Consider the following 458,072-nt stretch of genomic DNA (forward strand, 5'->3'; position numbering starts at 1 on the left):
GGTGCCACCACGCTGATGTTCGAAGGCGTGCCGACCTACCCGGACGCCAGCCGGTTCTGGCAGGTCTGCGACAAGCATAAGGTGACGCAGTTCTACACCGCCCCCACTGCGCTGCGCGCCCTGATGGGTCAGGGCAACGAATGGGTCGAAAAATGCGATCTGTCCTCTCTGCGCACCCTTGGCACCGTGGGCGAGCCGATCAATCCCGAAGCCTGGAACTGGTACAATGATATCGTCGGCAAAGGAAAATGTCCTATTGTCGACACGTGGTGGCAGACCGAAACCGGTGGTCATCTGATGACCCCCCTGCCCGGTGCCCATGCAACCAAGCCCGGTGCGGCGATGAAGCCCTTCTTTGGCGTGGCTCCCGTGGTTCTGGACCCGCAGTCCGGCGAGGAAATCACCGGCAACGGCGTCGAAGGTGTGCTCTGCATCAAGGACAGCTGGCCCGGCCAGATGCGCACCGTCTGGGGCGACCATGAGCGGTTCGAGAAGACGTATTTCTCGGACTACAAAGGCTACTACTTCACCGGTGATGGCTGCCGTCGTGACGCCGATGGCGACTACTGGATCACTGGCCGCGTCGATGACGTGATCAATGTCTCCGGTCACCGCATGGGCACAGCCGAAGTCGAAAGCGCTCTTGTGGCTCACGCCGCCGTCGCGGAGGCCGCCGTGGTAGGCTACCCGCACGACATCAAGGGACAAGGCATTTATTGCTATGTCACGCTGATGAACGACCGCGAACCGTCGGATGAGCTGGTGAAGGAGCTGCGCACCTGGGTCCGGACCGAGATCGGCCCGATTGCCTCTCCTGATGTGATCCAATGGGCGCCGGGTCTGCCGAAAACCCGCTCCGGCAAGATTATGCGCCGCATTCTGCGCAAGATTGCGGAGAATGATTTTGGCAGCCTTGGTGACACCTCAACCCTCGCCGATCCGTCGGTGGTGGATGATCTGATCGCAAACCGAGCCGACAAAGGATGATTGCCGACATGGACACCGCAGTTCTTACCCGCCCCGCTGTTTTGATCCTGCTCGGCCCTCCCGGTGCCGGCAAAGGGACGCAAGCGCGCAAACTGGAACAAGGTTTTGGTCTGGTGCAACTCTCGACCGGCGATCTATTGCGCGCGGCTGTAGCCGCTGGCACCCCTGCGGGTCTTGCGGCGAAGGCTGTAATGGAGGCCGGGGAGCTGGTCAGCGATGAGATCGTCATCAACATTCTGCGCGACAGGCTGGCCGAGCCAAACTGTGCCAAGGGCGTGATCCTCGACGGGTTCCCCCGCACCACGGTGCAGGCCGAGGCGCTGGACCGGCTGCTGGCGGAATCGGATCAGCAGATCAACGCGGCTGTCAGCCTTGAAGTGGATGACGCCGCCATGGTGGCCCGCGTGGCCGGGCGCTACACCTGTGGCGGCTGCGGCGAAGGCTATCATGATCAGTTCAAACAACCGCGCGTGGCTGGCACCTGCGATGCCTGTGGCAGCACCGACATGACGCGTCGCGCCGATGACAACGCGGAGACTGTCACCAGTCGACTGGCCGCCTATCATGCGCAGACGGCCCCGCTGATCAGCTACTATGACGGCAAGGGCGTGTTGAACCGAATCGATGCCATGGGCGAGATCAACCAGATTGCCACCGCACTAAGCGCGGTGGTCAAATCGGCAACCGCCTGAGCGACATCCTGAAACACCAGAGCCGGTCAGGCGTCAGCACATCGCCCGGCCACCAACCTATTGAACAGGCCCGCATAAAAATGTGGGCCTGTTTTGAATCTGCTCTGGCTTTTGTCGATGCGCATGCCACATTGGAAGCGGGTAGACATGGGATCCCTCCCATGGCACCCAGCACAGACCTGAAGTGAAAGCGCGCGCGATATGTCCGAAACCAGCTTTATTCCCGGCCCAGACAGCCTGCGGGCCTATCGCGATGCCCTGGGCTGCTTTGGCACCGGCGTCACTGTTGTGACCACCCGCACGGATCGCGGAGGACTCGCAATCACGGCAAATAGCTTCACATCGGTCTCCATGGATCCGCCGCTGTTGCTTTGGTGTCCTGCCCGGCAGTCCAAGCGTCACGATCCCTTTATCGCAGCCTCCCATTTTGCCATCCACGTGATGGCAGAAGATCAGTTGGACATGGCGATGCATTTTGCCCGCAACGGCGAGGATTTTTCCTGCGTGCCAAAGCATGAGAACGACAATGGCGTGCCCGTGCTGCCCAATGTCATTGCCCGTTTCGATTGCCGTCGGCATGCCTGCCACGATGGCGGCGATCACAGCATTCTGGTGGGTGCGGTCCTGCGCACGACCAGCCGTCCCGGCAAAGGCCTGATCTTCAAGCGGGGTCAATATGGCGGTTTTCTGGAGCAAGGTTAGCCGCGCAATCTGTGACGGTGGCGAAATCGCGCTCTAGGATAACTTATCTGCCCGATCAGCCCCAAAGAATGCCAGAATGCGCGCCAGATCCGGCCATGGTGCACGGCGCATCTCCGCGAGCTGTCGCAGCGCTGGCCCTGTCACAGGTGCCCGGTCCGTAACATCCGCCCCCCCCTCTCCTGCCCAATTGCCCGGGCCGCCATTGGGCCAATCATCTGGACCCTGCTGATCATCGTCGTCCCGGTCATCCCGGAGAGGTTGATTTTCCGACGCAGCCGCAATCGGAGTTCCGTCCGTCGACACCAGACACGGCTGCTGCGGGCTCGCTGGAGCAGCATCTGCAGTACTGCAGCCGGACACCCCATCTGACCAGAAAAAATCCTGATGTGTCAGCGACACCGGCATTCGGTGTCGTGACAGCTCCAGCCGCGGCACCAGCCGGATCGCATTTTGGCGACAAACCGACACACATAACCCGCATTGCATGCAGTCCGCCTCGACGAAGTCCAGCCCGCCGCCATTCTCAGCCCCGATCAGCGCATTGGTAGGGCACACCCAGGTGCAGGCCTGACAGAGGGTGCAATCACCGGTCAGCTCAATCCCGCCGTAGGGCGCATCCTGCGGTAAGGCAATCACATCCATCTCTTCGGACAGAGTCACAGTGGCAAACAGCTGCAAGGCCTCGCGCCGACGGGTCGGCTTGGCCTTGCTCTCACTGTCGATGCGGCGATGTTCCAGCACCGGAAGCTGTGAAATCCCCTCCGTCAGCAATTGCTCCAGATGTTCCGAGGAATGAAACAGGACAACGCGGTCTTCCAGTCCAAGGCAGGCCGCCAGCTCCATCTCACGCAGCTGCGCGAGACGCGCGTTCTCCTTCAATGCCGCTTCTAGGAGAACCCAGTCGAAACCGTCGGAGATCGCATGCAACAGATCGGCATGACCGGCACGCTCCAGGCCCCTGGTCGATGCCGCAGTAACATCCATGCCGGTCAGCGATATCCGATCTTTCAGCCATGACACCCCAGCCTCGCCCCCGGCATCATACATTACCAGCACCTGATCAGCCCCCCGCATGGACCCGGTGCCCGTGCGGTGCTGCCCCCGGCGCCGCGCCGCCGCCTCACAAAGGTCGGCCAGCGGCCAACGGACCTGGCTTTCCGGATTGTAACGCCGGTAGGAGGATCCGGGATGCGACACCCGCACCGCTGTCTTGCGCTCGGCCATATCCCGCACATCGGGCTGAGAGCGCAGACACAGTTGGACATTTTCCCAGTTAGTCATGGTCTCTCCCTTCGGATTGAGAACCAAACCACAGCCAATACGCTCCATCGTTTGATGATATAAAGCTAACATGGAATCCCCGGCTGTAACGGGTAATCGAAAATATGACTCAACTTTTAACTGTCATTTATCCTTAAATATACGCCATGCCCGAAGCAAAAAAACGAGTTTCCTTCAACGGAAAGAGAGTGTTTTTTCCGGTATCAGCACCCGTCCTGAGGCGGGCCTTTCCAAACTGATCTACAGTCAGGACTAAAGGCCACATAACGAGGGACACATGATGGCCGTCCTAATCAAAGATCAGCCTTCACCATCTCCCTAATCTTCACGGCTTTTTCAAAATGATCCAACTGATGGCGCTTGATCCACCATTCCGCCGCCTCCATTAGCTGTACCGGATCGTCATTCCGGTTGGCAAAAAAGGCATAAAAGGACAGCCCCACATTTTCTCCCTTTTTTGCTATCTTCTCGTCGCAAACCGTGACGATCTTCTGCCGCAAACTGTCTCTCATCGTCTTGGTCCTATTAATTTCCGAGGGTGTCGACGTCATCACTACGCAAAAAACAGCACGTTAAACACATATCTCACGGCAAATAAAAATCCCGCCCGCGGGAGCGGACGGGAAAAACCTCACCTAGGCGAGTTTTAGTTCAGCGCAGCGTCAGTAATAACATGTGTCCAAGCGCCCTCGGGCTCTTTGGTGATCACCGGGCTTGAGCCACCATCAAGCAGCGTCTTCACCGTACGCTGGTAATCAGCTTCACTCAGCGCACCATTGCTGCCGGCCGTGAGCTTCGCCACCTCAGACATCATCCGCTTCTGGTGCTCCTCGGTCTGAGCGCCGGAGGCATCATTGTCCAACACAATCTCCGCCGCGTCGTCCGGATTTTCTTCAGCCCATTTCCACCCTTTCATCGAGGCGCGCACAAAACGCTGCATCTTGTCGACAAAGGCCGGATCGTTCAGGTTCTCTTCCAGCACATAAAGACCATCCTCAAGCGTTGCCACGCCCTGATCTTCATATTTGAAGGTAATCAGCTCATCCGGAGCCACGCCCGCGTCAATCACCTGCCAATACTCATTATAGGTCATGGTCGAAATACAATCGGCCTGGCGCTGCAGCAGAGGATCGACATTGAAACCCTGTTTCAGAACCTCGACACCTTTTTCGCCTTTCCCTTCGGTCGAAATGCCCAGCTGACTCATCCAGCTCATAAAGGGAAATTCATTGCCGAAGAACCAGACGCCAAGGGTTCGGTTGGCCAGATCTACAGGCGCTGCAATGCCGGTGTCTTTCCAACAGGTGAGCATCATGCCGGAGCTCTTGTACGGCTGGGCGATATTGACCAGCGGCAGCCCCTTTTCGCGCGCGGCAAGGGCGGCTGGCATCCACTCGACTGTAACATCCGCGCCGCCCCCGGCAATCACCTGGGTCGGCGCAATATCCGGGCCACCAGGCAGAATGGTGACATCCAGATCCTCAGCCTCGTAGAAGCCCTGATCCAATGCAACATAATAGCCTGCAAACTGGGCCTGGGTGACCCATTTCAGCTGCAGCTTCACCTCATCGGCGGCCTGCGCCACCGATGCGGCTCCCAGCGCCATGGCGGCGGCGGTCAGCAGTGTTTTCATCTGTCTTCTCCCTGTTGTTATATCTGGTTGTATTCCTGAATTCTGCGCGAGTTACCCCGCTGTCTCCAAAGGTTTTCTTCCGGTTGACGCCAACTTCCAAACCGCAGGTCGCCAAGCTGCCTAACCCCGTTGCGACGGGTGCCAGAAGGTGAGCGTTTTCTCAATCAGCGCCATCATGCCATAAAATGCTGAACCGGCCAGTGCCGCCACAAGGATCTCGGCCCAGACCATATCCAGCGCCAGTTGCCCCACCGAGGTCGAGATACGAAATCCCATGCCCACAGTTGGTGAGCCAAAGAACTCCGCGACAATGGCTCCTACCAGCGCCAGCGTCGTGGAGATCTTGAGCCCGTTGAAGACAAACGGCAGGGCTGCTGGCAGGCGTAGTTTGAAGAAACTCTGCCAATAGCTGGCAGCATAGGTCTGCATCAGATCACGTTGCATCGCCGAGGTTTCGCGCAGTCCCGCCACCGTATTCACAAGGACCGGGAAGAACACCATCACCACAACCACCGCCGCTTTTGACTGCCAGTCAAACCCAAACCACATCACCAGGATAGGGGCCGTACCGACAATGGGCAGCGCGGCGACAAAATTGCCCACTGGCAACAGCCCACGACGTAGGAAATCGCTGCGGTCCACCGCAATCGCCATCAGTAACGCAGCACCGCAACCAATGATATAGCCGGACAGCGCGCCCTTCAGAATGGTCTGCTGAAAATCCTGCCACAAAATCGGCAGGCTGGTGGCAAAGCGTGCGGCGATCACGCTGGGGGCTGGCAGGATGACCAACGACACCTCAAGCCCTCTCACCAACAGCTCCCAGACAATCAGCAGCGTCACGCCGAAGATGGCCGGAACCAGCAGTTTCACCGCAGACGTATTCGACGCCGGACTATTGGCCAGTCTGCCATTCAGCCACCAGCCGCCACACCACACAAGCAGCGCCATAGATACCATCATCATTGACCACGCCCCCCGTTCTTCTGGCCCGAATTATCCCGGGTGAGCCGCAGAGTGGCGAGGGCAGCGCTCTCAATCCTAACAGTGCTCATGCCTGAACCCCCATGCGTTTCAGAACCAGCCGCTCAATCACGCCCAGCAGGGCAACCAGTGCGGCGGCCAGAATTGCAGCGGCAAACAGCGCAGACCAGATCTGCACGGTCTGCCCATAGTAGCTGCCCGCCAGAAGCCGCGCGCCCAGCCCTGCGACGGCACCGGTCGGCAACTCCCCGACGATGGCCCCTACAAGCGAGGCTGCGATGCCAATTTTCAAAGACGCAAACAGATAGGGCATCGATGCCGGCAGGCGGAGCTTCCAGAACCCCTGCCCCAGACTGGCGTTATAGGTCTTCAGCAAATCCAGCTGCATCTGATCCGGGCTGCGAAGCCCCTTGACCATGCCGACAACAACCGGGAAGAAGCTAAGATAGGCCGAAATCACCGCCTTTGGCAGAATCCCTTGCACGCCAATGGAATACAACACAACGATGATCATCGGTGCCAGAGCGATAATTGGAATGGTCTGGCTGACAATCGCCCAAGGCATCACCGACATGTCCATCACCCGGCTATGCACGATGCCGACAGCCAACAGGATCCCCAGACCGGTGCCGATGACAAACCCCAACAATGTCGCCGAAAGCGTCACCTGCCCATGATAGATCAGGCTCCGCTTTGAGGTGATCTTCTTCTCGACCGTGGTCTCCCATAGTTCCACTGCCACCTGATGCGGCGCTGGCAGTCGCGGCCGGTCCTGCGACCAGACATCTCTTATGGCAAAGGAATTGGTCGCAACCAGTCCAAACGAGCCCATGTCGCGACGCTCTCGGGCAGTGGCAGGAACCACCTCAGCACCCGAACGCTCCGCCGCATCCAGAACCCCCTTGATGTTCATGGGAACGCAGGCCGCGTACCAGATCACAGCAATTGCCGCGAGGACGCTTAAGACAGCAAGCACCGTTTTCATGATACTGCCCCTTTCCACGTGTTCACATGCCACGCCAAGTTTCTCCGAGGAAAATTCCCTGGGAAATTCAAATTTTCCGCTGGCCTATCTCTGCCGCTGCGCCGATCAGTCATCTGCATGCCCCGCGCGCAGACCGTCACGGACGCGGTGGGCGATCTCGATAAACTCAGCGCTGTCACGAATATCCAAAGGCCGTTCTTTGGGCAGCGGGCTGTCGATCACATCGTGAATGCGCCCCGGACGCGGTGACATCACTACGATCTTCGTCGACAGGTAGACCGCCTCCGGAATGGAATGTGTGACAAACCCGATGGTCTTGTCGGTGCGCGCCCAAAGCTTCAGCAGCTGTTCATTCAGGTGATCCCGGACGATCTCATCCAGCGCCCCAAAGGGCTCATCCATCAACAGGATATCCGCATCAAACGCCAGAGCCCGCGCAATGCTGGCCCGCTGCTGCATCCCCCCCGACAGCTGCCAGGGGTATTTGCCACCAAACCCCGCCAGCTCCACCAGCTCCAAAACCTGCTCGACCCGCGCGGCCTGCTCAGCCTTGGAATAGCCCATGATTTCAAGCGGCAGTTTGATATTTTTGGCGATCGTCCGCCAGGGATATAGCCCGGCAGCCTGAAACACATAGCCGTAGGCGCGTTGCCTGCGGGCCTCATCCGGCGTCATCCCATTGACAATCAGCGCGCCGCCAGTGGGTTGCTCCAACGCAGCGATGCAGCGCAGGAACGTGGTCTTGCCACATCCGGAGGGGCCGATGAAGGAGACAAAGTCGCCCTTGTTGATTTCTAGGCTCACATCCTTCAGCGCATGCACCGGCCCGTCGTTGGTCTGGAAGGTCAGGTCCAGGTTGCGCGCCTCTATGACCGGCGCCTGCGGGGTGATATCGGAAGCGGCGGCCTGGGATTTGAGCGCCTGGGTGGTCGTTTCCATATTCATCTATTCGCCTTGATTTCACACAGGAAAACGGGCCGCCATTCCTGGCAGCCCGTCCCTGAATTACACACCTGTCACCGGAATACCTGACCGCTCGACGGGACGGGGCGCCGTCAGATCTTTCCAGGTCGACAACGCCTTGTTCACCGTCGCATTGGCCTCGCGCTCAACAAAGGTGCCATGGCCCTCCTGACAGCGGATCTCACCGTCGTGAACCGCCACTTGGCCACGGGTCAGGGTAAAGCGCGGCAACCCCTTCACCTCATGCCCCTCAAAGACGTTATAGTCGATCGCCGACTGCTGGCTCGCCGCCGAGATGACCTTGGTCTTTTCAGGATCCCAGACCACCAGATCCGCGTCCGCCCCGACCAGAACCGCACCTTTCTTGGGGTAGCAATTCAGGATTTTGGCAATATTGGTCGACGTCACGGCGACAAACTCATTCGGCGTCAGGCGGCCTGTGGCCACCCCATGCGTCCACAGCATCGGCATCCGGTCTTCCAAACCGCCGGTGCCATTTGGGATCTTGGTAAAATCGCCCACACCGGTGCGCTTCTGCTCGGTGGTAAAGGCACAGTGATCCGTTGCCACAACCGACAGCGAGCCAGACTGCAACCCATTCCACAGGCTATCCTGATGCTGCTTGTTGCGGAACGGCGGCGACATGACCCGGCGCGCCGCATGGTCCCAATCCGTATTGAAATACTCGCTTTCATCCAGGGTCAGATGCTGGATCAACGGCTCACCCCAGACGCGTTTCCCCTGCATGCGGGCACGCCGAATGGCCTCGTGACTGTCCTCGCAGGACGTATGCACCACATAAAGCGGCACGCCGGCCATATCAGCGATCATGATGGCCCGGTTGGTGGCCTCACCTTCAACCTGCGGCGGACGGGAATAGGCATGCGCCTCAGGACCGGTATTGCCCTCTGCCAACAGCTTGGCCGAGAGTTCCGCCACCACATCGCCATTTTCCGCATGCACCATGGCGATGCCGCCCAATTCGGCCAGTCGTTGGAAGGAGGCGTAAAGCTCATCATCATTCACCATCAATGCGCCCTTGTAGGCCATGAAGTGTTTGAAGGTGTTGATGCCGCGGGTCTCGATGACGGTTTTCATATCGTCAAAGACTTGCTCCCCCCACCAGGTCACCGCCATATGGAAAGAGTAGTCACAATTGGCACGGGTCGATTTGTTGTCCCAGCGCTTCAACGCGTCCAGCAGGCTCTCGCCCGGGTTGGGCAGCGCAAAATCCACCACCATGGTGGTGCCGCCAGCAAGCCCCGCCCGCGTCCCACTCTCAAAATCATCACTGGAGTATGTCCCCATAAAGGGCATCTCCAAATGTGTATGCGGATCAATGCCGCCCGGCATCACGTAGCAGCCGGTCGCGTCCAGTTCCTCATCCCCTTTCAGTCCCTGACCGATCTCGATGATTACACCGTTTTCGATCAGCACATCCGCCTTGTAGGTCAGATCCGCCGTCACGATGGTGCCGTTCTTGATGACTTTCGCCATGGTCTATCTCCCTGTGAGAGCGCGGTCATTGCCGCATCTTTCTTATTACACCCCCAATGGCACGGACATCTTCTGGCCCAGATTATCCTCGAGGGAGCCGCGCGGACGCGACGGGGGCGCGCGCCCTATGCGATGATTTCGGCAGTCTCCAGAACTGCGTGCAACATGACATCTGTGCCAGCTGCCGCCCAGTCCTTGGAGATATCCTCGGCCTCGTTGTGGCTTAGCCCGTCAACGCAAGGGCACATGATCATCGCGGTCGGGGCCAGATCATTGATCCAGCAGGCGTCATGCCCGGCGCCGGACACGATATCCATATGGCTGTATCCCAGCCGTTCAGCAGCGGAGCGCACCGCGGTCACGCAGCCCTCGTCAAAGGTGACAGGATCAAAATGCCCGACCGGCTCAACCTCAAGTCCAAGGCCAAGCTCATCAGCGATTTCCTTCGCCTTCACCTCATATTGCGCCCGCATGGAGGTCAGTTTCTCCAGATCCGGAGACCTGAAATCGACCGTGAAAACCACCTTTCCAGGGATCACATTGCGTGAATTGGGATAAACATCGCAGTGACCAACAGCGCCCACGGCATGGGGTTGATGGGCCATGGCGATCTGATGTGCCGCCTCGGTCATCCGGGCCATACCTAGGCCCGCATTGACCCGCATGTTCATCGGGGTGGAGCCTGTATGAGCATCCTTGCCAGTGACAGTGCACTGCAGCCACCACAGTCCCTGACCATGAGTGACCACACCGATATCCTTGTTTTCCACTTCAAGGATTGGCCCTTGTTCAATATGCAGCTCAAACATCGCGTGCATCTTGCGGGCGCCGACCTCTTCGTCACCGATCCAGCCAATACGCTTCAGTTCATCGCCGAATGTTTTGCCGTCAGCATCCTCGCGGGCATAGGCCCAATCCTGCGTGTGTTTTCCGGCAAACACACCAGAGGCCAGCATCGCGGGCGCAAACCGCGTGCCCTCCTCATTGGTCCAGTTTGTCACGACAATCGGATGTTTGGTCTTGATGCCAAGATCATTGAGCGTGCGGACAACTTCCAATCCACCAAGCACCCCAAGGACACCGTCATATTTGCCGCCTGTGGGCTGCGTATCCAGATGAGATCCCATATAGACCGGCAGCGCTTCGGGATCAGTTCCTTCGCGCCGGGCAAACATATTGCCCATCGTGTCCAGCCCCATGGTGCAGCCAGCCGCCTCACACCACGACTGAAAGAGTGCGCGCCCCTCGGCATCCGCATCGGTCAGGGTCTGACGGTTGTTACCGCCTGCGACACCGGGGCCGATTTTTGCCATTTCCATCAGGCTGTCCCACAGCCTGTCGCCATTGATCTTCAGATTCTGTCCAAGCGACGTCATCTCAGCTTCCTTCCCTGTTGCCCTGCTTTTTCGCAGGGACGTGCGGCTTTGCGCCTTGTCGGTGGCTTTGAAACGCTGGTCATGATTTGACCAACTGGTCAAACTCAGGCTATCACGGGTGGACATTCAGTCAAGAAATTGCGTCTAACGAAGCAAGAAAACTCCGGCAGGCAGAGCCGGTTGAGTGAAAATCAGGCGCGCAGCGGTGTTGCGGCCCCCAGGAAGAGCCCGAACAGCCCGATGCCCAAGGATCGCAGCCCGACCCGCATTCAGAAAAAGAATCGCGCCACTATTCTGGAGGCAGCCCTTGAGGTGTTTTCCAACAGCGGATTTCGCGGTGCGACCGTGGACCAGATTGCCCGCGCTGCCGGGTTAAGCAAGCCCAATCTGCTTTATTACTTCCCCTCGAAGGAAGCAATTTTCACGGAACTGTTGTCCGGATTGCTCGACACCTGGCTTGACCCGCTGCGCGCCATTGACCCAGAAGGCGATCCGCTGGAGGAATTGCTAGCCTATGTGCAGCGCAAATTGCAGATGAGCCGGGACTTCCCGCGCGAAAGTCGACTGTTTGCCAATGAGATCGTGCAGGGTGCGCCGCGAATGCTGGACACCCTGTCCAAGGATCTCAAACCTCTGCTGGAAGAAAAAGCGGATCTGATCGAAGGCTGGATGAGCGCTGGCAAGCTGAACCCGACCCATCCGAAACACCTACTGTTTTCGGTCTGGTCGCTGACCCAGCATTATGCGGATTTTGATGTCCAGGTGCGGACGTTGATGGGGGATGAGGATCCCTTTGATGCGGCACCAGAGCATCTGGACCGAATGTTCCGACGCATGCTGACACCCGCTGCCACCGGCGTTCGCTGACCGTTCCCTTTTTGACAGGACAGACAAAAAACGGCGCGCCGGTCAGGACGCGCCGTTTCTCATATCACTCACACCGGCCATTGCGGGCCAGTGACCCCGCTTACTCAGCAGCGGTCACCGCCGGGTTGTTCGGATGGGTTGTCCAATTGGCATAATCGTCGGAAACAACCTCGCCCGTACGCTCATCAATCTGCCCGGCGGGCACCTCTTCCATGGTGATGCAGCCTTCGACCGGGCAAACATTGACGCAGAGGTTACAGGCCACGCATTCATCGTCTTTCACTGTGAAGACGCGATCCTCGCTCATCGCGATGGCCTGATGCGAGGTGTCTTCGCAAGCGGCAAAGCAGCGGCCGCATTTGATGCAATCATCCTGATTGATCTTGGCTTTGGCGACGTAGTTCAGATCCAGATACTGCCAGTCGGTGACATTGGGGACAGCTTTGCCGACAAAATCATCCAGCCGGTCATAACCTTTATCGTCCATCCACTGGTTCAGGCCGGAGATCATCTCCTTCACCACATTGAATCCATAGGTCATAGCTGCGGTGCAGACCTGCACGTTGCCAGCGCCCATGGTCATGAACTCCGCGGCATCGCGCCAAGTTGTCACGCCGCCGATGGCCGAGATCGGCAGACCATGGGTTTGCGGACAACGGGCAATTTCAGCCACCATATTCAGCGCAATCGGCTTCACCGCCGGGCCGCAATAGCCGCCGTGTGTACCTTTGTCGCCGATGGTCGGCTCAGGCGCCATTGCATCAAGATTTACCGAAACGATGGAGTTGATGGTGTTGATCAGGCTGACAGCATCCGCTCCGCCCGCTTTTGCCGCCCGCGCAGGGTGGCGAATGTCGGTAATATTCGGCGTCAGCTTCACGATCACCGGCTTGGAGTAGTATTTCTTACACCATTCCGTGACCATCTGGATGTATTCCGGCACCTGCCCCACGGCAGAGCCCATACCACGTTCCGCCATCCCATGCGGGCAGCCAAAGTTCAGCTCGATCCCGTCAGCACCGGTGGCTTCGACGCGCGGCAGGATATCCTTCCACGCCTGCTCTTCACAGGGCACCATCAGGGAGACGATGATCGCACGATCCGGGTAGTCCTTCTTCACACGGGTGATCTCTTCCAGGTTCACCTCCAGCGGGCGGTCGGTGATCAGTTCGATATTGTTGAGCCCCAGAAGACGGCGATCCGCCCCCCAGATCGCGCCATAGCGCGGCCCATTTACATTGACGACGGGAGGGCCCTCGGAGCCGAGGGTCTTCCAGACCACCCCGCCCCAGCCGGCCTCAAAAGCACGGCGCACGTTGTATTCTTTGTCCGTCGGCGGCGCAGAGGCGAGCCAGAACGGGTTCGGAGATTTGATCCCCAGAAAATCTGCTGTCAGATCAGCCATTTGTCTGTTCCTTACACTGGCAACACAGGGCCGGGTCTGGCCCCGTGGCTGGCTTAGCCCATCAGGCTGGCGTGGATATCCATAGCGGCGTCGCGCCCTTCGGCGACGGCTGTCACGGTGAGGTCTTCTCCGCCAGAGGCGCAATCCCCTCCGGCCCAGACCCCGGCAAGTGACGTGCGGCCCTGCGCGTCCACCTTGATCTTGCGCCCTTCAAGCGTCAGCGCATCGGGCTGATCTTCGAGGGCCTGCCCGATCGCCTTGTAGATCTGGTCGGCTGCGATCCGCACCGTCTCGCCGGTGCCGGTCAGCTGACCGCCTTCGCTGGTGGTATATTCCAGCTCGATTTCAGCACAGGCACCGTTGCCATGTACCGCGACAGGCTGAACATTGAACAGCAGGCGCACCCCCTTGGTTGCGGCCAGATCCTGCTCAAACCTGCTCGCGCCCATGGCGTCACGGCCGCGGCGGTAGGCGATGGTCACAGTCTCAGAACCAAGAAGCTTGGACTGAACCGCAGCATCCACTGCCGTCATGCCGCCGCCGATCACGACAACATTGCGCCCGACCGGCAGGCTCGTCAGATCATCAGCCTGACGCAGTTCGGCGATGAAATCGACGGCATCACGGACGCCATCCTTGTCCTCGCCTGCGGCACGCAGCGCATTGACGCCGCCAAGACCGATAGACAGGAACACTGCATCATAGTCAGCCTTGAGCGCGTCCAGGCTCAGTTCCGCACCGAGTTTTTTACCGTACTCGACGGTAATGCCACCGATTTGAAGCAGCCAATCCACTTCACGACTGGCGAAATTCTCAGTCGATTTATAGGCAGCAATCCCGAATTCGTTGAGGCCACCCGCCTTTGGCCGGGCCTCATAGATGACCACGTCATTGCCCAGCATTGCCAGACGATGCGCTGCTGCCAATCCTGCGGGTCCGGCACCGACAACAGCGATCCGCTTGCCCGTTGCCGCTGCGCGCGTGAAGGGATGTACCCCCTTTTCCATCAACGTATCGGTCGCATGGCGTTGCAGGCGACCGATCTCAACCGGCTTGCCCTCTGCCGCTTCGCGGACGCAGGCTTCCTCGCAGAGTGTTTCGGTCGGACACACCCGGGCGCACATACCGCCAAGGATATTCTGTTCCAGAATAGTCTTCGCCGCAGCTTCCGGGTGACCGGTCTGTATCTCGCGAATGAATTGAGGAATGTCGATGGAGGTGGGGCATGCCGTCATGCAGGGCGCATCGTAGCAGAAATAACAGCGATCCGCTGCCACTGCCGCCTCATGCGCCTCATATTGCGGATGCAGATCTCCAAAGTTATCGGCAATCTCCGAAGCGGACAAACGCCCTGCCTGGATGCCGGATGCCTGATGGCTGGTCGCCATTGGGTGTCTCCCTGGATTTGTTTTTTATGCAAATCAGAGTGCCACAGTTTGATTTTTTATCAACTGGTAAAATTTTTGATCGGTCGATTTTTCAAGGTGGCATCATGAAGAAAGCGCGACAACACATTGCATAATAATAGAAATACCGCCCCGCACAAAAGTTGGGCAGCTGGGGCAAACCACCCCGATTAGCCGATTTGCGCAAATACTGCGACCTAAACAGGGTCAGCACCATTGCCCTAAGCAAAGTAAAAAAGCCGCCCCTCTGCCCGATACAATCGTACAGAAAAGCGGCTTCAAAAACTCTGAATAGATGCGCAGACCCGGTTAGGTGAGCATGGCGGTAGCTTCGATCTCGATCTTCGCGCGATCTTCGACAAGCCCCGCAACCACGACCATCGTCATCGCCGGAAAGTGGTAGCCCATGACAGCGCGGTACGCTGAGCCGACGTCACGCTGATGCGCCAGATACTCGGCCTTGTCGGTCACATACCAGGTCAGCCGGGTGATGTCGCTGGCGGTGCCACCGGCCTCCTGCACGACCGCCAGAATATTCTCAAGCGCCTGGCTCATCTGGCCAATGAAGTCGTCCGTCTCAAAGACCTGATCCGCAGTCCAACCGATCTGGCCACCAACAAACAGCATCCGCCCCTCACCGATCATGCCGTTGGCATAGCCTTTGGCCGGTTTCCAGCCTTCGGGGTGCACATTCACTGTCGGCATGTTTGGCTCCTGTTCTGAGCGCGACGATCCGCGCAATCCCTAACGGGTTCCAATATCCATCAGGAATAAATTTACTTCAAGCTTAAAATATGCAAACTTAAAGAACAAAAAAGCCCTCCGCCATCGCGAAGGGCCAAACAGGCTTGCGCCATCAGATGAAGCCGCATCGGCTCACATGCCAAGCGCTTCCTTGTACATTTCCAGAACCGCCTCTTCTTCGGCGATATCATCTTTGTCACGTTTGCGCAGCGCAATCACCTTGCGGATCACCTTGGTGTCATAGCCGCGCGCCTTGGCTTCGGCCATGATCTCTTTCTGCTGCTCAGCAAGATCTTTTTTCTCAGCGTCCAGACGCTCAAACCGTTCAATAAACTGGCGCAATTCACCAGCGGTCACACGGTAGCTGTCGCTTTTTTCGTCTTCGGTCATATCCATCGTGGGCTCCGTCGGCAAAGGGTGGAAATTCGGATCAGCCCTCCAGATACAATCGCACCCCTTGCTCCGCAAGCGGTGATAGGGAGATCGGGCACCCGACCCGCCCGAATAGGCAAAAACAACCACAGTCGGTGCGCGCGCCTAACCCCGGCTGGCTTGCCTTGCCCCTGGCAATCAGGTAGGCGCAGGCCAAACATGACCGGCGCAGCGATGCGCCGCCACTGGAGAGCGCGATGTACGAGATTATGGTTTGGGCCGGCGCGGCCATATCTGTGGCAGGATTGATCGGGCTGATGTGGAGCGTGGTGCGCGTCATGCAGGCCAAACGGCAGAAGCTGGACGACGATGCCCTGCGCGCTGTGGTTCAGAAAGTCATGCCCTATAATCTTGGTGCGTTGTTTCTGTCGGTCATCGGGCTGATGCTGGTCATGCTGGGGCTGACACTGGGCGGCTGATCGCTGACTCAAAACGGTCATGACCACGACAGCGGGCGGCGCTCCTTTGCAGCCCCCTTGCACCAGCATCCAGCATCTAAGTCTATTGCCCCGAACAGGCGGGGTCGGCGCAGCCTCAAACCGGCATGTTGTCGAACATTTCTTCAGCCGCCTCCTCACCGAGCATCTGTTCCAACCGCAGCATTCGGCTTGGAACGCGCCCCCCCGCGACCCGCAACTGTGCCAGGGTTCGGCTGAACTCAGTATATAAGACAAGCCGATCCAGCCGATGCGCGGCCAGTATTCTGCGTTCAAACCCTTGCGCTTGCTGCATCAGATTGTCGATCTTCCTGTTATCACTGGTCATTCTGCACTCCTCCCTTGGACCTGCGCGTCGGACCGCATCAACGGCATGGCCCGGACACCCGGCAGGATTGCGGGAGGCTGCACAACGGCCTCCAACTCCATCCCGGCACCCGAGTCTTGGCACAGGTCATCGCGGCTCACCTCACCGCCGTCGCAACGATAGCAGGAAACCCGCTACGTGACTTTGAGCAAGATCAACCATAACGCGAAATTGCGCTCATGCAAGCCATGGCGGCGAACTTGGCAGCCTGCATCCGCCGACCAAAGTCCATTCAAGTTTTATCGCCTGCGCTCTTGTACATATTCATTTTTTAATATATGTAACAAACAGCAGCAGGAGATCCCCCATGAAGCCGATCGTCAAAGCGTTTTTTGATGAACAGACAAACACCGTATCCTATCTGGTGCGCGAGCCCGATGGCACTGCCTGTGCCCTGATCGATTCCGTTTTGGACTTCGATCACGCAGCCGGTCGCACCGACACCCGCTCTGCCGATGAGATGATCGCCTGGGTAAAGGCCGAGGGTCTGCGGGTTGAGTGGATCCTCGAAAGCCACGTTCACGCCGATCACCTCTCAGCAGCCCCCTACCTTCAGGAGCATCTCGGTGGTAAAATCGGCATCGGTGCCAATATCACCCTGGTGCAGGACACCTTCGGCAAAGTCTTCAACGAAGGCACAGAATTTCAACGCGATGGCAGCCAGTTTGACGCGCTGTTCAGGGAGGGCGACAGTTTCCACATCGGGCAATTGCGCGGTGATGTGCTGCACACGCCGGGCCACACCCCTGCCTGTCTCACCTATGTGATTGGAGACGCTGCATTTGTGGGCGATACACTGTTCATGCCCGACTTTGGCACCGCCCGCTGCGATTTCCCCGGTGGCTCTTCGGAAGCGCTGTTTCAGTCGATCCAGAAGATCCTGACGCTCCCCGATGAGACACGTATTTTCGTCGGCCATGACTACAAGGCACCGGGCAGAGACGATTATGCCTGGGAAACCACGGTGGGCGAGCAGAAAGCGCTCAACATCCATATTGGTCAGGGCCGTCCGATTGAGGACTTCGTCGCCATGCGGGATGCCCGCGACGCAACACTGCCGATGCCGCGTCTGATCCTGCCATCTTTGCAGGTCAATATGCGCGCAGGCCAGATGCCGGACGCCGATACAGACGGCAATGTCTACCTGAAGGTGCCGATCAACAAACTCTGATCCGAAGGTTCCTGATAGATCCGGCGCGGATATGTCCGGGGTTGCCTTGCCACAGACTGATAGATCACAAGGATTTCACCATGAATATAGATTGGATCTGGGGACTGATCGGCGGCGCGCTGATCGGTACGGGCGGTGCGGTGTACCTGCTCGGCAACGGACGCATCATGGGCGCCAGCGGCATTCTTGGCGGCCTGATTGATGGCAGCGGCCGTAACAGCGCCGCCGAGCGGCTGGCCTTTATTGCGGGCGTTGTTCTGATCCCGCTGGTGATGTGGCTGACCATCGCCGAAGTGCCGGATACGCATCTCACCTCAAACACTGCGGTGATCGTAGCGGCAGGGCTCCTGGTGGGGCTTGGCACCAGGATTGCAAATGGCTGCACCTCCGGTCACGGCGTATGTGGCATCTCCCGGCTGTCCCTGCGCGGGTTGATTGCCACTGTCATCTATATTCTTGCCGGTGCCCTGACCCTGGCTCTGTTCCGCCATGTCTGGAGCCTGATCTGATGCGTCTTCTTCTGTCTTTCTCGGCTGGCGGGCTGTTTGGCCTTGGCCTGTTTCTCTCTGGCATGACCGACACACAAAAGGTTCAGGGGTGGCTTGATATATTCGGTGCCTGGGATCCGACGCTGGCCTTTGTGATGGGAGGGGCCATATTGCCAATGGCACTGGCCTGGCAGCTGACCCGGGGTCGCGCGCCGCTGGTTGGGGGGCACTTTCCAACCCCACCACGGCAGGAGCTGGATCGACGACTGATCATCGGATCTGTCCTGTTTGGTATCGGCTGGGGGCTGGTTGGCCTCTGCCCCGGACCGGCGATCGCCTCTCTCAGCTATGGCGGCACCGGCGGCATCATTTTCATCGCAGCAATGCTCGTCGGCATGATTGCAGCGCCACCAGTCGCCCTGCGACTGGACCGCGCGGCTGCAAGCACGTAAAAGGCCGGATCATGGACCCACGCACGTTGACCCCCCGCTATTCCGTCTCGCCGCAAATTTCTGTCGAGGACCTGCCGCAACTGGCCGCCGCCGGATTCACCACGGTGATCTGCAACCGCCCTGATGCTGAGGTTCCGCCTAGCCATCAAGCCGATGCCATCCGCGCCGCTGCCGAGGCGCAGGGGTTGCGGTTCGAGGTGCTGCCGCTGACCCACCAAACTATGACACCGGAGAATGTTGCGAAACAGCAAGCCTTCGTAGAGGCCTCAGAAGGTCCGGTGCTGGCCTATTGCGCATCCGGGACCCGCTGCTCGGTTGTCTGGGCATTGGGCCACGCCCCCCTGCTGCCGGTGGATGAGATTCTCGCCACCACCGCGGAGGCCGGGTATCAGCTTGATGGGCTGCGCCCGACGTTGATTGCGGTGGCCACACAGGCGACCCAGACTGCAAACGAAAACTGATATCGTCAGCTGAAGTTCTGATTGTAGATGAGCTTCACCCTGTAAGACGCGGAAATCTAATGGCAGTGCTGATCATGCGCTGCCATTTTCTATTTCGCCCCGCAGTTTGACAGGTTCACCCTGTGCCGCTGTTCAGCCCGGCCAGATCGGAGATTTCCACCGCAGCGGCATCCGCGCTGAAATCGCCCAGGCCGTCACCTAAGCCATCCCCGAAGTCGTCGCCCATAGGCATCGCACCAAGGTCTGGGAGGTCCCCAAGATCAGGCAGATCACCAGACATGGCGTCACCAAGCCCATCGCCCAGACCATCTGGAAGGTCTCCGCCCATCGGCATACCAGCGAGGTCACCACCAAGGTCGCCGCCCAGATCCCCTCCGAGGTCACCGCCCAGATCGCCGCCAAAGCCACCTAGATCACCTCCGAGGTCGCCAAGCCCATCGCCCAGGTCTCCACCCATGCCGCCCATACCGCCCATGGGATCCTGCAAACCGTCGGCCGCGACGGAGAGATCCAAGGTGGGTGGCTCATGCTCCAACGCCCCGGCACCGTCGCCCATATGGGAGGAGAACGCACTCTCGTCAGCCGCACGGTCGTTCACCAATTTCGTGCGAGGATCAGTTAGCCTGACAGCGCGGGCACCGTTCATCTGGCCCAGACGCCCCTGCGCAATAGCCTGACCACTGATGGATATCATTTCCGTCTCATAGAGGAAGGCCTGATCCAGCGGCAGAAGATCCCCCTCCTCGAGCGCGGAAAATTCATTCGCGGGAACCTTCATTCTGCATAGAACAGCGCGTAACTCGGCCCGCATGGATCCCATGTTGCTTCCCAGCGATGGGCCAGCCTGATGGGCGTTTTGGCCTGCCTCGCCCAGATCCTCGGGCGAAGGTTCAGGCAGGATCAGGGTCAGCCCGCCCTGCATCGCCCCGCAGGCAAGATCCAGCGTGAGCTCAATCACCCGGTAGTCTTCGGCCTCGAGCCCGAGAACGAGGCTGCGCACATCCTCCACCTGCGCTCCGAAACGATAGCCGGAGAAAATCGCCTCATCCTTCTGCTGAGCCAGCATCGAGACCACCTTGGCAAAGGTGCGCTCAAGAAAATCGGCAACCATGGCCGCGTCTGTCGGGGTGTAATTCCGCTCACTCGGTGCCTTGCCCAGCACCTGCCCCATGGTCTGCTGTTGGATAAGCGCGGTGACGGTCGGTGCATCCAGAGTGGCGGCCCCAATTCGCCCGTTTGGCCCATCCAGCACCACCAACAGATGCTTGTCCGACAAATGTGGTGGCAAATCCTCGGGAATGCGGTTGGCCTGGCGCGCGGCCAGCACCGCCACGGGAAGATCACACAGATCCGCTGCTGCCCGCGCAATCGAACGGCGCAAAGCCTTAAGGGTCAGCGAACTGGTAAGCCCGCCCTTGCCCTCTTTGGTGGCTGCCAGTTTGCGGGCCAAGACCCCGCCGCCACCATTCGCTGTCGCTTCCGATTTCGTTTCAGACATAGGTTGTAAACCTGCCCCTCTCGCACCGCTTTGCCCTAGATTTACCTCAAGAGTGGTTACCAATAACTTTACGCGAAACAGTTAAACCGGGTTTTCCTGACGAAGAGGTAAGGAAACTTGAAAGGCACCGCCAACCTCCCCCGAAAGATAGGCCACATCGCCGCCGAGACGCTGCATGATCTCCCGACAAATCGCCAGACCAAGGCCCGCACCGCCTGCCCGCTCCGGGCTAACCCTCGAAAATTTCTCAAAAATAGTGGTGCGAAACGCGGGCGGGATCCCGTCACCATTGTCGATGAAATCAATGAACAACCAATGACCACTTTGACGGGCAGTGATGCGCAGTTGCGGATCCGCTGCGGTACAGTATTTGTCGGCGTTGGCGATCAGATTGATGAACACCTGCGCCAACCGGTCCAGATCAGAAGAGAGCCGCATATCATCTGTCGCCGCGTCACGCTCCACACGCAACCGCGCCGATCCATCCGCCAGCGCAGTGGCCACCGCATGATCCAGCACATCCCCCAAGCGCCCGGCACTGATATTGAGGCTCACCTGGCCATTTTCCAGCACGCTAAGGTCCAGTAGATCGTTCAGCAGACGGGTGAGCCGCTGCGCCTCATCATGGATAATGCCCGCATAGCGACTGTGATCCTGCGACGCGAGGTTCTCGGTATCGCGCAGGATTTCGGAAAACGCACGGATGGAGGTCATCGGCGTGCGCAATTCATGGCTCACCTGGCTGAGGAAGGCATCTTTCTGCTGTGACAACTGCGTCAGTTTTTCATTTGTTTCCTGAAGTTTGCGCGCAGTTCTTGACAGTTCTTCAGACTGTGTTTCAAGCCGGTTGGAATACTCGAGGATCTGCGCCGTCTCATCCGCCACCGCCAACAGATCCTGCACCGAGACCGAAGACCCACCGACGATCTGCCCGACCATCGCATGGGCCGCCGCCGCCCCGATAGAGGCGCTGAGCTCGCGCTCCAGCCGCTCCAAGAACGCAGGGGTCGGCTCCGGCAGCGGGCCGCGCCCGCCCTGGCGCGTCAACTCGCTCTGAAAGAACTTCTGCGCCTCACCCGCCCCCAGGATACGCTGAGACATGACCATCAGATCCTCGCTCTGCGCCACGGATCCGGTCCAGCCGCGCGGACCCGAAGAATGGTCAAATACGTGAACAAATTGCGCGCCCTGAAGGCGCTCCATCGGGCTGGGGAAGGTCAGCAGTGACCCGATCAGGAACGCCGCCGTGTTCAATGCCATCGACCACAGAACCGCATGGACCGTAGGGTCCAGCCCCTCAATCCCAAAGAGCGCATGAGGGCGCAGCCACGACAGGCCCAGCACCCCGTCCGCCAGCACATGCGCAGGCAGCAGCCCCCCGCCCAGTTCTGGCAAAAGCATCGTATAAAGCCAGATCGCAAACCCAACGGACAACCCTGCAAGCGCTCCACTGCGGGTCGCGCCGCGCCAGAACAGCCCGCCCACGAGGCTTGGCAGCATCTGTGAAATACCGGTGAACGAAATCAGACCGATAGCCGCCAGCGCCGCACCGCCACCCGAGAGCGTATAATAGAAATAGCCCAGCGCCATGATGCCCGCGATCGACAGCCGCCGCGACAGAAGCACGACATGGCGCACATCCCCGGAGACGGAGGCGCCCACCTCCTGCCAGCGCAGCCAGATCGGCATGACGATATGGTTAGACACCATGGTCGACAATGCCATCGCAGCGACAATCGCCATGGATGTCGCAGAGGAGAACCCTCCCAGAAAGGACAACATCGCCAGACCCTGTTGCCCCTCGGCCAAGGGCAGGGTCAGGACGAATAGATCCGGGTTTGATCCCACTGGCAACAGCTCCAGCCCGATGGCGGCGATCGGCACCACAAAGATCGAGATCAGCAGGAGATAGAGTGGAAACGCCCAGGCCGCGACGCGCAGATGCCGTTCATCCTCATTCTCGACCACCATGACCTGGAACATTCGCGGCAGGCAGACAAAGGCCGCCGCCGAGAGGAAGGTGATCGTCGCCCAGCGCCCGCCATCAACCTGCCATTGCCCGATGGAGGAGGCATCAATCCGGGCCATAGTCTCACCGACCCCACCCGCGATTCCCCAGACAACAAAGATCCCCACTGCCAGCAGCGAGACCAGCTTGACCACCGCCTCAAGTGCCACGGCAGTAACGACGCCATGGTGGCGCTCATTGGCGTTGAGATTGCGCGTACCGAACAGAATGGCAAAAGCTGCCAACCCGGCCGCCACCCAGAACACCGTCTGCGTTTCATTGACACTGCGCAGCGGGTCAGCTTCTGCGAAGATCGAAAAGGACAGCGTAATAGACTGCAGTTGCAGTGAAATATAGGGAGTCGTGCCAATCACTGCGAGAATGGTGACACCAATTGCCAAGAGGTTGGACTTGCCATATCGCGCCGACAGAAGATCCGCGATGGAGGTGATCCGCTGGCTGCGCCCGATACGGACCAGCTTGCGCAACCCCCACCACCAGCCGACCATGACCAGTGTCGGGCCAAGATAGATGGTGATGTATTCCAATCCTGAGCGCGCCGCGTAGCCGACCGCCCCGTAGAAGGTCCAGGCGGTGCAATAGATCGACAGCGACAGTGTGTAGATCAACGGTGACCGCATCCAGCGGGCGGGGCGTCCATGGCTGGCATGACGATCCGCAGCGAAAGCCACGATGAACAGCAGCGCAACATAGCTCAGACAGACCAGCGCCAGAACATTGAGCGACGCCATCAGTCCGCGTCCCCGCCCCGGCGCGGTTCGCCACCTTCGGTCCAGTGCTCCGCCCAGCGCCTCACCGCCAGAGCAAAGCCAAAGCTCGCCAGAATCAACCCCGCCCAGACCACAAGGATATAGATCATGGCCCGTGACAAAGGCATGCCTGACATGCTGTCCGGTGCAGGATAGGGGTCTGGGTCCGGCCACATCAGTGGCACCAGCATTAACAGCGCGCCCAAGACCGGTAACACGCGGGCAACATCCATCAGACGGCGGCGGCGATAGGTCCGGCGCTCAACAAACGGCGCGCCGGTTTCGCCCTCGCTTTCGGCGCCGTCGCCACGGATCATCCCTGGCGGGCCTGTTCGGCCAGATCAGCAGCCGCACCGCCAGCCTCAGACACATCCGCGCGGTTCTGGGCCGCTTGCGCATGAAGGTCGCGGACCGCGGTCAGAACCTCATTGTTGGAGAACGGTTTTGTCATGAACCGAGTGACCCCGGCCTGCTCTGCCATTTCGCGGTCGCGCAGCTGTCCCCTTGCGGTCAGCATCAGAACCGGCAAATCCGGCAGCTGCCCGCTGTCGCGCAGTTCGCGAATGATCTCCAGCCCGCTTTTGCCCGGCAACATCAGATCTAGGATCACCAGATCCGGCTTAGCCGTGCAGATCACCTCAACCGCATCACTGCCATCGGCGTGGCTGTCGACCTGCCAGCCATCGCGGGTCAGCAGAAATCGGATTGCCTCGGTGATATTCGGCTCGTCTTCGACCAGAACAACATGCCTGCCCATTGTGTGGATATTCCTCCCCTACGCCCGATCCTTCGCGAGGTCATTGCCTCAAGGCGTCTCCGTCCTTGGCGCAACAGTAGCGTTGCGGTTACGCCGCTGTCAAAACTCTTCCTTCAGGATCGACGGTTCGCGCCGCGCCACACAGTCGCGGCGCGAACAGATCCGGCAGCTCGCGCCAACTGGCTGCGCCGTCTCCGCCACCTCAACTTTGGGCAAGATCAGCATCACCGCGTGATACAGCGGATCGCTATCAAAATCTGGCCGCTGATGAGGCCAGGAGACCGCCAGACAGTCAAAACCAACGGCACTACGCCCCTGCTGCACCACATCCCGGCGCACAGGCACCTGAGGGCGCGATAGCGCAGTATAAAGCGGCCACAACGGACAGGAGGCTCCGAACCTTGGCAATGCAAACCCCGTGACCGGCTTGCGGAAAAGGATCGAGCCAGAGGCATCGCAGACCACCAGCCCCGCCTCCTGGCCGAGCACTGCAGGCGGCAACGCCCCAAGCCGACGCAGCACCGTCGACAAATCACAGTCAAACGCACGAGCCAAGTTGACGGGCGCAATCCCACCGCTGGCCAGGCATTCAGCAAGCGGCGACAAAGGCAGCGCCTCGGCGTCGGCGCAGTATTGCAACAGGGCCGCACGGGCGATGACACGCCCCGCCTCACTCACCAGATCGCTCCCCTGCGCAATCAGCACCTCAATCAGATCCCCCCGCGCCTTAGTCTCCGCCTCTTCCAGATCCGGAAAGTGATGACCATGAGTGGCAAAAAACTGCTCGACCTCCTCCTGGGGGACACCACGGCGATCAGCGGAGGTATTACTCTCATCAAGGAAGTTCACCAACGCGCGGCTACTTTCTGCAAGGCGCAGCGAATCCTCATTGAGGTTCTTGTGGAACCGGTCACGCCATTCGACCTCCAGCTCTCCGGTCTCCGCCAGGATCGACGCGGTTGAACGGATCGCCGCAGCAGTGGACAGAACCTCATGCAGCGAGGCTGCCAGCTGCGGGTCATGGGTCAGCCGGTCCGACAGGGTTTGAACCGTCCGCTCCAAACTGGCTATACGTTGCTGGCTTTGCGCCAGCACCTCGGCCCAGCCCGGGAACCTGCCCGCAAATTCATCCACCCGGTCCAGCTCCGCCACCGGCCGGGGCAGATCCGCGGCAGCCTCCCGCAGGGTCGACAGCAGCGCCACCTCCGCCCCTTCCGTCAGCATCGAAGGTTCCACCGCCAGCACCCGCGCCAGATCAACCAGTAGTTTGCCACCGATTCTGCGCCGGTTGTGTTCAATCAGGTTCAGATAGGAGGCTGAGATTTCCACCTGTCGCGCAAGATCGGCCTGCCGCAGCCCCAGCATCAACCGCCGCTCGCGGATGCGGCTCCCTGTCAGCGTGTCACGCCCCATGGCGGCACTCCCTTCCAAAAGCATGGCGGATCAAGGGCTTTCTGCATTGCAACATAAGTTTCTTTACAGAGAACCCTTAACACCTGTTCATTTGTTTACAGAATAAGTCAGTATTTCAAGGGTTTTATTGCGTGATTTTACAAGCCGCGCCCATACTGGTTTTGCACGAGAACGTGCGGACGTCAGCGGAAGTGAGGAGCTGTTGCCGTCGTTACACATAAGGGAGGATTACATGTCCAAGACTGACGTATCGCGTCGCGGTGTCCTGAAGACCGGTGCCATCGCGGGCGCCGGCGTGGCGCTTCCGACGATCTTTACCGCATCGTCTGCAGCCGCGTTTACAAATGAGCCAACCGGCAGCACCGTGACGCTGGGCTTCAACGTACCCCAAACCGGCCCCTACGCGGATGAGGGCGCGGATGAGCTGCGCGCCTATCAGCTGGCGGTCGAACACCTGAATGGCGGCGGCGACGGCGGCATGATGAACACCTTCTCATCCAAGGCCCTGCAGGGCAACGGGATCATGGGCAAGGAAGTCAAATTCGTCACTGGCGACACGCAGACAAAATCGGACGCGGCCCGTGCATCGGCCAAGTCGATGATCGAAAAAGACGGCGCCGTGATGATCACCGGCGGTTCGTCCTCCGGTGTGGCGATTGCTGTACAGGGCCTCTGCCAAGAGGCTGGCGTGATCTTCATGGCCGGTCTCACCCACTCCAACGACACCACCGGCAAAGACAAGAAGGCCAATGGTTTCCGCCATTTCTTCAACGGCTATATGTCGGGTGCGGCTTTGGCACCGGTGCTGAAGAACCTCTACGGCACGGACCGGAACGCCTATCACCTGACGGCGGATTACACCTGGGGCTGGACACAGGAAGAATCCATCGCCGCCGCCACCGAGGCGCTGGGATGGAACACCGTGAACAAGGTGCGCACGCCGCTGGCGGCAACCGACTTCTCGTCCTACATTGCGCCGGTTCTGAACTCCGGCGCCGACGTGCTGGTGCTGAACCACTATGGCGGCAACATGGTGAACTCGCTCACCAACGCAGTACAGTTCGGTCTGCGTGAAAAGGTTGTAAACGGCAAGAACTTCGAAATCGTTGTTCCGCTTTACTCCCGCCTGATGGCCAAGGGTGCCGGTGCCAACGTGAAGGGCATTCACGGGTCCACGAACTGGCACTGGTCGCTGCAGGACGAAGGCTCGCAAGCATTCGTACGCTCCTTCGGCTCCAAATATGGCTTCCCACCGAGCCAGGCGGCACATACCGTCTATTGCCAGACCCTGCTTTATGCAGATGCCGTAGAACGCGCGGGCTCCTTCAACCCCTGCGCCGTTGTTGAGGCCCTTGAAGGGTTTGAGTTCGACGGTTTGGGCAATGGCAAGACGCTGTACCGTGCCGAAGACCACCAGTGCTTCAAAGACGTGCTGGTCGTACGTGGTAAGGAAAACCCGACCTCGGAGTTCGACCTGCTTGAAGTCGTCGAAGTAACCCCGGCGGAACAAGTGACCTACGCGCCCGATCATCCGATGTTTGCTGGCGGTGCCCTTGGCACCTGCAACAGCGGCGCCTGATCACAGACCTGGGGCGGGCGCAGATCATGTGCCCGCCCTGCTAATCTCCCGGCGTCAACCTGCCCGACAATTCACGACGACAGGACCAGCGCCAGCGGCGCTGAACAGCCGACTTATGCCAATTCCAGACGGACCAACCGAAGGTGGGGACAATGGACGCAATCCTATTGCAAATCTTAAACGGGCTCGACAAGGGCTCGGCCTATGCGCTGATCGCGCTGGGTCTGACACTCATCTTTGGCACGCTTGGCGTGGTGAACTTCGCCCATGGGGCGCTGTTCATGATCGGCGCCTTCTGTGCGGTCACCGTGCAACGGGTCCTGAGCCTCAGCTTTGAAACCGTGGATGAAACCCAGAAGGACTTTCTGGGCAACCCGCTCAAAGTGAAAACCCCCTATGTCGAAAGTTGGTTCGGCCCCGAGGTGGGCGGTGCGATCATTGACTGGGCGGTACCACTCGCGATCCTCTTTGCCATCCCGATCATGATCGGCGTCGGCTATGTTATGGAACGCGGGCTGATCAAACATTTCTACAAACGCCCCCATGCAGACCAGATTCTGGTGACCTTCGGCCTCGCCATCGTGCTGCAGGAAGTGGTCAAGTACTTCTACGGCGCCAACCCAATCCAAACCCCTGCCCCGGACGCCCTGAACGGCGTTGTCAACCTCGGCTCCATCATCGGAATGGACATCGTCTATCCGGTCTGGCGTGTGGTCTATTTCTTCTTTGCTGTGGTCATTATCGGCGGCATCTTCTCCTTCCTGCAATTCACCACGTTTGGCATGGTGGTGCGCGCAGGCATGGCCGACCGTGAGACTGTGGGCTTGTTGGGCATCAATATCGACCGCCGCTTTACCATCATGTTCGGTATTGCTGCTGCGGTCGCAGGGCTGGCTGGTGTTATGTATACCCCGATCAACTCCCCCAACTATCACATGGGCATGGATTTTCTGGTGCTGAGCTTTGTTGTGGTTGTTGTCGGCGGCATGGGCTCCCTACCCGGCGCGGTGCTGGCAGGATTTCTTCTCGGTGTGCTCGAAAGCTTCGCCTCGATGAATGAAATCAAATCCCTGATCCCCGGCATCGACCAGATCATCATCTATGTGGTCGCAATCATCATTCTGCTCACCCGCCCGCGGGGCCTGATGGGCCGCAAAGGTGTGATGGAGGACTAAGCACATGTTCGCACTCAACAAAAAAGACAAAACGCTGCTGCTGGTCGTTGCCATCCTGACCCTGTTTGCACCGTTCATCCTGAACCCCTTCCCGACGGGCAGCGCCCTGGCGCAGTTCAACGCGGGCTACCCCGACCTGATGCAACGGTTTGTGATCTTTGGGATCTTTGCCATTGGTTTCAACATTCTGTTTGGCCTTACGGGCTACCTGTCCTTTGGCCATGCCGCCTTCCTTGGTGTCGGGTCTTATTCGGCGGTGTGGATGTTCAAGCTGCTGAGCATGAACGTGGTGCCCGCCATTGTACTCTCTGTGATCGTCGCGGGCCTGTTTGCACTGGTGATCGGCTATGTCAGCCTGCGGCGCTCCGGCATCTACTTCTCGATCCTTACGCTGGCTTTTGCGCAGATGTCGTTCAACCTGGCCTATTCGGTGTTGACCCCAATCACCAATGGCGAGACCGGCCTGCAGCTGACGCTGGATGATCCCCGTGTTCTGGGCGTGTCGGCGACCGCAGATGGCTCCATCCCGGTGACCAGCCTCTTTGGCCTGGAAATGCGCTCGACCTTCGAGATGGTTGTGGGTCCATGGGCGTTCCAGTTCAACGCGGGCTACTATCTCTGCGCGCTGATCCTGCTGGCCGCCTTTTACCTGTCGATCCGCATCTTCCGCTCGCCTTTTGGTCTGATGCTGAAGGCCGTGAAGTCGAACCAGCAGCGGATGAACTACACTGGTCTGAATACCCGGCCCTACACACTGGCCGCGTTTGTGATCTCGGGCATGTATGCCGGTCTGGCTGGTGGTCTGATGGCCTCAATGGACCCGCTGGCAGGCGCTGAGCGGATGCAGTGGACCGCCTCTGGTGAAGTGGTCCTGATGACCATCCTCGGCGGTGCCGGCACGCTGATCGGGCCGGTTCTGGGCGCAGGTTTCATCAAATACTTCGAAAACATCTTTTCCAAGATCAATGACAACGTCCTGCACAGCTGGTTCAGCTTCATGCCCGACGGGATCGAAGATGCGATGGTCTTCATCGTCCACCCCTTCATCGGCAAGGGCTGGCATCTGACCCTCGGCATCCTGTTCATGCTGGTCGTGATCTTCCTGCCCGGTGGCCTGGTCGAAGGCGGACAGAAGCTGCGCGGCTGGATCCAGGGGCGCAAAGCCAAAAAAGACGGCCCTTCGGGCAAAACTGAACCTGCGGAATAAGGAGCAAGACCAATGGGTATCCTTGAAGTCAAAAACGTGGGCAAGCGGTTCGGTGGCCTTCAGGCACTGTCCGAGGTGAACCTCAGCGTGCGCGAAAACACTGTCCACGCCATCATCGGCCCCAATGGGGCGGGCAAGTCCACGCTGCTGAACTGTCTGGTAGGTAAGCTGATCCCGGACACCGGATCGGTGATGTTCGACGGCAAATCCGTCCTGGGCCGCGCGCCCTACGAGATCAACCAGATGGGCATCTCCCGTGTGTTCCAGACGCCTGAGATCTTTGGCGATCTGTCGGTGCTGGAAAACATGATGATCCCCTGCTTTGCCAAACGTGACGGCGCTTTTGAAATGAATGCGATCAGCGCCGTCTCTGGCCAGCGCGACATTCTGGAGAAGGCAGAGCACATGCTGGAGGAGATGAACATGGCCGACAAACGGCACATGAACGCCGCCTCCATGTCACGCGGGGATAAGCGGCGGCTCGAGATTGGCATGTGCCTGTCACAAGAACCCCGCCTTCTGCTGCTGGATGAACCGACAGCGGGCATGGCGCGGGCCGACACCAACAACACCATCGACCTGCTAAAACAGATCAAATCTGAGCGCGACATTACCATCGCGATCATCGAACACGACATGCACGTCGTGTTCTCACTGGCAGATCGGATCACTGTGCTGGCACAGGGCACTCCGCTGGTGGAAGACGACCCGCAGAACATCAAAGGCAACCCGAAGGTGCGCGAAGCCTACCTCGGCGAGTCGGCGTAAGGAGATCACAGATGAACGTCAAACCCGACTTTTCCAAACACGCCAACCACGCCACCACGGCACCGGCCTTTCTGTCGGTCTGGGATATGCATGCCTACTACGGCGAGAGTTACATCGTGCAGGGCATTTCCTTCAACGTGCATGAAGGCGAGATCCTCGCCCTGTTAGGCCGGAACGGCGCTGGCAAGACCTCGACGCTGCGCTCAATCGCGCGCACTGGCTCACCGATGGTAACCAAGGGTGAGATCTGGCTCGACCATCAGCCCCTGCACAAGATGTCCTCGCACGAAGCCTCCGCCGCGGGTCTGGGTCTGGTGCCGGAAGATCGCCGCATCATCCCTGGCCTGACGGTCGAAGAGAACTTGCAACTTGCACAGATTGCACCGCCCATCGGCTGGTCGCTTGAGCGGCTCTATGAATTATTTCCGCGTCTTGGCGAACGCCGCAAGCAGGAGGGTGTCACGCTTTCCGGAGGCGAACAGCAGATGCTGGCCATTGCGCGCGCGCTGGCGCGTGACATCAAGGTGCTGCTACTGGATGAGCCTTATGAAGGGCTGGCACCCGTCATCGTCGATGAGATCGAAAAAACCCTTGCCCACATCAAGCAGCAAGGCATCACTACCGTCATTGTCGAACAAAACGCAGTGCGCGCCCTTGAACTGGCGGACCGTGCCGTGATCCTTGATACCGGTGGCATTGTCTTTGATGGTTCCGCAGCGGAGGTTCTTGAGAACGAAGAACTGCGCGCCGAATACCTGGCCATCTGATCCCAACACTCCCCGTCGGGCCGGTTCATGTGCCGGCCTTGGCACCTTGGGGCTGATGCGGTGGCATCGGCCCCTTTTTTTGACTGCACATCATGGAACCGGTGCCGCCCGTTTTCAAAGAGTCGCGCTTGCTCCCGGTTGCTCATTTGCCCTCTGAATTCGCTTTGCTTTGCGCCGGAACACCGGTTATCTGCCCCCATGACCGATCTTGCCTTTGAATTTGCGCCAGTAGGGATTGCCCTGCTTGACCAACGGGTGATCCAGCGCTGCAACCAGCAGTTTGCCGAAACCTTTGGCGGCGACAGCAGCAGCTATGTCGGCCTGCCCATCGCCGAGCTTTACCCCAGCCGGGAAGATTTCCAACGCATCGGCGACCGGCTGCAACAGCCAGACGCACAATCCGGGCATTATAACGACGAACGGATCATGCGTCGGCGCAATGGCGACCTGTTTTGGTGTCGGGTGCGGGGGCGGTCTCTGACACCGGAGCACCATTTTCGCAGCGGTGTCTGGAGCTTTGCTGATATCTCGGACGACCGGCCGGTGGTCAGCCTCACCCCGCGTGAGCGTGATGTGGCAATCCTCACCTGTCGTGGACTGTCAGCAAAGGAAATCGGCGCTGAGCTGAACTTGTCCTATCGAACCATTGAAACCCACCGGGCGCATCTTCTGGTCAAATTCTCTGCCCGCAAACTGCCTGAACTGGTGGCGAAACTAACCGGAATGCCGCTCTGAACAGGGATCCGCACCGCAAGATTGCAAATCGCGTCAAGGGCGCCCATGTTAGCGTCCATATTGTCAGCGCTTTCCTTGTGGTAAAGCATACCCTATAAGCGCCTTCAAATCTTATGCCCGCAGTTTCTGTGGGCCTGTCGGAACCGGCTGAGGACAAAAATGACAAATAAGACCCACGAAGCAGACGTATCCTTCATCAAAGCGCTGGCGGAACTGCTGCGCGACAATGACCTGACCGAACTGCAGGTGAAACGGGACTACGGCGAAGACGACAGCCTGAATGTGCGCGTGTCGCGTCAGACCATCGCCGCACCTGCCCCGGTGCAGGCATACGCAGCCCCTGCGCCTGTTGCCGCTGCTCCTGCAGCACCGGCTGCTCCTGCCGCAGCACCTGCCGCCACCAATGACGATCCCGCAAGCCATCCCGGCGCTGTCCCGTCGCCGATGGTGGGCACCGTTTACACCCAGCCCGAACCCGGCGCGCCGACCTTTGTAAAGGTGGGTGATCAGGTGGCCGAAGGCGATACCCTGCTGATCGTCGAAGCCATGAAAACCATGAACCATATCCCGGCCCCAAAAGCCGGCACTATCAAGCGTATCCTCGTCGAAGACGGCGCAGCGGTCGAGTTCGGAACTCCGCTGGCCATCATCGAGTAAGGGTCCACCATGTTTGACAAGATCCTGATTGCCAACCGCGGTGAGATCGCCCTTCGCGTGATCCGTGCCTGCCGGGAGATGGGCATCCAGTCGGTTGCCGTCCATTCCACCGCAGACGCTGATGCCATGCATGTGCGCATGGCCGATGAATCCGTTTGCATTGGACCGCCCTCCGGCACCCACAGCTACCTGTCGATCCCCGCCATTATCTCCGCTTGTGAGATCACTGGTGCGCAGGCAATCCACCCCGGCTATGGCTTCCTGTCGGAAAATGCCAATTTCGTGCAGATTGTTGAGGATCACGGCCTCACCTTCATCGGTCCGACTGCTGAACACATCCGCGTCATGGGTGACAAGATCACCGCCAAGGACACGATGAAGGACCTCGGCGTGCCTTGTGTACCCGGTTCTGACGGCGGTGTGCCCGATCTGGAAACCGCCAAGAAGATTGGCGAAGACATCGGCTATCCCGTGATCATCAAGGCCACCGCCGGTGGTGGCGGTCGTGGCATGAAGGTGGCCAAGACCGCTGCCGACATGGAGCAGGCTTTCATGACGGCGCGTGCCGAGGGCAAGGCTGCTTTTGGCAACGACGAGGTCTATATCGAGAAATACCTGACCACGCCGCGCCACATTGAGATCCAGGTCTTCGGTGACGGCAAGGGCAAGGCCGTCCATCTGGGCGAGCGGGACTGTTCACTGCAGCGCCGCCACCAAAAGGTGTTCGAGGAGGCCCCCGGCCCCTGTATCACCCCGGAAGAGCGCGCCCGCATCGGCAAGACCTGTGCTGAGGCCGTGGCCAAGATCAACTACATCGGCGCCGGGACCATCGAGTTCCTCTATGAGAAAGGCGAGTTCTATTTCATCGAGATGAACACCCGCCTTCAGGTGGAACACCCGGTCACGGAAAGCATCTTTGGTGTCGATCTGGTGCGCGAGCAGATCCGCGTCGCCGAGGGGCTGCCGATGTCCTTCAGCCAAGACGATCTGGAAATCAACGGCCACTCCATCGAAGTGCGCATAAACGCCGAGAAACTGCCGAACTTCTCGCCCTGCCCGGGCAGGATCACCCAGTATCACGCCCCCGGCGGTTTGGGTGTTCGCATGGACTCGGCGCTTTATGACGGCTATTCGATTCCGCCCTACTATGACAGCTTGATCGGCAAGTTGATCGTGCATGGACGCGACCGGCCCGAGGCCTTGGCGCGTCTGAGCCGCGCATTGGGTGAGTTGATCGTGGATGGTGTCGACACCACCGTGCCGCTGTTCCACGCGCTGCTAGAGGAAAAGGACATCCACACCGGTGAGTATAATATTCACTGGTTGGAGCACTGGCTGGAAACCAACCTCGGCAACGCCTAAGAGATCGGGGCGGTCCAATCGGGCCGCCCCTTCTTGATTTCTGCACCGGCCAATACATCAACCGTACCGGACTTTTTTCGGTTCCGTGACTGCCCACTCCCGTTTTAGACTAACGCCATGACCCTCACGCCAGACCTGCTGCTGCACGCCTATTCCGTCGGCGTTTTTCCCATGGCCGAAAGCCGGGACGACCCGGAGGTGTTCTGGGTAGACCCCAAGCGGCGTGGTATCTTCCCGGTTGGCGGCTTTCGGCTGTCGCGGTCACTGACCAAGACCCTGCGACGGGGTGAATACGAGATCGCAGTGAACCGGGATTTTGCAGCTGTGCTGGATGGTTGCGCAGACCGAGAAGAAACCTGGATCAACCCGGAAATCCGCGCCAGATACATTGACCTTCACAATCAGGGCAACGCCCATTCGCTTGAGGTCTACCATGCTGGTATGCTGACTGGCGGCGTCTATGGCGTGGCTCTGGGGGGCGCATTCTTTGGTGAGAGCATGTTCTCACGGCGGCGTGACGCGTCCAAGATCGCACTGACCTATCTGATGGACCGTTTGCAACAAACCGGGTTCACGCTCTGCGATACACAATTTCTGACGCCGCATCTGGCCTCGCTTGGGGCGATCGAAATCACCAGGGCGAGCTACCGCCGCCAATTGCGCGACGCGCTGGATATCGCCGCAGACTTCACCGTTGCTGAGCTGCCCGACCCTCAGGTGCTGGTGCAGCGCATGACCCAGACGTCATAACGGCTGTGGTCCAGCGCATTCAGCGCCGGGCTTGAGGCGATCATCCAACCGTCGAAATACACAGTGGCATCATTGGGATTGCGCACGGTCAGATAGGCATAGGCATCGCCTGTCGGGTTGTCCGCCGGATAGCGGCATTCCCGCAGACTGACGATCACGCCGAAAATTTCCGCGCTGCCGCCCACTGGAATTTCCAGATCCTGTGTCTGACCGTTGACCTTATCGAGACCGCGCAGAACAGCCGAACTGCCGTTCTCCGCAGCCCCCTGCGCCGAAGCGGTGCCAATGCTCAATCCACATGCCAAGACTGCCGAGAGCAGACGCATCACCCCTCGTCCCCGCCACCTGCAACGAACTTCACCAGAAGCGAGATCAGGCTGACCGCGCCTTGGGTATCTTCCACCGCATCGCCGGCTTCAAAGGCGAAGGGAGACCCGCCTGGCATCACTTCGACAAAATTTCCACCCAGCAGCCCTTCGGAGGATATCACCACCGCGCTGTCGTCCGGGATCTCAATCCCGTCTTTCACCGAAAACCGCGTGTCAGCGCGGAAAGTCTGAGGATTGAGATCAACCCCGGTCACGGTGCCGATCTTGACACCGGCAAGGCGTACATCGGTGCCGATGCTGACCCCCTCCAATGAACGAAAGGAGGCATTCAGTTCATAGCTTGATCCGGCCCGCGACAAGCCCGCGGCCTGCCCGGCATAGACGGCAAATCCAATTGCAGCGGCCAGAACCAGCCCACCTGCCAGAACCTCGGTAGTGTTATGCGACATGCTGTTTCAGCCCCTGCCCTTGGATGGTTGGCGATCCTGCCAACCGATCAGCGCCATATCCGGGCGCTGCTGTCTCACATGGATAGGCCGGACTTATTCCGGCGACCATGCCTCATAGTCGCTACGTTCCTTCGGTGCGCCAGCGGCTCGGATCGACCCGGCAGGCGCGTAGGCCAGCATGGTGCCGGTCAGGTTTTCCTGATGCGGCTTTTCCCAGGATTTATGCGCAAGCGGCTTTTCCGACGGAACTTCGTCAAAGGTGCGGTGCAGCCAGCCATGCCAATCCGCGCCAATGCGGGAGGCCTCGACCTCACCGTTGAACATCACCCAGCGTTTGCTGTCGTCGGCATTGCGGTAAAACACGTTGCCCTGATCATCTTCGCCCACCTTGAGCCCCTTACGGGCGGTGAAAATACGCGTATTCAGGGTCGAGCCATTCCACCAGGTTACAGCCCGCAAGAGAGAGTTCAGGATTCCCATCGGTTCCTCCGAAAATTTCGCTTCTGATATGGCGCAATTTGCCGCCAAGGTCCAGACACGCCGCACCCGCCCGTGGGGATTGTCGCAAAACTTCTTGGACAATTGCACAAACGGGCCACAATTGCGGCCCATGTTGATCTCGAAATCTTAACATCCGATAGCGAGACCGCCCGTGCGCTTCATCCTTTCTCTGGTCGCCACCCTTATTGTCACTGTTGCCGTTCTGGATCTTTTGCAGGTTACCAGCCTGATGATCCATGGCACGACAGCCCCGCAAGGGCCCAAGACAATTCGCCTGACTGAACCAGAGAACGGAGATTGGCAGAAGATGACAAAGAAAACACTGACCGCCGCAAAAGCCATGCTGGGTCTGGAGCCGGAACCGGAGAAAAGCGAGTTGCAGCAGCTAATGGACCGGCGGCGCAAGGAAACCGCGCCGATGCGCGCCTTCGAATTCTAGCCCCCGCCGAACCAAAGTTACCCCTAGGTCGGAGCCACCGCCGTCACTTCAATCTCTATCCGAAACTTCGGGTCGATCAAGCCGCATTCAATCATCGTTGCAGCGGGTGGGTTGTCCCCAAAGGTCTGCGCCAACACCGGCCAGCAGGGTTCGAATTCTGCCCGGTCCGGCATGTAGTAGTTCACCCGCACCACATCGGCAAAGCTGGCGCCTGCGTCTTCAAGGGCTGCCCCGATAATCTCCAGCGCCGATTTACACTGCGCCACCACATCATCCCCCTGCCCAACAGTCCCCGCGACATGCACAAAGCCGCCGGCAATCACGGCGCGGCAATAGCCGATCTTGGCTTCGAACTCACCACCTGAGGAGATACGTTTGATCATTACAACAGCCCTTCGTTATCGAAAAACGGCGCAGGATTTCCCCTGCGCCGCCTAAATTCAATCTTCACTGTGACACGCGTGTCACCCTTACACTCAGCCCGCTGTCGCCGACTCTTTTTCGGCGTCGGCGTGGATCATCAGCGGTTGTGCGTCCGAGTTCACGGCCTCTTCATTCACGACCACTTTTTCGACGCTGTCCATTCCCGGCAGCTCAAACATGGTGTCGAGCAGGATATCCTCCAGAATAGAGCGCAGACCACGGGCGCCGGTTTTGCGTTCGATCGCTTTCTTCGCGATGGAGCTCAGTGCTTCTTCGGTGAAGTCCAGTTCGGTGTCTTCCAGTTCAAAGAGACGCTGATACTGTTTGACCAGAGCGTTCTTCGGCTTGGTCAAGATTGTGATCAATGCATCTTCGTCCAGATCTTCCAGCGTCGCCAGAACCGGCAAACGGCCGACGAATTCCGGGATCAGGCCGAATTTCAGCAGATCTTCCGGTTCCAGATCCTTGAAGGTTTCGCCCACACCCGCATCGCTGTCGTCGCGCACATCGGCACCAAAGCCCATGGCCGAACCTTTGCCGCGCTGCTTGATGATCTTGTCCAGGCCCGCAAAAGCGCCGCCACAGATGAACAGGATATTGGTGGTGTCGACTTGCAGGAATTCCTGCTGCGGATGCTTGCGCCCCCCCTGCGGCGGAACCGAGGCAACGGTGCCTTCCATCAGCTTCAGCAGGGCCTGCTGCACGCCCTCGCCCGACACATCGCGGGTGATCGAAGGGTTTTCCGACTTGCGCGTGATTTTGTCGACCTCGTCGATATAGACGATGCCGCGCTGCGCGCGCTCGACGTTATATTCCGACGCCTGCAGCAGCTTGAGAATGATATTCTCAACATCCTCACCCACATAACCGGCTTCGGTCAACGTGGTGGCGTCCGCCATGGTGAAGGGCACATCCAGGATCCGCGCCAGCGTCTGTGCCAGCAGCGTCTTGCCGCAGCCGGTCGGGCCAATCAGCAGGATGTTGGATTTCGACAATTCAATGTCCGAACCCGCCTTCTGGGCGTGGTTCAGGCGCTTGTAGTGATTGTGCACCGCAACCGACAGCACCCGCTTGGCCATGGCCTGACCAATCACATAGTCGTCCAGAACTTCGCAGATGTCCTTGGGCGTGGGCACGCCGTCGGTGGATTTCAGGCCAGAGGCCTTGGTCTCTTCGCGGATGATGTCCATGCACAATTCGACGCATTCGTCGCAGATGAACACGGTTGGGCCCGCAATTAGCTTGCGCACCTCATGCTGGCTCTTGCCGCAGAAGCTGCAATAAAGCGTGTTCTTGCTGTCGCCGCTTGAGTTCGTTGCCATGGTCTACCTTTCCGTCCGGGGCGTGCATGCGCCTCCTGCGCCACCCGTAATATTGGCAGCTTATGCCACCGGCACAGCCGCCACAATCGCAAAGTGTGCCCCGATGACGACGGGGCACACCTGCCAGCTCATACCGTAGATCAGCTGTCCTGGTCGTCCAGCTTGCTGCGGTTTTCGACGATTTCATCGATCAGACCGAAGTCTTTTGCGTCCTCAGGCGACATGAAGTTGTCGCGCTCCAGCGCGTCCACGATCTTGTCGTATTCCTGACCGGTGTGCTTAACGTAGATTTCGTTCAGACGCTTCTTCAGTTTCAGCGTTTCCTCGGCGTGGATCATGATATCCGTCGCCTGACCCTGAAAACCACCAGAGGGCTGGTGCACCATGACGCGGCTGTTGGGCAGCGAGAAGCGCATCCCGGCCTCGCCAGCAGTCAGCAGCAGCGAGCCCATGGACGCCGCCTGACCAATCACCAGCGTCGAGACTTTCGGCTTGATGTACTGCATGGTGTCATAGATCGACAGACCCGAGGTCACAACGCCGCCCGGGCTGTTGATGTACATCGAGATCTCTTTCGAGGGGTTTTCCGCCTCAAGATGCAGCAACTGCGCCACGATGAGAGAGCTCATCCCGTCGTGAACCGGACCATTCAGAAAAATGATCCGCTCCTTCAGCAGGCGGGAAAAGATATCATAGGCGCGTTCGCCGCGGCTGGTCTGTTCCACCACCATCGGCACCAGCGTGTTCATGTATGTTTCTCTTGGATCGACCATATTGACCTGCCTGCTTTGAATTGTGTCGGCATCATAGCCGACTGAGTATTACCTGAGTCTTAGTGCCCGCACATTTGGGCTGCAAGAGGCGGCGATTGTTTTTGCCTTCTGCTGTGGCCAGCCCCGAACCGGCGGCACCGATGGCGCAAACAGTCAGGTCGGCGTCGAAAACCGCAGTCTCGCCGTCGCAAAACGTTGGATGCAAGCCGCAGATCGGGGTTAACTAGCATAGATCAAAGACCCAACCGAAACCGGCGTGTTACAGGTTCCCCACATGATCGATGACTACTTCGTGCAAAAAGGGGCTTCGGCCAATCTGACCATCCCTTTTGACGGTGAGCCTCAGGATTTCTATTTTCTGTTGTTGCCCAAGGCAACGATGTTGCCCATTGCGGCTGCCGTTGAACCGCTGCGCATTGCCAATCAGGTCACCAACACGCAGCTCTATCGCTGGTATGTAATGACGCCCGACGGCGCGCCGATCCAATGTTCCAACGGGATGGCCATCACCCCCGATCTGCCAATGGGACCGCTGCCGGGGGATGCTCTGGCGTTTGTCTGCTCCGGAGTGGAACCGCAGAATGCCGCCAGTGACGCGGTGCTGAACTGGTTGCGACGCGAACGCCGCTTTGGCCGCTCCATCGGCGGAATTTGTACCGGCGCCTTTGCTCTGGCGCAGGCCGGGCTTCTGGGCGATCATCGCTTCACCCTGCATTGGGAGAACCAGCCCGGGTTTGTGGAACGCTATCCGGATCTGTTGCCCTCACCCCGGATCTTTGAGATCAGCGATACGCTGATGACCTGCGGCGGCGGCAATGCAGCCACCGATATGATGCTGAACCTGATCGAAGACCGCCACGGCAAGCAGTTGGCGATCATCGTCGCCGACATGTGCCTGCATGTGCGCACCGGCGGTCAGAGCACACCGCAGAAATCCAACTATGCTGTCGCCATCGGCAGCCGGAACCAACGCCTGCTGAACGCACTGCAACTGATGCAGGAATCGATTGAAGAGCCGCTCTCCATCGGTGAGCTGTGTGATCGGTTGGATATTTCGCGCCGCCAGTTGGAGCGGCTCTTTGCCCGCTATCTCGACCAGAGCCCGATGCATGTCTATTTCGACATGCGCCTTAGCCATGCGTTTGCGCTGATGAATGAAACATCAATGTCCGTCACGGAGATCGCGCTGGCGTCCGGTTTCAACAGTGCCACGCATTTCTCACGCCAATTCAAACGCAAATTTGGCGCCAGCCCGCATTTCTTCCGCAAGGGCTGGAACTAAACAGCCCTTGCGGAGACAGATGTTATTCGGCCCGATCAGCCGTCGATCTTGCGCCCCATGATTGCCAAGGACTGCTGGTAGACCGTTGCAGCATTCCACTGTTTCAGGACTTTATAGTTGGGCTCCCCCTGCTGATAGCCGCGCCCCGGCTTCCAGCCTTTCTTGCGTAGAAAATAGGCGGTTGAGGCCAGCGCATCGCCCATGTTGTAGAAATCCACACGTCCGTTGCCGTCCCAGTCGACACCATAGTTCAGCGCATTGCCGGGCAAAAACTGAGTATGGCCCAATTCGCCATGTTTGGCCCCCTTGGTGGCACCGGTGATCGCGCCACGATCCACCAGTTTCAGCGCTCCAATTGCATGGGGTTTAAAAAACTCCGAGCGGCGGCAGTCATAGGTCAGTGTCACGATGGCAGAGACCACCTGACTGTCCCCCATGTAGTTGCCAAACGCGGTTTCCATACCGTGAATGGCGATCAGGATCCCGGCAGGCACACCGTATTTGCGTTCCAGCGCGGCAAAGAATTCGGCATTGCGCGCCTTACGCTTGCGCCCCTGTGCGATGATCGTATTGGCACCGCGGATCTGCATGAATTTCTCCAGAGAATAGCGAAAGCTCTTCTGGTTGCGGTCGGCGGCAATGGTGCGACGGGCGTAGGTCGTATTGGCCAGAGCATTCAACCCGGCTTGGCGCACGCCTGCCCGCTTGGCCTCGGCGGCGAAATCGCGTTTCCAGCTGTCAAATCCGGCGGAAGTATTGCCGCAGGGAGCGGCGATCACAGTATGTGGCAGGCTACAAAACACTGCTCCAGCCAGCGTGAGCGCCGAGAGATGCCGCGCCAGGCGCCGTCTCGGCTCCGCCCTCTCTGGGGAGATTGCAGAATTTGAGAGAGATCGGCGAAACAACTGGAAAATCATAATAACCTGGGTCCAACGCTTGGGAAGTGGGTGTTCAGTCTAGCTGATTTCTGCATCAAAACCAGCCGCAGGATCAGCGTTTTTCCCCCTTGTGCGTGTTGATGCCCTTACCCGCGCTCAGGCAAAGGCGCTGCCTGAAGCCAGCGCCAGACCATCCGCCACCGCCGTCATCGCATTTTCGGTGTACAGCTCCGCCTCAGGGCAAAGCTGTTGCATCTGCTGCTGTACGCCCCTCAACAGGGCTGAGCCGCCCACCAGCACCACCCGCGAAACCTGCTCCTCGCGCAGGTCGGCGCGGCGCAGGGTTTCCCGGGCGCAAGCGGTGATTTCGGCGATATCACCGGCAAGGCTGCGCTGAAGCCCCTCAGCGACGAGGGGCACCGACAGACCCCGTTCGAGCACTTTCAGATCAATCACCGCATTCCGCTCCCCCGGCTGGTTGGCCGCAATTTTGCCGCGCTCAACCGCAAAAGCCAGATCATGGCCCAATTCATCCTCCAGCACCGACACCAGACGGGCCAGCTTCTCTGGCTCTTCGGCATTGCGCGCCAGATCCTGTGCGGCGCGGCGGCTATCCGCGGCGTAGAGGAAAGGGATCATCTGCCATGTCGCCAGATCGTTGAACAACCGATTGGGTGCAGGCAGGCTGCCACCACCGAAGCTGTTGCGAATGGCGCTGCCCCGCCCTAGAAGCGGCATGACGTGATCGATACTGAGCTGCCGGTCGAAATCTGTCCCGCCAAGGCGCACACCGTGTGAGGCCAGAATGCGGGTCGTGCCCTCTGCAGTCTGCTCAAACGCGGTGAAGTCCGAGGTCCCGCCGCCGATGTCGACAATCAATCCGATACCCGATTGCGCGCGGGCCGAACGCAGGGCGGCCTCTGGTTCTAGCATGAAGCGCACATCCTCAAACCCCGCAGCCATGTAGCAGGCCCGCAGATCGACCTCCGCCTGCGCATTGCGGGTGGTGTCCTTGCTGTGAAACAGCACCGGACGGCCGGACAGCGCATGGGTGAAAGTCTGACTGGTGGCGGCCTCTGCACGCGCCTTCAGCTCTGCCAGAAACCGCGCCACAATGGTTACAAAATCAACCAGCTCTCCGTTCAGGCGACGTTTTTCGTGCATCAGGGGGGTGCCAAGCAGGCTTTTCAAGGCGCGCATAAATCGCCCTTCGTCGCCGTTGATCAGCGCCCGTGTGGCACGGCGCCCGATGGTCATTCTACGGCTATCAAGGTCAAAGAACACCGCCGTCGGCAGAGTGGTTTCCCCCGGCTCGGCTTCGATCAGCCAGGGACGCCCGTTCACGGCGACACCCGCGGCGGAGTTCGAGGTGCCAAAGTCGATACCAAGGGTGTTGGGATGGGTCATGTCGGGCACCTGTCGTTCAGAAAGAACCGGCGTAAGTATCGCAAAGGCTTGCGCAAAACAAGTGCCCAGAGACATGTGACGCAAGATCGGCGCGCCTGAAATAAAATCACCTCCGCACCTGACGGTTGCGAAGGTGATATGCAGGCCGATGTGCCCGGCTTTACTCGGCGGTTGCAGCTTTCAGATAGGCAATCACCGCCTCAATATCGGCGTCTTTCTTCAGTCCTGCAAAAGACATCTTGGTGCCCTTCATGTATTTCTTCGGCCTGGCGAGAAACGCGGCAAGTTCGGCCTCATCCCAGACCAAGCCATCCTCGGCGGCGGCTTTCATTGCTTTTGAGTAACGGAACCCCTCAACATGGGCCGCCGGCGCGCCAATGATCCCATTCAGGATCGGACCGGTTTTCGATTTGGCCCCCGCCCCGATCTGGTGGCAGGACTTGCATTTACGAAAGGTTTTCTCGCCCTTGGCGACCAGTTCCGGGTCCAGGGCAACAACCACTTCGGCAGGGACTTCTGCGGGTTGCTCGGCTGCCGTGTCCTCAACCGGTTCGACGTCGGCAGGTGCTTCGGCCCGGTCTTCCTCAGGTGTCACATCCAGCACCATGGCGCGCATGGTGATCTCGACGCTCTCCTTGCAATTCTCCATGCAGGGTTTCGGGTTCCAGAAATGCGCCTCAGCCTCTTGCCGGTCATCCAGAATGAACCCGCCGGCATTGGGCAGCGCCACCTCATTGAAGGTTGCATCCGACAGCACGAACTCATCATCCACCAAGTCGTTGGAATAAAGAATATAGGCGACAATCGCATAGACCTCATCCGGGGTCAGAGATTGTGCGTCGCCAAAAGGCATGGAACGGTTCACATAGTCCCAGGTGGTGGACAGATATGGCCAATAGCTGCCGACGGTTTTCAGTGGATCGTCATGATCCAACGTTCCCTGCCCGCCTGCCAATTTGGGCCAGTTGCCCACGCCTTCGGCAAAATCGCCATGGCAGACTGCGCATTTCTCGGCAAAGACCTCTTCGCCGGTGAAGACATCGCCCGAGCCTTTGGGCAGGCCGGTGCCATCGGGCGCGACATCCAAATCCCAAGCGGCGATTTCTTTCGGCAAAGCCGGACGACCAAGGCCGAATTTTTCCGCAGCAGCAGGAACCGCCAACGTCAGCGCAACCGATGTTGCCGCAATAACCTTAGGAAACTTCGACATTTTCCGCCTCCCCACTTGCCTTGACCCACCAGGTCTGGATGGCGTTGTTGTGATAGATTGAATTGAGGCCCCGCACCTCACGCAGCTGCGCCTTGGTGGGCTGGACGTAGCCGGACGCATCGCGCGCACGGCTTTGCAGCAACATCTCGGAACCGTCCCAGTTGGTATCAAGGTAAAAGCGCGTCAAAGCCTTGTCAGTGCCAGGAGCCGCCAGACGTGCTTCGGTCCAGCTCTTGCCGCCATCTACCGACACATCGACACCCGTAATCGCACCACGGCCAGACCAGGCCAGACCGGTGATCACCAGCGGTCCCGTGCCATGTTTAATGGACGATTGCGGGCTTGGGCTGGTGACAACAGATTTTGCATCCATCTCCCAGGTCCATTTGCGGCTGGTGCCATCGGCCAGCGTATCGGTGTATTTCGAGGTTTCCTCGCGGCTTTCTACCGGTTGATCCATCACCTCAACCCGACGCAGCCATTTTATCCACATATTGCCTTCCCAGCCCGGCACCACCAGGCGGACGGGATAGCCGTGCTCCTTACGCAGCGCCTCGCCGTTGGCCTTGAAGGCGACCAGCACGTCATCCATCGCCTTTTCCAGGGGGATGGAGCGGCCGTTGGAGGAGGCATCGGCCCCCTCGACATAAACCCATTTGCCCGCGGGGTTTACGCCCGCTTCCTCAAGCAGGGTGCGCAAGGGAACACCGGAATATTCCATATTGTGAATCATGCCATGGGTGAACTGCGCACCGTTGAGCTGCGCCCCGGCCCATTCCATGCCAGAGTTCGCCGCACACTCGCAGAAATAAACGCGGTTTTCGCGCGGGAAACGCTCAAGATCAGCATATGTGAACACCAAAGGAGTATCGACCAGACCGTTGATCATCAGCCGGTAGTCTTCCTTGCGCAGCTCAATCGCGCCTGAGTGATGCCGCTCAAACGCGCAGCCCTGCGGGGTGATGGTTCCGTCCAGCGCGTGGATCGGCGTGAAGTTGATTGACGAGATGGTATCCGCCGTCAGCCACTCCACGTTGCGCCGGACCACATCGGCCTCATGCTCGATAGGCAAGCCATAGGGCGTCGCATCCACCCCATCCCCCAGACCAGAGGCCCAGTCCTGTACCTCAGTGATCAGCGGATCAGGGGCCGCAGCCTCCGCTGGGCGGCCCGTCACCGCCCCTGCCCCGATCGCCGCAGCACCAGCCAGAAACTGGCGGCGTGAGGGGCTGGTTTGCTTCGGTTTGTCAGTCATCTCTGAATGTCTCCTTACATCGAAAAATTCACTTTCGTGAATTCATCAGCGTAAAATTTTTTGGCGGATGCCGGGCTTAAGCGCCCGACACCTGCACGGATGTATTTGGTGACAGGGTGACGGTGCCCATCTTGCGAATGTGGTTTTCGACCACATCCCAGATCTGCGGGCCCTCGGTCCCTTCATTTACGCTAGCCCAGCCAGCAACGATGTAGGTCTTTGCCGGATCAATCGCCTCGCCGGTCTTGAGCAGCGTCATATTGCTGATCCGCTCGCCCTGAGGTTTGGTGATGTCGATGTGGTAGCCCATGCCGCCGACCCGCACCATGTCACCACCCTGCTGGTAATAGGGATCAGGGTTGAAGATATTGTCGGCCACATCCTCCATCACCACCTTCAGGAATTCGCCTGTCATTTCATTGCGATAGGCTGCACCATAGCTCATGGAGGTGACATTCCAGATATCCTCGCGGGTGATGTCATCACCGGGCAGCAAGGATGGCCCCCAGCGCACCCCGGGCGACAGGGCGATATCAGCCTCCCGTTCGCTCAGCAGCGCATCGCAGATCAGATCATCCCAGGTGCCGTTGAAGTTGCCGCGCCGATAGAGCAGCTCATCAGTCTGACCAATCACCTCAGCCAAGTCTGCCTCATAGGGCGCGCGCTGATCGTCAATCAACTGGGTGATCACCGGATCCGGCGCAATGACGTCGGAAAACACCGGGATCAGCTTATGCCGCAGCCCCATCAGCTGGCTGTCACGCACGTCCAGATCCACGCGGGAGACAAATTTACCATTGGACCCAGACGCAACAATGTGGGTCTGACCAACAAGAACCGGTTCCGGCAGCGCATCATGGGTGTGACCGGACAGGATCACGTCAATGCCACTGACCACACCGGCCATTTTCTTATCAACATCAAACCCGTTGTGCGACAGCACCACGACAACATCCGCACCAGCGGCGCGCACCTCGTCCACCATGTCCTGCATATGCTCATCACGGATCCCGAAGGAGTATTCCGGGAACATCCAGCCGGGGTTGGCGATTGGCATATAGGGGAAGGCCTGACCGATCACGGCAACCTTCGCGCCGCCACGGTCGAAGAACTTATAAGGTTTGAACAGCTCAGCCGGTTCATCCCATTCCGCATCAAAAATATTCTGGCCAAGTGCCGCAAAGGGCAGCCCCTCGACGATCTCATTCACCCGATCCGACCCCAGCGTGAACTCCCAATGGAAGGTCATCGCATCCGGCTTCAGCACGTTCATCACATTGACCATGTCCTGGCCTTCGGTGTGATGGCAGGTGTAGGAACCATGCCAGGTGTCGCCGCCATCCAGCAGAAGCGCATCGGGGCGGTCGGCGCGGATCGCATTGATAATGGTGGCAACCCGGTCCAGCCCCCCGACCCGGCCATACCCCTGCGCAAGCGAAGCAAAATCATTATAGGTCAGTGCATAAGCTGAGGGGCTGCCATCGGCGATCCCATAGGCCTTGCGGAAATCCGCGCCGGTGATATGGGGCACACGGCCCTTGTTGTCACCGACCCCAAGGTTGATCGAAGGTTCGCGAAAATAGATCGGCTTCAGCTGGGCGTGGATATCGGTGACATGGATCAGACTGATATTGCCATAGGTATCAAATTGCAGAAGCTGGTCCTGCGTCAGACGTTGCTGAGCCGCCAGCCGACCCCAGTTGCCAAAACCAGAGGCGCCAACCAGCGCTGACGCTGCCATGGAGACCTGCAAGAAATCACGCCGCGAGATCATTGGGTTATCTTTCTACTGAGACACACGATACATTCGCATGTTTGAATGAAACGAGAGGAAACGCGCCCCGCACCATTTCTGATACGGGGCTGCGCAAATCAGTTGCGGACAGACGGCGCCTCGACCGAGAGACCGTTGCCACGCGACGCGACATACAACTCCAGAGCCACGAACTCAGCCGAACCCGGTTTGTAAGTCTCTGCACGGGTGTCGCGCACACAGCCTTTGAACCGCGCATGGGCCGTGTTCAGCTTGGTGTTCTTCAAGCGATAGACCGGGAAGCCATTGATCTGGCCCTGACTCAGATGGTCGGCACGGATCATGTTGCCATAGTTATCCTCATGGCAATTGGCGCAAGAGAGTTCCAGCTGGCCAGTGCGGGTGTAGTAGAGTTCCTTGCCCTGCTCCCAAGTGGATTGGGCCGGGCCGTCGATGGAGACATTCACCGGCATGCCACGCGATTGCACTGAAATCAGCGCCTCCATAGCCGCCATTTTGCCGCCGGTGTATTTCCACTTATCGGCGCCCATCTGGTTCTCACGGCAGTCGTTGATCTGCATCGCAAGGGTGCGGATCTCGCCTGCGTCCTCGTTCCACTTGGGGTAGACCGCGCGGACACCTGCCATGCTCTCTTCGACATCGTCATGGCAGGAGGCACAGGATTTCTCCGCACTGCCCTCAACCTTGGACCAGGTGTCCATCGCCTGATCGACAAACACCATCGCCGGGTTGTCAAAATCATCCATCTGCAGCGCCTGCGTCTCATCCGAGCGGAAATGCCAGCCAGACATCACCTCGTCCAGCACATCAGAAACATGGGCAGGTGCGGTGGTCTTGGTGACCATTTCAATCTCTTCGTTGACGACCAGCGTGTCGTCATCTGCCTCGGCAAAAGCCGCGACAGGTAGCGCCATCGCCATGGCAATTGCAGTGATTGCCTTATTGTTCATGTTGTTTCCTCCCTTGGGTGGTCGTCCCGCCCGGTATCCCGGACAGGGCGTTTGCCTATGGATCCGGAAGGGATCAGCCAATCGCAATCGACTTTTGTTCCGTGTAGACCGACCCGTCGTCGTCATACCAGGTGAAGACGAAATCGCCCGCTTCGGGGACGGTTGCATCAAACTGGAAATACGGGTTGGTGGAAATGGCGGGTTCCATGGTCACATCAACAACGCTCTCGCCGTTGAATTCGCAGGTGAAGCGATTGATGATCGACCGTGGAATGACATTGCCTTCCTTGTCTTTGCGCTGACCACTTTCCATTTTGTGGCTGATCAGCGTCTTGATGGTCACCGCTTCGCCTGCGGTTGCTTTCTTGGGGACTTTGACGCGGGGTTTTACACCGGATGCCATGTCGTAAACTCCTGATATCTATGGGGCGAACCTGTATGACAGGTCGCGCTTAGCCGCCGCAGCCGCCGATGGTCACCTTGACGGTGGAACTGGCCTTGGCGAAGCTGCCGTCGGCCATCCTAGCCACCGCTACGATATCCTGCGTACCTGCAAGACGGATCCGGGTGGAGGCGGACTGGCTGGCAGCCAGCGGGCCAAAGGCGAAAGTCGCCACGCCCGGCGTCGGGTTACCGGTCGCCAGGATCATGATGGCAGTGGCGCCGGGGGCGTCGACCGCGATCGGTACCGTATTGCCGTTTTCAGCGATTTCCGGCGCGGTCAGGGTCAGGCCGCTGTCGGCCATTTCCGCACCACCGGTGAACTCTGCAATCCGATCCTCGGCTGCAGCAACGACACGCAGGGGCAGCATGGTCAGAGCAGCGGCCCCAAGGCCAAGACCAAGTGTGTCGCGACGTGAGAACTCCATCGTATGTCTCCTTTGACGTTGATGGCGCAAAAAGATCCCGGTCTTTTGCGTCAGTCTTCTTTCAGGGTCGCAAGGAATGCGACCACATCTTCGATTTCCTGAGCGGTCAAGATGGGCGGCAGCGGTTCGGTCCCCGCCTCGCCCGTGTAGGCATCGCCCGGACGGGTGAAGCCGTCGACCTTGTAAAAGGCCGGCATCATCGTACCGTCGAATGTCATCTTGGCATTGGCCACAAGGCCGCGCAGCTCTGCTTCGCTCCAGCGGTTGCCAGCACCATCAAGCGCAGGGCCGATCTCGCCGTGGAATGGCACATCGGGCAGCGCGGTCACCTGATGGCAGGCCACGCAATTGCCCTTGGATTTATCGCCAACCAGCAATGCGCCACTGGCAGCATCCCCGGCAACACCGCTGAGCGATGCGGCAACGGCGCCATCTTCGTCGTAGCCGACGTCTTTCGGCGCGATCTCAGCGGCAAACGCAACTGTCCCGGCCAGACAGGCTGCCAGTGTCAGAGATATTTGCTTCATGTTTCCTCCCATTGGCTCCCACGCGCTTTTGGCGTGCTTCGCTGGCGGTTACCCTAGGCGACCTCACCTGCCCGACGCAACATCAAATTCAGTAATTTGAATTTTATTATGTCGTTTCGCGTACCCCACCATGGAGGGGTCGTGAAACGCAGCTCCCGCATACTGGCTGACGTGTCGGGCACGGGGCACACAGCGTTTCAATCAGCGGAGCCGTTGTCGCGCTCTTGGATGCGACGGGCATGATACCGCTGAAAATCCTCCCCGTTATCAAGCTTATAACGCTCTTCCTTCACCCAAGTGAACATGTCCAGTGTGGTTCCCACACCAAAGGCCCCGGGCATGATGGATACCGCCGCCTGAGGGGCCGGAACCTCGGGCACCTCTTGGGGCAGGAACATCATGGTTGGTGTAAACAGGATGCCCCATTTGCGCGCCATATCCTTCTCGGACAGGGTTTCGCCGTCGAAATCCGTCACTTCCACATCCCCATAAAGATTGAGCTGCACGACGAAGAAGTTGTCTGCGATGTAGCTGCTGATCTCAGGTTTGGGAAACACCTCCTCGTGCATTTTGGTGCAGTAGATGCAGCCTCTCTGCTCAAAGAACAGAACCAGCCGTTTTCCTTCGGCGTTGGCCTCCTCCAGATCCTCGCGCAGATCTTTGAAGGTCTCACGCATCCAGGGGGTTTTATGCAGGCCATCATCGCCCAGCTCAACCGCCACAACGGGCCCGGCGCAGAGCAGCCACAGCACGGCCATCCACAATCGTTTCATCTCTCATCCTCCCGTTCAGGTTACAATAGGCGCCCGGTGCGCCGCTGGTCAGCCAATGCTCGCAAAAGCCGGAAACCAGCGGATCATCGCTTCGGCAATATAGCGCACGCTGCCGGTCGCGATCAGCACCGCAAAAACGATCAACATGACCCCCATCCCCTTCTCTACCCAGGCGAAGGCCGCCCGGTGGCGCGCCACAAAGCCAAGGAAAGGGCGCGCAAACAGGGCTGCGATCACAAAAGGTGCAGTCATCGCCGCGCCATAGACCAGCAACAGCAGCCCACCACGCCAGATATCCCCCATCCCGGAAGCAATCATCAGGATCGAGGCCAAGGCAGGCCCCACACAAGGGGTCCAGCCAAAGCCAAAAGCCAGCCCCATCATGTAGGCCCCGGCAAAGGTGGCAGGCGAGGCGCTACTTTCGACGCGGGCCTCGCGGTAGAGCAACGGAATGCGAACAACACCCAGGAAATGCAGACCAAACACCAGCAGCAGGGCCGCCGCCGCATAGGCAAGGATATCAAGATACTGCCCGAACAACTGCCCCAGCGCAGTGGCGCCCATGCCCATCAGTACAAACACAGTGGTCACGCCAGCGGCAAAACAGACCGACGCCAGCACCAGCCGACGCTGCGCCCCCGGCGCAATGTCGCCTTCATTGCGCAACTCAGCCATGGAGAGTCCGCCCATATAGGACAGGTAAAACGGCACCATCGGTAGTACGCAGGGGGTGAAGAAGGACAAAAGCCCGGCAACAAAAGCCCCAAACAGGGAAATTTCCAGCATGTTCTTGGGTCCCTTGCGACCTTATGTGTTCGACCTGTTCAGACTGTGATTGCCGCGAGTGCGTGGCAGAGGTGGCAGCGCCCGCCGACGTCCTGAGGGCACAGTCTGCTCTGTGAAACTTGTACTATTCACATATTCAAATTACGTAGTACATATAGACACCGACCAGACCGGGCCGTCAATGGCCCGACTTTGGCCCGCCACTAGCGCATCACGGACACACAGCTTATCATCGAGACCCAACAATCATGGCCTTCACCCCTCTGATATCCCTACTGCACCGCATTCGCCGCGCTGCCAGTGCCCTCCTGGCGGCGCTGGCCCTTTTGGCGACTACGGGCATTTCGGCTAAGACTGCCGATGCCGCGGAACTGGTGATGGTCGAGCAACCCGGCTGCGCCTGGTGCGCGCGCTGGGACGCCGAGATTGCGCCGATCTATCCCAAAACCGCCGAAGGTCGCTTTGCCCCGCTACGCCGGGCCGATCTGCGCGCGATGCCGGAGGATCTGACCCTGTCACGCCGGGTCACATTCACGCCAACCTTCTTGATCGTTGAAGACGGGCATGAAATGGCCAGACTGGAAGGCTATCCGGGAGAGGATTTCTTCTGGCCGTTGATCACCGGGCTACTGCAGGAACATGCCGGTTTCGTGCCGACAGGCTCCTCGCACAGCGCCCCCGACCAGACCACCGCCCCCTTGGCCACCAATGGTTGAACCAGGAGAGAACACCGATATGGCCCTGCCACAGTTTTCCGCCGATATGGATCCCGAAGAACTCGACACGATGGTGGACAATGCCACCCGTGCTTCGAATTTTCTGAAGGCCATCAGCCATGAGGGGCGCCTGATGATCCTGTGCCATTTGGTATCGGGTGAGAAATCGGTCACAGAATTGGAAGAACTGCTGTCCGCACGGCAGGCCGCTGTATCACAGCAGCTGTCACGCCTGCGCCTCGAAGGTCTGGTCATTCCTCGTCGTGAGGGCAAGGCCATCTACTACCGGCTGGCCGATGACCGCCCGCGCCGCATTCTCGAAGTGGTCTATGAGCTGTTCTGCAAAGACGGCTGACCGCAGCGACCGGCCATTCCGGTTTCTCTTGCGGAGCCGTCATGTCCGGCCATCCCCGCAGACCTGAAACCGGCGGAGCCCGCCTCTGATGCCCGAAGCCCTGTCCGACCTCTTCAGCGACACGCATCTGACCGCCCTTCTGGGGCTGTTTGGTGGCGTGCTTCTGGGGCTGACTGCGCGGCTAGGTCGATTCTGCACGCTGGGCGCGATTGAGGACCTGCTCTATGGCGGCTCATCCCTGCGTATGCGGATGTGGGGCATGGCCATCGGTATGGCGATCCTTGGCAGCTTCGGGCTGATTGCTCTGGGCTGGTTTGATCCGGTGCAGTCGCAATACCTCGCCATCCGCTGGATGCCGCTGGCCTCAATTACGGGCGGGCTGCTCTTTGGCTATGGGATGGCGCTCAGCGGAATGTGTGGATATGGCGCCATTGCACGGCTCGGCGGCGGTGATCTGCGCAGCTTTGTCATTGTTCTTGTGATGGGGGTGTCCACCTTTGTTGCGTTGTCAGGCCCCCTCGCCCCCTTCCGCAACCTGATCTTCTTTCAGGATCCCATCACGGACGACCTGCCTGCGGGAATTGCTCATCATCTGGGCGATCAGCTCGGGCTGGCAATCACGCCCATTGGCTTTGCCATTGGTGGGGCCATCCTGCTGTTTTCCATCTTGGGCCGGGAGGTGCGCGAGGCCCCTGCCGCCATCGGCTGGGCGGCGCTGGTGGCGATTGCCATCGTCAGCGGCTGGGCGGGCAGCAGCTATATCGCGCGCACCGGTTTTGACGCGGTGCCAGTGGTCTCGCATTCGTTTTCCGCACCTCTGGGCGAAACCATCATGTGGACCATGACCGGCAGCCTGCGCCCGATCAGCTTTGCTGTCGGCTCGGTCAGCGGCGTCTGGCTCGGGGCCTTTATCGGTTCGCTGATCAAAGGCCATTTCCGCTGGGAGGCCTGCGATGACCCCCGGGAGTTGCGCCGCCAGATCATCGGTGCCGCAATAATGGGGACAGGCGCCGTGCTGGCCATGGGCTGCACTATTGGCCAGGGGCTGAGCGCATTTTCACTGCTGTCACTGTCGGCGCCGGTGACCTTCCTTTCGATCTTTGCCGGGGCTGCATTGGGGCTGCGCCAGCTGATCACCGGGTTTCGCCGCGCGGCCTGAACCGCCGCCAAGCTTCGGATCAGATCGCTAACCCACGACAATGTGACCACGAGGACGCCTCGCAGACACCATAGTCTGTCGGCAATCAAAGGAGCACACGGCAATGGTTCAACATCTGCAAATCCATCTGACCCAGCATCACAGGATATCCCTGCCAAGCTTCGCTGCCGTCTTGATACTGATAGGCTTCGCACTGCTGCAGGCGGCTGCCGCCGCAGCAGGCCCGCTGAGCAGCCGACCCGGCTGGGCTGTGCATCCGACCACCAAGCCTTATGCGCAGCTGATCCGCGACGTGATCACAGCCACCAAGGCGCAAGGCCTGGTGGTCGTCACCCAAGCAGGTCCGACCAAGGCCGCTGCCGCACGCGGCATCACCATTCCCGGCAATAGGGTGATCGGTGTGTTCAACAATGACTACGCTGTTCGGATTCTGCGCCGCTCCATCGCCGCGATGATCGAGGCACCGATCCGTCTTTATGTGACCGAAGATGAAAACGGTGACGCCACCCTGTCTTATAAAACCGCGCAGCATGTCTTTGCCCCCTACCTGGCAGACGGCGGACAAGAGCTCGCAGATATCGCAATAGAGTTGGACCAACATCTTGATGCTATTGCGCAAAACGCTGTGCAATCGGCACCTTGACGCTCACACCCCCGTGAGGAGGCTTGCAACCTTGTCCGGTTCCGGCAATTTGGCGGGACATGTTCACGAAGGGCAGATTTCATGACTGAGACCAATTCCGCAGCTGCTGCGGACCCACTGCGTGCCGCGGATGTACTGGCACAGCGGCTATATGCGGCGGGATGTCGACACGCCTTTGGCATGCCGGGCGGTGAGGTTCTTACCCTTGTTGATGCGCTGACCAAGGCGGGCATCACCTTTCACCTTGCCAAGCATGAAAACAGCGCCGGCTTCATGGGCGAAGGTGTGTATCACAGCGATGGCGCGCCGGTCATTCTGGTGGCAACACTGGGCCCCGGCGCGCTGAACGGGGTGAATGTGGTGGCCAATGCCCATCAGGACCGCGTCCCGATGCTGGTGCTGACGGGCTGCGTAGATGCGGCTGAAGCTGCGACCTATACCCATCAGGTGCTGGACCATCAGGCGGTGTTCGCCCCAATCACCAAGGCCACCTATCGCCTTAATGCCGAGGCTGCCGGTGTGATTGCTGACAAGGCTCTGCGGATCGCAACCCAGCCACGCAATGGCCCTGTGCATATCGACGTGCCGATTTCTGTCGCCGATGCCCCTGCCCGCCCTCACCGTCCGTACCTCGCGCCTGCCAGAGCCACGCAGCCCCAGCCCGCAGACCTCGCGCAGGCGCGCGCGTGGCTGGCAGAGGCAGACCGCCCCCTTGCGGTGGTCGGTCTCGATGCGGTTGCCGAAGATGCCGGGGCAAGCCTGCGCGCCTTTCTTGAACATTACCAGATCCCTTTTGTGACCAGCTACAAGGCCAAAGGCATCCTGCCAGAGGATCATCCGCTTTGCCTTGGTGGTGCCGGGCTGTCGCCTCTTGCGGATCGCCACCTGCTGCCGCTGCTGCGCGAAGCCGATCTGATCCTGGCGCTGGGGTATGACCCGATTGAAATGCGCCCCGGATGGCGCAATGCGTGGGATTGCAGCAGCCAGCGGGTGATCGACATCTGCGCAGAAGACAACACACATTACATGCACGCCGCCAGCCTGACTGTTGTGGCAGGCCTCGCTCCCAGCCTGCGCGCACTGACCGTCGGCGCGCAGCTTGCTGATGATGCGCCCCAAGGAAACGCGCACTGGCCTGACGGACAGCCGGAAGCGGCCCGCGACGCCCTAGCTGCGGCATTTGCAGCAGATGCCGACTGGGGTCCCGCCGCGATCATCGCAGAATGTCAGGCCACCCTGCCCGCTGACACGCTCGCCACGGCTGACAGCGGCGCACATCGGATTTTGCTTTCGCAGATGTGGCACTGCTATGAACCTCGCGCGCTGATCCAATCCTCGGGCCTTTGTACCATGGGCTGCGCGGTGCCGATGGCCATTGGCCGCAAGCTGGCCGAGCCTCAGCGCACGGTCGTCAGCTTCTCCGGCGATGCCGGTTTCCTCATGGTCGCGGGGGAGTTGTCAACTGCGGCGGAACTGGGTGTGGCGCCGATTTTCGTGGTGTTTGTCGATGCAAGTCTGGCGCTGATAGACCTGAAACAACGCCAGCGCCGACTGGACAACGCCGGTGTTGATTTTGGCCTTCATGATTTTGCCGCTATAGGCCGTGCCTTTGGTGGCAACGGTGTGCGCGTTCGTGACCGCGCCAGCCTGCGTGCCGCCCTGAGTGAGGCACAGCCGGCCGAACGTTTCACCGTTATTGCCGCAGAATTTGACCGGGAGGCCTATGATGGGCTCATCTGATCCCACCGCAGAGGGTAAACTGCCCCACGGCCCCCTCACAGGTATCAAGGTGCTGGACCTCTCCCGCATTCTGGCCGGGCCAACCTGCACCCAGATGCTGGGGGATCTGGGTGCCAGCGTGCTGAAGGTGGAAAATCCGCAGAGCGGCGGCGATGACACGCGCCAATGGGGACCTCCCTATGTGATCGATGCCGAGGGTCAGCAATCCGATCTCTCGGCCTATTTCATGGCCGCAAACCGCAACAAGCGCTCCGTCGAAGTGGATATCTCCACCGTCGAGGGACAGCAGGTGATCCGCCGCCTCGCCGCCGATGCCGATATCCTGCTGGAGAACTTCAAACCCGGCGGGCTCGCCAAATACGGGCTCGACTACGATAGCCTGCATGCTGAGTTTCCACATCTCGTCTATGGGTCAATTTCAGGTTACGGGCAGACGGGCCCCAACGCGCAGAAGCCCGGCTATGATCTGATGGCGCAGGGCTACGGCGGAATCATGTCGCTGACGGGTGAACCGGACGGGCGGCCGATTAAGGTGGGGGTCGGCATTGCCGATGTCATGTGCGGCATGTACGCCTGCGTCGGCATATTAGCTGCCCTGCGCCACAAGGAACAAACCGGTGAGGGCCAGCAGGTTGATATCGCGCTTGTTGATGCGCAGATCGCCTGGTTGATCAACGAAGGTGTCGCGACGCTCAATACAGGGACAGCCCCGAAACGACGCGGCAATGAACATCCGAGCATCGTGCCGTATGGGCTCTATGAAACCTCCGATGGTCATGTAATTCTGGCGGTGGGCAATGACGCGCAATTTGGCCGGTTCCTGTCCTTTCTCGCGCTTGACGGGCTGGCGCGGGATCCGCGTTTTGCCACCAATCCGGCACGCTTGCAGAACCGCGATGCGCTGGCCGATATTCTGGTGCCCGCCCTGCGCCAATACAGCACCGACGCGGTGATCGCCGCGATGGAGGCCCGCAAGGTACCAGCGGGACCGGTGCAAACACTGGATCAGGTTTTTGCCACTGATCAGGTCGCGGCCCGCGAGATGACAATTGAGATGACCTCTGCCGCCGGGCCTGTCAGGCTGCTGGGCAACCCGCTGAAATTCTCGCGCACGCCGGTCACCTATCGTCACGCGCCACCAACCTGCGGGGACAGCACCGATCTTCTTGCAACCGCAGCGGACCCCTTTGCCGAAGAGAGCCGCTGACCCTTGTAGCGGTGGCGCAGCCCCCCTCCACCCTTGATCCGCCCGCGTCGACGTGGGCGGATTCGCAGTGACCGCCGCTCCTATCCCCTTAAGAAACCGCAGAAAACAGTCCCATTTGCGATCTGCGACCGGCAGGATCTGGCCGAGTGTTACAGAAACTGGCGGTCTTCGGCCAAAGTCGGGCAACACGGGCTTGCCAGACAGGCAAAAATGCGGGAAATCGCTGCCAATCGACAGGGTTGGCTCCCTATTCCCGCGAGATTGCACACGCCACTTCACCAAACCGCGAGCGGGCATCGCGAGACGCGATAGCGTGCTTTAGGCTCGACGACAAAGCGCCTCTGCTTTCGTTTTTGACACGGATCGGACAAACGATGATGCAAGATATTTTTGGCCAGGACACCAGCCTGACAGATGCCGCAGCTCTTGAGAACTGGAACGCCGTACAGATGGGGGTTCTGTCGCATGCAGCTGCAGCGCCAACGCATCTCGGCGCCCTGCTGGAAGCCGCTCCTGAGTTTGCACTGGCACAGGCCGCCAAGGGCATGTTCGTACTGCTGCTGGGCCGGGCGGAGCTGATGCAGGCCGCGCACGACGCCTATGCCGCTGCCAAAGCCGCTGAAGATGGCGCCCTCCCGCGTGAACGTCACTACATTTCCGCGCTCGGCGCTTGGCTGGAGGGACGCCCCTCCGCTGCGATTGCCGAGATGGAGACGGTGCTGCGCAACCATCCGGAAGATGCGCTGGCGATGAAATTAAGCCATGCGATCCGCTTTATTCTGGGCGACAGCGCGGGCATGCGTCGGTCTATTGAGCGGGTATTGCCCGCCTACTCACCCGATCATGCCGGGCGGGGCTACCTATTGGGGTGTCATGCCTTCTCACTTGAGGAAACCGGGGCCTATGATCTGGCGGACGCCACCGGGCGGCAGGCGCTCTGGATGGCGCCGGACGATGCCTGGGGACTGCATGCCGTGGCCCATGTGCATGACATGACAGGCAATTCGCGCGCGGGGCTGGACTGGCTCACCGGTCGCGAGGAGGCCTGGGCGCATTGCAACAATTTCCGCTACCATGTCTGGTGGCACAAAGCACTCATGCACTTGGATCAGGGTCAAACCGAACAGGTTCTGGCGCTCTATGATCATGAAATTCGCAAAGACAAAACGGATGATTACCGCGACATCTCCAACGCCACCTCACTGCTGATGCGGCTGGAATTGGAGGGCGTGGCCATTGGCGATCGCTGGGAAGAATTGGCCGAGCTTTGTGCTAACAGAACCGAGGATGGCTGTCTGATCTTTGCTGACCTGCATTATCTGCTGGCGCTGGTTGGTGATGACCGCAAACTTGAGGCCGGCCAGCTGGTGCAACGTATTCATGCCGACGCCCGTCGCGGCGCAAGTGAGAGCGATGCCCGTATGGCGACGCCCGGATGTGGTCTGGCACTGGGGCTGGAGGCGTTTGGCGAAGGCAACTACAGCGAGGCCTTCGGTTATCTGGCGACGGGTCGCAGTTCGCTGCAACTGGCCGGTGGCAGTCATGCCCAGCGGGATGTCTTTGAACGCGTAACCATTGATGCAGGCCTCCGGGCGGGGCGTCTGGATGCGGTGGAGGCCATCCTCAATGAACGGCGGGCCCAGCGAGGCGGCGCTGAAGACAGCTATGCCCAGGCGCGCCGCGCCCTGATTACTGCCGGACGTGGTGCGCCAGGCGCACGAAGCGTCCCGGCAGAGTAACCGAAGTAAGGACACAACAGCCTATGGCGACCATCTCGCCCTTTCCCGGTGCCAAGGGCACCGAGACCACACCAGTGGCCAATCGCCCGGTTGCTCCGCAATCGGATGTGCAGCCGCGTGCACCCCGTGATCCACGTCTGGATTTCTACCGGGGCATTGCGATGTTCATCATCCTCTGCGCCCATATCCCCGGCAACCGCTGGACCGGATGGATCCCGGCGCGGTTTGGCTTCTCCGACGCAACAGAGATCTTTGTCTTCTGTTCCGGCATGGCCTCGGCCATCGCCTTTGGTGGCACCTTCGGCCGTCAGGGCTGGCTCATGGGCAGTGCGCGGGTTCTGTTTCGTTGCTGGCAGGTGTTCTGGGCCCACATCGGGCTGTTTGTGTTTATCGCGACCACCATGGCTGCGCTGGATCTCTATGGCAGCTTTGACAAGAGCTATATCGCCTCACTCAATCTGCGCCCGTTCTTTGAAAACCCGGTGCCGCAGCTGGTCGGGCTGATGACTCTCAGCTATGTGCCGAACTATTTCGATATCTTGCCAATGTATCTGGTGGTGCTGGCGCTAATGCCACTAATGATGGGGCTGGAGCGTATCGGGATCTGGGCCGTGGCTTCGGCCTCAGTCGGGATCTGGCTGCTGGCCAATCCCTATATGATCGGCCTTGGGCCGAACGGGCTGTCGCTCTCCGCTGAACCCTGGTCCAGCCGCGAATGGTTCTTCAACCCCTTTGGATGGCAGCTTTTGTTCTTCACCGGCTTTGCCTTCATGAAAGGCTGGCTCCCCGCTCCGCCTGTCTCCCGCGTGCTGATAGTCGTGGCCGCGGCTTACCTTGTCCTGCTGGCCCCGTTTGGTTCATGGAAGGTCTTTCTCTGGGTTGAAGCCTGGAGCCCGGATCTTGCCGACCTCATCCGTCCCACCTGGAAACAGACAGCAGAATGGCGGGAGAAAACCGACTTTGGCCTGCTGCGCTTTGGGCATTTCCTGTCACTGGCCTATCTCGGCTGGGTGATCGCAGGTGAAGGTGGTCGGCGCCTGATTGCATCCGGCCAGTCAACAGTGGCCCGGGTCTGGGCTGTGCTCCTGTCGCTGATCACCAAGGTCGGTCAGCAATCGCTTGCGGTCTTTGTCTTTTCGATGGCACTGGCACGGCTGCTTGGCTTTGCCATGGACCTGACGGACCGGTCCATCCTGACAACCGCATTTTTTAACCTCACAGGGTTTGGCCTGATCATTGGCTGCGCCTATATCGCTGCCTGGTTCAAATCGCATCCATGGAAAACCAAGAGATGAGAGCATTTTCGCGACGCACCTTTCTGGCAACGGCCTTGGCCAGCACCGCGCCGTTTGCGCTTGGGGCGCTGACATCGCCTGCATTGGCGACCGGTGGCCCTGCATTCTCGCGCGAGACGGTGGTATCCCTTGCCCGCGAACTGGCCGCCGCCCCCTACGCGCCCCGCGCCAGCGTTCCACAGGACTGGCAGGAGCAAAGCTACGAGGACTACCAGACCCGTTGGTTCCGCAGCCGTGACGCGCTCTGGTCCAAAACCCCGCGCAGCTACAATGTCGATTTCTTCCTGCCGGGCCTCTACTTCCCCCGCCCGGTAGAGATTTTCACCGTCGAAAATGGTCTGGCACAGCCCGTGGCCTTTGATCTGTCGCTGTTTGACAAAACGGATAAGGCGCCTGATCTCAGCGTTGACGACAGCCTTGGCTATTCCGGCTTTCGCTTGCGCACTGATCTGAAGGAACCCGGCAAGAAAACCGAATTCTGCGTGTTCCAGGGGGCGAGCTATTTCCGCGCCATCGGGGCGGCCCATACCTACGGGCTCTCAGCGCGGGGGCTGGCCGTGAACACGGCCACCGCGAAGGGGGAAGAATTTCCTGAATTCATATCGTTCTGGCTCGAAGCGCCAGTGCCCGGACAGAAGAATATGGTGGTCCATGCGCTTATGGATTCACCTTCGGTGACCGGCGCCTACCGGTTCGATATCCTGCCCGGCCAGAACACCGTGATGGACGTCGAGGCGCGGCTTTTTGCCCGCGAAGAACTGGACAATATCGGGCTTGGTCCGCTCACGTCGATGTTCCTCTTTGATCAGACCAACCGCAACCGTTTTGATGATTTCCGCCCCGCAGTCCATGACAGCGACGGGTTGCTGGTGATCAACGGCAATGGGGAAACCCTGTGGCGACCGCTGGCCAACCCGAAGACGCTGCAACTGTCCTCCTTTGTCGATGAAAATCCGCGTGGCTTTGGCCTCATGCAACGGCCGAGGCTGCTGTCGGACTACGAGGATCTGGAGGCCCATTATCACCAGCGCCCGGCGCTCTGGGTGGAACCGAAGGGCGATTGGGGCAAGGGCGCGGTCACATTGGTGGAAATTCCGGCAGACAAGGAAATCTACGATAATATCGTGGCCTATTGGCGCCCACGCGAGAGTTACGCGCCCGGTTCCGAAATCAATATCGACTATCGCCTGACCTGGGGCGATGGCCCGGAACTGCCGATCCCACAGGTGATCAATACGGCTGCTGGTGCGCGGATCTTCGGTGATCCCGGTCGCATCATGACCATTGATTTTGCCGCTCATCCGATGTTTGCGGGCGGTGTGGATGATCTTCAGGCGCATATCACCTCCCCCCATGTCACCCCGACCGAAGGCGTATTGCAGGAAAACCCGGAAACCGGTGGTCTGCGGTTGGCGTTTGCCTTTGACCCGGGCGAACGCGATCATGTTGAACTGCGCGCCGAGTTGCGCAAGGACAGTCAGCCCGCATCGGAAGTCTGGCTTTATCGGTGGACCAAATGACCAATTTTTCGCTGACCCCTCCGGAACAGCCACTGGCAATGCCGGAGCAGAATTTCGGCGCCCATTTTCAGGATCAGGCCTGCCCCGCACGTGGTGACCGGGCAACCACATCCGCACAGACAGGCGAGGCAACCCAAGGGCAAGTCGCGCTCTGGCGGGTGCTGGCCTTTTCCCCGGCGATGGCGGCGACCGGTTTGCTGACCTGGGGGATGAAGGACTGGTTTGCTGCCGATGGGTTTTCGATGCTGGAAGTCGCGCTTCTGGTGCTGATTTCCTTCAACTTTTTCTGGATCTGCTTCTCGGTCTCGACTGTGTTGCTTGGCCTCTGGGGGCTTGCGCAACGGCCGCGCGCGCTGGGTCGGGGTCGCCCACAGCGGATGAAGGTCGCGCTGCTGATGCCGATCTATAATGAGGTTCCATGGTATGTGCTGGGCAATGCCCAGTCGATGCTGGAAGAGCTGCACGCCCGTGGCGGTGTTCATGATTATGCGATGTTCATTCTGTCCGACACCCGCGATGACGCCATTGCAGCGCAGGAACGCGCCAGCGTCGAAGCTCTGCGTGCGATGTTGCCTGTCGGAACCCAGCTCTACTATCGCCGCCGTGCGGACAACGCCGGTCGCAAGGTTGGCAATATCGCCGATTGGGTGCGCCGCTGGGGCGCGGGTTGGGACGCCATGCTGGTGCTGGATGCCGATAGCCTGATGACAGGACGCGCCATCGCCCATCTGGCCGATGCGTTGGCACGCGATCCCGGCGCGGGCCTCATTCAGAGCTACCCCCAGCTGATCGGCGCACAGTCCGTCTTTGGCCGGATGCAGCAATTTGCCAATGGGGTCTACGGCCTGGCACTTGCCGAAGGGCTGGCCCGCTGGGCCGGGCACGAGGGTAACTATTGGGGCCATAACGCGATCATCCGCACCCGCGCCTTTGCCGCCTGTGCAGGGCTGCCGCCGCTGCGCTCGGCCTTTGGGGGTGAGAAGCTGATCATGAGCCATGACTTCGTCGAGGCAGGCCTGCTGCGCCGGGCAGGCTGGAGTGTCCAGTTCCTGCCGCGTATCCGCGGCTCCTACGAGGAAACACCGCAAACGCTGATCGATCACGTGCTGCGTGACCGGCGCTGGTGCCAGGGCAACTTGCAACATCTGAACCTCCTGAATGCCAAGGGCTTTCGAGCACTGTCGCGGTTTCACCTGCTACACGGGGCCATCGGCTATCTGATGGCGCCGGTCTGGTTCGCCCTGCTGGTGATCTGGGCGCTGATCGGACGTGGCGAAGAGGCCTCTGTCCTCACCTACTTCAGCGAAACCAATCCGCTGATGCCATCCTGGCCAGATATGTCGGAGCCGCGCCATGTGCTGGTGATCCTGCTGATCTATGCCATGTTGCTGGCGCCCAAGCTGCTGGCTGTTGCTGCCCTGCCTATGACCGGCAGCCGGTTCTCAGAATATGGCGGCGCAGGCCCCTTTGCCCTGTCGCTGCTGGTGGAGATCCTGCTTGCGATCCTTTATGCGCCGATCCTGATGGTACAGCAGATGATTGCCGTGCTGCGTACAACCTTTGGCCTGCAAAAAGGTTGGTCGCCCCAAGCGCGGGACGGCGGCAGATACTCTTGGCGCACCCTGATGACGTGCCATGCGCTAGAAACTGTCAGCGGGGTTGCCCTCTGGAGCGGTATTCTGGCGGGTGTGGTCTCTGTCTGGCTGCTGCCTATTGCACTGTCACTGGTACTGGCGGTGCCTCTGTCGGCGCTCTCAGGTGTGCCGCTGCAGCGCTTTGCCAAGGCCCTTCTGGCAACGCGTGAAGTCCATAAGGAACCGCGGATCACGCGGATCGCCCGCGCCCGGCGCGATCGGCTGCGCTTGGCACTTGAGACCGTGCCGACCCACCGCGCCGCGGCCAAGTAAAAACGTCAAAATTGTATAAAAATGTAAAACCTGAGGGATTTTCAACAATCCCTCAGGTTTATTTTATTGACATATCACTGACAAAGCGGTCGAAAAACCTGTTGCCTCATTGCGACAGCGCGCTGTTCTCGACCCAATCCACCAGCCAATTGGCCCAATCCCGTGGCACCCGATGACCACCAGCAAACAGCACCAATTCGATATCTGCCTCCGGCCCGCAGTCCCAACGGCGCCGTAGCTGATCTCCATCGGTCCAACTGCGGTTTGGCGCATGTGTGCTACACCCGTTGGTATCGCGCCATAACTCCAGCCCGGCAAAGACATCGCCCTGCTGGAAGCGCCGGTTTCCGAGGTAGCGCCCCTCCAGCGGCACCACCTCATCCGCCCATCCATGGGTATGCATCAGCCGTATGGGGCCAGCGCAGCTCTCCGGTTGAGGCCGCCAGAAACTGCCGGATACCGTCGCATAAGCCACAAACTGATCAGGTGACGCGCACGCGAGGTAGCTAACCATAAAGGCACCGGCGGAAAATCCCGATAATACAACAGCATCCCGGTCGATATTAAACTGACCTTCAGCATCTGCCAAAATCGCTTCGAAGAAGGCAGATTCGTCACGGCCACCGAAATCTGGCAAAAACGCCCAGGAGCGCGGGCCGCCGGGATTGCGGGGCAGCGCTGTGGGCGCGATGACCGCATAGCCACGCCCGGTCAGCCCATCGACCATCGCCCGATTGCGCAATGCGGCCTCGCCCGAGCCACCATAGCCGTGCAGAAACATCACTGCCGGGATTGCCTCATCACGTTGCGTGTCAGGCAGGACGATATGGTAATCCCCCTCCTTGATCTGGCAGGCATCGGCCTCTGGCCCACATCCAGCCAACGCCACGGGCGCAAGTGAGATCCCAGATAGCGCCATGCCAAAACCGAGGCACCAGCGACTGGCGCGCGCAATTGCAAACCGCATCAGCCCTGCCCCTTCCAGCGGGCGACGGGCAGATTGCTGCGCAGCCAGCCCGGACCAGCAGCAGAGCCGAGCATCCCCTCCGGCACGTCGATCACGTTGGAATAACCAGCCGCATCCAGCGCCAGCGTCACACGGGCCGAGCGCACGCCGCGCGCACAGATCAGCGCCAGCGCCGCACTGCGATTGCCCCCGGTAACCTGATCAAGCACCGCGAGAAAGTCCTCGCGCCGCATATCAATCTGATAACTGCCAACGGGCACCCCGCTCGCCCGCCATTCGCGGGGGGTGCGGATATCCACCAGGATCAGCTCTTCCGCCTTGGCCTTTGCAAAGGCCTCCTCCACAGTCAGACGCGGCAGATCATGGTCTGGGGGCTGGCGACGCCACCAAACATATCCACCACCACCCACAACCGCGAGCCCGCCAAGGGCCGCCCCGGCGCGCAGGAACCGACGCCGCGAGATCGCCGGATCGCCCGCCCCCGATGCGATTTGTGGATTGCCGTCACCGCCTTCGGACTGAGGATTAGAATTATCTGACCGTTTTGATTGAGAATGCGACATCTGGCCTCTCCCCCCACTGCAGGCGTCGTCCTACATGATCCAAGACCTAGCAGGTTCCTGCATAGTGTTCAGCATGAGACATCCCGCATGGTGATCAAGTTCTTGTCAACCTGACACCAGACCGCACCAAACCGGTGCGGTGCGCAAAAAACTAACCTGATCGCCGCTTTTGCAGGGTTTGCAGGCGCGGTCGGGGCTGGCACAGTTGCGAAAAATTGCTTAGGCACCAAACGATCTGGCCCTGTGCATGGAGGAGAACCGCACGTGTCCCTGTTCCTGATTGCAGCCCTGCCCTTTCTGGGCGCGGTATTCCCCGCGCTATTGATCCGTGCCGGGCGCAATGCCTCGGCGTCGGCGGCAGGCCTGACAACATTGCTCGCGTTTGTCGGACTGATGCTGCACGCCCCGGCGGTGATGCGCGGCGAGGTTATTCAGGCGCAATTCGACTGGCTGCCCGCCCTGGGGCTGAACGCCAACTTCTTCCTTGATGGGTTGGGGTTCCTCTTTGCGGGGTTGATCCTTGGCATTGGTTTGCTGATCATCCTTTATGCGCGGTTCTACCTCTCGCGCGAGGATCCGATGGGCAATTTCTACACCTACCTGCTGCTGTTTCAGGGCGCGATGGTGGGGATTGTCACATCGGATAACATCCTGTTGCTGCTGATTTTCTGGGAACTGACCTCGCTGAGCTCGTTCCTTCTCATCGGCTATTGGAAACACTTGCCCGAGGGGCGCCAGGGCGCGCGTATGGCGCTGACTGTTACCGGCGCGGGTGGTCTGGCCATGATCGGCGGCATGCTGATCCTCGGCAATATCGTTGGCTCCTATGACCTGACCGTGATCCTCGGCGCAAAGGAGGTCATTCAAGCCTCGCCGCTCTATCTGCCGGCCCTGATCCTGATCCTGATAGGCGCTTTCACAAAATCGGCCCAGTTCCCGTTTCATTTCTGGCTACCGCACGCCATGGCCGCACCGACGCCGGTATCGGCCTATCTGCACTCCGCCACGATGGTAAAGGCAGGTCTGTTCCTGATGGCGCGGATGTGGCCTGTGTTGGCCGGTACGCCTGAATGGTTCTATATCGTCGCCACAACCGGGCTAATCACCATGGTACTGGGGGCGATCATTGCCCTATTCAAAGATGATCTGAAGGCGCTGCTGGCGTTTTCCACCGTCAGCCATCTGGGGCTGATCACCATGCTCCTCGGCTTTGGCACCAAGTTTGCGGCGGTGGCTGCGGTGTTCCACATTATCAACCATGCGACGTTCAAGGCGGCGTTGTTTATGACTGCCGGTATTGTCGACCACGAGGCCCACACCCGCGATATCAAGCGTCTTGGCGGCCTGCGGCACCTGATGCCGATCACTTTTGCCATTGCGACGGTTGCAGCCCTGTCGATGGCCGGTATTCCGCCGTTCAACGGCTTCCTGTCCAAGGAAATGATGCTGGAAGAGACCGTTCACACCGCCTGGGCCGGTTCACATTATCTGGTGCCGGGTCTGGCGCTATTGGGCGCCTTGTTCTCCGCCGCCTATTCGTTCCGCTTCATCGCCCATGTCTTCCTCGGTCCAAAACGTGACGACTATCCGGCGACCCCGCATGACCCGGGTGCCGGTATGTGGCTGGCGCCGGCGTTCCTTATTGGTCTTGTGGTCCTGATCGGCCTGTTCTCAGCCAAGATCGTCGGGCCGCTGGTGGCGACTGCTGCCTCTGCGGTGATTGGTGGCGAGAAACTGCCCTATTATTCGCTGAAACTCTGGCACGGGTTTACTCCGGCGCTTTATATGTCGATGGCGGCAGTTGCCGGGGGTGTGGTGCTGTTGATGCTGCACAAACCGCTGATGCGTATGTGGGATGCCGCACCGCGCCCGGAGGCGAAGGTGATTTTTGAGGCGCTGATTGCTGCCCTGACCCGCCTTGCGCGCGGGATCACCGATGGGATGCACAATGGCTCCATGCCGCGCTATGGCGGGATCATGATCACCTTCACGGCGGTACTGTCTTACTATGCGTATCAGTCGGGCACGCTGGCTGCGCCGACCCGGACTCTGCAGGATGTGGGGCTGATCCCGATCCTCGGTTGGGCCAGCCTGCTGATCGCCACTGGTTTCTTGGTCGCGATGCACCGAAATCGCCTGCTTGCGCTGGTGCTAATCGGCGTTGTCGGTCTCGTGGTCTCCATGGGTTTCAACTACATGTCAGCCCCGGATCTCGCCCTGACGCAGATTTCGGTCGAAGTGGTCACCATCATTCTGATGCTGCTGGCGCTGAACTTCATGCCCAAGGAAACCCCGGTCGAAAGCTCCGGCGGCGCCCGTCTGCGCGATATCTCCATCGCCAGCATCGCAGGTCTTGGGGTTGGCGGGTTGATCTACGCACTCATGACCCGTGATTTCATCGGTGAGACGATTTCCGGCTTTCACCTTGAAAACTCCTACAAGGGCGGCGGCGGCACCAATGTGGTCAATGTGATCCTGGTGGATTTCCGGGGTTTTGACACCTTTGGCGAGATCATTGTTCTTGGCATTGCAGCACTGGTGATCTTTGCGCTGACCGAGGCGGTGCTGGGCACCCGCGTGCGGGCCTATCTGCTGAATCGGAAGCCGGATTTGCCGCAAGCTGGTGACTCCCATCCGATGATGATGGTGGTGGCCACGCGGGTGATGATGCCGCTGGCGCTGATGGTGGCGGCCTATATCTTCTTCCGGGGGCACAACCTACCCGGTGGTGGCTTTATCGCCGGGCTGATCGCCGCGATTGCTGTGATCATGCAGTATATGGCGTCGGGTTTTGCCTGGGCAACGGAGCGACAGCGCTATCCCTATCACGGCATCATCGGATCCGGCGTGCTGATCGCCGCCGCGACCGGTATGGGATCCTGGTTCAGTGGCCAACCCTTCCTGACCAGCGCCTTTGGCTACATCCATTGGGCACCGCTGGAAGAGTTCGAATGGGCCACTGCGGCGCTGTTTGATCTGGGCGTGTTCCTGGCTGTTGTCGGCGCGGTTCTGCTGGCGCTGGAGAGCCTGTCCCGCTTTGCCTGGCAGCCCGGTACCGACAGCACCCATGCGATGGATATCAACCCGGCCCGCGATGATGTGGCCAAGACCGAGAACGAGGGCTGACTATGGAAATTCTAGTCGCTTCGGCCGTGGGCGTTCTGACCGCGGCCGGCATCTACCTGATCCTGCGCCGCCGCAGCTTTCCCGTCATTCTTGGGCTGTCACTGGTGTCCTATGCGGTGAACGTTTTTTTGTTTGCCACGGGCCGCCTGATGACCAACGCGCCTGCGATCCTCAATAAATACGAAGAGGTGCCCTATACCGATCCGCTGCCGCAGGCGCTGGTGCTCACCGCGATCGTGATCTCCTTTGGCATGACTGCTGTTGTGGTGATGATTGCGCTGGGGGCCTATCTGTCGTCGCAGGACGACCGGATCAACCTCAGCGATGACGATGCCAAAGCGGGAGATGACGCATGAACCACCTCGTGATTGCGCCGATTGTCCTGCCGGCAATTGTTGCGCCCTTTATTATCATGGTGCTGCGCTTCCATCTGGACCTGCAGAGGATCTTCTCCGTTGCCAGCAGCGTGCTGGTGCTGTGCCTGACGCTGGCGCTGGCCGCGCAGGCGGCTGATGGCACCGTGCAAGTCTATGAGCTGGGCGACTGGCCTGCCCCCTTTGGTATCGTATTGGTGCTGGATCGGTTGTCGGCGATGATGATCGTCCTTACCTCCGTACTGGCGCTGGCGGTTGTGCTCTATGCGATTGGCACCGGCTGGGACTCCCGTGGCGCCAATTTCCACGCGCTGTTCCAGTTCCAGATCATGGGCATTCTCGGCGCCTTCATGACTGGCGATGCCTTCAACCTGTTTGTGTTCTTCGAAGTTCTGCTCATTGCCTCCTATGGGTTGATGATCCACGCAGGCGGCGCCAAGCGGTTTCAGGCCGGGGTGCAATATGTGGTCTATAACCTCCTGGGCTCGACCCTGTTCCTGTTTGCGCTCGGCACGATCTACGCCGTCACCGGCACGCTGAACATGGCCGATCTGGCGGTGCGCGTGGCAGAGATGTCGGGCGAGGAAACCGCCCTGCTGCGCGTCGGTGCGGTCATGCTGCTGCTGGTGTTTGCGATCAAAGCTGCGGTGCTGCCGCTGCATTTCTGGTTGCCGGCCTCCTACAGCCATGCCCCGCTGCCTGTTGCCGCCCTGTTTGCCATCATGACGAAGGTGGGCGCCTATTCCATCCTGCGTGTCTACACCCTGATCTTCGGTCCCGACGTTGCGATCAGCGAAGGGCTGGTCGGTGATTGGTTGCTGCCTGCGGCGCTGTTAACGCTTGCAGTAGGGGCTGTCGGGGTCCTCGGCTCCCGCGAGATCGGACGGCTGGTTGCCTTTGGCGCGATCACATCGATGGGGACTCTGCTGATTTCCATTGCCCTGTTCACGCCAGCCGCCACTGGCGCGGCGCTCTACTACATCGTCCATTCGACGCTGGCGACAGCACTGATGTTCCTGATTGCCGATCAGGTGATGGAACGTCAGGGCGGTGCAGTTGCGGCAATGCGGCTGATGCCGCAGAGTGGCCTTCTGTCGATAATGTTCTTTGTCGCAGCAATTGCGCTGGCAGGGATGCCGCCGCTCTCCGGCTTCATCGGCAAACTGCTGGTGATGGACGCCGCACGCGATCATGATCTGGTCTGGTGGATCTGGGCAGTGATCCTGGTCGGCTCACTGGTGACGATCATCGGCCTCGCCCGTGCTGGCACGCTGATTTTCTGGAAAAGCCATGGTTTGCCGGACAATGACAGCGACGCAGATACAGAGGCTGACAGTGACGACCTGCTTGACGGCTCGGCAACCGCCGCCCCTGCGGCAACACCGGTTCTGCCGCTCGTGGTATGCTTTGGCCTGATGACGGCGCTCGTACTGCTCACCATCTTTGCCGGGCCAATGACGCGTTATGCTGATGCGACGGCGGCCCAGCTGTTCACGCCAACCGCCTATATCGAAACCGTCCTCGGGGGGGGCTCAAAATGAAGCTGATGCGCCGCATACTGCCGCACCCGATCCTGACGCTGGTGCTGACTGTTACCTGGCTGCTGCTGGTCAACGGCTGGTCACTGAACTCCTTGGTCTTTGGCTTCATGCTGGGGGTTTTGATCCCCTTTCTGACCCAGCCCTACTGGCCACAACAGCTGAAGATGAAAGGCCCGATGAAGATCATCGGCTATGTGCTGATCGTGCTTTACGATATTGTGGTTGCCAATCTGGTGGTCGCCAAGATCGTGCTGTTCAAACCCAATTCCCGCCGTCAACCCAATTGGGTGACTGTACCGCTGGAACTGCGCACACCTGAGGCAATCACGGTATTGGCCGCAACAATCACCATGACGCCGGGCACCGTGTCGGCGGACCTCTCTGCAGAGGGCCATGCGCTGCTGGTGCATTGCCTTGATGCGCCCGATCCGGAGGCCGTGCGGGACGACATCAAGGACCGCTACGAACGGCGCCTGAAGGAGATTTTCGAATGATCGAAACTGCTGCAATTTTTGCGTTCGTCTGCTTTGCGCTATCACTGCTGATGAACCTCTGGAAGGTGGTCTCGGCCGAGGATGTTGCCGACCGGATCCTTGCTCTGGACACCATGTTCATCAACGCCATCGCGCTGATGGTGCTCTATGGGCTGGCGCTTGGGACCGAGATTTTCTTCGAGGCGGCGATGATCATCGCCATGTTGGGATTTGTCTCCACTGTAGCCTACGCGCGGTTCATGCTGCGCGGCAATATTATTGAGTGAGGAGAGACCATGGAATTGTTCTTTGACATCGTCATTGCCGGGTTTCTCGTGATCGGCGGTGTTTTCGGTATCGTCGGCTCTTTTGGCCTGCTGAAGCTCAATGATCGCATGTCGCGGCTGCATGCGCCAACGAAGGCGACGACGCTGGGCGTCGGCGGTGTGCTGTTGGCCTCAATGACCCATGCAGCGGTCCATGAGCACCACCTGTCGGTGCATGAATTGATGATCACGCTGTTTTTGTTCCTGACCGCCCCGATCACGGCAAATTTCATTGCCAAGGTGCATATCCACCGGCATGACACCCCAGACAGCCTGCCCGACGCCGGCGAGGACAAGATCTGGGCAACCCATAAGAAACCCGAGAACGAGGTGATCGGGCCTGAGGTCTGACCAAACATCCCCCGCCCCTGGCGGCGGGGGTATTTCATCCGGGATGCAGCTAGTCCGGGTGACCCTGTGCAGCCCGGTGGACGACAATTATGTATGCAGCCCCCCTCCCCCTGACCAAAGACGTGGTGTTAATCGGCGGCGGGCACACACACGCGCTGGTGCTGCGCAAATGGGGGATGCGCCCGCTGGCCGGGGCGCGCTTGACCGTTATCAACCCCGGACCCACCGCGCCCTACTCCGGGATGCTGCCGGGCTTCGTCGCGGGACACTACGATCGCGACGCGTTGGACATTGATCTGGTGAAACTGGCGCGGTTCGCCGGGGCGCGGCTTATTCTCGGGGCTGCCGAACATATCGATACAGACGCCCGGCAGGTGCATGTCGCAGGCCGCCCGCCTATTGCCTATGATATAGCCGCGATCAATCTGGGTATCACCTCCGCGATGCCGGACATGGCCGGGTTTGAGAACCACGCCATCCCAGCCAAACCACTGGGCCGCTTCGCCGCCTCTTGGGCGCAGTTCTGCGATGGTGAGGGCCCAGCCCATGTTGCGGTGATCGGCGGTGGCGTGGCCGGAGTCGAATTGATCCTCGCAATGGCCTACGCCCTGCGCGCCCGCAGGCGACTGGCGCGGGCCACGCTGATTGACCGTGGCACCATCCTCAAGGACGCAGGCAACAAAGCCCAGGCCCAGCTGCGCAAGGCCCTGCATGATTTGGGTGTGACTGTGGTTGAGCAAGCCACAATCACCCAAGTAGAAGCCGCCCATGTGGTGCTTGATGATGGGCGGGCCATCCGCTCCGATTTCACCACCGGCGCGGCGGGCGCGCGCCCGTATCCCTGGCTTGCCGATAGCGGCCTGGACCTGCATCATGGTTTTATCCGCGTCGACAGCACCCTACAGGCCAGTCAGATCGGCGTTTTCGCCAGCGGCGACTGTGCCCATTTCAGCAATGATCCACGCCCCAAGGCCGGTGTCTACGCAGTCCGTCAGGCACCCGTGCTCTATCAGAATCTGCGCGCCAGCCTGACCAAGGATCCGCTGCGCCGGTATCACCCGCAAAAGGACTATCTGAAACTGATTTCCATGGGGGACAAGACCGCCGTTGGTGAACGGTTCGGCCAGACCCTGTCCGGGCGCTGGATATGGCGTTGGAAAGATCACATTGATCGGACCTTCATGACACAATTCCGCGACCTTCCGCAGATGGAAACCCCGGCTTTGCCCCCGGAACACACGCATGATCTGCCCGAGGCGCTTGGTGAAAAACCGATGTGTGGCGGCTGCGGCGCAAAGGTTGGTGCCCGCGCGCTGAAGACCACGCTAAGCGCTCAGCCAGAGGTGCGGCGCGCGGATATCGCGCCCCTGCCCGGTGATGATGCAGCACTTTTGATGACCGGCGGGCAACGACAGGTCCTCAGCACCGATCACCTGCGCGCCTTTACCGCTGATCCGGTTGTGATGGCCCGGATCGCTGCGGTGCATGCGCTGGGTGATATCTGGGCAATGGGCGCCGCGCCGCAAGCTGCCACTGCCAATCTGATCCTACCGAAACTGTCACCGGCGCTTCAGGTCCGGACACTCCGCGAAATCATGACCGCCGCCGGTGAGATCATCCGCGACGTCGGTGCCGATATCGTTGGCGGTCACACCTCTGTCGGGGATGAGCTGACCATCGGCTTCAGTGTCACCGGGCTCTGTGACGGGCAGCCCATCACCCTAGCCGGAGCCCAGCCCGGAGATGCGCTGATCCTGACCAAACCGCTGGGCACTGGTGTGATCATGGCCGCCGAAATGACGGGAGCTGCTGGTGGGGCATTCGTCGCAGCCGCCTTGACCTCCATGAGCCAGCCGCAAGGTCAGGCCGCTGAGCTGCTGCGTGGCGCACATGCGATGACCGATGTGACCGGCTTCGGGCTGCTGGGGCATCTACTCGGGATATGTGAGGCATCGAAGCTTGGCGCTGAGCTTCGTCTTGATGCGATCCCCTATCTGCCTGGCGCCGCTGCCCTATCAGCACAGCGGGTACGGTCTTCTTTGTTTGCAGAAAACGCCGCCCAGCTGCCGGAGATTTCCACCGGCGGCGTACAAGATCTGTTGTTTGATCCGCAAACTGCGGGCGGCCTGCTGGCTGCGCTGCCCATGAGTCAGGCGGAAGCCCTGTTGCCGCAGCTGCGTGCCCATGCCCCGAATGCTGCCATCATCGGCCAAATGTCAGGCACGGCAGACGCGATCACACTCGTCTGAGACCGGTGTTGTGGCGTTGAATATCCCGCACCCGAGGCTACCCGGACGACATCCGATCAAGTTCGCCAAGCAGATCTGCGGCCAGCCGGTCCAGATCAGCCTCCCCAAGATCCCCGGCCCGAAGTGTCGCGACAACATCCGCGCCGATGGTCCGGCGCGCGGTCTCATAGGCCGGATCGTAGTGCTGCACCATCAACGCCTCCGTCAGCGCTGGTTTGTCGCCTGCATCAATCAACTGCAACCAGCCATCGACAACCGCGTTGGAGCGATGCGCCCGCAGCCCATCCAGCCGGGTACGCAACATGTCACCATTGGACAGGATATCGTCGTACCCCGCCAACAGGTACCGACAGCGCGCTGCAATGGATGCCTCAACCGCAATCCGCGGGGCGCGCTTCATTCCAGACCACAGCCGTGGCGGAATGATCCGCGCACCAATCTTGCTTGATTCCGCCTCCACCAACACAGGCTGATCCGGTGTCATCCGCGCCAGCTGACCAGCTATTTCGGACTCGAACGCCTTCTGGCTCGGCTGCGGCGTCGGGTGATCACCCAGCAGCGAGCCACGATGATGCGCCAGCCCTTCCAGATCCAGAACCTGACCGCCAAGAGATTGGACCCGTTTCAGAATTTCGGTTTTGGCGGTGCCGGTATAACCATCCAGCGCCACAAAACGATGCGGCAGTTCCGTATTATATAGATAGTCATTCACCAGACGGCGGTAGCTCTGATAACCGCCCTCAACCACATCGGCACGCCAACCGATCTGTTGCAGTAACCAGGTAAAGCTGCCCGAGCGCTGACCACCCCGCCAGCAATAGACCAGTGGCCGCCAGGAACCGGGATGATGGCTTAGCCGTTGCTCAACATGATCAGCGGCATTGCGAAACACCTTGGCCGCCCCCACTTTGCGCGCCAGAAACGGGCTTTCCTGAACGTAGATCGTGCCGACTTCCGCGCGTTCCTCATTGTCCAGAACCGGCAGATTGATGGCACCGGGCCAGTGATCTTCGGCGAATTCGGCGGGACTCCGCACGTCAATGACACAATCGTAGTCCTGATCGAGGATATCGGATAGCGATGTAAAACGAATGGTCATATCCGATGATCTACAGCGCCACGGACGCAAGGAAAAGTCGCATTCCCTTCGCCCTGTAAACATTTTATTATGGCTCAAAGATTCGTTTGAAATTCTATCCATTGTTTCACCGCACCCGGCCCTGTCGGATGTGCAGGGGATTCTTTTGTCCAACGGGAGGTAGGACATGTCAGAGCCACCGGTAGATACCTTGCAGTTCCCGGCCCATCTGATCCGGCGATTGCACCAAATTTCTGTAGCGCTGTTTGCGGACCACATGGCGCGCAATGATATTGACCTGACACCGGTTCAGTTTGCCGCCATCGAAGCCGTGGCCCATGAACCGGGTGTCGATCAGGCGACGATTGCCGCCCGAATAGCCTATGACAGGGCGACGCTTGGCAAGGTGATCGACCGGCTGGAGGCCAAGGCGCTGATCCGGCGCGACATCTCCACGACGGACCGACGTGCGCGGGTGGTGACGCTGACCGACAGCGGGCAATCTCTGCTGCGTCGCGCCCTACCGATTGTTGCGGAATTGCAGGCCGATATACTGACCGGCCTCAGCCCTACCGAGCAGGTGCAGATGACCACGCTGTTGACGAAGGCAACACAGGTCGGCGACCGTTTGCGCCGCGCGCCGCACCGCGCCCCGACAGCCCCTCTGAAAGACGACTGACCGAACCCGGTGATCGCCCAAGGTGCCGGACAATCTCTGCAAATTGCAAAGGACCGGACGGCCCCTGCCAGCAAGCGTCCACAGGTGGGACGTTATTTTCCATAGGCCTTACGTGCAAGATCCAGGCGGGCCTCAAGCATCGACATCTCCTTCATGATGTCCTGACGCCTTGTACGGTCGCCCGTGTCGATCAGCTGCTGTCGCAGATCGGCCAGCGTCCGGGACAAGCTGACAAATTCCGGCACACCGCCACTCTCCTGAACCAAGCGGTTAACCAACGCGTTCTCCGGGTCGTCGACATGTGGCAGCGGCTTGCCTGCTCCTGACAAATTGTCAAAAGCGCCATCGGCCTCCGCCTTCTCGATGCGGGCGTTGATAAGGTCAATCAGTGGGTGGTCCATAACCGTCTTATGCCCCAGCCACGGCAAAAAACAAAGACCGCGCCAGGTATATGGCGCGGTCCAGTCCGTTATTCAAAAAGCAGCGCTACAGCTGCCGCCACTCACTTCTGGCTGATGCGGCCGTCGGTGTAGGGTTTATAGGGCGAGTTCTCGATCAGATATTCCGCCATCACGTCGGCCAGATCCGGGCCGAAGTCATAGGCGTTCTTATCGTCACCCGCGAAGACCTTGTAACCGTCGCCGCCGTTGCGGACGTAGTTGTTGGTGACAACCACATAGGTCTTGGCCGGATCAATCGGTGCGAAACTGTCACCTTCCCCGACCATGACATCCTGAATGCGACCCTCATTAGGGGCAATTGTGGGATCCCAGGTGAACTTCAGCCCGGCAACCTGCGGGAAGCGACCCTTGATTTCTTCAACCTGGCTTACCCCGTTCTCCAGCGCCGCAATCACTTGCTCACCGGTGATTTCAAAGGTCGAAAGCGTGTTCTGGAACGGCAGCACCGTCAGGACCTCGCCCATCGTGACCTCACCGGGTTCCAGGCTGGCGCGGATACCGCCAGAGTTGGCAATCGCAATGCTGACGCCCTGATCCTTCACGCGGTCCAGCATGGCATCGGCCACCAGATTGCCCATCTGGCATTCCTGAACGCGGCAATTGTTGCGGTCACCGTCAACGGCTTCCGCACTCTCTGCAACGACCTTGTTGCGGATCTCATCCAGCGGTTTGGCCAGCTCAGCGATACGGGCAACGGTGCCTTCGTCCTCAGTAACAGTGCCATCCATGATCAGCGGCTCACCCACCGCTTCAACTACATTCCCGGCATCGTCAAAGGTCACGCTCAGCTCGCCCAGGAACTTGCCATAGGCGTAAGCCTGTACGATGGCCACATCATTGACCATGGTTGGATAGGGGCCTGCTGCCTTGTCCGAGGTGTTTGAAAGATAGGTGTTGCTGTGACCACCTACAATTACATCCACCCCAGTGGTGCCGGCCGCTACCCGCTGGTCCACGGCATATCCCGAATGGCTCAGCACGATAATCTTGTTCACGCCCTCTGCGGTCAGCCTGTCGACCTCGCCCTGAACGGCATCAACCGGATTGGTGAAGGTGATATTCTTGCCCGGGCTGGCCAGGTCAGGTGTATCTTCTGGTGTGAGACCAATGAGGCCAATTTTCTCACCACCGCGTTCGATCACGGTGGATTTCTTCAGCACGTCTGCCAGCGTAGGCTCGCCGCTGACATCCGCATTGGACATCAAAACAGGAAACTGAACAGAATCCATGAAGCCACGCAGCACCTCGGGGCCATCATCGAACTCGTGGTTGCCGACAGTCATGCCGTCATAGCCCAGCTTGTTCATCATCTCGGCGGCAACTTTGCCCTTATAGTAGGTATAGTAGAGCGATCCCTGAAACTGGTCGCCCCCATCCACAAGAATGCTGTTGTTGTTGCGCGCGCGCGCGTCCGCAAGCGCAGTCACCATACGTGCAGATCCGCCAAAGCACTTACCCTCAGCATTGTCGCCCTCGCGACAACCGCTGTCATATTTGCTGATCGGCTCAAACCGAGAGTGGAAGTCATTGGTGTGCAAAATGGTCAGCTTGTAGTCAGCTGCCGCCACGCCCGCCGTCAGGCCAAGCGCCGCCACCGACGTCAGAAAACGCATCATCATGGAAACATACTCCCTTATTTTTCTATTGACCGAATGGTGCGGGGAAATGCCGGGACAGTCAAAGGGGAAAAATTCGCCACCGTGCTGCCTTTGCGTCAAGCGGGGTAATATTCAGCCTTGATTCACCCAGACGCGCAGGGCATCACCGCGCCATGCTGATCTATAAAATCTTCCGCACCGACGAATGGACCACCCTGCAGACAGAGGGCGAGACCCTCGGCGCCCCGATCGATCTCAACGATGGCTACATTCATTTCTCCACCGCCAGCCAATCACAGGAAACCGCGGCCAAACATTTCGCCGGAGCTGACGGCCTGTGGCTGATCGCAGTCGAGGCTGACCGTCTTGGCTCTGACCTGCGCTGGGAAATCTCGCGCGGCGGGGACGAATTCCCGCATCTCTATCGCAAAATGACCATGGAGGATGTGCTCTGGGCCAAGCCACTGCCGCTGGTTGATGGCACGCATCAATTCCCGGAGGACATGGCGTGAGCCTGACCGAACGTCTCGCCCTTGCGGCGCTGCACCGCTGTGATCCCGAAGCCGCCCATGGTCTGTCGATCAAGGCGCTGAAAATGGGTCTGACGCCGACGCCCGGCCCTGTCACCTCTCCCCGGCTTGCCACGCGGATCGCGGGCCTTGATCTGCCCAACCCGGTTGGATTGGCTGCAGGCTTTGACAAAAACGCCGAGGCGCTGCGCCCGCTCAGTCAGGCCGGTTTCGGGTTCATTGAAGTGGGCGCTGCCACCCCCCGGCCCCAGCCCGGCAACCCCAAGCCCCGCCTGTTCCGCCTGACCGAAGATCAGGCCGCAATCAACCGGTTCGGCTTCAATAATGAGGGGATGGCAGTGATCGGCCAGCGCCTCGCAGTCCGTCCGCAGGACGCGGTGATCGGCCTCAACCTTGGCGCAAACAAAGACAGCGGCGACCGGGCAGCAGATTTTGCCAAGGTGCTCGCCCATTGTGGTGAGCATCTGGATTTCGCCACGGTGAATGTCTCCTCTCCCAACACCGAAAAACTGCGTGACCTTCAGGGAAAGGCTGCGCTCTCGGCCCTGCTCAATGGTGTGATCGACACCCGCGACGGGCTGGATCGGCGGGTGCCTGTGTTCCTGAAAATTGCGCCGGATCTTGATCGCGCCGGTATCGAAGATATCGCCGAGGTCGCTGTCGAAACCGGCATCGACGCGGTGATTGCAACCAACACCACGCTTGAGCGGACAGGGCTCAACAGCACCCATCGCGACGAAGCGGGCGGACTGTCTGGTGCGCCACTGTTTGAGAAATCCACCCGTGTTCTGGCGCAGCTGTCCGAGTTGCTGAACGGTCGCGTGCCGCTGGTTGGCGTCGGCGGCATCTCCAACGCAGAGCAGGCCTATGCCAAGATCTGCGCCGGAGCCTCTGCGGTGCAATTCTATACGGCTATGGTCTATGGCGGTTTGTCACTGGTCGGCTATATCGCACGCGGTTTGGACGATCTGCTGGCGCGTGACGGCCATGCTAATGTCGCAGATGCTGTCGCCAGCAAGAGAGGAGACTGGTTATGATCACCTATTGGCACAATCCCCGCTGTTCCAAATCCCGCGCAGGCCTTGCGCTGCTTGAGGCACACGGCGCTGAGGTGCAGACGCGGGCTTATCTGAACGACACCCCCTCCATTGCTGAACTGAAAGAGGTGTTGGCTGCGCTCAACATCTCAGCGGTGGATATGATGCGCACGGAAGAGACACTCTTCAAGGAGTTGGGCCTGACCAACGACAGCGCCGAGCCGGATCTTTTGTCAGCTATGTCTGCGCATCCGATCCTGATCGAACGTCCCATTGCCATCGCGGATGGCAAAGCCGTGATCGGCCGTCCGACAGAGGCCCTCAAGACCTTGCTGTAAAACCTAGCTAAGAGCACAAGTTGCGCTCTTAGCTGCCAACCTGCGCCTCCAATCGTGGATAGCGCAGACCAAGTGTTACCCCACGTGCCACATTCAGGACCATCAACGACGCCCAGAGCCCATGATTGCCGAGGCTCGGCACCAAAACCACCAGCGCAACCACATAGATCGCCACCGATTGCAGCATCGCGATTCGCATATCGCGGGTCCAGGTAGCGCCAATGTAAATTCCGTCAAACATATAACTGGCGACACTGATCAACGGCAGCACAGCCGCCCAGATCAGATAGTCCCGCCCCGCCGCGCGCACGGCCTCAGATGTAGACATCACGTCAATCAGCCACCCACCGCCAAGCCAGAAGAGCAGGCCCAGTACAATTGCGCCGCCGACGCCCCATTGGCTGGCCACAACCGCTGCACGCCGCAGCTGCATCCGCGCCTTGGCCCCTACCGCGCTGCCGACCAGCGCTTCTGCGGAAAAGGCAAACCCATCCAGCGCAAAGGCTGTGATTTCAACAAACTGCAGCAACACCTGATTGGCCGCCAGCGTGACATCACCAAGATCGGCGCCGATGAACAGAAAGGTTGTGAAGGATCCGGTCAGCAGCACCGAGCGGATCATGATGTCGCCATTCACCTGCATCATACGCTTGAGCCGAACCGGATCAAAGACCCGCGCCCAGTTGCGCCACTGACGCCCCGCAAAGGCATCGCGACACAGCCAAAGTCCCAGTGCAAGACCGCTCCATTCCGCGATCAGAGTAGCAACTGCCACCCCCTCAACGCCCCAGCCAAGCCACAGCACAAACCAAAGGTCCAACAGGATATTGAGGCCATTCATCCAGATCTGGAGCACAAAGACCCCGCGCGTCCGCTCCACCGCGATTAACCAGCCGGTCACTGCATAAAGCGCAATGGTCGCGGGCGCCCCCCAGATGCGGATCTCCAGATAGGCGCGGGCGAGCCCCTCAACCTCGGCGCTGGCGGGCGCAAGCGCAAACGCCCCCCAGAACACGGCCGCCTGTCCAGCGATAAACACGGCTCCAGCAGCAAACGCCAGCAGGACACCTCGGGTCAACAACGCACCGGTTTCAGCCCAATCCCCGGCTCCGCGCGCCTGCGCAGCCAGCCCAGTGGTGCCCATCCGCAGAAATCCGAAGATCCAGTAGATTGTGGCCAGAATAACCGCCCCAATCCCAACCGCTCCAATCGGCGCAGCCAATCCCATCTGACCAACAACGCCGGTATCCACCGCGCCCAGGATCGGCACGGTGGCATTCGACAGCACGATCGGCAGCGCGATTTTCAACACGCGCTTATGGCTAATCGGCTCGCTCCCTGCGGCGCTGGTGCTTGTCATATTCGTCTAAGCCTTGTCGCCCGGCGCAGCATCCGCCACAAATTCCGGCGAGGCCGAGGAGTGCGTGGCCGCCTCCTGCGGCATTAGAAAGTGGCCCGTTGCCTGAGCAAAAAGCTTGTCTCTGTGATCCTGCCAAGCCGCCACATGGACCGAGGCATAGCGTCGACCTGACCGCGACACCGTGGCCCGTGCATAGGCATCCCTCGGCAGGCCTGACCGCAGGTAGTCCACCGTGAAATCAATGGTCTTGGGCTGGCGTGGCAGCTTGCCAGAGGCCAGTTCCTCGACATCAAGACTGCCGCTTTCGATGCGTTCCCAGAGGTTCGCCCAGGTGAGTGTCATGACCGCCGTCATCTCCAGAAACGCGGCCGTCACACCACCATGAATGGCCGGGAGAAATGGGTTACCGATCAGTTTGTGGTCAAAATTCAACTGGGCCGTCAACTCATCTCCGCGACGGTCAAACGTGATGTTGAGAAAGCGCGCATAGGGCACGGAAGCCACAAGGGCTGCGAGAGCTGCATCGCGCCGTTGTTTCACCACTTGGACGGGTTCGGGACGGGGACGGCTCAAAACTTGCTCTCCACGGTAAAGGCGCCAACAGCGGTCGCGACCGGGTTAGCCTCATCTTCATCCATGGCGGTGGCGCGCACAAAGGCGACATTGCGGGTCATGTGATGGCACATGGCACGGGTCAGGATCCGCTGTCCGGGAGTTGCCGCGCGCATGTAATCAATGCGCAGATCAATGGTTGCAGTCCCCCCCGGCCCCGAAGGATGGCACATCACCGCAGCCCCGCAACAGGTATCCATCAGGGCCGACACAGCCCCACCATGGATAACCCCAGTTTCCGGATCACCAATCAGCTTCTCGTCATAGGGCATGACAATCTCGGCGGAGCCCTCTCCCAGTTCCGTCAACCTCATCCCCAGCTCCTGCGCGTGAGGAATGGCTTCGATGAACTGTCGCGCCAATAAAGTCTTGTCGACCATGAGGCCCCCCGTTGTTTTGATTTCCTCTTTATCAGCCATACCTTGGCCGAAGAGCAACCCCAGCGGTTGAACCCCCTGTCGGTTGCGCTTAGTTTGCGGGTAAGGGAGAATTGGGAATGACCGAACAAAAATTGTCATTCAAGGAGATGTGCAGCGAATTCGACGTGACCCCGCGCACGCTTCGCTACTACGAGTACATCGAATTGTTGCAACCCGACCGCGAAGGTCGGTCCCGCTTTTACGGTGCCCGTGAGCGGGCCCGGATGAAGCTGATCATGCGCGGACGTAAGTTCGGCTTTCAGCTGGAAGAGATCCGCCAGTGGCTGCTGATCTATGAAAATGAGGGCGATGAGGCGCAAAACCGCGCCTTTGTCGAAATGGCCGACCGTCAGATGAGCGAGCTGCGCAAGCAGCGCGAGCAGCTGGACGAGGCCCTGCAAGAGCTTCACGATCTGCGCGCCACGACGCTGAGCCTGCTATCACAGGACGCCTGACCACTGCCCCTGTCGGGGAACCTATCATCGAATCTCTACTCGAAACGCCCTACCGGATTGGTGGGGCGTTTGTCCATTTTACCCAAATCACCTCCTGTATTGCGATCGCAGCGCGGCGGTTTCAGTCAAATTAATCGAACATATTATACACAAAATCCACGCTAATAATGCCCGTAAAATTTCAAAATACCCCTATTTCCCTGGGCAACCCATTGCCGCACAATCAAGATAACGCTGCGTCATCTTACCGGATCCCACGTCACTCAGAAAAGTGACGCAGCGTCCAACTTACGTCAACGTCAAGTTCCTGTTGTAAACGCAGGGCAAGCTGCTCACCTTAAGGCTCACACCCGCAGTTATGAGTGACACGATGACCGATGAAACCAAATCCATTCGCCAGATGTGCGATGAATTCGGCGTAACGCCGCGTACGTTGCGCTTTTATGAGGCGAAAGAACTGTTGTTTCCGATCCGCGAGGGTCAGAAACGTCTATTCACCAAACGTGACCAAGCGCGCCTGAAACTGATCCTGCGTGGCAAACGCTTTGGTTTTAGCCTTGAGGAAATTCGGCAACTTTTGAACTTGTACCACATGGGCGATCAGCAACTGACACAGCTGACACGGACCTATGACATTGCCTGTGAGCGCCTGGCCGACATGGAGCGTCAGCGCGATGAGCTGACCGAAGCCATTGACGATCTAAAAGAACAGCTGCGTTGGGGGGACCGTGTGATCGCCTCAATGAGCGCCAAACAAGAAGCCGCGGAATAGACCCCGGCCCGTTTTTCCATCTTTTCCGTTTTTGGGAAGGATGATCCAGACAGACACCGCAGAACCACAGCGAGGACCGCGATGCCCAGTTATACCGCCCCGATCAAAGACACCCAGTTCATTCTGCACAATGTTCTAAAGATCTCTCAATCCGGCATCCCCGGCTACGACGAGCTGGATGCCGATTTCACCAACGCCGTTCTGGAAGAGGCCGGCAAGATCTCTAGCGAAGTGCTGCACCCGCTGAACACCGTAGGTGACATCGAGGGCTGCCGTCTTGAGAATGGCGTGGTCTACACCCCCACAGGGTTCAAGGCCGCGTTTGAGCAAGTGAAGGAGGGCGGCTGGACCGGTCTGGACATGCCAGAGCAGTATGGCGGTCAGAACATGCCCTACGTGATGGGCACCGCCGTGGGCGAGATGTTCTCTGCCGCGAACCAGGCCTTCACCATGTATCAGGGCCTGACCCATGGTGCCGCCTCCGCTATCCTCGCACATGGCACCGACGCGCAGAAGGACACCTATCTGCCCAAGATGGTGTCCTGCGAGTGGACCGGCACCATGAACCTGACCGAACCGCATTGCGGCACCGATCTGGGTCTGATGCGCACCAAGGCCGAGCCACAGGACGACGGCAGCTATAAAATCACCGGTCAGAAGATCTTCATCTCCTCCGGTGATCACGACATGGCCGACAACATCATCCATCTGGTGCTGGCCAAGATCCCCGGCGGCCCCGACGGCATCAAAGGCGTATCGCTTTTCATCGTGCCGAAATTCATCGTGAAGGACGGCGGCTCGCTCGGCGACCGTAACGGCGTGTCGGTTGGCAAGATCGAAGAGAAAATGGGCATCCACGGCAACTCAACCTGTGTGATGAACTATGACAGCGCCACCGGTTACCTGCTCGGCACTGAGCATAAAGGCATGCGCGCCATGTTCACCATGATGAACGAGGCCCGCCTCGGCGTAGGCATGCAGGGTCTGGCCCAGGCCGAGGCCGCTTATCAGAACGCCTTGGAATACGCCAAGGACCGTCTTCAGGGGCGCGATGTCACCGGCGTGAAGAACCCGGATGGCCCGGCAGACCCGCTGATTGTTCACCCGGACATTCGCCGCAATCTGATGGATCAGAAAAGCTTTGCAGAAGGCGCGCGCGCCTTTATCCTCTGGGGGGCCAAGATGATCGACCAGGCGCACCGCGCCGAGGACAAGGACGCAGATGGGCTGATCTCACTGCTCACCCCCGTGATCAAGGGGTTCCTCACCGATCAGGGCTACGACATGACCGTTCAAGCCCAGCAGATCTATGGTGGCCACGGCTACATCGAAGAATGGGGTATGTCCCAGTACACCCGCGACGCACGGATCGCGATGATCTATGAGGGCGCCAACGGCGTTCAGGCTCTGGATCTGGTTGGCCGTAAGCTGGCGCAGGACGGCGGCAAGCACGTCATGGCGTTCTTCGAGATGGTCAAGAATTTCTGCAAAGAAAACGGCGACATCTCCGAAGGTTACAGCAAAGAGTTCATTGAGCCTCTGAAAGCTGCGTCGAAGGACTTGCAGGCCGCAGGCATGTATTTCATGCAAAACGGCATGACCAACCCGAACAACGCGCTCTCCGGCTCTTATGACTTCATGCATATGTTCGGCCATGTTTGCCTCGGCCTGATGTGGGCCGAGATGGCAAAAGCTGCACAGGCTGAGCTTGACGCCGGGTCTTCTGACGCCGCGTTCTACGAGACAAAAATCGCGACCGGGCGCTATTACATGGCACGCCAACTGCCTGCGACTGCATTGCATCTCAGCCGTATCCAGACCGGTGGCGACACCGTTATGGCGCTGGCCGCAGACCAGTTCTGAGCCGCGATTTACGCAGATCGGAGCCCCATCCTCATAGGGGCTCCGACATCCGCCCCGTCATCTGACACCGGGGCAGATATAACAGACTGGCGCTCCGGAGGTCTTCCGGGAAGCCGCAATCGGAGGAGAGACCATGCCCAAACGCTTTCGCCTCACACGCCGCCTGCCGGTCGCCATGACCGAAGACGGCTACCGCCGGTTGCGAAAATTCTCTCAGGAGGCCGGCCTCGACGAAGGCGAAGCCCTGTCTTTTCTGTTTGAGAATTTCGACAGCGTGACAGACAGCGACAACCTCACCCACCGGCTGCGGCTCTTCAATGCCGAGCTTGAGGACCGCAAACGATAGGTGGGCACGCGCCACCAGCAGACAACAGATGCCACAAGGCACGATATAGACACCAAGGGGAGCCCCATGAGCGCAGAGCAACACTCCAGCTGGATGACCGACGAACACCAGATGCTGGCCGATATGACAGCGCAGTTCATCACCCGTGAATGGGCGCCGAAATTCGAGGCCTGGCGCAAGCAAGGCATGATGGATCGCTCCACCTGGAATGAAGCTGGCGCGCTTGGCCTGCTCTGCCCCTCCGTACCAGAAGAATACGGCGGCGTCGGTGGTGATTTCGGCCATGAAGCCGCAATCCTGATCGAAGGCAGCCGCGCCAATCTAGCCAGCTGGGGACACGGAATCCACTCGGGCATCGTCGCGCATTATGTGCTGGCCTATGGCACCGAAGAGCAAAAACAGCGCTGGCTTCCCAAAATGATCACCGGCGAGCTGGTCGGCGCTTTGGCGATGACCGAACCCTCCACCGGTTCGGATGTTCAGCGCATCAAGACAAAGGCTGTCAAAGACGGCAACGCCTATCGGCTGAGCGGTCAGAAAACCTTCATTACCAATGGCCAGCACGCCAATCTGATCCTGGTCGCCGCCAAGACCGATCCCTCGCAAGGCTCCAAGGGTATCTCCCTGGTGGCTGTCGAAACCGATGGCGCCGATGGGTTCAGCCGTGGTCGCAACCTCGATAAAATCGGCCTGCATGCCGCGGACACATCAGAACTGTTCTTCGACAATGTGGAAATCGCACCTGAGAATATTCTGGGCGGTACTGAGGGCCAGGGTTTCTATCAGATGATGCAACAGCTGCCCCAGGAACGGCTGATCATTGCCTGTGGCGCGGTCGGCGCCATGGAAGGTGCAGTTGAACGCACCATCACCTATTGCAAGGAACGTGAAGCCTTCGGCGGCCCGCTCACCCAGTTTCAGAACACCCGCTTCAAACTTGTGGAATGCCAGACCAAAACCAAGGTCGCCCGCGCGTTTCTCGACGAATGTATGGTAGAACATCTCCAGGGTAAGCTGACGGTCGAGAAGGCCGCGATGGCGAAATACTGGATCACGGACACACAGGGCGATGTGCTTGATGAATGCGTCCAGCTGCATGGCGGCTATGGCTTCATGCAGGAATATGCCGTGGCAGAAATGTGGACAGATGCCCGCGTCCAGCGGATCTATGGCGGCACCAATGAAATCATGAAGGAACTGATTGCGAGGTCTTTGTGACACTGCGAACGGCAGGCGATACTGCGAGCGCCGGATGCCTCCGGCGGGAGTATTTGGGGAAAGGTGACAGGATGAGACGCGCCTCCCCCCGAGCTCTCCGCCTAATGGGTCGGCGCGCCGTCACCTTTCACGAGCATCGGCTCTCCAGCCTGTCCCGCACCGCCATCGTCGCGTCACCACTGTTAATGCGGAGTGAACACTTCGTCATCTTTCCACAAATACTCCACGGGGGTATGGGGGTGTGAAACCCCCACGCGCTCCGGCAACAGGAAGGACATGTCATGAGCATCAAACTCTACTGTTTCGGCGAAAGCGGCCACTCCTACAAGGCAGCACTGGCGCTTGAACTGGGCGGGACCGCCTGGGAGCCGGTCTTTGTCGATTTCTTCAGCGGCACCACACGCGGCGAAGCCTTTCGCAGCGATGTAAACGAGATGGGAGAATGCCCGGTTCTGGTCGACGGAGATCTGACGCTCAGCCAGTCTGGTGTGATCCAGCAGTATCTGTCAGATACCTATGGCAAATTCGGCGGCAAGACACAGGAAGAGGCGCGCGAGATATTGCGCTGGCAGCTGTGGGACAATCACAAACTGTCCTCCAACGCTGGTCTCTGCCGCTTCCTGATGAATTTCCTGCCTGAAGACAAACGCCCGCAAGAGGTCATTGCCTTCCTGCAAGGTCGACTGAAGGCGGCTTATGCCATTCTGGATCAACACCTTGAGGGCCGCGACTGGATTGTTGGCGATGACGTCACCAACGCCGATCTGACCTGCTGCTCTTATCTCTATTACCCTGAACCCTTCGGCTTCGTGCGAGCTGAATGGCCTAATATCGACGCGTGGCTCTCACGGTTGAGCGCGCAACCGGGCTGGAAAGCCCCCTACGATCTAATGCCCGGCAACCCGTCGGACCGAGCCTGAGGAGACTGATATGACCGAAGCCTATATCTATGACGCTGTGCGCACCCCGCGCGGCAAGGGTCGCAAGGATGGGTCCTTGCATGAAGTGACAGCCGCGCGACTGTCGGCAGTGGCTCTCAACGCTCTGAAAGACCGAAACAATCTGGAAGGCCACGCAGTTGAGGACGTGATCTGGGGCAATGTCACCCAGGTCGGTGAACAGGGCGCCTGCCTGGCGCGGACCGCTGTTCTGGCCTCTGACTTGGATGAATCCATCCCAGGTGTCTCCATCAACCGTTTCTGCGCCTCGGGTCTGGAAGCTGTCAACATGGCTGCCAACCAGGTGCGTGGCCGCGCCGGTCACGCCTATATCGCGGGCGGTGTGGAATCTATGAGCCGCGTTCCCATGGGCATGGACGGTGGTGCCATCGCGGTTGATCCCGCCATCGCCATCGAGAACTATTTTGTCCCGCAGGGCATCTCCGCCGATATCATCGCGACTGAATACGGATTCTCGCGCGACGATGCCGACGCCATGGCAATGGAATCTCAGCGCCGGGCCAAGGCGGCATGGGACGACAACCGCTTTGCAGGCAGCATCGTACCCGTGCGCGACATCAACGGCCTGACCATTCTGGACCACGATGAGTACATGCGCCCCGGCACCGATATGCAATCGCTGGGCGGTCTGAACCCCGCGTTTCAAATGATGGGCGAGCAGATGCCCGGCTTCGACAAGATCGCGATGCTGAAATATCCGCATCTGGAGCGGATCAATCACATTCACCACGCAGGCAACTCTTCCGGTATCGTGGATGGCGCCGCTGCCGTACTGATCGGCGACAAAGAGTTTGGCGAGGCGATGGGTCTGAAGCCGCGGGCACGGATCAAAGCTACGGCCAAAATCGGTACCGACCCCACGATCATGCTGACCGGCCCTGTGCCTGTTACAGAAAAGATCCTGCGCGACAACGGCATGGCAATTGGCGACATCGACCTGTTTGAGGTCAATGAAGCCTTCGCCAGTGTTGTGATGCGGTTCGAGCAGGCCTTTGGCGTGGACCATGACAAGGTGAACGTCAACGGTGGGTCTATTGCGATGGGTCACCCGCTGGGTGCCACCGGCGCCATGATCCTCGGCGCACTGTTGGATGAGCTAGAGCGCAGCGACCGTGAAACCGGTCTGGCAACGCTCTGCATCGGGTCCGGCATGGGCGCGGCCACCATCATTGAACGCGTGTAACCCAGGCGGCAGGAGAAGAAGATATGTCTGATTTCACAATGAAGAAAGACGCCGACGGCGTCGCCATCATCACCTGGGACTGCCCCGGAAAAACCATGAACGTGCTGAACGGCCAGGCGATGATCGACCTTGACGGTCTGGTCGATGACGCGCTTGCTGACGACGCGGTCAAAGGCATCGTGATCACCTCTGGCAAGAAAGACTTTGCCGGTGGCATGGATCTGAACGTGCTCGCCAAGATGAAAGAGGATGCCGGTGACGAACCCGCGCGTGGTCTTTTTGAAGGCATCATGAAAATGCACGAAGGTCTGCGCAAGATCGAGCGTGCTGGCATGGACGCCAAGACCAACAAGGGTGGCAAACCGGTGGCAGCAGCCCTGCCCGGCACCGCTGTTGGCATCGGTCTGGAACTGCCGCTGTCCACGCATCGTATCTTTGCCGCAGACAACCCCAAGGCCAAAATCGGCCTGCCGGAGATCATGGTTGGCATCTTCCCCGGTGCAGGCGGCACCACCCGTCTGGTGCGCAAGATGGGCGCCATGGCGGCGGCCCCCTTCCTGCTGGAAGGCAAACTGGTCGACCCCAAGAAAGCCAAAGTTGCTGGCATCATCGACGAGGTTGTCGAAGACCCGCTGGCCGCAGCACGCGCCTGGGTTCTGGAGGCAAAAGACGCCGATATCGTTAAGCCCTGGGACGCCAAGGGTTACAAAATGCCTGGTGGCGCGCCCTATCATCCTGCGGGCTTCATGACCTTCCTTGGTGCGGCAGCCATGGTGCATGGCAAAACATTTGGCGCCTTCCCGGCAGCCAAGGCGCTGCTGAGTGCCGTCTATGAAGGCGCGCTCGTGCCCTTCGACACCGCGCTGAAGATTGAGGCGCGCTGGTTCACCCATGTGCTGATGAACCCTTCGTCCGAGGCAATGATCCGCTCGCTCTTCCTCAACAAGGAAGCGCTGGAAAAAGGCGCAGTGCGTCCTGCGGGTATTGAGGATCAGTCGGTCAAGAAGATCGGCGTTCTGGGCGCTGGCATGATGGGGGCTGGCATCGCACTGGTCTCCGCTCAGGCCGGGATGGAGGTTGTGCTGATCGACCGTGATCAGGCTGCCGCCGACAAGGGTAAGGCCTATACCGAAAGCTATCTCGACAAGGGCATCAAACGCGGCAAAGTCACCGCCGACAAAAAAGAGGCGATGCTGTCACGCATCACCGCAACCCCTGATCTGGACCACCTCAAGGGCTGCGATCTGATCATTGAGGCAGTGTTCGAAGATCCAGGTGTCAAAGCCGAGATGACCAAGAAGGTCGAGGCGATCATCCCCGAGGATTGTATCTTTGCCTCCAACACCTCGACCCTGCCGATCACTGATCTGGCAGAGGCCTCGGTGCGCCCGGAGCAGTTCATCGGCATTCACTTCTTCTCGCCGGTGGAAAAAATGTTCCTGGTGGAGATCATCAAGGGCGAGAAAACCGGGGATCGCGCGGTGGCCAAGGCTCTGGATTATGTGCGCCAGATCCGCAAGACCCCGATCGTGGTCAATGATGCCCGGTTCTTCTACTGCAACCGCTGCATCATCCCCTACGTGAACGAAGGCGCACGCATGATCACCGAGGGCGTTGCCCCCGCGCTGATCGACAATGCCGCGCGTCAGCTGGGCTTCCCTGTGGGTCCGATCCAATTGACCGATGAGACCTCGATTGATCTGGGTGCCAAGATCGCTCGTGCCACCAAGGCGGCGATGGGCGATGCCTATCCCGAAAGCGCTGCGGATGATCTGATTTTCTGGATGGAAGAACAGGGCCGTCTGGGACGCAAGTCCAACGCTGGTTTCTTCGACTATGACGACAAGGGCAAGCGTCAGGGTTATTGGAAGGGCATGCAGGAGAAATACCCGCTGGCCGACGAACAGCCTGATCTGATTGAGGTGCAGGAACGCCTGATGTTCGCACAGGTTCTGGAAGCCGTACGGGCGCTGGAAGAAGGTGTTCTGATGGACATCCGCGAAGGGGACGTTGGTGCCATTCTGGCCTGGGGCTTTGCGCCCTGGTCCGGTGGCCCGCTGAGCTGGCTCGACATCATCGGCACGCCTTATGCGGCCGAGCGTTGTGATCAGCTGACCGCAAAATACGGCGAACGCTTCACCTGCCCGCCGCTGCTGCGGGAGATGGCGGAGAAAGGCCAGACCTTCTACGGTCGCTTTAGCCCGGAGGCCAGCAAGGCCGCCTGATCAGCACGATAAACTGATATCGAAACATCGGAAAAGCGGTGCTCTCGGGCGCCGCTTTTTCATGTGATCCTCGCCTTAGAAGCGTCTGACAAAATGAAAAAAGCCGCCTCCAGATCGGATGACGACTTCCCACTCAATCAGCTGATTTCCGAGACTTAGACCATCACGACAAATTCCGCAGCGCCATGACCACCCGGCCCCATCGGCAGGGTATTGGCCCAGACGCTTTCTTCAGTGATCATATCGATCACCAGTTCACGGGCCGTATCGGGCTGCAGCACGCGATAGAGATCTGGCTGCGCGCTTGTATCGAATGACAACAGATCACGCGGTGAGACACTGAACCCCAGCAAGCCGGCTTCCAGATAGATGACTTCATCCTGTGCAAAGCGCGGTACAACGATCTCCAGCCGCGTCTCTGGTTCTGCCCGACGGATGCCACGATAGCCTTCCAGCGCGCAGGCTGGCACCACCACAAACGGATCGCCCTGCCCGTCACAGGCCAGATCGCTTTCGATCAGAATCCCCTGGTTCGGCATCACCCAAAGCGGCGCACGGTTGTTCAGCGCATCCTGCGGAATATAAACCGGACATGTCAGCGGATTGGGGGCACCGCTGGTCAGCAATAGCGTTTCGCGGTGTATATCAACAATGGGCTGCATCCCATGGTCGAAAGTGAGGGCCATATCGCCCACGGCCAGCGCCTCAATCGGGCGCCAACCAAGATGTGAGGCCACATGTGTGCCTGACAGGATCCCGCCCTGTCCGGCTGCGACCAACGGGTACTCTGTTGCCAGAGCCTCGGCCATCGGAGAGAGCTTGCGTTTCAGCAGCCAATCCAGCATCGGTTTTCCCTTTCACCAAGGCAGCCATACGTTCTGCATGACCCGTCACGTTACCCGTCCAACAGGCGACAAGAGCCGACCTGCGGGAGAGCTGTTCACGATATCGGATCGAAGCTGCGCCGTTTTGGCTGAGGCTTCGAAAACCCCGTGATTCCATCTCTCGACTACTGGTCTATCGGTGAATCGTTAAAAGAGTATTCAAACTGGGCAAGATCCTCTGCGCAGGCCTCTGCTACGGCCCTGCGCGCCGCATCCGTATAGGCCGCCTGCCAGCCGCGCGGGCGATCAGAGGCATTGGCCACGGGCAGATGCAGCTCGAACCCGAGATGCTCAAACAGTGGTGCGGCGTCCTTCGCGAAATGCTCAAGCCGGATATAGCAGGCGCATTGCTCCATCCCGTCTGCGCGCCGCATATAGGCGCGCGCCGGATTGGAGCGAAACGCCGCCAGAATTTCGGGATGACAGGCAAAATCGGCAAAACCCAGCGCCTTTGCCAGCGGTACCGAGGGGTGATTGAAGCTCTGCTCGCGCAGCCAATGATAGAGGCTCAGCACCCGATCAAACGGGTTCCGCACCAGTGTAAAGGCAAAGAGACCGCACAGCTGCGCCTCGGGCACCAGACCGTCGATATCGGCGAGAGTTGAATGTTTCCACAATCGGCCCCGGGTTTTAACGCCCCTGAGACGTCGCCGCCGCTTGCTGGCCTTGGGCGTATCACCGAGCATCAAATCATCCGCCATGGCCCGCGCCTCCAGCGCCAGAGACAACGCGGTGCCTCCGGTCTTCGGGATATGCACAAAGACGTAGGAACGGCCGGGTGACAGGATCATGATGCCAAGCTAAGCGGTTTGATCCCCGAAGAAAACCCGGGCTGATGCGTCGCCGCAGCACGGCCCCCTGCTACCATTGGAAAACAAAAATGCCTTACACCTTCCCTTGGTTGCAACTATGCGCAATATCTTGGACCAAAGACGCATGAATCATCTTGGGAGGTGGCTGGAATGGGCTGGATGTCGGACGAGTCAGGACTGGAGAAGACAGCCGCCAATTATGTGCCGCTGACACCGTTGTCACATTTGCGCCGCGCCGCACATGTGTTTGCCGATGTACCTGCCGTGGTCTACGGCAATCATCGCAAGACATACGCGGCCTACTACGACCGCTGCACACGGCTGGCCTCGGCTCTGGCCGGGATGGGTGTCCGCCCCGGCGAAGTCGTCGCCACGCTGATCCCCAATCTGCCAGCTCAGGCCGAGGCGCATTTCGGGGTGCCCGCCTGTGGCGCTGTGCTGAATACCATCAACACACGTCTGGATGTCAGCACGGTCGCCTATATCTTTGATCACGGCGAGGCGAAGGTGGTGCTGGTCGACAGTCAGTTCCTCACCCTCGCCGAGGAGGCAAAGGCCGCCTGTGATGGTCTCGGACCGCTGATCATCGAGGTGCCGGATGATCAGGCCAGCTACCCTGCATCAGGCCGCCATCCGATCTATGAGGATATTCTCGCCGCTGCTGCCCATGATTTCGACTGGATCATGCCGCAGGACGAATGGGAAAGCCTTGCGCTCAACTACACCTCCGGCACCACGGGTCGGCCCAAGGGGGTGGTCTATCACCATCGCGGCGCCTATCTGATGACGATGGGCACGGTGATTTCCTGGCGCATGGTGATGCAGCCGAAATACCTTGCGATTGTTCCACTGTTTCATTGCAACGGCTGGAACCACACCTGGATGATGCCCGTTCTGGGTGGCACGCTGATCTGCTGTCGCGACATTACGGCACCGGCGATCTATGACGCTATTGCCGACGAAGGCGCGACCCATTTCGGCGGCGCCCCCATCGTGCTCAATATGCTGGTGAACGCGCCAGACGGCGACCGCCGCAGCTTTGATCATACGGTTGAGGTTTTTACCGCAGGCGCCCCGCCCGCACCCGCAACACTGGAGAAGATCGAAGCGCTCGGCTTTCATGTCACGCAGGTCTATGGGCTGACGGAAACCTACGGCCATGTCACCGAATGCCTGTGGAAAGGCGACAGCTGGGATACGCTGGACCAGCAGGGACGCGCCGCAATCAAGGCCCGTCAGGGCGTCGCCTTTCCCATGATGGATCATATCACGGTGATGCGCGATGACATGCAGCAGATCGCGATGAACGGCCAGGATCAGGGCGAGATCGTCATGCGCGGCAACTCGGTGATGAAAGGCTATCTGAAGAACCCCGATGCCACGGCAGAGGCATTTCAGGGAGGCTATTTCCACTCTGGCGATATCGCTGTGCAGCACCCGGATGGCTACATCCAGATCGCGGATCGCGCGAAGGATATCATCATTTCCGGCGGCGAGAATATCTCCTCGGTTGAGGTGGAGGGCGTGTTGATGGGCCACCCGGATGTGAACCTTGCAGCCGTGGTCGCCAAACCCGACGACAAATGGGGTGAGGTGCCCTGCGCCTTTGTCGAACTGAAGCCCGGTGCAACCGTGGACCCCGCCGATCTGATCCGCTTTGCTCGCGAAACGCTTGCGGGTTTCAAGGCCCCAAAACAGGTGGTTTTTCAGGAGCTTCCGAAAACCTCGACCGGGAAAATCCAGAAATTCGAACTGCGTCAGCAGGCCAAGGCACTCTAACATGGGTTCATAAGGCACGAGCGGGCGGAACTGTCGCAAAGTCAATTGCTGACGCCCGGATCGCCGTGCTATTTGATCTGTGAACAATTAACGGTAAAGGTGCATCGTTTTTCATGACGGCATTGCGGGAATATCAACGGCTTGAGGCTGCTGCCCTGTGGCGGGCCGCCCCGGATGCGCAGCGGCGCGATGTCATCGTTTCGGTCGGGGACGCAACCCTGACCATCGCCGATATGAATGACCGCCCGTTGGCGCATTGGTCCCTTGCAGCACTCGAACGGCAGAATCCCGGCAGTTTCCCGGCCCTCTTTCACCCCTACGGAGATCACGGCGAGACGCTGGAGATTGCCGAAGATGAAACGGCCATGCTGGATGCGATCAACCGGTTGCAATCCGCCCTCACCCGCGCGCGGGCCCGCCCGGGCCGCCTGCGCGCTGTTACGCTGCTCTCGACACTAGCCGTTGCCGCCGGGCTTGCCGTATTCTGGCTGCCCAATGCGCTGCTGTCCCATACGGTCGACGTGGTGCCGGATATCAAGCGCAAGGCGCTGGGGCAGGCCTTGCTCGGCCGGATTGAGCGGGTGTCGGGTCAGGCCTGCAGCACGCTGGAGACCGCGCCCATTCTGGACCGGCTGGCGGAACGGCTGGATGTACGCCAGCTGGTCATCCTGCGCAGCGGTGTGGCAAGCAGCCTCTATCTGCCCGGCGGTATCGTCCTGCTGAACCGTGATCTGGTCGAGGATCACGAAGATCCGGCTGTCGCAGCTGGCGCCGTTCTGGTCGAACGCGCCCGCGCTGTGGAACAGGATCCGCTGGCTGAACTGCTGGCCGCCGGGGGCATCCGGGCGACCTTCAGGATGCTGACAACCGGTGAGCTGACCCGCGCGACCTTGGACCGCTACGCTGAAACCGTCATCAGCGCGCCGCGCCCGACCCCGGATGAGACCACAACGCTCGCGGAGTTCGCGCGCGCAGCGGTGCCCTCCAGCCCCTACGCCTATGCGCAGGACATCACCGGTGAAACCGTGCTTGGCCTGATTGAGGCCGACCCGATGGCCGGGCGCGAGCTACAGCCGGTGCTGAATGATCGTGACTGGGTTCAATTGCAGAGCATCTGCGGCTGAACCGGCCCAAGTTGCTCTCAGGTGGATCCTGAGACGTCGCAAACCACGCGCCCTCAGCATGCCGTGTACCAGCCTGCTGATCTGCTACCTACTTGCTCAACCGCGCCCCGGCAAAGCCTGCTGCGCGCACTTTGGACAGGGCCGACTGTGCAGCCTGCCCACCGGCAAATGGCCCGGCCAGCACAACCTGCAAGGTTTGTCCCTGCCTGTTGACCCGTCCCAGACGCACTGGCAGTCCCTTCTGGCGCAGCCGCTGCGCAACCGCTTCCGCCTTTGCCACATCCGCAAGGGTCGCGGCCCGCACATAGCGTGAGGGCGCAACAGGCGCAGACAAGGCCGCCGTGGCCTCTCGGCGCGGGGCGGTTTCCGCCAACGGTTGCGAGCGCGTAGACAGACGGGTCACGAGGACATCATCCTGCGCGACGTCCGCTGCCGCATCAGCCCGCTGTCTCGTTGAGAGGGTCACAACAGGCCGGTCTACCGGGCGACGGATCCCCTCACGCGGGACGGTGCGTGTCCAGATTGCGGTTCCCTGCGGCCCCCGGTTCGGATTGTAACGATCCTGATGGGAAACCCGCACGTACCCTGCTGGCACACCGCCATTGGCACGCGCCAGGACGCCGCCGAGTGACATTTCGGCCCGGCGCGGGTTAAGGCGATCATCGCCCCAGGCCCGACGGTAACCCTCGGGCACCATCAACCCACGGCTCAGCGCGCGCTCCTGATAGACATGCTTCGGAACCACGCGGGTGTTAGGGTCCAGAACCGATGACAAGCGGTTGCTGTCCCCTTGCGGTCCGCAGCGCACGTCACCGGTCTGATTGATATATTGCTGGCTCAGCGCCGAGGCGCCGGAACAGCGACCATAGCCCTGACTGATGATTGTGGGCGCGACGGTTGGGGGACGATAGGCGTCATCCAGCACCGGGCGCTGTCGTGGCAGACGGCCAGTAGAGGCCACAGTCCGTACAGGCTTGGCCTGCCGAACGGCGCTGCGCTGCGGCTTTGTGATCGTGACACTGCGCGGCGCAGTGGATGCTGCAACCGGGGCAACGCTCTCCTCTGCGACGGTGACCTCAGCGCCATTCGCGCGTTGGTCCGCTGGTAAAGTGATCAACTCAGGTGCCGGTGCGGAGGTTGCTCTCGGGGCGCTTGGCGCTGCAGCCACTTGTGTCGGTTCAAAACCACACAGCTGCTTGCGGCTTCGGGTCACGCGCGGCACCCAGGTGACATTGCCATCGATTCCCGCCCGGATGAAAACACACCCGCGACTGTCGACATATTGCTTGCCCTCAAAGGAGGCCGGCGGAAACTCTGCCGGGGCTTCGGTGGTGCGGGCTGACTGCGCCTGCGCCCCGCCAAAGCTGGCCGCCGCGATCAAGGCACTTGCAATAATTCTAGTAAGCGTCATCCGAAAGCCCCACAATATATGGCGGCAGGATGCCTGAAAAGCGAATCTGAGTAAAGCAGGGTTTCCGCAAATTAGCGAAAGTTCCCAGAGACATCAGCCTGCCCGATGCGCCTCAGATCAGGCAGGCAATCTCCCACGACACAACAGGGGCGCCCGCTATCCGACGCCCCTGTTTTTACATGCAGCACATGCCGAACGGACAAATGGTCACTTGGTCCCGAACATCCGGTCGCCCGCGTCACCAAGGCCTGGCAGGATATACCCCTTCTCGTTCAGCTGCCGGTCGAGAGAAGCCGTCACGATCGGCACATCCGGATGCTTCTCCTTCATCAGCTCCACCCCTTCCGGCGAGGCCAGCAGGCACAGGAAACGAATATCATTGGCACCGGCTTCTTTCAGCAGATCAATCGCCGCCGCAGAGCTGTTGCCAGTGGCCAGCATCGGGTCAACCGCGATCACCAGACGATCCTTCAGCCCCTCCGGCGCTTTGAAGTAATATTGAACCGGCTGCAGCGTTTCCTCATCCCGGTAGAGACCGACAAAACCGACCCGCGCCGAGGGGATCAGCTCCAGAACGCCATCCAGCATCCCGTTGCCCGCCCGCAGGATCGACACCAGCGCCAGTTTCTTACCCGCAAGGATCGGCGCTTCCATTTCCTCCATCGGCGTATCGATGGTGGTGGTGGTCAGCGGCATCTCGCGGGTGATCTCATAGGCCAGCAGCTGGGTGATCTCGCGCAGCAGGCGACGGAACCCGGCGGTTGAGGTGCCCTTGTCGCGCATCAGGGTCAGCTTGTGCTGCACCAGCGGGTGATCGACAACGGTCAGATGATCGGACATTGGGCACTCCTTTCAGGAAAATTCAAACTCTCTTAGTCCTTGCACCGCAGGACAGGCAAGGCGGATTTGCCGCGTATTGACGCAAAACCCAGCAAATATGAGGGGTAAGAACGGGCCGGGATCCTTCACCCGCCCGCTGCATTACATTGCAAGTGCTGGCCTGCCCGGCCCCTGCACAGGCACGTTCAGATGCGCGGCAACGGTGGCCGCCACATCCACGAAACCGATGGTGCCAAGGGGCCCCGCTCCGGCCCCGGCCCCGGCGATCAGCACCGGCACCTGTTCACGCGTGTGATCGGTCCCCGGCCAGCTGGGGTCGTTGCCGTGGTCCGCAGTCAGAATCAGAAGGTCCCCCTCCCGCAGACAGGGCAGTAGCTTGCCGATCTCGCAATCAAACCACTCCAACGCCTGCGCATAGCCGGAAATATCGCGCCGGTGACCGTATAGGCTGTCGAACTCGACAAAATTGGCAAAGGTGAGGCTCCCCTCCTCAGCGCCTGCCACCGCATCGTGCAGATGCTGCATCAGGGTCGCATCGTCGCCTTTCTTCAGCGTATCAATCCCCTGCATAGAGAAAATATCGCCAATCTTCCCAATGGCATGCACCAGCTGACCTGCGTCCTGCACCCAATTGGTCAGGATCGGCGCAGGTGGCATGATGGCATAGTCACGCCTGTTGGTGGTGCGCTGAAACCCGGCCTGCGGCGTCCCGATGAAAGGCCGTGCAATCACCCGGCCCACTTTCATCTGATGCAGATAAGGCGCCACCGCCTCGCAGAGCGCCAGCAACCGATCCAGACCGAAGGTTTCCTCATGCGCCGCGATCTGAAACACGCTGTCAGCAGAGGTATAGCAGATCGGCAAACCCGACTGCATATGCGCAGCGGCATGTTCAGCAATGATCGCGGTGCCCGATGCGTGGCAATTGCCAAGGATCGCCTCTGTTCCTGCCGCCGCGCAGACATGCGCAACCAGATGGTCCGGAAATGCCGGTGTCTGATCCGCGAAGTAACACCAGTCCCATGGCACCGGCAGCCCGGCCAGTTCCCAATGTCCTGATGGTGTGTCCTTGCCCCGACTGATCTCGCGGGCCGCACCCCAGCGCCCAGTGACCCCGGCGCCCCCAAGATCCGGGCAGGGCACAGCGGAGACCAGCGCCACCGCAGCCCCCAAGCCCAACTGATCCAGATTGGGCAGATGCAGGGGACCACTGCGCCCCTCCTCCGCCTGCCCCGCAGCGCAGGCCTGGGCGATATGGGCCAGCGTATTGGCGCCCAGGTCAGGCAGGTCGGCGTTAAAATACGCACCGGCATCCGGCGCACCGCCAATCCCGACCGAGTCCATCACCACAAGAAAGGCGCGCGGCATCATGAAATCCTTTTGTAGATCAGGGGCGGTAAGTCCGGCGCAGCGTCCGACAGTTGATAGGCCGCGCGCAGGCGTGTCTCAGCCACGTCCGCTGCCGCCTCATCCGCCGCATGAACGATCCCCAGCTGGTCGCCCACAGATAGTTTCTGGCCCAGCGGCGTCAGTTCCGACAGCCCGACCGCAGGATCCACCACATCGCTTTCGATCATGCGCCCGCCGCCCAGCTGAACCACCGCCAGACCTAGCGCTTCTCCATCAATCGCGCTGACATAGCCCGTCTTCTCCACTTTGATCCTGCGTTGCACCGGTGCGGTTGGCAGGATGGTCTGCCAGGTTTCGGCGAAATCGCTCGACCCTCCCATCGCGGCCACCATCCGGGCGAAGCGCTCAGCGACGGCTCCGCTGGCAATCGCCTTGCGGATCATCTCGGCCCCGGCCTCGGCATCCGCCGCCAGCCCGCCATGGGCCAGCAGCACACCGCCCTGCTCCGCCGTCAGCTCCGCCAATGCCCCACCTTGCCCCGACACGCCGGTCAGCACCCGCATGACCTCCGCCACCTCCAGCGCATTGCCCAAAGCGGGTGCCAGCGGCTGGTTCATATCGGTGATCAAAGCCGAGGTTCGGCACCCGGCCGCATTCGCCGTCTCAGTGAGACTGCGCGCCAGCGCCTCCGCCTCTTCCAGTGTTTTCATGAAGGCACCGGAGCCGATCTTTACATCCAGAACCAACGCATCGGTGCTGGCGGCCAGTTTCTTCGACAGGATCGACGCAGTGATGAGATCGAGACTGTCCACGGTGGCCGTCACATCGCGGATTGCATAAAGCCGCTTGTCCGCCGGGGCGATCTGCGCCGTTGCACCAACAATAGCGCAACCCACGCCCTGCATCATCGCCACCAGGTCCTGCTCGGACACTTGGATGCTGACTCCCGGAATAGCTTCCATCTTGTCGAGCGTGCCGCCGGTATGACCCAGCCCCCGCCCCGAGATCATCGGAACATAGGCCCCGCATTCCGCCAAGGCCGGTGCCAGTAGCAGCGACACACAATCGCCAACGCCGCCGGTGGAATGCTTATCAAGCACCGGTCCGTCCAGATCCCAGCGCAGCACATCGCCGCTGTCCCGCATTGCGAGTGTCAGCGCCCCGCGGGCCTCCACGCCCAATCCCTGCAGACAGACCGCCATGGCAAAGGCACCGGCCTGGGCATCGGACACCGTCCCATTGGCCAGTCCTTCAGCGAACCAGCGCAAATCTGCGTCGCTCGGGGTGTCTCCCCGGCGCAGGCTGGCAATGATTGCGCGTGCATCCATACTTCAGCTCCGCTCCATGTGATCCGCGCCAAAGGCCCCCGGAAGCAGGTCACCAATGGTGGTGGCACGCTCCAGGCCATCCGTCGTTGCAAGCGTCACCTGCACGTCGGCCGCACCGAACTCCGCCAGTTTCTGACGGCAGCCACCGCAGGGCGGGATCGGTGCCGGGCAATCGGCAATCACATAGGCAGCCTCCAGCCGCGTCTCACCGGCTGCGACCATCGCCGCAATTGCCCCCGCCTCGGCGCAGGTCCCCTCAGGGTAGGCCACATTTTCGACGTTGCAGCCAACATAGACGGTTCCGGACGCCGCTCTGATCGCCGCGCCGACCTTGAAATTGGAATAGGGCGCGTGTGCGTTTTCACGAACAGCGGTGGCAGCGTCTTTGAGGCTCATGGCGATTCCCTGATTTTTGATCATTTGGTCAGAATTGGTGACACTAGCGGATTTTCCCGAGGGAGTGAAAGTCCCCCGGTACATGCAGCGCTAGTGTATCACATCATCCGGCCCAGGCCGCCATCCGCAGATCGCGTCTCAGGCTGATGGATCACCCAATGTGGTGTTGAACACCCCGGGCAAGGTCACTTCAAGCAGTTCCACATCTGCCGAAGGCTCGCTCAACCGGGTCTTCATGCCCGGCGGAATGACAAAAGCATCGCCCTGTTCCAGTTGAAACGGCTCTCGCCCCTGCCCTTCGAGCGTCAGCGTACCATTCATCACAAAGGTGAAGTGAATATCGGTGTCATGGGCCGCCCATTGCGGCGCGCCCTCACCCCGACGCACCACCTGCACCCCGGCCACGCCCTTGGTGTTCGCGGCAATTGTGGTGTCTCGGCAGATATACCCCGGCAGGCGGAACGGCGCCCACTCGGCACCTCCTGCCTTGTTGTAGACAAACCGCTGACCCTGCCATTCGCGCTCTGGCCTCAGATGTGGTGTAGGCAACGTCATCTCATGATCGATCTCAGTCACATGTTCGGCGGGCACGCCAATTTCGATCACCTGCACATTGTCGCTGGCTTCCAGCACCCGATGACGGATCTCCGGCGGCTGAATAAAACAATCGCCCGCCCTCAGCCGCATCTTGTCCCCCTGATCCTCGTAGACGACATCAACCCAGCCATGGATGCAGAAAATCAACTGAAAGCCGACCTTGTGGAAATGCACCATATCCGGGACCGGCCCGCCATCAGGGATGCGAATGTGGCTGGCAATGATCGACCCGCCCAACCGGTCCGGCACCAGATCGCGGTAGTGCATTCCGGCACGGCCGATGATCCAGGGCGCCTGATCTTTCAGGCGCCGCACCACGAAACTGTGAACCGTCTCCGGCATCACCAGTGGCGGGTTGCGCTCCTCGATCTCGATCTTGGTGCCATTGGGTGCTGTCAGCCGACGGGCGCCTTCTGCAAACCCGTCAGGATCATCTGTCAGAATGCGAATGGTGCCGGGGGCTTCAGTCGCGCCACGTTCGATCCGCAGCCGCAGACCATGGCCGGAAAACACCCCGATCGCCGGATCATCTGCCGGATAGATGGAATCGAGTTTCATCCCAAGCGTTTTGGTAAAAAACGGGATGTCGTCCCGCAGCTCCTGCGTGGGCAATCGCAGCTCCGCAATCGTATCGGTCATTCGTCGCTCCCTTGTCGTCTTTTGAACCACAGTGAGACGAAGCGTGTTCAGGTGCAAGCACTTGCCCAGCCCCGCAGCACCACGCGTGAATAGCCTGTTTCCCTGACGTCAAAAGTCGTTTAACACTAAACTATAGTCTCTGGAGCGCCTGATGACCAAAAATCCGAAATCCGATACCCAAACCCTGCGCGACGCCGCATTGCATTACCACGCCTATCCCAACCCCGGTAAGCTGGAGATCCGCGCGACCAAGCCGATGGCAAATGGCCGGGATCTGGCGCGCGCGTATTCCCCCGGTGTTGCCGAGGCTTGCTTGGAAATCAAATCCGATCCGGCCGACGCGGCAAAATACACCTCGCGCGGCAATCTGGTTGCGGTGGTCACCAATGGCACGGCGGTTCTGGGTCTGGGCAATATCGGTGCGCTGGCCTCCAAACCCGTGATGGAGGGCAAGGCTGTCCTGTTCAAGAAATTCGCCAGTATCGACTGTTTCGATATTGAGGTGAACGAGAGCGATCCGGAAAAACTCGCCGATATCGTCTGTTCGCTGGAACCGACCTTTGGCGCCATCAATCTCGAGGACATAAAGGCGCCGGATTGCTTCATCGTGGAGAAGATCTGCCGCGAGCGGATGAACATCCCCGTTTTCCACGACGACCAGCACGGCACCGCGATTGTAGTGGGGGCTGCGGCCAAGAACGCGCTGCATGTCGCCGGAAAACGGTTCGAGGATATCAAGATTGTGTCCACCGGTGGTGGCGCTGCAGGGATTGCCTGCCTCAACATGCTGGTGAAACTGGGCGTGAGGCGTGAGAACATCTGGCTCTGCGATCTGCATGGTCTGGTTTATGAGGGCCGCACCGAGGATATGAACCCGCATAAATCGGCCTTTGCACAGAAGACCGATCTGCGCACGCTGGACGATGTGATCGGTGGTGCCGATCTGTTCCTTGGTCTGTCTGGTCCCAATGTGCTGAAGCCGGAAATGGTCGCCAAGATGACCGACCGGCCGATCATCTTCGCCCTCGCCAACCCCAACCCGGAAATCCTGCCGGATGTGGCTCGCGAGGTCTCGCCTGATGCGATCATCGCCACAGGCCGCAGCGATTTTCCCAATCAGGTCAACAATGTCCTCTGCTTCCCGTTCATTTTCCGCGGGGCGTTGGATGTAGGCGCGACGGAGATCAACGACGAGATGCAGATCGCCTGCGTCGAGGGCATCGCCGAAATGGCGCGCATGACCACCTCTGCCGAAGCCGCCGCCGCCTATCAGGGGGAACAGCTGACCTTTGGCGCGGACTACCTCATCCCTAAACCATTCGATCCGCGTCTTGTCGGGGTGGTATCGTCCGCCGTGGCCAAGGCCGCGATGGAGAGTGGCGTCGCACAGCGCCCTATAGACGATCTTGCAGCCTATCGGGCGAAACTAAATCAGACCGTGTTCAAATCCGCTCTGTTGATGAAACCCGTATTTGAGGCTGCAAAGGCCGCAGCAAGGCGTATCGTCTTTACCGAGGGCGAGGATGAGCGCGTGTTGCGCACCGCCCAGGGCATTCTGGAAGAAACCACCGAAACCCCGATCCTCATCGGTCGCCCGGAGGTCATAGAAACCCGCTGCGAACGGCTGGGCCTGCGCATTCGTCCCGGTACCGATTTTCAGATCGTGAACCCAGAAAACGATCCGCGCTATTACGACTATTGGACCAGCTATCACCGCGTCATGCAGCGCGAAGGCGTGACACCCGATCTGGCCAAGGCGATCATGCGGACCAACACCACCGCAATTGGCGCCATCATGGTCCATCGCGGCGAGGCCGACAGCATGATCTGCGGTACCTTTGGTGAGTATCGCTGGCATATGAACTATGTGAACCAAGTCCTTGGCGGTGGCACCTATGAGCCTCACGGTGCGTTGTCGCTGGTGATCCTTGAAGACGGGCCCCTGTTCATCGGTGATACCCATGTGCGGATTGAACCCACCCCCGAACAGATTGCCCAGACCGTTATCGGTGCTGCGCGCCATGTCCGCCGTTTCGGTCTAGAGCCGAAAATTGCGCTTTGTTCGCAATCCCAGTTCGGCAACACCCGTTGCGATTCCGGTGCTCGCCTACGCGCGGCGATCGGCATCCTTGATGAGACCCCGCGTGATTTCATCTACGAAGGCGAGATGAACATCGACACCGCGCTGGACCCCGAACTGCGCGCCCGCATTTTCCCGAATTCACGGCTGGAGGGTGAAGCCAATGTGCTGATCTTTGCCCATGCCGATGCCGCCAGTGGCGTACGCAATATCCTGAAAATGCGCGCCGGCGGGCTGGAGGTCGGTCCAATCCTGATGGGTATGGGCAACCGGGCGCATATCGTCTCCCCGTCGATCACCGCGCGCGGGCTGCTGAACATGGCCGCAATCGCAGGGACACCCGTCACCCATTACAGCTGACCCGTCACGGGAACCGTCACCAACGCCCCAGCGACCACAGGCAATCCGCATAGAATCAGCGCGCCTGTGGTCCTCACTCCCCCGGCGACCTTGGCGAGTGCTTGCCGCGCAACTTTGCAAACCTGCCACCATCTTGCTGTAAATTCCGCGAACAAGCCTTGTTTGCAAAACTTTGCAACATCATGTTGGCAAAAAATGCAAATTTCTTGCGCCAATCTGACGCGACGTCGCGCAGCACGCTTGCCCGGTGGCGATCCATGCGCCTAACTCACTGCCAAGGATGAGTGAGGAGGAACCGCATGTCGTATTCAGAGGTCTATGAAGGCTGGAAGGCCAATCCGGAACAATTCTGGATGGAGGCAGCTGAGGCGATCAGCTGGGACAGTGCGCCAACCAAGGCGCTGACCGACAAGGGGGACGGGCTCTATGAATGGTTCGCCGACGCGCGCGTAAACACCTGCTATAATGCCGTCGACCGTCATGTTAAAGCAGGTCGGGGCGAGCAAACCGCGATCATCTATGACAGCCCGATCACCCACACCAAACGCGAAATCTCTTACGTCGAGCTACGGAACCGGGTCGCCACCCTCGCCGGCGCCTTGCGCGCCAAAGGTATCAAGAAGGGCGACCGCGTCATCATCTATATGCCAATGATCCCCGAGGCGCTGGAGGCAATGCTGGCCTGCGCCCGTCTGGGGGCTGTACACTCTGTGGTCTTTGGTGGTTTTGCGGCCAATGAACTCGCCGTGCGCATTGATGACGCCACGCCCAAGGCGATCATCGCCGCCTCCTGCGGGTTGGAGCCCGGTCGTACCGTACATTACAAACCACTTCTGGACGGCGCCATCGACCTTGCCACCCACAAGCCCGACTTCTGTGTGATTTTCCAGCGCGAACAGGAAGTCGCCGAATTGATCGAAGGCCGCGACGTCAATTGGCACGGCTTCCAATACGGTGTGGAACCAGCCGAATGTGTCCCGGTTGAGGGCAACCACCCCGCCTATATCCTCTATACCTCCGGCACCACTGGTCAGCCCAAGGGCGTGATCCGCCACACCGCCGGTCAGCTGGTGGCGCTGAACTGGACCATGAAGAACATCTACAATGTCGATCCCGGCGATGTGTTCTGGGCTGCCTCCGATGTGGGCTGGGTCGTGGGTCACAGCTACATTTGCTACGGGCCGCTCATCCATGGCAACACCACCATCGTGTTTGAGGGCAAGCCCATCGGCACGCCGGATGCCGGCACGTTCTGGCGGGTGATTTCCGAGCATAAGGTCAAAAGTTTTTTCACCGCCCCCACCGCATTCAGGGCAGTAAAGCGGGAAGATCCCAAGGGCGAATTCGTCAAGAAATACGACCTCAGCTGCCTCAAACAGGTCTATCTGGCTGGTGAGCGCGCGGACCCAGACACCATCACCTGGGCGCAAGAACAGCTGAAAGTTCCAGTGATTGACCACTGGTGGCAGACCGAGACCGGCTGGTCGATTGCCGCGAACCCGCTGGGGATCGAGGAACTGCCGACAAAGCTCGGATCCCCCGCCGTGCCAATGCCCGGTTACACCGTTGATATCCTCGACGAAGGTGGTCACCCTGTTGCCCCGGGCGAGCTGGGCGCGATTGCTGTAAAATTGCCCCTGCCCCCCGGCACCTTGCCCACGCTGTGGAATGCCGAGGACCGCTTCAAGAAGAGTTATCTCACCACCTTCCCCGGCTATTACGAGACCGGCGATGCCGGCATGAAGGATGAGGACGGCTATCTCTACATCATGGCACGCACTGATGACGTGATCAATGTTGCGGGCCACCGCCTGTCCACCGGCGCAATGGAGGAGGTTCTGGCAGGACATCCCGACGTGGCAGAATGCGCCGTTATCGGTGTCAGCGACAGCCTTAAGGGGCAGGCCCCTGTTGGCTTCCTCTGCCTCAATGCCGGTTGCGACACCCCACATGAGGATGTGGTTGCCCAGGTGGTCAAACTGGTGCGCGAGAAAATCGGACCCGTCGCGGCCTTTAAACTGGCCTGCGTTGTGGACCGACTGCCGAAAACCCGCTCTGGCAAGATCCTGCGGGGCACCATGGTGAACATTGCCGATGGCACCGATTGGAAGATGCCCGCAACCATCGATGATCCGGCCATTCTGGATGAGATCACCACGGCATTGCAGGGGCTTGGCTACGCGAAGTAGCGCGCATCCCGCCGCGCTAGGCGCCACCTTTGTTCTGATACCGAACAACTGCCGGAAACCTTAACAGGTTTTCGGCCTTTTGCCGTGCGGTTTCCCTTGCAACTCAGATGCCCCCGCCTACCCTGCCAGCAAGGAGGCATCTATATGACACAGAGCGACATCTGGCGATTGAGCGCAACAGAGCTTAGCCGACGTACCACAGCGGGCGACCTTACAGCGGAGGCGGCGGTCGCAGCCTCGCTCACCCGAATGACTGCGGTGAACCCCGATCTGAATGCGGTGGTTGAGGATCTGAGCAGCGAAGCCCTTGGTCGCGCGCAACAGCTGGACAAAGCACGCGCAAGCGGCGCGCCCTGTGGCCCGCTGCACGGCGTCCCTGTCACGATCAAGATCAACGTCGATCAGGCAGGTCATGCGACCTCCAATGGGGTCAGCGCGCTGAAGGATCTGATCGCAGCGGACGATGCCCCCGTGGTGAAGAACCTGCAGGACGCAGGCGCAGTGGTGATCGGGCGCACCAACACACCTGAATTTTCCTTCCGCGCCGATACCGACAATCCGCTGCATGGCCGCACACATAACCCCTGGGGGCGCCATATCTCGCCCGGCGGCTCCTCAGGTGGGGCCGGAGCTGCTGTGATGGCCGGAATTGGCGCCCTGGCCCATGGCAATGATATCGGCGGCTCGCTGCGCTTCCCGGCCGCCGCCAATGGTGCAGTAACAGTAAAACCCGGCCTTGGCCGTGTGCCCGCCTGGAACCCAAGCCAATCAGCGGAACGGGGCATTCTCGCGCAGAACATGTCTGTTCAGGGGCTGCTCACCCGAACGGCTCAGGATTTGCATCTGTCCATGCCCAGCCTGATTGCGCCAGATCCACGCGATCCGTTCCATGTGCCTTTGCCTTGGCATGGTGCATCGCCGGACGGCCCGATCCGCGTAGCCTTTTCCAAGGAGACCTACGGCTATGATCTGCACCCGGAAGTCGACGCCGCGCTGGAGGATGCGCGCGCGGCGTTGAGTGATGCGGGATACCTGGTTGAGGAAACGGTGCTGCCGGATGTCTTTGACGCGGGCCGCACCGGCTATCGCGCCCTGATGGGGGAGGTCTATGCCCTGATGAAGGGCGACGTTGACGCAGCTGGTTCACAGACCGTTCGCGATATTTTTGCGGTGTATTTTGAGGAGTTCCCGCCTTTCGCCGGGGTGGAACTCTTGCAGATGATGGCCAAGCGCACACAGTACGCGCGGGACTGGTCACTGTTCATGCAGCGCTATCCGCTGGTGCTGACCCCTTTCCTGCCGCAGCCCTTCTTCAGACCGGATCGCGACACCGAAGGTGCTGCGGGTGTTCATGAGGTGCTGGGCTGCGCGGTCTATTCCTATGCGATGAATTTTCTGGGCCTGCCCGCCGCCTCGGTACCAAGCCGCCTTGCCGAGTTGCCATCCGGGCCGCAACCGATCAATGTCCAGATCGCAGCCCCCCGGTGGCGCGAGGACATGGCAGTGGACGCCTGTCTCGCAATCGAGGATCGGATTGGCCGCATGTGCGACCAGCTGTGGCAACGAATGTCGATTGCAAACGGGTGACATAAAGAAATCCGGGGCTCGGTATGCGCCGACCCCCGGATATTCCGATACCACCGGATACTCGTTCACGAAAATCATCACACGAAGGATGCGGGACCATCGCCCCGGCGTTTCCCGCCTTCGAGGACCCAAACGCGCGCAGATGAAGATCACCGCACAGTCCGGCAAACGCAAAAGTTTAGGTGCTTAAATAAGGGGCCGATGGCCATCCCGGTAGATCGCTGCGTCCCTTAGTGGGATCGCTATGCCCTTTGGCTGTCACCGCTGGCATCGGCCTATTGTAGAGTTCGATTATCGCACAAAATAGCGAGTTTTGCATTCACAAACACGTGATACAACCTATGAGGCATCACTCTATCTCAGGTGAACTGCTCGGATATCAGCCGTTCTTCGAGCCCATGGCCGGGATCGAACAGGATCTTGTGGCGGATCTTGGTTTGGGTTGCGATTTCCACCCAATGAATATTGGCAAAGGAGACAGAATCCGCATCAGCCATCACCGGTCGCTTCTCCGGCTCCAGTACGTCAAACCGCACGATTGCATTGCTGGGCAGCAACGCCCCACGCCAGCGGCGCGGGCGGAACGCTGCAATAGCGGTCAGGGCCAGTACATCGGATCCGATCGGCAGGATCGGACCATGGGCGGAATAGTTGTAGGCGGTGGACCCCGCAGGCGTTGAGACCAGCGCCCCATCACAGACCAGTTCCGCCATGCGTTGCCGCCCGTCGACGGAGATTTTCAGCTTCGCCGCCTGCGGTCCCGCCCGCAGCAGGGATACCTCGTTGATCGCCAGCGCCCGATGCGATCGCCCCTCGCCATCCATGGCAACCATCGACAGAGGGTTGATGATTTCCTCCTCAGCAGCCTGCAGCCGCGCCAGCAACCCGCTTGCACTATATTCATTCATCAGAAAGCCGATGGTCCCACGATTCATGCCGTAGACCGGCGCGGGCAAATCAATCGTTTCATGCAATGTATCCAGCATGAAGCCATCGCCCCCCAAGGCGACGATCACATCCGCCTCTTCCCTGGGCACATTGCCGTATCGTCTCACCATTTCGGTTTGTGCTGACTGCGCCACCGGAGCCCGGCTGGCCAGAAAGGCGATTCTCATGGTCATCAAATCTGTTTCCGGTGTTACGCAATTCGTTCCGAAACAATCACAGCTTTCCCAAGATTGCCAGTCTTGCCGCTCTCAGCGAGGAATTCGTCGTATTCCGGGCTTTCAGGGCTGCGATGTTTCCGATAGGAAATCTCTCAAATGGAACGCCAACTCATGGAGCCAGCATCATGACCGTGACCACCTCCCGCGACCCCGGTTTTTTCACCCAATCCCTCGCCGAGCGCGATCCGGAGCTGTACGGCTCTATCACGGATGAGCTCGGTCGTCAGCGCGACGAGATCGAGTTGATCGCATCGGAAAACATCGTCTCCGCCGCCGTGATGGAAGCGCAGGGCACTGTTCTGACCAACAAATACGCCGAAGGCTACCCGGGCCGTCGCTACTATGGCGGCTGCCAATACGTTGATGTTGCTGAGAACCTCGCCATTGACCGCGCCAAACAACTGTTTGGCTGTGAGTTCGCCAACGTGCAGCCCAACTCCGGCTCGCAGGCGAACCAAGGTGTGTTCCAGGCGTTGATCCAGCCCGGCGACACCATCCTCGGCATGGATCTGGCCTCCGGCGGTCACCTCACTCACGGTGCGCGCCCCAACCAGTCCGGCAAATGGTTCAACGCGGTTCACTACGGTGTGCGTGAAGAAGACTGCCTGATTGACTATGATCAGGTCGAGGCCCTCGCGGTTGAGCATCAGCCCAAGCTGATCATCGCCGGTGGCTCCGCCATTCCGCGCGTCATCGACTTTGCCCGCTTCCGCGAAATCGCCGATAAGGTAGGCGCCTATCTGCATGTCGACATGGCGCATTTCGCCGGTCTGGTCGCTGCGGGTGAGCACCCCTCGCCCTTCCCGCATGCCCATGTTGCCACCACCACCACGCATAAAACTCTGCGCGGTCCGCGCGGCGGCATGATCCTGACCAATGATGCCGATATCGCAAAGAAAGTGAACTCCGCGATCTTCCCCGGTATCCAGGGTGGCCCGTTGATGCATGTGATTGCAGCCAAGGCCGTCGCTTTCGGTGAAGCACTGCGTCCTGAGTTCAAAGACTACCAGAAGCAGGTGCGCGCCAATGCCGTGGCACTCTCGGATCAGCTGATCAAGGGCGGTCTCGACATCGTCACCGGTGGCACCGACACCCATGTAATGCTGGTCGATCTGCGCCCCAAAGGCGTGACCGGCAATATCGTGGACAAGGCTCTGGGCCGCGCCCATATCACCACCAACAAGAACGGCATCCCGTTCGACCCGGAAAAGCCGACCGTTACCTCGGGCATCCGTCTGGGCACCCCCGCAGGCACCACCCGTGGCTTTGGCGAAGCTGAATTCCGCGAAATCGCGGATCTGATCATCGAAGTTGTCGACGGTCTGGCCGCCAATGGCGAAGACGGTAATGCCACTGTTGAGGCATCTGTGCGCGAGAAAGTGGCCGCCCTCTGCGCCCGCTTCCCGCTCTACCCGAACCACTAAGCCAGTCGGTCAAAACAAAAAACCGCCGCGTGCTTATCGCACGCGGCGGTTTTCTTTTGTGCGATCCGGATCTACCAGATCAGAGCGGCTTGGTCTCAGCCAGCGCCTCTTCCAGCATTTTCTCATTGCGCGCTTCTTCGATACGACGGATGCGATCTTCGCTGGAACGGATGTCAAAGCGGTATTTCACAACGTTGATCAGGCTCAGTGTCAGGAGCATGATGCCCATGCCCCAGAACCCTTTGGTCGCCAGCGGCACCTCAGTCGAAAGCCAGAGCGAGATGCCCAGCATCCCGTAAGCCACAGCCACACCGGCCACGTTGAGGGTGATGATCAGGTTGTTGTCGTTGCGTGCATTGGTCATTGGGTCTCTCCCGATTGGTCGTCTTGATTTTTCAAATACTTAAGAAAGCTGCGCCAGTTTACGGGCGCTCGCGAAGTGTCAATTTTTTGGTGCCAGCCGCGCCAGAACATCAGCAGCAGTACTGCGTGTCGGGGCGCCGAACCCGGCATCCGCCAGATCATCTGCCACCGTGCCATGGCTCAGCCCGGTTTCGATGTCCTTCAAGATTTCGCTATGCTCAAACGGGTCCTCAGCAGACATCACACGATTGATCAGCGCCTCAGCCTCGCCCAGCGTGTCGCCGGATGCTTCGCCCCGCGCCATGCCGATATGCGCGCCTTGTGCCTTCCGGGTGGCCCTTGCTGCAACTGCGCCCTGTTTCAGATCCATCAGACGGCGATGACAGGATTCTACGGACTGGCGCAGCTGCAGGCTGCGCTGCTCCAGCATGTCGACCGTGCGGCGGCGCATTGCCTGCTCGTTTTCCAACTCCGCAATGGCCGTGGCAGCGGCCTGCGCCAGATCCTGACGATCATCCGCAAGAGCCGCGCGGGCCCGCTCCGTCAGATCGCCGATCCGCGTGGTGACCGCCCCAAGTTGACGGGTTTCCATACGGGATTTCTGGATCAAACCGGCCAGCGCCTGTTTGGCGCGGGTCAGATCTGCCTCACCGGCGCGGATCTTCTGGTCGATCAACTCAATCGCATAAGTGTCGCTCAACCGCTCCTCAGCGCGGGCATCAATGCCCCGGATCAAAGTCTTAATCGTTGCAAACATGGCTTCCTCCAAATCGTGAACAGTGTTCATAAATTTGGTATAAGGAAATATTGAACGTCGTTCAAGGATTATTTTGAACGATGTTCAGGAAATCATGTAAGGCGTGACAATACCTCGGAAATCATCCGCTCAATTTGGTCCACCGGCACGCCAGAGATGCGGTTCTCCAACCCGAGAAGCACGATTCCATGCACGGCCGAGAACAAAGCCCGCACCATGAGCACCAGATCCTCGGGTGTTTTGTGGGGAAAAATCTCCGCAACCGGCGCCGCAATATTTGAAAACAGATCCTCCAGCGCGGCGCGGTACCAATCAGGAACCGCCTCCTCCTCCGCCTGCACATCGAACAAGGCGCGCCACAGCCGGGTATTCTCTGCCGCGAATCCCAGATACGCATTGCTCATCAGGATCAACCGTTCGGTCGGCGTCGCAGCTTCCGCCCCGTTGAGAGACTGCTGCACAGCCTGCCCCAGAGCCTGAAAGGTTTGCCCGTTCACCGCCATCACAATGGCATTCATATCGTCAAACGCGTTGTAAATAGCGCCCACAGCGCAACCCGCGTCCATCGCAAGATCGCGTGCCCGCAGTGCCCCTGCCCCGTCACGGCGAATACGGATCTCAGCCGCTGCCACAAGTTTTTCACGCAACTCTTGCTTGCGGTTTTCCGCCTTGCTTGCCATCTGCTCTGCCCTTCAGTCTTGAACCATGTTCAAGATACCGGGCCGTGCCCGCAAGGGAAAGGGGTGTCACACCTTAAACAAATCCCCGCCAGCGCAGCACCACCACGAGCAATATCGCAACCACGATCATCGAAAAGGCCATTGTGGCGACGATGTCCAGCAGACGTCCGCGACGCCGATCCGCCAGGTCAATGGATTTCAGGTGCTTGATCACCTCACGTGCCGCGCGCTGCAACGGGTCCTGCTCAACTGTCAGCCGCAGTTTCGGATGCGCCAGAAAATGCTGCGCTTCGGCAAGCCGCATGCCCTGTCGATAGATCCGGCGCGGCAACCGGCGTCGCGCGTGTTTCAGTGCCGACGCAAGATCGCCGCCAACCTGTTCTCGGTCTTTCAACAGGTCCTGAACCTGTTCGATATCGCTGAGAAGGGGATTTGCCATGGACGGTCCGGGATCTGAAAAACTAGCGGCACTTTAGCGGCGCTTCGCGGTACGCTCAATGCCCAGCCAGAGATATAAGAAACAACAGCAATCCCCCGCGCAAAGGGACTGGCGAGTGAACGATCCCGGCGCTATCACGGGGATATGCTGAACACGATCCGCCATGGCGCCCCGACCGACAAGCCCACCTTGATGATCGCGCATGGGCTTTATGGCTCTGCCCGAAACTGGGGCGCTATTGCCAAACGGCTTTGCGATGATCGCGAGGTGATCGCGATCGATATGCGCAACCATGGCAACAGCCCTTGGACCGAAACCCACAGCTACCACGATATGGCCGATGATCTGGCGGAGGTGATCGCAGCCCATGGCGGGCCCGTTGATATGATTGGCCACTCTATGGGCGGCAAGGCGGCAATGACGCTGGCACTCAACCACCCCCAGGCGCTGCGCCGCCTGCTGGTCGCGGATATCGCGCCAGTGGCCTACCAGCACAGCCAGATCCAATACATCCATGCCATGCGTCAGGTTGATCTCGCGAAAGTCGAACGCCGCTCCGACGCTGAAGCACAGCTGGCCGACCTCGGCGTCGAAAAAGCACTACAGAGTTTCTTCACGCAGTCCCTTGATCTGCCCAAGAAACGCTGGCGCCTGAACCTGGACACCCTGGAACGCGACATGCCCCACATCATGGGTTTTCCCGAGACCGACGCGCAATGGGATGGCAGCACGCTGTTTCTGTCCGGCGCTGCCTCGGATTATGTCCTGCCGGAGCATCGCCCCCTGATCAAGGCACGGTTCAGCCAGTCACATTTTGCCAAACTTCCCGATTGCGGCCATTGGCTCCACGCCGAAAATCCGCGCGCCTTTGTTGCGACAGCCCGCAGCTTCTTTGACGCCTGAACGGGGCGCCGCCGCCCGGGACGCGCATGGTCATCCCTGATAAAGCCGTCGCGCCACCAGATAGGACACCGGAAGCCCTGCCACCGCGCCAACAGCGGCCGCCATCAGAATAGCCGGAACAGAGACATGCCCGGCCACCAGAACCGCGATCACAGCGGCCCCGGCAAGGCTGCTGCCGATCAGGGAATAGAGGATGGATGCTAGGCGGATCATGGCGGTCACTCCGGTCATAGGTTGGCAACATTAGGGTATCTGCCACCATAAATCATGGTGTCGGAAGGCCGGTCTTTGATCCTGATCAGTTCCACAGCAACACTGCGCCGAAGCGATCCCGGGTCAGCATGCGTTTTAGAAAGATCTGCGACCAATACGCCAACCGCCGCAGCTGCTGGTGCAGCACGGCGGTCGTGTTCTGGGAAGCGTTGGTACAGACGATCCCCCAGATCGGTTTTTATGAACGGACGAGCCAGCCCCACGGCGCCCCTCCTAGATAGACCGCCTTCTGATGCCAAAGTCAGCCGGTGGCACGTACACCATAGCCCTGCGCCCCAGCGCTGCCGCTTCCAAAGGACACGATGTTCTGCGTCCCGGACCCCGTTTTGAAAATGGAAATCTGGCGGGTCAGCTCATTGGCGTCATTGGAGAGTGTCTGACTGGCCGCGGTGGCCTCCTCGACCATGGCTGCATTGTGTTGGGTCACCTGATCCAACTGGCTGACACCGGTGTTGATCTCCACAAGGGTCACGGATTGTTCCGCTGCGCCCGTTGCAATCTGGCTGACATGGCCAGAGATGGTGCTGACGCTGCCGATGATTTTCTGCAGTTCTTCACCCGCGCGGCTCACCAGTTTCACACCGTTGCCGACATATTGCGAGCTCTCGTTGATCAACTGCTTAATCTCACCTGCCGCGTCGGAGGATCGCTGCGCCAGCGCGCGCACTTCGGAGGCAACAACCGCAAAGCCGCGACCGGCCTCGCCCGCCCGCGCCGCCTCAACACCGGCATTCAACGCAAGCAGATTGGTCTGAAAGGCGATATCATCAATCACCGAAATAATCTGTGAGATCTTGCCAGAGGATTCCTCGATCTGCGACATGGCCGTCACCGCGTTGCTCACAACTTCACCGCTTTCCTCAGCGGTTGCGCGCGCGTTGCTGACGATGTCCTCAACCTCACGGGCGCCATCGGCGGCAGAACGCACTGTGGAGGTCAGCTCCTCAATTGCAGCGGCGGTTTCTTCCAGTGTGGCGGCCTGGGTTTCGGTACGATGCGACAGCTCACTAGAGGACTGACTGATTTCAGATGCCGTACTGCCGACCGCATCGGCGACCGCCTTCACCGTTTCAACAGCGCCATTCAACGTATCCTGCGCGTTGTTGAACGCCTCGCAGAGTACCCGCATATCCGGCAGGTCAGAGGGCTGCACCCGGTAGCTCAGATCCCCCTCACTCAGGGCTTCGAGCCCTTTTGAGATATCCTCAACACTGTTCTGCCGCGCTGTGATGTCGGTGGCCAGTTTGATCACCCGCACCGTTTTGCCCTCACTGTCGAGGACAGGTGCATAGGTGGCTTGGATCCAGATCGTCTCCCCCGCTTTTGATACGCGCGGATATTGATCGGTGAAAAATTTCCCCGCCGCCAGATCCGCCCAGAACGATTTATAGGCGTCGCTGCGGGCATAATCGGGATCCACGAACATTGAGTGATGCTTACCCTGGATCTCCTCAAGCTGGTATCCGACCGCGCCCAGGAAATTCGCATTGGCTTCCAGAATCGTTCCGTCGGGTTCGAATTGGATCATGGCCTGAGTTCGATCAATCATATCCATGATCGACCGTTCCATTGTCGATTCAGCTTGCTGTTTCTTTGCATCACGTTTGAAAAACATCGTTACCCTCGGCCATACATTGAAAGTTGATCTAAAAATCAATATCGGAGGTTCCTTGCCCAAATATTAACTTTGAAAAATGCGCCGGGTCAGGGAACAGGATCCAGCTTTTCATCTCGTCAAAATATTAATTCATGATTTCTCACAGCAACTTAACCTATCCACAGAGTGTTCGGAATAGATCGCAAAGATACGCATTTACGCTACCTCTCGATTAACTTACTCAACCTAAGATGGCATCTCTTCAGCTGACGACCACACAAAAGCCCGCTCAATTTGATACTAATTAGAGAGACTGTCGTGGAAATCCCCAAAACAAATCCCCTTACGCGTGAGCAATCGTCCGGAAAACCTCTCAAAGTGGAAAAGTTCGGGCATCGTTAATATTGGTTGAACAGTTTTGCGCCAGGAATGACTGTATATTTACAGTAGACGATAATCACCGGTGTAACCTTCATGAGATTTCGGCCCAAAGCGTGGATCCAGGCGCTGAACAATCGGACCTATCTGCCGACGCTGGTCGCCTTAGTGGTGATCATCGCCGCAGGCATATCAGCCGAATCCCAGAACGACACCATCTATGAACAAAAGCTGCGGGCCGATGTCCAATATGAAGCGGGGCTCATTCGCGCCCGGATCGAGGGCAACCTGGCGGCCGATATCCAACTGGTTCGCGGGCTGCAGGCAGTCCTGTCAACAGAACCCGATATGACACAGCGCCGATTTTCGCAATTGGCGGCCCATCTACTGGAGGCCGAAGATAGTCTGCGCAATATCGCTGCAGCGCCCGACCTCGTCATCAAACTGATGCATCCGATGGAAGGCAACGAAGCTGCGATTGGGTTGGATTATCGCAAGAACGACGCCCAACGCGCCGCTGCCCTATTGGCTCGCGACAGCGGCGAACTCGTGCTGGCAGGGCCTGTCGACCTGCTGCAGGGCGGTCGCGGCATGATCGCACGTTTCCCGATCTTCATCGGGCCACAGGGAAGCAAATCCTTCTGGGGCATCCTCTCCTCCGTGATCGACATTGACGCTGTCTACTCAAAGGGAGGGTTGACGGATCCTGATCTGATGATCGACGTCGCTCTGATCGGTAAGGATGGCAAAGGCGCCAGTGGCGCGCAGTTCTACGGAAACCCAGATATCCTAGAGGACAGCCCCGTTCTGATGGACATTGTTCTGCCCGTGGGCACCTGGCAGCTTGCCGCACGCCCGAAGGAGGGCTGGCCCACCCGCGCCGATAACAAATGGCAACTGCGGTTCACAATCCTTCTGGCTGGCGCCTTCATTCTCTTTCCAACCGCACTGGCGGGTCGGTTGTCTGCGGCCCGGCGGTCGGTAATCCAGACCCTCAAACGGCGCGAGCGTGAGCTTGAGGCATTGTCACGCCGTCTGGAAATGGCAGTTGAAACCTCGAAGATCGGCATCTGGGAGATTGAGGACAACTCCGATAGTGCTATCTGGGATCACCGAATGCGGGAGCTTTATGGCGATCCCGTCGGTTCAAGCGACGTGCCGCTCACTGTCTGGAGGTCCTTTCTGCACCCCAATGATCGTGATCGCGTCATCAACGGTTTTCAGGAGGCGCTGCGCCACGTTCGCAACCACTCCATCGATTTTCGGGTCCGGCTGGAAAACGGCACCCATAAGAACATCCGCGCAATGGGCTGTTCCTTTCGCGATTCACGGGGACGCAACCGGATGATTGGCGTCGAATGGGATGTGACCCGCGACGTCGACCTCAACAATGAACTGAAACGGACCAACCAGCAGCTGACCCACCGCAACGCTCAGCTGACCTACGCAAAACAGGCCGCCGAAAAGGCGGATCAGGCAAAGACCGAATTTCTTGCCAATATGAGCCATGAGATCCGTACGCCGATGAACGGCATCATCGGGATGTCCGATATCCTCGCCGAAAGCCCGCTCTCGGCGGAACAGGAGCAATGCGTTGACACCATACGGGACTCCTCTGTCGCTCTGTTGAAAATCATCAATGACATTCTGGATCTGTCCCGGTTGGAGGCCGGCAAGATGGAGATCAGCGCCGTTGATTTCAATCTCCGCAAATGCGTTGATGGTGCTGTCGATGTACTGCGCCCGAAGCTACGCGAAAAGGGTCTTACCTTCACACAGACCTTCGCCCGTGAGCTACCCGAACAGGTTCATGGCGACGACGGGCGGCTGCGTCAGATCCTCGTCAACCTGCTCAGCAATGCGGTGAAATTCACTCAGTATGGTAGCGTGTCCCTGCACGTCAGTCGCGATGTGAAGGATCCGTATCATCTGTTCATTGATGTCGTGGACACCGGCATCGGCATCTCAGAAGATCAGGCCAGACATGTGTTTGAGCGGTTCTCGCAGGCGGATGCTGCCACCACGCGCCACTATGGCGGCACCGGTCTGGGGCTGACCATCTCCAATATTCTGGCACAGCGTATGGGCGGCGGCATCAGCCTGAACTCAAACGAGGGTCAGGGCTCCTGCTTCCGGCTCGAGATTCGGCTGTCTGCCGCCCGCGCCGCGCCCAGTGCCCCAACACAGATCAGCCCGGAGGCCGCGCAGCAAAAGCCCGGCCCCGGCGTTTTGCTACTGGCAGATGACAACCGGACCAACCGCCTGCTGATCCGGAAATTTCTTGCCGACACCCCACTCAATGTGATCGAGGCCGAGAACGGGCGCGAGGCGGTAGATATGTGTCGCGACCATCAGCCTGCCATCATCCTGATGGACATGTCCATGCCTGAGGTCGACGGCCTCACCGCGACCCGCCAGATCCGGGCCAGCGACATGGCTCAGCCCGCGATCATCGCCCTGACGGCCAACGCCTTCGAAAGCGACCGGCGCGCCTGTCTCGACGCCGGGATGGATCGCTTTTTGCAAAAACCCATCCGGAAACCGCTGCTGCTGGAAACCATCGCCTCGGTTCAGGCCGAACGTGCAGCGCCGCCGGATCAGACAAAAGACGGCACCAATTCCTGATCCCCTATAGGGGCCACTCCGCAGATTATGCTCGGCGGCAAGCTCAGCCTCTTGGCGACTGTCCCGGATTTTCCTAGCAATAGGTATAGAGGTCGCGGTAACCCGCAGCAGGATCCGCCATCAGCGAGGCAAACCGGCGGCGGTGTCAGTCGATGGTTTGACGCGCGCTGCCACGCTATGACCTCAGAACAAAACTCGCCGCCTCCCCGGCCAGCGCGACGGTCCCTACCATTTTGTCATGGTTCGAGGTTTCGACCTCAGCACGAGTGACCCAGTCATCAGCCTCTTACTATGTTGAGAAAACTTTGACTGTCGGACACCAATGCGGGCAATCTCGGCCCAATATCTCGATTTTGGCCTACGAACAGACGCCATGAATTGCGCACCATGCGAAAAATATGCGTAAACGGCTATACATTCCTACACATCAACGGGAGCTACCCATGCCGTCAAACCCGTAACAACTTTGTTTTCTATGCATAAATAGTCAAACACATAAAATTCGGTTTGAAGGTTGGTGCGGACGGCGGGACTCGAACCCGCACGGCCATACGGCCAGGAGATTTTAAGTCTCCGGTGTCTACCATTCCACCACGTCCGCACAGCAGGCAAAACCCGCTGCCATCACAGACCTACCTAGGACACCGCAGCGGTACAATGGGCTATCTGATCTGTTTGGTGAATTTTTCCGGGCGCCGCCGCGCTAAGGCCTACAGCTCAACCTCTGGCATGGCGGCGTCCGCATCTTCCGGTGCCAGCGGTCCACCCGGCGCCACCAGATACCGCTCCGGCAACCAGGGATTCAGCGACAGGGCCTGATCCAATGCTTCGCGCGCTTCATCCAGACGCGACAAACCATATAGTGACAACGCCCGGCCGCTCAAGGCTGCGACATGGCGTGGCGACAGGTCCAGTGCACGGTCCAGATCCCTCAGGGCTGCCGCAAAATCCCGCCGCAGATAGTGGACAAAGGCGCGTTGATTGTAGCCCTCGGCATAATCCGGGCAATAGGCGACCAGCCGATCAAAAGCCTCCAAAGCCCCAAAAAAATCAAAAGCCGAGCGCCGGGTCATCCCACGATCCAGCAAGGCCTGCGCCTCAGCGTTCGGGGCATCCGCCCAATATTGCCAGAACTGATTGGAGATCTGCTGCGCTGACGCTTCATCCGGGGCGGCCTGCACACGGCCGATCAGCTGGTCTACCGCGCCCTGATGATCCGGCGCCGTCGGGCAGCTTGCACTGTCAGCGTGTGACGGCGCCTGCCCTGCCCCCTCTGCCTGAGCGAGGGGCGCAGCCGCAGCGAAACAAAGACCAAGAAACGGGGCAATCCAGAACTGTCGCATCGTCCAATCTTGGCGCAAAACTCCCACCGGACAAGTCACGATTTCGCGCGCATCCGCCCGACATACCAATCACGGCAGCACCGCGCTGTCCTCAATCACCGCCTGCATCGCCACATAGGTAGAGGTCGACGCCACATGCGGCAGCGCCGATATCTTCTCGCCCAGCACCGCGCGATAGGCCGACATGGATCGCGTCCGAACTTTCAGCAGATAGTCAAAATGCGAGGCCATCAGATGGGCCTGTTCGATCTCGGGCACCCGCGCAAGGGCCGCGTTGAATTTCGCCAGTGCTGCCTCGCGTGTATCGGTCAGTTTCACCTCGACAAACGCCACATGATCCAGCCCCAACCGAATGGGATCGATCAAAGCGCGATAGCCGGTGATGATGCCCTCTGCCTCAAGCCGCCGCAGCCGCGCCTGAGTCGGTGTCTTCGAAAGCCCAATGCGCCGCGCCAGATCCGCGATCGACATGCGCCCGTCCTCGCCCAATGCGGCCAGAATCGCCTGATCGAACCGATCCATTCCCGGAAAGTCCATTTGCATCGAAAACTCACCTCTTTTTAGCCTATTGCACTTCATATCCCACATTTTTGGCCGTTTGTCCCAATCGTTTCGCGATATCATGCGTGAAACGACCAACCTGGGCATCGCCCATGGTTCTTTCGGAGAGTTTCCAACATGACCGCGCCCCAATCCCAGACCACGCCCGCCATGCCTTCTGCGCCGACCCCGGAGTACAGCGATGCCCTGCGCTATCGCATTGATGCAGGCACCTATGTTGATCAGGCCCAGATGCGGGACCAGCTGTTTGCGCTTGCCAATCTGGACGCGACAGACCGCAGCACCATCAGCGCCAATGCAGCCGCTTTGGTGCGCGACATCCGCGGCCATTCCTCCCCCGGCCTGATGGAAGTCTTTCTGGCCGAATACGGTCTCTCCACCGATGAAGGCGTTGCCCTGATGTGCCTTGCGGAAGCGTTGCTGCGGGTACCTGACGCGGACACCATCGATGCGCTGATCGAGGATAAGATCGCGCCGTCGGAATGGGGCAAGCATCTGGGCAAATCCACCTCCTCTCTGGTCAATGCCTCGACCTGGGCCTTGATGCTGACCGGCAAAGTGCTTGACGAAAAACGCAGCCCCGTCTCTGCCCTGCGCGGCGCCATGAAACGTCTGGGTGAGCCGGTGATCCGCACAGCTGTCAGCCGCGCGATGAAGGAAATGGGCCGCCAGTTCGTACTGGGAGAGACCATTGAAGGCGCCATGAAACGCGCCGCCGGAATGGAGGCCAAGGGCTATACCTATTCCTACGACATGCTGGGAGAGGCCGCCCGCACAGAAGCGGACGCCGCCCGCTACCATCTGGCCTATTCACGGGCGATTTCGGCCATTGCGGCAGCTTGCAACAGCGTGGATATCCGTCAGAATCCAGGGATTTCGGTAAAACTCTCGGCCCTACATCCGCGCTATGAACTGGCGCAGGAAACCAGCGTCATGGAGCAATTGGTCCCCCGCCTGCAAGCGCTGGCCCTTCTGGCCAAGGCAGCCGGTATGGGCCTCAATGTCGATGCCGAGGAAGCAGACCGCCTGTCGCTGTCGCTTGAGGTCATTGACGAAGTGATCTCCGATCCCGCTCTCGCAGGCTGGGACGGGTTTGGCGTCGTGGTGCAGGCCTATGGCCCGCGCACCAGCGCGGCGCTGGATGCGCTGTATGACATGGCCAACCGCTATGACCGCCGCCTGATGGTGCGTCTGGTGAAAGGCGCCTATTGGGACACCGAGGTGAAGCGCGCGCAGGTTGAAGGCGTTGACGGCTTCCCGGTCTACACCCACAAATCCCTGACCGATGTGTCCTATATCGCCAACGCCCGCAAACTCCTGTCGATGACCGACCGGATCTATCCGCAGTTCGCCACCCACAACGCCCACACGGTCTCGGCCATCCTGCATATGGCCAAGGATACGGACAAGGGAGCCTATGAATTTCAGCGCCTGCATGGCATGGGCGAGACCCTGCACAATATGGTGCTCGAGCAGAACCAGACCCACTGCCGGATCTATGCGCCGGTTGGCGCCCACCGCGATCTGCTGGCCTATTTGGTGCGCCGCCTGTTGGAAAATGGCGCCAACAGCTCTTTTGTGAACCAGATCGTGGATGAGAATGTCCCGCCTGAGGTGGTCGCGGCCGATCCTTTCGCTCAGGTCGAGGATCTGACCGCAAACCTGCGCAAGGGTCCCGACCTGTTCCAGCCCGAGCGGCCCAATTCGATGGGGTTTGATCTGGGCCACGCGCCCACGCTGGCGGCCATCGACGCCGCCCGCGCGCCTTGGAAGAGCCACAGCTGGGCTGCAGAGCCGCTGTTGGCCAAGGCGCCCGCGACCGCAACCACCACAGATGAGCCGGTGCGCAACCCTGCCGACCTGACCACAGTGGGCCGCGTGCAGACCGCTGGTCAGGCCGAGATTGAGACCGCGCTCAGCGCCGCGACTCCTTGGAACGCCAGTGCTGAAACCCGCGCCGAGGTGCTGAACCGCGCCGCCGACCTCTATGAGGTCAATTATGGCGAGCTGTTCGCGCTGCTGACCCGCGAGGCGGGCAAAACCCTACCCGATTGCGTGGCCGAACTGCGCGAAGCGGTGGATTTCCTGCGCTACTACGCCGCCCGTATCCCGGCGGAGGTGCCGGTTGGTGTCTTCACCTGTATTTCACCCTGGAACTTCCCGCTGGCGATTTTCTCTGGCCAGATTGCTGCGGCTCTGGCTGTTGGAAATGCGGTTCTGGCCAAACCCGCCGAACAGACACCGTTGATTGCTCACCGTGCCATCTCGCTGTTGCATGAGGCAGGCGTGCCGCGCAGCGCGCTGCAACTGCTGCCGGGGGCCGGCGCTGTTGGCGGCGCCCTCACCTCTGACGCACGTGTCGGCGGCGTGGCCTTTACCGGCTCCACGGCCACCGCGCTCAAGATCCGCGCCGCTATGGCAGAGCATCTTCGCCCAGGCGCGCCGCTGATTGCGGAGACCGGTGGGCTGAACGCGATGATCGTGGACAGCACCGCCCTGCCCGAACAGGCTGTGCAGTCCATAATCGAAAGCGCCTTTCAGTCGGCAGGTCAGCGCTGTTCCGCCCTGCGGTGCCTGTATCTTCAGGAAGACATCGCCGACAATGTACTGAAAATGCTCAAAGGCGCGATGGATGCGCTACACCTTGGCGATCCCTGGAACCTGTCCACCGACAGCGGCCCCGTGATCGACGAGACCGCCCGCGCTGGTATTCTGGCCCATATCGACGCCGCCCGTGCAGAGGGTCGCGTACTGAAGGAAATGACCGCCCCGCAAGGCGGCACCTTCGTGGCGCCAACCCTGATCGAAATCACCGGTATTCAGGCGCTGGAACAGGAGATCTTTGGCCCGGTTCTGCACGTGGTGCGCTTCAAATCGCAGGATCTGGACCAGATCATCAGAGATATCAACGCCACCGGGTATGGGCTGACCTTTGGCCTGCACACCCGGATTGATGACCGTGTGCAATACATCTGCGACCGGATCCACGCGGGCAACCTTTATGTGAACCGCAACCAGATCGGCGCGATTGTCGGCAGCCAGCCCTTCGGCGGCGAAGGCCTCTCCGGTACTGGCCCGAAGGCCGGCGGCCCCTTCTACATGATGCGCTTTTGCGCGCCCGACCGGCAGCAAAGCGAGGACAGCTGGCCTTCGGATGCCCCTGCTATGACCATGCTTCCCGCACCAACCGGCCAGCCTATGCAGGAGATCACCACCAGCCTGCCCGGCCCTACCGGTGAATCCAACCGCCTGTCGCAGCTCGCGCGTCCGCCGCTCCTGTGCCTTGGGCCGGGACCGCAGGCTGTTGTGGCACAGGCCCGTGCGGTTCACGCCCTTGGCGGCACCGCGATTGAGGCAACAGGCCCGCTGGACATGCGTCAACTGCTGACCATGGAAGGCACATCCGGCGTGATCTGGTGGGGAGGCGAGACCACCGCACGCGAGATTGAAAGCTGGCTGGCGCGCCGCAATGGCCCGATCCTGCCGCTGATCCCTGGCTTGCCCGACAAGGCCCGCGTCCAGGCCGAGCGGCATGTCTGCGTGGACACCACTGCCGCGGGCGGCAACGCAGCGCTGCTTGGTGGCATGGGCTAATCCGCACGCCGGTCTGGATGACGCCCGCACAGGAGACGCGCGGGTAACCTCTTGACGCTGGGCCACATTCGGCCCAGCGTTCCACCATGTTTCCAATTCGTGACCACAACCCGTCCGGGCGCACGCCCTATGTCACCTATGCGCTGATCTGCGCGAATGTCGCGATCTTTGCGCTGACTTACTTTGGCTACGATAGCCCGCGCCGCCTGACCGCGCTTTACAATGCCTACGCCTTGCTCCCGGCGGAGGTGACATCAGGCTACGACTTGAAGACGCTGCTGACGTCCACTTTCCTGCATGGCAGCTGGATGCACCTCGGCGGCAATATGCTGTTTCTGTGGATCTTTGGCGACAACATGGAGGATGAGATGGGCCATGTCCCGTTTATTGCCTTCTACCTAGTCTCCGGCATCGGCGCCGGGCTGATCCATGTGGCCAGCGCCCCCTATTCACTGGTGCCACTGGTCGGCGCCTCCGGCGCCATTGCCGGGGTCATGGGCGGGTATCTGCTGCTTTTTCCACGTGCCCGCGTTGATATCCTGTTGATCCTCATTATCTATTTCCGCGTCTTCTCGATCCCGGCCTTTGTCATGCTCGGTGTCTGGCTGGGGATGCAATTCCTGGGCGGCATCGGCTCAGACCCACAGGCAGGCGGTGTCGCCTATTGGGCCCACGCAGGCGGCTTTGGTGTCGGACTGGTGCTGACGGTCCCGCTCTGGCTGCGACGGGGCGGTCCTGCCTACTGGGGCAAGACCCACGGACAGCCGCCCCACCCCGAGGTCAGCTACTCCACCAGTCGTATCCCCCGCGTGGCCCGTAAATCCGCCAGCGATGATCGCAGAAACAGCCCCTGGGACCGATAACAATGGACCACCTCACACCCTGCAGGGAAGACCAGCCTCAATGACCCCAGACACTCCCGCACCCGCCGCCACTGACGGCCTAACAACATGCCATGCCAGCTGCCACTGCGGCGCGGTTGAAATCACAGCCGAGTTGCCCCGCGGCCTCGCCTCTGCCAGCCGCTGCAATTGTTCCTTCTGCATCCGCAGGGGCGCTGCGGCTGTCACCGCGCGGACCGCCAGTCTGACCATCCTCAAAGGGGCGGAAAACCTCAGCCTTTACACTTGGGGCAGCCATACGGCGAAACACTATTTCTGTAAGACCTGCGGCATCTACGTCTATCATCAGCGCCGTTCCGATCCGGCAGAATGCGGCATCAATCTGGGCTGCATCGACGGGGGAAACCCCCGCCAACATGCCGAAACCTATGGTGAGATCCCCTGGCACGACGGCGTGAACCACCCGTCTGACCAATAGGCAAAAGCGACGTCGCCAGCCCCTAAGACAGCCTCCGCAAACAAAAAACGCGACCCAAGGGCCGCGTTTCAAAACCTGCTATTGGACCGGATCAGTCCCGGATCACCTTGGCAAAGCCGTCAAAAATCGCCTCATTGGCGCAGAGCACCTCTCCGGAGGTCAGGATATCATCCTCCGGATTCACCGCCTCGATCAGCCCGCCGGCCTCCTGCACGATGATGATGCCAGCCGCCAGATCCCAAGCGTTCAGCCGACGTTCCCAATACCCCTCGTAGCGGCCCGCCGCCACATAGGCCAGATCCAGCGCCGCAGCCCCCCAACGGCGCACACCTGCGCATGCGGGCATCAGACGCGCCAGATCCTGCAGAGTCGCAGGCAGATCAGACCGCCCGGCAAAGGGCAGACCCGTGGCAAAAATCGATTCAATCATGCGGTGACGACCAGAGACACGGATCCGCGTGTCGTTCATCCAGGCCCCAGCGCCCTTCTCGGCAAAGAACATCTCGTCCTTGGCGGCATCATAGACAACACCAGCCACAACCTTGCCCTTATGCTCCAGAGCGATGGAAATCGCCCAATGCGGCAGGCCGTGCAAAAAGTTGGTGGTGCCATCCAGCGGGTCGACGATCCAGCGACGGGTCGGATCTACGCCTTCGTCCTCGCCCCCCTCTTCGGCCAGCCAGCCATAGGTCGGGCGCGCCCCCATCAGCTCTTCTTTCAGGATCTTTTCCGCAGCGATATCGGCCTTGGAGACAAAATCGCCTGCCCCCTTTCTCGACACCTGAAGGTTTTCAACTTCGCGAAAATCCTTGACCAGCGACCGCCCCGCCTTGCGGGCAGCTTTGATCATGATGTTGAGGTTTGCGCTGCCAATCATGCGAAAGACTCCTGAGCAAAAAGGGGGAGATGTCGGTCAAACCGTGCCTATACGCGCCTGATTGCCGCTTGCCAAGGCCCAATAGGGGCCTGAACGCACCAGCACGACACATGAGAGCTATGCCTCTGGCGCATGGGTGCGCCCTGCTCTGCCCCCTGCGCCACCGCCAGTGTTCGCGCGCTACTGCTGTTGCAGCCTGCGCGCCTCCACCTTGGCCAGTCGGATCAGCTCCTGCATATAGGGTTTTTCACGATCTTCACTGCGGATCGCCGCATAAAGCCTGCGGGTAATCCCCTTGGAGGTCAGGGGCCGTGTCACATAGTCAGAGGAATATTTCACCTCCCGGACTACCCAGTCGGGCAGCACCGAAATACCCCGGTTCGATGCCACCAGCAGCAGGATCACCGCCGTCAGCTCCACCTGCCGGATATGCGCAGGCTCAACCCCTGCCGGGGTCAGCAGCTGACTGAAAATATCCAACCGCGCCTTGTCCACCGGATAGGTGATCAGGGTCTGACCACGAAAATCCTCGGCCTCAATATGCGGTTTCTCCGCCAATGGATGCAGCGCCGACGCAACAAAGACGGGTTTGTAGTCAAACAGCTCAATAAACTCGATTCCCGGCAGCACCTCCGGGTCGGAGGAAATCACCAGATCGACCTCTTCCTTCTGCAGCGCAGGCAGCGCATCAAAGGCAAGGCCCGGTCGAATATCCACATCCACATCCGCCCAGTTCTTACGCAGCCCCTCCAGCACCGGGAACAGCCATTCAAAACAGGCGTGACACTCAATCGCGATATACATCCGCCCGGTATTGCCATCCCGCAGCGCAGAGAATTCCGCCTGCATCGCTTCCACCTGCGGCAGCACCTGATCCGCCAGCCGCAACAGTCGCAGACCCGCCGCCGACAGCTTCATCGGTTTTGAGCGCCGCAGGAACAGCTCCACCCCCGCCTGATCCTCCAGCCCCTTAATCTGATGGCTGAGCGCGCTCTGGGTGATATTCAGCTGATCCGCCGCCCGCGCCAACCCGCCTTCCTGATGGATTGCCTTGATCGTGCGCAAATGTCGGAATTCGATGTGCATCTATCGTGTCGCTCATGTTGTTCTTGAGTATTATGAAATTGTTTCACAATAGCCCGTATGCAACAAGAGATGAAATCATGCGGAGCGCTTTTTAAAATGACGACCCCTGACATCTCTTTTGAATTCTTCCCGCCGCAGTCGCTGGAGGCCTCATTTCGGCTTTGGGACACGGTGCAGACGCTGGCCCCTCTGGCCCCCCGCTTTGTTTCGGTCACCTATGGCGCCGGTGGCACCACGCGTGACCTCACACGGGAGGCGGTGGCGACATTGCACAACTCCTCCGGCCTGAATGTCGCGGCTCATCTGACCTGTGTAAATGCCACCAAATCCGAGACACTGGCAATCGCCGACCAGTTCGCCGAGGCAGGCGTGCGCGAAATCGTGGCCCTGCGCGGCGACCCGCCCAAAGGCGCCGCCGGGTTCGAACCCCACCCCGAGGGCTACGCCAATTCGGTTGAACTGATCGCCGCACTCGCCGAACGCGATCAATTCTCTATCCGTGTCGGCGCCTACCCTGATCGCCACCCCGAAGCCACCAGCGCCCGTGCGGATGTAGACTGGCTGAAGCGCAAACTGGACGCCGGCGCAGATGAAGCGCTGACCCAGTTTTTCTTTGAGGCCGATACTTTCCTGCGCTTCCGCGATGATTGTGCCAAGGCCGGGATCGACACCAGCCGCATCACCCCCGGTATCCTGCCGATTGAAAACTGGAAGGGCGCGCGCAACTTTGCAAAACGTTGCGGCACCACCATCCCGGCCTGGATCGACGATGCCTTTGACAAGGCGATCCGCGACGGGCGCGAAGATCTGCTTGCCACCGCCCTGTGCACTGAACTTTGCTCCGACCTGATGGACAACGGCGTCGACAAGCTGCACTTTTACACATTGAACCGGCCAGAGCTGACCCGCGATGTCTGCTTTGCGCTTGGCATCACGCCCGATGTCTCGCTGGAGAACGTGGCGTAGCGCTTGCTCTGCGGCCTCTGCGCTCCTAGCCTCTAATCCTGACGCCCCTGCTGTTTTTGGTGGGGGCGTTTGTCGTCGCGACCAATTCACGAATACTGTGTTGGTCCTGTCGTACTATGTCGCAATATCAGGATGGCCGCATGTCTTCACCCATTTCGCACGCCCCCACCTCGTCCGTACGTCCCCGCCGCGCCGCCGGTCCACAGGATCTTTTGCGACCCGAGGAAATCACTCAGATCTCTGGGCTGGAATTCATGCAGAGCATTCTGGACGGTCGCCTGCCCGGCCCGCCCATAGGCGAGACCCTCGGCTATCACCTGTACAGCGTGGAGCCGGGCACAGTCACCTTTCGCGGCACACCTGAATTTGCTGTCACCAACCCAATGGGTACAGTCCACGGCGGCTGGTACGGCACCCTGCTGGACAGCGCCATGGCCTGCGCCGTGATGACCCGCGTGCCCAAGGGGTCTGTGTATACCACGCTGGAATTCAAAGTGAATATTCTGCGCTCGATCCCGCTGGGCACCGAAATCGAATGTATCGGGCTGACCGATCACGTCGGGCGCTCCACCGGTGTCGCCCATGGTGAACTGCGTGGTGTTGTCGATGGCCGTCTCTACGCCACCGGCTCCACCACCTGCATCGTCATGCAGATCACCACGCCCTGAACATACCCGCGCAGACATCGCCCCCGAGGCACAGCACCTCAGAGTGGTTTTACCAACCGATGCAAACGGTGATGACATTGACCAAACTGCATCTTGCCGCTCACCCCGGTCGGCTTGAAGCCTTCCCGCTCCCAGAAGGCGCGACCGCGCGCGTTAGCCTCTACGACGGCAAGGAAGGTCTGCGCAGCCCCCCTCTCCCGCGCCAGCCCCTCCACATGAGCTAGAAACCGTCGACCATAGCCCGCCCCCTGCGCCCAAGGCCCCAGCACCATGAGGCCAAGATAAGCATCCTGCGGTTCGGGAAAGCCAAAGGACAGCTCCGCCAGCCCTGACAACCGTCCCTCAAGAAACAGTCCCAGTCGGTAAGATTGCGCAGGATCGCAGCCCGGCGGCCCGTCAGTGAAGGATCTCTCAGCCTTATCCCGCCCGGGCAACACCCCTTCGACCAGCAACCAATAGTCCGGCGCATCGCGATAACAGGTGGCGACCAGATCAATCTCGGCTACAGAATCCATCGGACGGATAAACAGGTGCGGGATTGCGGCCGGTTCCAAACAATATGAAGTTGGGCTTCTCATGCCTAACCTCCCGCTCAATCAATCAGTAGGTGTAGAGAAAAACTGCTGTTTAAGCTACAATCAACCTTTAAACCGTAGCCTACAATGAGATCACTCATCGTGGAACGATGTAAATATCGCATTAGAATTATTAAGAGGGACTCCAGCTCCCTTTCGTATTCTGGGCATCGTCGCCGTGACCCTCATAGCGACCCTACCACTTTTGAAATCCGCCCATCCTCGGTATCCCTCGCAGGATTGGTTAGCGTCCAACTATTCGTGGCATTTCTGCTCCCCATACTCATCAACGAAGACAGCGCATGGCTGGAAGATGAAAACTTGGGGTGCGTTTTGGTATCCGGTCTCAACCCCCAAAGGGACGATTTCCTGGCAGTCCGCGATGGCCCTGGCACTGACTTTACAAAAAGTCACACAGAGATACATGCACCAAAAGCTATGGATCCATGGGAAAACCTTTGGCTGGCTCAAAGTGAGGTTCATTGAGAAAGGACATCAAGTAAAGGGCTGGGTATTCAGCCGCTATACGACATCCACACCTTGCGCGTGAGCCGGAGAACCGACCAGCACTCTTCCGCCAATAACAACCTCACCGGCGGCACGACGACCCGTATCCTCCGACACTCTACATCCTGCGGCCTCTCTCCTACCGGCCATGCTGCAATCTTCTTGCGGCAGGCCATGACGATAGTGCATTGCAAACCGGCTAGGCTCACTAACGGAGCGATCTAAAGCCCGTCCGACCCTGGCTTCATCAAGGTAATTGGGATCGCTCAGGGTGGTTCTACCCATGCGGAAGCGCGCGGCCGTCTCCGGCTAACCGCCCTAACACCACACTGCATCCAAGGCTCAGACCAAGCTGCCTAGCGCGCCACTTTGGACAGTTCCGACTGCCACTGCGCCAGGCGTTTGTCGGTAATATTGGCCCCCACACTGCTGTGCAATCGCTCGCTGCTGTCCAGCCCGACCCGGCGGTTGCCGCGCATCAGGAAGATCTTGCCCCAGCCCCGCCAGGTTCCGACCGAAGGCGCGGTCGGATCAACCGAAAACCGCATTCGCCAGTCGCGCGGCAGCGGCAGCCCGCAGTTTTCGGCCCGTTCCAGCATCCAGACCAGCGAGACATTGGACAAAGGCCGCGCCGCCTCAAATCCGCCCAACTGCCCGCCCACATCGCCATGGCTGCCCCGGAACCAGACCTGCTCCACCTTGCCATCGTGGCCGTCGGGGCATTCCCATAAAACCGGCGCAAAGACCTGACGGGTCTCATCCAGCGCCAGCGCGTGAAAACCGTTTTTTACATGTTTGCCCAGCTGGTGGTTATGAAATCCGTGCCGCCGCTCCGCCCAGCGCCACAACAGCGGCAACCGCAGGCCCAGCGCCTTTACGGTATCCCAGACGCCGACCATCTCAATCTCTACATCCCGGTGGCAATAGCGCTCAGTGAAGGCTGAGGCGACACAGCCCCCGGTTTGCGCCGCCGCCTGTGCAGTAACGCCCGCGTCTTCCGTCTCACCGGTGTCCGGTCTATCCGGCGTCTGCCGCGCCTGCGTCTTGCCCGGCCCGCTGGCGGAGGCGCTGCCGCATTGGTAATGCCGATACGCGGTGCGGATATTACGTACGGTGGCATGTTCGGCCTTCAGCAGCCCCACCTCATCGATGACCCCTGCGAGCGAGCGCACCGCATAGGCGCCCCGCGAATAGCCCATGAGATAAATCCGGTCCCCCGGACGGTAGCGCGAGGCGAGATACCCATAGGCGCGGCGGATCTGACGGTTGATGCCACGCCCGATCATCACATCCGTGGTCTTGCGCCAGCTCTGCCATTGCACGCCCGCCTCATAGAAGACAGAGACCTGCGGCCCCACCTCCTGACACAGCCGGTAGACCATGCCAGCATGGGTTTCATGCCCCGGTTCCAGTGTGGACATGGTGCCATCAAGAATGATCAGATGGGCCTGCGGCCCGCGCAGCTTGGTCTCTGCAGAATGCTCGGAGCGCAGCGGGCGCCCCAGCCATCCCAGGATCCTCTTACTCAGCTGCGTCAGCGACATTCCTCAATGCTTCCCATAGTCTAAGTGGTGTATAAGGCATCTCAACCTGCCGCACGCCACGATCCCAGACCGCGTCCTGCACGGCATTTGCCACCGCTGCCAGCGCGCCCACGGTCCCGGCCTCGCCGCAGCCCTTCATGCCCATCGGGTTCTGGGTCGACGGCACCGGCGCAAAGCCTACGTCAATCATCGGCACATCCGCCGCACGCGGCAAGGCGTAGTCCATAAACGATGCTGTGAGCAGTTGCCCATCGGCATCATAGACCACCCGCTCCAGCAGGGCCTGCCCCAGCCCCTGCACCACACCGCCATGCACCTGACCTTCGGCCAGCAGCGGGTTGATCAGATTGCCGAAATCATCGACCACGGTATAGCGGTCCACATGGCTGACGCCGGTTTCAGGGTCGATCACGATCTCGGCAACATGGGCACCGTTTGGAAACGACCGCCCCGGCAGCTTGGCCCGTGCCGTGTGACGCAGCAGCTCGTGACGCCCTTGTGCACGGGCCATCTCAGCAACCTCTACAAGCGTTGGCCGCTGATTGCTGCCCGGCGTGCTGAACTGCTCGCCATCAAAGGTGACAGAGGCAGGCTCCACGCCCAGTTGCTCTGCCAAAAAGGGAGTGAAAGCCTCGATCATCACATCAACTGCCGCCAGCGTGGCATTGGCCTGAGTGGTGACAGATCGCGATCCGCCGGTGCCGCCGCCTTGGGCAATCCGGTCACTGTCGCCCTGCACCACAGTGATATCGGCGGCAGGGATGCCCGTCTGGTCCGCAAGGAACTGTGCATAGACCGTTTCATGGCCCTGACCGTTGCTCTGCGTTCCAACATAGATGCTCACCCGACCCTCCTCTTCAAAGGCGACTTCCGCGCTTTCTGAAGGATCACCCAAAATACTTTCGATATAGTAACACAGGCCAACGCCCCGTAAATTTCCCCGCAACGCATCAGCGGCCTTGCGCTGCGCGAAGCCAGCCAGATCCGCGGCCTCTTCGGTGCGCGCCAGCAGGTGGTGGAAATCGCCCACATCATAGGTCTCGTCCGTTGCGGTCTTGTACGGGAACTGATCCGCGCGGATAAAATTGCGTCGCCGCAGCTCCCAGGGGTCAACCCCCAGCTCGCGCGCGGCATGATCCATCACCCGCTCCAGCACATAAATCGCCTCGGGGCGCCCCGCACCGCGATAGGCATCAACCTGCGCGGTGTTGGTGTAGATCCCCTCCACCCGCAGCCAAGTGGTGTCGATATCATAGACCCCCGCCAGCACCCGGCTGAACAGCTGCGTCTGCACCGGCTGGCCGAAATGCGAGTTATAAGCGCCAAGGTTGCAGTGGCTGTGGACCCGGTAGCCAGTGATGCGCAGGTCCGCATCCAAGGCCAGTTCCGCCAGCGAGGTCAGGTCCCGCCCGGCATTGTCGCTCAGCATCGCCTCGCTGCGATCCGACATCCAGAACACGGGCCGACCTAGCAGGCGCGCGGCATGGGCCACGGCAAAATACTCAGGATACGGCATCGCCTTCATGCCAAAGCCGCCGCCGACATCCGGCGTGGTGACATGCACGGCCTCGGATGCCAGCCCCAGCTTGTCGCTGAGCTGTTTTTTCATCGCCCAGACGCCCTGCCCGCCGTAGGTGAACTGCAAACGGCCCTCGGCCCAAGTGGCAAAACAGCCGCGCGGCTCCATCGTGTTGACGATGATCCGATTGTCCTCAACCTGCAGCGCCACGCGATGTGCCGCCGAGGCAAAGGCAGCCTCAGTCGCCGCCTCATCGCCCATGCCCCAGTCAAAGGCCCGGTTGTCTGGCGCCTCCGCGTGCAGCTGCTCACCACCCGCTGCCAGATCCACCTTGGCCGGCAGATCGTCGATATCCAGTTCGATCATCTCACCCGCATCACGGGCCTGTTCCAGCGTCTCGGCGATCACCACCGCAATCGGCTCACCGACAAACCGCACACGGTCGCGGGCCAGCATTGGGCGTTCCGGCGCAGATCCCTTGCTGCCATCGCGGTTGTCCACCACGGCGCCATCCATGCCCACATTGATGCCTGCGGCCTCCAGATCGGCCAGCGTCAGGATGGCCTGCACACCCTCAGCCTCTCGGGCCATGTCCAGATCCAGATGGGTGATGGTGCCATGGGCGACCGCGCTGCGCAGCACCCAGGCCCGCAGCGCGCCGACGGGAGCGGCATCTTCAAGGTAGCGCCCCTGTCCGGTCAGGAACCGTATATCTTCAACCCGCCGCACTGGTTGGCTCTTGCCGAATTTGTCCATCATTACCCTGCCCTCACTGATATGCTGGACCCGTTTTGCCCATGGCAAACGCAGAGACGCGGCGCGCAGGTATATGCCCTGCGCGCCGCGCCAATTGATCCCGTCAGAAGCGACAGTAGCCTTAAGGGCGCGCTTGTCCAGACAGCTCGATCACCGTCGCCACGTCAGACAGCCCGTAACCGTTGAACTGCGTACTCATGGCTGAGGAATAGGCGCCAAGACCGGGGAACAGCACGTAGTCACCAATCTGCGTATCGCGCGGCAACGGCAGCCCATCCGGCAGCCGGTCCAGACTGTCACAGGTGGGGCCAAAGACCACACGCGGCTGGGCATCTGCCCCCCGGCGGGTGCCATCAGCGGCAACCACTTCGACCCGCCCCGGCAGGCCCATATCGCGAATATCCACCAGGCCGCCATAGATCCCGTCATTGAGGAACACCACCTCTCCGGCCTTGCGCATCCCCTTGATGCGCGCCGCCAGGGTAAAGCTTTCAGATACCATGGCCCGCCCCGGCTCGCAGATCAGCACCGGTTGCTCCGCACCAAAGGCCGCCTCTGCCGCAGCCGAAATCGCGGCAAAGACCTTTTCCAGATCAGGCGCCACACCATCGCGGTTCGCGGCAAAGCCGCCGCCGACATTCAACCGTGCAATCTTCACCCCTGCGGCGTCGATGATGCGCTTGGCAGCATGGACATATTCAACCCAGGCGCTCTCATCCTCACATTGGGTTCCGGGGTGGAAACACAGCGCAGGCGTCCAGCCCTCTGCCGCCACCCGCTTCAGCAGCTCTATCGCCATGTCCGGCTCGGCCCCGAACTTGCTGCCAAAGTCATAGGCCGCGCCCGCCACCGGCAGGGCAAAGCGTACCGCGATCTCGCAGCTCTTGGGCACATCCGCGAGCTTGTCCAGCTCGCTTGGTTCATCCACCGACCAGCTGGCCACACCATGGGCGATGCCCGCCGCTATCTCCACATCCGAACGTACCGGGTTGTTGTAATGCATCACCGCATCCGGGCTGGCCGCGCGCACCGCGTCCATTTCCGCAGGCGAGGCCACGTCAAAAGCCGTGATCCCAGCTGCCACCAGATTGGACAACACCGCCGGATGCGGGTTGGCCTTCACAGCATAGGTCACCAGCCCCGGAAACCCGTGCTGAAACCGGTTCGCCACCTCATGCAGCACCCGCGGCGAGAAATACAGGATCGGGTGATCCGGTGTACTGCGCGCCAGATGGGTTTCAGGGGAAAGCCAGAGAGGTGGGATCTGCTGCATGGATATCGACCTTATTTGGTGTTTTTACCAGTTTCCGCCAAAACGTCGTCGATTCCGCTCGTCACTTTGCCTATAGTGACGAAAAATAACGTCATAACGTAGGCCAGACATGCAGACCGACGAAACCGACCAAAACCTCCTGACGCTCCTGCGGGAAAACGCCCGCCGCCCGGTTGCAGATCTGGCGCGGCGTCTGGGCCTTGCGCGCACCACCGTTCAGGCGCGGATCGAACGGTTGGAAAGTTCCGGCGTGATCAGCGGCTATACGCTGCGCACCTCGGCGCAGGCGCGCCCGCCCCTGCAGGCAACGGTGCTGATCTCGATTGAACCGCGCTCTGGCCCGGAGGTTCTGGCCCGACTGCGCGGTTTGCCGGGCGTCGAAGTGGTGCATACCACCTCGGGACGCTTTGACCTCTTGGCGCAGGTGGTGGCGCAGACCACGACCGAACTGGACGAGACCATTGATCGCATCGGCGAGGCGCGCGGCGTGCGTTCCTCCGAGAGCCTGATCCATCTGGCCACCAAACTGGACCGCACCGGCCAGTAGATAGCCCCGCGCCAGTAGATTGCACACGAAGGGCTGACCAGCTGACACGCCTGCTGCAATATTCATGTCGCAAAAACTCGTGCGCCCGGCCACCCCTGCGGTATCCGCATCAAGGGTGCCCGGGCGGCTTAAAACCATAGGCATCGGCGAACAGGACCCGAGGGAGGTCCAGTGGACAAAGGCGGCTTGGAACTCCACCCCGGTTGATCGGGCGCGACATCACTCACTGTCATCTGCATCCCGATATCCCCACCACTCACCGTGCAGGATTAACCTTAAAACGTCGTTATCGCCGGGATCGTTCCATATTATTTTTGATATTCTCAGGATCCATACCGTCCCCCCGTTGGCAGGCCCGCCTATCGAGACTTTCCCTTTGCCGCACCATTCGGTATGGGATGACCCGATCAGATAGATACGCAGGCAGGACATTCCGATGGCGATGGACAAGACATTTAACGCAGCCGAAGCTGAAGCCCGGCTTTCCGAGGCCTGGGATGAAGCAGGCTGTTTCCGCGCGGGCGCAAATGCCAAGCGCAGCGAAACCTACAGCGTTATGATCCCGCCTCCGAATGTCACCGGCGTCCTGCACATGGGCCATGCCTTCAACAACACGCTGCAGGACATCCTGATCCGCTGGAAACGCATGCAGGGGTTTGACACGCTTTGGCAGCCCGGCACCGACCACGCCGGTATCGCCACCCAGATGGTGGTGGAGCGTGAGCTGGCTAAGGAAGGCAAAAAGCGCACCGACTTCTCCCGCCCCGAGTTTCTGGAGAAAATCTGGGAGTGGAAAGAACACTCCGGCGGCACCATCATCAACCAGCTGAAGCGTCTCGGTGCCTCCTGTGATTACGACCGCACCGCCTTCACCATGGCGGGCGCGCAGGGCGACACCCGCACCGGACACGAAAATTCCCCGAATTTCCATGACGCCGTCATCAAGGTCTTTGTGGAGATGTACAACAAGGGCCTGATCTACCGCGGCAAGCGGCTGGTGAACTGGGACCCGCATTTTGAAACCGCGATCTCCGACCTTGAGGTGGAGAATATCGAGGTCGCAGGCCACATGTGGCACTTCAAATACCCGCTCGCCGGTGGGGCCACCTACACCTATGTGGAGAAAGACGAAGACGGCAACGTCACGCTGGAGGAAGAGCGCGATTATATCTCCATCGCCACCACCCGCCCGGAAACCATGCTGGGCGACGGCGCGGTGGCGGTGCATCCTTCGGACGAACGCTACGCCCCCATCGTGGGCATGCTCTGCGAAATCCCCGTAGGTCCCAAGGCGCAGCGCCGCCTGATCCCGATCATCACGGATGAATACCCGGACAAGGATTTCGGCTCAGGTGCCGTAAAAATCACCGGCGCCCATGATTTCAACGACTATCAGGTCGCCAAGCGCGGCGGCATTCCGATGTATAACCTGATGGACACCAAGGCGAATATGCGCAGCGACGGCGCGCCCTATGTAGAAGAGGCCGCCAAAGCACAAGCCATCGCCAATGGTGAGGCTGAATTCACCGAAGCCAGCATCGCCGCGATGAACCTGGTGCCGGAAGAATACCGTGGCCTGGACCGTTTCGAGGCGCGCAAACGCGTGATCGCCGATATCACCGCCGAAGGTCTGGCCGTGATGCAGACCGTGACCAAGACTGTAAAGGATGAGGACGGCAACGAGAGCGAAGTCTCCGAAACCGTGCCCTACGTCGAGAACAAGCCAATCATGCAGCCCTTTGGCGACCGCTCCAAAGTGGTGATTGAGCCGATGCTGACCGATCAGTGGTTCGTGGACGCGGCGAAGATCGTCGGCCCGGCGCTGGATGCGGTGAAAGACGGCACCGTCAAGATCCTGCCGGAAAGCGGCGAGAAGACCTATTACCACTGGCTGGAGAACATCGAACCCTGGTGCATCTCGCGCCAGCTGTGGTGGGGTCATCAGATCCCGGTTTGGTATGGCCCGAAACACCTTTGCAATACTTTCGTAAAAGATCGGGAAGCAGCAAAGGCATCAATGGAGCACCATCACAAGGAAGGGCTCGCAGTGTTCTGCGGCACCTCCGAGGCAGATGTTCTAAAGCAAGCGCAAGCTCATTACGGCCATTGGAACCAAGATGTTGTCTTTGCAGCGGACAAAGATGAAGCGATGAGACTTGCCAAAGAAGGTAAAGCGCCACTCTTCCGCGATCCCGACGTGCTGGACACCTGGTTCTCCTCCGGTCTCTGGCCGATTGGCACTCTCGGCTGGCCGGAGCAGACCGAGGAACTGGAAAAATACTTCCCGACCTCGACCCTGGTCACCGGTCAGGACATTCTGTTCTTCTGGGTTGCGCGGATGATGATGATGCAGCTGGCGGTTCTGGATCAGGATCTGCCGGTCGAACAGCGCATCCCGTTTGACACCGTCTACCTCCACGGCCTCGTCCGCGACGCCAAGGGCAAGAAGATGTCGAAATCCACCGGCAACGTCGTCGACCCGCTGGAGATCATCGACGAATACGGCGCCGACGCGCTGCGCTTTACCAATGCGGCGATGGCCAGCCTTGGTGGCGTGCTGAAGCTCGATATGCAGCGCATTGCGGGCTACCGCAACTTTGGCACCAAACTGTGGAATGCGGTGAACTTCGCCCATTTCAACACCGTCTATGATCCTGCCACCCCCGCCTATGACATCCCCGATGCCAAGGCCGCCGTGAACCAATGGATCATCGGTGAGACCGCCAAGGTCCGGGTGGAAGTGGACGCCGCCCTCGAGGCCTACCGCTTCAACGACGCGGCCCTCGGCCTCTACGCCTTTGTCTGGGGCAAGGTCTGCGACTGGTACATCGAACTCAGCAAACCGCTGTTCGGCTCCGAGGATGAGGCGGTGATCGCTGAAACCCGGCAGACGCTCGGCTGGGTGCTGGATCAGTGCATGATCCTCCTGCATCCGATCATGCCCTTCATCACCGAGGAGCTGTGGGGCAACACTGCCAAGCGTGCGAACATGCTGGTGCATGAAAACTGGCCGACCTATGGCACCGAACTGGTGAACGCCGATGCGGACGCCGAAATGAACTGGGTGATCACCGCGATCGAGAACATCCGCTCCACCCGCGCGCAGATGCATGTGCCCGCCGGGGCCAAGATCCCGATGGTGGTGACAGAATTCTCCGATCAGGCCCGCGCCGCCTGGGAGAAGAATGAGGCGATGATCCAGAAACTGGCCCGCATCACCACGCTGGAGCAGGTCGACACCTTCCCCAAAGGCTGCGCAAGCGTCGCTGCCCCCGGTGCCTCCTTCGGTCTGCCGCTGGCGGATGTCATCGACGTGGACGCCGAAAAGGCGCGTCTGGAGAAGACCCTGGGCAAGCTGGCCAAGGAGTTGGGCGGCCTGCGCGGACGTCTCAACAACCCCAAATTCGCCGCCTCCGCCCCGGAGGAGGTCGTCGCCGAAGCCCGCGAAAACCTGCGCCTGCGCGAGGAAGAAGAAGCCAAGATCAAGGAAGCGCTGGCGCGCCTGGCCGAGATCGGCTGATCATCCACAATAACGGGGCAAGCCACTGGTATCATGACCGGCTTGCCCCGAAACCGCGCGTTTGACGGCGCCGCAGACCGCTGGCGCGGCGCCATATGATGCCCTCGCATCAGCGCTCAATCTGCACAAATCGGCCCATTGGCTGAACACTCCCGTCAAATCTTCCGCATAAGGGGAAAAACCGCACAATGCGGTCATTGCCTTTGCCCCGGTTCTGTATCAGCCTGTGCCAACAGCTTGATATCCGCGCCAGAAAGGACCCCCCATGCCCAAAGGATACTGGGTCGCCCATGTCGACGTTGACGATATGGACCGCTACAAGGACTATGTTGCAGCCAATGCGGCCCCCTTTGCCGAATACGGCGCCAAATTCCTGATCCGCGGTGGCCCCAAAGAGGTCCGCGAAGGCCAAACCCGCGCCCGCACCGTGGTGATCGAATTCAAGGATTTTGCCACCGCCAAGGCCTGTTACGACTCCGTCGCCTATCAGCAGGCCAAGGCGCTGCGCGATCCGGTCTCCACCGGCGATATGGAAATCATCGAAGGCTACGGCGACTAGGGCCCGCTTGGTTCTGGACGCGCTCAAGGGTAGAATAGTGCCATGCTGAAGAAACTGTTTCAGGTCTTTCGACCGCAAAAGACCCCCGCCCAGCCGGACCCCGATGCCGAGCTGGCGCTCGGCGCGCTTCTGGTGCGGGTGGCGCAATCGGATCGCGACTACCAGCTGGAAGAGATAAGCCTGATCGACCGTATTCTGGCCCGCCTCTATCAGCACGACGCGATTGAGGCCGCAAAGGTCCGTGCCGCCTGTGAGAAACTGCACGCCGCCGCGCCGGAAACCGACACGTTCGGCCGCCTCATCCGCGAAACAACTGGGCTTGAGGAACGGCTCGCGGCGCTGGATGCGCTCTGGGAGGTGGTGCTGGCGGATGGTCACGAACACCCCGGAGAGATGAAGATCGTAGAGGACGCGCGCAAAGCGATGGGCCTCTCCAAGGCCGACAGCGACACTGCCCGCGCCCGCGCGCAGGGCAAACTGCTTGGCCCCGAGCCTGGCGTGGCCGCAGCTCAGCCGACCACACAAAGCCCGCTTTCGGGCGCCACCACGATACCGCGCACCCCCGACCCGTCAGATAAGGAGCCGCAGCCATGATCAAGGAACTGCTTGGACGACTGCTGGCCCCGGCACCAGAGCCGCTGGACGATGGCGATGCGCGCCTCGCCCTTTGCGCTCTTCTGGTGCGGATTGCGCGGTCTGATCACAACTACTCCGACGATGAACGCGACCGGATCGACCGGATCCTGCGGGCCCGCTACGATCTCGATCTGGGGGGTGCCATCCTGCTGCGCGAACAGGCCGAGGCGCTGGAGGCCGAGGCCCCCGACACCGTCCGGTTTACCCGCGCGATCAAGGACGCCGTTGCGTATGAAAACCGCATGGCCGTGGTCGAAGCCCTGTGGCAGGTGGTGCTGGCCGATGGCAAGCGTGACGCGGCCGAGGACGCGCTTCTGCGCCTGTCTGCCAGCCTCCTGGGGGTAAGCGATGTCGACAGCGCCCGTGCCCGTCAACGCGCGGAGGCCAGCTCATGATCGCCAGTCTGGCGATGTATGACCGCCCCGAAACCGCCCCTGCCCTTGATGCGCTGTGGCAGGCGATCCGGCACGAGCTGACGGCGGCCTCCATCGACGCGCCGGAAACCCTCACCCGTGGCGGCGACCTCTGGTCGATCTGGTCCGATTCGAAATTGCTGCTGGCACAGACCTGCGGCCTGCCCTACCGCACCCGTCTCTATGAGCAGGTCAATCTGGTCACCACACTGGATCACGGCGTCGCGGACTGCCCGCCGGGGCACTACAACAGCGTCTTCATCGCCCATCGCAACCGTGCAGGAAATAGCCTGCAAGCGATCGCAGGCGGCAGCTTTGCCTATAATGAAGCGCTGTCACAATCCGGCTGGGCCGCGCCAATGCTGCATCTGCGCGACCTCTCGCTCCTCCCCGGCAGCCTGTTTCAATCCGGCAGCCATATCGCCTCCGCCCGTGCAGTGGCCGAAGGAACCGCCGATTTCGCCGCCCTTGATGCTGTCAGCTGGACCTTAATGCAGGAACATGACGATTGGGCCAAAGATCTGATTGAAGTGGCGCGCACACCGTCGACGCCGGGTCTGCCGCTGATCACCGCCAGTACCCGTGATCCGGCCCCCCTCCGCACCGCCGTCGCGCAGGCTGTCGCCACTCTGGATGATGAGCACCGCAAAGCCCTGCACCTGAAGGGTGTATGCGAGATCTCACCGGGCGCCTATCTGGCGGTCCCGACACCGCTCGGCCCGGTACTGACCGAGCAATCCATTCGCCAGCAGGCGGCAGGTTGATCCACCAGACTTATCCGCTCCGGCTACCCCCGGAGCGGAGGCCCTCACAACCGCGCCGCGACCTGCCCGGCGCTGATACCCACACGACAGGGCTGGCACAGAGGCCGGCAGATGCCCCGACCGTGAGCAGTCCCAGGACAATTTGATCAGATTATCCGCCAAAATGCCAATTTCCTCGCGTGCCTTCTCGGTTTGCACGTTGCATCCGCGCTTTTTTTCGGTCCAATAAGGACGAATTCAACGACAATTGGACGAGAGACACCTTGACCGACACAACGCCAGTTCTGGAAATCCGCGGCCTGCACAAGTCATATGGCGAGCTGGAAGTGATCAAAGGTGTTGATATCACCGCCCACCGCGGCGATGTGGTTTCCCTCATCGGGTCCTCCGGATCGGGCAAGTCCACTCTGCTGCGCTGCTGCAATCTTCTGGAAGACAGCCAGGAGGGTGATATCCTCTTCAAAGGCGAGCCGATCAACTGGTCCGGAACCGGCCTTGCCCGGCGTCCTTCGGATGCGAAACAGGTGCTGCGCATCCGCACCAATCTGTCCATGGTGTTCCAGCAGTTCAATCTCTGGGCGCATATGACCATTCTGCAAAACGTGATGGAAGCCCCGCTGACCGTCCTTGGCCGCGACCGCGCCGAGGTGGAGGACGCCGCCCGCAAATACCTCACCAAGGTTGGGATCGGCGACAAATGCGATGCCTATCCCGCACAGCTCTCCGGCGGCCAGCAGCAGCGCGCAGCCATCGCGCGCGCACTCTGCATGGAACCTGAGGCACTGCTGTTTGATGAACCCACCTCCGCCCTCGATCCCGAGCTGGAGCAGGAGGTGGTCAAGGTGATCAAGGACCTTGCCGCTGAAGGCCGCACCATGATCATCGTGACCCATGACATGAACATGGCCGCTGATGTCTCCAGCCACATCGTGTTCCTGCACAAAGGCCTCATCGAAGAAGAAGGCTGCCCGGACGAAGTCTTTGGCAGCACCCGATCCGAACGTCTGCGCGGCTTCCTTGCCTCGACACGGCACGGTAAATAACCACCAACAAAAAACCTAACCAAACGGGAGTAACCTCATGAAATCTCTTATCCTCGGCACCGCGGCCCTGGCCCTCACTGCGGGCATCGCGATGGCAGACACTGTGCGTCTGGGCACCGAAGGCGCTTACCCTCCGTACAACTTCCTGAACGATGACGGTCAGGTCGACGGTTTTGAACGTGAGCTGGGCGACGAGCTGTGCAAACGCGCTGAGCTGGACTGCGAATGGGTCACCAACGACTGGGATTCGATCATCCCCAACCTGCTGTCCGGCAACTACGACACCATCATCGCCGGCATGTCGATCACAGCCGAGCGTAAGGAAGTTGTGAACTTCACCACCGGCTACACCCGCCCGTCGCCCTCCGCTTATGCGGCGATGTCGGCTGATGTCGATGTGAACAGCGCCGTTGTGGCAGCTCAGGCCTCGACCATTCAGGCCGCCCATGTCGCCTCCACCGGTGCCACCCTGGTTGAATTCCCCACCCCGGATGAAACCGTTGCCGCTGTGAAAGCCGGCGAAGTGGACGCGGTCATGGCCGACAAGGACTTCCTGATCCCGATCGTGGGCGAAACCGAGATGGAATTTGTCGCAGACGACGTCCTGCTGGGCGACGGCATCGGCATGGCGTTCCGCAAGTCCGACGACGAACTGCGCGGCAAGTTCGACGTGGCCATCGAATCGATGAAGGCAGACGGCTCCCTGAACGCCCTGCTGGAAAAATGGGAAATCGAAGGCCAGTTCTGAGCCCTCGCATCATCCTGATATCAAGGAAGGGGGGCGCCATGCCCCCCTTCGCCCTTGACCGGTCCCGGCCCCATCGCTGCCCCTGACCTGTCCTTGTCCGAACGAGGCCCGCCATCTTCTCCTTTTGCTCTGATCCGGCCAGCCTGGAGGGTTTCCAGTGGCTGAGCTGTTACCTGACAACCGGCAAGCATTTTGCTTTCTACGCCTCCTTCGGGACGGTACTCCTGCTTCTGGCCGTAACCGCCCCGGCGGCGCTGGCCTTCGGCTTTGGCGGCGCCATGGCCGCGCGCGCGCAGTTCGCGCCACTCTCCTGGCTGGGCAAGGCCTATATCGCAGTGGTGCGCGGGGTGCCGGATATCGCGTTCTTCCTGTTCTTCGTGATCGCACTGGATCAGGGCATCGAATATCTGCGCCATCAGGTGAAATGCCCCGACTGGGACGCGCCGGTGCGTCAGGGCAATGACTTTGTAGTCTGTGACATTGCCAAGATGCCGCTCAGTTCTTCCGATCAGTGGATCCACGAGGTCTACGGCTTCTCGCTCGCTGTGGTGACCTTTGCCATCGTGTTCGGCGCCTTTGCTGCCAATGTGCTGTTTGGCGCCATGCGTGCTGTGCCCCGTGCCCAGATCGAGACTGCCGAGGCCTACGGCATGACTCATCGTCAGGCTTTCTGGCGCATTCTGGTGCCGCAGATGTGGACCTATGCGCTGCCCGGCCTGTCGAACCTGTGGATGGTGCTGATCAAGGCCACGCCGCTGCTGTTCCTGCTCGGGGTCGAGGATATCGTCTACTGGGCGCGTGAGCTTGGCGGCTCCAAGACCGCCCGCTTTACCGATTACCCCCATGGCGACTGGCGGATGTGGTACTTCCTCGGCCTTTTGGTGTTCTACCTCGCCTTTACCAAACTCTCCGAGGTGGTGCTGGAGCGCATCCGCACCCGTCTGTCCCATGGTCAGGCCACATTGGCAGGCGAAGCCCAAAGGAAAGCGTCATGAGCTGTTTCCAGACTCTTCAGGACTATGGCCTACGCTCGCTTGGGCTTGGCGAACGCATGTTGCCCCGCAGTGATTTTACCCTCTGCGACCAGTTTGTGCTCATCGGCTCCGGCATGCTGTGGAACATCTACTTTGGCGCCATTGCTGTCGTTGTCGGCTTTGTCATCGCCAATGGCGTGGCGCTGGCCAAGAATTCCACCTCCACACCGCTGCGCAAAGCGGCGGAATGGTTCATCTTCATCTTCCGTGGCTCGCCGCTGTTCATCCAGTTCTTCTTTGCCTACTTCCTGTTCCTGCAACTGAAGTCGGTCTCGCCAATCTTCAATCCGCTGTCGGCGGCCTGGATGGGCGCATTGATCGTGCTGATCCTCAACACAGCCGCCTATTCCGCTGAAATCTTCTACGGCGCGCTGCGGTCGATCCCCAAGGGCGATATCGAGGCCGCAGATGCCTATGGGCTGTCCGGCTGGCCCCGCTTTCGCCGAATCATGTGGCCAACAATGATGCGACTGGCGTGGCCCTCCTACACGAACGAGGCAATCTTCCTGTTCCATGCGACCACGCTGGTGTTCTTCTCCGGTTTCCCGGCCTGGCAACAGCGCGGCGATGCGCTCTACTACGCCAGCTATTTTGCGGATAAAACGTTCAACCCCTTCGTGCCCTACCCGATCCTGGCCTTCTATTTCATCCTGCTGACGCTGGTGGTGATTGGCATCTTTGGCATCATCAACACCCGGCTGAACGCCCACCTGCCCCAGGAAAAACGCCGCAAGATCCGTTATCGGCCAAACCTGATCCGCTGATCAGATCTCCGGAACCAAGCAACCAAAAGGCGCCCTTTACGGCGCCTTTTTCTTTGCCTTGCCGGTATGTTTGACCGAGCCGGTAAAACTTTTGATCAAATTTTCTTTGCGTCTTGCGGATCCTGCTTTAGTAATGGGGAAATCAACCAAGGAGCCTCCGATGGATCTGTCTCATCTGCGCACTATCCGCATCGCCGCCTGTGACCTGAACGGGCAGATGCGCGGCAAGCGTATGCCCGTGGGGCTGGCAGATAAGCTGGCAGATGGCGCCGCACGGATGCCGATCTCCACTCTCAACGTCGATCTCTGGGGCCGCGATGTCGAAGATAACCCGCTGGTGTTTGAGACCGGCGACGCCGATGGCGTGATGCTGCCCACCGAACGTGGTGCCGTCCCGATGCCCTGGTTGGCCAACCCATCCGCGCTGGTCCCGATGGCGATGTACTGGGATGACGGCCGCCCCTTTATGGGCGATCCGCGCCATGTGCTGGCCGATGTGCTGGCCCGCTACCAACAGCGCGGCTGGCGGGTCGTCGCCGCCACCGAGATGGAGTTCAGCCTGCTTGATGACAGCGGCGCACAGCCCGCCCCGCCCATCGACCCGCTCACAGGCCGCGAGCTGGATCAGCAGTCGGTCCTGTCGGTCGCGGAGCTGGATGCCTTTGATGCGTTTTTTACCGACCTCTACGAGGGGTCAGACGCGATGGGCATCCCCGCCCAATCCGCCATCTCGGAGGCCGGTCTGGGCCAGTTTGAAATCAACCTCAACCATCAGGATGCCATGCGCGCCGCCGATGACGCTTGGCTGTTCAAGGCGCTGGTCAAAGGTCTGGCCCGCAAACACGGTTTTGCCGCCACTTTCATGGCCAAACCCTATGCCGAAGAGGCCGGAAATGGCATGCATGTGCATTTCTCGGTCGAGGATAAGGACGGCAACAATGTATTCAACGACGGCACCGAACGCGGCTCAGATCTGTTGATGAACGCGGTGGCCGGCTGCCTCACCGCAATGCCCGCCAGCACGCTGATCCTGGCCCCACATGGCAATTCCTACGACCGGCTGGTGCCCGGCGCCCATGCCCCGGTCAGCGCAGCCTGGGCCTATGAAAACCGCACCGCCGCGATCCGTATCCCCGGCGGCAGCCCAAAGGCGCGCCGCATCGAACACCGGGTCGCAGGCGGCGATATCAACCCCTATCTGATGCTCGCAGTCGTCTTGGGCGCAGCCCTTGTCGGGATTGAAGATGGCGCCACGCCGCCTGCCCCGTCCGAGGGCAACATCTATGAGATTGACGGGTTGCCACAGCTGGCCCCCGACTGGAAAGCCGCGATCGACCTCTTCGACAGCGACCCCCTGATTGCCCGCATTCTGCCGGATCGCGTGATCCGCAATCTGGTGATGATGAAACGTCAGGAGCTGGCAGGCTTCGCCGAGCGCCCGGCAGAGAGTCATTGGCTGTCGTGGCTTGAGGCGGTATGACATCAGCCTGTCAAAGCCCACAACGCCCCGCATCAAGCGCTTGCCTGAGCTGCGGACCTCGGCTAGGCTTAATTTGATCAAATTTGGTGACCCATGAAAATCGGCATTCTGCAAACCGGCCACGCGCCCGAAAACCTGATCGACAGCTCGGGCAACTACGACCAGATGTTCCGCAATCTGCTGGCCGACGGCGGTTTTGACTTCGACACCTACGCGGTGGTCGACAACATTTTCCCCAGCGGCGCTGACGCGGCAGATGGCTGGCTGATCACCGGCTCCAAACATGGCGCCTATGAAGATCACAACTGGATCCCCCCACTGGAGGATCTGATCCGCGAGATCCACGCCCGCAAGCTGCCATTGGTCGGCATCTGCTTTGGTCACCAGATCATTGCTCAGGCGCTTGGCGGCAAGGTTGAGAAATTTGCCGGCGGCTGGGCCGTTGGCCCGGTGACATATCAGATGGACGACAAGCCGCTGCGGCTCAATGCGTGGCATCAGGATCAGGTCACCACCCTGCCCGAAGGCGCGCGGGTACTGGCTGGCAACGATCATTGTAAGAACGGCATCCTCGCCTATGGCGACCACATCTGGACCCTGCAACCGCACCCGGAATTTGCCAGCAGCTTTGTCAGCGGTCTGATCGACAGCCGCGGGCGCGGCGTGGTGCCGGATGCGATCCTGGATGCCGCCAGCACCGAATTACACCACCCCGTCCAATCGGGGGAAATCGCAACCTTCCTCAATGCCTTCTTCCAGAAAGAGAGGACCTGATGTCAGCCTGGCTCGACACCCTTCCCGAAGCTGCCAAAACCTATCTGGAGGGCCGTCGTCTCGACGAGGTTGAATGCATCATCTCGGACCTGCCGGGCATCGCCCGGGGCAAGGCGGTGCCAGCGTCCAAATTTGCCAAGCAGGATTATTTCCACCTGCCCGACAGCATTTTCTACCAGACCATCACCGGCGACTGGGCCGAGGCGGCGGATGACGATGGCTGGATCGAAAAGGACATGATTCTGAAACCGGACATGTCCACCGCCACCGCTGCCCCCTGGACCGGCGACTGGACCCTGCAAGTGATCCACGACGCCTATGACCGCGACCACAAGCCGATCCCCTTCAGCCCGCGCAACGTGCTGAAACGGGTGGTGCAGCTGTACCATGACAAAGGCTGGCAACCGGTTGTGGCACCTGAAATGGAATTCTTCCTCGTCGCGCGCAACATTGACCCGGCGCGTGAAATCGAACCGATGATGGGGCGTTCCGGCCGTCCTGCAGCGGCCCGTCAGGCCTATTCCATGACCGCCGTAGATGAATTTGGCCCGGTGATCGATGATATTTACGACTTTGCCGAAGCCCAAGGCTTTGAAATCGACGGCATCACCCAGGAAGGCGGCGCCGGCCAGCTGGAGATCAACCTGCGCCATGGCGATCCGGTGAAACTGGCCGATGAGGTATTCTATTTCAAACGTCTGATCCGGGAGGCCGCGCTGCGGCACGATTGCTTTGCCACCTTCATGGCCAAACCCATCGCTGATGAACCCGGTTCAGCCATGCACATTCACCATTCGATCATCGACATGGAGAGCGGCGACAATATTTTCTCCGGTCCGCAGGGCGGGGAAACGGATGCGTTTTACCACTTCATCGGCGGCTTGCAGAACCATCTGCCCGCCGGTCTGGCGGTGATGGCGCCTTACGTGAATTCCTATCGCCGCTACGTGAAGGAACAGGCCGCCCCGATCAATCTGGAATGGGCGCGCGACAATCGCACCACCGGGATCCGGGTACCGCTTTCGGGCCCGGAGGCACGGCGGGTGGAAAACCGCATCGCCGGGATGGACTGCAACCCCTATCTGGGGATCGCGCTGTCACTGGCCTGCGGCTATCTGGGTCTTGTCAACGAGGAACGCCCGCGCAAGCAATTCAAGGGCGACGCCTATGCCGGCGACGGTGATATCCCCCAGGTGATGGGACAGGCACTGGATCTCTTTGAAGAGGCCAGCGCGCTGCATGAGGTGCTGGGGCCAGAGTTTGCCCGCGTTTATTCCATCGTGAAACGCGCCGAATATGACGAGTTCCTGCAGGTGATCTCTCCTTGGGAACGTGAGCATCTGCTGCTGAACGTCTAACACTGCCAGCGCTGGCGTCCGCCGCGACCTCAGCGCTGGTGAGTATTTATGGAAAGATGACAGGCAGTTGCGCTTGCCCGCATCGGGCAGCACCTGCCGGTGATTGAGGTGTGTGATGGCATTGAACCTACTCTATTCCAATGACCGCAAAGGGACCTATCCCAACAGCTGGTATGCGGCCACCGCCACACCGCTTGCGCCCTTTACTCCCTTGCAGGGCGAGGCTCGCGCCGATGTCTGCATCGTTGGCGGCGGCTATACCGGCCTGTCTGCCGCATTGCATCTGGCAGAAGCCGGGCGGTCGGTCATCCTGCTGGAGGCCAACCGTGTCGGCTTTGGCGCCTCGGGCCGCAACGGCGGTCAGCTGGGCAGCGGTCAGCGCATGGAACAAGACGGGCTGGAAAGCCTGATGGGTGAGCCGGAGGCCGCCAAACTATGGAGTTTGGCCGAAGACGCCAAGGATCTGGTGAAATCCCTGATCGCACGCCACGGTATCGACTGTCATCTGAAACCCGGCATTGCCCATGCCTGTTTTTCTAAAAGCGACGTCAGCCACGAGCACCGCTATGTCGAACATCTGCAAACCCGCTATGGGTATGGCGACATCACCGCGCTGGACGCGGCTGCATTGCAGGCCATCTGCCCCTCGCCCGCCTATGTCGGCGGCTCGCTGGACATGGGCGCGGGCCATCTGCATCCACTGAACTACGCGCTTGGCCTGGCCCGCGCCGCCGCAGCTGCCGGGGTGCAGATCTGCGAGGGTAGCGAGGTTCTGGACATTGAGACCGGCGCGCAGGTCCGACTGCGCACTGACACAGGCCGCGTCACCGCCGATCATCTGATCCTGGCCTGCAACGGCTATCTCGGCGGCCTCAACCGGCAGGTCGCCGCGCGGGTGATGCCCATCAACAATTTCATCGCCGCGACCGAACCGCTTGGCGAGGAGGCCGCACAAGTATTGGCCCGTGATGTGGCCGTGGCCGATAGCAAATTTGTGGTGAATTACTTCCGGCTCAGCCATGACGGGCGCCTTCTGTTCGGCGGCGGCGAAAGCTATGGCTACCGGTTCCCCAGCGATATCGCCGCCACCGTGCGCAAGCCAATGACCGAGATTTTCCCGCATCTGCACGATGTGAACATTGACTACGCCTGGGGGGGCACCCTGGCCATCACCATGAAGCGGATGCCCTATCTGGCCCGGCTTGCCCCCAATATCCTCAGCGCCTCGGGCTATTCCGGCCATGGTGTCGGCACTGCCACCCATGCAGGCCAGCTGATGGCGCTGGCCATTGCGGGCGACGGAGACGGGTTCGATACAATGGCGCGCGTGCCCGCCCCCGCTTTCCCCGGCGGGGCTGCCATGCGCAGCCCGCTACTGGCGCTGGCGATGACCTGGTATGCGCTGCGCGACAGGCTGGGCATCTAAGATCCAGCAACGCGCTCTCCAGAACGGCGCGCCGCTCCTGCGCCTGACAGGCCCAAAGCAACAGTTTCGTGAAATTATCCGCCAAAACCCGCCGCCCCTGCCGCGGGTGCTTGGCATTTGCCCACATACCTTTTATGTTTTTGGAAAGGTAGTTTCAGGATTTTGAAATATGAGCCAGACATCCCCCTCGCAGGTCCCGAATGTCCATCAGGCAGAACCCATCCCGGAGGCCGCGCGCACAGCACTTGAGGCGTTGATACAATCCGGCGATCTGTTCCGCTACACCGCGCCGCAGGATGCGCCGGTCGCTCTTCTGGAGGAAGAATTCGCCCAGCTCCTTGGCAGCAAATACGCGCTGGCGGTGTCGTCTTGTTCGGCTGCCCTGTTCCTGTCGCTGAAAGCGCTGGATCTGCCCCGTGATGCGCGCGTGCTGATCCCGGGCTTTACCTTCGCCGCTGTCCCCTCCTCTATCGTGCATGCCGACTGCGTGCCGGTGCTGTGCGAGGTGGGCGCGAACTACCGCATCGACATGGCCGATTTTGAGGCCAAGCTGAACGATGTGCAGGCGGTGATCATCAGCCATATGCGCGGCCATACCTCCGATATGGATGCGATTATGGCGCTCTGTCAGGCGCGCGACATTCCGGTGATTGAGGACGCCGCCCATTCGCTGGGCACCACTTGGCATGGTCGCAATATCGGCACGCTGGGCGCCATCGGCTGTTTCTCTTTCCAGTCCTACAAGATGATCAACGCCGGCGAGGGCGGTATTCTGGTCACCGATGATGCCGATCTGGTGGCCCGCGCCGTGATCATGTCCGGTGCCTACGAACACAATTGGAAGAAGCATAAATCCGCACCCGGCGACAACACCGGCGATCTGGAGCAGGCCTTTGCCAAATGGCAGAACCAGCTGCCGCTCTATAACCTGCGGATGAGCAACCTCTCCGCTGTGGTGATCCGTCCGCAACTGCCGGAACTGGCACGCCGGGTCCGCGACGGGCTGAAGAACCACGATTATGTGGCAGATCAGCTCAACCGCTCGCCGCATATCGACGTGCCCGCCCCGCTGAAACCAGAACAGCGCGCGCCGGATTCGATCCAGTTCAATCTGGTTGATATGAGCAGCGAAGAGATCAACCGCTTTGCCGCCGCCGCCGAGGCGCGGGGTGTCAAGGTACAGATCTTCGGCCTCTCCGAAGACAACGCCCGTGCATTCTGGAACTGGCAATTCCTGCGCGACATCCCCGAGCTGCCGCAGACACGCGCGATGCTGATGCAGGCCTGCGATGTACGCCTGCCGGTGCGCCTCACACGCGACGAACTCAATGTGATCGCGGATGTTCTGCTGTCGGCGATGGCCGACGCTATGGGGGCCGCAGCAGCCTGATTTCAGGCCCCATACACAACCGGACACAAAGGCGCGCGGGATGCTTCGGCGCGCCTTTTTCAGTGTGCGGGTGGGAGGAAACCGGCGAATTCCCGACCGCAGCCCGCGCCACCGCTGGACATTACCCGCCCCCCTTGCGAGGGTCAGCGCGAAGACCAGAAGGACAGGCCCATGAGCGCGCGCAAGATCATCATCGACACCGACCCCGGACAGGACGACGCTGTCGCCATTCTGCTGGCGCTGGCCAGCCCACAAGAGATTGATCTGCTTGGGATAACCTGTGTTGCCGGCAATGTGCCTCTAACGCTGACCCAGACCAACGCCCGCCGCGTCTGCGAGGTGGCAGGCCGCCCGGATGTCGCGGTGCACGCAGGCTGTGACACCCCGCTGCAACGGCCCCTGATCACCGCCGAACATGTGCATGGCAAAACCGGCCTTGACGGACCCGAACTGTGGGATCCGACCATGCCGCTGGCTGCAGCACATGGCGTCGATTTCATCATCGACAGCCTGCGCCGCGAAGCCCCCGGCACCGTCACCCTCTGTCCGCTGGGGCCACTGACCAATATCGCCGCCGCCTTTCAAAAGGCCCCTGATATCGCGGACCGCGTGCAGGAGATCGTGCTGATGGGCGGCGCCTATTTTGAGGTCGGCAACATCACCCCGGCGGCGGAATTCAACATCTATGTCGACCCTGAGGCCGCCGCCGCAGTGCTGACCTCAGGCGTGCCGGTCACCATGATGCCGCTGGATGTCACCCATAAGGCGCTCGCCACCCGCGCACGCGTCGAAAAGATCCGTGCCCTCGATACCAAAGTGGCGCGTTTCACCGCCGAGATGCTTGATTTCTTTGAACGCTTTGACGTGGAGAAATACGGCTCCGAAGGCGGCCCGCTGCATGACCCTTGCGTTATTGCCTATCTGATCCGGCCAGAGCTGTTCTCGGGCCGCACGATCAATGTGGTGGTGGAAACCACGTCCGAGCTGACATTGGGCATGACCGTGGCCGATTGGTGGGGGGTCACCGACCGCCCGGCCAATGCGCAGTTTATGGGCGATCTGGATGCAGACGGCTTCTTCGACCTGATCACCACCCGATTGGCGCGGCTATGAGCCTGATCGTTGCCCCAGATCCCACCTGGCCGACACAGGCCAAGGCCGAAGCAGACCGCTGGACAGACAGCGACGTATACGGCCTGATTGAGGTGCATCATATCGGATCAACCGCAGTTCCCGGCCTGCCCGCCAAACCCATCATTGATCTGATACCTGTCTTTGAGAGCGAGGCCGCTATGGATACCGCCCGCCTGACCATTGAGGCGCTTGGGTTCGAATGGCTGGGTGAATTCGGCCTACCCGGACGGCGCTATTGCCGCGCCGATGATCCAGAGACCGGAAAACGCCGGGTGCAGGCCCATTGTTATGTAAAAGGGTCTGACGAGATCACGCGCCATATTGCCTTTCGTGACGCCCTGCGGGCCAACGCCGCACTGCGGGCAGGCTACGCAGCGATCAAGGGCAAATGCGCCGCGCTGCATCCCGGTGACATGCATGGGTATGGTGACTGCAAATCAGACTGGGTGCAAAAGATCGAAGCTCACGCGATCAACGCGCTGGCAACAAAGGAAATCTCATGAGTGCCGCATTGCATCTGGCCCGCCCCGAAGATCTGGACCGTGTTCTGGATCTGGTCGCCGCCTTTCATCAGGAGACTGGCATCGCCTCGGACGACAGTTTGCGCCGCGCGGCCATCGAACCCCTGCTTGAGGGATTGCCCTATGGCGCGGTCTATCTGATTGGCCCCAGCCGCGCACCCGTGGGCTACATCGTTGTAACCTTCAGCTGGTCGGTGGAATTTGGCGGCATGGACGGGTTTGTGGATGAGCTGTTCATTCGTCCCCCCGTGCGCGGTCGCGGCATCGCCACTGAGGTGCTGTTTGCCCTGCCCCGCACCCTGGCTGAGGCCGGTATCAAGGCGCTGCATCTTGAGGTCGACAAAAACGATGACACCGCGCGCGGCCTTTATACCCGTGCCCGGTTTGAACCCCGCGAGCGCTACATGCTGATGAGCCGCAAGCTCTGATCCCATTTCACTGCCATCCGCGGCAGGGGCAAATGTTTTGAGGAAAACATTTCCTGCGCCCGGCCGCGTGGCAGGCGCCCCTACGGGCACAACGCCACTGCCTGACCCATAGGTCCAGTTGCCCCCCCCCCGCGCCTCCAGAAACTTTTCCCAAAAGATTTTTCCCGCTGAGGGAACCGATGTGCAGGTTGTGCGTTCTCTCTCAGACAGCAGGCGACAGAACATCATCTTCTTCCGCACCGCTGACCGGAATTGAACACACCGTGGGACGTGTGGGAGCGCGCTGCCAGAGTTTTGGGAGCGCAACTGAGACAGCGGCAGAAGCCGCAGCATATGGCCGCCCACCGGGGCGGTCGCCGAGGCAAAGCCGACGGCATAATTACCAGCATGGATCCGGCGTCACCCTTCGGGATACGCCCCCTCGACAACGGCTTAGGGGAGCCGTGAGGGACAGGATCCACACTGCTGCGGCCACAATAATCGGCCAAACCGGCCGGGAATCAGGGGTGAGACCCGGCCAACAGACCAGAGCCGCCCCAGGGGTGAGGTGGCTCTGGTCCGCCATAGAACTTATTCGAATCTACCGCGCCCCCCGCGCAATGTGGTCCCTCGTCTCTGCTCGGACGGGGACCACCCCAAATCAGGCAGCGACCACACAGATAAGGTCACTCCCCTCCGCAAGATCACCACGACCGCAACGACCCCTGCGTGTCCAGATCAACAGGACCGCATATAAGACAGGAAAGGAAACCACATGAAAACGCATATTCTCGCCGGGTTGAGCGCCGCCACTCTGGCCGTCTCCGCCTGCTCCGACCTCACTCCGGAACAACGCACCGTGGCCGGGGTGGCCGGTGGTGCCGCCGCCGGTCTGATCGCCGCCGATGCGCTCAAGGCAGATGACGATTGGCGCCTCATCGCCGCCCTTGGCGGCGCAGCAGCGGGCACCGTGGTGGCCCAGAACAGCCAGTCCCGCCAATGCGCCTATTCCCGCGGCGACGGCACCTATTACACGGCGGCCTGCCCATAAGGTTCACGTAACCTATCTTCCGCGCGCGTGACCGCCACCGAAGCGATGCCATGCGAAACGGAACCAATCACACGAAAAAGACCCTGAGAGCAAATCGCCCTCAGGGTCTTTCCCATTCGCCAACGGCTGAAAAAGCCGCGCCCCCCGTCGGCGCAAGCCCCCTGGAACAGGAAGGGCCCAGATGCTGTCGATCCCCCTTGGCAGCGCGCGTCAAAGCCCCCCGGCAACAGTCGCGCCCTGTGTCATCGACAGGCTAAGAACCGGATCACTCATACCAACAGTCTGCCCGCTCAGCGGATAGCGCCCAGGTCCCGCGCATCCCGCCAGCAGCGCCACCGCAACAACTATCCCGATAGGCAGCCAGCTTCCCGCACCCGCCGTCGCAAGAGCAGGTGCCACCGGCACTTTTGCGTCAGCCTTGGTCACCGAAACGGTTGGCCGGGCTTTCGGATGTGGTCTTACTCGCATGGTCTTCCCCCTCCTCAGCCAGCGCCACCCCCGTAGCGCCTGATCCAGAGACTGCCACAGCCATTCTCACGCGTCTGTGAACAAAGCCACATACGCGCGCTATTCGCACATAATTTGAAAAATGAGCACGGATCGACGCTGAACAGGCGACAGGCCTATCTCCTGTCCCTGCGCACTCGTGCGTCAGTTGGGATGGTATTTCGGGAGGGAGCCGACGTCAGATCAACACCCGCCTTCAGCCACCACCTCCGGCGACCCCAGGCCGTATCGCATCGGGTCGCCTCGCATCAGCTCGCGCCGCATTAGGCCAAGCGGCGCATCAGTTGCAGATCACAGGCCGTGGCATACCCCATCGCCCGCTTGATCCCCGGCAGCATGGCCGCCCCGTTCATCGCAAAACTCAGCTCGATCAGCCCCGCCTCGCCGTAGGCCGCGCGCACGATTTCCCGCGCCTCCGGATCATCCGTTCGCGCACCAGCGACAGCCCCGGAGAGCCGCACAACTGCCTCCAGCTCCGGTTCCAGCGTGCCTCCCGTCAGGATCGACTGGATCAACTCCGGCGTCAGCCCAGCGGATTTCGCCAGATTGATCTCAGCCTCCACACAGGTGCCACAATCCGCACTCAACGCACCTGTCAACCGCGCTGCGTGATAAGCAGCCGCAGGCACATGACGGTTGGGATCCAGAAACCCGAAGACCCGATTGTAACGCGTCAGCAGGCCGAAATCAGCATCCGCAATCGCATGAGAGTAATCCAGAGAAACGCCAACCCGGCGCTCCGCTCTGCGAATAAGGAAATGCGCAATCTTCTTAAGCATGGTCAAACACCACAGATACAAACACAAAGTAAAAAGGCCGGAGCAACACGCCCCGGCCTCTGTTCTTATTTCAGGATAGAGCGGCCCGCGTATTCAGCCACCTCACCCAGCATTTCCTCAATCCGGATCAGTTGGTTGTACTTCGCGAGCCGGTCGGACCGTGCCAGCGAACCCGTCTTGATCTGACCGCAATTGGTGGCCACGGCGAGGTCGGCAATGGTGGCGTCCTCAGTCTCGCCGGAGCGGTGCGACATCACATTGGTATAGCGCGCACGATGCGCCATATCGACGGCCTTCAGCGTCTCGGTCAATGTGCCGATCTGGTTCACTTTCACCAGCATGGAGTTGGCGCAGCCGCGCGCAATGCCATCGGCCAGACGGGCAGGATTGGTCACGAACAGGTCGTCGCCGACCAGCTGCACCTTGTCGCCCAGCTCATCGGTCAGCGCCTTCCAGCCGTCCCAGTCGTCCTCACCCATGCCATCTTCGATGGAGATGATCGGGTAGTCCTTCACCAACGCTGCCAGATAGGCGACGTTTTCAGCAGAGGTCAGCGTCTTGCCTTCGCCGGACAGCACATATTTGCCGTCCTTGTAGTATTCGGTCGCCGCGCAATCGAGCGCCAGATAGATTTCCTCGCCCGGCTTGTAACCGGCCTTCTCGATGGACTTCAGAACAAAATCCAGCGCTTCGCGAGTGGAGGCGATATTGGGGGCAAAACCGCCCTCATCACCAATCCCGGTCGACAGACCTGCCGCCGACAGCTCTTTCTTCAGGGTGTGGAACACTTCAGAGCCCATGCGCACCGCGTCGCGGATGTTTTCCGCGGCCACCGGCATGATCATGAATTCCTGAATGTCGATCGGGTTGTCGGCGTGTTCGCCGCCGTTGATGATGTTCATCATCGGCACCGGCAGCATACGCGCCGAGGTGCCACCGATGTAACGATACAGCGGCTGGGTGGTGAAATCGGCTGCGGCCTTGGCCACCGCCATGGAGACACCCAGAATAGCGTTGGCACCCAGACGGCCCTTGTTCTCGGTGCCGTCCAGCTCAATCATCGCCATGTCGACAGCGACCTGCTCGCAGGCGTCAAAGCCGACCAGCTCTTCTGCGATCTCACCATTGACTGCCGCTACCGCTTCCAGAACGCCTTTGCCCAGATAGCGGGATTTGTCGCCGTCGCGCTTTTCCACCGCCTCATAGGCCCCGGTCGAGGCGCCGGATGGCACCGCCGCGCGGCCCATGGTGCCGTCTTCCAGCATGACATCAACCTCGACGGTCGGGTTGCCCCGGCTGTCCAGAATTTCACGGGCGTGGATATCGATAATGGTGCTCATCACTCGGGTCCCTGATCTTGGCAAATGGTTGCGGCAATTCTTGCCAGCGTCATAGCATCCACAGGGCAAAAGTAAACCACGGGCGTTATCGCTAACGTGACTTATTTTACGGGGTTAGGGCTAACAGGCGCCTGTTTGCGCAACCAATTGCCCCCGGTTTTCGCTGCCGCCGCTTCAGGCCGTGGCCACCGCCGCCGCGCGGGCTGCATGCCGCGCCAGACGCCGCTCCCGCAGGAACGTGTATAGCCCGGACCCAATGATCAGCGCTGACCCAATCAGCGTCATGCCATCCGGCGCCTCGGCAAAGACCAGCACGCCGATCAGGGTCGAAAACACCAGCCGCGAGTAGCGAAACGGCGTGATCACAGCGGCATTGCCAATCCGGGTCGCAGTGACGATGCCGTAATAGCCCAGCACGCCAAAGATCACACCGCCCAGCAGCATCCCCCATTGGCCGCCCTGCAGGGCCACAGGCTCTCCGGGAAGGACCAGCAACATCACCAGCCCGGCCGGGATCACCGACCCAAAAGCCTGCGAACTGACCACGGCAGAGGGCACAGCGCTGTCCATCACCCGCGTCATCAGGTCGCGCGCAGCAACCGCCACCACCGAGATCAGCACCAAAAGCACACCGGGTTCAAACCCCGCCAAGCCGGGCCGGACAATCATCAACACCCCGGCAAATCCGACAAGGATTGCACTCCAGCGCCGCCATCCCACGTCCTCGCCCAGAAACAGCGCCGCCCCCACGGTAACCGCCAGCGGCATCGCCTGGAACACCGCCGCCACTGTGGAGATATCCACCACCGCCAGCGCCGAGGCAAAGCTGACCGCCGCCAGTGCCTCCAGTGAGGCGCGCAGAACCGGCTGCCAGCGCCAGTTGCGCGGCGCCAGGACCCGGTGCCCCTGCAGCTTGGCCCAGATCACAAACACCGTGCCGCTGCCAAGGCCCAGCATCATCAGGATCTGACCCACGGGCACCGATTTGGCGAGCTGCTTGATGAACATATCTTCCAGCGAGAACCCCGCCATGGCGAGGATCACCAACAAAATTCCTGTAACATTGTTCATCGTGATCGTCCCGTGAAGGTGGTTTGTGCCCGTCATAATGGTCTATGAACGGCATCAAAGCTGCAGCATCGGCCAATCCGGCCAGCAAACATCAGCCAGCGACAGCGAACAACTCCGTTTGCGACGTTGCCCCATGACTTCATGTGACCTCTGCCATCACGCCCTGTGATGGGCATCCCGCGTCAGCCCCCGTGGCGCATCGGACTTTTCCTCAAAATTCCGTCCCGTTTTCTTGGACAAGAAAACGCCCGCGCTCAATCCCGCTTACGCGGCACACCGTAGAGCTCCAGCTTATGGCCCCGCAGCTCATAACCCAGCTTTTCGGCGATCTTCTCCTGCAAAGCCTCAATCTCGGGATCGCAGAACTCGATCACCGCGCCTGTGGTCATATCGATCAGATGGTCATGATGCTCCCGGTCGGCATCCTCATACCGCGCGCGTCCGTCACCGAACTCCAGTCGCTCCAGAATGCCCGCCTCGTCAAACAGTTTCACCGTGCGATAGACCGTGGCCAGCGAAATCGCCCCGTCCAAGGCACTGGCACGGGCATAGAGCTCCTCGACATCCGGGTGATCGGCGCTCTCTTGCAGCACGCGGGCAATCACCCGTCGCTGGCCTGTCATCCGAAGACCTATGGCTTCGCAGCGTGAGATAATCGTCTCGCTCATGGTCGTCCTCTATGCAGCGTGGCGTCCCTGTTTATACAAAGACGCAGGCCGCGCAAACCGGGTTTTTACACTCTTTGGCGCAGAATAACCGGCAATTGACCATTGACTTTCACCGCCGACAGGCCCATCTCCCGCTTCAGGCATCCCTCCCTGCCGCGTGAGCAGAGGACGTCGGGCCGCGCCAGACAGAGTGCGCAGGCAAATGAACCGACCCTAAGGATATGCCACCGTTCCCAATATCACGCGTGGGGCACTCGCAGCGACCAGCGGTCTGGCATGATGCCCGTCCGCCCGAGGTCCCTGCCCCAACGACAGTCCGCCCGGCATACGCATGGGCGGCACCGGCCGTGGCACCCGCCCGGCTGTGAAAGGACGAGACGTGACAGAATTTTCAACCATGGGGCTGCCCGAAAAGCTCCTGACCCGCATTGCTGAGCTGGGCTACACAGATCCTACCCCGATTCAGGCACGCGCAATTCCGCATGCGCTGAACGGCCAGGACGTGCTGGGCCTGGCGCAGACCGGCACCGGCAAGACCGCTGCCTTCGGCGTGCCCCTGATTGCCCAGATGATGCAATATGGCCGCAAGCCTGCCGCCAAAACCGTGCGCGGTCTGGTGCTGGCGCCGACCCGCGAACTGGCCAACCAGATCGCGGCCAACCTCAAAGGCCTGACCGAAGGCACCCCGATCAAAACCGGGCTGGTTGTCGGCGGTGTGTCGATCAACCCACAGATCAGCCGCCTGTCGCGCGGCACCGACATCCTGATCGCCACGCCGGGCCGTCTTCTGGACATCCTCGACCGTGGCGCGCTGGACCTCGGCTCCTGCGACTTCCTCGTATTGGACGAGGCGGATCAGATGCTGGACCTCGGCTTTATCCACGCGCTGCGCAAAATCGCGGCGCTGCTGCCCGAACAGCGCCAGACCATGCTGTTCTCGGCCACCATGCCCAAGCAGATGAACGAGATCGCCAACTCCTACCTGCAAAGCCCCGTCCGGATCGAGGTGAACCCTCCCGGCAAAGCCGCAGACAAGATCACCCAGTCGGTGCATTTCATCGCCAAGGCTGAAAAACTGTCGCTCCTGAAGGAGCTGCTGGGCGCCCACAAGGACGAGCGCACGCTGGTCTTTGGTCGCACCAAACACGGTATGGAAAAGCTGATGAAGACGCTGTCCGCAGCAGGGTTCTCAGCGGCGGCGATCCACGGCAACAAATCCCAGGGCCAGCGCGAACGCGCGCTTGCCTCGTTCAAATCGGGCGAGGTGAAGATCCTCGTGGCCACCGATGTGGCCGCCCGTGGTCTGGACATCCCCGACGTGAAATACGTCTACAACTACGAGCTGCCCAACGTCCCCGACGCCTATGTGCACCGCATTGGCCGGACCGCACGCGCGGGCAAGGATGGTCAGGCCGTGGCCTTCTGCGCGCCCGATGAGATGGGCGAACTGAAAGCCATTCAGAAAACCATGAACCTCAATATCCCGGTGGCGTCCGGCCGTCCGTGGGAGGTGCTGCCCGATGCAAAGGCTCCGGCCGGACGTCGCGGTGGTGGCAAACCCGGTGGCGGCGGCAAACCCGGCGGTCATCGTCGGCGGCGCAGTGGCGGCGGTGGCGGCGGCCAGAGCGGCGCGCGCAGCGGTGGTCAGGGTGCGGGTCAAGGTGGCGGACAGGGCAAAGCCGGCGGTCAGCGCCGCCGCGCCCAGTAAGCCCGACCGGGTGACCTCAGCCGCCTCTCTTCGAGGCCGCAGCTGAACCCAAATATAAAGCCGGGGCCGCATTCCGCGTCTCCGGCTTTTTCTATCTGTCCGGCTTTGCTCTGTGCTACGCCGCCAGCCCACCACGGCAGCGAGATGGTCTACCCAGTCCCTAGGCCTGACCCGCCGCCACCAGATCCGCCCAGACCGGCAGATGGTCGGAGGCGATATGCGCCGGCCGCGCCCGATAAACACCGCTGTCCACAACCTCCAGCCCCGCGCTCACCGCAATCCGGTCCAGCGCGCCCATCGGCCGCAGCGCCGGGAAGCTCGGGCGCGGCGGCACAAATCGCAGATCCGGCGCCAGATGGTCCAGAACTGGCTGGCGTGACCAGTCATTGAAATCGCCGGCCCACACGGTCGGCAGCGCAGGCTCTCGTGCGATCACCTCGGCCAGATGATGTACCTGCTCATGCCGCGCCTTGGTGGTCAGCCCCAGATGCGCCCCCACCACCCTGAGCGGTCCAAGCCCGGTCTGAAACAGCGCCCAGACAGCGCCGCGTGGCTCCAGCCCCGGCAGGGGGATATGGCCATGGTCCTGTAATTCGATCCCATCGCCCCGCCAAATGACCGCATTGCCATGCCAGCCCAGCGACCCTGCCCCGCCCAGATCGACAATCTGCCACCCCGCCTCATCCAGAATGAAATGCGGCAGCGCGGCGGGTCGTGGCGGCAGCCGTTTGTCGGCCTCCTGTAACAGAACCAGATCCGCCCCGGTGCCCTCGATCACCTGCAAGGTCCGGCGCGGGCGGCGGCGCAGATCAAGCCCGACAGACTTCTGGATGTTGTAACTCGCCAAGCGCAGCCGACCGGGCTGCCTGCTCTGTTCCTGCGTCATTCCGCCTGCCTTATGTGCTGCCAATCTGGTGCGCGATACGGGCCACAGCATGACCCAAAATCGGGTAACAGGCCAGAGCCCCGCAAGGCAGATCCGCAGTGCCTAAACACCTGATTTGCCACCTTGACACCGCTGCCACCCCCGCCTCTTGTGGCGCGATGAGTGAAAAGCGCACAATGGACGGCATCGGAGCCGCAATGCTCATCGGCTTCAGCGGGCTGATGGGCTTCAATCAGGTGGTGATCAAGGTCTCCAACGGCGGCTTTGGCCCGGTGTTTCAGGCGGGCCTGCGCTCTCTCATCGGGTTAGCAGTGCTGCTCGCATGGCTCGCCTTTCGCGGCCAGATGAAGCGCGCCAGCAACCCAGCGCCTGCGCCGACGCCAACACATTGGACGCGCTCCGTCCATCTCTGGGGGCTGGTGTCAGGCCTGTTGTTCACGGCCGAATTTGTCTGCCTTTACATCGCACTGGACCTATCATCAGTGTCCCGCGTCACCATTATCTTCAACTCCATGCCGGTCTGGCTGGCGTTGGCGGGCCATCTTCTGTTACCCGGAGAGCAGCTTAACTCAATGCGCATGCTGGGTCTTGTGCTGGCCATGGGCGGCGTGGTGCTGGCGGTTCTGCACCGGGGCAGCGGCGATGCCTCGCTACTGGGCGATATTCTCGCGCTTGCGGCCACGCTGGCTTGGGCAGGAATTGCCCTCTGCGCGCGCCTGTCGCCACTGGCCCATGTCCCGCCCATACGTCAGCTGACCTATCAGCTGGCCACCTCGGCGTTGGTGCTGCTAGCGATCTCGCCGCTGTTTGGCCCGCTCCTGCGCAACCCCACCGCGCTGCATATCTCTGGCGTGGTGTTTCAGGCCGTGGCCATTGCCAGCCTCGGCTATCTCCTCTGGCTCTGGCTGATCAGCATCTACCGCGCGAATGCGGTCGCCTCCTTCAGCTTTCTGTCGCCAGTGATCGCCGCCATCCTTGGCTGGTTGCTACTGGACGAGGTGATCTACCCGCAGGTCTGGGCCGCGCTGGCACTGGTCGCCATCGGCATCGTGCTGATCAATCGCAAGTAGCCACGCAGCATCAGGTGCCGCAGAAGGTCGCCTTCACCACCTCGCTCGCCGCCGGAGGGCGGCGCAGATCCTCGGCCCCCGCCTGCACAGAGTAAGGATCCGACAGCACCGTATTCAGCCGCTCAAACGGGGTGAAATCCCCCGCCACAGCAGAGGCGATCATCGCCTCAATCCGGTGATTGCGTGGAATATAAACCGGGTTTGCCGCTGCCATCACCGCCACCGGGTCTGCCTCCTGCGCCAACCGCGCACGCCAGCCGGTCGCCCAGCTGTCAAAGCTCTCAGGTGCCAGAAACTCATCGCGCACCTTGCCAGCGCCCTGATCAACACCCTCCAGCAAGGCCCGGAATGTATTGGTGAAATCCGCCTGCCCTTCTGCCATACGGGTCAGCAAATCTGTGATCAGCGCCATATCGTCAGGCGTTGCGTCAGCAATACCGATCTTGGCCCCGAACCGCCGCAACCAGGCAGCCTCGGTCAGGGCGGGCATGCCATGCACAATCTCGGTCGCCTCTTCCACCATGGCCTGCGGATCCTCCGCCTGCTGGATCAGCGCCGTTGCCAGCTGGGCCAGGTTCCACACCGCGATATCCGGCTGATTGGAATAGGCATAGCGCCCCATCCGGTCGATGGAACTGAACACCGTGCTGGGGTGATACACATCCATGAAGGCGCAGGGACCGTAGTCAATCGTCTCACCGGAAATGGACGAGTTATCCGTGTTCATCACCCCGTGGATGAAGCCCACCGACATCCAGGCCGCTATCAGCTCCGCCTGACGATCGCGCACCGCCCGCAACAGCCCCATCGGGCCGTCAGCTTCCGGATAGTGACGCTGAATGGCATAGCCCGTCAGCTGGCGCAGCGCCGCCTGCTCCCCCCGCGCGGCAAAGATCTGGAAGGTTCCCACCCGCAGATGGCTTGAGGCCACCCGCGTCAACACTGCGCCGGGCAAACCACCCTCTTCACGCCAGACCGTCTCGCCGGTCGTAACCGCTGCCAGCGCGCGGGTGGTTGGGATGCCAAGCGCGTGCATCGCCTCACTCACCACATATTCCCGCAGGACCGGCCCCAGCCAGGCCCGCCCGTCACCGCCCCGCGAATAGGGCGTGCGCCCCGATCCCTTCAACTGGATATCGCGCCGCTCACCATCCGAACCAACAACCTCCCCCAGCAGAATCGCGCGGCCGTCGCCCAGCTGCGGATTGTAATTGCCGAACTGATGCCCGGCATACAGCTGCGCCAGCGGATCGGCCCCATCGGGCACACGGTTGCCCGCAAACACCCCGGCCATCTCTGCTGTCTCACCTGCGGTGATACCCAGCCGCTCCCCAAGAGCAGCATTATAGGCAATCAGCTCCGGCGCCTTCACCGGCACGGGTGCCTGTTTCGTGTAGAACACCGGCGGCAGCGCGGCATATGTATTGTCAAAGGGGATGTGCAATGTCATGGCCCAAACATATGCGGCAAATGCTAAATTGCCAGAGCCAACAGCCAGAGCCAACAGAAGAAACGGAGCAGAGACATGACCGCCGATGAGATCATCACCAGGCTGAACCTCCAGCCCCACCCCGAAGGCGGCTATTATCGCCAGACATGGATCGCCGAGAACGCCGACAGCCACAATGGCCGCGCCACCGGCACCTGCATCTATTTCCTGCTGAAGGCGGGCGAAAGCAGCCATTGGCACCATGTCGATGCAACCGAAATCTGGCTCTACCATGCCGGCGCGCCGCTGGTGTTGTCGCTCTCCGCCAGCGATGATGGCCCGGCGCAGGATCACCTCCTGTCCCCCGACCTGGCCGAGGGCGAACCCCAGTTGATCGTCCCCGAAGGCCACTGGCAGGCTGCCCGCACCACCGGAGATTATACGCTGGTCAGCTGTACCGTCTCGCCCGGGTTCCAGTTCGAAGGCTTTGAGCTGGCCGCGCCGGGCTTCGACATCCCGCGCGGTTAGCCGCAAATGTCTTCAAAGACATTTGTCAAGAAACGTCCAAGTTTCCTGGCTGCCAGACCTCAGTCTTCGCCCCCCGGCACGCTCACCACACCGCCGCCGACACAGGCGCGGACCCCAGTGGTGCCGGGACAGGAGGTCGGCATCCCCCGTGCCACCCGCACCGCCAGATGGGCAAAGGCCTGCGCCTCCAGCATGTCGCCGTCCAACCCGACACTCTCAATCGGGGCAACCGGGCAATCCAGCGACACCCGCAACATCTCCATCAAAACCGGATTATGCCGCCCGCCACCGGTCACCAGCACCACCTCCGGTGGCTCCGGGCAATGTTCCATCCCCTGCGCCACCGCCGCTGCACACATGGCGGTCAGGGTCGCTGTTGCATCGCTGTCGGTCAGCTCGGACACCAGCGTAATCATCTCAGCGAAATCATTGCGGTCCAAAGACTTCGGTGGCATCCGGGCAAAATACGGCTCGGCCAGAAACAACTCCAGCGCGCCGGTTTCCACCACACCGCCCCGGGCAATCGCGCCGCCTTCGTCCATCATCTGACCACAGCGCGCCTGTACCAGATCATTGATCGGTGCATTGGCCGGCCCGGTATCAAACGCCAGCAGCGCCCCGGGATCCTCCGCCGCCTCAAACCGTGGATCGACATAGGTCAGATTGCCCACCCCGCCGAGGTTCAGAAAACACAGGGGCTTGTCTCGTTTCAGATATTTCGCGCAGGCAAAATGAAAGAACGGCGCCAGCGGCGCGCCTTCACCGCCCAACCGCACGTCATCGCTGCGGAAATCCCAGACCACAGGCGTTGCCAGCTCAGCCGCCAGTGCCGCCCCATCCCCCACCTGCAGGGTGCCCTGTATCCGCGGCGCATGGGCCAGCGTCTGACCATGAAAACCAATGACATCAACCGCCCGCTGATCCGCCCCGGCCTCTGCATCCTCAGCCAGAACCTGCGCCAACAGCGCCGCATGGGCCCGGGTGACAATCTCGCCCGCGGCCTCCACCTGCGGCCCCTGCCATTGCCCCAGCGCGGCGGCCAGCTGCGCGCGTTCCACCGGTTCATAGGCGCGATAAGCACTGGTACCAAAACCATGGATCGCCACGCCGTCGGTCTCGACAATGGCCACGTCCACCCCATCCAGCGAGGTGCCGCTCATGGTGCCAAGGGCACGCAGAACACCGGTTTTTGGAATCGCGGACGAACGCGCCGAAGGGTTGGATCTGGTCATGCTGATATTGCCTGCTGAGATATTGGACGCGCCGCGCCGATTTGGCCCCAAGGATACAGCAGCGAATTTATTCAGCAAAGCCGTTCACACTGCTTTCCCCCGTGCAAATTGCGTTTTATACAGCAGCGCGCAATTCAAAAGCCGAGGCACATCATGACCTACCACCCAAAATCGGATTTCATCGCAGTTATGATGGAACGCGGCTATCTGTCCGACTGTACCGATTATCAGGGCCTGGACGAGGCGCTGATGACTCCCGGCCAATCCGCCTACATCGGTTTCGACGCCACTGCGACCTCGCTGCATGTCGGCTCGCTGATCCAGATCATGATGCTGCGCTGGTTCCAGAAGACCGGCCACAAACCGATCACCCTGATGGGGGGCGGCACCACCAAGGTCGGCGATCCGTCATTCCGCGCTGATGAACGCCCGCTGCTGACCGACGCCCAGATCGACGACAACATCGCCGGCATCAAGAAGGTGTTCGACGCCTATATCGACTATGACAGCGGCGCGGGTAACGCCGCCATGATGCTCAACAACGCCGAATGGCTGGACGATCTGAACTACCTCACCTTTCTGCGGGACATCGGCCGCCATTTCTCGGTGAACCGGATGCTGTCGTTTGAGAGCGTGAAATCGCGCCTCGACCGCGAACAGTCGCTGTCCTTCCTCGAATTCAACTACATGATTTTGCAGGCTTATGACTTCCTGGAGCTGAACCGCCGCTACGGCTGCGTGTTGCAGATGGGTGGCTCGGACCAATGGGGCAATATCGTCAACGGCATCGACCTGACGCGCCGGGTGCTGGACCATGAAATCTATGGCCTCACTTCGCCGCTGCTGACCACCTCGGATGGCAAGAAGATGGGCAAATCGCAGAACGGCGCGATCTGGCTCAATGGCGATCTGCTCTCACCGTATGAGTTCTGGCAGTTCTGGCGCAACACCACCGACGCCGATGTCGGCCGCTTCCTCAAGCTTTATACAGAGCTGCCGGTGGACGAATGCAACCGTCTGGGCGCTCTTGAAGGCTCCGAGGTGAATGCCGCCAAGGTGATCCTCGCCAATGAGGTGACCACCCTGCTGCACGGCGCCGAGGCCGCCGCCGCTGCCGAGGCCACCGCCCGCGAAGTGTTCGAGAAAGGCGGCATTGGCGACGACCTGCCCACCTTGGCGCTGTCTGCGGCAGATGTGGGCGATGGCATCTCCATCGTGCAGTTGATCGTGAAATCCGGGCTGGCCAAATCCGGCAAGGACGCCAAGCGTCTGATCGCCGAGAACGGCGCCAAGATCGATGACCAGCCGCTGACCGATGCAGGTCTGATGATCGACGCTGCCGCTCTGGCCTCGCCGATCAAACTCTCCGCAGGTAAAAAACGCCACGCGCTGGTGCAGCTGGACGGTTAACCGCCTGATTACAGCCAACAGACAAGACATGAAAAGGGGGCCACTGTGTCCCCTTTTTTCATACGATCAGAAGGCCTGCTAGGATGTTCCTGCTCCGGCCATAGGCGTCGCAGCATCCTCCACAAGATGCTCCCGCCCGTCATCTCCCATCCCGGATGGGAATGCCCGTTGGGCCAAGCGCCGCGCAACGCGCGGCGCGGCAGCGCCAATCTGCCAATGGCCTGCGCAGATCACCGTCGCCACAGACCGCAATAGCAACAGGCACCCTGCATCACAGCAGCAGCATATCCACCAGCACCAGAACCAGCCCAACCGGTAAGGAGAGGGCGAGTGCTGCCAACAGAGCGGCGGCTTTGGTCATCCTTGGGGCCGGTGCGTGATGATTTCTAATTTTATTCGCATTTTTCATATCTCCATTAACCATCATTTAGGTTTCGCTGCGGTTAATGGCGCCATGTTCGATTTCACACCAGCAGATGTCATGCCCCGACCCATTCTTCGCGACGAAACCATCTCTGCCCTGCCGCAATCGGCAGAATTTGCCCGCGCGCTTCAGGCGACAGGCAAAGACCCACTGGTGCTTGGCCAGCTGAAAGACACGGTCGTGATGCGCCGCAAACTCTGGGGACGCATCAACGTGGCCATGGTGAACCGCGCCCGTATCGACAAACCGTTGCGCCTGCTGGAACAATTGCAGGAAAACGGCCTGCGTCGCACCCCTGTCATCCTGTCCCCTGAAACACCCACCCCCGCCTTGGCCCGCCACGGCGCCGTGGCGCTGATCAGCCCCGCGCATGTCGGCCTGGTCGACCTCACCGCTGACCCTGACCAGCGGCGCGCCAATCTGCACCAGAAATGGCGCAACCGGTTGGTGCACGGCGAACAGCAGGGCCTGCGCATCACCCGTCAGTCGCTGCCACAGACACCGGGGCACTGGATCTTTGCTGCAGATGCCGCGCAGCAATCCAGCCGGGGCTATCGCAACTGGCCGGTCGATCTGACGCTGGCATACGCACGCGAAAACAAAGGCATGGCCAAGATTTTCGAGGCCCATGACGGCAAGGAGATCGTTGCGGGTATTCTTGTTCTGCGTCACGGGCGCGGCGCAACCTACCACATTGCCCATACCACCGACCGGGGCAAGGCGCTCTCGGCCCATAACCTGCTGATGTGGGAGGCGATGTCCTGGCTCGCCAAACAGGGCTGCGAACAGCTCGACCTTGGGGTGATCAACACCGAAGACGCCGCCGGTCTGGCCCGGTTCAAGCTGGGCACCGGCGCACGGCTGCACCAGCTGGGCGGCACCTGGGCCTATTGGCCGCCGCTGGGGCGCCTGCTGCGCCCCTTGGCCGCGCTCGACAAACGGCTGATGAACCCCGGGCTCTCTGGACACTGCTAGGGGGACGTGATTATCTGAACACACGTTCAGATATGAACCCGATAGCACAGACCCCCGGGAGGAGCCCTGCTCATGAAACTGTCGCAAACCGCCGCCGTCATCACCGGCGGCGCCTCTGGCCTTGGTGAGGCCACCGCCCGTCATTTCGCCGCCAATGGTGCCCAAGTCACTCTCTTGGATCGTGACGCCGAACGCGGCGCCGCCGTTGCCGCCGAAATCGGCGGGCATTTTGCCCAGACCGATGTCACCAGCGAAGAGTCGGTTGCCGCCGCCATGGCGCTTGCCAGCGAGAAAATGGGCAAAATCAACGCCTGTGTGAACTGCGCAGGCATCGCCCTTGGCATCAAAACCGTGGGCCGCGACGGTGCCCATCCCCTTGATGCCTATCAGCGCACCATCGACATCAACCTTGTCGGCACCTTCAACGTGGCCCGGCTGGCTGCGGTGGAAATCGCCAAATGTGACGCGGCCGAGGATGGCGGTCGTGGCGTCATCATCAACACCGCGTCAATCGCGGCCTTTGACGGCCAAAAAGGTCAGGCTGCCTATGCCGCCTCCAAGGGCGGCGTTGTGGGCATGTGCCTGCCGATGGCCCGTGATCTGGCCTCTTCGGGCGTGCGGGTGATGACCATCGCGCCGGGCATCTTCATGACTCCGATGCTGGCGGGCCTGCCGGAAGAGGTGCAGCAGCAACTCGCCGCCGATGTGCCCAACCCGGCCCGCCTTGGCGACCCTGCCGAATATGGCCGTCTCGCCGGGTTCATCGTCGAGATGGGCTATCTCAATGGCGAGGTGATCCGCCTCGACGGCGCGCTGCGGATGCGCTGAGGCGCTCTCGGTTACCCGTATCGAAACTAAGACCTCAAGGGGCAGACCACCCCTTGAGGCACCGCCTCCCCCCTGTCGGCGCAATACGGAATTGACCAGCGACAGCCTCCGGATTCTCCGCTAGCCTGTCGCACAACCTTGCCGAGGGGGAGCAGACCCATGACCCAGCCCAACCTGCCGCTGACCGGCGCCTGCCTCTGCGGTGCTGTACAGCTGCATGTCACCGCCTTCCCCCTGCTGACGCTGGCCTGCCACTGCCGCGATTGTCAGAAACTTGCCGCCAGCGCCTATTCCCTGACCGCCATGTTTCCGGCAAATGCCGTCACCACCACGGGAGAGCTGGTGCTGGGCGGCCTCCACAGCGAAAAGCGCAAGCATTATTACTGCCCGAGCTGCCTCAGCTTCGTTCTCTCCCGCCTGAAGGCGGCACCGGAGCGGGTGAATCTGCGTGCCTCCCTGCTGGATGACCTGACGTGGTTCACCCCCTTCGTCGAGATCATGACCGAGGAGAAACAGCCCTGGGCAAAGGTCCCGGCCCCCCACAGCTATGCCCGCTTCCCCACCACGGCGGAGGAGCTGGCGGATCTGATGGACGATTATGCCAAAACCATCGCACCGCCCCCGCCGCCCTCACCCGGAACTGGCCCGGCATGAGCCAAACTGAGCGGCAAAAGATGCAGGCGGGCGACTGGTACTGTTGCATAGACAGCGAACTCTCGGTGTTGCGTCATCAGGCCCGTCTGGCGGTGCATCAGCACAATCACCGCGCCCCGGACCCCAGCGAACCTCTCAGCCCGCCGCTGGCTGCACTCTTTGCTGAACATGGACAAAACTGCCTGATCGAGGCGCCGTTTCACTGCGCCTATGGGATCAATATCACGCTCGGGCATCAGGTCTATCTGAACGCGAGCTGCACCATCCTTGATACCGCGCCGGTGCGCATTGGGGACCGCTCTATGCTGGGGCCAAATGTGCAGATCTACTGCGCCCAACACCACAAAGATAAAGCCTTGCGCGCCAAGGGGTTGGAGATCGCCCATCCGGTCACTCTGGGATCCGATGTCTGGATCGGCGGCGGCGCGATCATCCTGCCGGGCGTCAGCATCGGCGATGGCGCCATCGTCGGCGCTGGTGCGGTGGTGACAAGGGATGTGGAGGCCGGGGTGACGGTTGTCGGCAATCCGGCGCGGGCGCTCCCTCGCTAGAATCCGCAGGGTAAAAACTCGGATCTGTTGCGCAGCAGGCGCGCGCCGCCTTAGGCTCTAATCAGGAGAAACTTATATTTTACAAACGACTACGGCAGCGTTTTTGACCCAATGTTTCGCGTGCGAAACATTGGGTCAGCCCTGCTTACCGAAAAATCAGAGGGGCTTCAGCCTGCGGATTTCTCTTCCAGCTCCAGCCATTCTTCCTCAGCGGCGGAGAGTTTCTCCTGCCGCTCCACCAGCGCATCGGTGGCCTTCTGGAACTTCACTGGCTCACGGGTGAACAGCTCCGGATCGGCCATCAGCTGCTGCAATTTGGCGATCTCCGCCTCCAGCCGCTCGATCTCTCCGGGCAGCGCTTCCAGCCGGTGTTTTTCCTTAAAGCTCAGACCCTCCTTGGGCTGCGCTTCCTGTTTGGGTTTCGGCTTGGCGGCCTTGGCTTTCTCAGCCTTCTCTGCGGCACCTTCAACCGGGGCACGCTGGGCCAGATAGTCACTCCAGCCGCCAGCATAGGCCGTGGCCCCGCCGCCGCCTTCCATGGCGATGGTGGTGGTGGCAACGCGGTCCAGAAAATCCCGGTCGTGACTCACCAGCAGAACCGTGCCATCGTAGCTGTCCAGGAGTTCCTGCAACAGATCCAGTGTTTCGACATCCAGATCATTGGTCGGTTCGTCCAGCACCAGCAGGTTGCTCTGCCGCGCCATCAACCGCGCCAGCAGCAGACGCGCCTTCTCGCCCCCGGACAGGGACCGCACCGGCGCGCGGGCCTGCGCCTCGTCGAACAGGAATTCCTTCAGATAGCCGACCACATGTTTCGGCTGCCCCCGGACCATCACCTGATCTGCCTTGCCGGAAATCCCCAGAAGCGGATCCGAGGTCAGGTTTTCCCAGAGACTGGCATTGCCGTCCAGCTGGTCACGGGTCTGATCAAACAGCGCCAGCTCCAGATTGGTGCCCATCTGCACATGGCCCTCATCGGGCTGTTCCAGCCCCAGCAGCATCTTCAACAGCGTGGTCTTGCCTGCCCCATTCGGCCCGACAAAGGCAACGCGATCACCGCGCTGCACCTTGATTGAGAAGTCCCGCACAATCGCCTTATCGCCGTAGGATTTCATCAGCCCTTCGGCCTCAATCACCTTGCGGCCCGATTTCGGGCCTGCGTCCAGTGCCAGCTCAGCGGTACCCTGACGTTTGATCTGGCTGGACCGCTCAGATTTCAGATCCTGAAGCGCGCGCACCCGGCCCATATTGCGTTTGCGGCGGGCGGAAATCCCCTCCACCGCCCAGCGGCTTTCGGATTTGATCAGCCGGTTCAGCTTATGGCGCTGCTGATCCTCTTCCTCCCAGATCTTGTCGCGCCAGGCCTCAAAGGCATCAAACCCCTTTTCCTGACGGCGCACCTGCCCCCGGTCCACCCACAGCGTCGCGCGGGTCAGGGCCCGCAGGAACGCCCGGTCGTGCGAGATCAGCACAAAGGCGGCGCGGGTCGATTTCAGCTCATTCTCAAGCCAGGTGATCGCCTCGATATCCAGATGGTTGGTCGGCTCGTCCAACAGCATCAGATCCGGTGCCTCAGCCATCAGCTTGGCCAGCGCCGCGCGGCGTTTTTCCCCGCCGGAGGCCGTCGCCACAGGGCGGGCAGGGTCAAACTTCAGCCCCTCGCCTGCACGCTCCACCTTGTACATCTCGCCGGGATCCAGCTCGGATGCCGCAAAATCGCCCAGCGTGGCAAACCCGGTCATCTGCGGGTCCTGCTCCATATAGCCGACGGATTTACCCGGCGGCACCACCAGTGAGCCTTTGTCGGCCTCGACCAGACCGGCCATCACCTTCATCAGGGTGGATTTGCCCGATCCGTTGCGCCCGACCAGCGCCACCCGGTCGCCGGGTTGCACCACCAGATCAAGATCCGCGAACACCGGATCGCCCCCAAAGGTGAGGGAGATACCGGACATCTGTAAAAGAGGAATACGTGCCATAGGAGCCAGCTAAACCGGGGCGCGGGGCAGGTCAACGGCTGTCAGGCCCCATGACTGTCGAAGCCACCGGCAACAGCGCGCAACAGACGTTTGCGCGCGGCGGGAATGGCCGCGATCTCCACAGCGGTAAACAGATGCAGCGTGTCCAGATCGCGGTCGATCACCGCATGGTCGCTGACCCAGCCGCCCATCATCAGATAAGTGCGCAGCAAGGGCGGCATCTGCTGCAACGCCTGTTTGCCGTCCACGCGAGGCAGATCCATCGCGGTCAGCTCCAGCACCTCTGCCGCACGCACTCCGACGCCCTGCCCCGGCGGGGCCTGATGACGCAGGCGCAGCAGGCCCAGTGCCTGAGAATAAGCCGCCGGATCAACCCCCTGAAAGGACGAGCAGCCAAACAGCAGCTCCACCCGATGATCATCAACAAACGCAGTCAGCGCCCCCCACGCGAGCCGCAGGATATCCGCATCCTGCCAATCGGGGTGGATGCAAAACCGCCCCAGCTCCAGCAGCGGGTCAGTCCGGGACTGCAGCGGGGTCAGATCATAGCGCTGCGCTGCGTAGCTTACCCCGAGATGCGCACCATCCGGCAAGAGCAGCAACCGGCAGCAACAGACCAAGCGACCACTGGCCTGATCCTCCACCAGCAGATGCCGACAGCGCGTGTCCAGCGCCTCTGCATCCGGCCCTTGTCGTCCAAAACACAGGCCACGCAAGTGTTGTGCATGTTGCAGATCGGGATGGATAGATGCCCCCTCTGCCCCGTCGATAACGCGGACACGGTAGCGACCACGGCTCAGCACCGGTTCAGCCTCAGGCTCGGCACCGGCTGAGATCACGACTGGGCTCAAGACATCACGCAACACAGATCTTCCACCAACCACAGACACCACGGGCTATCGCGCCGCAAACAACTCGGGCCTGCCTACCATGGATCACATCTCAGCCAAATGACGAAAGCCACCCCGGATCGGGATGGCTTTTTCAGAATGAGATATGCAGGCCGATCAGGCCCGCCGCATCATTCGATCAGACCACCGGGACCAAAGTTGCCGAGGCTGCCCAGAAGCTGGCGCAGGAATGTCTTGTCCTGCACGTTGGAGCTGGTCACGCGGCGCTGCAGGGGAATCACCCGGCCCTGCTCCAGACCGTAGCGTTCGATGCCTGTGACCACGCCCTGATCGTTGAAATTGATCGCCACCAATTCCCGTGAGACCGGCTTTGACGCCGATGGGCCGCGACGGCGCATCAGGGTAGAGACGTAGTAATATCCGCCATCGGTCAGCACGCCCTCTGCCGCCGGCACACCAACGGTTTCAGCCACGCTGTCCTTGGTATCAACGCCCACAACCACCTCGGAGAGCAGTTCCTCGCTGGGGACATATCCATGTTTGCGATACATCGCGCAGCCACTGACCGCGAGCCCCGCAACCAAGAGAACCGTGACCCTTGTCGCCGCCTTCAGCGACCTCATACATTTGGATGTCATGCTACTCTCTTGCCCCCCGGCTTGAATACGCCTTTGAACCGGATTACCTAAACCGAGCCTCCGGTTCAAGAAACGAAAGTCCCCCAAATGTCTGAGAGCACCGCTTTTCGCGTCGCTGACCTACCCCAAAACCGCGCAACGACCTTTGAGCTGCGCCCTGAAGTCGATGTTCTGAAAGCTTTGGCGCAGGACCTTGGCATCGATGATCTGCGCAAACTGCGCTTTGCCGGAGAGATCCGTGCCCTGGGCAAACGCGACTGGGAACTGGTGGGTGATCTGGGGGCCACCGTGGTGCAGCCCTGCGTGGTGACGCTGGATCCTGTCACCACCCGCATCGACCAGAAGGTGCGCCGCAGCTTCATCGCCGGGATGGTGCATCCCGACAGCGAGGAAGAGGTGGAAATGCCGGAAGATGACACCAGCGAACCACTTGGCAGCCATATCTCCCCGCAGGAGGTCATGGTGGAGGCGCTGGCACTGGCGCTGCCGCAATACCCCCGCAAAGACGGCGTCTCGCTGGGAGAATCGGTGCATGCCGAACCGGGTGTTGCCCCCATGCGGGACGAGGACACAAAGCCCTTTGCCGGACTGGCGGCCCTGCGCGATCAGCTTGACGGCGGCGGCGAAGACTGAAAAGAGGACCACCAGACGATTCCGATTGGTGTTCCTGCGCTGACCGGCCAAAAAACCACTTGCGCCAGCGTCAATTCGCAGTATTTTCGCGCGCTCATCGGAATTTTGGTTGGACATCGGCAAGGCTGCGGCCTAAACGCTCGGCAGACCGATCGAAACATTGAATGTGAAACGCGCCGCGGGGACAGCCCCAAGGCCCCAAGTGACAAAGGTTGAGACATGGCTGTCCAACAGAACAAAGTATCCAAGTCGCGTCGCAACAACCGCCGCGCGCACGATGCACTGGTTGCTGCAAACCCGAACGAATGCGGCAATTGCGGCGAACTGAAGCGCCCGCACCACGTTTGCCCCTCCTGCGGCCACTACGACGAGAAAGAAATCGTCGCAGCCGCTGACGAGATCGACATGGACGAAGACGCGGCCTAAGCCGCGTCTGACCCAGACTTATGTCAGGCAGGCCTTTTCATGGCGGGTAAACCCGATCAGATGCAGAAGAATGCCGGCCGCATAGTCATTTCGGTTGACGCCATGGGCGGAGATGCCGGCCCCGCAGTTGTGGTGGCCGGCATTGCCATGTCCGCCGACAAGAACCCCGATCTGGGGTTCATTCTGCATGGTCCCGAAGATCAGCTGAAACCGCTGGTCGCAAAGAAACGCATCCTTAACGGACGCGTGGAATTTCGCGACGCGCAGGATGTGGTCACCATGGAGGACAAGCCCTCCCAGGTGATGCGCAACGGCAAGGGCACCTCCATGTGGTCGGCCCTGGAATCGGTCAAACAGGGCGAAGCCGCCGGCGCCGTGTCCTGCGGCAACACCGGCGCGCTGATGGCGCTGTCGATGCTGCGCCTGCGCAAGCTGCCCGGCGTGAACCGTCCGGCCATTGCGATTCTCTGGCCCTCACGCAATCCGCAGGGGTTCAACGTGATGCTGGACGTCGGCGCCGATGTCCGCGCCGATGCGCAGGATCTGTTGCAATACGCCTTGATGGGCACTTCTTATGTGCGCAATTCGATGGATATCCCCCGCCCCCGCGTCGGTCTGCTGAATGTCGGCACCGAAGAGCACAAGGGCCATGCCGATCTGAAAGAGGCCTATGGGCTGATCTCGGATCATTCCGAAAACGGCAGCTTTGATTTCGTCGGTTTCGTTGAAGGCAGCGATATCCCCGGCGATACCGCCGATGTGATTGTCACCGACGGGTTCACCGGCAATGTGGCGATCAAGACTGGCGAAGGCACCGCCAGCCTGATGCGCGTCGCGCTGCGTGAGGCGTTTGAATATTCCTTCCTGTCCAAGATTGCCGCACTGCTGGCGATGACCTCGCTGAAGCGGCTCTCCAAACGGCTGGATCCGCGCCGGGTCAATGGTGGCGTGTTCCTTGGTCTGAATGGCACCGTGGTGAAATCCCACGGCGGCGCGGATGCCACCGGAGTCTCGGCGGCGGTCAAACTGGCCTTCCGTCTTGCCCAGCAGGGGTTTGCAGAAAAACTGGCGGCACGGGTTGCATCCTCTGTGGCGCTTACCCAAGATAAACCAGCGCAAATGGACGAGACCCCAACCGACCAGGCGCCCACCAAAAAAGACTAAAAGGCAGGCCATAGAATGACGCGACGCGCAGTAATTGTCGGGACCGGGCATTATCTCCCTGAACGCGTGGTCGAAAACGCGGAATTCGAAGCCACGCTAGACACCACAGACGAATGGATTCGCAGCCGCTCCGGGATTGAGCGCCGCCATTTCGCCGCCGAGGGTGAGACCACCTCCATGATGGCCACCAAGGCCGCGCAAAATGCGCTCGCCGATGCGGGTATGACCGCCGAGGATATCGACGCCATCGTGGTGGCCACCTCTACCGCCGATCTCACCTTTCCCTCTGCTGCCACCATGGTGCAGGCCCAGCTGGGCATGACCCGCGGCTTTGCCTTTGATGTGCAGGCGGTCTGCGCCGGGTTTGTCTACGCGCTGAGCAATGCCAATGCGCTGGTCGCCTCCGGTCAGGCCAGCAAGGTGCTGGTGATCGGGGCCGAGACCTTCAGCAGGATCATGGACTGGACCGACCGCTCCACCTGCGTGCTGTTTGGCGACGGGGCCGGTGCCCTGGTGCTGGAAGCGCAGGACAGCGCGGGCACCAGCGATGATCGTGGCATTCTGGCAACCGATCTGAATTCGGACGGGCGCTACAAAGATCTGCTTTATGTGGACGGAGGTGTGTCGACCCAGAACACCGGCCATCTGCGGATGCAGGGCAATCAGGTGTTCCGCCATGCCGTCGAAAAACTGGCCTCTACCGCCCATACCGCGCTGGAACGTGCCGGCCTTGGCGCGAGTGACGTGGACTGGATCGTGCCGCATCAGGCCAATATCCGCATCATTCAGGGCACCGCCAAGAAGATGGGGCTGCCGATGGAGAAGGTCGTGGTGACCGTGCAGGATCACGGCAATACCTCCGCCGCATCGATCCCGCTGGCGCTTTCTGTGGGCAAAGCCCGTGGTCAGATCAAACAGGGCGATCTGGTGGTCACCGAGGCGATTGGTGGCGGTTTGGCCTGGGGATCGGTGGTGCTGCGCTGGTAAGCGGCAAGGCATCGCTCAGAAGGTGTACGATTTTACCGGTCGAACTCCCCGATGCAATTCATTGATATTGACAGGGAAATTCCCCCCGCCCTATGCTTCGACAAACAGCGGGGATAGTCATGGGCGAAAAAACACTAACACGAATGGATTTGAGTGAAGCGGTCTTCCGCGAGGTTGGCCTGTCGCGCAACGAAAGCGCGCAGCTGGTGGAAAGCCTGCTTCAGCATATGTCTGACGCCCTGGTCCGTGGGGAACAGGTCAAAATTTCTTCCTTCGGGACGTTCAGCGTGCGCGATAAATCCGCCCGCGTGGGGCGAAACCCGAAGACTGGCGAAGAGGTGCCCATTCAGCCTCGTCGCGTTTTGACCTTTCGACCATCGCATTTGATGAAGGACCGGGTGGCAGACGGGAACCGTAAATAACGGTCAGTAACCACGGGACACACCACGCGATGTCAAAATCACCAGACGCCTTCCGCACCATCAGCGAAGTTGCGGAGTGGCTGGGGATCCAGGCGCATGTCTTGCGTTTCTGGGAAAGCAAGTTCACCCAGATCAAACCGGTCAAACGCGCAGGCGGACGCCGGTACTATCGGCCTGCCGATGTTGAATTGCTGGGCAGCATCAAGACTCTGCTGCACGACAAGGGGCTGTCCATCAAGGATGTGCAGGCGCTGTTGCGCGAGCATGGTCCCGCGCATGTTGCCGCCATGGGTGCCGGAAATCCCCCCGCCGCAGAGCCCGAGGTCACCGATCCGGCTCCCTCCGATGGTGAGATGGTGATTGAGGCGGAGGTAAGCCCGTCTGAGGAGATCATCGCGGCCGAGGCCCCTGTCGAGGCGGATGTTCCGGCAGATGCAGCCCCGCAAGAGGCGCCCGCCGCCACCGAACCGCCGCTGGCCGCGCCTGCAGAATCCGCACCGACGTTAGAAACCCCGGCCCCGGCAGAGCTGTCACAGGCCGCGCCGACACCGATAGATCAGACACAAGCTGAGCCGGTAAATGTCGCGCCGTCCGAAAACGCAGGGGGCCCTGCTGCCTCCACCGTTGCGGCGGCACCGGCCGCCGCTGCTCCTGCGGCGCCTACTGCGGCTGCCCCTACCGTTTCCGGTGTTTCCAGCGTCCCAAGCACTGCGCCCGCCTCGACGTCCCCGACATCTACCGCACCAGCCCCAACTGGCCTTGCACCGTCGGCTTCGCCGCAGGCAGAGGTACCCGTTGTGCCTCAGGACAGAATCTCCACGCCCGCCGCAACACCAACACCAACACCAACACCAACACCAGCCGCGCCCGCGCCAACCATCGCTGACAAGCCGCAAGCCGACATTCCGCAGGACGAAATCCCACAGGAGCCGAGCACCGCAGCTCCGCAGCCGGGGTTTGATGCGCCCATGGCTGCCGATCCAATCGGCACTGCGGTGTCTCAGACCGGGTCACTTCACCCGCCAGCCTCGGCCACCAGCGAAACAGCAATACCTGCCACGTCAGTGCCAGCGGGCGGTATAATAGGTGAAACACCGGAGGGTGGCAGCACGGATGTTCCCCCCGGCGATGCGACGGCCGCATCTGCAACGCCACCAGCGGCGCCGATAGCAGCGCCTGTAACCGCCTCGCCTGAAACCGCCCCACCTGTGACCTCAGCCACGCCCCCCGCTCCAATGGGTGCCGCGATGGCCGATACGGCTACCCCAGAACCGGAGACCCCGCCGGAGGGTCCCGCGATGGCAGCCCAGCCGGGTCTGCCCCTGGAGAACGCCGATCAAGCGCCAGATGCTAAGGCCACTGCAAGCGAGGGTGATGTCACCGCCCCGGTTGAGATCAGCCAAGACGTTGATATCGAAACAAACCTTGAGACTCCTGCTGCGGAACAAGGCCAGCTGTGGGACGCAGCACCTGATGTGCCCGAGGGAATATCCGAGACTGCGCCAGAAAGCAGTGAAACCGCAGCCCTGCCCGATGAAGCCGAGATCCTGATTCCGGCAGAGGACATCGATGTTGCCCCCGATGCGGCAGAGCTGATGACCCCTGCGACGGAGACCGTCGCCTCGGTCGCACCTTCGGAGGTCGACTCTATCGAAGTTGAGGCCGTGGAGGTTGGGGCTGAGCCGATTTCTGAGCCGAACCTCGACAGTGTGGCAGCGGTGGAGACAAGCGCAGAGACTGTGGCATCGGTCGAGGAGATCGACGTCGAGAGCGCCTCTCCCTGGAGCGATGAGGATGGCCCGGACGGGCCAGCCATGGATGAGCCGGTGATCGCTGCGGGGGCTGTTGCCCCCCAAACGCCGGATCTGATCGCAGATCCTGAGACGGAGTCCGCACCAACTGCCGCCCTGCATGACGCGACCGAGACGGTCGAGGTGGCGATGCCGCAGGTTTCCGAACCGGAGACGTCGGCTCCTGATGCCCCGAGATTTGACACCATCGACCCCGGTGCCGCATCCACAGGCAGCACACAGGACCCAGTGGTTTTTGATCAGGGCGACAGCCCTGCTCCGGTGGTTGAGGCGCTGGACAGTGACCCCGCCCTTGCCGATATGACGATGCCGGAGCAAGGTGTGGCGCCTCTGGGAGAGCCGCTGCCCGAATCGCTCTCCGATCCGGAAAATGACCCATTGGGGACGGCTGCTGAGGCGGCACCCGCAGCAGAGGATCTGCTGTCGGTTGCCCCGGAGGCCGCCGATGCCCATCCGGATGATCAGCTGGACAATGATCTGGCCGACGAGGATGAGGCCCCCTCACCCGAGGACAATCCGCTGGCTTTTGCCGATGTGGCCGCGATGCCGGAGCCACTGTCCGATGCGCCGATGCAGGCGGCAGAGACACCAGAGCCGCATGTTGATGAACCGGATCTGACTGAGGCAGCGGCGTTGCCGGAGATGGCTGACGTCAGCGCAGTGACAGCTGATGCCTTGGATCTGGATGCGCCGGCGCTGGACGAAACGATGGTCAGCGACCCGGTCATGTCTGCGCCTGCGGTCTCGGACGATCTTCTGGATACCCCAGTGACCGAAGAGACCCCGCTACCCGAGCCAGAGCCAGTGGAGCCGGAGCAGTCTGTGCCTGAGCCGTTGGTTCCGGATCTGGACGACGCGGCAGACGCCGCTCTGCCGGAGCCTTCTGCCGAACCAGTCGGCGAAGAGGCGACAGATGTCACGGCTGAGACGCTGGAGCTGTCAGCCCCTGCCGAACTGGGTGAACCGATGGAGCTGGCGGAGCCGGCCGAGCTTGGAGCGCCTGCCGAACTGACAGAGACGGTTCCGACACCTGCCCCACTGCCACAGGCGGGCAGCCCAGAGGTCGCGGAGGAGGTCGCCGCCGAGGAGATGGTGGCCGCGCCACAAAGCGATCTGCCAGAGGTCGACTTGCCAGAGGTCGACTTGCCAGAAGCCGACTTGCCAGAGGCCGGCTTGCAAGAAACGGATCCCCCTGAGGTGGCCCCGGCGGCGGCATTTGAAATGCCCGAAACAGCGCAGGATATACCAGAACAGGATCTATCCGAACTGGCAGACGTCGATCTGACTGAGCCTGCCCCGCTTGAGGCCGACGCCCATGATCAGAACACCGCTGACACGGATTTGGGCCTCCCAGATCTGGGAACCCCGGACCTCATCGACCCGGAGCTGGTCGCGGCGGATCCGGCGGAGGCGGAGCCCCCGGCGGAGTCCCCAGTCGCTGAGGAGGTCGGCGAAAGCGCGCCAGCAGATCCGAAACCGCTGGTGATTGAGATCCCAGATGAGGCGGAGCCGCAGGCCCCGCAGGCGTCAGGCGTACTGACGCGACTGGCGGGTGTAGAGCACCTGCCTGCCGATCACATGGCGGAGGTGCGGGCCTGCGTCGAGAGATTGCGCGCGCATCAGGGGGCGGCCTAGAAACTTGACAGCGGGGCGAAGTAAACTGGTTTTTTCGCTTGCCCCTGCCGGAAAAACGGGTAGAAACCAGCGCAACGGGCTATAGCGCAGCCTGGTAGCGCGTCCGTCTGGGGGACGGAAGGTCGCAGGTTCGAGTCCTGCTAGCCCGACCAAAATACCCCGCCTCGCAAGGGGCTAAAAAACGCCCGCCCCTATCTGGGGTGGGTGTTTTTGTATCTGCCTTTCGTGCAAGGTATTGATAATAAAGCGTTGGGAGGATGGGATGACATCTGAGGGACAGACGAGCAGCAGCCTGACACAGGGTGTGCTGTCGGACCGGCAGATCCGGCAGATGATCACCGGGGCTGCGATTGCGGCCTCCTCTCCGATACTCAACGATCAGATCCAGCCTGCGAGCCTTGATCTGCGGCTGAGTGACTGCGCCTACCGCGTTCGGGCCTCGTTTCTGCCCGGACTGGGACGCACGGTTGCAGAGCGGCTGGAGGATCTGACCATGCACCGGGTGGCGCTGACCGGCGGTGCGGTGCTGGAAAAAGGCTGCGTCTATGTGGTGCCGCTGATGGAACGCATTCGCCTGCCCGAGGGGATGACGGCCGCCGCCAGTGCCAAATCCTCCATCGGACGGCTGGATGTGATGACGCGGGTGATCACCGATCAGGGAGTGGAGTTCGACCGGGTGCCGGATGGCTATGACGGGCCGCTTTATGCGGAAATCTGCCCGCAGAGCTTTTCTGTTGTGGTGCAGCCGGGGCAGTTGCTGACGCAGATCATCTTTCGTCAGGGGCGCACATTCCTCAGTGACGCAGACCTGCGCGCAGTCCATGAGGCGACGCCGATTGTGTCTGGTGATCCGGTGATCTCCGACGGTCTGGGTTTCTCCGTCGATCTGCGGCCCGAGCGGGGCGATCTGGTGGGATACCGCGCCAAACATCACACAGGTGTGGTCGATCTGTCGAAACTGGGCCATTACGATCCGGCGGAGTATTGGGAAGAGGTGCGCACCACCAAGGGTCAGATCATTCTGGATCCCGGTGCGTTCTACATTCTGGTGAGCCGCGAGGCGATTGCCATCCCGCCGGATTACGCTGCCGAAATGGCGCCCTATCTGGCGATGGTGGGCGAATTCCGGGTGCATTACGCGGGCTTCTTTGATCCCGGGTTTGGCTATGCTGCCGCTGGCGGGGCCGGATCGCGTGGAGTGCTGGAAGTGCGCTGCCATGATGCGCCTTTTGTGCTGGAGCATGGGCAGGTCGTGGGGCGGCTGGTCTATGAGCGGATGTCGGAAGTGCCAGAGCAGCTGTATGGTATTGATATTGCGTCGAACTATCAGGGTCAGGGGCTGAAGCTGTCAAAGCACTTCAAAACCAGCTGATCCCTGCGTCTGAGGGATGGCTGTTAAAACCGGGGCGGTCGGGCATTGCGGCGCATCAGGCGGGCTTTCTGAGCTGCGGCCTCATCCTGAGGAAGCGGGCGCGAGTCCTGCCCCTTGCCTGCACCCTGCCCCTTGCCACGTTTTGAGACGGCCTTGATCCCGGCATTGACGCCTGCGTTCACCGCGCGGCCCACAAGACGGCGCAGGATCATGTTCAGTATCCGCTCGATGTTCATCTGCCTGTCTCCTTCGCACCAAATCGGGATCGCCGGACCAGCCTGGCCGCGTTAGTGTCGCGCGTCTATGCGGCGGATTTAGGGCGTCTTTCCCCGGTGGCCCTCAATCGCCAAAGAGTTCGGGCTGTTCTTCCACCTCGTCGCTGTCGCTGCGTCCGCCCATGGGCAGGCTGCCCGGTGGCGGGCGGTTTTCCAACAGGCCCGCGGCGCGCAGTTCCTTGAGGCCGGGGAGATCACGCGCGCTTTCCAACCCGAAATGATCGAGGAACACCGGCGTCACCACAAAGGTCACCGGGCGTCCCGGTGTCATCTTGCGGCGGCCAAGGCGGATCCAGTCCATTTCCAGCAGCTGGTCGATGGTGCCCCGCGACACTGACACGCCGCGCACCTCTTCGATTTCGGCGCGGGTGACGGGCTGGTGATAGGCAATGATCGCAAGGGTTTCGATGGCCGCGCGCGAGAGTTTGCGGGTCTCAACCGTTTCCTTCTGCATCAGAAAGCCGAGGTCAGAGGCGGTGCGCAGCGCCCAGGCATCGCCGACGCGCACGATATTGACGCCGCGTCCTTCGTACCGTTTGCGCAGGTGCTCCATCGCGGTGCCCGGCTCGCAGCCGTGCGGCATCCGCGCCTCAAGATCGCGGACAGTCACCGGTTCGGCGCTGGCAAACAGCACCGCCTCAACCATGCGTTCCTGTTCGGCCATCGGGGGCGCCTCAAACAGGGTCTGGGTTTCCTCCGCAACGGTGTTCTGGCTGTGGTCGTCCATCAGGTATCCTTGTCACGAATGCGCAGCTGAATGGGCGCATAGGTCTCGCTCTGGCGCAGCTCCAGATGGCCTTCTTTCACCAGCTGCAGCGAGGCGGCAAAGGTGGAGGCAGTGGCGGAGCGGCGTTTCATCGGGTCGGAGTGCCAGCCTTCGGGCAGATAGGTGAGCATATCAGTCCAGCTGCCGGTGTAGCCGATCAGGTGACGCATCCGGTCCAGCGCCGCCTCCATGGTGAAGATTGCCTCGCGGTCCAGCACAAAGGGGCGGAAGTCGTCCCGCGTGCGGATGCGGGCATAGGCCTGCATCAGATCCAGCAGATTGGCCGAATAGCTAACGGTGCGGATGCGGGTCACATCCTCGCTCTGGCCCCGGGCAAAGAAGTTGCGGCCCAGCTGATCGCGGGCCATCAACCGCGCCGCGCTGTCGCGCATGGCCTGCAAACGCTCCAGCTGGAAGGCCAGATGCGCGGCCAGTTCCTCACCGGAGGGGCCTTCCTCCGTCGGGTCGGGCGGCAGCAGCAGGCGGGATTTCAGATAGGCGAGCCAGGCCGCCATCACCAGATAATCCGCAGCCAGTTCAATGCGCAGCTCATGCGCCTTCTCCACAAAGCTGAGATACTGGCGGGCCAGTTCCAACACAGAAATGCGGCGCAGATCGACCTTTTGCGTGCGCGACAGCGACAACAGCACGTCAAGCGGCCCCTCGTAGCCGTCAACGTCCACGATCAATGCTTCGGCCGCGAGCCGGTCCTCGACGCTGAGCGCGTCGTCGTCAAACAGAGTGTCAGCCATATACCTGTCCGCCCATGAGGGCTGATAGTTCGGCCTCGGCCGTGGGTATGTCAAGCGCGGCGGGCGTGCGGCGGGCGGCTTCGGCGCGCTCGGCGCGTGCCTGTGCGGCGTCGGTCATCTCGCCAGCGGCCTCCGCCACGGCGGCGCGGTCGTCCAGCGGGGCGTTACAGAACAGGACCACATCGCAGCCGGCCGCGATGGTGTCGCGGGCAATGTCTGCGGCTGTGCCTTGCAGCGCCTTCATCGAGATATCGTCGCTCATAATCAACCCGTCAAAGCCGATGTCCGAACGGATCATCTGCATGATACGGGATGACAAAGTGGCGGGTTCGCTGTCGAGTGTCTCGTATACCAGATGGGCTGTCATCCCCATCGGCAGATCGTTCAGCGCGGCAAAAGCGGCGAAATCCTCCCGCGCCAGATCGGCGAGAGAGGCGGTGATCCGGGGGAGATCATGGTGGCTATCCATGCTGGCACGACCATGGCCGGGGATGTGTTTCACCACCGGTACAACGCCGCCGTCCAACAGCCCTTCAGCCGTGGCGCGGGCGCGGGTGACGACGGTGGTCAGATCGGTGCCATAGCAGCGGTTTTTGAGGAAGGGATGCGTCCCCTCGCCCGCCACATCCGCCAGCGGCGCGCAGTTGCTGTCGATGCCGAGATCGCGCAATTCATCCGCAATCAACCGCGCGCGCAGATACATGGCGCGGGTTGCACCCGCCCCCGCAACAGACGCGTGATCCAGCGCTGGCTGCCATTGGCGCGCCAGCGGCGGGCGCAGACGCTGCACCCGGCCGCCCTCCTGGTCGATGGTGATCAGACAGTCACGTCCCACCGCCTCGCGCAGGTCATTGCAAAGCGCACGGGTCTGTTCGGCACTGTCGATATTGCGGGCAAACAGGATAAAGCCAAAAGGGTTGGCGCGGGCGAACAGCGCCTTTTCGGCGGCGCTGAGACGCAGGCCTTCGGCATCTAATATGGTGGCTCCGTAACGCATAGCGGTCCTCTTTGTGCTGGGGCGCTGATACACCAGTGTCGCGGGCGGCGCCATGGTCGGATGGGGCAAACTGGCAGCAGTTTGCCGGATGGTAAACGACAAACGCCCGGCTGGGCCGGGCGCAGAGGTGTCGGGGGAGGCCCCATGTCCTGACGGGTGGTGCCCTAGCGGGTGGTCACGGGGATACAGTCGGCGTTGCCTGCCACCAGAGCGGAGCAGAAACGGCGCGCATCGGAGAGGTCGGCAAAGCCCATCGCGCGCAGGCGATAGAAGGTGCGACCGCCGCTTTCGGCCTTCTGGATCACCCGTTTCTTGCCTTCCAGATAGTCGGCAAAACGACCGTGGATGCGATCCCATTCGGCGCGGGCGACCTCAGCGCTTTCGTAGGCGCCAAGCTGGGCCAGCCGGGTGCCTGCGGGCAGACTGTCGGGCGAGACGTCCTGAGTGGTGCGCGCAGCAGGGGTCGCCGCGACCGAGCGGCTGGGAGAGAACCGCGCCGGGCGCGCTGCGGGACGCAGCGAAACACGCACACCGGGGGCGTTGCGCAGGGCCGCGTTCGGCGCCGGGGCGACGGCGGCGATGCTCACCGGTTGCAAGGGTTCCGGCTGCACAATCGCCGGGGCGGTGTTTGGCGCAGCAGCAGCGGCAGAGAGCTGTTCGGCCCCGTTGAGCGCATCCTGCCCCAATGGGGTGACACCGTCGGTCAGCTCTGCCACCAGTGCGTCGATGTCGCCGCCCTGATAGGCCGCCACCGCCTCAGTCGAGAGATCGGAGGTGTCAGGCGCGGAAGGGCGTTCCCGCCCGGCGCCAGAGGTGTCTGTTGTGAGGGCCGCCTGCATGGGCTGATCATCCTCGGTCAGCGCCACATCTTCGGGTGCAAGCGTCAGACGGTCGGCGGGGCTTTCGACATTGCCGTTGGCAGCAACGGCATTGACCGCAAGGCCCTGATGATCGGCGGGCAGGCCACCCGGGTTATCGGGCTGCACCCGCAGCGGACCTTCGACAGCGCGCACCACGGGCACGCCGCTCACGTCGCGCGAAATCAGCTGATAGCCCCAGAGACCGATGCCTGCGACCAGCGCCAGCGACGCCACGGCGCCAAGGGCGCTAAACGCCTTCGCCAGCCCTGCGCGACCTGTGCCCGCGGGTTCGGGGGCAAATCCATAGTCGTCGTAGCGGTGCCCCTGATCGGTGCCCGGACCGCTATAGGCGTCCTCTGCGGGGTCACCATAGGTGGGGGCTGCCTGCTGATAGGGGCTATAACCCTGCGCTGGCGTCTGAGGCTGATGTTGTGCGAAATAGCCACCCGCTTGCGGCTGCTGCGCATACCCTGCTGCGGCCTGCGGGCGCGCGACCGGTGTCTGCGGATCATGGCCGAAGGGGTGTTCCGGCTGCGGATAGGGGGATTGGGCAACGGGGTCCCGCAGATGCGCATCGGCGAAAGACGGCTCCTGCCGGATCCCTTGCGTTTCTGTGGCGGGGTCCGAAGAACGGTCCCCTCCATTGGAATACGACTGGCCGTGACCTGCCTGCGTAAAATACGCCATTTCCGCCTCACTGCCCGCATACGACGCGCGATGCGCCGCCCCGGGTTTCTACTTGATGATCTGCCTCGATCCGGCGGCCTGGGCGATTTTAGCTATCGCATCTCCTGCGCCGGTGTGACCCCAAGAATACCAAGACCGGCGGAAATGACAATGGAAACGGCCTTGGCCAGCGCCATTTTCGCATGTGTTGCAGATGGGTTGCTCTCGTTAACAAAACGTAAACCTTCGTTGGTTTTGCCGAGGTGGTAGAGCCCGTGCAGTTCCGATGCGAGATCGTAGAGGTAGAAAGCCACGCGATGGGGTTCGTTGGTCCGGGCAGCGATTTCCACCAGACGCGGCCATTCCGCGAGCTTTTTGGCGACGGTCAACTGGGCGTCATCCTGCAACAGCGTCAGGTCTGCGGCTGCGAGGGTTGCATCATCGGTGGTGATCCCCGCCTCTGCCGCCTTGCGCAGGGTCGAGCAGATCCGCGCATTGGCATATTGAACGTAGAACACCGGATTGTCCTTGGACTGCTCCAGCGCCTTATCAAGGTCGAAGTCGAAGCCCTGATCGTTTTTGCGGGTCAGCAGCATGAAACGGGTCACATCCGGGCCAACGGCATCCACTACGTCGCGCAGGGTAACAAAGGTCCCTGCACGTTTGGACATCTTGAATTCCTGACCGTCCTTGAACAGCTTCACCAGCTGGCACAGCTTGATATCCAGCGGCACACGGCCATCGGACAGCGCCGAAACCGCCGCCTTCATCCGCTTCACATAGCCGCCGTGATCGGCCCCGAAGATATCGATCAGCATGTCAAAGCCACGTTCGACCTTGTCGTAGTGATAGGCGATATCCGGCGCGAAATAGGTCCAGGCGCCATCGGATTTCTTCACCGGGCGGTCAACATCATCACCATGTTCGGTGGATTTGAACAGGGTCTGTTCGCGTGGCTCCCAGTCGTCGGGCTTCTTGCCCTTCGGCGGCTCCAGAACGCCTTCATAGATCAGCCCCTTGTCGTCCAGGCTCTTGAGCGCGGATTCGATCAGGCCAGTGCCGTAGAGCGACTTTTCGGAGAAGAACTTGTCCATCTGGATGCCCAGCGAGGCCAGATCGGCGCGGATCAGATCCATCATCGCATCGGTGGCAAAATTGCGGATCTCTTCCAGCCAGACATCCTCCGGCTGGTTCACATAGGCATCACCGACCTTGTCCTTCAGCGCCTGACCGACCGGGACGAGATAGTCACCGGGGTATGTGCCATCGACAAAGGCGACCTCCTGGCCGTGGGCCTCCAGGTAGCGCAGGTAGACAGAGCGCGCCAGCACATCAACCTGACCGCCACCATCGTTGATGTAATATTCACGGGTGACGTCATAGCCGACAAAATCCAAGAGGCTGGCCAGCGCGTCCCCAAAGACCGCACCACGGGTGTGGCCCACGTGTAGGGGCCCGGTTGGGTTGGCGGAGACATATTCCACATTCACCCGTTTGCCCGCGCCAAGGTCGGAACGGCCGAATTTGATATCCTCCGCCAGAACGGCCCCCAGCACCGACTGCCAGCTGCTGCGGTCCAGACGCAGGTTGAGGAAACCCGGGCCTGCCACCTCGGCAGAGGTGACGCGCGCGTCCGCGGCCAGTTTCCCTGCCAGCGCATCGGCAATATCACGGGGTTTCATCTTGGCGGGTTTGGCCAGCACCATGGCGGCGTTGGTCGCCATATCCCCATGCGCCGCATCGCGCGGCGGCTCTACCGCGACATTAGCAAAATCGAGCCCTTCGGGCAGCGTGCCCTCGTCCACCATTGCAGTAAGGCAGTCAAGCACGAGCGAGCGGATATCGGTAAAGAGGTTCATGTCTGGCGTCCCATCTGTTCACCGTTGCGGATACCGAGGGCCAGCGGCAGGGTCAACAGGATTGCAGGCCCCATCACGATCAGCGGCGGAGGCGCCCCGGAAAATTTCAATTTTCCGCGCAAGAGGGGGCAAGGTTACGCGATATGCGCGCCGAGGCGCGGCAGGTCAGGCCACCGGTACGTCACGGGCCGGGAGACGGCCCCATCTGGTGATCTGATACCGGCGCAGCGAGGCGACATAGTAGGGATCACGCAGAATCAGACGCTCGACCTCATCGCGGCTTGCCGCCTCGACATTCCAGATCGCTCCCGGAAAGTCCTGCTCGGGCCGCATCGCCAATGCGCCGCCGATCTGCAATTCGGGATGGGCGCGTACAAAGGCGATATGAGCATCCCGGCGCGGGCGATCCGCGCGGATCCGCGCCATCTCCGGCGCATCCTGAAAGGTCACGGTCCAATGCGTCATGCCATTTCTTGCCATGGCGGCCTCTTGCATCTGCGATTGCGGTTCTGGGCGTCTGCCCCATGAAACCGCATCCGACCTGCCTCAGGATAGTGCCAGTTGGCGTCAGCGTTACCGCCAGTCGCAGCGCAGCCCGCGCCTATTGCCCGGCTTGCAGGTCGGCAGCAGCGGCGGCGGCCTCAGCCGGGTACAGGCGACGGTGTTCCTGCAATGCAAAACGGTCGGTCATGCCTGCGATATAGTCCGACACGATCCGGGCCAGCGCGGTTTCACCTGCGGCGGCGGCGATATCCCCCTGCCAGCGGGCGGGCATTTCCTCAGGGTGGTTGAGGAAATACGGAAACAGCGCCTCCACCACCTTGGAGACCTCGGCGCGTTTGCGCATCACGCTGGGCGCGCGGTACATGCGGGTGAAGAGAAAGGCGCGGATTTCCTTCAGGTCGGCCCAGAGCGCATCGGAGAACACCACCACTGGCGCCCCGAGGGAGCGCACATCCTCGACACTACGCGCACCACTGGCGGCAAGGCGCCGTCTGGCGCCGTCGATCACGTCGCTGACCATCACACCAAAGACCCGGCGCAGCGCCTCGTGCCGCCGACGTCGTCCATCAAGGCCCGGATAGCGGCTGTCCACCGCATGATAGGCGGCACCAATCACCGGCAGTTCCATGATATCCGCATCGGTGAACAATCCGGCGCGCAAGCCGTCGTGCAGATCGTGATTGTTATAGGCGATGTCATCGGCCAAGGCTGCCACCTGTGCCTCGGCGCTGGCATGGGTGTGCAGTTCCAGATCCACCGCCGCGTTGCATTCGGCCAGCGCCCAAGGCAGATCGCCCACCACCGGGCCATTGTGTTTGGCGATGGCTTCCAGCGTTTCCCAGGTGAGGTTCAGCCCGTCAAATTCGGCATAATGCCGTTCCAGCGAGGTGACGATACGAATGGCCTGCGCATTGTGATCAAAGCCGCCGTAGGGGGCCATCAGCGCGTGCAGCGCATCCTCTCCGGTGTGACCAAAGGGCGTGTGCCCCAGATCATGCGCCAGCGCCACGGCCTCGGTCAGTTCCTGATTGAGACCAAGCGCGCCTGCAATGGTGCGGGCCACCTGCCCCACCTCGATCGAATGGGTCAGACGGGTGCGATAATTGTCGCCCTCATGTTCGACAAAAACCTGTGTCTTGTGCTTAAGCCTGCGAAAGGCGCTGGCGTGAATAATCCGGTCACGGTCCCGCTGATAGGGCGAGCGGAAGCTGCTTTCTTCCTCGGGGATCTGACGACCACGGCTGCGGTCCGGCATGGTCGCGTAAGGCGCGTAGGTCACTAATCTTTTCCCCGGTCAATCTTGTCCCTGTGGCGTCACCTTTCTATATTATGATCTCTGCTGCAACACGGCAGTGATCACCGTATTGGGAGACCAGAGATGCAATTGCCTCCAAAAGTGACCGAGCGTGCCTTTGCCCGGCTGGCCGAAATTGGTGCCGCCGATCAGGGTCAGGCCCTGCGCGTGGCGGTTGAAGGCGGCGGCTGTTCCGGCTTTCAGTATGAGATTGCGCTGGATGCCCCGCAGGCGGATGATCTGATCCTTGAGGGTCAGGGCCAGAAAGTGGTGGTCGATGAGGTTTCGCTGCCATTTCTGGAGAACGCGGTGATTGATTTCACCGAAGAGCTGATCGGCGCGCGGTTTGTGATCAACAACCCCAACGCCACCTCCAGCTGCGGTTGCGGCACCTCGTTTTCGATGTAGCCGCTGTTTGATCATGCGACACTGCGGCCTTGGTCGCACAGGCATTATACCGCTGCCAGACAGGAACTTTTTCTACACAGCGCGCGTTCTGCCACTGAACGGGTGTTAGCCGACAGTATCCGCCAGAGATGGATCTGACCTCGCCGCTTCGCGATTTCAACGGGCGCGCCGACCAGAGTCCGACCCCAGCTATAGAGGTGCGCGGTGTTTGTCGAAAATATACTGACTGATTTTCTGTTAAGATCTGCAGTCCTGTCATCCATAGCGATCATCTGGGTGATCGTGGTGGTGCGGCTGGTGGGCCTGCGTGCCTTCTCAAAAATGACTGCATTTGATTTTGTTGTGACAGTGGCCATCGGTTCCCTTCTGGCCGGAGCGAGTCAGGCGACGTCTTGGACCTCTTTTGGGCAATCGGCGCTGTCCATCGCGATATTGCTTTGCGTACAGTACCTCGTGGCCCGGTTGCGACAATCCTCGGAGAAATTCAAAGCCGCCGTGCAGAACACGCCGGTCATGCTGATGCGTGACGGAGATATCCTGCAGAGCGCGCTTGCAGCGACACGGGTCTCTGAGGATGATCTGCTGGCCAAGCTTCGCGAGGCAAATGTGCTGTCATTTTCGCAGGTGCGCGCTGTGGTACTGGAAACCACCGGCGACATTTCCGTGCTGCACGGTGACAGCCTGGAAACCCGGCTGATTGTGGGGGTTGAGGTGCCCTCCTGAAAGACGCCCCCACTTATTAGGTGTGACCCGTCAAGCTGATGCCATCGGACGTGATGCGGCGGGTCTGGTGCAGGGCCTTACCCCGCCTGCTGAATATTTGCCAGAAATCCCCAAACTCAGGCGTGCTCAGCTTCAGTTTGAGCAACTGGTCTGCCGCCTCCTGACCTTGCCACTCGGTCAGATACGTAAGAGCTGCACGCCAATGGTCTGCAGCTGACCGCTGGGCATCGTCACCATCCTCCATCAACCAGAGCGACAATGGGCGCAGCAGGCTATGCACGGGCGGGGCGGCGATATGGATTGCCCTCCCACCCCCGGCTTGTAAGCGGCCAGTATCCGCCCCCAGCAGCGGCTCCCCCGGTGCGCTTATCTGCTGCCACCATAGTGTGACGAAATACGCATGATAGCCGTCCACATGCCCGTCAAACCCGTCTGGCGTGATGACAAAGCCCCCTGCGGCGCGCGCCAGCGCCTGCTCCCACAGGGGCGGCGGCGTGACACCGCAGTAGCGCAGCGCGATGCAGATTTCAGACAGCAGATCCAGATCCTGATCAAGGCAGGCCAGAAGCCCCGCATAGGTCAGGCCGCGCTGTACCTCGCCGTCCAGCCCCGGATCGCGGCGACCGTAGTCTGAGAGGTAGAACACGATATGGGTCAGTTCATAAGCGGCCTTGCGATTGGGGATGGCGAAGGTCTGGCTGCGGCGGGCAAACCGGCGCAGCCTGTCATCAAGCCCCGGATCCACCGGCACCGCGATGCCGCGTCGCGCCAAAAGCTGCCGTGCCTCGGCCCGTTGCAGGTCTGACATCTCCGCCTCGACCAGCCCCTGGTGGGCCACCCAATGCGCCAGCTCAGCCGCGCGGGTGTCGGAGCCAAGGCAACCGGTTCCGATCAGGTCCTCGTAATCGAGACAGATCGACAGGATAAACCGATAGTATTGTGGGAAAAACCGCAGCTGCCGTGCGGCGCGCTCGTAGAATGGGCGCAGGGGAGACAGGGCTGCCTCATCCCGAAAATCCCCTGCGCCCGCGCCTCCCCCAACCCGCTGCTGCATCACCCGAAGGAGGCTCAGCAGCTCTGCGTTCTCCTTCAGCCAATAGACATCCTGAGGCGACCGCCGGTGGCGGGCAAAGCTCTCGACCCACGGGGCTACGGGACCAGCCACAGAGGACCCCGGTCCAGTCGGGGGCTGATGGCTGGACACCGTGCCGATGTCGGCGCGGCGGTCTTTGCGGTCGCCCGCTGCGGGACGTGTGAACGGCAGGATGACAGTCATGGATCTTACACCAATGCGGGGTTTGCGCCCCGGTTGCAGGGCGCAAATCTGGAAGGTCGGATCGCCGAAGCTCAGCTGCCGGAAGAGAACAGACCGGTTGCAGCACCGCTGACAGTGGCGCGGTCGGCGCGAGGCGCCGAGCCAGAGGAAAACAGCGAGGTTCCGGCGCCTTCGACCATGTCGCCGCGGCTGTCGTGATTGAGCGAGCCGGAGGAGAACAGCTCGGCCCCATGGCCGCTGTGAAGGTCAGCTTCCGGCGTTGTCAATTGCGGTGCCACGGTCTGGCGGCGCTGTGTGGATGTGGTCATGGATCGTCTCCCGTTTCAGGTGAAAAACACCCATCGACGATTGACACGGAATGCCTGCCCGACAACACGAAAGCACGCCTTTTGGTTGTTTTTACGATGGTACAACCGATGAGCTTTGCGCGGCAGTCTTCTGTTCAGCCAGCAAATAAGCGGCTTCTGCACAGGATAACCACAGAGCTGTCCACACCCCCAGCCATACAAAGCCCGAACAGATCGCCCGCCTGCCCCCTTGCAGCGCTGCAAATCGGGTGTCGCACGGCTTTGCGATATGCCGCTTTTTCGATGGCGATGATTCGGCACTGCGCCGCCGGCGCCCTTGCCCCCTCGCCCGGATTGAGCGATAGATCAAGCGCCCCACCCCGGGCCACAGAGGCAGGAGACCGGATATGAAAATCGCCACGTTCAACATCAATGGCATCAAGGCCCGTATCAACGCGTTGCCCGAATGGCTGGATGAGGCGCAGCCCGATGTGGTGGTGCTGCAGGAGATCAAATCCGTCGACGAGGCCTTCCCGCGCGAGCTGTTCGAGGACCGGGGCTACAATGTCGAAACCCATGGCCAGAAGAGCTTTAACGGGGTGGCGATCCTGTCGAAATTGCCGCTGGAGGACGTGCGCCGCGGCCTGCCGGGGGATGACAGCGACGAACAGGCGCGCTGGATCGAGGCGACAGTGGTGGGCAAACAGGCGATCCGCATCTGCGGGCTGTATCTGCCCAATGGCAATCCGGTTGAGCTGGACGCGGAGGGCCGGCCGGTCGAAGGCGGCAAATACGCCTATAAGCTGGCTTGGATGGAGCGGCTGCGGCAGCGGGCAAAAGATCTGCTGGCCGAGGAAATGCCCGCCCTGATGGCCGGGGATTACAATATCATTCCGCAAGCCGAAGATGCCAAGACGCCTGACGCCTGGAAAGACGACGCGCTGCACCGCCCCGAAAGCCGGGCGGCGTTTCAGCGGATCGTGGCGCTTGGCTTTACCGAAGCGTTCCGCGCCCGCCATCAGGGGCCGGGACATTATTCGTTCTGGGATTATCAGGCAGGTGCCTGGAACCGCAACAATGGCATCCGCATCGACCATTTCCTGCTGAGCCCACAAGCCGCCGACCTGCTGCGTGATTGCCAGATCGACAAGGATGTGCGCGGCCGCGACAAGCCGTCCGATCACGTGCCGGTCTGGGTTGATCTGGACCTATAGGCGGATAAGGCCGGTGTCTGAGCGCCGGGTCCTAGTGGATCGGATCCAGCCGCGCTGGCGCACGGGCGGCTGATATCAGCCGGACCCCTTCAGGTCCGCAACAATATCATCTCTGCACAAACAACCTGTGCACAAACAACAAAGGGCGCATCGTTTCCGATGCGCCCGAATATCATCTCAGCAGATACCCCCGAAGGGGCAAAAGCTTATGCGAGAGCCAGGTTGGCTGCGCTTTCGCGGCCATCACGACCGGCTTCGATGTCGAATGTGACTTTCTGGTCGTCATTCAATGTGGTCAGGCCTGCGCGCTCAAGCGCTGAGATATGCACGAACACATCTCTGCTACCACCCTCGGGGGCGATAAAACCAAAACCTTTAGTAGAGTTGAACCATTTTACGGTGCCATTAGCCATCGTAAGTCTCCTTGATTATGCCACCCGCGGAATGCGGCAGCTCGGCCAGTCAGTGCAAGATCGCATCGCTGAGCCGTTAGGAGCAGAAAAGTCGATAGAGATAACGTAACTCGATACCCTTAGCCATCTTTGACCAACTAAGCAAGCGCCAACTGTTGCTCATCGAGTGAACAAGTCGGTGACAAGGCACACATCCGCCCAAAGCGCGACCTTGCGCGGCGCTGCTTAGGCCAGCGTGGTGATGGGACCGCCTGCGCCGGGATCGTTGCCGGTCGGGGCCGGGGTGCCGCCGGTGACGTCGTGGCCATAGATCCAGTCGAATTGTTGCACCATGCGCTGTGGGGCGAGCCGCCCGCCGAGGCGCAGGATCTGATGCGCGGGCCAGGCGAGCGGCTGGCGCAGGTGGTATTTCCAGGCATTTCCGGTGGCGGCATCCACCACTTTGGCGGCGCGGCTGCGGCGGCGCTGCTGATAGGCGGCAAGCCCCTCTTCGTCACTGCTGGCGGTGCGCAGGGCATCAACCAGAACCCAGGCGTCCTCAAGCGCGAGATTTGCCCCCTGCGCCATGAACGGCAGGGTGGGATGCGCGGCATCGCCCATAATCGCGAGGCTGCCCTGATGCCAGACCTCCGCAACCGGATGGCGAAACAGCCCCCAGAGGGCCACCTGATCGACCTGCGCCAACAGATCGGCGGCGGCGCCACCAAACCCCGTGAAGGCGCTGCGCAGCGCCTCCGGGTCATCGCGGTGATGCCAGCCTTCCTCCGCCCAGGTCTTGCGTTCCTGCACAGCGACAATATTCATCAGGCTGCTGTCCCGTAGCGGATAGGTGACCAGATGGCGGCCCGGCCCCATGAAGACCTGCGCCTCGGCCGGGTGATTGTGCAGATTGGCCACGGTGGCGCGCCAGGCCACCTGCCCGGTGAAACGAGGCGTCGCAACGCCATTCAGCGCCGCCCGCGCCTTGGAATGCAGCCCGTCGGCACCAATCACCAGATCACCGCTACATTGTGCGCCATTGGCCAGATGCACCACCGGGCGGGCACCGCTGGTGATGCGGTCGACCTTTTGCAGCAGGCGGACCTTGACCCCGGCTTGACGCGCGGCATCGGCAAGGAGGTTGATCAGATCAGCGCGGTGCGCGAAGTAGAAATTCTGCCCCGGCGCATATTGGTCGAGATCGAGGCGCAGAACCTCGCGGCCCCGCCGGTGGCTGCGCAGGACCACAGCGCGGGCGCGCGGCGCGCTCCAGGCCAGATCATCCGCCAGCCCCAGCGCCCGCAGAACCGCAACACCGTTGGGACTGATTTGCAGACCGGCGCCCACCTCGGTGATCGCCTCTGCCTGTTCGAGAACCGTGACTTTTGCGCCCTGCCGACTGAAGGCCAGCGCTGCCGCCAGCCCGCCAATGCCCGCACCGATGATGGTGATTTTTCGGTCTGTCAGTCTCATCTTGTCCCGCTATCTGCACACAGGCCGGTCCGTTCTGGCCGCGCGATACCCCCAGATAAACGAAAAACGCCGGAGCAACAGGCCCCGGCGTTATGATTTTTTTTACAAATGCAAGAAAATCAGTCGTCGCGGTGGACTTTTTCCCGGCGCTCGTGGCGTTCCTGCGCCTCAAGGCTCATCGTGGCGATGGGTCGGGCATCCAGACGTTTGAGAGAGATCGGCTCACCGGTGACTTCGCAGTAGCCGTATTCCCCTTCGTCGATGCGGCGGATCGCCGAGTCGATCTTGGCAACCAGCTTGCGCTGGCGGTCCCGGGTGCGCAGCTCAAGCGCGCGATCTGTTTCTTCACTGGCGCGGTCAGCAACATCGGGGATATTGCGGGTGTTGTCCTGCAACCCCTCGATCGTGTCGCGACTCTCGGCCAGGAGTTCTTGCTTCCATTCATGCAGCTTGCGACGGAAATATTCCTGCTGCCGGTCATTCATGAAGGGTTCATCTTCAGCTGGACGATAATCATCCGGCAGAAACACTTCTTGCTTCATTTCGGTACCTTTGGTTTGCCCCATACTGCCGGTCTTCCTCGGTATTGTTTACAAACTCAGCGGCTCCCCCCGCATGCCGCAGCGTTTATCCCCTGCGTCAGCGATTGTCACTACACAATAGTACGCACAAAGGGTTAAAACCTGCATAAGAGCGCCCCCAGGGGTTGCACAGAGGCAACGAGGCAGGAAAGAGATGCAGTTTCAGGGCACTAAGGATTACGTCGCGACCGAAGATCTGAAAATCGCGGTCAACGCCGCGGTTACGCTGGAACGGCCGCTGCTGGTGAAGGGTGAGCCGGGCACAGGCAAGACCGAGCTGGCGCGGCAGGTGGCCGATGCGCTGGGGCTGCGGATGATCGAGTGGAATGTGAAATCCACCACCCGCGCGCAGCAGGGGCTGTATGAATATGATGCCGTCAGCCGGTTGCGTGACAGCCAGCTGGGCGATGAGCGGGTGCATGACGTCAAAAACTACATCAAGCGCGGCAAGCTCTGGGAGGCGTTTGACGCTGACGAGAAGGTTGTTCTGCTGATTGATGAGATCGACAAGGCCGATATCGAGTTCCCGAATGACCTGTTGCAGGAACTCGATAAGATGGAGTTCCACGTCTATGAAACCGGTGAGACGATCCGGGCCAAACAGCGCCCGATCATGATCATCACCTCCAACAATGAAAAGGAACTGCCGGATGCGTTTCTGCGCCGCTGTTTCTTTCACTACATCCAGTTTCCCGATGCCGAGACCATGCGCAAGATCGTCGAGGTGCATCATCCCGGCATTAAGGACAGCCTGCTGACCACCGCGTTGACGCAGTTCTACGAGATCCGTGATACAGCCGGGTTGAAGAAAAAGCCGTCGACGTCAGAGGTGCTGGACTGGCTGAAGCTGCTGCTGGCCGAGGATCTGACGGCGGAAGATCTGAAACGTGATGGCGCAGACGCGTTGCCGAAACTGCACGGCGCGTTGTTGAAGAACGAGCAGGATGTGCATCTGTTCGAACGGCTTGCCTTCATGGCGCGGGGGCGTCGCTGAAGAGACGGCCCAACGAGACAGATGGCCTGCGCGTAACACCGTATATGATGGCTTGCGGCTGACGTATCTGGTGCTCTCTTCTTATGCGATCTGGGCGGTCCGATCTTTTGCAGTGCAGTGAAGGGAGCAAGATTTGCGGTCAGGACCACTGCGTGACACCGCGTCATGGGCGCTGATTGCCCTGCCCGTGATCAGCGGGCTTTGGCTGGCCATTGGCGTGGGTGTACTTGCAGCGCTCAGCCCCGGTTATTCTCATGTCAGCCATTTTATGAGCGTGCTGGGAGCAGCCGGGGCGCCATATGCCGCCTGGACCAACTATGCGGTGTTCATCCCGACTGAACTGTGGGTCCTCGTCTTTCTGGCGCTGCTCAATGCGCGCCTGCCGGACCGACGGTTGACACGGGTCTCACTGATCCTGCTGGCGACCTATGCGGGCCTGCTTATGCTGGCCGCCGGGTTGCCCTGCGACGCGGGATGTAACGGCGGAGACGACGGGCAGAGTACGGTCCATATCGCGCATATGATTGCCGCAGCCGTGGCCTACCCGCTGGCGCTGATCGGCGTGTTCCTGCTGGTGCTGACCCTCCCGAAACCTTCGCTTTTGCGGCGCCTTGCGCTGCCGTCTTTGGCTGTCGGGGGTGGTCTGTTCGGCGCCATCATTGCTGTTCCGGAGGCACAGGGCCTGTTCCAAAGGCTGCTTGAGGCGTGGATCTACGCGCAGTTCATTGCACTGGGGGTCCACGCCGCCTTGTGCCTGCGCCCTTAGTAAGCCTCGCGCAGGAAGCGTTCGACGCGCTCTGGATCATCCTCAATCATGCGCAGCAGGATGCGGGCCGGGCGTTCCGGCAGGCGGCGGCCCTGCTCCCAGTTGCGCACCGAGCCGAGGCGAAAGCCGAAGTGGCTGCAAAACCGTTCCTGGGACATGCCAAGGGTTTTGCGTAGGCGTACAACGTCCACCATCGGCACCTCGCGGCTGGCCATGGTCTCCAAGGGCGTTTTACCGGAGATATCGTCCTGCATCTGCTGCAGCGCCATGGCATCACGGTCCGCCTCGCTTTGCTGGCGGATACGGCCGGTGCCTCTGGCCTGATGGTTTGCCTTATGCTCTGCCATATCAATTATCCTCCTTCAGCAGCGCCTTGATGCGGGATTTCACCACATCCAGCGCCAGATTGCCCACCGCCCGCGCGCCCTGCGCCATCAATCCCGACAGGCGCGGATCCCGCTGTCGGCGGTGAATTCTGAGCACATAGACCATCATCAGATCAGGACTGGCCTGATGGATGCGGTAGCGCAGCGTCAGATCCCCGGCGACATGGTGGTAATCTTCATCCGTCTTGCGCCCGATGGTGGGGTCGCGCACCAAGGTGGCGATCAGCCGGGCCAGCTCATCCTCGTCCAGATAGGCGTGGATGGCGTCCTCGATCGCGACCGGGGTGATGCGGTAATCCACCCGCAGGCATTTCTGTGTCTCTTTGCGTATATACGCCATTGGCGTAGCCTTTTCAACCTGTCTCTGCGTTTACCCCTGATTAGGGGCAGATGATCCTGCCTCACACCGCAGCGCGAGCCCCTGCATTTCCGCCCTGATGCCCAAGGGTCGGCGGACCCTTGCAGTAGAGGTGTTGCCGGGGTGCCCTTCTCTTTGCGGCTCTGCTGCGCTATGGCCAGCCATAACATTGATTTTTAACCCTGTCTTGGCACAAGCTGGGGCTGTCCTGTCGCAGGAGAGATCGCTTGTTCACATTCCGGCCCCGTATGCTGCCCGTTGGTCCTTCTGCCGATCCTCTTGCAGGGCGGCCCTCCCCCCTGCGGTGCTGGCGCGGGTTTGCGGTGCTGGCGATGGTGGCGGCGCTGGCTGCATGCGGGGTTGAGACACGATATGCGCCCCCGAGCCGCACCGCTACGGCAGTGGCACCGCTGGCCCCGGCCAAGAGCTTTGCCCGCGCGCATCCGGTGGCGCCGCTACGGGCCAACAGCGATATCGCACGGGATTTCCTCGACCTGCATTTCCAGCTGGAAAGCGGCACCGCCCTGCCCGTCTTTACCCGGTTTGAACATCCCATCACCCTGCGCCTCATCGGTCAGCCCACCAAGAGCCTGAACCGGGATCTGGCAGCCTTGCTGCAACGATTGCAGCGCGAGGCGGGGCTGGATCTTCGGCTGTTGGGCGAGGATACCGCAGGCCTCGCAGCCAATATCACCATCGAGGCAGTGCCGCGCAAAGAAATCCGCCGCGCCTCGCCGCGTGCGGCATGTTTCGTGGTGCCCAATGTCAGCTCGCTGGCGGAATACCGTCGTTCCAAGCGCAAGCCCGGGACCAATTGGGCCAATCTGCGCGCGCGCCAGAGACTGGCGATTTTTGTGCCCAATGATGTCAGCCCGCAGGAAACCCGCGACTGCCTGCATGAGGAGCTGGCACAGGCCATCGGGCCGCTTAACGATCTCTACCGGCTGTCGGATTCGGTGTTCAATGACGACAATGTGCACACGGTGCTGACCGGATTCGATATGCTGATCCTGCGGGTGGGCTATGCGCCCGACCTGCGCAGCGGCATGACGCGGGCTGAGGTCGCCGCCCGTCTGCCAGCCATTCTGGCGCGGCTGAACCCCGGCGGGGCTGGTCGGGCTACCCAGCCGCTGCCCGCCACCTCACGCGACTGGATTCAGGCGACTGAGGCGGCGCTGACACCGGGCACCAGCCGTGCCAATCGCCTCAGAGCGGCGCATCGCGGGGCGGCGATCGCCCGTGATCTGGGGTGGCAGGATCACCGGCGGGCCTTCAACCACTATGTGCTGGGGCGCATTCTGCAACGGGACGATCCGGAGCTGGCGCAGCAGCATTTCGAGACCGCGCTGATCTATCTGCAGGGGCGGTATGACAGCCCGCTGCTGCGCGCCCAGATCGCAAGCCGCATGGCCGCCTTTGATATTATCCGCGGAGATGGCGAGACCGCACTGGCGCGGATCCGGCCTGCCCTTCCGGTCGCGGCGCGGGGCGAAAACGCGGTGCTATTATCTAGTCTGATGCTGCTGGAGGCCGAGGCGCTGTTGTTGCAAGGCCAAACTGACGCGGCCTATGCCGTGAGACTGGACAGCCAGGGATGGGCACGATACGGGTTTGGCCCAGATTGGGCGGTGCGCAGCGCGATGACCGAAATTGCGGCCCTGGCGCCGCCGCGCTGATCTACGGCCTGCGCAGGGCCAGCAGCGTCACGGCTTGACCCGGAACTGAGCGGCCCCACCTGAGACATGAACATTCTTAATATACGGACATCAACATGATCGTAATCGGCGCATTGCTTCTTGGCGCACTTCTGGGGGCCCGCACGGCCCAAAAACGCGGCGGCAGCCTGGCAGATAAGCTGCAATATGGCGCTGCATACGCCATGGTTTTTGCTATTCTGGGACTGTTTGCGACCATTCTCGCCGACCGCATGCTGCTCTGACGCAGCGCGCGGGGTGCGAGATGCCCCCTGACCAGCCCTGACGGAGACCCAGATGTTTCAGCCCTTCTTTGAAAACCTGCGCAAGGCGGCGGTTCCGGTGTCCTTGCGGGAATATCTGACCCTTCTCGAAGGGATGAAGGCGGGGCTTGCGACCTACGATATCGACGCCTTTTACTATCTGGCGCGCGCCGCCATGGTGAAGGATGAGCGCAATATCGACAAATTCGACCGCGCCTTTGCCACGACATTCTCCGGGTTGGAGGCGATCCCCGCCGAGGCGGTGATGGAGGCCGTGGACATTCCCGAAGAGTGGATCCGCAAGATGGCGGAAAAGCACCTGAGCGAGGAAGAGCGCCGCGAAATCGAGGCGCTCGGCGGGTTTGAAAAACTGATGGAAACCCTGAAAGAGCGGCTGAAGGATCAGGAAAGCCGCCATCAGGGCGGCAACAAATGGATCGGCACGGCGGGCACCTCGCCGTTTGGGGCCTATGGCTACAACCCCGAGGGCGTGCGCATCGGCCAGAAGGAAAGCCGCCACCAGCGCGCGGTCAAGGTCTGGGACAAGCGCGAGTTCAAGAACCTTGATGGTGATGTCGAACTGGGCACCCGCAACATCAAGGTGGCGCTGAAACGTCTGCGCCGCTGGGTGCGCGAGGGCGCGTCCGAGGAGCTGGACCTCTCAGGCACCATCCGCGCCACCGCCGAACACGGCTATCTGGACGTGAAAACCCGCCCTGAACGCCACAATGCGGTGAAGGTGCTGCTGTTTCTCGATGTCGGCGGATCGATGGATCCGCATATCAAAGTGGTGGAAGAGCTGTTCTCGGCGGCGCGCAGCGAGTTCAAGCATCTGGAGTATTTCTACTTCCACAACTGCCTCTATGAAGGGGTCTGGCGCGACAACCGCCGCCGCTGGGATGCGCAGATCCCCACCCATGAGGTACTGCGCACCTATGGGCCGGACTATAAGTGCATTTTTGTCGGAGATGCCTCGATGTCGCCCTATGAGATCGCCTATCCGGGCGGCGCCAATGAACATTGGAACCCGGAGGCCGGTCAGATCTGGCTGGAGCGGGCGCGGGCGCAATGGGCCTCACACCTCTGGATCAACCCGGTGCCGGAGGCCTATTGGGGGCATACCCATTCAATCCAGATGATCCGCGAGATCTTTGCGGATCAGATGGTGCCGATGACACTGGCGGGGCTGGAGCGTGGGATGCGGGAGCTGACGCGCTAGGCCCGGCAGCCTGCACAGGGCACGCGCGGCGAAAGCTTGCCAAGTCACCCTGCCTCGGGTAGACCAAGCGCCAGAGAATTGGAGAGTTTATGTCCTGGTGAAGAAGGGGCGGCAGAGGCCACCCCGGTTTGCAGATTGCCCCGGAGAATGCCGCCTGCCCCTATCGGCAGGTGTCAGGGAAAATTTGCGCGACATTCATCAGACATACAGATCCGGGCCGACCCCGCGATCACACCAAGAAAGACATTCCCAATGACAAGGGACTATTCCCAATTCCTGAGCCCCGCCTCCGCTGACAGATCTGCCGATACCGCGCGGCCGCTGAGCCCGCTGGAGCATCTGGGCTGGCAGGGGTTCTTCTCTCAACAGACTGATCTGGACGAGATGGCCAGCCACCCGCCCGTGCGCATCACCGAAGTGAACCGCAGCGGCCTGCGCGCCATGGGCGACGGCATCGACATGGTGATCCCCCCCGGCCCCGAGGCCACGGTGGGGGATTGGCTGATGCTGGACGCCGAGCTGCCGACCCACAGTCGGGTGCTGGAGCGCAAGAGCCTGATCCGCCGCCGCGCGCCGGGCAAGGATCGCAAGGTCCAGCTGATCGCGGCCAATATCGACACGATGTTCGTGGTCACCTCCTGCAACGCGGATTTCAATGTCGCGCGGCTGGAACGGTTTATCGCCATGGCCTTTGACGCGGAGGTGACGCCGGTGATCGTGCTGACGAAGATCGACCTCTGCGACGATCTTGAGCCCTATGTCACCCAGGCAAAGGCGATTTCCGATCTGGTTGAGGTGGTTCCGCTGAATGCCAAGAGCGAAACCGCGCGCGAGGCGCTGGCGCCCTGGGTCCGGGCCGGGCAGACGATTGCCTTTCTCGGCACCTCCGGCGTGGGCAAATCCACGCTGACCAAGGCGCTCGGCGAGGATCTCGATATCGCAACCCAAGGCATTCGCGAAGATGACGCGCGCGGGCGCCACACCACAACCCGTCGGCAGCTTTACTTCATCGCAAACGGCTGTGGCGTGCTGGATACACCGGGGATGCGGGAGTTGCAGCTGACCGATGCGGCCAGCGGTGTCGGCGATGTCTTTGCAGATCTGGAAGAGCTGGCGACGCAGTGCCGATTTCGCAACTGCGCCCATGAAGGGGAGCCGGGCTGCGCGGTGCAGGCGGGCATTGCCGCTGGTGAGGTTGACGCCGGCCGGTTGGACCGCTGGCGCAAGCTGGCTGCGGAAGAAGCCTTCAATTCAGCCTCTCTGGCGCAGAAACGGGCCAAGGACAAGAGCTTTGGCAAGATGGTGAAGACGGCGAAAACCATCAAGAAGCGCAGCCGCAAATAGCCGCTAGCACAGGTGTCAGACACGACAGAAGGGCGCCCGATGTGGGCGCCCTTTGATGTGGCGGCTAAGGCTTGGCCCCACAAGAAGGCCGGTCAGCTGCCGCCCTGTAGCAGCGGCGTGATCCGGCGTACGGCAGCGCGGCGGTTGGCGCGCTCGGCGCGTTGGGTCACCACCGCCAGATCGGTCTCACCATAGCCCTGCACCACCATATTTTCAGGCGGCACTTTAAAATACTCGGTCAGAGCCAATGCGACACTTTCGGCGCGGCGGTCTGACAGCGCGAGGTTAAAGGGCGCGGCACCGACCGCATCGGTGTGGCCTTCGATCAGAAACACCTCCTGCGGGTTCTGCGCGATCATGTCGCGCAGCGCATTGCCCAGCGCAGCCAGTTCTTCGGCCTCCGCTGCCCGGATCACCGCAGACCCGGTTTCAAAGTTGATGGATTGCACGGTGATTTCCGGCACCAGACGGCGGACCGCGTCGATATTGCGGATCTGGCGCAGGGAAAAGCGACGGCTCACGGCGGGGGCTTCCTTCGCGGCGAGCACCAGCGCCAGCTCATCTGCGTCAATCGTATCGCTGCTGAAGGCTGATTTGCGCGGGGCGGCTGTGGGCAGTTCGGAGACCACCACGTTGTCGGCGCGCTGGGTGTCATCGAACAGCACGACACTGCTGCCATCCGTCAGCGTGCGGGTGCGGCGCAGGACGCGACCATCGCGGGCGCGGATGGTTTCAACCTCCGCCCCATCCTCACGCACGACAACGGTGCGGGTGGAACCGTCCTTGAACTTATAGGTGGTGACATTGCTGCCGGGCTGGCGCAGCAGAGCGTCGTCGTTCTTGATCACCCGGTACTGGCCGTTCTGTTCCACCACCGCGCGGTCGCCGGAATTACTGACAACGGTTTCGCCCTGTTTCAGGAGCTGGCCGATGGCCACGGCCCCCAGTCCAAGCAGAGCGGCCTTCTGCAGCTTGCTGAGACCGTCATCGTCGTTGTCTGCTGTGGCAGCGGCGCTGTTGCTGTCAGTTTCAGCGTTTGCAGAAGTTTCGGCAGTGGCCTCGGCCTCAGCCGCCGGGGTGTTCACGGCTGTTTCAAATTCCTCATCCGAACTGCGCGCGGTGTCTTCCGTCACGGTTTCCTCGACAACCTCTGCCTGTTCGGTGGTGGCGGCGCTGGCCGCTGCTGCGGCGGCGCTGTCATCTGCCTCCTCGGTCTGGGCAAGGGCGTCGGCCTGCGCCTGACTGTCGAGCGGCTCAACCTCGGGTTCGGGTTCAGGCTCGGACGTGGGTGCAGGGTCGGTCCCGGCCTCCGCCTCTGCCAGCGCTGCGGCCAGTTCGGTAGCGGCGGTGGTTTCGGCCTCAGCCGTAGCCTCGGGCGCGGCGGCGGCGCCTGCCTCTGTGTTGGCGGCTGTATTCACCCCGTCATTGGCTGCCGGCTCCACCGGAGTCTCTGCCTCTGCGGTGGTTTCACCTGCGTTCTGTTCAGCGGCTGTCTCTTCCGTCTCGGCCGGAGCTTCGGTCTGCACGGTCTGAGATGGGGCAGCGTCTGTGGCGGGTTCTGGGACAGGTTCAACCGGAGCGGCAGCGGCCTGCTCTGCCTCGGACGGGGCTGCTGGCTCGGCCTGTTCGCCTGCCTCAGGTGTGGCCTCAGCCTGATCAGCGCCCGCCATCAGGGTAGTTGACGCAAGAGCAGGGTCCAAACCAGTGTCCAATTCGCCGGTAACATAGGCCTGACAGAATTTGGCTTTGGCCCCCTTGCCCTTGCCTTTCAGGATCTCCCCTTCGGGACTGATCCGACCGTTTTGCAGCCAACGCAGACAGCGCTGCACGGCCTCGGTGATCTGCTCCGCCGTCATCTGGCTGAGGTCGGTCGGATCCGATTTAGACTGCGCGGGCGCGGCGACCGGAAGACTGAGAGAGACGATGACCGCCAACGCGGTCGAGGATCTGAGAAGCTGCGAAACCATGCGGTGTTCCTTTCGCTGTGCGATGCAAAGCCTAGAAACATAACGCGCGCCGGGGCAAATAAGTTGCTTGTGAGTGACGGTTTTCGGCCAGAGCCTGCCGATCAGATGTGGCCCTCGCGTCTGTTATTCGGCCGTCAACATCTGCATCAGTCGCTGTTTTTCGCCGCTGTCCTCCGCCCGGGTGAGGACATCAGCGAGATCCTGAAGCGCCGCAATAGAATGACCTGCGCGAAAGCTGTCGACATGAGGCAACATGGCGCGAATGCCGCGGGCCTTGGGGGCGAACCCGTCAAAGCGCAGTAAGGGGTTCAGCCAGATCAGGCGGCGCGCAGACAGATGCAGCCGCTGCATTTCGGCGCTCAGCTGATCGGTGTCGTCGCGGTCCAGCCCGTCAGTAATCAGCAGGACCACGGCCCCCTGCCCCATGACGCGGCGCGACCAGTCTCGGTTGAAATCATGCAGACAGGCGCCAATCCTTGTACCGCCCTCCCAGTCCTGCGCCTCGGCCCCGGCTGCAGCCAGGGCGGCATCCACATCGCGCTGCGCCAGATGGCGGGTGATATTGGTAAGCCGTGTGCCGAAGGTAAAACCATGCACCCTCGCCCAGCCCGGCCCCTTGCGGTTGGCGACCGCATGCAGGAAATGCAGGATCAGACGGGAGTATTGGCTCATGGAGCCGGAGATATCGCAGATCACGACGAGATTGGGCCAGCGCACCCGACGTTGGGCGCGTGAAAGGGTTGTAATCTCGCCGCCCTGACGCGCAGCCTGCGCCATTGTGCGTCGCCAGTCGATGCGGGGACCTGTTGGTGACGCCATCAGACGGCGCGATTGAATGGGGCGGATTGGCAGCTGCATCTTGGCGAGCATCCGCTTGGCCTCGGCCACCTCGGCGGTGCTCATCTGCTCAAAGTCGAGCTGCCGCAGCCGTTCCTCGCGCGACATGGTGAGTTCGGCGCTTAGTTCCAGCTGCTCCGGTGGCTCCTCCCCCTCCGGCGGGTCAGGGCGATCCGGCGCCTCAGCCCCATCCAGCAATGCCTCGGCGGCGCGTTTCTGGGCGGGCTTGGCGGCTTTCTCCTCCTGCGTGCCCCGGATCGCGGGCAGCATCGCCGCCATCATATGCTCCAGAAAGCGCGGATCCCGCCAGTAGAGACGAAAGATCTGCGCAAAGACCTGACGGTGTTCGGGTTTGGAGACAAAGCAGGCGTGCAGCGTCCAGTAGAAATCCTGCTTCGAGGTAAAGCCGGCCGTGGCCACAGCCTCGACGGCCTCGCTCACCCGGCCGGGACCGATAGGCAGTCCAGCGCGGCGCAAAGCCCGCGCAAAATGGGTAACATTCTGCGCCAGCCGTGGCGTCTCCGGCAGCGGCAGCGGCGGGTATTCAGGCATCAGCGCAGGCCCGCAGCATCACGCCGGACCCAGCGTCGCGCGCGCCTGATCGAGAATGCGTTTGGCCTCTGATCCATGCAGACGGCTGATATCATCCTGATATTTCAGGATTGCCCCCAATGTGTCGGCAATCACCTCTGGCGACAGATCAATGACATCCAGCGCCAAGAGGCAATTGGCCCAGTCAATTGTCTCGGCAATGCCGGGATGTTTGAACAGATCCTCGGTGCGCAGCGCCTGCACGAAGGCCACGACCTCCCGCGACAGGCGCGGCGCCAAACCCGGGGAGCGGGCTGTCAGGATCTCCATCTCGCGGTCGAAATCGGGGTAATCCACCCAATGATAGAGACAGCGCCGTTTCAGCGCGTCATGCACCTCGCGGGTCCGGTTGGAGGTGAGGATCACGATGGGCGGCTCTGGCGCCTTAATGGTACCAAGTTCGGGGATGGTGACCTGAAAATCGCTGAGTGCCTCCAGCAGGAAGGCTTCGAATGGCTCATCGGTGCGGTCGAGTTCGTCGATCAGCAGCACCGGAGCACCTGCCGGATCCGGTTGCATCGCCTCCAGCAGCGGGCGGCGGATGAGATAGTCATCGCTAAACAGCTCTGCCTGAAGCCCTGCCCGATCCGATCCGGCCCCTGCGGCCTCGGCCGTGCGAATGGCCATCATCTGGGCGGCAAAGTTCCATTCATAGACCGCGCTGGAGGCATCCAGCCCTTCGTAGCATTGCAGCCGGATCAAGCGGCGGCCCAGCGCTGCGGCGAGGGTCTTGGCGATCTCGGTCTTGCCCACCCCGGCCTCGCCCTCCAGAAACAACGGCCGACCAAGGCGCAGCGACAGAAACACCACCGTTGCCAATCCCCTGTCGGCGACATACCCCGCCTCCGTCAGTAGTGTTTCCACCGCATCTATGGAGCCAGGTAGTCCGCGCGTGCCTTCCGGCGCAGGAGGACTGGAAGGCTGACTGGTGGTCTCCGGTTGGCTCGTCTTCGTCTGCTGCGACATCTCGCTCCCCTTCGGCTCTGCCCAAGAGGCCACGGCGATGTGGGCGGGTCAAGCGGCTGGTCATGCCACTTTGGTCCCATAGGCCATCCGTGAATGATACTGCGCCCTGTTTCCGGACACATTGACCGGCCTGCCCTGCAATGCGATGACAGAGACACGCCATCGGCCCACGCGGGTCCGGCACAGACGTGGCAGGAGACAGCATGCGAACACTGGCCGTGACATGTGTAAAGAACGAAGGCGCTTTTCTGCTGGAATGGATTGCCCATCATAAGGCTGTGGGCTTCAGCGATATCCTCGTCCTCTCCAACGACTGCGCGGATGGCACGGACCGGATGCTGGACCGGCTGGATGAACTGGGCCATGTCACCCACCTGCGCAACGATGGCCCCTATGACAAGGGCGGCATTCAGTTCACCGGGTTGAAGAAGGCGGATAAACACCGCCTGATGCGTAAGGCCGACTGGGTGATGGCGTTGGATGTGGACGAATTTGTCAATATCCATGCAGGGGAAGGCCGACTGGCGGATCTTCACGCGGCGCTGCCCGATGCGGATGCCATAACCTTGACCTGGCGGCTGTTCGGCAATGGCGAGACGGTGCGCTATCAGGACCAGCCGGTGACCGACAGCTTCACCCGCTGCGCGCCGGAGGTGATCCACTGGCCGTGGCGGGCGGCGATGTTCAAGACGCTCTATCGGAACGATGGCACCTATCGCAAACTCGGGGTGCATCGTCCGCGCAGCCCGGAAGACGGCGCTACCCTAGAGGGGGTTCGATGGTTCGATGGCTCAGGACGGGAACTGGATCAGGGGTTCAAGACGCAACGGATCTATTCCGACTATGGGCAGCCGAATTTCGATCTGGTGCAGCTCAACCATTATCCGCTCGGGTCAATGGAAAGCTACGTGCTGAAAGCCGAGCGCGGGCGGGTCAACCGTCCGGGCGATCTGGGCATGGACTATTGGGTCGAGCGCAATTTCAACACGGATGAGGATGATAGCATCGCCCGCTATCGCCCCGCCCGTGAGGCCATTGCCGATCTGCTGCGCGAGGACGCCAAGCTGCAAAAGCTGCACGCCCGCGCAGTGCAGTGGCGCCACGAGCAGTTTCGCACACTGATGCAGCAGGAGGCTTATCGGACGCTGTTTTCGCGACTGCTGATGACACCGCCCTCGCGGCTGATCAGCCCCGGCACCGCACGCACGCTCACCGGCTTTGCCACGCTGGGCCGCCATGGCGCACCGCAGGGCGGCGACAAGAGCGACTGATCCGGCGCCATATCAAGATCGGCCCTACAGACCAGCCGGTCAGAAGGCAGGACATGGCGCAGACACAGGCCAGCCACTGGCCGAAAACTGGCCGAAAACTGGCATCTTTTTCAACGAAACCCGCGCCGATGGCCGATAAACCGGCCTTACAATTTCCAATTTTAGCCTTATTTCGCCCTTAGACGTTGCCAGACGCAAACCCGTCCAAACGAGGGCGGGACAAGAGGACGACGCAATGCAGCAGGATACATTGGACACGCTGGACGAGGACCTGTCCGGGCTGAAGCCCGCGCAGTGGCAGGCCCGTATGGCCGCCCTGGCCGAAGAAAACGGCATGTATCAGCCGCTGGGCAACCGTCACTTTGCCAGTTTCATTGATCAGGGCAATACGCTGCTGGTCAGTTTTGAGACCATCCAAGGGATCCACAACCTGTCGGATGTGGCGCAACCGCTGGGGTTTGATCTGGTGAAGAACCTCGGCTGGTCACATCTGTGCATCATCTCCAATGGCGACACCTGGTTCCGCAATGAGCGGATCTACGGATTCTTCGACCAGCTGATTGACGACGGGTTCTTTGATGAATTCGACAAGGTCGTGTTCTATGGGGCAGGCCCCTGCGGCTATGCGGCTGCCGCCTTCTCCGTGGCGGCCCCCGGTGCCACCGTTGTCGCGGTGCAACCACAGGCGACGCTGGATCCGCGTCTCACCGATTGGGACGACCGGTTCAGCGAGATGCGCCGCGTTGATTTCACCGATCGTTACGGCTTTGCCCCGGATATGATGGATGCGGCCAAGCAGGGTTTTGTGATTTACGACCCGCGTGAGCGGCTGGATTCGATGCATGCCGCCCTGTTTGCGCGCAAGAATGTGCTGCGGCTGCGCACGCCGCATCTGGGCGACACCGTTCAGACACGGCTGATCGAGATGGAAATTCTCTATAATATCCTCGCGCTGGCCGGTGCAGACCGGCTGACCGAGCGGCAGTTCTACAAGCTCTACCGTGCCCGCCGTAGCAATGGCCCCTACCTGCGCAAGCTGATGGCTCGTCTGGAACAGGATGAACGTCCCTATCTGATGGCCCTGCTGTGCCGCAATGTGACCAGCAGGCTGCGCGCGCCTCGCTTCCGCCGCCGTCTGGAGGCATTGCGCAAAAGCGCCGCAGAAGACCAGATCAAACTCCCCCCCGAACGGTAAGAGCAGTGCGGCGCCGGATGGCGCAAAAGGCGGGGCGGCCAATAGCTTTCGCATGTGATGCCGTCGCTTCCCCTGCGCGCGCCCCTGTGCTAGGCGGGCGCCATGACCGTTCAGCTCACCATCCCCCGCCCCGATGACTGGCATCTGCATCTGCGCGACGGCGCAATGCTGGCGGCCGTTCTCCCTGAAACTGCCCGCGATTTTGCCCGCGCGATCATCATGCCGAATCTGGTGCCGCCGGTGGTGACAGGGGATCAGGCCGCGGCCTACCGCGACCGTATTTTGGCCGCCCTGCCCGACGGCATGGCATTTGAGCCGCTAATGACGCTCTACCTGACCGAGGACACCGATCCGGCGGATGTGGCGGCAGCTCATGCCAGCGGGTTGGTCAAAGCCGTGAAGCTCTACCCGGCCGGGGCCACCACCAATTCCGCCTCTGGCGTCAGCGATTTCGACAAGGTGCGCGGCGTGCTGGAGACCATGGCCGACATCGGCCTGCCGCTTTGCACCCATGGCGAGGTGACCGACCACGACATCGACATTTTCGACCGCGAGGCGGTGTTCATCGACCGGGTGCTGGACCCCATCCGCAAATCCACCCCCGGCCTGCGCGTGGTGATGGAACATATCACCACCAAAAACGCTGCCGACTATGTGACCAGTCAGGACAGCGATCTGGGGGCCACAATCACCACGCATCACCTGATCATCAACCGCAACCACATTCTGGCAGGCGGCATCAAACCGCATTATTATTGCCTGCCGGTGGCGAAGCGCGAAGAACATCGTTTGGCCCTGCGCGCAGCGGCGACCTCTGGCGACAGGCGGTTCTTCCTCGGAACAGATTCGGCCCCGCACACCGACCCCAACAAGCTCAGCGCCTGCGGCTGTGCCGGCTGTTTCACCGCCCCCAACACCATGCCGTTGTTGGCCCATGTGTTCGAAGAAGAAAACGCACTGGACAAGCTGGCCGGATTTGCATCCGAGAATGGGCCAGCCTTCTACGGCCTGCCGGTAAACGCTGAAAAGCTGACTCTGGAAAAGCAGGCCAGCCCGGTCACCTTCCCCGAACAGATCAGCACCGAAGATGGCCCGGTTACCGTCTTTGACCCCGGTTTTGATGTATTCTGGAAGGTTGCCTGATCTTCTGGCCCCACATATCCCCGCCGAAGGCTTCTGCCACCGGCGGCTCGCGCCGACCAAAAGGATGATAGCATGATCCCCTCCTCCTACCCCTCCCGCGAAGAAATCGCCCGCCTTTCTGCCCGCATGCTGCTGGAAATCGGCGCGGTGAATTTCAACACCGACACGCCTTACACGCTGGCGTCTGGCCTGCCCTCGCCCAGCTATATTGATTGCCGCAAGCTGATCTCCTTTCCGCGGATCCGCACCACGCTGATGGATTTCCTCACCGTCACGGTGATGCGCAATGCAGGCTTTGAGGCGTTTGACAATATCGCGGGCGGCGAAACGGCAGGCATCCCCTTTGGCGCCTTGGTGGCCGAACGCATGGCGCTGCCGATGACCTATGTGCGCAAGAAGCCCAAGGGTTATGGCCGCAATGCCCGCATCGAAGGGGTCATGACTGAAGACCAGCGCGTGCTGCTGGTGGAGGACATGACCACCGATGGCGGCTCGAAACTGTCTTTTGTGGATGCGATCCGCGAGACCGGCGCCACCTGCGGCCATACCGCAGTGATTTTCTATTACGACATCTTCCCTGAAACCACCCAACGCCTGGGAGATCACGGTGTTGAGCTGCATTATCTCTGCACCTGGTGGGATGTTCTGGCCGAAGCCAAGGCGCAAAAGAGCTTCAGCGACGAGACACTGGATGAGGTAGAGCGCTTCCTGAAAGATCCGCGCGCCTGGCAGGAGGCGCATAAATCCGCCTGATCACCCTCTATCTGACACGCATCTTATCTGGGGCGACCTGTGGACAGGGCCGCCCCGAATCGACTTGGGAGCACGCGCATCAGCGCAGATATAGACAGCTTCCCAGAATGCACCGCATCATATAGACTACACACACCTCAACCCGGCTTCTGTAAAAACGACACACAGGTCAGCCTGCGGATATCCACAGGCTGTTCACAGCTCATCCACAGAGTTTTCCAGATAGCCAGACCGGGGTTCGCCCCCCTATAACGCGGGGCCAATGACGAGAGCAGCGATGAACGATATTACGCCATTTGACCCCAATCTGCCCGCCGCCCCGGAGCCTGCTGCCAATGGCGAGGCAACCGGAGACGACGCTCATATCCTGCCGCATTCCGTCGAGGCCGAACAGCAGCTGCTGGGCGCGATCCTGACCAACAATGACGTCTACGACCGGATCGCCTCAATCATCACATCCGCGCATTTCTACGACCCGGTCCACACCCGCATCTATGAGATTGCCGCCGCCCGGATCTCCAAGAACGCGCTGGCCTCGCCGGTGACGCTGAAGGCCTTTATGGAGGATGACGAAGGCCTGAAGGAATTGGGTGGCCCGGCCTATCTGGCGAAACTCGCCGGGGCGTCCATCTCGGCCTTTGCGGTACGCGACTATGCCCAGATGATCTATGATCTGGCGATCCGGCGCGAACTGATCGCCCTGGGGCGCAGCATCGCGGACAAGGCGCGCCGTGTCGATGTCGCCTCTGAACCCAAGGAACAGATCGTCGAGGCGGAACAGTCGCTATATAAGCTAGCCGAACAGGGCCAGACCGAAAGTGGTTTCAAATCCTTCCTCAAGGCAGTCACCGAAGCGGTCAATGTCACCAATGAGGCCTATCAGCGCGGCGGCGGCATGGCGGGGATCTCCACCGGGCTGGCCGATCTCGACAAACAGCTGGGCGGTCTGCACCCGTCGGACCTTTTGATCCTGGCGGGGCGTCCCTCGATGGGGAAAACCTCGCTCGCGACCAATATCGCCTTCAACGTCGCCAAAGCCTACAAACGCGGCCAGAAACCGGATGGAACCGAAGGCGCCGTGGATGGCGGCGTCGTTGGCTTTTTCTCACTGGAGATGTCGGCAGAGCAGCTGGCGGGGCGTATTCTGGCCGAAGCCTCAGAAATCTCCTCACATAAGATCCGTCAGGGTGACATGACCGAGGAAGAGTTCCGCCGCTTTGTGCAGGCGGCCAAAGATCTGGAAAGCTGCCCGCTGTTCATTGATGACACGCCTGCCCTGCCGATTTCACAGCTGGCTGCCCGTGCGCGCCGTCTGAAACGGACCCATGGGCTGGATCTGCTGGTGATCGACTATCTGCAGCTCTGCCGGGGCATGGCCGAAAACCGGGTCAATGAAATCGCGGAAATCTCCATGGGCATGAAGGCCATCGCCAAGGAGTTGAACATCCCGGTGGTCGCCCTCTCCCAGCTGTCACGTCAGGTCGAAAGCCGCGAAGACAAACGCCCGCAGCTGTCGGATCTGCGGGAATCGGGCTCGATCGAGCAGGACGCCGACGTCGTCATGTTCGTGTTCCGCGAAGAATATTACAAGGAACGCGAAAAACCCGGCGATCACGAATTGGACAAGATGGAAGAGTGGAAGCAGGCGATGGAACGCTTGCACGCCAAGGCCGAGGTTATCGTCGGCAAACAGCGTCACGGCCCGATTGGCACGGTTGAACTGGCCTTTGAGGCGCAGTTCACCCGCTTTGGCAACCTCGCCAAGGCATGGCAGCAGGATCACGCGCCAGAGTATTGATCCGCGCCACAAAATGCTGAACACAACGCGCCGCCAGCCAGCCCCGGCGGCGCGCCTTTGGACGCTCCCCGGCGCCTGTCACCTTTCCCTAAATACTCAAAAAACCAACAATTGCCCCGCAGACTCCCGCTTGCAGGGGTAGCCCACGCCGCCCGCCGCAACAGCAAGCCAGGGCGCGGAATCCGCCAACCACCTCGTCGGCGGGGCCGGAATGCGGTTTCCCCCTTGACCCCTGTGCCCCCCGTGTCATGAACAGCGCATGACGACTGCTAGACTGACACTCAATCTGGATGCGCTGGTGACCAACTGGCGCAACCTCGATGCGCTGACCAATTGCGAGACCGCCGCAGTGGTCAAGGCCAATGGCTATGGACTGGACGCAGGCCGCGTCGGCAAGGCGCTGGCCAATGCCGGTGCGCGCAACTTCTTCGTGGCAATGGCAGAGGAAGGCGTGGCCCTGCGCCGCGCCATCGGCCCCGGCCCCGGCATTTCGGTTTTTGCCGGCCATATGGAGGGCGACGCGAAACTGCTGCGCGACTTCCAACTGACGCCGATGCTGAATTCACTCGACCAGATGCTGCGCCATTTTGAGAGCCTGCCGGGCCATCCCTTTGGCGTGCAGCTTGATACCGGTATGAACCGACTTGGCATGGAGGCCGCCGAATGGGCCGCCGTCCGCGACATTGCTCTCAGTCAGGGGCCTGTGCTCCTGATGTCGCATCTGGCTTGTGCAGATGAGACGACCCATCCGATGAACAGCCACCAGCTGCAAAACTTCCTTGACCTGACTGAAGGTCTGGATCTCCCCCGCTCCCTCGCCGCGACCGGGGGCCTGCTGCTGGGGCGCAACTACCACTTTGACCTCTGTCGTCCGGGCATCGGGCTTTATGGCGGGCAGCCTTATGGCGATGCGCTGCCCGTGGCGCAGCTTGACCTGCCGGTGATCCAGATCCGCAGCCTCGATCCGGGCGAAACCGTGGGCTATGGCAACAGCTGGACGGCGCAGCGCCCCAGCCGCATCGCCACGGTCGCAGCCGGGTATGCCGATGGTCTGCACCGCGCATTAGGCGGCGGCCAGATCCAGGTCTACGCAGGCGACACGCCCTGCCCGGTGGTCGGCCGCGTTTCCATGGATCTGATCACTGTCGATGTCAGCGACCTTGGCGACGATCCCAGCCACCTCAGCATCCTCAACGAGCGCCAGACCGTGGATACGCTGGCACAGGCTGCGGGCACCATCGGTTATGAAATCCTCACCTCTCTCGGCAGCCGCTACGCACGGAGCTATACTGGATGAGCACATCTTCGCGTCTTTCACCCCTCAGCCTGATTGCGCGGCTGGGGCAGTTGGTCCTTGCCGGTCTGGGCGCTGTGGGGCGGGTGACGCTCTTTGGTCTGTCCACGTTCAGCCATATGCTGCGGCCGCCCTACTACCCGCGCGAGCTGCTGAATGCGCTGTTGCAGGTGGGCTGGCTGTCGCTGCCGGTGGTGGGCCTCACGGCGATTTTCACCGGGGCGGCGCTGGCCTTGCAGATCTATGCGGGCGGCGCGCGGTTCAATGCCGAGGCCGTGGTTCCGCAGATCGTTGCCATCGGCATGGTGCGCGAGCTTGGCCCCGTTCTGGTTGGACTGATGATTGCTGCGCGCGTCACCTCCTCCATCGCGGCGGAGATCGCCACCATGAAGGTCACCGAACAAATTGACGCGCTGGTCACACTCTCCACCCATCCGATGAAATACCTGGTGGCGCCGCGTGTGCTGGCCGCGCTGATCACAGTGCCGGTGCTGGTGGGCGTTGGCGATATCATCGGCATCATGGGCGGCTATGTGGTCGCGACGCAGAACTTGGGCTTCAATCCAGCGGCCTATCTGAAAAACACTGTCGATTTCCTTGAGCTGCGCGATATCGTCTCCAGCCTTGTGAAAGGCGCTGCTTTTGGCACCATTGCCGCAACCATGGGCTGCTATTACGGCATGCAGTCAGGCCGCGGGGCGCAGGGCGTCGGTCGCGCCACCAAAGGGTCGGTTGAGGCCGCTGCGGTGCTGATCCTTGCCGCCAATTTTGTCCTCACAGGGATTTTCTTCTCGCTATGATCCAGATGAAAGACGTCCATAAGGCCTTTGGCGACAACAAGGTTCTGCAAGGCATGACGCTTGAGATCCCCAAAAGCAGCTCCATGGTGATCATCGGCGGATCCGGCACCGGAAAATCTGTCGCGCTGAAATCTGTTCTGGGGCTGATCACACCGGATCAAGGGCAGATTCTGGTCGATGGCAAACCCGCAGCCAGCGGCGACCGCGACGCCTTTCTGGCGCGTTTTGGTATGTTGTTTCAGGGGGCGGCGCTATTTGACTCCCTGCCGGTCTGGCAGAATGTCGCCTTCCGTCTGCTGCGCGGAACCCTCAAGCGCCCGGTGGATGAGGCGCGCGAGATCGCCATTGAAAAACTGCGCCGGGTGGGCCTGAAAGCTGATGTGGCGGACCGGCTGCCCGCAGAACTGTCGGGCGGCATGCAGAAGCGTGTGGGTCTTGCCCGCGCCATCGCCGCGGAACCCGAAATCATCTTCTTTGACGAGCCAACCACCGGCCTTGACCCGATCATGTCCGGCGTGATCAACGACCTGATCCGCGAAATCGTGGTCGAGATGGGCGCCACCGCGATGACCATCACCCACGACATGACCTCCGTCCGCGCGATCGCCGACAATGTGGCGATGCTGCATGCAGGCGTGATCCAGTGGACTGGACCGGTAAGCGAGATGGACCAGTCGGGTGATCCCTATATGGAGCAGTTCATTCACGGCCGCGCGGAAGGGCCGATTGAGGCGGTGAGGTAAACAAAAGGATATTGTTTTGCCATCAGAATTCGAGCAGAAAATTTTCAAACTCCTATTTCCTTACGCCAGCAAGCAAATCGATACTATCGAAAATAGCGGTGCCAAATTCGCCCACTATACCAGTGCGGAAGCCGCTGTCAGCATCATTCGCAACCATACCGTTTGGATGCGCAGTGCCGCTACTATGAATGACTTCTCAGAAATGAGATACGGTCAAAATCTCATCGACTATGCGTACCGTCGCACATCAAACGGCCAGAGGCTCAAAGCATTTCTAGACCTTTGTCACCAAGGGCTAGCAGACGAGTTCGAGGACGTATTTGAAAAACACAAAGACAATAGATTAACACAGAGTTATCTCATCTCCGTTTCAAGGCACGGTGACGAAAATGGTGCAGAAGACCAGTTCGGAAGATTGTCCATGTGGCGGGCATACGGTGGGGACACCAACGTAGCCTTCGTATTCAACAACGAGCCCTTCTTTTCACCGAGTAGCGCCGTCAACGCATTCACATCACCGGTTTTCTACTGCACAGAAGCTGAGTTTTTTGAAGAATTTCAAAGTGTGGTTCAGAACCTGGAAGATAACTTCTCTCTTTTTTCTCAGCTATCCCGTCAGGAACTCAGGGAGCGTCTTTTCAACGCATTTCATTTCGCCGTATTGTCAACAAAACACCCGGGTTTCGCCGAGGAAAAAGAGTGGAGAGTGATCCATTCACCAAGAGTGCACCCCTCAAAACATATCCAACCAAGTGTCCGCTGTGTCAGTGGGGTTCCTCAGAAAGTCTACGATTTAAAGATTCGAAACTACCCAGACGAAGACATCAAAGGCGCGACGTTTCCAGAGTTCCTGCACAAGATAATTATTGGACCGACTCAATATCCTTACCCAATTTATGATGCGCTAGTCAGCGAACTCGAAGCGGCAGGCGTAGCCGCCCCCCAAAGCAAAGTATGCTTTTCCGGTATTCCTCTCCGAAGGTAGAGCCACCATGACCCTCCGCCTCCTCACCCTGTCGCTCCTGATCCTCTACCCTATCGCTTGGTTCGCGCCGCTGATGCGGGCGGGGCTGCTGCCGATCTTTGGCCTCAGCGAGATCTCGGTGATCACCGGATTGCAGAGCCTTTGGGGCAGCGACGTCATTTTGGCGCTGACGGTCACGGCTTTCGCGATCTTCGCGCCCTATTTCAAAACCATCGGTCTGGCGCTGGTGCAATGGGGCCTGCTGGATACGCGCGCCCAACCGGTTCTGCATGTCTTGGGCAAGCTGGCGATGGCGGATGTGTTTCTGATCGCGCTTTATATCACGTTGGCCAAGGGGATTGGCTATGCAACGATTGAGACCGCCTGGGGGCTTTATTTGTTTACGGGCTGTATTCTGGCGTCAATTGTCCTGTCTCTTCTGACCGCGCACCAGGTTAGCCAGCAAGACGACTAGAAACGGGACGCTGCCCCGGCCTTCGGCCTCCCCCGGGATATTTAGGGCCAGAAGATGTTCTGTGCGCCCCCATCTTCTGGCCCTAAATATCCCGGAGCGCGAGGCAGAGCCTCGCATGCCCCGTCTGAGGCTCCGCAACACTTGAACAAACCGGAAACATCTGCCAGATCTACTGCATGGCAAAAACAACATATTCCTGCTCTGCCTGCGGAGCATCTTTCTCAAAATGGTCCGGGCGCTGCGATGGTTGCGGCGAGTGGAATTCCATCACCGAAGACAAGGGCCTGTCCAAGGGCGGACCGGCGTCGAAATCGCTGGGCATGCGGCGTGGCAAGACAATCCCCTTGAGCGATCTTGCGACGGAGGAAGCGCCACCACCGCGCACCTGTTGCGGTGTGGGGGAGCTAGACCGGGTGTTGGGCGGTGGGTTGGTGCCTGCCTCTGCCATTCTGGTCGGCGGGGATCCCGGGATCGGGAAGTCGACACTGCTGTTGCAGGCGGCGGCGCAGTTTGCCCAGTCAGGCCTCAAGACGATCTATGTCAGCGGTGAGGAAGCCAGCGCCCAGGTACGCATGCGCGCGCAGCGGCTGGGATTGGCGGAAGCACCGGTCAAGCTGGCGGCGGAGACCAACCTGCGCGATATTCTGACCACGCTGGAGGCAGAGCGACCACAGCTTGCGATCATCGACTCGATTCAGACCATGTGGGCTGATCACGTGGACAGCGCGCCTGGGTCTGTCAGCCAGGTGCGCGCTGCCGCGCATGAGCTGACGACATTTGCCAAAACCAATGGCGTATCTATCATCATGGTCGGCCATGTCACCAAAGAGGGGCAGATTGCCGGTCCACGGGTGGTCGAACATATGGTCGATACCGTGCTGTATTTCGAAGGCGAGCGCGGGCATCAGTTCCGCATTCTGCGCGCGGTCAAGAACCGCTTTGGCCCGGCGGATGAGATCGGCGTCTTTGAGATGACCGGCGGCGGGCTGAGTGAAGTCCGCAACCCCTCGGCGCTATTTCTGTCAGAGCGTGGCACCCCGTCGCCCGGGTCGGTGGTGTTTTCCGGCATCGAAGGCACCCGCCCGGTTCTGGTGGAGATGCAGGCGCTGGTCGCGCCTTCGCCCCATTCGCAGCCGCGCCGGGCGGTGGTGGGCTGGGACTCTTCGCGTCTGGCCATGATCCTGGCCGTGTTGGAGGCGCGCTGCGGCATCCCATTTGCCGGGCTTGATGTCTATCTCAACGTTGCCGGAGGGATGAAGATCTCAGAACCTGCGGCGGATCTGGCAGTGGCTGCGGCGCTGCTGAGCGCGCGCGAAGACACCGCGCTGCCCGCAGATACAGTCGTATTCGGAGAAATATCGCTCTCTGGTGCCCTGCGACCCGCCCCTCAGACCGAAAACCGGTTGAAAGAAGCGCAAAAACTTGGTTTCACCGCAGCGATAGCTCCAAGTGGTGGCAAATCCGTCGCGGTCCCCGGACTTGCGGTGCGACAGGCCTCTGATCTCGCCGGTTTTGTTGGCGATTACTTTGGGGCTGGCTAAAGTCGCAAGAATTCTAATCGCAGGTTAACGGGCGAGGGACATGGAAGGTTTCACCATTATCGACGGGGTCGTGGCCCTTGTCATTGTTGTATCAGCGTTGCTGGCCTATTCGCGCGGGTTCGTGCGTGAGGCGATGGCCATCGCTGGTTGGATCGCCGCCGCCATCTTGGCCTTTCTGTTTGCGCCGCAGGTCGAGCCGCTGATGGCAGAAATCCCGGTGATCGGAGAGTTCATCGCGGACAGCTGCGAATTGTCGATTATCGCCGCCTTTGCTGCGGTGTTTGCATTGGCGCTGATTGTCGTGTCTTTCTTCACGCCACTGTTCTCCTCACTGGTGCAACGGTCAGCGCTTGGCGGGTTGGATCAGGGCATCGGCTTCTTCTTTGGGGTGCTACGTGGCATCCTGTTGGTGGCGATTGCCTTCTTCCTCTACAATGTCGTGATGACCGGTCAGAGCTTCACCATGGTTGATGAGAGCCGCTCTGCCGTTGTGTTTGAGCGGATGATCGGCAAGATTGAGGACCGCAACCCCGAGCAGGCGCTTGGCTGGGTCACCACGCAGTATGAAAGCCTGATCGGCTCCTGCGAGAAGTAAGCGCCTATCGTTGCTGCCACCGCGCATCGCGGACCTGTGGCAGCGGCACATATTAGGGGATTGGAACAGGGCGCCTCAGGCGCCCTTTTTCGTGGCCGGATGGAACCGGTTGAGATTTGGCCGGCTTGCACGGTCTGGCATAGACCACCGGGCCCATCGCAATGCGACCGCCGCTTGGCTGGTTCATGGCTTGTGAACGACGGTGATGCCGCAAGGATCACTTGTCCAATGATGATATTTAGAGATGCAGGCGCGTTTACCTTTCCTAACATCAAAAACACTCATTAACACTCTGTTAACCAATTAGAATCGCTGTATCAGGGCATTGAATCGGACGCCAAGCGTGGGGTGGCGTGTGAAAGCAGACGGATAAAAGTTAACAAATCCTGTGATCCGAGGTGTTTTCGGGCAACAATTCGGTGAATGAGGCAGGATTAGCGGCCAAAACCCCTCAGTTGTCCCAATCGGCCCGATCCTTGCCCCATTTCCGTCCAATTTCGCAGCGCACATTGGTGTCACCAAGACGCCAGACAGAACGTCAGGCACACCGCTCAGAAGGACGACACCATGCTGCTGGATCACTCGACATCGTTTGCTGACTGTCAGCCCGTTGGTCTTCTGCTGGATTTCCCGGCGGCTGTCTCCCCTTCGGCTCCCAGCCGTGCCCGGCCCCGGCCACGCACCGGTGGTCTGCTGCCGCATGTGATGGTGGAAACGGATCGCGGCTTTGTTCAGGCTCGCAATGTGAAGCCGGGCGACAAAATCTACACTCTGGATGGTGGCGCGCAGGAAGTGACCGGCGTCAAACATGCCGTACCGCGCCTGACCTCGCTGGTGCATGTGCCTGCCGGTGCGCTGGGGAACGATGACGATCTGATGTTGCCGGCGGATCAGAAGGTTGGTCTGGAACTGTCCGCAGTGGAGCGCCTGTTCGATGTGCCCACCGCGATCACCAAGGTGGTTTCGCTGATCGGCTACAACGGTATCTCTGCCGCCATGCCGGAGAAGATGGCACGCATCTATCTCTCCTTTGCGGAGGAAGAAATGATCTGGGCCGAATGTGGCATGCTTGTGCATGTGGCAGGCGATACCAGCTCAGAAGATGACGGCGCCTTTCGCATGCTGACACTGACCGAGACCAGACAGATTCTGGCCAGTGAAGACGGCCGCGCACTCGCCGATGCGGGTAAGGACGATGCGGATGACCGCGATGAGGAGAGCGATGACGTGCTCTCCGCCTTTGATATGCTGCGCGGTCTGCTGGCGGCCTGAGGGCGCGATCACCGCCCACCTCTGCCAGGCTGAAACCCTGCGATACCGACCCGCTGCCCTGCTGAGACACCCGACCTGCGACCGCTCGCAGGTCGTTGTCGTTCTGGAGCGCGCGAGCAGCTAGACGCGGTTTTTCACCCCAACTGTCGTGAAACCGTGATCCTTTGGTGACATGGGCGGGCGGACCCTCTATGTGGGGGGCATCCTGACAACCGGATTCGGAGCCACACCGCCTTGCCGATGCCGCAGATGCCCCCCGCCCACCCGTTTGACGATGACAAGCTGCGCGAAGAGTGCGGCATCTTTGGCGTCGTCGGCGTCCAGGACGCCTCCAATTTCGTTGCTCTTGGCTTGCACGCCCTGCAACACCGAGGACAGGAGGCCGGCGGCATTGTCACCCATGATCCTGTCGAAGGGTTCCAGAGTGCCCGTCGTTTTGGCTATGTCCGCGACAACTTCACTTCGCAAGATGTGATGTCCACCCTGCCCGGCCCGATCGGAATTGGCCATGTGCGCTACTCCACCGCCGGGACCAAAGGTCAGACCGCAATCCGTGACGTGCAGCCTTTCTTTGGCGAATTCGCCATGGGTGGGGCCGCAATTGCCCACAATGGCAACATCACCAACGCCAATGCACTGCGCAAAGAGCTGATCGAGCGCGGTTCGATCTTTCAAAGTTCTTCCGACAGTGAATGTATCATCCACCTGATGGCACGGTCGCTGCAGCGCAACATCCCTGAGCGGATGGAAGATGCGCTGCGCCGGGTCGAAGGCGCCTTTTCCGTTGTGGCGATGACCCGCACCAAGCTGATCGGCGTGCGGGATCCGCTTGGCGTGCGTCCGCTGGTCCTGGGCAAAATCGGCGACGGCTATGCCCTCAGCTCGGAGACCTGCGCACTGGATATCATTGGCGCGGAGTTCCTGCGCGAGATTGAACCCGGCGAGATGGTGGTGATCACCGACAAGGGCGTCGAGAGCCATTTCCCGTTCCGCCGTCAGCCCTCCAAGTTCTGCATCTTTGAGCATGTCTATTTCTCCCGCCCTGATTCGATCCTGGGCGGGCGTTCTGTATATGAAACCCGCGAAGCCATCGGTCGCGAGCTGGCCAAGGAAAACCCGGTTGAGGCCGATCTGGTCTGCCCGGTGCCTGACAGTGGCACCCCGGCCGCCATTGGCTATTCGCTGCAATCTGGCATTCCCTATGCGATGGGGATCATCCGCAACCAGTACATGGGCCGGACCTTCATTGAGCCCACCGAGCAGATCCGCAACATGGGCGTGCGCCTGAAGCTGAACGTGAACCGTGCGTTGATTCAAGGCAAACGGGTTATTCTAGTAGACGATTCTGTTGTGCGGGGCACAACATCGCGTAAAATCAAGGAGATGATCCTTGATGCCGGGGCCAGTGAGGTGCATTTCCGCATTGCCTCGCCGCCCACTGCTTGGCCTTGTTTCTATGGTGTGGACACGCCTGAACGTGACAAGCTGTTGGCAGCAACCATGACCGAAGATGAAATGGCCAAACACCTTGCCGTGGACAGCCTGAAGTTCATCTCATTGGATGGGCTTTATCGTGCTGTCGGTCAGGATCAGGGCCGCAACAGCGCCTGTCCGCAGTATTGCGACGCCTGTTTCTCGGGCGAATATCCCGTTGTTCCCACCGATATGGTGGAACGGGGGTTTGAAATGAAACCCGCAGCAGAGTAAGAGCGCAGCCGACATCAGTTCGACTCATGAGGCGCTGATCAACGGATCGGCGCCTCATGCCGTTTTTGCGACCACCACCGCCTGCCACCGAAAGGCCGACCCTTTGGATCCACATCTCGCCCGCATGCTTGGCTCGCAGCGCCAGTGCCGCTGTTGCGGGGCGACCTTTGCCCAACTGCTGAGCCTCAGCTGTGACCGGCCCGATGTCTGCCCGGAAGATATGTTCGTGCACGACAACACCGCCATCTCCGCACAGGCAGGCGATGTGCTGACCGAGGATTTCTGCCGCCTTGGCAAACTGCGCTTCGTGCGTGCGGTTCTGGCAGTGCCTCTGGCGGATACCCGTGGTGAGGAGTTCATTCTGGGCACCTGGGCGCGGCTGAGCCAAGAGGATTTCGAGGCCTATCTTGATCGGTTTGAGATGCAGGAGACCGAGGATCTGGGCAGCAAGCGCGCCTGGTTGGCCAATGCCATCCCTCCGGATGGCAGCGAGTCGGTTGAGGCTATGCTGCATATGCGGCCAGAAGGGCAATATCCGGAGCTGCAAATCTCCGAGCCGGATCATCCGCTCTACAATTTGCAGATGGTAGGCGCGCAGCTGGAGGAGCTGCTGGGCCTGCTTTATGCCTATGGTCACGATCTGCCGTCGTTGATCTACGACGCCTGATCCCACTTAAGGCCCTCCCCGTCTTAGCCTGTTTTCCGCCGCAGGAGTTCAAGGGCCTGCGCGCAATTGCGCAGCGTCGCGCAGGGTAATGCGCAACGGCTTGCGCACCAGGGAGCGGCCTACCGGCAGTCGCTTGCCACCGCCCATCGCCCCCTCTGTTCGGCGGAAAGTGAAGCTGATAGCCGACCGGCATCCGCCCTGAGCGCTCCTGAGAAAGAACCAAGTTACCAGAATGGCAAATCGTGATAGCGGCAAGACCCCGGCAAATGTTGCAGGTCATGCCACCCAGAAAGACGCCTTGCGCCGCAACCGGCTCAGCCTGTTGGGATTGTTTGGTGCCAGCAACAACCTCAGCGCCATGGTGCGTATGCCCAGCGGGCGCACACAGGTGGTGACCCGTGGCAGCCGGCTGTCCGGCGGCGAGGTCATTGCCATCGATGCCGACGGTCTGATCCTGCAGAAAAACGGCAAAGCTGCGCGGATCGAGATGCCGGGCAGCTGATCCGCCTTGGTGCCTGCCGGGGGCCCCGAAGGCGGCTGCGCCGCTTTGGCCCCTTGACCCGCGCCACGCAGCGCCGCACAAGGCGCGCATGACACAGAAACTTGCTCTCATCACCGGGGCCTCACGGGGTCTGGGCGCCGCCCTCGCAGAGGCACTGGCGCCGACGCATCACATCGTTGCCGTGGCCCGCACCACTGGCGCGCTGGAAGAGCTGGACGACCGGATCAAATCCGTCGGCGGTTCTGCCACATTGGCGCCGATGGACATCACTGTCCCCGATGCTATGGCGACGCTCTGCCGCGGCATCCACGACCGTTGGGGACAGCTGGACCTCTGGCTGCACACCGCGATCCACGCCGCACCGCTGAGCCCGGCCAATTTCGTCGCCGCGAAGGATTGGCAGAAATCCATGGCGATCAATGCCACCGCGACCTCCGTGTTGATCCCCTATGTGGCCCCGCTGCTGGGGCAGACCGGTCAGGCTGTGTTCTTTGAGGATCCACGCGCGGGCGAGAAATTCTTTGGGGCCTATGGCGCCACCAAAGCGGCCCAGATGTCACTGGCCAACAGCTGGCAGATTGAGACCGCCAAGACCGGCCCCAAGGTGCAGGTGCTGACTCCGCAGCCCATGGCCACCGCCGTGCGGGCACGGTTTTTCCCCGGCGAAGACCGCGACGCCTTGGCCACTCCGCAGCAGGAAGCGACCCGGCTGTTGCCCCAGATTCTGAGCGCTGCCGACTGACCACCGATTGCCCATCGGCTGCATGACGCCTAACGGCGGCGCAAACGCGCAACATTCCGCCGACCGGTGCCCGACAGGGGTGCCGGTCGCGTTGGTTTCAAGGTCAGGCAACAAACCTGTGACCTCTGTGCCGCAGGGGCCGTCACCGCGCAGCTTGCGCGCGGTCACAGTGGGGAAAGTCTTGCCCCCTTTTGCCCCACATCTTATTCAGGTCGGACATGCGGATCGGCGTGACCGCACCCGAGATACAGCCCGCCAGAGCCAGACGAGAGGCCCAGTTCATGCGAATTCTGATCACCAATGACGATGGCATCAGCGCCCCCGGTCTGGCTGTTCTGGAACAGATCGCCCGCGATGTCGCGGGCCCCGACGGCGAGGTCTGGACCGTGGCGCCTGCGTTTGAACAATCAGGCGTCGGTCATTGTATCAGCTATACCCGCCCCTTCATGCTGAGCCAGCTGGGCGAGCGCCGCTTTGCCGCCGAAGGATCCCCTGCCGACTGTGTGCTGGCCGGGCTGCATGTGGTGATGAAGGACCACCTTCCGGATCTGGTGTTGTCGGGCGTAAACCGGGGCAACAATTCGGCTGAAAACGCGCTCTATTCCGGTACATTGGGCGGCGCAATGGAGGCAGCATTGCAGGGCATCCCTGCGATGGGGCTGTCGCAGTACTTCGGGCCAGAAAACAACCAGCTGGACAACCCGTTTGAAGCTGCCGCCGACCACGGCGCTGATCTCATCCGCTCAATCCTTGACACCCAACCCAACGAGGACGCGGATTACCGGTTGTTTTACAATATAAATTTCCCGCCCGTTCCCGCAGCAGATGTTAAAGGGCGACGGATCGCACCGCAGGGGTTTCGGCGTGGTAGCCATTTCTCCGCTGAGGAACAGACCTCCCCCAACGGGCGGCGTTACCTGTGGATCCGTGGCGGCAATCAGCATATCGCGACCGCCGAGGGTACGGATGCGGCGCAGAACCTGGCAGGCTATATCTCGGTCACACCGATGCGGGCAGATCTTACGGCGACGGACGCGCTGGAGCGCCTGAAGGGCATTGAATGAGCGAGCCGACTGCCGAAACCAAGATGCAGTTTCTGTTTGCCCTACGTTCGCGCGGGGTGACGGATGCGCAGGTACTGGACGCGATGGAGCAGATCGATCGCGGCCCCTTTGTGCGGGGGTTGTTCTCGGCGCGCGCCTATGAGGACATGCCGCTGCCGATAGCCTGCGGCCAGACCATTTCGCAGCCTTCGGTCGTCGGGCTTATGACCCAGGCTTTGCAGATTTCCCCCCGCGATACGGTTCTGGAAGTGGGCACCGGGTCCGGCTATCAGGCTGCGATCCTGAGCAAGCTGGCGCGGCGGGTCTATACCGTGGACCGCCATGCCCGGCTGGTGCGGGAGGCGCGGCAGATCTTTGACCAGCTGCATCTGTCCAATATCACCTCGCTGGTGGGAGACGGCAGTCACGGGTTGCCGGAGCAGGCTCCCTTTGATCGAATCATCGTGACCGCTGCCGCCGAGGATCCGCCCGGCCCACTCTTGGCGCAGCTGAAGACCGGCGGTATCATGGTTGTGCCCGTGGGGCAGTCGGACACCGTACAGACCCTGATCCGTGTTCAAAAAACCGCCAGCGGTCTCGAATACGACGAATTGCGCCCGGTGCGTTTTGTTCCCCTGCTTGAGGGGATCGGCAAAGACACGTAAGGGAGAGGCAAGACCTGCCCACCCCAAGGTTCGGGAACATCCCGAGCTGGATCACGTGGCTGGCCGACGGACTATTGGCAAGCCCCAGGGATAATGGGGGCCCGCAAGACGGGAACGGCGTTCTGAGGAGAGCGAAATGACAGTGACTGACCCCACCCGCCGCGATCGCGCGACAGGCCGCAAGGTGCTGATGGCGTTGCCTCTGGTGGCCGTGCTGGCCGCTTGCGAGGCGCCGCTTGACTACGATCTGCGCGGCCAGATCGGTGCTTTCAACACCACCAAGGCGGCCCAAACCGCCACTACCAGCCGTCCGAAACCGGATTCCAGTGGTCTGATCACCTATCCGTCCTACCAGGTGGCCGTGGCCCGGCGCGGCGATACGCTGAATGATGTGGCTGGCCGCATTGGTCTGCCCGCCAGCGAATTGGCCCGTTTCAACGGCATGAAGACGGACGATCCGCTGCGCCAGGGCGAAATCATCGCCCTACCCCGCCGGGCACCTGGCACCGCTTCAAACAGCACAGGCGGTGTGGATATCGCCTCGCTGGCGGGGGATGCGATCGACCGTGCGCCCGCCACCACGCCAAGTGCGGCAAGCACCGTCAACACCACGCCGCTGGCCCCGCAGCCCTCTGCGAGCAAGCCGCAAGTGCAGAGCGGACCGGAGCCGGTGCGCCACAAGGTGAAACGCGGCGAGACCGCCTATACCGTGTCGCGGCTTTATCAGGTGCCAGTAAAAGCGCTGGCGGAATGGAACGGTCTGGGCAGCGATTTTGCCATTCGCGAAGGGCAGTTCCTGCTGATCCCGCTGAAGGATCGCCCCGCACCGCGCAAGGAAGCCTCTGCAGCAGCCGTGCCTGCGGTTGCAACCGTCACCGCCCCTGGTGAGGGCACCAGCACACCCACCCCACCCAGCGCGACCAAGCCGCTGCCACAGGAAACCGTGGCCCCGGCAGCCGAAGCCCCCAAAGATCTTCCGAAAGTGGAAGTTCCCGCCCCCACCCGCAGCTCCAGCAGCGCGATGAGTTACCCGGTCAAGGGGAAGATCACCCGCACCTATTCCAAGGGCAAGAACGACGGCATTGATATCGCGGGGGCTGCGGGCGCACCGGTGCAGGCCGCCGATGGCGGCACCGTCGCGGCGATCACCAAGGATTCCAACAATATCCCGATCATCGTGATCCGCCACGATGCCAAGCTGCTGACGGTCTACGCCAACGTCGACAAGATCGCCGTGAACAAGGGCGATACGGTATCACGCGGCCAGACGATTGCTGCACTGCGTGATGGGCCGTCGGCCTATGTGCATTTCGAGGTTCGCAACGGCTTCGAAAGCGTCGATCCGCTGCCCTATCTGCAGTAACGTCGCCCCGGCATAACCACACCGAAAAACGGCGCCCGGGATATCCCTGAGCGCCGTTTTCTGTGTGATGTGCCGGTGGGGTGTCCCGAAGCCTCCTACGCGATCAGCTCAGGTGACTTTTACACCGTGCCGACCCGCGAGATCGGTGAAGAACTGCCACGCAACGCGCCCCGATCGCGCACCGCGTGTGGCTTGCCATTCTATCGCCTCAGCGCGCAGCTCCTGCTCCATAACCTCTACGCCATAGGCGGCGCAATAGCCTGATATCATGGACAGATATTCATCCTGATCACAGGGGTGGAAGCCGAGCCACAGCCCGAACCGATCCGAGAGCGAGACCTTTTCCTCAACCGCTTCGGAGGGGTTGATGGCGCTGGAGCGCTCATTTTCGATCATATCGCGCGGCATCAGGTGGCGGCGGTTAGAGGTGGCGTAGAACAGCACATTGTCAGGCCGCCCTTCGATGCCGCCATCCAACACCGCTTTCAGGCTTTTGTAGTGCTGATCATCATGGCCAAAGGACAGATCATCACAGAACAGGATGAAGCGTTCAGGCGCTGCCCGCAGATGGTTCAGCAGACGCGCGACCGATGGCAGATCCTCGCGCTGCAGCTCCACCAGTTTGAGTGCTGGAAACTCCGGTGACAGCTCGCCATGGATCGCCTTCACCAGGCTGGATTTCCCCATCCCACGGGCGCCCCACAGAAGCGCATTATTCGCTCCAAACCCAGCGGCAAAACGGCGGGTGTTGTCCAGCAAGGTGTCCCGTGCCCGGTCGATCCCCAAGAGCAGCTCCAGCTCAACACGGGTGACGCGGTTCACAGGCTCCAGACGGTCCGGCGCCACATGCCAGACAAAGGCAGACGCGGCACCAAAATCCGGTGCCTTCAGCGGGGCCGGTACCATCCGCTCAAGCGCATCGGCGATGCGAGTCAGGCTTGTCTCATCCATACTGTGGGCCTCCGGTTCAATGTCTGGAATATGTGAACCTGCGCGGGATCAGCTGTCCTGCGGCTCAATCATGTCAACACGGGTGGCGTGGCGACCGCCCTCGAATTCCGCATTGAGGAAGGCATCAACAATCTCAATCGCCAGGCTGTCGCCAACCACGCGCGCCCCAATCGAGAGCATATTTGCGTTGTTGTGCTGGCGGATCATCTTCGCCGAGAACGTTTCGGAGCAGACACCGCAGCGGACGCCCTTCACCTTGTTTGCAGCCATCATGATGCCCTGACCCGTCCCGCAAAGGATGATCCCGAGATCACAATCGCCTGAGGCCACGCGCTCCGCCGCAGCAGCACCGTGCTTGGGATAGTGGGTGCTCTCCGGGGTGGTGGGGCCAATATCGACGACCTCCCAGCCGTTTGCGGTGATATGGTCCGCGATGGCCTGACGCAGCTCAATCGCGGCGTGGTCGCTGGAAAGCACAACGCGGGTTGGTTTTTTCTGGTCCATGGGAGTCTCCGTCGGTGAATTACCGGGGTCAAAGCATGTTCGGGCACCGCGGGCAAGAGGCCAGCCAACAAAGGAAAAAGGCGCGCCGTTGCCAGCGCGCCTTTTGGTTATCGATTCTGGCTGTGATTACTTGACCTTACCGTCATCCTGATCGTCGTCGTCAAACTCAGCCATCAGGGGGTCATCTTCGGGATGCATATCCATCTCGTCATCGAGGTCCTCCTCGTCGTCATAGTAACCTTCGGCGCGCAACTTTGCCTCGCGGGTTTTCTCAACCCGGCGCACCAAGAGGATCGACAGTTCATAAAGACCGTAAACGACCGAGAACAGGATCCCTTGGGTGATCACATCCGGCGGGGTCACAAGCGCGGCCAGCACAAGGATCGCGACAACCGCATATTTGCGGACGCTGCCCAACCCGTCGGCGCTGACCAGACCGGCCTTGCCCATCAGGGTCAGAAGCACCGGCAGCTGGAAGCACAGGCCAAAGGCCATGATGAACTTCAGCGTGATATCCAGTGACTCGTTCACCTTACCAAAGAAGGTGATCCGCACCCCTTCGGTGGTTTCCGGCACCACGGCGGCATCGGCTGGCAGGCTGCTCACCGCGCCAGACATCAGATTGGCAAAGATCGATGACACATCGGCAAAGCCAAGGAAGAAAGCCATCGCCAGCGGTGTCACCACGAAATGGGCAAAGCTGGCCCCCAAGAGGAACATCATCGGCGAGGCGATGAGGAAGGGCAGAAACGCATTCTTCTCCGTCTTGTAGAGCCCCGGTGCCACAAAGCGCCAGAGCTGGAAGCCAATCACCGGAAACGACAGTGCAAAGCCAAACACCATGGAGATGCGGAACAGCGTGAACAGATACTCCTGCGGGCTGGTGTATTGCAGAGTCGGCGACGGGTCGCCGAGGTTCCGCAGGGTTTCCTCAATCGGGCCAAGCAGGAACTGCAGGATCGGTTCTGCAACAGTGAAGGCCAGCACAATGCCGACGATGAACGCGCCCACCGCCCGGATCAGGCGGGTGCGCAATTCGGCAAGATGCTCAATCAGCGGCGCTGTGCTGTCGTCGATATCTTCAGACGCGCTCATGTCTTGGTCTCACTTTCCGGCGTTGTCGGCGTGTCCGGGGCTGCCAAAGCCGCCTCCGCCTCAGCCGCCTTGGCCTGCGCCTCGGCTGCCTCGCGTGCCTTTCGGTCTGCCGCAGCACGGGCCGTGGCAGCTTGGATTTTCTTCGCGTCTTCCGCCCGTTCAGCAGCCAGTTTCCCGGTTTCGCTGTCGGGGTCGAATTTGGTCGGGTCAATCGACTTGGCCATATCCTGTGCCGCTTGTTTGACCCCATCCATAGCGGTGTTCATCGGATTGGCTGCCGCCTTCAAACCCTTGGCCATGTCGTTGACGCCAGCCTCGTCTGCCGCGTCGTTCATGGCTCGGCTGAATTCACGCGCCATGCCCTTCGCCTTACCCACGAACCGTCCGACATTGCGGAACAAAACCGGCAGGTCCTTGGGCCCGACAACAATCAGCGCCACAACGCCGATAACCATGAGTTCGGTCCACCCAAGATCAAACATCGCGGCTTAGACCTTGTCTTTTTCGGTCTCGGGGGTCACGTCGCGCGCGGCCTCTGCGGTGTTCTCTTCTTCCAGTTCCTTGGTACTGTCGTTGACGCCTTTCTTGAAGGCGGTGATGCCTTTGCCGACTTCGCCCATCAGCGACGAAATCTTGCCGCGGCCAAACAGGACCAGCACGACAACAGCGATGAGCAGCAGGCCCGGAAGGCCGATATTGTTAAGCATGAGAATGTTTCCTTCTGCGTGCGGACCCGGTGATGGACCGCAGATGTCATTTGATGACGGTTTTACGCCCCCGCCCCGGCGCGGCAAAGATCTGAGCCCTTACGTGATGGGCGAAATCTACTCAAAAACGCGTTTTCTTGGCAGGGCGCGTATCCAACTGACAGGTTTATGTCAGTTGGATAGCGGTATTGCCAGTACATCACAGCGAATAGGAGACAAGTGATGGATAAACATGTGGCAGAGATCGTGACCTTTCATCTAGCCGAGGGCATCAAGGCAGCTGATTTCGTGGCGCTGATGCAGCGCACCGAGGGTTTTGTGCGCGCTCAATCCGGCTTTTTGCATCGTCAGCTGACCAAGGGCGCAGATGGCAGCTGGACTGACTACGTGGTGTGGAAGGACATGGCCACAGCGCAGGAGGTGGCCAAGAGTTTCATGACGCAGGATTTCTCGGCGGAGGTGATGGCGGCGATTGCGCCTGACACGGCCAAGATGCGGCATGAGGACGTGCTCTGGTCGATGGCCAGCTAGGCTCAGGCAACTTTGAGGCTCCTGGGGCTGGGCGGGTGGTCTTGACCTCCTGCCCTGCCCGTATCAAGGCTAGGCCATGCGCCGTACTGACCGCCTTTTTGATATTATCCAGATCCTGCGCGACGGCAATTTGCACCGCGCGCAGGACATTGCTGAACGGCTGGAGGTATCCACCCGAACAATCTACCGCGACATGGATACGCTGGTGGCCAGCGGTGTGCCGGTCGAAGGCGCGCGCGGGGTCGGCTATATGGTGCGCGAGGCAATCACCCTGCCGCCCCTCACACTCACCAGCGAGGAGTTGGAGGCGCTGAACCTTGGCATGGCGATTGTTGCCGAGGCTGCCGACCCGGATCTGAAGGCTGCCGCCGAAAGGCTCGCTGCCAAGGTGGATGCGGTATTGCCAGAGCGCACTATCGCCGAAGCCGATGCCTGGAAATTTGCAGTCTACCCCTTTGCCAATGTGGCGCGGGGATTTACCCAGATGCCCACACTGCGCGCAGCGATCAAGGCGCGCCAGAAGCTGCATCTGACCTACAGACGCATTGATGACGCGCTGACCGAACGGGTCATCCGCCCGCTGCATATGGAATATTGGGGGCGGGTCTGGACCCTCACTGCCTGGTGCGAGACACGGGAGGATTTCAGGGTATTTCGGGTTGATCTGATTGAGGCGGCCACGCCCTTACCGGAACTCTTCGTGGATGAACCGGGCAAGCGGTTGATGGATTATCAGCCCTATGCCGACACGTCCGCGCCGGGCTGATCCGCCGCGTCAGCTGCCAGTCGGGAAAACGAAACAGCGGTTGCGGCGCACAGTCAGCCACATCACCCGTCCGGCATCCGGCAAGAAGACATTCGGTACCGTCGCCTTCAACACGCTGCCGTCAAAATCCATGCAAAACTCAACCAGGCTCTCATGTCCGAGGAAGCGGGCCCGCTTGACCACGCCGCGCGCTGCAACCCCATCGCTGGGCGTCGGATGCGGACCGCGCCCGTTGCGGTCAAAATCAATGCGCAGATGCTGCGGGCGGAACACGATGTCTACCTTGGTGCCATCCGGCACGCCGGGAGCCAGAAACTGGCCAAATGGGGTTTCGGCAAGCGCCCCGTTCACCTCGGCATGCAGGACATTGGTATCGCTGAAAAACCCCACTGCCGCGCGGTCCGCCGGCCGGGTATAGACATTATAGGGCGCGCCCTGCTGTACAATTTTTCCGGATCGCATCAGCGCGATCTCATCAGCCATCCGCATCGCCTCTTCCGGTTCATGAGTGACCAGCAAGACGGCGGCGTCCTCTTCCTTTAGCAGTGTCAGAGTTTCGTCACGAATGCCGTCGCGCAGGCGATTGTCCAACCCGGAAAACGGCTCATCCATCAGCATGATCCGCGGCTTGGGCGCCAGCGCGCGGGCCAGCGCCACGCGCTGCTGTTCACCGCCGGACAGCTGATGCGGGAATTCATCAATATACTGAGAGAGAGAGACCTTTCGCAGCAACTCTTCGACGCGGGCGCGTTTTTCGTCCTTGCTGCCCTTTAGGCCGAAGGCAACATTGTCGGCAACGCTCAGATGCGGAAACAGCGCAAAGTCCTGAAACATCAAACCGATCTCACGACGCTCCGGCGGCACGCGAAACACGGTATCGCAGATCAGCTTGCCATCGACATAGATCTCGCCGCTGTCCTGCATCTCCACCCCGGCGATCATCCGCAACGTGGTGGATTTTCCGCATCCCGACGGACCAAGCAGGCAGGTCACCTGCCCGGCCTGTATCTGCAACGACACATCATCCACCACCGCGCGCCCATCAAAGAACCGCCGCAGATTGCGAATTTCGAGACGTGGCGCAGGGGCAGACGCGCTGTTGGTGCCAAGCATCGGATCAGGGGGAGAGGATGTCATGCGACCTCGTTATTCATGTCCGACCTAAATGATCGGGCTTAGCCCGCAGATATCAACCCCACTGTTCCCATGCAAGAGAGCGGGATACCGCGCAACAGCCAGAGCGGCCCCCATATGTCATGACAGATCAGGCCCAAAGCCCCATCAGCCGTCGCGTTGATCCAGAAGATCGAACGTCAGCTCAGCGCGCGCCCGGCCATTGACCAGCAGCTCAAGCCGATGGTTACCCGGCACCAAAGTAAAGGTGCTGGCCCCGGCTTTCAGCGGATGACGTTTACTAAGGCGCGTGCTGCCGTCGGTCAGGACCGTTTGTTTCAACTTAAACACCTTGGCTGATAATTTGCCGCCGGGGCGCTGGAAATGCAGCCGATAATCCACCAGCACGGGGGCGCCGGGGGCGCCGTCCAGATGGCAGTCAAATTGCAGAGCACCGCCAATATGCACAGGGTCATCGCGCAGCGTCAGCGTTGCGGCGAGAGGCATGTCCGGGTCATACCCCAGCATCTGCATCGCGCCGCTGTGCCCCGCCTTCACCAACCCACGCAGCGCATGGGCTGTCATCCAGGCCAGCTCTTGCGGGCGCTGACGGCCTGCCGCCTGCCAGCTGCGCAGCCGATCCAGCACCAGCTCCGGATCCTTTTTCGAGATATCGTTGAGGTGATTGGCCACTGAACGCGTCACATAGCGGGTCGGGTCAGCGTGGAGCTGATCCAGCAGCGGCAAGGGCTGCACCAATGAGAGCGGAACCGATTGGCCCCAAGGCAGCCTTGGCCGGGTGCCTTCGCTGACCAGCCGCCGAACGTGGTAGTTCTCACTGGTGGCCCAGCGCTGCATCACGGACAATGTCTGATCGGTCCAATGGGAGAGGAACGGCCGGATGGCCCATTCCATGGAAAACCGCTGGGTGATCTCCGACAGCAGCTGCAGCGACAGGTCCGGTGCGGCCTCCAGCCCCCGCAGAACCACAAACTCCCCCAGCGGCGCAAAGATGAAATCGCCGAAATCATCATCCGACAGGCTGGGATCCAGTGGCGGCGGCAGTGCTCGCCGCAGAACGGGTGCAGCGGTCTCCAGATCAGCAGGCAGATGACCGGCCAGCACCTCTGCAATCAGGCTGATGCGCTCCTTCAGCTCCAGATCCGGAAGCCGAGCCATCACCTCAGCCTCAAAGCCCGTAGCGTCAAATTCGGAATCCGCCGCCGCGAAAAGGCCCGCCAGATAACGGGTCTTCTCCTGATTAAACAGTTGATCCTTCAATGAGAAACCGGATGCCATCTGCCCACCCCGTCAAATGGTCATATTGGTGGCACCGCCATCCAGCAGGATGTTCTGACCAATAATGAAACCCGCATGCTGTGAGCAGAGGAAGGCGCAAGTGGCCCCAAACTCCTGCCGCGTACCGTAGCGACCGGCAGGAATGCTCGCGGCGCGCTGTTCAGCGGCCTGTTCAAGGGAAATCCCCTGCTGCTGGGCCACACCGGTATCCAGCGAGACCGCTCGATCCGTGGCGTGGATGCCGGGCAGCAGGTTGTTGATGGTCACGCCCTGCGCCGCGACCTGACGGGAAGTGCCTGCTACATAGCCGGTAAGCCCGGTACGTGCCGCATTCGAGAGGCCCAGAACCGGGATTGGAGCCTTCACCGATTGTGACGTGATATTGACCACCCGGCCCCAGCCGCGCTCCATCATGCCGGGGACCAGCGCCTTGATCAGCGCGATGGGCGTCAGCATGTTGGCATCCAGCGCCTTGATAAAATCTTCGCGCCCCCAATCGGACCACAGCCCCGGCGGCGGACCGCCTGCGTTGGTCACCAGAATATCCACGCCCTCGGCGGCAGCGATGACCTTGGCCTGCCCCGCCTCGGTTGTGACATCAGCCGCGATGGCTTCCACATTGACGCCATGAGCATCCCGGATTGACTGAGCCGAGGCCAGAAGCGCCTCCGCCCCCCGCGCGTTCATCACCAGATCCACCCCGGCCTCAGCCAGGGCCTCCGCACAGCCGAGACCCAGTCCCTTGCTGCTGGCGCAGACCAATGCCCGCTTTCCCGCCAATCCCAAATCCATGATATATCTCCCTGTTGCGCCGCGATATCGTGCTCCGGCCATGCAGTTTATAGGCCGGGATCATACACCGTTTTTGTCGCGGCGGAGCTTGCACCCTTGTCCCGGTATTGGCCAGCCCAAACACCAATCGCAGGTGCCGATGCTGCCGCGAAACGGTCTGCGCCCTGCGCGTGGCCGTCTTTCGGTTCTGCTGGCTTCGCAAAACCACCCCCGTCTGGTCCGCATCTCGCCACATTTCCCGACAAAATGGGAGATCACACGCGCAGGACGCGCGCCGCTATTGGTTAGGTTATCCATGCTGACACAGCTGCATCAGACCCCCGTCGCTGCCCAAACGCTACCGGTGTTCGCGGCGGCTGATTTCTGCGTCGAAATTGGGGCCAATATGGGCGACAGCCTGGGGGTCTACGACGATCTGCAACTGGATGATGTCTATCAGCTGACCCGCAACACCCCACCTCGCCAGATTGGTTTGACAGCGCGCCCGGATGGGCGGCTTGCCCTGGATGAGGGGACCGCAACCGGCACCCCGGGTGCGCGCCTGCATCTTGATTGCCTGCTGACACTAATGCCCGATATTGGCGCCAATGTTGAGGCTCTGGTCATAGTCGAGGTTGACGAAGATGGGTTGATCGCTGCGATCTATTTGTTGCCGCTTTCGCCACTGCGCCAGCAGACCGGTTATACGCTGGTGCGCAAGACACGCGAGGGCACACGTCAGCGGCTCGCGCAGCTGGCCTGCGTCTCCTTCACGCGCGGCACCCATATTACCCTGGACACTGGCGCCCAGCGGCCGATTGAGGACCTTGTGGTCGGTGACCGGGTTCTGACGCGCGATGACGGTGCCCAAGACGTGCGCTGGATCGGCCAATGTACAAGCCGCGCTGTCGGTGAAATGGCCCCGATCCTGATCCGGGCCGGCGCGCTCAACAATGAAAATGATCTCCTGGTCAGCCCGGACCACCGATTGTTGGTGCATCCCCGCCGCGACATCCGCCGCAGGGGCCGCCCTGATCATCTGGTTCGGGCGAGAGAGCTGGTGAACGGGATTGATATCTTTGAACAAAGTGGCGGCTTTGTGGATTACTTCCAGCTGTTATTCGATCGCCATCAGATCGTATTCGCCGAAGGGATCGCCGCTGAAAGCCTCCTGCTCAACCCCTTGACGCGTGCCGCGCTGCCGCAGGAAAACCTGAGCCGGACGCCGGGCCTGTTGCTGGGCCATCAGCGGGTGGCCTCTGGCCTTGATATTCGACCGGCGCTGATGGAACGCGGTCAGGCCGTAGCCGGGTTGAAGCGCCGCGTCATGTGACCGCCCGCTTCCAATTTGCGCGATCTGTAGGAGGCCACCGGTCCAACGGCGAATGCGCATGGCCTCAACAGATGCTGAAAAATTCAGCACGCGGGGGCGAGAATTTACGATTTTTGATGGAAGTCCCCGTGATAATTCCAACACATGGGCCAAACGCCCCGATGTGGAATTTATGGAACTTTGCCTGACTATGACGAAACGAGACCTTGTGCAGCGCTGGTTTTCCGAGGTTTGGGAAAATCGCGACATGTCCACATTTGCCGAGATGCTTGCCCCCTCACTCGAGAATACGGAACTGCTGGATGGGCTGACCAACCCGCGCAAGGATTATCCTGTCCTGATTGAGGTTGTTCACAAGCTGGCGGGTGAGTTGCGGGTGCAGATACTGCATTACATGGAAGATGGCGACTGGACCTCTACGCGCTACCTGCTGACATCCGATGGCCCGGACGGGATCACACCTGTTCATGCTGAGGGGATCATGATGATTCGTTTTGAAGGCGACAGGATCGCCGAACTGACGTCCCGGTTTGACGCCTTCGCCTTCTTTGAGCAGCTGGGGCAACTGCCCGCAGATGCAATGCCAGCCTGTCTCGCCGGGCAGGCCCTGATCTGGGATTGAAACACCGGCCCCGATTGTCTGCAATGCAAAGGGGGCCTGCCCCCTGTTTTTCTTGCCTCGGCGCGCCATCCTGATATACGCGCGCTCATGCTCGATACCGTCCCAAACCGCCCCGACCTGCCGGCTGAAATCGCCCGGCGCCGCACCTTTGCGATCATCTCGCATCCGGATGCCGGTAAAACCACGCTGACTGAGAAGTTCCTGCTTTATGGTGGTGCTATTCAGATGGCCGGTCAGGTGCGCGCCAAGGGTGAGGCCCGGCGTACGCGCTCAGACTTCATGCAGATGGAGAAGGATCGCGGCATTTCCGTTTCGGCCTCCGCGATGTCGTTTGACTACGCCAACTACCGCTTCAACCTGGTGGACACGCCCGGTCACTCCGACTTTTCGGAAGATACCTATCGCACGCTGACAGCGGTGGATGCGGCCGTCATGGTCATCGACGGTGCCAAAGGTGTGGAAAGCCAGACCCAGAAACTTTTTGAGGTCTGCCGCCTGCGGGATCTGCCGATCCTGACCTTCTGTAACAAGATGGACCGCGAAAGCCGCGACACGTTTGAGATCATTGATGAGATTCAGCAGAACCTCGCGATTGACGTGACACCTGCCAGCTGGCCTATCGGCGTCGGTCGCGATTTCATCGGCTGTTACGACATGCTGCGCGACCGGCTGGAACTGATGGACCGCGCGGATCGCAACAAAATCGCCGAGAGCATTGAGATCAACGGTCTGGACGATCCCCAACTGGCCGAGCACGTACCGGAACACCTGCTGGAAAAGCTGCTTGAAGAGGTCGAAATGGCCCGTGAGCTGCTGCCGACACTTGATCCGCAGTCGGTTCTTGAAGGTCACATGACCCCGATCTGGTTCGGCTCCGCGATCAACTCCTTTGGCGTCAAGGAGTTGATGGACGGCATCAGCACCTATGGTCCTGAACCCCAGCCCCAAAATGCGCAGCCCCGCGAGATCGCACCGGACGAAACCAAAGTCGCCGGTTTTGTGTTCAAGGTGCAAGCCAATATGGACCCCAAGCACCGCGACCGCGTGGCCTTTGTCCGGCTGGCCTCAGGCCATTTCAAACGCGGCATGAAGCTTACACATGTACGCAGCAAGAAACCCATGGCGATTTCCAACCCGGTCCTGTTCCTGGCCTCAGATCGCGAATTGGCGGAGGAAGCCTGGGCCGGGGATATCATCGGTATCCCAAACCATGGCCAGTTGCGCATTGGTGACACTTTGACCGAAGGTGAGGCGCTGCGCGTAAGTGGCATCCCCTCCTTTGCGCCAGAACTGTTGCAGGGCGTACGCGCGGGCGACCCGATGAAGGCCAAGCATCTGGAAAAGGCACTGATGCAGTTCGCCGAGGAAGGTGCTGCCAAGGTGTTCAAACCCTCAATCGGATCCGGCTTTATCGTTGGCGTCGTCGGTCAATTGCAATTCGAAGTGCTCGCCAGTCGGATCGAAATGGAATACGGCCTGCCGGTCCGCTTCGAGGCCTCTCAATTCACCTCAGCCCGCTGGGTCAACGGTGACAAGCTGGCGCTGGACAAGTTCATCAACACCAACAAACAGCACATCGCCTATGACAATGATGGAGACGTCGTCTATCTGACGCGGCTTCAGTGGGATATCGACCGGGTCGAGCGCGATTATCCGGACTTGAAACTGACCGCGACCAAGGAGATGATGGTCTAAGACCCGTTTCCCAGATCACCGGTGACACCAGACCCGCCATGGATATCGACAACGAAAACTATCCTGGCGGGTTCTATAAATTGCTGCGGCAGCTCGAAAAGAAAGAGGTCCCTTTTGTGGACCCGCTATCGGCCCTGCCGGCGGCGGATGCCGATTTGGCCATTCTCTTCCGTCCGCTGATAAATCCCGCCCCTGCGTCGGCGACGCAGAAGGACCTGCCAAGTCATCATATCGCGCATAAGTGGCAGTCACTGCGGGAAGAGTTTGCAGGCGATCCAGAAATCTGGGCGCTCCACGCGCTCTGTATTGCGATCCTGCGCCGCCGGGAGGCGCCACCTGAGGCGCGGGCGCTGTTCCTGCGGATCTGGGCGGAGCATGGGGCCGCGCTGGCGGCGCGCCTGCCCACCCGTTGGCTGATTTCGGCGGCGACCACCTTTGCCGATCATGGCGAAACGATAGACCAGCGGCTTGGTGGGCAAGGGCTGCAGATGCTGTTCCATATGATCAAGCTGCACGACAGTGAACGGAGATTGTCCGGGCGGCCAACGGACAGTGGCCTGCCCCGTGTGAAAGGCAAGGATCTGGACGACATCGGCCTGGGCATGACGCCCTACCACCTGCCCTATGGCGATCTGGATCGGCATATGCTGGCCCGGTTGTGGCGGTATGGCGAACAGGATCCAGTGCTGCAGCCACTTGCCGTCAAGATGCTGCGTATGGTGATGGAAGATCCCCGCAGCATTTTCGGACGCATTCAGCGCTACAAGGCGCATCACAAATCATGACCGCGCCAAGCCACCCGAAATGGGGCATTGTCAGCACAATCAAGGCCGACGCCGAATCCATCCTGAATTTTGCCGCCTACCATCTGGATATGGGCGCCCACCGGTTACACCTGTACCTAGATGCGGAAAACCCCGACGTCTACCCACATCTTAAGGCACATCCGAAGATTCGGGTGACGACCTGCGATGAACGCTATTGGAAGCAGCACAGGACCGCGCGTCCGAAGATGCACCAGCCCCGCCAGACGATGAACGCGACTCATGCCTACGGGCGCATCCAGACCGACTGGATCGCTCATATCGATGTGGATGAGTTTCTCTGGCCTCATGTCGCCCCCCAAGACCAAAGCCGGGCGATCACAGAAACGCTCGCCGCGCTGCCTGCTGATACGGATGTGCTGCGGATGCGCCCGCTGGAGGCGCTGGCCGGGCATACGGATCACTACAAGGCCATGGTCCCCTCAGGTGCTGAACGCGAGCATGAGGTTAGGGCGATCTACCCCGAATTTGGTGTTTTTCTCAAAGGCGGTTTTCTCAGCCACACGGCGGGTAAGCTGTTTGCCCGCACCGGCCTCCCCGATATTCAGTACCGAATCCATAACCTGTTCCAGCATGGTGAGAAAAACACCCGCGAAGAGGAGCAGCCGGGCTTGCAGATCTGTCATCGCCACGCCACCAGCTGGGATGATTGGCAAGGCAGCTACCGATTCCGACTGGAGCGCGGCTCCTATCGCCCGGGCCTCGGCGCAGGCTTTCCCGCCAGTCTGGGCGGGATGAACAAGCATGAGCTGCTGACGATGATCGAACAGGAGCATGGCAGAGATGGGCTGCGGCGCTTCTTTAGCGAGATCAACGCGGAGGTGCCTGACGTCTACGATGCGCTACGCCTGCGGGGTATGATCCATCATTGCCCGCTGGATTTAGCAGCCAAGCGGCGTCAACATTTTCCTCAATTTGACTAAACTGTTTCGGGTTTACCCACTCCTAGAGCAATAACCTGCGAAAACCCGGCTTTGTTTGACGATTGCAGCGGATTTTGCTATGCCCCGCGCAAGCCGATCAAGACAGGACGCAAGACCATGCGGAATCGGCCCTGACATACACGCGCGGGCCAGGTCAGTGTCCGCAAAAACGGACGCATATGACAAAATTTTCAGATCTGAACCTGAACCCCAAAGTACTCAAAGCGATTGAGGAAGCGGGTTACGAATCCCCCACCCCTATTCAGGCAGGGGCAATTCCTCCTGCCTTGGAGGGGCGCGATGTGCTGGGGATTGCACAGACCGGCACCGGCAAGACTGCCTCGTTCACCCTGCCGATGATTACCCTGCTGGCGCGCGGTCGCGCCCGGGCACGCATGCCGCGTAGCCTGGTGCTCTGCCCCACGCGCGAGCTGGCAGCACAGGTGGCGGAGAATTTCGACACCTACACCAAACACCTGAAACTGACGAAGGCGCTGCTGATTGGCGGTGTTTCGTTCAAGGAGCAGGACACGCTGATCGACAAAGGTGTGGACGTGCTGATCGCCACCCCCGGTCGTCTGCTCGACCATTTTGAGCGTGGCAAGCTGATCCTCTCCGACGTGAAGGTGATGGTGGTGGACGAAGCCGACCGGATGCTCGACATGGGGTTCATCCCCGATATCGAACGTATCTTCGGCCTGACGCCCTTTACCCGTCAGACACTGTTCTTCTCCGCCACTATGGCGCCGGAGATTGAGCGGATCACCAATACCTTCCTCTCTGCCCCCGCGCGCGTGGAAGTGGCCCGTCAGGCGACGACGTCTGAGAACATCACCCAAGGTGTGGTGCTGTTCAAAGCATCCCGCCGGGACCGTGAGGGCAGCGAGAAACGCAAGTTGCTGCGCCACCTGATTGATCAGGAAGGCGAGAAATGCACCAATGCGATCATCTTCTGCAACCGCAAGACGGATGTCGATATCGTTGCGAAATCGCTGAAGAAATACGGCTATGACGCCGCGCCGATTCATGGCGACCTGGATCAGAGCCAGCGCACCAAAACACTGGAAGGTTTCCGCGAAGGCTCCTTGCGGTTCCTCGTCGCCTCCGATGTGGCGGCGCGCGGCCTTGATGTGCCCAGTGTCAGCCATGTGTTCAACTTCGACGTGCCAAGCCACGCGGAGGACTATGTCCACCGCATCGGTCGGACCGGTCGTGCAGGCCGTGACGGCTCCGCTATGATGATCTGCGTGCCCAAGGACGAAAAGAACCTCGAGGACATCGAACGTCTGGTCCAGAACGAGATCCCGCGCATCGAGAACCCGCTGAAGAAAGCCAAGGCCGAGCCGAAGGCAAAAGACAGCAAGGACGATGCAAGCGGCGAGACGACTGAGCGCAAGACCCGCAGCCGTCGGCCCTCCGCCCGCAGCTCTGCTGCCAAGGACGTGAACGAGACTGCGGACGCCCAGGCACAGATAAGCGATGCACCGAGCGCTGAGGTCGATGCACCAGCTCAGGAGCAGAAGGCACCTGAGCAGGAGAAGCGCGCGTCTGGTCGTGGGAAGCCTGCAGAGAGCAAATCTTCCGGTCCTAAATCGGGGCAGAAGGGCAACCAGAAATCCGGTCGTGGCCGTGGCGGCAATGACCGTGGCAATGATCGCAACGTGGTTGGCATGGGGGATCATATGCCCAGCTTTATCGCGCTCAGCTTTGCCGAGCGCCGCGCCGGATAATATCCTCGGCGATCGCTTAGATCATCAGGGCTGCCTCTTGGGGCGGCCCTTTTTCATTGCTCGGGGCCACAAATCCAACAGAAGCCATGCACCAGCCGCTGACGAACCGTCTCGGAGCTTTGCACTTGCAGCATGGCGGGATTGCCCATTTTTGCGGATGTCGCGCAACGCGGAAGAGCCTATCTGGAGGTCAACAAGACATAAGACATCCATGAGGCCTGCAATGAATAATCTGGAGTTCCCAACCGTGACCGCCGACGAAATCCGCGCCATTGAAGCCCGTGCGCATGAACTGCGCGCCGAGGCGATGGCCTCCTTCCTGCGCAGCCTCGGCCGGGGTATTGCTAGCCTCCCGGGCAAGTTGGTCGCGCTGATCTCCCGCCCCCGTCACGCCTGATCCGACACCCGCCCAAGGGCGTCGACGAACAGCCGGTAAGGCGATTACCACATGAAAAGCCCCGGCAATCTGCCGGGGCTTTTTCGTTTTGGCCCGTCAGCTCTCTGGGAACCTCACATGCGAAAATCGAAAGGCCCGCCGCACCAAGTGCAGCGGGCCCTCAAACAGGGTCAAAACGTTCTGGCTCAGCGCATCCGGCTGACCACCACGGTCACCTCGGGTTTCTTGCCGATCTCGTTCTGCGCGGACTGGCGGGCGACACGGCGGAGGTTCTCTTCCAGCTTGTCATCATCGCGCAGGGTCTTGGCACCGGCACGCATGATAAACTGGTTCAGATCCTCTTCCATCACCTCAACCAGCGCAGCGTTGGACGTGCCGGTTTCCGCCAGCCCCTTGATATCGCACCAAGGTTCGCCGAGCGGTTCGTCTTCCTCATCCAGGATGACGGTGACAACCACATGACCGTTGAGCGCCATGCGGATCCGGTCGCGGACAACGCCATCCAGCGCACCATATTTAACAGACCCATCCAGATAGGTGCGCCCGGCGTCGACGTAGTCCACTACCTTCGGCGCATTCCCTGTCAGATCCATCATCATGCCATTCACAGCAACTGTGCTGGCGATGCCCTTCGCCTCGCCCAGACGGGCGTGCTGGCGCAAATGGCGGTGTTCGCCATGCATGGGGATCAACATCTGCGGCTTGATAATGTCATGCATCCGTTCCAGATCAGGACGGTTGGCGTGGCCCGACACATGATAGAGACCGGAGCTGTCATCCACGACATCAACGCCTTTTTCGGAGAATTGGTTGATGATGCGAATGACACCGCGTTCATTGCCAGGGATCGTTTTGGAGGAGAACAGGAACAGATCACCCTCCTTCACCTCAACCCCACGGTATTTGCCGCGTGCCAGTTGGGCAGACGCCGCGCGGCGCTCCCCCTGGCTACCGGTCACAACCAGCATCAGGTTTTCACGCGGCAATTCCTGCGCAGCCTCGACGCTCACCACCTTGGGGAAATTCTTCAGAACCCCGGTTTCAGTCGCGGCCTCGACCATGCGCTGCATCGCACGACCAAGCAGGACAACAGAACGACCTGCAGCATGACCGGCTTCCGCCAAGGTCTTCACCCGTGCGACATTGGACGCAAATGTGGTTGCGACCACCATGCCCTCAGCCTCGCCGACCAGACGGGTGATCTCCGGGCCGACTTCGACCTCAGAGCGGCCGGGGTGCAGGGAGAAGACATTGGTGGAATCGCAAACCAGCGCCTTGACGCCATCTTTGGCGATCTCCGCCCACATTTCGGGATCAAACGCCTCGCCCACAATCGGGGTCGGATCGGTTTTGAAATCACCGGTGTGCACGATGCGCCCCGCAGGTGTGTCGATCACCAGACCGCCACTCTCCGGGATGGAATGCGAAATCGGTGCAACGCCGACGGTAAATGGCCCCAGTTTGGTAACCTCAGGCCATGCGGAGACGGTTTTAACCTCTTCGCTGTCCAGACCGGCCTCATCCATCTTGCGCCGTGCCAGGTTGGCGGTGAAGGCGCGGGCATAGATCGGCACGTTCAGATCGCGGTAAAGATGCGCAACCGCGCCGATGTGATCCTCATGCGCGTGGGTGATGAACACACCCTCCAGCTGGTCGGCGCGCTCTTTCAGCCAGCGGATATCCGGCATGATCAGATCCACGCCGGGGCTGCTGTCCATATCCGGGAAGGTGACGCCCAGATCAACCAGGATCAGGCGCTCCTTGCCCGGTTTGCCGTAGCCGTAGACATAGGCGTTCATGCCAATTTCGCCCGCCCCACCCAGGGGCAGGTAGATTAAACGTTCAGTGCTCATCCTCGAGACCGTTATCCTTATTATATTTGTGTATGATCTGTAGCCCGTGCATCGTGAGATCATCCTCAAATGCGTCAAACAGATCCGCTGTTTGCTGGAACAAAGGCGCCAGCCCGCCTGTCGAGATTACTTTCATCGGCACGTCACGCTCCGCCTTGATGCGGGCGCATATTTCACGCACCAGTCCTACGTACCCCCAGAACACACCTGACTGCATACATGCAACCGTATTGGTGCCGATGACAGACTGGGGTTTGGAGATATCCACATGGGGCAAGGCGGCAGCGGCCTGATGCAAGGCCTCAAGGCTGAGGTTCACGCCAGGCGCAATAACCCCGCCGATATAGGCGCCATCCTCGGCCACCACATCAAAGGTCGTTGCCGTCCCGAAATCCACCACGATCAGGTTGCCACCGTATTTGTCAAACCCAGAGACTGTATTGACCAAACGATCAGGCCCGACATTGGTTCCCTGATCCACCCGCACCGACACCGGCAACAGGCAATCCGGCTTGCCCACCACAATGGGACGGGTGTTGTAGTAGCGATCCGCCAGAACGCGCAGATTGAACACCACCCGCGGCACGGTCGAAGAGATGATCATATCGGTGATATCCGCCTCAATACCCTCTAGCCGCATTAACGTGTTGAGCCAGACAAAATACTGATCTGCCGTGCGCCGCCAGTCACTGGCCGTGCGCCAGGTGCCGACAAAGCTGTCACCGTCCCAGATTGAAAACACCGTATTGGTATTGCCGCAATCCACCGCCAGAAGCATTGCCAGCCCCCTTCCCTAGAAAAAGATGTCCGCCGCTGGGATATTGACGCGGCCCTTGGCGGTTTTTAGGACGAGGTTGCCATTGGCGTCTACCGTCTCAAAAGTGCCCTCGGTTTCGGAATTGGAGGTGCGCGCGATGATCACCTCTCCCAGACGGGCCGCGCGCGCCAACCAGGCCGTGCGGATCGGCTCAAACCCATAGGTGACGAATTGGATTTCATAGCGGTCGTAGGCTGCAGCCAGCTCGGTCAGGAAATCCTCCGGCGTGACGTGGATCCCGGTTTCCGACAGCAATGAAACAGGCCAGACGGCGCCCGGCTCCAGCCACTCCTGCATCGGCGTCTCAATCAGATTGACCCCGAGCCCAATTGACAGATGGGTGACGCCGCCGGCAGCGCCTGCACTCTCCAGAAGAATGCCAGCCAGCTTTCCACCGTTCAAAAGCACATCATTGGGCCATTTCAGTGCAAGTCCAGCCGTCTCGCCGCAGAGCGCCACACAGGCATCATAGAGCGCCAGCGCCGCAACAAAACTGCGCAGCGCCACCTGATCAGGCGGCCCCTCCGGCCGCATCACCAGGGTTGCGGCGAAATTCCCCTTGGGTTCCTTCCACGCACGCCCTCTACGGCCCCGTCCCTTGGTCTGGCGCTTGGCCATGATCCATTCAGGGCCGGTCAATGTGGGCGCACGACGCGCGGCCTCATCCAGGGTGCTGTCCACCTCTTCAAGCAGGCTGCGTCCGTATCCCTCTGGCCAATCACTCATGATCCTGTCCCTTCAAGGCAAAAAGGCCCGGTCCGCAGACCAGGCCTTTGTGTGTTCTGTGTTAGAGCGGTCAGTTGACCAGCGTGGCAGCCGCTGATGCTGCTGCACCCTCGATGCCGAACATGTTGATAATACCCAGAAGCATCACCGCAGCCGACGCCATCAGGAACCCCCAGAGGATTGGCGAGCGGTTGGTTTCCAGCTCCTCTCCCTCTTCACCGAAATACATGTAGTAAACGATACGCAGGTAGTAGAAGGCCCCGATGACCGAGGCGATCACGCCCGCAACCGCAAGCCACGCCAAACCCGCCTGATAGGCCGCGTTCAGCACATAGAGCTTGCCGAAGAATCCCAGCATCGGCGGCACCCCAGCCAGCGAAAAGAGCAGGATCAGCATCGCCAGCGCCTTGCCCGGCTCGCGACGGGAATAGAGGTTCAGCGCGCGGATATCGGTGATTGGCTTGCCATCCTTCTCCATCATCAGGATGAAGGCAAAGGTGCCGATGTTCATGGAGACGTAGATCGCCATATAGACCAGCAACGCCTGCACACCATAGGCGGTGCCTGCTGCAAGACCCATCAACGCATAGCCCATATGCGCAATCGAGGAATAGGCCATCAGACGTTTGATATCGCGCTGACCAATCGCGGCGACAGCCCCCACAAACATGGACAGCAGCGACAGCAGTGCAATTACCTGGCTCCAGTCCTGCACCGCATGGCCAAAGGCATCATGCATCACACGCGCAAACAGGCCCATGGCGGCAACCTTCGGCGCCGATGCAAAGAATGCGGTAACTGGCGTGGGTGCGCCTTCATAAACGTCCGGGGTCCACATGTGGAACGGCACAGCAGAGACCTTGAACGCCAAGCCAGAGATCAGGAAGACCAGACCAAACAGCAGGCCGATGGACACTTCACCGTGCTTGGCAACAGCGTAGATGCCTGCAAAGTCGGTGGTTCCCGCAAAGCCGTAGACCAAGGACGCGCCATAGAGCAGCAAGCCGGAGGACAGCGCGCCGAGCACGAAATATTTCAGGCCGGCTTCGGTCGATTTCACGCTGTCACGACGCAAGGACGCCACAACATAGAGCGCCAGCGACTGCAGTTCGAGGCCCATATAGAGCGACATCAGGTTGCCGGCAGAGACCATAACCATCATGCCCACCGCGCTGAGCGCAACGAGGATGGGGTATTCAAACCGCAGCATGCCGCGGCGCGACATGTAATCCTGGCCCATGACCAGAACCGCCGAGGCCGATAGCAGAATGGCAACCTTGGCAAAACGGGCGAACCCGTCGTCGACAAACATGCCGTTGAACGCCTCACGGCTACCGGACGCGCCTGTCCCGATCCAGATCGCAAGTGCAGACATCAGGCCGGCCATCAGCCAGATCAACGCCGGGGCCAGTTTGTCCTTGCCGGTGTAGACGGCGCCAAGGAGCGCCGCCATTGCGCTGAGCGCCAGAACAATCTCTGGCAGGATAACGGTGAGATCAGCTGGGATCATCGCCCACGCCCCCTTAGTGCGAAGCCATCTGGGTCGCCGGGGACAGGTCCGCGGCAGCCAGAGATTCATTGAAGTTTGCAATCAGCGCCTCGGTCGACGGGCTGATGATATCGGTGACAAGCGCCGGGTAGACCCCCAGAAGGATGGTCATCACCACCAGCGGTGCAAAGATGAACCGCTCGCGGGCAGTCATATCCTTGATGGTCTTGAGGCTGCCTTTGATCAGATCGCCAAAGACCACGCGGCGGTAGAGCCACAGCGCATAACCCGCCGAGAAGATAACACCGGTTGCGGCAACGGCTGCCACCCAGGTGTTTTTCTGGAAGGTGCCCATCAGGGTCAGGAATTCACCGATGAAGCCCGAGGTGCCCGGCAGGCCGACGTTGCCCATGGTGAAGAACATGAAGACCAACGCATAGGCAGGCATACGGATGACAAGACCACCATAGGCGTCGATGTCCCGCGTGTGCATCCGATCATAGATGACGCCAACACAAAGGAACAGCGCCGCCGAGATGAAGCCGTGGCTCAGCATCTGGAAGATCGCGCCATCAATGCCCTGCTGGTTGGCGGCAAAGATACCCATGGTCACAAACCCCATATGCGCGACGGACGAATAAGCAATCAGCTTCTTCATGTCCGACTGCACCAGCGCCACCAGCGAGGTGTAGACAACCGCGATCGCGGACATCCACAGGATCAGGTCCGTCATCACGTCAGCCCCGACAGGGAACATCGGCAAGCTGAAGCGCAAGAAGCCGTATCCGCCCATCTTCAACAGGATCGCCGCCAGCACCACGGAACCTGCAGTCGGCGCCTGCACGTGGGCGTCCGGCAGCCATGTGTGGACCGGCCACATCGGCATTTTCACCGCGAAAGAGGCAAAGAAGGCCAGGAACAGCAGCGTCTGCATCCCGCCAACAACATGGATTCCCAGAAGATCAAAACTACTCGCAGAGAAGCTATGCGTCAGCAGCTGCGCGATATCGGTGGTGCCCGCATCTGCGTACATCGCAACCATCGCCACCAGCATCAGCACCGAGCCGAAGAAGGTGTAGAGGAAGAATTTGAACGACGCGTAGATCCGTTCCTTGCCCCCCCAGATGCCAATGATCAGGAACATCGGGATCAGGCCAGCCTCGAAGAACAGATAGAACAGTACCAGATCCAGCGCCATGAACACGCCAAGCATCAGCGTTTCCAGCATCAGGAAGGCGATCATGTATTCCTTGACGCGGGTATTCACACCCCAGCTAGCCAGAATGGTCAGCGGCATAACAAAGGTGGTGAGCATCACGAAGAGCACAGAAATGCCATCGACACCCATCTTGTACTTCAAGCCAAAGATCCACTCGGCCTCTTCCACAAACTGAAAGCCCGTGTCGGAGGGGTCGAACTGGAAATAGATGCCAAGGCTCACCAGGAAAGTGATCGTGGTGGCAAAGAGCGCAACAGATTTGGCGTTACGCTGCGCCGCCTCATCCTCGCCGCGCAGGAACAGGGCCAGGATGGCCGCTGCAAGCGCCGGGATAAAGGTGACAATAGAAAGGAGATTGTCCATCAGTGCGCTCCTCCGCCGATCGACATCCAGGTAACCAGGGCAGCAATGCCCAGCACCATCCAGAAGGCATAGGTGAAAATGTAACCCGACTGAGCGCGACCGGCGAGGCGGGTGAAGAAGGGAATGATGCCCATGGCGATACCGTTCAGGGCACCGTCAATCGTCTTGCCATCACCACGCTTCCACAGGAAACGCCCGATCATCAGCGTCGGTTTGACAAAGACAAAGTCATAGAGCTCGTCAAAGTACCACTTGTTCTTGAGAAACAGGTACAGCGGCTGCTGTTGCTTGGCGAGACGGCCCGGCAGGCTTGGGTTCACGATGTAGAACAGGATCGCAAGACCAAGGCCAAACAGCATCGCAATGAACGGCGACACTTTCACCCATTTCGGGGCGGCGTGCGCGTCATCCAGCACAGTATTGTCGGCACCGAAATACAGCGCGCCTTCGCCCGGTTGACCCGCGAATACATAGTGATGCTCACCGGATGCTTCAGCTGCGCCGTGACCGTCGTCCGCCGTGGTGCCGTGGCTGTCATCAGCGCCGTGGCCCGCATCTTCTGCGGCCTCTTCGCCGTGCGCTGCAGCAGACGCTTCTGCCACCGGGATGCCGTAGAATTTGCCAACCTTATCAGCATGGCCGAAGAAGCTGTTATACCAGAGCATGCCAGAGAAGATCGCACCAAGGGCGAGCACGCCCAGCGGGATCAACATAACCATGGGGCTTTCATGCGCGTGATCATGCGTATGCTTGTCGCCGCGCGGCTTGCCGTAAAAGGTCAGGAAAATCAGGCGCCAGCTGTAAAAGGAGGTCATCGCGGCTGCGATCACCAGCATCCAGAACCCGTAGGAGGATCCCCCTGCATAGGCGCTTTCGATGATGGCGTCTTTCGACAGGAAGCCAGCGAACCCGATGTGCGTCAACGGGATACCAACGCCGGTGATGGCCAGCGTGCCGATCATCATCGCGGCAAAGGTATAGGGGATCTTTTTGCGCAGACCACCGTAGTTCATCATGTCCTGCTCATGGTGCATCGCGTGGATGACGGAGCCCGCGCCAAGGAACAGCATCGCTTTGAAGAAGGCATGTGTGAACAGGTGGAACATCGCGGCGGAATACATGCCAACACCTGCGGCCACGAACATGTAGCCAAGCTGCGAGCAGGTCGAATAAGCGATGACGCGTTTGATGTCGGTCTGCACCAGACCTACAGTGGCCGCGAAGAAGGCCGTGGTTGCACCCAGCACGGTGATGAAAGTTGTCGCCTCGGGCGCGAACTCCATCAGCGGCGACATGCGGCAGACCAGGAATACGCCCGCAGTCACCATGGTGGCCGCGTGGATCAGCGCCGACACCGGCGTCGGGCCTTCCATCGCATCCGGCAACCACGTGTGCAGGATCAGCTGAGCCGATTTACCCATGGCACCAATGAACAACAGGACTGCAATCAGATTGGCGGCATTCCACTCCGACCACAGGAAGCTTAGCTGGGTTTCCGCCAGCTGCGGCACGGCTGCAAAGATGTCGTCAAAGTTGATGCTGTCGGTCAGGAAGAACAAGGCAAAGATACCAAGCGCAAAGCCGAAATCACCCACACGGTTGACGATAAACGCTTTCATCGCAGCCGCGTTGGCCGAGGGCTTGCGGTAATAGAAGCCGATCAGCAGGTAGGAGGCAACGCCCACGCCTTCCCAGCCAAAGAACATCTGAACCAGATTGTCAGAGGTCACCAGCATCAGCATGGCAAAGGTGAAGAACGACAGGTAGGCAAAGAAGCGCGGCTTGTAGCTCTCGCCGTCTTTCCACTGCGGATCATGGGCCATGTAGCCAAAGGAATAGAGATGCACCAGCGATGACACCGTGGTCACAACGATCAGCATGATCGCGGTCATTCGGTCCAGACGGATCGCCCAGGAGGTCGACAGCGAGCCGCTTTCGATCCAGCGCATGATCTCAATCGACTGTGTAACCCCGTCGAAGCTGAGGAAGACAATCCACGACAAAAGCGCCGACAGGAACAAAAGCCCGGTTGCGGTCCACGTGGCTGCGGTCTCGCCGATAAACTTCCAGCCAAAGCCACAAATGATGGCCCCGACCAGAGGGGCAAAGAGAAGGATGGTTTCCATGACGCTTTAGCCCTTCATCACGTTGATGTCTTCCACGGCGATAGTGCCGCGGTTGCGGAAGAAGCAAACCAGGATCGCAAGGCCAATGGCGGCCTCAGCGGCGGCCACGGTCAGCACAAAGAGGGTGAAGACCTGACCCACCAGATCGCCAAGGAAGCTGGAGAAGGCCACAAGGTTGATGTTCACCGCCAGGAGCATCAGTTCGATGCTCATCAGCAGGATGATGACGTTCTTGCGGTTCAGGAAGAGCCCGAAGATGCCGATGACGAACAGCGTCGCCGCGACGGTTAGATAATGCTCGAGTGTGATCATTGTCTCAAAGCCCCTGCCCCGGTTTCACATCCTTGAGTTCCATCGCGCTGGCCGGATCACGCATCATCTGGGCGACGACATCCTGGCGCTTGACGTCCGTGCGGTGGCGTAGGGTCAGCACAATGGCACCGATCATCGCAACCAGCAGGATCAGGCCGGAGAGCTGGAACAGAAGGAAGTATTGATCATAAATGATGAGGCCAAGCGCCTCGGTGTTATGCTGGTCCGTCGGGATCGGCTGAGCCAGCTGTGTCGCTGCTGCCGGTGCGGTTTCCCAAGCGCCAAAGGCCATGACGAATTGCATGAGGATCACCAGACCGATGAGCAGCGCCAGCGGCATGTAGCGCGCCATCTCGGCTTTCAGCTCGGCGAAATCCACATCCAGCATCATCACCACAAAGAGGAACAGCACCGCGACCGCGCCCACATAAACGATGACCAGCAGCATGGCGACAAATTCAGCGCCGAGCAGGACGAATAGCCCGGCGGAGGAAATGAAGGCCAGGATCAGCCACAGCACCGAATGCACCGGCTGACGGCTGATCACCGTAAACAGCCCGCCGGTGATGGCGCTGATGGCAAAGAGGTAAAAGGCAAAAACGCTCATGTTTCATTGTCCCCTTTGGCGTCCATGACCTCTTGCGCCAGTTCCAGCGCGCGGGTCATGGCCGGAATGCCGGCAAACACCGACATCTGTCCGATCGTTTCAACGATCTCTTGTTTCTTCGCGCCCGCCTCTAGGGCGTGGCGTACGGTCTGACGCACGGCTGAATCTGCCTGTGCGCCCTGCATTGTCAGCCCGGCCAGCGTCAGCAGCAGCCGGGTTTTGGCATCGAGACCGCCCTTGTTGACGGTATTGCCGAACATCATTTCCATGACATCCTTCGGCATCGTCGGCCACAGCGCCTCAAAATCCTTGAACGCACCGGTGGGAGAGAAGCTCTCCAACGCGGGGTTCAGGGCTTTGGCCATGTCCTGAGCCTGGGCCATCATGGCCTCAAATGGGTTCTTGGCGTCGCTCATCGGTAGGGCGCGTCCAGTTCGAGGTTACGGGCAATCTCAGCTTCCCAGCGTTCGCCGTTCGAAAGCAGCTTCTCCTTGTCGTAGAACAGCTCCTCGCGGGTCTCGGTGGCGAACTCGAAGTTCGGACCCTCAACAATCGCATCCACTGGGCAGGCTTCCTGGCAGAAACCGCAGTAGATGCATTTGGTCATGTCGATGTCATACCGCGTGGTGCGGCGGCTGCCGTCCTCGCGCGGTTCCGCGTCGATAGTAATCGCCTGCGCCGGGCAAACCGCCTCGCACAACTTGCACGCAATGCAGCGTTCTTCGCCGTTCGGGTAGCGGCGCAGCGCGTGCTCACCGCGGAAACGCGGCGACAGAGGCCCCTTCTCGTGCGGATAGTTCAGGGTGGCCTTGGGCGCGAAGAAATACTTCAGCCCCAGTTTGAAGCCAACCCAGAAATCCTGCAGCAGGAAGTATTTGGCAGCGCGGGTGTAGTCGATGTTCGCCATCAGTTAGCCTCCCACGGTCCAGCGGGCGAAGATGCCCCAGAACCAGTCAAATTTTGCAGCAAAGGACACGAAGACAACCCAGGCCAGCGAGAACGGCAGGAACACTTTCCAACCCAGACGCATCAGCTGGTCATAGCGGTAGCGGGGCGTGATCGCCTTCACCATTGCGAAGAGGAAGAAGAAGAATGCCATCTTGGCAACCATCCACAGGACGCCGTCGGGCAGACCCGGGATCGGAGACAGCCAGCCGCCGAAGAACAGCAGTGTTGTCAGCGCGCACATCAGGAAGATGGCAATGTATTCCCCGGCCATGAACAGAAGGAACGGTGTCGCCGAGTATTCCACCTGGTAGCCTGCCACCAGTTCCGATTCCGCTTCCGGCAGGTCGAACGGCGGGCGGTTGGTTTCTGCCAGCGCCGAGATGAAGAACAGGAACACCATCGGGAAATGCGGGATCCAGTACCAGTTCAGCAGACCCAGATCACCGTCCTGCGCGCGCACAATGTCGCCGAAGTTCATGCTGCCGGTGGAGATGATGACACCAACGATGATCAGACCGATGGAGACCTCGTAAGAGATCATCTGCGCCGCTGAACGCAAGGAACCGAGAAACGGATATTTCGAGTTCGACGCCCAACCGCCCATGATCACGCCGTAAACCTCAAGCGAGGAGACCGCGAACACATAAAGAATGGCAACGTTGATGTCTGACAGCACCCAGCCATCATTGAACGGGATCACCGCCCAGGCAATCATCGCCAGCACAAAGCTCGTCAGCGGTGCCAGGATAAATACGGTGCGGTCAGCACCGGCGGGGATCACCACCTCTTTGACGACGTATTTGAGTGCGTCCGCCACCGATTGCAGCAGACCGTAGACGCCAACCACATTGGGGCCTCGGCGCATCTGGACAGCCGCCCAGATTTTGCGGTCCCCGTAGACGAGGAACAGAAGCGAAATCATGACAAAGGCAACAACTGCAAGCACTTGCGCCAGGATCAGTACAGCAATGCCGCCTGGGGTGTTAAAGAATTCAGCCATAGGTCCTCACACCGTGGGTATTCCGTTAGCCTCGCAATCCGCGACCACGACTTCAGCGTCGATGGTGCGCAGTCCGCGCGGGAGGGAAGGCGAGATGGTGTAGACAGCATCTGCCGTCTGAACGCCACCCTCTTGTTTCATTTTTGTGCGCACGTGACGTGCAAATCCATAACCGCGGATCAGCGCATATTGCGCCGCTGCGCATTCAGCATAATTATCCAGATCGGCGCTGTTTCTGGCGCCGATCATGGCAACGTGGAACTGCACCAGATCGCCATCCAGAAGCCGCGTTTCCACCCCTTGGTAGTCGGGATTGAACGGCGCCTGCGATGTCTGAGGGGCCTGCACGCAGGCCGCCAGCAGCAAGGGCGATATGATGCCCGCCCGGATCACTCCGCTGCGATCTTCTCGGCGCCGCGCGCCTTTGCACCCGCCGACAGTTCCGCCATCAGCTGCGACGACCGCGCTATCGGGTTGGTCAGGTAGAAATCCTTGACCGCAGGCAGGAATGCCGCCTTGCCCATGGCCTCAACCTCAAGCGCCGGGCCCTCATTTGCCACCACTTCGTCAATGCGCGCCAGATGCGGCACCTCTGCGACCAGCGCACTGCGCAGTTGCGCCAGCGAGTCATAGGGCAGCTTGGCATCCAGCTCCGCGCTGAGCGCTCGCAGGATCGCCCAGTTTTCCTTGGCCTCACCGGGGGCGAAACTTGCGCGCATGGCCAGCTGTGGACGGCCTTCAGTATTCACAAACAGGCCGTTTTCCTCGGTGTAAGCAGCACTTGGCAGGATGATATCGGCGCGATGCGCTCCACGGTCACCGTGACTGCCCTGATAGATGACGGTTGCGCCCGCATCGATTTCGACCTCATCAGCGCCAAGGTTGTAGATCACCTCTGCGCCGTCAATGGCCGCTTCAAGGCCACCTTCAGTGACCGCGTTGACATCCATCGCGCCGACACGGCCCGCAGCGGTGTGCAACACCAGCAGCTTGGATTCGGTCAAGGCCGCGTATTTCTGCGCATGGGCCAGTACGGCCAGACCATCGGCCTCACGCAGGGCGCCCTGGCCGACGATGACCAGCGTATCCTTGCCAATCGCGCCTTCGGTTTCGCCGTTCACAAGCGCCTCAAGCGCTGCGCGGTCGGTACCGAGGTGAGCATAGTCATATGTGAGATCAACCGGCTGGCCGATCAGGCCGATATTGGCGCCATTGATCCAAGCCTTGCGCAGCCGCGCATTCAGAACCGGCGCCTCGTTGCGGGGGTCGGTGCCGATCAGCATGATCGCCTTGGCGCTGTCGATATCTTCGATGGTGGCGGTGCCGACATAGGCCGCGCGGTTGCCGATAGGCAGACGGGCCTTGTCAGTCCGGCACTCAACCTTGCCATCCTGCCCTTCGACCAGCTGTTTCAGTGCAAAAGCCGCCTCAACCGGGACCAGATCACCAATCAGACCCGCGATTTTCTTGCCCTTCATCGCTGTGGCCGCAGCCTCCAGCGCTTCGGGCCAGGTGGCGGGCTTCAGCTTGCCATCAACACGAACGTAAGGGCGATCCAGACGCTGGCGGCGCAAGCCGTCCCAGACGAAACGGGTCTTGTCGCTAATCCATTCCTCGTTCACGCCGTCATGGTTGCGCGGCAGGATCCGCATCACTTCGCGACCCTTGGTGTCGACGCGGATGTTCGACCCCAGCGCATCCATCACGTCGATGGTTTCGGTCTTGGTCAGTTCCCACGGACGCGCTGTGAAGGCGTAGGGTTTGGAGGTCAGCGCACCAACCGGGCAAAGGTCGATGATGTTGCCCTGGAGGTTCGAATCCAGCGTCTCGTTCAGATAGGAGGTGATTTCGCTATCTTCGCCGCGACCGGTCTGGCCCATCTGGGTGATGCCGGCAACTTCGGTTGTGAAGCGGACGCATCGCGTGCAGGAGATGCAGCGCGTCATCGCGGTGCCGACCAGCGGACCAAGGTCCAGATCATCAACCGCGCGTTTGGCTTCGCGGAAGCGCGAGAAATCAACGCCATAGGCCATCGCCTGATCCTGCAGATCGCATTCGCCGCCCTGATCGCAGATCGGGCAATCCAGCGGGTGGTTGATCAGAAGGAACTCCATCACCCCTTCGCGCGCCTTTTTCACCATCGGTGAATTTGTCTTCACCTGCGGTGCCTGACCTTCGGGGCCGGGACGCAGATCGCGGACCTGCATGGCGCAGGAAGCGGCAGGTTTCGGCGGGCCGCCAACAACCTCAACCAGGCACATGCGGCAATTGCCGGCGATGGACAGACGCTCGTGGTAGCAGAACCGGGGAATTTCCACCCCGGCCTCTTCACAAGCCTGGATTAGGGTCATCGCCCCATCCACCTCAATCTCGGTTCCGTCAATGTTGATCTTGCGGAGGTCAGACATGGTCTATTTCGCCCTCAGTAAAACGCCGATCGCGCTGTTTTTCTTAATTTCCGCACGACCAAACGCACAGAATGTTTCCGTTTTCTCGTAAGAGACCCCGTTTTGCGCCAGGAAGCGTTCTCCCTTGGCCCGCATGCGGTTTTTTTCCGTGTCCGAGCCGATATAGGCGCGGATTTCAGTATCCGTGTAGCCGAGGGCATTGGCCCGCGCCCGCAGGCGGCGCAGCTCGGTCAGCCCCTTGAAGTAGCGCGCGGATATGCTGTCGCAGTGGTCCGACACTTCCTTCGCCAGCGCGACCGCAAACAACGGGTCTTCAATCTCCTGCACATCGCGCAGAGAGGGCTTCGCGGCCGCCGCAGTAGGCAGTAGCATCAGGCAGGTGGCACAGGTTGCAATCAGGGTTCGCATGGTTGAACGCTCCTTGGTGGGAAAGCGTTCAGCACGCGCGCAGACAGCGGCGTTATGCAATAACACTGCCGCTGGCGCATCATGCGCAGCCAAGGGATATGCAGGCGTCATGCTCACGGGGTGCAGGTTCCGCCATAAACCGCTGTGTCCCCGTCGAGGGGGACCGCGACATCCGTATCAAGCGGGTTGATCTGCCATGCAATGCGCGAGGAGCCAAAATTCTCGATGCAGTAACGGGTACCTTCGTGGTGCGCAGCCAGCCGCGCCCCCTCAAGCGAACGCGGGGCCTTGGAAACCGCAGTGGTAAACACCGCCAGCGTCTCTTTCTTGTTCACAGCCTTGGCCTTCGCCTTGAACGGAACGCCTGCGTAGGTTGGACGGTCGTTTACGATCCCGTCACACCCCGCCAGCACCCCGCCGCAGAGGGCCAGAATAGCCATGGTTTTGCTCACACCCGTGATCATCAACTGCTCCCCCGGACCTTATTCAGCCGCCATGGCGCCCATGCGCCCGGACTTCTGTGCCTTGATGCGGTCCTCGATTTCCTCGCGGAAGTTGCGGATCAAACCCTGGATCGGCCAGGCTGCAGCATCGCCAAGTGCGCAAATGGTGTGGCCTTCGACCTGCTTGGTCACATCCCACAGCATGTCGATCTCTTCGAGCTCGGCCTCGCCTTTCACCAGACGGTCCATCACGCGCATCATCCAGCCGGTGCCTTCACGGCATGGCGTACACTGCCCACAGCTTTCGTGTTTGTAGAACTTGGACAGACGCCAGATCGCCTTGATGATGTCCGTGTTCTTATCCATCACGATGACCGCTGCGGTGCCAAGGCCGGACCCCAGCTCGCCGCGCAGATAGTCAAAGTCCATGATGGCGTCTTTCATCTTCTCGCCGCGCACGCAGGGAACAGAAGAGCCTCCGGGAATGACCGCCAGCAAGTTATCCCAACCGCCCCGGATACCACCGCAATGCTTCTCGATCAGCTCCTCAAAGGAGATCGACATTGCTTCCTCAACCACACAGGGGTTGTTGACGTGACCGGAGATCGCAAACAGCTTGGTGCCCGCGTTGTTCTGACGGCCAAAGCCTGCAAACCAATCCGGGCCACGGCGCAGAATGGTCGGCACCACGGCGATCGACTCCACGTTGTTCACCGTGGTCGGGCAACCATAGAGGCCCGCGCCAGCCGGGAACGGCGGCTTCATACGTGGCATGCCCTTCTTGCCCTCAAGGCTTTCAATTAGCGCAGTTTCTTCGCCGCAGATATAGGCCCCTGCACCATGGTGCAGAAAGACGTCAAAGTCCCAGCCGGATCCGGCGGCATTGCGCCCCAGCAGACCTTGATCATAGCATTCGTCAATCGCGGCCTGCAGCGCCTCGCGCTCGCGGATGTATTCGCCGCGCAGATAGATGTAGCAGGTATGCGCATTCATCGCAAAGGAGGCGATCAGCGCGCCTTCGATCAGCGTGTGCGGATCATGGCGCATGATCTCGCGGTCTTTGCAGGTGCCCGGCTCCGATTCATCGGCGTTGATGACCAGATAGGAGGGACGCCCGTCGCTCTCCTTCGGCATGAAGGACCATTTAAGGCCGGTCGGGAAGCCTGCACCACCGCGTCCGCGCAGGCCGGAATCCTTCATGTTCTGGATGATCCAGTCCCGCCCTTTTTCGATGATGCCCGCAGTGCCATCCCAATGGCCCCGCTGTTTTGCGCCTGCCAATGTGCGCTCATGCATCCCGTAAAGGTTGGTAAAGATCCGGTCCTGGTCCTTCAGCATGTCTGCCTACCTTTGGCTGTCCTGGCGCATCCGCCAGAGTTGAAAAATGTTGACCGCTGCATAAATGAAGCCTGCAAGGGCTGCGAAATCAAACAGCAGAGCGTAGCGTCCGGCGAGCCCCAGTGCGGGGCCGATGAACAGCGACATCGCCAGCCAACCAAGCATGGTTGCGGCAATCACCAACGCGATGTGCCGCCCCTTTGCTGCCAGTGCTTTGTCGTGTTCTACGCTCATATGGTCCTGAATTCTGGCCCCTGCCCCGATGGGCAGCGGCGGTTATCTTGTTTCAGTCGTTTTTGTAGCGATCGTCAGCTTTGGCCTTCTTGGCGAAGTCCGTTTCCTCACCCGCCGCGAGCTGCCGGGATTGTTCGATCCAGCCATCGCGGACGATGCGTCCCTTGAACTTCAACCGGCTGTCGACCCAAGCGACCTGCTCATCGGTCCAGGCTGCGATCTGGTCGAAGTGGAAGAAGCCCAGATCATTCAGGGTCTGCTCCAGCTTGGGACCGACACCTTTCAGCATCTTCAGATCATCTGCACCGCCATCGCGTGCTGAGGTCAGGGTTTCCGGTTTCTCTTCAACCGAAACCCCGGCTTCTGCGGCGGCGCCCTCAGGAGAGGCTGGTTCGCCAACGCCCGCTTTTTTCGGTGCGGCTTTCTTTGGGGCATCGCTCTTTGCCTTGGCAACCTCGGCCTGTTTCACCGCCGGAAGCGGTGTCTTCGGCGCGGGCGGCGGGGTATCGGCACTGTCGCGACCGGCAACCTTGCCGTCCTTGCCAATCCAGGGCGTCAGGATCGGAACCTCAGTCCCGTCGATACGCTTAACTGTATCGCCAATATCCGCCGCCAGCTGGACCGACGCGTTATACTGCGTCTTGCCGCTTTCATATTCGGTCAGCGAGGTCAGACCCGACTTCGGTTCAGCCGCGTAGCGCCCGTTCTGCGGACCCGGCAGCGGGACCTGACCTGCAGCCAGATCATCCAGCAGCTTGGCAAAGCCTTCAGCGGTCAGGTCTTCGTAGTAGTCCTTGCCGATCTGGGCCATGGGCGCATTGGTGCAGGCGCCAAGGCATTCGACCTCTTCCCAGGTAAACTTACCATCCGCCGACAGGGTGAAGGGTTTATTGGCAATCTTATCCTGACAGACAGCAATCAGATCCTCTGCGCCGCAGATCATGCAGGACGTCGTGCCGCAGATCTGAACATGTGCAACCGAACCAGTAGGTTGCAGCTGGAACATGAAGTAAAAGGAGGCAACCTCAAGTGCGCGAATATAGGCCATGCCCAGCATGTCCGCGACATATTCGATCGCAGGTTTGGTCAACCAGCCTTCCTGCTCCTGTGCGCGCCACAGCAGCGGAATGATCGCGCTGGCCTGACGGCCATCAGGGAATTTGGTGATCTGCGCCTCGGCCCATGTCTGATTGTCAGACGTGAAGGCAAAGCTATCGGGTTGTTCGGAATGCAGACGACGAAGCATTAGCGGTCAATCTCTCCAAATACGACGTCCATGGTGCCAATGATGGCAGCGACGTCCGCAAGTTGGTGGCCCTTGGCCACATAATCCATGGCCTGCAAATGCAGGAAACCCGGCGCGCGCAGCTTGGCGCGATAGGGTTTGTTGGTGCCATCTGCAACCAGATAGACTCCGAACTCCCCCTTGGGTGCCTCAACAGCGGCGTAAACTTCGCCAGCGGGGACGTGGAACCCTTCGGTATAGAGCTTGAAGTGGTGGATCAGGCTCTCCATTGAGGTTTTCATGTCGCGACGGTTGGGCGGGGTCAGTTTGCCACGGGCCAGAATATCGCCGGGCGTTTCGCGCAGCTTGCCGATACACTGACGAATGATCGACAGCGACTGGCGCATCTCTTCCATACGGACGAGGTAGCGGTCGTAGCAGTCGCCGTTCTTGCCGACCGGGATCTGGAAATCGAACTCATCATAGCATTCATAGGGCTGCGAACGACGCAGATCCCATGCCAGACCAGAGCCACGCACCATCACGCCAGAGAAGCCGTAGTTGAGGATATCTTCCTCAGTCACGACACCGATATCTGCGTTACGCTGCTTGAAAATCCGGTTTTCGGTCAGCAGCCCGTCAATGTCATCCATCACGGCAGGAAAGGTGTGCGTCCACGCCTCAATATCGTCGATCAGCGCATCAGGCAGGTCCTGATGAACACCACCGGGGCGAAAATAGGCCGCGTGCAAGCGCGCACCACAGGCACGCTCGTAAAAGATCATCAGCTTTTCGCGCTCTTCAAAGCCCCACAGCGGCGGGGTCAGCGCGCCAACATCCATCGCCTGCGTGGTTACGTTGAGCAGGTGGTTCAGAATCCGGCCTATTTCGGAATAGAGCACCCGGATCAGCGACGCACGACGCGGTACTTCCACGCCGGTCAGCTTTTCGATGGCCAGACACCAAGCATGTTCCTGGTTCATCGGTGCCACATAATCGAGGCGGTCGAAATACGGCAGGTTCTGCAGATACGTCCGGCTCTCCATCAGCTTTTCGGTGCCGCGGTGCAACAGGCCGATGTGCGGATCGCAACGCTCAACGATTTCGCCATCCAGCTCCAGCACCAGACGCAGAACGCCGTGCGCCGCAGGGTGTTGCGGGCCGAAGTTGATGTTGAAGTTACGGATCTTCTGTTCGCCGGTCAGGGCGTCATCCATTTTGGAGCCGTCCATTATGCGTGACCTCCAGACATAGCGAATTCGCCTTCTCTGTTAATGACCAATTTGGTCACCAGAAGATTTTTTTTTAAATGGGTATTCACTGAACCCAACATTGCAGCGCAACCCAAGAGCAGCGCGCCGACCTCGGAAAAAGCGTCGTACCACATTACTTCGCCCCCTCTTTCTCGTCTCCGGGCAGGATGTATTCGGCACCTTCCCACGGGCTCATAAAGTCAAACTGGCGATATTCCTGCACCAGATTAACCGGTTCGTAGACAACGCGCTTTTGCGCCTCGTCGTAGCGAACCTCTGTGTAACCGGTGGTTGGGAAGTCCTTGCGCAGCGGATAGCCACGGAAACCATAGTCGGTCAGGATGCGGCGCAGATCCGGGTGGCCGGTGAACAGGATGCCGAACATGTCGAACACCTCCCGCTCAAACCAGTTGGCCGAGGGATGGATGCCGACGATCGACGGCAGCATCTCATCCTCGCGGATCGATACGCGCAGGCGGATCCGCTGGTTCTGATACATCGACAGGAAATGATAGACCACGTCGAACCGCTTAGGGCGATCCGGGTAGTCGACAGCTGTGATATCAACCAGAGACGAGAACTTGCAGGTCGCGTCCGCTTTCAAAAACTCAACAAATCCTGCGAGGTTCGATGGGGCCACATCCACGTTCAGCTCATCAAAGGTGACATCCCAGCCGATAACGCAATCCGGGCGCTTGGCTGCGATCTGAGTGCCGAGTTCGTTCAGGGCTTCAGTCATTTTTGTCTCTCCAACCAAAGCCACTTAGCGCACAAGTGTGCCGGTGCGGCGGATTTTGCGCTGCAATTGCATCAGACCATAAAGCAGCGCCTCTGCCGTGGGCGGGCAGCCGGGCACATAGACATCCACGGGCACAACCCGGTCACAGCCACGCACTACAGAATAGCTGTAGTGATAATAGCCGCCACCATTGGCGCAGGATCCCATCGAGATCACATAGCGCGGCTCAGGCATCTGGTCATAGACCTTGCGCAGGGCGGGGGCCATCTTATTGGTCAGCGTACCAGCCACAATCATCACATCCGACTGGCGCGGAGAGGCACGTGGCGCAATGCCGAAGCGCTCGGCATCATAGCGCGGCATCGAGGTGTGCATCATCTCAACCGCGCAGCAGGCAAGACCAAAGGTCATCCAGTGCAGCGAGCCGGTGCGCGCCCAGTTGATGATATCCTCGGCAGAGGTCAGCAAAAATCCCTTGTCCTGCAGCTCTGCGTTCAGGGCCTGGGTGACGACTTCCTTGTCGACGCCAGCCGTGTTGGCTCCGGTCATCACTCCCATTCCAGGGCCCCTTTCTTCCACTCATAGGCAAAACCAATGGTCAGCACAGCGAGGAACACCATCATCGACCAGAAGCCCGCATCGCTCATGTCCTTGAAGCCGACGGCCCAGGGAAACAGGAATGCAATTTCCAGATCAAAAATGATGAACAGAATCGACACCAGGTAAAACCGGACATCAAACTTCATCCGTGCGTCGTCGAATGCGTTGAACCCGCATTCGTAAGCGCTGACCTTTTCAGGGTCCGGATTGCGGACGGCCAGCACAACTGCCGCCAAAATAAGAACAATTCCAAGCCCGACCGCTACGGCCAGAAACACCAGAATCGGGAGGTATTCCCGCAACATCTCTTCCACGAGTGGCTCCTTTCCGTGCGCGCGGATTTCTGCGCGCCGTCAATTGGCGTGTTGACTTGGGGCTGTGTCTACTCCCCTGCCCCCTCACCGTCAACCAACGCATCGTTAATGGATAAACCTTCTGTAACCGACGCGGCAGATCAACATCACGGCAGGTAAACCCTATTGTTTTCATAGGATAAGGCGCGCCTCGCAAAAGGCACGCCTTGGTGAATGGAATCCGACATTTTTGACGGAATTATCGCTGCCAGCTGGGCTTTTCCTTGGCAAAAAACGCGGCGATCCCCTCAGGTGCCTCGCTGCCCTCCCAACGGTCCACCAATGCAGCGATGGTATGATCAATGACCGCATCATCAATTTTGGGTCCCAAATCGCGCACCAATGCCTTAGCAGCGCCCACCGCTTCGGGTGCACAGCTGAGATATGGGATCACTTCCGCCTCGATCGCGGCGTCCAAATCAGCTGCAGGAACCACCCGAGCGAGAATCCCCAGGTCCACGGCTTCCGCCGCGCCAAACAGTCGCGCCGACATAAAGACACGCCGCGCCCGCGCTTCGCCCATGCGGGCCACCACATAAGGGCCGATGGTGGCGGGGATCAGGCCAAGTCGGGTCTCAGTGAGGCCCATCTTGATATGATCGGCGCCGATGGCAACGTCACAAACCGAGGCCATACCGACGCCGCCGCCAAAGGCATTGCCCTGGATCGCGCCAATGACCGGCTGCGGCAAGGTGTTGATGGCCATCAGCATCTCCGCCAGCACCCGCGCCTCGCGCCCGCGCGTTTCGGCATCAGCCTCCATCTGGGCCTGCATCCAGCCCAGATCACCCCCGGCGCAAAAACTCTTGCCTGCCCCCGTGAGGACGACAACACGAACGGCGCGATCCTTTGCCAGCGCGGCGGCGGCGGCTTTCAACTCCTGCAACATCTCACCGGACATCGCATTGTGTTTTTCCGGACGATTCAGCGTCAGCGTCGCGACGCCTCGGTCGTCAGTGGCCAGGGTTATGGTGTTATACATCCGTATGCCTTTCAAAGGACCTTGATCTGCCGCCAGATGATCTCAACGGCGTCATCAACTGTGGTTTCTGCGGTATCGATTGAGAGTGATGCCTGTGGGAACGGTTCAAAGCAGCGCTGTTCGACCGCATCCCAAGTCGGAAGGTTCTGGCCTGACACGTCGGGCTTTCGTGTTTCGACACGGCATCGATGCTGAACAGGATCGGAACAGGTCAAGGCAATGTCCAGATGCGCAACACCAACGTCCTGAGATACCTTGCGCCATTGCTCGCGCGTCAGGGCAATCGGATTAACGCAATCGGCGATCACCAGATACCCCTGACTGAGTGCCGCCTTGGCCATAACCTGAGCAGCCGCGTATCCGGCATCCGCAAGATCGACCGGCTCCATATGAGATTTTCTCATCGCTGTCTCGATCTCATCCAACCGAAGCCAGATAGCACCGGATTTTTTAGAGAGGCGCCGCGCAATCGTTGATTTTCCGACCCCTGGCAGGCCGGAAAAACAAATAAGTACAGCCATACTATCCCCGCATCGCGCGCGCCATAGCTGCGGCGTCGGTCAGCACATCGCCCTTCAGCCCGGTCTCATAGCCCAGCCGCGTCAGATGCTCATGCACAGCTTCGGTCGCAACATTGCCGGCAGCACCCGGGGCATAGGGGCAGCCCCCCAGCCCGCCAACAGCAGCGTCAAAGACCCGGACACCCAGCGACAAAGACGCATCGATATTGTCAATCGCCCGCCCGGCTGTGTCGTGATAATGGCCCGCCAGACGGGTGACCGGCACGCGTTCCCGCACCGCCAGCAACATACGCGCAATGGAATCTGGTGTCGCCTGACCGATGGTATCGCCCAGCGAGATCTCATAGCAGCCCATGGAGAACAATCGATCCGCCAGTGCCGCAACCGCGTCCGGATCGGTCGGCCCGTCAAAGGGGCACTCAGTCACGCAGGAAATATAGCCCCGGACCGGCATATCAATATGGCGCGCAGCCTCAATGATTGGCGTAAAACGCTCAATGGATTCGGCCACGCTCGCGTTGATATTCGCCTTGGAGAAGCCTTCTGAGGCTGAGGCAAAAATCGCGATCTCATCCGCCTTTGCGGTCAGGGCATCCTCATACCCGCGCATATTGGGCGTCAGCGCAGCGTAGCGCACATCAGAACTGCGACGGATCCCCGCGAGTACCTCTCCCGATCCCGCCATCTGCGGCACCCATCTAGGAGAGACAAAGCTCGCCACCTCAATCCGACGAAAACCGGCATCGGTCAGCCGGTCAATAAGGGCGATCTTTTCTGCGACGGGAATGTCGCGCTTTTCATTCTGCAGCCCGTCGCGCGGACCTACTTCGAAAATTTCAACGCTTTCGCTCATGATGCACTTCTCCCCAAGGCAATCTCAGACATCGCTCAAACCACAGTCGTTGCTGCGGCGGCAGATGGGGCAGCACTCGTGGCACCGCCCGATCTGATCGCTGTTCAGCTGTCCGCCTCTTCCAGACGGACCAGCGCGGCGCCAGCCTCGACCTGATCACCGGCAGAGGCCAGAACCTCGGCCACCACGCCATCGCGGGCCGCCAGGAGAGAGTGTTCCATTTTCATCGCCTCAAGGATAGCCAGTCTGTCACCTTCTTTGACCTCGGCGCCGGCTTCGGCGAACACGGCCTTGACCAAACCGGGCATCGGCGCCTCGATCACGTTGGTATCGCCACCGGCGGTCCCGGCCCGGTCCAGCGGATCAATACAGTCAAAGATGCTGCTGATCCGGGCAAACACCGTCAGCCTGCCATCCGCCTCAGCCACATTCGGCAAGGGATGCCCGTCATGCCGCCAGCACGTCCCGTCAAATGTCACCTCGTGACTGCTGTCGTCCAGCTGCCAGCGCTGCGCTTGCGGGCCCAGCACCTCAACGGTGATCTCAAGGCTCTCTTCGCCGTGGGTGAGCTGTACGGCCCGGTGCAGCGGCGCCCAGAGGGTAAAACCGCTGTCTCCACCAGACTTATGCAAACACAGCGCTCTCTGCGCGGCTGCAATCCAATGCGCCACAGGCATGTCGCCAACCGCCGTCAGCGCCTCAAGATCACGCGCGATCAGGCCAGTATCGACCTCGCCTCGACCAAACCCCTGATGGGAGGCCAGCGCACCCAGAAAGGCGAGGTTGGTGACTGTGCCTGCAACCTCTGTCCGTTCCAGCGCCCGGCGCAACTTCGAGAGAGCCACCGAACGGGTGGCGCCATGTACGATCACCTTGGAGATCATCGGGTCGTACCACGGGCTGATTGTATCGCCTGCGCGCACACCGCTGTCGGCGCGGCACTCAGCCGGGAAGGACAGATGCGTCAGCGTGCCGGTTGCAGGCAGGAAGCCCTTGGGCACATCCTCAGCATACAGCCGCGCCTCAAACGCATGGCCGGTGATGGTGAGGTCGTCCTGCTGGGCAGGCAGGCTCTCACCCGAGGCCACCCGCAGCTGCCATTCCACCAGATCAACGCCGGTGATCAGCTCAGTCACCGGGTGCTCCACTTGCAGGCGGGTGTTCATTTCCATGAACCAGAAGCCGTCGGTACGCAGCCCGTCAGATCCATCGACGATGAATTCCACCGTGCCGGCCCCCTTGTAGCCGATGGCTTCGGCGGCGCGCACGCCGGCCTCACCCATCGCCTCGCGCATCTCCGCAGTCATGCCAGGCGCGGGCGCTTCTTCAATCACCTTCTGATGGCGGCGCTGCAGGGAACAGTCACGCTCGAACAGATGCACCGCGTGGGTCCCGTCGCCGAAAACCTGCACCTCGATGTGCCGCGGCTGCTGGATGTATTTCTCAATCAGAACGTCCGGGTTGCCAAAGGCGGTGGTCGCCTCGCCCTGCGCGCTTTTCAGGGCATCCGAAAATTCGGCAGGTGCCTCTACCAGGCGCATCCCTTTGCCGCCACCGCCGGCAACCGCCTTGATCAGCACCGGATAACCGATCTTCTCCGCCTCGCCAGCCAAGAACTCCGCATCCTGATTGGCACCGTGATAACCCGGCACAACCGGCACGCCGGCCTTCTCCATCAACGCCTTGGCTGCATCCTTGAGACCCATCTTGCGGATCGCATCCGCAGAAGGCCCGATAAAGCTGAGGCCTGCGGCCTCGACCGCGTCCACAAAGCCCGGGTTTTCCGAAAGGAAGCCATAGCCGGGGTGAATCGCCTGTGCGCCACTTTCCTGCGCGACACGGATGATCACATCCCCCTTCAGATAGCTGTCCGCCGGGGCCGAACCGCCGATATGCACCGCCTCATCCGCCATCTGCACATGTTTCGCGGTAACGTCGGCGTCGGAATAAACGGCTACGGTCCGCACCCCCATGGCACGGGCGGTTTCCATCACGCGGCAGGCAATCTCTCCGCGGTTGGCAATCAGAATCTTGTCAAACATGGGAGGTCCTCACATCCGGAACACGCCGAAGCGTGTATCTTCAATCGGGGCATTCAGCGCGGCGCTAAGCGACAGCGCCAGCACATCGCGGCTCTTGCGCGGGTCGATGATGCCGTCGTCCCAGAGACGTGCAGAGGCATAAAGCGGGTGACTCTGCTCCTCGAACATCTCAATGGTGGGGCGTTTAAAGTCGGCTTCTTCCTCCGTGCTCCAACTGCCGCCCTGGCGTTCGATGGCATCGCGCTTGACCGTTGCCAGCACGCCTGCCGCCTGCTCGCCGCCCATCACAGAGATGCGGGAGTTGGGCCAGGACCACAGGAACCGCGGCTGGTAAGCCCGGCCCGACATGCCGTAGTTGCCCGCTCCAAAGGAGCCGCCGACCAGCATCGTCACCTTGGGGACATTGGTGGTCGCCACCGCTGTCACCATCTTGGCGCCGTGCCGCGCGATACCTTCGTTTTCATATTTCCGGCCAACCATGAAACCGGTGATATTCTGCAGGAAAACCAGCGGGATCTTGCGCTGGCTGCACAGTTCCACAAAATGCGCGCCCTTCTGGGCGGCTTCCGAGAACAGCACGCCGTTGTTGGCGATGATGCCTACAGGGCAGCCTTTGACATGGGCAAAACCAGTGACAAGAGTTTCGCCGAAACGCGGCTTGAATTCGTCAAAGCGGGAGCCGTCGACCAGCCGCGCAATCACCTCTCGGATGTCATAAGGTGTGCGCAGATCACCGGGCACCACGCCGAGGATTTCCTCGGGGTCATAGGCGGGTTCCTCGGGGCTGGCCCAATTCACCGTCAGCGGCTTGGTGATATTCAGCGATTGCACCGCACGTCGTGCCAGCGCCAGCGCGTGGGCGTCATCTTCGGCCAGGTAATCGGCCACGCCGGACAGGCGGGTGTGCACATCGCCACCGCCCAGATCTTCGGCGCTTACGACCTCCCCCGTCGCGGCCTTCACCAGCGGCGGGCCTGCGAGGAAGATGGTCCCTTGCTCTTTCACGATGATGGTCACGTCGGACATGGCCGGAACATAAGCGCCGCCTGCGGTGCAGGAGCCCATGACCACCGCAATCTGCGCAATGCCCTTGGCCGACATCCGCGCCTGATTGTAGAAGATCCGCCCGAAATGGTCGCGGTCCGGGAAGACCTCATCCTGTTGCGGCAGGTTGGCACCGCCGCTGTCCACCAGATAGATGCAGGGAAGACGGTTTTCCTCCGCGATCTCCTGCGCGCGCAGGTGTTTCTTCACCGTCATCGGGAAATAGGTGCCGCCCTTCACTGTGGCGTCGTTGCAGACCACCATGACCTCTTGCCCGTGAACGCGGCCGATACCCGCCACGACCCCAGCACCGGGGGCGGCCCCGTCATACATGGCATGCGCCGCCGTGGCGCCGATCTCCAGAAACGGAGAGCCGGGGTCGAGCAGGTTCGCCACCCGGCGGCGCGGCAGCATCTTGCCGCGGCTCTCGTGGCGGGCACGGGATTTCTCGCCGCCGCCCATGCGCGCGGTCTCTGCCGCCTCGCTGATCTGCCCGAGCGCGTCCAGATGCGCCTCGCGGTTCTGTTTGAAGCCTTCCGAGGAAGGCATCGCCTTGGATGTGAGTTTCATTCCGTTTCCTTTTTCAAAGGGAGGCGGCAGTAGAAGACTGCTACTGGAGCAAAGAATGCGATGATGAGGAACGGGAAAGACCCGCCCCGCAGTTTTTTCAGACCAGTTGAAGTCTTATAGGTCAGTGCCGGGAACATCGCGCTGAGAAAACCCGCCATCAGAAACACAGAGGCAATCACAAGCGGACCGCATCGTGTCATCAGCCGAAAATTCAATTCTGTGCAGCTCAGCCCCAGGCACCAGCGCACACCGCAGGACTTGCACGCGGCAGATTGCGGCCAGCTGCGCCTTCGGGACACGAGCTTGGAACTGGGCACAATACCGCCGCACTCCGGGCATTTCGGGTTCACCAACCTGGCGAACAAGGCAACATGCCTGTCACTGAGGTTTTTCTGTCTCTGCGTCACAGATTCACCTCCCCTGCTGCCCGCGCCTTCAGTTCCTTGCGGATCACCTTACCGGTCACAGTCATTGGTAGGGCGTCCAAGAACTCCACTTCGCGTGGGTAAGAATACTTTGCCAAACGGGATTTGACGTAGTCTTGCAGATCTTTCTCGGATGGTGAGTGACCGGGTTTCAGCACCACATAGGCCTTCACGATTTCGGTGCGAAGTTCATCGGGTTTGCCCACCACACCCACGGTTGCCACGGCCGGATGGGTCATCAGACAGTCCTCAATCTCAGCTGGACCGATGCGGTAGCCGGCGGAAGTGATGACATCATCCTCACGCCCGACAAAGCGCAGATAGTCCCCCTCCCAGATGCCGCGATCCCCGGTGACCAGCCAGTCGCCATGAAATTTCTCAGCCGTTGCGTCGGGGCGGTTCCAGTATTCAAGCATCATCGACGCAGCACCCCGGCGTACGGCGACGTCGCCCTCATCTTTGGTGGGGGTACCTGTGTCGTCCAGCACCTCAACCGTGCATCCCGGAACCGGCCTGCCGATGCAGCCCGGGCGCACCGGAAAATCAGCGACGCAGGAGGAAACCGTCATGTTGCATTCGGTCTGGCCGTAAAATTCATTGATGGTCACGCCCAGGTGACGCTGGCCCCAGGCGAGCATCTCTGCGCCCAGGGGCTCTCCCCCAGATGCTACCGAGCGCAGACCGTCGAGCCCCTGCCCCGCCGCCTTCAGCAAGCGCAGCGCGGTGGGAGGAAAGAAGACATTGCGCACATCCCCCTGACGAATGATTTCGGCGCAAGCCTCCGGCGTAAATTTGTCCAGCCGCGCGGCCACGACCGGCACACCCAGCGCCAGACCCGGCATCAGCACGTCAAACAAGCCGCCGATCCATGCCCAATCCGCAGGGGTCCACAGGCAATCGCCCGGCTGGCCCAGATGATCATGGCTGATGGCCACGCCGGGCAGGTGACCGGAGAGCACCCGGTGACCATGCAGCGCGCCCTTGGCGCTGCCCGTGGTGCCGGAGGTGTAGATGAGCACTGCCGGAGTCTCCGGCGTGGTTTCCGCATAAGGCAGGAGGTGGTCGCTTTGACCCGTGCTTGCGGACAGGATATCCGCCACCAGCAGCGGTTGCGCCAGCGCCCCGAGCTGCGCCGCGCCCCCGCCATCAGTCAGCACCAGCTCCAACCCTGCATCGCCAATGCGGGAGGCCAGCGCATCATGCTGAAACAGCTTGAACAACGGCACGGAAATGGCACCGATTTTCCAGATCGCGAGATGTGCTACGGCGCAGTCGACAGATTGGCTGAGCAGTACACCAACACGGTCACCGGGCTGCACCCGCCGCATCAGATCGCGCGCCACCGCATCGACCATCTGCCGCAGCTCACCATAGCGGATATCACGCCGCGCGCCGGTGGTCAGATCAATGAGGGCCAATTGTTCGTCCGGATGGTCCAGCGCCTGCGCCGCCATGTTCAGGCAGGACGGAAACTGCCATCCGCCATCCGTGCGCAATCCCGGATACAATGTATGTCCCCCCACACCGCTCATGCCAAGACCTTCACGAAACGCATATCAGATATGCAATTTTTCCCTGCATTCCCAAAGGGAAAGCGGGCCGCTTCTTGATCCAGATCAGTGTTCTGTCGCTGCCCCAGGCGCATACAGCCCTTGCAAACAAACGACCCGACCACGATAGAAGAGGGATAGTCCGAATGACCCGTATGGTTTCCGCCCTGGCTCTTAGCGCTGCACTGGCAGCCCTGGCCGGCCCCGCCCTTGCCCAGTCCCAGGGGGACTGGACCCTTGGCGTCGGTATCGCCAACGTCAATCCGAAGTCTGACAACGGCACTGTTGCCGGCGCGGCTGCGACAATTGACGACGATACCGCACTGACCTTCACTGCAGAGTATTTCATCCGTGACAACATCGGCATCGAACTTCTGGCTGCCAGCCCGTTCGAACATGATATCTCCTTGAACGGCGCCTATACCGCGACAACCAAGCACCTGCCGCCGACCCTGTCGGTCAATTATCACTTCCCGACACAGACCAAGTTCAAACCCTTTGTCGGTGTTGGTATCAACTACACGACCTTTTTTGAGGAAAGCTCCCCCGCGGGTGTGATCTCGCTTGATGACAGCGTCGGGCTGGCGCTGAACCTTGGCGCAGACTGGCAGATCTCTGATCGCGGCGCACTGCGGGTGAACGTCCGCTACATGGATATCGAAACCGATGTGACCCTCAATGGCACCAAAATCGGCACCGCCGAAATTGATCCGGTCACTGTTGGCTTTGGCTACGTTCACCGCTTCTGATCCTTTTGACGAGTAAAAGACTGAGACGAGTACTTCAGGGAGGGGCGGCGTGCTGGGAGGCGCGCCGCTTTCTCGTTTCGCAGATAAATCCGCGCATCATACGCACGGGCCGCCCTACGGACCGCCCAGGCACGAGCGTGGTTACATCTGGCTCATCAATTCACGGCCAATCAGCATCCGGCGAATTTCCGATGTGCCAGCCCCGATTTCCATAAGCTTGGCATCACGAAAGATCCGGCCAACCGGGTTGTCAGAGAGATAGCCCGCACCGCCAAAGGCCTGCACCGCCTGATGCGCCTGGGTCATGGCAACTTCGGATGCATAAAGACAGCAAGCGGCGGCATCCTGACGGGTCACGGTGCCCTTGTCGCAGGCTTTTGCCACTTCGTAAACATAGGCCCGCGCGGTGTTCATCGCAGTGTACATATCCGCGATCTTGCCCTGCATCAGCTGGAAGTTCCCGATGGGCTGGCCGAATTGTTTGCGCTCTTTCATGTAGGGCATCATCTCGTCCATGCAGGCCGCCATGATACCAGTGCCGATCCCTGCCAGCACCACGCGCTCATAGTCCAGACCGGACATCAGAACGCGCACGCCCTTACCCTCTTCGCCCAGCACGTTTTCAAATGGCACTTCCACATCCTCAAACACCAGCTCGGCGGTATTGGAGCCACGCATCCCAAGCTTGTCAAAATGCTGCGAGGTGGAAAAACCCTTGAATTCCTTCTCAATCAGGAAGGCCGTCATACCCTTGGAGCCGGCATCTGGGTCCGTCTTAGCGTAGACCACCAGCGTGTCCGCATCCGGACCATTGGTGATCCAGTATTTGTTGCCGTTCAGACGGTAGTGATCATTGCGTTTCTCTGCACGCAGGCTCATCGAGACCACGTCAGATCCGGCACCTGCTTCGGACATCGCCAGCGCGCCAACATGCTCGCCTGAGACCAGTCGCGGCAGGTATTTGGCCTTCTGCTCAGCATTGCCGTTCAGTTTGATCTGATTGACGCAAAGATTCGAGTGCGCCCCATAGGAGAGCGACACCGAGGCACTGGCTCGCGCGATTTCTTCAACCGCGACGGTATGAGCCAGATAAGACATGCCAGCGCCGCCGAACTCCTCAGGCACGGTAATGCCGAGAAGACCCAGCTCCCCCATTTCCTGCCAAAGTTCTGCCGGAAATTCGTTTTTCTGATCAATCTCCTGTGCCATCGGGCGGACACGCTCCTGTGCCCAGCGGTGCACCATGTCGCGCAGGGCATTCACATCTTCGCCCAGATCAAAGGTCATGCTTGCGTTGAACATCGTTTTCTCCTGAACCCGTCAGTTATTGAACAGTTGTTCATTAACTGACATATCCCTCGCCCACAGTCAACAACGCCGCGTTGCAGACCTGAGAATTCTTCGCCAAGCCGGCCCGCCACAAGCAAGCAGAGCTGGCATGCGCCACACTCCTGCCTTACTCAGACGTTAGTAAATCGTTTACCTTTGAAAGACATGAGACCCCCAATGCGCGACCTGATCATCAACGGCACATTTGACAGCGGTTCCGCAAATTGGGGCGGCACCGATCTCGAGACCAGCTACACCGAGAACGCCTACCTCGGGAACGGCTCGTCCAATCGCGTTGCTGAGATGGACGGTCAATCCGGCCAGACCACGGTCATGGAACAATCCTTCACCGTCAACAATCCAATCCAGACCACACTGACGCTGGACGCGGCACTGCGCACCGCCTCTCTGAATCAGGCTGGAACCGAAGGGTTCACAGTTGAAATTCTGGATGCAGGCGGGGCCGTTATTGCATCGATGTCGGTGCTGCCAACCACCAATAGCTTCACCCAGGCCAGCCTGAATGTCGATTTCCCCAGTGGGGGCCAGTACACGCTGCGCCTGACGGAACTGGGCAGCGACAACAGCCTGGGCGCCGTTGTCGACAATATTTCGCTGATGGTCTGCTTCTGCAATGGCACGCTGATCGAAACGGTGAATGGCCCCCGCGCGATAGAGACATTGGCGCCGGGCGACATGATCTTGACCGAAAACGGACCGACGCCGCTGCGCTGGATCGGCAAGCGAAGCGTGTCACCGGCACAGATGGCAGAAAACACCAAGCTATGTCCGGTTCGGATCGAAGCGGGCGCGCTCAGCCCCGGGCTGCCAAGCAAGCCGCTGCAGGTCTCACGCCAGCATCGCATGCTGATCCGCTCCCGCGTGGCACAGCGCATGTTTGGTCAATTCGAAGTGCTGATCCCTGCCATTCGCCTGACCGCCCTGCCCGGTATCTACGTCAACGAAGACCGCGCAGCCGTCACCTATTACCACATGCTGTTCGACAACCACGAGATTGTGTTTGCCAATGGTGCGCCAAGTGAAAGCCTGCTGGTCACCGAACAGTCGCTCGCGGCCTTGTCGCCCGCCGCACAAGAAGAGCTGAAATTGCTTTTCCCGGATCTGATCTGCAGCACAGGGCGTGGCACCGCAAGCGCCAGACCCATCCCGCCGCGTGCCAGACAAAAGCGGCTTGTTGCGCGGATCGGCAAGAACAATCGCGCTGCGCTGGATGCCATCTGATCAGCCCTTTTGCGCCGCTAACCCAAGCCCAGATTTCTCAGTGCCGAACCGTCAGCCAAGGCCTGCCTGAAACACCGCCGCGACCTCTGCGCGGATGATGCGGGCAATCTGCGCGCAATCCTCCAGCGAGAATGTCAGCGGCACACGCATATCTATTATCCCGTGCAGAATCCGGTCGCTCGCTGGCATCGCAGGGGCATCCGCATAGCGCCAGCTGTCATAGCGAGAGGTAAAAGCAACCGGTTCCGACGCGCCAAACCACTTCAGTTCGACGCCGCGCGCCGCACAACGGTTGAGAACCTCGGTGATATTCTGATCAGTCCAGTCCAGCAGCAGAAACTGAATGGAAGAGCCGACATAAAGCTCCTCTTCTGGGCGCTCGACCACCTTCAGACCCGGCGTATCGCGCAGGCCCGCCTCGATCCGCTGATATCGGGCATTCCAGCGCTGCACCTGTTGATCAAGATCCCGCAACTGCGGACGCAGGATTGCGGCGCGCAGATTGTCCATCCGCCCCGAGATGTTCGGCGTCTCATATTTGATGCGCTCAAATACCTCAGGTCCGGGCGCCGCACGATGGCGGGAATAGAGCATATAGGACCCGGAGAGCATAATTGCGCGCGCAGCAATCTCGGGGTCGGAAGTGACTAGCAGGCCGCCCTCGCCTGAGTTCACATGTTTATAGGTCTGGCAGGAATAGCAGCCGACCGCGCCGTGACGCCCAGACAGAATCCCGTTCCAGCGCGCGCCCATCGTGTGGGCGCAATCTTCGATCACGGTCACATCTGCGGCATCGCAAACCGCCATAAGCCGGTCCATGTCACAGAGATGCCCGCGCATATGCGACAGCATCAGCACGCGAGGATGACCTTCGACCGACAAGTGTTTTTCCAGATCCTCCAGATCCAACGTCAGCGCCTCGGTGACGCCGACGTAGACCGGATCTGCGCCCACAGCCGCGATTGCCCCCGGCACCGGCGCCAGAGTGAAGGCGTTAGTCAGCACCCTATCGCCCGGCTTCACCCCGACGGACCGCAGGGCAGTCGCCAGAGCATAGCCGCCAGAAGCCACCGCCAACGCGAAGGGCGCTTCCATCTGGGCAGCGAATTCCTCCTCCAGAAGGGTCACTTCGCCCGCCTCATCGCCCACCACATTATAGCGGTGCAAGCGGCCGTGACGCATCACCTCGACAGCGGCCTCAATAGCCTCTTCAGGGATGGGTTCCTGCTGGGTAAAACTACCGGTGAAAATCTCTGTCATCATGCGTTTGTCTGCGTCTGACTGCATAAGGTCAAGCCCCCGGTCCGCGACGCCAGACTGCCGTTAAAGCGGCAGCAATCGCGCTGCCAGTGCAGGCAGATCCTCGAACCGCTGCAGCAACGCTTCCGGGCGCAGCGCCTCAAGGTCGCCGCCCGACGGACCAAAAGTGACCAGCACCGAAGCAACACCGGCGGCCGCAGAGGTTTTGCGGTCGGTATCGGTATCACCAATCAGTATCGTCCGCTCCGGATCCCCCCCGGCCCGGCGCGCGGCTTCGCGCAGGGGCTCGGGATCAGGTTTGCGCACGGGCAGAGTATCGGCCCCCACCAGCGAATGAAATGCGTCACGAACCCCCAGGCTGCGAGTCAGTTTCTCCGCCAATGCTTCAGGTTTGTTGGTGCAGATGCCCACGCGAAATCCGTCGACCTTCAACTGTTCGACCGCCTCCATGGCGCCCGGATACATGACGGTATGGTGGTCAATCGCGTCGCGATATTGCTCCAGCAGAACAGGATAATATTCCTCAACCAGGTCTTCGCTGTAGCGGCCCGCCCGTTTCAATCCTGCGGTCAGCATGCTCTTGCCGCCACGCAGCGCAACGCCTGCATCCTGTGGCAGGTGCAGCAGATCGCCAAGCCCCATCTTGCGAAAACATGCGTTGGCCGCCGCGAGCAAATCACCAGATGTATCCGCCAGAGTGCCGTCCAGATCGAAGATAACCGTTCGCATATCTGCCCTCTCTCGGCGCGTTTTCGCCACCGCTTGTTGCAACCCGCAATCTTGTTTGATGCCGCTTTGCCTTGCGCACCTGCTGTTAGCGGATAAAACGGGGGCGCTGAAAAGACAAAGAGAAAACAACACATGAGCACCGCCCTCGTCATTCTGGCCGCAGGCAAAGGCACCCGGATGAACTCCGACCTGCCCAAGGTTTTGCATCCCATTGCCCACGCCCCGATGCTGGAACACGCGCTATCCGCAGGTCGCGCGCTGACGCCGGAGCGCACCATTGTTGTGGCAGGCCACGGGGCGGACTATGTGCGCTCCATGATGGCCGACATCGACGAAGATGCTGAAATTGTTGTTCAGGAAGAACAGCTTGGAACCGCACATGCGGTGGCACAGACCCGTGATGCCCTGTCCGATTTTGATGGCGATATCGTCGTGCTTTACGGCGACACGCCCTTTGTCAGCGCCGAGACATTGCAGCGGATGCTGGCCGCGCGGCAGAGCGCCGATCTGGTGGTCCTAGGCTTTACCGCAGCTGATCCCGCGCGCTATGGGCGATTGCTCATGGATGGCAATAGCCTTGAGCGGATTGTCGAATACAAGGACGCAACTGAGGCTGAGCGGGAGATCGATTTCTGCAATTCCGGGCTGATGGCAGGTAATGCGGCGCAGATGTTTGCGCTGATTGACCAAGTCGACAGCGCCAATGCATCAGGTGAATACTATCTCACTGATCTGGTGGAACTGGCGCGTGCCGATGGGCTGCAGGTCACAGCGGTTTCCTGCGATGAGGCCGAAACCCTCGGCATCAATTCCCGCGCCGATCTGGCCGAGGCCGACCGTGTCTTCCAACAGCGCAAGCGCGCCGATCTGATGGCTGATGGTGTCACGCTGATGGACCCGGAAACGGTGTATCTGGCCTTTGATACTGTCATCGGGCGCGACACGATCATTGAACCCAATGTCGTCTTTGGCCCCGAGGTCACGGTGGAAAGCGGTGTGTTCATCCGGTCCTTTTCCCATTTTGAGGGCTGTCATATTTCGCGCGGTTCCAAGGTCGGCCCCTATGCCCGCCTGCGCCCCGGCGCAGAGTTGGCCGAAAACACCCATATCGGCAATTTCGTTGAAATCAAAAACGCCGAGATCGCCGAGGGCGCAAAGGTCAACCACCTGAGCTATATTGGCGATGCCAGCGTGGGGGCCGAAACAAATATCGGCGCAGGAACAATCACTTGCAACTACGACGGCGTGATGAAGCATCGCACCGAAATCGGCGCACGGGCCTTCATCGGCTCCAACACAATGCTGGTGGCCCCGGTGCGGATCGGCGATGAGGCCATGACCGCAACAGGTGCCGTGGTCACCAAATCGGTTGAGGACGGCGCGCTGGCGATTGCACGCGCTGAACAGAAAAACAAACCGGGTCGCGCGCGCAAGCTGATGGACATGCTGCGCGCAAAGAAAGCCCGTCTGAGCAAAGGAGCCGAATAATGTGTGGCATCGTCGGCGTTCTTGGCAATCATGAAGCAGCTCCCATTCTGGTCGAGGCGCTGAAGCGGCTTGAATATCGCGGGTATGACAGCGCAGGCATCGCTACGGTCAACGGTGGTGCTCTGGATCGCCGCCGCGCCGTCGGCAAGCTGGTGAATCTCTCTGATCTGTTGGTTCACCAACCGCTGGCCGGAAAATCCGGTATTGGCCATACGCGTTGGGCCACTCATGGTGCCCCCACCGTCGGCAACGCGCACCCCCATCAGGCCGGCGGTGTTTCTGTTGTCCACAACGGCATTATCGAGAACTTCAAAGAATTGCGCGAAAAGCTTGCCCAAAAGGGCATCACATTTGCGACAGAAACCGACACCGAAACCGTCGCCCTGCTTTGCCAATCGCTGATCGGTGACGGTAAGACACCAGTTGAAGCGGCGCGTGAAACCGTACAGCAGCTCGAGGGTGCCTTTGCTCTCGCCTTTCTGTTTGAGGGCGAAGCGGACCTGATGATCGCGGCACGCAAGGGCTCCCCCCTTGCAATCGGGCATGGTGACGGCGAGATGTTCGTTGGCTCCGATGCCATCGCGCTGGCGCCCTTCACTGACCAGATCACCTATCTGGAAGAGGGCGATTTTGCCGTACTGACGCGCAACAGCCTAGAGATCCGGGATCAGCGTGGTGCCATCGCCAACCGCGAGAAACGCCAGATCCAGCTTGCCAACGCCCGTGTGGACAAGGACGGTCACAAGCATTTCATGGCCAAGGAAATCGCCGAGCAACCGGTGGCCATTGACCGCGCGTTGAAGGCCTATATAGGCGACGATGGACAGCTGTCGCTACCGGCTGAACTTGATTTCACCAAGATCGAACGGCTGACCATGGTGGCCTGCGGCACCGCCTTCTACGCTTGCATGGTTGCAAAATACTGGTTTGAGCAGATCGCCCGGATGCCGGTCGAGGTCGATGTCGCCTCTGAATTCCGTTACCGGGAACCGCCGGTGCCAGAGAAAACGCTGGCACTGTTCGTGTCGCAATCGGGCGAGACCGCCGACACGCTGGCGGCGCTGCGCTACATGGATGGCAAGGCACAGCAGATCGTGGGGCTGGTCAATGTCCCTGAAAGCTCTATCGCGCGGGAAAGCGATGTGATCCTGCCGCTGCATGCTGGTCCAGAAATTTCTGTCGCTTCAACCAAGGCGTTTACCTGCCAGCTGTCGATCCTGTTGCTGCTGGCCCTGCGCGCGGCTGAGCAACGCGGCCTCCCCCTGCCGGACGGGATGCCCGCCGACCTGCGCGCCCTGCCGGGATTGATCCATCAGTCTCTGGCCGCGGAAAAGCAAATCACCGCCTCGGCCCGCGGGCTGGCCGAGGCGCGGGATATTATTTTCCTCGGGCGCGGGCAGTTGTACCCGCTGGCGCTGGAAGGCGCGCTGAAGCTCAAGGAGCTGAGTTATATCCACGCAGAAGGCTATGCCAGCGGTGAGCTGAAGCACGGCCCGATCGCATTGATTGATGAAAAAGTGCCGGTGGTTGTTATGGCACCGCGTGATGCACTGTTCGACAAGACCGTCTCCAATATGCAGGAGGTGATGGCGCGCGGCGGTAAGGTGATCCTGATCACCGATGCCGAAGGCGCCAAAATCGCAGGCGATGGTACCCATGAGGTGATCGTGATGCCGCAGGTTCCAGACAGCTTGGCCCCAATCCTTTATGCCGTACCCGCACAGCAAATCGCTTATTACACGGCCATCGCAAAAGGAACTGATGTGGACCAGCCCCGCAACCTTGCAAAATCGGTGACCGTAGAATGAGCGTGTTGACAGTTGAACGGGCTTTGGCGGCACTAGAGGCCGCCGCGGAACCAGCGCGCGCGACCCAGATGGCGGGCTATCACAAGCAGAAACGCCGGGTGCTGGGCGTGCCGAACCCGGTGATCAACAGCCTCAGTCAAGACTGGCGCAAAGCCTTCGGCGCGCAGGATGACGGCCTGACTGCCCGCTGCGCGCTGGCGCAGGAGCTGTGGGCCAGCGATGTGTTCGAAGCACGTATTGCCGCTGCAAAGCTGCTGACCCAGGCGCGGATCAAGGAAGATGCGCCAGTCTGGGATCTGCTGCAAAGCTGGGTGCCGGATTTCGACAGCTGGGCCATTGCCGATCACGCAGCCTCGGCAATACAGAAACGACTTCAGGCACAGCCCGAGCGGCTGGACACCGTAGAGGGCTGGACGTCCAGCGATCACATGTGGACCCGCCGGGCCGCGTTGGTCTCGACCCTGCCGTGGGCAAAACTGCCCAATCCGAAACCTGAAGAGTTGGCCGCGCGTGAACGGATCCTTGGCTGGGCTGCGCGCTACGTGCCCGATCGCAACTGGTTCATTCAGAAATCCATCGCCTGGTGGCTGCGCGATCTCAGCAAACATGATGCCAACCGCTCCCGTGCGTTTCTGGCCGAATATGGCGCGGCAATGAAACCCTTCGCCCGTAAGGAAGCCGCCAAATATCTGGCGTCCTCTGGTGAGGACACCGCAGATGCATCCGCCACCGAAAATGAATAATAGCCCGACAGCATAAGAAAAGGCGCAAGGAAGAAATCCCTCGCGCCTTTTCCATATCTTCAAGACGTCAAATCACGCCGCTGGCAGCACCTGCACCTCGACCAGCTCGGTCAATGGCAGACCCAGTGCCCGCATCGCATCAATGGACAACCGGCTTCCGGCTCCGGTATCGCCGCCAATCGGCCGCAGGATCAGTGTGACCTCTGTGCCGCGCGGCGAACGCACGCGGGCAGTCTGCGGGCTATCGACCAAAGGCGTCTCCATCCACAGGCCCGATTGCGAGGGGTCGCCCAGACTGGCGACGGTCGACGCGCGCCCGGTATAGCCTGCGGTGACACCGGCAGAGGCAACCTGCCCCCCTGCAGCTTCCAAAGGTGCCTCTTCGACACCCGGTGCAAGCGGTACCGTATTGGCGGTATCGACGGCTGGTTCCCCGACCGATCCAGCGGTCGTCCGCCCGCCCAGAACCGAGGAATTCCACTGCAACGGACCACAAGCTCCAAGCAGCACGACAGAAGACAGGATCAAAACAGAATAACGCATAGCGCGACACTAGCTCTCACCTCACGGCTTTGCCAGCGGCAATCCCCGTTTCGGCCAAACTCAGCCCTTGCCGCAAGCCCGCCCCCGCTTTACCTAAGAAGGATGACTGCTCCGCTTATCGATCCCTTCGCCCGCGCCATCACGTATCTGCGTGTCTCGGTCACCGACCGCTGCGATTTTCGCTGCGTCTACTGCATGTCCGAAAACATGACCTTCCTGCCAAAGAAGGAACTGCTGACACTGGAGGAGCTGGACCGGATGTGTTCGACCTTCGTCAATCTTGGTGTAGAAAAGCTGCGGATCACCGGGGGCGAGCCGCTGGTACGACGCGGCATCATGACTTTCTTCCGCTCCATGACCCGGCACCTCGAAAGCGGCGCCCTGAAAGAGCTGACACTGACCACCAATGGCTCGCAGCTGGAGAAATACGCGCAGGACCTCTATGATGCGGGTGTGCGGCGGGTAAATGTCTCGCTCGACACCATTGATGAGGATAAATTCGCCGAAATCACCCGTTGGGGCCGCCTGCCTCAGGTCCTACGAGGGATCGATGCGGCACAGAAGGCCGGGCTGCGGATCAAGATCAATGCCGTCGCTCTCAAGGGGTTCAACGAAGACGAACTACCCGCGATCACCAGATGGTGCGCTGAACGCGATATGGATCTCACCTGGATCGAGGTCATGCCAATGGGCGATATCGGGAATGAGAACCGACTGGGTCAATACTGGTCGCTGAAAGACGTGCGCCGCGCTTATGACGATCATTACAGCGTCACCGATCTGGCAGAGCGTACAGGCGGGCCGGCACGCTATGTCCGTCTGGAAGAAACCGGCCAGAAAATCGGCTTCATCACGCCGCTTTCGCATAACTTCTGCGAAAGTTGCAACCGTGTGCGGCTGACCTGCACAGGTGAGCTGTACATGTGCCTGGGCCAGGAAGACATGGCAGACCTGCGTGGCCCCCTGCGCGATCATCCTGGGAATGATCAGGCGCTGGAGAATGCGATCCGTGCGGCGATCACATTGAAACCCAAGGGCCATGACTTTGACTATTCACGGCAGAAACTCGACGGGCAAATGCCCCGCCACATGAGCCATACCGGCGGCTGAGATGACCAGCCGCAAGACCAGCGCACCGCCGCTGTTGTTTCACCTCTACCGCGCTGTCACGGCGTTGCTGGCACCGTTTGCCTATCGCAAAGTTGCAGGCAGGCTCGCCGATCACGGCGTATCAGCTGCCCGCCAGCGCGAACGGATGGGCTATCCAACAGAGCCGCGCCCAGTGCCCCATACGCCGGATGGTCGCCCAGCCCCGCTGCTATGGTTTCACGGTGCCTCGGTCGGCGAAAGCCTGGCGGCGCTGAGCCTGATCGACAAATTGGCGCCCCGCCTGACCGACGCCGAGTTTCTATTGACTTCGGGCACTGCCACCTCCGCCGAAATGATGGCCAAGCGTATGCCAGCCAATTGTCGCCATCAGTTTGCACCGCTGGATGCTACGGCCCCCGTAGGCCGCTTTCTGCGCCATTGGCAGCCGGACGCCGCGCTCTTTGTCGAAAGTGAGCTGTGGCCGGTGACCCTCAATGCCGCCAAGCGGTCTGGGGTGCGGCTGGCGCTGGTCAACGCCCGGCTGTCGGCCCGCTCCATCGCGCGGTGGGCGTCAAAGCCCGCGACGGCAGCTTTTGTAATGCAGCATTTTGATGTGCTTCTCAGCCAGAACCCGCAAATGGGCCAGAGCCTGATCGACCTTGGCGCCCCTCCTGATTGCGTGCATCCCAGCGGCAACCTGAAGGCCGGGTCCGCACCGCTGCCCGTTGACCAGACCGTTCTTGGCTCTGTTCGCGCCGAGCTGGGAACACGCCCGGTCTGGGTCGCGAGTTCCACCCATCGTGGAGAAGAGGAAGCGGTGATCGCCGCGCATAAAGCACTGCTGGCCGAGACCCCCGATCTCTGCCTGCTGCTGGCGCCCCGTCACCCGGAGCGCGCTACAGAAGTTATCGCGCTGATCAAAAAGGCGGGCCTCAGCGTCGCCCGTCGCAGTGCGGGCGACGCCCTCACGCCCGAAACGCAGGTCTATCTGGCCGATACGCTGGGCGAAGTCGGGACATGGTATGCGCTGTCGCCCATCGTGTTTCTCGGCGGCTCCCTTGCCCCGATCGGCGGGCACAACCCATTTGAAGTGGCGCAGGCCGGGGCCGCCATAATCACCGGCCCGGGCTACTCCAACTTTGCCGAGACCTATCCACCGCTGATCGCTGCGGGTGGTGCGGTTGAGGTCAGCGACGCCTCATCTTTGGCCGGGGCGGTCCAGCATTGGTTGACGGACGAAGCAGCTCTAAACACCGCCCGCACCGCTGCCCGCGGCGTGGTTGAGGCGCAGGCGGCAGCACTTGACGGTGTCGTTGACCTGTTGATCACCCATCTGGCGCTCACCTCGCCGTCCACGAGCAACTGATCGGAACCGTCAGATGGCCGACCTTCTTGTCACCAATTTCAATCGCAATTTCACCGGCGTCTCAGCTACCGCCGCCAATGTGATCCGCCAGCAGGCCAGTCGTTATGATATGGCGCTGGTGGGGCGCGCCCTGCCCGGCTGCCCGGAGCCGATCAGCATCGCCGCCGCTCGCGCGGTCTCGCGTCACCATGATCCCGCCAAACCCTTTGCGATCTGGCATGTTCGGCGCAACACCGAGATGCGTGCCGCAATCTGGGCACGCGACGTCCTACGCCTGCCGGTTCGGATTGTCTTCACCTCGGCGGCGCAGCGTCGGCATTCTGCGTTTCCGCGCTGGCTGATCTCGCGCATGGATGCGGTTGTGGCCACGACTGACGCCGCCGCAACCTATGTCCCCCATGTGCGCGCTGTGGTGCCGCACGGAGTCGATACCGATGTCTTCACACCGGCGGAGAACCGCACCTCCGCGTGGGCCGCACTTGGCTATGGCGGCCAGCAGGGGATTGCCACAATCGGGCGCATTCGCCCGGAGAAAGGCACCGACCTGTTTGTTGACGCTATGCTGCGTCTGTTGCCGGACCACCCCGGCACAGTGGCACTGGTGATTGGGCGCGCAGCGCGGGAGCATCAAGGGTTTTTGAAAGGCTTGCAGGCAAGGATCGCCGCAGCGGGCCTTGGCGAACGTATTCTGTTTCCGGGCGAAATCTCCGCCAGCGACCTGCCGAGGGTGATGCGAGCCTTGTCGCTGGTAATGCAACTGCCCCGTTACGAAGGCTACGGCATGGCCCCGTTAGAAGGTCTGGCCAGCGCTGTGCCATTTGTCGGCTCTGATACCGGGTATTATGGTGCGTTTTCGGCGCAGGGGACCGTAGGTACCGTGGTGCCATTGGAAGCCGCAGACGCAGCGGCACAGGCCGCAGGACAGTTGCTGTCGTCACCCAAAGAACTGTCGCGGCGCGGACAAGCTGGTCGCGATTTGGCGGTCCACGCCTTCAGCGCCGGTGCGGAGGCGGATGGAATCGACGCTGTTTATCAGCAACTCTGGTCCGCTGGCTAAACCCGGGTAGACCGTCACGCGCCCCAATCATCCCAAACAAAAATCGCCTGCCCACAGCGGGACAGGCGATCTTTTTTAGCTGTTTTTGCTCCAGCTATCAGGCAGCGGGCATCCGCTGTTCGACAATTTCGGCCCACCAGCTGCACCCAGCGGGGATTGCCTCATCGTTGAAGTTATATTCCGGGTGGTGCACGGCGGCGGTGTCGCCGTTGCCAACCAGAATATAGGCGCCGGGGCGCTCTTCCAGCATGAAGGCGAAATCTTCGCCGCCCATGACCAGTGGCGCATCATCACAGCCACCTGAGATATCCCGCGCCACCTTTGCGGCAAACTCGGTCTGTTCGTCATGGTTCACCATCACCGGATAGCCCCGGTGGTAGGTCACGTCCGCTGTACCGCCAAAGGTCGCAGCAATGCCGTCGCAAATCTCATTGATCCGCTTCTCCGCCAGATCACGCATCTCGCCCGACATAGTGCGCACAGTGCCCTTGATGTGAACGCTCTGCGGGATCACGTTGAACGCCTTTGAGGACGTCTCAAACGAGGTCACCGAAACCACGATCTGATGCACGGGGTCTGCGTTGCGCGAGGCGATGGTTTGCAACGCCAGCACGGCCTGCGCTGACATCACGGTCGTGTCGATGGTCTCCTGAGGCTTCGCCGCGTGACCGCCGCGCCCTTCAAAGGTGATGTCGAACTGGTCCGTCGCTGCAAAGAAAGCACCCGGACGGATCGCGAAGGAGCCCACCGGACGGCCCGGCCAGTTGTGCATGCCGTAGACCTCCTGGATGTTCCAGCGATCCATCATGCCGTCGTCGCACATTTCCTTGCCGCCGCCACCGCCTTCTTCGGCCGGCTGGAAAATCACCACAACAGTACCGTCGAAATTGCGGGTCTCAGACAGGTATTTGGCCGCCCCCAGCAGCATCGCAGTGTGACCGTCATGGCCACAGGCGTGCATCGCGCCATCTGTCTTGGAGGCATATTCCAGACCGGTCTGTTCATGGATCGGCAATGCGTCCATATCGGCGCGCAGGCCGATGACCTTGCCGGAGCTGTCAGACTTGCCCTTGATCACGCCCACAACACCGGTCCGGCCAATGCCGGTGACAATCTCATCGCAGCCGAATTCTTTCAGCTTCTCAGCGACCAAAGCGCTGGTGCGATGGGTCTCAAACAGGATTTCGGGGTTTTCATGGATGTCACGGCGCCAGGCGGTGACTTCGCTTTGCAGTTCGGCGAAACGGTTCTTCACAGGCATGTTAAGGTCCTTTTTCTCTATCAATGCGCTGCCAATCTTGGTCCACGCGGTTTTCAGTTAAATAATGGTTGATGCAGGCTGCAGGGCCTATCGGGGCAGCGGCAGGCGCTGTTCGATCAGGGTGACGAACCAGCTGCATCCGGCCGGGATGGCATCGTCGTTGAAGTCATAGGCTGGGTGATGCAGACCTGCCGAGGGGCCATTGCCGACGCGGATCATTGCACCGGGGCGTTCCTCCAGCATGAAGGAGAAGTCCTCACCACCCATGGCCAGCGCGACCTCCTCACAGTCACCCGCCACTGCCAGTGCAGCAGCGTGAGCATGACCGGTAGCCTCCGCATCATTGATGGTTACCGGGACACCGTTCACGAACTCCACCTCTGCAGAGCCGCCAAAGGTCAGCGCGATACCGGCAGTCACCGCACGCAGCCGCTCCGGGATTTGCGCCCGAACGTCCGGAGAATGCGTGCGAATGGTGCCTTTTACCTCGGCACGGTCGGGAATGACGTTATAGGCCTTCGATGACGTTTCTGCCGAGGTGACCGACAGAACGGCCTGCATCACCGGATCGACGTTCCGCGACACGATGGATTGCAGGGCAGTAATCAACTGGCACATCATCACGGTGGTATCGGCGGTTTCCTGTGGTTTGGCAGCATGGCCGCCACGCCCCTGAAGACGGATGATGAACTCATCGACGGAGGCCAGGATCGGGCCGGGCCGCAAGGCGAATTTGCCCAGCTCCAACCCCGGCGAATTGTGGATGGCATAGACCTCATCAATACCGAATCGGTCCATCAAGCCATCCTTGCACATGGCCTCGGCACCATTGCCACCTTCTTCGGCTGGCTGAAAGATCACTACCGCAGTGCCATCGAAATTGCGGGTCTCCGCAAGGTATTTCGCAGCCCCCAGCAGCATCGCAGTATGACCGTCATGGCCGCAGGCGTGCATCGCGCCCTCAATCTGCGATGCATGCGGCAGGCCGGTGTCCTCTGCCATAGGGAGCGCGTCCATATCGGCGCGCAGACCAATCGCCCGGTTTTGGGTATCGCTGCGGCCCCGGATCACCCCGACAACACCGGTCCGGCCGATGCCCGTCACCACCTCGTCACAGCCAAAGGTGCGCAGCTTCTCGGCGACCGACGCGCTGGTGCGGTGCGTCTCGTAGAGGATCTCGGGGTTCTGATGGATATCCCGACGCCAGGCGGTGATTTCGGCGTGCATTTCAGCAAAGCGGTTCTTCACGGGCATCGGGTCATCCTCAGGCTGCGGGCATACGTCGTTCGACCAGTTCGGCAAACCAGCTGCACCCCAGCGGGATCGCTTCATCGTCGAAATCATAGGCCGGATGGTGGCACATGGCGGTGTCCCCGTTGCCGAGGAAGATATAGGCGCCCGGACGCTCTTCCAGCATATAGGCGAAATCCTCTGATGGCATGATCGGGTCAGTATCATCCGTGACCTTGGCTGCCACTGCGCGTGCCGCCTCAACCGCGTAGCCTGTCTCAGCTTCGGTATTGACTGTCACCGGATAGCCCGGTGTCCAGATCATCTCAGCCTTGGCCCCATAGGCGGAAGCCACATCTTCCGCGATGCGGCGCACGCGGATCTCAGCCTGCCCTCTGCATTCAGTCTCCAACGTGCGCACAGTGCCTTGCAAGCGGGCCGTGTGCGCAATGACGTTGGACGCGGTGCTATCCGTTTCAAAGGTACCGACCGTCAGTACGACATGTTTCAACGGGTCGATATTGCGCGAAACGATTGAATGCAGCGACACCACGATCTGCGAGGCGACCAGAGTGGTATCAATCGCCTCATGCGGGGTTGCGGCATGGCCGCCAACACCGGTCACGATGATCTCGAATTCATCGGAAGAGGCCAGCAGCGGCCCCGGGCGAATGGCAAATTCGCCCACAGGAATGCCCGGCGCATTATGAAGGCCATAGACTTCCTGAATACCCCAGCGATCCATCATGCCATCGTCACACATCGCCTTGCCCCCGGCACCGCCTTCTTCAGCGGGCTGGAAGATCAGCACCACCTTGCCGTCGAAGTTGCGGGTCTCGGCCAGATATTTGGCGGTACCGAGCAGGATCGAGGTGTGACCATCATGACCGCAGGCATGCATCAGCCCCGGCGTTTGGGAGGCATAATCCAGCCCGGTCGCCTCGGTTATCGGCAGGGCATCCATATCCGCGCGCAGGCCAATGACCCGGCCAGAGGTGTTCGCCTTGCCCTCGATCACAGCGACAACACCGGTCCGGCCAATCCCGGTGGTGATGTCTGTGATACCAAAGCTGCGGAGCTTCTCCTCGACAAAGGCCGCTGTCTTATGCACCTCATAAAGCAGCTCCGGAATCTGATGCAGGTGACGCCGCCAGCCGGTGATCTCAGCGTGCATTTCGGACAGGCGATTCTTGATCGGCATTGGCATCTCCCTAGTATTGGTCCGCGGCCCCAGCTGCGTTGCTGGCTGCTTGCGCCGTTAAAACACGACGTCCAAGGGTGCGAACAGGCGGACAGCCGCATCAACGGTAAGGTCTGCGGCCACTCTCATTCAGAAAACTTGCCTTATCAAGTAATGAGGTGCAAGCAGATCGCCATCGGCCATGATCAGCCCAAGCAGAGCATCCCGAAACTACGCTGACCAGACCTCAGATTGCGAACCTGTCAATCAGCTGCTGCATGAACCGGTGGCCTGCATTGAACTGCGACACATCGATATACTCATTCGGCTGATGAGCCTGCGCGATATCACCGGGTCCACAGATCACAGCGGAATAGCCCGCCTCCTGAAACTGTCCGGCCTCGGTGCCATAGCTCACCACATGGGTGCCATTGTCACCGGTGAGCGCGCGCACCAGAGTTTCGGCTTCGCCCTCGACCTCGGGAACAAGACCCGGCACGTTGAACTTCTTGCTGACATCGATACGGGTGTCTGGATGGACCGCCTGCATCTCCGCCTCAATATCGCGCACCTTGGCCAGATAGGCTGCTTCCCATTCGGCGGCAGATTCGCCGGGAACAACCCGGAAATCCATTACGAAACGGCAATCCTTGGCAGTGATGTTATGGGCAGTGCCGCCATTAATCATCCCGACATGACAGGTGGTGAATGGCGGCGTGAACAGCGCTGCCACGTCATCTGGCGTCTTGGCCATATTCTCAGCATTGCGCCCATTGGCCCAATCGATCAGCCGGGCGCCTTGCATGATGGCGCTGACACCAGTGTGCATGAGCGAGCTGTGCACCTCAAAGCCTACTAGGTGGGTGCTGTAGCCGATGCCGCCCTTGTGCCCGGTCACCGGGCGCATCACCGAAGGCTCACCAACGATGACGCAGGATCCCTTGGGCAAAACGTCCTGCATCGCGACAATCATCGGCGGTGCGCCGGTGCAGCCCACCTCCTCATCAAAGCTGAGCGCAAGCTGCAAAGGCCGCGCGACACCACGGTGGTGCGCCGCGACCAAGGCCCAGATCGCCAAGGCGTCAAAGCCTTTCATATCGCAGGTGCCGCGACCGAAATATTTCCCGTCCCGCTCCACCACGGTGAAGGGATCGCTATCCCAGGGCTGCCCCTCAATCGGCACAACATCTGTATGCCCTGACAGCACCACCGCCCCTTCAACGTCGGGGCCGACATGGGCAAAGACCGCGGCCTTGTGCGGCTGATCGGGATCGACCCAGCGGTGCGCAGTGATGCCGTGGCTGGCAAGATAGCCCTCAACCCAATCCACCAATGGCAGGTTGGTTTCGCTGCTGACGGTGGGAAAGGAGATCAGCTTGGTCATGATCTCCAGCGGGGTGAGCTGGTCTGCCATGCGCTTAGTAACCGCTATCCGTGGTCAGAACAAAATGCCCCGGTTCCACCTCAATGTACTGCGAGGGTTCGGGCTGATAGTTCAGATCGTGGATCGGCGACGGAATCGGTTTGAAATTCAGATCCTTCTCCGATTTGCGCTGGTTGGGATCAGCAATCGGAACCGCCTTCATCAAGGCCTGCGTGTAGGCGTGCTGTGGGTTCTCAAACACGCGCGCCCGCGGTCCGAGTTCGACAATGCGGCCCAGATACATCACGCCAACCTGATGGCTGACCCGTTCAACAACGGCCATATCATGGCTGATAAACAGGAACGACAGCCCCAGTTCGGCCTGAAGTTCCATCATCAGATTAAGCACCTGCGCCTGCACGGACACGTCCAGCGCCGACACCGCCTCATCCGCGACAATCAGTTTCGGATTGAGTGCAAGGGCGCGGGCAATGGCGATTCGCTGACGTTGACCACCGGACATCTCATGCGGATACCGGCGCATGAAGCTGCGCGGCAGATGCACCCGGTCAAACAGGTTGGCAACCCGGTCCTGCAACTCGGACCCAGAAGCCAAACCGTAGTTGCGCATCGGTTCCGCCACCTGATCCAGCAGCTGCATCTGCGGGTTGAGGGAGGCAAAGGGATCCTGAAAAATCATCTGCATATCAAGCCGCGCCTTGTGCAGCTCGCTCTGGTTCAGGCCGAGGATATCGCGGCCTTCGAATTCCACCGCCCCGGATTGCGGCTCCACCAATCGCAGGAGGGACCGACCGGCAGAAGATTTGCCGCAGCCGGATTCACCAACCAGCGACAGGGTCTGCCCCTTGAACACCTTGAAGGACACATCCTCGACCGCATGCACATTAGCCACTGTGCGACGCAGGATGCCCCCCTTGACGGGGAAACGCGTCACCAGGTTGCGCACCTCCAGAAGCACCTCGTCGCTGCCTTTGATTGGGGCAATCTCCTGCTGCTCTACGCCCATCAGCTTCATCGGCTCGGGATAGTCCTTGCCGCGCATCTCGCCCAGCTTCGGAACCGCGGCCAACAGAGATTTAGTGTAGTCATGCTGCGGGTTTTCGAAGATCTCGTTGACCGTACCCTCTTCGACTTTGTTGCCACGGAACATGACAACCACACGGTCTGCCATCTGCGCCACGACGGCCATATCGTGGGTGATAAACATCACCGCGGTGCCAGTTTCCCGCTTTAGACGGTCCATCAGAGCGAGAATTTCGGCCTGGATGGTAACATCCAAAGCGGTTGTCGGCTCGTCCGCGATCAGCAGGCGCGGCTCACAGGCCATTGCCATCGCAATCACGACCCGCTGGCGCATACCGCCGGATAGTTCATGCGGGTATTGCTTCAGACGGCGTTCCGGCTCAGGGATCCGCACCTCACGCAACAGCTCCAGAGCCCGGGTTTCCGCCTCTTTTTTGGTCATGTTCTTGTGGACGCGCAGCCCTTCGGTCAGCTGACGGCCAACGGTGAACACCGGGTTCAGCGCGGTCATCGGCTCCTGAAAGATCATCCCGATCTCATTGCCCCGAATCTGTTTCATCAGCGACTGGTCGGTTTTCCCAAGGTCAACTTCGCTCCCGTCGCGGCGATCAAACAGCAGCTGCCCTGACGTAATATCACCGCCACCAAACTCAACCAGACGCATCAGCGATAGCGAGGACACAGATTTGCCAGACCCGGATTCGCCAACGATGCAAACGGTTTCGCCGGGATTAACATCAAAGGAGACATCCTTGACGCCCACCACCGGGCCGTCTTTGGTCTGAAACTCCACCCGGAGCCCTTTGATTTGCGCGATTGGTTGATCCAGCACCGTGACGTCCCCTTCGTGTTCTTCTTTTTTCGATGGCGTTAACAGAAAGGTGTACGCACCTGCGCTGACCCCGTCAAACCCACGGCCAGAGCCTGCGCGATTTTTTCTCGGCTGCAAGTCTTGCAATTTGGCAGAAGTCTGTATTCGATACCGATAGTGCAGCCACGCCTGCCTCCGGTTGCAAGCCATGATCGCGGTAACGTGATCGCAGCCACAACCCGGCGGAGACCGCGTGCTCAAACGCACAGACCACAGCGATGTGGCAAATCTCCGGGGTGCAACAAACCCGGTCATAAAGAAGGCACATACGTGTCCGACAAGGAGTGAATTATGAAAATCAAGACCCTTTTGCTGGGTGCAATTGCGTCAGCCGCGCTTGCCCCCGCAGCCTTTGCCGAACGGGGATCGGACGGCCAGGTAAACATTATTTATTGGCAAGCCCCGTCCATCCTGAACCCGTTCCTGTCGGGCGGTACCAAGGATGTGGAATCGGCGTCGTTGGTGATCGAACCGCTCGCACGCTACGACCCACAGGGCGAAATGGTCCCATATCTGGTTGAAGAGATCCCCACTGTCGACAATGGCGGCGTGAGCGAAGATCTCACTTCGATCACCTGGAAAATCAAGCCCGGCCTTCTTTGGTCCGATGGCACGCCTTTCACCTCCAAGGATGTGAAATTCACCGCTGACTACTGCATGCACCCCGAAGGCGGCTGCGCACAGGTCACCAAATTCGAAGGCGTCACCAACGTCGAGGCTGTTGATGATCTGACCGTCAAGGTCACCTTCGACAAACCGACTCCCTTCCCTTATGGCCCGTTTGTGGGCGGCGAAAGCCCGATCATCCAGGCTGCGCAGTTTGCTGATTGCGTCGGCGCCAAAGCGCCTGAATGCACCACCGCCAACTTTGCGCCCATCGGCACCGGTCCGTTTGTGGTGGATGAGTTCAAGCCCAATGACGTGATCACCATGTCGGCCAACACCAACTACCGTGATCCGGCGAAGCCTGCCTTTGCCAAGGTTCTGTTCAAAGGTGGCGGCGACGCAACCGCAGCCGGTCGTGCCGTTATGGAAACTGGTGAGTTCGACTACGCCTGGAATCTCCAGCTGGCCCCCGAAGTCATCGCGCAGATGGAAACCGGCGGCAAAGGCGTGCCAGTCGCGGGCTTTGGCCCTCTGGTTGAACGTATCATGCTGAACAACACCAACCCCGATCCGGCGCTTGGCCCGGATGAGCGTTCGGTGATCCGCCCGCATCCGTTCCTTAGCGATCCTGCGGTCTACAAAGCCCTGTCTCTGGCCATCGACCGTCCGCTGCTGGTGGAAATCGGTTATGGCAAGGCAGGCAAAGTCGGCTGTAACTGGGTTCCTGCCCCTGCAGCCTTTGCGTCGGATACCTTCGACTGCTCGACTCAAGACATCGCCGCCGCAAACGCAATGCTGGACGAAGCGGGCTACAAGGACACCAACGGTGATGGCGTGCGGGAAACACCCGACGGCAAGCCAATGAAGATCCTGTACCAGACATCGACCAACGCTGTGCGTCAGGATTTCCAGGCGCTGATCAAACAGTGGTGGAGCGAAATCGGCATTGAAACCGAGCTGCGCAACATCAACTCTTCGGTCTTCTTCGGTGGTGATCCGGGTTCCCCCGACACCTTCCAGAAGTTCTATGCTGACGTCGAAATGTACGCCAACACCTTCAACGGCACCGACCCGCAGTCCTATCTGGGCAACGGTCTGTGCGACAAGGCACCGCGTCCTGACAGCCAGTGGCAGGGTGAGAACATCTCCCGCTTCTGCGACGAGGAATTCGACAAGCTGCACGCCGAACTGTCCCAAACGGCTGGTCTGGAAGCGCGTGCGGAAATCGCCAAGCGCCTGAACGATATCATTGTCGAAAAAGGTGGCATGATTCCACTGGTTCACCGTGGCCGTCTGTCCGCGCGCTCCAACACCCTGGGTGGCGTGGATCTGAACGTCTGGGACACCGAGCTGTGGAACGCAGCTGACTGGCACCGCACCGAGTAAGCGTCTAACGCCTGCAGTGGCCCCGGTAACGCGCCGGGGCCTCTTGCCATTTACGTCCGAATGACGTCATTGCATCGGCCAGAAATGGATCTCAGGCAAAAGACCGCCCAGTTCCACCCCATTCTTCCAATTGCAAAGGCGCCTACTGGATGCTGACCTTTACAATCAGACGCCTTGTCCTGTCGGTTCCGACGCTTCTGTTCATCAGCCTTGTTATCTTTTTGCTGCTTGAACTCGCGCCCGGTGACCCGATGGCTCAGGTCCCTCTGACCGTCCCCCCCGAAGTCAAAGAAAAGATGCGTGAGGCGCTTGGCCTTGGCCAACCCGCGCATATCCGATTCTGGAAATGGATCGTACAGTTCTTCTGGATCGAACCTCAGGTTCTGATCGACCATTATTTTGGCACCAGCTTTTCAGCCGGTGACCTGCGCGTGATCTCCTGGCAGACCCGCTCGCCAGTGATGGATATCGTTGTGCAGCGCATGCCGCAGACCCTCTGGGTTGTGGGCACTGCCTATCTGGTGGCGATCGCCATCGCCCTGCCTATCGGCATTTATTCGGCCTACCGCCAGTACAGCTGGTTCGATCAGGTCGGCACCTTTGTGTCGATGGTCGGCTTCTCGGTGCCGCCGTTCTTCTCCGGCGTATTGGTGATCGTGATTTTCTCGGTTCAGCTTGGTTGGTTCCCCTCCATCTATGACACCACTCATGTGGTGAACAGTTGGGACTCCTTCGTCAAACAGCTGCAACAGATGGTCATGCCGGTCATGGTTCTGGCCTTGCAAATCACCGCACAGCTCAGCCGCTTCATGCGCGCGTCGATGCTGGACAACCTCAACCAGGATTACGTCCGCACCGCCCGCGCCAAGGGCCTCAGCGAATATGTGGTTGTGATGGTCCATGTGCTGCGCAATTCAATGATTCCCGTGGTCACCGTGATTGCCTTGGGCATTCCCGCGATCTTCGGCGGCGCCATCATCACTGAACAGGTGTTCAAGGTGAACGGCATCGGTCAGCTGCTGATCGGCGCGATTGAGGCCAACGACCTGCCGATGGTGCAGACACTGACCTTCATCTTCGCGGTGCTGATTGTTCTCTTCAACCTGATCGCAGACGTGCTCTATGGCATTCTAGACCCGAGGATCCGCTATGACTGATAAGGACCGTCTGGTTCCCGACGAAGGGATTGCCCCCGCCTCCACCGCCCTGCCCGCCGCAGGTGTGATGGAAGAGCTGGACCAACCGCCCCGCAGCCAATGGCTGGATGTGTGGGATCAGTTCAAATCGCACAAGGGCGCTATGCTTGGCGGGGCCTTGTTCCTGCTGATTGTACTGACGGTTTATCTTGGACCGTTTTTCTGGGACATCGATGCCACGCGCATTGATATTCGCGCACGTAACCAAGGCCCCAGCTGGGCGCACCCCTTTGGTACCGATCAGCTGGGGCGCGACATGCTGGCCCGGATGATGGCAGGGGGGGCGACATCTGTTTCGGTTGGTCTGACTGCAATGCTGCTGGCCTTGTTCCTTGGTTCGCTGGTTGGCGTGATGGCGGGGTTTTTCAAACGGCTCGACGGCCCGCTGATGCGTCTGACTGATCTGTTCCTGGCGCTGCCTCTGCTGCCACTGCTGTTGGTCATGATGCTGCTGTTCCGCGAGCCGCTGAACGCAACCTTTGGACCGGAACAGGGGATTTTCATCCTGATCGTGGCCTCCATCGGCATCACCAGTTGGATGCCCACCGCACGGATTGTGCGGGGCGATGTGCTGGCGATCAAGGAACGCGAGTTCGTGCTGGCCGCGCGCTCCATCGGGACCACCAACACCAAGCTGATCTCGCGTCACATTCTGCCCAATGTGCTGTCGCCCATCATGGTCTCGGCCACACTGGGGATTGCGACCGCCATCATCACCGAGTCGGCTTTGTCCTTCCTCGGCCTTGGCTTCCCGCCGGATTTCCCCACATGGGGCCGCCTGCTCTATGATGCGACGGACTATCTTCAGCAGTATCCCGAGCGGGTGTTCTGGCCCGGCATGGCGATTTCCATGACCGTGCTGAGCGTCAACTACCTTGGAGACGGTCTGCGTGATGCGCTGGATCCGCGGATCCGGGGCCGCTGAGCCCCCCACCGAGAGGCGCGTGTAGCGGCAAACACCCCTACACATTCAAATAAAAACATATCAACCGGCCACTTCCCCAAGGTGGCCGGTTTGTTTTTGTCTGCTGCGAACGCGTCAGGACGTCTGGCCCAGATAGACCGACCCAGACAGAATATTCTCCTACACGCTGCGTGGTCACATCTGGATCCGAGGCTTGCCCACCGCCGACAAAACAGTCATTTCGGGAAAATATTCCAAAAGCGACGAATCTCGTCGCAGCCCTGTCGCAGTCACGGAGACCGCATATGTTCGAAACACTTGGCTTTGAAGACACCACCGCCCGCGCGGTTTCGGTCCTGTTTGCCCTGGGTCTCGGGATCCTCTTTGGCGGCCTCGCGCAGCTGACCCGGTTTTGCTTTCGCCGCGCCGTGGTCGGTGAGGATCGCCGACAGGCCGCAGGCGTCTGGGCGATGGCACTGGCTGTCGCCGTTCTCGGGACACAGGCGGGTGTGGCGCTTGGCTGGATCAGCTTTGCCGAGCATCGCCTGATGGTGGCCGATCTGCCCATCGCTGCTGTGATCCTCGGCGGGGTGATGTTCGGCGTCGGGATGGTGCTGACACGCGGCTGTGTCTCCCGGCTGATGGTGCTGACCGGCAGCGGTAACCTACGCGCGCTGGTGGTGATCGTGACCTTTGCCATTGTTGCCCATGCCACGCTTAAAGGCGTGCTTGCTCCGTTGCGCACCTGGATTGGCGGCGTAACCTTGCCGGTCGGCGACTATGCCTCATTGGCGACACTGACCGGTGCGCCCTTGGTGGTTGCCGCAGTGATCGCTGCTGCTGCGCTTGTCCTAGCCCTGCGCTCCGGCAATCGTGCGCTGCCACTGCTCGGCGGGGCACTGATCGGCGCGCTGGTGCCGCTTGCCTGGGTGGGCACTGGCTATGTGCTGTTCGACGAATTTGACCCGATCGCGATGGAGAGCCTGTCGTTTACCGCGCCCTCTGCCGAGACTCTGTTCTATACTCTGGCCTCCAGTGCCGTACCGGCTGGCTTTGGTACTGGTCTGGTCGGTGGCGTGCTGATCGGCGCGCTGGTCGCCGCCCTCCTGAGTGGCAGTTTTCAATGGCAGAGCTTTGAGAGCCCGCGCCAGACAGGCCGCTACCTCAGTGGCGCTGTGTTGATGGGTATTGGCGGTGTTCTGGCAGGCGGTTGCACCGTTGGTGCAGGCCTTGCGGGTATTCCGACACTCAGCCTTGCCGCGGTGCTGGCGCTGGTGTCAATCGCAGCAGGTGGCCTGGCCGCAGATGCCTGGATCAATGCAGCCGCTTCCGGATCTGACGCACAGCGAGCCACACCAGCAGTACAACCGGCAGAGTAAGCGCTGCCGTCATCATGCCCTTGCTGAGGTCCAAGACCTTGGCAAGGGGGTAGAGCGCATAAGACGCCAGCGACACGGCATAGTAGCTGATCGCAACCACTGACAGCCCCTCCACCGTGTGCTGCAGACGCAACGCCATATCTGCGCGCCGGTCCATGCTTTCCAACAGCGCCTGATTTTGTGCGCTGCGTTCAACATCCACGCGGGTCCGCAACAGTTCCCCTGCACGCCGTGCCCTGTCTGCCAAAGTGGCCAGCCGTCCTTCGGTCGATTTTACGGTCCGCATGGCAGGCTCAAACCGGCGCAACATGAACTCGGCAAAGGTCTGATACCCTTCAAACCGAGCCTCCCGTAGCAGCGCAATGCGCTGGTTGACCAGCGCATCATAGGCCCCCGTCGCCCCAAAGCGAAACGCAGCCTGCGCTGCCATCGCTTCCAACTCAGCAGAGACGATCAGCAGCTGCGACAATGTCTGTTCGGCGGGCATTCGGTCGCCGGTCATCTCCACCATCATTTCGCTCAGATGTGTATCAAGCGCCCCAATCGTTGGGCTGAGGCCGCGCGCCCGGGAAAAGCCGAGCATCGACATGGCGCGATATGTTTCGATCTCGCAAAGACGCTGCACCACCCGGCCAATCCGCTGGGCGCCCGTTTCCCTGTTCGGAAAGACGGCAAACCGCATGTGACCGGCTGGATCAATACGGAAATCCCCAGCCACCACACAGCTGTCATCCAGCACCCGCGCAACGGCCAGACTCTCAGGGACAAACCAATCGGTCAGCGCGCGGCGCACATCCGCAACCTCGCCGCGTGGCAGGACTCGCAACATCAGCGAGGTAATGCGTTGGCCCGGCGCCTCGGACAGCCAATCAGACGGGAACACATCGAAATCCGCAGGATCGTAAGGTCGCTCGCTGATGCCATCAAAATACAGCGTGTAAGACACAAATTCGGTGTGCTGTTCCCATTTCAGGGTATGACGCCCCAGTTGCGCGGAATGATGCGTCGCACCCGGTTTGGGATGCGGCACACCATGCCGGTCCAGCAAGGCCACCAGATGTGCGAGGTCCTGGCTGCGATCACGATGCACCGCCTCTTGCGGCTGTTTGATTGCAAGATAGATCACCGTTGAGGGGTTGCTCATCGTCGGGAACGGGCGGGCATGCAGCTCATTGGCCAGCTGGTAGCGCAGCGGGTGGTCTTGGATCGGCGGCATCTGTGGTCTCCCTGAGCAGCAGACCACAAGTTAGCCGAGGTGGAGCAACCTGTAAAGAATTACGTTATTTCAAAGCTTTAACAGGATACAACCGTATACAATCACGGAATACTCGACGCCAGACATCGACATTACGCCGCCTCGAACACCTCAATCGCCGCATTCAAACCATTGATGGCCTCAGGCATGCCGCCATAGATCTCCATCTGCCAGATGACCTCCAGAATCTCGGCTTCGCTTGCCCCCGCCGCACGGGTGTGGGCGATGTTTATCTTCAACTGCGGCGTCGTCTGAGCGCCCAGCGCCGTCAGCGCGGCAATCGTACAGAGCTGCCGTGTGCGCAGGTCCAGACCCTCACGCGCGTAGTGGCGCCCATAGGCCCATTCCACCAGGCTCTCCGCCATTCCCGGCAGATGTGCGTCGTAGCGCTCTGCCAAAATCGCTTCCAGATTTGGGTTCAGCTCTGCCAGAAGATTGCGGCCATTGGTCAATGCGTCAGACATCTGCGCTTTCCTTTTCCAAGTCGTGGTAGATCGCCACCTTGCGATCCATCAGGGCAAGCGTGTCATGAAGCTGCTCCAGCTGTCGGCGGATCACCTCGCGGTGGGCCTCCAGCATTTCGCGCCGTTCGGCCAGTGTGTCCCGCCCCCGCGCCCGCAACCGGGCATAGCGGACCCGATCCGCCTGTTTCATTCCGGTGGCGTTCAACTGACCCAGAAAACGGATCCAGCCGAGGATATCACGGTCATAGACGCGCCGCCCGGCGGCATCGCGTGCGGGCGGATCGATCAACCCAATCTTCTCGTAAAAGCGCAGGGTATCTACGCTCAGGCCTGTGGCCATCGCCACTTCTGAAATCTTCATGCACGTCTCTCTTGCTGCCCACCCATCATGGGTGAGTCGGAACATCCTAGCGGTTGGAGTACGCTCCAGCTCAAGCAGTATCTGCAGCCCGTCCAATCGGTTGCCAGAGTTCTATCGGATTGCCTTCCGGGTCATGCAACCGCGCGAAATAGCCAATCTCACCGTCCCACTCCGGCCGCGTCTCAACAGCAATGTCTGCGGCGGTCAGCTGTGCGATCATCGCGGCCAGATCCGTCACCCGGAAATTGATCATCCACTGCTTGGTCTGATCTCCGAAATAATCGGTATCCTCGGCAAACGGGGCAAAGACAGTATACCCCCCTTGTTGCATCCAGGGTGTCCCCCCAACAGGGTCGATTCCCAGATGGTCATTGTACCATCGGCTGAGCGCTTCGGGGTCTTTGGCGCGGAAAAACACGCCACCTATGCCTTGGGCCTTTTCCATATCATCCTCCTCGGCTGCCCTATGGTACCACAGGCCCAAAGAAAAAGAGCGCCCTGTCAGGAGCGCTCTTTCGATGTGTGCAGCGATGAGGTGAACAATCAGCTGATCATAGTCAGCAGTTTATCCAGGCTGGCCTTGGCATCGCCATAGAACATGCGCGTATTCTCCTTGAAGAACAGCGGGTTCTCGATGCCCGAGTAGCCCGTACCCTGCCCCCGTTTTGAGACAAACACTTGTTTCGCCTTCCAGCATTCCAGCACTGGCATGCCAGCGATGGGCGAGTTCGGGTCTTCCTGTGCCGCCGGGTTCACGATGTCGTTGGAGCCAATGACGATCGCCACGTCGGTTTCCGGGAAATCGTCGTTGATCTCATCCATTTCCAGCACGATGTCGTAAGGCACTTTCGCCTCTGCGAGGAGCACGTTCATATGGCCCGGCAAACGACCGGCAACCGGATGGATCGCAAAGCGGACGTTCTTGCCCTTGGCGCGCAGACGGCGGGTCAGCTCAGCCACATTCTGCTGGGCCTGCGCCACTGCCATACCGTAGCCAGGAATGATGACGACACTGTCGGCCTCATCTAGGGCTGCGGCCACACCATCGGCATCAATCGCGATCTGCTCACCGTCGATCTCCATCGCCGGACCCACCGTGCCGCCAAAACCACCAAGGATCACCGACACAAACGACCGGTTCATCGCCTTGCACATGATGTAGCTGAGGATCGCACCAGAGGAGCCCACAAGCGCACCAACCACGATCAACAGATCATTGCCCAGCGAGAAGCCAATCGCCGCTGCGGCCCAGCCTGAGTAGCTGTTCAGCATGGAGACAACCACGGGCATATCCGCGCCGCCAATACCCATGATCAGGTGGTAGCCGATGAACAGCGCCGCCAGAGTCATCAGGAACAGCGGGAAGAAACCGCCAGTGTTGAAATACCAGATCAGACAGATCAGCGAGAGACCCGCAGCACCGGCGTTCAGCATATGGCCGCCCGGCAGTTTGGTCGCCGCCGAGGACACTTTGCCTGCCAGCTTGCCATAGGCAATCACCGACCCGGTAAAGGTCACAGCACCGATGAAGACACCAAGGAACAGTTCAACCCGCAGGATTGCGATCTCAACACCGTCTTTCTTGGCCAGAAGCGCACCAAATCCTTCGAGCGCCTTCTTGGCGGTGTCATCCATCGCCAGAACGCGACCCAGCTCGATATGGGCGATGAAGCCCACGAACACCGCAGCCAGCCCCACCAGCGAGTGCATCGCCGCAACCAGTTGCGGCATTTCGGTCATCTGCACGCGTTTGGCGACGTAGTAGCCGATGATACCGCCTGCGGCGATCAAGATGATCGACAACAGCCACAGACCAGCACCGGGGCCAATCAGCGTTGCCAGAACCGCCAGCGCCATACCGGCGATACCGTACCAAACCGCGCGTTTCGCGCTTTCCTGACCGCTCAGACCGCCCAGCGACAAGATGAAGAGAACAGCCGCAACCACATAGGCGGCAGTTGTAAAGCCGAAGTCCATTATGCCGGCCTCCTTAAGATTTCTGGAACATGGCAAGCATGCGCCGGGTGACGAGGAAACCGCCGAAGATATTGATCCCGGCCATGAACACTGACAGTGCCGCAAGGAAGATCACAAGGAACGACCCGGACCCGATCTGCATCAACGCACCAAGGATAATGATCGAGGAAATCGCATTGGTGACAGCCATCAGCGGTGTATGCAGCGAGTGTGCAACGCCCCAGATCACCTGGAAGCCCACGAAACAGGCCAGCGCAAACACGATGAAATGCTGCATGAAGCTGGCGGGTGCAAACAGTCCCACAAACAGCACCAAGGCACCGCCGACAGCCAGCAGGGTGACCTGGTTCTTGGTCTGCTGCTTGAAGGCTTCGACTTCCTGCGCCCGCTTCTCTTCGGGCGTCAGCTCCTTCACCTCTTTCTTCGGCTGGGCCGCGATGGCCTGCACCTTGGGCGGTGGCGGTGGGAAGGTGATTTCCTTCTCAAAGGTCACAGTCGCGCCACGGATCACATCGTCTTCCATGTCGTGATTGATCTGACCGTCCTTCTCGGGCGTCAGGTCAGTCATCATATGGCGGATGTTGGTGGCATAAAGCGTCGAGGCCTGCGCGGCCATGCGGCTCGGGAAATCGGTATAGCCGATGATAGTCACGCCATTCTCGGTCACGACCTTCTCGTCCATCACCGTGCCTTCGACATTGCCGCCTTTTTCAGCTGCAAGGTCAATGATGACGGACCCAGGCTTCATTGCCGCAACCATATCCTCAAGCCACAGCTTAGGAGCCTCGCGGTTGGGGATCAGCGCGGTGGTGATGACGATATCAACATCAGGGGCCAATTCGCGGAACTTGGCCAACTGGGCCTCGCGAAACTCGGGGCTGGAAACAGCCGCATAACCACCGGTTGCCGCACCGTCCTGCTGGCTTTCCTCAAAATCGAGATAGACGAACTCTGCGCCCATGCTTTCGACCTGCTCAGCCACTTCCGGGCGCACGTCAAAGGCATAGGTGATCGCGCCAAGGCTGGTGGATGCCCCAATCGCGGCCAGACCGGCAACGCCTGCCCCGACAACCAGAACCTTGGCCGGGGGCACCTTGCCCGCTGCCGTGATCTGACCCGTAAAGAACCGACCAAAGTTATTCCCCGCCTCGATCACCGCGCGATAACCCGCGATATTGGCCATGGAGGACAGCGCGTCCATTTTCTGCGCGCGGGAAATCCGCGGCACCATTTCCATCGCGATCACATTGGCGCCCTTGGAGCGCGCAAGCTCCATACCGGCCTCATTGCCCCCCGGGTTGAAGAAGGAGATCAGCGTCTTACCCGCTGTCATCCGCTTCAGTTCCGTCTCGGTCGGCTGGCGCACCTTGGCCACGATATCCGCCGCTTTCCACAGGGCGGCCGGTGTTTTGACGATCTCAACGCCAACAGCCTCATATGTGGCATCTGCAAATCCCGCCGCCGCACCTGCGCCCGTCTCAATCGCACAGGTATAGCCCAGCTTTTGCAGCTGAACCGCAGAGTCCGGGGTCATCGCAACCCGCGCCTCGCCCTCAAACACTTCTTTTGGCGTGCCTATTTTCACCTTGTCGGTCCCCCTCTTTGTCCCCGCGCCAGACCTACTGAGCACGTATCGCAAATATTTTGACTACATTGCGCAACATTTTTGCGCAACAGTTTCGCTGCGTCGCCGCAACGGATTGCCGCAGTGCCGCAAATCCATCACAGCCATCGCCGTGTCTTTTGTTCATACCGCGCCCAGTCCGCGCGAAATTGCCTGCGCAGCCGGTTTTCTTCCGGCAGAATGAACCGCCGCTCCAGCACCCAGACAAAAATTGGCAACAGTGCCAGCGACAGAACGGCATCAAACCGCAAGACCAGCCCCAGCAGAAGCAAGCAATCGCCAAGGTAGATCGGATTGCGGCTGCGTTTGAAAATACCGGATTGCACCAGCTGGCTTGGATCACCATGCGGGTGAAGCGTTGTCTTCTGGCGCCGCATCTCTACAACGGCCAGCAGCATCAGCACGATCCCCGCCCCGACCAACAAACCGCTCAGAAGATCAATGATCGCGGCAATGGGGCCCGTTGAAAACCCCAGCCCCAAGGGCAGGAACTGCGCCTGGCACCACGCCAGTACAGCAAACCCCAGCAGCCAAACCGGAGGCACGTCGATCCATTTCATTGCAGGCGACACTCCGGGCGACCCTTGTCTTTTGATAGGCACATCAGCGGCAGTTTTCCCCTAAGTGGTCAGAAGGTCCAGCCCCCGAACAGGACGACCGAAGGATAAGGACAGATTGCCCAAAATGGTCGCGGAACGGCGAATCCGTTCCGTTTGCGGCATGATCCTGCACATAATGTTACAAATGACCACGTATACTTTGGCATGCTTACCGGAAGCGGCGGCGCAAATGGAATCCATCTGTCCTCACAAGACCGTCACCAGCCAAGGATAAGGCAGGCTTGGACTATTCCCACTCCATTTCCTCATAGACGCGGCCTGCATTCTTGGTCGCCAGTTCCTCGAAGGTGTCCAACTGCTGCCAGCGGGCCTGATCCACGTAATAAGCCGACGCCAGATCGCCGCCCTCTTCGATATGGGTACCAATCTTGCTGCGCAGATCCACGAGGTAGTCCAGCGTATAGCGCCTCACCTGATCAAAATTGGTCGGATGGCCGTGACCGGGGATTACATAGGTCGGGTTCAGGGGCTCCAGCTTCTCCTGCCAGGTCTCGATCCAGCAGCTGGTGCAGGTGTGTTCAAAAATCGGCAACATCCGTTCATGAAATGCGATATCTCCAGCGATCAGAATGCCCCACTGCGGAATCCAGACCTGAGTATCGCCCGGATCATGGGCCGGGCCCAGATGTAGGATCTGAAAATCGACGCCCCCCAGCGACAGATCATACCGATCCTCAAAGCTGAGGTTGGCCGGTTCAATCCGCGTCTCCCCTGCCCTGTCCTTGTTGTAGCTTTGCATGCCCTGCAGGATGAAATGACCGTTTTCCGTCACCTCTGCTGTGGCATCCACATGCGCCAGAACATCCACACCCTGATCGCGCCAATAGCCATTGCCCAGCATTGCGTGGCCCTGCCCGTTTTCATTGATCACCAGCACCACCGGCTGATCGGTCACCGTCTTGATCTCCGCATGGAGCGCGGCAGCCAGCGCATCAGATGCACCCGCATTGATCACAACAACGCCTTCGGTGGTCACCACAAAACTGAGATTATTGTTGTGACCTGCGTTCTCATAGGTTGGCGGCGCGGTGGCACCGATGGCAGAAAACACCTGCGGAATCACCTCAACGGGTTTGGCATAGAGCTCGGACTGGGGGTATTGGTCGGCGATATCTTCGCTCGCCAGCGCAGCTGCGGGCGATATCAGCGTGACCACTAGGCCAAGGGCGAGAGCTTTCATATCATCCTCCATCTGCAACGGTGACCTGTCGCCACCTTTGGCATGACATTCACACATTGGAATATTTATGTAAACAACATCTGCGTGGTGACCCAAAGCGACAAATTTCCCGTGGCCCATATCCGTGGCTCTTAAATGCCGGACAAAGTGACGGGACGGAGATCTTGCCTGCCATCACGCGACGGTTAGGCTCTTTGCACAACCGGCAGGTAGCCCGGAAAAAAACACCAACAGCGGAGCAAGACCATGACACTCAAGGGAAAACACGCGTTGATCACCGGCGGCGGCACCGGCATTGGTCTGGCGATGGCACAGGCGCTAGCCGCTGAAGGCGCAGAGGTCACCATCACCGGACGCAGGCAGGAGGTGCTGGAGGAGGTCGCAACCGAAGGACTGCATCCGCTGGCGATGGATGTACGTGACGAAGCGGATGTCATCGCCAAGATCGACGCTGCCACTGCCGCCCGCGGGCCGATCCAGATCTGTGTGCCCAATGCAGGCATCGCCGAGGGCAAGGCCCTGCATAAGATGTCGATGGAATTCTGGCGCAACATGATGGCCACAAATCTGGACGGCGCCTTTCTGACCATCCGTGAATCTATGAAATCCATGCGCCAGACCGACTGGGGCCGCGTCATGACCGTGTCCTCCATCGCAGGTCTGCGCGGGTTGCAGGGGGCGCCCTGCTATTCGGCCAGCAAACATGGGCTGATTGGCCTGACCCGGTCGCTGAGCGAGGATTATCTGGGCACGCCTTATACATTCAACGCGCTCTGCCCCGGCTACGTGGACACACCGATCATCGACCGTAACGTGACCTCAATTTCTCAGCGCGCAGGCGTCAGTGAGGAAGATGCGCTCAAGATCATGGTCTCCGCCAATCGCCACAAACGCCTGATTCTGCCCGATGAAGTCGCTGCCGCCCTACTGTGGCTTTGCGGGCCCGGCTCCCAGTCGATCAATGGGCAGACCATTGAAATCGCAGGTGGGCAGACCTGATGACCCGCGAGGAGTTCAACAGCTTCTGCGCCACATTCCCGGCGACATCCCATGTGGTTCAATGGGGCAATGCAGACGTCTGGAAGGCAGGTGGCAAGGTCTTTGCCATCTGCGGTTGGGCCGATGGCAAGGACGCCTTTACCTTCAAGACCGGAGAGATCGCCTTTGAGGTTCTGCAAGAACGGCCGGGCGTCCGCCCAGCGCCCTACCTGGCCTCGCGCGGGATGAAATGGCTGCAGCATTTCAAGGACCCCGGCCTCAGCGACGCCGAACTGAAGGAACAGATCAGCCTGTCCTACAGCCTCGTCACCGCGGGCCTGTCAAAACGCAAGCGCGCCGAGCTGGGCATCCCAGAACCGCAGCCGGGTGGCGAAGCCAGCGCGGATCCTGGATCCTAAACTCTGGACAGGCGCGGTCCGATGCGATAGCACTTCAGAAGCTTTAAGCCTAAAATATATAACCGCCAGACCATCCATGCTCACGAGGTTCAGATGACCGATTTTTCCGCAACCAAGGCCATGTTTTCCCTGCCAGAGGGGATGATCTACCTCGACGGAAATTCACTCGGCCCGATGCCACGCGCCACCGCTGAACGGGTTCGTGGCACGATCGAGGACGAATGGGGCGAAATGCTCATCACTGGCTGGAACAAGGCTGGCTGGATGCAGAAACCCACCGCTATTGGCGACCGGATTGCCCGGCTGATCGGCGCCGAACCGGGTCACGTTGTCATGGGCGACACCCTGTCGATCAAGGTCTATCAGGCCGTTGCCTCCGCGCTGGAGCTGAACCCAACCCGCAAGGTGGTCCTGTCCGACAACGGCAATTTCCCCTCCGACCTCTACATGGTCGAAGGCCTGGTGAAATCGCTTGGCCCGGACTATTCCCTGCGCGTCGTTGCACCGGAAGAGGTCAGCGCCAATCTCACCGACGACATTGCCGTGCTGATGCTGACCGAAGTTGATTATCGCACCGGTCGCAAACACGACATGAAGGCCCTGACCGAACAGGCCCATGCCGCCGGTGTCGTGACGGTCTGGGATCTGGCGCACTCCGCAGGCGCGCTGCCAGTGGATCTGGCAGGCTGCAAGGCCGATTTCGCCGTTGGCTGCACCTACAAATACCTCAACAGCGGCCCCGGCGGCCCGGCCTTCATCTATGTCGCCCCCCGCCATGCGGAAAAGGCGCGCCCGGCGCTCTCTGGCTGGCTTGGCCACGCGGCCCCGTTTGATTTCGATCTGAATTACAAACCCGGCAACGGCATCGAACGGATGCGGGTCGGCACCCCGCCCGTATTGCAGCTCGCCGCACTTGAGGCCTCCATGGATATCTGGGACATGGCCGATATGGCCGATGTCCGTGCCAAATCCATTGAACTCTGCGATCTGTTCATTACCGAGGTCGAATCCCGCTGCCCCGATCTGACACTTGCCTCGCCCCGCGACGGTACCGTCCGTGGCAGCCAGGTGTCTTTCCGCTTCCACGAAGGCTACGCCGCCATGCAGGCGCTGATTGCCCGTGGCGTGGTTGGTGACTTCCGTGCGCCGGATATCATGCGCTTTGGCTTTACCCCGCTTTATATTGACCAGGGCGATGTGCGGGCCGCCGTCGATATCATAGAGGACGTGATAACCAACGCGTTGTGGGACAGCGCCGAATACAAAACCCGCAACGCCGTCACCTGATGGCAACCCTGCCCGCATATCGCGTGCCCCTGTGCCGTCCGGCCGGCTGGGTCGCCCTGTGGCGGCGGCTGGCCCAATGCGGCACGCTCAATTCGAGAAAGGCTCCTGTTTCCACAATCTGATACACTACCGGAACACCAAGGAGCCTTTCCATGTCCACCCCCTATGATCCCGCCAAAGAAGGCGCGCAGATGTCGTTTGACGGACGTATGTCCTATGGCGATTACCTGTCGCTGGATCTGCTGCTGAACGCGCAGAAAACCTGGACCAACACCCATGATGAGATGCTGTTCATCATCCAGCATCAGACCTCAGAACTCTGGATGCGTCTCGCCATTCACGAGTTGACCGCTGCGCGCAGTCGCCTGCTGGCGAACAAGCCGCATGAGGCGTTCAAGATGCTCGCCCGCGTGGCCCGTATATTTGAACAGCTGAATTCTGCCTGGGATGTGCTGCGCACCATGACGCCCTCAGACTACAGCGCCTTTCGCGATGAGTTGGGGCAAAGCTCGGGCTTTCAATCACACCAGTACCGCCAGATCGAATTTATGTTGGGCAATCGCAACAAGGCGATGTTGCGCCCGCACGCCCATCGACCCGACGTTCTGGCCCTTCTGGAAGACGAGCTGAGCCAGCCCTCGCTCTACGATGTGGCGCTGCGGACCCTTGGTCAGCGCTTCGACCTGCCGAAGGAGGTGCTGAACCGCAACCTGTCAGAGGCCTACACGCCCCACCCCGCGGTTGAGGCGGCATGGAGCGAAGTCTACCGCGACACCGAGGCGCATTGGGATCTCTACGAACTGGCAGAAAAGCTGGTGGATTTTGAGGATTACTTCCGCCGCTGGCGTTTCAACCATGTGACTACAGTAGAACGCGTCATCGGCTTTAAGCGCGGCACAGGCGGCACCGGCGGTGTCAGCTACCTGAAACGGATGCTTGAGGTGGAACTCTTTCCCGAACTCTGGCACTTACGCACCGCACTCTGACACGACACTCTCTGAGGCAGGCCCGTGCTGGGTCTGCCTCAGCGCGGGGAAAGCCCCGCCGCAAACAGCTGCGCCAACTGACGTACGCCAGCGCGATAGCTGTCATAGTCCGCAGAGGTATGCTTGACGCCTTTCATCGCGCTACAAAATGTGCGCGCGACCTCTTCCGCCGCGCCTGTCAACCGTATGGCGCCAGCCGCAGCCATCTCAGCCAGCCATGTCGCGTAAACATCCCGCAGGAGCGCCTCGCCTGCGTCAATGTGATCCCCGGCGCTGCTCATGCTGGCTTCCAGCACTTCCATTCCATGGGGCGTGTTCAACATTGCTTCCATCGCCTCACCGCCCTGCGCCTCGAAGGCCGCAAGCAGCTGCGCCTCTATCGCACCCTCAGACGCCAGCGCCGCGCGGAGCCGATCAGCAGTCTCCGCATAATGCGCATCAATCAGCGCTTTCAGGATCGCTTCCTTGTTTCTGAAGTGCAGATAGAGCGCCGGCCGCGACATGCCCGCCCGCCTTGCAATGTCGTCCATTGAGGTCTTGCGATACCCGTAGGTGGCAAATCCCCCCCAGGCTGCTTCAAGAATGGCACGTTGTTTCGGGTCGCTGGACGAACTCATCATGAAACCGCTTCTGACAGTTCACCCCAATTATGTCAATTGACACTCTGACAAAATACGCCAATTATGTCATCACGTCAGCCAATCGAGGAAGAGCCCACAATGTCCACCACCCTTCGCATCAATGGAACACCGCATGAGGTCGACCTGCCGGACGACGTGCCCCTGCTGTGGGTTCTGCGGGATGAGATTGGCCTGACCGGCACCAAATTTGGCTGCGGCGTTGCGGCCTGCGGCGCCTGCACGGTGCATATCGATGGCGAGGCGGTGCGCTCCTGTCAGGTGGCGCTCTTCGATGTCTGGGGAGACGTCACCACGATCGAAGGGGTCGGCGCCCCCGACACAATGGCCGCCGTGCAAAAGGCTTGGGTCGCCAATCAGGTGGCCCAATGTGGCTACTGCCAGTCTGGCCAGATCATGCAGGCCGCCAGCCTACTGGCGGAAAACCCTTCCCCCAGTGATGCCGAAATCGACGAGGCGATGCAGGGTAACCTCTGCCGTTGTGGCACCTACCCCCGTATCCGCGCCGCCATCCATGACGCCGCCAGCATGATGAAGGAGGCCTGATCTTATGGCCAGCCTCAAGAAAATCGCCCGTCGCAGCTTCCTCATCGGCTCTGCCGCCATCGTCGGCGGCGTCGCCTTTGGCACCTATAAATACCACCAGCCTGCCCCCAACCCTCTGGCACAGAAGGACGGCCGCTCGGTCCTTAACCCCTTTGTTTTCGTGGATCAGTCCGGCGTCACGCTGATCGCGCCAAGGGCCGAGATGGGACAGGGCGTGAAATCTGCATGGGCCAGCCTGATCGCCGAAGAGCTGGACGTGGATCCGGCCAAGGTCACGGTCCTGCACGGCCCCGCTGCCAAGGCCTATTACAACAGCGCCATGATGTCAGAGGCGCTGCCCGGACGGGGCTATGATGGCTCTGCTCTACAACATTCCTTGGGTGAGATCGTTGGCCACATGGCCAAGTTTCTTGATCTGCAAGTGACTGGCGGTTCGTCTTCCATGCGCGACGGGTTTGAGCGGATGCGCCATGCAGGCGCCAGCGCCCGCGAGACGTTGAAACAGGCGGCGGCGGATCAACTGGGTATCAGCCGCGATCAGCTCACGACCGAGGACGGCCATGTCATCACCCCTGACGGCACGCGCCTTCCCTACGCAGATCTGGCCCGTACCGCTGCAAATCTGACCCCCATCGAAACCGATCTGCGCAAGGCCTCTGAATGGCGGTTGATCGGCAAGGACGTGCCGCGCATTGATATGGTGGCCAAGGTCACGGGCACGGCAGAATTTGGCGTCGACGTCCGCCTGCCCGGCATGAAATTTGCTGCCATCCGGCAAAGCCCGCATTTCGGCGTCGGCAAAACCGCCTTTGACGCCAGCGCTGCCGAGGGGATGGCCGGTGTCGATAAGATCCTCGACCTTGGCGATGCGGTTGCAGTCGTGGCCAACAATACATGGCTTGCCCAGCAGGCCGTCGATGCCATTGATGTCACCTGGGAAAAAGCCCCCTACCCAGAGACGACTGAGGCAATTTTTGACGAAATCGCCCGCAGCTTTGACGCCGCACCAAATTCCACCATGCGGGACGATGGCAATGTGGACGCGCTACCAGAAGGCGCGACCGTCATCGAGGCTGAATACCGCCTGCCTTACCTCGCCCACGCCACGATGGAACCGATGAATGCCACCGCGCTCTATTCCGGCGATGTCTTGCAGATCTGGGCCCCGAACCAAGGCCCGACCGTGGTACAGAAAAAAGCCGCCACGCTTGCGGGGCTGGATGTTGATGCGGTGGAGGTGAACACCACCTATCTCGGCGGTGGGTTTGGTCGGCGGATTGAAACCGACTACACCGACCGTGCCGTCCAAATCGCGATGCAGATGCAAGGGACACCGGTTCAACTGACCTGGAGCCGCGAGGAAGACATGCGCCATGACGTCTACCGCCCCGGAGCCATCGCGCGCTATCGTGCAGCGGTCAAAGACGGCAAAGCGGTCATGGTCCACGGTAAGATTGCCGCCCAATCCACCACGGTTGAGGGCGCAGGCCGAATGCTGGGCCTACCGATGAGCGGCCCGGACAAGGGACATGTGGACGCGGCCTTCAACCAGCCGCTCGCCATTCCCAACTTCCGGGTGGAGGGTTATCTGGCCAAACCCATGCTCCCCGTTGGCTTCTGGCGCTCAGTCGGGGCATCTTTCAACGGGTTTTTCTCTGATTGTATCATCGACGAGATGGCCCATGCCGCCGGACGTGATCCGCTGGACTTCAGGCTGGAGCTGGCCCGCGCCGAATGGGAACCGGCAGCCAAGGTGCTGGAGACCGTCCGTGACATGTCTGGCTGGACTGGCAAGACACCCGACGGCATCGGGCGCGGCGTCGCCATGGCCTACAGCTTTGGCACGCCGGTCGCTCAGGTAATCGAAGTGGCCGATGAGGATGGCCAGATCCGCATGACCGACGCCTGGATTGCCGCCGATCTGGGGCGCGTCATCGACCCGAAGAACACCCGCGCGCAGATGTTTGGCGGTATGGTCTATGGTCTATCCGCCGCCTGCTTTGGGGAGATCACCATTGATGGCGGCGCGGTCGAGCAGGAGAACTTCCCCGACTATGACGCGCTGCGCATGCACACGATGCCGACAGTTCAGGTAGAATTGCTGGAAAACCAGCCTCGCATGGGCGGTGCCGGTGAACCCGGCACACCGCCTGCCGCACCAGCATTGGCCAATGCGCTGTTTGATCTGACCGGCAAACGCGCACAGCAACTGCCACTGATGCATGAGTTTGATCTGTTGATCTGAAAGACCAGCGGCACCGCCCTAAAGGCGGTGCTAACAAAGGCTGCTACTGGTATTCAAAGGTCGGACGTCTCAGGCTGATTTCCGTTGGTCTGGCCTGCCCGCACCCTCGGCCCAGTCACGCACCGCATCGCCAAAAGCGGTGAACAAAGGCCGCGACACCGGATCATTGGCGGCATCCCATTCCGGGTGCCATTGCACCGCAAGGGTAAAGCCGGGGGCGTCCTTAACATAAATCGCCTCAGGCGTGCCATCAGGCGCAGTTCCGTCAATCACGATCCGGCTTCCCGGCGCCTTGATCCCCTGCCCATGCAGCGAGTTGGTCATCACCTCTGCCGCGCCGAACAGACGGTGGAACACACCGCCCTCGGTCAGTTCCACAATATGGCGCATGGCGAATTTCTCTTCCAGCGTGCCATCCGGCGGCATCCGGTGGTTCATGCGCCCTGGCAGGTCACGGATCTCCGGATAAAGCGTGCCACCCATGGCCACATTCACCTCTTGAAAGCCGCGACAAATGCCAAGGAATGGCTGACCCCGCTCCACGCAGGCGCGCACCAGCGGCAGCGCGATGGCATCACGCGCCCGGTCAAAGGCCCCATGCGCATCGGTTTCCGCCTCACCATATTCATTTGGATGCACATTGGGACGCCCGCCGGTCAGCAGGAAGCCGTCGAAACTCTCCAGCAACTCCTCAACAGACAGGAACCGTGGATCAGATGGGATCAGCAGTGGCATACAGCCCGCAACCTCGGCCACCGCCTCGGAGTTCATGGTCCCCCCGGCATGGGCGGGGTATTCGTCGTTGATCAGGTAGGAGTTGCCAATAATGCCGACTTTGGGGCGTGTCATTCTGTCCTCAACGATTTGGGCATCGGCCCTTGCACCTTGCAAGGGCACGACCGGGTCGGGACAATCCTACAGCCACGCTGCGGCGGGTTGCAATTCCCCTAAGGGGCGCAACCCGCCGTCATTCCGTAAAAAGCTGCATATGCGCCGCAGCTTTCCGCAGCTTTCGGGTTTTCTTGGAGTTGGCGACCCGCCCGGCTTCGCTTGGCGCCGGGCGAAGCGATCACGCCTCGCCGCTAAGCCCGGTTGCCCGGATGCCCGCCATCGCGGCCTCCGCGTCATTGTCAGAGGTATCACCGGTAACACCGACCGCGCCGATCACAGCACCCGCTTCGCTGCGCAGCAACACTCCTCCCGGAACCGGGATAACCTGCCCGCCATAGACACCGTTCACCGCAGCCATGAAATAGGCCTGTTGCTCCGCGCGCGCCATCTGGGCCGTACCCGCCATGCCCAACATCACCGCGCCGTAAGCCTTGCCATGCGCAATCGCAAAGCGGCCCGGTGCAGCGCCATCTTCACGTTCAAACGCGAGCACATGGCCGCCCGCGTCCAGAACGACCACCGACAACGGCTTAAGCGCCATCTCGCGGCCCTTCGCCCGGGTATGTTCGATGATGCTGCGGGCCTGATCCAATGTAAGGGTCATTTCGGTGTCCTTGATATGCTTTGGTAGGTTCGTAAAAAAGGGGCCGGGCACAGCGCCCGACCCCATCTGTCTTCTTTAGCCTTGCGCCTTCAGTTCAAGGCGGCGCGCATGCAGCACCGGCTCGGTATAGCCGGAGGGCTGAATACGACCGCGGAACACCAGATCGCAGGCCGCCTGAAAGGCAATTCCATCAAATCCCGGTGCCATTGGCGTGTAGCTGGCGTCGCTCGCATTCTGTCCGTCCACGACTGCGGCCATTTTCTGCATCGCGGCCATGACCTGTGTTTCGTCCACGATGCCATGATGCAACCAGTTGGCCAGCGCCTGACTGGAAATCCGGCAAGTCGCACGGTCTTCCATCAGGCCGACATTGTGAATGTCAGGCACCTTGGAGCACCCCACGCCCTGATCAACCCAGCGCACCACATAGCCCAGAATGCCCTGTGCGTTGTTCTCGATCTCCTGCGCGATCTCCGCATCCGACAGGTTCTCGCCCTGCATCACCGGAATTGTCAGCAGATCATCCAGCGTGCCCCGCGCGCCGCCCGCTTTCAGCTGGTCCTGGACCTCGTGGACATTCACGCGATGGTAATGCGTCGCATGCAGCGTCGCGGCGGTCGGCGACGGCACCCAGGCACAGGTCGCGCCGGACTTCGGATGGCCGATCTTAGCCTCCAGCATCTCGCCCATACGGTCCGGCATCGCCCACATCCCCTTGCCGATCTGGGCGCGCCCTTTCAAACCACAGGCCAGTCCGATATCGACATTGCGATCCTCGTAAGAGGCAATCCAGGGCGTCGATTTCATCTCGCCCTTGCGCATCATCGCACCCGCTTCCATTGAGGTGTGGATCTCGTCGCCGGTCCGGTCAAGGAAGCCTGTATTAATGAAGGCAACCCGGTGTTTCGCAGCGCGGATGCAGGATTTGAGGTTCACCGAGGTGCGACGCTCTTCGTCCATGATCCCGATCTTCACAGTATGACGCGGCAGGCCCAGCGCGTCTTCGACATGGGCGAAAATCCGATCGGTAAAGGCAACCTCTTCGGGCCCGTGCATCTTGGGCTTCACCACATAGACCGAGCCATGCAGCGAGTTGCCACCCTCGGCCTGAAGATCATGCATCGCGCAGAGAACGGTGACCATCGCATCAATGAAGCCCTCGCCTGCCTCGCGCCCGGCGCTGTCGCGAACGGCGGGGTTGGTCATCAGATGGCCCACGTTGCGCACCAGCAGCAGTGAACGGCCCTTAAGCACCAGATCAGACCCATCCGGCGCGGTGAAGGTTTGATCGTTGTTCAGCACGCGAGTGAAGGTTTCGTCCCCCTTCGTCACCTCTTCAGCAAGGTCCCGTTTCATCAGGCCCAGCCAGTTCGCATAGGCAGTAACCTTGTCCTCACCATCGACGCAGGCCACGGAATCTTCGCAATCCATGATGGTCGAGAGCGCGGACTCGAGGACGATATCATTGATCCCCGCCTGATCGCCCTTGCCGATATTCCCGTTGGCATCCACGACAATCACCGCGTGCAGGCCATTGTTCTTCAACAGGATCTTACCCGGCGTGGCGGCATCGCCTTCATAGCCTGCGAACTGCGCGGCGTCTTTGAGCGCAGGCACCAGCGCGCCGCCCTCCACCGACAGGCCGGCACAATCGTTCCACGAGCCCTCAGCCAGCGGAAAAGTCTGATCAAGGAACCCACGGCCCCAGGCGATCACCCGCGCGCCGCGCCCGGCATCATAGCCCTTGCCCTCAGGCAGATCGCCCATGGCATCGGTGCCATAAAGCGCATCATAGAGGCTGCCCCAACGCGCATTGGCCGCATTCAATGCAAACCGCGCGTTGGTGATCGGAACCACCAGCTGCGGCCCCGGAACATTGGCGATTTCATCGTCAACATTCTGCGTCTCGATCTCAAAGTCATCGCCCTCGGGCAGCAGGTAGTCGATATCGCGCAGAAACGCCTCATAGGCGGTGGCGTCATGGGCCTGCCCTTTGCGTTCGATATGCCAGGCGTCAATCTGCCCCTGCAGATCGGCACGTTTTGCCAGAAGGGCACGGTTTTCATCCCCCATGCCATTGACCAGACCAGCCAGACCGGCCCAGAACGCATCCGCTGTCACACCAGTGCCGGGCAAAGCCTTGTCTTCGATGAAGGACACCAGCGTGTCGGCCACCTGCATATCATGACGTTCCTGCATCCCGCTCATGGGGTGATCCTCCTAATAAATGCGCGTGTTGTCGTCCCGGATACACCAAAAGTTTCCTATCGGCAACGCTGGTGGTAATATTAGTTTACCAATTATCGTGAAGCTGCTTCAAATATCCCTTATAGATGTAGCTCATCACCTATGCCCTGCTCCACCATCCCGGCAAACGAAAAAAACCCGGCAGAGCGCTGCCGGGTCCAGTCGGGGAGGAATTTCAAATATTCGGGAGATTGGATCAGTTGTCCGCGATGGTCGCCTGCACCTCGGCAGCCGTTTGCGGCGTTTCAACGACATCCTGCTCGCCGCCCTTGTTGAAAACCCAAAGCAGGAACACGGCGAACATCAGCAGCACAGCCACGACGACCCCCCGGATCCCCAGCAGGGCCGGTTTGTGCAGCTTCTCTTCGCGTTCAACATTGGTGTCAGGTGCCGACATGGGCCGCTCCTTTGTCTACAAGTTTGCGCGGTTGCTGGCGCGGGGCCGCAGCCGCTGGTACACAGGCTTGTAATAGATACGCTGACCGACCCGCCCGGGTTCCATGGAACAGGAAAAAACCATGAAAGATGCCGCACCCGCCACCGCACCGGAGACATTTTATCTGAAAGATTACAAACCCTTCGGATTTGAGGTGGAGGCGGTCGAGCTGACGTTCAAACTGGCGCCGAATTCGACCCGCGTGCTGAGCAAGATCCGCTTTTCCCCCAAGGACAATGCTGCCGATCCGCGGTTCTTCCTGCACGGTGAAGCACTGAAACTCATCTCCGCCAAGATCGACGGTGCCCCTGTAACGCCCGAGCTGATCGCGGGCGGCCTCATCTGCGACACACCCGATACCCCCTTCACCTGGGAAGCAGAGGTGGAGATCGCCCCCGCCGCCAACACCGCGCTGGAGGGGCTTTATATGTCCAGCGGCATGTATTGCACCCAATGTGAGGCCGAGGGCTTTCGCAAGATCACCTACTACCCCGACCGCCCCGATGTGATGTCGACCTTCTCGGTCCGGATTGAGGGCGATGAAACGGTCCTCCTGTCCAATGGCAACCCCGCCGGTTCAGGCGAGGGTTGGGCGGAGTGGCACGACCCCTGGCCAAAACCGGCCTATCTCTTTGCGCTGGTGGCCGGCGATCTGGTGAACCACCCCGACCGCTTCACCACCCGGTCCGGCAAGGATGTCGAGCTGAACATCTGGGTCCGTCCGGGGGATGAGGGCAAATGCGCCTTTGGCATGGAAGCCCTGAAGAAGTCGATGAAATGGGACGAGGATGTCTATGGCCGCGAATACGATCTGGATATCTTCAACATCGTGGCGGTGGATGACTTCAACATGGGCGCGATGGAAAACAAGGGGCTGAACATCTTCAACTCCTCCTGCGTTCTGGCCTCGCCCGAGACTTCCACGGATGCCAATTTCGAACGGATCGAAGCGATCATCGCCCATGAGTATTTCCACAACTGGACCGGCAACCGGATCACCTGCCGCGACTGGTTCCAGCTGTGCCTCAAGGAAGGTCTGACCGTTTTCCGTGATGCCCAGTTCACTGCGGACATGCGCTCCGAGCCGGTGAAGCGGATTGAGGATGTGATTGCCCTGCGCGCCCGCCAGTTCCCTGAGGATAACGGCCCCCTCGCCCATCCGCCGCGACCGGAACAGTTCCAGGAGATCAACAACTTCTACACCGCCACCGTTTACGAGAAAGGTGCCGAAGTGATTGGCATGCTCAAGCGACTGGTGGGCGACGACAACTACGACAAGGCGCTGGATCTCTACTTTGATCGGCACGACGGTCAGGCCTGCACCATTGAGGACTGGTTGAGGGTGTTTGAAGACGCCACCGGGCGCGATCTGAGCCAGTTCAAACTCTGGTACAGTCAGGCGGGCACCCCGCGGGTGCAGGTCTCTGAGGATTACGCTGACGGCAGCTATACCCTCACCTTTGAGCAATCGACGCCGCCCACCCCCGGTCAGCCCGACAAGGCCCCTCGTGTCATTCCCCTCGCGGTGGGGCTACTCGCCGCCAACGGCGATGAGCTGCGCGCCACAGAAGTGCTGGAGTTGACCGAAGCCAAGCAGAGCTTCACCTTTGACGGCCTCGCCTCGAAACCGGTGCCCTCCATCCTGCGCGAGTTTTCGGCCCCGGTGATCCTGGAGCGCGAGACCACCAACGCAGAACGCGCCTTCCTGCTGGCGCATGACACCGATCCCTTCAACCGCTGGGGGGCGGGCAACGCGCTGGCCACCGAAACCCGCGTCACCATGGTGACCGAGGGTGCCGCGCCCGACGGCGCTTATCTTGATGCGCTGGAAAAACTGGTGCGCGATGATACGCTTGATCCGGCCTTCCGCGCGCTGGTGCTATCGCCCCCCAGCCAGTCCGAGATCGCCCAAACTCTGCACGACCGGGGTGTCACCCCCGATCCGCAGAAGATTTACGACGCGGCAGAAACTTTCGCCCAGACCCTGGCCCAGCAGTTGGAAACCAGCCTGCCCCGGCTGTATGCGGCGACCACCGTTGATGGCCCATACCAGCCCGATGCCAATGGTGCCGGTCTGCGGGCGCTGAACGGTCGTATACTGTCCCTGCTGACCCGGCTTGATGGCGGCGAACAGGCCGCACGCCAGTATCAGGCTGCCGACAATATGACCCAGCAATATGCGGCGCTGGCCGCACTGATGAAGGCGGAGAATGGTGAGAGGCAAAGCCAGGCCTTCTTCGACCAATGGCAGAATGACCGTCTGGTGATGGACAAATGGTTCGCGCTGCAGGTGGCCTGTGCAGCCCCGGACGCAGCGGCAAAGGTCGCGATGGATTTGACCCGTCACGCCCTGTTTGACATGAAGAACCCCAACCGCTTCCGCGCCGTCATGGGCGCGCTCGCTGGCAATCACGCGGGCTTCCACCATGCCAGCGGCGCGGGCTATCAGTTGCTGGCCGAAAATCTGATCGCGCTGGATAACCTCAACCCGCAGACCACCGCGCGGATGTGCGCGGCCTTCCAGACCTGGAAACGCTACGACAGTACCCGACAGGCGTTGATCCGGGTTGAGCTGGAGCGCATTCTCGCGACAGAGGGGCTGAGCCGTGACACCCATGAAATGGTCAGCCGGATCCTGCAGGGGTGACGCCTGCCATACGCATAAAGAACGGGCGGTCAGGCTGCCCGTTCCCCTCGACAGGTCCTGAAATTGTGCCGCTCTGCCGTCGGCCTGATTTCTGCCACCACCATGTCGCTCTAGGCGTGGCAGATGCCTGACGGCGACACCTCCCAAGCGGTCTATCGCTACAGCCGGGCCGCCCGCACACCGCAGCTTGTCACGGCGCTTGCCCTATGGGCCGCCGGTATCCTGACCATATCCCTTTATGTCTCCGCAGCCGTCTGGATCACTGTGGTTCTGGCACTGCCCCTGCTCCCCGGCCTGTGGGATCTATGGCGCAACCCGACCGCTGTGCTGGCGCTGGACAACAAGGGCCTCAGCTGGCGCAACGCCACTTCCGGCAGCACAGATATCCCTTTGGGTCGGATCAGCCACATCAGGCTCGACAGGCGATGGGATTTCTCCCATCGCGCCACGGTTCACACGGACAATGGCAAACGCCTGCGTATTCCGCCGGATTGCCTGCCACCCCACCAAGGTTTTGAGCAGGCGCTGAGCGCAGCCGGTCTTCGGGTTGAGCGACATCATTTCCAGATTTTCTAGCGTTCTGAGCGGCGGCCCCGCTGCCAACTCAATTCTTAACGCCCGTTAACCTGCCACTGGAATATCCCAATCGTTCTCTGCAATGGCGCGCTCCCGCCATGATTGCGCCCCAAAGCCGGGTCAGTTTGTTTCCAGTGATTTAAGCTGCCAGCACGCGGACATAGATATGCTCAACAAAAACACCCCAGCGCGCGATCTTATCAAACAGGTTTTTGCGACATTTCTACCCGGAGACGGGCGCGCAACGACAGTCCAGACCGCAAACGGGCACCCCGTGCCCTTAGCAAAGCCAACGACGGTTCACGACAGCGCATCCAAGCGGCATTGCCATGGCAGCCCTGTCGGGCAATCAGCTGAGCAGCTGATCGTGCCAATCTGCGATCCTGCGCACTCCGGCAGCGACTGTGCCGCGCTACAGGATCAGGGGCAATTTCTCGCCCGCCAGGATCGCTGGGGGGACCTCTCCTCCCGGATCGCAGAGGCGGATAAGGCGCGACGCAATACGCCACATGGCCTTCCCGTCGCCGAACTGCTGGCCCATGGCGCCCGCAGCGATGTGGTCAATGCCGTCGAACACGCGCTGAGCCTCGGCCACGCCGCAGACCGGCGCAAGATGATCGAAGGGGTCATGGGGCTGGAGGCCATGTGCGTCGAGCATCGCGACGATCCTTATCTGCGCACCTTGGTGGCCCTTGCCCATATTGATGTGGCATGGATCTGGCGGGGCTATTCCGATGTCTTATCGATCACCGTCGCGAACGGGCAGCGCTGTGCGGCCCATTTCGACCGGGCCGCCGCCCTGTTGCACCCGCTGGACGGCATTGCGCTCAACAGCCCCTTCATTGCCGCCGCCAAAACCGCCCTTCTGGCCGGGCAACGCTCTGCCGGCACCACGCAGGTCGCCGATGATTTTGCAGCCCTGATTGATCTTGATCCCGACAATCACCGGCACATGCGCAGCCTTGGCACCCATATGCTGCCGCGCTGGTTCGGCGACTATACCGCACTCGAACTGGAGGCCCGCCGTACGGCCGCCCGCACTGAGGCCACATGGGGCCACGGCGCCTATGCCTGGGTCTATTTCGATGCCATCGCGCTGGACCCGGAGGCCTGCGCCCGTGTCGATATCGATTTCTTCATGGATGGTCTGCGCGATATCGTGGCCCGCCGCCCTGATCAGGAGATGATCAACCTTCTTGCCTCCTATTGCGCCGTGGCCCTGCGCTATAGTGAGGAAACCGCCGCCAAGGGCACCCCGCAGCGCGCTGAAATCGTGGAGGCGGCGGAGTGGCTGATCCGCGACCATCTGCGCGAAATCCATCCCCTGATCTGGGCCCACGCCGCACAGCGGTTCGACAACAACCTGCGCATCGCCTCACCGCGCCGCTTTGCCGATCATGGGCGCAAGGATGCGCTGGCCTTTATCGCGAAACTGTTCCGCCACGAAATCGAAGCTGGCCAGCGGGTGGAATTCTCCGCCAAGGGTCTGCGGGTCACCTCAAACTAGGACAGGCGCTTCACGCGCCTGCGCTGGCCTCATACTCGATCCCGTGCTCTGTTATCGCTTCTTGAAGGCATCCATCAGGGCGGCCCCCAGCGCGCCGGGATTTTGGCCCGTATTTTGACCTCTGTTCTGGCCAGAGTTTTGACGCGCGTTTTGACCTGTGCCCTTGCCACGACCTGAGGCAGGCTTGCCACCCTGTCGCGTGCCTGCACCCTTGGCCGGCCCGCGCGCAGTGCGCTCTTCTTTGGCAGAGGCCCCGCCGTCCTTCTTCATGGTCAGCGCGATCCGCTTACGCGGCACATCCACCTCGGTGACCGTGACCTTGACCACCTGACCGGTTTTCACGACCTCATGCGGGTCTTTCACAAACCTGTCGGCCAGTTGGCTCACATGCACCAGACCGTCCTGATGCACGCCAATATCCACAAAGGCGCCAAAAGCCGCGACATTGGTCACCGTGCCCTCCAGCACCATCTCCGGCTTCAGGTCGGTGATCGTCTCCACTCCATCCTTGAAGGACGCCGTCACAAAGGACGGGCGCGGATCGCGGCCCGGCTTTTCCAACTCCTCGAAAATGTCGCGCACCGTCGGCAGTCCGACCTCGCCGCCCACGAACTCCTCCACCCGCAGGGATTTCAGCGCTGCGCCATCACCCATAATCTGACGGATATCGCGCCCGCAGGCCGCCACGATCTTGCGCGCCACATCATAGCTTTCGGGATGAACCGAGGAGGCATCCAACGGCTCCTTCCCCTCACGGATGCGCAGGAAACCGGCGCATTGTTCAAACGCCTTGGGACCGAGCCGCGCCACCTTCAGCAGCTCCCGGCGCGAGGCAAACGCCCCGTTCACATCGCGATGCGCCACAATCGCCTCGGCCAGACCGGGGCCAAGACCCGACACATGAGAGAGCAGCGGCGCCGACGCCATGTTGAGGTCCACGCCCACCGCGTTCACCACATCCTCAATCACCGCTTCCAGTGATTTCGACAGTTTGTGCTGGTCCACATCATGCTGGTACTGGCCGACGCCAATGCTCTTCGGTTCGATCTTCACCAGTTCTGCCAGCGGATCCTGCAGACGCCGGGCGATCGACACCGCCCCGCGCAAGCTCACGTCCAGATCCGGAAACTCCCGCGCCGCCAGTTCGGAGGCGGAATAAACCGAGGCACCCGCCTCGGACACCACCACCTTGGTCGGCGCCTTTACCTTCGCGGGCAGATGTTTCAGCACCTCTGCCACCATCCGTTCGGTTTCCCGGCTGGCGGTGCCGTTGCCGATGGCGATCAGCTCCACGCCATGTTCGGCAATCAGTTTCACAATCGACACCTGCGCGCCGCGCAGGTCGTTCTTCGGCTGAAACGGGTACAGCGTCTCTGTGGCCACCAGTTTCCCGGTTGCGTCAACCACCGCCGCCTTGACGCCGGTGCGAATGCCCGGATCCAGCCCGAGAGTCGGCCGCGCACCGGCTGGCGCTGCAAACAGCAGGTCCTTGAGGTTGCGTGCAAACACCTGAATGGCATCCTCCTGCGCCCGGCCGCGCAGATCACCCATCAGTTCCAGCATCATCGACAACGACAGCTTCACCCGCCAGGTCCAGCCCGCCACCTTCCGCAGCCAGATATCCCCCGGTGCGTTGCCGCCCGCGCCCAATTCTGCGGCCACCATGGCTTCGGCCCGCGCCACGCCCTCTTCCGGCTCCGGTCCCACGTCCAGCGTCAGCACGCCCTCGTTTGAGCCGCGCAGCATCGCCAGCGCCCGGTGCGAGGGCACATCCGCCCAACGCTCGGTATGGTGGAAGTAGTCCGAGAACTTGGCGCCCTCCTGTTCCTTCCCTTCGATAACCTTCGCGGTGACCACTGCCTCTTTCTGTAGAAACATCCGCAACCGGCCCAGAAGGGCGGCGCTCTCCGTCAGCCGTTCGGTCAGGATGTCCCGCGCGCCGTTCAACGCGTCCTTCGCCGTAGCCACGGCCTCAGTGATGTAGTCCTGCGCCAGGGCCTCTGGATCGGCGGTACGGTCGGCCAGAATGGTGTCGGCCAGCGGCTCCAGACCGTTTTCGCGGGCAATCATCGCTTTGGTGCGCCGCTTGGGCTTGTACGGCAGATAGATATCTTCCAGCTGCGCTTTGGTCTCTGCCTTGGCGATTGAGGTCGCCAGCGCATCGGTCAGCTTATCCTGCGATTTCACGGATTCAAGGATCGCCGCCCGCCGCTTTTCCAGCTCGCGCAGATACTCCAGCCGCTCCGCCAGCCTGCGCAGCTGGGTATCATCCAGGCCACCTGTTGCTTCCTTCCGGTAGCGTGCGACAAAGGGCACGGTGGCGCCTTCGTCCAGCAGCACAACGGCGGCACTCACCTGTTTGGCGGCGGCCCCGATTTCCGTGGCAATGGTCTGGCTGATGCGGGCGGATGTGTCCAAGGCGGCGGCTCCTTCTTACTCTCGGAGGTCTTTCTTATCCTTGCCGGAAGACCCCGCCAAGGGAATGTTTCACCCCCGGCCAAGGGCCGCGCCTGACCTGAGTGTCATTGCGCAAATAGGTGCTCAGTGAGGGACACAAATAGTTCCATAGTTAGAGGACTAGTCTTGCCCCTGCCCGCGCAGACGCCTAGAACGCTTGCCAACTATAGACATTCGGATACGGCGGAAAACCATGCTCGACCTGACATATGAACTCCCCAAGCCCAAAGTGATCGCGGGCGCCAAGCATGACTGGGAACTGGTCATCGGCATGGAGGTGCATGCCCAGGTCAGCTCCAATGCCAAGCTGTTCTCCGGCGCCTCCACCAAATTCGGCGCTGAGCCAAACTCCAACGTGGCCTTCGTGGACGCGGCGATGCCCGGCATGCTGCCGGTGATCAACGACTATTGCGTTGAACAGGCCGTGCGCACGGGTCTTGGCCTGAAGGCCGATATCAATCTCTGGTCGGCCTTTGACCGCAAAAACTACTTCTACCCCGATTTGCCGCAGGGTTATCAGATTTCCCAGCTCTACCACCCCATCGTGGGCGAAGGCGAAGTGCTGGTGGAACTGGGTGACGGCACCGCGCGCAACGTGCGTGTGGAGCGCATCCACATGGAGCAGGACGCGGGCAAGTCGATCCACGACATGGATCCCAACATGTCCTTTGTCGACCTGAACCGGACCGGTGTCTGCCTGATGGAGATCGTCTCCCGCCCCGACATCCGCGGCCCCGAAGAAGCCGCCGCCTATATCGCCAAGCTGCGCCAGATCATGCAGTATCTGGGCACCTGTGACGGCAACATGCAGAACGGCAACCTGCGGGCTGACGTGAACGTCTCGGTCTGCCGTCCAGGCCAGTATGAGAAGTATCAGGAAACGCAGGACTTCTCGCATCTCGGCACCCGCTGTGAGATCAAGAACATGAACTCCATGCGCTTCATCCAGCAGGCCATCGACGTCGAGGCCCGCCGCCAGATCGCCATCATCGAGGCGGGCGGCACCATCGATCAGGAAACCCGGCTTTATGATCCGGACAAGGGCGAAACCCGCTCCATGCGCTCCAAGGAAGAAGCGCATGACTACCGCTATTTCCCTGATCCCGACCTCTTGCCGCTGGAAATCGAGCAGGCTTGGGTGGATGATATCGCCGCCAACCTGCCGGAACTGCCGGACGAGAAAAAGGCACGCTTTATCAAGGATTTCGGCCTCTCTGATTATGACGCATCGGTGCTGACCGCCGACGTGGAATCGGCCACCTTCTTTGAACAAACCGCCAAGGGCCGCAGCGGCAAGCTGGCCGCCAACTGGGTGATCAACGAACTCTTCGGCCGCCTGAAGAAGGACGAGGACAAACAGATCACCGACAGCCCGGTCTCCCCGGCCCAGCTCGGCGGCATCATTGACCTGATTTCTTCGGACGCCATCTCCGGCAAGATCGCCAAGGATCTGTTTGAGATCGTCTACACCGAAGGTGGCGACCCGGCCCAGATCGTCGAAGAACGCGGCATGAAGCAGGTGACAGATACCGGCGCCATCGAGGCCGCACTGGACGAGATCATCGCGGCCAACCCCGCGCAGGTCGAAAAAGCCAAGGTGAACCCCAAACTCGCAGGCTGGTTCGTAGGTCAGGTGATGAAAGCCACCGGTGGTAAGGCCAACCCCAAGGCCGTGAATGAGCTGGTGGCCAAGAAACTGGGCGAGTGAGCGCAGTCTGCTGGTTGCAGATCAGATCCAATTACGGATCAGACAAAGGGCGCCCCGGTGGCGCCCTTTTTTGCTCCCTGTTCAGGGTGCAATTCACCCGCCCTGACCGCTTCGCGGTGACACCACAGGGCACCCCCCGCCATCAAACTGGAATTGCGCGGTATAATTTGGTTATACTGCAGATCGATTTCTTATCGACAGGTCCCCGCCCATGGGGAACGCGGACGCTTGACCCCCCGCACGCTTGCGCTAAACCTGCCACCGACACAGGAGACGTTTATGCAAGCTTTTGAGTACAAGGTTGTTCCCGCCCCCGCCAAGGGCACCAAGGCCAAGGGGGTCAAAACTGCCGAAGCCCGGTTCGCCAATTCCATCGATATTCTTCTCAATGAGATGGCGGCAGAAGGCTGGGAGTATCAGCGCGCGGAACTTCTGCCATCAGAAGAACGCAGCGGGCTGACCGGCTCGACAACCAATTGGCGTAATGTGCTGATCTTCCGCCGCGCGCTGCCAGCAGCGGCTGAGGACGCGCAGTCCACGGCCGTCGCCCAGCTGGCAGCACAGATCAGCGCCCAAATCGCCGCTCACGCCACAGGCCCGGCAACCAGCCAGCACGGCGACGCCGCAGATGCCATCACCGACGACAACAGCGATGCCGCATCCGTGAGCGCTGTGCCCCCGGCTGCCATCCGCCCGGAGACCGCCACGGTGCCGACCCTTGGTCCGGCGACCACCACCGCAATTGCACCGCCCACCGCCATTGCCGGTGATCCGGAGGCCCCCGCGGGCGCCATCGCCGTTCCCGGTCGCGGCGCACGTGCGATGATGGCCGACGACGGTGTTGAAGAACTGAGCCCGGTGTCCGGCGTAACTGCGGCCCTGAAGGCCCGTGCGACCCTCGCCGCGACGCCGAAAGATGCAGCGGCCAAGCCCGCACCAAAAGCCGAGCCAAAGCTGACGAAGGCGCAAGAACCCTCCAAGGATCCGGCAGGGGGCTGACCAGCCCCTTACCGGAATTCCCTGCCGACGTTGCCGCCAGGGCACATAGGCGGGGCTTTGCCTGACCTGCCGCGCTAGGCGCCGATATCCAGCGCCAGCGCGTGGATCCGGGGCACGATATCGCCGAGCGCCCTATGCACCGCACGATGCTGCGCGACGCGGGTCATATCCGCAAAGGCCGTGGCCCGGATATGCACGTTGAAATGGCTCTCGCCGCGCCCGTCGTGGCCCGCGTGGCCAATGTGTTGATCGCTCTCATCCTCGACCCGCAGTGCGTCGGGCGCGAATTCTGCACGCAGGCGCGCCTCAATCTCATCACGAATGCTCATTCTGTTGTGTCCTGCATAAAAATCCCCGTATTAATTTTCCCAGCCCCCTTCAATCTGCCGCCCCTTAGACTAAACTGCTGCCTCCGAGTCGAACAGTTGCGTCTAGAAGGTGCGCCCCATGACCAAGTCAGATCCCTTTGGTTTCGATATGTCCATCCGGTCAGCGAAGAAAAAGAACCCCCGCGGGCGGCGGGCCGCCACCGGCGCGTCCGAGACCTCCCAACGCGTTTGCGACAAGGAAGGCTGCAATGAGCCCGGCAAATTCCGCGCGCCCAAGGCCCCCGATGTGCTGGATGATTTTTTCTGGTTCTGCCAGGAGCACGTACGCGAATACAACAACAAGTGGAACTTCTTTGAAGGCACCACAGAGGCTGAGTTGAACGCCCAGCAGTCCAAGGACAAGGTCTGGGAACGCCAGACCAAACCGATGGGCGATCCAGAGGCGCGGGCCTGGGCGCGGCTCGGCATTGAGGATCCGCATCAGGTGCTGGGCCAGAACGCCACTCGGAATCCGGGCCGCTCCGCCCCTGCCGGCCGCCGCCTGCCGCCGACCGAACGTCGCGCGCTTGAGGTGCTGGAGGCCAAGGACGACTGGAGCAAGGCCGACATCCGCAAGGCCTATAAGAAGCTGATCAAAGTGCTGCACCCTGACATGAACGGTGGCGACCGCAGCCAGGAAGAACAGCTGCAAGAGGTGGTCTGGGCCTGGGATCAGATCAAGGACAGCCGCAGCTTCAAGTGAGCCGCTGCACCTAAGCCGCTTCCACCAACCGGCGTCTTTGCCGTTTCGAATAAGCCAGAGAGCGTCGCGCAAGCGGCGCTTTTTCTTTGTCCTCTGCGCCGCCTCCCGCAGGTTTTCGCCGATCAGCCGGGCGCCCGTTGAACATCGGCTACGGGACTGGCTTCATGCGCGGCATTGAACAACCGCGTGCAAACCCGGTCCGCGACAGCCAGTCAGGCCTCAATGCCGGTGAAATCTACAGGTCAAATCTACTGGCAAATTATACAGGGCAGATATTTCACGCCCCCGGCCCAAACAAACCAGATTATTTATCGAGCATAGAAGGCAAAACACCATGTTTCCGTTTCACCGACAGATCCGCCACGCCGTCAGCGCCCTTGCCTGTGTGGCACTCCTCTCGACCCAAGCGCTCGCCTCCGACCTTGCCGAGACCATCCGCAATTGGGAACAGGCGCTTGATGCACGGCTGGGGGTGTTGCTGGTCCACCCGGCGACTGGCTGGGAAATCGCCCATAATGCTGATGACCGGTTCCCACTCAACAGCACATTCAAACCGCTGCTCTGCGCCGCGATCCTATCGCAGGTTGATCGGGGCACAGAAGATCTCACTGCCCAGGTCGAGATACGCCGTAAGGATCTGGTGAGCCATTCACCGGTGACCGAGCGCTACATCGGCACCACGCGCAGCCTTGCCCAGCTGTGCGAAGCCGCAATCACCCGCAGTGACAACACCGCTGCAAACCTGATTCTGGAGCGCATCGGCGGGCCGGAGGGGTTCACCGAGTATATGCAGACCAGCGGCGATCTGATCACCCGGCTGGACCGCTGGGAAACCGACCTCAACAGCGCCACGCCGGGCGACCCCCGTGACACTGCAACCCCGCGCAGCGTGCTATCCACTTTGCATGCAGCGCTATCGGGGACTATGCTCAGCGGATCCTCATCCGCGCAACTGGCCGATTGGATGCAACGGGATCAGCTCGCCGATGATCTGATCCGCGCCCATCTGCCCGAGCGCTGGACCATCGGCGATAAAACCGGCGCCGGCGGCCATGGCTCTCGTGGGATCATCGCGTTTCTACGGGATCCGCAGGGCCACGAATATCTTGCGGCAATCTATATCACCGAAACCGATGCGGATTTCTCTCGGCGCAATCAGGCGATCTCTGACATCGGACGGGCCATGATTGCCGAAATCCGCTTACACCGGGGATCAGCAGGCGGGTGACCGACCGATCCACTCGACGCGCCACATGAAAACCAAAAAAGCCACGGCACCTTGGCGCCGTGGCTTCTTCTTTTTGCAATGATAGGCGGCTCAGCTGCCCTTGCGCTGAGGCCGTGCGCTGCCGCCGGGTTTCCCGGAAACGACTGCACGGGCCTTGTTTTTCTTGCTGTTGGGCTTGCCCTTCGGCGGTGGTGGCCCCTTGCGACCGGATTTCCCCGGATTGGACCAATCGCCCTTGGGCTTGCCCGGAACCGCAGGTTTGGCAGGCGCCGACGGCGTTGCCCCCCGGTCCGATGATCCGCGCGCGGTCACCGTGGCCTTGCCGCCCTCACCCGTGCGTTTGGGTTTATCGAAACGCGGCTTGTCGCCATAGGCAGGTTTGTCGCCACGCGGTTTATCCCCATAGGGTTTGCTGGCACGCGGCTTGTCACCATATGATTTTTCGCCACGTGGCTTATCGCCGTAAGACGGTTTGTCAGAACGGGGCTTATCGCCATAGGGCTTGCGCTCACCGCGTTCACCGCCGCGATCTCCGCGATCCTGTCCACGGTGGCCGCGTTTGTCATCGCGGAAACCACCACCATCACGGCCCTGTGGGCGTGGCGATTTGGGCAGATCCGGTGCCTTGTCCAGACGGGTGACATTTGCCCCCTCTTCCAGACCGTCGTGTTTCACCGCGCCCCAGAAGCTTTCGGCGCTGCTTTCGCGCACTTCCACGTAGCTTTGATCAAACTGAACCCGGATCGCTCCGATATCATCCTTAGTCAGACCACCGGCATTGCACAGCGCTGGCAGCAGCCGACGCGGTTCAGCACCGGCCTTGCGGCCACCGCTGACCGCAAACCACACAGAGGGACCAAAGGGCGCACGCTCTTCACGCTCGCGCTTGTCGTGCTGCGGATCGCTCAGCTCCTCGGGGGCGCTGTGGCGATCGTGGAACAGACGCAGATAGGCGACCGCCAGCTGCTCGGGCGAGAACCGCTCGACCAGTTCCGCAACCGGGGCGGTCTCGTTTTCGCTGACCGGTTCACTCCAGGCCTTGTCACCCAGAAGGCGCTCAAAGTCGCGGGTCCGGACATCATCGGCACTGGGCGCCGGGCTGGTTTCGGCAGTGATCTTGGCAGACCGCAGCAGGCGCAGGGCCTTGCCCTTGGCCTTCGGTGGCACGATCAACGCCGACACACCCTGACGCCCGGCACGACCGGTCCGGCCAGAGCGGTGCAACAGCGTCTCATGGCTGGACGGCAGATCAGCATGAATCACCAGATCCAGTTTCGGCAGATCGATACCGCGCGCCGCAACATCTGTTGCCACACAAACCCGCGCGCGCCCGTCCCGCAGAGACTGCAGCGCATTGCTGCGCTCCGCCTGAGACAACTCACCCGACAGGGCAACCACGGAAAATCCGCGATTGCTCAGCCGCGTGGTCATCCGGTTCACCACTGCACGGGTGTTGCAGAACACAATCGCATTGGGCGACTCGTGAAAGCGCAGAACATTGATAACGGCGTTCTCAACATCCCGCTGCGCCACGGCCAGCATCTGATATTCAATATCCGCGTGCTGCGAGGCTTCCGCCACGGTTTTGATCCGCTGATGATCCTTGAGATAGGTCTCAGCCAGACGCGCAATACCAGTCGGCACAGTTGCCGAGAACATCAGGGTGCGGCGGTCTTCCGGGGATTCGCCCAGAATGAACTCCAGATCCTCACGAAAGCCCAGATCCAGCATCTCATCGGCTTCGTCCAGCACCACGGCGCGGACCTGCGACAGGTTGATAGAGCCACGCATGATGTGATCGCGCAAGCGACCGGGCGTTGCCACAACAATATGGGCGCCACGTTCCAACGCGCGCCGTTCATCGCGCATATCCATACCACCAACGGTGGAGACCACATGCGCGCCGGCCTCGGCATAGAGCCAGCCCAATTCGCGTTTCACCTGCAACGCCAGTTCGCGCGTCGGCGCAATGACCAATGCCAGCGGCAGATCGGCACGGTCCAGTTTCTCGGCGTCGCCCAACAATGTGGGCGCCATCGCCAGGCCAAAGCCTACGGTTTTGCCGGATCCGGTCTGTGCCGACACCAGAAGGTCGGACTGATCCAGCTCGGCTGCGGTGACGGCCTCTTGCACGGGTGTCAAATGCTCGTAGCCGCGCGCCTGAAGCGCTTGTTCGAGTGCTGTTTTCAAGATTTCATTTCGCTTGCTGCGGGGCGCGCCGCCAGAGGGCACGCCGATATCGGGAATGTCCCCGACTGCGCAGGAACGCGGATGGCATCATCCAAGTGCGCGCTGATATCGGCTTTGCCCCCTGTTGTACAGGGTTCATTTGCCCTCAAAGGCGCCACAGACCGCCGACAGACGCAACCCCGCTATGCGTTTCCTGACGCTTCCGGTCACGCCGCAGCCATCCCGGCAAAACACTGGTTAAGCGAATGAAGGATAGCGCATCCACTGGCGGTGACAGCCCCCATAAGGCCAGTTTTGATCCAAACGTCACGACAGCTGGTCAAACCCGGCCATGGCCCCTTGCGATTGCAGACAAGATCGGGCACCAATCCAGCGGATTGCCCGCAGCCAACGGACGCTGCGCGGATGAGGATAAGGATCGACTGCGATGACCGACGGTTTGCTGGATATGAACGCGAAACCCACCGAGACCTTTTCGGTGCGCGATGTGTTCGGAATTGATACGGATATGACCGTCAAGGGCTTCGCCGAAGGCTCTGACCGGGTTCCGGCTCTGGACCCCACCTATAAATTCGATCCCGAAACCACATTGGCCATTCTTGCAGGGTTCAGCCACAACCGCCGCGTGATGATCCAAGGGTACCACGGCACCGGTAAATCGACCCATATCGAACAGGTCGCCGCTCGCCTGAACTGGCCTTCCGTGCGTGTGAACCTCGACAGCCACATCTCCCGGATCGACCTGATCGGCAAGGACGCGATCAAGCTGCGCGACGGCAAGCAGGTCACCGAATTCCACGAAGGCATCCTGCCCTGGGCGCTGCGCAACCCGGTTGCGATTGTGTTCGACGAATATGACGCCGGCCGCGCCGACGTGATGTTTGTGATCCAGCGCGTGCTGGAACATGACGGCAAGCTGACCCTTCTGGATCAGAACGAGATCATCACGCCGAACCCCTACTTCCGCCTGTTTGCCACCGCCAACACCGTTGGCCTTGGGGACACCACCGGGCTGTACCACGGCACCCAGCAGATCAACCAGGCCCAGATGGACCGCTGGTCGCTGGTGGCGACGCTGAACTACCTCAGTCACGATGCCGAGGCGGCCATCGTGCTGTCCAAGGCGCCGCATTACAACACCGCCGAGGGCCGCAAGACCATCTCCCAGATGGTGACTGTCGCCGACCTCACCCGGACCGCCTTTATGAACGGCGACCTCTCCACAGTTATGTCGCCCCGGACCGTCATCAACTGGGCACAGAACGTCGAGATTTTCCGCGACGTGGGCTATGCCTTCCGCCTGTCGTTCCTGAACAAATGCGACGAGCTGGAGCGCCAGACCGTCGCCGAGTTCTACCAGCGCTGCTTTGACGAAGAGCTGCCGGAAAGCGCTGCAAGCGTGAGCCTGGGGTGACGCCTTTTTTTGTCATAGCAGCCATTTGGGTCGCGCTTGACGCAATCTGGTTGTTTGACAAAACTGGTTGGAAGAAGACTGATCCGTCAGCCATGACGGGCAGTCAACACAGTCATTTGATACGGCTGCGTTGGGAATGCGCCCTTTTGTTCCTGACGGTGTCGATCTGGAGTGCGTTCAATGGCTAAAAAGCCCAACGATAACCCCGCCGATCCGTTCAAGAAGGCGCTGGCCGAAGCCACCAAGGTCATGGCCAACGACCCGGAATTGAACGTGTCCTATTCCGTTGACCCGGCTGGAATGTCCGGGGACAGCATGCGGCTGCCGCAAGTCTCCCGCAGGATGAGCCGCGAAGAGGTGCTGCTGGCCCGTGGCACCGCCGATGCGCTGGCGCTGCGCCACAAATTTCACGACACCGCCACCCATGCCCGCTATGCCCCCCCCGGCGACATGGCGCGGGATCTCTATGAGGCGTTGGAATCTGCCCGCTGCGAGGCGATGGGCGCGCGGCACATGCCCGGCACCGCCTCCAACATTGACGTCAAGATCCAGAACGAGGCCCTGCGCAAAGGCTATGACCAGATCAAATCCGCAACCGAGGCCCCGCTGGCCGTCTCGGCCGGCTACCTGATCCGTCATCTCGCCACCGGTCGCCCGATGCCAGAGGCCGCCGCCAATGTGATGGAACTCTGGCGCGGTTTCATCGAACAGCAGGCTGGTGAGACACTGGCCAACCTTGATGACACCATCGAAGATCAGGCCACTTTTGCCAAATTCGCCCGTCAGGTCATCACCGATCTGGGCTATGGCGATCAGCTGGGTGAGGACCCGGACCAGCTCGACGATGAGCAGGAAAACGACGCCGAAGAGGATGCCGAGGAGCAGCAGGACCCCGACAGCAACGGTCAGGACGACTCCGACGAGGAAGAAGCCGACGCCAACCCCGAGCAGGCTCAGGAACAGCAGCAGGACGAAAGTCAGGCGCAGGTCTCCATGGACGAAATGGCGGATGATGAATTCGCCGAAGACACCGAAATGCCCGATGGCGAGGCTCCGCTGGATCCGCCACCGCCGCCTGCCGTGTCGGAAGCTGATCCCGACTATAAGGTCTTCAATGATGCCCATGACGAGGAAATCGCCGCCGAAGACCTCGCCGAACCCGCCGAACTGGAACGGCTGCGTGCCTATCTTGATCAACAGCTGGAACCGCTGAAAGGCGCCGTCTCGCGCCTTGCCAACAAATTGCAGCGCCGCCTTCAGGCACAGCAGAACCGCTCTTGGGAGTTCGACCTTGAGGAGGGCATTCTGGATGCCGGTCGTCTGGCCCGTGTGGTTGCCAACCCCACCACGCCGCTGTCGTTCAAACGCGAAAAAGACACCGAATTCCGCGACACTGTGGTGACGCTCCTCCTGGATAACTCCGGCTCCATGCGGGGTCGCCCGATCTCTATCGCCGCGATCTGCGCCGATGTTCTGGCCCGCACGCTGGAACGCTGCAACGTGAAGGTCGAAATCCTCGGCTTTACCACCCGCGCATGGAAAGGTGGCCTGGCCCGCGAGGCCTGGCTCAATGATGGTCGCCCGCAATTGCCGGGACGCCTCAACGACCTGCGCCACATCATCTACAAAGGCGCCGATGCGCCGATGCGCCGGACCCGTGACAATCTTGGTCTGATGATGAAAGAGGGCCTGCTGAAGGAAAATATCGATGGCGAGGCGCTGGAATGGGCGCACCGCCGCATGATCGCGCGGCAAGAGGCACGCAAAATCCTGATGGTGATTTCCGATGGTGCACCGGTGGATGACAGCACGCTTTCGGTGAACCCGGCCAACTATTTGGAAAAACACCTGCGCGATGTGATCGCCATGGTGGAGCGGCGCAAACAGGTCGAACTGCTGGCCATTGGCATCGGCCATGACGTGACCCGCTATTATGACCGCGCCGTCACCATCACCGATGTTGAACAGCTGGCAGGCGCCATGACCGAACAGCTGGCCGCCCTGTTTGACAGCGACCCGCGCGCCCGTGCCCGCGTCATGGGCATCAAACGCGCGAGCTGAGCACCTCAGCCGCACCGCTCTGATCAAAGCCCCGCGCCGCTTCGGTGCGGGGCTTTGTGTTACAGGGGTTGCGGGAAGCCGCCGGATTTGGAACAAGTGTTCGCGACAGAGCGCACCATGACTGCCGCGCCATTTCCTTGTTCCTGCCGACGTCGCGCACCCCCTCCCAGAAGGGCCGACCGCTGCGCCCTGACTGACCGTCGCGGACCACCCGAAACAGATGGAGGGAACCGATGTTCCAGACCTTTGACGTAGCGACCCGCCCGGACCAAGGCCCGCCCCGGCTCAACGCGCTGCGCGCAGAGATGCAACAGGAGGCGCTGAACGGCTTTCTGGTGCCCCGCGCCGATGCCCATCAGGGCGAATATGTCGCCCCCGGCGATGAGCGTCTGGCCTGGCTCACCGGCTTCACCGGTTCGGCGGGCTTCTGCGCCGTGTTGCGCGACATCGCAGGTGTCTTTATCGACGGGCGTTATCGCACGCAGGTGAAACAGCAGGTCGCAGAGGTCTACACCCCAGTACATTGGCCGGAGATGCAGCTCGCCGACTGGCTGAAAGAACAGCTCCCGGAGGGCGGGCGCATCGGCTATGACCCCTGGCTGCATTCCGCCAGCCAGATCAAGACGCTGACAGCGTCACTGGGCCACCATGGTTTTGACTTCGTCCAATGTGACAATCTGGTTGACCGCATCTGGCCGGATCAACCCGCCCCGCCCATGCAGCCCGTCATCGCCCATCCAGTTGAATACGCAGGTACAACTGCCGTCGCCAAAATCGCCTCTCTCGCCGAGGGGATGCGCAACGCCGGTCAGAGCGCCGCCGTGATCACCCTGCCTGACAGCATCATGTGGCTCTTGAATATCCGTGGCAGTGATATCGCCCACAACCCGGTCGCCCACGGCTTTGCCATCCTGCACGCCGACGCGCGGGTGGATCTGTTCATGAACAAAGACAAGCTGGCCGACGTCGCCGCGCATCTCGGCCCGGATGTAACCGTGCAGGCCCCCGAGAATTTTCTACCGGCGGTGGCTGACCTGTCTCAGGCCTACAACGCAGCCGTCGCCGCGGACCTGACCACCCTGCCCCAGATCGTCGCAGATCAGCTCGGCGAGGCGCTGGTCGCAGCCGGTGATCCCTGCGCCCTGCCCAAGGCCCGCAAATGCGCCGCCGAGATCGAGGGCAGTGCCGCCGCTCATCTGCGCGACGGGGCGGCAGTGGTCGAAACCCTCGCCTGGCTGGATGCTCAGCCCCCCGGCACGGTCACCGAAATCGATGTGGTCAAACACCTTGAAGCCACCCGCCGCAAAGATCCCAAGCTGCGCGACATCAGCTTTGAAACCATCTCCGGCACCGGCCCCAACGGCGCCATCATCCACTACCGCGTCAGCGACGACAGCAACGCCACACTGGAGGAGGGCCATCTGCTGGTGCTGGACAGCGGCGGTCAATATCTGGACGGCACCACAGACATCACCCGCACCCTCGCCATCGGGACCCCACCGCAGGAGGCCCGGGAGGCCTATACCCGCGTCCTTCAGGGCATGATTGCCATGTCCCAGCTGCGCTGGCCCAAAGGGCTTGCCGGTCGTGACATCGAGGCGGTGGGCCGAATGCCGCTCTGGCTCGCCGGGCAGGACTTCAACCATGGGCTTGGCCATGGGGTCGGTGCCTTCCTCAGTGTCCACGAAGGCCCCCAACGGCTCAGCCGCGCCGGCACCGTTCCCTTGGATCCCGGCATGATCCTCTCAAATGAGCCGGGATATTACCGCGAAGGCGCTTTTGGTATTCGCATTGAAAACCTGTTGGTGGTAGAACCAGCGCCTGAGCTGGACAGTGCTGACGCAGACCGTGATATGCTGAGCTGGCGCACCCTGACCTACGCCCCGCTGGACTGGCGACTGATCGTCGCAGACATGCTAACAACGGCAGAGCGGGACTGGTTGAACACCTATCATGCGGCTGTGGCCGACAAGATTGGACCCAACGTAACAGCCGAGGCGCGACGCTGGCTGGATGCCGCAACGGCACCGCTGTGATACCGCAGTGTTACAACCAAAGACGATATTGATCCGTGACGAACGACGTGAAGGAAAAGACCATGACAAAGATCCAAATTCGCAAGGCAGCAGGCACCTGGGTGGTGCGCTCCGGTGGCGCGGTGCTCGGCGAGAGCAGCAACGCGCTTGAGCTGAGCGAGGGCGATCTGGCGCCCGTCATCTATTTTCCTCGCGGCGACATCGCAACCGCCTTCCTGGACCGCAGTGACAAGACCAGCCATTGCGCAGGCAAGGGCGACGCCAGCTACTATTCCATCGTGAACAAATCCTCGGTAACCGAAAACGCCGTCTGGAGCTATGAAGCTCCGCTCGACGCCGTCGCCGAGATCAAGGGCCACCTCGCCTTTGTCACCGGAGAGTCGGTAAAGGTCGAACAGATCTGAGGTCAGAAACTCATCGGCAAGAATACGCTGGCCACACTTCCGAGGCGTCCCATATCGGGGCGCCTTATTTATGGATAAGCAAGCTTTCGCCCAGATCTACGGGCGGTCAGGAGCCTCACACACCAGGGGACTCCGGGTCTTTGTCAGACCATGACAGATCAGGGAACCTCAGGACGGCACAGCGCAAGTTTGGTCGAAAAACGACCCAGAACCACAGGCAGTGCAGGCACGGGCCAAACACATCTACAAAGCCCTCCAAAGCAAAGCGCACGTATAACGATCAATTTGATCGTTATATACTGCGCATTACCAAGGCCATTTATGAGATCCTTTGAAGCGGATCTGAAGAAATAGAAACAATACCAATTAACACACCAATATAGGCCGGCTGAAACACAGTGACGGTCAGCTGAGGATCGTTTGGCACAGATGCTCGCGCGCCGCCTCTACAGATTCACCTGTGCAGAACATCTGCGCATCCCGTGCGCTTTGAACAACATAGTCGATCAACGCCTCATAAGAAGCGCGCTCGTTTTCCTGCTCTACTGCCTTCGCCACGTGTTCAGCCTCTGTCGGGCTGATTTTATTGTGTTGCATGTTTTCACTTCCGAAGAATGATCACCATTATCGTTATGTTAACCATAATTAAGTGGCTCCGCCGACAAAGGTTAAAATTACTTAAGGAAAAAAGCGAACACCCGTTTCAGAAATATCACATATTCGAGATCGTCTTTTGCGGGTAAACATGTCTTTGAGCGTCTCCATTGTCGGAAATGTCGCAAACCGACGCTGAGTTGCCGCAGTCTTCAGTCGTCAGCTGTGCTCTTCGGCAGCCGCTGCGGCCAATGCGCGGTTGTAAGCCTTGAGCGAATCAATGTGGTAAAGGGCCCCGATGAGATTCGGCGGATTATCGCCACCCTCCGCTTCCGCCAGAACCGGGAGATACGCCAGCTCCGCGCGATCAAAGATCGGCATCGCCGCCTCCAGCGAAGCAGACGCACGGATCGACAATCCCTGTTCAATCAGCGCCGCGCAATCTTCGGCGCTGGCACAGCGCGGATCCCCCATCGGCCGCATCACCGCGCCCGCACGCAGCATCGACAGCAGATAGGCCTGCGGGCCTGCCGCACAGTGGATATTGCGCCGCTCCAGCTGTGTGAGAAAGAACGACCGATCCACAATGCGCGAAGCCAGCGCCGTGGACATCGACACCGCCACCATTACCGCCAACCCGATCTGCCAGTCGCCGGTCAGCTCAAACACGATCAGCGTGGTTGAAATCGGTGCCCCCAGTACAGCAGCGGCCACCGCCCCCATTCCGGCAAAGGCATAAAGCGTATGTGTCCCCGAGACATCCGGCAGCACCGCCGTTGCAATCAGCCCAAAGGCCAATCCGGTCAGCGCGCCGACCATCAGCGAGGGAGAAAACACCCCACCCCCCATGCGCCCGCCCATGGTGATCGCCACGGCAGCGGTTTTGACCATCGCAAAGAGGATTGTCTGATGCAGCACCAACGCGCCTGTCAGCGCCAGCACCGTGGTCTCATAGCCGACACCGATAATATGGGGAAACCAGACCGCAATCACCCCCAGCAGCAGACCCGACGCCGCCGGGCGCAGCCAGCGTGGCAGCTGTAACCGGTCCTGCAGCGCATTGCCGATCTGTTCAGCAAAGAAGATCGACCGCATCAGCACCACCGCCACCAGCCCGCAGATCAGCCCAAGCATCAGAAAGGCCGGCAATTCGACATAGAACTGCAGCGCCCCCGGCGTGATCAGATCGAATTCGGTCACATCGCCGTATTCCAGTCGGTTGATCACTGTCCCGGCGACCGAGGCAATCACAATCGGCGCAAAGGCATGCACCGCGAAATGCCTCAACACCACCTCCAGCGCAAACAGCGCTCCGGCGATGGGCGCGTTGAAACTGGCTGAGACCGCCGCCGCCACCGCGCAGCCCAGAAGATCCCGCCCGGTGATCCCATCAGCCTGAATGCGGTTGCTGACCCAGGTCGAGATCACCCCGGCCATATGCACCACCGGTCCTTCTCGCCCTGTAGACCCGCCCGTGCTCAGCGTGATGAAAGACGCACAGGCCGACGCCAGCCCGGCGCGCATTTCAACCCGGCCATCCCCCAGTGCGGCCCCCTCGATCACATCCGCAACGGAGCGGACGCGGGCGTCAGGGGTGAACCGGTGCAGGATCACCCCCACCACCAGACCGCCCACCGTCGGAATCGCCACCAGCCAGTACCATGGCATGCCCTGAGCGAAACTATGCAGAAAGTTCACGTCCTCGGTGCCGTAGACCCAGGCCTGAAATGCCGTGATCCCCTTGCGGAAGAACAGCGCGGCAAATCCAGCGGCAATCCCGATCAGCAGAGCAATGAACCAGAACTGAATCTGACTTGGCCCCCGGTGGCGCAACACCCGCCAGACATCCCGCGCTCCGGCAACGCCCTGAGTGAACTGGGCAGAAATAACGGAGCGAATGGTCTGTGGCATGAACCCGATTGTCCCGGTGTCGTTCTTGTCTCTTTCAGCGGCAGACTATCGACAGGGTGGTTAAACCATCGTGAAAACTCAACCGCTTACGGCCGCCATAGCGACAGTTTTACATCAGCCCGCCAGCAGCGCCTTGGCAGCGGCGCGGGCCTCTGGGGTGATTGTATCACCAGAAACCATCCGCGCCAGCTCATCGACGCGCTCGCCCTCATCAAGAGGCACCACCTGCGACAGGGTCTGCCCGTTAATCACCTGTTTCTGCACGCGCCAGTGATGCGCACCTTGCGCTGCGACCTGCGGCGAATGGGTCACCACCAGAACCTGACTGCCCTCAGCCAGCGATTTCAGCCGCCGCCCTACAGCATCAGCGGTGGCACCGCCAACACCGCGGTCGATCTCATCGAATATCATCGTCTGATTGCCAGTCTCACCACGCAGACACACCTTCAGGGCCAACAGGAAGCGGCTCAGCTCACCGCCCGAGGCGATCTTGTTCAGTGGCCCCGCAGGCGCGCCCGGATTGGTCGCCACGGTAAAGGCAACGGCGTCCTTGCCCTCCGGCCCCGGTTCGGCATCACTCAGCCGTGTTTCAAACACTGCGCGCTCCATTTTCAGTGGCGCAAGTTCCGCCATCACTGCCGTGTCCAGCGCAGCAGCTGTCTCGCGGCGCGCTGCCGACAGCTGCGCGGCAGCGCCTGCATATGCGGCCTCAGCCTCGGCCAGTGCGGCTTCCTGATCGGCGAGATCCTGATCCCCTGCATCCACCGCCGCCAGTTTCTCGCGCAGGGTTTCAGCATAGCCGCCCAGATCATCGGGCAGCACATCGTGTTTGCGGGCCAGCGCGCGGATGGCAAACAGCCGCTCCTCGCTCTCCTCCAGCTCACCCGGGTTGAACTCCAGCCCGTCGAGCACCCGGGCAACACCGTCCTGCGCCTCGCCCAGCTCGATCATCGCCCTCAGCAGCGCGGCAATCGGCGCATCCAGCGCATTTTCCGCCTGATCCGAGACCCCTTCCAGCCACCGCTGCGCATCCCCCAGTGCCGCCTCGGCGCCATCTGTCAGAATACCCTGCGCACGCTGGATATCACCGCGAATGCGTTCAGCAGACTGCATCTCACGGCGGCGCTGATCCAGCGCGGCATCCTCGCCGGGCTGTGGATCCAGCGCGTCCAGTTCTGCCACCGCATGGCGCAGAAAATCTTCCTCAGCGCGGATGGCCTCCAGCGCGACACGGGTTTCCTCGACAGCCTTTCGCGCGCGGCTTGCCGTGGCCCAGAGATCGCGCACGCTGGCCAACATGTCGCCCAGCCCCGCAAACTCATCCAACATGGCCCGGTGACCGCGCGGGTTCAGCAGCCCCCGGTCGTCATGTTGCCCATGCAGCTCCAGCAATGTGTCGGACAGCGCCCTGAGCACCTCACCGGAACAGCGCCGGTCATTGACCCATGCGGTCTTGCGTCCCTCGGCGGTGTTCACCCGGCGCAACAGCAGCGTATCGCCTCCGGGCAGCCCCGCCTCGGCCAGCACCGCATGGGCGGGATGTTCCGGGGTCAGATCGAACTCGGCCAGAACCTCGCCCTGTTTGGCGCCCTGGCGCACCAGTTCGGCCCGTCCCCGCCAACCCAGAACAAACCCAAGCGAGTCCAGCAGGATCGACTTGCCGGCGCCGGTTTCCCCCGTCAGCACGTTGAGACCCGGCTGAAAATTCAGCTCAAGATGGTCGATGATCAGGATATCGCGAATATCAAGCGCGCGCAGCATGGCCCGGCCCCAATTGCGGAAGTGGCAATTACAGCCACTCCCCCTTGATGGACTGACGGTAGATCTGGCTCAACCAGTTGTTGCCGACATCGCGCATTTTCAGCCCGTTGTCTGTCAACAGCTTAAAGCTGTCCTCATACCATTCGGTCGATTGATAGTTATGGCCCAGAATGGCACCGGCGGTCTGCGCCTCATTCACCAGCCCCAGCGACAGATAGGCCTCGACCAAGCGGTGCAGCGCCTCTGCGGTATGGGTAGTGGTCTGGAAATCCTCGACCACGACGCGGAACCGGTTCACGGCAGAGGTGTAATGCTCCTTGCGCAGATAATAACGACCGATCTCCATCTCTTTGCCCGCCAGATGGTCAAAGGCGAGATCGAATTTCAGGATCGCTGAACTGGCGTATTCGCTATCAGGGTAGACTTCGATCACGGTGCGCAGCGATTGCAGCGCCTGAAAAGTCAGCCCCTGATCGCGGCCCACTTCGTCGATCTGGTCATAGTAGCTCAGTGCCAGCAGATACTGCGCATAGGCGGCGTCTTCTTCGGTCGGGTAGAAGTCGATATAGCGCTGTGCGGCAGCGCGGCTGTCCTCATAGTCCCGGCCCAGATGGTAGGCATAGGCCTGCATGATCAGGGCCTGTTTGGCCCAGGACGAATAGGGATAGAGACGTTCGATCTCGGAGAAATAGAAGGCCGCATCCTCGGTCCGGTTGCGCTCCATCTCGAACTCACCACGTTCGTAGATCTGCTCCGGCGTAAAGCCCTCAAGCGGCTGCGAACTCTTGGCCGCGCCCCCATCTCCGCCGCATCCCGAAAGCGCAGCTACGAGTAGAACCGCGCCGATGGTTTTGGCTGCCGCCCCCATGCCGATCATGTCCGCCTAACCTCACCGTCATTTACTTACGGGTGTGAACCCCGGTTCTGCCCGGTCTAGCACATTCAATTGACGCGCAAAACGTCTTTAACCGATTTCCAGCCCACTTGGCAGAGAAAGCGCGGCGGGGTCAAGGGTATGAAGCAGCCCAGCCCCGCCCCTGTCGCAGGACTGCGCGGCAAAACAATGGTCAGTCATGCGATCAAAATCGGGTGAAACAGGCACGGCGCGGCTGCATTCCAGGCCAGGGCCCACGTTCCCGCCAGTGTGATCTTCCCAGTGTGATCTTCCCGGTGTGATCTTCGAACCGCCCCGCCCCTCAAGGGTCTGTGCCTAAGAACGGCTCGAAGATCTCCCCCCGGTGCCCCCGGCGCAAGCTGCTCCGGTCGGGCTGCGCCAACGCATGGGCCTGTATAGAAGCGGACGGAGGTGCAGCCTGTGCCCGGCACGCCTGCTGCTTCGCTCTGTCCGAAAATGACCGATGTGCTGTCGTTGCAGCGCGCGGTCCGGTTGGCGCCGGGTGCGCCCCGTTTGCCGGGGGAACCCAGATCGAACGTCAGGCCCCCCAGCCGACGTTCCCGCCCGATAGCCTCAATTCAGTTACGCAACGCGGCGCGCGTCGGTCGGGATCTCGGCCCAGACCAGCCCCTGCCCGGGCAGGCGCGCTGTCATCGCGGTATCGCACGTCACCTGACGCACGGCGCCGGGTGTTGCAAACACGGCCCGCAGCAACGTGTTGGTCAGTGAATGACCAGCACGGTCACCGATATAATGGCCAAACACAGGGCCACCGGCCAACGACAGATCGCCAAGCGCATCCAGCATCTTGTGGCGCACCGGCTCATCCGCATGACGCAGGCCCAGACCGCTTTGGACTTCGGGACCGTCAAACACCACGGCGTTCTCACCGGGAACCCCCCCCAGCGCCAGACCATTGGCCTGCATGCTTTCGACATCAACGCGACGGCAGAAGGTGCGGCTGTCACAAAGCTCACGCGCGAAGGCGCCATTGCGCAGATCCAGCGTCTTGCTCTGACGGCCGATCGCCGCCTCGGCAAAATCGATGTGGAATTCGATGGTCAGACGATTGCTAGGCAACAGGGTCGCAGTTGCGCCTTCGTGGCTGACACTCACTGGCTTCAGAATCTGATAGGCGGTGACAGGCGCTGCAAGGCGTTGAATGCCGGTCTGCATGATGCCGCGGACAAAATACGCAGAAGAGCCATCCATGATCGGCACTTCGGGACCGTCGATATCAATCATCGCATTATGAATGCCACAGCCTGCCAGCGCGGCCATGATGTGCTCTACCGTGGAGACCGCAACACCGGAGGCATTGACCAGACGTGTGCAGAGCGGCGTCCGCTCGACCCGGTCCCAAAGCGCAGGAACCAAAGTGTTGCCCAAGGCAATGTCAGTGCGCCGGAAGCAGATGCCGTGCCCTGCCGCAGCAGGCTTCAGGATCATGCGAACGGGTTTGCCGGAGTGGAGGCCCACCCCGTCAAATGTCACTGATGCTTTAAGCGTATTCTGCACGATGGCCTCATTCCGTATGGGTGGGCCGTAGTCTTGGCCCTTGTTGCGAAACAGAGGTAAGGTGTCAGTCCGTTAGGCTCAACTCAATCTTTGTAACGGAATGAAACATCCCTGTAACAGATAGGCAAAACACTGCCCAACCGGAAACAACCCGCTGATAAAAAACGAAAAAAGGCCGCCAGATGGCGACCTTTTTATCTTATATGTGATCAGCTCAGTTGGCTTGACGGCGCAGAAATGCGGGAATTTCGATCCGCTCCTGCTCCGGGTTGGCCTGACGCTGCGGTTGCGCAGCGGGGGCGGCCTGCTGACCCTGGTGCGCGACCTGGGGCTGATGCATCGGCGCCTGTTGCACCGGGGACTGCTGCACCGGCGGCTGTTGACGTGTCGGCTGCTGCGGCTTGGCCGGCTGGCCTTCAGCTGCGCTGCCGGTCATGCGGTGGATCAGGGAGTTGAGGCCGAAACGACGCTGCTCCTGACCTGCCGCGGCGGGCTGCTGCTGAGGTTGCTGCTGCATCTGCTGAGGCTGCGGCGCACGCGGCTGAACCGCGTCAATCGAGGGGCGCTGCTGCATATGCGGCTGCTGGACCTGCTGCTGCATCGGCTGCTGAGGCTGCGCCCGTTGCGCTGCGGCCTGCAGGCGCACGATGGCTTCGGGCGATGGGGTGCCGGGCGCAGGTGCCTTCGGCGCAACAAAGCTCTCGGCCTGATGGGCCGCAACTTCGGCCTGCGGCTGGAATTCCGGCGCGGGCGTGCCCTGATAGGCCGGTGCGGGCAGACCATCGGCGCCCAGCTGTTCGCCTGCGTCTTCCAGAACCTCTTCGTACTGGCCCTCTGCAGCGGCCTGACCGTCATCGAATTCCGAGAAAAGCGACGGTTCTTCCTGTGCGGCAGCAACCGGCTCAGCGGTGGCGGCAACGGGCTGCTCGACCGGGGTGCTCAGCTCCAGCGGTGCCGCGCTACGGGTATCTTCAACGCTCACGGTCTGCTTCAGCGGCGCCGACATCGGGCGGCGCGGCACTGGAAGCTCGGAGTGGACGTCGACCGCATCAATACCGGTGGCGACCACGGAAACGCGCATCTTGCCTTCCATCTCGGTGTCGAGAGTGGAGCCGACAATGATGTTTGCGTTCGGGTCGACCTCTTCGCGAATGCGGTTGGCCGCTTCGTCCAGTTCAAACAGGGTCAGGTCATGTGCGCCGGTGATGTTGATCAGAACACCCTTTGCGCCCTTGAGGCTGATTTCATCGAGCAGCGGGTTGGCGATGGCCTTCTCGGCGGCCTGCACGGCGCGATCTTCGCCCTCAGCCTCGCCGGTGCCCATCATCGCCTTGCCCATCTCGTCCATCACGGCGCGCACGTCCGCAAAGTCGAGGTTGATGAGACCCGGACGCACCATCAGATCGGTCACGCCTTTGACACCCTGATAAAGGACATCATCCGCCATGGAGAACGCCTCGGTGAAGGTGGTTTTTTCATTGGCCAGACGGAACAGGTTCTGGTTCGGAATGATGATCAGCGTATCGACGACCTTCTGCAGGGCTTCGACACCCTCCTCAGCCTGACGCATCCGCTTGTTGCCTTCGAACTGGAACGGCTTGGTGACAACACCAACGGTCAGCACACCCAGTTCGCGGGCGGCCTGCGCGATGATCGGTGCCGCGCCGGTGCCTGTGCCACCGCCCATACCTGCGGTGATGAAGCACATATGCGCCCCCGCGAGGTGATCCACGATCTGTTCGATGCTTTCTTCAGCGGCAGCAGACCCAACCGAGGGGCGCGCACCCGCACCCAAACCTTCGGTCACCTTGATGCCCAGCTGGACGCGGCTTTTGGAGGCGCTTTGCTGCAGCGCCTGCGCGTCAGTGTTGGCGACGACAAAATCCACGCCGTCCAGCTGTTTGTCGATCATGTTGTTGACGGCATTGCCGCCTGCCCCGCCGACGCCAAACACGGTAATCCGGGGCTTCAGCTCTTCCTGGCCGGGCATCGAAAGGTTCAAGGTCATGCTCGTTCCGCCTGTGTTATCAGCCCTCCCGCAAGGGCCTATTCCTGTCCATCTTTGCGACAATCCTACCGCGCAGCACGAGTCGCGTCATCCAAAAAAGCGCTATTTTCCACAAAATATAGACATAGTATTGTCTAATTTCGCGACATTTCGCCGATTTTGGCAAATGCTGTGGAAAGCCCTGCAACACACCACAACATGACGTCAGCCTCCGAAAACCAAAGCCCTCGAAAGCACATCCCGTCACTGATACTGGTGGCCACTGCTCGGCCTACATGCGCCGCATGATGCGGTCGTTATCGGAACATTAACGCGGCAGGATTTCGCTGTCACCCGCGAAACCGCCTTGCCAGCGAAGTTTTTCGTTAACATTTGATTAATGAATGTTGTGCAGCCGTCGGGTCTGTGGCGACAGCAGGCCCCTGTCAGCCTGCCGGAAACCACCGCTCACCAGTTGTCGCGGAACCATTTTACCGCCCGTTTCAACGTGCCACTGGCGTTGCGATCCACCGGCATCTCGAAATCCCACCACTCATCTTGTGGATGGGCGGCAAACAGGCTGAGACCAACAGCGGAGGCAAAACCCGGACCGGTCGCCGATTGCGGCAGACCGTGAACCCGCAAGGGACGACCCAGCCGCACCTGCTGGCCCAGAACCCGGCTCGCCAGCCCGTCCAGACCCATAATCTGGCTGGAGCCTCCGGTCAGCACGATCTGCTGGCTTGGCAGGCTGTCAAACCCGGCGGCATCCAGACGCGCGCGGACTTCTTCAAGGATTTCTTCGACACGCGGACGCATGATTCCGATCAGTTCAGCCCTGCTGACAGTACGGCGATCATGTTCCCAATCACCTGTATCTGCATGAATGTCGATCATCTCGCGGTCATCGGCGCCCGTGGCATGGACGCCACCGTGAAAGGTCTTGATCCGTTCCGCATTGGCCGTCGGCACCCCCAGCCCCATCGAAATATCGCTGGTGATGTGATCACCGCCCATACGTACCGCATCGGCATAGATCATGTGTTTCTTCATAAAGACAGAGATCGAGGTGGAGCCGCCACCCATATCGATACAGGCGGCACCCAGCTCCTGCTCATCCTCAACCAGCGCGGCAAAGCCGGACGCATAGGCGGAGGACGCAATGCCCGCCAGCTCCAGATCGCAGCGCTGGATACAGCGCACGAGGTTCTGCACCGTCAGCGCATCGACCGTCAGCATGTGCATATCCGCCGCCAGCGTCTGCCCCATCTGACCACGCGGGTCATTCAGACCCGACCGGTTGTCGAGCGCAAAATTCACCGGCTGGGCATGCAGCACCTCGCGCCCGGCGCCATATTCCGGCACCTCGCAGGCCGCCAGCACGCGGGCGATCTCATTCTCGGTCACCACCTGACCTTCCAGATCAACCTGCGCATCCAGCCCATAGGATCGCGGATTGGCCCCGGAAAAACAGGCGATCACGTGATCCACCCGCACCTCGGCCATCTTCTGCGCCGCCTGAACGGCGGTGCGGATGGCGCGTTCGGTTTCCTGCATGGCGGTGATTTCGCCAAATTGCACCCCGCGTGACCGCGTGGTTGCAGCCCCGATCACCCGGAACCCGGATTGCCCCGCCAGCGAACCGATGGAGTTATCCTCGCTCAGCCGCCCGGTGCCATCAAAGCGCAGCACCAAACAGGCAATCTTGGAACTGCCCACATCCAAAATAGCCACAACACCGCGCTGCATCGCCTGACGACGCATCTGCCGCATGGCGCGCTGAGATTGGTAGAGATCGGTCATATCATAGCCCGCCTGCATTCAACTGTCGGATTCGCCACCAGTCCTCGACGGCGTTTTCGGTCATTCTTACGGTCGGACGCGCCGCCAGGCGCATGTCCACCGCCGCCACGTCGCGCTCCAAGAGGTCACGCACTTCGCTGACGGCAATCACCCGCTCCAGCGCGGGCACAGGGTTTTCGGCCGGCAGCATGATCCGCTGGCCACGGTCCAGCACCAGATCCCAGCGCCGCTCGCCAATCCGCACCAACCCGCGCATCCGCGGTCCCAGCGGCTTGGCCACGGCAAATAGCCGCAGCGCTTCCACAATGGCATCATCGGCGCTGCGCCCGGCCACCAGCGGCAGATCCGGGTGCATATTGCGCGCCCCCAGCTCGGCCACATGCACGCCATTGGCATCCAGCAGCGCCAGCCCTTCACGGCTGCGCCAGACAACCGCGGGCTTGCGCTCTTCCACCGTGACCTGAAGCACACCACCGGGACGGATCCGCACATCGGCCGTCTGCACCGGGTCCAGCCCGGTGATCTCATCGCGGATCTGCGTCAGATCCAGATCAAAGGAACTGATGGGCAAATCAATTGGCACCACTTCGCGGATGTCTTCGGCAACGCTGCGCCCCGCGCCATCAATGGCCATCACATTGACCATGAACTCAGGCCGCTCCTCGATCGACGCCCGCAGGTCGCTGATCATCACCTGCAACCGGTCGCGCCGCGCGTCATCCGCCATAAAGGCAGCACCGGCAACAAAGACCAGGCAGAAGGGAATACCAAACCGCACACCAAAGCGGATACCCGGCGTCAGCATCCAGCGCTGAATGCGATAGGTCAGTCGCGATGGTGCCGGATCAGGGCGCCCCTCGCGGGGGGTGCGGAAGCGATCGATCAGCGAGGACATGTCGCATCCTCAACCAACCAGGAACAAAGCTGCCCGAAGGTCATCCCGCTGTGTTCCGCCTGCTCGGGCGTCAGCGATGTCGGGGTCATGCCAGGCTGGGTGTTGGTCTCCAGCAGGATCAACCCTTCGGCGCCCCGCGCCTCATCCCAGCGGAAATCAGTCCGGCTGATCCCCCGGCACCCCAGCGCGTTATGGGCCTTCACCGCATAGTCAAGGCACAGCGCAAAGATCTCTTCGGGGACATCAGCAGGCAGCACATGACGCGAGCCGCCGGGTTTGTATTTCGCGTCGTAGTCATACCAACCGTCGGTCAGGATATCGGTTACCGTCAGCGGCTTGTCACCCAGCACAGTGGTGGTCAGCTCACGCCCGGGGGCAAAGCTTTCGACCATCACCTCGTCAGGCATGTCCGCCGACAGCTGTGGCGGACCATTGGCCACCTCATTCACCAGATAAACGCCCACGCTGGAGCCTTCGTTATTCGGCTTCACCACATAGGGCGGTGCCATCACGTGTCCGGCCATCACCTCAGCCTTGGAGTAAATCCCGCTCTCAACAACTGGCAGACCTGCGGCGCGATAGATGGATTTGGCGCGCTGCTTGTCCATCGCCAGCGCCGAGGCCAGCACGCCGGAGTGGGTGTAAGGGATGCCGAGCCATTCCAGCAGCCCCTGCACGCAGCCGTCTTCGCCCCAACGACCATGCAGCGCATTGAAGACCACGTCCGGACGATCCGCCTGCAAACGTGCAGCAAGATCCGGACCCGCGTCCAGTTCTGTAACCTGATATCCCTCGTCCCGCAGCGCGGTGGCGCATTCACGCCCTGTGGACAAAGACACCTCGCGCTCAGCCGAGGGGCCACCCATCAATACCGCCACTTTCGGGAGTGTCCTGCTCGACTTACTCACGACAAGCGCCTCAAATGTTCCGGGGCTTTTCGCCCCTTGTTGTGCGATCCCAAATTGACCGCAAATGCTACAGGTCAAGACCTGCTTTTTGATATCGCGAGGCGTGTTCCCCGCACTGCACGGACCTTCGTGGTTCGCTATCCCCACATTAACGTCACAAACGTTACCGGCCCGTTAACAGTGCCTTTACCAAGATCGCGCTTTTCCAGTTCGCCCGCCGCTGCGATTCCCAAAGCGGCGCCCTGCTGATCAGGAGTAACATCCTGAAAAACATGGCCTTTATTGGCTATTTGGAAAGCGGATCCCCCACCCGCATGATTTCCCACTCTAGCGTTATGCCGGAATTGGCGTAAACCTTTTTTCTGACATCTTCGCCCAATCCCTCAAGATCTGCGGCAGATGCGCCACCTGTGTTAATCAAGAAATTGGAATGCTTCTCGCTCATCTGCGCAGCCCCGCGCCGCGCACCGCGCATTCCGGCATCATCAATGACCTTCCAGGCCTTCAGATCATGGACATCATCCGCCTGCCCGGTCGACGAAAACCCTGCCGGATTGCGAAAGGTCGACCCGGCTGACCGGTCCTTGGTGGGTTGTGTCGCATCACGCTTGGCCAGTTGTTCTTCCATCCGCGCATGCAGCGCTTCGGGATCACCTTTGGGCCCGCGCAAAACCGCTGACACCAGCACCGCGCCCTCGGGCAGATCGCTCTGGCGATAGGCGAACTTCAGGTCATCACCACGAAGGGTGACCACCTCGCCGCTGCGCAGCACCACGGTCGCGGATTGGAACACATCGGCCATATAGCTGCCGTAGCAACCCGCATTCATCCGCACCGCCCCCCCGATAGAGCCGGGAATGGTGCGCAGAAATGTCAGGTCGATGCCCGCGTCCGCCGCCTTGCGCGCCACATGTCCATCCAGCGCAGCAGCCCCCGCCACCACGGTATCGTCCGCAATCTCAATCGTGTTGAACCCACGCCCCAATCGGATCACCAGCGCCCGCAACCCGCCATCTCTTACGATCAGGTTGGACCCGACCCCCATGGGAAACACAGGCACCGACGGATCCAGAGACCGCAGCATATGGCTCAGATCCTCGATATCAACAGGCTGAAACAGATAATCCGCCGGGCCACCGACCTGCAACCAGGTCAACCCGGAAAGATCACGATTGGGATGAAGCTTGCCACGCAGCCCGTCGATATTCATATGCCCTGCCCTTGCCTGTCGCACCGATGCACACCGGCGCCATTTTGGCCACCCGGACGTGAAAAGAGACTCACGCACCCTGGATCAGACCTGCGTTTACTCCGGTTTTGGTCGGGCACACAATGGCCCAACCCGGTGCCGGGTGCCAAAGGAAGATCACGAGACAGAAAGAATCGGCAGGGTTCAGCCGCGGCTTAGCCGACGGCGCAACCAGCGGCCCAGATAGATCACCGGCCAGCGCAGCATCGACATGCCGGCAAACAGCACACCCAACCCCCACCACGGCCCGTTTTCATACGTCACATACCCCACAAGCGGAATACCTGCCGCGATCAGCAGATAGGCGCGCGACCAATGGTTGTCGCGACTGGGCACCATCGCCAGCACATTGGCAGCCACCACCCAGAGACAGGCAAGGATCAGCGACAGCGTCATTCCTCCACCTCAGGCGCCGGTGCGCGGCGCAGTCGCGACAGCACATGCAACAATGGACGGCGGAACATCGACACCAGTGCGAATGTTCCAAAAGCGGCGGCAAACCAGCCGTGATCCCGTCCCAGAAGATAAATCAGCACCGGGGCGGCAGCCAGCAGCGCAATCCCCGGCCCACGCTGCCAGCGCAGCGGCAATGCGGCAACGCCAGTGGCCACGAACACCCAGATGATTGCGGCAAGTAGGCTCAACATGGTGCGACCTCAGCCAACGGGCCAACCGCCCGCGGATATGAGATCACGCCTGTCACCCTCAGCCCCGCAACCGGTCGGGCAGACCATTGGCCCAGGCGCTGATGGTACCGGCGCCAAGGCAGACCACCATATCGCCGGGCCGCGCCTGTTCGCGCACCAGTCGCTCCAGATCCGATTCGTCCAGCAGCGCGCGGGCGTGGCGGTGGCCATGGCGGATCAGACCGGCCACCAGATCGTCGCGCCCCGCGCCCTCGATCGGGTCTTCACCAGCGGCAAAAACCTCGGCGATGGCGACGACATCGGCCTCGTTGAAACAGGCACAGAAATCTTCAAACAGGCTGGACAAGCGCGAATAGCGGTGCGGCTGATGCACGGCAATGACGCGGCCGTCGCAGGCCTGACGCGCGGCCTTCAAGACAGCGGTGATTTCAACCGGGTGGTGGCCGTAGTCATCGATGATGGTCACACCATCCACTTCCCCCACCTTGGTGAAGCGGCGGTTGACGCCGCCAAAGGCCGCCAGCGCCTCGCGGATCTCACTGCTTTTCATGCCCAGATGGCGCGCCACAGCCACTGCCGACAGCGCGTTGGAGACATTGTGATCCCCCGGCATCGGCAGGGTGCAGCCCTCGATCACGCGATCCTCGGCCTGTAGATGAATATCAAAATGGGCCACGCCCGCCTTGTAGGTCAGGTTGGTCGCCCGCACATCCGCCTGCGCATTAAACCCATAGGTCACGACCCGGCGGTCGGTGATCCGGCCGACCAGCGCCTGAACCTCGGGATGATCGGTGCAGCAGACCGCGACCCCATAAAACGGGATGTTGGAGACAAAGTCATAAAACCCGTCCCGCAGCGTATCGAAATCGCCCCAATGCTCCATATGCTCAGGGTCGATATTGGTCACAACGGCGATGGTCGCAGGCAGACGATTGAATGTCCCGTCGCTCTCGTCGGCCTCAACCACCATCCATTCGCCCTGCCCCATCCGCGCGTTGGACCCATAGGCGTGGATGATACCGCCATTCACGATGGTCGGATCGAAATGCCCCGCCACCATCAGCTCGGCCATCATGGTGGTGGTGGTCGTCTTGCCATGGGTGCCCGCAATGGCGATATTGGATTTGAGCCGCATCAGCTCGGCCAGCATTTCGGCCCGGCGCACCACCGGTAGACCGCGCAGGCGGGCCTCGTCCAGTTCGGGATTGCCCGGTTTGATCGCCGAGGAAATGACCACAACCGCCGCGTCTTCCAGATTTTCTGCCGCCTGCCCGACAAAGATCCGCGCGCCCAGCTCTTCCAGCCGGTTGGTGATCTTTGATGCCTTCAGATCCGAGCCCTGCACAACATAGCCGAGATTGAGCAGCACTTCAGCGATACCGGACATGCCGATGCCGCCGATCCCAACAAAATGGATCGGGCCCACATCACCGGGGAGTTTGGTCGCAGGGTTCATGTCATTCCTTCCTCGGACAGCTGTTCAACAAGCCCCACCAGCCGCTCGGTCGCATCGGGAATACCCACTTGCAAGGCGGCCCGTGCCATCTGGCTGGCACCATCGGGATTGCTGAGAACCGCGCTCATTTGCTCTGTCAGGGCGGAAACGTCAAGGGCGCTCTCCGGGATCAGGATCGCCGCCCCGGCATCGACCAGCCCACGGGCATTGGCGCTCTGGTGATCTCCGGCCGCCGCAGCAAAGGGGATCAGGATCGACGGGCGGCCAATCACGGCGATATCCGCGACCGACGACGCACCGGAGCGTGAAATCACCAGCTGCGCCTCCGACATCCGCGCGGGCACATCCGCGAAGAAGGGCTGAACATCCGCCGAAATACCATGTTCGGCATAGAACTGCGTGACCCGCGCAGCATCTTCATCGCGGGCCTGATGCGAGACCCGCAACCGGCTGCGCAGCGCCTCAGGCAGCGCCGCAATCGCCCCCGGCACCACATCCGACAGGATCCGCGCGCCTTGGCTGCCGCCCATCACCAGCACCGACATCGGGTAGTCACCGGGCGGAATGTAACCGGCGCCTGCCCGTTCAAGAACTGCCGCGCGCACCGGGTTGCCGACATGGACGCCATCAACCCCTTCCGGCAGAGCGGTGGGCCAGACGCCACAGGCCACCCCAGCCACACGGGTGGCAAACAGCTGATTGACCCGGCCCAGCACGCCGTTCTGTTCGTGGATCATACGCGGCAGCTTCAGCAGGGTCGCAGCCCCCAGCGCCGGAATCGAGGGGTAGCCGCCAAAGCCCACCACCACATCGGGCCGGTCGCGGCGCATCTGCAGCGCCATTCTTGTGACCCCCGCCGCGATCTTCGGCGCCACCATCGCCTTGGCCAGCACCCCACCACGGGCGAATGTGGCCGAAGAGACTTCGGTGATTTCTGTGGTATGGGGATAGCCGCCAGTGTAGCGCGCACCGCGCGCATCGGTGGACAACTTCACCCGCCAGCCACGTCTCAGCATCGCTTCGGCCAGGGCTTGCGCGGGGAACATATGCCCCCCGGTGCCGCCTGCCGCCATCAAGAGCAATTTCTGCGCCATCGTAATTCAGATCTTTCTTCTATCCGCGCCCGTAGCCGCGCGCAGGCCCGTTCTGATGTCCGTGACCCCGTCCGTGCCCACGCAGGAAATCCGCAATCTCGCCCTGCGGACGCGAGCGCGAAAACGCCAGCAGCATACCAACCGCAATACCGCCTGCAATCAGCGAGGAGCCGCCGTAGCTGACAAATGGCAATGTCATCCCCTTGGCCGGCAAGAGCCGCACCGCAACGCCCATGTTGATCATCGCCTGCACTCCGAAGGTACAAACCAGACCCGTGCCCGCAAGGCGGATGAACGTGTCGCGTTCCCGCATCAGGCGGAACAGGGTCCGTGCCACCACGGCAGTGTAGAGCAGGATCAGGATCACCACGAGGACCAGACCGTATTCCTCGGCCGCAACCGCAATGATGAAATCGGTATGGGCATCCGGCAGCGACCATTTCACTTCGCCCTCGCCAACACCAACCCCAAACAGACCGCCCTCGCGGATGGCGTTGGTGGCATAGCCCATCTGGGTGGTCGGGTCGATTTCAGGGTTCAGGAAGCCATCGATGCGACGGGCAAAATGCTCGGAGCTGGAATAGGCGACAACCCCACCCATCACGACCACCGCCGCCATGATGACCAACAGCAGCATCGGCGCACCAGCCACGAAATACATCACGCCCCAGCCAAACAGCACCAGACAGGCCTGACCAAAGTCAGGCTGCATCACCAGCATCAGCACCACTGTCAGACACAGACCAAAGGACATCAGCGTGCCCGGCGGGCCGTTGATCTGCTGGCTCGCTGCAATCATCCAGGCCGCCACTACGATAAATCCGGGCTTCAGAAACTCCGACGGCTGAAGCGAGGCAAAGCCAAGACTGTACCAGCGCGTCGCGCCCTTGCCGAAATCAGTGCCAAACACCGGCAGCAGTGCCAGCGCCACAAAGGCGCAGATAAACCCGATGACCGCCAGCCGTCGCACCAGTGTTGGCGACATCATCGAGGTGATCACCATCGCCACCAGCGCGGTGATACCGAACACCGCCTGCCGCTCAACATAGTGGAAATTATCAAATCCGTTGCGCTCTGCCAGCGGGACTGAGGCCGCGAGCCCCAGCAAAAGTCCAATGACAAACAGCATCAGAACACAGGACATTGTCCATTTGTCCAGCGTCCGCCACCATTTGGGTAGAATCGGCTCGCCCGCCTGTACGGGGAGCGCGCCATAGACCATTTCAGTCATGGGTAAACCGCCACTATCTGCCTCGTGATCCGTCCCGTTTTCGGGATCGTTGGGCAAACAGTACCCGGAAAGTTTTCATCAGGCCACCCTCTTCCTCTTGCCTTTGGCAGTTATCCGCGCCTATGGCCGGGCATGGCTTATGAAACCCTGATCCTTGGCGCTGGCGCAGCTGGCATGATGTGTGCAACGCGCTCCGGCCCCGGCACGCTGGTGATTGATCACGCCAAGGCGCCGGGTGAAAAAATCCGCATTTCCGGCGGCGGGCGTTGCAATTTCACCAATATGTACGCGAGCCCCGAAAACTACCTGTCGCAGAACCCGCATTTCTGCAAATCAGCCATGGCCCGCTACACCCAGTGGGATTTCATTGAGCTGGTGGACCGTCACGGCATTGCCTGGCACGAAAAGACCCTCGGCCAGCTGTTCTGCGATGGCTCGGCCAAGCAGATTGTCGCGATGCTGGTAGAGGAAATGAAGACAGCAGGCGCCGATCTGTGGCTGCAGACCAGCGTGACCTCCGTGACGCACACCGCTGATGGGTTCCGCGTCGAAGTGGAGCGTGAAGGCCAGCCGCAGGTGCTGACCGCCCGCAATCTGGTGATTGCCACGGGCGGCAAGTCGATCCCGAAGATGGGGGCCACCGGCCTCGCCTACGATCTGGCGCGCCAGTTTGACCTGCCACTGACGGACACCCGCCCCGGTCTGGTGCCTTTCACCTTCTCCGAAGACCGCTTCAAACCGCTGGCAGGCGTCGCCCTGCCCGCGCGGCTCTCCAATGAGCGCACCAGCTTTGACGAGGCGCTGTTGTTCACGCATCGCGGCCTGTCTGGCCCGTCGGTGTTGCAACTGTCTTCCTACTGGCGCGAGGGCGAGCAGATCAGTGTCAATCTGATCCCTGAAACGCCTGTGTTTGACCTGTTGCGCAGCCAACGTCAGGAGGCCGGACGCAAGGCCCTGACCACCGAACTGGCGCGCCACCTGCCCGGTCGGCTGGTGGATTTTCTGGCGCCCGAGTTCGACCTCAAAGGGCGGCTGGCAGACCAATCCGACGCCGCCCTGCGCGATCTTTGTGACCAACTGGAAAACTGGCGCCTCACTCCCTCCGGCAGCGAAGGCTACCGCACCGCCGAGGTCACATTGGGCGGTATCGACACCGATGCGCTCTCCTCCAAAACCATGGAAACCAAAACCATTCCCGGCCTCTATGCCATTGGCGAGGCGGTGGATGTCACGGGGTGGCTCGGCGGGTACAACTTCCAATGGGCCTGGGCCTCAGGCGTGGCCGCCGGCAGCGCAATCGCGGCGCGCCGCTAGCCTTAGCGCGGCCTACGGCTTGACATTTGCGCCTGCGCACCCATTTAGTTATCATGATAACTCATTAAGGAGCTTTTTCATGACAACGCAATTTCAGCTGATCGCCAAAATCACCCCGAAGCCTGAGCATATGCAGGACGTCCGTGACAGCCTGACCAGCATCCTGGCCCCCACCCGCGCCGAACCTGGCTGCCTGAAATTCAACCTGCTTGAGGGCCGCAGCGGCGATTGTTTTTATCTGGATGAGGAATGGACCAGCGACGACGCCCTCGCTACCCACTACGAGATGGATTACATCAAACCGATCTTTGCCAAATATGAAAACTGGCTGGCCACACCAGCGGAAATCCACAAGATGACCGCGCTGGCCTGACCGCTTGTTCTTCCTCAAGGACCTGCCCTCCCGTCAGATGGTCGAACGCTACGTAGAGGCCTATGGCAGTGACCCGGCGCTTATCAGCGATGCGCTGCTGATGATGCGCCGGGCCAGCCTGCTGATCCGCAAGCTGGAGACCTATTTCGCGGGTCACGGGCTGTCGCAGCTGCGGTTTCTTGTGCTGATCGTGATCGACCGCGAACCGGATCGCCAATGGCTCAGCCCGAATGAGATCGCGCAGCGGATTGATGTCTCGAAACCGGTGATGACCCGCACGCTCCACGCCTTGCAGGCAGACGGGCTGGTCCGCATCACCGCGAGCGAGACCGATGGCCGCTCAAAAGAGGTGACACTGACGCCCGACGGCCATACGCGATTGCAGGCCACCCTGCCCGAATACTACCAGATCCTGTCAAAGGAGATGGCGCAATCCCCGCCCGGGTAGATATCAGCCCTGCAGCTTTGCCACCTCGGCGATGAAATCCTCGCCGCGTTGCTCGAAGTTGTCGTATTGATCAAAGCTCGCCGCCGCAGGGGCCAGCAGAACCGTATCGCCCGCCTCAGCCTCAGCGCTGGCGCGGGCGACGGCCTCGGCCATGGTGATGCAAACCTCTGCCTCGACGTCCAATTGCATGGCAAAGCCTGCCGCCTCGCGCCCGATCACATAGGCTTTGCGCACCTTGCCGGTCTGCCCGCGCAGGGCCTCCAGCCCGCCGTCTTTCTCCAGCCCGCCACAGATCCAGCGGATATTGTCAAAGGCGCTCAACGCCTTCACTGCGCTGTCCAGATTGGTGGCCTTGCTGTCATTCACATAGCGCACCCCCTCATGGGTCGCGATGGTCTGGCTGCGATGCGGTAGCCCCGGATAGCTCGCCAGTGCGTCCTCGATCAGGCGCGGTGCAAGACCCAGCGCCCGCGCCGCCGCATAGGCCGCACAGGCGTTCTGATGGTTATGCGCGCCCGGCAGCCCCTGCATCTGGCGCAGATCAATCGACGCCGCCTGTCGGCCCTTGCGGTATTCGCTCAGGAACCCCTTGCGGGCAAAGACCTGCCAACCCGGTCCGGTCAGTTTCCGACTAGCAGAGATGCGGATCACCCGGTCGTCGCTGGCCGCCTCCGACAACTGACCGGCCAGATACAGCCCCTCGTCCTCATCCACGCCAATGATTGCACGGTCTGGCCCGCCTTCGGCAAACAGCCGTCGCTTGGCCGCGAAATAGCCGCCCATGCCCGCGTGCCGGTCCAGATGATCGGGGCTGAGGTTGGTGAACACCGCCACATCCGGCGTCAGGGCGCGGGCCAGATCGGTCTGATAGCTCGACAGCTCCAGCACCACGATGCCGCCGGATCCCGGCGGATCAATGTCCAGCACACCACGCCCGATATTGCCCGCCAGCTGGCTTTCGCGTCCGGCCTCCTGCAGGATGTGGTGCAGCAGCGCCACCGTAGTGGATTTGCCGTTGGAGCCAGTGACCGCCACAATACGCGGCGCCTGATCGAACCGTTCCCAGCCCCGCGTCGCAACCGAGCGGAAGAACAGCCCGATGTCATTGTCCACCGGCACACCCGCCACTAGTGCCGCATGGATCACCGGATTGGGTTTGGGATAGAGATGCGGAATACCCGGCGAGACAATCAGCGAGGCGATGTCATCAAACGCCCCGGATTTCAGCAGATCGCGGCAGGTGAGCCCCTCAACCTCGGCCCGCGCCCGCGCGCCGGGGTTGTCGTCCCAACAGACAGGCTCCGCTCCGCCTTCGCGCAGCGCCCGAGCGGTGGCAAATCCCGACCGGCCCAGCCCCAAAACGGCGACCTTTGCGCCCTCAAAACCTGTAACAGGGATCATTGCCCAACCTCCCGCAAAACCTTTGATCAAATCGCTAACCGATCCATGGAACCAATGCCAGTCCCGTCGCGTTGACAAATGGTCCGGCACGTCTGAAACCTCTGCCAAAGGAAGGGAGTATCCAATGGCTGCAAAGTTACAGCGCGTCCTTGACGAGATCAGCCAGCAGATGCGGGCCAGCACCGATTGGGGCGAGGTTGCCAGCTATATTCCCGAACTGGGCGAGGTGCGCCCCGATCAGTTTGCAATCAGCGTGGCAACGGCCGATGGCGGGCTGTTCAGCGCCGGTGATTTCCAGACACGGTTTTCCGCCCAAAGTATCACCAAAGTGTTCACCCTTGCCATTGCCTTGGGGCGCGCGGGGGATCAGCTGTGGCACCGGGTTGGCCGCGAACCCTCCGGCACGGCCTTCAACTCCATCGTGCAGCTGGAGCATGAACAGGGACGCCCGCGCAATCCCTTCGTCAATGCCGGTGCCATTGTCACCACAGATGAGGTGCTGGCCGGACGTGAACCGCGCGAGGCGCTGGCGGAATTTCTCGGCTTCGTGCGCGCCGCGGCAGAAGATGACGACATCCATATCAACGCCGATGTGGCGCGTTCGGAAACCGCCCATGGTCACCGCAACGCGGCCCATGCTCATTTTCTGGCCTCCTTTGGCAACCTCAAGAACCCGCCGGAAAAGGTGCTGGGCACCTACTTCCATCATTGCGCCACCGAGATGACAACCCAGCAGCTGGCCAAGGCAGGCCGCTTCCTGATCGGCACCGGAAGTTATCCCCGGATGGTGTCCCTGGACCGGGTGCGACGGCTCAATGCGCTGATGCTGACCTGCGGACATTATGATGGGTCCGGTGAATTTGCCTATCGCGTGGGCCTGCCCGCCAAAAGCGGCGTGGGCGGCGGCATCCTCGGCGTTGTGCCGGGACAGGCGAGCATCGCCGTCTGGTCGCCGGGATTGAACCGCAACGGCAATTCCAAACTGGGCACCGAAGCGATGGAGCAACTGGCCCGTGAAATGGGCTGGTCAGTCTTCTAGGCGCGCGTTGCCGTCCCTGCGTTCGCAGCCCTTAGGATCCTTTCAGGTGACACCGCTAACCTAGCCCCGTTGCAACACAAAGATCAGGAGATCGCCCCCCATTTTCAGCCCCACCAAGGCTGCGGGGGGTCCGCACAGGCCGACAGACGGAGATGACCCCTAGCAAAGGTCATCCAGCCTCCGCCCCTCCGGCGGCGCCGCCTTCTTTGCACTAAAAAATACCGCCCAAGGCATCCCTGCCCCAAGCGGTTTCAAATATCAGACCAGACCGGCTCACCGCCCCCGCAGGATAGCCTGCGCGGCGGCGATTCGGCGTGGATCAGCGCACTTTCAGGGTCGCCAGACCAATCATCGCAAGGATCAGCGAGATGATCCAGAAACGGATCACGATGGTCGGCTCCGCCCAGCCCTTTTTCTCATAGTGGTGATGGATCGGTGCCATCAGGAACACCCGCTTGCCCGTGCGTTTGAAGTAGAGCACCTGAATGATCACCGACAGCGCCTCCACCACAAAAAGACCGCCGACAATTGCCAGCACCAGTTCGTGCTTGGTGACCACCGCGATGGCCCCCAGCGCGCCGCCCAGAGCCAATGACCCGGTATCGCCCATGAACACCGCTGCCGGCGGCGCATTGTACCACAGGAAGCCAAGACCACCGCCGAACAGCGCCGCGGCAAAGATCAGGATTTCCCCGGTGCCAGGCACGTAATGCACATCCAGATATTCGGTGAAGTCGACGCGCCCCACCGCATAGGCGATCACGCCCAGGGTCGAGGTGGCAATCATAACCGGCATGATCGCCAACCCATCAAGACCATCTGTCAGGTTCACAGCATTGGCCGCACCGACGATCACGCAGATCGAAAACGGCACATAGAACAGGCCCAGATTGATCAGCGTGTCCTTGAACACCGGCAGTGCCAGCTGATTCTGCAACTCAACCGGATGATAGGCCGAGGCCCAGACGGCAGCGATCACCGCAATGGTGATCCCCAGCGCAAGCCGCAGCTTGCCCGGCACGCCGGCCGTGTTCTGCTTGGAGACCTTGGCATAATCATCGGCAAAGCCGATCAGCGCAAAGGATAATGTGACAAACAGCACCAGCCAGACAAACGGGTTGTCCCAGCGCGCCCAGAGCAGCGTCGCGGTCATCAGCGCGCCGACGATCAGCAGCCCACCCATGGTGGGTGTGCCCGCCTTGGCCAGATGCCCCTCAGGCCCATCGTCGCGGATCGGCTGGCCCTTGCCCTGCTTGCGGCGCAGCACGTTGATCAGTGGTGGGCCAAACAGAAACCCAAACAGAAGCGCCGTCAAAAACGCCCCACCCGCGCGAAAGGTGATGTAGCGGAAGAGGTTGAAAAGATCCCCCCCATCCGACAGCGCGGTTAACCAATAGAGCATGTCAGCCGGTCCTCAGTTCATCAGAATTTAGAAAGTGGCCTCGCCATGGCCCAATTCGCGGATGCCGTCAACAACCTTGGCCAGCGCCATGCTCAGCGACCCCTTGGCCAGAACCACATCCCCCGCCGCGATCTGACCCGCCAGATCGGCGCAAGCGTCGGTGCTGGTGGCGTAGTGCCCGCCACGTTTGTTCGCAGGCAATGCCGCGTGCAGCGCTCCCATCAGCGAACCGATGCAATGAATTTCATCCAAGGCCTGTACTGCATCCAGATTGGCCAGATCGCTGTGCAGTCGCTGTTCCTGCGCCCCCAGTTCCTTCATGTCACCCAGATAGGCAATGCGCCGCCCGGTGCAGGGCGTCGCCGCCAGCACCGCCAGCGCCGCCGCGACCGAGGTCGGATTGGCGTTGTAACTGTCATCCAGCAGCAAAATTTCGCCCCGATCCGCACCGAGGCTAATGGTTTCACGCGCCCCGCGTCCGGTGACCGGCGACCAGAGCGACAAGCTAAGAACCGCGCGCGCCAAATCCAGCCCCAGCGCATCCAGACAGGCCAATGCACCAAGGGCGTTCATCGCAAAATGCGCGCCAAGAGATTGGACACGCAGAGTAAGCGTCTGTTCCCGCGCCTGCACCTCGGCCTGTGTTTCTTCACCGCGCAGATCCATGGAGGTCAGGAGATAGTCGGACCGGCTGTCGCCAGTAGCACTGCCAAACCAGCGTGCCTCAATCCCCAGCGCCTGCGCAGCTGCGCGCAGCATATGCGCCTCGGCAATATCTGCATTCAGCACGGCAACACCGCCCAGCTCCAGCCCCTCCATGATGGCGGCCTTCTCGGTGGCGATGCCTTCGATCCCGTCAAAGGCCTCAAGATGCACCGGCGCCACGGTTGTCACCATCGCCACATGCGGACGCGCCTGTTTCGCAAGCGGGCTGATCTCACCGGGATGATTCATGCCGATCTCAATCACCGCAAATTCGGTGTCACGCGGCATCCGCGCCAGTGTCAGTGGCACGCCCCAATGGTTGTTATAGCTGGCAACAGCGGCATGGGTGCGGCCCTGATCCGACAGCATCCGCGCCAGCATTTCCTTGGTCGAGGTCTTCCCCACAGAGCCGGTGACCGCAATTACCCGCGCGTCTGTGCGCGCGCGACCTGCCCGGCCCAGAGCCTCAAGTGCGGTCTGCACGTCATCCACCAGCAAGAGCGGCGCATCTTCACTGACGCCCTCGGGCCGTCGCGAAACCAGCGCGGCACCAGCGCCTTTCTCCAGGGCTTGCGCCACGAAGTCATGGCCATCACGCGCCGCCTTCAGCGCCACAAACAGATCGCCCGCGGCGATGCTGCGGGTGTCGATGGAAATACCGTCCACGCGCCAGTCGCCAACGGCCTGACCGCCGGTTGCTGCGGCGGCCTCCTCAGCTGTCCAAAGACTCATACCAGCCTCCCGTCCAGCACCGCGACCGCCATGCTGGCCTGTTCCACATCATCAAAGGGCAAAACATCACTGCCGACGATCTGACCCGTCTCATGCCCCTTGCCGCAGATCAGCAGCGCGTCACCCGCCCCCAGCGCATCCACACCACGCAGGATCGCCTCGGCCCGGTCGCCGACTTCCATCGCGTCCGGCGCGCCGCCCTTGACGGCGGCACGGATCACCGCCGGATCCTCGCTGCGCGGATTGTCATCAGTGACGATCACTAGATCGGCGTTATTCTGCGCCGCCTGCCCCATCAGCGGACGTTTGGCGGCATCGCGATCACCACCGGCGCCGACAATGGCCACCAACCGGCCCAGCACATGCGGGCGCAACGCCTTGATCGCGGTGGCCACGGCATCGGGGGTATGGGCGTAATCCACAAACACCGTCGCGCCATTTTCGCGCGTGGCCGCCAGCTGCATCCGCCCGCGTACGGTCTGCAAATGCGGCAGCGTGTCAAACACCGCCTGCGGGTCCTCGCCGCTGGCAATCACCAGACCGCAGGCCAGAAGGATATTCTCCGCCTGAAACCCGCCAATCAAATTCAGCCGCGCCTGATAAGGTTTGTCGTGCCAGGTGAAGCGCATGTCCTGACCGGACGCATCATAGCGCGCACCGACAAGGCTCAGATCACCGAGACCGCGCCCGACGGAAATCACCTCATGCCCGCGCGCCGCAGCGACGGCGCGCATCTGCTCACCGCGGGGATCATCCATATTGATGACGGCCACGCCATCATCCGGCAGCACCCGACGGAACAGGCCGGCCTTGGCGGTGAAATACGCCTCAAACGTCTCGTGGTAATCGAGGTGGTCCTGGGTGAAATTAGTGAACCCCGCCGCCGCCAGATGCACACCGTCCAGACGCCGCTGCTCCAGCCCGTGCGAAGAGGCCTCCATCGCCGCGTGGGTGACACCCGCAGCCGCCGCCTGCGCCAGCGCATCATGCAGGGTGACAGGTTCTGGTGTGGTGTGATTGAGCGGGTGGCTCCAGCTGCCTTCAACACCTGTGGTGCCGAGGTTCACCGCCTGATGGCCCAGCTCGACCCAGATCTGACGCACAAAGCTGGCCACCGAAGTTTTCCCATTGGTGCCGGTGACCGCCACCATGGTTTCCGGCTGCGCGCCGAACCACAGGGCCGCGGCATAGGCCAGCGCCTGACGCGGGTCTTCGACAACCACCAGAGCCACAGTCGACTCGCGCAGCAGCTCTGCTACGATCTGCGCCCCGGCCGCATCGGTCAGGATCGCCGCCGCCCCGTTGCCAAGTGCTGCGGGGGTGAATTTCGCCCCATGCACCTGACTGCCGGGAAGGGCTGCAAACAGCCCGCCTTCGACCACCTTGCGGCTGTCAACGGCAATGCCCCGGATCATCGGATCGACACCGCCACGCGCGGTCAGCCCCAACTGGCTGAGAGGACGGTTTTCAATGGTGCTCATAGCAACCCCACCTGTTCAGTTTGAGGTGAGGGTTATAGCAGCAAGCCCATCGGGTTCAACTTGTGGCCTGAGCCCCAGTAGCGGCGCCACGCGGCCGATCATTTCACCCGCGACAGGCACGGCTGTCCAGCCTGCGGTGCGGCGCTCCTCACCATGGGCGATGACCGACGGTTCATCCAGCGTCACCACCAGCACATATTTCGGATCATGGGCCGGGAACATGGCGGCGAAGGTGGCGATCACCTTGCTCTCATAGTAACCACCACGGGGTTTGGGCTTGTCAGCGGTGCCGGTTTTGCCGCCCACCTGATAGCCGGGCACCTCGCCAAAACTGGCGGTACCGCTGGTAACAACCTTGCGCAGCATCGCGCGGGCCTGACCGGCGGCCTCCGGTGACATGATCCGGTGGCCCAGCTGTGGCCCTTTCTGGCGCAGGATGGTCGGGGCGACATACTGGCCGCCATTGGCAATCGCCGCATACCCCGCCGCAAGATGCATCGGGCTGGTGGACAGCCCATGCCCGTACGAAATCGTCACCGTGCTCAGCTCACCCCATTTGCGGGGTTTCAGAGGTTTGCCGCCTGCGGCCTCGGCGATCTCAATCGGAGTGGGTTCAAACATGCCCATCGCGCGCAGGAAATCCTGCTGACGCTGCGCGCCAATCTGCAAGGCCAGACGCCCGGTGCCCCGGTTGGAGCTGTTGACGATGATGTCGGCAACACTCAGCTTGCCGTAGTTCTTGTTGTGAAACTCACCAATCGGGAACCGCCCGATCCGCATTGGACCGGAGGTATCGATAATGGTCTCGGAATTCACAATCCCCAGATCAACGGCCTGTGCCGCCGTGAAAATCTTGAAGGTCGAGCCGAGTTCATAGACCCCCTGCACCGCGCGGTTGAACAGCGGGCTGGTAGAGGGATCAAAGCCGGAGGTGGGCGGACGCGGGCGGTCATTGGGATCAAAATCCGGCAGCGACACGACGGAGATCACCTCGCCGGTGTGGACGTCCATCAGGATCGACGTTGCCCCCTTGGCGTTCATCAGCTTCATACCGCCCAGAAGCACCCGTTCGGAAGCAGCCTGTACCGTGAGGTCCAGCGACAATTGAAGGGGACGCCCGCCATTGGCCGGGTCGCGCAGGTAGTCGTCAAACTGCTTTTCAACACCCGCCACGCCGATCACCTCGGCGGCACTGACGCCTTCTTTCCCGAAACCGGCGCCGCCCAGCACATGTGCCGCGACGCTGCCATTGGGATAAAGACGCATCTCGCGGGGGCCGAACAGCAGGCCGGGATCACCGATATCATGCACCGCCTGTTTCTGCTCGGGGCTGATTTTCTTCTTGATCCAAATGAACTTACGCTTGCCGGTGAAATCGCTGACCAGCCGTTCCAGCTCCAGATCGGGGAAGATTTCAACCAAGCGCTGCGCCGCCCCTTCCGGGTCCACCATCTGCGGTGGCTGGGCATAGAGCGAATGGGTTTCAAAGTTGGTCGCCAGAATGCGGCCTTTGCGGTCGACGATATCAGCGCGCTGCATGGCAATGGCGCTGCCCGGCGCGCTGGCGATGGGTTCCACCGGTTCAGAGGTGGCCAGTGTCGCCATCCGCGCGCCAATCGCGGTAAAGGCGCAGAGGAAAAACATGCCCAGAACCAGCAGGCGCCCCTCGGCGCGCTGACGGGATTGGGTCTGCATTTCCGCATGGCGCTGCCGCAGGTTTTCCCGCTCGATGGCGTCCGGGTTTTCGCCGCGCGCACGCGCTGTCAGGATCCGGGCCAAGGGGCGCAGCGGCGTACGGATCATGGCTGCGTCCCCGTTGCGGTCTGCCCATTGGCCCCAAGCGAGGAAACCTCAACCCCGTTGGTGAAATCCAACAGCTCATCCTCCTGCGGAGGATAGGCGACCTCATCCACGCGGCCAAATTGTTCCGGGCGCAGCGGCAGCAGGCTGAGGCGGTCAAAGTTCAGCTCCGCCAGTTCACGCAGGCGATCCGGGCGGTTGAGATAGGCCCATTCGGCGCGCAACACGCTGAGCCGGACCTGCGAGGCACCGATCTGGCGTTGCAGGCTGCGGGTTTCCTTCAGCACCTGCTGAGTGGTGTAGTTCTCGCGGTAAGCCCAGAACGCCAACCCAAAGACAGCCAGGCAGGTGGCGATATACAGCAGCGTCTTCATGAGCGTTTGTCTCTCCCCTGAGCCTGCTTCAGTTGGGGCATTCCGATATCTTTGGCGCTGATTTCAATTGGCGTGGCCTCTGTCCGGCGTCCGACCCGCAGCCGGGCGGAGCGGGAGCGCGGGTTTTCGGCCAGCTCCTCATCATCCGGGCCAACTGCCTTGCGGGTGACCAGCGCGAACTGCGAGGGGGTTTCCTCCACCTCGGGCGCGTAGCGGTTGGCACGGCCGGTCTTGCCTGCGCGATGCTGGAAAAAGCGTTTGACCATCCGATCCTCGATAGAGTGGAAGGTCACAACCGCCAGCAATCCGCCGGGTTTCAGCGCGCGTTCAGCGGCCAGAAGCCCCTCGAACAGCTCTTCATATTCGGCGTTTACTGCGATGCGCAGCCCCTGAAAGCTGCGGGTGGCCGGATGTGACTGGCCGGGTTTGGAGCGCGGCAGGCAATGTTCGATGATGCCTGCAAGCTGCAGTGTCGTGGTAATCGGCGCCTCGGTGCGGGCCTTGACGATGGCGCGGGCAATACGACGGCTGGCGCGCTCCTCGCCAAAGAGGAACAGGATATCGGCCAGCGCCACCTCGTCCAGTTCCGCGACGAGATCGGCGGCGGAGGGGCCATCCTGCGACATCCGCATATCCAGCGGCCCGTCACGCATGAAGGAAAAACCACGTTCGGCCAGATCCAGCTGCATGGAGGAAACACCAAGATCGAGGACGACGCCGTCGAGATCCTGCGCATATTCATCCATGCGGGAGAACACACCCTGTTGCAGGGTCAGGCGGCCAGCATAGTCGCCGATCCAGCTTTCGGCCATTTCAAAGGCCAGCGGATCGCGGTCGACGCCAATCACGTGATCAGCGCCCGCCTCCAGCAGGCCCCGGCTATAGCCCCCGGCCCCGAATGTGCCATCAAGCCAGCGCCCGGAGACCGGCGCCACTGCTTTCAGCAGCGGACGCAGAAGAACCGGTACGTGAGGACCGGTTGAGGTTGGGCGGTCCGTTGTCATGGATCAAGCGCCTCCGGCGCCGTCGAGGAGTTCCATCGGGTCGAAGTCCTCGGGCAGATCATCCATCCACTCCTCGGATTTCGCCAGTTCTTCCTCATCATAGGTTTCAGGCTTCCAGATCTGGAATGTGTCGCCGGCAGCGATAAAGAACGCTTCGGCCTCCAGATCGATCTTGTTGCGCAGCTTGGCGGGCAGCACCAGGCGCCCGGTTTCATCCACATTGGTCGGGAAGGACTGACCGTGGAACATACGCTGCAGCATTTTGCGCGGCATTGAGCCCCGCGGCAAGGCATCAATTTTGGCGTCGACTTCCTCGATCGCCTCCATCGTATAACATTCCAGAAAATTGCGACGCTGATCACCGTAGACGATCACCAGTTCGGGATTGCTGCCGGATTGCCAGTTGGGATCGCCCGCTTCCAGAACACGGCGAAAGGAGGCCGGAATCGAGACCCGCCCCTTTGTATCCACCTTGTGGTGGCTTTCACCTCTGAACCTACGGCCCAATCTATCGTCCCTTTTTTCAGCGTCCCTCGTGCCGAAGCTATCCCCAGAAGCAAAAGGGGCGGGCTGATCTGCTGCCACTGATCAACCCGCCTCCCTAATCCCGACATGCGGGGTGTCCGACTGCGCGCGCCACCTGGGGGGATGTCTGCTCGCTCGCGCGCCGGATCTCTCTATTTTCGATGAAAGCGAAGGCCTGTATGAAACCTGCTTCTTAGTAGTCTTGGTTGGGGTCGTTTGGCGCCCCTGCTCTTCGTCTCATTCGATGAACTAGGGATACTATGGGAAAACGTGGGCCACAACTGTTTTCTGTAGACCCTCTCGACGCATATCGATAATGCCGCGCCGATTCTACGGGCAAGAATCGATGATATTCCCAGTGGTAGATTAAGATATCGCAAAACCCACTACATATAGGTGCAATCTCGCGCTCCAAAAAAGTGCCATGATTTCCCAGAAATCTCAGACATCGATCCAGGGAATCGGCATGTTCATTATTCGTTCGCGAGCCGTGGACCATGCAGATCGCTCAAAACAGCCTGATTTGGCCAATACCGTCGGATAATCGCACCGTAATGGCACAGTGATTCGGGAGGGTGGCGGTACAGCGCGGTCACGCTGGCCCATAAAATCCCACAGACCCCATGAAATCCCATGGCTCCCATAATTTCCCAGACGGCCCATGGTTTCCCAAAGCCTGTCAGGTGCTCGGGCCGGTGGAAGGCACCGCAAGCGGACCTACAGCTGAGACCGGCCTTCAGCAGGCCGGTCGCTGGGCGGTCAGGTACAGTGTCAGGCCATACCGCCGCGGATCAGCCCTTCGGCCATTTGGGCGTAGGCCTGCGCCATGGCGCTGTCGCCCGCTGCAATGGGTGTACCACTGTCGCCGGCCAGTCGGGTATCCAGATCAATCGGCAGCGCGCCAAGAAGTGGAACGCCAAGACGCTCGGCCTCGGCGGCAACCCCGCCATGGCCAAAGATGTGGTGCTCTCCGCCACAATCCGGACAGGTGAAGAACGACATATTCTCAATCAGACCCAGCACCGGTGTCTTTAGCGTATTGAACATGTCGAGCGCCTTGCGTGCATCCAACAGCGCCACATCCTGCGGCGTGGAGACAACGATGGCACCGGACAGCTCCGCCTTGGTGCAGAGGGTCAGCTGCACATCGCCGGTGCCGGGCGGCAGATCGACGATCAGCACGTCCAGTTCGCCCCAGTTCACCTGACCCAGCATCTGCTGCAACGCGCCCATCAGCATCGGCCCGCGCCAGACCACGGCCTTGGCCTCATCCACCATGAAGCCGATGGACATCAAGGTGACGCCATGGGCGTGCAGCGGTTCAATGATTTTGCCATCCGGGCTGGCGGGGCGGCCACTAGCCCCCATCATGCGTGGCTGGCTGGGTCCATATATGTCAGCGTCCAGCAGGCCCACCTTGCGGCCCTGACGCGTCAGGGCCACGGCGAGATTGGCGCTGACGGTGGATTTGCCGACCCCACCCTTGCCCGAGCCAATTGCCAGGATGCGTTTGACGCCGCTGGGCTTCATCGGGCCTTGTTGTGGTTTTGGGTGACCGCCCAGTTTCAGGGTCGGCGCAGGTTTGGCGACCGCATCGGCATGTGCGGTCAACGCGGCGGAGACACTCTCTACACCCGGCAAGGCCAGAACAGTTGCCTCAGCCGCGCGGCGCAGCGGCTCCATCTGGGCCGCGATATGCGGATTGGGGGCCTCGATCACGAAACTGACGCGCCCGCCATCAACCATCACCGCGCGCAGCATGTCACGCGAAACCAGCGTGCCGCCATCGGGCAGCTGCAGCCGCGCAAGGGCGTCGCGAATCTCTTCCTGGGTGGGGGTCATGGCCGGTCTCCTCATGGTTTCCAGCCATATAAGACCTACCGCGACCAAGCCCAAGGCCACATTGCGCTGTCAGGCAGAGCCGATTCCGAAAGATGCCATGGCGCGCCGGTTCATTCCTCGCCCGGTTTTTCAGCGCCCACCCCCTCCATGATGCATAACTCAGCAGGATCAACCCCGTTTCCCTTAGGAAACCCATGCATTTGCTGCATAGCAGAAATGCCCCTTTCAGGGATTGTGCGCATGCAGCATTATCATATTTATGGGGTCAAGCGAGGCCGGGAACGGCCAGACACACACATAGACGTTAAGGACAACACCGATGGCCGCTGTTGATAATATGACAACCCGTAAAGGCGCTTTGGCCTTCAGCCCGCGCGCAGTGTTTGACGAACTGAAAGGCAAGATTGCACGCTACCGCCTGTACCGCCAGACCATGAATGAGCTGTCGACGCTCTCTGGTCGCGAGCTGGCGGATCTGGGGCTGAGCCGCTCCATGCTGCGTAGCGTTGCCTATGAGGCCGCCTACGGTACGAAATAAAGAGTTCAGGCTCTCTTCTCCTCCTCCCTTGAGGGCCTGCAATCGCGGTGACATCCTCCTCCTCCCTGATGTCACCGCACCCTATACCGGCGTCATAGCCGGACCCTGATACACCTTGCCTTCTCCTCCCTTTTGGCCGGGTGTTGTACAGAACGGCGGTGCCCTCCTCCTCCCTGGCACCGCCGTTTTTTGTGCCTGATGGCCTGCACCGCAGCCCCTCCCATTGATGACAGGACGCAAAAAAGGCGCCGACATACTGTCGACGCCTGATCTGCTGTGCTTGCTATGACCGCCCATTCATGACCGCGACACATAGGTATGATCTTTGGCTGTACGGCGGTATGATCTTTGGCTGTACGGCCCCCCCGCACGTCCGGGTTAAAAGGGCACGTCCTCCGCTGCGGTGACAAAGCGGGCCACGACTTTCTTCGTGCCAGCCTTCTCGAACTCAACCTCCAGCTTGTCGCCTTCGATACCGGTGATCGCGCCATAGCCAAATTTCTGGTGGAACACGCGCTCCCCGACCATGAAGGCGGATGTGGCAGTGAGGTCGATGACGCTGGATTTGCTTTCCCTGGGCTGTGACAGACCACGCTCACCGGCGCGGGACTGCATGCGTTTCCAGCCGGGCGAGTTGTAGCCGTCGGCAGCTGCCATGCGATCCTCAATCGTGGAGCGCACCGCCCCACTGCCACCGCCGGGGGCCGCAGCCCCGTAGCCGCCACCATAAAGACCGGGCGGGGTCAGCACCTCGACATTCTCTTCCGGCAGCTCATCAATAAACCGCGACGGCAGCTGTGACTGCCACTGCCCGAAGACGCGGCGATTGCCGGCAAAGGAGATGGTGCAGATTTCTTCCGCCCGTGTGATGCCGACATAGGCCAGACGGCGTTCCTCTTCGAGGCCCTTCAGGCCGCTTTCGTCCATGGATCGCTGCGAGGGGAACAGGCCATCCTCCCACCCCGGCAGGAAGACGGCAGGAAATTCCAGCCCCTTGGCGGCGTGCAGCGTCATGATCGACACCTTTTGGGCGGCGTCCTGTTTGTCATTGTCCATGATCAGGCTGACATGTTCGAGGAAGCCTTGCAGGTTTTCAAACGCCTCCAGTGCCTTGACCAATTCCTTGAGGTTTTCCAGACGGCCCGGCGAATCCGGGTTTTTGTCGGTCTGCCACATGGTGGTATAACCGCTTTCATCCAGAATGATCTCGGCCAGTTCCATATGGGTGGTGTCTGCATCTCCGGCGAGCCGTCCCCACCGCGCCAGATCGGTGACCAGCTGGTGCAGGGCTTTGCCGCCCTTGCCCTTGATCTGGCCGCTCTCCACCGCAAGCCGCGCGCCTTCAACCAATGAGACGCCATTGCTGCGCGCCATGGTCTGGATGGTCTGCTGCGCCTTATCGCCAAGACCACGTTTGGGCGTGTTCACGATCCGCTCAAACGCGAGATCATCGTCGGGGCTGATCACCTGGCGGAAATAAGCCATCGCGTCGCGAATTTCGAGCCGCTCATAGAAGCGCGGGCCGCCGATGACCCGGTACGGCAGACCAATGGTCAGAAACCGGTCCTCAAAGGCGCGCATCTGATGCGAGGCCCGCACGAGGATCGCCATATTGTTGAGATCCACCGGCGCCAGACCACGGGTGCCGCGCTGCATCGCCTCAATCTCTTCGCCGATCCAGCGGGCCTCCTCCTCGCCGTCCCAATGACCGATCAGGCGCACCTTCTCACCACCGCGCGCCTCGGTCCAGAGCTCCTTGCCCAGACGGCCGGAATTGCCACGGATCACGCCAGAGGCGGCACTGAGAATATGCTCGGTAGAGCGATAGTTTTGTTCCAGCCGGACCACATTGGCGCCGGGAAAATCCTTTTCAAACCGCAGGATATTGCCCACCTCTGCGCCGCGCCAGCCATAGATCGACTGGTCATCGTCACCGACGCAGCAGATGTTCTTATGCGCGCCCGCGAGGAGCCGCAGCCAGAGATACTGGGCCACGTTGGTATCCTGATATTCGTCCACCATGATGAACCGGAACCAGCGTTGGTATTGCTCCAGCACATCCGGGTTGTCCTGAAAGATGGTGACCATATGCAGCAGGAGATCACCGAAATCGACCGCGTTCAGATCCTTCAGCCGGGCCTGATACTGCGCGTAGAAATCCACACCGCGGTGATTGTAGCCGCTGGCATCGGAGACCGGCACCTTGGAGGGCGTCAGCGCGCGGTTTTTCCAATCGTCAATGACGCCCGCCAGCATGCGCGCGGGCCAGCGTTTGTCATCGATGCCTTCCGCCTTGATCAGCTGTTTCAGCAGGCGGATCTGATCATCGGTATCCAGAATGGTGAAGTTTGATTTTAATCCGACCAGTTCGGCATGGCGGCGCAGCAATTTCACGCAGATCGAGTGGAAGGTGCCAAGCCAGGGCATCCCCTCGACCGCCTGCCCCAACATGCCCGCGACACGCTCTTTCATCTCGCGCGCGGCCTTGTTGGTGAAGGTCACGGCGAGGATCTCGTTCGGTTTGGCCGTGCCGGTGGTCAGCAGATGCACAATCCGCGCGGTCAGCGCCTTGGTCTTGCCGGTGCCGGCCCCGGCCAGCATCAGCACGGGACCCTCCAGACATTCAACAGCTGCGCGCTGCGCCGGGTTCAACCCGTCGAGATACGGCATCGGCCGCGCTGCCATGGCACGCGCGGACAGCGAGATCCCCTCATAGGGGTCGATATCGTCAAAACTGCTCATGGGCCTGACATTAGCGCGATTCAATCCCGGCGAAAAGAGGGCGTTCACAGTCTGTTCCGCTGATAGATACAGCAGCGTTCCAGTGTGAACCTAGCAAATTTTCAGCAGTTTAAATGCAGAAATCTCAAGAACTGCATTATCGCTTAACAGAATAGAAAACTCGGCAAGACACCATAATAAAATAGACTCTCCAAGGGTCAGACCAGGCTCGAGTCAAAGACGGCATAGAACAAATTTAATCAAGCAAGTGGTTACCGGCAGTATGAAATCTGATCTCAAAACCAGTCTCGCCGAAAAAATTCGCAGCATGTCCCTGCTCTTTGTGCTGATTGCAGCGGCGGCAGGCTCGGTCTGGGCGGTGTTTGCAGTGCCTGGCCCCATCGTGGATCGCATGCTTGAAGCAGACGTGCGCAAGCAGGCAGAGTTATGGCAGCGCCGTATTGTCCTGCATATGGCGGATCCGGGTGTGTCGTTTGAGAACGGCACCGTTCAACCGCATGACGCGCATATGCTATCACTTTTCACCGAAGAGACGGATGTCTACAGATTTCGCCTTTTGACCAACTCTGGTGAAATATTCTGGTCCTCGCGGAGCGACGAAATTGGTGATTACGAGGCCAATACATTTTTCACCACCCAGGTCGCCAAGGGTAAGGTGTACTATATGCATGAGGTACTGCCCGCCTATGATGTCGACGGGCTCACCCTGCCAACCGGAGGCTTTGACGACACCATAACCCGAGAGGTTGCGCGGGTTTACATGCCCCTCATCCACAACGGTCATTTCGACGGAGCGATTGATTTTTACACGGATATCACAGATCTGCGGAACACCTTTATCAACCGGGTGCAACTGTCCCTTCTGGTCCTGACCTCGATTGCGCTGCTGGCCATGACGATTGCGGTCTACGTCGTGTTCAAAACAAACCGGTTCCGTATGAATCAGCTGCGTCAGCGCAATGAAACTGAACGTGAAATTCTGGATGAACAACTCCGGCTTGCCCGCGAAGTCCAGCTTCTGGGGGAGCTGAACGAATGGCTGCAGTCCAGCCGTTCGCTGGATGAACTGTTCGACATGGTTGCGCGCTTTATGACCCATATTCTGCCAACGGCCGAGGGCAGCGTTTATGTCTACTCAAACTCTCGCGATGTGCTGGACGGTTGCGCCAGCTGGAATGGCGGCAGTCACAAGGACCATATCCACCCGGAAGAGTGCTGGGGGCTGCGCCGGGGGCGCACCTATGAATTCGGCTCCTCCGAGATTGATTTTGTCTGTGAACATGCCGAACCCCATGATGGTCGCGCCTATTACTGTTTCCCGATTCTCGCCCATGGGGAAACCGTTGGCCTGATGCATCTGCGCGCCCTGAGTGACGCCACAGAAGAATTCATCAGCAGCAAGAAGCTGGCCCAGATGTGCGCAGAACAGATTTCCATGGCAATCGCCAATGTGCGGATGCGCGACCAGTTGCATGACCAGTCCGTGCGCGACCCGCTGACCGGTCTGTTCAATCGCCGCCATATGACTGAAACGCTGCGCAAGAGCATTGGCAACAGTCAGAACTCCGGGACCCCACTCAGCATCATTGCGGTTGATGTGGATCACTTCAAGAAATTCAATGACAACCATGGTCATGACGCTGGTGACATGGTTCTGCGCGCCGTTGGCTCGGTGCTGGAGCAGGCCTGCGACGGGGACGAGGTTGCCTGCCGTCCCGGGGGCGAGGAGTTCACCCTGATCCTGCCCGGCGCCAGCCAGGAAGATGTGATGACCAAGGCCGAGCTGCTGCGTCAGGCCGTGGAGGCCATTGTCGTGCGCTATGGGGAAAAAGCGCTGCCGGGGATCTCGATCTCACTTGGGGTGGCGCATTACCCGCGTCACGGCACCATGCCACAGGATCTGCTGCGCGCGTCTGATGAGGCATTGTACGAAGCGAAAGCAAAAGGCCGCAATCAGGTCTGTGTCGCCTCCTCAGCCGAACAGGCCCCACGCGATCCGGGGGCGCAGAAGCACCGATCCACGCACCCAAAGCCCGACGGCCCGATCGCCGCCGAATGAGGCCGCGGCGCGGGGCTCAGGATGCGGGCCATCGCGTCGCCCATGCCCGCCAGCCAGCCAGCCAGTTTCCACCACGCAAGCCCTTCCGCGCGGATCCCGCTATCTGGCCCCTGCCACCAAGGTCCCGCAATCAGGGGCCCGCGCCCCAGGCGCTACCGTCCAGCGTCCGCCGCGCCTGTGCCACCGCCCTGCTCCCGAGGCACAAACGCTCTATGGAGTTACACTCCAGCAGCGGGCAGAGATTAACGGTGGCCTGAAGCCCCCCGGGGCAAAGGGGCCGCCTGTAACACTCTGACAGCTTCCTTGCGCAGGCCAACCTCGACGCCCGCGAGTACACACTCCGGCACGCCCCCACCGTCCCGGCCAGCCCAGCCCAGCCCGACACTTGCTGCGCGCGAACGGTTTCACAAATACGAATGCCGGGAGGAAGGTGACAGCGGACCCGAATGGATGCGCGGTCGCATGGCATAGCACAGCCGCATGGAACGGAACCGCGCGGAACAGGCCCGGCACGAATAGTTACAAAATTGTTTCAAACCTGCACTCGGCACTAGACTTTTGCTGCAAGGCAGCAACAAATGCGCAACATGGATTTGCACCAGCGTTATCCCGCTCTCAGTGACCTTCGCCAGCGCGCCCGGCGGCGCCTGCCGCGTTTCGTTTGGGAGTATCTGGACAGCGGCACCGGAACCGAGGCGACCAAGGCCCGCAACCGTGCTGCGCTGGATCAACTGGGGTTTACCCCATCCATCCTGCATGGCCCGCAGACGCCGGATCTGAGCCGTCGCTTTCTGGGCATTGACCGCCCGCTGCCCTTTGGTGTCGCGCCGGTTGGCATGTCCGGGCTGATCTGGCCGGATGCGGAACGGCTGCTCGCGCGCTGCGCTGCGGCACAGGGCCTGCCTTATTGCCTGTCCACCGTGGCCAGCCAGTCGCCCGAGGATCTGGCAGGTGATCTGGGGGCTGCGCCGTGGTTCCAGCTCTACCCGCCGAAGGATCCAGACATGCGCCGCGATCTGCTGGCGCGCGCCAAAGCCGCCGGCTTTGCCGGGCTGGTGTTGACCGTGGATGTGCCTGTAGCCTCGCGCCGCGAGCGGCAAACGCGATCAGGTCTGACCCAGCCGCCGCGGCTGACACCCCGGCTGCTGGCACAGGTCGCCATGCGACCTGCCTGGGCGATGGGCATGGCGCGGCGTGGCCTGCCCCATATGCGGACGCTGGACAAATATGTTACCGGCCAGAGCGGCAGCCTATCGTCAACGGCACACGTCGGCTATCTGCTGCGCACCTCGCCAGATTGGGACTATGTGAAGTGGTTGCGGGACCATTGGGATGGCCCGCTGATCATCAAGGGGGTGATGCGCGCCGAAGATTCAGCGCCGCTGGAGGCAATCGGTGCCGATGCGCTCTGGGTCTCTAACCATGCTGGGCGCCAGTTTGACGCTGCACCCTCCACGATCGAGGCTTTGCCGGGAATTCGCGCCGCCACCCGGTTGCCGCTGATTTTCGACAGCGGGATCGAGAGTGGGCTTGATATTCTGCGCGCACTGGCGCTGGGTGCGGACTATGTGATGCTGGGCCGCGCGTTCCATTTTGCGCTTGCCGCACTTGGATCGCGGGGGCCGGATCATTTGGTGGATATCCTGCGCAAGGATCTGGACGCCAATATGGGGCAACTGGGCCTTGAGACGCTATCCGCCCTGCCCCGGCCGCTGGGACTTGCGTCGTTTGCCAACCCGTTCACGACAGATAGGTCCGATACGGACATAAATGCACCGCCATAAATGCGAATTTTGCCGGTTTCTGGCCTCAGGTCAGCGCTATCACGCTGGCCATACCCAGAACTACGTCTATACCGGACCCTAATTTGCGCTTATCACTTCGCCAAACTGCACGACCCCGAGGACGCCATGACCGACTTCAAGAAAATCCTGATCGCCAACCGCGGCGAGATCGCCATCCGCGTCATGCGGGCAGCCAATGAGATGGGCAAGAAGACGGTGGCCGTCTATGCCGAAGAGGACAAGCTGGGCCTGCACCGGTTCAAGGCGGATGAAGCCTACCGGATCGGCGAAGGCATGGGGCCGGTTGCGGCCTATCTGTCGATTGACGAAATCATCCGCGTCGCCAAGGAATGCGGCGCCGATGCGATCCACCCCGGCTATGGCCTGCTGTCGGAGAACCCGGATTTTGTGGATGCCTGCGCGCGCAACGGCATCACCTTCATCGGGCCAAAGGCGGAAACCATGCGCGCCCTTGGCGACAAGGCAAGCGCCCGCCGCGTCGCGATCGAGGCCGATGTGCCAGTGATCCCGGCCACCGAAGTTTTGGGCAACGATATGGACGCGATCCGCAAGGAAGCGGCCGAGGTCGGCTATCCCTTGATGCTGAAGGCGTCCTGGGGTGGTGGTGGTCGTGGCATGCGCCCGATCCACAGCGAAGATGAGCTGGAAGAGAAAGTGCTGGAAGGCCGCCGCGAAGCCGAAGCCGCCTTTGGCAATGGCGAGGGCTATCTGGAGAAGATGATCACCCGCGCCCGCCACGTTGAGGTGCAGATCCTCGGCGACAAGCATGGTGAAATCTACCACCTTTATGAGCGGGACTGCTCGGTCCAGCGCCGCAATCAGAAGGTGGTTGAGCGTGCGCCCGCCCCCTATCTGACCGAGGAACAACGCACCGAGATCTGCGATCTGGGCCGCAAGATCTGCCAGCATGTGAACTATGAATGCGCGGGCACCGTCGAATTCCTGATGGATATGAACGACGGCAAATTCTATTTCATCGAGGTGAACCCCCGCGTTCAGGTGGAACATACCGTCACCGAGGAAGTCACCGGCATCGATATCGTGCAGGCGCAGATCCTGATTGCCGAAGGTAAGACCATTGCCGAGGCCACTGGCAAGGCGTCGCAGGACGAGATCCAGCTCAATGGTCATGCGCTACAGACCCGGGTGACCACTGAGGACCCGCTCAACAACTTCATCCCTGACTACGGCCGCATCACCGCCTATCGCTCGGCCACAGGTATGGGCATTCGTCTGGACGGCGGCACAGCCTATGCCGGCGGCGTGATCACACGCTATTACGATTCATTGCTGACCAAGGTCACCGCCAAGGCGCCAACACCGGAAAAAGCCATTGCCCGCATGGACCGCGCCTTGCGTGAATTCCGGGTGCGCGGTGTCAGCACCAATATCGCCTTTGTCGAGAACCTGCTGAAGCACCCGACCTTTCTGTCGAATGAATACACCACCAAATTCATCGACGAGACGCCGGAGCTGTTCCAGTTTGCCAAGCGTCGCGACCGCGGCACCAAGGTGCTGACCTATATCGCCGATATTTCGGTCAACGGGCATCCCGAAACCGAAGGCCGCGCTGCGCCCCATGCCGATCTGAAAGAGCCGCGCGCGCCAAAGGCCGATGCCGCGACGCAACCCTACGGCACCCGCAACCTGTTGGAGCAAAAGGGCGCGCAGGCGGTGGCCGACTGGATGAAGGCACAGCGCCAACTGCTGCTGACTGATACCACCATGCGCGATGGTCACCAGTCGCTGCTGGCCACCCGGATGCGCAGCCATGATATGATCAAGGTGGCGCCGGCCTATGCCCAGAACCTCAGCCAGCTGTTCTCGGTTGAGTGCTGGGGTGGTGCGACATTTGATGTGGCCTATCGCTTCTTGCAGGAATGCCCCTGGCAACGTCTGCGCGACCTGCGCGAGCGGATGCCGAACCTGATGACCCAGATGCTGCTGCGCGCCTCAAACGGGGTTGGCTACACCAACTATCCCGACAATGTGGTGCAGAGCTTTGTGAAGCAGGCCGCCACCGGCGTTGATGTGTTCCGCGTCTTTGACTCGCTGAACTGGGTTGAAAACATGCGTGTTGCGATGGATGCAGTCGTCGAGAGCGGCAAGATCTGCGAAGGCACCATTTGCTACACCGGCGATATCCTCGATCCCAACCGGGCCAAATACGACCTCAAATATTATGTCGGCATGGCCAAGGAGCTGGAAGCCGCAGGCGCGCATATCCTGGGCCTGAAAGACATGGCGGGCCTGTTGAAGCCTGCCGCTGCCCGCCAGCTGGTCAAGGCGCTGAAAGAAGAAGTCGGCCTGCCGGTCCATTTCCACACCCATGATACCTCTGGTGTGGCCGGCGCCACCATTCTGGCAGCAGCGGACGCGGGTGTAGATGCTGTGGATGCAGCTATGGATGCCTTCAGTGGCGGCACCTCGCAGCCCTGCCTTGGCTCCATCGTCGAAGCGCTGCGCAACACCGACCGCGACACCGGCATCGACATCGCCGCGGTGCGCGAAATCTCCGGTTATTGGGAGCAGGTGCGGGCCCATTATGTGGCCTTCGAAAGCGGTCTCGCCGCGCCTGCGTCCGAGGTTTATCTGCATGAGATGCCCGGCGGCCAGTTTACCAACCTCAAGGCACAGGCCCGGTCGCTGGGTCTGGAAGAGAAATGGTCCGACGTGGCGCAGACCTATGCCGACGTGAACCAGATGTTCGGCGACATCGTGAAGGTCACGCCGTCGTCCAAGGTGGTTGGCGATATGGCACTGATGATGGTGTCCCAAGGGCTGACCCGTGACGATGTCGAGGATCCGAAGAGTGATGTGGCCTTCCCCGACTCGGTGGTCGACATGATGCGTGGCAATCTGGGCCAGCCTCCGGGCGGCTTCCCCGAGGGGATCGTGTCCAAGGTGCTGAAAGGCGATGCCCCCAATCTGGAACGCCCCGGTGCCCATCTCGCCCCCGTGGATCTGGAAGCGACCCGCGCCGAACTCTCCAAGGAGCTGGAAGGCAAAGAGGTCGATGACGAGGATCTGAACGGCTACCTGATGTATCCCAAGGTCTTCCTCGACTACATGGGCCGCCATCGCCAATATGGCCCGGTCCGCAGCCTGCCCACCCGCACCTTCTTCTACGGGATGGAACCGGGCGAGGAGATCACCGCCGAAATCGACCCCGGCAAGACGCTGGAAATCCGCCTGCAGGCCATCGGCGACACCGATGACAAGGGGGAGGTCAAAGTTTTCTTTGAACTGAACGGCCAGCCACGGGTGATCCGGGTGCCGAACCGTTTGGTCAAGGCCACCACCCAGGCCAACCCCAAGGCCGAGCAGGGCAACCCCAACCACATCGGCGCGCCGATGCCGGGTGTTGTGGCCTCCGTTGCGGTGCAGGTCGGTCAGCCAGTGCATGAGGGCGATATGCTGCTGACCATCGAGGCGATGAAGATGGAGACCGGCATCCACGCCGAACGCGATGCCGTGGTGAAAGCCGTGCATGTCCAACCCGGTGGTCAGATCGACGCCAAGGATCTGCTGATCGAACTGGAGTGATCGCAGCCAGCGCCTGTCACGGATGGCAGGCACTGCGAATATCATATGAAGGCGTCCCCGCCGATCGGGGGCGCCTTTTTCTGTCAGGTGGCGCGTTCTGCCAGATACGCGAAGGTCAGATCAACACCTGTGTCTCGATCTGTGGTGGCATCATCACCGGGGCCTCGGCGGAATGAAGACCCGCAGCCTGCCCACCCGTGGTGAGTTTGACGCCGATCGCCAGACCAATGGCGGCGGTCAGACCGAGAATACGCACTGTATCCAGACGGTCGTCCAAGGATGTGCCCAGCCGGTCACGCAGCGGTGTGCTTAGCAGTGTCATCAAGCAGCTCCCTTTCGGTTTCGCAGATCTGTCTGCGGGTTGGCCCGGCTCATTGGCGCGCTGTGCTCGGGGTCATTTCGGCCAGGCTCATGGTGTCATCATAGAGGTAAAACGCAGCCGTCAGCAGGTTCCGTCGCTCAAATCGCCGTGACGGTCATTTTTTGCCGACCGCTTTGCGTTTTTCGCTTGCAGCCCTGCCAGCGAATGACTAAATCCCCCTCACCGAATGGCAGCGCGGGCGTAGCTCAGGGGTAGAGCATAACCTTGCCAAGGTTAGGGTCGGGCGTTCGAATCGCCTCGCCCGCTCCATTTGGACAGCAGAAAGGCCACCGCTTGCAGACGCAACGGTGGCCTTTTGTGTTTCTGAAATCCGGCGTAGCCTCTGGCTTGCGCGGAATCATTTCAGCGCCTAAGAACAGAGCGGGAACAGCTGCAACAGCAGCACGAGAACAGGTGATACGGCAGCATGCTCACATCGGTAGAACTCTGCGCAGGGGCAGGCGGTCAGGCACTGGGGCTTGAGAAGGCCGGATTTGACCACACCGCGCTGGTTGAAATCGACAAACACTGCTGCGCCACCCTGCGCCACAATCGCCCCCAGTGGAACGTGCTGGAGGAGGATGTGCGCGCCTTCAAGGAGGAGGCCGACGCCTATCACGGCATCGACCTTCTGGCCGGCGGCCTGCCCTGCCCCCCATTTTCCGTCGCGGGCAAACAGCTCGGCGAAAAAGACGAGCGCAACCTCTTTGACGATGCCATCGAAATCGTCGCCGCCACCCGCCCCCGCGCGGTGATGATCGAAAACGTACGTGGCTTCCTTGATGCGGTGTTCCATGATTACCGCGAGAAGCTGAAGACGCAGCTCGCCAAGCTTGGGTATGAAACCGACTGGCGGCTGCTGAATGCCTCTGATTATGGCGTGCCGCAGCTGCGCCCACGGGTCGCCATCGTCGCCCTGCGCAAGGAATTTTCCGGCCAGTTCAACTGGCCTGATCCCCTGCCGCATAATCCGCGCACGGTGGGCGAAACGCTACTCGACCTGATGAAGGAACGCGGCTGGCGCGGGGCGGAAGACTGGGCTGCCAAGGCCGATGAAATCGCCCCGACCATTGTCGGCGGATCCAAGAAACACGGCGGGCCGGATCTGGGTCCCACACGGGCGCGGCGCGCCTGGGCAGCCCTCGGCGTCGAGGGGCGCACCATCGCCTATGAGGCGCCGGACCCCTTCCACAACGACATGCCACGCCTCACCGTGCGGATGGTGGCGCGCATTCAAGGCTTCCCCGACAGCTGGCATTTCACCGGCGCCAAGACCAATGCCTATCGACAGGTCGGCAATGCGTTCCCGCCCCCGGTAGCGGAGGCAGTGGCCCGCCAGATCCGCCAGGCCATTGCACGCCCCAGCCTGAAGGTTGTCACCGCGCCCGCCGCCGGGCGCTGAGGTGCATTGAGATGCCGGGCCTGATTCCCGTCTGCTCCGATAGGCAGCGCCTTGCCCTGTCACCTTTCCAAAAATACTCATCCCGCCGCTGCGGATCAGCACAGGGCGCGCGATGAAACAAAAGTTGCCGCCCAGCCAGGTCAGCCCCGGTCACGCCGATCACGCACTTCTGGCCGCATTGGCGCAGGACATCACCACCCGCGCGGGTGGGCTGATGGAACTGACCCGCAGCGTTCCCGCAATGCTGCGCGATTGCATCGACGATGTGATCCTGACCGCCAAGACCGGCCGACGCGCCTATGAGGATCTGGAGAAAACCGAGAAGACCTATATCGGCACGCGGGTAGAGATTGAGTTGCGCGCGCTGCTGCGCCTGCCGAAGGGGCGGCTGGATACCGAAATCCTCGGCCATGACGTGGATATCAAACACACGATGGGCAGCAACTGGATGATCCCAACCGAGGCGGTTGATCAGCCCTGCATTCTGGTGGCGGCAGATGAGCCGCGCGCGCGCTGTTATCTTGGCCTGATTGTGGCACGGCGCGATTACCTGACCGCCGGTCAGAACAAGGACGCCAAACGGTCGATCTCGGCGCAGGGGTTTGAGAATATCCTCTGGCTGCTGTGCGATCAGCCATACCCGGCCAATTTCTGGCGCCTGCTGCCAGAGGCCACGGTGGAGGACATCTTTGCCGGGGACAGCGGCAATGCGCGGATGGCGACCCTGTTCCGGACAGTGCAGCGCCAGCCGATCCCGCGGGATGTCGTGGAGGCGGTGGCCGCGCAGAAGGATTTCATGCGGCGGATCCGCTCGGACGGCGGCCATGGCACCCGCGATCTGCTGGCCCGCGATGGCATCGTGATCCTTGAGGGACGCAAGGACGCACAGCTGATCCGCGCGCTCGACCTGCCCCATTGCAGCGCATCCGAATTCATCTCCGCGCAGCTGACCACCCTGGCAGAGGCCCGGCTGGCGGCGAGCGCCGGCCACGCAGGGTGTGAAGATTTTTTCAGCCAGCCGTAAAAAGCCGCTGTTTTCCTATTGCAGCCCTGCGCGCAATTGCCTATTCACCGCTTCACCGGATGGCAGCGCGGGCGTAGCTCAGGGGTAGAGCATAACCTTGCCAAGGTTAGGGTCGGGCGTTCGAATCGCCTCGCCCGCTCCATCAGGACAGAAAGGCCGCTCATCTGAGCGGCTTTTTCTTTGTCTAATAAAAACATCGGATTAGAAGATATCCGCCGGATCAGCTCTGGCGCCGAAACGCAGGCCTGCCAGCGCGCGTGCTCTGTCTGGTTTTGCTATTTTCTGCGATGGCGGGTCATTTTCCCTCTTGCGGGGGCTGCGGCAATTTCCTAAATACCGCCTCACCAAATGGCAGCGCGGGCGTAGCTCAGGGGTAGAGCATAACCTTGCCAAGGTTAGGGTCGGGCGTTCGAATCGCCTCGCCCGCTCCATTTGGACTGCAAAGGCCGCTCTTCGGAGCGGCCTTTTGCGTTTCCGCCTTCGACTGCGCACCTCATGCGGCCTGCGCGGAATTGGCGCAAAGATTTGATCAAATTCCTTTGACGCGACTCTCAAAACCCGCCAATGCTGTGGCTCAAGGGGGTGCAAACCCCATCGCCGATATGCCGCCACCGCGGCACCCCTGCTCAGGAGGACAACAGCCCATGGCCCCGGTCATCTATCCCACCACCAATTTCACCGCCACCGAACAGCTCTGTCTTGAGCGGGGCGAAGGCATCTATGTGTTCGACAGCGACGGGCGTAAATATATAGAAGGGCTGGCGGGTCTCTGGTGTACCTCTCTGGGCTACAGCAACACCGAGGTGATGGATGCGATCACCGAGCAGCTGCACAAGCTGCCATTCTCCCACACCTTTGGCGGCAAGACGCATCAGCCGATTCAGGATCTCGCCGACAAGCTGGCGGCGATGGTGCCGGTGGAGGATGCCTATATCTTCTTCGGCAACTCCGGCTCGGACGCCAATGACACGCATTACAAGATGCTGCGCTATTACTTCAACGCCATCGGCAAGCCGGAAAAGCGCAAGATCATCACCCGCGAGCGCGGCTATCACGGGGTCACGGTTGCAGCCGGTTCGCTGACCTCTCTGCCCGCGAACCTGGCGCATTTCGACGCACCGCTGGAGGCGCTGAGCATCCTGCGCGCCGACTCGCCGCATTACTACACCGCCCGTCAGGGCAATGAGACCGAGGCACAGTTTGTCGAGCGGATCCTGCAAAACCTTGAGGATCAGATCCTTGCTGAGGATCCCGACACGATTGCCGCGATGATCGTGGAGCCGATCACCGGTGCCTCGGGCGTGATCGTGCCGCCGGATGGGTATTATGAGGGGCTGCAGGCGCTTTTGCGCAAATACAGCATTCTGATCTGGGCGGATGAGGTGATCTGCGGTTTTGGCCGCACCGGCGCCGATTTCGGTTGCACCACCATGGGTATCACGCCGGATCTGATGACCTTCGCCAAGCAGCTCTCGTCCGCCTATTTCCCGATCTCCGCCTCGGTCATTCCGGGCTGGATGTATGAGGCGATGGTGGATCAGACCAATGAGGTGGGCGTCTTCGGTCACGGCTATACCTACTCCGGCCACCCCGCCGCCTGTGCGGCAGCGCTGAAGACACTGGAGATTTACGAGCGTGACAACCTGTTTGACCATGCCGCCGAGGTGGGCAGCTATTTGCAGACGCAGCTGCGCGAGATTTTCACCGACCATCCGCTGGTGGGCGAAGTGCGTGGCAAGGGCCTGATCGCGGCGCTGGAACTGGTGTCGAACAAAACCACCGGCGCGAGTTTTGACGAAGGGCGTGCCGGGGCAACCGCGCAGCGGCTGTGTCAGGACAATGGGCTGATCCTGCGGGCGGTGGCCGGCAATGCCGTGGCGCTATGCCCGCCGCTGATCATCACCCGCGAGGAGGTCGACGATATGCTGAACCGCTTAAAGACGGCGATTGATGCCAGCTACGAGGAGCTGAAGGCCGGTGGTCACCTGGCGCACTGACGCGAAGAAGCGCGGCAATTAAGACTGTGAAATCCACGGCAGCGTCAGATTATGGCGCCGCTTTTTCGTGGCCAGCAGGTCCGTCGGAGTGGGCCGCCAGAAGACCCATGAGGTCAGCAATGTCACAATCCTGCGGTTTTTCCCCGTGAACGGAACGTAAATCCCTGCGAGGCTTATCCTATTCCAAAGGTGTTCCAAGCCTGCATTTCAGCACCAGTTGATTTTGTGATCCCACACGGCTCTGCGGTCAGATGGTTTCGGGGGGAACCAGAAGGTCCTGGACCTGTGGGATACAGAGCGCCAGTGGATCCGGGGACCACTGTATCCGGTAGGTCGGGGAAACCGGGGCAAGGGAGATGGCGTGGTACGGACCCGCGCCACTCCCCCCGCTGCCCCGAAACACTATGGCAGATCAGAACACCTTGAAGGTCATTGTGGTCAGCGACCGCTCAATCCCCTCGATGACCAAGAGCTGATCATTGATATATTTGCCAACGTCCTGATCGGTGGGAATATAAAGCTTCATCAACAGATCGTAGTCACCGCTGGTGGAATAGAGTTCAGAATGAATTTCACGCAGCGCAATCTCTTCGGCGACCTTGTAGGTGGTGCCGGGTTTGCAGCGGATCTGGATAAAGACGCAGGTGGACATGGTGCCCCTCAACTGTTTGGGAATGCGGTATTTGGCCGCCAAGCTGACATGCAGACGCGGCGGAGGCAATCCCCGGCGCGGCATCCCGCAAGGCCTTCGCGGTCGAATGGCGCAACAGTTTTGCGCCAATTGCTGCGGCAGGCTTGAGCGCGCCCCCGCCCTGCCCCTATAAGCGGCGCAGGATATCAAGGACATGCCGACCATGCGTAGCGCTCAGATCACCCGCAAGACCGCCGAAACCGAGATCACTGTCGAGATCAACCTCGACGGGACCGGTGCCTATGACAACCAGACCGGCGTCGGCTTTTTCGACCATATGCTGGACCAGCTGTCGCGCCATTCGCTGATCGATATGACCATCCGTGCCAAGGGGGATTATCACATTGATGATCACCACACGGTCGAGGATACCGGCATCGCGCTGGGTCAGGCGCTGGTTGCGGCCCTTGGCGACAAGAAGGGCATCAACCGCTACGGCGAATGCCATCTGCCGATGGATGATGCGCAGGTGCGCTGCGCGCTGGACCTGTCGGCGCGCCCGTTTCTGATCTGGAATGTGAATCTTCCGACCCAGAAGATCGGCACTTTCGACACCGAACTGGTGCGCGAGTTCTTTCAGGCTCTGAGCACCCATGGCGGCATCACTCTGCACATTGATCAGCTGCATGGCTTCAACAGCCACCACATCGCCGAAGCGGCATTCAAGGCTGTGGCCCGCGCGTTGCGCACCGCCGTGGAGACAGATCCGCGCAAAGGCGATGCCATCCCATCGACCAAAGGCGCGCTGTAAGATGCTGACCGCGATTATCGACTATGAATCCGGCAATCTTCACTCTGCCGAGAAAGCCTTTCAGCGCATGGCACGGGAGGTGGATGGTGGCGAGGTCGTGGTGACGTCGGATGCAGATGTGGTGGCGCGGGCCGACCGGCTGGTGCTGCCCGGCGACGGTGCCTTTCCGGCCTGCGCGGAGGAGCTGCGCGGCCATCGCGGCATCTATGAGGCCATGGTGGAAGCGGTCGAACAGAACGGTCGCCCCTTTCTGGGGATCTGCGTTGGCATGCAGCTGATGGCCACCACCGGTCATGAATACCGCGACACACCGGGGCTTGGCTGGGTTCAGGGTGACGTGGTCAAGATCACGCCCAGCGACAGCGCATTGAAGGTGCCGCATATGGGCTGGAACAATCTGGTGATCGACCATGACCATACGATTTTTGACGGCATCACATCCGGTGATCACTGCTATTTTGTGCATTCCTACCATTTCCGGGTGAACGACCCGGCCGAACGGCTGGCGCATGTGGATTACGGCGGCGATGTCACCGCTGTCATTGGCCGTGACACCATGGTGGGAATGCAGTTCCACCCGGAGAAAAGCCAGGATATCGGCCTGCGGATGATCGGGAACTTCCTGACCTGGACACCGTAACGCAGCCATCGGCATATCACGACATCTGGAAAGCCGCCTGCTGCGCAGGTGGCTTTTGTATTTGAGTATTTATGGAAAGATGACAGGCGCGGCGACGGTCAGGCAGTAGCCATGCGCAGGGACATCGGCGCCACGCCATAGGCCTTGCGAAAGGCACGGCTGAAACCTTCGGGGCTGCTATAGGCGTAGCGTCGGGCCACGGCATCGACCCGATCACCGCGCGACAGATCCTGATGCGCGAGAATCAGCCGCCAGCGGCGCAGGTATCCGATGGGGGTTTCTCCTACCTCCGCGGCGAAAACTTCGGCAAAACGCGACAGCGATAGTCCCGCGACCTCCGCCAGATCGGCATTGCTCCAGAGGCGGCCCGGGTGATCATGCATGGCGACAATCGCCCGGCTGAGCCGTGGGTCCGCCAGCCCGGCCAGCAGCCCCGGCTCGGTCGCACCATTCTGAAGCTGATTGCGCAGCAGATGCACCATCAGCACCTCCCCCAGCCGGTTGATCACCGATTGCGCCCCACAGCGCCCGGCCTCTGCCTCCCCCCGCATTGCACGCACCAGGGCCTGCACCTCCGGGGCGCCGGAGATGTCATAATCAACCTGCGCCGGAAGCGCGGCCAGAAACGGGTTGCGGCGGCCAGACCACTCCACCCGCGCCGCCCACATCACCGCAGCAGAGGTGCGCATCGGCGAACTCTCAGTCGTATAATAGCGGATACGCACAGGCTCCCGCTCGGGACCCGCAAGGGCGATAAGGTTCGCCTCCCCCGGCTCTGCGGCGCACACGCTGAGCTGAAAACGATCCATCAATGTGGTCAGTCGGTCCATGAAATCGGATTTACCATCATGTTTTTCGGATTTAGATGATCCTAATATGCGCAAAGGTGGAAAACAAGTCACCACATTGCTAGCTGACAAGGACCCTGCTCATGCTAATGCCACGCCAAAAGACACCAGATCTGACCCTACCGACACTGGACCACGGCACCTTCGACCTCTCGTCAGAGGATGCGACACGGGGCACCGTGATCTGCTTTTATCGCGGATTGCACTGCCCGATCTGTGCCAACTATCTGACCGAACTGGAAAAGCGGGTTGGTGATTTTGCCAGCCGGGGCGTGGCCTGTATCGCCGTCAGCAGTGACGGCGAGGAGCGGACCCGTGCAATGGCCGACAAGATCGGCGCTGAGGCGCTGCGGTTCGGCTATGACCTGTCGCTGAATGTCGCCCGCCAGTGGGGGCTGTATCTGTCCACGTCGCGCGGGAAGACCTCGATCGGGATTGAGGAACCAGCGCTGTTTTCCGAACCCGGGCTGTTCATGGTGACGCCTGAGCAGACGCTCTATTACGGATCGGTTCAGACCATGCCGTTCGTGCGCCCGCATTTCTCGGAACTGGTCTCGGCACTGGATTTTGCCATCGCCAATGACTACCCCGCACGCGGCGAATACGACGGCGACGTCTGATCACGGGCATCAGATCAATGACGGGAAGGCATCTGGCCGCAGGGGGCTGTGGCCAGATGGCAACCGGACGCCACATGGCAATGTGAAATCCGCGCGAGAATGGATGGACAGTGGGGACGCACACGGGCATACACCGCAAACCCAGATATCCCCAGTCTTTTGCAGGTCGCGGCCCGGTGCAGATCCGTCTCGAAAAATTCGACTATATTGAAGGTCAACACCGCTATTGCGTGCTGAACCTGAGCCAGACCCTGTTCGGGGAGTGGTGTGTCGAACAGACCAACGGCCCGCTGGGAGAGGCCGGGGGTCAACAGCGGCGCAGCTACTACACATCCCAGGAAACCGCCCTGGCAGCTGCCGAGAAACATCGCGATCGCCAGATCAAACGCGGCTTCGTGCCGATCCCGGTGCAGCTGGGGCTGTTCTAGGGCCCTGCCCCCAGTATCCGCCCACCGATCACAAAAAAAGGGCGCCGACCTGATGTCGCCGCCCCCTGATGTCCCGATCATCTCGTGTGATCTTGAAAAGCGCGCTTACTTCACCCGGCTCCAGGTCTGTTTGGAGCAGATCAGACCGCCTGCCACGCAGCCCCGCAAGGCCAGCGATTTGCCGGACAGGTTCATCTTGCCTGTATAGATCTTGTTGTTGGAGGGGCGCCAGACCTTGCCCGCGTAAGACCCATCGCCATTCGCCACCATGTCAATCACCAGCGTTTTGCCGATATTGGGCGATTTATACTCCCCCTCAGCATTGAACGTCCGGCTGATCTTGCCGCAAACGGCTGCGCCACAGGGCGCCATGGTGACATGGGCATATGAGCCGTCATCAGGCTGCGTTTTCCAGGTGCCCAGCACCGGATCAGCTGAGGCCATGCCCGCCAGACCCAATGCACAGGCGATACCAAGTGCCAGTTTTTTCATGTGTCATCCTCCCTTTTGCAGCCAGTCTGGCCGCCAAGAGGCAATTCAGGCAAGCTTGACCTCGGGTCGCGTTGCAATCCGGCGTGGCCTTGTGCAAAAGAGGCCAGCTTAGTTTTATGAAGGACCGGCCAGATGATCCTCTACCCCGCAATCGACCTCAAAGATGGCCAGGCCGTTCGCCTGCTGCATGGTGATATGGAGAAGACCACCGTCTTCAACGATGACCCCGCAGCGCAGGCGCTGGAGTTTGTCGAGGCAGGCTGTGACTGGCTGCATCTGGTGGATCTGAACGGGGCCTTCGCGGGTGAGCCGGTCAATGCGGCCCCGGTCGAGGAAATCCTGAAGCGCTGCAAGGTTCCGGCCCAGCTGGGCGGCGGCATTCGGGATATGGCCACCATCGAACGCTGGATCGACAAAGGTCTGGCGCGGGTGATCCTGGGCACCGTCGCGGTGGAGAACCCCGATCTGGTCCGAGAGGCGGCGCGCGCTTTCCCCGGCAAGGTCGCTGTCGGTATTGATGCCCGCAATGGCCGCGTTGCCACCAAGGGCTGGGCCGAAGAGACCGATGTCATGGTAACGGATCTGGCAAAATCCTTCGAGGATGCCGGTGTTGCCGCGATCATCTACACTGATATTCTGCGCGATGGCGCCATGAAAGGCCCGAATGTCGAGGCCACAGCGGCGCTGGCCAATGCCGTGAGCATTCCGGTGATCGCCTCCGGCGGGGTTTCGTCACTGGCGGATCTGCAGGCGCTCAAATCCTGCGGCGCGCCTTTGAACGGCGCGATCTCCGGCCGGGCGCTTTATGATGGTGCGATTGACCTCGGCGAGGCCTTAAAGATCCTGAAGAGCTGATCGTCACCTTCTGGCTGAAAACACCCCGGGGGTGAGCAGCCACTGAGAAACCGTCCAGCGGACGGTTTCGCCTGCGAAGGGGGCAAGTGCCCCCTTGCCCTCATTTTAGACGCCTGCCGAAGCAAGGGACAGCCCGCGACGTGTCTACTCCGTGGCCGCCGCCGTCAGCTTGCCAATCGCGCCCTGCATCTTTGCCACGGCCTCCGCATCGGCGGGAACATCCAGCCCCGCAAGCATCTCTGCCGGATCTTCATAGGTCAGCCAGACCTGCCCCTCTGCGTCCTGATACGCGAGGACTTTCAGCGGCAGGAACAGCCCGGCGCGCAGATCCGCCTGCATCACAGGGGTACCCAGTTTGGGATTGCCAAAGATCAGCAGCTGCGCATCGTTGAGTGACAGATCCACCTTCTGCGCCCCGGCGGCATGATCCACACGGGCAAACACCGTGGCGCCAGCCCCCTCTACGGCGGCCTGCAGCGCATCCATGGTCTCAATCACCGGTTTCTGGCTTGGTATTTTGATCAGGTCAGCAGCGGCGGGAATAGCGGACATAACAGCAATGACTCCGGCGAGGGCAAGGGATTTGATCATAACGACAGCTCCGAATTGGGGAATGAATGCCCCAAGAACAAGCCAGCACAGTCCTGTGTACAATTCACATCTTTGGCATCGGCAAGCCTGCGCCACAGGATCAAGGCCGACACTCCGGGCCCTGCGGCACCGCGCCCGCTTTCCATCTGTCGCAAATTGACGTTTATTGCGCCGCAATAGTGCCGTTGATCTCTCCGGTGCCAAGACCACAATGGAACTCAGCCTATGCCCCGCGTCCGCAAGACCCGCCTCCCCGACAGCGCCCGTTTGTGGCAGATGGTCTCGCCCGGCGATTTCATCGACGGCTATGCGGTTGAAAGCCCACTGTCCCCGCGGGAAGCGGCCGATATTGGTCTGTCGATGCCAGGATGGGCATCAGCGCTCTTGCGCCTGCGCAACGCGATTGTGCGCCCGCTGGGACTGAAAACCGAGGTGAGTGACACCGGCGAGGGCGCGATCTTTCCCGTCACCTTTGAAGACAGTCGCGAGTTGATCCTGGGCGCAGATGACAGTCATCTGGATTTCCGCATCACCGTCTTACGCCATGACGGGCAGATTTACATGGCCACCTGGGTTCACCGGCATAATCTCCTCGGGCGCATCTATCTGGCGCTGGTGATGCCGTTTCACATCCTGATTGTACGGGACAGCATGCGCCGCATCGCGCGGCACAGCCCCGCGATTGCATCCCAACCACCCGCGCAGTAAGACAGGGCCAACCCCATCGGCAAAGGGATCCTCCATGCTGAAAACCCGCATTATCCCCTGTCTCGACGTGGCTGATGGCCGCGTGGTCAAAGGTGTGAACTTCGTTGGCCTGCGCGACGCCGGTGATCCGGTTGAGGCGGCCAAAGCCTATGACGCTGCCGGCGCGGATGAGATCTGCTTTCTGGATATTCATGCCACCCATGAAAACCGTGGTACCATGTTCGATATGGTGCGGCGCACGGCGGAGCAGTGTTTCGTGCCGCTCACCGTCGGCGGCGGGGTGCGCACCAAAGAAGACGTTCGCGCGTTGCTCTTGGCCGGGGCCGATAAGGTCTCGTTCAATTCCGCAGCGGTGGCCAACCCGGATGTGATCCGCGAGGCGGCCGAGCAGTTCGGCAGTCAGTGCATTGTCTGCGCCATCGACGCCAAGACGGTGGCCCCCGGCAAATGGGAAATCTTCACCCACGGCGGCCGCCGCGAAACCGGCATTGATGCGGTTGAATTTGCCCGGCTCGTGGTGGCCAAAGGTGCGGGAGAGATCCTGCTGACCTCAATGGACCGCGACGGCACCAAATCAGGTTTCAACCTGCCGCTGACCCGCGCCATTTCGGATGCTGTCGATGTGCCCGTGATCGCCTCTGGCGGCGTCGGCACACTGGATCATCTGGTAGAGGGTGTCACCGAAGGCGGCGCCAGCGCGGTTCTGGCGGCCTCGATCTTTCACTTTGGCGAATTCACCGTACAGGAGGCCAAACAGCATATGGCCGCTGCCGGCATCCCGATGAGGCTGACATGACCCTGCTGCACGATCTTGAGACCACTATTCTGTCCCGCAAGGGGGCTGATCCGGACAGCAGCTGGACCGCCAAACTGCTCGCCAAAGGGCCGGAGAAATGCGCCGAGAAATTCGGTGAGGAGGCCATTGAGGCCATCATTGAGGCGGTGAAGGATAACAAGACCGGACTCGCCTCCGAAGGCGCGGATGTGCTCTATCATTTTCTGGTGATGCTGGCCGCACGCGATGTGGCGCTGGATGATGTGCTTCAGGTGCTGGCAGATCGTCAGGGCCTGAGCGGCATTGCCGAGAAGGCCGCCCGCCCCAAGGGCTGACATCCAGGTCATGCGGCGGGTCAAGGGAGGCGCAGCCTCCGCGCGGCACGCGCGGCTTGCCCTTGACGCGCGAAGAACCATTACAATCGACAAGGCCCTTTAAGGGCAGGCCTGCCCCTAAAGGGCATCTCAGCACATCTTCTGCGCCGCGCAGCGGCGCCCGGCCCAACCGTGGAGGCCGTCCTTTAGGACGGCAGCAGCGGGCGGGAGCCCCCTGTCGCGATAGTTCCTTACGAACCTACAGCTTGGACGAAATGATCCCGGTGGCAAAACCGCCCATGCGCAGCTCTCCGAACAGGCGCTGATATTCGATCTTCGGGCAGCGGTTCTGGATCACCGTGAGACCTGCAGCCTCCGCCTTTGCTGCGGCCTCGGCATGCTCTACGCCGATCTGCATCCAGATCGTCTGCAACCCTTTGCAGACCTCCAGCGCCTCCTCCACGATGGGGGGCACCGCCTCAGAGCGACGAAAGATGTCGACCATATCAACCGGCTCCTGAATATCACTCAGGCTGGCGTGAATGGTCTGACCAAACAGGGACTTTCCCGCATAACCCGGGTTCACCGGCAGTACCCGGTAGCCCTTGAGGCCGAGATACCGCGCCACGTAATAGCTGGGACGGACCGGATTGGTGGAGACACCAACCACCGCGATGGTCTTGTTGCGTGTCAGCACATCTTTCAGATGCTGGTCGGTATAGTCTGGCATCGCTCCCCCGTCTGCGCTGGTCTCAAATCGCTCTGCCACAGTGGTCTGACGAGCGTTGTGCCAGTCCTGACCGTATCGCGTGGCGCATTGCGTGCAAGGCCAATTGCGTCCCGTAGGTCAATCAGAAATCGCGCCCGCCCTACGACGCAAGAAAAAAGCGCCCGGGATCAGGCCCGGGCGCAAGGTATGGAACGAGGGACAGTGAAAAAGATCTGCGAAGGTTCCAATTCGCAGTCTGTTAATAATATGGGGTGAGCCGTCGATTTTGAAAGGGAACCTCTCAAATTCGTGACATTTCTCTCGCGTGGCCAGTCACATACGGAGCCAGTCACATACGGATCTGCCAGGGCAATTCTGTGCCGCAGGCTCAGGCGCGGGGCCGCGTCTGCGGATCACTTTCGCAGGATCTTGGGCCAACGCCCTTCAGCGGCGGATATCAGTGCTTGCCGCTCGGCCTCCCAGGCAGCCAGCGCGCTTGGATTGTTCAGCAGATAGAGCCGACCGTCGGCAATCACCCAGAGCGTGGGATCGCCGGGCGCCAGATACCCTTTGGAGAGCGCATAGGCGCAATAGCCCCCAAACCGGGGCGCATAGGCACGGGGATTAAGCTCAAACCGCTCCTGATTCTGCGAGGAGGCAAAGCGCCAGACGGCCCCGTGCCACAAGATCGCGTGGGTCTGCTGGCCCAGCACGGCCGTCCCGTCCTGAAAAAACGCCACCACATCATGGCCACCAACGGCCACCCCTCTTGGTGCGGAGACTAGCGTCGGATCGGCGCGGGCCGTCTCAGGCATCAGCGTTGCCGCCATGGCAACCACACTGCCAAGCCCCAGTACAGCCACCATTGACCTAAGGGCAGCCCCCAAACGCCGGGACGCCAGCCCACCCATGTGCGGTACGCAGGTCTTCAGGATCTGGCGATATTCTTGGCTGAGCATGGCAAGGCGGCTGGTCACGGGCAGGCGGGGTCCTTCATCGGGGGCCGTTCAGGCTTGGGTGCAGACGGGCACATGCCCGCGACGATTTCACGACAAGTCTGCCCGGCAGACAGGCCCCTGCAAAGGGAGGATACGCATTTGTGATAGGCCTGTGAGGGCGCTCTGACATTGTCAGGATGGACCTCTCACAGGCCAGTTCGGGGTCGCTGGCGCCAATTAGCGAGGCAACGACGCGTAAAGCGCAATCGCCGCCGCATTGGAAACATTCAGCGAGCCAAAGCCACCGGCGGCATCGATCTTGACCAGATGATCCACGGTTTCCTTGGTTTTTTGCCGCAGACCCGGCCCCTCTGCTCCGAGGACCAGCGCCACGGGATCGCCTTTGCGCCCGTCCAGAACCGCCTCGATGGTCTGCTCTGCCTCGCCATCAAGGCCCAGCACCAGAAAGCCCATCCGCTGCAATTCGACGATTGTGTCTGCAAGGTTGCGCATGCGCAGATAGGGCTGGCGCTCAAGCGCACCGCTGGCGGTTTTGGCAAGCGCGCCGGTCTCTGGTGCGGAATTGTGTCGTGTGCCGATGACTGCGCTGGCGCCCAGCACCTCTGCCGAGCGCAGGATTGCGCCGACGTTATGAGGATCCGTCACCCGGTCCAGCAGCAATACGCGCGGAACCTCCGCGCCGATGCAGTTCTCGTCCAGCCCGCCCCAATTCAGCGGCTTCACTTCGAGTGCGGCGCCCTGATGAACCGATTGCTTGTCGATTGGTGGGTTGAATTTGCGCGGGTCGATCACTTCAGCCTCAACCCCGGACTGGGCTATGGCATCGGCCAGTTTTGCCTCGGCGTTCTGGGTCACCATCAGACGCAGCTTTTCGCGCTTGGGATTGAGCAGCGCATCGCGCACCGCATGCAGACCAAACAACCATACCGTTTCCGCCGAGGCTGCCTTTTTGGACTGCTCTTTTTCGACGACCCATTTGGGTTTTTTAGACATATTGCTCTCCAGCAGAAAGAAATCAGGACCCGCGTGAAAAACTTGCGTTTTTCCGGTTGACGCCCCTTTGGCCTGCTTGTAATCACGCCTCCACATCAGGTGCAACACGCAACTGATTGTGGGCGACAGGCCGCAAGGTGTGGCAGGGGACTGTAACTCCCTCGCGGAGACGCACGCCTGGTTCGATTCCAGGGTCGCCCACCATCTTCTCTCTTTCAGCAGTGCTAAGCAAGAAGATGGTGGCAGCAGTCGTCAGGCTGAAATCCGCATTCAACCGCCTGATTTATAATGCAATTCCTTATTGCGCGTCTCGTTTTCTTGCGTCTGCGCATGGTGCCCTTTGACATCAGCTGCGGCGGGTCAGCCCAAAAAACCGGCGCGGTATCCCGCACCGGTTGGTCAGATCTGTCACTCGATCAAGGACGGTCTCAGCCCTCTTTCGCAGCCTCTGCAACGGCGGAATGGACCCAGTTCACGAGTGCATCAAGATCAGGCTCAGCCTCCTGCGCCAGCCCGTCACAGAAGCTCTGAAACGCCTCGACATTCATCCGGTTGACGCCGGAGACCACAACCGCGCCCCGCGCCAGCGCCTCGCCGATAACAGGGCGCATTCCCCGCCCGTCCGCTTCATGTTTGCCGAATTTATTCACCAGCAGAACCTGTGGTGCGGGGTCCTGCCCCAACGCCGCCGTGACCTGCCCCACCGCGCGCTCCAGCGCGTCGGGGTTCAATCGACAGCCGCGGGCCTCTGGGCCGAGGGATTGCGAAATCCGAATGGTTTCACCGGCCGGCAACACCCGCACATCCATGTCGCACAGCGCATTGTCATAGCATTCCGTATTGGTCTGCACGATCCCGGCCAGCCGCAGCCCGTCACCCTGCAGCCGCTCGGCAAGAGCGGTCAGCAGCTTGTCGGTGGCGCCGCGTTCTTGGGTCATAACATAGGACAGATGCATTGCGGCCTCTTATTCTTTGATTTCCGGCCACAGGCTAGCGGCAAAGCCGCGCAACTGCCAGAGGCGCAATTGCCGCGCGGCATGCGACTTTGGCCGCAGACGTATTCAGACGCGTCGCGCCAGCATCAGCACCGGATCATAGGTGAGACGCACGCCACCCTGATGGGGAAAGCGGCTGCGATAGGCATCTTCAAACGCCTGCAGCCTGCCACGGCTCCAACCGCCACGCGATTGGCCGTTTACGCCGGTGTCCCGCAGGTGGCGCAACACCGCGCGCGGGCTGTCGAACCCGAGGACGATAGGCGCCTGTCGCAACTCGATCAGCTGCAGCCCCTCCGGCAGCACCCCCGCCCATTGGTCATGATCCATGTAATTTGGTGCCGCAGCATCAGAGCCGAGTGCGACCAACTCGTGAAAATGCGCCGAGCCGAAACCGGAGAGTGCAAGCCAGCCACCGGGGCACAGCGCGGACTCAAACCGGCGCAAAAGGAATGGCAGGTCGCTGATCCACTGCACGACAGAGGCCGCCGCAATCAGGTCGAGGGTATCGGGCAGGCTGATGTCTTCAATCCGCCCCGGCAGAAAGCTTGCGGATTGCCCATGTGCCTTCATGATCGGCACCAAACCGGCCTCCGCGTCAGGCACCAGATCGTTGAGCGTGAGGCGCACAACCGACAGATCGCGCAGCAGCGCATCCGTCAGATGGCCAGTTCCCGCCCCGAATTCAAACAGATGCGAAAACGGTGTCTGCCCCACGTGCTTGGCCAGAAGCGCCGACAGCTCCGCAGCTATCTGCGCCTGCGCAGAAGCAGCCCCGTGATAACTGCCGAGCCCCCGGCGAAAGGCGCGCGCCACGCGGGCGGTATCCACGGCTGGGGGTGTCAGATCCTTCATGAGATCAGCGCCTGCCAGCTGTCGAAGTGATCAAACGGCGCATGGGCCGCTGCGGGCAGCTCCCGGATTGTCGCGCCCGCCCAGGCCCGGCGCTGATTTTCGGGTGGAAAAATTCGATCCCGCCCGGCGATCCAGACCTGATCGAATGCCACAACAGGCGCCGTTCCGCGCGCCGCAACCGCGTGCAGTTCGGCGCGGCGGGCATCGATGTCGACCGCATGTGAGGGCTGCGGGGCATTGAAGGTCCGGCGCAGGAACTGGGCCAAGCTCTGTTCGCTCAGCCCCTCTGCAGTCTTGACCATTACCGCTGGCGGGATACCGCGCGTCTCATCCACCGGCGTAAGGGTTCCATTGACTGCGACCTTGCGGTCGAAGGGGTCGGCGCGCCCCTCCTGCCAATGGGCATAGGCTGCAACGCCAAAGGACCACGCCAGCAGAGTGACATGGTCGTAGCCGGACAGATCGGGAAGATCGGCATCAAGGCTGCGGTAATCGTTCACGAATACAAGATCCTGCGCGCCCGCAAGATGATCAAAGACGCCCGGCCCGACGGCCCATCCGCCAAAGATCACGATGGCCTCGCCTGCTTGCTTCCGTTTGAGCCAGCGGAACTCCATGGCTCAGAGCTCCCGCGCCAGCCGCAGCATGCCTGCGGTGATCTGGCTCAGCTGATCCGGCGTCGTGATGAAGGGCGGCATGGTATAGATGTTCTTACCAAAGGGACGCAGGAAGACGCCCATATCATGGGCACGGGCGTGCGCCTCATCTGCGGACACCGCGTGCTTCATCTCGATAACACCAATGGCGCCCAAAACCCGCACATCCGCCACATTGGGCAGCTCGCGCGCCGTTGCCAGTTCAGACTGCATCTGCTCTGCAATCCCCGAGACAGTTCCGCGCCAGTCTTGCCCGGTCAGCAGATCCAGCGAGGCCTTGGCCGCAGCGCAGGCCAGCGGATTGGCCATATAGGTCGGCCCATGCATGAAGATGCCCGGGTTTCCGCCACCCACACCCTCGGCGACGCGGTCGTTCGTCATGGTGCAGGCAAAGGAGATATGGCCGCCGGTCAGCCCCTTGCCCAAACAGATGATATCCGGTTCCGCGTCGCAGAAATTGGTGGCAAACAGCGCGCCGGTGCGGCCGAAACCGGTGGCGATCTCGTCGAAGATCAGCAGGATACCCAGTTCATCGCACAGCGCACGCGCCTGGTTCAGGTATTCCGGGTGGTAGAAATACATGCCGCCAGTGCCCTGCACTACGGGTTCCAGAATGAAGGCGGCGATCTTGTCCTGCCCGGCCTCCAGCACCGCGCGCAGCTCGCCCAGCCCGTTTTGGGCCGGATCATCGCTCCAATCCTCATGGATACGGACCGGCGGGCGGGAGACGAAATGCTGCACGCTCAGTGCGCCCTGGAACAGGTGGTGCATGCCGGTGTCCGGGTCGCAGACGCTCATCGCCTTCCAGGTATCGCCGTGATAGCCAGAGCGGATGGTGGCAAACTCCTTGCGCTCTGGCTGGCCGATGGCGTGCTGATACTGCACCGCCATCTTCATCGCTACCTCGACCGAGACCGAACCGCTGTCGCAATAAAAGATCCGCGTCAGACTTTCGGGGGTGATCTCCAGCAGCTTGCGGCCCAGGTCGATGGCCGGATCGTGGGTCAGCCCGCCGAACATCACATGCGGCAGGGTGTCGAGCTGGGCGTGAATGGCCGATGTGATCGCCGGGTTCCTGTGACCGTGCATCATGCACCACCACGACGACATCGCGTCGATCAACCGGGTGCCGTCGTCGAGCGTGATGTGGACGCCTTCGCTTGCCTTCACCACAAAGGTCGGGCCGGGTTTGGCGACATTGGTGTAAGGATGCCAGAGGTGCCGCTGGTCGAATTCCAGCTGGGTGAGGTCTGCGGTGCTCATGCCGCCTCTCCTTGGGCCAATGCCTCCCTGATCAGATCCACGCGGATGCTGGCCTGAAAGGCCACCGCCAGCGCGTCAGAGGTCAGCTCACCCAGCACCGGCAACCGCCCCAAATGCGCCACCTTGCCGAATTGGCAGATGGTTTCCTCCACCTCCGGCTCGGCGTCGCCTATGAAGGCCACGCCCACAACCAGACAGCCCGCATCGCGCAGGGCTTTCAGCGACAAAAGCGTGTGATTGATCGTGCCCAGCTGTGTGCGTGCACACAGGATCACCGGCGCGCCCCAGCGGGCAAACAGGTCGAGATACAGAACCTTGCGGTTCAAGGGCACCATCAGCCCGCCGGCCCCCTCGGCCACCAGCACACCGTCCACTTTGGGCAAGGCCAGCGCATTGGGGTCAATCTCCACGCCCTCAGCCTCTGCCGACAGATGCGGCGAGGCAGGCAATTGCAGCAGGTACCCCTCCGGCAGCGCCGGGCGGCCTGACAGTCGTGCAACAGTCTGGCTGTCGGTCTCCTCCTCCATTCCGGATTGCACCGGCTTCCAATAGGTCGCATCCAGCGCCTGCACCAACCCGGCCGAAAAAATGGTCTTGCCAATGCCGGTATCGGTTCCAGTGACGATCAGCGCGCTCATGGCCTTGTCTCCATTTCCCGGGCGAGGTTTTCGAACATCCGGGTGATGACCTGTGCCCCCGTGTTCAACGTGATCGACAGCCGCAGCCGCGAGGTGCCGCGGGGCACCGTTGGCGGGCGGATGCCGCGGATGTCATAGCCGTAGCCTTGCATCGCTGCTGCCAGCGCCATGGTGCGTTTGTCGTCACCGATCACCACCGGCAGGATCTGGCTGTGATAGCCGTCCAACCCGCAGAGGCGTTTGGCCTCTGCTTGCGCATGGGTGATCCCCTGCCACGCCTGTTCGCGGCAGCCCGTGTTCTGTTGCAGCTCAGCCAGGGCTGCCCGTACCAGTGCGGCGTTCAGCGGTGACGGGGCGGTGGCAAAGATGAACCCGCGCGCCTTGTTGATCAGTGTCTCGATCAGTACCCGCTGACCGCAGATCAGCGCGCCAGAGGCCCCCAGCGCCTTGCCGCAGGTGTGCAGGGACAGGACGTTGGGACGGTGCGCGATTTCATGCGCCAGCCCGCGGCCCAGATCGCCAAACACGCCTGTGGAATGCGCCTCATCCACCACCAACACCGTGCCGTCCGCATCCGCAAGCGCCATCAATGCATCCAGCGGGGCCAGGTCGCCGTCCATCGAATAGACCGCCTCAACCGCGATCCAGACCTGGCCTATGCCGCCCTCGGCACGCCAAGCCTTCAGCACCCGCGAAGCGTCTTCCACGTCGCCATGGGCAAAACTGCGGGTTTCTGCCCGGCCCAGCCGCATCCCGTCATGGGTGCTGGCATGGATCAGCGCATCATAGAGCACCAGATCGCCCTGCTGCGGCAGAGTGGAAAAGATTGCTTGATTGGCAGTGAAGCCGCCGCCCATGAACAGCGCCGCCTCGGTGCCGAAAAACGCGGCCGCTTCCGCCTCCAGCAACTGATGTTCTGCGTCATTGCCGCGCAGCAGGCGCGAACCGCCTGCGCCCACCGGCACCCCGCGCGCCAGCGCATCGGCGGCAGCGGTGCGCAGCACATCGCTGCCCGCCAGCCCCAGATAGTCGTTGGAAGCAAAATCATGCCCGTCCCGTGGCATCAGCTGCCGGTAGCGTCCGCGCGTGCGCAGCGCGTCCAGCGATGTTTCATGCCTCGGGAAGGCGCCCGCCATCAGCGGCTGCCGTCACATCCCACCGCCATCGCGGTGATGCCCAGACGGTCGAACAGCTGCTGGTCCTTGTCCTCTTCGGGGTTGTCGGCGGTCAGCAGCGTGTCACCGACAAAGATCGAGTTGGCACCGGCAAAGAAGCACATCGCCTGCATCTCGTCCGACATATCGGTGCGGCCTGCGGACAGGCGCACGTGGGATTTCGGCATCAGGATGCGGGCCAGCGCCACCGAGCGGACAAATTCGATCGGATCCAGCTTCTCGACATTGGCCAGCGGCGTATCGGCAATCGGGATCAGCATGTTCACCGGCACCGAGTCGGGATGCACCTCCAGCGTTGCCAGCGCCAGCATCATGTCGATGCGGTCCAGCTGCTGCTCACCCATGCCGACAATACCGCCGGAACAGACTTTGATGCCCGCCTCGCGCACCCGGTTCAGGGTGTCGATCCGGTCGGCAAAGGTGCGGGTGGTGATGATCTCGGAGTAATACCGCTCGGAGGTGTCGATATTGTGGTTGTAATAATCCAACCCCGCATCGCGCAGACGGAACACCTGGTCTTCCTCCAGCATGCCCAAGGTCATGCAGGTCTCCATGCCGAGATCCTTGACGCCCTGCACCATGGCTTCCAGTGCGGCCATGTCGCGGTCCTTGGGCGAGCGCCAGGCAGCCCCCATGCAATAGCGCGTCGCGCCGCCTTCCTTGGCTTTCCTGGCTTCGGCAATCACCCGCTGCACCTCGATCAGCTTGGAGGCCGAGAGCTGCGCGCCGTTGCGGGCCGACTGCGAGCAATAGGCGCAATCCTCGGCGCAGCCGCCGGTCTTGATGCTGAGAAGCTTGGATTTCTGCACCTGGTTCGGGTCGAAATACTGCCGGTGTACGGTGTGTGCCTGAAACAGCAGGTCCATGAAAGGCGTGTTGTAAATCGCTTCCGCTTCCTCGCGGGTCCAATCGGTGCGGATGGGTGCAGCGTCCAGCATGCTGTCTCCTGTTCTCTCTACCTGATGGCCATACGCGGATGGCGTTATTGTTTTATAGATAACTTGACGGGTCACGATCAAGCATAAAGCTGCAGTGCAGCGAATTCACTCCACCTCTGAACTATTATCAATTCATATTACTGTTATTTAACGATAATAATAATCTATAAAATAAGACATTGACGGGGAGACCATATCTCCCCTACCCCTAAAGCACGCAGGGGAGTCCCGCCAAGGGGACTGAGAGGCGTTTAGGTGCGGGACATTCCGGACCGGCGGCGCGACCCTTTGAACCTGACCCAGTTGATACTGGCGTAGGAAGCTAGGCGCGCATGGCTGCGGGAATTGTACACTCCCTGACGTCTTGCGTTGACTGAACAAGGGGGTCGTACGCCCTCTGTTTCCCGAGCCAAACCTCATCTGGTGTCTTTTCCAAGTCTAGGCTTCGAGGAGCACCAACATGAATGTCCCCAATCCCAAAATCACCACAGGCGCATTGCCCGCATCACGCAAGATCTACGTCAGCGGAGAGGTCCACCCGGACATCCGCGTACCGATGCGGGAAATCTCCACCCACCCCACCGCGGGCGAAGCACCGCTGCCGGTCTATGACAGCTCCGGCCCCTATACCGACCCGGATGTGCTGACCGATATCCGCCAGGGCCTGCCGCAGCTGCGCCGTCAGTGGATAGAGGCACGCGGTGACGTCGAAAGCTACCAAGGCCGCGATGTAAAACCCGAGGACAACGGATTCGTTGAGGGTGACCGTCTGACGCCGGAATTCCCGGTGAAACCCGCTCCGCTGCGGGGCAAGGACGGCACAGCACCAACCCAGCTGGCCTATGCCCGCGCCGGCATCATCACGCCGGAGATGGAATACGTGGCAATCCGCGAAAACCAGCTGCGCGAACTGTCCCCCTGTCACCGCGATGGCAACGACTTTGGCGCCAATATCCCCGATTACGTGACGCCGGAGTTTGTCCGCGATGAGATCGCCGCCGGTCGCGCCATCATCCCCGCAAACATAAACCACCCCGAGATTGAGCCGATGATCATCGGTCGCAATTTCCTGGTCAAGATCAACGCCAACATGGGTACTTCGGCCGTCACCTCCTCGATGGAGGAGGAAGTCGACAAACTGGTCTGGGCGATCCGTTGGGGCGCCGACACGGTGATGGACCTGTCGACGGGGCGCAACATCCACAACACCCGCGAATGGATCGTGCGCAACTCGCCGGTTCCGATCGGCACTGTGCCAATCTATCAGGCGCTGGAGAAGGTGAACGGCATCGCCGAAGACCTGACCTGGGAAGTGTTCCGCGACACGCTGATCGAACAAGCCGAGCAAGGCGTGGATTACTTCACCATCCATGCCGGCGTGCGCCTGCACATGGTGCCGATGACCGTCGAGCGGGTGACAGGGATTGTGTCGCGCGGCGGCTCGATCATGGCGAAGTGGTGCCTGCATCACCACAAGGAGAGCTTCCTCTATGAGCATTTCGAGGACATCTGTGACATCTGCCGCCAGTATGACGTCAGCTTCTCACTGGGCGATGGCTTGCGCCCCGGCTCCATCGCCGACGCCAATGACGAGGCGCAGTTTGCCGAGCTGGAAACCCTGGGTGAGCTGACCAAGATCGCATGGGCCAAGGACTGCCAGGTGATGATCGAGGGGCCGGGCCATGTCGCCATGCACAAGATCAAGGAGAACATGGACAAGCAGCTGGAGTGCTGTCACGAGGCGCCGTTCTATACGCTGGGGCCGCTGACCACCGACATCGCGCCGGGGTACGACCATATCACCAGCGGCATCGGGGCGGCGATGATCGGCTGGTTCGGCTGCGCGATGCTGTGTTACGTGACGCCGAAAGAGCACCTGGGCCTGCCCGACCGCGACGACGTGAAAACCGGCGTGATCACCTATAAGATCGCGGCCCATGCGGCTGACCTCGCCAAGGGTCTGCCGGGGGCGCAGCGCCGTGACGATGCCCTCAGTCGCGCGCGGTTCGAGTTCCGCTGGGAGGACCAGTTCAACCTCTCGCTGGACCCGGATACTGCGCGCGAGTTCCACGACCAGACCCTGCCCAAGCAGGCGCATAAGGTGGCGCATTTCTGTTCCATGTGCGGTCCGAAGTTCTGCTCAATGCGGATCAGCCACGACATCCGCGCCGAGGCGCAGAAGGAAGGCATGGAGGCGATGGCCGCCAAGTTTCGCGAAGGCGGCGAACTCTATGTGCCAGCGCCCGAGGCTGCGGAACCGGCGGAATGATCACCATCGCAGGTGCAGGCCTCGCGGGCCTCGCCTGCGCCTATGAACTGGCGCAGCGCGGGGCTGCGGTGCGGGTTTATGAGCGCGCGACAGAGATCGGCGCGGGCAGTGTCTCGCGCTATGCAGGCGGCATGCTGGCACCCTGGTGTGAACGCGAAAGCGCCGAGGAGGAGGTGATCACCCTCGGTGGCCGCGCCATCGATTGGTGGGCCAAGGTCACAGCCGTCCACAGGCGCGGCACGCTGGTGGTGGCGCCAGCCCGCGACCGGGCAGAGCTGACCCGTTTTGCCCGTCGCACGACCGGCTATCGGGGGGTGGACGGCGCAGAGATCGCGGCACTGGAACCAGCCCTCACAGGACGCTTTGCGCAAGGTTTGTTCTTCGAACAGGAGGCACATCTGGACCCGCGTCGCGCCGTCTGGGATCTGGCGGCTGCGGCCGCCGCGCTGGGGGCGGAAATCTGCCTTGGCACGGATGCCCCCGGCTCTGTTGATCTGGATTGCAGGGGCATCGCCGCCGCAGGGCAACTGCCAGATCTGCGCCCTGTGCGCGGCGAGATGGCGATCCTGCATTGCCCGGAGGTGGAGATCAGTCGCACGCTGCGGCTGCTCCATCCGCGAATGCCGCTCTACCTTGTGCCGCGGGGCGACAGCCTGTTCATGATCGGCGGCACGATGATCGAGAGCACATCGACGCGCGCAATTTCCCTGCGTTCCCTCAGTGAGTTGCTGAACGCCGCCTTCACGCTGCATCCCGGATTTGCCGAGGCCAGCGTGGTGGAAACCGGCGCAGGCCTGCGCCCCGCCTTCCCCGACAATCTGCCCCGCCTTCATCAGGACGGCGGGACGCTATTTCTCAATGGGCTGTACCGCCACGGATTTCTGCTGGCGCCCGCCATGGCGCAGCAGGCGGCAAACCGCCTGAGACCGGAGACACAGGATGAACATCATCGTGAACGCCAAACCGCATGAGCTGCGCGCTGGCACCCTCGACGAGGCTCTGCAACAGCTCGGCTATGCCCAGTCCGCAGTTGCAACCGCCGTCAACGGGCAGTTCGTGGCCCGCGCCGCCCGTCCCGGGATTCAACTGGCGGACGGAGATCGGCTGGAGATCCTGACGCCGATGCAGGGAGGCTGAGCAGTGCAACTCTATGGACAGAACATCACCTCCCGCCTGCTGCTGGGGACGGCGCAATACCCCTCTCCCAGGGTACTGAATGCAGCAATCAAAAGCAGCGCCAGCGAGATCATCACGGTGTCGCTGCGGCGGGAAACGGCGGAGGGCACCGGTGCCGGGTTCTGGGATCAGCTACGCGCATTGGACTGTCGCATCCTGCCCAATACGGCCGGTTGCCATTCCGTGCAGGAGGCTGTGACCACCGCCCATATGGCGCGCGAGCTATTCGACACCCCATGGATCAAACTGGAGGTGATCGGCCATTCCGACACACTGCAGCCGGATGTCTTTGCGCTGGTGGAGGCTGCGCGCGTGCTGTCTGACGACGGATTTCAGGTATTTCCCTACACGACCGACGATCTTGTCGTGGGCGAAAAACTGCTCGAGGCCGGTTGCGAAGTGCTGATGCCCTGGGGCGCGCCAATAGGGTCCGGCCAGGGCCTGCGCAACCCAGATGCCCTGCGCGCGATGCGGGCGCATTTCCCCGACGTGCCGCTGATCGTGGATGCGGGCATCGGCCGTCCCTCAGATGCCACTCAGGCGATGGAACTGGGAATGGACGCGGTGCTGTTGAACACCGCAGTTGCGAAGGCTGGAGACCCTGCCGGAATGGCCCGTGCCGTCGCGCTGGCCATTGAGGCTGGCCGCGCGGGATATCTGGCTGATCCGATGGAACGGCGCGATATGGCCGTGCCCTCCACCCCTGTTCTTGGCCTCGCCGCGCTGAGCTGAGCGCCCTCAATTTGGAGACGACAATGGAGCGTTTTTACCTGATCGTTGGCCATGTCAGCCAACTGGAACTACTGGTGCCGCATGGCGTGCGACTGGTGCAGCTGCGGCTGAAGGATCGGCCAGAGCAGGAGATCCGCCGCCAGATTGCGCGGGCGCGGGATTTCTGCGCGGTGCATGGTGCACAGCTGGTGGTCAATGACCATTGGCAGGTCGCGCTGGATCTGAATTGCGGATTTATACATCTGGGGCAAGAAGACATGGACAGTGCCGACTTTGCCGCCCTGCGTCGCAAGGGCGTAAGGTTTGGCCTGTCGACCCACGATGAGGCGGAGCTGGAGCGCGCCCTGTCCCACGCGCCGGACTATGTCGCGCTTGGCCCAGTGTATGAAACCCTGCTGAAGAAGATGAAATGGGCACCACAAGGTGTGGATCGCGTGCGGCGCTGGAAGGAGATGGCAGGCAGAACCCCTCTGGTTGCCATTGGCGGGCTGACCCCCGAGCGCCTGCCCGGTGTCTTTGCCGCTGGCGCAGACAGCGCCGCTGTGGTCACCGATATCCTCCAGGCCACTGATCCGGAGGCGCGCACGCGCGAATGGATCAAGGCCTGCGCCTCATGAGTCGCTTTGACCGCCAGATTGCCCTGCCCGAGGTGGGAGCGGAGGGACAGGCAAAGCTCGCTGCCGCCCATGTTCTGGTGGTTGGGGCTGGTGGGTTAGGCAGTCCTGTCCTGCAATATCTTGCCGGGGCCGGAATTGGCGAAATCACGGTGATGGATGGCGACAGTGTGGAAGCCACGAACCTGCCGCGCCAACCCCTGTATACACCCGCAGATATCGGCCGCTACAAAGTTGACGCAGCCCGCGAAAGGCTGTGCGCCATGGCGCCGGAACTGCGCCTGCATCCCCATGCGCGTGATCTGACACCTGATAATGTCATGGCTGCCGTCACGCCGGTGGATCTGGTGATTGATGCCGCCGACAGCCATGCAGTGTCTTATACCCTGTCAGATTGTTGCCAGCGGCTCGGGCGGGATCTGATCTCTGGCTCGGCATTGGCGCAATCGGGATATGTCGGCGTGTTCTGCGGCGGCGGTCCGTCGCTGCGCGCCGTATTCCCTGACCCGCCCGGCAGTGCCGCCACCTGCGCCACCTCCGGGATCATGGGTCCGGTTGTCGGCGTGATTGGCGCCTGGCAGGCGCAGCTGGCGTTGAAGCTGTTGCTCAACCATCAGCCGACCCCGCGCGGGCGCATCTTCAGCGTGGATTTCGCAGGGCTGCAAATGGGTGGTTTTGATTTCAGCACCGCAAGGGAGCCAGCCCGCCCCCTCCCCTTCATCGGGTTGAACGCGATCACCGATGAGGACTACGTGGTTGAGTTGCGCCCCGAGCAAGAGGCCCCGACACCCGCTGTCCGAACCGCTGTTCGTATTCTGCCGGAGGCCTTGCAGGCGAGAGATCTGCCCGGTGATCGCCGCGTGGTGCTGGCCTGTCACAGTGGCCTGCGCGCCTGGCGCACGGCGGCTGAGATTGCCCCGGATTTCGCTGGAGAACTTGTCCTGCTAGCCGCGGGCCAACCCAGATGACCACGCTTCTGATCATCGCGGGGACAGACAGCAGCGGCGGTGCAGGGCTGACCCGCGATGTCGCTGCGGCCACTGCAATGGCCCAGCTGCTTCCGCAATTTGCACAGCGCTCGCTCTCGTTGCGACCGGTGGTGACGGCGGTAACCGTGCAGACAGATGCGGCCCTGGAGGAGATCCACCCGACGCGGCCCGAGGTCATTCAGAGCCAGATACGCGCAGCCGCCGCGACCGGGCCGATTTCTGCGGTGAAAATTGGTATGGTCGGCAGCGCAATGGCCGCCGAAAGCATTGCCAAGGCGCTGGCTCTTTCGGTGCCCGACACATGCCCGGTCGTACTGGACCCAGTGCTGCGCAGCAGTTCCGGTGGCCGGTTGATGCAGGCCTCAGACCTCAAGCCCCTGATTACACGGGCCAATCTCATCACCCCCAATGTGCAAGAGGCCGCTCAGCTTGCCCCCTGCCTGAGCGACCGGCAACTCGACAGCCCTGACGCACCCGGTAACGCATCGCAGACCCGTCGGTTGCAGCAGGCTCGTCAGTTGCAGGATGCGGGCGCCGATGCGGTGCTGATCAAAGGCGGGCACGGAGGTGGGGCACTGTCGGTTGACCACCTCTTCTTCGGTGACGCGCATATTCGCTACGAGAGACCACGTCTGCCGCGCGGCAGGCGTGGCACCGGCTGCACCCTCGCCACGGCAATTGCTGTTCAGCTGATGGCGGGCCGGGGCTTGGATCAGGCTTGCGCCAATGCCGGTGATTACGTGCATGAATGGCTGAAGGAGGCCGCAACCTGAGCAGCGCCGCCCAGTCCGAGCAAGCGATCGCAGCCAGATCTCGCTTTGGACTCGCAGTGAAACGGCCTGTGAGGGGGACCGTTTGGCGCGTCTTTACCTCGGCGTGCCTTTGCGGCTCGGACAACGCTGTTCTCAGCCGGAAGGCAAATCTGCCGGAGGGGCGGAAGGGAAAAACCGCGCCGGACTGGTCCGGCGCGGTGTCTTTGTGGTCAGCCCCATTCCTGGCCTGACTTAGCCTGATTTGGCTTGGGGTTGGGGGCGTTTGGCGGGATCAGAAATCCTGCCAGATGTCCTTGGCGGCATTGCCGCTGGTGCTGGCTGCTGCGGGGGCTGGCTGTGGTGTGACAGCCTCAAGGTCCCAATCATCGCCATGGGCACTGGGGGCGGCCGGTGTGGCCTCCTGCGTGGCAACCGCCCTCCGGGTTGGCGCTGTGGACACTGCGGGTTTACGGGCCGGGGCCTGCCCGCCGCCTGCTGCGACACGGAAATGGGCGACCAGCTCCGCCAGCTTGCTGGCATCAGCGTTCAACATGTGACCGGCGGCGGTGGCCTCTTCAACCATGGCGGCATTCTGCTGGGTGACCTGATCCAGCTGGGTCACGCCGGTGTTGATCTCATGCAGGCCAGTGGACTGTTCGCTGGCCCCGGTCGCAATGCCGGACACCAGTTGCGAGATATGACTGACCCGTTCGACAATGCCCTGAAGCGCATCACCAGTTTTTCCAACCAGATCCACGCCACGCTCCACCTGTTTGGTGCTGTCGCCGATCAGTGTCTTGATCTCCATCGCGGCATCCGAGGAGCGCTGCGCCAGCGCCCGCACCTCACTGGCGACCACGGCAAAGCCCTTGCCCGCCTCGCCAGCGCGTGCGGCTTCCACCCCGGCGTTGAGCGCCAGAAGGTTGGTCTGAAAGGCAATGTCATCAATCACACTGATGATCTGAGAGATATGGGTCGAGGATTGTTCGATCTCGGTCATGGCAGAGACCGCGCTCTGGACCACTTCGCCGCTGGTTTCGGCCTCCTGTTTGGCCTCCTGCATGATGCTTTCGACGCTGCGCGCCCCTTCGGCGGCGGATTTCACGCTTGCCGTCATCTCATCCAGAGCGGCGGCGGTCTCCTCCAGCGTGGCGGCCTGGCTTTCGGTGCGGTTCGACAGATCGTCAGACGCCTGGCTGATTTCATTTGCCCCACTGCGGATGCTCTCGGCTGTGTCAATCACCTGAGTGACCGTGGAGCCCAGGGTCTCCGCCGTGCGGTTGAAGTCACGCTGCAGCTGGGCGTAGTCCTCAGGCAGGTTTTCATTGATGCGAACGGTCAGGTCCCCCTGCGACAGTGCCGCCAGACGGCTGGAGATGACCTGGACGACATCAGCACGCTCTGCGTCGCGGGCCTGTTGATGACCTTTCATCGCCTCCTGCTGCTCCAATTTCTCGCGGAACGCTTCCAGCGTGCGGGCCATTTCGCCGATTTCGCTACGGGCCTGCGTATAGGGAACATCGGCATGGGTTTCGCCCTCCGCCATGGAAGCCATCCGCGCCTTCAGCCCATTGATCGGCCCCGTCACACTGCGCAACAGGACGGTCGAGGCGATCATCAGCAGAATAAGACTCACGCCAAGAGTAATCATCGATTCGATCCGCATCTGGGCGAGGTCCGCCTGGATGTCGGAGACATAAGAGCCGGTGCCGATGATCCAGCCCCAGGGTTCAAACGCCTGCACATAGCCGATTTTCTGTTCCGGCGTGGTCTGCCCCGGTTTCTGGAACCAATAGCGGACCGATCCGGCGCCGTCGCTTGCGGCGACCTTGCCCAGTTCCTGAAAAACCTTCATGCCCTTCACATCTTCGAAACCGGACCGATCTGTGCCGACCCAATCGGGCACCATCGGATGCGCCCGCACAATCATATTCTGATCGAAGGCAAAGAGATATCCGGACGTCTCGAAGCGGATTTTTTCAATCACTTCACGCCCCTGGGCGCGCGCCTCATCGGCGGTAAGGTCACCCGACTGCACCTGAGCCTCAAGATCAGCAAGCAGGCTGATGGACGTGTCGATGATGTTGTTTAGTTCACGGTCACGCATGGCATAGGCATTATCGACGGCACGCGACAGCAGCAGGACGGTCAACAGCACGGAAAGTGCGAGCGCCATCGCCACCACTGCGTAAATACGGATGGGAAGACGAAAGAATATGGACGGCATCGGTCACTTGGTCCTTTGAGGAATTACATCCTCCGACACTATGCCTCCGCCCCCTAACAAACCGTTAGGTGCGCACCCTCAATTGCCTGTTTCGCAACATTATTACGTAGAGTTTCGATCTGTTATCTTAAGGCGTTTGAAACCCGCCAAGGCTAAGGCCCTGCGCGGTGTTCCCGCGATTCCGCCAATATCCTGCCCAGAAACGAAAAACGGCCCCGCTGCGGGGCCGTTTCATCCATGTCGCGGTATATCTATGCTTGTGTCACTGGACCGACAGCATACCCTTCTCGGACGCCAGTTCTCGCATCTTCTTCTGCAGCTTTTCAAAGGCGCGCACTTCGATCTGGCGGATCCGCTCCCGGCTAACGCCATATTGGGTGCTAAGGTCCTCAAGCGTCTTCGCCTGATCGGCCAAACGACGCTGGGTCAGGATATCCTTCTCACGGTCATTCAACACCTCAAGCGCACTGGCCAGAAGTTCACGCCGGGCCTCAAGCTCATCCCGCGCCTCATAATCGCCGGCCTGATCGGCATCCTCATCTTCAAGCCAATCCTGCCACTGCATAGTGCCTTCGCCCTCGCTGCCAACAGTGGCATTGAGCGACGCGTCCCCACCGGACATACGCCGGTTCATGGAGATAACCTCAGTTTCGGTCACCCCAAGATCGGTGGCGATTTTCTTGACGCTGTCGGGGTGCAGATCGCCCTCCTCCAGCGCGCCGATACGAGCCTTGGCCTTGCGCAGGTTGAAAAACAGTTTCTTCTGCGCCGAGGTCGTGCCCAGCTTCACCAGCGACCAGGAACGCAGGATATATTCCTGAATAGATGCACGGATCCACCACATGGCATAAGTCGCGAGGCGAAAGCCCTTCTCGGGGTCAAACCGTTTGACCGCCTGCATCAGGCCGACATTGGCCTCAGAAATCACCTCGGCCTGTGGCAGGCCGTAGCCGCGATATCCCATCGCGATTTTTGCTGCCAGACGCAGGTGCGATGTCACCATCTTATGGGCAGAGGCACTGTCCTGCTCTTCCACCCAGCGCTTGGCCAGCATGTATTCTTCTTCCGGTTCCAGCAGCGGGAACTTGCGGATTTCCTGAAGGTACCGATTCAGCCCGCCTTCGGGTGTTGGTGCGGGCAGGTTTGCATAATTCGCCATTCTTTGTGTCCCTCCCAATGTATAAGGACTTAACATCGTTCTATATGGGTTAACGCATAGCCCCGTTCAAGAGTTGCCAAGTTTATCTCTTATAGGAATCGTAAGAAAAGCGGTCTGTGACGCAGTTCACAAGGATTTGCACAACAAACGTCGCGCAGTCACATCAGCTGCACGGGAAATCGCCCCAATAATTCATAAGGTTACCAACCAAGAGGCGGAATTATATGCCCGCAGCTCCGAGCTTTTGCAGCAAATGCGCCATATCTTCCGGCAAGGGGGCCTCAAACCGCATAGCGTCGCCAGTGACCGGGTGAATGAACCCCAGAACCGCTGCATGCAGCGCCTGACGCGGGAAGGCCTGGATGGCAGCGGCGGTGTCTTCCGGCAGCGATTTTGCCGCCAATTTGCGCTTGCCACCATAAACCGGATCCCCCACCAGCCCGTGACCCGCATGGGCCATATGCACGCGAATCTGATGGGTGCGCCCGGTTTCCAGCCAACATTCGATCAGGGCGACAACAGGCGGCGTACCAAAACTGTCGACGATGCGGGCGCGGGTGATGGCGTGGCGACCGCCTTGAAACAGGACGGCCTGACGCTGCCGGTCGGTTTTGTGCCGCGCCAGCTGGGTCGTCAGTTTCAAGATATTTCCGGGTTCGAAACTGGTGCCTTTGACCCCGCGCAGGCGCGGATCATTGGCATCAGGAACACCATAGCAGATCGCGCGATAATAGCGTTCTACCGTGTGTTTCTCGAATTGGGCCGCCAACCCCTGATGCGCCACGTCGGATTTAGCGACCACCAGCAGGCCACTGGTTTCTTTGTCAATGCGATGCACAATACCGGGACGTTTCACCCCGCCGACACCAGAGAGGTTATCGCCACAATGATGCAGCAGCGCGTTTACCAGCGTCCCCGACGGCGTACCGGGCGCCGGATGCACGACCATGCCAGTAGGCTTGTTGATGACAATCAGATCGTCATCCTCGTAAATCACCTCAAGCGGGATATCTTCGGGACCAATATGGCTGTCTTCGGCCTCTTCGATTGTGATCTCAATCAGCGCGCCCTCGTCAACCTTGGCTTTGGCATCACTGACCACGGTTCCATTGACCTGGAGCTGGCCTGCTTCGATCAATCGGGCAAGCCGGGTGCGCGATAGGGTGGCTTCCTCTGGCACATCACGCGAAACCGCTTTATCAAGCCGTTTAGGCGGGTTTTCCGCAATGACAAACTCGATCCGGCGGCGGGCCATGACACATCCTTCTGAAACAGATAATCAAAGTGAACCGCCCCAGCTGGTGTTCCTGCGGCGGATGGTGACCACGTTGACGGTGATCATGATTTGCGGGTTCTTAGTGGTTCTGACCTTGCTTGTCATCCGTTTGTCTGCATCCGGTCCAAACCTGCCCGAAACTGTCTCCCTGCCGGACGGGGTCAGCGCCCGCGCCGTGACCTTTGGCGACGGCTGGATTGCGGTGGTGACCGATGGGGACGAAATCCTGATCCTGAACAGCCTGGGCGGCGCAATTGAGCAGCGGCTGGTCATCCAGCCCACAGGCAACTGACGCAAGACAACTGACACAAATCGACCAGCCGAGACACTAAAGGTTAGGGAAAACCCTGAATTCACACAATAAAAGGTGAAATTGGCGCAGTCGCGCTGGAACCTGTTTCGGTCCCTGTAGAGATTTTCCAAGGATTGAAGAGTGGTACCACCTCCCCGGCTCGAACGGGGGACCTCCTGATCCACAATCAGGCGCTCTAACCTACTGAGCTAAGGCGGCACTACGGGCGATTTAATACAGGGGCGATGAGAGCGCAAGAGGAAAGCCGCAAGTTTTTTACCCTCAATGTGCAGAGATGTGCCGCCAATCGGACGGGTCACGCGCGCGCCTGACATGCTCCGTCTGGCGGCGGCGGGTCCTTGCCTTTAGAGTGGCGGCAGGCTAGCAGAACCAGTCAACGCAAGCCCTACGACAGGAGAGCCGCATGAGCATCAACACCGAGCGCGACATCGAAGCCAACATGCAGATCGGCCCCACCGATGCTGGCATGGTGCGTATTTTCATCGAAGCGGACGGCATCGAGATCCCGATGGATTTCGACCCGGAAGAAGCCAATGAAATTGCCGAAGAGATCATGGCAGCCGCTCAGGCCGCGCGCAGCCTCAATACCTGACCCCGGACCTAATCGACCCTCAGATACCCCAACTCCCAGCCGCACCCGGCTGGGGATCACGCAGCCGATGCAGGCGACTGGCCGCATCCATGGCGAATTTCTGAATCAGCTTCTTGCGGCGGGCGGCGGGCAGCTTTTGTTCCGGCGCCATGCGGATGATCTCTGCGTCGTAGTCATCTGCAATGATCAGCCCGCTGCCATCCGGCAACAGCTCATTTGGAAACGTCAGATTCACGGCCCAGAAATAGCGGTCGCACCACTCCAGATAACCCTGCCATTTGCTGTCGGACTGAAAATCGGCGCGGCTGGATTTGCACTCTACAACCCACAGCTCCCCCTTGGGGCCAAGCGCCATCACATCGACCCGCAGGCCGCGTGCCGGGACGAATTCCTCGACCGTGACAAAGCCAAGCGCTGCCATATGGCGCGCAACACCACGTGCAAGACGCTGGCCGGGAGTGAGTTCCTGCATCATGTATTCAATATGAACAATACGGGAACAAATGACAAGCGGTCTCCTTGTTGGCCAGCCTGAAAATTGATGGCCGGACCGTCCGCAGCCCTCGTGTCGAAATCCCCGCCGAAAAGAGTTTCATCCAGACCCTTGTCTCGCCCTGCCGCGCCCCCTAGTTAGAGCGGAGGCGGGTTCTGCCCTTCTCGTGACAGGTAGCATTCCAGTGGCCTTAAGCAATTCCGAGGGAGCTGGCTCTGTTCGGACCCTGGTCCTTTTATCTGGCGCCCACCTGTACATACAGGTCCTCGGGAATCAAAACCGCACGGTTGACTGGTGGTCCCGCCGCATTCCACCACTGTTCGAGCTGACAAAAGAAAAGCCGCGCCTGATGGGCACGGCTGACTAAGGGCTTGTTGGTCTGGACGGTTTTATGTCCCGGGCTGAGGATCAGCGACGCGGCAGCTGCCGAGAGGCTTTCCTGGCCGGAACCCGGACCGGGATCATCTCACCTGTCACATCTGGCGTGATCCGCATCCCACCGCGCGGGTCTTCATCCTTACCCGCGAGGGACATCACCGCATAGCCGAACTGCACCCCGGCAAAAACGATCCCGTTCATGAACCACAGTAGCGCGACCGCCAGCAATCCGCTGTCCGATGTGCTGACCAGATGCCACAGGTTCATAACATTGAACCACAAAAGCATCCCGACAAAGGCCCCGGCGATGGCAAAGCCGATCACCACATTCCGAATATAGAGTTTTACCAGCTTCGGCATAAAACGCCCTCCTGCTACAGCAAAAACGGTAGCATTCTTTGCTAGGGCGTCCAGCGGCAAATCGCGGATCGGCGGAATTTGACGCATGTTGGCGGATCTTTGACGATCACCCAATGGCGCGAAATCAAAAAAGCGCGCCATCAGGGCACGCTTTCTGACTGTCTTCACATAATTTCTATCTTCACCTGGCTTTACTGCCCTCCACCGAGCAGCGTGAACTGCCAAGAGGGCCTCAAAAAGCTTCCGGCGCTGCCTCGCGGGCCATGTGATCCAGCACGGCGTTCACGAATTTCGGCTCTTTGCCCTCGGGGAAGAAGGCGCGCGCGATATCAACAAACTCGTTGATCACAACCTTGGGCGGGGTTTTACCCGCCAGAAACTCAGCACCTGCCGCACGGAACAAGGCGCGCAGCGTTGGATCGATACGGGCAATCGGCCATTTGGCCACCAGCGCACGGTCGGTCATCTGGTCAATCTTGGCCTGCTCATTGACCGCGCCCTCAATCAGCTTGCGAAAGCTCTTGGTGTCGCCCTCAGCCATTTCATCGCCATCATAGACCGCACCAAAACGGTGGTCTTCGAATTCGACGATGACCTTGTCAAAGGTCAGATTGCTATGTTCCATCTGAAACAGCGCCTGCACGGCATAAAGCCGGGACGCTGATTTCATTTTGTGCTTGTCACTGCCCTTGCGAGCGGCGCCTTGGCTGTCCGAGGTGGTCATGCGGTGGTGGGTCCATTATCTGAGTCGGCCAGTCTGATGGCCTCGGAAGGGGCTTTAAAGCCGACTCCCTTGGTTTGGGCGCCCCATTTACGCGTCAGCGCGATCAGATGCAAGGCCGCAGCGGCAGCGCCGCCACCCTTGTTCTGATCCTTGGTATCTGCGCGGACCTCTGCCTGCTTGCGATTTTCCACGGTCAGGATGCCGTTGCCGATGCACAGCCCCTGCAACCCCATCAACTGAATTGCGCGACTGCTGTCATTGCAGACGGTTTCATAATGGGTGGTTTCGCCCCGGATCACGCAGCCCAGCGCCACATAGCCATCAAAGTTTGAGCTGCGATCGGCAATCGCGATGGCGGTGGGCACTTCCAAGGCGCCGGGCACCTCGATCAGCTCGCAGGTGCCGCCTGCGGCCTCAATCTCCGCCTGCGCCCCGGCAACCAGATTGTCGGCGATGTCCTTGTAATAAGGAGCAACAACGATCAGCAGCTTCACCGGCTTGTCGAATGTCGGGCGGTCCAGCGTGTAGTGGGTTTCATGTGCAGCCATATCAAGCGTCCTTCAGCAGAGGTTTGGTGCCAACGATGGTCAGCCCATAGGCGTCCAGTCCAACATAGGTGGTGGAGGGCGAATCTGTCAGCAGCACCAGTTCTTGCAGCCCCAACTTGGACAGGATCTGCGCGCCCAGACCGGTCTGTTTGATGGTGCGCGGGCCCTCGTCGTCCTGCGCATATAGCGCGCTGCGGGGCTCCCGGAACAGGCAGACCACGCCGCGCCCTTCCGCAGCAATCAACTCCATTGCGCGGGGCAGCTGGCGGGCTGATTTGGGACCAAGCCCCAGCAGATCGGTCGCTTCATGCAAAGCGTGGGTACGGGTCAGCACAGGTTCTGGCGTGGTGATATCCCCTTTGATCATCACCACATGTTCGATGCCATGGGTCTGATCGGTGAACAGGCGCATTTCCCAGTCACCGCCAATCTCAGCGGTCACAGTCTCGCGCGAGGTTTCAACCACCAGATTGTCATTGCGCGCCCGGTAAGCGATCAGATCACTGATGGTGCCAATCTTCAGCCCATGGGTCTTGCCAAAGGTGACCAGCTCCGGCAGCCGCGACATGGTGCCGTCATCGTTCATGATCTCACAGATCACCCCCGATGGGTTCAGCCCGGCGAGGCGCGAGATATCAACGGCCGCCTCGGTATGACCGGCGCGCACCAGCACGCCGCCGCGCTTGGCCCGCAGCGGGAAGACATGGCCCGGTGTCGCGAGCGATGCCATCGTATTGTTCTCGTTAATGGCCTCTGCCACGGTCAGCGCCCGGTCGGCTGCTGAAATCCCGGTCGAGACACCCTCGCGCGCTTCAATCGATACGGTGAAGGCTGTTTCATGACGCGAGGAATTGTTCACCGCCATCATCGGCAGACCCAGCGCATCAACCCGTTCTGCGGTCATCGGCAGGCAAATCAGCCCCCGCCCATGGGTCGCCATAAAGTTGATTGCAGCCGCATCGGCAAATTCGGCCGCGATGACAAGATCACCCTCGTTTTCACGATCCTCGTGATCGACCAGGATGAACATCCGCCCCTGACGGGCCTCTTCGATGATCTCTTCGATCGGGCTGATTGCATCGCGCAACTGGGCTTCAATCGGCCCCGGTGTTTCAAAGCTCATTCAGGCAACCTTTCGGTGGGCAGTCGTGGACAGCGGTCTATGCGACCCCCACAGCCCCGAGCAAGGCCGTGGATACCCCAGCGGGATAGACCAGCCGTCCCGCAAATACCAGCCCTGCATGCGGCAGACCATAGCCCGGACGCGGCGTCCAAGAGCAGGCCACCATGTAGCGCTGACCAATATCGACGTTCCTTTCGACACTGTTGTGCAATTTTCCAGTGAACCGCGCCGCCCCTGCGGCGCGCCTGGCCCAACGCCTTGTGTCGCATCTGTGATGCGGCGCACAAGGGGGCGGGAGCCTTAGCGGCTTTTGCTTGGCAACGGTCTGAAGGCGCGGCTTACCGCGCCGCCCGATCTCAACTCGCCTCGTGCAGCCGTGCTACATAGCGCGCAAGCGTATCTATCTCGAGGTTCACCGCATTGCCCACCGCAACATCCCCCCAGGTTGTAACCTCTTTGGTGTGCGGGATGAAATTGATACCAAAGTCACATCCTTCGACATCGTTCACCGTGAGCGAGGTGCCATTCAACGCAACCGACCCCTTCGGCGCGATGAAGCGTGCCAGATCCTCTGGTGCGCGCAGGGTGACACGGGTGCTGTCGCCCTCATCACGGATGTCAACAACCTCGGCCACACCATCGACATGTCCCGACACGATATGGCCACCCAGTTCGTCGCCAACCTTCAGCGCGCGTTCCAGATTGACGCGCTTGCCAACGGTCCAGCCATTGCCGCCGATATTGGTCTTGGACACCGTCTCGGCCGAGATCTGTACATCGTACCAATCGTCCCCCAGCGCGATCACGGTCAGGCAGACGCCATCGGAGGCAATCGAGGCGCCAATATCGATGGTCGCAGTGTCATAGCCGGTCCGGATCCGCGCCCGCAGGTCGCCCTGCTGCTCCAGCTCGGTGATGATGCCGATATCGGTGACGATGCCTGTAAACATGGGCGGGCTCCTGCAAATGCGGTTGTGGCCGTATTGATCGGCCGGCGCCTCTCTGGTAGCCACTGGACCGCCGCGCGGCAAGCCCCGCTGTTGCCGGATGAACCCGCCCCGCCCTGCAATTGCCCGGAACCGATGGCCGCTCTTGCCTTGCGCCATTCCGGCGCCCTACCCTAGCCCGCAAATATGGTTAAGCCGAATTAGCGGTTAAGCCATTGTTTGTACAATCGGGATATATTTGGTCCATTATGCACAAGACCGACGATCCACAGCGCGCTTTCCTGTTCCTGCAAGGGCCACACGGTCCGTTCTTTGCCAGTCTGGCAGAGATGCTGCAGGCGGCTGGTTGCGCTGTCTGGCGCGTCGGTTTCAATGCGGGTGATCAGGCCTTCTGGCGCGATAAGTCCCGCTACCTGCCCTATCGCGGCACGCCGGAGGACTGGCCTGCACATCTCGAACAGGTGTTGGGCGATCATCAGATTACCGATTTGGTACTTTATGGCGACACCCGTCCGATCCATGCGACAGCTGTGTCCGCCGCGCGCGCGCGCGGCATCCGGGTGCATGTGTTTGAGGAAGGCTATCTGCGGCCCTATTGGGTCACCTATGAACGGGAGGGATCCAACGGGAATTCCCGGCTGATGGACATGCCGGTGGCAGAAATGACCACGGCCCTTGCCCTTTCCGATATGGAGGCGCCACTGCCGCCGTCCCATTGGGGTGATACCCGGCAGCATGTCTTTTACGGCGCGCTCTATCATGGCTTTGTCATGCTGCTCAATCGTGGCTACCGCCAGTTCCGCCCCCATCGCACGCTGCCGGTCACCCGCGAATTTCAACTTTATCTGCGCCGCCTGCTGCTGATGCCGTTCCAGGCGCTTGAGCGCCGGCTCGCCACCCGGCGTATCCGCAATGGGGGCTTCCCCTATCACCTGGCCCTGCTGCAACTGGAACATGACAGTGCCTTTCAGGAGCATTCACCCTTTGCCAGTCTGACGGATTTCCTGACTGACGTGTTTCAAGGCTTCGCTGAGGGCGCTCCACGTCATCACCACCTCGTGGTCAAGGCGCATCCGCTTGAGGATGGTCGGGTTCCGATCCGGCGCACCGTCCGCCAGCTGGCCAAACGCTATGGGCTGGAACATCGCGTGCATTACGTGCGTGGCGGCAAACTGGCTGCCCTGCTGAATGAGGCCCGCACGGCCGTTACCGTGAATTCAACCGCAGGTCAGCAGGTGCTCTGGCGCGGTATCCCGCTGAAGGTGTTCGGCAAGGCAGTCTATGACAAGCCTGAGTTTGTTTCGACCCAGCCACTGGCAGAGTTCTTTGCCGCCCCCGCAAGGCCGGATAACCGTGCCTACAAGGACTATCGCCGCTATCTTCTGGAAACCTCGCAACTCCCCGGTGGCTTCTATTCCCGCAAGGGTCGCCGCCAACTGCTACGGCAGGTGGTGGATATGATGCTCGCCTCGGAGGACCCCTATCAGGCGCTCATGCAGGGGACAGCGGCACCGCGGCAACAGTTGCGTGTGGTGAGCTGAGACGCCACATCTCTAAGGCTGGATTTTTTCAAGACGCTGCGCTAGCTTGACCCCAAAACTTGAGGCAAAACAATAATAGGTCGAGGAGACCGAGCAGTGAAAACCGTTCCCTTTCAATGGGCGCGACCGGTTGCGATTCTGGCCGCAGTCTCGCTGGCAGCATCCTGTGGCCTTCCCCAGGTCGGCCCGAACAAGCGTCAGATCTACGCCGGTTCCGTGCAAAAAGAAGGCGATGCCTTCATCGTCTCGGTCAATGACCGCGTCACCCGTGCCACCGCCGTGGTGCCCGCGCTCGGATTTTCTGACAATTTCCGCAGCGCCGGTCAGCTGACCTCCGATGTGATCCGCCCCGGCGATGTTCTGGGCCTCACGGTCTGGGAAAACGTCGATGACGGGTTGCTGGCGGCTGAAACAACCAATGCCACGGTTCTGGAAGAGGTGCAGGTCGACAGTGCCGGCTTCATCTTCGTCCCCTATGCAGGGCGGCTGCGCGCCTCGGGCAATACGCCGGATCAGTTGCGCCGCACCATCACCAAGAAGCTGGAAGATCAGACACCGGACCCACAGGTTCAGGTGCGCCGCCTTGCGGGCGATGGCGCGACTGTCAGCCTGACCGGGGCGGTAGGTGGACAGGGTGTCTATCCGATTGAACGCCCCACCCGGACGCTGGCAACCATGCTGGCCCGTGCGGGCGGCGTTGCGATTGAGCCTGAAAACGCTCAGATTACCGTCATTCGTGGCGCCGAACGTGGCACCATTTGGTTCCAGGATTTGTTCAAACACCCGGAGCTGGACATTGCCCTGCGCGGCGGTGACAAAATCCTGGTGGAAGAGGACAGCCGCTCCTTCACCGCATTGGGCGCCACCAGCGCACAGGCGCGCGTCCCGTTTGAAAGCCAGAACCTCTCCGCACTTGAAGCGATTGCGCAGGTCGGCGGTCTGGTCTCCACCGCATCGGATCCCACTGGCGTCTTTGTCTTGCGCAACGAACCCGCAGAAATCGCCAATCAGGTCTTGGGACGCAACGATCTGATCGGTGCGCAGCGGCTGGTCTATGTGCTGAACCTTACGAAACCCAACGGGCTGTTCGTGGCCCGCGACTTTGTGATCCGTGATTCCGATACGCTCTACGTCACCGAAGCGCCCTATGCCCAGTGGACCAAGACGATTTCCCTGCTGGCCAGCCCGCTGGCCCCCATCGCCAGTGTCGAAAGTTTGGCCAGCGGCGGCTGATGACATGACGGGACACCACCCGACAACCAAGGCCGGGGGCCCGCACTCCCGGCTTTTTTATTACAACGCCGGCTTCCTGCGTCAGAAGCGGCTGCGGCGTATCCTGTCGCTGGCCGGCTATGACCTGCGCCTGGGCAAACCAACCGCCGATGATCTGGTCGCGGTCTGGGGCAATGCAGATACCGCCCATCGTGGCCATGCTGTGGCAGAGGCGCAGGGCTGTGGCCTGTTGCGGGTCGAGGACGCTTTTCTCCGCTCAATCCATCCCGGCCGGGCGGGGGAGCCACCGTTGGGACTGTTGCTGGACCGCTCCGGGTTGCATTTTGACCCCGCTACCCCGTCCGATCTGGAGCAGCTGCTGGCCTCACATCCGCTGGATGACAGCGCATTGATGCGGCGCGCCCGGCGCGCCATCGCGCGGCTGCAGGACGCCCATCTGAGCAAATACAACGCCTATTCGCCACAGGCACCGGTCCCTGATCCCGGCTACGTGCTGGTGATCGATCAGGCCCGTGGCGATGCCTCGGTCCGCGCCTCGACCCCGTTCGAGGGCACCGATCACGCGCGGTTTCAAGAGATGCTCTATTACGCGCAGGACGAACATCCAGGCGCCCGTATCATCATCAAATCTCACCCGGAGGACCGCGCGGGCCACCGCCCCGGCTACTACAGCGCCGCAGACGCGCAGGGCCGGGTTGAAATCCTTAATACGCCAGTGTCACCCTGGGCACTGCTGGAAGGCGCAATCGCCGTCTATACCGTATCGTCGCAAATGGGATTCGAGGCGATCCTTTGCGGCCACAAACCCCGCATTTTTGGTCAGCCTTTCTATGCAGGCTGGGGCCTCAGCGAGGATGAATTCCCCATCACCCGGCGCCAACGCAGCCTGACCCGCGCGCAGCTGTTTGCAGCCGCGATGATCCTTTATCCCACATGGTACAGTCCCCATCACGACCGCCTGTGCGAGCTGGAAGAGGTGATCGACGCGCTGGAGGCGGAGACCCGCGCCTGGCAGCAGGACCGCGCCGGCTGGATCGCCTCCGGCATGCGGCTTTGGAAACGGCACCCGCTACAGACCTTTTTTGGCCGCTACCGGCGCCTGCGGTTCAGCAACAGCCCCAAGACGGCGAAGGCAAGTGGGCGCAATTGGATGATCTGGGCCGGGCGCACCAGCACCGGGCAATCTCCCGGCGCCCATCGTGTCGAAGATGGCTTTCTGCGGTCGCGCGGCTTGGGCGCGGATCTGATACCACCGCTGTCACTGGTGGTGGACCGGCAGGGGATCTACTACGACCCTCACCAACCCAGCGATCTGGAGGATCTGATCGCCGCCCGTGCCACCCTGACGCCCGAGCAGCAGCAGCGTGCGGAAACCCTGACCCAGCGACTGGTGCAAGACAGCCTGTCGAAATACAACCTAGGCGGCACAGTGCCGGACCTGCCGGAGGGGCATCGGGTGCTGGTCGTCGGACAGGTGGCGGATGATGCCTCGGTTCGGCTGGGCTGCGAGAAAATCGCGACCAACGCCGATCTTTTGCGCGCCGCCCGCGCCGCAAACCCGGGCGCGGTGCTGATCTACAAACCCCACCCCGATGTGGAGGCCGGTCTGCGGGATGGCAGCATCGCCGCAGAGCAGCTGGCCGATGTGGTGGTGCCCGACAGCGACCCGATGGCGCTTTTGGATATGGTACATGACGTTTGGACAATGACGTCGCTAATGGGATTTGAGGCCCTGCTGCGCGGGGTGAAGGTCACAACGGTTGGCGCGCCCTTCTATGCTGGCTGGGGGCTGACCACGGATCTGGGCGCTGTCCCGGTGGCCCGACGTCAGGCACGCCCCTCGCTGATGGGGTTGGTGCACGCCGCGCTGATCGACTACCCGCGTTACGTGGATCCAGTCAGCGGCCTGCCCTGTCAGGTGGAATTGGTGATTGAGCGACTGGCCAAAGGAGAAATCCCCGAGCCGAGCGCCGCCAATAGAACACTGGCCAAGCTTCAGGGTCTGCTGGCCACCTACGCCCACCTCTGGCGATAAGCTGCGCACGCAGAAGGTACTTTGCCCGGTCTTGGGGCGCTGCCCCTAGCGCAGGGAACGCGTCCAGCGGTGTTGGATATCAGCTCCGACCGGACGGACATCAACCAAATCAAAGCGCGGCGCCTCGGCCAATGCGTCCAGCCCGAGGCTGCCGATTGAAGACAAGCCATCGCCGCCGATACCCAGCCCTGCGGTGAACCCGATCAGCTCATCCACCAGATCCTGCGCCAATAGCGAGGCCGCAAGCGCACTCCCCCCCTCGCAGAAGACCCGTGTCAGCCCCGCCTGCCCCAGTTGCTGCAACACGTCGCCCGCATCCAGCTGCAGCCCATCTGCCGCGCAGGGCAGCAAGACCGCCCCCAATCCTTCCCAGGCGCGCAGGCGTTCGGCGTCGGCCCCGGCGCCGTGGCAGATCCAGACCGGAATGTCGCGCGCGCTGCGCGCCAACTGCCCCATCAACGGCAGGTCCAGATGGCGTGAGATCACCACCCGCACCGGTTGGCGCGCCACCCCCAGATCCCGCACCGTCAACGAGGGATCATCCGCCCGGGCGGTGCCGCCGCCTACCATCACCGCATCATGGCGCGCCCGCATGGCATGTACGGCCCGCCGCGCCTCCGACCCGGTGATCCATTTGCTTTCACCCGCAGCGGTGGCAATGCGCCCGTCGAAGCTGCTTGCCAGCTTCAGGGTGACAAAGGGGCGTCCCTGTTCGGTCTTCAGAAAGAACCCGGCATGATCCCACGCCGCCGCATCGGAACAGACCCCGGTGGTGACCGGGATCCCTGCGTCACGCAACATCGCAAACCCGTGGCCTGAGACACGCGGATCGCTATCCTCGATCGCCGCGACGACACGCGCCACGCCAGCATTGATCAGAGCCTGCGCGCAGGGCGGGGTCTTGCCGGTATGAGAGCAAGGTTCGAGCGAGACATAGACCGTTGCACCGCGGGCCAGGTCTCCGGCCTGCTGCAACGCCTGTGGTTCAGCATGGGGGCGACCACCCGGTTGGGTCCACCCACGGCCAACGATGCGTCCGTCGCGCACGATCACGCAGCCCACGGCCGGGTTCGGCCAGCAATTCCCCTGGCCACGCCGCCCCAGCGACAGTGCCAGCGACATGAACCTTGCGTCCTCGGGCCGCGCCCGTTCTGCGGGGCTCACTCTTCTGGCGCCACCGGCGGGCGCAGCTCGTGAACGAAGTCCTCGAAATCGTCCGCCGCCTGGAAATTCTTGTAAACACTGGCAAAACGCACATAGGCGACGGTGTCGATCCGGGCCAGCGCCTCCATCACGATCTCACCAATCTTGCTGGACTGAATATCGGTCTCGCCCATGCTTTCCAGCCGCCGCACGATACCCGAAATCATCTGGTCAATGCGTTCCGGTTCGATGGGGCGCTTCTGCATGGAAATACGGATCGAACGCTCCAGCTTGTCGCGATCGAAATCTTCGCGTTTTCCGTTGGTCTTGATCACAACGAGATCACGCAGCTGCACCCGTTCATAAGTGGTAAACCGTCCGCCGCAGGCCGGGCAGAACCGGCGCCGCCGGATCGAGACATGATCCTCAGCAGGGCGCGAGTCTTTTACTTGGGTGTCGATATTTCCGCAAAACGGGCAGCGCATCAGCTGTCCCCCCTGTTCCAGTCCGCCGGTGAACGGGACGCCGCTGCGTCCTTATCCACAACTATATGGCAGCCTCTAGGGTTTGGGTAGAGGTGAATTACGACCACAAGATGCCGGGGCCTAGACCAGATGCGCGATCACCCTACGGCTGTGTGGTGCGTCGCGATGCTCGAAGAGGTAGATCCCCTGCCAGGTACCCAATGCAGGCCGCCCACCGCTCACCGGGATGGACAGGCTGACCGGCAACAACGCTGCCTTGATATGGGCAGGCATGTCGTCCGGCCCTTCATAGGTGTGGCGCAGATAGGCCATCGACGGATCGGAGGCCGGAGGCACCAAGCGGGACAGATAGGCCAGCAAATCACCCTGTACTTCCGGATCAGCATTTTCCTGGATCAACAGCGAACAGGAGGTGTGCTGCACAAAAAGCGTCAGCAGCCCCTGGCTGTGCCCGCTATCCTGCACCCACGGGGCGATCTGATCGGTTATCTCATACAGCCCCTGCCCACGGGTTGTGACGGTGAACTCTGCCTGCATGACCTCTGACCTTGGTCCTGATTGTCTTGTGCCTCACGCCTCAGTTGCGGCTGCGAAAGGGGAAAATCCAATCCTCGCATTTGCCATAGGCCGCATTGGCGCGGAATGCATATCCCGGCGTCAGGATATCGCCGGTCCAATTGCCGGTAAAGGGCGTCACCCCGGCGGCTGCCGGATCCAGCGTGAAGCGCACGGCAGAGCGCGCGCCGGTTGTGGCGCTGGCGCCGATACCGTCCACGGCGTAGATCTTCGTCTGCCAGGACAGCCCCAGGGATTTGCGCACATAATCTCCGGCGGCACACCAATAGTCGGATTTGAGGGCCCCGGCGCGGCCAGTCACCTCAAACTGGCCGGTCCCGGCTGGCACCACCTCCAGCCGGTTGATGGCGCGAAAGGCAGAGGCAGGTGTCGATAGGGTGACCAGCACCAGCGCGGCCCCCACTATTCCCAGAATGCGCCGTCCGGCTGAGGTGGGGATGGTGCGACCCGCACCTATGCCAAAGCGAGAGGTGAAACGGGAAACAAAACGCATGGGCAACCTCCTGGTCCGGGACCACTGTGCTTCTCAGAAGCGGGTAAAAGCGGTTGTGCATTGGTGGTCAGCCTGCTGAACACTGAGCCGATCCCCGACGCGATAGGCGTTGGTCCGTTTCAGCCAGCTGTCGCCGCGCTCACTTGCGACCGGTGCCAGGGTGAAATGCACGGTGGATTTGCGGTTCACCGCCACCCCCTCACCCAGGCCGCGGGCAACATAGATATCCTGCCCCCAGCCAGCACCCAACGCGCGGCGTGCGTAATCCGCAGCACCACACCAGAACGCCGAACGAACCGCGCCCTGCGGAGGCGCCACCTCGAATTGACCATCAGGCAGCGCAAAAACCCGTGCCCGGTCAGGAGTGACATGGCCCGTGGGCGCCGCATCGGCACAGGCCGAGAGCGCGAGCGTCGCCGCTAGGAGGAATGAAGGTAGTCGCATGATGCCAATCCCTGAATAACTAAAACTGCCGCAGGTCCCGACCGAATGCTTCAGTCCGACCGACCCGGCGTCGCAAAGCCTGCATGAAGGTTCTGAAGTGTGAGATAGGAGGCCACGGACAGGATTCCAGATACAGACGGACGCTGCCAGTCACAACTGATCACATTCATCGGGGTAACGCCACTTTGCCGCGCAACCAAACAGGTGATCACCGCGTTGAGCGGGCAAACAACCATCAGACAGAGGATCTTTTCATGGCTCAGAAAACCTTGTTCATCACCGGCGCCTCCAGCGGCATTGGCGCTGCAACCGCCCGCGCAGCTCATAAGGCAGGCTGGAATGTCGGGCTATTTGCCCGCTCCGAGGACAAATTGAACAGCCTTGCTGAGGAACTGGGTGACGGCGCCTTGGTCCTGCCCGGCGATGCGACGAAATTCGAAGATCAGGTCGCTGCCCTGCAACATCTTCGCGACAGTTTTGGTCAGGTGGACGCCGCTTTTGCCAATGCGGGCACCGGGCTGAACACCCCCGGCACAGAGAAGGGAGATCCGGCTGAATGGCACGATTTGGTGCATATCAACATCATGGCTCTCCTTTACACAGCCAAGGCCGCCCTCCCGCATCTGAAACGTCAGAAGGGCCACATGGTGCTAACCGGCTCGGCAGCCGGGCGAGTGCATATCCCCGGCTCGATCTACGGCGCCTCCAAATGGTTCGTCCATGGTTACGGTGGCAATCTGGCGGAGGAAATGAAGGAATGGGGTGGTCGCTGCACGGTGGTCGCGCCGGGAATGGTGGACACCGCGTTCTTTGACGAGGCCAAGCCCGACAAGTTGAAGCCCGAAGATGTGGCCGATGCCGTAGTCTTTGCGCTGGAGGCTGATCCACGCAACGCCGTGCGCGAAGTGTTCCTGATGCCTACCGGCTGACCTGACTGTCTTCCCACCGTCTTGGTCGCAAGTCATCCGGAGGGGTATCGCACCCCTTCCGGATGATTACAGCAGCACCACAGATGTCCTTGGACATAAGGCGCTGGTTAGTGGCGGCGCTCAGTGGGAAAGGGTATAATTTCAGCGGTTTGCCCTTCGGTCAGGGCCGTTGCCAGCACCTCCAGAACATCCGGATCAGCCGCCTCACCAGCCTCTTGGCCGAAGGCGGCGCAAGCACGATCCATCAGCATGGCGCGGGCAGCTGGTGCATCCAGTTCCTCAAGCAACGCCCGATCCTCGCGCATGATATCCACCAGAAATGCATTCGCTTTGGTCAGCGCGCTGAGCGATCTGAGTTTGTCATCCAACACGGTAAGTGCGTCGTTCAAATTGGAATGATGCGGCATTGGACCCCCTCCGATATCGCGAAATTAACATGTTGGTAACTTAGGTGCTTGCGGGCGGAAAACAATTGTTGACCGTTAGGAATGGTTAACGAACCGACCTGTCCGACATCTCGTCAAGCGCCTCGTATTTCACTCTTCATCCAGTGCAGCCCTGTGGCACGCGCAATAAAAAAGGCGCCCCGGATGGGACGCCTGGTACTCCGTTGCTATGCATCAGTGCTACTGATCCAAGAAGGAACGCAGTTTGCGCGAACGGCTCGGATGCTTCAGCTTTCTGAGCGCCTTGGCCTCGATCTGACGGATCCGTTCACGGGTTACGCTGAACTGCTGGCCAACTTCCTCCAGCGTGTGGTCGGTATTCATCCCGATACCAAACCGCATCCGCAAAACCCGTTCTTCACGCGGGGTGAGTGAGGCCAGAACCCGGGTTGTGGTTTCCTTGAGGTTTTCCTGAATGGCGCTATCCAAGGGCAGCACCGCATTCTTGTCCTCAATGAAATCGCCCAGCTGGCTGTCTTCCTCGTCCCCAATCGGGGTTTCGAGAGAGATCGGCTCCTTGGCGATCTTCATCACCTTGCGAACCTTCTCCAGCGGCATCTGCAGCTTTTCAGCCAGTTCTTCCGGAGTCGGCTCGCGGCCGATTTCATGCAGCATCTGGCGACCGGTGCGGACCAGCTTGTTGATCGTCTCGATCATGTGGACCGGAATACGGATGGTCCGCGCCTGATCCGCGATGGAGCGGGTGATCGCCTGGCGGATCCACCAGGTCGCATAGGTCGAGAACTTATAACCGCGACGGTATTCGAATTTATCCACCGCCTTCATCAGGCCGATGTTGCCTTCCTGAATGAGGTCAAGGAACTGCAGACCACGGTTGGTGTATTTCTTGGCGATGGAAATCACGAGACGCAGGTTTGCCTCGACCATTTCCTTCTTGGCCTGACGGGCCTCTTTTTCGCCCTTCTGAACCTGCTGCACGATGCGGCGGAATTCAGAGATATCAAGACCCACATATTGACCAACTTGCGCCATATCAGCGCGCAGCTCTTCAACCTTCTCGGTCGACCGTTCGACAAACATCTGCCAACCGCGCCCGGGCTTTTCGCCCATCTCGGCCAGCCAGTTCGGGTCCAGCTCGCGACCGCGATAGGCCTCGACGAACTCACGACGGTTGATACGGGCCTGATCAGCCAACTTCACCATGGAGCTGTCGATCGACATGACGCGACGGTTGATCCCATAAAGCTGATCAATCAGCGCTTCGATCCGGTTGTTGTGCAGGTGCAACTCGTTCACCAGCAGCACGATTTCAGAGCGCAGGGACTGGTAGACCTGCTCGTCGCGCGCGCTGAAGGAGCCATCCTCGTTCAGGGTGGCCGAAATCCGGCTGTCCTGCATCTCGCTCAGCTGTGCATAGTCCGAGGAGATCTGCTCCAGAGTGGTCAGGACCTTGTCCTTCAGCGCCGCTTCCATCGCAGCGAGGGACATATTGGCCTGATCGTCCTCGTCGTCGTCATCGTCCTGCGCAATCGGGTTGCCGTCTGCATCCAGCTCGGGACCGGTTTCCTTGGCGGCGGGCTTGTTCGCGGCCACGGCGGAGGTATCCACCACCGGCTCGCTCACCTCGCCATCCTCATCCAGCTGATTGCCGAATGTCGCCTCAAGGTCGATCACATCGCGTAACAGAATGTCTTCGGACAGAAGTTCATCATGCCAGATGGTGATTGCCTGGAAGGTCAGCGGGCTCTCGCAGAGGCCTGCAATCATCGTGTTGCGACCGGCCTCGATCCGCTTGGCGATGGCGATCTCGCCCTCGCGGCTCAGCAGTTCGACAGATCCCATCTCGCGCAGATACATCCGCACGGGGTCATCGGTGCGGTCCAGCTTCTCAGCTGCCGCCCCGGCCACCGCCACTTCGCGGTTGCTCTCGGTGGTCACCAGTTCGGTCGAGCCTTTCTGCTCTTCCTCTTCGGCTTCCTCATCCTCGATGATGTTGATGCCCATTTCGGAGAGCATGGACATCACATCCTCGATCTGCTCCGAACTTACCTGATCCGGCGGCAGGACCTGATTGAGCTGATCATAGGTGATGTAGCCCTTCTCACGCGCTTCGGCGATCATCTTCTTGACCTGAGTCTGGCTCATGTCGAGAGAGATTTCGGGCTCCTGATCGTCAGGTTTGCGGTCGTCGGTATCTTTGGCGGCCATTCAATGCTCCTCGTAGGGGCTGGGGCGATTCGGTTTCGCGAATCATTATCGCGATCCGCTGATTCGTCACCCGGTTTACCCGTTTTTCTTTCGCTCTTCCTTAGCAAAACGACTCACTGCGGCGCAGCGGTCACTTCTTGGAGTAGCCAATTCGTTCCAAAAGGGCGCCGAAAGCGTCACGTTCCTCACGGTTCAGACGCGCTCCGTTCTCCCCAACATCATATTGCGCACGATCTTCATTCTCGCTGCGCACGGCCTTGTTGCGGGCTTCTGCCGCCTGCCCCAGTCGCCATGTCACGGCTTCATCTGCCAGTCCGTCCAGATCCTCTTCCGCCTCAGCCAGCTCGGCATCCAGACCGCGGCTCGCCTCCAGTTTGGCAAACTCCTCCGCCAGGGTCAGACTGGCCACCTCAACGTCACCGGGTCGCCGCAGACAGGGGCTGATTGCCACATGGCGAAGCGCAAAGAGGTTTTCAAGAGCATGTGCCCCGGCAGCCGCAGCTATTTCTTCTTTCAGCCGTTCCGGTGCATCAATGCCATGGCGCAGCACCAGATCACGCAGCAGCGCGTGATCCGATCCGATACAGGCCATGCGTTCCAGATTGACCTCATATTTGGCGACGACGGCCGGGGTGGTGATCACCGTGGCCAGTATCACCGCCTCGCGCACCCGCGCCAGTGACTCTTCGCTGCCACCGGCCAGCAGAGAGTTACGCGTGGTTTCCAGCGGCTGCGGTGGGGCGTTCTTGCCCCGCCAGGGCATCCGCGTACCATCACGAAACCCGCTGCTCTTGCGCGATTTACCAGCGGCATAGCCGCCTTGTTTGCCTGAATAGCCCTGGCTACCGGATGTGTCTGGCCGACCTGCTGGCACACCAGCAGGCGCCGGCCCGTTATCGTAAGGTCCGGCGTCATAACCCGGATCAAATCCCGGATCGTAGCCCGCTGTATCATACCCGGGATCATATCCGGCGTCGTAATCTGCACCGAAACCAGGATCATCTGCCGGCCTGCCCCCCGGATCAAAACCGGCATCAGGCGCGGCATCAAAGCCAAGATCCAGACCCGATCCGGCTGCCTCCTCCCGCGGGCGCCCTCCCCGAAACAATTCCCAGCGCAGATCCTGCAAATCCTCACCATAGTGGCGGCGGATCGAAGGGTCACGGATCAGTCGGACCTTGTCGCGCAGCGCCTTGTCCAGCGCGGCCTTGCGTTCCGGGCTGTCAAACACCTTGCCTTCGGTTTCGCGCTGCCAGAGCAGCCGTACCATGGGCATCGCCTGATCCAGCACCGCTTGCACGGCCTCGCGCCCTTCGGCGCGGATCAGATCATCCGGGTCCTTGCCCTCTGGCATCAGCGCAAAGCGCAGGGATTTTCCGGCTTCCAGCAACGGCAGAGCCAGATCAATCAACCGCATCGCCGCACGCAGGCCTGCGGTGTCACCATCCAGCGCAATGATCGGCTCATCGGCGATCCGCCATAGCATCTGCAACTGGTTTTCAGTGATCGCGGTACCCAGAGGCGCCACCGACGCCTCAAAGCCACCCTCGGCAAGCGCGATCACATCCATGTAACCTTCGGCGACCAAAAGCTGGCCAGATTTCCCCGATGCGGTGCGCGCAGGCCCGTGATTGTAAAGGCTGCGCCCTTTGTCAAACAGCGCCGTCTCCGGCGAGTTCAGATATTTCGCATTGTCACGCGGATCCATTGCACGCCCGCCAAAGGCAATCGCCCGCCCCCGCGCATCGCGGATGGGAAACATGATCCGGTTACGGAACGTATCGTAGGGTTTGCCCCCTTTGTTGGAAGGCTTGGCAAGGCCCGCCCCCATGATCAGCTCTTCCGGCACCCCTTTGCCACGCAACGCATCCCAGAGATTCTGCCACCCTTCCGGAGCGAAGCCGATCTCCCAGCGTTCCAGCGCCGGGCCGCTCAGCCCACGCCGCATCAGATAGCTGCGCGCGCCTTCCCCGGCCCGCGTGTTGAGCTGCAGGCGAAAAAATCGCACAGCCTGCTCCATGACCTCGGCCAGCTGGGCCCGGTGATCCTGTTTCTGCTGCGCCCTCGGATCACGGGCGGGCATCTCCATCCCCGCCTCCTGCGCCAGGATCTGCACCGCCTCCATAAACCCGACGTTTTCGGTTTCCTGCACAAACTTCAGCGCGTCCCCTTTGGCGTGGCAGCCAAAGCAGTAGTAGAACCCTTTGCGGTCATCGACGTGAAAGCTGGCGGATTTCTCATGGTGAAACGGGCAAGGTGCCCACATGTCGCCCTTGCCCTGGTTCGATTTGCGCTGATCCCACATGACCTTGCGCCCGACAACCTGCGTGAGGCTGACGCGGGTGCGCAATTCGTCAAGGAAACCGGGGGGAAGCGACATCTCAGTTGCTCTGCAGCTGCTTTTTCATCTTCTGGATCTGATCCCAGTTTTCCAGGCACTGCTGTTCCATCAATTCCCCGAGATCCGTATCGCGCAGATCACGTTTGCGCAGGCTGTAGACATGGGCCGTCAGCTGCGGAATGGCCTTGCTGTACTGGTCAGGCCAGCTGGGGTCGCTGTCCAGAATCGTCTGGCCGACGTCCGCCTGCTTCACCCGGTCCAGCCGCGCCTGTTGCACCGCCGCCATGACCTGCCCTTGATACTTGCAGCTTTTTTCTTTCTTTTCAGCCGCATAGACTGGCGTTGCCAGCAATGCCGCGACAAGGGCAAGACGGATCATACAGATGACTCCCGGAATCAGTTGGTGATCCAGAGAGATTACCCCCGTGCCGCGACAGCTTCCATCGCTGTTTTCAGATCATCCACAAGTGTCTCCGCCATGGACCGGAACACCATGATCTGCAGGGTCTTTGGCCCCAGCCGCGTGATGGACGCCGCCATGTGTTTCAACTCACAGCGAGCTGTGTGGCCGCGTTTGAACACACTTGGCCGCAGATCCACCGGGCACAGCCGCGCCAGCACCGCATCTCCCTGCGCTCCCTCCAGCCGGACCACCGCCCAACCATCGCTCTGATCGGTAAGCGCAGCATGCTCTGCCAGCGCAGGATCCGGGCGGGTCCCGCTCAGCAGTGCCATCTCGCGGCCAAACCAGATAATCCGCGCGCCCGCTTTGGCATGGCTGCGGTTCGGCGCCGGCCAGCGCAGCCCGTGGGCTGCCTCCAGGGCAGCCGACAGCGCAGCCACCTGCCCCGCATAGGGCGCCAGCGTCGTCATCCCTTCACCCGGCGCTTCCGTCAAAGACAGCTCCCCGACCTCCAGGGGCAACAATCCGGCACAGGGGGTTTTTACGCGTAACTCAACCACGGGCACGCTCCCCTTCCGGGTCAAAGAACACTGGCTCCACAATCTCGCAAAGCGTATCCAGACCCGCGGTGTGATCTACCATACGAATGGGATCACCAATCCTGTCAGGGCCAGCCTTAATCAGCGCCAGACCAATCATATGACCCAGCGTCGGCGCATAGCAGACGGAGGTCACATAGCCCTGATCATGCGCCCGCGTGACCGGATCCTCCGGATCAAAGAGATGCGCCCCGGCGGTCAGCTGCTGCACCGCGCCGGTAGGTTTGATCCCCACCAGCCGCATTCGGGTCTTGTCGACCAACCCCTCGCGCAATGCCATATCGCGACCGACGCAGGATTTGCCAGAACGCAAAATCCCGCCGAACCCCAGATCATGCAGCGTGGCCGTGCCGTTGATCTCCGCATGGGTCAGAAACCCTTTCTCAATCCGCAAGACGTTCAGGGCTTCCAACCCGTAGGCCCCACCGCCCAGCCCCTCGGCCCGGCGCAGCAACTCGCCAAACAGGCTCTCACCGTAGCGCGCCGGCACCGCCAGTTCATAAGCTTCCTCACCGGAGAACGAGATCCGAAACAGCCGCGCGGAAACCTCGCCCAGCGCAATCTCACCACAGGCCATGAACGGCCAATCAGCGGGTTCAAAGGCCGTGCCCAACAGCTCCTGCAACAAGGTGCGCGCCTTAGGGCCTGCGACGGAAAACTGCGCCCATTGCTCGGTGACCGAATTGATCCGCACATCCCAATCCGGGTGCAACGCCTGCGTCACGAACTCCAGATGCGCCATCACCTGCCCGGCAGCAGCGGTTGTTGTGGTCATCACATAGTGGTTCGGCGCAAGACAGGCCGTTGTGCCGTCATCCATGACAAAGCCATCTTCGCGCAGCATCAAACCATAGCGCACCCGACCGGGTTTCAGCTTGGCAAAACCATTGGCATAAACAAAGTCCAGCAGCCGCGCCGCATCCGGCCCCTGAATATCAATCTTGCCGAGGGTGGAGACATCCGCGACCCCCACCGCATTGCGCACATACCCAACCTCGCGGTCACAGGACTGCCGCCAATGGGTCTCGCCGGGTTTGGGAAAATAGCTGGCCCGATACCAAAGCCCAACCTCCATCATATGGGCGCCCATATCCTCCGCCAGCCGATGCGACGTCAGCAACCGCCGGGGCGCAAAGCCCTGATCCTCTGCCCCTGCCCCCATCACGCCAATCGGCACTGGCACATAGGGCGGGCGAAAGGTGGTGGTGCCCGTCTCAGGGATACTGCGCCCCGTGGCCTCCGCCAGAACCGCCAGCGCCACCACATTTGAGCTTTTTCCCTGATCCGTGGCCATACCTTGGGTCGTGTAGCGTTTCATATGCTCAACCGAGCGGAAGTTCTCGCGCCCAGCCTGACAGATGTCCTTGACCGTGACATCATTCTGAAAATCAACCCAGGCCCGCCCCCGCCCCGGCACCGACCACAGCGGGGAAATGCGATATTCCGCCTGCTCGGCCTCAGGCAGCTCTGCCGCAACAGCCCGCTTGCCCAATGCCTCTAATGCTCGCGCGCCGGCTTCTGCCCCATCTTGCAAGACCGCCATGGTGGTGAAGCGCCCGCGACAGGCCCCCACGGCCTCCAGCCCAGGAACCGCACCGTCCTGCGGCACAAAACACGCAAGGTCCCGCCGCCAGCGGGGCCGTCCGTTTAGATGGCAGGTCAGATGCAACGTCGGGTTCCAACCACCGGACATGGCCAGACAGTCCGTCTGCAACTTCTCCTCTCCCGATACCGATCGCAGGGTCAGGCTCTCCAACCGTTGACGGCCAGAGGCATTGCAGACCTGCGCCCCCCGGATCACCCGAAAAGCATCACTCTGAGGTGCGTCATGGCGGCTGTCGATCACCGCTGCAACATGCACCCCGGCCGCAACAAGATCCCGCGCGGTGCGGTGGGCATCATCGTTGTTGGCAAACACGGTCACCCGTTCCCCCGGCGCCACCCCCCAACGATTGAGGTAACTGCGCACAGCCCCGGCCATCATGATCCCCGGCCGGTCATTATTGGCAAAGGCCACGGGTCGCTCCAATGCGCCTGCGGCAAGGATCGCGCGTTTTGCAACCAGCCGCCAGAAACAAGCGCGCGCGGGTTTGCCGCTACCGGCAGGTACTGTCTCAAGCGCGCCGTAGGTGCCCTGATCGTAAACACCTGTCACGCTCGTGCGCGCCATACGGCGCACATTGTCCAGACTGTCCAGCTCTGCCAGCGTGGCCGCAACCCACTGCTGCGCCGGGTTTCCATTGATGATCTCTTGTTCGCTGAGCAATCGACCGCCGGGCTGACTATCCTCGTCGCACAGGATCACATCCGCCCCGCCCCGCGCCGCCGTAAGTGCCGCCATCAGCCCCGCAGGTCCGGCGCCGATCACCAAGAGATCGCAGAACCCATAGGCCTTTTCATAGATCCCATCATCCGGCGCGCCAGACAATGCGCCCAGCCCCGCCGCACGGCGAATGACCGGCTCATAAATCTTTTCCCAGAACGCTGCAGGCCACATAAAGGTCTTGTAGTAAAACCCCGCGCCCAGAAACGGTGCGGCCAGATCGTTCACCGCCATCACGTCAAAACCAACCGACGGCCAGCAATTCTGACTGCGCGCCGCCAGTCCTTCATAAAGCGGCAGCGTGGTGGCCCTCAGATTGGGCTCCTGTGCTGCCCCCTCTCCCACGGTGACCAACGCGTTGGGTTCTTCACTGCCAGCAGTCAGGATGCCGCGTGGGCGGTGATATTTGAACGACCGCCCCACCAGATGAATGTCATTGGCCAGCAGGGCTGCCGCCAGCGGCTCCCCTTCCCGCCCGGTCAGGGCGCGCCCATTGAAGGAAAAGCCGACCTCGCGCGTATCGGACCTCCCCGCCCATCCTGCGATCCGCATCACAGATCCTCCTGCGCAGATGCCAGCTGCACCGCGAGCATCTCGTGACTGGACGTGTCGCGCCGCACCCGGATCCAGCTGCCGCAGCCTTGCTGGTGATACCACCATTCCTCAACCGGACCGGCGGGATTGTCCCGCAGATGGACATGGGCATGCCAGGCCTCAAGGCTGCCGCCCTCTGCAGGTGCCTCCAGCGCGGCACCCCGGTAATAGAACTCGCGCCGATCGCGCTCACCACATAGGGGGCAGGTAATCCTCATGGCCGACGCCCTTTCACCTTTCCAAAAATACTCATATCCACCGCTGCGGCAATCGCAGGCGCAAATTCGGCACTGCAGCGATCAATGCAGATTATGCTGCGCACCGGTCGCCTCCTCATCCATTAGGCCATGGCCAGTTTCGAACCGCTCCAGCCGGAATGCCGCCGCGGCCTCATGTGGACGGTCCGTGGCGATCAGATGGGCATAACACTGCCCAGAGGCAGGCGTTGCCTTGAATCCGCCATAGCACCAGCCCGCATTGAGATAGAGCCCCTCAATCGATGTCCGGTCTATGATGGGCGAGCCATCCGGTGTCATATCCATAATGCCGCCCCAGCTGCGCAACAGCCGTGCCTTGCCGATGGCGGGCAGCATCGCCATACAGGCCTCCATTGTGTGCTCCACCATCGGCAGGTTCCCCCGCGCCGCATAAGAAGTGTAGAGATCAAGGTAGCTGCCAAAGACCAAACCGCCCTTGTCCGACTGGCTGATATACAAATGCCCCTCCGCAAAGGTGATGACATGATCAATGATCGGCTTCAGCCCTTCTGAAACAAACGCCTGCAAAACATGGCTCTCAATCGGCAGGGTCAGACCAGCCATGGCCGCCACCTGACTGGACCGCCCGGCGGCGGCCATAGCGACCTTGCCCGCGCGGATCAGACCACGGGAGGTCTCAACCCCGATGACCTTGCCACCCTCAGTCCGAATGCCGGTCACCTCACAGTTCTGCAGGATATCAACACCGCGCTGATCCGCCCCCCGTGCAAACCCCCAGGCCACCGCATCATGGCGCGCCGTGCCCGCCCGGCGCTGTAGTAGCGCCCCCTGGATAGGAAACCGGTTGTTGTCATAGTTCAGCAGCGGCGCCATCTCGCGCAGTTGGTCGCGGGATAGAATCTCGGCATCATCGCCCTGATTGATGATCGCATTCGCCCGCCGCACGGCGCTGTCACGCTGCGCATCATTGTGAAAAACGTTCAAAATCCCGCGCTGCGACATCATCGCGTTGTAATTCAGATCCTGTTCCAGCCCCTCCCACAGCTTCAGGGAATGGGAGTAGAACTCAGAGTTGCCCGGCAAATAATAATTCGCCCGAACGATGGTGGTGTTGCGCCCCACATTGCCGCCGCCGATATAGCCACGCTCCAGCACGGCGATATTGGTCATGCCGTGATCCCTGGCTAAATAATAGGCGGTCGCCAGCCCATGACCACCGCCGCCGATGATCACCGCATCATATTCGGGTTTTGGATCCGGGTCGCGCCAATGGCCCTGCCAGCCCCGATTGCCCGTCAGCCCTTCGCGCAACACACGCCAGCCAGAAAATCGCATCCCCGCCCCCTTGGTCTTTTACCCGGCGATCAGACGCGGGCCTTTGCCCCGACCAACTGCCCTGGTGTCGTCGCGTGCCAGTCTGACCGGAACGCCACTGGGATACCAGCCCCGTGCAGATCAGCCGCCCGTTATCAGCAGCATATTCAGGACACATATGTCTAGTACTGAAAGCGACGCAGACCACCAGCACCGGGTCGCGTTCACCCCAAAATCACCCGCGCAGGCTACTAAAACGAAAAAAGAGGCGGGACATGCCGCCTCTTTTCTTATGTATGACCCAAAAGGGCTGCCTTGAATAAGGTCAAAGCCCCTTGGCACGGTAACTCTTGGCAACCTTGTCAATGGACACCAGATAAGCGGCTGTACGCAGATCAGTCACGTCATTGCGGCCGTGCCAGACCTCCCGCATCGACTGATAAGCCGTGCGCATGGTGTCATCCAGACCGGAGCGCACCAGCTCCAGCTCATCAGCGCCTCGCAGGTAGCGTTCGGTGAACTTGGGGTTCAGCGTCCAGGTCTTGCCCAGGCTTTCAGACAGGGCCTCCAGCTCATCCACAACCAGCTGATGACGCGCCTCTTCCTGGCGGCGTTGCATCCGGCCAAAGCGGATGTGGCTGAGGTTTTTGACCCACTCAAAGTAGGAGACCGTCACACCGCCCGCGTTGGCGTACATGTCAGGAATGATTACAGTCCCTTTGTCGCGCAGGATCTCATCCGCGCCCGCAGTGACGGGGCCATTTGCCGCCTCAATGATCAGGCGCGCTTTGATGTTGGCTGCATTGGTGAGGTTGATCACCCCCTCCAGAGCCGCCGGGATCAGGATGTCGCAATCCTCTTCCAACAGCAGCGCGCCATTTTCAACATACCGCGCATCCGGATAGCCCGTCACGCCGCCGTTGTTGGCGATCCACTGGAACACCGCTTCGATATCGAGACCATTTTCGTCGATCAGACCACCGTCGCGCTCGATCACAGCGGTGATCTTGGCGCCGTCTTCCGACATCAGGAATTTGGCCGCGTGGTAGCCCACATTGCCGAGGCCCTGAACGATCACCCGTTTGCCGTCCAGTTTGCCGTCCATATTGGCAGCCGCCACATCCTCCGGATTGCGGAAGAATTCGCGCAGAGCATACTGCACGCCGCGACCCGTCGCCTCGACCCGGCCAGCGATACCGCCCGCGTTCAGCGGTTTGCCGGTGACACAGGCCTTGGCGTTGATATCCGTGGTGTTCATCCGCGCATATTGGTCTGCGATCCAGGCCATCTCGCGTTCGCCAGTGCCCATATCGGGGGCTGGAACGTTCTGAGAGGGGTTGATCAGGTCGCGCTTGGCCAGTTCATAGGCAAAACGGCGTGTGATCAGCTCCAGCTCGTGCTCTTCGTACTGGCGCGGATCAATGCACAGCCCGCCCTTGGAGCCACCAAAAGGCGCCTCAACCAGCGCACATTTATAGGTCATCAGCGCCGCCAGCGCCTCAACCTCATCCTGATTCACGCCCATCGCATAGCGGATGCCGCCCTTCACAGGCTCCATATGTTCGGAATGCACCGAACGATACCCGGTGAAGGTCTGAATCCCCCCACGCAGGCGCACGCCAAAGCGCACGGTATAGGTCGCGTTGCAAACCCTGATCTTCTCTTCCAGACCCGGTGGCAGGTCCATCAGGGACACCGCCCTGTTGAACATCAGGTCCACACTCTGGCGAAAACTGGGTTCTGTTGCACTGCTCATCGGCTGTACTCCGTGCTTCTGCGTCGACTCAGTGAGATAGTGTCCGGACACTATGACTCTTGGATTAAGAAGGTGCGACCTTTTTGACCATTCCCGAGCAAAAAGAATCAATATTAGGCAAATTGAGGGCATGCGGCATTTGACTGAGTCGCCACGTTTGGCAGGTCGCTTCCGATTTGTTGACGCGCACTGAACAACCCGCGCGCGCGCGCCACATTACCGTTAAAATCAAGGACAATGCGCGCGATTTGGTCCGGTATACGCCCCAATTCCGCCACCTTCATAAAGCATTAATATGTGTGAAATTCCATTTCTGATGGCGCTGTGCCGGGGGGTTAAGCGGCTGGGGGTTCGACACATGACTATGCGTTCTGACAAGATATCCATCGCGGCCCGACAGGCCTGCCTGACCGCCTGCATTCGCAGCGGGGCGCAGCTGCGCGCTTTCCGGCAGGATGACTCGGGCGTACTGCTGAAACCCATGGTGGGCTTCCTGCTGTCAATGCTGGCCGTCGGCGGGATTGGCGTTGATCTGATGCGTATGGAACGGGACCGTACCATCCTGCAGTATACCCTTGACCGCGCAGTTCTGGCGGCTGCCGATCTCGACCAGCCACTGCCTCCTGCAGCGGTGGTTCAGGACTATCTCAGCAAGGCGGGGCTCAATAAATACTACACGCCCCCGGTGGCTGAAACCGGGCTCGGGTTCAAAAAGGTGCAAAGCACCATCGACACCACATTTGAAACCCACATGCTCAAATTCTCCAGCGGGCAGGACATGCCGCTCTATGCGACCTCCCGCGCCGAAGAGAGTATCGACGGGCTGGAGATCTCATTGGTGCTGGATGTCTCCGGATCGATGGGCAGCAACAGCCGCCTGGCCAATCTCAAGGTCGCGGCAAAAGATTTCGTCGACACGATGATCGCCAATACCATCGACAACAAGATGTCGATCTCCATCATCCCCTACGCCACACAGGTCAGCCTGCCGACCGAGTTGATGGATCAGTACAACACCACGGATGAGCACGCCTATTCCAACTGCGTGAATTTTGTCGGCAGCCATTTTCAGACCACCGCCCTGTCCACCACCCAGGAACTGGACCGGACGATGCACTTCAGCGTTTGGTCCGGCAGTGACTACCGCGCCAGCGCAAACCCGCTGGACAGCCCGACCTGTGAAGACAGTGCCAACCGTGAAATTCTGCCTTTCCAGAAGGATGCAAACACACTCAAAGGCTTCATCGACGGCCTTCAGGCAGAAGGCAACACATCGATCGATGTTGGCATGAAATGGGGCACTGCCCTGCTCGACCCAAGTGCGCGTCCCGCCATCAGCGCGCTGGCATCGGGCGGCGGCGCCATGGTGCCTGCAACGTTCAACAATCGCCCTGCGGCCTTCAATGACCACGAAACGGTCAAGGTTATCGTGCTGATGACCGACGGCAAGAATACCAACCAGTACTATGTCGAGTCCGACCACCGCGAAGGATCCTCCGACGTCTGGTACAACTCTGCCGCCACCGGATCGAACCCGCGCTACTCGCTCTATGATCCGCAACGCGACAAATACTGGTGGGACCGCATGAACCGCTGGGAAGATCACGCCTACGGTCAGGGCAGCTATCGCAAATGCGGCAGCTACAGCTGCTGGTGGCAGGATGAGCAGGGAGAGCCTGAGAATGTCAAACGCCTGAGCTGGGGTGAGCTGTTCGGTGAAACCTCGCTGAAATATCTCTACAAGTACCTCTATGGCGATTGGATGGGCCAGTCCTCGGCGCGCAGCGTCTGGTACTACGGCGTCTATGACTACTGGAACACCAGCACCAAGGACGCCCGCACCCGCGCGGTCTGCAACGCCGCCAAAAACCAGGGCATCGTTGTCTACACCATTGGGTTTGAGGCACCCAGCAGCGGCACTGCGGTGTTGAAGGATTGTGCCAGCTCGGATGCTCATCATTTTGATGTGCGCGGGCTTGAGATCCGCGACGCCTTTGCCTCGATCGCGACGTCGATCCGCCAGCTGAGGCTGACGCAATGACTCGCCGCAACCAACATCAAAAGGCCAGTCGGCTACGCCGCGCCCTGCGCCTGTTCCGCAAGCGCGAGGATGGCAACGCCACGGTTGAATTCGCCATCGTGATCCCCGCCTTTCTGTTTCTGCTGATGAACACAGTGGAACTGGGCATGATCACCATCCAGCAATCCATGCTGGAACGGGCACTGGATCAGACCGTGCGCGGCCTGCGCCTCTCAACCGGCGTTCCAAAACAGCACAATGAGATCCGCGACGAGGTTTGCCGCCGCTCTGGGTTTATCCGCAACTGCGGCACGTCACTGCGGCTCGAAATGGTACAGGTTGATCCTTATGCCTGGACGCCGGTTGACCCGGTTCCCGACTGCATCAACCGGGTTGAGGACGTGCAGCCCGTGCGCAATTTTGTCACCGGCGACTCCAACGAGCTAATGTTCATCCGCGCCTGCATGGCCATGAAACCCGTGTTCCCCCATTGGGGCCTGGCTGACGATATGGACAATGATGCCGACGGCCGGATCCGCCTCTATGCGACCTCAGCCTTTGTTCAGGAGCCCCGGTAAGCCATGTTGACCCGTATCCGCACCCTGTTCTACCGCTACCGACGCGAAACCGATGGCTCGGTCTCGGTTGAGTTTGCCTTCTACATGCCGCTGCTGCTTGGCGTCTTTGCAGCAATCTACACCTATTTTGATGCTTTCCGTCAGGAAGGGGTCAATCTGAAAGCGGCTTATACCATCTCGGACCTGATCTCGCGCGAGACCTCCACCCTGAATGAGGATTACATCGACAGCATGCATGATCTGGCCAAGCTGCTGATCCGCGTCGACTCCTCTATTTCTCTCAGGATCTCGGTGATCCGCTGGGATGAGGACGATAACCGCTACTATGTGGACTGGTCCAAGGTGCGTGGCGGCAAATTCACCGAATGGCAGGACGGCAACATTCAGGAGGTCAAGGATGATCTGCCGACCATGCCGGATCAGGAGCGGGTGATTCTGGTGGAAACCAAGAACGATATCGACCCGGCCTTCAACGTTGGCCTGCCAGATATGGACATCCAGAATTTCGTCTTCACCCGCCCGCGTTTCGCACCGCAAGTGAAGTTTGAAGGTCAAGACAGCGGTGGCGGTGACCACAATGACAACAGTGGCGCCACGGACTAGGCCTGCTGCTCAACCAACAAAGGCACCTCCGACGTCGGTGGCGCCTTTTACCATTCGAAAATACAGATGCCGCCTTAGCTCTGCGACTGCCCCGCCTCACGCCGTGCAATCATGATCGCCAGGATTTCCGCCATGGATTTGCTCTGCGCACCCGGCGTGACGCCCCCAATGCCAATCCGATGCCCCAGTCGCCACCAAAGCCCCGGCCGCCAGCTGCGCGCACCCTTGGTGGCTGTTCGGATCAGAAAGCCGTTCGACGGTTTGAACGCAAACACCCCACGATCCACCGCAACAACATCCGCCACCTCGGCTATCACTGCCCCGTCGGAACTGCGCAGCACCTCTTCGGTCAGTTCAATCCGCAACGCGGTAGCCTGCCACAGACGCATGGCCAGCCACAGGCAAAACCCACCAATGGCCAGCAGGAACACCAGCCAATGGGGGGCTGGCGGTTTGGCCAGTGCCACATAGATTGCCAGCGCCCCGACCACGATCAGCATCACCGCTGCCAGCACCCGCCGCGGCGCGGAGGCATCAACAGTTGCCAAAATCTCATCCTTCGTCTCGCCCGATCCAGCCCTCTGGCCCATCACCCGTGTCCTCACCCTGTTCTTCCGCCCCGGTCATTACCACGGAGCTGGTCCCGGCGGATGTAGCCTGATTGCACCAAAGGGCATAGCCCCCTGTTGTCACGGTCTCCCGGAATGAGGCTCGCACGGGCGCCTCATGTGCATTTTCGCACATCAGCAGTTAACCGGGGAGCCTTTCCGACACACTCGCACAGACCTATCTATGAGGTCGTACACAGCAACCGGAGACCTGCCATGTCGATCCGTCCCATTCTCGAAACCCGTCCCGCCACACCCGCGCTGGAAGGTGCAGGCGTCAAGCTGCACCGCGCCTTCGGGTTTCACGACCCGAGCGAGCTGGACCCCTTCCTGCTGTTCGACGACTTCCGCAATGACCGCGCCGAAGATTTCGAAGCCGGTTTTCCCTGGCATCCCCACCGGGGGATCGAGACCATCACCTATGTGTTGGACGGTACCGTTCACCATGGCGACTCTCTGGGCAACAATGGAACATTGGGCGCCGGCGACGTGCAGTGGATGACCGCCGGATCGGGCATCCTGCATCAAGAGATGCCAAAAGGGAATGCCAAAGGCCAGATGCATGGTTTTCAGCTCTGGGGCAACCTGCCCGCCAGCCAAAAGATGACCGCCCCGCGCTATCAGGACATCACCGCCAAGGACATTCCCGAGGTAATTGACGACGACGGCACCCGGGTGAAGGTCATTGTTGGTGATTTCTGGGGGAAGCGTGGTCCCGTCGACGGCATCGCCGCCGATCCGCAATATCTGGATGTCTCCGTCCCGCCCGGTGTGAAAAAGACCTTTCGCATCGACACATACCGGCGCGCTTTTGCATATGTCTTTGCCGGTCAGGGTGCCTTTGTCGATGCTGCAACGCCGCAGGGTGTGCTGCTGGAGAAAGAGGTCGCGGGCGAGGAACTGCACATCCGCGATATGTCCGGCGATCGTACGCTGGTCCGGTTTGGCACCGGTGAAGAAATCACCGTACAGGCTGGCCCGGAGGGGGTTCGCTTCCTGCTGATCTCAGGCGCCCCGATTGAGGAACCTGTCGCCTGGCATGGCCCGATTGTCATGAACACACAGGATGAGTTGCGGCAGGCCTTCAGGGATCTGCGCAATGGTCAGTTTATCCGGCCCGCCCACTAGATCCGCCTCAGACTGCCCGCTTGGTGCCGCGTTGCAGCGCGGCACCGACCCTCAAGGGGGGGCAGGCACATAGGGTCAGGCGCGCACGGATTTCTGTACCATGTCCCAATAAATTGCCTCGACCTCGTCCAGCGACAGACGCCCGCCGCTGCGGTACCAGGTCATCACACCGTTCAGCATCGCAATCACCGCCAGAGTTGCGATTTTGGTGTCGGGGATATGGAACACGCCCAGCCGCACCCCGTCTTTCAGGATCGTTTCCAGCGCATTCTCATATTCGCGACGCAGGGACTCGATAGCCGTGAAATTGTCTTCCGACAGGTTCCGCAACTCCATATAGGCAATGAAAACCGCGTCGGGTCGTTCCAGATGGAAGCGGATGTGAAACCGGGTAAAGGCTTCAAGCCGTGCCAGAACGTGATCTTCGGCACTGCCAGCAGACACAGTCTGATCCGGGTCCCGCAGATCCTGCCAGGCCTGCAACAACTCCGTCATATGACCTTCCATCAGGCTGAACAGCAGGCTCTGCTTGTCAGGGGTATAGTTATAGAGCGCACCGGCCTGCACCCCGACCTCGGATGCGATCTGGCGCATTGAGACCGCCGCATAGCCATGTTGGGCAAACAGCTTCAGCGCCGCAGCGCGGATGCGCGGACCGGTGATATCGGAATGTGAACCTTGGGTACGTGCCATCTCTCCATTTTATATGAACATTCGTTCATATAAAAGCCCCGCTTGTGCCTTTTCACCAATATGTGCATCAAGGGAATAGTGAACAAGGATGGTTTTTATGCAATCGCCCGCACAGTCCAAGACCCGGCTCCCGATGCCCAGCATTTGTGCAACTTCGGGATTGGACCCCCTCCGTCGGCATTCTCGGCTTTTCCCGCTGTTGGCCGCAGCTGCGCTTGCCTCGGCCTGTGCCCGCGTGCCGGAGCTGGAGGACCGGCTTACACCCGATCTGCGCGGCGCCGCCTACCCTGCCCTTGTGTCCTTGGAGGATGCGCTTCACCCCCGCACATCCGCAGCTGAGGAGAGCAAAGCGCTGGAAGACACGCTAGAAGCGCGCGCCGCCCGTTTGCAGGCCCGCGCAGATCGGCTGCGCGCAGCACAACCCTGACGCAAGGCCCCAGCTTGGCAGCCCCCTCAGCTGCGGGCAAAACCGTCTGATCTCACAGCAACACAGGCCCTGCCTTGGGATTTGTCCGCCGCGTATCGCCGCCGCCGTTGCACCGCTGCGCCGAACCCGCTAAGGCGGGGAGACGTCTTTCGGAATTAAAGGATCCCCAGCTATGACAGAGCCGCTTCGCCTTGGTATTGCAGGTTTGGGCACGGTTGGCACCGGCGTGATCAAGATCATCCGCCGTCAAGCAGCCATGCTGGAGGCCCGTACCGGACGCCAGATCCAGATCACAGCCGTCTCCGCGCGGGACGCAAGCAAGGACCGTGGCGTGCCGCTTGGCGACTATGCCTGGGAAACCGACCCCGTGGCGCTGGCCACCCGCGACGATGTCGATGTCTTTGTCGAACTGATGGGCGGCCATGAAGGCGCTGCCAAGGCCGCAACCGAGGCCGCGTTGGAGGCAGGCAAGGACGTCGTTACCGCCAACAAGGCGCTGCTGGCGATCCACGGTCAGGCGCTGGCCGAACAGGCCGAGGCTGCAGGCCGCGTCATCCGCTTTGAAGCGGCTGTAGCGGGCGGCATCCCGGTGATCAAATCGCTGACCGAAGGTCTGGCAGGCAATGAAATCACCCGCGTCATGGGCGTGATGAACGGCACCTGCAACTATATCCTGACACAGATGGAAGCCACCGGTCAGGGCTACAACGCCCTGTTCGAGGAATGTGGCCGCCTTGGCTATCTTGAGGCCGATCCCAATCTGGATGTGGGCGGCATCGACGCCGGACATAAGCTGGCGATCCTCTCCGCCATCGCCTTTGGCACCAAGCCCGCCTTTGACGATGTGCAGCTGGAAGGCATCCAGCGCATCAGCCTGGACGACATCCGCCACGCCGCCGATATGGGTTACCGGATCAAGCTTCTGGGCGTCGCACAGCGCACCGGGCGTGGGCTGGAACAGCGCATGTCGCCCTGTCTGGTGCCTGCAAATTCCCCGCTCGGCCAGCTGGAAGGCGGCACCAATATGGTGGTGATCGAAGGCGACGCGGTCGAACAGATCGTCCTGCGCGGCCCCGGTGCCGGCGAAGGCCCAACCGCCAGCGCCGTCCTTGGTGACATCTGCGATCTGGCCCGCGGCAGCCGTCTGGCCACCTTCGGCCAGCCTGCGACCTCTCTGGAAGATGCCCCTGCAGCCCAGACCAGCCTTGCCGCTCCGCATTATCTGCGCTTGGCGCTGCTGGACAAACCGGGCGCGCTGGCCAAGGTGGCTGCTGCCCTTGGCAATGCTGGGATCTCCATCGACCGGATGCGCCAATACGGCCATTCCGAACCAACCGCGCCAGTGCTGATCGTGACCCATAAATGCACCTCCAGCACCCTGCAGACGGCACTGGAAGATCTGGCCAAGACCGATGTTGTGGCAGGTGAGCCTGTTGCGCTGCGTATCGAAGAGGTCTGAGCGCCATCAGATGTAAAAAACAGCGGGAACGGTGCCAATTGCAGCGCGCCGTTACCGCCAACCGCCCTTGCCCGCACTGCCAGATGCAGGGTATGCGACGGCACCGACCCGGGATTGAGATAGGACATTGGCTATGACTTCTGACACCAACGACGCCGCATTCAACGACCGCCTGCTGTCGCTCGGCCTGGCCCGCGTGGCTGAGCAGGCCGCTCTGGCCTCCGCACCGCTGATCGGTCGCGGCGATGAAAAAGCCGCCGACCAGGCCGCCGTCAACGCCATGCGCGAACAACTGAACCTGCTGGATATCGCAGGCGTCGTGGTCATCGGCGAAGGCGAGCGGGACGAAGCACCCATGCTGTTTATCGGCGAGGAAGTAGGCACAGGCAAAGGCCCCGGCGTTGATATCGCGCTGGACCCGCTGGAAGGCACCACGCTGACGGCCAAGGATATGCCGAACGCGCTGACCGTGATCGCGATGGGGCCGCGCGGCTCTATGCTGCACGCGCCGGATACCTATATGGACAAGCTGGCCGTGGGCCCGGGCCTGCCGGAAAATGTCGTGTCGCTGGACATGAGCCCGCGCGAGCGCGTCGAGGCGCTGGCCAAGGCCAAGGGCTGCGCCCCCTCTGACATCACCGTCTGCATTCTGGAGCGCCCCCGCCACGAAGCGATGATCGCTGAGGTGCGCGAAACCGGCGCCGCCATTCGCCTGATCACCGATGGCGATGTGGCCGGCGTAATGCACTGCGCCGAAAGCGAAATCACCGGCATCGACATGTATATGGGCCAGGGCGGCGCACCCGAGGGCGTGCTGGCTGCTGCCGCGCTGAAATGCATGGGTGGTCAGATCTTTGGCCGCCTGCTGTTCCGCAACGATGATGAGAAAGCCCGCGCCGCCAAGGCCGGCATCACCGATCTGGACCGCGTCTATGCCCGTGACGAAATGGTCACCAGCGATGTGATCTTTGCCGCCACCGGCGTCACCGGCGGCTCGCTGCTGCCCGCGATCAAACGTCAACCGGGCTGGGTGGAAACCACCACGCTGCTGATGCGCTCCAAAACCGGCTCCGTGCGCCGGATGAGCTACCGGACACCGCTCAGCGCGCATCAATAGGATCTGATCTTGCGACGCTACGCAAAGGTCGGGTTTTGAGTATTTAAAGAAAGGTGAAAGGCCGGGTCCGCGCAGATCCGGCCTTTGCCATGAGAAAGCCCGTCAGGGGCCGGGCAGTCACGCGGAAAAGGGACGACGATATGAGCTTTCTGGGAGTTGAGACTTCACTCAGCGGGCGTCGCTGGATTGGCCCCGATGTGGAGGTTGCCCGCGCAGCCGAGATGATGGAACAGCAGACCGCCCTGCCCGCCGCCGTCTGTCAGGTGCTGGCCCGGCGCGGCGTCCCCTCCCATGAGGCCAGCGGTTTTCTAACGCCGCAGCTGAAGGAATTGCTCCCCGACCCACGCCGGATGAAAGATATGGAACCCGCTGCGGCCCGGTTCCTGCAAGCGGTGGAGCGGCGCGAGCGGATCGCGGTCTTTGCCGATTATGACGTTGATGGCGGCTCCTCAGCAGCGCTGCTTCTGGTCTGGCTTGATCAGGTCGGTCTTGGGGCCACGCTCTATGTGCCCGACCGTATCGATGAGGGCTATGGCCCAAATGATGCGGCGATGGCCGCGCTGGCCCGTGAGCACGATCTGATTGTCTGCGTCGATTGCGGCACGCTGTCCCATGGTCCGATCGCCGCCGCCAAAGGCGCTGATGTGATCGTGCTCGACCACCATCTGGGCGGAGAGACCCTGCCGGACTGTGTCGCAGTGGTGAATCCCAACCGCCAGGATGAGGACGGCGACCTGGGCTATTTCTGTGCTGCAGGCGTGGTGTTTCTGATGTTGGTCGAGCTGCGCCGCCAGATGCGGGACAAGGGGCTTGGCACCGGTCCTGACCTGATGGCCCTGCTGGATCTGGTGGCACTGGCCACCGTTGCGGATGTGGCCCCCCTAATTGAAGCCAACCGCGCGCTGGTGCGTCAGGGGCTGAAGGTCATGGCCACTCGTCAGCGGCCCGGACTGGTGGCACTGGCGGATGTCTCGCGGATGGATTCTGCCCCCTCCACCTATCATCTTGGCTTTCTGCTGGGGCCACGGGTCAATGCTGGCGGGCGCATCGGCAAGGCCGATCTTGGTGCGCGATTGCTGGCGACCAGCGACCCGGCCGAGGCCGAAGCCATCGCCGCCCGGCTGGATGAGCTGAACACCGAGCGCCGCGATATTGAAAACGCCGTTCGCGCCGCCGCGCTGGAGCAGGCGGAGGCGCGCGGGTTGGATGCGCCGCTGGTCTGGGCCGCTGGTGAAGGCTGGCACCCCGGCGTTGTTGGCATCGTTGCCTCTCGCCTGAAAGAAGCTGCCGGCCGTCCCGCCATCGTGATTGGCCTGGATGGCGATGAGGGCAAGGGATCTGGCCGCTCGGTCAGCGGCATTGATCTGGGCGCCTCCATCCAGCGCGCTGCGGCTGAGGGGCTGCTGATCAAGGGCGGCGGACACAAAATGGCAGCTGGGCTGACGGTCGCGCGCGACCAGCTGGAACCCGCCATGGCGCGGCTGAGCGAGCTGCTGGCCAAACAGGGCGCCGGTGATCTGGGCCCAAGTGACCTGAAACTGGACGGCATGTTGATGCCCGGTGCCGCAACGGTACCGTTGATCGAACAGATCGAACAGGCAGGCCCCTTTGGGGCCGGCGCGCCCGCCCCCCGCTATGGGTTTCCCGACCTACAGGTGCGATTTGCCAAACGGGTTGGCGAAAGCCACCTGAAACTCTCACTCAGTGACGGGTTGAGCAGCGGGATTGATGCCATCTGCTTTGGCGCCTTTGATACTGCTTTGGGATCGCGCCTGCTGGATCACGGCGGCGCCCGTTTCCACTTTGCCGGTCGCCTTGAAATCAATACCTGGGGGGGCCGCCAATCCGTACAGCTGCGGCTGGAGGATGCCGCCGAGGCCTGAGATCAGCCCCGAAAAGCGCAGCACACAAAGAGCCTAGCAGTCGAAAATAACCGCCGCCCGCCCACGACAAAATAAATTGCAATACTGGTGTTTTTTAGCTTGCGGGTTCCGGCCCAAGACACTAAATACCCGCTCACACCAAGTGGCCCGTTCGTCTATCGGTTAGGACGCCAGGTTTTCAACCTGGAAAGAGGGGTTCGATTCCCCTACGGGCTGCCACTTTTCCGCATATCACCTTCGATTGACCGCCTGCATCTTGCAGAATGCTGCCTGTGCGACATTTGCAGTAGCCTGCTATCACGGCGCGGCCTCGACGATCTGTCGCCCGTTCCGCCAAGGGCGCTGGCCTGTGAGTGCCACTTTCCGCGATCCAAGCAGCGACAGAAGTTGCTCGCGGGAACACGTCGGATACCACAGGCGGTGCATCAAGTTATTTTCATAATTTTCATAAGCTTGCAGGATATTTCACGAGGTTGAAAAAAACTCGCGCTGATGTCAAAATCCCTCTTGCGCCGGGGCGATGTACTCAGTAAACACGCCCTCACAGACCAAGTGGCCCGTTCGTCTATCGGTTAGGACGCCAGGTTTTCAACCTGGAAAGAGGGGTTCGATTCCCCTACGGGCTGCCACTCTGTTTCCCCTGAACATTGTAATATGAACACTTTCGGAAACACGCTTCGTGTATGCCTGACTGCTGCGGTCGAACCACTTTCTGCCCGCTGTCACTCATAGGGGTCAATCATCAGGGCATCTGCGGCATGCATACGACCTTTCGATCAGACCCGGCTCCACGCGATAGCCTCAGGACCACGGCACCAGCGCATCAGTCCACCCGCATCAGATCACACGCAAAGGCCAGATCAACCGCAGATCCACCGACTGGCTGAGCATTAGGCTTCATCCTGCTCATCCATACCAGGCTGATAGAAGAAGTGGCGCGCCCGGCCTGCGTTTTTTGCAGCATAAAGTGCCACATCCGCCTGATGGAGCAACGTTGCCGCGTCCAGCCCTTGCGAAAAGGCCGCAGAAAGTGCTGTCCCTGCGCTCGCCGAAATCTTGCAGGTCTTATCACCGAAGGGGATTGGTTCCTCGATGCTGGAAATCAGCCGACGGGCAATACCTGAGAGCTGTATTCGGTCAATAAGACCCTCAAAGATAAGAACAAACTCATCCCCACCAACCCTTGCGACCGTATCATTCTGACGGGTGCATTGCACCATCAGCTTGGCTACCCGTTGCAGGACGGTATCCCCCGCCGCATGGCCAAGCGTATCATTGACCTCTTTGAAGAAATCGAGATCCACATGCATCAGGGAGAAATCTCGGCCCGAGGAGATCAGCCGATTCAGGATGTGATCCATCGCGCGGCGGTTCTTCACACCTGTCAGCGTATCTGTAAACGCCTGTTCCTCTGCGGCGATTTTTGCCCCCTGTAGGCGTAGATTAAGCTGGCGTGACGCCTCCATAGCGGCGGATTTCGCCTCAACAAGATAGAGCATCTCAATGGTCAGATCCGTCGGGGAAAAATCAGCACTTGTAAGATCATAGTCGCGCACCGCTTCAAGCACTGAAATGCCGAAAGATAGGTTGATGAACCCGCCCTTACCCTCCGGGAAGGGGGCAAGCACCCCTTTCAGACCGGTTTGCGGAGCATCGCGGAAATTGAGATGCAGTTTTGCACCGGCTGTCTTGATCAGGTCCTCAGTCGACCGGACCCGACGCGGCCGCGCGAGATCAAAGATCCGAAAGAACCGGCTGCCGATCCATTCGGTATCCGGGCGCAGTTTGCGCAATGTCGGCCCAACCCCGGTAATCCGCCCTTCATGGTTAATAACCACATGCATCGGACAGATTTCATTGGCGATGGAGGAGATTTCCCGCATGCTCAGCATCATAGTGAATGCGCCCCCAGATCGAAGGCGCGGCCTTCGGCAAATTCAGTTTCAACCAGGGTGATTGCTATCACCTCTGCGTTGTCCTGCGTGCCTGAATGATCAAGGAAAACCAGATCGCCGTAGTCATCCGCCATCGCCCTCAGGACCCCCATCAATACATGGGCGTACCCCGGCAGACCGGGCTGGCAATGCAGTTCAAATTGCCCCGGCGCCTGTTCAATCAACTCCAGCCCCGGCAGGTTCAGATCTGCGACAGCCAGCCGTGCGCGATCCGGCAAATCATCCAGTGAATGCAGGAATTCCACATAGTTGACCCCACCAAAACGCAGCAATCGGCGCAGCGCCTCCAGCTGCGGGTTCGACACCAGAAACGTGCCCATATCTTCCAGCATTTCCGGCAGCGGGCGTTTCAGAATATCCTCTGCAGTCCGCAACATGATCTGGGATTGCTCATCCGTATAGGTAAGCATGGCTTCGAACTCGCTAAAGCCGAGCTCCGCCGTATCCATGATTGCCTGCCAGCTGTCCTTCCCGAAGGTGGTGCTGACAAACGCCTGGAATGCCCTATTGATCAGACCGTGCATCACTGGCCCCTTGTTACGTGTCTCTACTTTTGGCCCAGCCTGGTTAATAAAGGGCCAACAATTAAAATTGCTACGGTTTTCCCGCAGTCAGATGTCAGGGCCTTACCAGAACCTCTAGCCCCCCCAGCTTCAGCGTATTCTGCCGTGCCGGAGATATCTCGAAACGGCCAGCCTGCGCTGCCGCCAGCGCAGCCTCGACCTGCTCTGTTGTCCATTCTTCCACTGGTGTCCCGCGCTCCAGAATCACACGGCCTAGCATATCGGCACCGTCCGGGCCAAACCGCAGGGCCAGGCTCTCCAGCTGCGCCCCGTCACGACCTTCTCTGAGGAACAGCAACGCGAAGTCCGCCGTCTCATCGGAGGTTGCACCCAGCGCGCCGCGAATAAGCACACATCCCGCGTTGCCATCCGGCAGCAGCTGCTTGCACCCGCGAATCCAGCGCAGCAGCTGATACCGCTTCAGGCCCCTGAAATCATCCGCTGTTACCAAGGCTCCGGCGGGTCGTACGGGCAGCAGTTCAATCAGCTCCTTGCGCTGATCATCGGTAACATCCACCACGTCCGTCGTCATTTGCCAACGGGTCGCGGCGCTGCGCGCCAACTGCAGACGCTTGGAGAGGTCCTTGTCGCCGGTCTCTTCCGCATGGGCATCCAACCGCGCCAGAGCGTCAAGCCCGCCCTGCCCCCAGTCATGAGCCATCTGCCACAGGGGCAGCTCTTCTGCTTTGGTCTCACCTGCCAGCACCCGCGCCACCTGGTTGTTGCCCGCAATGCGCCCCGCATCCACCAGCGGAGTCAGGGCCAGCGCCAGGGTGGCACCTGTCATCAGCGCCAGGCCGACAATGGCGCGGCGCAACAGATCCGGCCAATGCGCCCCGCCAATGGCGGCGCAGCCGGCATAGACCAACCCATGCAGCAGTAACATCATCGCAAACAACAGCGCATAGATGCGATCCGGGGTCCAACCATATTGCCAGACCCGCATCAACACCGCCCAGGCCGCCAGACCAGTGACGAGCATCAGACCAATCGCCAACAGCCGAGCCGCCATGCCGTTTGCGCCCTTTGGTTGCTCCTGCCGGGTCAGCGCCACGCAGACCAGTGTCATCATTACCGCTGACATCGCCATCAGCGTTGCAGCTGAGGACAGATGACCAAAGGCGCTGGACAACCCCTGCAGCGGAATCGCCGCCAAAAACAGGCCGACCACCAGAAGAACCGGGATCAGCAGCAGGCTGAGTAATCGAAACAAAAGATGCGGCGCGCCACCGCCCCCCAGCTCCTGCACCACCGCCAGGCCCAGACCGAAAACCGCGCCGCTCAGCGTCAGCGCCAGCCAGTCCACCTCGGCGATGTCTTCAAGAATAGTGATATTGACCAGATCCAGCAGGGCATTGGACAACAAGCCAAGGATCCAGAAGACCGCGACAAATCCGACCCCGCAGGCCAGGCGAAACGCAATCCCCCAACTGGCCGCAGACAGCGCCGCAAACCGGGTCCAGCGATCGGGCACTGACAGCCGTAGCAACACAAAGGGACAGGCCATCGCGCCAAGCGTCAGCGCCATCAGCACCAACACCTCATTCTGCAACAGATCGGTCGCCGCCGGGTAGCGCAACGCCGCCAGAAGCATCAGCGCGGTCATCGGCACCGCAACCCAAAGCGCCCCCTGCAGCGCACGCAGCAGCGACAGCGGCCCGATCATGGCCAGTGATGCGCCGCAAAAACTGGACAGAAACGCAAACATCGCCAGAAACACGCTCTCAGAGAGACCAGTCTGATCCCAGTCCCGCGCCAGCAGCCACAGCGCGAATCCACTGCCCGCACCCAAAGCCACCATTGGCAAACGGGCGCGCAAAGCGGTCGCAGTATCCGGGTCAGTCATGGCAGCGATTCTCTCGTTAGATCGGCCTGACTTATACACTTGCGCAAAATAATGGCAGAGGTCTGAACGCGCGAAACTTCCCCTCAACTGGCGTTAGAAATCAGTTGGCGCGCCTCCCTCGGATTTCCGGCGTGCGACGAAGTCCGCCAGTTCCTCGTGCCGGGCCACATCCAGCGGTGGCGCTTCAAATCGGGCAATGATCTCCTTGAACATGTTATGTGCCCGTTCCGGCGTCCAGACCGCGCCTGCCGCCTCCCAGGCCTCATAGTTGCGCCAATCACTGAGGTAGGGCTGATAAAACGCGGTGCTATAGCGATCCTGCGTGTGCTGAATACCAAAGAAATGGCCGTCGTTGCCGACCTCGCGAATGGCTTCCAGCGCGATATCCTCAGGGCCGGTGCCGATGACTTCCGGCTGCATGTAGCGCTGGATCTGCTGGAGAATTTCGCAATCCATGATGAACTTCTCGGGGCTGGCAATCAGCCCGCCTTCCAGCCATCCCGCCGCGTGGTAGACCATATTGGTGCCCGACTGCACTGCCGCCCAGAGCGAATTGGACGTCTCCCACATCGCCTGCCCGTCGGGCACATTGGCCGCACAGACACCGGACGACCGCATCGGCAGGCCATAATAGCGCGCCATCTGCCCGGTCATCTGGGTCGAGCGCATGTATTCCGGTGTGCCAAAGGCCGGAGCACCGGATTTCATATCCACATTGGAGGTGAAGGTGCCGATCACACAGGGCGTGCCGGGGCGTACATATTGAAAAAGCGCAATCGCCGAGAGCGACTCGGCGATGGATTGCGCCACAGCCCCGGACATGGTCACCGGTGCCATCGCCCCCGCCAGCGTGAAGGGCGTGACAACGATCGCCTGCCCCCGCCGTGCCAGCCGCAGGCAACCGTCGATCATCGGCTGGTCGTGTTTCAGCGGCGAGGTGGAGTTGATGTTGGTATACATATGCGGACGGGCCTCGAACTCCTCATGAGTCAGCCCTCCCGCGATCCGCACCATCTCCATCACATCCTCGACCCGCTCCTTGCCCAGCGAATAAGCATGCATCGCCTTGTCCGTAAGCGTCAGCTTGTCATAGAGCACATCCAGATGGCGGACCGAGGCATGAATATCCACCGGCTCCACCGGATAGCCCCCGGCAAAATGGATGCAGTTGAAATATTGGGTCAGCTTCAGCAGGTTCTGGCACTGCTCACGTGTGCCTGCGACCTTGGCATTCAGCGACATATCCCAGTAGTTTGGCGGCGAAGACACATTGCCGAATAGGATATGATCGCCCCCCACCGGCAGGGTTCGATCGGGATTGCGCGGCGTGATGGTGAATTCCGATGGCGCCTTGGCGACCATCTCCATCACGAACTCCCGGTCCAGATGAACCCGGTCACCCACGACCTTGCAGCCCGCCTCCTTGAAGATCTCAAGCGCCTCATCGTTAAGGAACACGATGCCGATCTCTTCGAGGATCCGCATCGCCCCATCGTGAATGGCCGCCACGCCCTCAGGGCCAAGCGGCTCAATCGGGCGATCAATGTTGCGTGGCACCGACCATGGCATCTGCTCAATCACCGCATCCCCGCGCCGGGCCGCCGCACCGGCGCGTCCGCCACCACGTTTTCGGGTTCGTGTCTCGGTCGTCATGGCCGCCCTCCCCTGCTGTCAGCTGATCGGCGCGACCGCCCATGGGGCCGCGCTACCGTTGGCTCATAGCGTCAGCAGGCCCTGTTCAGGCGCATTTCGAATGCCTGTTCCCGACAGGTTTGGTCGCTTTTCAGCGCCAACCCTGGTCAGACTGCATATTTCTGGGCATATGTGTCCAGTTCGCCTGACCCGGAGGCCACCAAACCACCGCTGGCGACGCGGTCAGCGATCCAGCCAGCCGGGGATATGGCCGATATCCGGCAGAACCACATCCGCATGGGCTTCCAGTTCCGCTGCCCCGGCCAGTCCGGTCAGCACCCCGATCCGATGCATCCCCGCCGCCGATCCAGCCTCCAGATCATGCAGGCTGTCGCCCACCATGGCGGTGCGCTCCGGTGCGATACCGGTGGCGGCACAGAAGGCCAGCAACGGGTCGGCGTCCGGCTTTGCCCCATGGCCGCTATCGAACCCGGCAACAAAGGCAAAGCGATCCAGTACACCGCTGCGACTGAGCTGGGATTTTGCAGACAGTTCCGCATCATTGGTCATCACCCCCAGCACCTTGCCCCGCGCTAGAAGATCATCAAGGAAGGCCGCCAGCGGCACGGCCTCGGCCAGGTCCGCCTCACCGGCGCTTTCGGCCATATATTGCTCCAGCTGATCCAGATCCATCTGTGGCACATGCGGCGCCAACGCCTCCGCCACCTGCCGGTTGGTGGAGGCGATCACCAGACTGCTGGGCAGGATCTTTCCCGTCTCCAGGTCAAAATCTATCGCCGCCGCCATCGCCTGCAACCGATCCGTATCTCCCTCCGACAGCAGATCCAGCATCCGCCCGGTCCAACGGTTCCAGGTCTCGGCAAAGTCAAACAGCGTTCCGTCCTTGTCGAACAGCAGGGCATCAACGGGCATGGGCACTCCTAGATCAGAAATCCGCCCCCAATACCGCGCCGGCCTCAGGCGCAAGGGAACAGACGTGGGGCTGTGGTCATCAATCCACCAGGGACGTCGCCCCGATACATAGGTGATTGAAGACCGCCGCGCCAGCCAGCCCGAGGCATTGGACGCTCAGTCCCGGTAAGAGAGGTTAATCACATCCCTTAACGGCGCGATGGTTTCCGCCGATCAACGCCGCCACATTCGCGAAACTCAGGTCCAGTGAACCTGCGCCCCGCCCGGCAGCGCCATACGCGCCTGCATCGGCTGATCATAGGCCAGCCCGGCACTGTCACAGAACTGCATGACCCAGGCGTCATCCATCGTCAGAAAGTCGAGAACAGAGCCGAGAAACTCGGGATTGGCGGCCTGCTCACGCAGATCCGCCTCACTCGCTCCGGTTGCGCCCAGAAAAACCGGCAGCAACTCGTCGTTGCCTGCCAGCCAGGCAAGCGCTTTTAAGCCTAAAGTCTCGGCTGCATCGGCGGAAAATAGCATATGTGCACACATTCCTGACACTTCGCGGTCAAATTGGTGAAAATACGAAAGGGTTTGTTAACCAGTCTCATTAAAACTTGAGACAATTCCAACGCAAGGGGCGAAAGGGCACCACGTGCAGGGCACTATCCTTATTATCGACGGTGTTGCGACCAACCGGATCATGCTGAAGGTTCAGCTGTCCGCCGCCTATTACCGGGTGGTTCAGGCCGAAACTGTTGCCGATATTGCCAAGACCGCCCTGCGCTGCCGCCCCGATCTTATCCTCAGTGCCATGTCGCTGCCCGATGGCGACGCGGTCGCCGTGAAACAGGCGCTGGCCGCCGATGACCAGCTTGCCGATATTCCGATGATCGCCATCGATCACGACAGCGACGCCGCCCGCCGCTTGGCCGCCCTCACTGCCGGGATTGACGATGTGTTGTTGCAGCCGCTGGATGACACCATGTTGCAGGCCCGGATCCGCAGCCTGCTGCGCGCCAGCAGCACCCAGGAAGAGCTGAATTTGCAGCGGGGCAATACCCATGGCTATGCCCTGCCCCTCTCCAGCCCACATATCAGCGCGGGCCTGAGCGGC

433 protein-coding genes, 9 tRNA genes and 1 riboswitch (2 of these 443 cut by a window edge) are annotated in these 458,072 nt (G+C 60.8%); of the genes, 211 read left to right on the plus strand and 231 right to left on the minus strand.

All coding sequences use genetic code 11. From position 1 onward, the window contains the following. From acs to INHI_RS0109385, 3 genes are all read left to right on the plus strand, one after another. On the plus strand, positions 1–987 hold the 3' portion of the coding sequence (gene acs, locus INHI_RS0109375) for an acetate--CoA ligase (protein ID WP_027247484.1). Its footprint begins 975 nt before the window's first position; the window shows 987 of its 1,962 coding nt (coding positions 976–1,962); the start codon falls outside the window, past its left edge; it ends in the stop codon at positions 985–987. Between the two features lie 8 nt (positions 988–995). Further along, positions 996–1,679: an adenylate kinase gene (locus INHI_RS0109380; protein ID WP_027247485.1), complete on the plus strand. Its 684-nt coding sequence runs from the start codon at positions 996–998 to the stop codon at positions 1,677–1,679. A 201-nt stretch (positions 1,680–1,880) separates the two neighbouring features. Further along, a complete protein-coding gene (locus INHI_RS0109385) occupies positions 1,881–2,381 on the plus strand; it encodes a flavin reductase family protein (protein ID WP_014879792.1) in 501 nt (166 codons plus the stop codon). Between the two features lie 33 nt (positions 2,382–2,414). Here the strand turns inward: INHI_RS0109385 and INHI_RS0109390 are convergent, their stop codons facing one another. The 8 genes from INHI_RS0109390 to INHI_RS0109425 form a co-directional block, all read right to left on the minus strand. After that, on the minus strand, positions 2,415–3,662 hold the full coding sequence (locus INHI_RS0109390; RefSeq protein ID WP_254656868.1) for a 4Fe-4S dicluster domain-containing protein: 1,248 nt from the start codon (positions 3,660–3,662) through the stop codon (positions 2,415–2,417). Between the two features lie 293 nt (positions 3,663–3,955). After that, on the minus strand, positions 3,956–4,174 hold the full coding sequence (locus INHI_RS0109395) for a DUF6500 family protein (protein WP_014879790.1): 219 nt from the start codon (positions 4,172–4,174) through the stop codon (positions 3,956–3,958). Positions 4,175–4,308: 134 nt separating this feature from the next. Continuing rightward, positions 4,309–5,295 (minus strand): ABC transporter substrate-binding protein, encoded by a 987-nt coding sequence (locus INHI_RS0109400; RefSeq protein ID WP_027247487.1) that lies wholly within the window; start codon positions 5,293–5,295, stop codon positions 4,309–4,311. A 120-nt stretch (positions 5,296–5,415) separates the two neighbouring features. After that, positions 5,416–6,261: an ABC transporter permease gene (locus INHI_RS0109405; protein ID WP_014879788.1), complete on the minus strand. Its 846-nt coding sequence runs from the start codon at positions 6,259–6,261 to the stop codon at positions 5,416–5,418. Between the two features lie 85 nt (positions 6,262–6,346). Further along, the gene (locus INHI_RS0109410) at positions 6,347–7,264 is read right to left on the minus strand and encodes an ABC transporter permease (protein WP_027247488.1); all 918 of its coding nucleotides are present in this window, start codon (positions 7,262–7,264) and stop codon (positions 6,347–6,349) included. A 105-nt stretch (positions 7,265–7,369) separates the two neighbouring features. Beyond that, on the minus strand, positions 7,370–8,209 hold the full coding sequence (locus INHI_RS0109415; protein WP_027247489.1) for an ABC transporter ATP-binding protein: 840 nt from the start codon (positions 8,207–8,209) through the stop codon (positions 7,370–7,372). A 60-nt stretch (positions 8,210–8,269) separates the two neighbouring features. Beyond that, positions 8,270–9,724 (minus strand): dihydropyrimidinase, encoded by a 1,455-nt coding sequence (hydA, locus tag INHI_RS0109420; protein WP_027247490.1) that lies wholly within the window; start codon positions 9,722–9,724, stop codon positions 8,270–8,272. A 125-nt stretch (positions 9,725–9,849) separates the two neighbouring features. Then, complete coding sequence (locus INHI_RS0109425; protein WP_027247491.1) at positions 9,850–11,100, minus strand: Zn-dependent hydrolase; 1,251 nt, start codon at positions 11,098–11,100, stop codon at positions 9,850–9,852. A 240-nt stretch (positions 11,101–11,340) separates the two neighbouring features. Here INHI_RS0109425 and INHI_RS0109430 point away from each other — a divergent pair, with 240 nt between their 5' ends. Further along, a complete protein-coding gene (locus tag INHI_RS0109430) occupies positions 11,341–11,967 on the plus strand; it encodes a TetR family transcriptional regulator C-terminal domain-containing protein (protein WP_027247492.1) in 627 nt (208 codons plus the stop codon). A gap of 100 nt (positions 11,968–12,067) precedes the next feature. Here the strand turns inward: INHI_RS0109430 and preA are convergent, their stop codons facing one another. The 4 genes from preA to INHI_RS0109450 form a co-directional block, all read right to left on the minus strand. Further along, the gene (gene preA, locus INHI_RS0109435) at positions 12,068–13,372 is read right to left on the minus strand and encodes an NAD-dependent dihydropyrimidine dehydrogenase subunit PreA (RefSeq protein ID WP_014874407.1); all 1,305 of its coding nucleotides are present in this window, start codon (positions 13,370–13,372) and stop codon (positions 12,068–12,070) included. 53 nt (positions 13,373–13,425) lie between these two features. Further along, a complete protein-coding gene (locus INHI_RS0109440; RefSeq protein WP_027247493.1) occupies positions 13,426–14,760 on the minus strand; it encodes an NAD(P)-dependent oxidoreductase in 1,335 nt (444 codons plus the stop codon). A gap of 327 nt (positions 14,761–15,087) precedes the next feature. Then, the gene (locus tag INHI_RS0109445; RefSeq protein WP_014879780.1) at positions 15,088–15,483 is read right to left on the minus strand and encodes a RidA family protein; all 396 of its coding nucleotides are present in this window, start codon (positions 15,481–15,483) and stop codon (positions 15,088–15,090) included. Between the two features lie 171 nt (positions 15,484–15,654). Beyond that, positions 15,655–15,918: a DUF2312 domain-containing protein gene (locus tag INHI_RS0109450; protein WP_014874404.1), complete on the minus strand. Its 264-nt coding sequence runs from the start codon at positions 15,916–15,918 to the stop codon at positions 15,655–15,657. Positions 15,919–16,151: 233 nt separating this feature from the next. Here INHI_RS0109450 and INHI_RS0109455 point away from each other — a divergent pair, with 233 nt between their 5' ends. Continuing rightward, on the plus strand, positions 16,152–16,373 hold the full coding sequence (locus INHI_RS0109455; protein ID WP_027247494.1) for a hypothetical protein: 222 nt from the start codon (positions 16,152–16,154) through the stop codon (positions 16,371–16,373). A gap of 115 nt (positions 16,374–16,488) precedes the next feature. Here INHI_RS0109455 and INHI_RS0109460 read toward each other — a convergent pair whose 3' ends face one another. After that, on the minus strand, positions 16,489–16,719 hold the full coding sequence (locus INHI_RS0109460; protein ID WP_027247495.1) for a hypothetical protein: 231 nt from the start codon (positions 16,717–16,719) through the stop codon (positions 16,489–16,491). Between the two features lie 346 nt (positions 16,720–17,065). Between INHI_RS0109460 and INHI_RS0109465 the strand changes: the two genes are divergently transcribed. From INHI_RS0109465 to INHI_RS0109480, 4 genes are all read left to right on the plus strand, one after another. Beyond that, positions 17,066–17,929 (plus strand): MBL fold metallo-hydrolase, encoded by an 864-nt coding sequence (locus INHI_RS0109465; RefSeq protein WP_014879777.1) that lies wholly within the window; start codon positions 17,066–17,068, stop codon positions 17,927–17,929. Between the two features lie 80 nt (positions 17,930–18,009). Beyond that, the gene (locus INHI_RS0109470; protein WP_027247496.1) at positions 18,010–18,438 is read left to right on the plus strand and encodes a YeeE/YedE family protein; all 429 of its coding nucleotides are present in this window, start codon (positions 18,010–18,012) and stop codon (positions 18,436–18,438) included. Beyond that, entirely contained in the window at positions 18,438–18,869 is a 432-nt protein-coding gene (locus INHI_RS0109475) for a DUF6691 family protein (protein ID WP_027247497.1), read from the plus strand. The genes INHI_RS0109470 and INHI_RS0109475 overlap by 1 nt, the downstream gene beginning before the upstream one ends. An 11-nt stretch (positions 18,870–18,880) precedes the next feature. After that, positions 18,881–19,330 carry a protein tyrosine phosphatase family protein gene (locus INHI_RS0109480; protein ID WP_027247498.1) on the plus strand — a complete coding sequence of 150 codons (450 nt, stop codon included), beginning with the start codon at positions 18,881–18,883 and terminating at the stop codon, positions 19,328–19,330. 115 nt (positions 19,331–19,445) lie between these two features. Here the strand turns inward: INHI_RS0109480 and INHI_RS0109485 are convergent, their stop codons facing one another. From INHI_RS0109485 to INHI_RS0109505, 5 genes are all read right to left on the minus strand, one after another. Further along, positions 19,446–20,828, minus strand: a complete 1,383-nt coding sequence (locus tag INHI_RS0109485) for a FliM/FliN family flagellar motor switch protein (RefSeq protein WP_027247499.1) — start codon at positions 20,826–20,828, stop codon at positions 19,446–19,448. 81 nt (positions 20,829–20,909) lie between these two features. Further along, the gene (locus tag INHI_RS0109490) at positions 20,910–23,588 is read right to left on the minus strand and encodes a sensor histidine kinase (protein ID WP_027247500.1); all 2,679 of its coding nucleotides are present in this window, start codon (positions 23,586–23,588) and stop codon (positions 20,910–20,912) included. Beyond that, complete coding sequence (locus INHI_RS0109495; protein ID WP_027247501.1) at positions 23,588–23,923, minus strand: hypothetical protein; 336 nt, start codon at positions 23,921–23,923, stop codon at positions 23,588–23,590. Before INHI_RS0109495 ends, INHI_RS0109490 begins: the two co-directional genes overlap by 1 nt. Then, positions 23,920–24,363, minus strand: a complete 444-nt coding sequence (locus INHI_RS0109500; RefSeq protein WP_014879770.1) for a response regulator transcription factor — start codon at positions 24,361–24,363, stop codon at positions 23,920–23,922. Before INHI_RS0109500 ends, INHI_RS0109495 begins: the two co-directional genes overlap by 4 nt. Positions 24,364–24,462: 99 nt before the next feature. Continuing rightward, positions 24,463–25,776, minus strand: a complete 1,314-nt coding sequence (locus INHI_RS0109505; RefSeq protein WP_027247502.1) for an XRE family transcriptional regulator — start codon at positions 25,774–25,776, stop codon at positions 24,463–24,465. A gap of 232 nt (positions 25,777–26,008) precedes the next feature. Here INHI_RS0109505 and INHI_RS0109510 point away from each other — a divergent pair, with 232 nt between their 5' ends. The 9 genes from INHI_RS0109510 (at position 26,009) to aat (ending at position 34,776) form a co-directional block, all read left to right on the plus strand. Then, positions 26,009–27,355, plus strand: coding sequence for a substrate-binding protein (locus tag INHI_RS0109510; RefSeq protein WP_014874393.1), 1,347 nt, complete (start codon positions 26,009–26,011; stop codon positions 27,353–27,355). Between the two features lie 152 nt (positions 27,356–27,507). Beyond that, entirely contained in the window at positions 27,508–28,530 is a 1,023-nt protein-coding gene (locus INHI_RS0109515) for a branched-chain amino acid ABC transporter permease (RefSeq protein ID WP_014874392.1), read from the plus strand. 4 nt (positions 28,531–28,534) lie between these two features. Continuing rightward, the gene (locus INHI_RS0109520; protein ID WP_027247503.1) at positions 28,535–29,737 is read left to right on the plus strand and encodes a branched-chain amino acid ABC transporter permease; all 1,203 of its coding nucleotides are present in this window, start codon (positions 28,535–28,537) and stop codon (positions 29,735–29,737) included. 12 nt (positions 29,738–29,749) lie between these two features. Next, a complete protein-coding gene (locus INHI_RS0109525; protein WP_024097550.1) occupies positions 29,750–30,505 on the plus strand; it encodes an ABC transporter ATP-binding protein in 756 nt (251 codons plus the stop codon). 11 nt (positions 30,506–30,516) lie between these two features. Continuing rightward, positions 30,517–31,272 (plus strand): ABC transporter ATP-binding protein, encoded by a 756-nt coding sequence (locus INHI_RS0109530; RefSeq protein WP_027247504.1) that lies wholly within the window; start codon positions 30,517–30,519, stop codon positions 31,270–31,272. A 198-nt stretch (positions 31,273–31,470) separates the two neighbouring features. Beyond that, the gene (locus INHI_RS0109535; protein ID WP_027247505.1) at positions 31,471–32,007 is read left to right on the plus strand and encodes a PAS and helix-turn-helix domain-containing protein; all 537 of its coding nucleotides are present in this window, start codon (positions 31,471–31,473) and stop codon (positions 32,005–32,007) included. 159 nt (positions 32,008–32,166) lie between these two features. After that, positions 32,167–32,664 (plus strand): acetyl-CoA carboxylase biotin carboxyl carrier protein, encoded by a 498-nt coding sequence (gene accB, locus INHI_RS0109540; protein ID WP_014874387.1) that lies wholly within the window; start codon positions 32,167–32,169, stop codon positions 32,662–32,664. Positions 32,665–32,673: 9 nt separating this feature from the next. Continuing rightward, the gene (gene accC, locus INHI_RS0109545) at positions 32,674–34,026 is read left to right on the plus strand and encodes an acetyl-CoA carboxylase biotin carboxylase subunit (RefSeq protein WP_027247506.1); all 1,353 of its coding nucleotides are present in this window, start codon (positions 32,674–32,676) and stop codon (positions 34,024–34,026) included. 117 nt (positions 34,027–34,143) lie between these two features. Next, positions 34,144–34,776 carry a leucyl/phenylalanyl-tRNA--protein transferase gene (aat, locus tag INHI_RS0109550; RefSeq protein ID WP_014879765.1) on the plus strand — a complete coding sequence of 211 codons (633 nt, stop codon included), beginning with the start codon at positions 34,144–34,146 and terminating at the stop codon, positions 34,774–34,776. Here aat and INHI_RS0109555 read toward each other — a convergent pair. From INHI_RS0109555 to INHI_RS0109565, 3 genes are all read right to left on the minus strand, one after another. Further along, entirely contained in the window at positions 34,740–35,102 is a 363-nt protein-coding gene (locus tag INHI_RS0109555; RefSeq protein WP_014874384.1) for a DUF2155 domain-containing protein, read from the minus strand. The genes aat and INHI_RS0109555 overlap by 37 nt on opposite strands. Beyond that, the gene (gene mlaD, locus INHI_RS0109560; protein WP_014874383.1) at positions 35,102–35,554 is read right to left on the minus strand and encodes an outer membrane lipid asymmetry maintenance protein MlaD; all 453 of its coding nucleotides are present in this window, start codon (positions 35,552–35,554) and stop codon (positions 35,102–35,104) included. Before mlaD ends, INHI_RS0109555 begins: the two co-directional genes overlap by 1 nt. A 93-nt stretch (positions 35,555–35,647) precedes the next feature. Further along, positions 35,648–36,034, minus strand: coding sequence for an NADH:ubiquinone oxidoreductase subunit NDUFA12 (locus INHI_RS0109565; RefSeq protein WP_014874382.1), 387 nt, complete (start codon positions 36,032–36,034; stop codon positions 35,648–35,650). Between the two features lie 172 nt (positions 36,035–36,206). Here INHI_RS0109565 and INHI_RS0109570 point away from each other — a divergent pair, with 172 nt between their 5' ends. Continuing rightward, positions 36,207–36,494 carry a hypothetical protein gene (locus INHI_RS0109570; protein ID WP_027247507.1) on the plus strand — a complete coding sequence of 96 codons (288 nt, stop codon included), beginning with the start codon at positions 36,207–36,209 and terminating at the stop codon, positions 36,492–36,494. A gap of 23 nt (positions 36,495–36,517) precedes the next feature. On the opposite strand, the gene INHI_RS0109575 is transcribed toward INHI_RS0109570, so the two are convergent. From INHI_RS0109575 to INHI_RS0109585, 3 genes are all read right to left on the minus strand, one after another. Continuing rightward, positions 36,518–36,877 carry a RidA family protein gene (locus tag INHI_RS0109575; RefSeq protein WP_027247508.1) on the minus strand — a complete coding sequence of 120 codons (360 nt, stop codon included), beginning with the start codon at positions 36,875–36,877 and terminating at the stop codon, positions 36,518–36,520. A gap of 93 nt (positions 36,878–36,970) precedes the next feature. After that, positions 36,971–38,239, minus strand: coding sequence for an ATP-dependent Clp protease ATP-binding subunit ClpX (clpX, locus tag INHI_RS0109580; RefSeq protein ID WP_014874379.1), 1,269 nt, complete (start codon positions 38,237–38,239; stop codon positions 36,971–36,973). A gap of 140 nt (positions 38,240–38,379) precedes the next feature. Beyond that, on the minus strand, positions 38,380–39,012 hold the full coding sequence (locus INHI_RS0109585) for an ATP-dependent Clp protease proteolytic subunit (RefSeq protein ID WP_014879759.1): 633 nt from the start codon (positions 39,010–39,012) through the stop codon (positions 38,380–38,382). 274 nt (positions 39,013–39,286) lie between these two features. On the opposite strand from INHI_RS0109585, the gene INHI_RS0109590 reads away from it, so the two are divergent. Beyond that, on the plus strand, positions 39,287–40,294 hold the full coding sequence (locus INHI_RS0109590) for a GlxA family transcriptional regulator (RefSeq protein ID WP_014874377.1): 1,008 nt from the start codon (positions 39,287–39,289) through the stop codon (positions 40,292–40,294). Positions 40,295–40,329: 35 nt separating this feature from the next. On the opposite strand, the gene INHI_RS0109595 is transcribed toward INHI_RS0109590, so the two are convergent. The 11 genes from INHI_RS0109595 to INHI_RS0109645 form a co-directional block, all read right to left on the minus strand. Further along, positions 40,330–41,211 (minus strand): lytic murein transglycosylase, encoded by an 882-nt coding sequence (locus INHI_RS0109595; protein WP_014879757.1) that lies wholly within the window; start codon positions 41,209–41,211, stop codon positions 40,330–40,332. A gap of 117 nt (positions 41,212–41,328) precedes the next feature. Next, positions 41,329–42,579 (minus strand): Hsp70 family protein, encoded by a 1,251-nt coding sequence (locus INHI_RS0109600; protein ID WP_027247509.1) that lies wholly within the window; start codon positions 42,577–42,579, stop codon positions 41,329–41,331. A 160-nt stretch (positions 42,580–42,739) separates the two neighbouring features. Continuing rightward, positions 42,740–43,789 carry a c-type cytochrome gene (locus tag INHI_RS0109605; RefSeq protein ID WP_027247510.1) on the minus strand — a complete coding sequence of 350 codons (1,050 nt, stop codon included), beginning with the start codon at positions 43,787–43,789 and terminating at the stop codon, positions 42,740–42,742. Next, the gene (soxC, locus tag INHI_RS0109610) at positions 43,773–45,044 is read right to left on the minus strand and encodes a sulfite dehydrogenase (RefSeq protein WP_014879754.1); all 1,272 of its coding nucleotides are present in this window, start codon (positions 45,042–45,044) and stop codon (positions 43,773–43,775) included. The genes INHI_RS0109605 and soxC overlap by 17 nt, the downstream gene beginning before the upstream one ends. A 76-nt stretch (positions 45,045–45,120) precedes the next feature. Next, complete coding sequence (soxB, locus tag INHI_RS0109615; protein WP_027247511.1) at positions 45,121–46,818, minus strand: thiosulfohydrolase SoxB; 1,698 nt, start codon at positions 46,816–46,818, stop codon at positions 45,121–45,123. Positions 46,819–46,916: 98 nt separating this feature from the next. Then, positions 46,917–47,768 carry a sulfur oxidation c-type cytochrome SoxA gene (gene soxA / locus INHI_RS0109620; RefSeq protein ID WP_014879752.1) on the minus strand — a complete coding sequence of 284 codons (852 nt, stop codon included), beginning with the start codon at positions 47,766–47,768 and terminating at the stop codon, positions 46,917–46,919. A gap of 73 nt (positions 47,769–47,841) precedes the next feature. Then, entirely contained in the window at positions 47,842–48,171 is a 330-nt protein-coding gene (gene soxZ / locus INHI_RS0109625) for a thiosulfate oxidation carrier complex protein SoxZ (protein ID WP_014879751.1), read from the minus strand. Positions 48,172–48,220: 49 nt separating this feature from the next. Next, positions 48,221–48,637: a thiosulfate oxidation carrier protein SoxY gene (gene soxY, locus INHI_RS0109630; protein WP_014879750.1), complete on the minus strand. Its 417-nt coding sequence runs from the start codon at positions 48,635–48,637 to the stop codon at positions 48,221–48,223. Between the two features lie 50 nt (positions 48,638–48,687). Next, positions 48,688–49,164 (minus strand): sulfur oxidation c-type cytochrome SoxX, encoded by a 477-nt coding sequence (soxX, locus tag INHI_RS0109635; protein ID WP_027247512.1) that lies wholly within the window; start codon positions 49,162–49,164, stop codon positions 48,688–48,690. Positions 49,165–49,361: 197 nt separating this feature from the next. Further along, positions 49,362–49,937 (minus strand): thioredoxin family protein, encoded by a 576-nt coding sequence (locus tag INHI_RS0109640; RefSeq protein WP_014879748.1) that lies wholly within the window; start codon positions 49,935–49,937, stop codon positions 49,362–49,364. Between the two features lie 48 nt (positions 49,938–49,985). After that, a complete protein-coding gene (locus INHI_RS0109645; RefSeq protein ID WP_027247513.1) occupies positions 49,986–50,723 on the minus strand; it encodes a cytochrome c biogenesis CcdA family protein in 738 nt (245 codons plus the stop codon). A 248-nt stretch (positions 50,724–50,971) separates the two neighbouring features. Between INHI_RS0109645 and INHI_RS0109650 the strand changes: the two genes are divergently transcribed. From INHI_RS0109650 to mdoH, 10 genes are all read left to right on the plus strand, one after another. Beyond that, positions 50,972–51,439: a thioredoxin fold domain-containing protein gene (locus tag INHI_RS0109650; protein WP_027247514.1), complete on the plus strand. Its 468-nt coding sequence runs from the start codon at positions 50,972–50,974 to the stop codon at positions 51,437–51,439. Positions 51,440–51,458: 19 nt separating this feature from the next. After that, a complete protein-coding gene (locus INHI_RS0109655; protein ID WP_027247515.1) occupies positions 51,459–51,794 on the plus strand; it encodes an ArsR/SmtB family transcription factor in 336 nt (111 codons plus the stop codon). Positions 51,795–51,882: 88 nt separating this feature from the next. After that, the gene (locus INHI_RS0109660) at positions 51,883–52,953 is read left to right on the plus strand and encodes a YeeE/YedE family protein (protein WP_036767001.1); all 1,071 of its coding nucleotides are present in this window, start codon (positions 51,883–51,885) and stop codon (positions 52,951–52,953) included. Between the two features lie 103 nt (positions 52,954–53,056). Beyond that, positions 53,057–53,596 (plus strand): DUF302 domain-containing protein, encoded by a 540-nt coding sequence (locus INHI_RS0109665; protein ID WP_027247517.1) that lies wholly within the window; start codon positions 53,057–53,059, stop codon positions 53,594–53,596. Between the two features lie 81 nt (positions 53,597–53,677). Next, complete coding sequence (locus INHI_RS0109670) at positions 53,678–55,336, plus strand: thiamine pyrophosphate-binding protein (RefSeq protein WP_027247518.1); 1,659 nt, start codon at positions 53,678–53,680, stop codon at positions 55,334–55,336. Then, positions 55,323–56,543 (plus strand): CaiB/BaiF CoA transferase family protein, encoded by a 1,221-nt coding sequence (locus INHI_RS0109675; protein ID WP_027247519.1) that lies wholly within the window; start codon positions 55,323–55,325, stop codon positions 56,541–56,543. The genes INHI_RS0109670 and INHI_RS0109675 overlap by 14 nt, the downstream gene beginning before the upstream one ends. Positions 56,544–56,917: 374 nt before the next feature. Beyond that, complete coding sequence (locus tag INHI_RS0109680) at positions 56,918–58,282, plus strand: tetratricopeptide repeat protein (RefSeq protein ID WP_027247520.1); 1,365 nt, start codon at positions 56,918–56,920, stop codon at positions 58,280–58,282. Between the two features lie 23 nt (positions 58,283–58,305). After that, positions 58,306–59,577 (plus strand): OpgC family protein, encoded by a 1,272-nt coding sequence (locus INHI_RS0109685; protein WP_027247521.1) that lies wholly within the window; start codon positions 58,306–58,308, stop codon positions 59,575–59,577. Beyond that, positions 59,574–61,097, plus strand: coding sequence for an OpgD/OpgG family glucan biosynthesis protein (locus tag INHI_RS0109690; RefSeq protein WP_027247522.1), 1,524 nt, complete (start codon positions 59,574–59,576; stop codon positions 61,095–61,097). Before INHI_RS0109685 ends, INHI_RS0109690 begins: the two co-directional genes overlap by 4 nt. After that, positions 61,094–63,004 carry a glucans biosynthesis glucosyltransferase MdoH gene (mdoH, locus tag INHI_RS0109695; RefSeq protein WP_027247523.1) on the plus strand — a complete coding sequence of 637 codons (1,911 nt, stop codon included), beginning with the start codon at positions 61,094–61,096 and terminating at the stop codon, positions 63,002–63,004. The genes INHI_RS0109690 and mdoH overlap by 4 nt, the downstream gene beginning before the upstream one ends. Positions 63,005–63,110: 106 nt before the next feature. Here the strand turns inward: mdoH and INHI_RS0109700 are convergent, their stop codons facing one another. Both INHI_RS0109700 and INHI_RS0109705 read right to left on the minus strand, forming a co-directional pair. Further along, positions 63,111–63,971 (minus strand): CE1 family esterase, encoded by an 861-nt coding sequence (locus tag INHI_RS0109700; protein ID WP_014879736.1) that lies wholly within the window; start codon positions 63,969–63,971, stop codon positions 63,111–63,113. Further along, positions 63,971–64,534: a rhodanese-like domain-containing protein gene (locus INHI_RS0109705; protein WP_036767002.1), complete on the minus strand. Its 564-nt coding sequence runs from the start codon at positions 64,532–64,534 to the stop codon at positions 63,971–63,973. Before INHI_RS0109705 ends, INHI_RS0109700 begins: the two co-directional genes overlap by 1 nt. Before the next feature lie 264 nt (positions 64,535–64,798). Here INHI_RS0109705 and INHI_RS0109710 point away from each other — a divergent pair, with 264 nt between their 5' ends. The 7 genes from INHI_RS0109710 (at position 64,799) to selD (ending at position 72,974) form a co-directional block, all read left to right on the plus strand. Then, complete coding sequence (locus INHI_RS0109710) at positions 64,799–67,660, plus strand: monovalent cation/H+ antiporter subunit A (RefSeq protein ID WP_027247525.1); 2,862 nt, start codon at positions 64,799–64,801, stop codon at positions 67,658–67,660. A gap of 2 nt (positions 67,661–67,662) precedes the next feature. Next, positions 67,663–68,016: a Na+/H+ antiporter subunit C gene (locus INHI_RS0109715; RefSeq protein WP_014874352.1), complete on the plus strand. Its 354-nt coding sequence runs from the start codon at positions 67,663–67,665 to the stop codon at positions 68,014–68,016. Continuing rightward, positions 68,013–69,575: a monovalent cation/H+ antiporter subunit D gene (locus tag INHI_RS0109720; RefSeq protein WP_027247526.1), complete on the plus strand. Its 1,563-nt coding sequence runs from the start codon at positions 68,013–68,015 to the stop codon at positions 69,573–69,575. The genes INHI_RS0109715 and INHI_RS0109720 overlap by 4 nt, the downstream gene beginning before the upstream one ends. Further along, entirely contained in the window at positions 69,572–70,069 is a 498-nt protein-coding gene (locus INHI_RS0109725) for a Na+/H+ antiporter subunit E (RefSeq protein ID WP_014874350.1), read from the plus strand. The genes INHI_RS0109720 and INHI_RS0109725 overlap by 4 nt, the downstream gene beginning before the upstream one ends. Then, entirely contained in the window at positions 70,066–70,335 is a 270-nt protein-coding gene (locus INHI_RS0109730; RefSeq protein WP_027247527.1) for a K+/H+ antiporter subunit F, read from the plus strand. The genes INHI_RS0109725 and INHI_RS0109730 overlap by 4 nt, the downstream gene beginning before the upstream one ends. Before the next feature lie 9 nt (positions 70,336–70,344). Further along, entirely contained in the window at positions 70,345–70,725 is a 381-nt protein-coding gene (locus INHI_RS0109735; protein WP_027247528.1) for a Na+/H+ antiporter subunit G, read from the plus strand. Between the two features lie 89 nt (positions 70,726–70,814). After that, complete coding sequence (gene selD, locus INHI_RS0109740) at positions 70,815–72,974, plus strand: selenide, water dikinase SelD (protein ID WP_027247529.1); 2,160 nt, start codon at positions 70,815–70,817, stop codon at positions 72,972–72,974. A gap of 37 nt (positions 72,975–73,011) precedes the next feature. Here the strand turns inward: selD and mnmH are convergent, their stop codons facing one another. Then, the gene (mnmH, locus tag INHI_RS0109745) at positions 73,012–74,073 is read right to left on the minus strand and encodes a tRNA 2-selenouridine(34) synthase MnmH (RefSeq protein WP_027247530.1); all 1,062 of its coding nucleotides are present in this window, start codon (positions 74,071–74,073) and stop codon (positions 73,012–73,014) included. Between the two features lie 166 nt (positions 74,074–74,239). Here mnmH and INHI_RS0109750 point away from each other — a divergent pair, with 166 nt between their 5' ends. Beyond that, on the plus strand, positions 74,240–74,731 hold the full coding sequence (locus INHI_RS0109750; protein WP_014879729.1) for a MarR family winged helix-turn-helix transcriptional regulator: 492 nt from the start codon (positions 74,240–74,242) through the stop codon (positions 74,729–74,731). A 92-nt stretch (positions 74,732–74,823) separates the two neighbouring features. On the opposite strand, the gene INHI_RS0109755 is transcribed toward INHI_RS0109750, so the two are convergent. Together INHI_RS0109755 and INHI_RS0109760 are read right to left on the minus strand one after the other, a co-directional pair. Beyond that, complete coding sequence (locus INHI_RS0109755; RefSeq protein WP_027247531.1) at positions 74,824–75,132, minus strand: DnaJ family domain-containing protein; 309 nt, start codon at positions 75,130–75,132, stop codon at positions 74,824–74,826. Positions 75,133–75,233: 101 nt separating this feature from the next. Continuing rightward, positions 75,234–76,811 (minus strand): bifunctional metallophosphatase/5'-nucleotidase, encoded by a 1,578-nt coding sequence (locus INHI_RS0109760; RefSeq protein WP_027247532.1) that lies wholly within the window; start codon positions 76,809–76,811, stop codon positions 75,234–75,236. 152 nt (positions 76,812–76,963) lie between these two features. On the opposite strand from INHI_RS0109760, the gene INHI_RS0109765 reads away from it, so the two are divergent. The 3 genes from INHI_RS0109765 to arsC are packed head-to-tail and all read left to right on the plus strand — an operon-like array spanning position 76,964 to position 78,695. After that, the gene (locus tag INHI_RS0109765; protein WP_014874343.1) at positions 76,964–77,302 is read left to right on the plus strand and encodes a DUF952 domain-containing protein; all 339 of its coding nucleotides are present in this window, start codon (positions 76,964–76,966) and stop codon (positions 77,300–77,302) included. Next, a complete protein-coding gene (locus INHI_RS0109770) occupies positions 77,299–78,357 on the plus strand; it encodes a quinone-dependent dihydroorotate dehydrogenase (RefSeq protein WP_027247533.1) in 1,059 nt (352 codons plus the stop codon). Before INHI_RS0109765 ends, INHI_RS0109770 begins: the two co-directional genes overlap by 4 nt. Beyond that, on the plus strand, positions 78,354–78,695 hold the full coding sequence (gene arsC / locus INHI_RS0109775; RefSeq protein WP_014879725.1) for an arsenate reductase (glutaredoxin): 342 nt from the start codon (positions 78,354–78,356) through the stop codon (positions 78,693–78,695). Before INHI_RS0109770 ends, arsC begins: the two co-directional genes overlap by 4 nt. 28 nt (positions 78,696–78,723) lie before the next feature. On the opposite strand, the gene INHI_RS0109780 is transcribed toward arsC, so the two are convergent. The 3 genes from INHI_RS0109780 to INHI_RS0109790 are packed head-to-tail and all read right to left on the minus strand — an operon-like array spanning position 78,724 to position 81,047. Continuing rightward, the gene (locus INHI_RS0109780) at positions 78,724–80,055 is read right to left on the minus strand and encodes an MATE family efflux transporter (RefSeq protein ID WP_027247534.1); all 1,332 of its coding nucleotides are present in this window, start codon (positions 80,053–80,055) and stop codon (positions 78,724–78,726) included. A 6-nt stretch (positions 80,056–80,061) separates the two neighbouring features. Further along, positions 80,062–80,628: a PaaI family thioesterase gene (locus INHI_RS0109785; protein WP_027247535.1), complete on the minus strand. Its 567-nt coding sequence runs from the start codon at positions 80,626–80,628 to the stop codon at positions 80,062–80,064. Then, entirely contained in the window at positions 80,625–81,047 is a 423-nt protein-coding gene (locus INHI_RS0109790) for a PaaI family thioesterase (RefSeq protein WP_027247536.1), read from the minus strand. Before INHI_RS0109790 ends, INHI_RS0109785 begins: the two co-directional genes overlap by 4 nt. Positions 81,048–81,163: 116 nt before the next feature. Between INHI_RS0109790 and INHI_RS0109795 the strand changes: the two genes are divergently transcribed. The 8 genes from INHI_RS0109795 to INHI_RS0109830 all read left to right on the plus strand — a co-directional run bounded on the left by INHI_RS0109795 (position 81,164) and on the right by INHI_RS0109830 (position 90,107). Further along, positions 81,164–81,541: a MerR family transcriptional regulator gene (locus INHI_RS0109795; protein WP_014874337.1), complete on the plus strand. Its 378-nt coding sequence runs from the start codon at positions 81,164–81,166 to the stop codon at positions 81,539–81,541. Between the two features lie 370 nt (positions 81,542–81,911). Then, positions 81,912–82,313 (plus strand): MerR family transcriptional regulator, encoded by a 402-nt coding sequence (locus INHI_RS0109800; protein ID WP_014879722.1) that lies wholly within the window; start codon positions 81,912–81,914, stop codon positions 82,311–82,313. Positions 82,314–82,394: 81 nt separating this feature from the next. Then, complete coding sequence (locus tag INHI_RS0109805; protein WP_014879721.1) at positions 82,395–84,176, plus strand: acyl-CoA dehydrogenase C-terminal domain-containing protein; 1,782 nt, start codon at positions 82,395–82,397, stop codon at positions 84,174–84,176. Positions 84,177–84,309: 133 nt separating this feature from the next. Further along, entirely contained in the window at positions 84,310–84,522 is a 213-nt protein-coding gene (locus INHI_RS0109810; protein WP_014874334.1) for a hypothetical protein, read from the plus strand. Positions 84,523–84,588: 66 nt separating this feature from the next. Next, complete coding sequence (locus tag INHI_RS0109815) at positions 84,589–85,740, plus strand: acyl-CoA dehydrogenase family protein (RefSeq protein WP_027247537.1); 1,152 nt, start codon at positions 84,589–84,591, stop codon at positions 85,738–85,740. A gap of 281 nt (positions 85,741–86,021) precedes the next feature. After that, complete coding sequence (locus INHI_RS0109820; protein ID WP_027247538.1) at positions 86,022–86,660, plus strand: glutathione S-transferase family protein; 639 nt, start codon at positions 86,022–86,024, stop codon at positions 86,658–86,660. Positions 86,661–86,670: 10 nt separating this feature from the next. Beyond that, on the plus strand, positions 86,671–87,882 hold the full coding sequence (locus INHI_RS0109825) for an acetyl-CoA C-acetyltransferase (protein ID WP_014879718.1): 1,212 nt from the start codon (positions 86,671–86,673) through the stop codon (positions 87,880–87,882). Positions 87,883–87,905: 23 nt separating this feature from the next. After that, on the plus strand, positions 87,906–90,107 hold the full coding sequence (locus INHI_RS0109830) for a 3-hydroxyacyl-CoA dehydrogenase NAD-binding domain-containing protein (RefSeq protein ID WP_027247539.1): 2,202 nt from the start codon (positions 87,906–87,908) through the stop codon (positions 90,105–90,107). Between the two features lie 155 nt (positions 90,108–90,262). On the opposite strand, the gene INHI_RS0109835 is transcribed toward INHI_RS0109830, so the two are convergent. Continuing rightward, positions 90,263–90,952 (minus strand): Hint domain-containing protein, encoded by a 690-nt coding sequence (locus INHI_RS0109835; RefSeq protein WP_027247540.1) that lies wholly within the window; start codon positions 90,950–90,952, stop codon positions 90,263–90,265. Positions 90,953–91,116: 164 nt separating this feature from the next. Next, positions 91,117–91,782 (minus strand): sulfotransferase family 2 domain-containing protein, encoded by a 666-nt coding sequence (locus INHI_RS0109840; protein ID WP_027247541.1) that lies wholly within the window; start codon positions 91,780–91,782, stop codon positions 91,117–91,119. A gap of 171 nt (positions 91,783–91,953) precedes the next feature. Between INHI_RS0109840 and INHI_RS0109845 the strand changes: the two genes are divergently transcribed. Together INHI_RS0109845 and INHI_RS0109850 are read left to right on the plus strand one after the other, a co-directional pair. After that, on the plus strand, positions 91,954–93,582 hold the full coding sequence (locus INHI_RS0109845; RefSeq protein ID WP_027247542.1) for an AMP-binding protein: 1,629 nt from the start codon (positions 91,954–91,956) through the stop codon (positions 93,580–93,582). Between the two features lie 113 nt (positions 93,583–93,695). Further along, a complete protein-coding gene (locus INHI_RS0109850) occupies positions 93,696–94,706 on the plus strand; it encodes a hypothetical protein (protein ID WP_027247543.1) in 1,011 nt (336 codons plus the stop codon). A gap of 88 nt (positions 94,707–94,794) precedes the next feature. Here the strand turns inward: INHI_RS0109850 and INHI_RS0109855 are convergent, their stop codons facing one another. The 6 genes from INHI_RS0109855 to INHI_RS0109880 form a co-directional block, all read right to left on the minus strand. After that, complete coding sequence (locus INHI_RS0109855) at positions 94,795–96,117, minus strand: SPOR domain-containing protein (protein ID WP_027247544.1); 1,323 nt, start codon at positions 96,115–96,117, stop codon at positions 94,795–94,797. Between the two features lie 207 nt (positions 96,118–96,324). Further along, positions 96,325–96,957, minus strand: coding sequence for a uracil phosphoribosyltransferase (gene upp, locus INHI_RS0109860; protein ID WP_014874324.1), 633 nt, complete (start codon positions 96,955–96,957; stop codon positions 96,325–96,327). A 141-nt stretch (positions 96,958–97,098) separates the two neighbouring features. Then, complete coding sequence (locus tag INHI_RS0109865) at positions 97,099–98,325, minus strand: phosphopentomutase (protein WP_027247545.1); 1,227 nt, start codon at positions 98,323–98,325, stop codon at positions 97,099–97,101. Next, positions 98,325–99,635 carry a thymidine phosphorylase gene (locus INHI_RS0109870; RefSeq protein WP_027247546.1) on the minus strand — a complete coding sequence of 437 codons (1,311 nt, stop codon included), beginning with the start codon at positions 99,633–99,635 and terminating at the stop codon, positions 98,325–98,327. The genes INHI_RS0109865 and INHI_RS0109870 overlap by 1 nt, the downstream gene beginning before the upstream one ends. Before the next feature lie 3 nt (positions 99,636–99,638). Then, positions 99,639–100,115 (minus strand): cytidine deaminase, encoded by a 477-nt coding sequence (locus INHI_RS0109875; protein ID WP_302621417.1) that lies wholly within the window; start codon positions 100,113–100,115, stop codon positions 99,639–99,641. A 54-nt stretch (positions 100,116–100,169) separates the two neighbouring features. Beyond that, positions 100,170–101,267 (minus strand): cupin domain-containing protein, encoded by a 1,098-nt coding sequence (locus INHI_RS0109880; protein WP_027247547.1) that lies wholly within the window; start codon positions 101,265–101,267, stop codon positions 100,170–100,172. A 151-nt stretch (positions 101,268–101,418) separates the two neighbouring features. Between INHI_RS0109880 and INHI_RS0109885 the strand changes: the two genes are divergently transcribed. After that, positions 101,419–103,707 carry an NADP-dependent malic enzyme gene (locus INHI_RS0109885; protein ID WP_014879707.1) on the plus strand — a complete coding sequence of 763 codons (2,289 nt, stop codon included), beginning with the start codon at positions 101,419–101,421 and terminating at the stop codon, positions 103,705–103,707. A 73-nt stretch (positions 103,708–103,780) separates the two neighbouring features. Here INHI_RS0109885 and INHI_RS21070 read toward each other — a convergent pair whose 3' ends face one another. After that, a complete protein-coding gene (locus INHI_RS21070) occupies positions 103,781–103,966 on the minus strand; it encodes a hypothetical protein (protein ID WP_118144167.1) in 186 nt (61 codons plus the stop codon). 40 nt (positions 103,967–104,006) lie between these two features. Here INHI_RS21070 and prpE point away from each other — a divergent pair, with 40 nt between their 5' ends. Next, the gene (prpE, locus tag INHI_RS0109890) at positions 104,007–105,896 is read left to right on the plus strand and encodes a propionate-CoA ligase PrpE (protein WP_027247548.1); all 1,890 of its coding nucleotides are present in this window, start codon (positions 104,007–104,009) and stop codon (positions 105,894–105,896) included. A gap of 144 nt (positions 105,897–106,040) precedes the next feature. Next, positions 106,041–107,483, plus strand: a complete 1,443-nt coding sequence (locus tag INHI_RS0109895; RefSeq protein WP_014879705.1) for an amidase family protein — start codon at positions 106,041–106,043, stop codon at positions 107,481–107,483. 359 nt (positions 107,484–107,842) lie between these two features. On the opposite strand, the gene INHI_RS0109900 is transcribed toward INHI_RS0109895, so the two are convergent. Beyond that, a complete protein-coding gene (locus INHI_RS0109900; RefSeq protein ID WP_014879704.1) occupies positions 107,843–108,604 on the minus strand; it encodes an NAD kinase in 762 nt (253 codons plus the stop codon). A 170-nt stretch (positions 108,605–108,774) separates the two neighbouring features. Here INHI_RS0109900 and glyA point away from each other — a divergent pair, with 170 nt between their 5' ends. Then, on the plus strand, positions 108,775–110,073 hold the full coding sequence (gene glyA, locus INHI_RS0109905) for a serine hydroxymethyltransferase (protein ID WP_027247549.1): 1,299 nt from the start codon (positions 108,775–108,777) through the stop codon (positions 110,071–110,073). Positions 110,074–110,152: 79 nt separating this feature from the next. On the opposite strand, the gene INHI_RS0109910 is transcribed toward glyA, so the two are convergent. The 4 genes from INHI_RS0109910 to INHI_RS0109925 all read right to left on the minus strand — a co-directional run bounded on the left by INHI_RS0109910 (position 110,153) and on the right by INHI_RS0109925 (position 112,312). Continuing rightward, complete coding sequence (locus INHI_RS0109910; RefSeq protein ID WP_014874314.1) at positions 110,153–110,437, minus strand: YiaA/YiaB family inner membrane protein; 285 nt, start codon at positions 110,435–110,437, stop codon at positions 110,153–110,155. 78 nt (positions 110,438–110,515) lie between these two features. After that, positions 110,516–111,193, minus strand: a complete 678-nt coding sequence (locus INHI_RS0109915) for a PspA/IM30 family protein (protein WP_014879702.1) — start codon at positions 111,191–111,193, stop codon at positions 110,516–110,518. 92 nt (positions 111,194–111,285) lie between these two features. Beyond that, on the minus strand, positions 111,286–111,873 hold the full coding sequence (locus INHI_RS0109920) for a TetR/AcrR family transcriptional regulator (protein WP_014879701.1): 588 nt from the start codon (positions 111,871–111,873) through the stop codon (positions 111,286–111,288). Between the two features lie 73 nt (positions 111,874–111,946). Next, complete coding sequence (locus INHI_RS0109925) at positions 111,947–112,312, minus strand: hypothetical protein (RefSeq protein WP_014879700.1); 366 nt, start codon at positions 112,310–112,312, stop codon at positions 111,947–111,949. Between the two features lie 144 nt (positions 112,313–112,456). Between INHI_RS0109925 and INHI_RS0109930 the strand changes: the two genes are divergently transcribed. After that, positions 112,457–113,215, plus strand: coding sequence for an alpha/beta fold hydrolase (locus INHI_RS0109930; protein WP_014879699.1), 759 nt, complete (start codon positions 112,457–112,459; stop codon positions 113,213–113,215). 30 nt (positions 113,216–113,245) lie between these two features. On the opposite strand, the gene INHI_RS0109935 is transcribed toward INHI_RS0109930, so the two are convergent. Next, positions 113,246–113,428 carry a hypothetical protein gene (locus INHI_RS0109935; protein WP_014874309.1) on the minus strand — a complete coding sequence of 61 codons (183 nt, stop codon included), beginning with the start codon at positions 113,426–113,428 and terminating at the stop codon, positions 113,246–113,248. A 301-nt stretch (positions 113,429–113,729) separates the two neighbouring features. Then, complete coding sequence (locus tag INHI_RS0109940; protein WP_014879698.1) at positions 113,730–115,103, minus strand: methyl-accepting chemotaxis protein; 1,374 nt, start codon at positions 115,101–115,103, stop codon at positions 113,730–113,732. A 456-nt stretch (positions 115,104–115,559) separates the two neighbouring features. On the opposite strand from INHI_RS0109940, the gene INHI_RS0109945 reads away from it, so the two are divergent. Continuing rightward, positions 115,560–118,088: an ATP-binding protein gene (locus INHI_RS0109945; protein ID WP_027247550.1), complete on the plus strand. Its 2,529-nt coding sequence runs from the start codon at positions 115,560–115,562 to the stop codon at positions 118,086–118,088. 515 nt (positions 118,089–118,603) lie between these two features. Here the strand turns inward: INHI_RS0109945 and INHI_RS0109950 are convergent. From INHI_RS0109950 to INHI_RS0109960, 3 genes are all read right to left on the minus strand, one after another. Beyond that, positions 118,604–118,689, minus strand: a tRNA-Leu gene (locus INHI_RS0109950). 109 nt (positions 118,690–118,798) lie between these two features. Next, entirely contained in the window at positions 118,799–119,431 is a 633-nt protein-coding gene (locus tag INHI_RS0109955) for a tetratricopeptide repeat protein (protein ID WP_027247551.1), read from the minus strand. A gap of 69 nt (positions 119,432–119,500) precedes the next feature. After that, positions 119,501–119,974 carry an Lrp/AsnC family transcriptional regulator gene (locus tag INHI_RS0109960; protein ID WP_014879695.1) on the minus strand — a complete coding sequence of 158 codons (474 nt, stop codon included), beginning with the start codon at positions 119,972–119,974 and terminating at the stop codon, positions 119,501–119,503. A gap of 168 nt (positions 119,975–120,142) precedes the next feature. Here INHI_RS0109960 and putA point away from each other — a divergent pair, with 168 nt between their 5' ends. From putA to INHI_RS0109980, 3 genes are all read left to right on the plus strand, one after another. Then, the gene (gene putA, locus INHI_RS0109970) at positions 120,143–123,586 is read left to right on the plus strand and encodes a bifunctional proline dehydrogenase/L-glutamate gamma-semialdehyde dehydrogenase PutA (protein WP_051338997.1); all 3,444 of its coding nucleotides are present in this window, start codon (positions 120,143–120,145) and stop codon (positions 123,584–123,586) included. Between the two features lie 86 nt (positions 123,587–123,672). Further along, positions 123,673–124,449 carry a rhomboid family intramembrane serine protease gene (locus INHI_RS0109975; protein WP_027247554.1) on the plus strand — a complete coding sequence of 259 codons (777 nt, stop codon included), beginning with the start codon at positions 123,673–123,675 and terminating at the stop codon, positions 124,447–124,449. Between the two features lie 40 nt (positions 124,450–124,489). Continuing rightward, positions 124,490–124,906, plus strand: a complete 417-nt coding sequence (locus INHI_RS0109980; RefSeq protein ID WP_014879692.1) for a GFA family protein — start codon at positions 124,490–124,492, stop codon at positions 124,904–124,906. Between the two features lie 91 nt (positions 124,907–124,997). Here the strand turns inward: INHI_RS0109980 and INHI_RS0109985 are convergent, their stop codons facing one another. Together INHI_RS0109985 and INHI_RS0109990 are read right to left on the minus strand one after the other, a co-directional pair. Next, entirely contained in the window at positions 124,998–125,783 is a 786-nt protein-coding gene (locus INHI_RS0109985) for an inositol monophosphatase family protein (protein ID WP_014879691.1), read from the minus strand. Between the two features lie 180 nt (positions 125,784–125,963). After that, positions 125,964–126,869: a LysR family transcriptional regulator gene (locus INHI_RS0109990; RefSeq protein ID WP_014874283.1), complete on the minus strand. Its 906-nt coding sequence runs from the start codon at positions 126,867–126,869 to the stop codon at positions 125,964–125,966. Positions 126,870–126,965: 96 nt separating this feature from the next. On the opposite strand from INHI_RS0109990, the gene metF reads away from it, so the two are divergent. After that, positions 126,966–127,835 carry a methylenetetrahydrofolate reductase [NAD(P)H] gene (metF, locus tag INHI_RS0109995; protein WP_027247556.1) on the plus strand — a complete coding sequence of 290 codons (870 nt, stop codon included), beginning with the start codon at positions 126,966–126,968 and terminating at the stop codon, positions 127,833–127,835. A gap of 140 nt (positions 127,836–127,975) precedes the next feature. Further along, positions 127,976–128,503, plus strand: a complete 528-nt coding sequence (locus INHI_RS0110000) for a PaaI family thioesterase (RefSeq protein WP_014879689.1) — start codon at positions 127,976–127,978, stop codon at positions 128,501–128,503. Positions 128,504–128,541: 38 nt separating this feature from the next. On the opposite strand, the gene INHI_RS0110005 is transcribed toward INHI_RS0110000, so the two are convergent. From INHI_RS0110005 to INHI_RS0110025, 4 genes are all read right to left on the minus strand, one after another. Then, positions 128,542–129,081 (minus strand): GNAT family N-acetyltransferase, encoded by a 540-nt coding sequence (locus INHI_RS0110005; protein WP_036767006.1) that lies wholly within the window; start codon positions 129,079–129,081, stop codon positions 128,542–128,544. Positions 129,082–129,941: 860 nt separating this feature from the next. After that, the gene (locus tag INHI_RS0110015) at positions 129,942–131,129 is read right to left on the minus strand and encodes a T6SS phospholipase effector Tle1-like catalytic domain-containing protein (protein WP_027247559.1); all 1,188 of its coding nucleotides are present in this window, start codon (positions 131,127–131,129) and stop codon (positions 129,942–129,944) included. Then, positions 131,107–133,404 carry a xanthine dehydrogenase family protein molybdopterin-binding subunit gene (locus INHI_RS0110020; RefSeq protein WP_027247560.1) on the minus strand — a complete coding sequence of 766 codons (2,298 nt, stop codon included), beginning with the start codon at positions 133,402–133,404 and terminating at the stop codon, positions 131,107–131,109. Before INHI_RS0110020 ends, INHI_RS0110015 begins: the two co-directional genes overlap by 23 nt. Before the next feature lie 121 nt (positions 133,405–133,525). After that, positions 133,526–134,677, minus strand: a complete 1,152-nt coding sequence (locus INHI_RS0110025) for a type III PLP-dependent enzyme (protein ID WP_027247561.1) — start codon at positions 134,675–134,677, stop codon at positions 133,526–133,528. A gap of 109 nt (positions 134,678–134,786) precedes the next feature. Between INHI_RS0110025 and INHI_RS0110030 the strand changes: the two genes are divergently transcribed. The 19 genes from INHI_RS0110030 to INHI_RS0110120 all read left to right on the plus strand — a co-directional run bounded on the left by INHI_RS0110030 (position 134,787) and on the right by INHI_RS0110120 (position 154,246). Further along, positions 134,787–135,224: an Lrp/AsnC family transcriptional regulator gene (locus INHI_RS0110030; protein WP_014874276.1), complete on the plus strand. Its 438-nt coding sequence runs from the start codon at positions 134,787–134,789 to the stop codon at positions 135,222–135,224. 436 nt (positions 135,225–135,660) lie between these two features. Continuing rightward, entirely contained in the window at positions 135,661–138,744 is a 3,084-nt protein-coding gene (locus INHI_RS0110035) for a valine--tRNA ligase (RefSeq protein ID WP_027247562.1), read from the plus strand. Positions 138,745–139,009: 265 nt separating this feature from the next. After that, a complete protein-coding gene (locus tag INHI_RS0110040) occupies positions 139,010–139,303 on the plus strand; it encodes a DUF1330 domain-containing protein (protein WP_014874274.1) in 294 nt (97 codons plus the stop codon). Between the two features lie 42 nt (positions 139,304–139,345). After that, positions 139,346–139,897, plus strand: coding sequence for a tellurite resistance TerB family protein (locus tag INHI_RS0110045; RefSeq protein ID WP_027247563.1), 552 nt, complete (start codon positions 139,346–139,348; stop codon positions 139,895–139,897). After that, entirely contained in the window at positions 139,894–140,334 is a 441-nt protein-coding gene (locus tag INHI_RS0110050; RefSeq protein WP_014879681.1) for a tellurite resistance TerB family protein, read from the plus strand. Before INHI_RS0110045 ends, INHI_RS0110050 begins: the two co-directional genes overlap by 4 nt. Next, on the plus strand, positions 140,331–141,116 hold the full coding sequence (locus tag INHI_RS0110055) for a phosphate/phosphite/phosphonate ABC transporter substrate-binding protein (protein ID WP_014879680.1): 786 nt from the start codon (positions 140,331–140,333) through the stop codon (positions 141,114–141,116). Before INHI_RS0110050 ends, INHI_RS0110055 begins: the two co-directional genes overlap by 4 nt. Before the next feature lie 263 nt (positions 141,117–141,379). After that, positions 141,380–142,159, plus strand: a complete 780-nt coding sequence (locus tag INHI_RS0110060) for an ABC transporter ATP-binding protein (RefSeq protein ID WP_014879679.1) — start codon at positions 141,380–141,382, stop codon at positions 142,157–142,159. Between the two features lie 37 nt (positions 142,160–142,196). Continuing rightward, complete coding sequence (locus INHI_RS0110065; protein WP_014874269.1) at positions 142,197–142,907, plus strand: transporter substrate-binding domain-containing protein; 711 nt, start codon at positions 142,197–142,199, stop codon at positions 142,905–142,907. Between the two features lie 113 nt (positions 142,908–143,020). Further along, the gene (locus INHI_RS0110070; protein ID WP_076619744.1) at positions 143,021–143,902 is read left to right on the plus strand and encodes an ABC transporter permease; all 882 of its coding nucleotides are present in this window, start codon (positions 143,021–143,023) and stop codon (positions 143,900–143,902) included. After that, complete coding sequence (locus tag INHI_RS0110075; RefSeq protein WP_014874267.1) at positions 143,899–144,705, plus strand: ABC transporter permease; 807 nt, start codon at positions 143,899–143,901, stop codon at positions 144,703–144,705. Before INHI_RS0110070 ends, INHI_RS0110075 begins: the two co-directional genes overlap by 4 nt. Positions 144,706–144,865: 160 nt before the next feature. Next, positions 144,866–146,185, plus strand: coding sequence for a glutamine synthetase family protein (locus INHI_RS0110080; protein WP_027247565.1), 1,320 nt, complete (start codon positions 144,866–144,868; stop codon positions 146,183–146,185). Positions 146,186–146,278: 93 nt separating this feature from the next. After that, on the plus strand, positions 146,279–146,959 hold the full coding sequence (locus INHI_RS0110085) for a type 1 glutamine amidotransferase (protein ID WP_027247566.1): 681 nt from the start codon (positions 146,279–146,281) through the stop codon (positions 146,957–146,959). Further along, entirely contained in the window at positions 146,959–148,317 is a 1,359-nt protein-coding gene (locus tag INHI_RS0110090) for a glutamine synthetase family protein (RefSeq protein ID WP_014874264.1), read from the plus strand. Before INHI_RS0110085 ends, INHI_RS0110090 begins: the two co-directional genes overlap by 1 nt. A 115-nt stretch (positions 148,318–148,432) precedes the next feature. After that, the gene (locus tag INHI_RS0110095) at positions 148,433–149,743 is read left to right on the plus strand and encodes an NAD(P)/FAD-dependent oxidoreductase (protein WP_027247567.1); all 1,311 of its coding nucleotides are present in this window, start codon (positions 148,433–148,435) and stop codon (positions 149,741–149,743) included. A gap of 169 nt (positions 149,744–149,912) precedes the next feature. Then, positions 149,913–151,133, plus strand: a complete 1,221-nt coding sequence (locus INHI_RS0110100; protein ID WP_027247568.1) for a DegT/DnrJ/EryC1/StrS family aminotransferase — start codon at positions 149,913–149,915, stop codon at positions 151,131–151,133. Positions 151,134–151,304: 171 nt separating this feature from the next. Further along, positions 151,305–152,246: a nucleoside hydrolase gene (locus tag INHI_RS0110105; RefSeq protein WP_027247569.1), complete on the plus strand. Its 942-nt coding sequence runs from the start codon at positions 151,305–151,307 to the stop codon at positions 152,244–152,246. Then, positions 152,243–152,770, plus strand: a complete 528-nt coding sequence (locus INHI_RS0110110; RefSeq protein WP_027247570.1) for a GrpB family protein — start codon at positions 152,243–152,245, stop codon at positions 152,768–152,770. Before INHI_RS0110105 ends, INHI_RS0110110 begins: the two co-directional genes overlap by 4 nt. Beyond that, positions 152,767–153,216: a GNAT family N-acetyltransferase gene (locus INHI_RS0110115; protein ID WP_014874259.1), complete on the plus strand. Its 450-nt coding sequence runs from the start codon at positions 152,767–152,769 to the stop codon at positions 153,214–153,216. Before INHI_RS0110110 ends, INHI_RS0110115 begins: the two co-directional genes overlap by 4 nt. Before the next feature lie 754 nt (positions 153,217–153,970). After that, on the plus strand, positions 153,971–154,246 hold the full coding sequence (locus INHI_RS0110120) for a glycine zipper 2TM domain-containing protein (RefSeq protein WP_014874258.1): 276 nt from the start codon (positions 153,971–153,973) through the stop codon (positions 154,244–154,246). Positions 154,247–154,456: 210 nt separating this feature from the next. Here the strand turns inward: INHI_RS0110120 and INHI_RS21075 are convergent, their stop codons facing one another. The 5 genes from INHI_RS21075 to INHI_RS0110140 all read right to left on the minus strand — a co-directional run bounded on the left by INHI_RS21075 (position 154,457) and on the right by INHI_RS0110140 (position 158,611). Beyond that, the gene (locus INHI_RS21075) at positions 154,457–154,714 is read right to left on the minus strand and encodes a hypothetical protein (RefSeq protein WP_102874493.1); all 258 of its coding nucleotides are present in this window, start codon (positions 154,712–154,714) and stop codon (positions 154,457–154,459) included. A 302-nt stretch (positions 154,715–155,016) separates the two neighbouring features. Then, positions 155,017–155,532, minus strand: coding sequence for a carboxymuconolactone decarboxylase family protein (locus INHI_RS0110125; RefSeq protein ID WP_014874257.1), 516 nt, complete (start codon positions 155,530–155,532; stop codon positions 155,017–155,019). A gap of 65 nt (positions 155,533–155,597) precedes the next feature. Next, complete coding sequence (gene eno / locus INHI_RS0110130) at positions 155,598–156,872, minus strand: phosphopyruvate hydratase (protein ID WP_027247571.1); 1,275 nt, start codon at positions 156,870–156,872, stop codon at positions 155,598–155,600. A 174-nt stretch (positions 156,873–157,046) separates the two neighbouring features. After that, positions 157,047–157,943 carry a DMT family transporter gene (locus tag INHI_RS0110135; protein ID WP_027247572.1) on the minus strand — a complete coding sequence of 299 codons (897 nt, stop codon included), beginning with the start codon at positions 157,941–157,943 and terminating at the stop codon, positions 157,047–157,049. Between the two features lie 254 nt (positions 157,944–158,197). Beyond that, the gene (locus tag INHI_RS0110140; RefSeq protein ID WP_014879669.1) at positions 158,198–158,611 is read right to left on the minus strand and encodes a Fur family transcriptional regulator; all 414 of its coding nucleotides are present in this window, start codon (positions 158,609–158,611) and stop codon (positions 158,198–158,200) included. A 379-nt stretch (positions 158,612–158,990) separates the two neighbouring features. Here INHI_RS0110140 and INHI_RS0110145 point away from each other — a divergent pair, with 379 nt between their 5' ends. Next, positions 158,991–160,319, plus strand: coding sequence for a DEAD/DEAH box helicase (locus tag INHI_RS0110145; RefSeq protein WP_036767283.1), 1,329 nt, complete (start codon positions 158,991–158,993; stop codon positions 160,317–160,319). Between the two features lie 160 nt (positions 160,320–160,479). Here the strand turns inward: INHI_RS0110145 and INHI_RS0110150 are convergent, their stop codons facing one another. Continuing rightward, a complete protein-coding gene (locus INHI_RS0110150; protein WP_036767012.1) occupies positions 160,480–161,205 on the minus strand; it encodes an endonuclease/exonuclease/phosphatase family protein in 726 nt (241 codons plus the stop codon). A gap of 176 nt (positions 161,206–161,381) precedes the next feature. On the opposite strand from INHI_RS0110150, the gene INHI_RS0110155 reads away from it, so the two are divergent. Continuing rightward, complete coding sequence (locus tag INHI_RS0110155; protein WP_199537867.1) at positions 161,382–162,275, plus strand: DMT family transporter; 894 nt, start codon at positions 161,382–161,384, stop codon at positions 162,273–162,275. Between the two features lie 10 nt (positions 162,276–162,285). Here the strand turns inward: INHI_RS0110155 and INHI_RS0110160 are convergent, their stop codons facing one another. Then, the gene (locus INHI_RS0110160; protein ID WP_027247576.1) at positions 162,286–163,725 is read right to left on the minus strand and encodes a protein adenylyltransferase SelO; all 1,440 of its coding nucleotides are present in this window, start codon (positions 163,723–163,725) and stop codon (positions 162,286–162,288) included. Between the two features lie 75 nt (positions 163,726–163,800). Here INHI_RS0110160 and INHI_RS0110165 point away from each other — a divergent pair, with 75 nt between their 5' ends. Then, entirely contained in the window at positions 163,801–164,232 is a 432-nt protein-coding gene (locus INHI_RS0110165) for a cupin domain-containing protein (RefSeq protein WP_027247577.1), read from the plus strand. 59 nt (positions 164,233–164,291) lie between these two features. Here the strand turns inward: INHI_RS0110165 and INHI_RS0110170 are convergent, their stop codons facing one another. Further along, entirely contained in the window at positions 164,292–165,464 is a 1,173-nt protein-coding gene (locus INHI_RS0110170; RefSeq protein ID WP_027247578.1) for an anhydro-N-acetylmuramic acid kinase, read from the minus strand. 153 nt (positions 165,465–165,617) lie between these two features. On the opposite strand from INHI_RS0110170, the gene tyrS reads away from it, so the two are divergent. From tyrS to INHI_RS0110200, 5 genes are all read left to right on the plus strand, one after another. Then, positions 165,618–166,874, plus strand: coding sequence for a tyrosine--tRNA ligase (tyrS, locus tag INHI_RS0110175; RefSeq protein WP_027247579.1), 1,257 nt, complete (start codon positions 165,618–165,620; stop codon positions 166,872–166,874). A gap of 454 nt (positions 166,875–167,328) precedes the next feature. Further along, a complete protein-coding gene (locus tag INHI_RS0110185; protein ID WP_027247580.1) occupies positions 167,329–168,273 on the plus strand; it encodes a GNAT family N-acetyltransferase in 945 nt (314 codons plus the stop codon). Positions 168,274–168,345: 72 nt separating this feature from the next. Then, positions 168,346–169,101, plus strand: coding sequence for an SDR family NAD(P)-dependent oxidoreductase (locus INHI_RS0110190; RefSeq protein ID WP_014874246.1), 756 nt, complete (start codon positions 168,346–168,348; stop codon positions 169,099–169,101). 159 nt (positions 169,102–169,260) lie between these two features. Further along, positions 169,261–169,755: a GFA family protein gene (locus INHI_RS0110195; protein WP_027247581.1), complete on the plus strand. Its 495-nt coding sequence runs from the start codon at positions 169,261–169,263 to the stop codon at positions 169,753–169,755. Beyond that, a complete protein-coding gene (locus INHI_RS0110200) occupies positions 169,752–170,306 on the plus strand; it encodes a sugar O-acetyltransferase (protein WP_027247582.1) in 555 nt (184 codons plus the stop codon). Before INHI_RS0110195 ends, INHI_RS0110200 begins: the two co-directional genes overlap by 4 nt. A gap of 167 nt (positions 170,307–170,473) precedes the next feature. Here INHI_RS0110200 and INHI_RS0110205 read toward each other — a convergent pair whose 3' ends face one another. The 3 genes from INHI_RS0110205 to INHI_RS0110215 all read right to left on the minus strand — a co-directional run bounded on the left by INHI_RS0110205 (position 170,474) and on the right by INHI_RS0110215 (position 173,774). After that, positions 170,474–172,285, minus strand: a complete 1,812-nt coding sequence (locus tag INHI_RS0110205; RefSeq protein WP_169818170.1) for an ABC-F family ATP-binding cassette domain-containing protein — start codon at positions 172,283–172,285, stop codon at positions 170,474–170,476. 41 nt (positions 172,286–172,326) lie between these two features. After that, complete coding sequence (locus tag INHI_RS0110210; protein ID WP_027247584.1) at positions 172,327–173,151, minus strand: GNAT family N-acetyltransferase; 825 nt, start codon at positions 173,149–173,151, stop codon at positions 172,327–172,329. 155 nt (positions 173,152–173,306) lie between these two features. Further along, positions 173,307–173,774, minus strand: a complete 468-nt coding sequence (locus INHI_RS0110215; protein WP_027247585.1) for an outer membrane protein assembly factor BamE — start codon at positions 173,772–173,774, stop codon at positions 173,307–173,309. 87 nt (positions 173,775–173,861) lie between these two features. On the opposite strand from INHI_RS0110215, the gene INHI_RS0110220 reads away from it, so the two are divergent. The 8 genes from INHI_RS0110220 (at position 173,862) to INHI_RS0110255 (ending at position 182,224) form a co-directional block, all read left to right on the plus strand. After that, on the plus strand, positions 173,862–174,407 hold the full coding sequence (locus INHI_RS0110220) for a YceD family protein (protein ID WP_014874240.1): 546 nt from the start codon (positions 173,862–173,864) through the stop codon (positions 174,405–174,407). Positions 174,408–174,626: 219 nt separating this feature from the next. Further along, the gene (gene rpmF / locus INHI_RS0110225; protein WP_014874239.1) at positions 174,627–174,833 is read left to right on the plus strand and encodes a 50S ribosomal protein L32; all 207 of its coding nucleotides are present in this window, start codon (positions 174,627–174,629) and stop codon (positions 174,831–174,833) included. Positions 174,834–174,872: 39 nt separating this feature from the next. After that, positions 174,873–175,997: a phosphate acyltransferase PlsX gene (gene plsX, locus INHI_RS0110230; RefSeq protein ID WP_027247586.1), complete on the plus strand. Its 1,125-nt coding sequence runs from the start codon at positions 174,873–174,875 to the stop codon at positions 175,995–175,997. A gap of 15 nt (positions 175,998–176,012) precedes the next feature. Next, positions 176,013–176,984, plus strand: a complete 972-nt coding sequence (locus INHI_RS0110235; protein ID WP_014879656.1) for a beta-ketoacyl-ACP synthase III — start codon at positions 176,013–176,015, stop codon at positions 176,982–176,984. 119 nt (positions 176,985–177,103) lie between these two features. Then, positions 177,104–177,406 carry an integration host factor subunit alpha gene (gene ihfA / locus INHI_RS0110240; protein WP_014874236.1) on the plus strand — a complete coding sequence of 101 codons (303 nt, stop codon included), beginning with the start codon at positions 177,104–177,106 and terminating at the stop codon, positions 177,404–177,406. 29 nt (positions 177,407–177,435) lie between these two features. Beyond that, positions 177,436–180,852, plus strand: coding sequence for a MerR family transcriptional regulator (locus INHI_RS0110245; RefSeq protein ID WP_027247587.1), 3,417 nt, complete (start codon positions 177,436–177,438; stop codon positions 180,850–180,852). A gap of 75 nt (positions 180,853–180,927) precedes the next feature. Further along, a tRNA-Pro gene (locus tag INHI_RS0110250) sits at positions 180,928–181,004 on the plus strand. A gap of 110 nt (positions 181,005–181,114) precedes the next feature. After that, positions 181,115–182,224 (plus strand): 2'-deoxycytidine 5'-triphosphate deaminase, encoded by a 1,110-nt coding sequence (locus INHI_RS0110255; protein WP_036767013.1) that lies wholly within the window; start codon positions 181,115–181,117, stop codon positions 182,222–182,224. Positions 182,225–182,247: 23 nt separating this feature from the next. Here INHI_RS0110255 and INHI_RS0110260 read toward each other — a convergent pair whose 3' ends face one another. From INHI_RS0110260 to INHI_RS0110300, 8 genes are all read right to left on the minus strand, one after another. Then, a complete protein-coding gene (locus INHI_RS0110260; protein ID WP_027247589.1) occupies positions 182,248–182,460 on the minus strand; it encodes a hypothetical protein in 213 nt (70 codons plus the stop codon). A 103-nt stretch (positions 182,461–182,563) separates the two neighbouring features. Then, positions 182,564–183,226 carry an SMC-Scp complex subunit ScpB gene (scpB, locus tag INHI_RS0110265; protein WP_014874232.1) on the minus strand — a complete coding sequence of 221 codons (663 nt, stop codon included), beginning with the start codon at positions 183,224–183,226 and terminating at the stop codon, positions 182,564–182,566. After that, complete coding sequence (locus INHI_RS0110270; RefSeq protein WP_014874231.1) at positions 183,226–184,017, minus strand: segregation and condensation protein A; 792 nt, start codon at positions 184,015–184,017, stop codon at positions 183,226–183,228. The genes scpB and INHI_RS0110270 overlap by 1 nt, the downstream gene beginning before the upstream one ends. Next, positions 184,010–185,014: a beta-N-acetylhexosaminidase gene (gene nagZ, locus INHI_RS0110275; protein WP_027247590.1), complete on the minus strand. Its 1,005-nt coding sequence runs from the start codon at positions 185,012–185,014 to the stop codon at positions 184,010–184,012. The genes INHI_RS0110270 and nagZ overlap by 8 nt, the downstream gene beginning before the upstream one ends. Before the next feature lie 164 nt (positions 185,015–185,178). After that, entirely contained in the window at positions 185,179–186,561 is a 1,383-nt protein-coding gene (locus tag INHI_RS0110280; RefSeq protein ID WP_027247591.1) for an SPOR domain-containing protein, read from the minus strand. A 92-nt stretch (positions 186,562–186,653) separates the two neighbouring features. Continuing rightward, entirely contained in the window at positions 186,654–188,399 is a 1,746-nt protein-coding gene (argS, locus tag INHI_RS0110285) for an arginine--tRNA ligase (RefSeq protein WP_014879649.1), read from the minus strand. Positions 188,400–188,564: 165 nt separating this feature from the next. After that, the gene (locus INHI_RS0110295; RefSeq protein WP_254656869.1) at positions 188,565–188,864 is read right to left on the minus strand and encodes a YciI family protein; all 300 of its coding nucleotides are present in this window, start codon (positions 188,862–188,864) and stop codon (positions 188,565–188,567) included. 136 nt (positions 188,865–189,000) lie between these two features. Next, positions 189,001–190,182: a deoxyguanosinetriphosphate triphosphohydrolase gene (locus tag INHI_RS0110300; RefSeq protein ID WP_027247592.1), complete on the minus strand. Its 1,182-nt coding sequence runs from the start codon at positions 190,180–190,182 to the stop codon at positions 189,001–189,003. Between the two features lie 99 nt (positions 190,183–190,281). On the opposite strand from INHI_RS0110300, the gene INHI_RS0110305 reads away from it, so the two are divergent. Together INHI_RS0110305 and INHI_RS0110310 are read left to right on the plus strand one after the other, a co-directional pair. Continuing rightward, a complete protein-coding gene (locus tag INHI_RS0110305; protein ID WP_014874225.1) occupies positions 190,282–190,605 on the plus strand; it encodes a HesB/IscA family protein in 324 nt (107 codons plus the stop codon). Positions 190,606–190,809: 204 nt separating this feature from the next. After that, positions 190,810–191,328, plus strand: a complete 519-nt coding sequence (locus tag INHI_RS0110310) for a DUF421 domain-containing protein (protein WP_014879647.1) — start codon at positions 190,810–190,812, stop codon at positions 191,326–191,328. A 16-nt stretch (positions 191,329–191,344) separates the two neighbouring features. On the opposite strand, the gene INHI_RS0110315 is transcribed toward INHI_RS0110310, so the two are convergent. Together INHI_RS0110315 and INHI_RS20480 are read right to left on the minus strand one after the other, a co-directional pair. Further along, positions 191,345–192,604 carry a DUF6902 family protein gene (locus INHI_RS0110315; RefSeq protein ID WP_027247593.1) on the minus strand — a complete coding sequence of 420 codons (1,260 nt, stop codon included), beginning with the start codon at positions 192,602–192,604 and terminating at the stop codon, positions 191,345–191,347. Positions 192,605–192,675: 71 nt separating this feature from the next. Beyond that, on the minus strand, positions 192,676–192,912 hold the full coding sequence (locus INHI_RS20480; RefSeq protein WP_036767288.1) for a DUF6749 family protein: 237 nt from the start codon (positions 192,910–192,912) through the stop codon (positions 192,676–192,678). Positions 192,913–193,298: 386 nt separating this feature from the next. Between INHI_RS20480 and xth the strand changes: the two genes are divergently transcribed. Further along, positions 193,299–194,105, plus strand: a complete 807-nt coding sequence (gene xth / locus INHI_RS0110325; protein ID WP_014874222.1) for an exodeoxyribonuclease III — start codon at positions 193,299–193,301, stop codon at positions 194,103–194,105. A 206-nt stretch (positions 194,106–194,311) separates the two neighbouring features. On the opposite strand, the gene INHI_RS0110330 is transcribed toward xth, so the two are convergent. From INHI_RS0110330 to dksA, 3 genes are all read right to left on the minus strand, one after another. Continuing rightward, positions 194,312–194,518: a cold-shock protein gene (locus tag INHI_RS0110330; protein ID WP_014874221.1), complete on the minus strand. Its 207-nt coding sequence runs from the start codon at positions 194,516–194,518 to the stop codon at positions 194,312–194,314. Positions 194,519–194,743: 225 nt separating this feature from the next. Beyond that, on the minus strand, positions 194,744–195,970 hold the full coding sequence (locus INHI_RS0110335) for an FAD-dependent monooxygenase (protein ID WP_014879644.1): 1,227 nt from the start codon (positions 195,968–195,970) through the stop codon (positions 194,744–194,746). Between the two features lie 119 nt (positions 195,971–196,089). Further along, positions 196,090–196,512, minus strand: coding sequence for an RNA polymerase-binding protein DksA (gene dksA / locus INHI_RS0110340; protein ID WP_036767290.1), 423 nt, complete (start codon positions 196,510–196,512; stop codon positions 196,090–196,092). A gap of 193 nt (positions 196,513–196,705) precedes the next feature. Here dksA and INHI_RS0110345 point away from each other — a divergent pair, with 193 nt between their 5' ends. Together INHI_RS0110345 and INHI_RS0110350 are read left to right on the plus strand one after the other, a co-directional pair. Then, positions 196,706–197,545: an AAA family ATPase gene (locus tag INHI_RS0110345; RefSeq protein WP_027247594.1), complete on the plus strand. Its 840-nt coding sequence runs from the start codon at positions 196,706–196,708 to the stop codon at positions 197,543–197,545. Positions 197,546–197,678: 133 nt separating this feature from the next. Beyond that, positions 197,679–198,311 carry a DUF998 domain-containing protein gene (locus tag INHI_RS0110350; RefSeq protein ID WP_027247595.1) on the plus strand — a complete coding sequence of 211 codons (633 nt, stop codon included), beginning with the start codon at positions 197,679–197,681 and terminating at the stop codon, positions 198,309–198,311. Here the strand turns inward: INHI_RS0110350 and INHI_RS0110355 are convergent. Together INHI_RS0110355 and INHI_RS0110360 are read right to left on the minus strand one after the other, a co-directional pair. Next, on the minus strand, positions 198,308–198,658 hold the full coding sequence (locus tag INHI_RS0110355) for a helix-turn-helix domain-containing protein (RefSeq protein WP_036767018.1): 351 nt from the start codon (positions 198,656–198,658) through the stop codon (positions 198,308–198,310). The two genes, INHI_RS0110350 and INHI_RS0110355, sit on opposite strands and share 4 nt — an antisense overlap. Position 198,659: 1 nt before the next feature. Further along, entirely contained in the window at positions 198,660–199,037 is a 378-nt protein-coding gene (locus INHI_RS0110360; RefSeq protein ID WP_027247597.1) for a hypothetical protein, read from the minus strand. 266 nt (positions 199,038–199,303) lie between these two features. Here INHI_RS0110360 and INHI_RS0110365 point away from each other — a divergent pair, with 266 nt between their 5' ends. The 4 genes from INHI_RS0110365 to rsgA all read left to right on the plus strand — a co-directional run bounded on the left by INHI_RS0110365 (position 199,304) and on the right by rsgA (position 203,575). Next, positions 199,304–200,731 carry a DUF2927 domain-containing protein gene (locus INHI_RS0110365; RefSeq protein WP_027247598.1) on the plus strand — a complete coding sequence of 476 codons (1,428 nt, stop codon included), beginning with the start codon at positions 199,304–199,306 and terminating at the stop codon, positions 200,729–200,731. 95 nt (positions 200,732–200,826) lie between these two features. Then, positions 200,827–200,994, plus strand: coding sequence for a hypothetical protein (locus INHI_RS21205; RefSeq protein WP_027247599.1), 168 nt, complete (start codon positions 200,827–200,829; stop codon positions 200,992–200,994). Positions 200,995–201,046: 52 nt separating this feature from the next. Beyond that, on the plus strand, positions 201,047–202,231 hold the full coding sequence (locus tag INHI_RS0110375; protein ID WP_027247600.1) for a vWA domain-containing protein: 1,185 nt from the start codon (positions 201,047–201,049) through the stop codon (positions 202,229–202,231). A 252-nt stretch (positions 202,232–202,483) separates the two neighbouring features. After that, on the plus strand, positions 202,484–203,575 hold the full coding sequence (rsgA, locus tag INHI_RS0110380; RefSeq protein ID WP_027247601.1) for a ribosome small subunit-dependent GTPase A: 1,092 nt from the start codon (positions 202,484–202,486) through the stop codon (positions 203,573–203,575). 92 nt (positions 203,576–203,667) lie between these two features. Here the strand turns inward: rsgA and INHI_RS0110385 are convergent, their stop codons facing one another. The 3 genes from INHI_RS0110385 to INHI_RS0110395 all read right to left on the minus strand — a co-directional run bounded on the left by INHI_RS0110385 (position 203,668) and on the right by INHI_RS0110395 (position 207,936). Beyond that, positions 203,668–205,542, minus strand: a complete 1,875-nt coding sequence (locus tag INHI_RS0110385) for an OmpA family protein (protein ID WP_027247602.1) — start codon at positions 205,540–205,542, stop codon at positions 203,668–203,670. Between the two features lie 123 nt (positions 205,543–205,665). Next, positions 205,666–206,931 (minus strand): vWA domain-containing protein, encoded by a 1,266-nt coding sequence (locus INHI_RS0110390; protein ID WP_027247603.1) that lies wholly within the window; start codon positions 206,929–206,931, stop codon positions 205,666–205,668. A gap of 18 nt (positions 206,932–206,949) precedes the next feature. Then, positions 206,950–207,936, minus strand: coding sequence for an AAA family ATPase (locus INHI_RS0110395; protein ID WP_081698694.1), 987 nt, complete (start codon positions 207,934–207,936; stop codon positions 206,950–206,952). 203 nt (positions 207,937–208,139) lie between these two features. Here INHI_RS0110395 and INHI_RS0110400 point away from each other — a divergent pair, with 203 nt between their 5' ends. The 20 genes from INHI_RS0110400 to INHI_RS0110500 all read left to right on the plus strand — a co-directional run bounded on the left by INHI_RS0110400 (position 208,140) and on the right by INHI_RS0110500 (position 228,469). Continuing rightward, on the plus strand, positions 208,140–209,207 hold the full coding sequence (locus tag INHI_RS0110400; protein WP_014879632.1) for a glycosyltransferase family 2 protein: 1,068 nt from the start codon (positions 208,140–208,142) through the stop codon (positions 209,205–209,207). A 235-nt stretch (positions 209,208–209,442) separates the two neighbouring features. Then, positions 209,443–210,402 (plus strand): hypothetical protein, encoded by a 960-nt coding sequence (locus INHI_RS0110405; protein ID WP_027247605.1) that lies wholly within the window; start codon positions 209,443–209,445, stop codon positions 210,400–210,402. 102 nt (positions 210,403–210,504) lie between these two features. Beyond that, on the plus strand, positions 210,505–211,545 hold the full coding sequence (gene pyrC / locus INHI_RS0110410) for a dihydroorotase (protein WP_027247606.1): 1,041 nt from the start codon (positions 210,505–210,507) through the stop codon (positions 211,543–211,545). A gap of 72 nt (positions 211,546–211,617) precedes the next feature. After that, positions 211,618–212,298, plus strand: coding sequence for an orotate phosphoribosyltransferase (locus tag INHI_RS0110415; protein ID WP_014879629.1), 681 nt, complete (start codon positions 211,618–211,620; stop codon positions 212,296–212,298). A gap of 277 nt (positions 212,299–212,575) precedes the next feature. Then, a complete protein-coding gene (locus INHI_RS0110420) occupies positions 212,576–214,096 on the plus strand; it encodes a replicative DNA helicase (protein WP_014879628.1) in 1,521 nt (506 codons plus the stop codon). Between the two features lie 259 nt (positions 214,097–214,355). After that, positions 214,356–215,393, plus strand: a complete 1,038-nt coding sequence (gene alr / locus INHI_RS0110425; protein ID WP_027247607.1) for an alanine racemase — start codon at positions 214,356–214,358, stop codon at positions 215,391–215,393. After that, entirely contained in the window at positions 215,390–216,190 is an 801-nt protein-coding gene (locus INHI_RS0110430) for an MlaE family ABC transporter permease (RefSeq protein WP_027247608.1), read from the plus strand. Before alr ends, INHI_RS0110430 begins: the two co-directional genes overlap by 4 nt. Further along, a complete protein-coding gene (locus tag INHI_RS0110435; RefSeq protein WP_027247609.1) occupies positions 216,187–216,933 on the plus strand; it encodes an ABC transporter ATP-binding protein in 747 nt (248 codons plus the stop codon). Before INHI_RS0110430 ends, INHI_RS0110435 begins: the two co-directional genes overlap by 4 nt. Before the next feature lie 16 nt (positions 216,934–216,949). Continuing rightward, a complete protein-coding gene (locus tag INHI_RS0110440; RefSeq protein WP_027247610.1) occupies positions 216,950–217,918 on the plus strand; it encodes a DUF2971 domain-containing protein in 969 nt (322 codons plus the stop codon). Positions 217,919–217,925: 7 nt separating this feature from the next. After that, positions 217,926–218,372 carry a paraquat-inducible protein A gene (locus INHI_RS0110445; RefSeq protein WP_027247611.1) on the plus strand — a complete coding sequence of 149 codons (447 nt, stop codon included), beginning with the start codon at positions 217,926–217,928 and terminating at the stop codon, positions 218,370–218,372. A gap of 176 nt (positions 218,373–218,548) precedes the next feature. Continuing rightward, complete coding sequence (gene radA / locus INHI_RS0110450) at positions 218,549–219,913, plus strand: DNA repair protein RadA (protein ID WP_014874199.1); 1,365 nt, start codon at positions 218,549–218,551, stop codon at positions 219,911–219,913. Between the two features lie 40 nt (positions 219,914–219,953). Next, on the plus strand, positions 219,954–220,508 hold the full coding sequence (locus INHI_RS0110455) for a CvpA family protein (RefSeq protein ID WP_014874198.1): 555 nt from the start codon (positions 219,954–219,956) through the stop codon (positions 220,506–220,508). A gap of 567 nt (positions 220,509–221,075) precedes the next feature. Then, on the plus strand, positions 221,076–221,780 hold the full coding sequence (locus INHI_RS0110460; protein ID WP_027247612.1) for a Hint domain-containing protein: 705 nt from the start codon (positions 221,076–221,078) through the stop codon (positions 221,778–221,780). A 249-nt stretch (positions 221,781–222,029) separates the two neighbouring features. Continuing rightward, positions 222,030–223,487, plus strand: coding sequence for an amidophosphoribosyltransferase (gene purF, locus INHI_RS0110465; RefSeq protein ID WP_036767293.1), 1,458 nt, complete (start codon positions 222,030–222,032; stop codon positions 223,485–223,487). Positions 223,488–223,611: 124 nt separating this feature from the next. Then, a complete protein-coding gene (locus tag INHI_RS0110470) occupies positions 223,612–224,154 on the plus strand; it encodes a DUF2199 domain-containing protein (RefSeq protein WP_014874195.1) in 543 nt (180 codons plus the stop codon). A gap of 232 nt (positions 224,155–224,386) precedes the next feature. Beyond that, a complete protein-coding gene (locus INHI_RS0110475) occupies positions 224,387–224,656 on the plus strand; it encodes a hypothetical protein (protein WP_014874194.1) in 270 nt (89 codons plus the stop codon). An 88-nt stretch (positions 224,657–224,744) separates the two neighbouring features. Continuing rightward, positions 224,745–225,398: an SDR family NAD(P)-dependent oxidoreductase gene (locus INHI_RS0110480; protein ID WP_014874193.1), complete on the plus strand. Its 654-nt coding sequence runs from the start codon at positions 224,745–224,747 to the stop codon at positions 225,396–225,398. A 281-nt stretch (positions 225,399–225,679) separates the two neighbouring features. Next, positions 225,680–226,462, plus strand: a complete 783-nt coding sequence (surE, locus tag INHI_RS0110490) for a 5'/3'-nucleotidase SurE (RefSeq protein ID WP_027247614.1) — start codon at positions 225,680–225,682, stop codon at positions 226,460–226,462. Continuing rightward, positions 226,459–227,106 (plus strand): protein-L-isoaspartate(D-aspartate) O-methyltransferase, encoded by a 648-nt coding sequence (locus INHI_RS0110495; RefSeq protein WP_014874191.1) that lies wholly within the window; start codon positions 226,459–226,461, stop codon positions 227,104–227,106. The genes surE and INHI_RS0110495 overlap by 4 nt, the downstream gene beginning before the upstream one ends. Before the next feature lie 136 nt (positions 227,107–227,242). Then, positions 227,243–228,469, plus strand: a complete 1,227-nt coding sequence (locus INHI_RS0110500; protein ID WP_027247615.1) for a peptidoglycan DD-metalloendopeptidase family protein — start codon at positions 227,243–227,245, stop codon at positions 228,467–228,469. 108 nt (positions 228,470–228,577) lie between these two features. Here INHI_RS0110500 and INHI_RS0110505 read toward each other — a convergent pair whose 3' ends face one another. From INHI_RS0110505 to tatA, 5 genes are all read right to left on the minus strand, one after another. Then, positions 228,578–229,420 (minus strand): ATP-binding protein, encoded by an 843-nt coding sequence (locus tag INHI_RS0110505; protein ID WP_027247616.1) that lies wholly within the window; start codon positions 229,418–229,420, stop codon positions 228,578–228,580. Positions 229,421–229,468: 48 nt separating this feature from the next. Continuing rightward, on the minus strand, positions 229,469–229,924 hold the full coding sequence (gene rpiB / locus INHI_RS0110510) for a ribose 5-phosphate isomerase B (RefSeq protein WP_027247617.1): 456 nt from the start codon (positions 229,922–229,924) through the stop codon (positions 229,469–229,471). Between the two features lie 126 nt (positions 229,925–230,050). Continuing rightward, entirely contained in the window at positions 230,051–231,019 is a 969-nt protein-coding gene (tatC, locus tag INHI_RS0110515) for a twin-arginine translocase subunit TatC (protein WP_027247618.1), read from the minus strand. After that, the gene (tatB, locus tag INHI_RS0110520) at positions 231,016–231,501 is read right to left on the minus strand and encodes a Sec-independent protein translocase protein TatB (protein WP_027247619.1); all 486 of its coding nucleotides are present in this window, start codon (positions 231,499–231,501) and stop codon (positions 231,016–231,018) included. The genes tatC and tatB overlap by 4 nt, the downstream gene beginning before the upstream one ends. A gap of 6 nt (positions 231,502–231,507) precedes the next feature. After that, positions 231,508–231,726: a twin-arginine translocase TatA/TatE family subunit gene (tatA, locus tag INHI_RS0110525; RefSeq protein WP_014874185.1), complete on the minus strand. Its 219-nt coding sequence runs from the start codon at positions 231,724–231,726 to the stop codon at positions 231,508–231,510. A gap of 222 nt (positions 231,727–231,948) precedes the next feature. On the opposite strand from tatA, the gene INHI_RS0110530 reads away from it, so the two are divergent. Both INHI_RS0110530 and INHI_RS0110535 read left to right on the plus strand, forming a co-directional pair. After that, positions 231,949–232,257, plus strand: coding sequence for a hypothetical protein (locus INHI_RS0110530; protein ID WP_014879614.1), 309 nt, complete (start codon positions 231,949–231,951; stop codon positions 232,255–232,257). Between the two features lie 76 nt (positions 232,258–232,333). Continuing rightward, complete coding sequence (locus tag INHI_RS0110535) at positions 232,334–233,023, plus strand: helix-turn-helix transcriptional regulator (protein WP_014879613.1); 690 nt, start codon at positions 232,334–232,336, stop codon at positions 233,021–233,023. Positions 233,024–233,032: 9 nt separating this feature from the next. On the opposite strand, the gene INHI_RS0110540 is transcribed toward INHI_RS0110535, so the two are convergent. From INHI_RS0110540 to INHI_RS0110550, 3 genes are all read right to left on the minus strand, one after another. After that, positions 233,033–234,160, minus strand: coding sequence for an ABC transporter ATP-binding protein (locus tag INHI_RS0110540; RefSeq protein ID WP_027247620.1), 1,128 nt, complete (start codon positions 234,158–234,160; stop codon positions 233,033–233,035). A gap of 144 nt (positions 234,161–234,304) precedes the next feature. After that, positions 234,305–235,435: a YhaZ family DNA alkylation repair protein gene (locus INHI_RS0110545; protein WP_027247621.1), complete on the minus strand. Its 1,131-nt coding sequence runs from the start codon at positions 235,433–235,435 to the stop codon at positions 234,305–234,307. Between the two features lie 12 nt (positions 235,436–235,447). Then, positions 235,448–236,227: an SDR family oxidoreductase gene (locus INHI_RS0110550; RefSeq protein ID WP_014879610.1), complete on the minus strand. Its 780-nt coding sequence runs from the start codon at positions 236,225–236,227 to the stop codon at positions 235,448–235,450. Positions 236,228–236,522: 295 nt separating this feature from the next. Here INHI_RS0110550 and INHI_RS0110555 point away from each other — a divergent pair, with 295 nt between their 5' ends. The 7 genes from INHI_RS0110555 to INHI_RS21210 all read left to right on the plus strand — a co-directional run bounded on the left by INHI_RS0110555 (position 236,523) and on the right by INHI_RS21210 (position 243,730). After that, positions 236,523–237,539 (plus strand): Hint domain-containing protein, encoded by a 1,017-nt coding sequence (locus INHI_RS0110555; protein ID WP_027247622.1) that lies wholly within the window; start codon positions 236,523–236,525, stop codon positions 237,537–237,539. Between the two features lie 190 nt (positions 237,540–237,729). Next, entirely contained in the window at positions 237,730–238,161 is a 432-nt protein-coding gene (locus tag INHI_RS0110560; protein WP_081698721.1) for an ester cyclase, read from the plus strand. 87 nt (positions 238,162–238,248) lie between these two features. Next, on the plus strand, positions 238,249–239,856 hold the full coding sequence (locus INHI_RS0110565; RefSeq protein WP_027247624.1) for a peptide chain release factor 3: 1,608 nt from the start codon (positions 238,249–238,251) through the stop codon (positions 239,854–239,856). A 38-nt stretch (positions 239,857–239,894) separates the two neighbouring features. After that, positions 239,895–240,641, plus strand: coding sequence for a hypothetical protein (locus INHI_RS0110570; RefSeq protein ID WP_027247625.1), 747 nt, complete (start codon positions 239,895–239,897; stop codon positions 240,639–240,641). Beyond that, a complete protein-coding gene (locus tag INHI_RS0110575; RefSeq protein WP_014879605.1) occupies positions 240,638–241,603 on the plus strand; it encodes a glycosyltransferase family 2 protein in 966 nt (321 codons plus the stop codon). Before INHI_RS0110570 ends, INHI_RS0110575 begins: the two co-directional genes overlap by 4 nt. 179 nt (positions 241,604–241,782) lie before the next feature. Beyond that, entirely contained in the window at positions 241,783–243,333 is a 1,551-nt protein-coding gene (locus INHI_RS0110580; protein WP_027247626.1) for a DEAD/DEAH box helicase, read from the plus strand. Between the two features lie 223 nt (positions 243,334–243,556). Beyond that, positions 243,557–243,730 carry an RSP_7527 family protein gene (locus INHI_RS21210; protein ID WP_014879604.1) on the plus strand — a complete coding sequence of 58 codons (174 nt, stop codon included), beginning with the start codon at positions 243,557–243,559 and terminating at the stop codon, positions 243,728–243,730. A gap of 185 nt (positions 243,731–243,915) precedes the next feature. On the opposite strand, the gene INHI_RS0110590 is transcribed toward INHI_RS21210, so the two are convergent. The 29 genes from INHI_RS0110590 to INHI_RS0110735 all read right to left on the minus strand — a co-directional run bounded on the left by INHI_RS0110590 (position 243,916) and on the right by INHI_RS0110735 (position 272,160). Beyond that, entirely contained in the window at positions 243,916–245,583 is a 1,668-nt protein-coding gene (locus tag INHI_RS0110590; protein WP_027247627.1) for a ribonuclease J, read from the minus strand. Further along, a complete protein-coding gene (locus tag INHI_RS0110595) occupies positions 245,573–246,361 on the minus strand; it encodes a type III pantothenate kinase (RefSeq protein ID WP_027247628.1) in 789 nt (262 codons plus the stop codon). Before INHI_RS0110595 ends, INHI_RS0110590 begins: the two co-directional genes overlap by 11 nt. A gap of 15 nt (positions 246,362–246,376) precedes the next feature. Further along, entirely contained in the window at positions 246,377–247,126 is a 750-nt protein-coding gene (locus INHI_RS0110600) for a biotin--[acetyl-CoA-carboxylase] ligase (protein WP_014879602.1), read from the minus strand. Positions 247,127–247,196: 70 nt separating this feature from the next. Next, positions 247,197–248,636: an NADH-quinone oxidoreductase subunit NuoN gene (nuoN, locus tag INHI_RS0110605; RefSeq protein WP_027247629.1), complete on the minus strand. Its 1,440-nt coding sequence runs from the start codon at positions 248,634–248,636 to the stop codon at positions 247,197–247,199. A 13-nt stretch (positions 248,637–248,649) separates the two neighbouring features. Then, entirely contained in the window at positions 248,650–250,197 is a 1,548-nt protein-coding gene (locus INHI_RS0110610; RefSeq protein ID WP_027247630.1) for an NADH-quinone oxidoreductase subunit M, read from the minus strand. Next, a complete protein-coding gene (gene nuoL, locus INHI_RS0110615) occupies positions 250,197–252,323 on the minus strand; it encodes an NADH-quinone oxidoreductase subunit L (RefSeq protein ID WP_027247631.1) in 2,127 nt (708 codons plus the stop codon). The genes INHI_RS0110610 and nuoL overlap by 1 nt, the downstream gene beginning before the upstream one ends. Positions 252,324–252,329: 6 nt before the next feature. Beyond that, positions 252,330–252,635, minus strand: a complete 306-nt coding sequence (nuoK, locus tag INHI_RS0110620; RefSeq protein WP_014874166.1) for an NADH-quinone oxidoreductase subunit NuoK — start codon at positions 252,633–252,635, stop codon at positions 252,330–252,332. Between the two features lie 4 nt (positions 252,636–252,639). Next, positions 252,640–253,242, minus strand: a complete 603-nt coding sequence (locus tag INHI_RS0110625) for an NADH-quinone oxidoreductase subunit J (RefSeq protein WP_027247632.1) — start codon at positions 253,240–253,242, stop codon at positions 252,640–252,642. Beyond that, positions 253,239–253,658 carry a carboxymuconolactone decarboxylase family protein gene (locus tag INHI_RS0110630; RefSeq protein WP_027247633.1) on the minus strand — a complete coding sequence of 140 codons (420 nt, stop codon included), beginning with the start codon at positions 253,656–253,658 and terminating at the stop codon, positions 253,239–253,241. The genes INHI_RS0110625 and INHI_RS0110630 overlap by 4 nt, the downstream gene beginning before the upstream one ends. Next, complete coding sequence (gene nuoI / locus INHI_RS0110635) at positions 253,655–254,149, minus strand: NADH-quinone oxidoreductase subunit NuoI (RefSeq protein WP_014874163.1); 495 nt, start codon at positions 254,147–254,149, stop codon at positions 253,655–253,657. The genes INHI_RS0110630 and nuoI overlap by 4 nt, the downstream gene beginning before the upstream one ends. A 3-nt stretch (positions 254,150–254,152) precedes the next feature. After that, entirely contained in the window at positions 254,153–255,190 is a 1,038-nt protein-coding gene (gene nuoH, locus INHI_RS0110640) for an NADH-quinone oxidoreductase subunit NuoH (protein WP_014874162.1), read from the minus strand. A 6-nt stretch (positions 255,191–255,196) separates the two neighbouring features. Beyond that, positions 255,197–255,583 carry a YNQ4 family lipoprotein gene (locus INHI_RS0110645; RefSeq protein WP_014874161.1) on the minus strand — a complete coding sequence of 129 codons (387 nt, stop codon included), beginning with the start codon at positions 255,581–255,583 and terminating at the stop codon, positions 255,197–255,199. After that, positions 255,580–257,598, minus strand: a complete 2,019-nt coding sequence (nuoG, locus tag INHI_RS0110650) for an NADH-quinone oxidoreductase subunit NuoG (RefSeq protein ID WP_027247634.1) — start codon at positions 257,596–257,598, stop codon at positions 255,580–255,582. Before nuoG ends, INHI_RS0110645 begins: the two co-directional genes overlap by 4 nt. A gap of 3 nt (positions 257,599–257,601) precedes the next feature. After that, positions 257,602–258,006: a DUF5333 domain-containing protein gene (locus INHI_RS0110655; protein WP_027247635.1), complete on the minus strand. Its 405-nt coding sequence runs from the start codon at positions 258,004–258,006 to the stop codon at positions 257,602–257,604. Between the two features lie 113 nt (positions 258,007–258,119). Continuing rightward, positions 258,120–258,470: a hypothetical protein gene (locus INHI_RS0110660; protein WP_014879592.1), complete on the minus strand. Its 351-nt coding sequence runs from the start codon at positions 258,468–258,470 to the stop codon at positions 258,120–258,122. A gap of 18 nt (positions 258,471–258,488) precedes the next feature. Next, positions 258,489–259,787 (minus strand): NADH-quinone oxidoreductase subunit NuoF, encoded by a 1,299-nt coding sequence (nuoF, locus tag INHI_RS0110665; RefSeq protein ID WP_027247636.1) that lies wholly within the window; start codon positions 259,785–259,787, stop codon positions 258,489–258,491. Between the two features lie 6 nt (positions 259,788–259,793). Then, a complete protein-coding gene (locus INHI_RS0110670) occupies positions 259,794–260,021 on the minus strand; it encodes a DUF5337 domain-containing protein (protein ID WP_014874156.1) in 228 nt (75 codons plus the stop codon). A gap of 52 nt (positions 260,022–260,073) precedes the next feature. Further along, a complete protein-coding gene (locus INHI_RS0110675; protein ID WP_027247637.1) occupies positions 260,074–261,267 on the minus strand; it encodes an NADH-quinone oxidoreductase subunit E in 1,194 nt (397 codons plus the stop codon). Next, positions 261,267–262,478 carry an NADH-quinone oxidoreductase subunit D gene (locus INHI_RS0110680; protein ID WP_014874154.1) on the minus strand — a complete coding sequence of 404 codons (1,212 nt, stop codon included), beginning with the start codon at positions 262,476–262,478 and terminating at the stop codon, positions 261,267–261,269. The genes INHI_RS0110675 and INHI_RS0110680 overlap by 1 nt, the downstream gene beginning before the upstream one ends. Before the next feature lie 154 nt (positions 262,479–262,632). Then, positions 262,633–263,238 carry an NADH-quinone oxidoreductase subunit C gene (locus INHI_RS0110690; RefSeq protein WP_027247638.1) on the minus strand — a complete coding sequence of 202 codons (606 nt, stop codon included), beginning with the start codon at positions 263,236–263,238 and terminating at the stop codon, positions 262,633–262,635. Between the two features lie 24 nt (positions 263,239–263,262). After that, the gene (locus INHI_RS0110695; protein ID WP_014874152.1) at positions 263,263–263,796 is read right to left on the minus strand and encodes a NuoB/complex I 20 kDa subunit family protein; all 534 of its coding nucleotides are present in this window, start codon (positions 263,794–263,796) and stop codon (positions 263,263–263,265) included. Then, a complete protein-coding gene (locus tag INHI_RS0110700; protein ID WP_014874151.1) occupies positions 263,787–264,152 on the minus strand; it encodes an NADH-quinone oxidoreductase subunit A in 366 nt (121 codons plus the stop codon). Before INHI_RS0110700 ends, INHI_RS0110695 begins: the two co-directional genes overlap by 10 nt. Positions 264,153–264,390: 238 nt before the next feature. Beyond that, complete coding sequence (locus INHI_RS0110705; RefSeq protein ID WP_027247639.1) at positions 264,391–265,173, minus strand: crotonase/enoyl-CoA hydratase family protein; 783 nt, start codon at positions 265,171–265,173, stop codon at positions 264,391–264,393. A gap of 11 nt (positions 265,174–265,184) precedes the next feature. Then, entirely contained in the window at positions 265,185–265,694 is a 510-nt protein-coding gene (locus tag INHI_RS0110710; RefSeq protein ID WP_027247640.1) for a P-loop nucleotide/nucleoside kinase family protein, read from the minus strand. Position 265,695: 1 nt separating this feature from the next. Beyond that, positions 265,696–266,547: a hydroxymethylglutaryl-CoA lyase gene (locus tag INHI_RS0110715; protein ID WP_027247641.1), complete on the minus strand. Its 852-nt coding sequence runs from the start codon at positions 266,545–266,547 to the stop codon at positions 265,696–265,698. Between the two features lie 104 nt (positions 266,548–266,651). Next, complete coding sequence (locus INHI_RS0110720) at positions 266,652–268,589, minus strand: acetyl-CoA carboxylase biotin carboxylase subunit (protein WP_027247642.1); 1,938 nt, start codon at positions 268,587–268,589, stop codon at positions 266,652–266,654. A 9-nt stretch (positions 268,590–268,598) separates the two neighbouring features. After that, positions 268,599–270,203, minus strand: a complete 1,605-nt coding sequence (locus INHI_RS0110725) for a carboxyl transferase domain-containing protein (RefSeq protein ID WP_027247643.1) — start codon at positions 270,201–270,203, stop codon at positions 268,599–268,601. Beyond that, complete coding sequence (locus tag INHI_RS21080) at positions 270,200–270,610, minus strand: hypothetical protein (RefSeq protein ID WP_123585449.1); 411 nt, start codon at positions 270,608–270,610, stop codon at positions 270,200–270,202. The genes INHI_RS0110725 and INHI_RS21080 overlap by 4 nt, the downstream gene beginning before the upstream one ends. Next, positions 270,607–272,160 carry an AMP-binding protein gene (locus INHI_RS0110735; protein WP_027247645.1) on the minus strand — a complete coding sequence of 518 codons (1,554 nt, stop codon included), beginning with the start codon at positions 272,158–272,160 and terminating at the stop codon, positions 270,607–270,609. The genes INHI_RS21080 and INHI_RS0110735 overlap by 4 nt, the downstream gene beginning before the upstream one ends. A gap of 164 nt (positions 272,161–272,324) precedes the next feature. Here INHI_RS0110735 and INHI_RS0110745 point away from each other — a divergent pair, with 164 nt between their 5' ends. Next, on the plus strand, positions 272,325–272,927 hold the full coding sequence (locus INHI_RS0110745; protein ID WP_014874145.1) for an OmpW/AlkL family protein: 603 nt from the start codon (positions 272,325–272,327) through the stop codon (positions 272,925–272,927). A 141-nt stretch (positions 272,928–273,068) separates the two neighbouring features. Here INHI_RS0110745 and INHI_RS0110750 read toward each other — a convergent pair whose 3' ends face one another. Next, entirely contained in the window at positions 273,069–274,229 is a 1,161-nt protein-coding gene (locus INHI_RS0110750) for an isovaleryl-CoA dehydrogenase (RefSeq protein ID WP_014874144.1), read from the minus strand. A 204-nt stretch (positions 274,230–274,433) separates the two neighbouring features. Here INHI_RS0110750 and INHI_RS0110755 point away from each other — a divergent pair, with 204 nt between their 5' ends. Continuing rightward, on the plus strand, positions 274,434–275,498 hold the full coding sequence (locus INHI_RS0110755) for a Hint domain-containing protein (RefSeq protein WP_027247646.1): 1,065 nt from the start codon (positions 274,434–274,436) through the stop codon (positions 275,496–275,498). Between the two features lie 51 nt (positions 275,499–275,549). Here the strand turns inward: INHI_RS0110755 and INHI_RS0110760 are convergent, their stop codons facing one another. Both INHI_RS0110760 and INHI_RS0110765 read right to left on the minus strand, forming a co-directional pair. Further along, positions 275,550–276,758 carry a DegT/DnrJ/EryC1/StrS family aminotransferase gene (locus tag INHI_RS0110760; RefSeq protein WP_027247647.1) on the minus strand — a complete coding sequence of 403 codons (1,209 nt, stop codon included), beginning with the start codon at positions 276,756–276,758 and terminating at the stop codon, positions 275,550–275,552. Positions 276,759–276,821: 63 nt separating this feature from the next. Further along, positions 276,822–277,487, minus strand: a complete 666-nt coding sequence (locus INHI_RS0110765) for an HAD-IA family hydrolase (protein ID WP_014874141.1) — start codon at positions 277,485–277,487, stop codon at positions 276,822–276,824. 132 nt (positions 277,488–277,619) lie between these two features. Here INHI_RS0110765 and glmU point away from each other — a divergent pair, with 132 nt between their 5' ends. Genes glmU through INHI_RS0110780 form a run of 3 tightly spaced genes read left to right on the plus strand, consistent with a single transcriptional unit; the run spans position 277,620 to position 281,526 of the window. Then, the gene (gene glmU / locus INHI_RS0110770; RefSeq protein ID WP_014874140.1) at positions 277,620–278,975 is read left to right on the plus strand and encodes a bifunctional UDP-N-acetylglucosamine diphosphorylase/glucosamine-1-phosphate N-acetyltransferase GlmU; all 1,356 of its coding nucleotides are present in this window, start codon (positions 277,620–277,622) and stop codon (positions 278,973–278,975) included. After that, a complete protein-coding gene (gene glmS, locus INHI_RS0110775; RefSeq protein ID WP_027247648.1) occupies positions 278,975–280,783 on the plus strand; it encodes a glutamine--fructose-6-phosphate transaminase (isomerizing) in 1,809 nt (602 codons plus the stop codon). The genes glmU and glmS overlap by 1 nt, the downstream gene beginning before the upstream one ends. Beyond that, positions 280,780–281,526, plus strand: a complete 747-nt coding sequence (locus INHI_RS0110780) for a DNA alkylation repair protein (RefSeq protein WP_027247649.1) — start codon at positions 280,780–280,782, stop codon at positions 281,524–281,526. Before glmS ends, INHI_RS0110780 begins: the two co-directional genes overlap by 4 nt. Positions 281,527–281,598: 72 nt before the next feature. Here the strand turns inward: INHI_RS0110780 and INHI_RS0110785 are convergent, their stop codons facing one another. After that, complete coding sequence (locus INHI_RS0110785; protein ID WP_027247650.1) at positions 281,599–282,069, minus strand: hypothetical protein; 471 nt, start codon at positions 282,067–282,069, stop codon at positions 281,599–281,601. Between the two features lie 102 nt (positions 282,070–282,171). On the opposite strand from INHI_RS0110785, the gene moaA reads away from it, so the two are divergent. The 3 genes from moaA to INHI_RS0110800 are packed head-to-tail and all read left to right on the plus strand — an operon-like array spanning position 282,172 to position 285,581. Further along, positions 282,172–283,179 (plus strand): GTP 3',8-cyclase MoaA, encoded by a 1,008-nt coding sequence (gene moaA, locus INHI_RS0110790; RefSeq protein ID WP_014879572.1) that lies wholly within the window; start codon positions 282,172–282,174, stop codon positions 283,177–283,179. Position 283,180: 1 nt separating this feature from the next. Beyond that, positions 283,181–284,524 carry a 3-deoxy-D-manno-octulosonic acid transferase gene (locus INHI_RS0110795; RefSeq protein WP_027247651.1) on the plus strand — a complete coding sequence of 448 codons (1,344 nt, stop codon included), beginning with the start codon at positions 283,181–283,183 and terminating at the stop codon, positions 284,522–284,524. A gap of 13 nt (positions 284,525–284,537) precedes the next feature. After that, a complete protein-coding gene (locus INHI_RS0110800; protein ID WP_027247652.1) occupies positions 284,538–285,581 on the plus strand; it encodes a glycosyltransferase family 4 protein in 1,044 nt (347 codons plus the stop codon). Between the two features lie 97 nt (positions 285,582–285,678). Here the strand turns inward: INHI_RS0110800 and INHI_RS0110805 are convergent, their stop codons facing one another. The 5 genes from INHI_RS0110805 to INHI_RS0110825 all read right to left on the minus strand — a co-directional run bounded on the left by INHI_RS0110805 (position 285,679) and on the right by INHI_RS0110825 (position 292,491). Further along, on the minus strand, positions 285,679–286,842 hold the full coding sequence (locus tag INHI_RS0110805) for a M20 aminoacylase family protein (RefSeq protein ID WP_014879569.1): 1,164 nt from the start codon (positions 286,840–286,842) through the stop codon (positions 285,679–285,681). A gap of 87 nt (positions 286,843–286,929) precedes the next feature. Then, the gene (locus INHI_RS0110810; protein WP_027247653.1) at positions 286,930–288,096 is read right to left on the minus strand and encodes a M20 aminoacylase family protein; all 1,167 of its coding nucleotides are present in this window, start codon (positions 288,094–288,096) and stop codon (positions 286,930–286,932) included. 10 nt (positions 288,097–288,106) lie between these two features. Beyond that, positions 288,107–289,273: a M20 aminoacylase family protein gene (locus INHI_RS0110815; RefSeq protein WP_027247654.1), complete on the minus strand. Its 1,167-nt coding sequence runs from the start codon at positions 289,271–289,273 to the stop codon at positions 288,107–288,109. Between the two features lie 226 nt (positions 289,274–289,499). After that, positions 289,500–290,666, minus strand: coding sequence for an acetylornithine deacetylase (gene argE / locus INHI_RS0110820; RefSeq protein ID WP_027247655.1), 1,167 nt, complete (start codon positions 290,664–290,666; stop codon positions 289,500–289,502). A gap of 4 nt (positions 290,667–290,670) precedes the next feature. Continuing rightward, positions 290,671–292,491 carry an ABC transporter ATP-binding protein gene (locus tag INHI_RS0110825; RefSeq protein ID WP_014879565.1) on the minus strand — a complete coding sequence of 607 codons (1,821 nt, stop codon included), beginning with the start codon at positions 292,489–292,491 and terminating at the stop codon, positions 290,671–290,673. A gap of 330 nt (positions 292,492–292,821) precedes the next feature. Between INHI_RS0110825 and INHI_RS0110830 the strand changes: the two genes are divergently transcribed. From INHI_RS0110830 to INHI_RS0110845, 4 genes are all read left to right on the plus strand, one after another. Next, positions 292,822–294,522, plus strand: a complete 1,701-nt coding sequence (locus INHI_RS0110830; RefSeq protein ID WP_014874129.1) for a peptide ABC transporter substrate-binding protein — start codon at positions 292,822–292,824, stop codon at positions 294,520–294,522. Positions 294,523–294,671: 149 nt separating this feature from the next. After that, the gene (locus INHI_RS0110835; RefSeq protein ID WP_014874128.1) at positions 294,672–295,679 is read left to right on the plus strand and encodes an ABC transporter permease; all 1,008 of its coding nucleotides are present in this window, start codon (positions 294,672–294,674) and stop codon (positions 295,677–295,679) included. Further along, positions 295,672–296,643, plus strand: coding sequence for an ABC transporter permease (locus INHI_RS0110840; RefSeq protein ID WP_014874127.1), 972 nt, complete (start codon positions 295,672–295,674; stop codon positions 296,641–296,643). Before INHI_RS0110835 ends, INHI_RS0110840 begins: the two co-directional genes overlap by 8 nt. Before the next feature lie 284 nt (positions 296,644–296,927). After that, positions 296,928–298,001, plus strand: coding sequence for a YeeE/YedE family protein (locus tag INHI_RS0110845; RefSeq protein ID WP_014879563.1), 1,074 nt, complete (start codon positions 296,928–296,930; stop codon positions 297,999–298,001). Here INHI_RS0110845 and INHI_RS0110850 read toward each other — a convergent pair. The 8 genes from INHI_RS0110850 to INHI_RS0110885 all read right to left on the minus strand — a co-directional run bounded on the left by INHI_RS0110850 (position 297,937) and on the right by INHI_RS0110885 (position 305,482). Further along, a complete protein-coding gene (locus tag INHI_RS0110850) occupies positions 297,937–299,217 on the minus strand; it encodes a DUF3422 family protein (RefSeq protein WP_014879562.1) in 1,281 nt (426 codons plus the stop codon). The two genes, INHI_RS0110845 and INHI_RS0110850, sit on opposite strands and share 65 nt — an antisense overlap. A 131-nt stretch (positions 299,218–299,348) precedes the next feature. Beyond that, on the minus strand, positions 299,349–299,720 hold the full coding sequence (locus INHI_RS0110855; RefSeq protein ID WP_027247656.1) for a carboxymuconolactone decarboxylase family protein: 372 nt from the start codon (positions 299,718–299,720) through the stop codon (positions 299,349–299,351). Further along, positions 299,713–300,081 carry a MerR family transcriptional regulator gene (locus tag INHI_RS0110860; protein WP_027247657.1) on the minus strand — a complete coding sequence of 123 codons (369 nt, stop codon included), beginning with the start codon at positions 300,079–300,081 and terminating at the stop codon, positions 299,713–299,715. Before INHI_RS0110860 ends, INHI_RS0110855 begins: the two co-directional genes overlap by 8 nt. Positions 300,082–300,151: 70 nt before the next feature. After that, positions 300,152–300,526, minus strand: a complete 375-nt coding sequence (locus tag INHI_RS0110865; RefSeq protein WP_014879559.1) for a VOC family protein — start codon at positions 300,524–300,526, stop codon at positions 300,152–300,154. Between the two features lie 98 nt (positions 300,527–300,624). Continuing rightward, positions 300,625–302,058: an NAD(P)(+) transhydrogenase (Re/Si-specific) subunit beta gene (locus INHI_RS0110870; RefSeq protein ID WP_027247659.1), complete on the minus strand. Its 1,434-nt coding sequence runs from the start codon at positions 302,056–302,058 to the stop codon at positions 300,625–300,627. Between the two features lie 13 nt (positions 302,059–302,071). Beyond that, positions 302,072–303,643: a Re/Si-specific NAD(P)(+) transhydrogenase subunit alpha gene (locus INHI_RS0110875; protein WP_014874120.1), complete on the minus strand. Its 1,572-nt coding sequence runs from the start codon at positions 303,641–303,643 to the stop codon at positions 302,072–302,074. Between the two features lie 137 nt (positions 303,644–303,780). Then, complete coding sequence (locus INHI_RS0110880; RefSeq protein WP_027247660.1) at positions 303,781–304,242, minus strand: methyltransferase family protein; 462 nt, start codon at positions 304,240–304,242, stop codon at positions 303,781–303,783. 286 nt (positions 304,243–304,528) lie between these two features. Beyond that, complete coding sequence (locus tag INHI_RS0110885; RefSeq protein ID WP_027247661.1) at positions 304,529–305,482, minus strand: MBL fold metallo-hydrolase; 954 nt, start codon at positions 305,480–305,482, stop codon at positions 304,529–304,531. A 246-nt stretch (positions 305,483–305,728) separates the two neighbouring features. Here INHI_RS0110885 and INHI_RS0110890 point away from each other — a divergent pair, with 246 nt between their 5' ends. From INHI_RS0110890 to kynA, 4 genes are all read left to right on the plus strand, one after another. Further along, the gene (locus INHI_RS0110890; RefSeq protein ID WP_014879556.1) at positions 305,729–306,481 is read left to right on the plus strand and encodes an SDR family NAD(P)-dependent oxidoreductase; all 753 of its coding nucleotides are present in this window, start codon (positions 305,729–305,731) and stop codon (positions 306,479–306,481) included. Continuing rightward, positions 306,481–306,879, plus strand: coding sequence for an MmcQ/YjbR family DNA-binding protein (locus INHI_RS0110895; protein WP_014874116.1), 399 nt, complete (start codon positions 306,481–306,483; stop codon positions 306,877–306,879). Before INHI_RS0110890 ends, INHI_RS0110895 begins: the two co-directional genes overlap by 1 nt. Positions 306,880–306,972: 93 nt before the next feature. After that, positions 306,973–308,166: a kynureninase gene (gene kynU, locus INHI_RS0110900; RefSeq protein ID WP_027247662.1), complete on the plus strand. Its 1,194-nt coding sequence runs from the start codon at positions 306,973–306,975 to the stop codon at positions 308,164–308,166. A gap of 152 nt (positions 308,167–308,318) precedes the next feature. Beyond that, the gene (gene kynA / locus INHI_RS0110905) at positions 308,319–309,152 is read left to right on the plus strand and encodes a tryptophan 2,3-dioxygenase (RefSeq protein ID WP_014874114.1); all 834 of its coding nucleotides are present in this window, start codon (positions 308,319–308,321) and stop codon (positions 309,150–309,152) included. A gap of 38 nt (positions 309,153–309,190) precedes the next feature. Here the strand turns inward: kynA and INHI_RS0110910 are convergent, their stop codons facing one another. Beyond that, positions 309,191–309,772 carry a TetR/AcrR family transcriptional regulator gene (locus tag INHI_RS0110910; RefSeq protein ID WP_027247663.1) on the minus strand — a complete coding sequence of 194 codons (582 nt, stop codon included), beginning with the start codon at positions 309,770–309,772 and terminating at the stop codon, positions 309,191–309,193. Between the two features lie 99 nt (positions 309,773–309,871). Here INHI_RS0110910 and INHI_RS0110915 point away from each other — a divergent pair, with 99 nt between their 5' ends. Both INHI_RS0110915 and INHI_RS0110920 read left to right on the plus strand, forming a co-directional pair. Further along, positions 309,872–310,336 carry a (2Fe-2S)-binding protein gene (locus tag INHI_RS0110915; RefSeq protein WP_027247664.1) on the plus strand — a complete coding sequence of 155 codons (465 nt, stop codon included), beginning with the start codon at positions 309,872–309,874 and terminating at the stop codon, positions 310,334–310,336. Positions 310,337–310,340: 4 nt separating this feature from the next. Next, entirely contained in the window at positions 310,341–312,581 is a 2,241-nt protein-coding gene (locus INHI_RS0110920) for a xanthine dehydrogenase family protein molybdopterin-binding subunit (RefSeq protein ID WP_027247665.1), read from the plus strand. Positions 312,582–312,650: 69 nt separating this feature from the next. Here the strand turns inward: INHI_RS0110920 and INHI_RS0110925 are convergent, their stop codons facing one another. The 4 genes from INHI_RS0110925 to INHI_RS0110940 all read right to left on the minus strand — a co-directional run bounded on the left by INHI_RS0110925 (position 312,651) and on the right by INHI_RS0110940 (position 316,720). Further along, positions 312,651–313,430 carry a gamma-glutamyl-gamma-aminobutyrate hydrolase family protein gene (locus INHI_RS0110925; RefSeq protein ID WP_014874110.1) on the minus strand — a complete coding sequence of 260 codons (780 nt, stop codon included), beginning with the start codon at positions 313,428–313,430 and terminating at the stop codon, positions 312,651–312,653. 220 nt (positions 313,431–313,650) lie between these two features. After that, positions 313,651–314,076 (minus strand): GlcG/HbpS family heme-binding protein, encoded by a 426-nt coding sequence (locus INHI_RS0110930; RefSeq protein ID WP_014879548.1) that lies wholly within the window; start codon positions 314,074–314,076, stop codon positions 313,651–313,653. A gap of 75 nt (positions 314,077–314,151) precedes the next feature. Beyond that, positions 314,152–316,284: a malate synthase G gene (locus INHI_RS0110935; protein ID WP_027247666.1), complete on the minus strand. Its 2,133-nt coding sequence runs from the start codon at positions 316,282–316,284 to the stop codon at positions 314,152–314,154. A gap of 235 nt (positions 316,285–316,519) precedes the next feature. Further along, positions 316,520–316,720, minus strand: coding sequence for a hypothetical protein (locus INHI_RS0110940; protein WP_014874107.1), 201 nt, complete (start codon positions 316,718–316,720; stop codon positions 316,520–316,522). Positions 316,721–316,841: 121 nt separating this feature from the next. Here INHI_RS0110940 and pepN point away from each other — a divergent pair, with 121 nt between their 5' ends. The 3 genes from pepN to INHI_RS0110955 all read left to right on the plus strand — a co-directional run bounded on the left by pepN (position 316,842) and on the right by INHI_RS0110955 (position 321,489). After that, positions 316,842–319,406 (plus strand): aminopeptidase N, encoded by a 2,565-nt coding sequence (gene pepN / locus INHI_RS0110945; protein ID WP_027247667.1) that lies wholly within the window; start codon positions 316,842–316,844, stop codon positions 319,404–319,406. Positions 319,407–319,529: 123 nt separating this feature from the next. Further along, the gene (locus tag INHI_RS0110950; RefSeq protein WP_027247668.1) at positions 319,530–319,982 is read left to right on the plus strand and encodes a hypothetical protein; all 453 of its coding nucleotides are present in this window, start codon (positions 319,530–319,532) and stop codon (positions 319,980–319,982) included. 274 nt (positions 319,983–320,256) lie between these two features. Next, positions 320,257–321,489, plus strand: a complete 1,233-nt coding sequence (locus INHI_RS0110955) for a hypothetical protein (protein ID WP_254656870.1) — start codon at positions 320,257–320,259, stop codon at positions 321,487–321,489. A gap of 51 nt (positions 321,490–321,540) precedes the next feature. On the opposite strand, the gene INHI_RS0110960 is transcribed toward INHI_RS0110955, so the two are convergent. Continuing rightward, a complete protein-coding gene (locus tag INHI_RS0110960) occupies positions 321,541–323,907 on the minus strand; it encodes a Tex family protein (protein ID WP_027247670.1) in 2,367 nt (788 codons plus the stop codon). Between the two features lie 232 nt (positions 323,908–324,139). On the opposite strand from INHI_RS0110960, the gene gatB reads away from it, so the two are divergent. Next, positions 324,140–325,654 (plus strand): Asp-tRNA(Asn)/Glu-tRNA(Gln) amidotransferase subunit GatB, encoded by a 1,515-nt coding sequence (gene gatB / locus INHI_RS0110965; protein ID WP_014879542.1) that lies wholly within the window; start codon positions 324,140–324,142, stop codon positions 325,652–325,654. 279 nt (positions 325,655–325,933) lie between these two features. Then, on the plus strand, positions 325,934–326,653 hold the full coding sequence (locus INHI_RS0110970) for a DUF4177 domain-containing protein (RefSeq protein ID WP_014879541.1): 720 nt from the start codon (positions 325,934–325,936) through the stop codon (positions 326,651–326,653). A 74-nt stretch (positions 326,654–326,727) separates the two neighbouring features. Here INHI_RS0110970 and INHI_RS0110975 read toward each other — a convergent pair whose 3' ends face one another. Next, positions 326,728–326,982, minus strand: coding sequence for a BolA family protein (locus INHI_RS0110975; protein ID WP_027247672.1), 255 nt, complete (start codon positions 326,980–326,982; stop codon positions 326,728–326,730). A gap of 118 nt (positions 326,983–327,100) precedes the next feature. On the opposite strand from INHI_RS0110975, the gene INHI_RS0110980 reads away from it, so the two are divergent. Beyond that, on the plus strand, positions 327,101–327,724 hold the full coding sequence (locus INHI_RS0110980) for a DnaJ domain-containing protein (RefSeq protein ID WP_014874099.1): 624 nt from the start codon (positions 327,101–327,103) through the stop codon (positions 327,722–327,724). Between the two features lie 334 nt (positions 327,725–328,058). Continuing rightward, complete coding sequence (gene bla / locus INHI_RS0110985) at positions 328,059–328,952, plus strand: class A beta-lactamase (RefSeq protein WP_027247673.1); 894 nt, start codon at positions 328,059–328,061, stop codon at positions 328,950–328,952. Between the two features lie 90 nt (positions 328,953–329,042). Here bla and INHI_RS0110990 read toward each other — a convergent pair whose 3' ends face one another. Further along, a complete protein-coding gene (locus INHI_RS0110990) occupies positions 329,043–331,142 on the minus strand; it encodes a DEAD/DEAH box helicase (protein WP_027247674.1) in 2,100 nt (699 codons plus the stop codon). Positions 331,143–331,569: 427 nt separating this feature from the next. Here INHI_RS0110990 and cobS point away from each other — a divergent pair, with 427 nt between their 5' ends. The 4 genes from cobS to INHI_RS0111020 all read left to right on the plus strand — a co-directional run bounded on the left by cobS (position 331,570) and on the right by INHI_RS0111020 (position 337,057). Next, positions 331,570–332,556 carry a cobaltochelatase subunit CobS gene (gene cobS, locus INHI_RS0111000; RefSeq protein ID WP_014879537.1) on the plus strand — a complete coding sequence of 329 codons (987 nt, stop codon included), beginning with the start codon at positions 331,570–331,572 and terminating at the stop codon, positions 332,554–332,556. A gap of 180 nt (positions 332,557–332,736) precedes the next feature. Then, positions 332,737–334,617, plus strand: coding sequence for a cobaltochelatase subunit CobT (gene cobT / locus INHI_RS0111010; RefSeq protein WP_014879536.1), 1,881 nt, complete (start codon positions 332,737–332,739; stop codon positions 334,615–334,617). Positions 334,618–334,850: 233 nt separating this feature from the next. After that, complete coding sequence (locus tag INHI_RS0111015) at positions 334,851–336,653, plus strand: aminopeptidase P family protein (RefSeq protein WP_027247677.1); 1,803 nt, start codon at positions 334,851–334,853, stop codon at positions 336,651–336,653. 62 nt (positions 336,654–336,715) lie between these two features. Then, positions 336,716–337,057, plus strand: a complete 342-nt coding sequence (locus INHI_RS0111020) for a DUF427 domain-containing protein (protein ID WP_014879534.1) — start codon at positions 336,716–336,718, stop codon at positions 337,055–337,057. Positions 337,058–337,462: 405 nt separating this feature from the next. On the opposite strand, the gene INHI_RS0111025 is transcribed toward INHI_RS0111020, so the two are convergent. The 15 genes from INHI_RS0111025 to ftsW form a co-directional block, all read right to left on the minus strand. Further along, positions 337,463–337,654, minus strand: a complete 192-nt coding sequence (locus INHI_RS0111025; protein ID WP_014879533.1) for a hypothetical protein — start codon at positions 337,652–337,654, stop codon at positions 337,463–337,465. A 216-nt stretch (positions 337,655–337,870) separates the two neighbouring features. Next, positions 337,871–339,562 carry a chloride channel protein gene (locus tag INHI_RS0111035; RefSeq protein ID WP_027247678.1) on the minus strand — a complete coding sequence of 564 codons (1,692 nt, stop codon included), beginning with the start codon at positions 339,560–339,562 and terminating at the stop codon, positions 337,871–337,873. A 114-nt stretch (positions 339,563–339,676) separates the two neighbouring features. Continuing rightward, positions 339,677–341,323 (minus strand): DNA repair protein RecN, encoded by a 1,647-nt coding sequence (gene recN / locus INHI_RS0111040; protein WP_027247679.1) that lies wholly within the window; start codon positions 341,321–341,323, stop codon positions 339,677–339,679. Between the two features lie 28 nt (positions 341,324–341,351). Then, entirely contained in the window at positions 341,352–342,200 is an 849-nt protein-coding gene (locus INHI_RS0111045; protein ID WP_014874090.1) for an outer membrane protein assembly factor BamD, read from the minus strand. 600 nt (positions 342,201–342,800) lie between these two features. Beyond that, on the minus strand, positions 342,801–343,736 hold the full coding sequence (gene lpxC, locus INHI_RS0111050) for a UDP-3-O-acyl-N-acetylglucosamine deacetylase (protein WP_014879529.1): 936 nt from the start codon (positions 343,734–343,736) through the stop codon (positions 342,801–342,803). Positions 343,737–343,950: 214 nt separating this feature from the next. Further along, a complete protein-coding gene (gene ftsZ / locus INHI_RS0111055; protein ID WP_014874088.1) occupies positions 343,951–345,744 on the minus strand; it encodes a cell division protein FtsZ in 1,794 nt (597 codons plus the stop codon). A 447-nt stretch (positions 345,745–346,191) separates the two neighbouring features. Then, a complete protein-coding gene (ftsA, locus tag INHI_RS0111060; protein WP_014874087.1) occupies positions 346,192–347,526 on the minus strand; it encodes a cell division protein FtsA in 1,335 nt (444 codons plus the stop codon). A gap of 1 nt (position 347,527) precedes the next feature. After that, the gene (locus INHI_RS0111065; RefSeq protein WP_027247680.1) at positions 347,528–348,421 is read right to left on the minus strand and encodes a cell division protein FtsQ/DivIB; all 894 of its coding nucleotides are present in this window, start codon (positions 348,419–348,421) and stop codon (positions 347,528–347,530) included. After that, positions 348,409–349,329: a D-alanine--D-alanine ligase gene (locus tag INHI_RS0111070; RefSeq protein ID WP_036767029.1), complete on the minus strand. Its 921-nt coding sequence runs from the start codon at positions 349,327–349,329 to the stop codon at positions 348,409–348,411. The genes INHI_RS0111065 and INHI_RS0111070 overlap by 13 nt, the downstream gene beginning before the upstream one ends. A gap of 286 nt (positions 349,330–349,615) precedes the next feature. Next, a complete protein-coding gene (gene murB / locus INHI_RS0111075) occupies positions 349,616–350,539 on the minus strand; it encodes a UDP-N-acetylmuramate dehydrogenase (protein ID WP_014879527.1) in 924 nt (307 codons plus the stop codon). A gap of 183 nt (positions 350,540–350,722) precedes the next feature. Further along, the gene (locus INHI_RS0111080; protein WP_014874083.1) at positions 350,723–350,974 is read right to left on the minus strand and encodes a DUF2484 family protein; all 252 of its coding nucleotides are present in this window, start codon (positions 350,972–350,974) and stop codon (positions 350,723–350,725) included. Then, positions 350,971–351,225: a DUF2484 family protein gene (locus tag INHI_RS0111085; RefSeq protein WP_014879526.1), complete on the minus strand. Its 255-nt coding sequence runs from the start codon at positions 351,223–351,225 to the stop codon at positions 350,971–350,973. Before INHI_RS0111085 ends, INHI_RS0111080 begins: the two co-directional genes overlap by 4 nt. Positions 351,226–351,283: 58 nt before the next feature. Further along, positions 351,284–352,681, minus strand: a complete 1,398-nt coding sequence (gene murC / locus INHI_RS0111090) for a UDP-N-acetylmuramate--L-alanine ligase (protein WP_014874081.1) — start codon at positions 352,679–352,681, stop codon at positions 351,284–351,286. Then, the gene (locus INHI_RS0111095) at positions 352,678–353,775 is read right to left on the minus strand and encodes a UDP-N-acetylglucosamine--N-acetylmuramyl-(pentapeptide) pyrophosphoryl-undecaprenol N-acetylglucosamine transferase (RefSeq protein WP_027247682.1); all 1,098 of its coding nucleotides are present in this window, start codon (positions 353,773–353,775) and stop codon (positions 352,678–352,680) included. Before INHI_RS0111095 ends, murC begins: the two co-directional genes overlap by 4 nt. Before the next feature lie 19 nt (positions 353,776–353,794). Next, complete coding sequence (gene ftsW, locus INHI_RS20485; RefSeq protein ID WP_044041410.1) at positions 353,795–355,006, minus strand: putative lipid II flippase FtsW; 1,212 nt, start codon at positions 355,004–355,006, stop codon at positions 353,795–353,797. A gap of 132 nt (positions 355,007–355,138) precedes the next feature. On the opposite strand from ftsW, the gene INHI_RS0111105 reads away from it, so the two are divergent. From INHI_RS0111105 to INHI_RS0111115, 3 genes are all read left to right on the plus strand, one after another. After that, positions 355,139–356,320, plus strand: a complete 1,182-nt coding sequence (locus tag INHI_RS0111105; protein ID WP_027247683.1) for a BaiN/RdsA family NAD(P)/FAD-dependent oxidoreductase — start codon at positions 355,139–355,141, stop codon at positions 356,318–356,320. A gap of 79 nt (positions 356,321–356,399) precedes the next feature. Beyond that, positions 356,400–356,693: a putative quinol monooxygenase gene (locus tag INHI_RS0111110; RefSeq protein ID WP_027247684.1), complete on the plus strand. Its 294-nt coding sequence runs from the start codon at positions 356,400–356,402 to the stop codon at positions 356,691–356,693. A 4-nt stretch (positions 356,694–356,697) separates the two neighbouring features. After that, positions 356,698–357,141 (plus strand): MarR family winged helix-turn-helix transcriptional regulator, encoded by a 444-nt coding sequence (locus INHI_RS0111115; RefSeq protein ID WP_014879521.1) that lies wholly within the window; start codon positions 356,698–356,700, stop codon positions 357,139–357,141. Positions 357,142–357,144: 3 nt separating this feature from the next. On the opposite strand, the gene murD is transcribed toward INHI_RS0111115, so the two are convergent. Next, entirely contained in the window at positions 357,145–358,542 is a 1,398-nt protein-coding gene (gene murD / locus INHI_RS0111120; RefSeq protein ID WP_027247685.1) for a UDP-N-acetylmuramoyl-L-alanine--D-glutamate ligase, read from the minus strand. A 124-nt stretch (positions 358,543–358,666) separates the two neighbouring features. Between murD and INHI_RS0111125 the strand changes: the two genes are divergently transcribed. Next, positions 358,667–359,581, plus strand: coding sequence for a glutaminase (locus INHI_RS0111125; protein ID WP_027247686.1), 915 nt, complete (start codon positions 358,667–358,669; stop codon positions 359,579–359,581). A 319-nt stretch (positions 359,582–359,900) separates the two neighbouring features. Here INHI_RS0111125 and mraY read toward each other — a convergent pair whose 3' ends face one another. From mraY to INHI_RS0111165, 8 genes are all read right to left on the minus strand, one after another. Further along, a complete protein-coding gene (gene mraY, locus INHI_RS0111130; protein WP_027247687.1) occupies positions 359,901–360,983 on the minus strand; it encodes a phospho-N-acetylmuramoyl-pentapeptide-transferase in 1,083 nt (360 codons plus the stop codon). A 27-nt stretch (positions 360,984–361,010) separates the two neighbouring features. Further along, a complete protein-coding gene (locus INHI_RS0111135; RefSeq protein ID WP_027247688.1) occupies positions 361,011–362,420 on the minus strand; it encodes a UDP-N-acetylmuramoyl-tripeptide--D-alanyl-D-alanine ligase in 1,410 nt (469 codons plus the stop codon). Beyond that, the gene (locus tag INHI_RS0111140; protein ID WP_027247689.1) at positions 362,417–363,901 is read right to left on the minus strand and encodes a UDP-N-acetylmuramoyl-L-alanyl-D-glutamate--2,6-diaminopimelate ligase; all 1,485 of its coding nucleotides are present in this window, start codon (positions 363,899–363,901) and stop codon (positions 362,417–362,419) included. Before INHI_RS0111140 ends, INHI_RS0111135 begins: the two co-directional genes overlap by 4 nt. Positions 363,902–363,916: 15 nt before the next feature. Continuing rightward, positions 363,917–365,704: a peptidoglycan D,D-transpeptidase FtsI family protein gene (locus tag INHI_RS0111145; RefSeq protein ID WP_014874070.1), complete on the minus strand. Its 1,788-nt coding sequence runs from the start codon at positions 365,702–365,704 to the stop codon at positions 363,917–363,919. After that, positions 365,701–366,075, minus strand: coding sequence for a cell division protein FtsL (gene ftsL, locus INHI_RS0111150; RefSeq protein WP_014874069.1), 375 nt, complete (start codon positions 366,073–366,075; stop codon positions 365,701–365,703). The genes INHI_RS0111145 and ftsL overlap by 4 nt, the downstream gene beginning before the upstream one ends. Beyond that, positions 366,072–367,079 (minus strand): 16S rRNA (cytosine(1402)-N(4))-methyltransferase RsmH, encoded by a 1,008-nt coding sequence (gene rsmH / locus INHI_RS0111155; protein WP_027247690.1) that lies wholly within the window; start codon positions 367,077–367,079, stop codon positions 366,072–366,074. Before rsmH ends, ftsL begins: the two co-directional genes overlap by 4 nt. A gap of 3 nt (positions 367,080–367,082) precedes the next feature. Further along, positions 367,083–367,586, minus strand: a complete 504-nt coding sequence (gene mraZ, locus INHI_RS0111160) for a division/cell wall cluster transcriptional repressor MraZ (RefSeq protein WP_081698695.1) — start codon at positions 367,584–367,586, stop codon at positions 367,083–367,085. Between the two features lie 789 nt (positions 367,587–368,375). Then, on the minus strand, positions 368,376–369,446 hold the full coding sequence (locus tag INHI_RS0111165) for an Mrp/NBP35 family ATP-binding protein (protein WP_027247692.1): 1,071 nt from the start codon (positions 369,444–369,446) through the stop codon (positions 368,376–368,378). A 319-nt stretch (positions 369,447–369,765) separates the two neighbouring features. Between INHI_RS0111165 and INHI_RS0111175 the strand changes: the two genes are divergently transcribed. Continuing rightward, on the plus strand, positions 369,766–369,984 hold the full coding sequence (locus INHI_RS0111175; RefSeq protein ID WP_014874065.1) for a DUF1127 domain-containing protein: 219 nt from the start codon (positions 369,766–369,768) through the stop codon (positions 369,982–369,984). A 378-nt stretch (positions 369,985–370,362) separates the two neighbouring features. On the opposite strand, the gene INHI_RS0111180 is transcribed toward INHI_RS0111175, so the two are convergent. Continuing rightward, positions 370,363–372,726 (minus strand): ATP-dependent helicase, encoded by a 2,364-nt coding sequence (locus tag INHI_RS0111180; RefSeq protein WP_027247693.1) that lies wholly within the window; start codon positions 372,724–372,726, stop codon positions 370,363–370,365. 262 nt (positions 372,727–372,988) lie between these two features. On the opposite strand from INHI_RS0111180, the gene INHI_RS0111185 reads away from it, so the two are divergent. The 3 genes from INHI_RS0111185 to INHI_RS0111195 all read left to right on the plus strand — a co-directional run bounded on the left by INHI_RS0111185 (position 372,989) and on the right by INHI_RS0111195 (position 380,136). After that, a complete protein-coding gene (locus INHI_RS0111185; protein ID WP_014879512.1) occupies positions 372,989–374,785 on the plus strand; it encodes a sensor domain-containing diguanylate cyclase in 1,797 nt (598 codons plus the stop codon). A 578-nt stretch (positions 374,786–375,363) separates the two neighbouring features. Then, positions 375,364–376,569: an alpha-hydroxy acid oxidase gene (locus INHI_RS0111190; protein WP_027247694.1), complete on the plus strand. Its 1,206-nt coding sequence runs from the start codon at positions 375,364–375,366 to the stop codon at positions 376,567–376,569. A 126-nt stretch (positions 376,570–376,695) separates the two neighbouring features. After that, entirely contained in the window at positions 376,696–380,136 is a 3,441-nt protein-coding gene (locus INHI_RS0111195; protein ID WP_027247695.1) for a pyruvate carboxylase, read from the plus strand. A gap of 115 nt (positions 380,137–380,251) precedes the next feature. On the opposite strand, the gene INHI_RS0111200 is transcribed toward INHI_RS0111195, so the two are convergent. After that, a complete protein-coding gene (locus tag INHI_RS0111200) occupies positions 380,252–380,458 on the minus strand; it encodes a hypothetical protein (protein ID WP_027247696.1) in 207 nt (68 codons plus the stop codon). Positions 380,459–380,692: 234 nt separating this feature from the next. On the opposite strand from INHI_RS0111200, the gene INHI_RS0111205 reads away from it, so the two are divergent. The 6 genes from INHI_RS0111205 to INHI_RS0111230 all read left to right on the plus strand — a co-directional run bounded on the left by INHI_RS0111205 (position 380,693) and on the right by INHI_RS0111230 (position 384,920). Beyond that, positions 380,693–380,767 (plus strand) — tRNA-Gly (locus INHI_RS0111205). A gap of 157 nt (positions 380,768–380,924) precedes the next feature. Continuing rightward, entirely contained in the window at positions 380,925–381,899 is a 975-nt protein-coding gene (locus INHI_RS0111210; protein ID WP_014874059.1) for a DNA cytosine methyltransferase, read from the plus strand. Between the two features lie 112 nt (positions 381,900–382,011). Next, on the plus strand, positions 382,012–382,923 hold the full coding sequence (locus INHI_RS0111215; protein ID WP_014879508.1) for a NaeI family type II restriction endonuclease: 912 nt from the start codon (positions 382,012–382,014) through the stop codon (positions 382,921–382,923). A gap of 67 nt (positions 382,924–382,990) precedes the next feature. After that, positions 382,991–383,065: transfer RNA gene (locus INHI_RS0111220), tRNA-Gly, on the plus strand. A gap of 214 nt (positions 383,066–383,279) precedes the next feature. Further along, positions 383,280–383,354 (plus strand) — tRNA-Gly (locus tag INHI_RS0111225). A gap of 213 nt (positions 383,355–383,567) precedes the next feature. Then, on the plus strand, positions 383,568–384,920 hold the full coding sequence (locus tag INHI_RS0111230) for an aminotransferase (protein ID WP_027247697.1): 1,353 nt from the start codon (positions 383,568–383,570) through the stop codon (positions 384,918–384,920). Positions 384,921–385,332: 412 nt separating this feature from the next. Here INHI_RS0111230 and INHI_RS0111235 read toward each other — a convergent pair whose 3' ends face one another. Then, complete coding sequence (locus INHI_RS0111235; RefSeq protein ID WP_027247698.1) at positions 385,333–385,572, minus strand: Lrp/AsnC family transcriptional regulator; 240 nt, start codon at positions 385,570–385,572, stop codon at positions 385,333–385,335. Positions 385,573–385,774: 202 nt separating this feature from the next. On the opposite strand from INHI_RS0111235, the gene hisB reads away from it, so the two are divergent. Together hisB and hisH are read left to right on the plus strand one after the other, a co-directional pair. Further along, positions 385,775–386,362, plus strand: coding sequence for an imidazoleglycerol-phosphate dehydratase HisB (gene hisB / locus INHI_RS0111240; protein ID WP_014879506.1), 588 nt, complete (start codon positions 385,775–385,777; stop codon positions 386,360–386,362). 1 nt (position 386,363) lies between these two features. Then, complete coding sequence (gene hisH / locus INHI_RS0111245; RefSeq protein WP_014874054.1) at positions 386,364–387,002, plus strand: imidazole glycerol phosphate synthase subunit HisH; 639 nt, start codon at positions 386,364–386,366, stop codon at positions 387,000–387,002. 98 nt (positions 387,003–387,100) lie between these two features. Here the strand turns inward: hisH and INHI_RS0111250 are convergent, their stop codons facing one another. Continuing rightward, positions 387,101–387,832, minus strand: a complete 732-nt coding sequence (locus tag INHI_RS0111250) for an AraC family transcriptional regulator (RefSeq protein WP_027247699.1) — start codon at positions 387,830–387,832, stop codon at positions 387,101–387,103. Positions 387,833–387,933: 101 nt separating this feature from the next. Between INHI_RS0111250 and INHI_RS0111255 the strand changes: the two genes are divergently transcribed. Beyond that, complete coding sequence (locus INHI_RS0111255) at positions 387,934–388,470, plus strand: peroxiredoxin-like family protein (protein ID WP_014874052.1); 537 nt, start codon at positions 387,934–387,936, stop codon at positions 388,468–388,470. 176 nt (positions 388,471–388,646) lie between these two features. Then, a complete protein-coding gene (locus INHI_RS0111260) occupies positions 388,647–388,898 on the plus strand; it encodes a WGR domain-containing protein (RefSeq protein WP_014874051.1) in 252 nt (83 codons plus the stop codon). A 105-nt stretch (positions 388,899–389,003) separates the two neighbouring features. On the opposite strand, the gene INHI_RS0111265 is transcribed toward INHI_RS0111260, so the two are convergent. Beyond that, entirely contained in the window at positions 389,004–389,390 is a 387-nt protein-coding gene (locus INHI_RS0111265; RefSeq protein WP_014874050.1) for a DUF2147 domain-containing protein, read from the minus strand. Positions 389,391–389,522: 132 nt separating this feature from the next. Between INHI_RS0111265 and hisA the strand changes: the two genes are divergently transcribed. After that, positions 389,523–390,245 carry a 1-(5-phosphoribosyl)-5-[(5-phosphoribosylamino)methylideneamino]imidazole-4-carboxamide isomerase gene (gene hisA, locus INHI_RS0111270; RefSeq protein ID WP_014874049.1) on the plus strand — a complete coding sequence of 241 codons (723 nt, stop codon included), beginning with the start codon at positions 389,523–389,525 and terminating at the stop codon, positions 390,243–390,245. Between the two features lie 144 nt (positions 390,246–390,389). On the opposite strand, the gene INHI_RS0111275 is transcribed toward hisA, so the two are convergent. Beyond that, complete coding sequence (locus INHI_RS0111275) at positions 390,390–390,836, minus strand: DUF302 domain-containing protein (protein ID WP_027247700.1); 447 nt, start codon at positions 390,834–390,836, stop codon at positions 390,390–390,392. Positions 390,837–391,061: 225 nt separating this feature from the next. Between INHI_RS0111275 and INHI_RS0111280 the strand changes: the two genes are divergently transcribed. The 3 genes from INHI_RS0111280 to INHI_RS0111290 are packed head-to-tail and all read left to right on the plus strand — an operon-like array spanning position 391,062 to position 392,654. After that, positions 391,062–391,544 (plus strand): DUF2867 domain-containing protein, encoded by a 483-nt coding sequence (locus INHI_RS0111280; RefSeq protein ID WP_014879500.1) that lies wholly within the window; start codon positions 391,062–391,064, stop codon positions 391,542–391,544. Between the two features lie 34 nt (positions 391,545–391,578). Beyond that, positions 391,579–392,340, plus strand: coding sequence for an imidazole glycerol phosphate synthase subunit HisF (gene hisF, locus INHI_RS0111285; protein WP_014874046.1), 762 nt, complete (start codon positions 391,579–391,581; stop codon positions 392,338–392,340). Beyond that, a complete protein-coding gene (locus tag INHI_RS0111290) occupies positions 392,337–392,654 on the plus strand; it encodes a phosphoribosyl-ATP diphosphatase (protein WP_014874045.1) in 318 nt (105 codons plus the stop codon). The genes hisF and INHI_RS0111290 overlap by 4 nt, the downstream gene beginning before the upstream one ends. A gap of 238 nt (positions 392,655–392,892) precedes the next feature. On the opposite strand, the gene INHI_RS0111295 is transcribed toward INHI_RS0111290, so the two are convergent. From INHI_RS0111295 to rlmB, 3 genes are all read right to left on the minus strand, one after another. Continuing rightward, positions 392,893–393,363: a CoA-binding protein gene (locus tag INHI_RS0111295; protein ID WP_014879498.1), complete on the minus strand. Its 471-nt coding sequence runs from the start codon at positions 393,361–393,363 to the stop codon at positions 392,893–392,895. A gap of 392 nt (positions 393,364–393,755) precedes the next feature. Beyond that, positions 393,756–394,319, minus strand: a complete 564-nt coding sequence (locus tag INHI_RS0111300) for a YHS domain-containing (seleno)protein (RefSeq protein ID WP_081698696.1) — start codon at positions 394,317–394,319, stop codon at positions 393,756–393,758. A 198-nt stretch (positions 394,320–394,517) separates the two neighbouring features. Next, a complete protein-coding gene (rlmB, locus tag INHI_RS0111305; RefSeq protein WP_014879496.1) occupies positions 394,518–395,294 on the minus strand; it encodes a 23S rRNA (guanosine(2251)-2'-O)-methyltransferase RlmB in 777 nt (258 codons plus the stop codon). Positions 395,295–395,414: 120 nt separating this feature from the next. Between rlmB and INHI_RS21085 the strand changes: the two genes are divergently transcribed. Next, positions 395,415–395,498: transfer RNA gene (locus INHI_RS21085), tRNA-Tyr, on the plus strand. A 224-nt stretch (positions 395,499–395,722) separates the two neighbouring features. On the opposite strand, the gene INHI_RS0111310 is transcribed toward INHI_RS21085, so the two are convergent. The 7 genes from INHI_RS0111310 to bioB all read right to left on the minus strand — a co-directional run bounded on the left by INHI_RS0111310 (position 395,723) and on the right by bioB (position 401,814). Next, positions 395,723–396,250 (minus strand): DUF2478 domain-containing protein, encoded by a 528-nt coding sequence (locus INHI_RS0111310; RefSeq protein WP_014879495.1) that lies wholly within the window; start codon positions 396,248–396,250, stop codon positions 395,723–395,725. Between the two features lie 105 nt (positions 396,251–396,355). Next, on the minus strand, positions 396,356–397,144 hold the full coding sequence (locus tag INHI_RS0111315; RefSeq protein ID WP_014879494.1) for a methyltransferase: 789 nt from the start codon (positions 397,142–397,144) through the stop codon (positions 396,356–396,358). Continuing rightward, positions 397,141–397,761, minus strand: coding sequence for a pimeloyl-ACP methyl esterase BioG family protein (locus tag INHI_RS0111320; protein ID WP_014879493.1), 621 nt, complete (start codon positions 397,759–397,761; stop codon positions 397,141–397,143). Before INHI_RS0111320 ends, INHI_RS0111315 begins: the two co-directional genes overlap by 4 nt. Before the next feature lie 3 nt (positions 397,762–397,764). After that, positions 397,765–399,063: an adenosylmethionine--8-amino-7-oxononanoate transaminase gene (gene bioA, locus INHI_RS0111325; RefSeq protein WP_027247702.1), complete on the minus strand. Its 1,299-nt coding sequence runs from the start codon at positions 399,061–399,063 to the stop codon at positions 397,765–397,767. Beyond that, positions 399,060–399,701: a dethiobiotin synthase gene (gene bioD / locus INHI_RS0111330; RefSeq protein WP_027247703.1), complete on the minus strand. Its 642-nt coding sequence runs from the start codon at positions 399,699–399,701 to the stop codon at positions 399,060–399,062. The genes bioA and bioD overlap by 4 nt, the downstream gene beginning before the upstream one ends. After that, positions 399,698–400,837: an 8-amino-7-oxononanoate synthase gene (locus INHI_RS0111335; protein ID WP_027247704.1), complete on the minus strand. Its 1,140-nt coding sequence runs from the start codon at positions 400,835–400,837 to the stop codon at positions 399,698–399,700. Before INHI_RS0111335 ends, bioD begins: the two co-directional genes overlap by 4 nt. Then, entirely contained in the window at positions 400,837–401,814 is a 978-nt protein-coding gene (gene bioB, locus INHI_RS0111340) for a biotin synthase BioB (RefSeq protein ID WP_014874017.1), read from the minus strand. The genes INHI_RS0111335 and bioB overlap by 1 nt, the downstream gene beginning before the upstream one ends. 209 nt (positions 401,815–402,023) lie before the next feature. Beyond that, a riboswitch (TPP riboswitch) is annotated at positions 402,024–402,152 on the plus strand. Between the two features lie 122 nt (positions 402,153–402,274). Between bioB and thiC the strand changes: the two genes are divergently transcribed. The 7 genes from thiC to thiD are packed head-to-tail and all read left to right on the plus strand — an operon-like array spanning position 402,275 to position 408,367. Next, positions 402,275–404,083 (plus strand): phosphomethylpyrimidine synthase ThiC, encoded by a 1,809-nt coding sequence (gene thiC / locus INHI_RS0111345; protein ID WP_027247705.1) that lies wholly within the window; start codon positions 402,275–402,277, stop codon positions 404,081–404,083. Continuing rightward, positions 404,080–405,054, plus strand: a complete 975-nt coding sequence (locus INHI_RS0111350; RefSeq protein ID WP_027247706.1) for an FAD-dependent oxidoreductase — start codon at positions 404,080–404,082, stop codon at positions 405,052–405,054. The genes thiC and INHI_RS0111350 overlap by 4 nt, the downstream gene beginning before the upstream one ends. Then, on the plus strand, positions 405,023–405,220 hold the full coding sequence (gene thiS, locus INHI_RS0111355; protein ID WP_027247707.1) for a sulfur carrier protein ThiS: 198 nt from the start codon (positions 405,023–405,025) through the stop codon (positions 405,218–405,220). The genes INHI_RS0111350 and thiS overlap by 32 nt, the downstream gene beginning before the upstream one ends. A 3-nt stretch (positions 405,221–405,223) precedes the next feature. Next, positions 405,224–405,991: a thiazole synthase gene (locus INHI_RS0111360; RefSeq protein ID WP_014874013.1), complete on the plus strand. Its 768-nt coding sequence runs from the start codon at positions 405,224–405,226 to the stop codon at positions 405,989–405,991. Positions 405,992–406,014: 23 nt separating this feature from the next. Next, positions 406,015–406,608 (plus strand): thiamine phosphate synthase, encoded by a 594-nt coding sequence (locus INHI_RS0111365; RefSeq protein ID WP_027247708.1) that lies wholly within the window; start codon positions 406,015–406,017, stop codon positions 406,606–406,608. Beyond that, positions 406,584–407,573: a HesA/MoeB/ThiF family protein gene (locus INHI_RS0111370; RefSeq protein WP_027247709.1), complete on the plus strand. Its 990-nt coding sequence runs from the start codon at positions 406,584–406,586 to the stop codon at positions 407,571–407,573. The genes INHI_RS0111365 and INHI_RS0111370 overlap by 25 nt, the downstream gene beginning before the upstream one ends. Beyond that, positions 407,570–408,367, plus strand: coding sequence for a bifunctional hydroxymethylpyrimidine kinase/phosphomethylpyrimidine kinase (gene thiD, locus INHI_RS0111375; protein WP_027247710.1), 798 nt, complete (start codon positions 407,570–407,572; stop codon positions 408,365–408,367). Before INHI_RS0111370 ends, thiD begins: the two co-directional genes overlap by 4 nt. A gap of 271 nt (positions 408,368–408,638) precedes the next feature. Here thiD and INHI_RS0111380 read toward each other — a convergent pair whose 3' ends face one another. The 3 genes from INHI_RS0111380 to INHI_RS0111390 form a co-directional block, all read right to left on the minus strand. Continuing rightward, positions 408,639–410,573, minus strand: coding sequence for a methyl-accepting chemotaxis protein (locus INHI_RS0111380; protein WP_027247711.1), 1,935 nt, complete (start codon positions 410,571–410,573; stop codon positions 408,639–408,641). Positions 410,574–410,835: 262 nt separating this feature from the next. Beyond that, the gene (gene rpoH / locus INHI_RS0111385; RefSeq protein WP_014874008.1) at positions 410,836–411,732 is read right to left on the minus strand and encodes an RNA polymerase sigma factor RpoH; all 897 of its coding nucleotides are present in this window, start codon (positions 411,730–411,732) and stop codon (positions 410,836–410,838) included. A 220-nt stretch (positions 411,733–411,952) separates the two neighbouring features. Beyond that, positions 411,953–412,987 (minus strand): RluA family pseudouridine synthase, encoded by a 1,035-nt coding sequence (locus INHI_RS0111390; protein ID WP_027247712.1) that lies wholly within the window; start codon positions 412,985–412,987, stop codon positions 411,953–411,955. On the opposite strand from INHI_RS0111390, the gene INHI_RS0111395 reads away from it, so the two are divergent. Further along, positions 412,986–413,300, plus strand: coding sequence for a DUF6476 family protein (locus INHI_RS0111395; RefSeq protein WP_027247713.1), 315 nt, complete (start codon positions 412,986–412,988; stop codon positions 413,298–413,300). The two genes, INHI_RS0111390 and INHI_RS0111395, sit on opposite strands and share 2 nt — an antisense overlap. Positions 413,301–413,442: 142 nt before the next feature. On the opposite strand, the gene INHI_RS0111400 is transcribed toward INHI_RS0111395, so the two are convergent. Then, a tRNA-His gene (locus tag INHI_RS0111400) sits at positions 413,443–413,519 on the minus strand. 205 nt (positions 413,520–413,724) lie between these two features. On the opposite strand from INHI_RS0111400, the gene INHI_RS0111405 reads away from it, so the two are divergent. Continuing rightward, entirely contained in the window at positions 413,725–413,913 is a 189-nt protein-coding gene (locus INHI_RS0111405) for a DUF6324 family protein (RefSeq protein WP_014874005.1), read from the plus strand. 19 nt (positions 413,914–413,932) lie between these two features. Here the strand turns inward: INHI_RS0111405 and INHI_RS0111410 are convergent, their stop codons facing one another. From INHI_RS0111410 to INHI_RS0111440, 6 genes are all read right to left on the minus strand, one after another. Next, positions 413,933–414,388, minus strand: a complete 456-nt coding sequence (locus tag INHI_RS0111410) for an MmcB family DNA repair protein (RefSeq protein ID WP_027247714.1) — start codon at positions 414,386–414,388, stop codon at positions 413,933–413,935. 426 nt (positions 414,389–414,814) lie between these two features. Further along, positions 414,815–415,144, minus strand: a complete 330-nt coding sequence (locus tag INHI_RS0111415) for a hypothetical protein (protein WP_014874003.1) — start codon at positions 415,142–415,144, stop codon at positions 414,815–414,817. A 232-nt stretch (positions 415,145–415,376) separates the two neighbouring features. Next, entirely contained in the window at positions 415,377–415,868 is a 492-nt protein-coding gene (nusB, locus tag INHI_RS0111420; RefSeq protein ID WP_014874002.1) for a transcription antitermination factor NusB, read from the minus strand. After that, positions 415,865–416,416, minus strand: coding sequence for a 6,7-dimethyl-8-ribityllumazine synthase (locus INHI_RS0111425; RefSeq protein ID WP_014874001.1), 552 nt, complete (start codon positions 416,414–416,416; stop codon positions 415,865–415,867). The genes nusB and INHI_RS0111425 overlap by 4 nt, the downstream gene beginning before the upstream one ends. 1 nt (position 416,417) lies before the next feature. Further along, on the minus strand, positions 416,418–417,539 hold the full coding sequence (ribB, locus tag INHI_RS0111430) for a 3,4-dihydroxy-2-butanone-4-phosphate synthase (RefSeq protein ID WP_014879478.1): 1,122 nt from the start codon (positions 417,537–417,539) through the stop codon (positions 416,418–416,420). Between the two features lie 356 nt (positions 417,540–417,895). Continuing rightward, positions 417,896–418,489, minus strand: a complete 594-nt coding sequence (locus INHI_RS0111440; protein ID WP_014879477.1) for a riboflavin synthase — start codon at positions 418,487–418,489, stop codon at positions 417,896–417,898. Positions 418,490–418,734: 245 nt separating this feature from the next. Between INHI_RS0111440 and INHI_RS0111445 the strand changes: the two genes are divergently transcribed. The 3 genes from INHI_RS0111445 (at position 418,735) to INHI_RS0111455 (ending at position 423,295) form a co-directional block, all read left to right on the plus strand. Then, entirely contained in the window at positions 418,735–420,027 is a 1,293-nt protein-coding gene (locus INHI_RS0111445; RefSeq protein ID WP_027247715.1) for a capsule polysaccharide biogenesis protein, read from the plus strand. A gap of 96 nt (positions 420,028–420,123) precedes the next feature. After that, positions 420,124–421,260: a polysaccharide biosynthesis/export family protein gene (locus INHI_RS0111450; protein ID WP_027247716.1), complete on the plus strand. Its 1,137-nt coding sequence runs from the start codon at positions 420,124–420,126 to the stop codon at positions 421,258–421,260. Between the two features lie 4 nt (positions 421,261–421,264). Further along, positions 421,265–423,295, plus strand: coding sequence for a capsule polysaccharide biogenesis protein (locus tag INHI_RS0111455; RefSeq protein WP_027247717.1), 2,031 nt, complete (start codon positions 421,265–421,267; stop codon positions 423,293–423,295). Between the two features lie 45 nt (positions 423,296–423,340). Here the strand turns inward: INHI_RS0111455 and ribD are convergent, their stop codons facing one another. The 5 genes from ribD to INHI_RS0111480 all read right to left on the minus strand — a co-directional run bounded on the left by ribD (position 423,341) and on the right by INHI_RS0111480 (position 426,436). Beyond that, positions 423,341–424,459, minus strand: coding sequence for a bifunctional diaminohydroxyphosphoribosylaminopyrimidine deaminase/5-amino-6-(5-phosphoribosylamino)uracil reductase RibD (gene ribD / locus INHI_RS0111460; RefSeq protein ID WP_367834106.1), 1,119 nt, complete (start codon positions 424,457–424,459; stop codon positions 423,341–423,343). Further along, the gene (gene nrdR / locus INHI_RS0111465) at positions 424,456–424,923 is read right to left on the minus strand and encodes a transcriptional regulator NrdR (protein ID WP_014873994.1); all 468 of its coding nucleotides are present in this window, start codon (positions 424,921–424,923) and stop codon (positions 424,456–424,458) included. Before nrdR ends, ribD begins: the two co-directional genes overlap by 4 nt. A gap of 120 nt (positions 424,924–425,043) precedes the next feature. Then, complete coding sequence (locus tag INHI_RS0111470; protein ID WP_014879473.1) at positions 425,044–425,460, minus strand: secondary thiamine-phosphate synthase enzyme YjbQ; 417 nt, start codon at positions 425,458–425,460, stop codon at positions 425,044–425,046. Between the two features lie 40 nt (positions 425,461–425,500). After that, entirely contained in the window at positions 425,501–425,992 is a 492-nt protein-coding gene (locus tag INHI_RS0111475; protein WP_014879472.1) for a hypothetical protein, read from the minus strand. A 33-nt stretch (positions 425,993–426,025) separates the two neighbouring features. Next, on the minus strand, positions 426,026–426,436 hold the full coding sequence (locus tag INHI_RS0111480; protein ID WP_014879471.1) for a hypothetical protein: 411 nt from the start codon (positions 426,434–426,436) through the stop codon (positions 426,026–426,028). 254 nt (positions 426,437–426,690) lie between these two features. Here INHI_RS0111480 and INHI_RS0111485 point away from each other — a divergent pair, with 254 nt between their 5' ends. Continuing rightward, the gene (locus INHI_RS0111485; protein ID WP_014879470.1) at positions 426,691–427,365 is read left to right on the plus strand and encodes an SDR family oxidoreductase; all 675 of its coding nucleotides are present in this window, start codon (positions 426,691–426,693) and stop codon (positions 427,363–427,365) included. A 107-nt stretch (positions 427,366–427,472) separates the two neighbouring features. Here the strand turns inward: INHI_RS0111485 and INHI_RS0111490 are convergent, their stop codons facing one another. The 9 genes from INHI_RS0111490 to INHI_RS0111530 form a co-directional block, all read right to left on the minus strand. Beyond that, on the minus strand, positions 427,473–427,772 hold the full coding sequence (locus tag INHI_RS0111490; RefSeq protein WP_014879469.1) for a hypothetical protein: 300 nt from the start codon (positions 427,770–427,772) through the stop codon (positions 427,473–427,475). A 219-nt stretch (positions 427,773–427,991) separates the two neighbouring features. Then, positions 427,992–429,980, minus strand: coding sequence for an RNA polymerase sigma factor RpoD (gene rpoD / locus INHI_RS0111495; RefSeq protein ID WP_014873988.1), 1,989 nt, complete (start codon positions 429,978–429,980; stop codon positions 427,992–427,994). Between the two features lie 130 nt (positions 429,981–430,110). After that, positions 430,111–432,360 (minus strand): DNA primase, encoded by a 2,250-nt coding sequence (gene dnaG, locus INHI_RS0111500; RefSeq protein WP_027247719.1) that lies wholly within the window; start codon positions 432,358–432,360, stop codon positions 430,111–430,113. A gap of 1 nt (position 432,361) precedes the next feature. Further along, a complete protein-coding gene (locus tag INHI_RS0111505) occupies positions 432,362–432,700 on the minus strand; it encodes a hypothetical protein (protein ID WP_027247720.1) in 339 nt (112 codons plus the stop codon). Positions 432,701–432,738: 38 nt separating this feature from the next. Then, complete coding sequence (locus tag INHI_RS0111510; RefSeq protein WP_027247721.1) at positions 432,739–433,284, minus strand: sarcosine oxidase subunit gamma; 546 nt, start codon at positions 433,282–433,284, stop codon at positions 432,739–432,741. Further along, complete coding sequence (locus tag INHI_RS0111515; RefSeq protein ID WP_027247722.1) at positions 433,277–436,198, minus strand: sarcosine oxidase subunit alpha family protein; 2,922 nt, start codon at positions 436,196–436,198, stop codon at positions 433,277–433,279. The genes INHI_RS0111510 and INHI_RS0111515 overlap by 8 nt, the downstream gene beginning before the upstream one ends. After that, on the minus strand, positions 436,198–436,458 hold the full coding sequence (locus INHI_RS0111520) for a sarcosine oxidase subunit delta (protein ID WP_014873983.1): 261 nt from the start codon (positions 436,456–436,458) through the stop codon (positions 436,198–436,200). The genes INHI_RS0111515 and INHI_RS0111520 overlap by 1 nt, the downstream gene beginning before the upstream one ends. A gap of 81 nt (positions 436,459–436,539) precedes the next feature. After that, complete coding sequence (locus INHI_RS0111525) at positions 436,540–437,793, minus strand: sarcosine oxidase subunit beta family protein (protein ID WP_027247723.1); 1,254 nt, start codon at positions 437,791–437,793, stop codon at positions 436,540–436,542. A 304-nt stretch (positions 437,794–438,097) separates the two neighbouring features. After that, positions 438,098–439,528, minus strand: a complete 1,431-nt coding sequence (locus INHI_RS0111530; RefSeq protein ID WP_014879461.1) for a Glu/Leu/Phe/Val family dehydrogenase — start codon at positions 439,526–439,528, stop codon at positions 438,098–438,100. Between the two features lie 358 nt (positions 439,529–439,886). Between INHI_RS0111530 and INHI_RS0111540 the strand changes: the two genes are divergently transcribed. Genes INHI_RS0111540 through INHI_RS0111550 form a run of 3 tightly spaced genes read left to right on the plus strand, consistent with a single transcriptional unit; the run spans position 439,887 to position 442,729 of the window. Next, positions 439,887–441,569 carry a TadE/TadG family type IV pilus assembly protein gene (locus tag INHI_RS0111540; RefSeq protein WP_014879459.1) on the plus strand — a complete coding sequence of 561 codons (1,683 nt, stop codon included), beginning with the start codon at positions 439,887–439,889 and terminating at the stop codon, positions 441,567–441,569. Continuing rightward, a complete protein-coding gene (locus INHI_RS0111545) occupies positions 441,566–442,126 on the plus strand; it encodes a TadE/TadG family type IV pilus assembly protein (protein WP_014873979.1) in 561 nt (186 codons plus the stop codon). Before INHI_RS0111540 ends, INHI_RS0111545 begins: the two co-directional genes overlap by 4 nt. Positions 442,127–442,129: 3 nt before the next feature. Beyond that, complete coding sequence (locus tag INHI_RS0111550; RefSeq protein WP_014873978.1) at positions 442,130–442,729, plus strand: TadE/TadG family type IV pilus assembly protein; 600 nt, start codon at positions 442,130–442,132, stop codon at positions 442,727–442,729. A gap of 74 nt (positions 442,730–442,803) precedes the next feature. Here the strand turns inward: INHI_RS0111550 and INHI_RS0111555 are convergent, their stop codons facing one another. Next, positions 442,804–443,319, minus strand: a complete 516-nt coding sequence (locus tag INHI_RS0111555; RefSeq protein WP_027247724.1) for a hypothetical protein — start codon at positions 443,317–443,319, stop codon at positions 442,804–442,806. 234 nt (positions 443,320–443,553) lie between these two features. Between INHI_RS0111555 and INHI_RS0111560 the strand changes: the two genes are divergently transcribed. Then, positions 443,554–444,465 (plus strand): pirin family protein, encoded by a 912-nt coding sequence (locus INHI_RS0111560; protein WP_027247725.1) that lies wholly within the window; start codon positions 443,554–443,556, stop codon positions 444,463–444,465. Positions 444,466–444,540: 75 nt separating this feature from the next. Here the strand turns inward: INHI_RS0111560 and INHI_RS0111565 are convergent, their stop codons facing one another. Next, positions 444,541–445,158, minus strand: coding sequence for a TetR/AcrR family transcriptional regulator (locus tag INHI_RS0111565; protein ID WP_027247726.1), 618 nt, complete (start codon positions 445,156–445,158; stop codon positions 444,541–444,543). A 97-nt stretch (positions 445,159–445,255) separates the two neighbouring features. Between INHI_RS0111565 and INHI_RS0111570 the strand changes: the two genes are divergently transcribed. From INHI_RS0111570 to INHI_RS0111595, 6 genes are all read left to right on the plus strand, one after another. Further along, positions 445,256–445,585, plus strand: coding sequence for a hypothetical protein (locus tag INHI_RS0111570; protein WP_014879455.1), 330 nt, complete (start codon positions 445,256–445,258; stop codon positions 445,583–445,585). A 172-nt stretch (positions 445,586–445,757) separates the two neighbouring features. Then, the gene (locus tag INHI_RS0111575; protein ID WP_014873973.1) at positions 445,758–447,044 is read left to right on the plus strand and encodes a homoserine dehydrogenase; all 1,287 of its coding nucleotides are present in this window, start codon (positions 445,758–445,760) and stop codon (positions 447,042–447,044) included. Between the two features lie 133 nt (positions 447,045–447,177). After that, entirely contained in the window at positions 447,178–448,161 is a 984-nt protein-coding gene (gene glpX, locus INHI_RS0111580; protein WP_014873972.1) for a class II fructose-bisphosphatase, read from the plus strand. Between the two features lie 140 nt (positions 448,162–448,301). Beyond that, positions 448,302–450,044 (plus strand): single-stranded-DNA-specific exonuclease RecJ, encoded by a 1,743-nt coding sequence (gene recJ, locus INHI_RS0111585; protein WP_027247727.1) that lies wholly within the window; start codon positions 448,302–448,304, stop codon positions 450,042–450,044. Between the two features lie 144 nt (positions 450,045–450,188). Next, positions 450,189–450,263, plus strand: a tRNA-Glu gene (locus INHI_RS0111590). Positions 450,264–450,598: 335 nt separating this feature from the next. After that, positions 450,599–450,673 (plus strand) — tRNA-Glu (locus INHI_RS0111595). A gap of 261 nt (positions 450,674–450,934) precedes the next feature. On the opposite strand, the gene INHI_RS0111600 is transcribed toward INHI_RS0111595, so the two are convergent. The 6 genes from INHI_RS0111600 to INHI_RS0111625 all read right to left on the minus strand — a co-directional run bounded on the left by INHI_RS0111600 (position 450,935) and on the right by INHI_RS0111625 (position 457,495). Next, on the minus strand, positions 450,935–451,936 hold the full coding sequence (locus tag INHI_RS0111600; protein ID WP_014879452.1) for a GGDEF domain-containing protein: 1,002 nt from the start codon (positions 451,934–451,936) through the stop codon (positions 450,935–450,937). Then, the gene (locus tag INHI_RS0111605; protein ID WP_014873969.1) at positions 451,936–452,523 is read right to left on the minus strand and encodes a heme NO-binding domain-containing protein; all 588 of its coding nucleotides are present in this window, start codon (positions 452,521–452,523) and stop codon (positions 451,936–451,938) included. The genes INHI_RS0111600 and INHI_RS0111605 overlap by 1 nt, the downstream gene beginning before the upstream one ends. Before the next feature lie 94 nt (positions 452,524–452,617). Next, positions 452,618–454,408, minus strand: coding sequence for a DUF4153 domain-containing protein (locus tag INHI_RS0111610; RefSeq protein WP_027247728.1), 1,791 nt, complete (start codon positions 454,406–454,408; stop codon positions 452,618–452,620). A 93-nt stretch (positions 454,409–454,501) separates the two neighbouring features. Continuing rightward, the gene (locus tag INHI_RS0111615; RefSeq protein ID WP_014873967.1) at positions 454,502–456,061 is read right to left on the minus strand and encodes a trimethylamine methyltransferase family protein; all 1,560 of its coding nucleotides are present in this window, start codon (positions 456,059–456,061) and stop codon (positions 454,502–454,504) included. Between the two features lie 222 nt (positions 456,062–456,283). Then, positions 456,284–456,973: an HAD family hydrolase gene (locus INHI_RS0111620; protein ID WP_014873966.1), complete on the minus strand. Its 690-nt coding sequence runs from the start codon at positions 456,971–456,973 to the stop codon at positions 456,284–456,286. 237 nt (positions 456,974–457,210) lie between these two features. Then, entirely contained in the window at positions 457,211–457,495 is a 285-nt protein-coding gene (locus tag INHI_RS0111625) for a DUF3572 domain-containing protein (protein ID WP_027247729.1), read from the minus strand. 115 nt (positions 457,496–457,610) lie between these two features. On the opposite strand from INHI_RS0111625, the gene INHI_RS0111630 reads away from it, so the two are divergent. Continuing rightward, a protein-coding gene (locus tag INHI_RS0111630; protein ID WP_014879449.1) for a diguanylate cyclase domain-containing protein crosses the window boundary here: on the plus strand, positions 457,611–458,072 show its 5' end (the start). Its footprint extends 969 nt past the window's final position; 462 of the gene's 1,431 nt are visible here — the first part of the coding sequence; it begins with the start codon at positions 457,611–457,613; its stop codon lies beyond the right edge, outside the window.

Source organism: Phaeobacter inhibens DSM 16374 (assembly GCF_000473105.1).
GTDB lineage: Bacteria > Pseudomonadota > Alphaproteobacteria > Rhodobacterales > Rhodobacteraceae > Phaeobacter > Phaeobacter inhibens.

Bases quoted from the DNA above. Each gene is read 5' to 3' on its own strand.
- INHI_RS0109380 (WP_027247485.1), top strand. From the start codon at position 996: ATGGACACCGCAGTTCTTACCCGCCCCGCTGTTTTGATCCTGCTCGGC.
- INHI_RS0109385 (WP_014879792.1), top strand. From the start codon at position 1,881: ATGTCCGAAACCAGCTTTATTCCCGGCCCAGACAGCCTGCGGGCCTAT.
- INHI_RS0109390 (WP_254656868.1), bottom strand. From the start codon at position 3,662: ATGACTAACTGGGAAAATGTCCAACTGTGTCTGCGCTCTCAGCCCGAT.
- INHI_RS0109395 (WP_014879790.1), bottom strand. From the start codon at position 4,174: ATGAGAGACAGTTTGCGGCAGAAGATCGTCACGGTTTGCGACGAGAAG.
- INHI_RS0109400 (WP_027247487.1), bottom strand. From the start codon at position 5,295: ATGAAAACACTGCTGACCGCCGCCGCCATGGCGCTGGGAGCCGCATCG.
- INHI_RS0109405 (WP_014879788.1), bottom strand. From the start codon at position 6,261: ATGATGATGGTATCTATGGCGCTGCTTGTGTGGTGTGGCGGCTGGTGG.
- INHI_RS0109410 (WP_027247488.1), bottom strand. From the start codon at position 7,264: ATGAAAACGGTGCTTGCTGTCTTAAGCGTCCTCGCGGCAATTGCTGTG.
- INHI_RS0109415 (WP_027247489.1), bottom strand. From the start codon at position 8,209: ATGAATATGGAAACGACCACCCAGGCGCTCAAATCCCAGGCCGCCGCT.
- hydA (WP_027247490.1), bottom strand. From the start codon at position 9,724: ATGGCGAAAGTCATCAAGAACGGCACCATCGTGACGGCGGATCTGACC.
- INHI_RS0109425 (WP_027247491.1), bottom strand. From the start codon at position 11,100: ATGACGTCGCTTGGACAGAATCTGAAGATCAATGGCGACAGGCTGTGG.
- INHI_RS0109430 (WP_027247492.1), top strand. From the start codon at position 11,341: ATGCCCAAGGATCGCAGCCCGACCCGCATTCAGAAAAAGAATCGCGCC.
- preA (WP_014874407.1), bottom strand. From the start codon at position 13,372: ATGGCTGATCTGACAGCAGATTTTCTGGGGATCAAATCTCCGAACCCG.
- INHI_RS0109440 (WP_027247493.1), bottom strand. From the start codon at position 14,760: ATGGCGACCAGCCATCAGGCATCCGGCATCCAGGCAGGGCGTTTGTCC.
- INHI_RS0109445 (WP_014879780.1), bottom strand. From the start codon at position 15,483: ATGCCGACAGTGAATGTGCACCCCGAAGGCTGGAAACCGGCCAAAGGC.
- INHI_RS0109450 (WP_014874404.1), bottom strand. From the start codon at position 15,918: ATGGATATGACCGAAGACGAAAAAAGCGACAGCTACCGTGTGACCGCT.
- INHI_RS0109455 (WP_027247494.1), top strand. From the start codon at position 16,152: ATGTACGAGATTATGGTTTGGGCCGGCGCGGCCATATCTGTGGCAGGA.
- INHI_RS0109460 (WP_027247495.1), bottom strand. From the start codon at position 16,719: ATGACCAGTGATAACAGGAAGATCGACAATCTGATGCAGCAAGCGCAA.
- INHI_RS0109465 (WP_014879777.1), top strand. From the start codon at position 17,066: ATGAAGCCGATCGTCAAAGCGTTTTTTGATGAACAGACAAACACCGTA.
- INHI_RS0109470 (WP_027247496.1), top strand. From the start codon at position 18,010: ATGAATATAGATTGGATCTGGGGACTGATCGGCGGCGCGCTGATCGGT.
- INHI_RS0109475 (WP_027247497.1), top strand. From the start codon at position 18,438: ATGCGTCTTCTTCTGTCTTTCTCGGCTGGCGGGCTGTTTGGCCTTGGC.
- INHI_RS0109480 (WP_027247498.1), top strand. From the start codon at position 18,881: ATGGACCCACGCACGTTGACCCCCCGCTATTCCGTCTCGCCGCAAATT.
- INHI_RS0109485 (WP_027247499.1), bottom strand. From the start codon at position 20,828: ATGTCTGAAACGAAATCGGAAGCGACAGCGAATGGTGGCGGCGGGGTC.
- INHI_RS0109490 (WP_027247500.1), bottom strand. From the start codon at position 23,588: ATGGCGTCGCTCAATGTTCTGGCGCTGGTCTGTCTGAGCTATGTTGCG.
- INHI_RS0109495 (WP_027247501.1), bottom strand. From the start codon at position 23,923: ATGATCCGTGGCGACGGCGCCGAAAGCGAGGGCGAAACCGGCGCGCCG.
- INHI_RS0109500 (WP_014879770.1), bottom strand. From the start codon at position 24,363: ATGGGCAGGCATGTTGTTCTGGTCGAAGACGAGCCGAATATCACCGAG.
- INHI_RS0109505 (WP_027247502.1), bottom strand. From the start codon at position 25,776: ATGGGGCGTGACACGCTGACAGGGAGCCGCATCCGCGAGCGGCGGTTG.
- INHI_RS0109510 (WP_014874393.1), top strand. From the start codon at position 26,009: ATGTCCAAGACTGACGTATCGCGTCGCGGTGTCCTGAAGACCGGTGCC.
- INHI_RS0109515 (WP_014874392.1), top strand. From the start codon at position 27,508: ATGGACGCAATCCTATTGCAAATCTTAAACGGGCTCGACAAGGGCTCG.
- INHI_RS0109520 (WP_027247503.1), top strand. From the start codon at position 28,535: ATGTTCGCACTCAACAAAAAAGACAAAACGCTGCTGCTGGTCGTTGCC.
- INHI_RS0109525 (WP_024097550.1), top strand. From the start codon at position 29,750: ATGGGTATCCTTGAAGTCAAAAACGTGGGCAAGCGGTTCGGTGGCCTT.
- INHI_RS0109530 (WP_027247504.1), top strand. From the start codon at position 30,517: ATGAACGTCAAACCCGACTTTTCCAAACACGCCAACCACGCCACCACG.
- INHI_RS0109535 (WP_027247505.1), top strand. From the start codon at position 31,471: ATGACCGATCTTGCCTTTGAATTTGCGCCAGTAGGGATTGCCCTGCTT.
- accB (WP_014874387.1), top strand. From the start codon at position 32,167: ATGACAAATAAGACCCACGAAGCAGACGTATCCTTCATCAAAGCGCTG.
- accC (WP_027247506.1), top strand. From the start codon at position 32,674: ATGTTTGACAAGATCCTGATTGCCAACCGCGGTGAGATCGCCCTTCGC.
- aat (WP_014879765.1), top strand. From the start codon at position 34,144: ATGACCCTCACGCCAGACCTGCTGCTGCACGCCTATTCCGTCGGCGTT.
- INHI_RS0109555 (WP_014874384.1), bottom strand. From the start codon at position 35,102: ATGCGTCTGCTCTCGGCAGTCTTGGCATGTGGATTGAGCATTGGCACC.
- mlaD (WP_014874383.1), bottom strand. From the start codon at position 35,554: ATGTCGCATAACACTACCGAGGTTCTGGCAGGTGGGCTGGTTCTGGCC.
- INHI_RS0109565 (WP_014874382.1), bottom strand. From the start codon at position 36,034: ATGGGAATCCTGAACTCTCTCTTGCGGGCTGTAACCTGGTGGAATGGC.
- INHI_RS0109575 (WP_027247508.1), bottom strand. From the start codon at position 36,877: ATGATCAAACGTATCTCCTCAGGTGGTGAGTTCGAAGCCAAGATCGGC.
- clpX (WP_014874379.1), bottom strand. From the start codon at position 38,239: ATGGCAACGAACTCAAGCGGCGACAGCAAGAACACGCTTTATTGCAGC.
- INHI_RS0109585 (WP_014879759.1), bottom strand. From the start codon at position 39,012: ATGGTCGATCCAAGAGAAACATACATGAACACGCTGGTGCCGATGGTG.
- INHI_RS0109590 (WP_014874377.1), top strand. From the start codon at position 39,287: ATGATCGATGACTACTTCGTGCAAAAAGGGGCTTCGGCCAATCTGACC.
- INHI_RS0109595 (WP_014879757.1), bottom strand. From the start codon at position 41,211: ATGATTTTCCAGTTGTTTCGCCGATCTCTCTCAAATTCTGCAATCTCC.
- INHI_RS0109600 (WP_027247509.1), bottom strand. From the start codon at position 42,579: ATGACCCATCCCAACACCCTTGGTATCGACTTTGGCACCTCGAACTCC.
- INHI_RS0109605 (WP_027247510.1), bottom strand. From the start codon at position 43,789: ATGTCGAAGTTTCCTAAGGTTATTGCGGCAACATCGGTTGCGCTGACG.
- soxC (WP_014879754.1), bottom strand. From the start codon at position 45,044: ATGACTGACAAACCGAAGCAAACCAGCCCCTCACGCCGCCAGTTTCTG.
- soxB (WP_027247511.1), bottom strand. From the start codon at position 46,818: ATGATCTCGCGGCGTGATTTCTTGCAGGTCTCCATGGCAGCGTCAGCG.
- soxA (WP_014879752.1), bottom strand. From the start codon at position 47,768: ATGAACAATAAGGCAATCACTGCAATTGCCATGGCGATGGCGCTACCT.
- soxZ (WP_014879751.1), bottom strand. From the start codon at position 48,171: ATGGCATCCGGTGTAAAACCCCGCGTCAAAGTCCCCAAGAAAGCAACC.
- soxY (WP_014879750.1), bottom strand. From the start codon at position 48,637: ATGGAGTTCTCACGTCGCGACACACTTGGTCTTGGCCTTGGGGCCGCT.
- soxX (WP_027247512.1), bottom strand. From the start codon at position 49,164: ATGAAGCAAATATCTCTGACACTGGCAGCCTGTCTGGCCGGGACAGTT.
- INHI_RS0109640 (WP_014879748.1), bottom strand. From the start codon at position 49,937: ATGAAACGATTGTGGATGGCCGTGCTGTGGCTGCTCTGCGCCGGGCCC.
- INHI_RS0109645 (WP_027247513.1), bottom strand. From the start codon at position 50,723: ATGCTGGAAATTTCCCTGTTTGGGGCTTTTGTTGCCGGGCTTTTGTCC.
- INHI_RS0109650 (WP_027247514.1), top strand. From the start codon at position 50,972: ATGGCCTTCACCCCTCTGATATCCCTACTGCACCGCATTCGCCGCGCT.
- INHI_RS0109655 (WP_027247515.1), top strand. From the start codon at position 51,459: ATGGCCCTGCCACAGTTTTCCGCCGATATGGATCCCGAAGAACTCGAC.
- INHI_RS0109660 (WP_036767001.1), top strand. From the start codon at position 51,883: ATGCCCGAAGCCCTGTCCGACCTCTTCAGCGACACGCATCTGACCGCC.
- INHI_RS0109665 (WP_027247517.1), top strand. From the start codon at position 53,057: ATGGTTCAACATCTGCAAATCCATCTGACCCAGCATCACAGGATATCC.
- INHI_RS0109670 (WP_027247518.1), top strand. From the start codon at position 53,678: ATGACTGAGACCAATTCCGCAGCTGCTGCGGACCCACTGCGTGCCGCG.
- INHI_RS0109675 (WP_027247519.1), top strand. From the start codon at position 55,323: ATGGGCTCATCTGATCCCACCGCAGAGGGTAAACTGCCCCACGGCCCC.
- INHI_RS0109680 (WP_027247520.1), top strand. From the start codon at position 56,918: ATGATGCAAGATATTTTTGGCCAGGACACCAGCCTGACAGATGCCGCA.
- INHI_RS0109685 (WP_027247521.1), top strand. From the start codon at position 58,306: ATGGCGACCATCTCGCCCTTTCCCGGTGCCAAGGGCACCGAGACCACA.
- INHI_RS0109690 (WP_027247522.1), top strand. From the start codon at position 59,574: ATGAGAGCATTTTCGCGACGCACCTTTCTGGCAACGGCCTTGGCCAGC.
- mdoH (WP_027247523.1), top strand. From the start codon at position 61,094: ATGACCAATTTTTCGCTGACCCCTCCGGAACAGCCACTGGCAATGCCG.
- INHI_RS0109700 (WP_014879736.1), bottom strand. From the start codon at position 63,971: ATGCGGTTTGCAATTGCGCGCGCCAGTCGCTGGTGCCTCGGTTTTGGC.
- INHI_RS0109705 (WP_036767002.1), bottom strand. From the start codon at position 64,534: ATGTCGCATTCTCAATCAAAACGGTCAGATAATTCTAATCCTCAGTCC.
- INHI_RS0109715 (WP_014874352.1), top strand. From the start codon at position 67,663: ATGGAAATTCTAGTCGCTTCGGCCGTGGGCGTTCTGACCGCGGCCGGC.
- INHI_RS0109720 (WP_027247526.1), top strand. From the start codon at position 68,013: ATGAACCACCTCGTGATTGCGCCGATTGTCCTGCCGGCAATTGTTGCG.
- INHI_RS0109725 (WP_014874350.1), top strand. From the start codon at position 69,572: ATGAAGCTGATGCGCCGCATACTGCCGCACCCGATCCTGACGCTGGTG.
- INHI_RS0109730 (WP_027247527.1), top strand. From the start codon at position 70,066: ATGATCGAAACTGCTGCAATTTTTGCGTTCGTCTGCTTTGCGCTATCA.
- INHI_RS0109735 (WP_027247528.1), top strand. From the start codon at position 70,345: ATGGAATTGTTCTTTGACATCGTCATTGCCGGGTTTCTCGTGATCGGC.
- selD (WP_027247529.1), top strand. From the start codon at position 70,815: ATGTATGCAGCCCCCCTCCCCCTGACCAAAGACGTGGTGTTAATCGGC.
- mnmH (WP_027247530.1), bottom strand. From the start codon at position 74,073: ATGACCATTCGTTTTACATCGCTATCCGATATCCTCGATCAGGACTAC.
- INHI_RS0109750 (WP_014879729.1), top strand. From the start codon at position 74,240: ATGTCAGAGCCACCGGTAGATACCTTGCAGTTCCCGGCCCATCTGATC.
- INHI_RS0109755 (WP_027247531.1), bottom strand. From the start codon at position 75,132: ATGGACCACCCACTGATTGACCTTATCAACGCCCGCATCGAGAAGGCG.
- INHI_RS0109760 (WP_027247532.1), bottom strand. From the start codon at position 76,811: ATGATGATGCGTTTTCTGACGTCGGTGGCGGCGCTTGGCCTGACGGCG.
- INHI_RS0109765 (WP_014874343.1), top strand. From the start codon at position 76,964: ATGCTGATCTATAAAATCTTCCGCACCGACGAATGGACCACCCTGCAG.
- arsC (WP_014879725.1), top strand. From the start codon at position 78,354: ATGATCACCTATTGGCACAATCCCCGCTGTTCCAAATCCCGCGCAGGC.
- INHI_RS0109780 (WP_027247534.1), bottom strand. From the start codon at position 80,055: ATGACAAGCACCAGCGCCGCAGGGAGCGAGCCGATTAGCCATAAGCGC.
- INHI_RS0109790 (WP_027247536.1), bottom strand. From the start codon at position 81,047: ATGGTCGACAAGACTTTATTGGCGCGACAGTTCATCGAAGCCATTCCT.
- INHI_RS0109795 (WP_014874337.1), top strand. From the start codon at position 81,164: ATGACCGAACAAAAATTGTCATTCAAGGAGATGTGCAGCGAATTCGAC.
- INHI_RS0109800 (WP_014879722.1), top strand. From the start codon at position 81,912: ATGACCGATGAAACCAAATCCATTCGCCAGATGTGCGATGAATTCGGC.
- INHI_RS0109805 (WP_014879721.1), top strand. From the start codon at position 82,395: ATGCCCAGTTATACCGCCCCGATCAAAGACACCCAGTTCATTCTGCAC.
- INHI_RS0109810 (WP_014874334.1), top strand. From the start codon at position 84,310: ATGCCCAAACGCTTTCGCCTCACACGCCGCCTGCCGGTCGCCATGACC.
- INHI_RS0109815 (WP_027247537.1), top strand. From the start codon at position 84,589: ATGAGCGCAGAGCAACACTCCAGCTGGATGACCGACGAACACCAGATG.
- INHI_RS0109820 (WP_027247538.1), top strand. From the start codon at position 86,022: ATGAGCATCAAACTCTACTGTTTCGGCGAAAGCGGCCACTCCTACAAG.
- INHI_RS0109825 (WP_014879718.1), top strand. From the start codon at position 86,671: ATGACCGAAGCCTATATCTATGACGCTGTGCGCACCCCGCGCGGCAAG.
- INHI_RS0109830 (WP_027247539.1), top strand. From the start codon at position 87,906: ATGTCTGATTTCACAATGAAGAAAGACGCCGACGGCGTCGCCATCATC.
- INHI_RS0109835 (WP_027247540.1), bottom strand. From the start codon at position 90,952: ATGCTGGATTGGCTGCTGAAACGCAAGCTCTCTCCGATGGCCGAGGCT.
- INHI_RS0109840 (WP_027247541.1), bottom strand. From the start codon at position 91,782: ATGATCCTGTCACCCGGCCGTTCCTACGTCTTTGTGCATATCCCGAAG.
- INHI_RS0109845 (WP_027247542.1), top strand. From the start codon at position 91,954: ATGGGCTGGATGTCGGACGAGTCAGGACTGGAGAAGACAGCCGCCAAT.
- INHI_RS0109850 (WP_027247543.1), top strand. From the start codon at position 93,696: ATGACGGCATTGCGGGAATATCAACGGCTTGAGGCTGCTGCCCTGTGG.
- INHI_RS0109855 (WP_027247544.1), bottom strand. From the start codon at position 96,117: ATGACGCTTACTAGAATTATTGCAAGTGCCTTGATCGCGGCGGCCAGC.
- upp (WP_014874324.1), bottom strand. From the start codon at position 96,957: ATGTCCGATCATCTGACCGTTGTCGATCACCCGCTGGTGCAGCACAAG.
- INHI_RS0109865 (WP_027247545.1), bottom strand. From the start codon at position 98,325: ATGCCGCGCGCCTTTCTTGTGGTGATGGACTCGGTCGGGATTGGCGGT.
- INHI_RS0109870 (WP_027247546.1), bottom strand. From the start codon at position 99,635: ATGGATGCACGCGCAATCATTGCCAGCCTGCGCCGGGGAGACACCCCG.
- INHI_RS0109875 (WP_302621417.1), bottom strand. From the start codon at position 100,115: ATGTACCGGGGGACTTTCACTCCCTCGGGAAAATCCGCTAGTGTCACC.
- INHI_RS0109880 (WP_027247547.1), bottom strand. From the start codon at position 101,267: ATGACCGATACGATTGCGGAGCTGCGATTGCCCACGCAGGAGCTGCGG.
- INHI_RS0109885 (WP_014879707.1), top strand. From the start codon at position 101,419: ATGACCAAAAATCCGAAATCCGATACCCAAACCCTGCGCGACGCCGCA.
- INHI_RS21070 (WP_118144167.1), bottom strand. From the start codon at position 103,966: ATGGATCGCCACCGGGCAAGCGTGCTGCGCGACGTCGCGTCAGATTGG.
- prpE (WP_027247548.1), top strand. From the start codon at position 104,007: ATGTCGTATTCAGAGGTCTATGAAGGCTGGAAGGCCAATCCGGAACAA.
- INHI_RS0109895 (WP_014879705.1), top strand. From the start codon at position 106,041: ATGACACAGAGCGACATCTGGCGATTGAGCGCAACAGAGCTTAGCCGA.
- INHI_RS0109900 (WP_014879704.1), bottom strand. From the start codon at position 108,604: ATGACCATGAGAATCGCCTTTCTGGCCAGCCGGGCTCCGGTGGCGCAG.
- glyA (WP_027247549.1), top strand. From the start codon at position 108,775: ATGACCGTGACCACCTCCCGCGACCCCGGTTTTTTCACCCAATCCCTC.
- INHI_RS0109910 (WP_014874314.1), bottom strand. From the start codon at position 110,437: ATGACCAATGCACGCAACGACAACAACCTGATCATCACCCTCAACGTG.
- INHI_RS0109915 (WP_014879702.1), bottom strand. From the start codon at position 111,193: ATGTTTGCAACGATTAAGACTTTGATCCGGGGCATTGATGCCCGCGCT.
- INHI_RS0109920 (WP_014879701.1), bottom strand. From the start codon at position 111,873: ATGGCAAGCAAGGCGGAAAACCGCAAGCAAGAGTTGCGTGAAAAACTT.
- INHI_RS0109925 (WP_014879700.1), bottom strand. From the start codon at position 112,312: ATGGCAAATCCCCTTCTCAGCGATATCGAACAGGTTCAGGACCTGTTG.
- INHI_RS0109930 (WP_014879699.1), top strand. From the start codon at position 112,457: ATGCTGAACACGATCCGCCATGGCGCCCCGACCGACAAGCCCACCTTG.
- INHI_RS0109935 (WP_014874309.1), bottom strand. From the start codon at position 113,428: ATGATCCGCCTAGCATCCATCCTCTATTCCCTGATCGGCAGCAGCCTT.
- INHI_RS0109940 (WP_014879698.1), bottom strand. From the start codon at position 115,103: ATGTTTTTCAAACGTGATGCAAAGAAACAGCAAGCTGAATCGACAATG.
- INHI_RS0109945 (WP_027247550.1), top strand. From the start codon at position 115,560: ATGAGATTTCGGCCCAAAGCGTGGATCCAGGCGCTGAACAATCGGACC.
- INHI_RS0109955 (WP_027247551.1), bottom strand. From the start codon at position 119,431: ATGCGACAGTTCTGGATTGCCCCGTTTCTTGGTCTTTGTTTCGCTGCG.
- INHI_RS0109960 (WP_014879695.1), bottom strand. From the start codon at position 119,974: ATGCAAATGGACTTTCCGGGAATGGATCGGTTCGATCAGGCGATTCTG.
- putA (WP_051338997.1), top strand. From the start codon at position 120,143: ATGCCTTCTGCGCCGACCCCGGAGTACAGCGATGCCCTGCGCTATCGC.
- INHI_RS0109975 (WP_027247554.1), top strand. From the start codon at position 123,673: ATGTTTCCAATTCGTGACCACAACCCGTCCGGGCGCACGCCCTATGTC.
- INHI_RS0109980 (WP_014879692.1), top strand. From the start codon at position 124,490: ATGACCCCAGACACTCCCGCACCCGCCGCCACTGACGGCCTAACAACA.
- INHI_RS0109985 (WP_014879691.1), bottom strand. From the start codon at position 125,783: ATGATTGGCAGCGCAAACCTCAACATCATGATCAAAGCTGCCCGCAAG.
- INHI_RS0109990 (WP_014874283.1), bottom strand. From the start codon at position 126,869: ATGCACATCGAATTCCGACATTTGCGCACGATCAAGGCAATCCATCAG.
- metF (WP_027247556.1), top strand. From the start codon at position 126,966: ATGACGACCCCTGACATCTCTTTTGAATTCTTCCCGCCGCAGTCGCTG.
- INHI_RS0110000 (WP_014879689.1), top strand. From the start codon at position 127,976: ATGTCTTCACCCATTTCGCACGCCCCCACCTCGTCCGTACGTCCCCGC.
- INHI_RS0110005 (WP_036767006.1), bottom strand. From the start codon at position 129,081: ATGAGAAGCCCAACTTCATATTGTTTGGAACCGGCCGCAATCCCGCAC.
- INHI_RS0110015 (WP_027247559.1), bottom strand. From the start codon at position 131,129: ATGTCGCTGACGCAGCTGAGTAAGAGGATCCTGGGATGGCTGGGGCGC.
- INHI_RS0110020 (WP_027247560.1), bottom strand. From the start codon at position 133,404: ATGGACAAATTCGGCAAGAGCCAACCAGTGCGGCGGGTTGAAGATATA.
- INHI_RS0110025 (WP_027247561.1), bottom strand. From the start codon at position 134,677: ATGCAGCAGATCCCACCTCTCTGGCTTTCCCCTGAAACCCATCTGGCG.
- INHI_RS0110030 (WP_014874276.1), top strand. From the start codon at position 134,787: ATGCAGACCGACGAAACCGACCAAAACCTCCTGACGCTCCTGCGGGAA.
- INHI_RS0110035 (WP_027247562.1), top strand. From the start codon at position 135,661: ATGGCGATGGACAAGACATTTAACGCAGCCGAAGCTGAAGCCCGGCTT.
- INHI_RS0110040 (WP_014874274.1), top strand. From the start codon at position 139,010: ATGCCCAAAGGATACTGGGTCGCCCATGTCGACGTTGACGATATGGAC.
- INHI_RS0110045 (WP_027247563.1), top strand. From the start codon at position 139,346: ATGCTGAAGAAACTGTTTCAGGTCTTTCGACCGCAAAAGACCCCCGCC.
- INHI_RS0110050 (WP_014879681.1), top strand. From the start codon at position 139,894: ATGATCAAGGAACTGCTTGGACGACTGCTGGCCCCGGCACCAGAGCCG.
- INHI_RS0110055 (WP_014879680.1), top strand. From the start codon at position 140,331: ATGATCGCCAGTCTGGCGATGTATGACCGCCCCGAAACCGCCCCTGCC.
- INHI_RS0110065 (WP_014874269.1), top strand. From the start codon at position 142,197: ATGAAATCTCTTATCCTCGGCACCGCGGCCCTGGCCCTCACTGCGGGC.
- INHI_RS0110075 (WP_014874267.1), top strand. From the start codon at position 143,899: ATGAGCTGTTTCCAGACTCTTCAGGACTATGGCCTACGCTCGCTTGGG.
- INHI_RS0110080 (WP_027247565.1), top strand. From the start codon at position 144,866: ATGGATCTGTCTCATCTGCGCACTATCCGCATCGCCGCCTGTGACCTG.
- INHI_RS0110085 (WP_027247566.1), top strand. From the start codon at position 146,279: ATGAAAATCGGCATTCTGCAAACCGGCCACGCGCCCGAAAACCTGATC.
- INHI_RS0110090 (WP_014874264.1), top strand. From the start codon at position 146,959: ATGTCAGCCTGGCTCGACACCCTTCCCGAAGCTGCCAAAACCTATCTG.
- INHI_RS0110095 (WP_027247567.1), top strand. From the start codon at position 148,433: ATGGCATTGAACCTACTCTATTCCAATGACCGCAAAGGGACCTATCCC.
- INHI_RS0110100 (WP_027247568.1), top strand. From the start codon at position 149,913: ATGAGCCAGACATCCCCCTCGCAGGTCCCGAATGTCCATCAGGCAGAA.
- INHI_RS0110105 (WP_027247569.1), top strand. From the start codon at position 151,305: ATGAGCGCGCGCAAGATCATCATCGACACCGACCCCGGACAGGACGAC.
- INHI_RS0110110 (WP_027247570.1), top strand. From the start codon at position 152,243: ATGAGCCTGATCGTTGCCCCAGATCCCACCTGGCCGACACAGGCCAAG.
- INHI_RS0110115 (WP_014874259.1), top strand. From the start codon at position 152,767: ATGAGTGCCGCATTGCATCTGGCCCGCCCCGAAGATCTGGACCGTGTT.
- INHI_RS0110120 (WP_014874258.1), top strand. From the start codon at position 153,971: ATGAAAACGCATATTCTCGCCGGGTTGAGCGCCGCCACTCTGGCCGTC.
- INHI_RS21075 (WP_102874493.1), bottom strand. From the start codon at position 154,714: ATGCGAGTAAGACCACATCCGAAAGCCCGGCCAACCGTTTCGGTGACC.
- INHI_RS0110125 (WP_014874257.1), bottom strand. From the start codon at position 155,532: ATGCTTAAGAAGATTGCGCATTTCCTTATTCGCAGAGCGGAGCGCCGG.
- eno (WP_027247571.1), bottom strand. From the start codon at position 156,872: ATGAGCACCATTATCGATATCCACGCCCGTGAAATTCTGGACAGCCGG.
- INHI_RS0110135 (WP_027247572.1), bottom strand. From the start codon at position 157,943: ATGAACAATGTTACAGGAATTTTGTTGGTGATCCTCGCCATGGCGGGG.
- INHI_RS0110140 (WP_014879669.1), bottom strand. From the start codon at position 158,611: ATGAGCGAGACGATTATCTCACGCTGCGAAGCCATAGGTCTTCGGATG.
- INHI_RS0110150 (WP_036767012.1), bottom strand. From the start codon at position 161,205: ATGACGCAGGAACAGAGCAGGCAGCCCGGTCGGCTGCGCTTGGCGAGT.
- INHI_RS0110155 (WP_199537867.1), top strand. From the start codon at position 161,382: ATGGACGGCATCGGAGCCGCAATGCTCATCGGCTTCAGCGGGCTGATG.
- INHI_RS0110160 (WP_027247576.1), bottom strand. From the start codon at position 163,725: ATGACATTGCACATCCCCTTTGACAATACATATGCCGCGCTGCCGCCG.
- INHI_RS0110165 (WP_027247577.1), top strand. From the start codon at position 163,801: ATGACCGCCGATGAGATCATCACCAGGCTGAACCTCCAGCCCCACCCC.
- INHI_RS0110170 (WP_027247578.1), bottom strand. From the start codon at position 165,464: ATGACCAGATCCAACCCTTCGGCGCGTTCGTCCGCGATTCCAAAAACC.
- tyrS (WP_027247579.1), top strand. From the start codon at position 165,618: ATGACCTACCACCCAAAATCGGATTTCATCGCAGTTATGATGGAACGC.
- INHI_RS0110185 (WP_027247580.1), top strand. From the start codon at position 167,329: ATGTTCGATTTCACACCAGCAGATGTCATGCCCCGACCCATTCTTCGC.
- INHI_RS0110190 (WP_014874246.1), top strand. From the start codon at position 168,346: ATGAAACTGTCGCAAACCGCCGCCGTCATCACCGGCGGCGCCTCTGGC.
- INHI_RS0110195 (WP_027247581.1), top strand. From the start codon at position 169,261: ATGACCCAGCCCAACCTGCCGCTGACCGGCGCCTGCCTCTGCGGTGCT.
- INHI_RS0110200 (WP_027247582.1), top strand. From the start codon at position 169,752: ATGAGCCAAACTGAGCGGCAAAAGATGCAGGCGGGCGACTGGTACTGT.
- INHI_RS0110205 (WP_169818170.1), bottom strand. From the start codon at position 172,285: ATGGCACGTATTCCTCTTTTACAGATGTCCGGTATCTCCCTCACCTTT.
- INHI_RS0110215 (WP_027247585.1), bottom strand. From the start codon at position 173,774: ATGACATCCAAATGTATGAGGTCGCTGAAGGCGGCGACAAGGGTCACG.
- INHI_RS0110220 (WP_014874240.1), top strand. From the start codon at position 173,862: ATGTCTGAGAGCACCGCTTTTCGCGTCGCTGACCTACCCCAAAACCGC.
- rpmF (WP_014874239.1), top strand. From the start codon at position 174,627: ATGGCTGTCCAACAGAACAAAGTATCCAAGTCGCGTCGCAACAACCGC.
- plsX (WP_027247586.1), top strand. From the start codon at position 174,873: ATGGCGGGTAAACCCGATCAGATGCAGAAGAATGCCGGCCGCATAGTC.
- INHI_RS0110235 (WP_014879656.1), top strand. From the start codon at position 176,013: ATGACGCGACGCGCAGTAATTGTCGGGACCGGGCATTATCTCCCTGAA.
- ihfA (WP_014874236.1), top strand. From the start codon at position 177,104: ATGGGCGAAAAAACACTAACACGAATGGATTTGAGTGAAGCGGTCTTC.
- INHI_RS0110245 (WP_027247587.1), top strand. From the start codon at position 177,436: ATGTCAAAATCACCAGACGCCTTCCGCACCATCAGCGAAGTTGCGGAG.
- INHI_RS0110255 (WP_036767013.1), top strand. From the start codon at position 181,115: ATGACATCTGAGGGACAGACGAGCAGCAGCCTGACACAGGGTGTGCTG.
- INHI_RS0110260 (WP_027247589.1), bottom strand. From the start codon at position 182,460: ATGAACATCGAGCGGATACTGAACATGATCCTGCGCCGTCTTGTGGGC.
- scpB (WP_014874232.1), bottom strand. From the start codon at position 183,226: ATGGACGACCACAGCCAGAACACCGTTGCGGAGGAAACCCAGACCCTG.
- INHI_RS0110270 (WP_014874231.1), bottom strand. From the start codon at position 184,017: ATGGCTGACACTCTGTTTGACGACGACGCGCTCAGCGTCGAGGACCGG.
- nagZ (WP_027247590.1), bottom strand. From the start codon at position 185,014: ATGCGTTACGGAGCCACCATATTAGATGCCGAAGGCCTGCGTCTCAGC.
- INHI_RS0110280 (WP_027247591.1), bottom strand. From the start codon at position 186,561: ATGGCGTATTTTACGCAGGCAGGTCACGGCCAGTCGTATTCCAATGGA.
- argS (WP_014879649.1), bottom strand. From the start codon at position 188,399: ATGAACCTCTTTACCGATATCCGCTCGCTCGTGCTTGACTGCCTTACT.
- INHI_RS0110295 (WP_254656869.1), bottom strand. From the start codon at position 188,864: ATGACGCATTGGACCGTGACCTTTCAGGATGCGCCGGAGATGGCGCGG.
- INHI_RS0110305 (WP_014874225.1), top strand. From the start codon at position 190,282: ATGCAATTGCCTCCAAAAGTGACCGAGCGTGCCTTTGCCCGGCTGGCC.
- INHI_RS0110315 (WP_027247593.1), bottom strand. From the start codon at position 192,604: ATGACTGTCATCCTGCCGTTCACACGTCCCGCAGCGGGCGACCGCAAA.
- INHI_RS20480 (WP_036767288.1), bottom strand. From the start codon at position 192,912: ATGACCACATCCACACAGCGCCGCCAGACCGTGGCACCGCAATTGACA.
- xth (WP_014874222.1), top strand. From the start codon at position 193,299: ATGAAAATCGCCACGTTCAACATCAATGGCATCAAGGCCCGTATCAAC.
- INHI_RS0110330 (WP_014874221.1), bottom strand. From the start codon at position 194,518: ATGGCTAATGGCACCGTAAAATGGTTCAACTCTACTAAAGGTTTTGGT.
- INHI_RS0110335 (WP_014879644.1), bottom strand. From the start codon at position 195,970: ATGAGACTGACAGACCGAAAAATCACCATCATCGGTGCGGGCATTGGC.
- dksA (WP_036767290.1), bottom strand. From the start codon at position 196,512: ATGAAGCAAGAAGTGTTTCTGCCGGATGATTATCGTCCAGCTGAAGAT.
- INHI_RS0110345 (WP_027247594.1), top strand. From the start codon at position 196,706: ATGCAGTTTCAGGGCACTAAGGATTACGTCGCGACCGAAGATCTGAAA.
- INHI_RS0110355 (WP_036767018.1), bottom strand. From the start codon at position 198,658: ATGGCAGAGCATAAGGCAAACCATCAGGCCAGAGGCACCGGCCGTATC.
- INHI_RS0110360 (WP_027247597.1), bottom strand. From the start codon at position 199,037: ATGGCGTATATACGCAAAGAGACACAGAAATGCCTGCGGGTGGATTAC.
- INHI_RS0110365 (WP_027247598.1), top strand. From the start codon at position 199,304: ATGCTGCCCGTTGGTCCTTCTGCCGATCCTCTTGCAGGGCGGCCCTCC.
- INHI_RS21205 (WP_027247599.1), top strand. From the start codon at position 200,827: ATGATCGTAATCGGCGCATTGCTTCTTGGCGCACTTCTGGGGGCCCGC.
- INHI_RS0110375 (WP_027247600.1), top strand. From the start codon at position 201,047: ATGTTTCAGCCCTTCTTTGAAAACCTGCGCAAGGCGGCGGTTCCGGTG.
- rsgA (WP_027247601.1), top strand. From the start codon at position 202,484: ATGACAAGGGACTATTCCCAATTCCTGAGCCCCGCCTCCGCTGACAGA.
- INHI_RS0110385 (WP_027247602.1), bottom strand. From the start codon at position 205,542: ATGGTTTCGCAGCTTCTCAGATCCTCGACCGCGTTGGCGGTCATCGTC.
- INHI_RS0110390 (WP_027247603.1), bottom strand. From the start codon at position 206,931: ATGCCTGAATACCCGCCGCTGCCGCTGCCGGAGACGCCACGGCTGGCG.
- INHI_RS0110395 (WP_081698694.1), bottom strand. From the start codon at position 207,936: ATGTCGCAGCAGACGAAGACGAGCCAACCGGAGACCACCAGTCAGCCT.
- INHI_RS0110400 (WP_014879632.1), top strand. From the start codon at position 208,140: ATGCGAACACTGGCCGTGACATGTGTAAAGAACGAAGGCGCTTTTCTG.
- INHI_RS0110405 (WP_027247605.1), top strand. From the start codon at position 209,443: ATGCAGCAGGATACATTGGACACGCTGGACGAGGACCTGTCCGGGCTG.
- pyrC (WP_027247606.1), top strand. From the start codon at position 210,505: ATGACCGTTCAGCTCACCATCCCCCGCCCCGATGACTGGCATCTGCAT.
- INHI_RS0110415 (WP_014879629.1), top strand. From the start codon at position 211,618: ATGATCCCCTCCTCCTACCCCTCCCGCGAAGAAATCGCCCGCCTTTCT.
- INHI_RS0110420 (WP_014879628.1), top strand. From the start codon at position 212,576: ATGAACGATATTACGCCATTTGACCCCAATCTGCCCGCCGCCCCGGAG.
- alr (WP_027247607.1), top strand. From the start codon at position 214,356: ATGACGACTGCTAGACTGACACTCAATCTGGATGCGCTGGTGACCAAC.
- INHI_RS0110430 (WP_027247608.1), top strand. From the start codon at position 215,390: ATGAGCACATCTTCGCGTCTTTCACCCCTCAGCCTGATTGCGCGGCTG.
- INHI_RS0110435 (WP_027247609.1), top strand. From the start codon at position 216,187: ATGATCCAGATGAAAGACGTCCATAAGGCCTTTGGCGACAACAAGGTT.
- INHI_RS0110445 (WP_027247611.1), top strand. From the start codon at position 217,926: ATGACCCTCCGCCTCCTCACCCTGTCGCTCCTGATCCTCTACCCTATC.
- radA (WP_014874199.1), top strand. From the start codon at position 218,549: ATGGCAAAAACAACATATTCCTGCTCTGCCTGCGGAGCATCTTTCTCA.
- INHI_RS0110455 (WP_014874198.1), top strand. From the start codon at position 219,954: ATGGAAGGTTTCACCATTATCGACGGGGTCGTGGCCCTTGTCATTGTT.
- INHI_RS0110460 (WP_027247612.1), top strand. From the start codon at position 221,076: ATGCTGCTGGATCACTCGACATCGTTTGCTGACTGTCAGCCCGTTGGT.
- purF (WP_036767293.1), top strand. From the start codon at position 222,030: ATGCCCCCCGCCCACCCGTTTGACGATGACAAGCTGCGCGAAGAGTGC.
- INHI_RS0110470 (WP_014874195.1), top strand. From the start codon at position 223,612: ATGCTTGGCTCGCAGCGCCAGTGCCGCTGTTGCGGGGCGACCTTTGCC.
- INHI_RS0110475 (WP_014874194.1), top strand. From the start codon at position 224,387: ATGGCAAATCGTGATAGCGGCAAGACCCCGGCAAATGTTGCAGGTCAT.
- INHI_RS0110480 (WP_014874193.1), top strand. From the start codon at position 224,745: ATGACACAGAAACTTGCTCTCATCACCGGGGCCTCACGGGGTCTGGGC.
- surE (WP_027247614.1), top strand. From the start codon at position 225,680: ATGCGAATTCTGATCACCAATGACGATGGCATCAGCGCCCCCGGTCTG.
- INHI_RS0110495 (WP_014874191.1), top strand. From the start codon at position 226,459: ATGAGCGAGCCGACTGCCGAAACCAAGATGCAGTTTCTGTTTGCCCTA.
- INHI_RS0110500 (WP_027247615.1), top strand. From the start codon at position 227,243: ATGACAGTGACTGACCCCACCCGCCGCGATCGCGCGACAGGCCGCAAG.
- INHI_RS0110505 (WP_027247616.1), bottom strand. From the start codon at position 229,420: ATGGATGAGACAAGCCTGACTCGCATCGCCGATGCGCTTGAGCGGATG.
- rpiB (WP_027247617.1), bottom strand. From the start codon at position 229,924: ATGGACCAGAAAAAACCAACCCGCGTTGTGCTTTCCAGCGACCACGCC.
- tatC (WP_027247618.1), bottom strand. From the start codon at position 231,019: ATGAGCGCGTCTGAAGATATCGACGACAGCACAGCGCCGCTGATTGAG.
- tatB (WP_027247619.1), bottom strand. From the start codon at position 231,501: ATGTTTGATCTTGGGTGGACCGAACTCATGGTTATCGGCGTTGTGGCG.
- tatA (WP_014874185.1), bottom strand. From the start codon at position 231,726: ATGCTTAACAATATCGGCCTTCCGGGCCTGCTGCTCATCGCTGTTGTC.
- INHI_RS0110530 (WP_014879614.1), top strand. From the start codon at position 231,949: ATGGATAAACATGTGGCAGAGATCGTGACCTTTCATCTAGCCGAGGGC.
- INHI_RS0110535 (WP_014879613.1), top strand. From the start codon at position 232,334: ATGCGCCGTACTGACCGCCTTTTTGATATTATCCAGATCCTGCGCGAC.
- INHI_RS0110540 (WP_027247620.1), bottom strand. From the start codon at position 234,160: ATGACATCCTCTCCCCCTGATCCGATGCTTGGCACCAACAGCGCGTCT.
- INHI_RS0110545 (WP_027247621.1), bottom strand. From the start codon at position 235,435: ATGGCATCCGGTTTCTCATTGAAGGATCAACTGTTTAATCAGGAGAAG.
- INHI_RS0110550 (WP_014879610.1), bottom strand. From the start codon at position 236,227: ATGGATTTGGGATTGGCGGGAAAGCGGGCATTGGTCTGCGCCAGCAGC.
- INHI_RS0110555 (WP_027247622.1), top strand. From the start codon at position 236,523: ATGCTGACACAGCTGCATCAGACCCCCGTCGCTGCCCAAACGCTACCG.
- INHI_RS0110560 (WP_081698721.1), top strand. From the start codon at position 237,730: ATGACGAAACGAGACCTTGTGCAGCGCTGGTTTTCCGAGGTTTGGGAA.
- INHI_RS0110565 (WP_027247624.1), top strand. From the start codon at position 238,249: ATGCTCGATACCGTCCCAAACCGCCCCGACCTGCCGGCTGAAATCGCC.
- INHI_RS0110570 (WP_027247625.1), top strand. From the start codon at position 239,895: ATGGATATCGACAACGAAAACTATCCTGGCGGGTTCTATAAATTGCTG.
- INHI_RS0110575 (WP_014879605.1), top strand. From the start codon at position 240,638: ATGACCGCGCCAAGCCACCCGAAATGGGGCATTGTCAGCACAATCAAG.
- INHI_RS0110580 (WP_027247626.1), top strand. From the start codon at position 241,783: ATGACAAAATTTTCAGATCTGAACCTGAACCCCAAAGTACTCAAAGCG.
- INHI_RS21210 (WP_014879604.1), top strand. From the start codon at position 243,557: ATGAATAATCTGGAGTTCCCAACCGTGACCGCCGACGAAATCCGCGCC.
- INHI_RS0110590 (WP_027247627.1), bottom strand. From the start codon at position 245,583: ATGAGCACTGAACGTTTAATCTACCTGCCCCTGGGTGGGGCGGGCGAA.
- INHI_RS0110595 (WP_027247628.1), bottom strand. From the start codon at position 246,361: ATGCTTCTGGCGGTGGATTGCGGCAATACCAATACGGTGTTTTCAATC.
- INHI_RS0110600 (WP_014879602.1), bottom strand. From the start codon at position 247,126: ATGAGTGATTGGCCAGAGGGATACGGACGCAGCCTGCTTGAAGAGGTG.
- nuoN (WP_027247629.1), bottom strand. From the start codon at position 248,636: ATGATCCCAGCTGATCTCACCGTTATCCTGCCAGAGATTGTTCTGGCG.
- INHI_RS0110610 (WP_027247630.1), bottom strand. From the start codon at position 250,197: ATGGACAATCTCCTTTCTATTGTCACCTTTATCCCGGCGCTTGCAGCG.
- nuoL (WP_027247631.1), bottom strand. From the start codon at position 252,323: ATGGAAACCATCCTTCTCTTTGCCCCTCTGGTCGGGGCCATCATTTGT.
- nuoK (WP_014874166.1), bottom strand. From the start codon at position 252,635: ATGATCACACTCGAGCATTATCTAACCGTCGCGGCGACGCTGTTCGTC.
- INHI_RS0110625 (WP_027247632.1), bottom strand. From the start codon at position 253,242: ATGAGCGTTTTTGCCTTTTACCTCTTTGCCATCAGCGCCATCACCGGC.
- INHI_RS0110630 (WP_027247633.1), bottom strand. From the start codon at position 253,658: ATGAGCGACGCCAAGAACCCATTTGAGGCCATGATGGCCCAGGCTCAG.
- nuoI (WP_014874163.1), bottom strand. From the start codon at position 254,149: ATGGCGAACATCGACTACACCCGCGCTGCCAAATACTTCCTGCTGCAG.
- nuoH (WP_014874162.1), bottom strand. From the start codon at position 255,190: ATGGCTGAATTCTTTAACACCCCAGGCGGCATTGCTGTACTGATCCTG.
- nuoG (WP_027247634.1), bottom strand. From the start codon at position 257,598: ATGTCTGACCTCCGCAAGATCAACATTGACGGAACCGAGATTGAGGTG.
- INHI_RS0110655 (WP_027247635.1), bottom strand. From the start codon at position 258,006: ATGCGAACCCTGATTGCAACCTGTGCCACCTGCCTGATGCTACTGCCT.
- INHI_RS0110660 (WP_014879592.1), bottom strand. From the start codon at position 258,470: ATGATCACGGGTGTGAGCAAAACCATGGCTATTCTGGCCCTCTGCGGC.
- nuoF (WP_027247636.1), bottom strand. From the start codon at position 259,787: ATGCTGAAGGACCAGGACCGGATCTTTACCAACCTTTACGGGATGCAT.
- INHI_RS0110670 (WP_014874156.1), bottom strand. From the start codon at position 260,021: ATGAGCGTAGAACACGACAAAGCACTGGCAGCAAAGGGGCGGCACATC.
- INHI_RS0110675 (WP_027247637.1), bottom strand. From the start codon at position 261,267: ATGCTTCGTCGTCTGCATTCCGAACAACCCGATAGCTTTGCCTTCACG.
- INHI_RS0110680 (WP_014874154.1), bottom strand. From the start codon at position 262,478: ATGGACGGCTCCAAAATGGATGACGCCCTGACCGGCGAACAGAAGATC.
- INHI_RS0110690 (WP_027247638.1), bottom strand. From the start codon at position 263,238: ATGACTGAAGCCCTGAACGAACTCGGCACTCAGATCGCAGCCAAGCGC.
- INHI_RS0110695 (WP_014874152.1), bottom strand. From the start codon at position 263,796: ATGGGAGTGATGACCGGAGCCAACACGGCTGGCGTCGACAAGGAAGTC.
- INHI_RS0110705 (WP_027247639.1), bottom strand. From the start codon at position 265,173: ATGTATAACACCATAACCCTGGCCACTGACGACCGAGGCGTCGCGACG.
- INHI_RS0110710 (WP_027247640.1), bottom strand. From the start codon at position 265,694: ATGGCTGTACTTATTTGTTTTTCCGGCCTGCCAGGGGTCGGAAAATCA.
- INHI_RS0110715 (WP_027247641.1), bottom strand. From the start codon at position 266,547: ATGAGCGAAAGCGTTGAAATTTTCGAAGTAGGTCCGCGCGACGGGCTG.
- INHI_RS0110720 (WP_027247642.1), bottom strand. From the start codon at position 268,589: ATGTTTGACAAGATTCTGATTGCCAACCGCGGAGAGATTGCCTGCCGC.
- INHI_RS0110725 (WP_027247643.1), bottom strand. From the start codon at position 270,203: ATGAAACTCACATCCAAGGCGATGCCTTCCTCGGAAGGCTTCAAACAG.
- INHI_RS0110735 (WP_027247645.1), bottom strand. From the start codon at position 272,160: ATGAGCGGTGTGGGGGGACATACATTGTATCCGGGATTGCGCACGGAT.
- INHI_RS0110745 (WP_014874145.1), top strand. From the start codon at position 272,325: ATGACCCGTATGGTTTCCGCCCTGGCTCTTAGCGCTGCACTGGCAGCC.
- INHI_RS0110750 (WP_014874144.1), bottom strand. From the start codon at position 274,229: ATGTTCAACGCAAGCATGACCTTTGATCTGGGCGAAGATGTGAATGCC.
- INHI_RS0110755 (WP_027247646.1), top strand. From the start codon at position 274,434: ATGCGCGACCTGATCATCAACGGCACATTTGACAGCGGTTCCGCAAAT.
- INHI_RS0110760 (WP_027247647.1), bottom strand. From the start codon at position 276,758: ATGACAGAGATTTTCACCGGTAGTTTTACCCAGCAGGAACCCATCCCT.
- INHI_RS0110765 (WP_014874141.1), bottom strand. From the start codon at position 277,487: ATGCGAACGGTTATCTTCGATCTGGACGGCACTCTGGCGGATACATCT.
- glmU (WP_014874140.1), top strand. From the start codon at position 277,620: ATGAGCACCGCCCTCGTCATTCTGGCCGCAGGCAAAGGCACCCGGATG.
- glmS (WP_027247648.1), top strand. From the start codon at position 278,975: ATGTGTGGCATCGTCGGCGTTCTTGGCAATCATGAAGCAGCTCCCATT.
- INHI_RS0110780 (WP_027247649.1), top strand. From the start codon at position 280,780: ATGAGCGTGTTGACAGTTGAACGGGCTTTGGCGGCACTAGAGGCCGCC.
- INHI_RS0110785 (WP_027247650.1), bottom strand. From the start codon at position 282,069: ATGCGTTATTCTGTTTTGATCCTGTCTTCTGTCGTGCTGCTTGGAGCT.
- moaA (WP_014879572.1), top strand. From the start codon at position 282,172: ATGACTGCTCCGCTTATCGATCCCTTCGCCCGCGCCATCACGTATCTG.
- INHI_RS0110795 (WP_027247651.1), top strand. From the start codon at position 283,181: ATGACCAGCCGCAAGACCAGCGCACCGCCGCTGTTGTTTCACCTCTAC.
- INHI_RS0110800 (WP_027247652.1), top strand. From the start codon at position 284,538: ATGGCCGACCTTCTTGTCACCAATTTCAATCGCAATTTCACCGGCGTC.
- INHI_RS0110805 (WP_014879569.1), bottom strand. From the start codon at position 286,842: ATGCCTGTGAAGAACCGTTTCGCCGAACTGCAAAGCGAAGTCACCGCC.
- INHI_RS0110810 (WP_027247653.1), bottom strand. From the start codon at position 288,096: ATGCCCGTGAAGAACCGCTTTGCTGAAATGCACGCCGAAATCACCGCC.
- INHI_RS0110815 (WP_027247654.1), bottom strand. From the start codon at position 289,273: ATGCCGATCAAGAATCGCCTGTCCGAAATGCACGCTGAGATCACCGGC.
- argE (WP_027247655.1), bottom strand. From the start codon at position 290,666: ATGGCAGACCAGCTCACCCCGCTGGAGATCATGACCAAGCTGATCTCC.
- INHI_RS0110830 (WP_014874129.1), top strand. From the start codon at position 292,822: ATGAAAATCAAGACCCTTTTGCTGGGTGCAATTGCGTCAGCCGCGCTT.
- INHI_RS0110835 (WP_014874128.1), top strand. From the start codon at position 294,672: ATGCTGACCTTTACAATCAGACGCCTTGTCCTGTCGGTTCCGACGCTT.
- INHI_RS0110840 (WP_014874127.1), top strand. From the start codon at position 295,672: ATGACTGATAAGGACCGTCTGGTTCCCGACGAAGGGATTGCCCCCGCC.
- INHI_RS0110845 (WP_014879563.1), top strand. From the start codon at position 296,928: ATGTTCGAAACACTTGGCTTTGAAGACACCACCGCCCGCGCGGTTTCG.
- INHI_RS0110850 (WP_014879562.1), bottom strand. From the start codon at position 299,217: ATGCCGCCGATCCAAGACCACCCGCTGCGCTACCAGCTGGCCAATGAG.
- INHI_RS0110855 (WP_027247656.1), bottom strand. From the start codon at position 299,720: ATGTCTGACGCATTGACCAATGGCCGCAATCTTCTGGCAGAGCTGAAC.
- INHI_RS0110860 (WP_027247657.1), bottom strand. From the start codon at position 300,081: ATGAAGATTTCAGAAGTGGCGATGGCCACAGGCCTGAGCGTAGATACC.
- INHI_RS0110865 (WP_014879559.1), bottom strand. From the start codon at position 300,526: ATGGAAAAGGCCCAAGGCATAGGTGGCGTGTTTTTCCGCGCCAAAGAC.
- INHI_RS0110870 (WP_027247659.1), bottom strand. From the start codon at position 302,058: ATGGACTTCGGCTTTACAACTGCCGCCTATGTGGTTGCGGCTGTTCTC.
- INHI_RS0110880 (WP_027247660.1), bottom strand. From the start codon at position 304,242: ATGAAATGGATCGACGTGCCTCCGGTTTGGCTGCTGGGGTTTGCTGTA.
- INHI_RS0110885 (WP_027247661.1), bottom strand. From the start codon at position 305,482: ATGAAAGCTCTCGCCCTTGGCCTAGTGGTCACGCTGATATCGCCCGCA.
- INHI_RS0110890 (WP_014879556.1), top strand. From the start codon at position 305,729: ATGACACTCAAGGGAAAACACGCGTTGATCACCGGCGGCGGCACCGGC.
- INHI_RS0110895 (WP_014874116.1), top strand. From the start codon at position 306,481: ATGACCCGCGAGGAGTTCAACAGCTTCTGCGCCACATTCCCGGCGACA.
- kynU (WP_027247662.1), top strand. From the start codon at position 306,973: ATGACCGATTTTTCCGCAACCAAGGCCATGTTTTCCCTGCCAGAGGGG.
- kynA (WP_014874114.1), top strand. From the start codon at position 308,319: ATGTCCACCCCCTATGATCCCGCCAAAGAAGGCGCGCAGATGTCGTTT.
- INHI_RS0110910 (WP_027247663.1), bottom strand. From the start codon at position 309,772: ATGATGAGTTCGTCCAGCGACCCGAAACAACGTGCCATTCTTGAAGCA.
- INHI_RS0110915 (WP_027247664.1), top strand. From the start codon at position 309,872: ATGTCCACCACCCTTCGCATCAATGGAACACCGCATGAGGTCGACCTG.
- INHI_RS0110920 (WP_027247665.1), top strand. From the start codon at position 310,341: ATGGCCAGCCTCAAGAAAATCGCCCGTCGCAGCTTCCTCATCGGCTCT.
- INHI_RS0110925 (WP_014874110.1), bottom strand. From the start codon at position 313,430: ATGACACGCCCCAAAGTCGGCATTATTGGCAACTCCTACCTGATCAAC.
- INHI_RS0110930 (WP_014879548.1), bottom strand. From the start codon at position 314,076: ATGACCCTTACATTGGATCAGGCCCGCAGCATCATCGAACATACCCGG.
- INHI_RS0110935 (WP_027247666.1), bottom strand. From the start codon at position 316,284: ATGAGCGGGATGCAGGAACGTCATGATATGCAGGTGGCCGACACGCTG.
- INHI_RS0110940 (WP_014874107.1), bottom strand. From the start codon at position 316,720: ATGTCGGCACCTGACACCAATGTTGAACGCGAAGAGAAGCTGCACAAA.
- pepN (WP_027247667.1), top strand. From the start codon at position 316,842: ATGAAAGATGCCGCACCCGCCACCGCACCGGAGACATTTTATCTGAAA.
- INHI_RS0110950 (WP_027247668.1), top strand. From the start codon at position 319,530: ATGCCTGACGGCGACACCTCCCAAGCGGTCTATCGCTACAGCCGGGCC.
- gatB (WP_014879542.1), top strand. From the start codon at position 324,140: ATGCTCGACCTGACATATGAACTCCCCAAGCCCAAAGTGATCGCGGGC.
- INHI_RS0110970 (WP_014879541.1), top strand. From the start codon at position 325,934: ATGCAAGCTTTTGAGTACAAGGTTGTTCCCGCCCCCGCCAAGGGCACC.
- INHI_RS0110975 (WP_027247672.1), bottom strand. From the start codon at position 326,982: ATGAGCATTCGTGATGAGATTGAGGCGCGCCTGCGTGCAGAATTCGCG.
- INHI_RS0110980 (WP_014874099.1), top strand. From the start codon at position 327,101: ATGACCAAGTCAGATCCCTTTGGTTTCGATATGTCCATCCGGTCAGCG.
- bla (WP_027247673.1), top strand. From the start codon at position 328,059: ATGTTTCCGTTTCACCGACAGATCCGCCACGCCGTCAGCGCCCTTGCC.
- cobS (WP_014879537.1), top strand. From the start codon at position 331,570: ATGACCGACGGTTTGCTGGATATGAACGCGAAACCCACCGAGACCTTT.
- cobT (WP_014879536.1), top strand. From the start codon at position 332,737: ATGGCTAAAAAGCCCAACGATAACCCCGCCGATCCGTTCAAGAAGGCG.
- INHI_RS0111015 (WP_027247677.1), top strand. From the start codon at position 334,851: ATGTTCCAGACCTTTGACGTAGCGACCCGCCCGGACCAAGGCCCGCCC.
- INHI_RS0111020 (WP_014879534.1), top strand. From the start codon at position 336,716: ATGACAAAGATCCAAATTCGCAAGGCAGCAGGCACCTGGGTGGTGCGC.
- INHI_RS0111025 (WP_014879533.1), bottom strand. From the start codon at position 337,654: ATGCAACACAATAAAATCAGCCCGACAGAGGCTGAACACGTGGCGAAG.
- INHI_RS0111035 (WP_027247678.1), bottom strand. From the start codon at position 339,562: ATGCCACAGACCATTCGCTCCGTTATTTCTGCCCAGTTCACTCAGGGC.
- recN (WP_027247679.1), bottom strand. From the start codon at position 341,323: ATGCTGCGCGCGCTTGATATTCGCGATATCCTGATCATCGACCATCTT.
- INHI_RS0111045 (WP_014874090.1), bottom strand. From the start codon at position 342,200: ATGATCGGCATGGGGGCGGCAGCCAAAACCATCGGCGCGGTTCTACTC.
- ftsZ (WP_014874088.1), bottom strand. From the start codon at position 345,744: ATGACCTTGAACCTTTCGATGCCCGGCCAGGAAGAGCTGAAGCCCCGG.
- ftsA (WP_014874087.1), bottom strand. From the start codon at position 347,526: ATGACCGATCTCTACCAATCTCAGCGCGCCATGCGGCAGATGCGTCGT.
- INHI_RS0111065 (WP_027247680.1), bottom strand. From the start codon at position 348,421: ATGTCCTCGCTGATCGATCGCTTCCGCACCCCCCGCGAGGGGCGCCCT.
- murB (WP_014879527.1), bottom strand. From the start codon at position 350,539: ATGAATATCGACGGGCTGCGTGGCAAGCTTCATCCCAATCGTGATCTT.
- INHI_RS0111080 (WP_014874083.1), bottom strand. From the start codon at position 350,974: ATGACGCTGTCGCTGATCCTTGCCTGTCTCTGGGTGGTGGCTGCCAAT.
- INHI_RS0111085 (WP_014879526.1), bottom strand. From the start codon at position 351,225: ATGTTGAGCCTACTTGCCGCAATCATCTGGGTGTTCGTGGCCACTGGC.
- murC (WP_014874081.1), bottom strand. From the start codon at position 352,681: ATGAACCCTGCGACCAAACTCCCCGGTGATGTGGGCCCGATCCATTTT.
- INHI_RS0111095 (WP_027247682.1), bottom strand. From the start codon at position 353,775: ATGGCGCAGAAATTGCTCTTGATGGCGGCAGGCGGCACCGGGGGGCAT.
- ftsW (WP_044041410.1), bottom strand. From the start codon at position 355,006: ATGACTGAAATGGTCTATGGCGCGCTCCCCGTACAGGCGGGCGAGCCG.
- INHI_RS0111105 (WP_027247683.1), top strand. From the start codon at position 355,139: ATGGCTTATGAAACCCTGATCCTTGGCGCTGGCGCAGCTGGCATGATG.
- INHI_RS0111110 (WP_027247684.1), top strand. From the start codon at position 356,400: ATGACAACGCAATTTCAGCTGATCGCCAAAATCACCCCGAAGCCTGAG.
- murD (WP_027247685.1), bottom strand. From the start codon at position 358,542: ATGATCCCTGTTACAGGTTTTGAGGGCGCAAAGGTCGCCGTTTTGGGG.
- INHI_RS0111125 (WP_027247686.1), top strand. From the start codon at position 358,667: ATGGCTGCAAAGTTACAGCGCGTCCTTGACGAGATCAGCCAGCAGATG.
- mraY (WP_027247687.1), bottom strand. From the start codon at position 360,983: ATGCTCTATTGGTTAACCGCGCTGTCGGATGGGGGGGATCTTTTCAAC.
- INHI_RS0111135 (WP_027247688.1), bottom strand. From the start codon at position 362,420: ATGAGTCTTTGGACAGCTGAGGAGGCCGCCGCAGCAACCGGCGGTCAG.
- INHI_RS0111140 (WP_027247689.1), bottom strand. From the start codon at position 363,901: ATGAGCACCATTGAAAACCGTCCTCTCAGCCAGTTGGGGCTGACCGCG.
- INHI_RS0111145 (WP_014874070.1), bottom strand. From the start codon at position 365,704: ATGATCCGTACGCCGCTGCGCCCCTTGGCCCGGATCCTGACAGCGCGT.
- ftsL (WP_014874069.1), bottom strand. From the start codon at position 366,075: ATGAAGACGCTGCTGTATATCGCCACCTGCCTGGCTGTCTTTGGGTTG.
- rsmH (WP_027247690.1), bottom strand. From the start codon at position 367,079: ATGACAACGGACCGCCCAACCTCAACCGGTCCTCACGTACCGGTTCTT.
- INHI_RS0111165 (WP_027247692.1), bottom strand. From the start codon at position 369,446: ATGACCCCCACCCAGGAAGAGATTCGCGACGCCCTTGCGCGGCTGCAG.
- INHI_RS0111175 (WP_014874065.1), top strand. From the start codon at position 369,766: ATGGCCGCTGTTGATAATATGACAACCCGTAAAGGCGCTTTGGCCTTC.
- INHI_RS0111180 (WP_027247693.1), bottom strand. From the start codon at position 372,726: ATGAGCAGTTTTGACGATATCGACCCCTATGAGGGGATCTCGCTGTCC.
- INHI_RS0111185 (WP_014879512.1), top strand. From the start codon at position 372,989: ATGAAATCTGATCTCAAAACCAGTCTCGCCGAAAAAATTCGCAGCATG.
- INHI_RS0111190 (WP_027247694.1), top strand. From the start codon at position 375,364: ATGCGCAACATGGATTTGCACCAGCGTTATCCCGCTCTCAGTGACCTT.
- INHI_RS0111195 (WP_027247695.1), top strand. From the start codon at position 376,696: ATGACCGACTTCAAGAAAATCCTGATCGCCAACCGCGGCGAGATCGCC.
- INHI_RS0111200 (WP_027247696.1), bottom strand. From the start codon at position 380,458: ATGACACTGCTAAGCACACCGCTGCGTGACCGGCTGGGCACATCCTTG.
- INHI_RS0111210 (WP_014874059.1), top strand. From the start codon at position 380,925: ATGCTCACATCGGTAGAACTCTGCGCAGGGGCAGGCGGTCAGGCACTG.
- INHI_RS0111215 (WP_014879508.1), top strand. From the start codon at position 382,012: ATGAAACAAAAGTTGCCGCCCAGCCAGGTCAGCCCCGGTCACGCCGAT.
- INHI_RS0111230 (WP_027247697.1), top strand. From the start codon at position 383,568: ATGGCCCCGGTCATCTATCCCACCACCAATTTCACCGCCACCGAACAG.
- INHI_RS0111235 (WP_027247698.1), bottom strand. From the start codon at position 385,572: ATGTCCACCTGCGTCTTTATCCAGATCCGCTGCAAACCCGGCACCACC.
- hisB (WP_014879506.1), top strand. From the start codon at position 385,775: ATGCGTAGCGCTCAGATCACCCGCAAGACCGCCGAAACCGAGATCACT.
- hisH (WP_014874054.1), top strand. From the start codon at position 386,364: ATGCTGACCGCGATTATCGACTATGAATCCGGCAATCTTCACTCTGCC.
- INHI_RS0111250 (WP_027247699.1), bottom strand. From the start codon at position 387,832: ATGGACCGACTGACCACATTGATGGATCGTTTTCAGCTCAGCGTGTGC.
- INHI_RS0111255 (WP_014874052.1), top strand. From the start codon at position 387,934: ATGCTAATGCCACGCCAAAAGACACCAGATCTGACCCTACCGACACTG.
- INHI_RS0111265 (WP_014874050.1), bottom strand. From the start codon at position 389,390: ATGAAAAAACTGGCACTTGGTATCGCCTGTGCATTGGGTCTGGCGGGC.
- hisA (WP_014874049.1), top strand. From the start codon at position 389,523: ATGATCCTCTACCCCGCAATCGACCTCAAAGATGGCCAGGCCGTTCGC.
- INHI_RS0111275 (WP_027247700.1), bottom strand. From the start codon at position 390,836: ATGATCAAATCCCTTGCCCTCGCCGGAGTCATTGCTGTTATGTCCGCT.
- INHI_RS0111280 (WP_014879500.1), top strand. From the start codon at position 391,062: ATGCCCCGCGTCCGCAAGACCCGCCTCCCCGACAGCGCCCGTTTGTGG.
- hisF (WP_014874046.1), top strand. From the start codon at position 391,579: ATGCTGAAAACCCGCATTATCCCCTGTCTCGACGTGGCTGATGGCCGC.
- INHI_RS0111290 (WP_014874045.1), top strand. From the start codon at position 392,337: ATGACCCTGCTGCACGATCTTGAGACCACTATTCTGTCCCGCAAGGGG.
- INHI_RS0111295 (WP_014879498.1), bottom strand. From the start codon at position 393,363: ATGCCAGACTATACCGACCAGCATCTGAAAGATGTGCTGACACGCAAC.
- rlmB (WP_014879496.1), bottom strand. From the start codon at position 395,294: ATGTCTAAAAAACCCAAATGGGTCGTCGAAAAAGAGCAGTCCAAAAAG.
- INHI_RS0111310 (WP_014879495.1), bottom strand. From the start codon at position 396,250: ATGCATCTGTCCTATGTTATGACCCAAGAACGCGGCGCCACCGACAAG.
- INHI_RS0111315 (WP_014879494.1), bottom strand. From the start codon at position 397,144: ATGAAGGATCTGACACCCCCAGCCGTGGATACCGCCCGCGTGGCGCGC.
- INHI_RS0111320 (WP_014879493.1), bottom strand. From the start codon at position 397,761: ATGGAGTTCCGCTGGCTCAAACGGAAGCAAGCAGGCGAGGCCATCGTG.
- bioA (WP_027247702.1), bottom strand. From the start codon at position 399,063: ATGAGCACCGCAGACCTCACCCAGCTGGAATTCGACCAGCGGCACCTC.
- bioD (WP_027247703.1), bottom strand. From the start codon at position 399,701: ATGAGCGCGCTGATCGTCACTGGAACCGATACCGGCATTGGCAAGACC.
- INHI_RS0111335 (WP_027247704.1), bottom strand. From the start codon at position 400,837: ATGGCGGGCGCCTTCCCGAGGCATGAAACATCGCTGGACGCGCTGCGC.
- bioB (WP_014874017.1), bottom strand. From the start codon at position 401,814: ATGCTGGACGCTGCACCCATCCGCACCGATTGGACCCGCGAGGAAGCG.
- thiC (WP_027247705.1), top strand. From the start codon at position 402,275: ATGAATGTCCCCAATCCCAAAATCACCACAGGCGCATTGCCCGCATCA.
- INHI_RS0111350 (WP_027247706.1), top strand. From the start codon at position 404,080: ATGATCACCATCGCAGGTGCAGGCCTCGCGGGCCTCGCCTGCGCCTAT.
- thiS (WP_027247707.1), top strand. From the start codon at position 405,023: ATGAACATCATCGTGAACGCCAAACCGCATGAGCTGCGCGCTGGCACC.
- INHI_RS0111365 (WP_027247708.1), top strand. From the start codon at position 406,015: ATGGAGCGTTTTTACCTGATCGTTGGCCATGTCAGCCAACTGGAACTA.
- INHI_RS0111370 (WP_027247709.1), top strand. From the start codon at position 406,584: ATGGATCAAGGCCTGCGCCTCATGAGTCGCTTTGACCGCCAGATTGCC.
- thiD (WP_027247710.1), top strand. From the start codon at position 407,570: ATGACCACGCTTCTGATCATCGCGGGGACAGACAGCAGCGGCGGTGCA.
- INHI_RS0111380 (WP_027247711.1), bottom strand. From the start codon at position 410,573: ATGCCGTCCATATTCTTTCGTCTTCCCATCCGTATTTACGCAGTGGTG.
- rpoH (WP_014874008.1), bottom strand. From the start codon at position 411,732: ATGGCGAATTATGCAAACCTGCCCGCACCAACACCCGAAGGCGGGCTG.
- INHI_RS0111395 (WP_027247713.1), top strand. From the start codon at position 412,986: ATGACACATCCTTCTGAAACAGATAATCAAAGTGAACCGCCCCAGCTG.
- INHI_RS0111390 (WP_027247712.1), bottom strand. From the start codon at position 412,987: ATGGCCCGCCGCCGGATCGAGTTTGTCATTGCGGAAAACCCGCCTAAA.
- INHI_RS0111405 (WP_014874005.1), top strand. From the start codon at position 413,725: ATGAGCATCAACACCGAGCGCGACATCGAAGCCAACATGCAGATCGGC.
- INHI_RS0111410 (WP_027247714.1), bottom strand. From the start codon at position 414,388: ATGATGCAGGAACTCACTCCCGGCCAGCGTCTTGCACGTGGTGTTGCG.
- INHI_RS0111415 (WP_014874003.1), bottom strand. From the start codon at position 415,144: ATGCCGAAGCTGGTAAAACTCTATATTCGGAATGTGGTGATCGGCTTT.
- nusB (WP_014874002.1), bottom strand. From the start codon at position 415,868: ATGACCACCTCGGACAGCCAAGGCGCCGCTCGCAAGGGCAGTGACAAG.
- INHI_RS0111425 (WP_014874001.1), bottom strand. From the start codon at position 416,416: ATGGCTGCACATGAAACCCACTACACGCTGGACCGCCCGACATTCGAC.
- ribB (WP_014879478.1), bottom strand. From the start codon at position 417,539: ATGAGCTTTGAAACACCGGGGCCGATTGAAGCCCAGTTGCGCGATGCA.
- INHI_RS0111440 (WP_014879477.1), bottom strand. From the start codon at position 418,489: ATGTTTACAGGCATCGTCACCGATATCGGCATCATCACCGAGCTGGAG.
- INHI_RS0111445 (WP_027247715.1), top strand. From the start codon at position 418,735: ATGCACAAGACCGACGATCCACAGCGCGCTTTCCTGTTCCTGCAAGGG.
- INHI_RS0111455 (WP_027247717.1), top strand. From the start codon at position 421,265: ATGACGGGACACCACCCGACAACCAAGGCCGGGGGCCCGCACTCCCGG.
- nrdR (WP_014873994.1), bottom strand. From the start codon at position 424,923: ATGCGCTGCCCGTTTTGCGGAAATATCGACACCCAAGTAAAAGACTCG.
- INHI_RS0111470 (WP_014879473.1), bottom strand. From the start codon at position 425,460: ATGCAGGCAGAGTTCACCGTCACAACCCGTGGGCAGGGGCTGTATGAG.
- INHI_RS0111475 (WP_014879472.1), bottom strand. From the start codon at position 425,992: ATGCGTTTTGTTTCCCGTTTCACCTCTCGCTTTGGCATAGGTGCGGGT.
- INHI_RS0111480 (WP_014879471.1), bottom strand. From the start codon at position 426,436: ATGCGACTACCTTCATTCCTCCTAGCGGCGACGCTCGCGCTCTCGGCC.
- INHI_RS0111485 (WP_014879470.1), top strand. From the start codon at position 426,691: ATGGCTCAGAAAACCTTGTTCATCACCGGCGCCTCCAGCGGCATTGGC.
- INHI_RS0111490 (WP_014879469.1), bottom strand. From the start codon at position 427,772: ATGCCGCATCATTCCAATTTGAACGACGCACTTACCGTGTTGGATGAC.
- rpoD (WP_014873988.1), bottom strand. From the start codon at position 429,980: ATGGCCGCCAAAGATACCGACGACCGCAAACCTGACGATCAGGAGCCC.
- dnaG (WP_027247719.1), bottom strand. From the start codon at position 432,360: ATGTCGCTTCCCCCCGGTTTCCTTGACGAATTGCGCACCCGCGTCAGC.
- INHI_RS0111505 (WP_027247720.1), bottom strand. From the start codon at position 432,700: ATGATCCGTCTTGCCCTTGTCGCGGCATTGCTGGCAACGCCAGTCTAT.
- INHI_RS0111515 (WP_027247722.1), bottom strand. From the start codon at position 436,198: ATGCGGATCGCAGGATGGGCGGGGAGGTCCGATACGCGCGAGGTCGGC.
- INHI_RS0111520 (WP_014873983.1), bottom strand. From the start codon at position 436,458: ATGAGGATTACCTGCCCCCTATGTGGTGAGCGCGATCGGCGCGAGTTC.
- INHI_RS0111525 (WP_027247723.1), bottom strand. From the start codon at position 437,793: ATGCGATTTTCTGGCTGGCGTGTGTTGCGCGAAGGGCTGACGGGCAAT.
- INHI_RS0111530 (WP_014879461.1), bottom strand. From the start codon at position 439,528: ATGAGCAGTGCAACAGAACCCAGTTTTCGCCAGAGTGTGGACCTGATG.
- INHI_RS0111540 (WP_014879459.1), top strand. From the start codon at position 439,887: ATGACTATGCGTTCTGACAAGATATCCATCGCGGCCCGACAGGCCTGC.
- INHI_RS0111545 (WP_014873979.1), top strand. From the start codon at position 441,566: ATGACTCGCCGCAACCAACATCAAAAGGCCAGTCGGCTACGCCGCGCC.
- INHI_RS0111550 (WP_014873978.1), top strand. From the start codon at position 442,130: ATGTTGACCCGTATCCGCACCCTGTTCTACCGCTACCGACGCGAAACC.
- INHI_RS0111555 (WP_027247724.1), bottom strand. From the start codon at position 443,319: ATGGGCCAGAGGGCTGGATCGGGCGAGACGAAGGATGAGATTTTGGCA.
- INHI_RS0111560 (WP_027247725.1), top strand. From the start codon at position 443,554: ATGTCGATCCGTCCCATTCTCGAAACCCGTCCCGCCACACCCGCGCTG.
- INHI_RS0111565 (WP_027247726.1), bottom strand. From the start codon at position 445,158: ATGGCACGTACCCAAGGTTCACATTCCGATATCACCGGTCCGCGCATC.
- INHI_RS0111570 (WP_014879455.1), top strand. From the start codon at position 445,256: ATGCAATCGCCCGCACAGTCCAAGACCCGGCTCCCGATGCCCAGCATT.
- INHI_RS0111575 (WP_014873973.1), top strand. From the start codon at position 445,758: ATGACAGAGCCGCTTCGCCTTGGTATTGCAGGTTTGGGCACGGTTGGC.
- glpX (WP_014873972.1), top strand. From the start codon at position 447,178: ATGACTTCTGACACCAACGACGCCGCATTCAACGACCGCCTGCTGTCG.
- recJ (WP_027247727.1), top strand. From the start codon at position 448,302: ATGAGCTTTCTGGGAGTTGAGACTTCACTCAGCGGGCGTCGCTGGATT.
- INHI_RS0111600 (WP_014879452.1), bottom strand. From the start codon at position 451,936: ATGCTGAGCATGCGGGAAATCTCCTCCATCGCCAATGAAATCTGTCCG.
- INHI_RS0111605 (WP_014873969.1), bottom strand. From the start codon at position 452,523: ATGCACGGTCTGATCAATAGGGCATTCCAGGCGTTTGTCAGCACCACC.
- INHI_RS0111610 (WP_027247728.1), bottom strand. From the start codon at position 454,408: ATGACTGACCCGGATACTGCGACCGCTTTGCGCGCCCGTTTGCCAATG.
- INHI_RS0111615 (WP_014873967.1), bottom strand. From the start codon at position 456,061: ATGACGACCGAGACACGAACCCGAAAACGTGGTGGCGGACGCGCCGGT.
- INHI_RS0111620 (WP_014873966.1), bottom strand. From the start codon at position 456,973: ATGCCCGTTGATGCCCTGCTGTTCGACAAGGACGGAACGCTGTTTGAC.
- INHI_RS0111625 (WP_027247729.1), bottom strand. From the start codon at position 457,495: ATGCTATTTTCCGCCGATGCAGCCGAGACTTTAGGCTTAAAAGCGCTT.